Raw genomic sequence first — 448364 nt, forward strand, 5'->3', positions numbered from 1 at the left:
CTACGCATGTTGACCGATGGTGTTAGGGTTTGAGTCAACGCCCGTAGACTGAAAGTGGATGACGATGACTCAGACGATCGTGCTGGCCTTCCTGGCCGGACTGGTGGCGCTCAACGGCGCCCCGCATTTCGTGGCCGGCATCACCGGCCGTGAGTTCCCGAACCTGACCGGGAACTCGGCCACCAACAACGCCGTCGGCGGCCTGATCTCACTGGTCGCCGCCGCCGTCCTGCTGTCCCTGTCCCACCTCTCCGCCCACCCGTGGGCGGCCCTCCCGGCCGGCCTCGCCGGAGCCCTGCTGATGACCGTCTTCCACGCCCGCCGCGGCGCCTACTGGCTCAGCTCCCGCTTCGGCAGACCACTTCCGAATGCCTGACCGTTAAGGTCAGGAGCATGAGTGGTGAGGCGTTGCTGGTGTTCGACGACGGGTTGACGGCGTACGACTTCGGCCGTGGGCACCCGATGAGTCCGATCCGGGTGGAGCTGACGATCAAGCTCGCCCGGGAGCTCGGCGTCCTCGATCAGCTCAAGATCGTGCCCGCGCGGGTCGCGGACGACGCGTTGCTCGAGACCGTGCACACCGCGGAGTACGTCGCCGCGGTGAAGCGGGCCGGCGAGCACCCCGACGACGCCGACCCGGAGCACGGACTCGGTACGTCGGACACGTACTGCTTCCCGCATATGCACGAGGTGTCCGCGCGGATCGCCGGCGCCTCCGTGGAGGCGGCCCGTGCGGTCTGGGAGGGCGACGTACTGCACGCCGCGAACATTGCCGGCGGCCTGCACCACGCGATGCCCAACCAGGCCAGCGGATTCTGCGTGTACAACGACCCGGCGATCGCGATTCGCTGGCTGCTCGACCACGGCGCGGAGCGGGTCGCGTACGTCGATGTCGACGTGCACCACGGGGACGGCGTACAGACCGTCTTCTACAACGACCCGCGCGTCCTGACGGTCAGCCTGCACGAGTCGCCCACCACGCTCTTCCCAGGCACCGGGAGTGCCGGCGAGACCGGTGGCCCGGACGCGGACGGTACGGCGGTCAACGTCGCGCTGCCGCCCGGCACCGGCGACGCGGGCTGGTTGCGCGCGTTCCACGCCGTCGTACCGGACGTGGTGAAGGCGTTCCGCCCGCAAGTGCTCGTCACCCAGCACGGGTGCGACTCGCACGTCGAGGACCCGCTGGCGCACCTGACGAAGACCGTCGACGGGCAGCGGGCGGCGTACCTCGCGCTGCACGACCTCGCGCATCAGCTGACCGACGGGAAGTGGATCGCTACCGGCGGTGGCGGGTACGCGATCATCGACGTGGTGCCGCGGGCGTGGACGCATCTGCTGGCGATCGTCGCCGGGAACCCGATCGACCCGGCGACGGCGGTGCCGGAGGCGTGGCGCGAGGAGGTCCAGCTCCGGTTCGGGCGGGTCGCGCCGCTGCGGATGACCGACGGGCGGGATCCGGCGTACGTCGACTGGTCGTCCGGTTACAACCCCGATACCTGGCTGGATCGCGCGATCAACGCGACACGCGAAGCGAGCTTCCCTCTTCTCGGGCTGGATCCTTCCTATTGAGTCACAGGAGTCCCCCTCTTTCCCATTCGTACCAACAGCCACTACGCTCGTTCTATGCACGGACGGAGGTGCCGGAGGGGAAGCCGGCGCACGATCCGTGCTGGAAGTGCGGTGCGCAATGGCATCAAAGAAGTCCGGTGGTGAGCAGCCGCTCGCCGAGGTGAAGTTCCTGACCGTGGCGGAGGTCGCCACGGCCATGCGCGTGTCCAAGATGACCGTGTACCGACTGGTGCACTCCGGTGAGCTGCCCGCGGTGCGGGTGGGTCGTTCGTTCCGGGTCTCCGAGGATGCCGTGCACGACTACCTCAAGGGCGCCTTCTTCCAGGCCGGATAACAACACACCGAAGGGGCCGGATCCACGGATCCGGCCCCTTCGTCATGTCCTACCGTTCGAGGAGCGCGCGGACGGCGCCGGCGATCTCGGCGGGTGACTCCTCGGCCATGAAGTGGCCCGCGGTCGTCGTCCGGTGCTGGAGGTCGGTGGCCCAGGTCTTCCAGCGGCCGGCTGCGTCGAAGCCGAGCGCGGCGCCCCAGTCCTGCTGGAGCACGGTCACCGGCATCCGCAGCTTGTTGCCCGCGGCAAGATCCTCGGTGTCCTGCGCGACGTCCACGGTCGCCGAGGCCCGGTAGTCGGCGACGATCGACGGTACGGCGTTCCGCGACGCCTCCAGGTACGCCGCCCGGACGTCGGCCGGGATCGCCTGCGGATCGTTCGCCCAGACGTCCAGGAAGTACCCGAAGAACTCGTCCGCCGACCCCGCGATCATCCGCTCCGGCAGGCCGGGTGGCTGCGCCATCAGGTACAGGTGGAACCCGACCGCCGCGCTCGCCCCGTGCATCACGTCCCACATGTCGAGCGTCGGCAGTACGTCGAGGCTCAACAGGTGCGTGACTGCGTCCGGATGGTCGAGCCCCGCCCGGAACGCCACCAACGCACCCCGGTCGTGCCCGGCCAGCGCGAACCGCGGATGCCCGAGCGCCGCGACGACCGCGACCACGTCCGCGGCCATCTCCCGCTTCGAGTACCCGTCCGCCGGCTTGTCGCTGGCGCCGTACCCGCGGAGGTCCGGACAGATGACGGTGTGGTCCGCGGCTAGGTCCCGCGCGACGTGCCGCCACATCACGTGCGTCTGCGGGAAGCCGTGCAGCAACACGACCGGCGTACCTGATCCGCCGACGGCGACGTTCAGCTCGACCTCGTCGGTCCCGCGCACCCGGGCGTACTCGAATCCCTCGATCTTCATGGCCCCAGCGTCGCGCGGACCGATGAGCAGTGGATGAGCGTTACCGTGGCCGGGTGGAGTTCGGCGTACTCGGGCCGGTGGTGGCCTGGGATCGGCAACAGGTCGATCTGAAGGGGCCACGGCACCGGGCGGTGCTGGCGCGGCTGCTCGTCGCGCGCGGGCGCGTCGTACCGGCGAGGGTGCTGGTGGACGACCTGTGGGCGGATCCGCCGGAGGGGGCGTTGAGCGCGCTGCGGACATTCGTCGCGGCGCTGCGGCGGGCGATCGAACCGGATCGGACGCCGCGGGCTCCGGCGCGGCTGCTCGTGACCGACGGGCCGGGGTACGCGCTGCGCACCGAGAACGTCGATGCGCGGCGGTTCGAAAGCGTTGTCCAGGCGGTTTCCCCGACGCTTTCCGAGTTGCAGGAGGCGTTGGGGTGGTGGCGCGGGCCGGCGTACGCCGAGTTCGCGGAGGAGCCGTGGGCGTTGGCGGAGCGGAGCCGGTTGACCGAGCTGCGGCTGCGGGCCGTGGAGCGAGTGGGGGAGACGCGGCTGGAGTCGGGGCAGGCGGCCGCGGCGGTGCCGGATCTGGACGCGCATGTGACCGAGCATCCGTGGCGGGAAGACGCTTGGCGGTTGCTCGCTCTTGCGTTGTACCGCAGCGATCGGCAGGGGGATGCGCTCGCCGTACTGCGTCGTGCGCGCGAGACGTTGGCCGGGCAGCTCGGGGTGGATCCCGGGCCGGCGTTGGTACGGCTCGAGCGCGACATCCTCAACCAGGCAACGCATCTCGCCCCGGCCGGCAACGTGTGGGCCGAGACCACGGCGGCGTACGACCGGGCCGTCGGAGGCCGTCGTGCGCGGATCGAGTCGACCGTCGGGCTGCTCCGGAATCTCGCGGTGACCGGCGGCGGAGGTCTCGAGGCCGCGCGCCGGCATCGGCTCGCGGCGGTACGGGCGGCGGAGGAGTTGGGGGATCCGGACGTCACGGCGCGGATCATCGGGGCGTACGACGTACCGGCGATCTGGACGCGATCCGACGACGAGGCGCAGGCGGCGGCGATCGTGGCCGCGGCCGAACGGGTGCTGCCGACGCAGGACCATCCGAGCATCCGCGCGCGGCTGCTGGCGACGATCGCGTTGGAGTCGCGCGGGTCCCGGGACATCCGTCCGCGCGAGGCTGCGCGGGAGGCCGAGCAGCTTGCGCGGGGGCTGGATGATCCTGCGTTGCTGGCGTTCACGTTGAACGGCGTCTTCATGCAGACCTGCTACCGCGCGGGTCTCGCGGCGGACCGCGATGCGATCGGTGCGGAGCTTGTGACGTTGTCGCAGCGCCACAACCTCTTTACTTATGAGGTTCTCGGGCATCTGATCCGTCTGCAGTCGGCGTGCGCCCGGGCCGATCACACAGCCGCCGACACCCACGCGGCAGCCGCGGACGCTCTGGCCGGCCGCCACGAACTCCCGCTCGTCACGGTCTTCACCCGCTGGTACGCCGCCCTCCGTACCGACACCCCGGAGTCGTACCGGGCCGCCGCCGTTCTCCTCCCCGACGCCGGCATGCCCGGCCTGACCGAAGGCCTACTCCCACTCGCCCTGGCCACCCATGCCATCCGCCACCACAAACCCGTCCCACCCGCCGACTACGGCCCCCACACTCCTTGGATCCATGGAGGGGCGGATCCACCACCGGGACTTCTGCTCGAGGTGCACTGGGCGTTGGCGGCACATGCGGCGCGGCAGGCCGGTGACGGTGAGCTGCTGGCGGCGGCGCAGGAAGCGCTCGCGCCCGCGGCCGGCGAACACGCGGCGGGCAGCGGGCTGATCACCCTGGGCCCGATCGCCGGCTACCTGACCTAGAGCGCGGTCGCCCCGGCTAGAGGTCGTCCGGCGAGCCGGTCTCCGACTTGCGGCCGGCCTGCTGCCGCAACTCGTGGTGCGACTGATGAGCGGTCGTCCGGTAGGCCTCCTCGTACGCCGCCAGCGCGCCCGCCACCCCGGACCCGCGTCCCCGGCGCTTCGCCCAGGACGCGAACCAGGTCAGCCCGGCGAGCACCACCGCGACACCCGCGAGGAACACGACGTAGGCCATGATCCCCACGCTACCTCGCACTCCCAGCCGGCTCCCAGGAAGCTTCCAGGGCCGTCGCAGTCCGCCCCACCAGGATGGAAACACCAACCTGAAGGAGGCTCCCGATGCCGATCCGTATCGTCAGAACCGTTGCCGTAGGCACCATCGCGACCCTGGGCCTGGCCGCCGTCGCCTTCACCCCTGCCGCCTACGCGAGCACCAGCAAGCACACCGCCACCCCGCATCTGGCGATCCTCACCGAGCCGGTCGCCCCGGCCGGCTCCCGGAAAGCCGCCTAGAGCTCGAGGCTCCAGTCGTTGCAGCGCATCCAGTGCTCCTTCGGGTACTCGAGGTCGCGCTCGCCGAGAAACGTGAACCCGGCCCTCCGGCACAGCGCGTTCGACGCCTGGTTGGCCACTCCGGGATACGCGTGCAGCGTCCGATGCGACCGGGCCGCGGCCGCCACCCGTGCCACCTCGTGCACCGCGGCCGTGGCCAGCCCCCGGCCCTGGAACTCGGGCAGGATCGCCCAGCCCGTCTCCCAGACGGTCTCGTCGCCCTCGGCGTGCTCCCAGTAGCCGATCGATCCGGCACGATCGCCCTCGTCGGTGACGATCACGAACATCTGCCCGGCGAACGCGTTCTCGGTGTACCTCCGGTGCCGGTCCCGCAGCTTGCCGGGCGTCTCCGGGCCGCCGATGTACGCCGTCATCTCCGGCGTGTTGCACCGCTCGAGCAGCCCGAAGTCCTGCTCACCCCAAGCATCCAGCGTCACCATGGACGCAGTACATCAGCCGGCACCGACAACCTCAGGCCGCGCGGGCGCGGAACGCCAGCGCGTGCGGGATGTCGTGCCCCGCGGGTTCCTCGAACCGCTCGGCGATCAGCCCGCTCGCGACGATCGCGTTCAGGTAGTCGGCGAGGGTGAGATGCGACATCCCGATCCGCCGCCGAATCCCCTCCGCCGCCCACCACGGCTTGTCGGTGTGCCAGCCGGTCTGCCGGTACGTCTGGTACACGGTCCGCCGCCCGTCGTCCTCGTACACGACGTGCGGCCCGTTGAAGCACGGATGCACGCCGTACGCGACCAGCACGCCCCCGGGACGCAGCACCCGCGCGGCCTCCCGCAGTACGGCGCCGAAGTCGTCGACGTCGGTGGAGATCCACACCGTGATCGCGGTGTCGAACGACGCGTCCGCGAACGGCAGCACCGCGGCGTCGCCGTGCAGCAGGGGGCCGTCCGTCCGCATCCGGGCACGCCCGAGCTGGTCAATCGAGAAGTCCAGGCCGACGACGCTGCGGCCGCTCGCGCGGATGCTCTCGAAGTTCCGCCCGGTGCCGCAGCCGATGTCCAGGCACGGGCCCGAACCGGGGCCGAGCAGCTCCAGCAGACCCGGTTGATGGGTCTCGCCGCCGTCCACGAAACGCTCGTCGTACCACTCCGCCAGACCGTCGTACCGTGCCCGCATCCGGCCTCCCCAGGTAGGGTGCCAGTCTAGTAGAGGAGCCTGCTTTAGGTCGGGGAAGCGACCTACGGGTAAGCTTTGCCGACGTTCTCTTTGAGTTTGGATGGTCAGACGTGGGTTCCGTTATCAAGAAGCGCCGTAAGCGTATGGCGAAGAAGAAGCACCGCAAGCTGCTGAAGAAGACGCGGGTGCAGCGCCGCAAGCTCGGCAAGTAGGCAGTTCTGCCGCGCCCGGTCCGGCTGGGGGTAGCTCGTGGCACAGGTAGTGATGGTGACCGGCGTCTCGAGGGACGCCGGTGCTCGCTGTGCCCGGAGACTGGCCGAGGACCCGTCGATCGGCACCGTGATCGGTGTCGACGTGGTCCCGCCGCGCGCGGAGCTCGGTCGGGTCCGGTTCGTCCGGGCCGACATCCGTAACCCGGTGATCGCCAAGGTGATCGCCGCGGAGGATGTGGACACGGTCGTCCACACCGGCGTCGTGGCCACCCCCGGCAGCGCCGGCGGCCGGTCGTCGATGAAGGAGATCAACGTCATCGGCACCATGCAGCTGCTCGCCGCGTGCCAGAAGGCGCCCGGCGTGGCGAAGCTGGTGGTGAAGTCGTCGACCACGGTGTACGGCGCGGGTCCGCGGGATCCGGCGATGTTCACCGAGGAGATGGCGCCGCGGGCGATCCACCATCACGGGCTGAGCAAGGACGCGGTCGAGGTCGAGGGGTACGTGCGGGGTTTCGCCCGGCGCCGCCCCGACGTCTGCGTCAGCACGCTCCGGATGGCGAACTGGATCGGCCCGAAGACCGACTCCCCGATCACCCGGTACTTCGGGCTCCCCGTCGTACCGACGGTGTTCGGGTACGACGCGCGCCTGCAGTTCCTGCACGAGGACGACGGCGTCGAGGCGATCCGCCATGCCACCGTGCACCACCTCGCGGGCACGTTCAACCTGGCCGGCGACGGCGTACTGTCGCTCTCCCAGGCGATCCGCCGGCTCGGCCGCCCGACGCTGCGGCTGCCGTCGTTCACCGCATCGAGTACGGCGGCGGTCGTCCGGCGCGCGCGGCTCGCGGACTTCTCGCCGGACCAGATCACGTTCCTGACGTACGGGCGGGGCGTCGACACGACGCGGATGCGCACGGACTTCGGGTTCGAACCGCAGTACACGACCGCCGAGGCCTTCGACGACTTCCGCCGCTCCCTCGGCACCGGCGCGATGACCCACGCCACCGCCCTACTCCACGCCGGCCTCGGAGCCCTCCGTGGCTGACGCCGACATCATCCCGATCGGCACGGGCGCGACGACCCATGCCACCGGCCTGCCGTACGCCGGGCGGGGGGTGCCCCGTGGCTGACGCGGACATCATCCCGATCGGCACCGGCGGCCGCCCCGGCCGCGGCAACCGCCGCACCACCCCATCAGCCGCCGCCCGAGCCCTCGCCGGCGACAACCCCCGCCCGAAGAAGACCACCCGCCGCGCCGACCGCCCGGCGGCCGCAGCGCCGTCCTCCGACGACGCGACGACAACACCCCGCGAAACGACGTCCACCGGAGGAGCCGCGGGCGCCGCGGGCAGCACCGGGCGAGGTGCGGCGAGCAGCCGCAGGTCGGCCGGCGGACATACGGCGGCACCCGAGCGCGGATCGGCCACCGGAGGAGCCGCGGGCAGCACCGAGCGAAGTGCGGCGGCCACGAGCGGAGCCGCGGGCAGCACCGGGCGAAGTGCGGCGGCCACGAGCGGAGCCGCGGGCAGCACCGGGCGAAGTGCGGCGGCCACGAGCGGAGCCGCGGGCAGCACCGGGCGAAGTGCGGCGGCCGCGGGCGCAGCGGGTGCCGCCGGGCGAGGTGCGGTGAGCAGCCGCCGGTCAGCCGGGGGACGTGCGGCAGCGGCCGAGCGCGGAGCGATGACCGGGCGCGGGGCGGCGGCCCGACCTGGGGCGGATGCCGGCGGTCCGCGGCTGGAAGCTGTCGGTGGCACGGGAAGCCGCGCCGGAGATGCGGTTCCCGGGGACGTGCCGGATGTCGACGGACCGGACGGATCCGGGCTGGGGCTCGGCAGGCCGGACGGGTCCGGGCTGGGGCTCGGCGGGCTCGACTTCGGGCGGCTCGAGCGTGGGGTGCGGGAGATGTTCGGGGCGGACGGGGAGCGGCGGGTCGCTGAGTGGCTGGCGTTCCTGCGGCGGCGGCTGACGGGGGAGTACGAGCTCGACGAGTTCGGGTACGACGCGGACCTGACCGACCAGGTACTGCTGCCGATGCTGCGGCCGATGGTGGAGAACTGGTTCCGGGTCGAGGTCCGGGGGATCGAGAACATCCCGGCCGACGGCAGCGCGCTGATCGTCGCGAACCACTCCGGCACGATGCCGCTCGACGGGCTGGTCAGCCAGGTCGTGGTCGCGGACCACACCGGCCGGCCGCTGCGGACGCTGGCGGCGGACCTGGTGTTCCAGACGCCGTTCGTCGGCGAACTGTCCCGCAAGGGCGGCGCCACGCTCGCGAACAACGACGACGCCGAACGGCTGCTCCGCCAGGGCAACCTGGTCGGTGTCTGGCCGGAAGGTTTCAAGGGTCTCGGCAAGCCGTTCGCCGAGCGGTACAAGCTGCAGCGGTTCGGCCGCGGCGGGTTCGTCAGCGCCGCGATGCGCACCGGCGTACCGATCGTGCCGTGCTCGATCGTCGGCGCCGAGGAGATCTACCCGCTCGTCGGCAACATCGCCTCCCTGGCCCGACTGCTCGGCGTCCCGTACATCCCGGTCACCCCGTTCTTCCCCCTGCTCGGTCCCCTCGGCCTGATCCCGCTACCGTCCAAGTGGCTGATCGAGTTCGGCGAACCCATCCGCACCGACGACTTCCCCGAAGGCGCCGCCGACGACCCCATGCTGGTCTTCAACGTCACCGACCAGGTCCGCGAAACCATCCAACAAACCCTCTACACCCTCCTAATGCAACGCCGCAGCGTCTTCTTCTAACCCCCCACTCCCCGGCGCTCGGCCCCCCGCGCCACCTGCTCCCGCCCCCGGCCCCCGCGCCGCGCCCAGCGCTTCCCCACTCCCGCGCCACGCGCGTCCGCTCCCGCTCCCGCGTTCCCGCGCCGCGCTTCCGCGCTCCCGCGCCACGCGCGTCCGCGCCCCCGCCCCGGGCCGCGCGAACCCGCGTGGTCCTGTGACCGCCGCAGACCCCGGCCGACGCCGCGCCTCCGCGCGCGAGGGGATATCCGCTCGTGTTGTGGGTTCTCTGCTCTTACACCAGGGGAGAACCCACAACAGCAAGGGATATCCGCTCGTGCGCCGCCGGGGGTTCTGGGGCGGGGCGGCGGGGGAACGACGCAGCCCCCGGCTTGGGAGCCGGGGGCTGGGGGGCTGAGGGGCCTGTTACTTCCAGGGTGGAAGGAGGGTCTGGATTAGACCTGGCAGGTTGATCAGCGGTGTTGTTGGGAATGGCCAGGGCCACGACGGTGTGGCTGGGGGGAGGGTTGAAGGCAGCACCGTGGGGGTCGCAATCGGCGAGTTTGACGACGACGGTTTGGGTGGAGTCTTCAGGACGGTCGGCGGCGGAGCGGTGGACTCCTCGACGATCGTCGTGTTCGGCACCTTGGTCGGCGTGGTGCCTGGTTGCTGTGAGGTCGAGTTCACCGGGGTCGGGATCGTCGAGGAAGCCTTCGGGCTGGTCGACGACGAGGCCTTGACCGGGTCGCTCGGCTCGTTCACGCCGGGGGTGGTGCGGTTCGGATGGTTGGTCGTGGTGCTGCCGGTGCTGGGGGCTCCGGCGGCCGGCTTCGGCGCATCGCACTTCGGGCACGCGGCCGTGGTGAGTTGCGTCAACTGCTCGATCGTGGCGAGCGCCTCGACACCGGACTTCAGCGATTCCGGCGGCAGCGTCGGCGTCACTCCCACCAAGGCCTGGCGGGCGCTGGTGAGGAAGGACGTGATCGCACCGATGGAACTCGCGTCGCTGTTCTGCTGGTACGACGCGAGCAGCCGGGACACGCCCTTGCGGGCCTGTGCCGAGAAGTCGTCGAGGGTCGCGTTGATGGTGTCCACCGAACCGCCGTTGCCGGTCAGCTCGCGGACTTCGGACAGCCGGGTCATCGCATGCTCGAGGTCGCGCCGGCCGCGGGAGTCGTCGCCGACACCCACGTTGGTCGCCACGTTCTCGATACTGCGCTTCATCCCGTACAACGTGTCGCCGGGCATCGCCTGCTGGGCGGCAGCGGCAGATCCGATGCCACCTCCCAGCAGCACCAGCGCGGCTGTCGAGGCCACCAACCGGATCTTCCGGCCCTGGCGGCGGCGGATATCTGTCACGGACGCGCCAACGTCCTCGCTACCCGGCGGGTCGTCCGAGTCGTCTGGTGCCGTGTGCACCGTCAGTTGAGTCGCAGTGGTCGCCGCTCGCGCCGCCGCCTGCTCCATCAGGCGGTGCCGCAGTTCGGCACTGAACTCGGGTCGCGGTGCAACTGCGCCGGCGGTCCTCAGCCGTCCGACCAGTTCCACAGCTTCCAGCAACTCTGGATCGTCGCCCAGTCGCGCGGAGTGACGGGGCCCGTGATCGACGGCGTGCGCGAATGCCTCCGCGCGCGCTCGAGCCCTGTGTAGGTCACTCATGAGTTCTCGTTCTCCTCAATGGCCAGTCGGGGTCACCGACAGGTCCTCACCAGGCAAACGAGGTAACTCCCTGACTGGTTACGAAAGACGTTCGTTGTCATCCGCCTCATCTCAAGTCCTTGGGGATAACCTTCGCCAAGTGCCGTACGGCTCTCAGTTGGAGTTGCTTGACGGCGCCCTCGGATTTCTCCAGCGCCTTGGCCGTCTCGGCGATCGACAATCCGGCGAAGAACCTCATCGTCAGGCAGTCGCGTTGCTCGTCGGGCAGGCCGGCGACCGCGTCCCGGAGGACCTCCGCCGTGGCCGCGGCCAGGACGTCGATCTCCGGGCCTTCGGTCTGCCGGTCGTGGGTCTCGATCTCGTCGGTGACCACTTCCAGCCGGACCCGGCCGGACTTGTAGTGGTCGGTGATCAGGTTCCGGGCGATCGTCACCAGCCAGGCTCCGAAGTCCCGGCCCTGCCAGCGGAAGGAGTCCAGGGCACGGAGCGCCCGGACGAACGTCTCGCTGGTCAGGTCCTCGGCGAGTGCCGATGACGACACCCGGGCGTAGATGTAGCGATAGACGGTGAGCGAGTACTCGTCGTACAGCTCACCGAAGGCACCGACGTCCCCGGCCTGGGCGCGATCGACGAGCTCTGCACGTCGCATCCCGTCCGGGCTTGGTTCCGGCGTGGTCAAGTTGTCTCCCCGTTCGACTGACACGTCGTTCGACACATCCGCGAATGGCCTCAGTAACTGAATCAGCACAGAGCGTTACCGCATGAGCACGTGCTGTCAACAGGCTGGGGCGTGCCGCCTTCCGTCCGGTCCGATGGTCACGAATGCGCCAGCGGACTGCGTCCGGTGCAAAACGGAGCAGCCTGCTGTCGGGGAGTTGGTACATCGCGCATGAGGATCCCCGCGCGGACGGGTTTCTGCAGTGTGAGGTTCGACAGAAGCTCGGCCGCGAAGTCACCTGTATATCGGTGGTCACGCTCTGCTGCAACCGTTCTGGGCAAGCTGGTTGCTCTCGGCCCGAATCCCGGGCGTGACAGACTCGCCTGGTGAACGTGAATTTCGCGGACATCCTTCGTGACACAGCGCAACGTCACGGCGGGCGTCCCGCGCTCGTCGACGGGGATCGGCGGCTGACCTGGAGCGAGCTCGACCAGGCCGTCGACCGGACCGCGCAGGGCCTCGCCGCGGCCGGCCTGGTGCCGGGGTACCGGGTGCTGCTCCTGGTTGCCAACAGCATCGAGTTCGTCACGTCCTACCTGGGCGTTCTCCGTGCCGGACTGGTCGCCGTACCGCTCAACACCGGGCTCACGAAGCCCGAGCTGGCGACCGTCGCGGAGCACTCCGGTGCGCGCCTGGCGATCGTCGACGCGGTGCTAGCGGACCGCGTCGAGGGCGTCCGGACGGTGGCTCCGGATGAGCTCCAGGGTGACGCTCCGTTACTTCCGGCGATCGACCCGGAGACCCTCGCGGTGCTGCTGTACACCTCCGGAACCAGTGGCGATCCGCGCGCCGCGATGCTCACCCATCGGGCACTTTCGGCGAATGTGCAGAACCTCACCCAGCTCGGCGAGGACCGGATGGGCCCCGAGGACGTGGTGCTCGGGGTGCTGCCGATGTTCCACGCGTTCGGCCTGAACGCGGTGCTCGGCTGGGCGGTCGCGACCGGCGCAGCACTGATCGTCGAACGCCGGTTCGACCCCGAGCAGACCCTCGAGCTGATCGGACGGTACGGCGTGACCCGGCTGCCGCTCGCCCCGCCGGCCCTGCACGCGCTGCTGTCCCGCCCGGACCTGCGGGCCGCGCTGAAGCCGGTAAAGGTCGTCCTGACCGGCGCGTCCACGCTCGACCGCGGGCTCGCGGACCGGTTCGAACAGGCGAGCGGCCTGCACGTACACCAGGGCTACGGGCTGACCGAAGCGTCCCCGGGCGTCACCACGACGCTCGGCGAGGGCGCCCCGAAGCCGGGCTCGGTCGGCCGTCCGCTGCCGAACGTCGAGCTCCGGATCGCCGACGAGCAGGGCGAGGACGTCGAGGGCGACGACCCGGGCGAGATCCTGATCCGCGGCGGCAACCTCTTCTCCGGGTACTGGCCGGACGGTGTCGACGGCCCGGACGCGGACGGCTGGTACCGCACCGGTGACGTCGGGTTCCTGGACGCCGACGGCGACCTGTTCCTGGTCGACCGGCTGCGCGAGCTGATCATCGTGTCCGGGTTCAACGTGTTCCCGAGCGAGGTCGAGGACGTTCTGGTCGGTGCCCCGGGCGTCCGTGAGGCCGCGGTGATCGGCGTACCGTCCGAGGACACCGGCGAGGCGGTGAAGGCGTTCGTGGTGCCGTTGCCGGACGCATCGGTCGACGTCGCAACGGTCGGGGAGTACGCCGCGGCCCGGCTGGCCCGGTTCAAGTGCCCGGTCGAGATCGAGGTGGTGGACCACCTGCCGCATTCGGTCACCGGCAAGGTCGCGAAGGGACGGTTGCGGGATCGATGAGCAGGGTCACGATGTACGGGAAGCCGGGCTGTCATCTGTGCGACGACGCCCGGGAAGTGATCCGGGCGGTCTGCGCCGAGGCGGGCGTGGAGTGGACCGAGGTCGACATCACCCAGGACGACCGGTTGTTCAGGCAGTACGGCGAACAGATCCCGGTCACGTTCGTGGACGGCAAGCAGCACGACTTCTGGCGCGTGGACCCCGCTCGACTGCGAAAGGCGCTGATGAGGTAGGGGTCACCTCCGCCGATTTTGTTCTCACGTTCACAAGCTCCTAGAGTAAGAGAGCCGCCGGCCGTCAGACCGCGGTGAACCAACCGCTCCCAGGAGAATTGTGACGCGTGCCAGCAGCCGTCGCCCCGGCCCGCCGACGAGAACCGAACGCGGCATCCCCGAGGCGACTGTCGCGCGCTTGCCGGTCTACCTGCGGGCCCTGACCGCGCTCTCGGACAACGGCATCGCCACCGCGTCGAGCGAGGACCTGGCCACCGCCGCGGGCGTGAACTCGGCCAAGCTCCGCAAGGACCTGTCCTACCTGGGCTCGTACGGCACCCGCGGCGTCGGGTACGACGTCGAGTACCTGCGCTACCAGATCGCCCGCGAGATCGGCGTCACCCAGGACTGGGCGGTCGTCATCGTCGGGATCGGAAACCTGGGCCACGCGCTCGCGAACTACTCCGGCTTCGGTACCCGCGGCTTCCGGATCGTCGCGCTGCTGGACGCCGACCCGAACCTGGTCGGCGAGCGGATCGGCGACATGGAGGTCCGCGACTTCGCCCAGCTCGAGGACATCGTGAAGGCCGACCGGGTCTCGATCGGCGTCATCACCACCCCGGCCGGCCCGGCGCAGGAGGTGTGCGACCGGCTGGTCGCCGCCGGCGTCACCAGCATCCTGAACTTCGCGCCCGTGGTGCTGTCCGTGCCCGACGGCGTCGACATCCGCAAGGTGGACCTCTCGATCGAGTTGCAGATCCTGGCGTACCACGAACAACGAAAGTCCGGAGAGGCGGCGCTCCCCCAGGTGCCCGAGCTACCAGCGCTGAACGGTCTGACCGATCTCCCGAGTGTCGGGGGAGGTGTCGGGGCATGAGTTACCTGGTGGTCGGCATCAGTCACCGTTCCGCTGCCATCGACGTACTGGAGCGGGTCGCCCTGGATGCGGAGGCCGCGACCAAGCTCGGCCTCGCGGTCCGGAACTCGGCCGCCGTCGCGGAGTCCGCGGTCGTTGCCACCTGCAACCGCACCGAGGTGTACGCGACCGTCGACCGGTTCCACGCCGGGATGGACGAGGTCACCGCGATCCTGTCCGACGTCACCGGCGTACCGCTGCTGGATCTCGCCGAGCACCTGTACGTGCACTTCGAGGAGGGCGCGGTCGCGCACCTGTTCCAGGTCGCGGTCGGGCTGGACTCGATGATCGTCGGCGAGAGCCAGATTCTCGGCCAGCTCAAGGAGACGCTGCGGGCCGGCCAGGACAACGAGACCATCGGCACCGACCTGAACGCGCTGCTCCAGCACGCGTTGCGGGTCGGCAAGCGGGCCCGGACCGAGACCGGCATCGACTCGGCCGGCCGGTCCGTGGTGTCGGCCGGGCTGGACGCGGTCGGCGGTTTCGAGGGCCGCCGGGCGCTGATCGTGGGCGCCGGCTCGATGGCGTCGCTGGCCGCGCAGACGCTGATGAATGGCGGCGCCCGGAGCGTGGCCGTTGCCAACCGCAACTACGACCGGGCGGTCGCGCTGACCGATCGGATCGGCGGTACGCCGGTCCGGCTCGCGGACGTGCCCGAAGCGCTGAAGGACGCCGACCTGCTGGTGTCCTGCACCGGCGCCCGCGGCGTGGTGATCACCGAGGAGATGATCCGGAACGCGGCCGGCGACCGGCCGCTCGGCGTCCTCGACGTGGCACTGCCGCGGGACGTCGCGCCGGAGGCGGCCCGGATCCCGGGCGTCACGCTGATCACGCTCGCCGACCTGGTCGGTACGGCGGGCGGCAGCGAGGCCGACATCGACGAGGTACGGCGGATCGTCGGCGAGGAGACCGGTGCGTTCGAGGCCACCCGGCGGGCCGCCTCCGTGGCGCCGACCGTGGTCGCGCTGCGGGCGATGGCCAGCTCGCTGGTCGACCAGGAACTGGCCCGGCTGGAACGCCGGCTGCCGGACCTCGACGAGCACGAACGGCACGAGGTCGAGCGGACCATCCACCGGGTCGTCGACAAGGTGCTGCACAACCCGACCGTCCGGGTGAAGGAACTCGGCGGCGATCCGGGCGGCCCGACGTACGCCGACGCGCTGCGGCAACTGTTCGCCCTCGACCCGGCGACCGTCGACGCGGTCACCACCGCGAAGGGCGGTGAGCAGGCATGATCCGGCTCGGCACTCGCCGCTCCAAACTGGCGACCGCGCAGGCGACGCTGGTCGCGGACGCGCTGCGGAACCTCGGCCACGAGGTCGACGTGATCCCGATCTCCACCACCGGCGACGCGGACAAGGTGTCCCCGGTCGAGCAGATCGGCGGCACCGGCATCTATGTCAGCGCGCTCCGGGACGCGCTGCTGGCCGGCGAGATCGACATCGCCGTGCACTCGCTGAAGGACCTCCCGACCGCGCCGGTCGACGGCCTGGTGATCGGCGCGATGCCGGTGCGCGAGGACCCGCGCGACGTCCTCGTCGCCCGCGACGGGCTGACGCTCGGCGAGCTGCCGCGCGGCTCGGTGATCGGTACCGGTGCGCCGCGCCGGTCGGCGCAGATCGAGGCGCTCGGCCTGGGCATCGAGTGCACCGGGATCCGCGGCAACGTGGACACCCGGATCGGCCTGGTCGTCGACGGCAAGGTCGACGCGGTGGTGCTGGCGCGGGCCGGGCTGGCCCGGCTGGGGCGTCTCGACGAGGTGACCGAGACGCTGGACCCGATCCAGATGCTGCCGTCGCCCGGACAGGGCGCGCTGGCGGTCGAGTGCCGCGCGGACGATACCGACGTACTCGCGGTGCTGGCTCCGCTGGAGGACCCGGCCACCCGGGCTGCGGTGACCGCCGAGCGGCAGTTGCTCTCCACGCTGGAGGCGGGGTGCACGGCTCCGGTCGGGGCGCTCGCCGAGGTGGTCGAGGGCGAGGACGGCCCGGAGCTCTGGCTGCGCGGGGCACTCGGCCAGGAGGACGGCGTACGGCGGCTCTCGGCGAACGGGCCGGTGGACGACCCGGTGGCGCTCGGCAGGGCGCTGGCGAACGAGTTGCTGGAGCGAACATGACACCGGCACAGGGCACGAGCACAGCCCACAAGAAGGCCCAGAAGACGGCCCACAGCACGAGCACGAAAACGACGAGGGCGAAGGCAGACGTGAGCGCGAAGACAGCCGCCACCGCGGCACCGCAGAAGGCCGCGACCAGTACCGTCAAGCAGACCAAACCGCTCGGCCATGTCACGTTCGTCGGGGTCGGTCCTGGTGACCCGGCGCTGCTGACGCTGGCCGGCCGGGACGTGCTCGCCAACGCCGACGCGGTCGTTGTCGAAGGCCCCGAACACGACCCGTTCCTGGGCTACTGCAAGGCCGGCGTCGAGGTGATCGACGGCTCCGGCGCCGAGGGCAGCCGGGCGCTTCGGGTGGCCGCCCGGGCACGGCTGGTGGTGAAGACCGCGAAGACCGCGGCGAACGTGGTGCGGCTGCTGAGCGGCGACCCGTTCGCGTTCTCCAGCGGTGCCGAGGAGGCCGCCGCCTGCAAGAAGGCGGGTATCGCGTTCAACGTGGTGCCGGGTGTCAGCGAGCTGAGCGCGGTCCCGACGTACGCCGGGATCCCGCTGACGATGAAGGGCGACCGCGAGGTCACCGTCGTCGACCTCGCCGAGAACAAGCTCGACCTGACCCGCCTGCAGCCGAAGCAGACACTGGTCCTGCTGAACGCCGTGGAGACGTTGAAGGAGACCGTCGCGGCCCTGGTCGACGGCGGATTCGACGCCGCCACCCCGGTCGCCGCCACGGTCGGCGGTACGACGACCTCGCAGACCAGCGTGGTCGGCACCCTCGAGACGATCGTCACCGACCTGCGGACCTCGAAGGTCGCCGGCGAGGCCGTGATCGTGGTCGGCGCGGTCGTCGAGCAGCGCGAGGCGCTGTCCTGGTTCGAGACCAAGCCGCTGTTCGGCTGGCGGATCCTGGTGCCGCGCACCAAGGACCAGGCCGGGCCGTTGATGGACCGGCTGCGTCGCTACGGCGCGATGCCGGAGGAGGTCCCGACGATCTCCGTCGAGCCGCCGCGGAATCCGCAGCAGATGGACAAGGCGATCCGCGGGCTGGTCGAGGGCCGCTACGAGTGGGTCGCGTTCACCTCGGTCAACGCGGTGAAGGCGGTCCGGGAGAAGTTCGACGAGTACGGGCTGGACGCGCGGGCGTTCTCCGGGCTGAAGATCGCCGCGGTCGGCGACAAGACCGCCGAGGCGATCGGTGCCTGGGGCATCCGTCCGGACCTGGTGCCGTCCGGCGAGCAGTCCGCGGCCGGGCTGGTCGAGGACTGGCCGCCGTACGACGAGCTGCTGGACCCGATCAACCGGGTCTTCCTGCCGCGCGCCGACATCGCCACCGAGACCCTGGTCGCGGGCCTGACCGATCTCGGCTGGGAGGTCGACGACGTGACGGCGTACCGGACCGTCCGGGCCGCCCCGCCGCCCGCGCCGACCCGCGAGGCGATCAAGTCCGGCAAGTTCGACGCGGTGGTGTTCACCTCGTCGTCCACGGTCCGGAACCTGGTCGGGATCGCGGGCAAGCCGCACGCGTCCACGGTGATCGCGGTGATCGGTCCGGCGACGCTGAAGACCGCCGAGGAGCACGGCCTGCGGGTCGACGCGATGGCCGAGACGCCGTCGGTCGAGGAGCTGGCCGACGCCCTCGCCCGGTTCGGTTCGGACCGCCGTGACACGATGGTAGAGGCCGGTGAGCCGGTCACCCGTCCGTCCGAGCGCCGCTCGGGCTCGCGTCGAAAGAGCTGACATGCCTGGATTCCCGGAAGTGAGGCCGCGCCGGCTCCGGTCGTCGGCGGCAGTGCGTCGACTGGTCGCGGAGACCAGCATCGAGCCGCGGCAGTTGATCCTGCCGATGTTCGTCCGGGAAGGCGCGCGGGAGCCGATCCCGATCGGTTCGATGCCGGGCGTCGTCCAGCACACCCGGGACACCGCCCGGAAGGCGGTCGCGGAGGCCGCTCAGCTCGGGCTCGGCGGCGTGATGCTGTTCGGCGTGCCGACGTCGAAGGACCCGGTCGGCTCCGGCGCGCTGGATCCCGAGGGCATCCTGAACGTGGCGATCGCGGACGCGGTGTCCGAGGTCGGGGACTCGCTGCTGGTGATGTCGGACCTCTGCCTGGACGAGTTCACGTCCCACGGGCACTGCGGCGTACTCGACGCCGAGGGCCGCGTGGACAACGACGCGACGCTCGAGATCTACGCCGAGATGGGCGTCGCGCAGGCCACCGCCGGCGCGCACGTCGTCGGCCCGTCCGGGATGATGGACGGCCAGGTCGGCGTGGTCCGCTCCGCGCTGGACAAGGCCGGCTTCCTCGACACGGTGATCCTCGCGTACGCCGTGAAGTACGCGTCGGCGTTCTTCGGCCCGTTCCGCGAGGCCGTCGACTCGTCCCTGACCGGCGACCGCAAGACGTACCAGCAGGACAACGCCAACTCCCGCGACGCGATCCGCGAGGTCGACCTCGACATCGCCGAAGGCGCCGACATCGTGATGGTGAAGCCCGCGCTCGCCTACCTCGACATCATCCGCCAGGTCCGCGACCACGTGAACGTCCCGGTCGCGGCGTACAACATCTCCGGCGAGTACGCCATGGTCGAAGCCGCCGCCGCCAACGGCTGGATCGACCGCGACGCCGCCATCCTCGAAACCCTCACCTCGATCCGCCGAGCCGGCGCCGACACCGTCCTCACCTACTGGGCCACCGAGGTAGCCGAGCACCTCGCCCGCCGCTGACCCACGCACCGCCCCCGGCCGGGCTCGGCTGCCGGATGGGTGCGGCCGGTGGGTGGGCCCTTCCCAGACCACAGGGGATGTTCTCCGGCAAGGAGAGCCAGCTCTGCCCGGCCGCGGCGAGGGAGGCCGCGGCGAAGCCGTTCTGCTGCCGGATGGGCGAGGCTGGTGGGTGGGCGTCTGAGATGCGGGGTTTGCGCCAGGTATACCGGGCGCAAACCCCGCATCTGAGACGCCTACCCATCAGATCGCTCAGGGGCAGCCGACGCGGGGCGGCCCAGTCCGCGGCGGGCGGAGCTCGGCGGTGGTGCTGGGCTGGTGGCTGAGCTGGGGTGGCAACGGTGGGGTGTGGCAGAGGTGGGGTGGCATGGGCGGGGCTGGTTGTGGCGGGTGGGTACAGATCGACAGGTAGTGCACCGGCGAGACGGTGTACGCGCGGGGCCGGTCACGCTCAGGTGCACTGCCCGGGCGCCGGCATCTCCTGTCCTTGTGCACCCGGCATCACCGCAGCACCCGGACCTCAGCCACACCTGACGCAGCACAATCTGCGCCGCTGAGGTCGCCTTGCACCCCGATGAGACGGTCCGCCAGTTGAGAGCCGGATATCCCCTGGTGTTGGTGGTTCTCCCCTGATGTACGAGGGGAGAACCCCCAAGCCGAGGGGAGAACCCCCAAGCCGAGGGGAGAACCCCCAAGCCGAGGGGAGAACCCCCCAAGCCGAGGGGAGAGCCCTCGAGGTGAGGGGAGAACCCCAAGCTGGGGGAGAACCCCCAAGCTGGGGGAGAACCCCAAGCCGAGGGGTTCACCTCTGAAATGGCCGGTTCGGCACCGGCATGCACGGTGCCAACCGACCGTTTGAGAGGTGAACCCCTCAAACGGTCGGGGATTGGTGGGCGCAAGACTCTGCGGTGTGCGGTGTGCGGTGTGTGCGGCGGCGGCCCTAGCCCTTGAGGCCTGTTTGGGCCAGGCCTTCGACGAATTGGCGTTGGGCGAGGATGAAGATGATGAGGACGGGGAGGGCGGAGAGGGTGGCGGCGGCTAGTTGGGTGTTCCACATGGGGCCGCCGTAGGCGTCGACGTACTGGGTGAGGGCTTGGGGGATGGTGAACTTCTGTTTGGAGGAGAGGAAGACGATCGGCTCCAGGTAGAGGTTCCAGCTGTGCAGGAAGGTGAAGATGGCTACCGCGCCGATTGCTGGTCTGGCCAACGGTAGGCAGATGCGGTAGAAGAGGCCGAAGCGGCCGAGGCCGTCGACGCGGCCGGCTTCTTCGAGTTCGGTGGGTAGCGTGATGAAGAACTGGCGCATGATGAATGTCGCCAGCACGCTGGGGGCGCCGAGCATCGGGATCAGGATCAGCGGCCAGTGGGTGTCGACCAGGCCGAAGGCGTCGAACATCTTGTACAGCGGGATGATCGTGACTTCGTTCGGGATCAGCAGGCCGGTAAGGACGATCAGGAAGACGACCCCGGAGCCGCGGAACTTCACCCGGGCGAACGCGTAGCCGGCGAGTGACGACACCGCCAGCGTCCCGATCGTGACAAGCAGCGCGATGTACAGGCTGTTCAGGTACTGGCGTCCGAAGGGCTGCAGCTCGAACACCTGCTTGTACGCGTCCAGCGTCGGCGACCCGGGCAGCAGCGACGGCGGGAACGCGAAGATCTCCGACACCGGCTTGAGGGACGTCGTCGCCATCCACCAGATCGGGAACACGAACGGCACACAACACACCAGCAGTACGCCGTAGATCAGCAGCTTAAGCTTCATGGAACACCCACCTCTTGCGCATCTGCCACTGGATCACCGTCAGCACCAGCACGATCAGGAACAGCACCAGCGACAGCGTCGCCCCGTACCCGAAGTGGTGGAACTGGAACGCCTGCTGGTACAGGTAATAGACAAGGACGGTCGTCGACGTCCCCGGACCGCCCTGCGTCAGTACGGCGATCTGCGCGAACACCTGCAGCGATCCGACGATCGTCAGGATCATCGTCAGCAGGATCGTTGGGCTGATCAACGGTACGGTCACCCGCCGGAACCGCGCCCACGCCGACGCCCCGTCGATCCGGGCTGCCTCGTACAGCTCCGCCGGCACGCCTTGCAGCGCCGCGAGGAACAGCACCATGTTCAATCCGACGTTCTTGAACAGCTGGACGACGATCACCGACAGCATCGCCGTACCGCCGGAGCGCAGCCAGTTCGGCCCGTTGATGCCGAACACGTGCAGGAAAGCGTTGACGCCACCGTTGTCCTGGAGCAGGAAACCCCACACGATCGTCCACGCGACGAGCGTCACCACGACCGGCGAGAAGAACAGCGTCCGGAGCACGACCGTCCCGCGGAGCTTCTGGTTCAGCAGTACGGCGAGGAACAACGCGAGGCTGAGGTTCAGTACGACGAGCCCGACCGAGAACAGACCCGTTGCCCGCAGCACCGATCCGAGCTGCTGGTCGTCCGCGAGCGCCGTGTAGTTCTCGCCGCCGACGAACTCGAACGTCCCGCCCAGCACGTTCCACTCGTGCACGCTGTACCAGACCACGAGCCCGAGCGGCACCAGCACGAACGCGACGATGCCGGCCAGCTGCGGCGCGACCATCAGCCAGCCGGCCAGCGTGTCCCGCCGCCGCATCGTCCAGTACGGCGCCCGCGCGGCCGGTGCCTCCGACCGCGCGGGCTTCTCGATCAGCAGGGTCATTTCGCCAGCAGGGGGTTGATCTTCGAGCAGACCCCGGACAGGACGCTCTTCACGTCCGCATCCGGCTTCCACAGCGGGTCGAGGGCGGCGCGGACCGTTTGCTGGAGCTCGGCGTACCCGGTGTGACTGGGCTTGATCTTGCCGTTCTCGATGCCCTTGACCACGACACTGTCGAGCTGGGCCGGCTTCAGCAGCGGGTTCGCCTTGGCCAGCGTGGCCGCGTTCAGCTCGGACTTCCGCGGCGGCGGGAAGTACTCCGCGAGCTTCGCCGAGTTCTGCGCGTTGCTGAAGTACGCGAGGAACTGCTTCGCCGCGTCCGCGTGCTTGCCGCGCTTGAACACGCCGATCCCGGCCTGCCCGACGACGGAGTACTCCCCGGCCGGCCCCTTCGGCAGCGGCACGAGATCCCAATGGAACTTGGCCTTCTCGAGCAGCGCCGCCCGGCTGATCTGGGTGACCACCATCGACGAGTCACCCGCGAAGAAGTCCTTCGTGACACCCGGCCCGGGCATGCCCTTGTCGGTGAAGATCATCCTGTGGACGAACGTCATCGCGTCCACCATCTGCGGCTGGTCGAACTGGCAGCTCTTGCCGTCCTCGCTCCACGGCCGCGCGCCCCAGCCGGACCAGATCGCGTTCAGCGTGTCCCAGCCCTTGTAGTCGAAGTCGCCGACCACCAGACCACCCTTGCCGGTCTTCGCCTGTGCGGCGGCCGCGGTCTTGGCGGCCTCGTCCCATGTCCAGGTCCCGGACGCGATCTGCTGCGCCGGCGCCGGCCTCCCCGCCGCCTTCACCAGGTCGGTGTTCACGAACACCCCCAGCGGCGAGGTGGACAGCGGGTACGCGTACAGCTTGCCGTCCTTCTCCCAGTTGGCCGTCGTGCTCGGGACCAGGTCGGCGTCCTTGTCGATCGGCTCCAGCGCGCCGGAGCTGACGAAGTCCGGTGCGTTGGTCTCGAAGATCCAGGCCAGGTCCGGGACGTTGCCGCCGCCGATCTGGGTGGTAAGCGTGGTCGTGTAGCTGTCGAACGGGATCGACTCGAAGGTGATCTTGCCGACCTCCGGGTGATCCTTCTTGTAGTCGGCGGCGATCTGGTTGAACAGCGCCAGATGCTTGGCGTTCGCGCTCCAGATCGTCATCCGCAGGTCGATCGGCCCACTGGCGCTTGCTCCGGAGCCGGAGCCGCCTCCACATCCGGCCGCGACCAGCAGTGCCGCGGCGGACAGTGCCGCTGTCAGTCTCTTCATCAGGGGACCTCTCATCAGTAGCCGGAGACGTCCGGCCAGGCGAGTTCGATGCCCTGGGCAACCAGTAGGTCCTGGAACTCGCCGAGCAGGGCAGGGGTGGCGTGGACCGCGTGCGGACCGACACCGCGGTCCAGGCAGAAGCCGGCGAGCAGGCCCGCGGCCTCGCCGATGTTCCACTCGACCGGGTGCAGCCGGTAGCAGCCGTTGGTGATGTGGGTGGTGCCGAGGTTCTTGCTCGCGGGCAGCAGGTTCTCGACCCGTTGCGGGACCAGCGCCCCGAGCGGGATCCGGAACGGGCTGCTCGCCACGTCGATGTAGTTGTCGCCGCCGGTCGACGGATGCAGGTCGATCCGGTACATCCCGATCCCGACGCTGTCGTCGTACGCCACCGCTCCGCGCTCCCCGCGGACCGCGACCGACAGGTCCTGCTCGACGATCGTGTACGCCGCCTTGATCCGCCGCGACTCCCGGATGTACGGCGCCTGCGCGAGCCCGTCCGCCGATCCGACCAGGTCGCCGCGCAGCCGCAGCCCGGAGAACCCGGTGCCGCCGTCCGGCCGCGGCGCCTCGGTCTGCAGCCAGTAGAAGACCGCCTGGGACAATTCCTTGGCCGCCGCGAGATGCTTCGCGGCATCCGGTACGTCGATGACCGGGCCCTCGAAGTAGTCGATCATCGGCCAGTTCACCAGGCAGATGTCGCTCTCGTACGCGCCCGGGACGAAGTGCCGGCGGGCGGCGATCCGGCGGAACGTCCACAGGTTCGTGTCGCCGCCGCTGCGCCGCTGGTCGGCCACCACCGCGAGCGGGTCGTCGTCCGGGTTCGGGGTGAAGGACCGGACGGAGCTCTCCAGCGTGCGCGGGTTCGGCGCCGTCCAGGACAGCAGCCGGTCGCCCCAGAAGTCCGGTTGGTAGTTCCGCCAGAAGGCGTAGTTGGCCGGCTTGTCGCCGACCTGGTCGCCGTCCACGTGGTCGACGGCGAAGCAGTACGACACCGCCTGCATGTTGAGCGGCTGCGCCTCGGCCGGCGCGCTCGGCTCCCCGGTGTCGCCCTGCGCCTCGAACCCGGTCACGTACTCCGTCCCGGTCAGCGGCAGCAGCTCGCCGGTCTCGGTCGCATCCAGGATGTACGGCGCCGTCAGCGTCAGCCGCTCCCCGGAGTCCCGGTGCTGCACGGTGACCGCGGTGACCCGGTCGCCGTCTGTCTCGGCAGCCACCGGCCGGTACGGCTGGAGGACCTGGAGCCGGCGGCTGGCGCGGTACGGCGCGAGCATCTCGTCGAGTACGGCGACCGCGACGCGTGGCTCATGGCAGAGCTTCGACACGTACCCGGCGCCCGGGTTGAGCTGGGTCGCTGCCCGGGACGCGACGGTCAGCGGGTAGTGCCGGCGGTAGTAGTCGCGGATCCCGTCCCGGAGTGCGCGGTACGACGCGGTGATGCCGAACTGCTCGACCCAGGAGTGCTCGTCCGGGGGGACGGCCTGGCTGGTCAGCTGACCGCCCAGCCAGTCGAACTCCTCGGTCAGGATCACCGAGCGGCCGGTCCGGAGCGCGGCCAGAGCGGCGGCGACGCCGCCGAGCCCGCCACCGACCACGAGAACATCTGTCTGCATCTAGGCACCTTTGCTGGGCGTGAGGGTGATTCCGTCGGTCAGGTCGCAGGGCAGGAGCAGTTGCCGTTCGGTGGCGGTCCCGCTGAGGATGGCCTCCAGCAGGTCGACCGCGCGCAGCCCCATCGCCCGCCGCGGGACGTGGAAACCGGAGAAGTCCAGGTCGCTGGCCGCCGGCCGGGTGGCGTCGCCGAGCGTGACCACCGACAGGTCGCCCGGTACGTCGACGCCGCGCTCGGCGGCCGCGGCGTACAGCGCGATGGCGTCCGCGCGCTCCTCGACGAAGGCGGCGGTGATCTTGCGGTCGAGCAGGTCGTCGAGGACCTCGCCGGGCGACCGGTCGGTGGTCGGCACGTGCGGTGCGCGGGCGCCGGCCGCGTCCCGGAAGCCGCGCATCCGGTCGGCCGAGGACTCCGCGCCGCTGCCGAGTCCCGCGTACGCGATTCGCCGGTGGCCGAGGGCGCGGGCCTGCTCGACGACGGTCCGGGTGGCGGTGGCGTAGTCGGCGCCGACGTACGGCACCGGGCCGCCGGCGTCGTCGCGGCGGCCCACCGAGACGAACGGGTACTCCTCGGCGATCAGCCGGGCCAGCTCCGCGCTCGGGATCTCCCGGCCGAGCAGCAGGCAGCCGTCCGCGATCCGGAGCCGGTTGTTCTCGTGGAAGATCCGCCGCCGCCCGTCGGCGACCGGCGCGCTGGTGAACAGGAGCAGGTCCCAGCCGAGCTGCTCGGCGCAGTCCTCGATGCCGGCCATGAACGGGTGGTAGAAGTCGCCGCTCGCGCTCGGGAACACGGATTCGTAGGTGAACACGCCGAGGATCTGGTTGCGCTGCTGGGTCATCCGGCGGGCCAGCGGATCGGCCTGATACCCGGTCTCGCGGATCACCTTGAGCACTCGGTCGCGGGTCTCGGCCGGGATCCGCGCGGTGGCGTCGCTGCGGTTGTTCAGCACCAGCGACACCGTCGTCTGGCTGACCTTCGCCAGCCGGGCGATGTCGCGCTGGGTGAGCCGGGTTGCCTTGTCTGCCATCGCCGATCCTTCGCGGTAATACGGATTGCCGGGAACCGTAGAACAGTCCGTCGACGCCCGTCAAGAGGTCGATTCCACTGGTAATCCGAATTATCACTGCCCGAGGTCTTGACCAGCCGCCGCGCCGCGCAGAAAACTCGCCGCAGTCCGATCGCAGCGAGGAGATCCGCTATGTCTCTGAAACGCCGCACCGTCCTGCTCGGTGCTGTTGCCGCCTCTACGATGACGTCGATGTCGCTACCCGCCCGCGCCGCAGGACTCCCGCCACTGGCCGCGCTGCCGCCCGGGGCGCCGGACCGCCGGCTGTTCGCGCCGGGGGAGCAACGGTTCGCGCCGTACCTGGTGATCCTGGCGCCGATGGTGAACGACATCGTCGACACCGACCCGTACGGGTTCATGGGTGGCGGCTGGTGGCGGACGCCCGCCCAGCCGTACAACTCGCGCGTCCAGGAACACGTTTTCACGCTGAGCTGGTTCCACGCGAACAAGCGCGCCTGGAACCCGTACTACCGCGACAACGCGCTGCTCGGCCGGCTCGACGCGGCGCTGCAGCACTACATCGGGTTGCAGAACCCGGACGGGTCCTGGCCGGAGTACCACGCGGGCGAGCAAGGAAAGGCGTCCAGCGGTTTCGGAATCGGTTACCTGGCGAAAACCCTGGCGAACCTGCGGCAGGCGAACGTCCTGCCGAGCCGGCGGGCCCAGCTGGAAGTTGCCCTGCGCAAGGGAGTCGACTGGTACCTCGACCCCGGGAACGCCGTGGTCTGGGACGACCCGTTCGAGTACACAAACCAGGCGACCGCGGGCGTGGCCGGATCGGCGCTGACGCTGAAGCTGCTGCCCGATCACGACCGGTCGCTCAAGCTGCAGGACCGGATCCGCTTCCTCGCGAAGTGGGCGCAGAGCCCGGCCGGGTTCTTCTACGACCCGCGGGGAATGGACATCAACTACAACTTCGAGGTGATGCTCCCGGAGCTGGCCGAGCTGTACCTGCTCACCAAGAACCCGCAGCTCGCGACGATGGCGCGCCGGTTCGCGGACTGGTTCGGGTACAACCTGCTCCGGGAGCCCGACGGCTCGGGCTGGCTGACGTACTACGCGGTCTCCGACCGGACCACGGCGGCCTCCTACGACGACGTGATCCCGGACCCGGACCGTACGATCCTCGGCTCGCACTTCGTCCCGGTCGCGCCGGATCTCGGGGCGTTCTTCACCTCCCACGAGGACCAGACCGCGTCCCGGCAGGCGTGGGCCGCGGACCCGGCGCCGGTGCCCGCGCTCGCCAAACAGGACACCTCGCCGCGGATCATCGCGCACGCGCCGTACGGCGAGACGATGCCGTCCCGCGCCGCGAAGCGGGCCGCGATCGCCCGGCTGCCGTACCTGCGCAGCGACAACTTCACCGAGCGGCGGCACGACGACTACGGCAACCAGGACTATCTCTACGTACGCCGTCCCGGGCTGTACCTCGGCGCCTTCTTCGGGAACCGGCAGGGGAGCGGCGTGAAGGCCGGCACCGGGTTCCTCTGGCATCCGGTGGCGGGCACCGTGATCCACGCGCAGCAGACCGCCACCGGGTGCTGGGGCACCGTCCTCGGCGGCAAGGCTGATGCCGAGAGCAACCTTGTCGCGACTTACCTGTCGAAGGACCTGGTCCGCTACCACACGCCTGACGGCGCGGTGGCGACCGAGCTGCTGGTCGGTCCGCACTCCGTCAGCCGCCGCGTCACGGCGACGAGTGCCGCCACCGAGCAGATCCCGCTGGTGCTGCAGCCCGGCGACGAGGTGGTTTTCTCGGACGGAACCGCCGTTCCCTACAACCAGACCCGGACCGCGACGGCAGACGGCCTGGTGATCCGCCGCGGCAAGGCCACGATCACGATCACCTGGTCGAGCCGCCGTCCGGCGACCATCAGCACGTCGACGCGGACATATCTCCGCGACGCCCGCCGCCGGATCCACATGCTCCGCATCCCGCACGACGGCACGCTGGAAACCGTTGTACGAACGGTTTCCTAAACGCGGAGCCTCAGCACCTGGCTGTCCGAGGTCCGGCCGGTCAGGTACACCCGCAGCCCGTGCGGAGTGAGGTTGCCGCCCAGATAGGTGTACTGCTCGCCCGGGTCCATCGCGACCCGGGCGGGCCCGTTCCCCGGCCCGAACTCGATCCGGTCCTCGCCGACCGTGTAGCTGCCGGTCCCGGCCACCAGCTGGTAGTTGCCATCAGCATCCAGTTCGGAAACTCCGGAAAGCGTTCCTCCAGGCCGGAAACACAGCTCGATCGCGTACGCCGTCTCGTCCCCGTCGAAGCCGAACGTGAGGTCGAACCCGTCCGCCACCTCGTCGACCCGGACGCCGGTCCGCAGCGACCGGTAGTCCCGCGGCCGGTGCTCGAAGTCCATCGACGAGTAGAACCGCCCGTCCGGCGTCAGCTCGTACCGCCCGCTCGTCCGCCGCTCCGGCGGCAACGGCAGGTGGTACGGCGCCAGTACCTCCTGCTGCAGCTTGAACGTCGAAGGCCCGGTGCGATGCAGCCCGTCCGCGCGGAAGTGCCCGGTCCCGAAGAACTGCGGCGACAACCGCACCGAGTCCAGGATCGCCGCGCCCTGGCGGAACCTGAAGAACGTCGGGTTCGTGGACAGCCCCGAGGCGATCACAGGGACGTCGTGGAAGTCCGTGCCGCCGAAGATCGTCGCGGTCCGGGTGCCCCGCCGTACCCGAGCCGACGCTTGTGATGGGTAGTGCTGGATGAAGTCGACAGGCGCCGGCGCGGCTGAAGGGAGGTCGGCGGCCAGCGAAGGCTGCTCCAGCACCTCCGCCAGGAAGTCGCCGAGCTCGCCTGTCCCGCGCTCCTCGATGCTCTTGGCGACGGTCGTGAACCGGCCGTCCCCGGTGTGCAGCGCGAGTTCGCGGAACTGGGTCAGATACCACCAGACCTCGCGGACGCCCTTCTGGTCCTGGCGCCGGGAGGCGGTCGTGTCGACCTCGCCGTTCGGCTCGAGCAGATACAGCGTCATCTCGAGGTTCCGGCGTACGTACTCGACCAGCTCCGGCTTGTCGCACAGCCGGGCGATCGTCAGCAGGCTCGGATTCGTCACCTCTGACGCGTACGTCGAACTCCGCTCGCTGTAGATGCCGTCCCGCGTCGCGTCGACGCCCTCGGCCAGCCAGTCCTCGATCCGCGCGACGTACCGCGGGTCCGGGAACAGGCGGTTCGCCCGGGCCAGCGCCGCGGACACCTCCCACCGGTGGTTCGGCGTGTGTACCCCGCCCGCGGCCAGCGCCGGAGCGGCTTTCCGAACGATTTCCGACAACGTTTTCCTGATCGGCGCGTCCGCGTCGAGCAGGGCGTACAGCAGGCAGACGTCCTGGATCACGAAAGCGGTGTCCGGCGGCGAGTGCAGATTGCCGAGGTCGTACAGCCCGTCCGCATGCTGCCGCACAGCGAGCTGCTCGACGAGCCACCCGATCGGCCCGAGCAGCGCCGCGTCCCGGTGGTACGCCGACCGGCTGCACACGTACCCGGAGACCAGCCGGCGCGCGTTCCGGGCGATCGCGCGGACGCTGTCGCCCGGGTCCCGGTGGTTCGCGAGCGCCAGCGGGATCTGCGCCTCGTTGGCCGTCGTCAGCAGCGTCAGGAAGTCGTCGTCCACAGCTGTCACCTCATCACAGTCAAGCCCCGCAGACGACCGCATCCGGACACCTCGGCGGGCTTGCGAACCCTTGCATAAACCGGTTTCTCGTACTAGTTTCACCGGCCAAAGCAAACGCTTTCCGCCCATTTTCCGCTGCTCCGGAGGTCACGAGAACGATGAGTGCGCTGGGTGAGCTCGGCAGCCTCCGGGGGAAGAAAACCGCAGGTCAGAAGAAGGACAACCTGGCCGGCTACCTCTTCCTCGCGCCCTGGTTGCTGGGGCTGTTCCTGATCACGATCGGGCCGATGCTGGCCTCGCTGTACCTGTCCTTCACGGACTACAACCTGATCCAGGCGCCGAAGTGGATCGGCCTGGAGAACTTCACCCGGATGCTGTCCGACCAGCGGCTGCACAACTCGCTGAAGGTGACGTTCACCTACGTGTTCGTCTCGGTCCCGCTGCAACTGACGATTGCGCTGCTGCTCGCCGTGGTCCTGGACCGGGGTGTCCGGGGAATGGCGTTTTATCGATCCATCTTCTACCTGCCGTCACTGCTCGGCTCCAGCGTCGCGATCGCGATCCTCTGGCGGCAGGTGTTCGGCACCACCGGCCTGCTGAACCAGCTCCTGGACGTCGTCGGAATCCACGGAAAAGGCTGGATTTCCGACCCGAGTACGGCGCTCGGCACGCTGGTCGTGCTGAACGTCTGGACGTTCGGCTCCCCGATGGTGATCTTCCTTGCCGGACTCAGACAGATCCCGTCGATGTACTACGAGGCGGCCGCGGTGGACGGCGCCGGCACCCTGCGCCGGTTCTTCAGCATCACGCTGCCACTGCTGACGCCGATCGTGTTCTTCAACCTGGTGCTGCAGATCATCCACGCATTCCAGTCGTTCACCCAGGCGTTCGTCGTCTCCGGGGGCAGCGGCGGGCCGTCGGACTCGACGATGTTCTTCACGCTGTACCTCTACGACCGGGGCTTCGGGAACTTCGACATGGGCTACGCCTCCGCGATGGCGTGGTTCCTGCTCGTGATCATCGGGGTCTTCACCGCCGCGAACTTCTTCGCCTCGAAGTACTGGGTGTTCTATGACGACTGAGACGCTGTCCCGTACCGTCGCCACCCGCCGGGGCTCGGCGCTCACCTGGGCCCGGATCCGGCCGCTGGTGATCCACGTCCTGCTGGCCGGCTCGGCGCTGGTGATGCTCTACCCGGTGATCTGGATGGTGGTCAGCTCGCTGCGGCCCGGCAACGAGATCTTCCGCGACCCGGGGATCCTGGTGAAGGACCTGCGGATCGAGAACTACCGGGTCGGCTGGCACGCGCTGACCGAGCCGTTTACCCGGTACCTGCTGAACTCCGCGCTGGTGGTCCTCGGCTCGATCCTCGGCAACCTGGTGTCCTGCTCGATGGCGGCGTACGCGTTCGCCCGGCTGGAGTTCACCGCGAAGAAGCTCTGGTTCGGGATCATGCTGCTCAGCATCATGCTGCCGATCCACGTGGTGATCGTGCCGCAGTACATCCTGTTCTCGAAGCTGGGCTGGATCAACACGGTGCTGCCGCTGATCGTGCCGAAGCTGCTCGCCACCGACGCGTTCTTCGTCTTCCTGATGGTGCAGTTCATCCGCGGCATCCCGCGCGAGCTGGACGAGGCGGCCCGGATCGACGGCTGCGGCAAGGCGTCGATCTTCCTCCGGATCATCCTGCCGCTGATGGTGCCGGCGTTGGCGACCACGACGATCTTCACGTTCATCTGGACCTGGAACGACTTCTTCAGCCAGCTGATCTACCTGACCGACCCGCACATGTACACCGTGCCGATCGCACTCCGGTCGTTCGTCGACTCGACCTCCAGCTCGTCCTGGGGATCGATGTTCGCGATGTCCGTGGTGTCGCTGGTGCCGGTCTTCCTCGCCTTCCTGCTCGGCCAGCGGTTCCTGATCAAGGGCATCGCGACCACCGGCATCAAGTAACCCCTGAAAGGTGCATCCCATGAGGCACATCCCCCGGGCCCTGACGGCCCTGGCGCTGGCCACCACGTTGCTGGCCGCGAGCGCGTGCGGCGGCGACTCCGGCGGCGGTTCGTCGTCCGCGGACGGCGGCAAGGTCACGCTCCGATTCACCTGGTGGGGATCGGACACCCGGACCAAGCTCACCCAGCAGGTGATCGACGCGTACCAGAAGGACCATCCGAACGTCACGATCAAGGGCGAGTTCGGCGACTGGTCCGGCTACTGGGACAAGCTCGCCACCACGGTCGCGGCGAACGACGCGCCGGACATCATCCAGATGGACGAGAAGTACCTGCGCGAGTACGCCGACCGCGGCGCGCTGCTCGACCTGAAGAAGGCGCAGGGCCTGGACACCGGCAAGTTCGAGCCGGACACGCTCGGCGCCGGCGAGTTCGACGGCGGGCTGTACGGGCTGAACGCCGGCATCAACTCGTTCGCGGTGGTCGTCAACCCGGCCGCGTTCAAGACCGCCGGCGTACCGCTCCCGGACGACACCACCTGGACCTGGGACGACTTCGCCAAGACCGCCGCGGAGATCACCACCAAGACCGGCGGCAAGATCACCGGCACCGGCACGCTCGGCCAGAACGAGGCCGGCCTGAACCTGTGGGCCCGGCAGCACGGCGAGTCGCTGTGGACCAAGGACGGCAAGCTCGGCGCCTCGCCGGAGCAGACCACCGACTTCTTCAAGTACATCCTGAAGCTCCGCGACGACAAGGCGATCCCGTCCGCGGAGGCCGTCTCGCAGGACATGAACGCGTCCCTCGACCAGTCCGCGTTCGCGACCGGGAAGCTCGCGATGAGCTTCATCTGGAGCAACCAGCTGGTGGCGTTCAGCAAGGCGACCGGCCAGCAGCTGAAGCTGCTGCGGATCCCCAGCGTCGACGGCAAGTCCGCCGACAACGGCTCGTACTACAAGGGCTCGATGTTCTGGTCGATCTCGTCGCGGTCGAAGCACCAGAAGGAGGCCGCGGAGTTCGTCAACTACCTGGCGAACAGCCCGGCGGCCGGGAACGTGCTGCTGGCCGAGCGGGGCGTGCCGCCGAACACCGACATCCGCGCCGAGGTGACGCCGAAGCTGCAGCCGGCCGACGCGGCCACCGCGAAGTTCATCCAGGACATCAAGGCGGACCTCGGTGAGCCGTCCCCGGCGCCGCCGGTCGGCGGCGGTCAGGTGGAGAAGATCATCCAGCGGTACACGACCGAGGTACTGTTCGGGCGGCAGGCGCCGGATGCGGCCGCGAAGGCATTCCTGGACGAGGTCAAGGGTGGGCTCAAATAGTGTTGCTGACCGCAACTGATTGTCGATGACGGTGGCCCGCGTGGCCGTGGTGGGAATCCACGGCCACGGAGCCTCCCATGTCCGTAACGTCACCCGGCTGCCCGGGGCCGAACTGGTCGCGGTCGCCGATCCGCGCGGCGGCGGCGACCTCCCGGACGGCGTCCAGGTGTACGCCGGCCTGGACGAGCTGCTGGCCGCCACCGAGGTCGACGTGGTGGTGATCTGTACGCCGATCCAGACGCACGTCCCGCTGGCGGAGCTGGCGATGCGCGCAGGCGCCGACGTACTGCTGGAGAAGCCGCCGACGGCGTCGCTGGCCGAATTCGGGCAGCTGGCCGCGGTGGTCGAGGAGACCGGGCGGGCGCTGCAGGTCGGGTTCCAGGCGCAGGCCTCGGAGGCCACCCTCACGCTCGCCCAGAGGATCGCGGACGGCGAGTTCGGCGAGCTCCGCGGGATTAGCGCGACCGGGAAGTGGGTCCGTACGGCCCGCTACTTCCAGCGGGCCCGCTGGTCCGGCCGGCGCCGGCTGGACGGCATCGACGTGGTCGACGGCGCGGTCACGAACCCGCTCGCGCACGCGACCGCGGCCGCGCTGCTGCTGGACGGGTCGACCGGCGTCGACGACATCGCTTCGATCGAGACCGAGCTGTACCGGGCGAACCCGATCGAGTCCGACGACACCTCCTCGGTCCGGATCACGACCAGCCGGGGTACGCCGATCCTGATCGCGGTCACGCTCTGCGCCACCGAACACCTCGAGGCGTCGGTGATCGTCCACGGCTCGAAGGGCCGCGCGGTGCTCACGTACCAGTCCGACCTGATCGACGACACGTTGTACGGCCGCGCGGACCTCCTCGAGAACCTGCTCGCCCATCGAGCCGACCCGACCGTGCCGCTGTACGTCCCGCTGCACGCGACCGGCGGCTTCACCCGCGTCGTCGAGGCGGTCCGGACGGCCGCGGACCCGATCGAGATCCGCCCCGACCTGATCGACTGGGACGGCGAAGGCCTGGACCGCCGCCCGATCCTGCGCGACGTGGAGACCTGGATCGACCGCGCCTCCGACGAGCTGGCGCTGTTCTCCGAGGTGGGCGCGCCGTGGACCCGACCGCCAGGCCATCACAATTCGTAGGTGAGAGGCCTTCCCCGCCTGCCGGCGTCGCCGGCAGGCGATTGTGATGGCGTGGCGGTCCGCCATCACACCGGCAAGGCGAGGCTGAACGTCGTGCTGCCGGGCTTGGAGGTGAGGGTCAGGGTGCCGGCGTGGGCGTGGGCGATGGACTCGGCGAGTGAGAGGCCGAGTCCGCTGCCGCCGGTGGCGCGGGTGCGGGCGGTGTCGGCGCGGGTGAAGCGCTGGAAGACGTTCGGGAGCAGGTCGGCGGGAATGCCGGGGCCGTCGTCGTGGACGGTGAGTACGGCGGTGTGGTCGAGGCGCCGCACGGCCACGGTGACCGTCGTACCGGCGGGAGTGTGCCGGCGGGCGTTCGTGAGTAGGTTGGTGACGACCTGGTGCAGGCGTTGCTCGTCGCCGACGACGACCGTCGGGTCGCCCGGCAGCGCGAGCTCCCAATGGTGGCTCGGGGCAACGATCTCGGCGTCGGCGACCGAGTCCCGGGCCAGCCGGGACAGGTCGACCGGGCGGCGGTCGAGCGGCCGGCCGGCGTCCAGTCGGGCGAGCAGCAGCAGGTCCTCGACCAGCGACGCCATCCGCGTGGTCTCGACCATCACCTTGCCCATCGCGTGCGTGAACAGCTCGGGGTCCTGCTGACGCAGGCTGAGTTGGGCGTACCCGTGGATCGTGGTGAGCGGCGTCCGGAGCTCGTGCGACGCGTCCGCGACGAACTGCCGGACCTGCTGCTCGCTGCGGTGCCGGGCGTCGAGCGCGTCCTCCATGTGGCCGAGCAACGTGTTCAGCGCGACCGCGACCGAGCCGACCTCGGTCCGTTCGTCGGTGAGCTGGTCCGGCACCCGCGCGGTGACGCCGATCTCGCCGGTGTCCAACGGCAGCGCGGCGACCTCGCGGGCGGTCTGCGCGACCCGGCGCAGCGGCCGGAGTTGCCGTCGTACGACGAAGATCGCGACGCCGCCTGCGGCGAGAACGCCGACGCCGCCGAAGAGCACCTCCCACCCGATCAGGCTGTTGACGGTGTTCTGGATGTCCTTTGTGGGCAGGCCGGCGATGACGGTGATCGCGCCGACGGTGGAGGCGCGCACGCGGTACGTGCCGAGGTCCGGAAGGTCGACCGTACTGCTCTGGCCGGTGGCCGACTGGTCGAGGACCTTGACCGCCTGATCGGACAATTGGGTGAGCTGGCCGTCGGAGGTGATCACGGTGCCGACCGCCTCGGACGCCTGGACGTAGACGGTGACGGTGCCGGCGTCCTGGCCGTGCGGCGAGTCCGGTGGCGGGCCGCCGTTGTGCAGCGCGCCGATCGCCCGGCCCTGCGCGGCCGCGACTTTCCCGTCGAGTTGCCGGGTCAGGTACGAGCTGATCGCGGCGGTCGTCAGTCCGCCGATCGCGATACTCACCACCGCGACCAGCGCCACCATCGCCGCCGCGACCCGGACGCTCAGGGACCGTGCCGCAACCCTCATAAACCCAGCATCCGTGCCGCCGTTGGACGCCCGCTTCACATTTCCTGTGACCTTCCTGGGAATCCAGTCGTTTGAATTGTGAGGTTAGAAGTGGGGCAAGACCGGGGACGTTCGAGACGTTTCCGGATTTCGCCTCCCCGTTCGGGGCCGGAAACCGGTAGCCTCTTGCAGCGCGCTATGGGGGCCGCCGCACCCACCCACCCGACGAACTGCCGGAGAGCCCAAACCGGTCAGGAGAGCACGTCTTGCAGGAGAACACCAGCACAACCAGTACTGGCGAACTGGTCAACGTACCCCTCACCGGTGCGGACAAAGTCGCCTACGCTTTCTACGCGACCGCGGCAGCCGCGGCGCTGGTCGGCCAAGTCTGGGCCGGCGTGACCCATATCCCCTGGCCGAGCGACGGTTTCTCGACGTTGCTCAAGATCATCCTCGTCACGCCCGCGGTCGCGGTGCTCGAGCTCGGCGGTGTCGCCACCGCGGCGCTCGCCGACCTGCGCCGGCGCAAGGGCGAGCAGGCCTACGCGTACCGCGCGATGTCGTTCTTCGCCGCACTGGTCGCGGTCGTGTTCAACGTAGTCGGGCACTGGCGCCCGGAGGAGCGGTTCCTGGCCTTCGGCTTCGGCGGCCTGTCCGCGTTCGCATACGTGCTCTGGCTGATCCACAGCTCGGCCCGGCGCCGCGACGCACTGCGTCGTGCCGGGCAGATGCGCGACACCGGCCCGGTGTACGGCCTCGTCCAGTGGGCCCGCGAGCCGCGGGTCACCTGGCTGGCCCGTTCGCTGGCGATCGAGCACGGCTACACGCTCTACGAAAGCCTGCGCGCGGCGCACCACCAGATCCGGAACCGGAGCCGCCGCGAGGCGATCGCCGGGACGGTCGCGGAGTACATCCGGTCCGAGCACCAGGACGAGCGGCTGGCGAAGATCGCCGAGACGACGTACGACCCGGACCGGCTGGCCGGGATGCTCGAGGAGCGGATCAACTACGAGGTCATCACGAACAAGCTGACCAAGGCGATCTCGCCGCCGCCGGAGCAGTCCGACGAGCGGCCCGCCGTACCGGCGGCGGTGTGGGTGCTCGAGGGCGGGCAGCCGCGCCGCGCCGACGGCACCGGCGTGGGGCTGCGCGACGACGACGCCTGGACCGGTGAGCTGATGGCGATCGTCGACCAGCCCGACACCGACAGCGGGAACGTGTCCGAGGCCGTCGTGGTCGAGGACGAGAGCGAGCCGCAGCACGTCGTGAACGGTACGGCGAGCAGCAGCCTGAAGCCGTTCGCCCCGCAGCCGAAGGCGGAACCGCTGGTGGAGAAGCCGAAGCCGCCGTCGCCGTTCGCCGGCCCGGCCGACCCGCAACCGCCGGCGCTGATCAGTGCTCCGAAGGCCGAGCCGGCCGAGGAGGAAGCGGCCGAGCCGACCGATCTCGAGAAGAAGCGCACCCGCGCGTGGAACATGCTGGCCGACTGGCCGGAGGGTCACGAGCGGACCGCGAAGAACCTCGCGACCGCGGTCAACTGCAGCGAGCCGATGGCGTCCCGGTTCATCGAGCAGTACGAGACCGAGCACGGCGTTCTGTTCGCGTCGCAGAACTAGTCGCGGGTGCTGCCGGTGGACCTCAGAGGTTGAGGTTCACCGGCAGTTCCGCGAGACCGCTGACGAGGACGCGGCGCCATTCGAGCTCTTCGGCCGGCTTCGCGAGACGCATCCGCGGGAAGCGGCGTGCCAACGCCAGCAGGGATTCCTGCAGCTCGATCCGCGCCAGTTGGGCGCCGAGACAGAAGTGCGGCCCGTACCCGAAGGACAGGTGCTTGTTGTCCTTCCGGTCGATCCGAAGGTCGTCCGGGGCGTCGTACGCGCGCGGGTCCCGGTTCGCCGAATTCAGCGCGGCCATGACGCCTTCGCCGGCCTTGATCTGTACGCCGTGCAGCTCGATGTCCTCGAGCGCCACCCGAAGCTGACCGACCTCGCTGAACCTGTTGAACCGCAGCAACTCCTCGATCGCCGACGGGACCAGGTCCGGCTCCTCGACGAGACGCGCCCAGTTCTGCGGCCAGCGCAGCAATGTCGCGACACAGCTGGAGATCTGGTTCGCCGACGTCTCGTGGCCCGCGACGAGCAGGTTCACGCCGAAGGCAATCAATTCCTCCTGGCTGAGCCGGTCGCCTTCTTCGCGCGCTCGCACCAGCTCGTCGAGCAGGTCCTCGGGCGGCGCGTCGGTGTCCGCGAGCTTCCGCGTGACCAGGTCCTCGATGTACGCGGTCAGGTTGGTCATCGCGTCCTCGACCAGGTCCTTCTCGGCCATCTTCATGCTGTAGCCGAGCTCGGTCCACTCCCGGAACTGCGCCCGGTCCGCATACGGTACGCCGAGCAGCTGGCAGATCACCTGGATCGGCAACGGCAGCGCGACCAGCTGCCGGATGTCCGCGCCGTCGCCGGCCCGCGCGACGTCGTCGGCGAGCTGGGCGGACAGCTCCGCGACCCACGGCCGGGTGCGCTCGATCTTCCGATGCGCGAACGTTGGTACGACCAACCGTCGGAGGCGGGTGTGCTCCGGTGGGTCGGTGGTGGTCAGGCTGTTCGGCATCGGCTTGGCGAGCGCCACCCGCGGCGCGCCCTGCTTCACCACCGCGGCCCGCGAGAACCTCGGGTCGCCCAGCACGAGCTTCACGTCGTCGTACCGCGTCACCAGCCAGACCTCGGCGCCGGCCAGCGTCCGCACCCGGGCGACCGGCCGCCCTTCGCGGAGCTCCTCGAACGTCGGCGACGGATCGAACCGAAACGCGTCCTCGAACGGAATCTGCAAGACCGGATCCATGGTTCGACCCTAGGCAAACTTAGGTAACCCTTGCCTGCGCTGTCGGCGCGTCGGCGGGTTACAGCTGTGCGGTCGGGGTGCCCGCGCCGTGCAGGAGGGTGTCGACGACCTGGGTGGCGAGGGTGTCGATGCCGGTCTGGTCGGCGTCGCCGTTCTGGGCGACCTCGTGGAGGAGGGCGTAGTACACGCGGCGGACCCAGATCAGGTCGACGTCGTCGCGCAGTACGCCTGCCTCCTGCAGGCGGGCGAAGAGGCGGTCGCAGGAGGCAACGACGCCGGCCATGATCTCGTCGCTCTCGGAGCTCGCGGCCAGCGCGCTGTTCATCGAGAAGCCCCAGGACAGCTTGACCTCGAGGGCGTTGGCGGTCGCCTGGTAGAGCGCGACCAGCGGCGGCGCGGTGTCGAAGCGGGCCTCGTCAACAGCGCTCGCGAGCTGGCGGGACGCCCAGGTCTTCATCGTGGTGACCAGCGCCTCGCGGGTGGCGAACCGCCGGTGCACGGTCGTCCGGGCGACGCCGGCCGCGGTGGCGATCTCCTCCATCGAGGCGGACGGGTTCCGGTTCAGGACCCGCTCGGCGGACTCGAGGATGGTCCGCACGGTCCGCTCGGCGTCGCTGCGCAGGGGTCGGGCGGTCATGGGTCAGAGACTACCCGCTTGTCCTCTCTTGCGAGCTACTTGCGACATATCTGTTGCAAGTAGTAGCTTTAAGGCGTCAGTCAAGATGCAAGAGGGGTTGCCATGGATCTGCAGTTGAAGGACAAGACGGCGCTCGTCACCGGGGCCAGCCGGGGGATCGGGCTCGCGGTCGTGGAGCAGTTGCTGGCGGAGGGCGCGCGGGTGGTCGCGGTCGCGCGGACGGCCACGCCGGAGTTGCGTGACACCGGCGCGTTCGTCGTACCGGCGGATCTCGCCGCTGCGGACGGGCCGGAGCGGGCGGTGGCGGCGGCGCTCGCCGAGGTGGGGGAGCTGGACCTGCTGGTGAACAACGTCGGCGGTGGTGACGGGGAGCTGGCGGCCGGGTTCCTGAACCTCGACGACGAGGCGTGGCGGCAGCTGTTCGAGGTGAACTACTTCGCGACCGTACGGACGACCCGGGCCGCGCTGCCGAGTCTGCTCCGGCGTTCCGGCGCGATCGTCAACGTGTCGTCGAACAGCGCCCGGGTGCCGGCGAACGGCCCGGCGCCGTACACGACCGCGAAGGCTGCGCTGACCGCGCTCGGGAAGGCCCTCGCCGAGGAGTTCGGCCCGCAAGGCGTGCGGGTGAACACGGTGTCACCCGGCCCGGTGCGGACCGCGTTGTTGACGGATCCGGCCAGGTACGGCGGCCAGCTCGCGCGGACGCTCGGCGTACCGCACGACGCCCTGCTCGCCGCGCTGCCGCAGCAGACGGGCATGCTCACCGGCCGGCTGATCGAGCCGGCCGAGGTGGCCGCCCTCGTCGTGCAGCTGTGCTCGCCGGTGACCGCGAGCATCGTCGGCGCGGACTACCTGATCGACGGCGGCAGCGTGAAGACGGCCTGAACCGCCGTACCTGCTGGAGGTACGGCGGTTCGCGATCGGCTACTTGGTGCCGAAGGAGTAGACGGTGGTCGACTTGTACGTCTCGCCGGGGCGGAGGACGGTGGACGGGAAGTTGGGGTGGTTCGGCGAGTCCGGGAAGTGCTGGGTCTCGAAGGCGAACGCGTCGCCCTGGCGGTAGGCCTTCTTCCCGATGCCGAGGAACGTGCCGTCGAGGAAGTTGCCGCTGTAGAACTGCACGCCGGGCTGGTCGGTGTGGACCTCGATGGTGCGGCCGTGCTCCGGCTCCCAGAAGCGTCCGGCGAGCCGGAGGCCGTTCTTGTCCGGCTCGCCGCCGAGCACGAAGTTGTGGTCGTACCCGCGCCCGAACACCAGCTGCTCGTGGTCGCCGCGGAGCCGGGCGCCGATCGCGGTCGGCCGGCTGAAGTCGAACGGCGTACCGGCGACCGGGGCGAGCTCGCCGGTCGGGATCAGGTTCACGTCCACCGGCGTGTACTTCGGCGCGTTCAGCTCGAGCACGTGGTCGTAGATCGTGCCGTTGCCCTCGCCGAGCAGGTTGAAGTAGCAGTGGTTGGTGAGGTTCACGATCGTCGGCTTGCCGGCGACCGTCGCGTGGTAGTCGATCCGCAGGCTGTCGCGGGTGTCGAGCGTGTACGTGACGGTGTTGGTGAGCTCACCGGGGAAGCCCATCTCGCCGTCCGGGCTGACGTAGGTGAATGCGACGCCGACCGACGAGTCGTCCTGGACGACCTTCGCCGTCCAGACCTTCTTGTCGAAGCCGATCGTGCCGCCGTGCAACGCGTTCTCGCCGTTGTTGACCGGGATCTGGTACGCCGTCCCGTCGAGCGTGAACTTGCCCTTGGCGATCCGGTTGCCGTACCGGCCGATGGTGGCGCCGAAGTACGGGCTGAGCTTCGCGTAGTCCGGCAGGTTGTCGAAGCCGAGGCTGATGTTCTCGGTCCGGCCGCGGCGGTCCGGGGTCTCGATCCGCTGCAGGGTCGCGCCCCAGGTCAGCATCGAGATCGTCACCCGGCCGTTGGTGAACGTGTAGACGTCCACCCCTTGGCCGTCGGGGGTGGTACCGAACGGGTCCTTGCGGATCTCGAGCTTGCCGTGGTGTGCGCCCATGGCCGCCAACTTATCCGGCGTACCAGTGCCGGTACTGGCTTGGGTGGCGGTTCGGGTGGCCGCTTCCGCGGTGCTGCTGAGAGCGCCCGCGGCGGCGGCACCGAGGCCCAGGGCGCCGGCGGTCCGCAGGACCTGGCGGCGGGGCAGGTGATCGGGCATCGCAATCCCCTCAATCGTTGTAGAACCTGACCTGGGCACGATAAGCGCGCTGTACCGGTGTGTGGAACAGTTCGTAACGGTTCGAATTCGTCCGATCTCTCAGCGGTGACCGGATCGTTCCGCTATCCGCCCCGATCGAGCCTTCAGCGGTACGCCGGTGCACGCGCACGATGGGGTCATGAGCCGAACCGCACTGATCGTGATCGACGTCCAGGAATCGTTCCGGGTCCGCCCGAACTGGCAGCTGGTGAACCACCCCGACATCGCCGACCGGGTCCAGCGCCTGGTCCGTGCTGCCCGCGACCGGGACGAGCTGGTGGTGTGGGTGCTGCACACCGAACCCGGGACCGGTGGCGCGTTCGACCCGGCCGAGGGACACGTCCGGCTGCTCGACGGACTCGAACCGCTGCCGGCCGAGCCGGTGATCCGGAAAACGTCGCACAACGCCTTCACCACAACGAATCTGCAGCAACTTCTCACCCAGGAAAGTGTTTCCGAAATCGTTGTCTGCGGGATTCGCACCGAGCAGTGCTGTGAGACCACCGCCCGGGTCGGGTCGGACCTCGGGTACGACGTCGTGTTCGTCACCGAGGCGACCGCGACGATGGCGCTCGCGCACTGGTCGATCCGCGAGCAGGCGTCGGTCGAGGAGATCCTCGCCGACCCGCGGACGCTGTCGGCGGACCAGGTCACCGAGCGCACGGAGTACGCACTGGCCGGCCGGTTCGCGACGATCCGGACCCTCGACGAGCTGACCGCCATACCCGTGGCATCCTGACCGAATGCGCCCCACCCGCGTGGTCTTCGTACTGGTGCCGCGGCTCCACTTGCTGGATCTGGCCGGCCCGGCGCAGGTGTTCACGACCGCGAACGACTTCGGGTACGGCTACGACGTGTCGTACGTGGCCGAGTCCGACGAGGTCGCGACCGCGCAGGGCGTGCCGTTGCGCACGCAGTCGGAGTGGCCGGAGCTGGAGCCCGGCGACCTGATCGTCGTACCGGGGTGGCGGTCGCCGCGGTTGTCACCGGAGCCGCCGATCGGGCTGGAGTTCCGGCGCCGGCTGCGGGCGCACCACGCGGCCGGCGGGACGGTCGCGAGCGTCTGCTCCGGCGCCGACGCGCTCGGCTGGGCCGGACTGCTCGACGGGCGGCGGTTCACCACCCACCACGACCTCACCGACGAGCTGGCCGCCCGATATCCGCGGGCGACCATCGTCCGGGACGTGCTGTACGTCGAGGACGACCGGGTGATCACCTCCGCCGGCATCGCCAGCGGGATCGACCTCGCTCTGCACCTGGTCGCGGTCGGCCGCGGCGCCGAGGCGGCCGCCCGGGTGGCGCGGGAGATGGTCGTCTACGCCCGGCGGAACGGCGACGAACTGCAGGAGTCCGCGATGCTCCGGCACCGTGACCACCTCAACGACCTCGCGCACCGCGTCCAGGACGTCATCGACGCCCGGTACGCCGACAAGCTCCCGCTCGCCGAACTGGCCGGCGACGTCGGCGTCAGCGAACGCACGCTGACCCGGATCTTCACCACCGCGACCGGCCTCACGCCGCTGCGCTACCAGCAGCTGCTCCGGGTGGAACGGGCCGAGCACCTGATCGGCCACGGCAGCACCGTCGAGTCCGCGGCGCGGTCGGTCGGGTTCGAGGATCCGCGGATGCTCCGCCGGCTGCGGTCCCGCGCGTCCGTCTAGACCGGAACCAACTTTTCCTCCGGAGCGGTCGTCTACCAGGGACAACCGATCGAACGAGGGGGACGAACCATGAAGGTTGCTCGGGGCATCCGTCGCGGGGTGGTCGCGACCGGTGCGGCGACCGCGACACTGGCCGTGGGGCTCAGCCTGCTGGCGACGCAGGGGGCCGGCGCGGCCACCACGAGTGCGACGGCGCTGAGCCGTTCGCAACTGCTGACCGTCGGACAGGTGAAGCAGGCCGACGCCCGCCGCGACTGGAGCCGGCAGGTGGACAGGGGAGTCCTGCCGTCGACGTACTGCGGCCCGGCCTCGACCGAGGGCAAGCACGTGGCGGCCCGGATGGCGCGTGGGTTCACCGACGAGATGGACGCGTACGGCGCGCAGTACGTGAGCCGGTACGCGAACGCCGCGAGCGCGCGGGCGGCCTACAACTCGGTGATCGCGACGCTGAAGACCTGCACGTACAGCAAGCCGGCGCCGACGCACGCGCGGAAGATCACCGAGAACCGGGTCGTGAAGGGCGCCTCCGGGGACCTCACCCAGGTGATCCGTTGGTACGACTACCCGAAGCCGAACGACCCGGGCAGCGAGGCCGGCGGCTTCCCGTACGCGGTCACGCTCAAGGGCCGGACCGTGTCGGTGCTCGCCTTCCGCGAGATGGGCCCCGGCGTACCGGCGCCCAACTTCGACAGGCTCGCCCGCCAGGCGGCCGCGAAGATCACCAGCTGATCAACCGCATGTGCGGCCGCGGTCCGGTCGTGAGCTCGGCGCGCACCAACTCCGGGGTGTGAACAGCGACCGTTCCGTAGGGGGTCGCGCGCCGGGCCGCGACCCAGTCGATCAGGGCGGCCGGGCGGGTGATGTCGCCGGTGAAGTGCAGCAGGTTGAGGTACCAGATGTCGCGGCGCTCGGTCTCGTACCAGGCATCTGCCCCGAGTTCGGTGGTCAGCCGGTCGCTGAAGGTGCCGGCGGCCGGGCCGACGGGCTCGGCGCACGCCATCACGGTCCCCGGAGTGAGGGTGAGACCGGTAATCCGGAACGTCGCTGCCCCTTCGGTGGGGGCGTGCTGTGCACCGGCGTCGGCGAGGTGGGTGCCGGCGCGGGTGAGGGCGGACCGGTAGCGGGTGGCGGCCGGGTCGTCGGTGGGGATGTTTTCGCGGCGGGGCTCCAGCGCTCGTACGGTCAGGTGGGCCGAGCCCAGCTGGCCGGTCTGCCAGTGGTGGGGACCGGCGAGCGCGGCTGCCTCCTGGGTGAGGGCGTCCAGCACCCGTGCCTCGGCGGGCCGGAGGACGACCGACAACGGCCAGCGGCCGCCCTCGCGGGGGACGGGCTCGCGGTGGTGGGTGCCGGCGGCGATCAGCGGCGCCGCGGACGTGAACAGTTGGTCGAACTTCGTGGTCTCGATGATGAAGCCTCCTCGGATCGGTAGACGCCAGGTCTGGACAGCTGGTTGGTGGGTAGATGACTGTGGGTCGCGACCGCTCAGGAGGGGGAGAGGACTCACCGAATGAAGCTCCGCTATGTGTTGAGCAGCATCATGCTGATGGTTCCGCTGGCGATGGTTGCCCCGGCGACCGCCGCACCGCAGGGCCCGGCAGCCGACCCGAACGCCGCCGCGAAGGTGCCGTCGATGCTCCGGGACGCCGCCAAGGCCGCCGCCGCGAAGCAGGCAGGCGTGGCGGCCCGGGCGATGGGTGTCGAGAGCAACGGCCGGATCGGCGTCCAGGTGTACGCCGCCGCTCCGATCACCGCCGCCCAGCAGGACCAGCTGACCGCGCTCGGCGCCACCGTCGAGAAGAACGCCGCCGATTTCAAGAGCAGCATCGACCTGCCGACCACCGGCCTGGTCTCGGCCACCGTCCCGTACGACAAGCTCGACGCGGTCGCCGCGCTCGGCTGGGTCAGCGCGCTGCGCCCGGCGCTGCGGCCCGCGGTCGACGTCGGCCCGGTCACCGCCGAGGGCGTCCAGCTGCACCAGGCGGACAAGGCCCAGGCGCGCGGGCTGACCGGCCGAGGCCAGAAGGTCGGCGTGATCTCCGGCGATGCCGACCACGTCGCGGAGGCGATCGCGGCGGGCGAGCTGCCTCCGGACACGCAGGTGCTGCGGAGTGCGTCGTACGACGACGACGAGGGCACCGCGATGATGGAGATCATTCACGACATGGCGCCGGACGCGAAGCTGGCGTTCGCGAGCACGCTGGACACGAACGCCGACTACTTCCAGGCGTTCCACGTACTGGCCAACGCCGGCGTCACGATGATCGCGGAGGACATCGCGCTCGACGACGAGCCGGTGTTCCAGCAGGGCCTCGGCGCCGCAACGGCCGAGGCCCTCGCCAAGCACGGCATCTGGGTCAGCTCGTCGTCCGGCAACCTCGGCAACCGGCACGCCCCGCGGGTGACCGCTGTCGGCACCGGCAAAGGCCCCGACGGCGTCACCGGACCGTACACCGGCTGCTCGAAGAACCCCGACAACGTGGTGAAGCTGCGCGGCAACGACACGACGTACGACCTGAACCTGCTGCCCGGCGCCGGGATCCGGCCGACGCTGCAGTGGAGCGAGCCGCGGGCGATCTACCCGACCGCCGGCCAGGGCGGGTTCACCGACCTGAACCTGTACCTGATGGACGCCACCGGCACCAAGTGCCTCGCCTCCAGCACGAACGTGCAGGCCAACGGCGTCGGCGACACGATCGAGCAGTTCGACTACTTCAACACGACCGGCGCGGCGCAGCCGGTGAAGCTGGTCGTGAACGTGGCCGGTACGTCGACCGCCCGCAAGGCGCCGATCCTGGACCTCCGCTGGCGCGCGCTGGCGGCCGGTGTCCAGACCCTCGACCCGACCGACGCGGCCGGTTCGCTGAACCCGGACTCGAACTACACGATCTTCGCCACCAGCGCGGGCGCCGTGAACGCGAGCGTGTCGACCGACCCGAAGACCTCGCCGGTGGAGCCGTACAGCGCCGCCGGTCCCGTGCAGCTGGTGACCACGACCCGGTGCCCCGGCGGCAAGCCCGGTCCGTGCAAGGGCATCCCGGGCGGCGGCGCGCTGAGCTTCCCGGCACCGAACTGGCTGGCCGGCGACGGTGAGTCCGTCAGCGGCGCGGGTGGCTTCGGCTCCGGCACCTGCCCGACCACGACCGAGGGCGCCTGCCGCTTCTTCGGTACGTCGGCGTCCGCGCCGACCGCCGCAGGTGTGGCCGCGCTGACCCGGCAGCAGTTCGGCGGTCGCCTCGCCCCGGTGGCCCTGAACGCCCTGCTCGCGGCCAAGGCCGTGCACCGGAGCGAGCCGGGCTCGGGAGCCGGAGTACTGGACGCGAATTAAGAAGTCGTAGTGGTCCGATTGAGAACGAATTCAGCACTCGTATTCATGGACCGATGCCGCCATCCCCCGAAAGGATGGCGGCATGACTACACGTTTCGGGGTTTTCGTACCGCAGGGCTGGAAGATGGATCTGGCGGGCATTGCGGATCCGATCGAGCAGTGGGAGGCGATGACCGCGGTCGCGAAGCGGGCCGACGAGCAGTCCTGGGACTCGATCTGGCTGTTCGACCACTTCCACACGGTGCCGGAGCCGAGTGACAACACCACGTTCGAGTGCTGGAGCGCGACCGCCGCGCTGGCCCGCGACACCAAGCGGGTGAACATCGGCCAGATGGTCGGCTGCAACGGGTACCGGAACCCGGCGCTGTACGCGAAGATCGCCTCCACCGTCGACGTCGCCAGCCACGGCCGGCTGTACGCCGGGATCGGCGCGGGCTGGTACGAGCACGAGTGGAAGGCGTACGGCTACGAGTGGACCGACATCCCGCAGCGGATGGCGGCGTTCCGCGAGGCCACCGAGATCATCTACAAGATGTGGACCGAGGACAAGCCGGTCTACAACGGCAAGTACTACTCGATCGACGCGCCGATCAACGAGCCGAAGGGCGTCCGCAAGCCGCACCCGAGCTTCTGGATCGGCGGCGGCGGCCCGAAGGTGACGCTGAAGCTGGTCGCGCAGTACGCCGACGCCGCGAACATCGGCGGCGGCAAGCCGGAGCTGTTCAAGGAGAAGGCGGACATCCTCCGCGGCCACTGCCAGAAGGTCGGCCGGGACTACGACGAGATCATCAAGTCGACGAACTTCAACATCTTCCCGATCGACAAGGGCGACGACCCGCAGAAGGCGACCGCGAAGGCACTCGGGCCGATGGACCGGGAGAAGTTCGACCGGGACAACCTGATCGCAACCGAGGACGAGATCGCGGACAAGGTCGAGGCGGTCCTGGAGGCCGGCGCCGACTACGTCATCTTCTACGTCCCCGGCGTAGCCTACGACCTCGACCTGCTGGAGCGCGCCGAGCGCATCGCCAAGCGCTTCGCCTGACTTTGAGAACCCACCAACCATTTCGGCGCGAGATTTGTGGTTGGTGGGTTCTCAAAGTGACCAGATCCGGTCATGGCGGATGTAGGTCAGTGGGAGTGGTGGACTGGGGGTTCGGGGGACTGTGAGGGTTCTGGCGATGGCCTCGCGTGGGTCGGGGCATCGGGAGGTGTCCGCCTGTGTTTTCCCGATTGTCCCGGGCCGCTACGGGTCTGCTCGCCGCGACGGTCGTCGGTTCCCTGTTACTGCCGACCGCCGCGCAGGCAGGACCACCCGCCGGCACCGCACCGGGCGTCCAGGCGACGCCCGGTGCGACCAGCAAGCGCATCACGCTCGTCACCGGCGACGTCGCCGAACTGAGCACGAACTCGGCCGGCCAGGTCTCGGCCCGGCTGCTCGGCGACGAGCCGTACTACTTCGGCACGTTCGACGGCGAGGTCACGCTGATCCCGGCCGAGGCGTACCCGCTGTTCTCCGCGGGCCGCCTCGACAAGCGCCTGTTCAACCTGACGGAGCTGGCCGCCCAGGGGTACGACGACGCGAGCAGCTCCACGCTTCCGCTGCTCGTCACCGGCGCCGCCCCGGCCGTCTGGAGCATGACCGCCACGGTCCGCCGTACCCTCCCCAGCGTCGGGAGCACCGCGGTCTCCGTGCAGAAGTCCGACGCGAAGACGTTCTGGAACGGCGTCAGCGGTCCGGCAACGTTCAAGTCGAGCGAGGTCAGCAAGATCTGGCTCGACGGCCGGACGCACGCCACCGACGAGCAGTCGATGCCGCAGATCGGTGCGCCGACCGCCTGGAAGCAGGGGTACGACGGCCACGGCGTGAAGGTCGCCGTCCTCGACACCGGGTACGACGCCGGGCACCCCGACCTCGCCAAGCAGGTCGTCGCGTCCGAGAGCTTCGTCCCGGACCAGGCCGTCCAGGACGGACACGGTCACGGCACGCACACCGCATCGATCGTGGCCGGCCTCGGTACGGCGTCCGACGGCAAGCGGAAGGGCGTTGCGCCCGGCGCGGAGCTGCTGATCGGCAAGGTGCTCGACAACGGCGGCAGCGGTACCGACTCCGAGGCGATCGCCGGCATGGAGTGGGCCGTCCAGCAGGGCGCGAAGGTGATCAGCATGAGCCTCGGCGGGCTGCCGTCCGACGGCACCGACCCGATGAGCGAGGCGGTCGACCGGCTGGCCAGGTCCAGCGGCGCGCTGTTCGTGATCGCGGCCGGCAACTCCGGCGCCGAGCAGACCGTCGGCTCGCCCGGCGCTGCGTCCGAGGCGCTGACCGTCGGCGCCGTCGACCAGAACGACAAGCTCGCGAACTTCTCCAGCCGCGGCCCGCGCCTCGGCGACGGCGCACTGAAGCCCGAGGTCACCGCCCCGGGCGTCGAGATCGCGGCCGCCCGCGCGGCCGGGACCGAGCAGGGCCACGTGCTCGGCCAGTACTACACCGCGATGAGCGGTACGTCGATGGCCACCCCGCACGTCGCCGGTGCCGCCGCCATCCTCGCGGAACGGCACCCGGACTGGACCGGCCCGCAGTTGAAGGCCGCGCTCGCGTCCACCGCCGTACCGTCCGCGGGCGCGCGGACCGACCAGCAGGGGCTCGGCCGGATCGACATCCCGAACGCGCTCGACCCGAAGGTGCTGCCGGACGCCGCGACGCTGTTCTTCGGCGACCTGTCCTGGACCGGTGCGGCCGCCCCCGCGCCGGTCGAGCGGTCCGTTGCTTACCGCAACAACTCGAACCGGCCGGTGACGCTGACGTTGTCGGTCGGCGCGCAGTCCGCGGCCGGCGTACCGGCAGGGCTCACGGTCAGCCCGGCCCGGCTGACGATCCCGGCCGGCGGTACGGCGGCTGCAACCGTCACGCTCGATCTGGCGAAGACGCGAGCCGGCAACTACGCCGGCGTACTGACCGCGAAGGCCGGGGGAGCGGCGTACCGGACCGGGCTCGGGTTCGCGGCCGGTGGGCGGCTGAACCAGGTGACCGTGAAGGCGATCGGCCGCGACGGGCAGCCCGCCACCACGAAGGCCGGCGCGAGCGGCGTGCAGCTGTGGAACCAGGACACCGGCGACGTCACCTCGATCGCGTTCGACCAGACCGGCAGCCGCACGCTCTCGGTACCGACCGGGCGCTACAGCGTGATGGCGTACGCGGTCGGCGGCGACGAGGCCAACTGGGCGAACTCGCTGACACTGCTCGGCGACCCGGACGCGTGGATCGACGGCGACCGGACGTTCACGTTCGACGCCCGGACCGCGCACAAGGTGACGATCAAGACCCCGCGCCCGGCCGACGCGCAGAGCATCGGTCTGGCCTGGCACCGCAAGGTCGGCGACCGGGACGCAGTCTCCGGTTGGTCGTTCAACGGCAAGATCGCGAACGGCGTGTACGTGCAGGACTTCGGGAAGGTTGCCGATGGCACCTTCCAGGTCGTGCAGCGCTGGGACCTGGCGCAGCCGCAGCTGACCGTCGACCTGCCCGGCACCGGCAAACTCCCGACCCCGGGCCCCGGCTCGTCGCGGAGCGTGTACGTCGGCAACGGCAGCCTGCCGCTGTCGAACGGCGGCGACGGCACCCCCGCGGAGCTTGCCGCCAGCAAGGACGGCATCGCGCTGGTCCGGTGGGGCGGCTACTCCGCGACCGTCGCGCAGGTGCAGGCGGCGAAGGCGGCCGGCGCCAAGGTGGTGTTCCTGTACAACGCGGCGCCCGGCTGGTGGAGCACCGCGACCGAGCAGGGCATCCCCGTCTACATCCTGCAGTCCGTGCAGGGAAAGCAACTGCTCGACGCCCTCTCCAACGGCCCGGTGTCGCTGCAGCTGAGCGGCGTCCGCGACAGCACCTACCGGTACGACGTCGCGCTCGGCCCGTCGGTCGTCAAGGGCGGCCTCACGTACGACGTCGCGAAGATGAACCCGGCCGTCGTGACGACGGACTTCCAGCAGAACGACGCGTTCTGGCTGCACAGCGACAAGCGGGTCGCGCATCTGCCCGGGATCGCGACGGGGCTGACCGCGTCGCGTTCGGTGGCGGCCGCGGTCAAGCGGACCGACTACCTCGTCACGGACGTGAAGGGCGTGACGTGGGACGAGCAGACGTCGGCGGGTGAGTGGAACGAGACCGGCTTCGAGTCGACGATCCCGCGGTCGTACAAGCCGGGCGAGCAGGTCACGCGCGGGTGGTGGCAGCCGCTGACGCGTCCCGCCGTACCGGGGTTGTCCGATGCGCCGGGTGACGTGGCGCAGGGGTGGCCGCCGGCGCGGTTCGAGAACGCGTTGCGGATCGCGATTCCGCAGTACGTCAGCGGGGACCGGAGCGTGTTCGGCTGGGCGGATCGCGGTGACGTGACGAGCATGACGCTGAGCAGCAACGGGGTGCAGCTGGGCAGCAAGAACTGGTCGGTCGCGCAGTTCGCGGTCCCGGCGAAGGCGGCCTGGTACGACCTGACGCTCGACCTGCAGCGCGGGCCGAACAGCTGGGCGAAGACGTCCACGTCGACGCACACCCGATGGCATTTCCTGTCGGCGCCGTCGAAGAGCACCGCCGTCCTGCCGCTGGTCCAGGTCGACTACAAGCACACCGACGGGTGGCTCGAGCTGACGCCGCGGTACCAGCCCGGGGTGCGCGGAATCGGCGTTTTCCGAACCAGCGCAGAGATTTCCTTCGACGGGAAGACCTGGCAGAAACTCCCGCTGCTCGGTTTCGGAACTTTCCGAACACGTGTTCCGGCCGGTTCCTACCCGAGTATCCGGGTAACCGCCGCCGACCTGATCGGCAACAGCATCACCCAGACGATCGACCGCGCCTGGAACTGAACGTTAAAAAGGGCGACGCCACGGAGCCGGGGGGATTGCTCCGTGGCGTCGCCAGGGGCGCGCCAAGGGAGGGGTGGGGGCTGGCGCGCCGGTCATGGGGTTGGTTGGGAGGATCAGCTCCCGAGGACGCCTCCACCCAGGACGCCCAGCAGGCCGAGCAGCGACAGCAGGTTGCGGATCACCTGGTCGACGGCCTTCGTACCGCCCGTCTGGTAGGCGGTCACGCACTTCTGCAGCTGCTCCTGCGTCGGCTTGGTGATCGTCACCTTCGCCATCTGGGTCTGGCAGTACGTGGTGGCCGTCTGCAGCTCGTGCAAGGTGCTGCCGACGGTACCGACGATCAGGCCGGCGGCCGTCTTCAGCGTTGCGACGCCGGGCGGCGGCGGGGTGGTCGTGGTCGGCGTCGTCGGCCGGGCGGTCGGCTTCGTCGGGGTCGGGATCACCGGCGGCGGCGTGGCCGTGGGCTTGTCCGTCGGCTTCTCGGTCGTCGGCCGTGGGGTCGGCGTCGCGGTCGGACGGGTGCCGCCGCGCTCGTCGGTGATGACCGGGGTCGGCGTGACCGGCGGTGGCGTCGGGATGTCGATCGCCTTCGGCAGGTCCTTGTCCGTCGGCGGGTTGATCGTCTGGTCGCCGATCTGGTCGCCGGCCTTCAGGTCGTCGTTGCCGGTGGTCCCGTCGCCGACCGCGATCCAGCTGCCACCCGCGTACGCCTTGGCGATGCTGGTCACCAGGTCGGCGTACTGCTGGGAGTGGTTGTAGCGCAGCAGCGCGGCGTTCAGGTCGCTCGCCTTGGACAGGTCGGTCTTTCCGGAGCACAGGTACACCGCGGTCGACATCGCCGCGTCGTTGATGTCCTGCGGGTTCCGCACGCCGTCGCCGTCGCCGTCCACTCCCACAGCTCGCCAGGTGCTGGGGATGAACTGCATCGGGCCGACCGCGCGGTCGAACGCGCCGTCGCCGTCGAACGCCCCCGCGTCGGTGTCGGCGATCTTCGCCGTCCCGGCCGAACCGTCCAGCCGCGGTCCGAAGATGCCCGGCACGGCGACGCCCTTCGAGTTCAGCGAGTTGCCGCCGAAGCGGCCGTGGTTGGACTCGACGCGGCCGATCGCGGCCACCAGCGTCCACGGCAGGTGACAGCCCGGATCCGCCTGCGCCAGCACCTGCTGGGCCCGCGAGTAGGCCTTCAGCGCGGTGTTCGGGATGCCGTTGCTGGACAGCCCGGAGACCACCTGGGTCGGCTGCTCGCCGGGGTCGACCCCGGGCCCGACGGTGCCCGGCACCGGCACGTTCGCCGGCTCAGCGATCGGCAGCTTCGGCACGACGACCGGGTTGTTCCCGGACAGGCCGCTCTCCAGTGACGCGGTGGCGATCACCGGATTGTCCGTGGCACTGACGGTGAACGCGCTCGCGAACAGCGCTACCGGGATCAGCGGCGCCACCTGACGCCACCCGCTACCCGTGGCGCGGCGCTTGCCCTTCGCCATCGATGAATCCCCTCCGTGACTCAACGACCGGTCCGGCCCCACGCTGCGGACAGTCTTTGCGTCTTGTCGGTTGCCGTCGTGTTAGGTCTAACGTCCGCCCCGTTGCGTGGGTTACGCGCCGGACCCAGACCATGTACGTGCGGTCACCGGGTACCCATACTGGCGCATATCCGGTTCGGATGGCTACTGCAAGTGTTGAAAACGTTCACTTTTTGGGGCAGGCTCACCGGTCCATACCGGACACGGGGTCCGTCCGGGAAGCTCCGGTGGCAGCGTGAGTGCCGCCGATCACGGGAGGAGCGACCCATGCACGAACGGCTCGAAGAGTGGAGCGATTGGCTCCGCGCCGGTGGCGCCTCCGAGAACACGATCCGCACGCGGACAACGAGTGTGCGGCTTCTCTGCGCCCACGCCGGGACGGCTGACCCGGTGTCGATCGCCACCATGCAGGCGGTCCGGTGGCTAGCGTCCTGCACCGCGGCTTGGACGCGTTGCACCTACTCGACCAGTGCCCGCGCCTGGTTCGCGTGGTTGGTTGCCCGTGGCTACCGAATCGACAACCCGATGGACGGCGTACCGGTCCCGAAGACACCGCGCACTACTGCGAGGCCGGCGCCGTCCGACGCGATCCGCGCTGTGCTGACGACACAGCCTCGCCGGGCCCGCGCGTACGTCACGCTCGCGACGTTCCTGGGGCTGCGTGTCCACGAGATCGCCAAGGTGCGGGGCGAGGAGTTCCGGGACGGCTGGTACTACGTGACCGGCAAGGGGGACAAGGCGGCCGCGATCCCGGTCCACCCGGCGGTCGAGCAGCTGCGCAATGGGTTCCCCGAGCAGGGGTTCTGGTTCCCCGGCCGCGACGACGGGCACGTGTGGTCCCCGACCGTGACGAAGACCATCGGTGAGGCGTTCCGGCGGTGCGGGTTCGAGGTCACCGCCCACCAGCTCCGGCACTGGTACGGCACCCACGCGCAACGGGTCGGGAAGGACTCGCGGGTGACTCAGCAGCTGCTGCGGCACGCGAACCTGGCTTCGTCCCAGATCTACACCGAGGTCGCAGACCTCAGCATGCAAGAGACGATCCGTCGACTGACGGTCTGACAGCAGTCGGCCCCGGCCTGGTGCTCCCACACCGGCCGGGGCCTCGACCAGAACCACCGGAGAGAGGTCCTGATCGTGACCACCACCCTATCTACACCCGATCCGGCCGCGCAGGTCGCGCAGGTCCGGGAGATCTTCGAGGGCCGAACGTTCATGCACAGCTGCGAGTCGACGCTGCTGGAGATCCGGCGGGTCGTGTACCCGCCGGGTGACCCGGCGCCGGTCCGCCGCACCGAACGCGGATGGCCGGAGCTCAAGCCGTCCGACGACCCGCAATCCAACACCTGACGGGGGAGGAACCCACCATGTCGCAGTACCAGCAAGGCCCGCAGGACCCGCACGAGCCGTACCGCAACCCGCAGATGCCGCCGCCCGGCTGGCAGCCGCCCCCGCCGCCGAAGAAGAAGCACACGGTGCGGAACGTGCTGCTGATCATCGGCGGGGTGGTCGTGCTCCTGGTCGTGGTCGCGTTGATCGCGCCGCCGCAGAACACCGGTACGCCGGGCGCGGGGTCCTCGCCGAGCAAGACGGCCGCGGGCAAGCCGACCGCAGCCGCGACGACGACCGCGCCGGCCAAGCCGAAGGACGGGCACGTGGTCGTCTACAAGGTGGCCGGCACAGCCAAGGCTGCGTCGTTGACGTACACCATCGACGGGTCGACCAGCATGGAGCAGGCGAGCGACCAGCGGTTGCCGTGGTCGAAGCAGCTCACCGTGAAGTCCGGGCCGATGAACGCGTACCAGGTGTCCGCGCAGAACTCGGGTACGTCGGGGACGGTGGTTTGTTCGATCGTGCTCGATGGTGTGCAGGTCAAGACAGCTACGGCCACGGGCGCCTACGCGATCGCCTCCTGTGATCACTTCGGCACCGAGTGACCGGTATGCTCCGCAACATGGTTACCGGAGACCAGCCCCCGCACGATGACGCCTCGATCCAGCCGGCCGATGAGCTGGCCGAGATCGCCGAGGTCGACAAGGTGCGCGAGCAACACGGGATCGTGAAGCAGTGCCGTGCGGCGTGGCACGACGGGAAGTCGGGCCACATCTGCGGTGAACCTGCCGGCCACGACGGGCCGCACATCTGCGCGACCGACAATGCCAAGTCCGGCCAGGCGCCGGCGCCCGAGACGAAGGACCCGAACCGGCGGTACGGGTACTTCCCGGGCTAGGTTCGCGGCCCGGCCCCCCTGATGCGGACGGCCGCGAGGCTGAATGCCCAGTGGGGGTAGCTCCGGCTACTCGCCGCCGGGACCGCGGAAAAGGCGACACCCCCCAAGACATCGTCTGGGGGGTGTCGTCGTTGCTGGGGTCAATCAGCAGTCGCCGCCGAGCCTACCGCCTGAGTGTCGGGTCGTACGGTTCGTCGGCCGGGTCGGTGTCGAACCCGTCCCGGAGGCAGTCGTCCGGGTACACCGGGTGCGTCACGACGCCGACGATCGACTCGTGCCCGGGGCACTGCTTGCGGTCCTCGGACCGTGGTACGTCGTACTCGACCGGCGCGGGGTCGACCGGCCCCACGTCGAAGCTCGGTTCCATCACCACGGCTCGTCTTCTCCCTTCGTCACGTCGACTGTCGCCCCGGTCGTGACCGAGGATGCGGGGCCGGCGACCACGGTCCCGTCCTGGAGCTTCCGGGCGGCGACCTCCTTCCACGGCGCGGTCTGGGTCTGGGTCACGATCCCGCCGACCGCCGTACCGACCGCGGTCACTCCGGCGAGCGCGACCAGCAGCCAGCGCGGCACCTCGGGGGTGGCGGCGAGTACACCGGTCAGCGCGGACGCGCCGGCCACCGTGGCGGCGAGCGCCATCACCGGGCGGGTCACTTCTTGAGCCCGCTCTCGATGCGGGTGAGCTGGTCGCGGATGTCCTTCCCGGTCCCGCCGGGGCTGAAGAACCGGTGGAAGTACTTCTCGACTTCGTCCTTCACGATCTCGCGGAGCTGCTGTTCGGTGGGCATGTCGTCGTCCTGTTCTGGTTGGGGCTTGGCTGCCGGCGGGCGCGTAGCGGTTGTGCCGGTCGGAGTGCTGGTGAGCGCGCGGAGCACGGCGGCGCACGCGTCGGGGTCCCGCACGATCTCGAAATGCATCTCGTCCGCGCGGTTCTTGTAGTCCCCGCCCCACCGGATGCAGCCGCCGTACGCCTTCAGCCGCGCCCGGATCGCCGCGGTCTTGGCTGCGGTGAAGGTGCCGCGCCGGCCGAGCGGGTGATCGACGGCGTTGAGGTCGATCGCGGTCCCCGACGCATGGTTGGACAGCGTCGTCGTAGAGCCGCGGATGGGGCGTTCGGCGTACCCCCAATCGTCGTACTCGCCGACGTCGATGCGTTCGACGTGGGCGTGGAACCAGGCAGCCCAGTGCACGAGCAGTTCGCCTGGGGCGCCCTTCACGAGCCGGATCCTCCGGGCCGTGCCGGGGATCGGGTAAGTCTGTGTGCGGCTGGGTTCGTTGGCTCGATAGCCGTTCTGGCTGGTGGCCACTTCAGCGCCTCCGATTCAGTAGAGCGGGTGTCGGGGTGGGGGTGGGGGACGCCTGATCGTCTTCGACACAGCCGACAGTTCGGACGCCTTCGGGGTGATCGGTCGTGACCACGGTGATCTCTTCGGTGTGGCTACCGGCTGGACAGGTCGGACCAGGCGAGCCGGGTTGCCCCTGCGGACCGGCAGGCCCCGCCGGCCCCGCCTCGCCCGCTGGTCCCGCAGGTCCCTGGTCGCCTTTTGGGCCGGCCTCACCCGCCGGTCCCTGCGCGCCCGCTACGCCGTCCTGACCGGGTTTCCCGGCCCCACCTGTAGCTCCGGGCTTCCCGGACGCTCCTGGGGCGCCTGTAGCCCCGGCAGCACCAGGTTTCCCGGCCGCCCCCTGCGGACCAGGCGAGCCCTGCGGGCCGCGCGGTCCCTGGTCGCCCTGCGGGCCGACAGGACCACGAGCACCGGTGTCACCCTGGTCTCCCTTGTCGCCCTTCACGGGCCGCTCGGTGATCTCCTTCGCCTGCTGGCAGACGCCGGCGCCCAGCATCCGGGCTGCGGCGGCAGGGTCCCGCTCGCAGGCGCGCCGGTTCGCCTCGGCCAGGTCCGCGAGCTCGGAACGCGCGGTCGCGGTCTGGTCGGCCTGCTGCTGCCGGTCGCGGGCCGTGACCGCGAGCCCGGACAGGCCACCGACGAACCCGACCACGGCCAGGCCGACGACGACGGCTCTACCGCGGTTCATCGCTGGTCACCTCCTCCGGTGGGAACTTCAGTACGGCGTCGACGCCGGCCGGCTCGGTCGCACGCGCGCCAGCCGGGGCGGCGAGGCCAAAACGGCTACCGAGCGTGATGATTGGCGATTGCGCCCCGCGGCCGCGAGTTGAGACATTCATTGCGACAATCACCATGCCCTGCGTCCGCTTGGTCTGCGCTCGCGTGCACCGATGTTGCGATTGCCTGGGCAGTCGTACCCGTACTGCGCTGCCACTGCTCGGGTGGCGTGCTCGGCCCGTACGTTGGTGGGGTCGAACACCAGGTCAGGGCGTGTGATGGCGGGGATGACGTGGCCGGCGTCTGTGGCGCCTGGTCCTCCGCATCTCCAGCACACGCCCTGGTCTCGGCGGATGACCCATGCTGCGAGGCGGCGCCACTGGTGGGTGCGGCGGAAGGCTTGCGGGTCAGGGCTGGTCATGGGTGGGTGGGGTGCGCTTGGTCACGAGGTGGGTCAGCCAGGCGAGTTCGGCGATGGTGCAATCACGGAGCTCGGCGGGGCTGATCCCGGTGGCGAGGGCTAGGCGCGTGAGGTCGCTGGTGAGGTAGCCCCCGCCGATGTGGGGTCCGTGGTCGGCTCCGCTGCGACGGGTGCGGGTTCACCGAGCGCGGCGAGATCTTCGGCTAGGGCGGCGGCGTCTGCGCGCTGTGAGCGGATGGCTTCGGCCGCGGCTTGTTCGGCGGCGACCCGGTCGCGTAGGTCGTCCATGAGCGGGATGAGCCGCTTGGGGTTCATGTCCTGGACCTCGGGCCACGGGATCGGGCGGCCGGCTTCCTGGCGGGCGTACCAGTACAGGGCGGCGATCTGCTCGGATGCGTCGCATTCGATGGGGTTGATGCCGGTGGCGGCTTTGATCGCCCAGAGCTGCCGGAAGGTGAGGGTGTCGGGGTCGGGTAGCTGTACGTCGGTCATCGGGATCTCCGGTCGTAGCGCGGTGGGCAGAGGTGGCGTTCGGCGTACCCGAAGGCTACGCGTTGGGTGTTGGCGGCAACGATCCACGGGCAGACACCGCAGCTGGCGTACCAGGGCGTCTCGGCCCCGCTGGTCATGGCCAGGCGCCAGACCGAGCGGCGGCTCACAGGATGCCGTTCCAGACGTTGCCGGGGGCAAGGGTGCAGAACTCGGTGTGGGGCCGGCCTACGGGCTGGCGGCACTGCGGGCACTCGATCGGGTCCGGCTTGGTGCCGTGCACGGGGCATGCCGGGCATCGACAGTCGTCGTCGCACTGGAAGAGCTCGTGGGCGTCGTCCTCGCCGTCCTGGTGCCAGCGGCCGACGCGGTTGATCTCGTTCGGGCAGCAGCAACGAGGGGGGTGGTTGTGGGGGTCGGTTTGCGTCTGCAATTCGGTGCTCACGTTCGGGTCCTTCCGAGTGCACTTACCTAGATGGCTGGGGTACTAGATACGGGTTGTTACGGGTGGCTTTTACGGGTGGTGTGACTTCCAGAGGTCACGCTTTCTCGGGCGTTTAGTTACGCTTTTAGTTACGCATTCGGGGTTTATCCACAGGGTCTATGTGTGACTTCCAGAGGTCACGCTTTCGGGGTCGTCCGGATCACCTGGATTGCGTGACTCCTGGAAGTCACGCTTTAGCGGGATTACCCGGGCGCCCTCCCGGTGGTAGCTGGACAGCTTCGCAACGGTCCAGTTCTGTTGGTGGCCGCGGCTTGGCTTGGCGTGTACGGGCCGGATCAGGGCACGGTCCTTGAGTCGCTTCAGGGCCTGCCGGACGCTGGCTGGTGTCGACGGGGGGCGGACCTTGTAGGCGATGATCTCGGCCGAGCACTCCTTGCGTGCTGTGCGGTCCTTGTCGTGGGCATCCTCGGCGAGGCACAGCAGCACGAGGTAGTCCAGGCGCGGCAGGTCCTCGGGGGCGTGGTGCATGACCTCGCCCACGATGCGGCCGCTCACGCGCCGGTCCTCTCGTCCTGGTCGAGGACGTGTTCGTACGGCAGCTCGGCCGGCGGCTCGGTGATCGGGTACAGCCGGATCACCACGCCAGGCCGTGTGAGCCGATCTGGCGCGTCGGGAGTGTCCGGGTACACCTTCCTGCACAGCAGCTCGCAAACGACCGCGTCATCGGCCAGCACGCCGTGCATGGTGTTGGTCTTGCGGTCGTGGTGCACCGTCAGCGCGTCGAGGATGCAGCGGGCCAGCTTGTCGACGTCGCCGACCCGGACGTGCGGCCAGGGCCTGTCCCACACGGACACACCCGCCGGGCGGTCGAGGGTGAACACCAGCTCGACGCCGAGCGGGCATGCAAGGACCCCGCCGGCCAACTCGCGCAGAGTGTCCCCGGCGGGGTCTACGATGCGCCGCCACTTCTTCACGGCGGCTCCCTGGTCCTCGACCAGGACGTGTTTGCGGTTGCCGATCTTGCCTATGCACTTCATCGACCCTTTGGTGCGTGGGTCGCCGTGCACGGAGACGGCGATGGGCTTGGTGAGACGCGTCAACGTGGTCTCCTGATCAGGGTGGCCGTCCCCGCCCCCGATGCGTTACGGGGACGGCCACCAGCTCATTCCGCCTGTGGGCTGGGGGCGGGCACGGTCTCGGTCTCCCCGGCCTGTTCGGCGAGGATCGCGAGCAGGTACGGCGCGCACGCCTCCCCGTAGCTCTCCGGGGTCGTCTTCAGCAGACGCCGCGCCTCGGCCATGAACCGCTCCGGTTCCTCGCGGTACCGGCGCTCCCACTCGGTGAACGCGTCGGCCAGCTGCTGCTCGCTGACCTGGTGCAGCTTGCTCACGGTGCGTCCTCTCCTGCTTCGGCTGCCGCGGCGGCGTTCTCCGCTGCGCTGTGGTCCAGCTGCGGGACCGGCGTGTACGCGACGGGCTCATTCCCCGCCCCGGCCCACGGGTCGTCCGGTTCGCTGAGGTCGAACGTGAGGATGAGCTTTCGGGCCCGCGGCTGGTACTCCACGTCCGCCGCCTCCAACAGGTGATGCGCGATGCCGTTGCTGTCCTGCGACTCCCACATCGGCAACGTGCCGCGCTCGTTCATCAGACCTTCGAGCACGGCGTACGCGACCGCCTGACCATCGACGCCGAGCTTGCGGGCCATCAGTCGTTCTCGCCTTCGAGCACGGCCACACCGTCGACCTCATCGAACGGCAACGGCGTGTGCCCCAACCGGTTCTCCGCGGCCGACAGCATCAGCTCGCGCAGCGCCCGGTAACCCTCTTCCTTGTCGCCGCCGGCGGGCTCGATCCGCAGCACCCGCAGCGTCGGCACCCGGTCGCCGGTCTCCACGTCGGTGACGATCTTCGGTACGTCGTACTCGATCACGGCGAGCCGGGTGGTTTCCGGCTCGGTCAGCAGGTCGCGTACGACAGCGGACATGCCGTTGTGTTCGGTGCTGCCGGGCAGGCGCCCGGCCAGCTTCACGGCCTTCGATGCGTCGGTCACGCGTTACTCCTTGGGTAGGTCGAACAGGGTTGCGGGCGGTGCAGGTGTCGGCTTCGGTTTGCGCCGGTCCTGCCGGTCAGTGCACGTCCCGAAGTGCGCGGCGTACCGCTGCATGCCGGGGTTGGGTGGGCGGTCCTCGGTGATCACGTAGCCGTGCAGCCGGTTCCCGATCAGCCGGGCGCACACGTTGCCGTCAGCAACCGGGATGGGGTCGACCGGGAGTTGCTTGTCCGTGGCAACCATGCGCACGAACACGATCAGTGCTCCGCAGTCGTTGCAGGTCGGCGGTCCGGTCCGCCGTACCGTCTTCCGCCGGGGCATCAGGCGTTGCCAGGTGACGGGGCTGCGGGCGACACAGCCATAGGTACCGCGCCCGCATCTGTTGCGGACGGGGCAGCCCCGTCACCAGCTATCGGGACACCCTGTTGCAGGGCGTCAATCACGGCCTTCGCCTCATCGGAGGTGAGGTCGCCGCGGGACTCGATCGGCCGTTCGAGGATGCGGCCGATGTGCTCGCGCTGGTCGTTGGCGTCGTTGATGCCGAGGTCGCCGAGCAGGGCGAACAGCATCCCGCGCTGCCGGGGCGTCATCGGCCGGGCCGACTGCGCTTCCCGCGGCTGATCGGTGGCCGGCGGCGTCGGGTCCGGCGTGCTACCCGCCTCGGCGACCGGCAGCGTGTGCAGGTACCCGGCAAAGCTCTTCAGCTGGTCGACCGACGCCGTGCGCAGGTCGCCCCCGCGCGACCACGTACTGAACATGTCCGACGCTGCTGTCAGGTTCCACTCGCCGTACTGGTTGAACCAGGCCCCACGGACAGCGTCCACGGCGGCGTGCCGTGCCCGGTCTGTGGCCTGGTGTTGCTCGGTCTGCTGCACCTCGCGGGCGCCCACAGCCGCGGCTGCGTCGTCGTCATCGTCCGGCGCGACTCCGGTCACGGCGCACAGCGCGTACCGCCGGGCGTACGTGATCGATGACCCGATCTGCTGTGCGTTGCCGCCGCCGATCGGGTACTCGCCGGCCTTCTGCTCACCCGACTTGTGCAGCAGCTCGTACCGCAGCACGAACTTCCCCTGGTCGTTGACGGACGGCCAGGCGGTGAACGCGAGACCGTGCGCGCCGAGCAGGGGTAGCACGGCAGCAGACACCGACGCCAGATCGGCGTAGCTGTAGGTGTAGCTGCCGGTGTCGGCGGTCTCGGCCTTGTGCACCGAGGGCAGCTCGGCCTGTACGGCGGCAAGCGCGGCGTTGAGTTCGGGCGTGCCCGGGAAGGTGAGCAGCTGGCCCTCGATCGGTGTTGTTGCTTCGGTCAACGGTCACACGTCCTTCGGGTTGGTCGGGCCGAGGTCGCCCCACACGGTTTCCGGCTCACCGAACGGCACGCCGGACCGGGCGCGGCCGAAGCACTCCCGGAGCAGGTCGGTTGCCCACTCGGCGGCGGCGTCGTCGTCCACGACCGGGTGCGGCGCGCAGAGGTCTTCGAGCTGTTCAACCGGCCGCATTGCGAGGGCGCCGAGCGCGGCGACCAGGTGCACGAGCAGGTCCGGGAACAGCTGCGGGTCTTTCCACGGCTCGCACCAGATCTCGAGCCGGATTTCGTCGTACTCGTCCTGGGTCATGGTGTAGCGGGGTTGGGTGGCCGGGGATGCCGTAGCAGCGGCACCCCCGGCCACCGGCTTCAGGTGGCTAGCCACGGGCCACCTCCTCCGGGTGCCGGTGGTAGCGGTCCGAGCTCAGCGGGCACTGATCCGTCCAGCCCATGTCTGCGGGCAACCGGACCTGCCACACGCCCATCCCGGCGTGCCAGCGCAGCTCACCACCGCACCGCAGACAGGTCGGCGCCTCCGGGGTCCCGCACTCCGGCGGCAGCCCGTCGAGTCCTTCCCACGCGATCGACGCGGCGCCGGCCAACGCGGCACCCGCCCGATCCACCGCGGCTTCCATGCCTTCGACCACGGTGCGGATGCGGTCAGCGAGCCGGGCCGACAGCGCCGGGCCGAGGTGCGAGGCGACCTCGACCGCGAGGTGCGGCTGTCCGAGCATGTCGGCCAGCTGGCGTTCCGCGGACCATTTCGGGAGCGCGTCGTACGCCGGGCGCGGGGTCGTGATCGTCATGGCCGCTTCACCGCCTCGTCCAGCAGGGCGGTTGCGAGCGCACGCACCAGCTCCTCCAGGGTCGCGGTGCCGGGGTGGCGCCGCGCGGTGTAGAACGGCGCGGCGAACCACTCGTAGAAGTCGCCGTCGTACGCCGGGAGGTAGAGCCGGGCGGCCACGTTGCCGGTGTCGACGTGGCGGATCACGATCTGTCCGGATCCGCCCTTGGTGGTCGGGTCGAGGTGGGCGGCGAACTTGCCCTGTCGGTTGAGGGCGTCCACGACCACCGAGGCGCGGTAGAGGCTCATCGCGCGGCCTCCGCCAGCTCGGTCGCCTGGTCCACGACGTTCGGTGCGCACACCGGGCACAGGTCGAACGTCCGCCGCTCGGTCTGGTCGGTCCCGTAGTACTTCCGCACCGTCTCCCGGTGCCGGACCCACCCCGCGTCGTCCGCCTTCTGGCGTGCGTCCTTGACGTTGAACGCCTCGGCCGCGCCGTACCTGCACCTCAGCGTCAGTGCGTGCCGATCCTCGCGGCTGGCGGCCAGCACGGCGCGGTAGTCGTCGGTGGTGCCCTCATCGGCGTACAGCCTGCTCATCAGCAGCTCGGCCGAATCGCACGACACCTGCATGATCTTCCTGAGGCTCATCGGGTTACTCCTTCGCAGGTCGTGGGCGGGGCGGGGACGGCGGTCGGTGCGGGGACCTGGGAGTGGTCGACCACCTGACGACCCGAGCCGTCGAGGGTGAGGACCGTGTACGACGCGACGGCCGCGATAGCGACGATGGCGCCAGACGCGATCGCGGCGGGCCACCGGTACGACGGCCGGGCCTGCCGCTGCACGGTGGCCGTGGTCGAGGGGTAGAGCTGCTGCTGTGTCGACGGGCGGTAGGTCATCGGTGCCGCACCGCCCATGCCTCGATCAGCGAGTCGTGCGCGGCGGTCTGCGTGTACGCCTTGTGGATCCGGATGGCGGCCGAGAGGATCGCGTCCGCCCGCTCGGTGCTGATCATCGGGTCCGCGATCGCCCGGCCGAGCCGGTACATGCGGTCCTGGTAGTTGCCGGTGTGTACGGCGGGGACATACCTCGGGTACATCGACTGCCGCGCGGACTGCTCGGCAGCCTGCTCGGCCTGGTCGTACGTCGGTGCGGGGTTCGGATCGATCTCTGCCATGTCTGGTTCTCCGGTTGGTTGGGGTGGGTGGGGTCGCCCTGTCCGTGAGGGGCGCACGGACCGAGGGGGAGGGAAATCCGTACGCGGACAGGACGACCCGGCTACGGGGTGGTGGCGGGCTGCTCGGCGAGCAGGACGGCCACGGGGACGCCGAGGAAGCCGGCGACGCGGTGCAGCTCGTTCACGTCGAACGCGATCTCGCCGCGCAGGCGACTCGACACCGACGCCTGCGAGAGCGACAGCTGCAAGGCGAGCGAGGTCTGCGAGATGTTGTGCCGCGCCATCTCGGCCCGGACGTTCGCACCGATCCGTTCGGCGGGGGTGTTGGTCATGACAGTGTTCTAACGGATGATCCAGTACTGTGTCAAACAGTAGAACTACGGGTGTCGCGGAATGGTGTATCGGCTCAGCTTGTAATTGACCCGCTACGCCGCTTAGCATCTTCGGTATGAGCACCCTGAAGGTTCTGCCCGACCTGTCGACCGATCTGGTCGACCAGGTTGCGGAGGAAGTGCGCGCTCACATGGCGCGCCGGCGCGTAACACAGGTCCAGCTGGCCGAGATCCTCGGCATCAAGCAGGTCAGCGTCTCCGAGCGACTGCGGGGTAAGACCCCGTTCCGGCTGGAGGAAATCGGCATCATCGCGACCGAGTTCGGCATCCACCCCGCCGTTCTCCTGGGTGGTCGAGGTGACTCCCCGTCACCAAACCGGGGCGTTACTGGCGCGTAACAAAGCGCCTGTGAACCCCCTGGGAACGATCGGGACCGGAAATCTGCCCTGCCCTGGTGATCGGCCCCCGTGACCGCGGGGGGAGAATGGCCGGCGTGCCCGATCACACAGAACAGTCCGCCAAGCTCTTCGACAGGGCCTCCACTGTCACCCCGGGCGGGGTCAACTCTCCGGTCCGGGCGTTCCGCGCCGTCGGCGGCGTCCCGCGCTTCATGGCCTCCGGTGACGGATGTCACATGACCGACGTCGACGGCAACCGGTACCTCGACCTGGTCAGTTCCTGGGGCCCGCTGCTGCTCGGCCACGCCCACCCCGAGGTGATCGCCGCCGTCCAGACCGCGGTTGCCCGCGGTACGTCGTACGGGACGCCGACCGAGACCGAAGTACTGCTCGGCGAGGAGATCGTCGCCCGGACGCCGGTGGACAAGGTCCGGCTGGTGTCGTCCGGGACCGAGGCCACGATGTCCGCGCTGCGGCTGGCCCGCGGGTTCACCGGGCGGAACAAGATCGTCAAGTTCGCCGGCTGCTACCACGGTCACGTGGACGCACTGCTCGCGCAGGCAGGTTCCGGCGTACTGACGCTGGGCATCCCGGGGACGCCGGGCGTCACCGAGGCGACCACGGCCGACACGATCGTGCTGCCGTACAACGACCAGGCGGCCGTGACGGCGGCGTTCGCGGAGTACGGCGACCAGATCGCGGCAGTGATCACCGAGGCGTCGCCGGGCAACATGGGCGTCGTCCCGCCGCGGGACAACTTCAACGGCTTCCTCGCCCAGGTGTGCAAGGAGAACGGCGCGCTGTTCATCTCCGACGAGGTGATGACCGGGTTCCGGATCACCAAGTCCGGCTGGTTCGGCGTGGACGGCGTACGGCCGGACCTGATGACGTTCGGCAAGGTGATGGGCGGCGGCTTCCCGGCCGCGGCCTTCGGCGGGCGCGCCGACGTGATGGCGCACCTGGCGCCGGAGGGTTCGGTGTACCAGGCCGGAACCCTGTCCGGGAACCCGGTCGCCACCACCGCCGGCCTGACCACGCTCCGGCTGGCCACCGACGAGGTGTACGCGAAGCTCGACGAGACCTCGCTCACCATCCAGCGGCTGGTGTCGACCGCGCTGGACAAGGAAGGTGTGCCGCACGTCATCTCCGCGGCCGGGAACCTCTTCAGCGTCTTCTTCGTGGAGTCCTCGGAGGGACCTGCCGAGATCCGGGACTTCGCCGGAGCCAACGCCCAGGTGCTGCCCCGGTTCACGGCGTTCTTCCATGCCATGCTGGACGCCGGCGTCTACCTGCCGCCGAGCGCGTTCGAGGCCTGGTTCGTGAGCGCGGCGATCGACGACGACGCGCTGGCGGAGCTGGAGTCCGCACTGGCACCGGCAGCCCGCGCGGCCGCCGCCGTACAAGAGTGAGAGGACAGCGGTGACCGAAACCACGGTCGTGCACCTGATGCGGCACGGCGAGGTGTACAACCCGACCGGTGTGCTGTACGGCCGGATCCCCGGGTACCACCTGTCCGAGCTCGGCCGGCAGATGGCCGAGCGGGTCGCGGAGCACGTGAAGGGCCGCGACATCGTGCACCTGGTCTGCTCGCCGCTGGAACGGGCCCAGGAGACGATCGAGCCGATCGCCAAGGTGTTCGGGATCACCCCGGACATCGACGAGCGGGTGATCGAGGCCGCGAACCTGTTCGAGGGCAAGAAGTTCGGCGTCGGCGACGGCGCGCTGAAGAACCCGAGCGCCTGGTGGCTGCTGCGGAACCCGTTCAAGCCGTCCTGGGGCGAGCCGTACCCGCAGCTCGTCCGCCGGATGCGGGACGCCGTCGAGACGGCCCGCCAGAAGGCCGCCGGCCACGAGGCGCTGATCGTCTCGCACCAGCTGCCGATCTGGATCGTCCGCTCCGCGATCGAGGGACGCCGGATGTTCCACGACCCACGCAAACGCCAGTGCAGCCTCGCGAGCCTGACGTCGTTCACGTTCCACGGCGACCAGATCGTCTCGGTCGGCTACTCCGAACCAGCGAAGGACCTGCTCCCGGTGAAACACCCGAAGAAGTTCGTCGGAGGGGCCTGATGCGACGCGCCGTACTGTTGACCGCCGCTGTGCTACTGGCGGTGACCGCGTGCTCGTCGGGTCAGCAGGCGGCGCAGAACCGCCAGGGCCAGGCAGGCTTCGTGAGCGGCAACGGCAACGTGTCGGTGTTCGCCGCCGCGAAGCGTGAGGCCGCGCCGGAGCTGACCGGGAAGACGCTCGACGGCAAGACCTGGACCCTGTCGGAGCAGAAGGGCAAGGTCGTCGTCCTGAACGTGTGGGGCTCGTGGTGCCCGCCCTGCCGCAAGGAAGCGCCCGACCTGGTCGCGGCCGCGAAGGAGCTGGGCCCATCGGTGCAGTTCGTCGGGCTGAACACGCGGGACCTCGACCCGGCGCCGGCGAAGAAGTTCGTGCAGGAGTTCGGCGTTCCGTACCCGAACGTCTACGACCCGAACGGCAAGGCGCTGCTGCGGTTCCGCGGTCAGATCTCGCCGGCCGCGATCCCGACCACGCTGGTGATCGACAAGAACGGCAAGGTCGCGGGGCGGGTTGTCGGCGAGGTCACCAAGCAGACCCTGCTCGGCATGGTGAAGGACGCCGGTTGAGCTGATGGGACAGTGGTTCGCCTCGTCGATGACGGGCTCGATGCTGGTCGCGCTGCCGATCGCCGTGCTGGCCGGAGCGATCTCGTTCTTCTCGCCGTGCGTCGTACCGCTGCTGCCCGGCTACCTGTCGTACGTCACCGGTCTGTCCGCCGCCGAGCTCGGCTCCGGGAAGCGCGGCCGGATGCTGGCCGGTACGGCGCTGTTCGTGGCCGGGTTCTCCGCCGTGTTCATCCTCACCGGCGTGCTGTTCGGCAAGGTCGGTGACCTGCTGATCGACCACCAGACCGCGATCACCCGGGTACTCGGCGCGTTCACCGTCGTGCTCGGGGTGGTGTTCCTCGGCGGGTTCGGTTTCCTGCAGCGCGACGTCCGCGTGCACCGGGTGCCGGCGGTCGGGATCGCGGCCGCGCCGCTGCTCGGCGTACTGTTCGGTTTCGGGTGGACCCCGTGTATCGGGCCGACGCTCGGGACCGTGATGACGCTGGCCACCACCCAGGGCAGCACCGGGCGCGGCGCCACGCTCGCGCTGGTGTTCAGCCTCGGGCTCGGGATCCCGTTCATCGTGGCGGCGCTGGCGTTCCGGCGGATGCTGGCCGCGGTGGCGTGGGTCCGCAAGCACCAGCTGCTGGTGATCCGGATCGGCGGCGTACTGATGATCGCGGTGGGACTGCTGCTGCTGACGGGAGTGTGGGACTCGATGACCGCGGACCTTCGGCAGTGGGTCGCCAACTTCGGATCGGCGGTCTGAGATGACCGAGGTCAAGGACTCCATCACCGCACCGACGGGCAACTCCGGCAACGAGCCGCCGCCGGCCCTCGGCCTGGTCGGCTGGCTGCGCTGGATGTGGCGGCAGCTGACCTCGATGAAGACCGCGCTGGTGCTGCTGTTCCTGCTGGCGCTCGGCGCGGTGCCCGGGTCGCTGATCCCGCAGACCCCGATCGACCCGATCAAGGTCTCGGACTTCCTCGCCGCGCACCCGAAGCTCGGCCCGTTCTACGACAAGCTCGGGCTCTTCGACGTCTACAAGTCCGCGTGGTTCTCGGCGATCTACCTGCTGCTGTTCATCTCGCTGATCGGCTGCGTCGTACCGCGGCTGTCGGTGTACTTCAAGGCGCTCCGCGCCCGCCCGCCGAAGCCGCCGCGGAACCTGAACCGGCTGTCCGGCTACCAGAGCTTCGAGGTCGACGCCCCCGGTGACGTGCTCGAGGTGGCGACACGGGAGCTGAAGCGCCGCCGCTTCCGCGTCCAGGCGTACGACGGTGCCGTCGGCGCCGAGCGCGGCTACCTCCGCGAGGCCGGCAACCTGCTCTTCCACTTCTCGCTGATCCTCGCCCTGATCGGCGTCGCCTGGGGCTCGCTGTTCGGCTACCACGGCACCGTGCTGGTTGTCGTCGGCAACGGCTTCTCGAACTCGGTCGCGCAGTACGACGACTTCACCCCGGGCCGCGCCTTCAGCGGCGACGACGACCTGCCGCCGTTCTCGCTGACCGTCAAGGACTTCCAGGTCAAGTTCCAGCAGGACGGGCCCCAGAAGGGCGCGGCGCGGTCGTTCAAGGCGCAGCTGCAGTACCAGGAGACGCCGGATGCCCCGGAGAAGTCGTACCTGCTCGAGGTGAACCACCCGTTGAACGTGGACGGCTCGACCGTGTTCCTGCTCGGTCACGGGTACGCGCCACGGGTCACGGTCCGCGACGGCCAGGGCAACGTGGCGTTCTCCGGACCGGCACCGTTCCTGCCGCAGGACGCGAACTTCTCGTCGTTCGGCGTCATCAAGGCCCCGGACGCCCGGCCGAAGACGCTCGGCTTCGAGGGCTACTTCCTGCCGACCGCCGTGATCGGCCAGCAGGGCCCGGTGTCGATGTTCCCCGACAGCCTGAACCCGGCGCTGGTGATGACCGGGTACTACGGGCGCCCGCAGCCCGAGACCGGGAAGCCGGAGTCGGTCTACCAGCTGGACAAGTCGAAGCTGACGCAGTTCACGCAGAACGGTGACAAGTGGCGGTTCCAGCTGGCGCCCGGTCAGAGCGCCGCGCTGCCCGACAAGGCCGGGTCGATCACGTTCGACGGCTACAGCCGGTGGGTGAAGCTGCAGGTCAGCCACACACCCGGGACGAACGTGGCGCTGGCGGGCATCCTGCTGGCGATTCTCGGCCTGATGGGCTCGCTGTTCGTGCACCCGCGGCGTACCTGGGTGCGCGTCCGGGAGCAGGACGGGCGTACCGTGGTCGAGGTCGCCGGTCTCGACCGGGGACTGGAGCGTGGGCTCGGTGACGAGATCGACGCGATCGTGAAGGCTCTGAGGAAGCAGGAGCAGGTATGAACTCGGCCACCCTGGCGCAACTGTCGAATCTGCTGATCCCGACGGCGACGATCATCTACGCGCTCGCCATGCTCGCGCACGCCGTGGAGTGGGCCGTCGGACTGCGGGTGGTGAAGAAGGACGAGACCGCCGAGTCGAAGGTCCTGGTCGCAGCGGACGGCGCCGAGGTCCCGGCCGCCACCGACTCCTCGACCGTCGAGGCTGCCGCGGACGACGAGCCGTCGTCGGTGCGCGGTGAGCAGGCCAGCCGGATCGGCGTCCTGCTGACCGTGCTCGCCTTCGTGCTGCACGCGGGCGGTGTGCTGACCCGCGGTCTGGCCGCGGGCCGGGTGCCGTGGGGCAACATGTACGAGTTCTCGATCACCGCGTCGCTGGCGGTCGCGATCGTCTACCTCGCGCTGCTCAAGCGGCAGCGGCTCCAGTGGCTCGGCCTGGGTGTCACGTTCGTCATCACCGCGGCCCTCGGCATCGCCGTACTGGCCTTCTACGTCCCCGCCGGAGACCTGCTGCCGGCTCTGCACTCGTACTGGCTGGTCATCCACGTGTCGGCGGCCGCGATCGCCGGCGGCGGGTTCACCCTCGGCGGGCTGGCCTCGGTGCTGTACCTGATCAAGTCCCGGGCCGAGGCGAAGGCAGTCGACGGCAAGCCGATGCCGGCCGCGCTGCGCCGCGTCCCCACGTCCGAGGCGATCGACGCCATCGCCTACAAGGTGCACGCGTTCTCGTTCCCGATCTGGACGTTCGGCGTCCTGGTCGCCGGCCCGATCTGGGCGTACTACGCCTGGGGCCGCGCCTGGGGCTGGGACCCCAAGGAGGTCTGGTCGCTGGTGACCTGGGTGGTGTACGCCGCCTACCTGCACGCCCGCGCGACCGCCGGCTGGCGCGGCCGCCGCGCGGCGCTGGTCGCGATCACCGGCTGGGTCGTGTTCCTGTTCAACTTCGTCGGCGTCAACCTGCTGCTCTCCGGCTTCCACGCCTACTCCGGCCTGTGATCCGGGGCTATGGGAACGGGTACTTCCAGGAGTAGTACTTGGTCTGCCCGGCGGTCTGCCGGAACTTCCCCAGGTCGTGGCGGGTTCCGGTCAGGACGGTGCCCTGCTTGTTCACGAACTCCCAGGCGAAGCGCAGCGTGACAGGGGCTCCGCGTTCCTTGCGGTACCGGATGTTCACCTGCGCCACCGCGGTGGTCGAGTAGCTGCACAGCCCGGTCTCGAGCCGTCCGGAGCTCAGGCGGTTACTCGCCCGGTCGCGGTAGGTGCCGTACTGGCAGTCGGTGATCCAGTCGGTTGCCGACGGCGTCAACAGCGTGCCGACCAGGGCGAGGGTTGCCGCGATGCCAGGCATCAGAAGGTCTTGTAGGAGGGGTCGGTGCCCTTCTGGAAGTGGACCCCGCTGCCGCTGTAGCTGACACTGAGGAATCCCCAGCCGGCCGAGGCGCTGAAGCCGGACTGACCCTGGTTGTGCTCGTAGGTGTACTGCGCTCCGTGGCCGTGCTTGGAGCAGCCCTTGGGCCGGGTGAGGATCACGTCGGTCACCCCGTGGTCGGTGACCATCTTGTGGCCGGACGTCGCGTCCTTCACGGCACTGATCGGCGCGTTGGTCCCCAAACCGCCGTGATACAGGTACGCCGCATTCGCCGTCTGCTCGTTGGTGTAGTCGTAGGTGCGCGTGATCGTCTGCTTGATCCGCGTACACCCGAGAGCCAACTGCACACTCGAGAGGTCCTCGGGCCTGACGCCGCCGACGAACCCGTCCCGGAAGTCCCAGATCCCCCGCGCGACAGTGCCCACCCAGACGAACCCGACGCTGAGGTTGTCCGCCGGGTTCTTCCCGGCCTTCCGCGCCGCCCACCGCCGATCGAGAACCCGCTGCGCCTCGGGCCCCGGAAGCGCTTGGGCAACGCCGTTCAGACTCACCTCGATCCCTGCCCCGGTGTACTGCCGCGAAACCCGATCAAGCCCGGCCAGATCAAGCGGGTGAGCCACCGCGAACTCGTACACCGGGTCACCGGCCGGCACCGCCGCAACGGCCGGGACCGGAGCCATCGCCAGTGCGAGAGTGCTGACAACAACGCCAAGACGCATGATCGTCACCCTTCACGTAATGTGTTCGTATGATTCCGGATCGTAATCAGGTCGGGGGTCGTCAAGCTGGGGTGAAGGCGTGTGTGATGCTGTGAGGCGAGGGAAGGGATCGCCGTGAAGGAATTTGCTACTTACACCGGCCTGCGGGCTGCCTTGTTTGCGGTTTGCTTCGCGGTGCTCTGGTTCGCGTTGAACACCTGGCTGTCCATCTTCCCGTTGCTGCTGATCGCGCTGATCATCTCGTCGATCCTGTCGATCTTCGTGCTGCGCGCCGCCCGGGACCGGCTGGCCGGGAAGATCGATACCCGGGCCACGAAGATCAGCACTCGCCTCGAGCAGGCTCGTTCCGCCGAGGACGACGACTAGAAGCTCTCCCCGCCTACACCAGGACGCGCCTCGGGCGGCTGTTCCGCGAGGGGTTATCCGTTCGAGTTGGTGGTTCTCTGCTGGTGTTAGAGCGGATAAGCCGCAACACGAGGGGAGATCCCCTCGTGTGCGGGCCGCCCAGGGATGGCGCCTCGGCTGGTCCTCGGGCTGGCTGGTGCGTGGGGCGGCTGGGTCTGTGGGGCGGGTCCGCGGAGAACCGTCGTACCAGTGATCGACTGGTACGGACAGTGACCTATGCCACTGATGAATTCCGGGCAAAATCGTTTGTGCATTCCTTCACATGAGTCGTAACGTGGTGGATGGAACGAAACCGTTTCGTTCCATCCGTGTTTTGACGACTACTCAAGGTGATGGCGATGGATGCAGGCGTGCGGCAGCGGCCGCGGGTCGAAGGTGGGCGTGAGGAGGAGATCCTCGACGCGACCGTCGCGGTGGTGGCCGAGCTCGGTTACGACCGGTTGACGATGGACGCGGTGGCGACGGCGGCGAAGGCGAGCAAGGCGACGCTGTACCGGCGCTGGTCCACCAAGGCCGAGCTGGTCGTGGACGCGATCAGCCGCGCCAAGGGCTGCCCGATGCCGGAGGACGTCGACACCGGCAGCCTGCGCGGCGACCTGATCTCGATGGCGTGCGGCGACGGCGGGTTCACCGACGAGTTGCCGATGTCGGTGGTGGCCGGACTGCTGACCGCCCTGCACCGCGACGACGACCTGCAGAAGGCCTTCCGGGAGCGCTTCCTGGCCCCCCGGAACGCGCTCACAAGCAAGGTGTACGAGCGTGCCGTCGCGCGCGGCGAGATCGCGCCGGACGTGGACGTCGAGCTGCTCTCGGTGACGCTGCCCGCGGTGATCATCCACCACGCCTACATCCTCGGCGTCGAGCCGACCGACGAACTGATCCTCCGAGTGATCGACAACGTGATCATGCCTGCGGCGCGGGGGTCGCAGGCGAGCTGAACCGGTGTGGGGCCGGTTCGCGACCAAGACAGTCTGCCAAGAGGGGAAAGCTTTCTTATGTCCGAAGGAACCATCAACGCCGATCCGCCGGAAGGACGGCCGGTCGACACCGTGGCCGAGGCCCCGGCGCACGGCCACCGCAATCTCGGTATCGCGCTCGCGCTGATCTGCATGGCGCAGCTGATGGTGGTGCTGGACGGCACCATCGTGAACATCGCGCTGCCGCACATCAAGGACGCGCTCGGCTTCAGCGACGCCTCGCTGCCGTGGGTGGTGAACGCGTACGCGCTGGCGTTCGGCGGTCTGCTGCTGCTCGGCGGCCGGATCGGTGACATCCTCGGCCGCCGCAAGGTGTTCGTCGTCGGTGTCGTGCTGTTCGGCCTGGCCTCGTTCGTCGGCGGTATCGCGCAGAGCGAGGGCGTCCTGCTGACCAGCCGGATCCTGCAGGGTGTGGCCGCTGCCATGGCCTCGCCGAACGCGCTGGCCCTGATCACCACGACCTTCCCGGCCGGCAAGGAGCGCAACCGCGCGATGGGCGTGTACGCCGCGATGTCCGGCGCCGGCGCGGCCGTCGGGCTGATCCTCGGCGGCGCGCTGACCGAGGCGTCCTGGCGCTGGACGTTCTTCATCAACACCCCGATCGGCCTGCTGGTCGCGGTGCTGGCCTTCCGGTTCCTCGGTGAGTCGGAGCGGCAGACCGGCAAGTTCGACCTGCCGGGCGCGATCACCGGTACGGCGGGTCTCACCTCGCTGGTGTACGGCCTGACGCACGCGGCCACGAACGGCTGGGGCGACACCTGGACGCTGATCTTCATCTTCGCCGGTCTCGGCCTGATCGGTGCCTTCCTGGCGATCGAGGCCCGCTCGCGGCACGCGCTGATGCCGTTCCGGATCCTGGCCAACAAGACCCGCGGCGTGAGCTTCTTCGTGATGCTGATCGTCGGCGCGGCGATGTTCTCGATGTTCTACTTCCTGGGCATCTTCGTGCAGTCGATCATGGGTTACAGCGCGCTCAAGACCGGTGTCTCGTTCCTGCCGTTCAGCGTCGGCATCGTGGTCGCGGCGCAGGTCGCGTCGGCGCTGGTAGCGCGGATCGACCCGCGCTGGATCGCCGGTGCCGGTGGCGTGTTCGTCGCGGCCGGGATGTTCGGGTTCAGCCGGCTGCAGGTGGACTCGACGTACCTGACGCACCTGCTGCCGTACATCCTGGTGCTGTCGTTCGGGATGGGCCTGATCTTCGTCCCGCTGACGCTGACCGCGGTCAGCGGCGTGGCGGCGGAGGACTCCGGCGTCGGTTCCGCGGTACTGAACACCGTGCAGCAGATCGGTGGTGCGGTCGGCCTGGCGCTGCTCGGCACGATCTCCACGAACGCGATCAAGGACAAGTTCACCGAGCTGGCCCCGGGCCTGCAGAAGGCGGCCGAGGCGGGGCAGTCGCCGGAGCAGCTGAACCAGCTCAAGGGACAGTTCATGGCGCTGGCCACCACGCACGGGTTCACCCGGGCGTTCCTGTGGTCGTCGTTCCTGGCGCTCGGCGCGGGCCTGATCACGCTGATCGGTCTGTCGATCAAGCACAAGGACCTGGCCAACGACGGGCAGAGCCCGGTCCACATGGGCTGACGAAGTCTCGAAGGGCCCTGCTTCCCGGGAGGGGGGAAGCAGGGCCCTTCGGCTGTTGTCAGAGGGGTTTGCGCATCACGAGTTCACGCCGTACGCCGTCGGCCATCACGTCGCCGGGCTCGTCGGTGTCGGCGTACCCGTGGCGGAGGTAGAGGTTGTGCGCCCGGTCGTTGCCCGGGACAACGGACAGCTTCAGGGTGGTCGCGCCGGTACCACGGGCCCAGTCCTCGACGGCCTGCATCAGGACGTTGCCGACGCCCTTGCCGCGGCCGGGCGGGGCGACCCACATCGACACCAGTTCGGCCGTGTCGCCGTCAGGACTGTGCTCATCAAGGAAGGCGCCCGCCATTCCGGCCGGCGTACCGTCGATGCTCGCGATCACCTGGTAGGCGCGGGGCTCGGACAGTCGTTGCCGCCAGCGGTCCTCGGGCGCGTCGGCCCAGTCCTCGTACCGCGAGCCGAACGCGAACGCGGCCTCCTGCAGCGCGGCCAGGCGGAGGTCGCGCCAGGTCTTCCAGTCGTCCGGGCCGATTGCTTGTACGTCGATCACGTCGTACAGGATGCAACCGGCCCGGGCCGGACACCAATCAGTTTCGGGGCGGGAACTTCGAGGAGACCCAGTCGCGGACGCCGCCGAGGCCGTCGCCGAGGTCGCGGATCAGCTTCGCCAGCGGGTCCTGTGAGCGGTTGAACGCCTCGGAGTACGACTTGGCCGCGTTCTTCGCCTCCTGGGAGATCGACGCGTCGGCGTCGCCCTGGCGCTTCGGGTAGTCGCCGGAGACGATCGTCATGTACTCGCCCTCGTCCACCCAGCGGCGCAGCTCGTGCGCCCGGATCACGGCCAGCGGGTGCGACTGCGCCTCGAGCAGCAGCAGCTTCAGCACGCTGTCGCGCAGGTCGCCGGCGCTCTCGTACTCCGTGCCCTGGGCAAGGAACGCGGTGGTGTCCAGCTCCTGCAGCTGGCCGCCGCTGGCGAGCTTCATCTGCACCCGGAGCGCGACCGCCGGGTCCTGCGTCGCGAGCAGACCGGCCCGGTCGCCGGACAGCTCCGCCTTCCGGGACCACTCGTGCAGCGCGGCGATGATCGCGCGCAGACCGAGCGCGCCGATCGGCATCCAGTTGAACGCGCCGGTCAGCCGCATCAGCCACATCAGCAGCGACTGGTACAGCGCGTGACCGCTCTGCGCGTGCCCGAGCTCGTGCCCGAGGACGAATCGCAGCTCTTCCTCGTCCATGCCCTGAAGCAGCGCGCTGTTCACCACGATGAACGGCTTGTCCATGCCGATCGTGACCGCGTTCCAGATCGGGCTGTTCGTGACGTACAGCTCCGGCAGGTCCCGCACGTCGAGGGTGCTCGCCGCCTCGGTGTACAGCCGGTTCACGGTCGGGAACTGCCGCTCGTCGACCCGGATCGCCGAGCCCAGGTACTGCAGCCGGAAGGCGCGCTCGTTGATCAGCCCGGACATCTTCCGCAGTACGTAGTCGAACCCCTTCAGCTGCCGCAGCGCCACCAGCGCGCCCCGGTCCGCGGGGTGCTCCCACGCCCGCGAGCTGATGTCGGTCAACGTCACCCGCTGCCGCGTCGGCCGATCACTGTTCTCGGTCATCGTTCCCCCTGCCCGGTCGTCATGGGTTCCGACAGTAGCTCGCTTTCGGGGTCCTGCGGGGATTGAGCGCCCACGCCACCAGCAAGCTCGGTACCCACCCGACCGGTACCGCCCACCAACGGACGTACGTCGCCGCCGCGAGCGTCGTACCGACCGACAGCCCCGTCCCGCAGAACCAGTACCAGACCGCGTTGCCGACGGGCCGCCGCCCGCCCCGCCGGTAGCCGACCCAGCCGAGCAGGAGCGTCGCCGGCAATGCGAGCGCCACCGCCCCGAATGCCACCACGCCCAGAATCAGCGCGACGTCAGCGGGGGAGAACTCGACCGGCCCGAGCGGAATCATGCCTGCGATCCTCCCGGAGCCGGGCCCGGTCACCGAGCGTAGGAATACTCAAATCGGGCCGGAAGTCCTAGCCTGGCCCGCATGAGTGAGGTTGACGGGGTGTGCCGCGAGGTCGATCGCCGCGACGAGAAGGCCCGTGCCTGGGTGTCCGAGGCGATCCGGATCGTGGACGCCGACGCGAACCGGAGCGCGGACACGCATCTGCACGTGTTCCCGATGCCGGAAGGTACCGGTGTCGACCTGTACCTCAAGGACGAGTCCGTGCACCCGACCGGCTCGCTCAAGCACCGCCTGGCCCGGTCGCTGTTCCTGTACGCGCTGTGCAACGGCTGGATCCACGAGGGCACCACGGTGATCGAGGCCTCCAGCGGCTCCACCGCGGTCAGCGAGGCGTACTTCGCCCGGCTGCTCGGTCTCCCGTTCGTCGCCGTGATGCCGCGCTCGACCAGCCCCGAGAAGGTCGGGCTGATCGAGTTCTACGGCGGCCGCTGCCACTTCGTCGAACGTTCCGGCCAGATCTACGGCGAGGCCAAGCGCCTCGCCGAGGAGACCGGCGGGCACTACATGGACCAGTTCACGTACGCCGAGCGCGCGACCGACTGGCGCGGCAACAACAACATCGCCGAGTCGATCTTCGGCCAGCTCGCCCTCGAGCAGCACCCGATCCCGACCTGGATCGTGGTCGGCGCCGGCACCGGCGGTACGTCGGCCACCATCGGCCGCTACGTCCGCTACCAGCGCCACGAAACCGCGGTCGCCGTCGTCGACCCCGAGAACTCCGCGTTCTTCCCGGCCTTCGAGGCCGGCGACCACGAGTTCTCCACCGGCCGCCCGTCCCGGATCGAAGGCATCGGCCGCCCCCGCGTCGAACCGTCCTTCGTGCTCGGCGTCGTCGACCGGATGATCTCCGTCCCCGACGCCGCCTCGATCGCCGCCATGCGCTTCTGCTCCCGCGTCACCGGCCGCCTCGTCGGCGGCTCCACCGGCACGAACCTCTGGGGCTCCCTCCGGCTGGCCGCCGAAATGCGTCGTACCGGCGCCCGCGGCAGCATCGTCACGCTCCTCTGCGACAGCGGCGAACGCTACGGCAACACCTACTACGACGACACCTGGCTCCGCACCGCCGGCATCGACATCACCCCGTACGCCTCCACCCTCGAAACCTTCGCCACCACCGGCCACTGGACCGAACCGGAGTAGCCCCGAACTCCGGGAATGCGACAGTTGCTGGTGACCGCGAGGGATGTGCTGTGACCCGGATCCTGATCACCGGGATGTCCGGCGCCGGCAAGACCACGGTGCTCGACGAGCTCGGCCGCCGCGGCCGCCGTACCGTCGACACCGACTACGACGGCTGGACCCGTCCGGACGGCACCTGGGACGAGCCACGCATGCGCGAGCTCCTGGCGTACGACGAGGTGATCGTCTCCGGCACCGTCGAGAACCAGGGCATGTTCTACGACCGCTTCCACCACGTCGTCCTGCTCACCGCGCCGCTCGAGACCCTCCTCGAGCGGGTCCGCCGACGGACCAACAACCCGTACGGCCGAAGCCCAGCAGAACAAGCCGAAATCACGCAGTACGTCCGCACCGTCGAGCCGCTTCTCCGCCAAGGAGCGACCCTCGAACTGGACACCCGGCAACCCATAGCCAGACTCGCGGACACCGTCGAGCAGCTGCTCTAGCGACCCGTACCGTCCTCGAGGATCCAGGTGAGGAGGGACCGGACGTCCTCCGCCCGCGCGACCGGGCTGTCGTACGTCGTCGGCGTGCCGGGGGTCTCGCGGATCGCGAGGGCCTCGCGGGCGAGCTGGTGCCAGCGCGGGTCGAGGGAGTCGATCATGTACCGTCCGGCGCCGCTCTTCGAGGTCAGCGTGCGGGTGGTCAGCAGGTGGTGGAGCCGGGGCGCGCCGAGGGCGACCCAGGCGACGGCGGCGTCGTTCTGGCCGGCCGTGGCGAGGTCGGCGGTCGCGATCCGCTCGCCGATGCGTCGCCAGTACGTGTCGAGGTTCGTGCGGGTGAACGAGATCAGCTCGTCGAGGTTCGTGAACACCGGCGGTACGTCGCCGCGGACGACCACCGGCCGCTCGGCCAGTTCGTGCCAGGTGACGAGGTTGAGGTCGATGCTGCCCGCGGGATCGAACACACCCTGGAAGAACACCGGACGGGTCCCGAGCGTCGACGGATCGGCGGCCAGATCGGCCGCGGTGCAGTGGAAGCCGTCGAAGGTCAGTTCGGCTTTCGCAGCCTCGTGGATCTCCTGTAGGACAGCGTTTTCTGGAATTTCCTTCCACATCGCGACGAAGTCGACATCGCTGCCGGGGAAGAACTCGCCCCAGCAGATCGACCCGTGCAGGAACAGCCCGGTGAGCTGCCCCGGGAGCCGGCCGTCGACCTCCGCCAGAAAACGATCGGTCAGCTCCGCGACAGCGGCCGGAAGCGTCACGATCCGCCGAGCGCCAGTCCGGCGCCGAGGCCGATGGCGTAGAGGAGTTCGGTCAGGCCGGTGTTCTTCAGCACGGGGATCAGCGCCGGGCCGACCGCGTCGCTGAGGACGACCCGCGTGGACGTGATCGCCAGCGGTACGGCGATGAACGCCAGCAACGCCCAGGGTGTCGCGATCGCCGAAACGGAGGCCAGGACGAAGGCGAGCGCGGTCAGGGCGGCGTACAGCCGGCGGGAGTTCGGTGCACCGAGGACGACGGCCAGTGTGCGCTTGCCGGTCACCGAGTCGGTCGGGATGTCGCGGAGGTTGTTCGCGACCAGCAGCGCGCAGGCGATCGACCCGACCGAGACGGCGCCCGCGACGGCGGTCCAGTGCAGGGACTCGGCCTGGACGTACGTCGTACCGAGCACGGCGACCAGGCCGAAGAACAGGAAGACGCTGACCTCGCCGAGCGCGCGGTAGCCGTACGGCTTCTTGCCGCCGGTGTAGAACCAGGCGCCGAGCAGCGACGCGGCGCCGGCGACCAGCAGCCACCACGTGGTGGTCGCACAGAGCACGATGCCGAGTGCGGCGCCGACACCGAAGCAGGTGAACGCGGCCGTCTTCACCGAGCGCGGGGTGGCGACCTTGGAGCCGACCAGGCGCAGCGGGCCGACCCGGTTCTCGTCAGTACCGCGGATGCCGTCGCTGTAGTCGTTGGCGTAGTTGACGCCGATCTGCAGCGCCAGCGCGACGCCGAGCGCCAGTAGTGCCTTCCACCAGACGAAGCCGTCCTGGTAGGCGGCCGCGCCGGTTCCGACGAGCACGGGCGCGATCGCGGCGGGCAAGGTGCGCGGGCGGGCACCTTCGATCCACTGGGCAGGGGTAGCCATGAGCATCGATTCTGTCAGCCACACGGCCAACCGCGAGCGGCGGGCCGGACGTGTGTCCTAGCTCTCCAACGTGCTGGGAGCCGGGCGCGGGCCGTACGCTCGGTGTGACATGTCTACCTTGCGGCTGATTCCCGGTACGCCGGATGCGGTGTTGGCGGCGCTGAGCGACGTACTCGACGGGAGCGGTACGCCGTTCGCCCCGGTGCCGGCGGACGCGGTCGGGGCCGCGCGGGTGCATCAGGCGGCGGCGCCGGACGAGCCGGTCGAGGACGGCTGTGCTGTGGTGCTGACCACGTCCGGGTCCTCGGGTGAGCCGAAGGGCGTACTGCTGTCGCGGGACGCGCTGATCGCCTCGGCGGTCGCCACCCACGACCGGCTCGGCGGCCCGGGGCAGTGGCTGCTGCCGATGAAGCCGTACTTCGTCGGCGGCCTGCAGACCCTCACCCGCTCGCTGGTCGCCGGGACGACGCCGGTCATGGTCGGCGACGACTTCAGCGCCGCGGCCGGCCGCCTGACCGGGGACCGGCGGTACACCGCGATGGTCCCGACGCAGCTGGCCCGGTACCTCGACACGGACCTGGACGCGCTGCGGTCGTTCGACGCGATCATCATCGGCGGGGCGTCGACGCCCGAGCCGCTCAAGGCCCGCGCGCGGGAGGCCGGCGTGACCGCGATTCCGGCGTACGGGATGACCGAGACCGGCAGCGGGTGCGTGTACGCCGGGGTGCCGCTGGACGGTACATCGATCGACCTCGACGACGGGCGGATCCTGATCAAGGGCAGCACGCTGTTCTCCGGGTACCGGCTGCGCCCGGAGCTCACCGCCGACGTCCTGCGGGACGGCTGGTTCCGTACGCAGGACCGTGGCGAGCTGGTGGACGGACGGCTACGCGTAGTCGGCCGGGTGGACGACGTGGTGATCTCCGGCGGCGTGAACGTGACCCTGACGACCGTGCAGGCGCGGCTGCTCGAACATCCCCGGGTGAAGGACGCGGTCGTGCTGGGAGCGCCCGACGCCGAGTGGGGGACCAGGGTGGTCGCGTTCGTCGTCGGCGAGCCCGCACGCGACGAGGTCCGCGACTGGGTCAGCGAGACGCTGCCGCGGACCTGGGCACCGCAAGACGTCGTCCGGCTGGAGGCGTTGCCGATGCTTGCGTCGGGCAAGGTCGACCGGCAACGGCTGCTGGAGGACGTGCGGTGATCACGTACTCGATCGGCCTGAAGAACAAGTTCCGCGGTATTACCGTGCGCGAAGGCATGCTGTACGAAGGCCCTGCGGGCTGGGCGGAGTGGAGCCCGTTCCTGGACTACGACGACGCCACCTGCGTCTCCTGGCTCCGGGCAGCACGTGAAGCCGCCGAGGACGGCTGGCCGGCACCGGTACGCGACCAGGTGCCCGTCAACTGCACCGTTCCGGCAGTGGGCCCGGAAATGGCCGCGGCCATCGTCAGAGCCTCCGGATGCAGTACGGCGAAGGTCAAGGTGGCTGAACCGGGTCAGACGCTCGCCGACGACCTGGAGCGCGTGGAAGCGGTACGGGACGCCATTGGCAACGGGAACGTCCGTGTCGACGCCAACGGGTTGTGGACGGTCGACCAGGCGCTACAGAGCCTCAAGGAGCTGCAGCGGTTCGAGTTGGAGTACGTCGAGCAGCCCTGCGCGACTGTTGAGGAGCTGGCCGACGTCAGGCGGCGTACGGACGTCCCTGTCGCGGCTGACGAGTCCATCCGCCGGGCCGAGGACCCGTTGCGGGTGAAGAAGCTCGACGCGGCCGATATCGCCGTACTGAAGGTGCAGCCGATCGGTGGGGTCCGTGCGTGCCTGGATATCGCAGAACAGATCGGACTGCCTGTAGTGGTCTCGTCGGCGCTTGAGACGTCAGTAGGGATCGCGGCCGGCGTGGCACTCGCGGCTGCGCTTCCAGAGCTCCCGTACGCGTGTGGTCTGGCCACGGTCTCCATGTTCACGCAAGAGGTCGTTGCTGAGCCGCTCCTGCCCGTCAACGGATTCCTGCCGGTCAAACGCGTCGTCCCGGATCCCCAGCTACTACAGGGCGCACGGGCTGATGCAGACCGGACAAAGGTGTGGGAAGAGCGGCTGGCCCGAGTAAGGAGTGCCGGATGAACCCGTCCACAGCGTTCGCGACTGTGGTGGTCGATGAGCTGATCCGCTGCGGTGTCCGCGAAGCCGTGGTGTCGCCAGGGTCCCGCAGCGCGCCCCTGGCGCTGGCGCTGGCCGCCGCGGACCGTGACGGGCGGCTGCGGCTGCACGTACGCATCGACGAACGTACTGCGGGCTTCCTGGCCATCGGACTCATCCGGGGCACCGGGCTGCCGGTGCCCGTTGTGACCACATCGGGTACTGCGGTGGCGAACCTGCACCCTGCCGTGCTCGAGGCGTCGCACAGCGGGCTCCCGTTGATCGTGCTGAGCGCCGACCGGCCGCCGGCGCTACGGGGGAGCGGGGCGAACCAGACGACCGATCAGCTGAAGGTGTTCGGCACTGCGGTTCGGCTGTTCCACGAGCTGGGTACGCCGGTGCGTGAGGTCGGCCAGGTGGCGTACTGGCGGTCCGAGGTCGCGCGGGCGGTGGCCGACGCTACCGGTGCCAGGTCCGCTGACCCGGGTCCGGTGCAGCTCAACTGCCCGCTCAGCGAGCCTTTGGTACCTACCGAGGGTCCTGACTGGCCTGAGCCGTTAACAGGTCGCGGTACCGGGCCGTGGACGGCTGTGCATGCTGCGGCCGCGCAACCAGCGGCGTTGTCTCCCGGGCCGAGGACCGTGGTGGTTGCCGGTGACGGGGCATCGCAGGCGGCGCGGCTGGCGGCAGAGGCGGGGCGGTGGCCGTTGTTCGCTGAGCCTTCCAGCCGGGCACGGACCGGGCCGGCCGTCGTGAGCGCATACCGCTTATTGCTGCAGGCAAGCGAATTGGCGGGCGAGATCGAGCGGGTGCTGGTCTTCGGGCATCCGACGCTGTCCCGGCCGATCTCGCAGTTGTTGGCGCGGCCGGACGTCCAGGTGGTCGTGGTGTCGCCGACCGGGCTGTGGCCGGATCCGGCGCATCGGGCGGCGTCGGTGGTGACCGGGCTGGAGGTCACCGCGCCGGACACGACCGACTGGCTCGCGCGCTGGCAGGCCGCCGACCAGGCGGCCCGGCCGGAGATCGACAAGCTGCTCGCGGACGGCCTCAGCGGACCCCGGATCGCCCAGCTCGTCGGCGAGGCCGTCGGCGCCGACGGCATGCTCGTGGTCGCCTCCTCGAACCCGGTCCGCGACCTCGACCTGGCCCCGGTCGTCCCGATCCGGACGATCGCGAACCGCGGCCTGGCCGGGATCGACGGCACGATCTCGACCGCGGTCGGCGCCGCGCTCGCGAACGCGGGCCCGACGTACGCGCTGATCGGCGACCTCGCGTTCCTGCACGACTCCAACGGGCTGGTCATCGGCCCCGACGAGGCCCGCCCGGACCTGCGGATCGTGGTCGTCAACGACAACGGCGGCGGTATCTTCTCCACCCTCGAGCAAGGCGACCCGGCACACGCCACGCACTTCGAGCGCGTCTTCGGTACACCGCACAACGTGGACCTGTCCGCACTGTGCGCCGCGACCGGTACGCCGTACACGCTCGTGCAGACGGCCGACGAGCTGCGGGCCGCGCTCGCGCCGACGGTGGCCGGGTTGGACGTGGTCGAGGTACGGATCTCCCGCGACGGCCACCGGCCGTTGAACCGGTCGCTGGTCGAGGCGCTCAAGCAGCTGTAACAGGGACCTTCTGCGCCGGTTGGAGCGTACGGAGGTGGTTGAGCAGCGGCAGCGCGATCGCGATCACCAAGGCGGTTGTGGTGAGGATCGGGATGGTCGCACCGCGCAACGACGAGTTGAGCGGTGCCGCGATCGTAAAGATCAGGCTGACCGCGGTGATGATCGTGGTCAGCCGCCGGCCGGGACGGGCGACCGCCAGGAACGGCAGGCACCACAGGAAGTACCAGTCGTGCGCACTGGGTCCTAGGACGACAACCGCGAGCAGGGCCACCCCTACAGCACGTGCTGCGTAGTGGATGGACGACCTGAGGCTCAGCCACGCGATCAGGCTCAAAGCGGCGAGCATGCCGATCAGCCGCACGATCTGGAGAGCCTGGGCGGCGGCAGTGTCCTCTCCCAGCCAGCCGAGTACGCCGGACGCCGCCATGCCGATCAGGTTGGCGATGGAGAACGGTGAACGGACCAGCCCCGGTACGTCGAGCGCACCGAGCCAGCCGGAGCCCACACCGGTCAGGGCGCCGATCGTGACCAGCGTGACGACTGAGACGAACCCGGCGATCACCAGGCTCGCGAAACGGTGCAGCCGACCGGCCAACGGGCTCATGACCGCGGCGATGGCGATCGCTACCAGCCCGCCCGGGAGCTTTACGGCGGCAGCGGCTCCGGCTACGACGGCCGCCGTACCCCAACGGCCCGTCAGGGCGAGTGCGAAGGCGCTACAGGAGAGCCCGAGCATCAGGATGTCGTTGTGGGCGGCGCCGATGCCGTGGGTGATCAGCATGGGGTTCAGGACGACCAGCCAGGTCGCGAAGGCTGGGTCGACGCGGCAGGCGGTCGCGAGGCGCGGTATGGCCCAGGCGATGAGGACTATGCCGAGTACGGCGAGCAGGCGGTGCGCCAGCATCAGCAGGTACGGGTTCATGGTCAGGTGGGCGACCAGGCCGCCGTACGCGAGCGGTAGGGGACCGTACGGTGCAGGGGTCTGCATCCACATCGGGTCGACGGCCTCGACGATGTGGCCGGTGAGTACGGCGGGTCCTACGTCGTACGGGTTGTAGCCCTCCGCCACGAGCGCGCCCTGGGCCGCGTAGCTCCAGGCGTCGCGGCTGAACAGTGGCGGCGCCAGGAGCAACGGAATACTCCAGTACGCCGTCATCCGGAGCAGGGGGAGCCGTTCACCGGCCATCACCCGTCGTCCGGCAGTCAACCAGGCCCAGGCCATCAGCCCGAGCCCGGCCACCATGAACGTCAATCCGACCATCCGCCCGGCCAAGGAGTCCCGCAGCGGAAACGACGCAACCCACGAGGACTGGGGCACCACCGACGTCACCAGACTCGCGAGCGCGACGATGACAGAGCCGACGACCCCACGGACCATCGGCGAACGCATGGCGGCACCGTAGCGCCGCCATGCGACCGCCTGATGAACGCTAGGCAGATTCCTTCCGGAAAGTCCTTGCGCCGACAGCTAGTCCGATGATCGTCAGCAGGACGACCCAGAACAGGCCCCACAACGAGGCCGAGCTGCTGATGTCGCCGCGGAAGAGGGCGCGGACGCCGTTGACCACGTGCTTGAGCGGGCTGATGTCGGACAGCCGCTGGAGCCACTTCGGGCCGATCTGCATCGGCAGGAGGATGCCGGACAGCAGCAGAAGTGGCATCGCGATCCCGTTGAGCAGCGGGGCGAGGGCGTCCTCGCTCTTGGTGATCAGCGCGACCGAGTACGACAGCGAGGCGAACGTGGCGCCGAGCAGCGCGACGATCACCAGCGACAGCAGTACGCCGCCCCACGGCGCGCGCAACCCGAGCGGCAGCGCGGCGAGCAGCAGCAGGATCGACTGCGCGACGAGGACGACGACGTCCCGCAGTACCCGGCCGGCCATCAGCGCGATCCGGGACGCCGGGGTGACCCGGTCCGCCTCGATCACGCCGGCCCGGTACTCCGCGATCAGGCCGAAGCCGACGAACATCGCGCCGAACATGCCGAGCTGCACGATCAGGCCCGGAATGAACACCTGGTAGGCGTTCGTCGCCTGGCCCTGGCTGATCTGCGCGGTGATCGGCTTCAGCAGCGGGCCGAACAGGAACAGGTACATCAACGGCTGGCTGAGCATCAGGATCGACCACATCGGGTTCCGCAGCGACAGCCGCATCGCCCGATGGAACACGATCCAGGTCTCCCGGAGGACGGTCATGCTGCGGTCTCCTTCTCCAGCACGGGCTGGCTGTCCTCGTCGCGGAGCGACCGGCCGGTCATCGTCAGGAACACGTCGTCCAGGGTCGGGCGATGGACCTCCACCCCGTGCAGCTCGATGCCCTGGGCATCGATCGAGCGGAGCAGCCCGGGCAGCACGGACCCGCCGCGCGGGATCCGGAACCCGACCACGTCGTCCTCGGTCTCGACGTCGACCGCACCGTCGAGCTCGCGGACGATCTTCATCACCGCCGGCGCCTGCGCGACGTCGGCGATGCTCAGCCGGACCGCGTCACCGGAGACCTGCTGCTTGAGGTTGTCCGGCGTACCGGCCGCGACGATCTTGCCGTGGTCGATGACCAGGATCCGGTCGCAGAGCGCGTCCGCCTCGTCCAGGTAGTGCGTGGTCAGGAAGATCGTCGCGCCGCGGTCGCGCAGCCCGCGGATGTGCTCCCACAGGTTCGCCCGCGCCTGCGGGTCGAGGCCGGTGGTCGGCTCGTCCAGGAAGATCAGCTTCGGGTCGTGGATCAGCCCCATCACGATGTCCAGCCGGCGCCGCTGGCCGCCGGACAGCGTCTTGCACTGCCGCCGCCAGAGCCCGGGCAGGTCGAGCTCCTCGAACAGCCGCTGCCCGTCCGCGGCCGCCTTCGCCTTCGGCACGCCGTACAGCCGGGCGTGGTCGACGACCTCGTCGCCGGCCACTGCCTCGGGCAGCGTGGAGCCGCTCTGCGGGACGTACCCGATCCCCCGCCGGACCCCGACCGGGTCCTTCGCCAGGTCGCACCCGGCCACTGTCGCGGTCCCGCTGGTCGGCTTGATCAGCGTCGCCAGCATCCGCATCGTCGTCGTCTTGCCGGCCCCGTTGGGCCCGAGAAAGCCGACGATCTCCCCGTCGGCCACATCCAGGTCGACTCCTTGGACGGCCTGCACCGCCCCCCGCTTGGTCTTGAACGTCCGCACCAACCCGCGCGCTTCGATCATCATGCGAGCCAGTGTGGGTGATCAACTTTGACTAGTCAATCTTGAATAGCGGAGTTGGGGGGTGGATCAGGGATCTCCCCCCAATGCGTCACCATGCCCGGGTACGGCGCCCAGTCGGCCGGCTCGCCCGCGAACGCGTACGCGCCGTTCTGGATCCGCTCCAGGAAATCCCGCGTCCACAGCAGCTCGCCGTTGTCCCGGGCCGTCGTGATCCGGAACATCTCGACGACGTGGTTCGGCGTCGCCGGGTCCTCGAGGATCGCGCGTTCCGCGAACGGCTCGGACTTCACCGCGGACTCCAGTTGGGTGATCCGGGCCTCCAGCGCGGCGATCACCTCGTCGCGGCGCAGCGACCAGATGAAGCTGATCGTGGCCTGCATCTTGTCCGGATGGAACCCGTCGACCGTCCACAGCATCCCGCGGAGCAGCGCGAAGTACTCCGTCTCGCCGTCCGCCGTCAGCTTGTACGACGTGCGTCCGGGCCGGTGCGCGTCGTCCTGCGCGATCTCCTGCAGATACCCGTGCTTGGCCAGCGTCCGTAGCCCGGTGTAGATCGAGCCGGGGTTGATGTTCGCCCACGCCTGCACGTTCCAGGTCAGCAGTTCGCGGCGCAGCTGATATCCGTACGCCGGCTGGAAGATCCGGACGACGCCGAGCAGCAACAACCGCGTGGTGGACATGTTCGCAGTGTAAATCCGGGCGACCGGACCGCGCCCGAAGGCGTACGCTCCGCTGCATGGATGTCCGGGTGACGAGTGATCCGCAGGCCTTCGAGCGGACGGTTTTCCCTTTCCTGCAACAGGATCCGGTGCTGCACACGATCATCATGAGCAACGTCCACGAGCGCGCGAACGGCACCGCCCGCGCCGAGGACGAGCCGTCGTACTACGTGTCCGTGCACGCCCCGGACGTGGTCGGCGTCGCGATGCGGACGCCCGGGCGCGGCGTGTACGTCGGCGCGCTCCCCGAGGAGCTCGCGGACCCGATCGCCGAGGCGTACGCCGACGTACTGCCGGAGCTGAAGGGGGTCGCGGGCGACCGGCCGGCGGCGCTCCGGTTCGGGCAGCGCTGGTGCCAGCTGCGCGGCGGCACCGCGACCGAGACGCGGGGCACCCGGCTGCACAAACTGATCGAGCTCACCCCGCTCGCGGCGGACGGCGATCCGCGCCCGATGCGGTCCGACGACATCGAGGTGGTCGCCGCCTGGAGCGACGGGTTCGCCCTGGAAGCGACCGACGAGATCTCACCCGACAACCACGAGTGGGCCGAGCGGAAACTCGCGCTGGGCACGCTGGCGATCTGGGAGGCCGACGGCGTACCGGTGAGCATGGTCGGCCACCACTCGGCGCTGTTCGGCGTCTGCCGGGTCGGCCCGGTCTACACCCCGCCGGAGCACCGCCGGCACGGGTACGCCGGCGCCCTCACCAGCCACGTCAGCGCCACCATCCTTGCCGCGGGCAACCAGGCCTGCCTCTACACCGACCTCGCCAACCCGACCTCCAACAAGATCTACCACCAGGCGGGGTACCACCCGGTGGCCGACTTCGTCGACGTGGAGTTCACCACGTGATCGCCCGCACCGTACGTTTGAGAGGTCAGCCTCCGAAACGGTGGGTTCACCGCCTGCATGCAGGTAGCCAACCCACCATCTCAGTGGCTAACCCCTCAGAAAGCTGACCGCGCGGTCCGCGACTTCGTGGGGTACGGCTTCAGCTGATCTCGGTGGACTCGCCCGGGGCGAGGCCGAGGTACGGGCGCTCGTCGGAGTTCAGGAACCGGGAGAACATGCTCAGGCCGATCGGGCTGAGCAGGCCGTCGTGGATGCCGACCAGCTGGCTCGACGAGACCGTCCGGGCGTAGTCGACGGCCGGCGGCAGCGCGAACCACGGGCCGGAGATCGGCACCAGGTTCGTGTGCACCGCGCGGTCCGGCCGGGTGAACGAGTCGCCCGGGTGATAGACCGCGTCGTCGATCAGGAAGCCGACGTTCTCGCACGGCACGCCCCACTCGGGCAGGATCACCGCGTGGTCCTTGCCGTACGCACGGACCGCGAAACCGGCCGCGTCGAACGACTGGCCGTCGGCGACCACGTGCACCCGGTCGCCCAGCGCGGTCAGCTGCGCCGCGACGCCGGCGTTCGTGTACACCGGTACGTCGAGCGCGGCGACCCGGTCGACGTCGAGATGGTCCTGGTGCTCGTGCGTGACCAGGATCGCGTCGGCCTTCTCGAACGCGGCGTCCTCGCTGAACGACCCCGGGTCGACCAGCAGCGTCTTCCCGTCCTTCTCCAGCCGAACACAGGCATGAGCGAACTTCGTGAGCTTCATAAGTCTCCTAGGGCATCTCGCATCGGTACCAGCTTGGCGTTCGTCTCGGCCAGTTCGGCGTCCGGGTTCGAGCCCGCGACGATGCCGGCGCCGGCGAACAGCCGGACCCGGCGGGCGTCCTCGGGGTCGGCCTGGCCGCAGCGCAGGGCGATGCACCACTCGCCGTCGCCGGCCGCGTCCATCCAGCCGACCGGGCCGCTGAACCGGCCGCGCTGCATGCCCTCGATCTCGCCGATCAGGTCCCGCGCGACCGGGGTCGGCGTACCGCAGACCGCGGCGGACGGGTGCAGGGCGGCGGCCAGGCCGAGGGCGGAGGCGCCGTTGTTCGCGACGCCGGCGACGTCGGTGGCCAGGTGCATCACGTTCGGCAGGTGCAGCACGAACGGGGTCTCCGGGACGTTCATCGACGAGCAGTGCGGCTCCAGCGCGTCGGCGACCGAGCGGACCGCGAACTCGTGCTCCTCGAGGTCCTTCGAGGACCGCGCCAGCGACGCGGCCAGGGCCAGGTCGTGCGCGTCGTCGCCGGTCCGGCGGATCGTGCCGGCCAGCACCCGCGAGGTGATCAGGCCCTTCTCCCGGCGGACCAGCAGCTCGGGCGTGGCGCCGATCAGGCCGTCGACGGAGAACGTCCAGCAGTTCGGGTACGCCGTGGCCAGCCGGTGCAGCGGCCACCGCAGGTCGATCGGCTGCTCGGCGATCGCGATCAGGTCCCGGGCCAGCACCACCTTGTCCAGGTCGCCCGCGGTGATCCGGCGGACCGCGTCGGCGACGATGCTCGACCAGGCGGTCCCGGTCCGGGCACCGTCGGCGAACGTCACGTCGTACACCGGGGACGGCTCGTGGATCCGCAGCTCCGGCGGCGCGGCCAGCGAACTGGCCGGCGAGATCGTCGTCACCCAGGTGGTACCGGCCCGGCGGCCGACGATCACCTCGGGGACCACCAGCTCGCTCGGGTCGGAGTCGGTGAAGCCGAACGAGCCGAAGCACACCAGCCCGGAGCCCGGTACGCCGAGCTCGTCGCGGACCACGGCGGCCCCGACGAGCTCCTGCCACCAGCGCGCGGCCTGCTCGAAGCGGTTGCTCCCGGCAACGTCGAGCCGAGCGGCGACGCCCCAGCCGACGTGGCCGTCGCCCCGCCGTACCCACGCGAGTCCGCCGTCGTCCGGCAGATGGTCGAGCAGGTGCGCCGACACGCCGTCCACCGGTTGACTGCGAACCACCAACTGCGGTGCGGGGCCTCGGGTCGCGAGGGCCGCACGGCTACCTGGAGATGCACTCACGAAATGCAAGAGTATGCCTCCTGTCTTTCCACCCTCCCCTCGCGTGATGAACCTCGCGTCCTGCACCGCCCTCCGAGCACCATCTCCGGCGCCCAGGCGGGCACCTCGCTGCGTTGGAGGGCGAGGCACGATGAAACCCGCATCGAGCCCCGCCCTCCGCCTTGCGATGCACCCACCTGGACACCGGAGCCGGCGCTCGGATGACGGTGCAGGACACTAGACAGGTGACGCGCGCAGACCTGAGCAAGCAACCGCACGACGTGGCGGCCATGTTCGACAACGTCGCCGAGGGGTACGACCGGACCAACGCGGTCGCGACGATGGGGCTGGAGAAGCTGTACTGGCGGCCCGCGACGCTGGCCGAGATCGCGCCCCGGAAGGGGCTGAAGATCCTCGACCTGGCGGCCGGCACCGGCGCGTCCAGCATCAACCTGCGGGAGTCCGGGGCCGAGGTGGTGTCCTGCGACTTCTCGGTCGGCATGCTCACGGTCGGCAAGCGCCGGCACCCGGAGCTGGACCTGATCGCCGGTGACGCGCTGCGGCTGCCGTTCGCGGACGAGTCGTTCGACGTGGTGACGATCTCCTGGGCGCTGCGGAACGTGAACGACGTACCGCTGGCGCTGCGCGAGATGCTCCGGGTGACCCGGCCGGGCGGGCGGCTCGTCGTACTCGAGCAGTCGCATCCGACCTGGAAGCCGTTCCGGGTGGTGTACCTGGAGTACATGATGCGGGCGGTGCCGGCGGTGGCGAAGGTGGTGTCGACGAACCCCGAGGCGTACGAGTACCTGGCCGAGTCGACCCGCGCCTGGCTGCCGCAGGAGCCGCTGGCCCGGGCGATCGAGGACGCCGGCTGGACCAGGGTGCAATGGCGCAACCTGACCGGCGGCCTGGTCGCCATCCACCGGGCGGTCAAGCCCAGTTGATGCCCAGTTAATTACGCAACGGAATTTAAGCGAAATTGGCTTGCCCGCAAGGCGGTTGGGGCGAGTTTCGTGTCCACGTCAGGCAGTCCTAGACTGTCGAGTGAAGAGTGCTCGTGAAGTCGTTCACGAGCGCACACGCCCCCCAAGAACATCCAGGCCGGAGAGATGAGCCAGAGCGTGCCGAGCGGGCAGCAGGCGGAGACCGCCGATGTGATCGTCGTCGGTGCCGGACCCGCCGGATCGGCAGCCGCGTACCACCTGGCGAACGCTGGTCTCGACGTACTGCTGCTGGAGAAGACCGCGTTCCCGCGGGAGAAGGTGTGCGGCGACGGGCTGACCCCACGCGGCACCAAGCAGCTGATCAACATGGGGATCGACATCTCCGAGGACGCCGGCTGGATCCGCAACTACGGCCTCCGGATCCAGGGCGCCGGGCACCAGTTGCAGCTGGACTGGCCGGATCTGGCCAGCCACCCGAACTACGGCCTGACCCGGAACCGGATGGACTTCGACGACATGCTCGCCCGGCAGGCCGTGAAGGCCGGGGCGCGGCTGCGTGAGCGGACGAACGTCAGCGGCCCGATCCTGGACGACCGCGGCCACATCGTCGGCGTCACCGCGAAGCCGGTCGACGACAACGGCCGGCGGGCCGGTGCCGACGTCGAGTTCCGGGCGCCGCTGGTGATGGCCGCCGACGGCAACTCCTCCCGGCTGAGCATCGCGATGGGCCTGCACAAGCGCGACGACCGCCCGATGGGTGTCGCCGTCCGGACGTACTTCACCAGCCCGCGGACCGACGACGACTACCTCGAGTCCTGGCTGGAGCTGTGGGCCGACGACCCGAAGCAGCCGGGCGGCAAAGTGCTGCTGCCGGGGTACGGCTGGATCTTCGGGATGGGCGACGGCACCGTGAACGTCGGCCTCGGCATCCTGAACACCTCCGAAGCGTTCGGCAAGGTCGACTACGCCGACCTGCTGAAGGCGTGGCTGAAGAACACGCCGGAGGAGTGGCAGTTCCGCGACGAGTTCCAGACCATCCCGATCCGCGGGGCGGCGCTGCCGATGGGCTTCAACCGGCAACCGCACTACACCCGCGGCCTGATGCTGCTCGGCGACGCCGGCGGCATGGTCAACCCGTTCAACGGCGAGGGCATCCCGTACGCGATGGAGTCCGGGGCGTTCGCCGCCGAGGTCGCCGCCCAGGCGCTGCGCCGGCAGCCGAACCAGCGGGAGCGCGCGTTGTCGGCGTACCCGAAGGCGCTGAAGCAGGAGTACGGCGGCTACTACACGCTCGGCCGGATCTTCGTGAAGCTGATCGGAAATCCGGAGGTGATGCGGCTGTGCACCAAGTACGGTCTGCCGCGCACCACCTTGATGAAGTTCACCTTGAAGTTGCTTGCCAACCTCACCGACCCGCGGGACGGGGACGTGATGGACAAGATCATCAACGGGCTCACCAAGCTGGCTCCCGCTGCCTGAAGCGGCGGGGCGAGTGAGCTGAGCCACAGCGGTACTGATAACAACAGACAAGAACAGACACAGACAGACCACCGGCTGAAGGAGGGAGCACGCAGCGATGCACCCCTACACACCGATTCTTGCTCTTGGTGTGCTCGCGCTGCTCTTCGTGGCGGGCAGCATCACCGTGAGTGCGCTGGTCGGCCCGAAGCGGTACAACCGGGCCAGGCTGGACTCGTACGAGTGCGGCATCGAACCGACCCCGCAGCCGGTCGGCGGCGGCCGCTTCCCGGTGAAGTACTACATCACCGCGATGCTGTTCATCGTGTTCGACATCGAGATCATCTTCCTCTACCCGTGGGCGGTCGCCTTCGACCAGATGGCGCTCTTCGGGCTGGTCGAGATGGTCATCTTCATCGTCACCGTCTTCATCGCCTACACCTACGTGTGGCGTCGCGGCGGACTGGAGTGGGACTGACATGGGTCTTGAGGAACAGCTTCCGGCAGGCGTCCTGCTGAGCACGGTCGAAGGACTGCTCGGCTACATGCGCAAGGCCTCGTTGTGGCCGGCAACCTTCGGGCTGGCCTGCTGCGCCATCGAGATGATGACCACCGGCGCCCCGCGGTACGACGCCGCGCGGTTCGGTATGGAGGTCTTCCGGGCATCGCCGCGGCAGGCCGACCTGATGATCGTTGCCGGCCGGGTGAGCCAGAAGATGGCGCCGGTTCTGCGCCAGATCTACGACCAGATGCCCGGCCCGAAGTGGGTGCTGGCGATGGGCGTCTGCGCCTCCTCGGGCGGCATGTTCAACAACTACGCGATCGTGCAGGGCGTGGACCACGTCGTACCCGTCGACATGTACCTGCCGGGCTGCCCGCCGCGGCCGGAGATGCTGCTGGACGCGTTCCTGAAGATCCACGACCAGATCCAGCACATGAAGCTCGGCGCGCACAAGAAGGCGCTGCAGACCGAGCAGGAGGTCGCGGCCCTGACCGCCGCGCCGACCATTGAGATGAAGGGGCTGCTCAGGTGAGCGACTCTCAGCCCGAGAACCTTCCGGCGACCAGCGCGGCGAGCGACGCGCAGACGCCGCAGGCCGAGGTGATCGACCAGCGCGAGGGCATGTTCGGTGTCCGCGGCACCGGTGACACCTCCGGCTTCGGTGGCCTGAAGCGTCAGGTCGCGCTGCCTGGCGCGACCCCGCGGCCGTACGGCTCCTGGTTCGACGGCGCTGTGGACCGGCTCGAGGGCCTGACCACCGCGGGTGCGATCGAGAAGGTCGTCGTCGACCGCGGCGAGCTGACGCTGCACATCCAGCGCGAGCACCTGGTCGAGGTCTGCCAGCAGCTGCGCGACGACGAGGCGCTGCGGTTCGAGTTCTGCTCCGGCGTCAGCGGGGTGCACTACCCGCACGAGACCGGCCGCGAGCTGCACGCCGTCTACCACTTCCTCTCGATCACCCACAACCGCCGGATCCGGCTGGAGGTGTCGGCGCCCGACGGCGACGCGCACATCCCGTCGATCGTCTCGGTCTACCCGGCCAACGACTGGCACGAGCGGGAGACCTGGGACTTCTTCGGCATCGTCTTCGACGGGCACCCGGCGCTGACCCGGATCCAGATGCCCGACGACTGGCCGGGTCACCCGCAGCGCAAGGACTACCCGCTCGGCGGTATCGACGTCGAGTACAAGGGCGCTGTCATCCCACCGCCCGACACGCGGAGGTCGTACAACTGATGACCACTACAGACCCGTACGCGACTACTCGCGACACCACCGAGGGCAAGGTCTTCACCGTCACCGGCCAGGACTGGGACTCGGTCGTCTCCGGTCTCGGCGAGGAGCCGGAAGAGCGCGTCGTCGTCAACATGGGCCCGCAGCACCCGTCCACGCACGGCGTACTGCGGCTGATCCTCGAGCTCGACGGTGAGAACGTGACCGAGGCCCGCTGCGGCATCGGCTACCTGCACACCGGCATCGAGAAGAACATGGAGTTCCGCTCCTGGACGCAGGGCGTCACGTTCTGCACCCGGATGGACTACCTGTCGCCGTTCCACAACGAGGCGGCGTACTGCCTGGCGGTCGAGAAGCTGCTCGGGATCGAGGACCAGATCCCGGAGAAGGCGAACGTCATGCGGGTGCTCCTGATGGAGCTCAACCGGATCAGCAGCCACCTGGTCTGTATCGCCACCGGCGGTATGGAGATCGGCGCGCTGACCGTGATGACGATCGGCTTCCGCGAGCGTGAGATGACGCTGGACCTGTTCGAGCTGATCACCGGCCTTCGGATGAACCACGCGTTCATCCGGCCGGGCGGCGTCGCCCAGGACCTGCCCCCGGGCGCGCTGGACAAGATCCGCGAGTACATCGGCTGGATGAAGAAGCACCTGCCGGAGTACGCCGAGCTCTGCAACGCGAACCCGATCTTCAAGGCCCGGCTGGGCAACGTCGGCTACCTGGACCTGGCCGGCTGCATGGCGCTCGGCATCTCCGGCCCGACGGTCCGCTCCACCGGCTACGCGATGGACCTGCGCAAGACCCAGCCGTACTGCGGGTACGAGACGTACGACTTCGACGTCCCGACCTGGGACACCTCGGACTCCTACGGGCGGTTCCGGGTGCGGCTGCAGGAGATGTGGGAGTCGCTGAAGATCGTAGAGCAGTGCGCCGACCGGCTGGAGAAGATGGAAGGCCAGCCGGTGATGATCGGTGACAAGAAGATCGGCTGGCCGAGCCAGCTGGCCGTCGGCGCCGACGGGATGGGCAACTCGCTCGACCACATCAAGCACATCATGGGCGAGTCGATGGAAGCGCTGATCCATCACTTCAAGCTGGTCACCGAGGGCTTCCGGGTCCCGGCCGGCCAGGCCTACGTGGCGATCGAGTCGCCGCGTGGCGAGCTCGGTGCGCACGTCGTCTCCGACGGCGGCACCAAGCCGTACCGGGTGCACTTCCGTGACCCGTCCTTCGCAAACCTGCAGGCGATGCCGATCATGTGCGAGGGCGGCCAGGTCGCCGACGTGATCGTCGCCGTCGCCAGCCTTGACCCGGTGATGGGTGGAGTGGACCGCTAAATGGCCGAGAACCACACGACGTCAACCGACAAGACGGTGCCCTACAGCACCGGCGACTCGAAGATCACCGAGACCACGATCGCGGAGATGCGCGAGATCGCGGCCCGGTACCCCGAGGCCCGGTCGGCGCTGCTGCCGATGCTGCACCTGGTGCAGTCGGTCGAGGGCCGGGTCACCCCGGAGGGCATCGAGGCCTGCGCCGACGTGCTCGGGCTGACCGGCGCCGAGGTGTCCGCGGTGGCGACGTTCTACACGATGTACAAGCGCCGTCCGGTCGGCGACTACCACGTCGGCGTCTGCACGAACACGCTGTGCGCGGTGATGGGCGGCGACCTGATCTTCGAGCGGCTGAAGCAGCACCTCGACGTCGGCAACGACGAGACCACCGAGGACGGCAAGGTCACCCTCGAGCACCTCGAGTGCAACGCGGCCTGCGACTACGCGCCGGTGATGATGGTCAACTGGGAGTTCTTCGACGACATGACGCCGGAGTCCGCCACCCAGCTGGTCGACGACCTGCGCGCCGGCGCCGAGGTGAAGTCGCCGCGCGGCGCCACCATCTGCACCTGGCGGGAGGCCGAGCGCGTGCTGGCCGGCTACCCGGACGGCCGCGCCGACGAGGGCCCGACCGGCGGCAAGGCGTCGCTGGCCGGTCTCCGGCTGGCCCGCGAGCGCAACTGGTCGGCCCCGAACGGTTCCGAGACCCCGAAGGAGGGCTGACCATGACCACGCTGACCCCGGTCCTGTCCGACAACTGGGACCAGATCAACGCCTGGCAGCTGGCGTCGTACCAGCGCACCGGCGGGTACGACGCCCTCCGCAAGGCGCTCGCGATGCAGCCGGCCGATGTCGTCGCCACGGTCAAGGACTCCGGTCTGCGCGGCCGCGGCGGCGCGGGCTTCCCGACCGGGATGAAGTGGTCCTTCATCCCGCAGGACAACCCGAAGCCGAAGTACCTGGTGGTGAACGCGGACGAGTCCGAGCCGGGCACCTGCAAGGACATCCCGCTGATGATGGCCTCGCCGCACACGCTGGTCGAGGGCGTCATCATCGCGTCCTACGCGATCCGTGCCTCGGCCGCGTTCATCTACGTCCGCGGTGAGGTGCTGCACGTGATCCGCCGGCTGCAGCAGGCGGTCCAGGAGGCCAAGGACGCCGGCTACATCGGCCAGAACATCCTCGGCAGCGGCTACGACCTGGACGTCATCGTGCACGCCGGGGCCGGCGCCTACATCTGCGGCGAGGAGACGGCGCTGCTGGACTCGCTGGAAGGACGTCGCGGTCAACCTCGGCTGCGTCCTCCCTTCCCGGCCGTCGCCGGTCTGTACGGGTGCCCCACTGTCATCAACAACGTCGAGTCGATCGCATCCGTTCCCGTGATCATCAAGAACGGCGCGGACTGGTTCGGTTCGATGGGCACCGAGAAGTCCAAGGGCATGACGCTGTACTCGCTGTCCGGGCACGTCACCCGCCCCGGCCAGTACGAGGCGCCGCTCGGCATCACGCTGCGCGAACTGCTCGACATGGCCGGCGGGGTCCGCGAGGGCCACCAGCTGAAGTTCTGGACGCCGGGTGGTTCGTCGACGCCGCTGCTGACCGCGGAGCACCTCGACGTACCGCTGGACTACGAGGGCGTCGGCGCGGTCGGCTCGATGCTCGGTACCAAGGCGCTGCAGATCTTCGACGAGACCACCTGCGTGGTGCGCGCCGTACTGCGCTGGACCGAGTTCTACAAGCACGAGTCCTGCGGCAAGTGCACCCCGTGCCGCGAGGGCACCTGGTGGCTGGTGCAGATCCTCGAGCGGCTGGAGGCGGGCAAGGGGTCCGAGGAGGACCTGGAAACCCTGCTCGACCTGTCCGAGAACATCCTCGGCCGTTCGTTCTGCGCGCTCGGTGACGGTGCGACCAGCCCGATCACCAGCTCGATCCAGCACTTCAAGGACGAGTACCTGGCGCACTTCGAGCACGGCGGCTGCCCGCTCGACCCGATGGCAAGCACTGTCTTCGCGACCGCTGGAGCTAGCGCATGACGATCCAAGCGAACCCACCGGCCGGTGCCGAGGTGGAGCGGACCGATCTGGTCACCGTCACCATCGACGACATCGAGGTCAAGGTTCCGAAGAACAGCCTGGCGATCCGGGCCGCCGAGCAGATCGGCATCCAGATCCCGCGGTTCTGCGACCACCCGCTGCTGGACCCGGTCGGCGCCTGCCGGCAGTGTCTGGTCGAGGTCACCGACGCCGGCAACGGCCGTGGAATGCCGAAGCCGCAGGCGTCCTGCACGCTGACCGTCGCCGACGGCATGGTGATCCGTACCCAGTTGAGCTCGCCGGTGGCCGACAAGGCCCAGCACGGGAACATGGAGTTCCTGCTCATCAACCACCCGCTCGACTGCCCGGTCTGCGACAAGGGCGGCGAGTGCCCGCTGCAGAACCAGGCGATGAGCAACGGCGCCGGCGAGTCCCGGTTCCACACCAGCCACGGCGTGAAGCGGACCTACCCGAAGCCGATCAACATCTCGGCCGAGGTGCTGCTGGACCGCGAGCGCTGCATCCTCTGCGCGCGCTGCACCCGGTTCTCCGAGCAGATCGCCGGTGACCCGTTCATCGCGCTGATCGAGCGCGGAGCGCTGCAGCAGGTCGGGATCTACGAGAAGGAGCCCTTCGAGAGCTACTTCTCCGGCAACACCATCCAGATCTGCCCGGTCGGTGCGCTGACGAGTGCGGCGTACCGCTTCCGCTCCCGGCCGTTCGACCTGGTGTCGGTGCCGTCGGTGGCCGAGCACGACTCCTCCGGTGCGGCGATCCGGGTCGACTACCGGCGCGGCAAGGTGATGCGCCGGCTGTCCGGCGACGACCCGCAGGTCAACGAGGAGTGGATCTCCGACAAGGACCGGTTCGCGTTCCAGTACGCGACCACCGGTGACCGGCTGACGCACCCGCTGATCCGCGAGGACGGCGCGCTGCGGCCGGCGTCCTGGCCGGAGGCGCTGTCGTTCGCGGCGGCCAAGCTCAAGGACGCGCGCGGCAACGCGGCGGTGCTGACCGGGGGCCGGCTGACGGTCGAGGACGCCTACGCGTACTCGAAGTTCGCCCGGGTCGCGCTGGGCACCAACGACATCGACTTCCGGGCCCGCCCGCACTCCGCGGAGGAGGCCGACTTCCTGGCCGCCGCGGTGGCCGGCACCGGCCTCGGGACGACGTTCGCGGACCTGGAGAAGGCCGGCACGGTGCTGTTCGCCGGGTTCGAGCCGGAAGAGGAGGCGCCGTCGGTGTTCCTGCGCGTCCGTAAGGGCGTGAAGACGCACGGCACCAAGGTGTTCACGCTCGCGGCGTACGCGTCCCGCGGTGTGGAGAAGCTGGACGGCGTCGTCGTACCGGCGTCGCCGGGCACCGAGGCCGCCGTACTCGCGGATCTCGGCAACGCCGGCGAGGCCGGGGCCGCTGCCCGGGCCGCGCTCGGTGCGGACTCGGTCATCGTCGTCGGCGAGCGGCTGGCGAGCGCCCCCGGTGGGTACTCGGCGGCGCTCCGGCTGGCGCTCGACACCGGTGCGCAGCTGACCTGGATCCCGCGGCGTGCGGGTGACCGGGCCGCGCTCGAGGCCGGCTGCCTGCCGGGCCTGCTGCCCGGTGGCCGGCTGGTCGCCGATCCGCAGGCGCGGGTCGACATGCAGGCCGCCTGGGGCGTCGAGCACCTGCCCGCCGAGAACGGCAAGGACCTGACCGCGATCCTCGCGAATGCAGGCTCGCTGCAGGCGCTGGTCGTCGCGGGTGTCGAGATCGACGACCTGCCGGACCCGGCCGCGGCCCTCGCCGCGCTCGAGGCCGCGCCGTTCGTGGTCAGCTTCGAGGTCCGCAACTCGCAGGTCACCGAGTACGCCGACGTGGTGTTCCCGGTCGTCCCGCCGGTGGAGAAGTCCGGCACCTTCGTGAACTGGGAGGGCCGGGAGCGGCCGTTCCCGGTGGTCTTGAAGGTGCCGACCGCGATGCCGGACACCCGGGCGCTGGCCGCGCTGGCCCAGGAGATGGGGCAGCACCTCGGCTTCAGCACCCCCGAGGGCGCGAAGCAGGAGTTCGACCAGCTCGGCCGCTGGGACGGCGAGCGCGCCCAGGAGCCGGCGTACCAGCCCGGCCCGGCGCTCGGTGCGTTCGACTCCACCCGGCTCGCGACCTGGCGGATGCTGATCGACGACAGCCGCGCCTGCGACGGCGAGCAGCACCTGACCGCGACCGCGCGGACGCCGGTCGCCCGGATCTCGCTCACCACCGCGCACCGGATCGGTGTCGCCGACGGGGACGAGCTGGCGGTGAGCACCGACGCCGGCAGCATCCGGCTGCCGGTGGTGATCACCCCGATGACCGACAACGTGGTCTGGCTGCCGACGAACTCGGCCGACTCCCACGTCCGCCGTTCATTGCACGCTGACCATGGCTCGATCGTGACGATCGCCGGAGGGAACGCATGAACATCCCGCTCGCGGTACCTGACGCGGGGGTCGGGCACGACCCGTGGTGGGTCATCCTGATCAAGGTCCTCTTCATCTTCGTCTTCCTCGTCGTGCTGACGCTGTTCAACATCTGGTGGGAACGCCGGGTCGTTGCACGGATGCAGCACCGGATCGGCCCGAACGTGCACGGACCCGCGGGTCTGCTGCAGTCGCTGGCCGACGGCGTCAAGCTGATGCTGAAGGAAGACCTGATGCCCAAGGGCGTCGACAAGGTGGTCTTCATCCTGGCGCCGGCCATCGTCGCCATCCCGGCCTTCCTCACCTTCGCGGTGATCCCGTTCGGGCCGACGGTGCGGATCCCCTGGACCGACACCTACACCCGGCTGCAGCTCACCGACCTGCCGGTCTCGGTGCTGTATGTGATGGCGGTCGCCTCGATCGGCATCTACGGCATCGTGCTCGGCGGCTGGTCGTCGAACTCGACGTACTCGCTGCTCGGCGGTCTGCGCTCCAGCGCCCAGATGATCTCGTACGAGGTCGCGATGGGCCTGGCGCTGGTCACGGTGTTCCTGTTCGCGGGCTCGCTGTCCACCTCGGAGATCGTGGCCGCGCAGGGACACCAGACCGTGCACTGGTTCGGGGCGTCGATCCCGCTGCCCGGGTGGTACGGGTTCCTGCTCTTCCCGTCGTTCGTGATCTACGTGATCTCGATGGTCGGCGAGACGAACCGGGCGCCGTTCGACCTCCCGGAGGCCGAGGGCGAGCTGGTCGCGGGCTTCCTGACCGAGTACTCCTCGATCAAGTACGCGATGTTCTTCCTGGCCGAGTACATCAACATGGCGACCGTGTCGGCGCTGGCCACGACGCTGTTCCTGGGCGGCTGGCGGGCACCGTGGCCGATCTCGCTGTGGGACGGCGCGAACTCCGGCTACTGGCCGGTGCTGTGGTTCATGGGCAAGCTGATGTGCTTCATCTTCTTCTACATCTGGCTGCGCGGAACGCTGCCGCGACTGCGCTACGACCAGTTCATGAAGCTCGGCTGGAAGATCCTGATCCCGGTCTCGCTGGTCTGGATCCTGCTCGTCGCCACCGTGCGTGCGGTCGGCCGGGAGACGAACTTCAGCCGGACCACGCTGCTGGTCGCGGCCGCGATCGTGCTGGTGATCGCGATCGTCAGCATGTTCGTCCCGGCCAAGCCCAAGCCCGAGAAGGCGGAGGTGGCCGACGGCAAGGACTTCGACGCCTTCGCCGGCGGCTTCCCGGTGCCCCCACCGATGGCCGCCACCACTCCCAGCCAGAGCAAGACAGAGTCTTTCAGCAAGGAAGGCAGCCGTGGCTAGTGTCAAAGAGTCCCTCTGGGACCCGGTAGCCGGTTTCGGCGTCACCTTCCGGACGATGTTCCGGAAGGTGTTCACCGAGCAGTACCCGTTCGAGAAGAAGCCGACCGCCCCCCGGTTCCACGGCCGGCACCAGCTGAACCGCTGGCCGGACGGGCTGGAGAAGTGCATCGGCTGTGAGCTGTGCGCGTGGGCCTGCCCCGCGGACGCGATCTACGTCGAGGGCGCCTCGAACACCGAGGGCGACCGGTTCTCGCCGGGCGAGCGGTACGGCCGGGTGTACCAGATCAACTACCTGCGCTGCATCCTCTGCGGGCTGTGCATCGAGGCGTGCCCGACCCGGGCGCTCACGATGACCAACGAGTACGAGCTGGCCGACACCAGCCGCGCGTCCCTCATCTACGAGAAGAAGGACCTGCTGGCGCCGCTGCTCCCGGGCATGCAGGAGCCGCCGCACGAGATGCAGCTCGGCACGACCGAGAAGGACTACTACCTCGGTCTCACCGGCGCGGCGTCGAACGCTCAGGGAAATCAAGCACAGGGGAGTGACGCGAAGTGATCGGCCTCGTCACCGGCCCGCAGGTCGCGTTCTGGCTGCTGGCCCCGGTCATGATCCTGGCCGCGATCGGCATGGTGCTGGTCCGCAAGGCGGTGCACTCGGCGCTGCTGCTGGCGACCGTGATGATCTGCCTCGCGGTGCAGTACGCCGCGCAGGACGCACCGTTCCTGTTCGCCGTACAGATCATCGTCTACACCGGCGCGATCCTGATGCTGTTCCTGTTCGTGCTGATGCTGGTCGGTGTCGACGCGTCCGACTCGCTGGTCGAGACCATCCGCGGTCAGCGGCTGCTGGCCGGGATCGCGTTCCTGGGCTTCGGCATCCTGCTGGTGGCCGCGGTCGGCAACGCGATCTACGGGCACCCGACCGGCCTCGCCGACGCGCAGCCGGACGGTAACCCGAAGGGCATCGCGCAGCTGCTGTTCGGCAAGTACGTGTTCGCCTTCGAGGTCACCTCGGCGCTGCTGATCACCGCGGCGATGGGCGCCATGATGCTGGCGCACCGCGAGCGGCTGACCAAGAAGAAGACGCAGCGCGACCACGCCGAGGAGCGGATCCGCAAGTACGCCGAGCAGGGCATCCACCCCGGCCCGCTGCCGACCCCCGGCGTGCTGGCCCGGCACAACGCCGTCGACACCCCGGCCCTGCTGCCGGACGGGTCGATCGCACCGACCTCGGTTTCGCGTGTGCTCCAGGCACGTGGCACCGTGTTCCCCGAAGCCGAGGAGCGCGCGGACGTCGACGAGGTCCGCGAGCTGACGAACGACGGCGAGTACCCGGTCGAGGAGGACGACAAGTGACTACCGAGCCGTACATCGTGCTCGCGGCGATCCTGTTCAGTATCGGCGCGCTGGGCGTGCTGGTCCGCCGGAACGCGATCGTCGTCTTCATGTGCGTCGAGCTGATGCTGAACGCGACCAACCTCGCGTTCGTCAGCTTCGCCCGCCAGCACGGCAACCTCGACGGTCAGATCGCCGCCTTCTTCGTGATGGTGGTGGCCGCGGCCGAGGTGGTTATCGGGCTGGCCATCATCATGGCCATCTTCCGCACCCGTCGTTCGGCCTCGGTCGACGACGCCAACCTGCTCAAGTACTGAGGTAGCAACCGATGAGTCATGAGCTGACGTGGCTGCTGGTCGCGGTACCGGCACTGTCCGCGGCGATCCTGTTGCTCGGTGGCAAGGCCACCAACGCATGGGGTCACCTGCTGGGCACGCTGGCGCCGGTGATCTCCTTCGCCTTCGGCGTCGTCCTGTTCTTCCAGATGCAGGGCAAGGCCGACGGCGAGCGGTCCGCAACGGTCCGGCTGTTCGAGTGGTTCTCGGTCGGCCACATCAAGGTCGACTTCACGCTGCTGATCGACCCGCTCTCGATCCTGTTCGTGCTGCTGATCACCGGTGTGGGTTCGCTGATCCACATCTACTCGATCGGCTACATGGAGCACGACGAGCGGCGGCGCCGGTTCTTCGGGTACCTGAACCTGTTCATCGCCTCGATGCTGCTGCTGGTGCTGGCCGCCGACTACCTGCTGGTCTTCGTCGGCTGGGAAGGCGTCGGCCTGGCGTCGTACCTGCTGATCGGCTTCTGGCAGCACAAGAACTCGGCGGCGGTCGCGGCGAAGAAGGCGTTCGTGGTGAACCGGGTCGGTGACATCGGCCTCTCGCTCGCGGTGATGAGCATGTGGGCGCTGTTCGGCTCGTCGGCCTTCTCCTCGGTGAACGCCGGTGCCGAGCACCTGTCGAAGACCTGGGCCACGCTGCTCGGCCTGATGCTGCTGCTGGCCGCCTGCGGGAAGTCCGCGCAGGTGCCGCTGCAGTCCTGGCTGCTGGACGCGATGGAAGGCCCGACCCCGGTGTCGGCGCTGATCCACGCGGCGACCATGGTCACCGCGGGCGTCTACCTGGTGGTCCGCTCGCACGCGATCTTCGAGCAGTCCCAGGCGGCCGCCACCGCGGTGGTGATCGTCGGTACGGTCACCGCGCTCGCCGGTGCGATCATCGGTTGCGCCAAGGACGACATCAAGAAGGCGCTGGCCGGTTCGACGATGAGCCAGATCGGCTACATGATGCTCGCCGCGGGCCTCGGCCCGGCGGGGTACGTGTTCGCGATCTTCCACCTGCTCACGCACGGCTTCTTCAAGGCGAACATGTTCCTCGGCGCCGGTTCGGTCATGCACGGCATGAACGACGACGTGAACATGCGGCACTACGGCGCGCTGCGGTCGGCGATGAAGGTCACCTTCGTGACCTTCGGCTTCGGCTACCTGGCGATCCTCGGCATCCCGCCGTTCGCCGGCTTCTTCAGCAAGGACAAGATCATCGAGGCGGCGTTCGCGCACAACCTCGTGATCGGTCTGTGCGCGCTGCTCGGCGCCGGCATCACCGCGTTCTACATGACGCGGGTGATGATGATGACGTTCTTCGGCAAGAAGCGCTGGGACGACGACGTGCACCCGCACGAGTCGCCGAAGGTGATGACGTGGCCGCTGATCATCCTGGCGGCGCTGTCGCTGGGCGGCGGTGCGCTGTACTTCGTCGGCGACTGGATCGTGAAGTGGCTGACCCCGGTGGTCGGGCACGAGGAGGAGCACGCTCCGCTGAACGCGGTCGTGATGACGATCATCACCCTCGCGGTGGTTGCCGTCGGCATCGCGATCTCGGTGGTCATGTACCGCCGGGACATCCCGCGCGAGGCCCCGGCCGGCTCGCCGGTCACCACGCTCGCGCGGCGTGACCTGTACGGCGACGCGCTCAACGAGGCGCTCTTCATGCGGCCCGGTCAGTACCTGACCCGGACGCTGGTCTGGCTCGACAACCGGGGCGTCGACGGCCTCGTGAACGGGCTGGCCGCACTGTTCGGCGGACTGTCCGGCCGGCTCCGCCGGTTCCAGACGGGCTTCGTCCGCTCGTACGCACTCAGCATGGTCTTCGGCGCCGCATTCGTGGTCGTCGCCCTCCTCGCGGTGAGGTTGTCGTGAACATCGGTTGGCTGACCCTGTTACTGCTCCTGCCGTTCGTCGGGGCCATCGCGACGATGCTCGTGCCGAAGGCGAAGGCGCTGACGGCCAAGCAGGTCGCGCTCGGGTTCTCGCTCGTGACGCTGGTACTGACCGTGATCGTCGCGATCGGGTACCACCGCAACGGTGCCGCGGACTACGCCGAGACACACACCTGGATCAAGGCGTTCGGCGCGCACTACGCGCTCGGCCTCGACGGTCTGGGCATCGTGATGGTGGTGCTGACCGCGCTGCTCTCGCCGATCGTGATCATCGCGTCCTGGAACGACGCGTCGCACGGCCGCTGGTCGGAGAAGTCCTTCTTCGCCTGGATCCTCGGCCTGGAGGCGCTGTCGATCGGGGTCTTCTCCGCGACCGACGTGTTCCTCTTCTACGTGCTGTTCGAGGCCACGCTGATCCCGATGTACTTCCTGATCGGCGGCTTCGGCGGGCCGCAGCGTTCGTACGCCGCGGTGAAGTTCCTGCTCTACTCGCTGCTCGGCGGTCTGCTGATGCTGGCCTCGGTCGTCGGTCTGTACGTCGTCTCGGCCAAGCACGGGCAGCCGTCGTACCTGCTGGCCGACATGGTCAAGCTGGACATGAGCCAGAACACCGAGCGCTGGCTGTTCCTCGGATTCTTCTTCGCGTTCGCGGTGAAGGCGCCGATGGTGCCGTTCCACACCTGGCTGCCGGACGCGGCCGGTGAGGCCACGCCGGGTACGTCGGTGCTGCTGGTCGGCATCCTGGACAAGATCGGCACCTTCGGGATGATCCGGTTCTGCCTGGGCCTGTTCCCGAACGCGTCCCAGTGGGCCACCCCGGTGGTGCTGGTACTGGCGCTGATCTCGGTGCTGTACGGTGCGCTGCTGGCGATCGGGCAGACCGACATCAAGCGGCTGATCGCGTACACGTCGATCTCGCACTTCGGGTTCATCGTGATGGGCATCTTCGCGCTGACGTCGCAGGGCCTGACCGGGTCGACGCTGTACATGTTCAACCACGGTCTCTCCACGGCGGCGCTGTTCCTGGTCGCCGGGTACCTGATCTCCCGGCGCGGATCCGCTCGGATCGCCGACTACGGCGGGGTCGAGAAGGTCGCGCCGGTACTGGCCGGGACGTTCCTGTTCGCCGGCCTGTCCAGCCTGGCGCTGCCCGGTCTGTCGCCGTTCATCTCCGAGTTCATGGTGCTGGCCGGGACGTTCAGCCGGCACAAGGTGATCGCGGTGATCGCGGTGCTCGGGATCGTGCTGGCCGCGCTGTACATCCTGCTGATGTACCAACGCACGATGACCGGCCCGGTCCGGGACGGCATCGAGAAGCTGAAGGACCTGAACCCGCGTGAGGTGCTGGCCATCGCACCGCTCGTGATCCTGATCATCGGCCTCGGCATCTTCCCGAAGCCGATCGTCGACATCATCAAGCCCGCGGTCGACTCGACCATGCAGCGGGTGGGCGTGACCGACAAGGCACCGCAGATCCCCGTGACGGAGGGACAGAAGTGACCGCGATGTTGCTGCCGCTGGCGGACTTCACCAAGCCCAGCATCGAGTACGGCGAACTGGCTCCGCTGTTCGTCGTCTTCGGTGCGGCGGCCGTCGGCGTCCTGGTCGAGGCGTTCGCGCCGCGGCCGTTGCGGCACCTGGTGCAGCTGGCGATCACGGTGGTCGCCGTGGTCGCGGCCGGCGTACTGACCGGCTTCGAGATGCACGCCGGCAAGGAGCTGATCGCGGCCCAGGGCGCGATCGCGATCGACGGGCCGGCGCTGTTCACCTGGATCATCCTGCTCGCGCTGACGCTGATCAGCGTGCTGCTGTTCGCCGAGCGCTCGATCGACGGCGGTCTGTCCGCGTTCGCCGGCCAGGCGGCCGCGGTGCCGGGCTCGGACGCCGAGCGGGAGGGTACGGCGGCTCGCATCGAGCACACCGAGATCTTCCCGCTGACGCTGTTCGCGGTCGGCGGCATGATGCTGTTCGCGGCGTCGAACGACCTGCTGATCCTGTTCGTCGCGCTCGAGGTCTTCTCGCTGCCGCTGTACCTGCTCTGCGGGCTGGCGCGCCGTCGCCGGCTGATCTCGCAGGAAGCCGCGATGAAGTACTTCCTGCTCGGTGCGTTCTCGTCGGCGTTCCTGCTGTTCGGGATCGCGCTGCTCTACGGGTATGCCGGCACCATGTCGCTCGGCGGCATCGCCGACGCGCTCGGCACCCAGACCGGCGGCGACACGATCCTGCTGGCCGGTACCGGTCTGCTCGGTGTCGGCATGCTGTTCAAGGTCGGAGCCGTACCGTTCCACTCCTGGACACCGGACGTGTACCAGGGTGCCCCGACGCCGGTCACCGGCTTCATGGCGGCCTGCACCAAGATCGCCGCGTTCGTCGGCCTGATGCGGGTCTTCTACGTCGCGCTCGGCGGTTCGCGCTGGGACTGGGCGCCGATGATGTGGATCATCGCGATCCTCACCATGGTGGTCGGTTCGATCGTCGCGATCACCCAGACCGACGTGAAGCGGATGCTCGCGTACTCGTCGATCGCGCACGCGGGCTTCCTGCTGACCGCGTTCGTCGGCCTCGCGCAGGCGGGCAACGGCGTCCACAACGGGATCACCTCGACCCAGGCGGTGCTGTTCTACCTGGTGTCGTACGGCTTCCCGACGATCGGCGCGTTCGCGGTCGTCACGCTGGTCCGGGACGCGGGCGGCGAGGCGACGCATCTGTCCCGCTGGGCCGGCCTGGGCAAGAAGTCCCCGCTGCTGGCCGGGATCTTCGCGTTCTTCCTGCTGTCCTTCGCCGGCATCCCGCTGACCGCGGGCTTCACCGGCAAGTGGGCGGTCTTCAGCGCGGCCTGGACCGGTGGCGCCTGGCCGCTGGTCGTCGTCGCCGTACTGTCCAGCCTGGTCGCGGCGTTCTTCTACATCCGCGTGATCGTGCTGATGTTCTTCTCCGACCTGCCGGCCGACGCGCCGGACGTGGCGCTGCCGGGCTGGCAGACCACGTCGGCGGTGGCGCTGGGTCTCGCCGCCACGGTGGTGCTCGGTCTGGTTCCCGGACCGGTGCTCGACCTGGCGGCCCGAGCTGGTGAGTTCATCCGTTGAGTCCGAAGCCGCTGCCGGCCGAGAGCCTGGGACTCGAGTTCGCCGATGCCGGCCTCGAGTCCCGGGTTCGCGCTGGGCTGGAGGCCGTCGAGCAGGTGCTGCGGGACTCCACCCAGTCCGAAGCGCCGTTCGTCACCGCCGCCGCCCAGAACGTCATGTTCGTCGGCGGCAAGCGGTTCCGGCCGCTGCTGGTGCTGATGGGGGCCGAGTTCGGCCCGGAGCCGTCGGTCCCTGAGGTGGTGAAGGCCGCGGCGGTCGTCGAGCTGACGCACGTCGCGACCCTGCACCACGACGACGTGATGGACGAGGCGGCGCTGCGCCGCGGTTCGGCGACGGCGAACGCCCGCTGGGACAACTCGATCGCGATCCTGTCCGGCGACTGGCTGTTCGCCCGCGCCTCCGACCTGGTCGCGGACCTCGGACCGGAAGCGGTCCGGATCCAGGCCCGGACCTTCGGCCGGCTGGTCGAGGGGCAGATCCGGGAGACGCTCGGGGTCGGCGAGGGCCAGGACCCGCTCAAGCACTACCTGTCGGTGATCTCCGACAAGACCGGCTCGCTGTTCGCGACGTCGGTGCTGTTCGGCGCCCGGTTCGCCGGCGCCTCGGTGGAGATCCAGGAGGCGCTGCAGACCTTCGCCGAGGAGATCGGCATGGCCTTCCAGCTCGCCGACGACATCCTCGACATCGCCTCGGAGTCCGACCAGTCCGGCAAGACCCCCGGCACCGACCTGCGCGAGGGCGTCCCGACCCTCCCGGTGCTGATCTTCCGCGCCCAGGCCGACCCGGCGAACCCGACCGACGCTCGCCTGCTGGAGCTGCTCGACTCGGACCTGTCCGACGACGCCCGCCTCGCGGAAACCCTCGACCTGCTCCGCGCGCACCCGTCCTTCCGCCAAGCCGAGGACGACGTCCGCCGCCGAGCCGCCGACGCCCGCAAACTCCTCACCACCCTCCCCGAAGGCCCCGCCCGAGACGCCCTCGACGCCCTCTGCGACCTGGTGGTCACCCGCTCCGTCTGACCCGCGTAAGACAACTGTTCCAAAGTGATGGCTGGCTGACCTGGGGAGTGTTGTACCCCCGAATCGGCCAGAAATACTCCCCAACCCCCCTCCGTCGAGTCGTGAGGAAAGGCGCCAGAAATCAGCTCGAGTCCACGACTCGACAAGGGAGTGCCGAGGTCTGGGCGGTACGGCGACTGTGTGCGATGCTGTGCCGACTATGGGTAAGGCTTTGGATCGGGCTGGGCCGGCGGTGGGGTTGCTGGCGCAGCGGGTGCTGGGGCGGTTGCCGGCGTTGACGGACGAGTTGGTGGGGACCATCTACGCGCAGAATCCGGCGTACCTGGAGTTGGGCTCGGTGCCGCGGCAGGATCTGTGGCGGTCGTGTCACGACAATGTGGCGCGGGTCGTGCAGATGATTGCCGGTGGCGACGACCGGTTCGACGCGGCGCAGGCGACGGGGCGGCGGCGGGCCGAGCAGCGGATGCCGTTGGACGACGTACTGAAGTCGTTCCGGCTCGGTGGGCGGCTGGTGTGGGAGGCGTTGATCGACGAGGCCCGCGCGCAGGGGACGGCCGAGTCGGAGGTGCTGCTGGACGTGGCCGGGAAGGTCTGGGAGGTCGTCGACCGTACGTCGTCCCAGGTCGCCACCGCGTACCACGCCACCGAGCGGTACCTGGTCCGCGCCGACGAGCAACGCCGCTCCACCCTCTGGGAAGGCCTGCTGCAAGGCCGGGCGAACCGCGCGTTCGTGCAGGACGCGGCCAGTGTCCTCGACATCCCGGTGAACGGCCCGTACGTCGTGGTCGCGATCGACAACCTGGTCGACGACGACTGTACGACGACATCGTTCGCGCGCCGGCTCGCCGGAGTACGGGTGCCGTCCGCGTGGCAGGTGCGCCCGCAGACCGTCGTCGGGTTGCTTGCCCTGGGCACCGAATCCGCAGATGCGGTACTGCGGTTGCTGCGCCGACTCGTAGATGCGCCTGCCGGATTGTCCGGCGTGGTCGCAGGTCTGGCGGAAGTGGATGTCGCGTACCGGCAGGCGATGCTCGCCCGGCGGACCCTGACGCCGGGTCAGATCGGCGTCGCGGCCTTACCCGAAAGGCTTCCCGAGGCGTTGCTGCTCAGCGCTCCGGAGTTAGCCGACCAGCTGATCCGGTCCTGGCTGATGCCGTTGACAACGACGTCCGCCCCGGAACGTGAACTGTTGCTGGACACCTTGGACAAGTGGGTGCTGGCGGCAGGCTCGGTCCGGCGGACGGCGGAGCTTGCGCACTGTCACCGGAACACGGTGCTCAATCGCCTGCATCGGGTCGAGCAGATCACCGGGCGTGACATCACCGAGGACGGCTACCAGTTGGAGCTCGGCCTTGCGTTGAAGGCTTTCCGGCTCTTCCCTGCGTGACCGAACGGCCTGTCTGTGCGTTGTGCACAGTGAAGGCGCAGCAAACCTGGGCATTGCGGCCATCCCGCAGCCTCCCCGCCGGTGCCAGACTGCGTTCCCAGCATTGCTCGAGCACGGAGGTCCCCCATGGCCGAACACCGCCGATCGTTGGACGCACCAAGCGAGGAGGCGGGTGGCGGCGGTCTGCTGGGGCGTCGGCGTGTCCTCGGGTACCTGATCGCCGCGCCGACGCTCGCGGTCGGGGTGAGTTGGCTCGTCAACGATTCCGATCCGCGGCGGGCCGACGCCGCCGTACCGTCGTTGCCGCAGCCGGCGGACGTGTTCGATCTCGGTGACCTGCAGAACCTGGCCGCCGCGCCGACGTCCGGGCTGATCACGGTCGAGATGCGTGCCGACGGTACGGCGCACTTCGCGGTGCCGCGGGCCGAGGTCGGGCAGGGCATCACGACCGCGTTCGCGATGATCGTCGCCGAGGAGCTGGACCTGCCGGTCGAGAAGGTCGAGATCAGCCTGGCCGACGCCCGTCCCGAGCTGCTGATGAACCAGCTGACCGGCGGCTCGAACTCGATGCGCAGCATGTTCGTCCCGGTCCGTACGGCGGCCGCGATCACCCGTCAGCGCCTGCTGGAAGTGGCCGCGCTGCAGTGGAACGTCGCGGTCGACAAGGTGACCGCGGCCGCCGGAGTACTGACCGGGCCGAACGGTCTGACGGTGACGTACGGCGCGCTCGCCAAAGCGGCCGCTGTCACGAAGACCGTCAAGGTGACCGCCCAGCTGAAGTCCAAGGCCGACTTCAAGGTGCTCGGCAAGCCGCACAACCGGGTCGACGCGCACGACATCGTCACCGGCCGCAAGCAGTTCGCGATGGACATGCACGTCCCGGGCGCGAAGCCGACGATGGTGGCCCGGCCGCCGACGATCAACGGCACGCTCCGCCGGGTGAACAACCTGAAGGCGCTGCGGGCACTGCCGGGTGTCACCGATGTCGTTGGTATCGCCCACGGTGTGGCGGTCCGCGCGGACACGTTCGGGCAGTGCATCGACGCGATCCAGAAGGTGGACGCGACCTGGGGCCCGGGCACCGTCGACGACGAGTCCGACGCGACCGTACTGCGGAAGCTCCGGGCCGCGCAGCTGCCGATGGCGGTGCCACCGTTGGTGGCGCAGACGATCGACGCGGAGTTCGTGTTCGCGTTCGCGAGCAACAGCCCGCTGGAGCCGGACTGCGCGATCGCCGATGTCCGCCCGGACGGCGCCGAGATCTGGGCCAGCCTGAAGGTGCCGATCGTCGCCCAGGAGGACATCGCGAAGCAGCTCGGGCTGCCGATCGACGCGGTGAAGGTGCATGTCGTGCAGGGCGGCGGCTCGTTCGGCCGGCACCTGTTCCACGACGTCGCGGCCGAGGCGGCGGAGATCTCGCAGAAGATGGGCAAGCCGGTGAAGCTGTCCTGGTCGCGGACCGACAACTTCCGGCAGGGCCGCACGCATCCGATGAGTACGTCGCGGGTCCGGGTGAACTACCTGGCCGGGAACGTGCTCAGCTACGAGCAGCGGCACACCAGCGTGCAGACGGACTTCGGCCATGGCCTCGGCGAGATGCTCACGGCGTACGCCGCTGACCTGCCGATCGCGGGCAACCTGTCGTTCGCGGAGTCGATCTTCGAGCTCACCCAGTCCTCGCCGTACAACTTCGGTGTCACGACGCAGCTGCTGAACGAGGTGCCGCTGAAGTTCAACACCGGCAGTATGCGCAACATCTACTCGCCGAACGTGGTCTGCGCCGAGGAGCTGATGGTCGACCAGCTGGCCGCGAAGCTCGGGCAGGACCCGGTCCGGTTCCGCCGCAACTTCCTCAAGGACCAGCGGCTGCTCGCGGTACTGAACAAGGCGGCCGAGGTCGGCAACTGGGGCAAGACGATGCCGAAGGGGACGGCGCAGGGCGTCGGCGTGCACTCTGAGTACCGGGCCGCGGTCGCGACGCTGGTCGAGATCGACTGCCGCCCGGAGACGGTGAACCGGCCGCTGCCGGGCGAGGGTGTGACCGGGCCGCGGGTGACGAAGGCGGTGATCGTCGTCGACCCCGGGTTCTGCATCAACCCGAAGGGCCTGGAGGCGCAGATGTTCGGCGGCCTGCAGGATGCGATCGCGCTGGCGCTGACGTCCAGCCTGCACATCAAGGACGGCATCCCGCTCGAGGGCAGCTGGGACAACTACTTCTACACCCGGGAGTGGAACTCGCCGCTCGACGTCCAGGTGGTGATCATGCCGAACACCAGCGACAGCCCGAGCGGTGCCGGCGAGCTGTCGGTGGCGCCGGCCTTCGCCGCGGTCGCCTGCGCGTACGCCCGCGCGACCGGCACACTGCCGACGTACTTCCCGATCAACCACGGCAAGCTCGGGTTCGAGCCGCTGCCGGTCCAGCCGTCCACCCCGCAGTCGCCGACCGACGGCCTCGACCACACGTTCTGAGGAACCCATGCCAACTCACACCTTCAAGCTCAACGGCCAGCAGATCAGCGTCGACGCCGAGGACTCCGTGCGGTTGCTGTGGGTGCTGCGCGACCTGCTCGGGGTCACCGGACCGAAGTACGGCTGCGCGCTGAACGTCTGCAAGTCCTGCACGTCGCACATCAACGGCAAGGCGTTCAACCCGTGCTCGGTGCCGGTGAAGGACATCGCGCCGACCGACGAGATCACCACGATCGAGGGGCTGCCGGACACGGTCGGCAAGGACCTGCACCCGATGCAGGAGGCCTGGCTGGAGTACGACGTGGCGCAGTGCGGGTACTGCCAGCCCGGGCAGATCATGGCGGCGGTCGCGAAGGTGAAGCAGGCCCGCGCCGAGGGCCGCGAGATCACCGACGCGGACCTGGACGAGCTGCGCAACATCTGCCGCTGCGGGACGTACACGCGGATCCGCGAAGCGGTGAAGGCCGGAGCGGAGCACATGGGTGCGTGACGTCCTCGCGTCCGTCCGCGCGTGGTCCCCGTCCGGCGAACGGTTCGCGCTGGCGACGGTGATCGACACGTTCCGGTCGGCGCCGCGCCAGCCCGGGGCGACGATGGCGGTGTCCGCGGACGGCACGGTCGTGGGCAGTGTGTCGGGCGGCTGCGTCGAGGGCGACGTGTACGCCGTGGCGCAGGAGGTCATCCGCACCGGGGTGCCGGTGGTCCGCCGGTACGGGATCTCCGACGACGACGTGTTCGCGGTCGGGCTGACCTGCGGCGGGGTGCTCGACGTACTGGTGGAGCCGGTGGATCGGGTGTCGTTCGCGGAGTTCGACGCGGTCGCGGAGGCGGTCGCGACGGGTCTGCCCGTGGCGGTGGCAACGGTCGTCACACCGCGCGTTGGCCGACGGATGATCGTCCGTCCGACGACGACCTCCGGCAGCCTCGGTGATCCGGGGCTGGATGCTGCGGTGGTTGCCGACGCGTTGGGGATGCTCGGCAACGGGTCCAGCGGGATGCGTGCGTACGGCGCGCGCGGCGAGTGCGACCGGGCCGAGGTCGCGGTGTTCGTGCAGGGGCTGGCGCCGCCGCCGCGGATGTTCGTGTTCGGGGCGATCGACTTCGCGGCGGCGGTCGCGCGGGTCGGGAAGTTCCTCGGGTACCGCGTGACCGTGTGCGACGCGCGGGCCGTGTTCGCGACCCGGGCGCGGTTCCCGGAGGCGGACGAGGTGGTGGTCGACTGGCCGCACCGGTTCCTGGCCGGCGTACTGGACACGGTCGACAGCCGGACGGCGTTGTGCGTGCTGACCCATGACCCGAAGTTCGACGTACCGCTGCTGGAGCTGGCGTTGCGGACGGACGCCGGATACATCGGCGCGATGGGGTCGCGGCGTACCCACGAGGACCGGTGGGCGCGGTTGCGGGCCGCCGGGGTGAGCGAGGCCGAGCTCACGCGGCTGTCGTCGCCGACCGGGCTGGACCTCGGCGCGCGGACGCCCGAGGAGACCGCGATCTCGATCGCCGCGGAGATCATCGCGAGCCGCAGCGCCGCGAGCGCTCGCCCGTTGTCGACGACCACGGGCCGGATCCACGGCGGGGTGCTCAGTGAGGTGTCAGTGCTTTAGGGCGCGGCGGCAGGTGGACCTCGACGTACCCACCGTCGGGCCGTCGGAGGATCCGGCCGGTCTCGGCGCCGTGTTCGGCGACGTCGAGGTCGGTCTGCTGCAGTCCGAGGCAGATCCGGCGGGTCAGGAACAAGGCCGCGGGCGGGCCGACGATGAGCAGCACCTGGAACGCGTGCAGCAACAGGTTCATCGACAGGTGGAACTGAACGGCGATCGTGTCCGCGCCGGCGGCCGCCCACAGTACGCCGTAGAACGTCATCCCGGCGACGCCGATGCCGGTCCGGATCGGGTTGTCACGCGGCCGTTCGAGCCCGTGATGCTCCTTGCGGTCGCCGGTCAGCCGCTCCTCGATGAACGGCCAGCCCGCGACGAGCCCGAGGAACAGCGTGCACACCGCGACCGGCAGCAGCACCGCGAGCGTGATCGTCTTGCCCCACACCACGACCTCCCACCCCGGCGCGAGTCGCAGCGAACCGTCCAGGAACGCGAGGTACCACGCAGGTCCTACGCCGGCCGAGACCGCCGCGGGATCGGCCGGGCCGTACAGCCAGACCGGGTTGATCGTCGCGGTCGCGCCCATCACGATCGCGACCCCGGCGACGAACGCGAACAGCCCCGCGCCCTGCACCGCGCCGACCTTCGCCGTCTTCGTTCGCCCGTTGGCGAAGCGCGCAGGCTGTTGCCTCAGCGCGAGGATCGCGCCCGCGCCGAACAGCAGCAGGATCAGGACAGGCAGTACGACGACGTGCAACGGGTAGAACCGCGAGATCACGTCACCGGGGAACTCGCCGCCGAACAGCACGTACGACAAGGCCGATCCGACGAACGGCGTCGCCTGCAGTACGCCGTCCAGTACGGCGAGGCTCGTACCGGACGCGAGGTCGTCCGGCAGCGACGTACCGGTCAGGGACGCGCCCAGCGTGAGGACCAGCAGGCCGAAGACGATCAGCCAGTTCAGCCGGCGCGGGCGGCGGAAGCCGGACGTGAAGAACAGCCGCAACAGGTGCAGCGTGATCGCGGCCGTCATCAGCAACGTCGACCAGTGGTGGATCTGCCGCACCAGCAGGCCGCCGCGGACGTCGAACGACAAGTGGAGCGTGGAGTCCAGCGCTCGCGACATCGGCAGGCCGCGCAGCGGGGCGTACGTCCCGTCGTACACGACCTGGCTCACGGAAGGCTCGTAGTACACCGTCAGCACCACGCCGCTGACGACGAGCATGAGGAAGCTGTAGAAGGCGATCTGGCCGAACAGCAACGACCAGTGGTCCGGAAACACTCGCGCTCGAAGGTTGCTCCAAGGACGCCTCATACCCTTACGACACCGAAGCGCCGGCGAGTGTGACGCGTCGTGGCGCACCTCACGTCTGGCCGTTTCCGGCCGGAGTACGGACAGTGGTGGACGGTCGACGGCGAGTGGAACTTCCGGCGGTTAAGGTCGTCCGATGACCGAACGCAGCTTGGCCGGTGGCCGGTACGTCCTCGGCGATCGGCCACTCGGCGCCGGCGGCATGGGGACGGTCTGGAAGGCGTTCGACACCGTCCTGCACCGCGAGGTCGCGGTCAAGGAACTGCGGATCCCCGCCGGGCTGAACGCTGCCGAGCAGGACAAGCTGCGACTGCGGGCGCTGCGCGAGGCGCGGGCCGCCGCCGGGCTCGACCATCCGGCGATCGTGACGATCCACGACGTCGTCGACGAGGGCGGCCGGCCGTGGATCGTGATGCAGTTGCTGCCCGGGCGTTCGCTCGACCAGGTGGTGCAGGCGAACGGCCCGCTCAGCCCGCGGCGGGCGGCCGAGCTCGGCGTCCGGTTGCTCGAGGCGTTGAGCGCCGCGCATGCGAACGGCGTACTGCATCGCGACGTGAAGCCGCAGAACGTGATGCTCGGCGGCGACGACCGCTGGATGCTGACCGACTTCGGCATCGCGTCGGTGGCCGGCGCGACGCGGACGCTGACCGGGACCGGGATCGTCACCGGCACCCTCGGGTACGTCGCACCGGAACGGCTGTCCGGTGGTGAACCCGGAGCGCCGGCGGATCTGTGGGCGCTCGGCGCGACGCTGTACTTCGCCGTCGAGGGCCGGAACGCGTACGACCACGACGACCTGCCCGCGATGATCGCCGCCGTCCTCACCCGCGACCCCGCCCCGATGCGCCTCGCCGGGCCGCTCGCGCCGATCATCCACGGTCTGCTGCAACGCAACCCGGCCGACCGCCTGACCGCGGCGGCTGCCCGCGAACAGCTGCTGGCGATCGCCGGCGGTTACCCGACGTTCGAGACACCCACTCAGAAGATCAGCACAGACACGAAGGTCCTGCAGCCCGAAACACTGGCCCCGGCTCCGGCACTGACGGCGGCGAACTGGCTGGCGGCCGTGCTCACCGGGACCGTCGTCACGCTGCTCCTACTGTTCGCCGCGTCGTTGCCGGGCGGGATGCCGTACTGGATCGGTGGGGTGATGGCGGTTGCCACCGTCCTCGGTCTGCTGGTGGGCCGGCCGTTCGCGGGCCGGCTCGACCGCCTCCTCGGTACGCCGGCTGCGCTGACCGCGACCGCCGTACTCATCGGTGAGACGACTGCGGGCGGCGCCGTCGTTCTGGAAGTCGACCGCCCGCTGCCGGCCGCGATCCTGTGCGCGATCGCGCTGTTCTTCTCCGGGACCGCACACCGGCTTGCGACCGCGCTGCTGTATCGCGTCGCGCCTGCGCACGATCCGGCCCGGCTCCGGAAGACCCGGCGCCGCAACGGCATCATCGCGGCGGTGCTCGGCTGCGTGTTCGTGGTGGCCTGTGTCGGGCTCAGCATCGTCCTCCACCTGCGCGGCATCGCCCTGCAGTTCACGTTGGTCGCCCTCGGCGGGGCGCTCGCGCTCACGGCGCTGGCCGCCCTCCCGACGCTCCGCCGTACCCAGCTGCCGCGGGCGCCACGGGCCGGTGCGATCGCGACCGTCGTCGTACTGCTGATCGTGCCGGGCTTCGTCGCCGCCCGCGCCGCGGTCTTCGCCGCGCAGGCCGTCAACGACTTCAAGGTCGTCCCCGACATCTGCACGGCGACCGCGCTGTCGCAGCAGAACGTCGCCGCGATCCTGCCCGACCCGCCGGACCTCGACAAGAGCACGTACAGCGACTCGACCGACTGCACGTGGTCGCGCGACGACGACGACAACGAGCTCTCGGTCACCGTACGCCGCTACGCCGACCAGCGCCGCGCCGCCCGCGGGATCAACGAAGTGAGCGATGCGGACGGCAGCGCCCCGGTCGACGTGGCCGACGGCGGCGTCCAGTCCTCGGACACGTACTCGTCGACCGCGGAGGCCACCGTCCTGGTACGCATCGACAACCTCGTCCTGCAACTCGAACTCACCCGCTCCGCCGACTCCGGCGAACCGGACGCCCAGCAGCTGATCACCCTCGCGGAGAACCTCCTACCAGACATCCGCGCCGCCCGCTGAGGCGCTGCCCGAAGGGGCACGGTCTGTCGTATCAGGCCTGGTTGCGGCCCTGTCGGCGCCAAGAATGGGTCAGGTGCATCGGAACAGAATGCGGTTGACCTGCAGACTCTCGCTCCTCGGTGGAGTGCTCGCGGCCGTCCTGGCCGGGTGCGCCACCAGCGGCACCGCCACCCCGGCCTCGTCCCCGTCCTCGTCCGCGGACTCCCCGTCCCCGAGCCCCACCCCGACCGGCCCGCTCGTCGCTCCCGCCGGGTACGTCGCCGTACTGAAGAGCGAGGCGTCCGACCTGGCGACCACCAACGTCTCGGGCCGGCAGAACGTCGTCATGGGGCCGTTCTTCCGGCACGAGGTCGGGGCCGTCGGCGTCGTCAGTGCGATCTCGGCGGAGCAGGCCCGGGCGGACGGGCTGCCGCAAGCCGTCAAGGCCGCCGACGGCCAGGAGCTCGTCGTCACCGTGTTCAGCGGCTCGACCTCGTTCACCGTGCCCACGGTGAACGGCGGCACGGCCGCCGGTGGCGCCCCAGTCCACGAACAGGAACCGGTCGAGTCGGTCGTCGTCGACGGTCACGCGCGACCGGTCAAGACGCCTCTCGAAGACGGCGAGGCACTCGTCGTGAGTGTGCCGAAGGGGCATCGCGCGTTCCTGCACCTGACTCAGGCCGGCGTGACCCAGTCGGTCGACCTGCGCACCGGGCAGCGGATCGCCGACGCGTCGACGCCGTACTACCCGAACAAGGACCTGTCCTACGGGAAGTACCCCGAGTACTGGGACGGCAAGGCGCCGCTGCTCGGTGTGCGTACGTCGCTGACCAACGTCGACGCGACGATGAGCCCGTTCTCCCCGACGGGTACCTGGGCGGCCAAGGGGAAGGCCTGGGTGTACCTGTCGCTCCGGGCGATGTCGGTCTGCTCCACCAACGCCCCGGACTGCCGCGTGACGATGGCGCGGCACGACATCGCGCTCGTCCTGCCGAACGGCGACAGGGTCTATCCGACGGCCGGCGACGCGTTCATGACGTCGGTGGGGTTGAGCGACATCGACCCGGACGGAAAGAAGGGGCTCGGAAGCTTCGGATTCCAGGTGCCGGCCTCGCTGCGTACTGCGACGCTGGCGGTCACCTTCGGGCACAAGGTGTCGGTCGTGAAGGGCTCGAAGAGCCTGTCGTTGACGATGAGCACGCCGCCCGGGCCGACCCGGATCAAGCTCACACTCTAGACCGCGGACGCGGTGAGGGCGGCGCGTTCGAGGGCGAGGGTGCGGCGGCGGGTGTGCATGCTGTCGAAGGTGAACAGCGCGAGCGCGACCCAGACCAGACCGAAGCCGGCCCAGCGCATCGTGGTCATCTTCTCGTGGAAGATCACCAGGCCGCAGATGAACTGCATGATCGGCGCGATGTAGTTCAGCAGGCCGAGCGTGGTCATCGAGACGCGGGTCGCCGCGGCGCCGAAGAGCAGCAGCGGTACGGCGGTGATCGGGCCGGTCAGCAGCACCAGGACGAGGTACGCCGTGCCGTGGTGCGTGACCGTACTGTCGCCCTGCAGGCCGAGGACCAGGATCGCGATCGCCGCGAGTGGTGCGACGGTGCCGGATTCGATCGCCATGCCCTCGATCGCGCCGGCGCCGGCCTGCTTCTTCGCCAGGCCGTAGAACCCGAACGAGAAGGTCAGGATGATCGCCACCCACGGCGGGCGGCCGTTCTCGATCGCCAGCCCGACGACCGCGACGAACGCGATCCCGAGCGCGGTCCACTGCAGCGGGCGGAGCCGTTCCTTCAGCACGAAGACGCCGAGCAGGACGGTGAACAGCGGGGTGATGAAGTACCCGAGCGAGGTCTCGACGACGTGGCCGTGGCCGACGCCCCAGATGTACGTGCCCCAGTTCGCCGAGATCAGGAACGCCGCCGCGATCAGGGGCCAGCGCCGGCGCGGTTCGGCGAGGAGCGCCTTCACCTGCGCGAACTTCCGCAGTACGGCGACCAGGATCACGATCGTGACCACCGACCAGAGGATGCGGTGGGCGAGCAGTTCGATCGCGCCGGAGTGGTCGAGGAGCTTCCAGTACAGCGGGAACAGGCCCCAGATCAGGTACGCGGTGAATCCGTAGGTGAAGCCTTTTCGCTGTTCGGGCACGGCGTTCAGGGTAAGCCCGCGCGACAGTTGCATCCAACTGCTTTGCTCATGACGTGAGACACGCTGGCCCGATGCGGTTGGATAGAGGGGTGCAGACGAGGAGGCGCGCGTGGGTGTGAGGACCGGCCTGGTCTCGGTGACGTTCCGCCAGTTGGCTGTCGACCAGGTGGTCGAGCTCGCGGCGGAGTCCGGGCTCTCGGCGATCGAATGGGGCGGCGACATCCATGTCCCGCTCGGCAATCTGGTGAACGCGAAGCGGGTCCGCAACCTCACCGAGGTGCACGGGCTGCAGGTCGCGGCGTACGGCTCCTACCTGCGGGCGGGCAGCGTGGACCGCGAGGAGATGCGGTCCGCGGTGGCCACCGCCGAGGCGCTCGGCGCACCCCGGATCCGGGTCTGGGCCGGCAACGTCGGTACGGCGGAGGCCGGCGTCGGCGACCGGATGGCGGTGACCCGCGGCCTCGGCGAACTCGCAGACATGGCGGCCGGCGCCGGGATCGAGATCGCGATGGAGTTCCACCGCAACACGCTGACCGACGAGGTCGACTCGACGATCACGCTGCTGCTCGACGTCGGCGCACCGAATCTCACGACGTACTGGCAACCCCCGGTCGACCTGGACGACGCGGAGTGCCTGCAGCAACTGGAGTCGCTGATGCCGTGGCTGAGCACGGTGCACGTGTTCTCCTGGTGGCCGTCCAACAACCGCCTGCCCCTCGCGGCCCGCGAGTCCCTGTGGCGCCCGGTCCTGGACCGGCTGACGGCCGAGCCGCGAGAGATCAACGCCCTCCTGGAGTTCGTCGCCGACGACTCGACCGAACAGTTCACCCGCGACGCCGCCGACCTGCACAGCTGGGTCTAGGGCTGGTACAGGCCGATGACCAGCTTGCCGCCGGTGGGTTTGCCGGCGTTGATGTAGAAGGCGACGGTTTTCGGCTCGGTCTGGGCCTCCTCGGTCGTCCAGCGGAAGGCGCCGGACCGCGGGCCGTCCTGGTGCGCGGCGAGGCCGTCCCAGCGGGTCCACACCGTGGGGCCGACGCCGACGCTGCCGAACGTCCACAGGAACGGCGTACCGACCGGGGTGGTCAGCTGGACCCGCCCCGCGGTCGCCGGCACCACCACCGAGCGGACGAACCGGTACGTGACACCGTCGGACTCCATGACCTTGTCGAAGTCGACACCGTTCTGGGTGATCTGCGGGCCGGCATCGTACACCGCGACCCCGACCCGTGCCCGCGGTGACATCGGGACCGTACGGCCGTCCTTGTCCACCAGCCGCGCGGTCACCGCGACCGGGCGACCGGGCGGAGCGGTGAGCTGCAGGTGCACGGCGCTGTCCTGCTGGGACTGGTCGCCGGAGCCCGGGTAGCAGTTCACGACGGTCCCGTCACCGAGCCGCACCTGCACCCGGTACTCCGTGGCGCGGCCGGGGACCGCGTAGTCCTCCTGCGTGCCGATCACCTGCACGACCACCGAACGGCTCTTCGGGACGAAGCTGGTCGCGACCGTGTCCTGGCCGCGGTTGCCGATCACCGCGCCGAGCCGGGTCTGCGGACCGACCTGGTGGCGGAACCACAGCCCGTCGCGGGCGAAATCGTCCGGCTTCGCCGGTCCGGACGCCTTGCCGCCCGTACCGCCCGACGGGTCAGTGTAGATGCCGACGCCGAGCTGTTGCCGCGCGTCCTGCAACGGCTTGCCGTCCGAACCGTACAGATCCAGCGTGACCTTGGCCGGCTTGCCGATCGGCGCGTCCGCCCACAGCATCGTGTCCGCGGCCAGGCTGTTGACGATCGGATGCCCGAGATCCCTGCAGTAGTTGGTGTTGACGGTGAAACCGTTCACCCGGACCCACACCCGCCCCTCCGCGTCTTGCTTGCAGTAGGCAACGAACTTGACGGCCTTCGACGTCGGCGTCCAGCTGAACTCGACGTGGCTCTCGCCGGTCGTGCCGGTCCAGCCCTTCAGCAGCGGCTGCCCGTCGCTGACACCCGGCAACGTGAAGCCGTTCTGCGTGTACGACGGCGTCCGCGCGGGGTCGGGCCGCGAGGTCGCCAGGACGCCGGGGACGACGGTGACCGCGAGCGCGATCGCGGCGGCGGCCGCACCGGCGGTGGCAACGATCCGGCCCTGCTTGGTACGGCGGATCTTCCGGTGGACGCCGGGCAGCAGGTCGGACTGGCGGCGGTCGGAGTCGGCGGCGCGGGCGTGCAGCTCGTCGCGGAGGTCTTGGAGGTTCATCGCGGGGTCTCCAGGTCTGCCGGCGTACCCAGACGGTGGCCGAGCGCCGGGTCGAGGCGGAGTTTCGCCAGCGCTTTCGCGGTCTGGCTCTTGACGGTGCCGACGCTGCAGCCCATCAGCCGCGCGGTCTCGGCCTCGGTCAGGTCTTCGTAGAAGCGCAGTACGACGACCGCGCGTTGCCGCCGCGGGAGCCGGCCGATGGCGTCCCAGAGGTCCAGGCCGTCCTCGCCGGGTGGCGCCGGGGCGTCCGGGAGGTCCGCGGTCGGGATCTCACCGTTCCAGCGCCGGCGCCACCAGGAGGAGTAGGTGGTGACCAGGATCCGCCGGACGTACGGCTCCGGGTTGTCCTCGCGGATCTTCGCCCAGTGGAACCAGGCCTTCGCCAGCGCGGTCTGCACAAGGTCCTCGGCGAGCGCGTGGTCGCGGGTCAGCAGGTACGCGGTCCGCACCAGCGCCTGCGACCGACCCGCCACGAACGAGTCGAACCCAACTCCCCGCTCCTCGACGGCCACCGCAGCCACCCCCGTATCGGTACTCACATCCAGCAGGACCGCCCAACCACACCAAATGGTTGCCCCACCCATCCAACCAACAGCTGGTTGAGGCAAAGCCGGAACGCTGAGCCAGTTGGTGCGGGCATGGATCAGGTGGTGCGGGATGCCAGCAGCGGTAGGGCTGAGTCAGCTGGTGCGGTCAGCCGAGGGCGGGAGCAGGCCAGGGGCAGATGGTGTGACCGCTGTCGGAGGCGGGTTGGGTCAGGTGGCGTCGGCTGCGGCCGGGGTTGGAGTGGCTGGGGTCGGGTGCTGCGGCGGCGCCGCCGGCCGGGGGAGGTGGTGCAGACCGGCCAGCGGTGGGGCTTGGGGCGGGTGGTGCTGGGGCTTGGCGTAGGCGGGGTGGCGCGATCTGGGGTTGGCTTGGGTCAGGTGGTGCGGGCGGATTCTGGGCGGCGGGCCGGGTTCGGGGCGGCGGGGAAGCGGGTTGGGGTGGGGCGGACCGCCGGGGTGGTGGGCCGGTCGGGCGCCGGGAGGTGGAGGATGCGTTTGATCTGGTTCATGTCGCCGCGGACGACCGTGTGGGCGACGCCGGCGGCCGCGGCGCCGGGCTCGTAGGCGACGCCGGTGCCGACGTTGGTGAGCAGCGGGACGTCGTTGGGGCCGTCGCCGACGCCGAGGCGGCGTTCGCGGGGGATGTTGAGTTCGGCGCCGAGCCGGTCGGTGAACTCGACCTTGCCGTCGGCATCGACCAGGTCGCGGACCTCGCCGGTCAGTACGCCGTCCTCGATCACGAGATGCCCGGCCGCGAACCGCTCGACGCCGAGCCGTTCGGCGAGCGGGCCGACGATCGCGTCGAAGCCGCCGCTGGCGATCGCGACCTCGTGGCCGGCCGCCTGCAGGTCCCGGATCAGCTCCTCGACGCCCTCGTTCAGCACGATCGTGTCCGCGACCTCCCGGACCAGCGCCGCGTCGACCCCGCGCAGCTGCGCGACCTTCGCGCGGATCGAGGTCTCGTAGTCGGGATGCTTGACCGCCTCGACCTCCGCCAGCCGGCCGGCCCGGTCCGCGAGCGTGTGCAGCGTGTCGTACTTGCTGATCGTCTGGTCCACGTCGAACACGATCAGGTGCTTCTGCATCGGCACCATCGGCCGCTGCGGGCGCTCCGCGAGTTCCGGCGTACGCACCGGCGCGAGCGCGTGGTCCATCGTCGATGCGACCTCGCTGCGGACGTTCTGCTGCCACTGCCCGCGGACCGGGTCCCACTTCCCGCTGGACGGATCCGCGGCGCCGTCCAGGAACGTACCGATGGTGCCGACCATCTCCTGGAACTCTGGGTACTCCCGCAACTGCGGAATCCGGTTTCGCAACTGCTGGAAACCGTGGTCCCACAGGATTTCGGTCTCGTGCGCGGGCGCCGGCTGCTGCCCGTAGAAGCGGTACGGCTGCGGCGGACCGCTGACACCGGCTTCCTTCCAGTGCCAGTTCTCCGCGAGCGCCTTGCGGAGCGTGTCGCCGTCCACCGGGCAGGTCCGGGCGATGTAGTACAGGTCCGCGATGTCCTTGGACCGCGGCGCGGCGATGCCGTCGCCGATCCCCGGCTGCAGCGCGAGCGCCGCCATCTTGTCCGCGGCCAGGTCCGCCACCGGCCGCATCAGCGGCGTGATCGGCCGCAGGCCGTCGAGCTGCGGGCCGACGATCGACCGCCGGGCACGTTCGGACTCGCCGGAGCGCTGGATCATCGTCGGCATCTTGACGTCGACCTCGATCGAGAACAGGTCCCCGTCCGCGCGCACGCCGAGCGGCCCGCGGCGGTCGTCGACCGGCTGTACGTCGATCGTGAAGACGGCATGCCCGTTCCCGGCGATCTCGATGCTCCGGGTCGTGTACCGGACCAGCCCGCCGAGCCCGGGCGCGCCGTCGACCGGATTCTGCCGTTGCGGGGCGGCCGCGAGGATGTCCGCGCGGATCCGGTCCAGGTACTGCTCGTCGGTCAGGTCGCCGAGCGCGCCGTTGTAGATGTCGAGGTCGTTGGCCGTTCGCGCCATCTCGTACACCGGGTCGAGGCCGGATCCCGTCGTACCGGACCAGGCCTCGGCGTACCCGGGGAGTGCGTCGGAGCCGGTCTTCTCGTACGCGTCGGCCCCCTGGTCGAGCTGGCTGAGGAAGTCGGCGCCGGCGAGCTGGCGCATCCCGCGGTCGGCGCTGAACCTCGGCGTACCGACCTCCCCGAGCCGCGCCATCAGGCGGGACCAGGTGGGGTACGAACCGCGGAACCGCTGCAGGTCGAGGTGCCCGGTGTACATGTCAGCCCCTCGCCGCCGCGGCGAGCGCGGACTCGAGCCAGGCCGGGCCGTCGTACGACGGATCGCGGTCGGCGAACTGTTCGGTCAGGTCCGCGCCGAGCTGGTCGGCCGTCGTCCAGCCCTGGCCGATGAACGACCGGGCCAGCCGTCCGAGGTCGGACAGGTCGAAACCCTGCCCGTCGGAGAGGTCCGCGAGGGTCCGGGCCGGGCCGGTGACCGGGAGGCCTTCGACGACGGTGCACTGCTCCTCCGGCACCGACCGCGGATGCACTTTCACGTTTTCCGAAAGCGTGTTCCTGGATTTTCCGGAGAACTCGATGAGGTCGCCGCTCGCGGTGCCGGCGCCGTACAGCCGGGCCGCCGTCTGGTGCGACACGACGAGCGTGGTCAGCGAACGCTCCCAGGCGGGCGCGGCCTCGGCGAGCAGCCAGGTCGCGTAGAGGGTCTGGTGCGGATGCGTCGCGCCGGCGCGGACCCGGAGTACGCCGTCGACGACGGGCTCCAGGATCTCGGCGTCCCGCAGCTGGGCGAGGACCTGGTCGGTCACCTCGCCGCGCAGCTGGGCGATCGCGAACAGACCGTGCTGGCCGTCGGCCAGGGCGCAGATCCGCGCGAACGCGTCCAGCAGGTTCGGGCGCGTGAAGCCCTTCATCGTCAACCCCACAGCCGGTCGTCGGTGGACAGTGCCAACATCATCCAGGGCCGGGGGTTCGCCAAGGTGAACAGCCGGTGACGGAAAGTTTCGGCAACCACTGGCCAACGGACGGAAACTCCCGGAATGCTGTGGCGGGACAGGTTCCCTTCACCGCCCCGGAGGTTGTTCCGATGTCCATCACCCGACCCTTGCCGCGACTGCTCGCGGTACTGCTGCTGTTCGCGGCGACGCTCACCACCTCACAGGTCGTGGCCACCACGGTCGCGCACGCCGACGGCTGCTACACGTGGGGCCGAACGCTCAGCCAGGGCGCATCCGGCGAAGACGTGCGGCAACTCCAGATCCGCGTCGCCGGCTGGCCCGGGTACGGCGCTCATCTCGCGATCGACGGCTCGTTCGGCCCGGCGACGAAGGCCGCGGTGCAGCGGTTCCAGTCGGCGTACGGGCTGACGTCGGACGGGATCGCCGGGCCGGCGACGTACGGCAAGATCTACGCGCTGCAGGACGACGACTGCACGCCGATCCACTTCACGTACGCCGAACTCGACGACGGGTGCGGCGGTTCCGGATTCGACGGTGGAACGCTGTCCGAGGCGGCGACGAAGGCGAACGCGCTGCGCACGATGTGGCAACTCGAGGCGCTGCGGCACGCGCTGGGGGACCAGCCGCTCAACATCTCCAGCGGCTTCCGCAGCATCCCCTGCAACCGCGCGGTCGGCGGCGCGAGCAACAGCGAACACCTGACCGGCCGCGCCGCGGACCTCACCGGAGTCCACTCCTTCTGCACCATGGCAAAGGAAGCCCGCAACCACGGCTTCGGCGGCATCTTCGGCCCGGGCTACCCCGACCACAACGACCACACACACGTAGACATCCGCACGACGAACACCTGGTCCGCGCCCAACTGCGGGATCTAGATCAGTTGGCTGATGGTGTAGATGACCAGGCCGACTAGAGCTCCTACGACGGTGCCGTTGATGCGGATGAACTGGAGGTCGCGGCCTACGTGGAGTTCGATGCGGGCGGCGGCTTCGCGGCCGTCCCAGCGTTCGATGGTGTCGGAGATGACTGAGACGATCTCGGTGCCGTAGGTACGGACGACGTACCCGACGGCCTCGGCGGCGCGGGTGTCGACCTTGGTACGGAGGAGTTCGTCGTTCTGGAGGCGGTCGCCGAGGTCGTGCAGGACCTTGATGCCGCGGATGCGGAGCGTGCTGTTCGGGTCGTTGATCGAGTCGATCAGCGCGGTCCGCATCGCGTCCCAGACAGCGGTCAGGCTGGTGCCCATGTCGGGGTGCGTGAGCATCCGCGCCTTCCACGCCTCGAAGCGTTCCATCGTCTCCGGGTCGTGCTGCAGGTCGTCGGCGAGCTGCCCGAGCAGCCGGTCGACGGCCCGCCGCGCGGGGTGCGTCTGGTTGTCGCGTACGTCGGCCAGCCACGCCAGCGCCTCGCGGTGGATCCGGTCGACCACCAACCGGTCCACCCACTGCGGCGACCAGCGCGGCGCCCGCGGCCCGACGACGTCCGCGAGCAGGTCGCGGTTGTCGGCCAGCCAGTCGTACGCCTCCACCATCAGCAGGTCGAACAGCGCGTGATGCGCCCCGTCCTCCACCACCGACTGCACGAAGTGCCCGGCGATCGGGCTCAACGGCTCCTTCACGAACCGCGGCAGCAACGACCCGCGGACGAACGCCGCCACGTCGTCGTCGCCGAGTTTCGGCAGCGCCGCGCCGACGGTCCGCGCGCCCTCGGCAACGATCCGCTCCGCATGGTTGCCGTCGGCAAGCCATTCGCCGACCCGGCGGCTGATGTCGGCCGACTGCATCTTCTCCGCGACGACCTCCTCGGACAGGAAGTTCTCGGTCACGAACTGCTCGAGGCTCTCCGCCAGGCTGTCCTTGCGGGTCGGCACGATCGCCGTGTGCGGGATCGGCAGCCCGAGCGGATGCCGGAACAGCGCGGTGACCGCGAACCAGTCCGCCAGCGCACCCACCATCGCCGCCTCGGACGCCGCGTTCAGGTACGCCCAGCCGCCGGTCCGGTGCAGTGTCGCCACGTAGATCGCCGCGGCCAGCACGAGCAGTGCCAGCGCCACCGAGCGCATCCGCCGCAGCCCACGCCGCCGGACCAGGTCGGCGGCGCCCAACGTCAAGGTCGCCATACCCCCGATCTAACCAAGTCCACGGTCAGGAAACCCTCAGGCAAGTACCTGATTCGCCCCTTGGCCCGCTGGCGGCAGCGGAATAGGGCCGAGATCCGCACCGGGAGCTTGTCGGTGGGGCTCTATACGGTCACCACTCGACATATGGAAGCCCTCGCGGCATCGCCGCGAGCATGAAAGAGGATTGACGATGACGATGACGACAACGACCAACGAGCCGCGCTCGTGGGCCAACCGATCCAACACGATCGGAGCTGTGCCAGGCCGCAAGGACGCTCGCCGGGAGACCTTGACCGGCATTCTCCGCCAGCTACCGGTGGCAGCGAACGAGATGCTCAAGTTCACCATGGCATCAGGACAGGTTGTGCAGAGACCGGCCGATGAGGTTCTCGGTCGACACTTCGCGGCATGCCGAATGACCGAGCGCGACGCAAAAGGCGGCTGGCGTGTCGCTCCCGTTGCGGCAGAATGGCTGCTTGAGCAGAACGACCAGAAGCTCGCGCAGCACCTTCACGGGAACGTGAAGTTCTTCGGTGACTTGCTGTCGCACCTAGATGGCGTGCACAGCACGAGCGAGTTGCTGGGATTGGCCGGGGCGTATGGTCTCCACTGGACGAGCACCGATCAGCTTTACCGTCGGCTCGGATGGTTCGAGGACCTGGGGCTTCTGGAGCGATGGGCCGGGAGCAAGTATGTGGTAACAGAAGCTGGCCGCGCGTTCCTGGCGACTGTGGCGCTGATCGAACCAGCAGAACTCCATGAACCGAGCGCTGACCAGAGGGACGTTGTACTTCCGCCGCCATCCGAAGCGCTCGCAGCAATTCTCGGCTCGTCGCCGCAGACCGAGCTGGGTGAGCGTAAATCACTGATCGGATACATCGCACGCGGCCGTAAGGCCCGCAGCAGTGAAGCGAGCGAAGAATCCCGCTCGATATTCTCCTCGCTTCGTGTGCTGGTGCAGCTCATCGGCGATGGGGTGACCATTGGTGAATTTCAGCTGCGTTGCGAGGAAAAGCTCGGGGTCAATCGCGCATCGGCCACGCAGACGCTGCATGCATTGCGGCATATGTGCGTGATTGACCTGATTGCGTTCAATAAGTATGGCATTGATCCGTCCGCTGCCGAATTGTTGATGCCAGGCAACGAACTCGACTTCGTCCGGTTCGCGCAGACACGGTATCGATTCCTAGGAGAAATCCTGCCGCTGATCGAGACGCCAACGCCCGTGTCTGATATTGCGAAGATGGTGCGTGAGAAATTTAGCCTGACGCAGCTGGATAACGGTGAGGTTCGCACGCGGCTGGATCTCATGCATGATGCTGGTTTGGTGGAGCGACTGGACTGGACTCGCTACCGCGCCACGACCCTCGGTCGACTCTTCGCGACGGTGACAGATCTGGAAGTCCCAGGTCAGAGTAGTGCTGATGCAGCGGAGGACAGCGCAGTCATCGAGGCCGTGGCTGATGACCGGCTCGGACGAATTGCCGCCGAGCTGCGGAGGTTCTCAACCTGCAGCGACGCGAGTGCGGAGTTCGAGATCGCGGTTGCAGGTGCTTTTCGTCTTCTTGGGTTCAGGACTGAACATCTGGGTGGTCGCGGAGCTACGGATGTCGTTGTCGAGGCGGAGCTTCCCGGCGATGACGGCTACCGATGCATTATCGATGCCAAGGCGTCCGCCAGCGGAATGATCACGGATAAAGCGATCAAGTTCGACGCGCTGAAGGAGCACCAGCGCAAACATCGAGCCGACTGTGGTGCCGTCGTCGGCCCTGATTTTTCGGATCGGGTTCGGGACTGGGCGCTGGGGAACGGATTCGCCCTGCTGACGGTCGAGGATCTGATCACGTTACTAAGGCGACAGGCGGCGCATCCGCTGACGCTGAGCGATCTACGCCTGATATTCGATCCATCGGACAACTCAGTCGAGCTTGAAGTCTGTCATGTAAACACTGAGCACAACGGACTGCTCTTGCGCCGGGTGGTCGAGCTCCTGCACGCCGAGGCGCTCGATGAGGATCCATTGATGGGCGGGTGTATCGATCAGGGGAACTTGACCTATGTCCTGCGTAAGGAGCTGACCCCACGGCCCTCGGCAGAGGCTGTTGCCGAGTGCTTGACATTTCTCTCTCATGACCTGGTCAGAGGCGTGGCGAAGGACGGCTCCAAATTCAAGCTCGCCGACTCGCCGGCCAACATTGCCCGTCGTCTCGGCGCTCTCTGTACAGACTTTCTGCCGGCCTAGCTGATTGCCTCGGGTGGCGTGATCGCCGTCGCGTCGCCCGCCCCTCGGCGTTCCATCAGGCCCGAGACGACGGCCAGGACGAGGCCGGCCGCGGCGAGGCCCGCGCCGAGGCGGCTGGGCCATTCGTACCCGTAGCCGGCGGCGAGTACGACGCCGCCGAGCCAGGCGCCGAGCGCGTTCGCGATGTTCAGCGTGGAGTGGTTCAGCGAGGCGGCCAGCGACTGTCCTTCGTGGGCGACGTCCATCAGGCGGGTCTGCAGCGCGGGCACCAGGATGCTCGCGGAGCAGCCCATCGCGAACACCGCGACCAGCGCGCCGGGCCGGGTCTGCGCGAGCCAGCCGAACGTCCCGAGCACGACGGCCACCGCGACCAGGCCGCCGTACACGCTGCCCATCAGCGAGCGGTCCGCCAGCCGGCCGCCGAGGACCGTGCCGACGGTCATGCCGACGCCGTACACGGCGAGCACGATCGTCACCGCCCGCTCGGAGAAACCGGCCAGTGATGTCATCGTCGGGGTGATGTAGGAGTACGTCGCGAACATCCCGCCGAAGCCGACCATCCCGACCAGCAGCGCCATCCACACCTGCGGCCGGGCCAGCGCACTGAGTTCGCTGCGGACGTTGACGTCGCTCCCGACCGGCTGCGGCGGGATCCAGAACCAGACCGCGACCAGTGTCAGCAGGCCGAGTACGCCGACCGCGAGGAACGGCACCTGCCACCCGTACCGCTGCCCGAGCAGCGTCGTCACCGGGACGCCGACGATGTTCGCGACCGGCAGCCCCACCATCGTCATCGACACCGCCCGCGCCCGCCGCTCGGGCGCCACCATCGACGAGCCGACCACCGCGCCGATCCCGAAGAACGCGCCGTGCGGCAGCCCGGACAGGAACCGCGCGGCCATCAGGAACTCGTAGCTCGAGGCAACGGCCGACAACACGTTGCCGACCACGAAAACCGCCATCAGCCCCAGTAGCAAGCGTTTTCTTCCGGTACGCGCGCCGAGTGCCGCGATCACCGGAGCGCCGACCACGACCCCGAGCGCGTACGCCGACACGACATGGCCGGCGGTCGGGATCGAGATCCGGACGCCGGCCGCGATCTGCGGGAGCAGCCCCATCGTGACGAACTCGGTGGTCCCGATCGCGAAACCACCGGTCGCCAGCGCGAACAACGCCAGGGTGACGTGCCGCGCAGTACGGCTGTCAGGAGCGTACGAACTTGTCACACCTGATTGTCGCAGAGATCAGCAGCACCACCGCGAGCAGGGCGAAGACCCCGTTGCCGATCAGGTCGACGGTCATCGAGGCCCCGAACACCGGCTTCTCCGGGAACGCGTGCCACGCGTACGTCAGCATCGCGCCACCGGCCGCGGCCAGTGTGTGCAACCGGGTCCAGCCCGACCGCCGCGACCAGGTGACGAACAACACGATCGCGAGGACGTCGACCGCGAGCGACACCGCCGCGCAGAGCCAGCCGTTCTTGATCTCGTCGTTCACGAGCATCCACCCACTGCTGATCACCAGCCCGGCGACGCCGACGATCCACGCCGACGGCACGGTGCCAGTGGTACGCCGGGGCGTACGGCGGCCGACCCACGCCGCGACGGCGATCAGTACGACGACTGCGACCGCGACGCCGACGTTCTGACCGGCGGACGCGCGGAACGAGTCCTTCGCGTAGCCGAACGCGGTGGTCGCGACGACGCCGACGACGAACAGGACGGCGTACACGCTGAAGCCGAGCTTGCCGAGCCACGGCTCGCGCGGGCGGCGGGACAGCGACTCCATCACGACGATCGGGACCGTGATGCTCCACAACGTGTGCAGGCCGAGCACCATCACCGTCCACGGGGCGCCCATGCCGAGGAACGAGATGTGCCCGGGGTCGAGCAGCCGGAGGCCGGCGTAGTCCGGGTTGAACAGCGACTGCGTGGTGATGCCCTCCTCGATCACGCCGTACGCGAGCGCGAGGATCAGGATGCTCGGGTACCCCCAGCCGCGCCGGCGGGCGATCTCGCGGATCAGGACCGCACCGCCGCCGTACAGCGGGGCCAGGGCGAACAGGGCGAACAGCCCGGTGATCGGGATGTTCCCGAGCAGGAACTCGGCGACCATCGGGGACAGGAAGAACAGGCCGAGAGCCGGCAGTCCGCGCTGCACGCCGCTACGTCGGGGAGCGGCCACCACCTTCGTGTTCGTCATGCTCATCACTGTCCCGGCGGGAGCGTGCCGGCGCGGATGCGATCCGTCCCGATCGGGGGCTGACGTCCGGTCGGGGCCGGTCCCTGACGGATGTCACGGTCTCAGGGTTCAGTCAGGGTCGAATTGCCTATACGGCGTATAGGGAATGCGTTCTAATTGTTTTCATGAGGACGAAGGAAGGGATCACCGCGGCGGCGACGTACCTGCTGACCGAGCATGGCGCGGCCGGGGTGACGATGCGGAAGGTGGCGGCCGCGGTCGGGATCACGCCGATGGCGATCTACCAGTACTTCCCGGACCGGGAGACGTTGCTGAACGCGGTCGCGGACGCGGCGTTCGCGGAGCTGGTCCGGCGCTGGGAGGCGGCGGACCGGCCGGAGGCGGCGGACGAGCGGCTGCGGGAGATGCTGATCGACCACGTCGACTTCGCGCTCGAGCAGCCGCGGCTGTACGACTACATGTTCACCGAACGGCGCGACCAGGCGCGGCAGTTTCCGGAGGATTTCCGGGCGCGGCGGTCGCCGACGTTCAACCTGGTCGCGGATGCGGTCGAGGCCGGGGTCGAGCAGCGCTTGTTCCGCGAGCAGGACGTCTGGGAGACGAGCCTGATGTTCGCCGCGCTGCTGCACGGCCTGATCCAGCTCCATCACGGTGACCGCGTCGGCATGCCCGACGACGCTTTCCGCGCGCTCTGCCTGCGCCTGGGCGAAAGGATGATCGATGAACTTCGCAACTGAAGCTCGGCGGCCGTTGACGGGTTGGCGGGTATGGGGTGCCGGGGGAGCGGCTGCGGTCGCCACCGGGGTGATGTTGTTCCTGGGGTCGGGGCTGCATGTGGTGCCGGCACTTGTCTGGTGGGCAGCGGTGCCGGTGTTCTTCGTGGCGCCGATGCTTCGGGCGTGGGTCGCCGGGGTGGTTGCCTTCGGCGGGTGGTTGCTCGGGCTCAGCAACCTGGTCGGGTACCTGCTGCACGACCTCGAGCTGCCGCCGGTGGCGTTGGGGTTCTTGGTCGGGCTGGCGTTGGTGTTCGCGGGGACTGTCTTGTTCTTCAGGGCGTTGGTGGTGCGCGGGCATCCGATCGTGGCCGCGGTCGCGGCGCCGGCGTTGTGGGCCGCGCTCGACTGGGCGATCACGTCGATCTCGCCGCACGGGGCGTTCACGAGTCTGGCGTACACGCAGGTGGAAATTGCCCCCGTCAACCAGATCGTTTCGCTGACCGGCCCGTGGGGCCTGAGTTTCCTGCTCGTCCTCCCGGCCGCGGTGTTCGCCGCCAGGCGGTGGATCCTCCTCGGACTCCTGGTCGTCGTTGCCGCGGGCACCTGCCTGTACGGCGTCGTACGGCTCGACCACACCGCGGCGACGCCGGTGAAGATCGCCGTACTGTCCGCCGAAGGCGCCGACGACGCGCGCTGGCCGGAGGCCGGTGGTCCGGCGATCCTCGACCGGTACCGTCCGCTGATCGTCAACGCGGCAAGGGCCGGCGCGAAGATCGTGCTGCTCCCGGAGAAGATCGTCGACGTCCAGGCCGGCGACGTCCCGCCCGTCTTCCAAGAGCTTGCCACCGGCAACAACATCGAGCTGGTCGTCGGGCTCACCGACGGCGACCACAACCGCGCGCTGCTCTTCCACCCGGACGGCAGTACGCCGACGTCGTACGACAAGCACCACCTGATCCCCGGGCTCGAGCCGTACACGCCGGGCGACCACCTCGCGACGTACGACGGCTGGGGGCTGATGATCTGCAAGGACATGGACTTCCCGGCGCTCGCCCGCCAGTACGGCAAGCTCGGCACCGGCCTGCTGCTCGTCCCCGCGCTCGACTTCGTCGACGACGGATGGCTGCACAGCCGGATGGCGATCCTGCGCGGGATCGAGAACGGCGTCCCGATCGCCCGCGCCGGCAGCCAAGGGCGTCTCACCCTCACCGACGCGAACGGCCGCATCGTCGCCGAGACGACCGCCCCGGCGGACGCCCCCGCGACGCTGATCGGCGAGCTCCGGCCGGGCATCGACCGGACCCTCTACACCGCGTGGGGCGACTGGTTCGCGTGGCTGTGTGGGCTGGTCGCGCTGGCCGGAGTGGTGCTGTTGTTCCGGCGTGGTGGGCGTGGGAGCATCCGGCATGGCCAACTTCGGGGACTACCAGTTGCAGATCTACCTGCAGGGGATGTTGCAGGGGACGACGCCGGAGATCACCACGGATCTGGCCCGGCTGGAGTCGCAGGCGGCCGGGAAATTGCCGGTCGAGGCGATGGGGTACATCGTGCCGAGCGCGGGCAGCGGCGCGACCGCCCGCGCGAACCAGGCCGCGTTCGACCGCTGGCGGCTCGCGCCCCGGATGCTCCGCGGCAGCACGGACCGTGACCTGTCCTGCACGATCCTCGGTACGCCGATGCCCGCGCCGGTGCTGGTTGCGCCGATCGGCGTCCAGACCCTCGCGCACCCGGACGGCGAGCTCGCGACCGCCCGGGCCGCGGACACGCTCGGCCTGACGTACACGCACTCGACCCAGGCCAGCCACGCGATCGAGCAGATCGAGGCCGCGAACAAGTGGTTCCAGCTGTACTACCCGACCGACCGCGACGTCTGCCTGAGCTTCCTGCGGCGCGCGAAGGCGGCCGGGTACGGCGTACTCGTGGTCACGCTCGACACCGGGACGATCGGCTGGCGGCCGGCCGACCTGGACCGCGGGTTCCTGCCGTTCCTGAAGGGGGAGGGGCTGGCGAACTACTTCAGCGACCCTGCGTTCCAGGCGAAGCTGGCCAAGCCGATCGCCGAGGACGCGGGCGCGGCCGTGATGCTCTGGGCGCAGCTGTTCCCGAACGTCGGGCTGGCGTGGGACGACCTGTCGTTCCTGCGCGACAACTGGGACGGGCCGATCGTCCTGAAGGGCATCACACACGTCGAGGACGCGAAGCTCGCGGCCGAACACGGCGTCGACGGCATCGTGGTCTCGAACCACGGCGGCCGCCAGGTCGACGGCGCCGTCGCTGCCCTGGACGCACTGCCCGCGATCGCGGACGCGGTCGGCGAACAGCTCACGATCCTGTTCGACTCCGGCGTCCGCACCGGCGCCGACGCCGCCAAGGCCCTGGCCCTGGGCGCCAAGGCCGTCCTCCTCGGCCGCCCCCTCCTCTACGGCCTCGCCCTCGCGGGCCAGGCAGGCGTCGAGCACGTCCTCCGCTGCTTCCTCGCCGAACTCGACCTGACCCTCGCCCTCTCCGGCTACGCCAACCACCGCGAACTCAACCGCGACTCGGTAGTACGCGTCAGCATGTAGCACAGGTGCTACCCTAGTAGGCATGGACGCGCTGGGACTGCGAGAGTTGCGGCAGCATGCAAGTGAACTGGTGCGCCGAGCCGAATCCGGTGAACACCTGCTGATCACCGTTTCGGGTCGCGCGGCCGCCGTGCTCGGGCCGCCGGAGCGCGACCACTGGCGCCGGTACGACGAAGTCGCCGACGTCCTCCGGCGCCGCACCGACGACGACTGGGTGGCCGATCGCGAACTGGTGGACCAGAACCTGATCGACCCCTGGGAGCGGAGAGGATGAGGGCGCTGCTCGATACCAGCGTCCTCATCGAGGGGCTGGACGAGCCGATCGATGGCGAGCTGGCGATCAGTGCCATCAGCCTGGCGGAGCTGCATTTCGGCGTGCTCGTCGCCAAGTCGGCCGAGGTCCGCGCATCGCGGCTGCGCCGCCTTGCCGGCATCGAGCGGGCCTTCGAGGCGCTGCCGGTGACCGATGCGGTCGCTCGTACTTACGGGTCCTTCGCGGCGACGGTTGCGGCGATCGGACGGCAACCGAGAGCGCGGGCGGTCGACCTCGTCATCGCGGCCACCGCAGCCACCCACGATGCGGTCGTCTACACCCGCAACCCGAAGGACTTTCTGGACCTCGACGACCTCGTCGGGGTCGTCGGCTTGTGAAGGCCGTCGTTTTCGATCTGGACAATACGTTGTTCGATCACAGTGGGTCGGCTGAGCGCGCGCTTCGGGCGTGGGTTGCGGGCTTGGGGATCGCGCCGAAGGACGAGATCGTCGCGGAGTGGTTCGCGATCGAGGACCGGTTGTACGACGCTTACCTGCGGCAGGAGCTCACGCATCAGGGGCAGCGGCGGGGGCGGTTGCGGGAGTTCCTGCCGGTGCTCGGGCGCGCGGTTCCGGAGACGGACGCTGAGCTGGACGAGGTGTTCGAGGGGTATCTGCGCGAGTACCGCGGGAACTGGATCGCGTTCCCGGACGCGCGACCCGCGTTGGAGGTTGCCCGGGGCAACGGATGGCGGGTTGGCGTGCTGACCAACGGGAACACCGCACAACAGAACGCGAAGCTGGCCACGATCGGGCTCGCCGAGTACGTCGACGTGGTGTGCGCATCCGAATCACTCGGGGTCAGCAAACCCGATCCGCTGGCCTACCAACGTGTTTGTGAAGAGCTCGGGGTGGATCCGGGCGAGACACTGATGGTGGGCGACAACCTGGAGCTCGACGTACTCGCCGCACGCCGAGCAGGGTTGGCGGCGCGCCACCTGGACCGCCCGGCAGGCGGAACTCTCACTCAGTTGGTCGTCCGCTCGCAGCAGGGGCAGTAGTCCCCGGGGAGATCAGTACGGAAACAGCGAGGTCATGGATTTCCCGGGAGGCCTCAGACAACTCGCGATATGCCTCAGCCGCATTGTCGAAAGCCTTCAAGGTCTTGACGATTCTGTCCTGCAGACGCGGAGACGGCAGCCATACTGGCAGTCCTCCGAGTGTCTTCGTGTTGACATGCCGAATTACCGAGCCGCTTGTTTGGTCCATCAACCACCGTTGAGCGGCGGGACTGCTCAGGTAGTAGGTCAGGTATTCGGAGCTTGATCGCGTCATTGGCCTGAGCATCACGCAGCCAGGACCGAGTAGCCATCCGGTCTGATCCTCGTGCACGAGTCCGAATCGTCCGAGCGTGCCGGCGCGAGCGCTGACGATGTCTCCGGCGCGCAATCGATACCGCGCCAGCCGCGCGGCCATTTGCGGAGGCACTGAGTCGACATCCTCTGACCCGATGGCACCACGTCGGATATTCCGCGGGAGCACGAGAGGCGTCCACGACGGCTGCGGATCGCTTCGTGCGATCGAGCCCGGACCGGATACAATGTCGCAGATGGTACCGAGCCGAACGATTTCGCCCTCGTGCCCGGAATGATGGTCGGCAACGAGTTTCGACAATTCTGTATCGCTCGCGGTTTCGAGACGACTCGCGACCGTACGCAGCGCCGGGAGCTTGGACCGCAATGCGACCAGTTGTGCCGAGACCCGATCTTCATCTAATGTCCCGTCCGCTGGTGTCAGGTAGCGACTGGGGGCGAGGACGAAGTCGTTTGCCTCGATCTCCCGGTAGCTCACCGAGCGGGAGAAGCCTGCAGTACTCTTGAAGTCCTCACTATTTGCAGCGATTTTCCAGCGCTGGTACTCGGAGACAATCCGCTCAGTATCGTCGGCGGTGAGATGGCGCCGGCTCCGGTCGACCGGTTCGCCCAGTTGACGCGCGTCCACGAACAGGATGTCCTGGCGGACCGCAGAATGTTCGATTCCGCGCAGAACCCAGACCATCGTCGGGATCCCGGTGAATTTGAAGAGCCTGGCGGGTAGCGCGATGACACACTCCACGACACCTGCACTGACCATCGCGGCTCGGATATGTCCCTCATTGTGCGACAGCGTCGATGCCGCGCTGCCTGGCATGACGACTGCTCCGTGGCCGTCCGGAGTCAATTTGGAGATGACGTGCTGAAGCCATGCGAAGTTGGCGTTGTGGGCTGGAGGTTGCCCGAACCGCCAGCGGCCGCTGGCCGGTACGTCGTTGCGCATGTTGAACGGCGGGTTTGCGAGAACCTTACTGAATTGCAGGGCCGGAAAGCGGTCGATCTCGAGCGCGTTGCCCTTCCGCAGATCCGCATCGATGCCGTGCAGGGCAAGATTCATCGCGCTGGTTCGCAGGGACCAGTCGTGGGACGCTTGACCACAGACGTCCAAGTCCTCGACCGGGTGCCGGTGTGCGTCAAGATAGGCCACGGCCGCGGACAAGAGCTCGCCGGAACCGCAGAACGGGTCGTAGATCCGATCCTCAGGAGTGAGGTCAAGCAGCGCGACCAGAGACCGGGCAACGTCCGGCGGTGTGAACTGCGCACTTCCGCGGCCCATACCGCGCTCGAGATCAGCGAGGATCGCGTCCGCAACTCGAGCGCCGGTGGATACTGTGCCGCTGCTGTCGTCGAAGTCGACCGCGTCGATGAGGCGGATCGTCTCAAACGCGGACGGATCTGGGTCGGCGGGGAGATCTCGAAATACCCTCACCTCGCCCGTGACCGTCCGAAGAGGCAATGGCTCCTGGGGCAACGTACGCCAGGCTTCGCGCCATCGGTCAGGATCGGTCAGGTCCTGCCACAGTTCGGTCCGCTGTGTCTTCACATATGCGAGGCCTAGCAGAACTTCGAGCGCAGCGGCTCGGTTGAATTCGCCGCGCAAGCCGTCAAATGCTCGCCACAGCTGCGTGCTCCAGCTCTGTTCGACAGGCTGTGCGTCACCGCCTGAATCCACAGTCTCACGCATGCCGGCGTCATCGATGTTTCGCAAGAACCGATCACTGTAGGTCGTTCCAGGGGTCTCACTGGCTTCGAGCCGGTTCTGGGGGATACGTCGTGTCCGTAGCCACTGAGCTACCTGCGGTGCCGCGAACATCTCCTGGCCAGAAACGATGGAAGACGCCGGGAAGTCACCATGCCGCTTGCGCCAGTTGCTGACAGCGCTCACCCGCACCCCGGTGTGACGCGCTATGTCTGTCAGTGACAGCCAGCTGGTGACCTCGTTCATGGGTCACCTCCGAATGATGCCGGGCGTCGCAGGATCCGGCCTGCCGCCCAGGATCGCCTCGACCTGGTCGTGCGGCTTCAATTGCTGAACCATGGTCGGCGAAATGGAGCCCAGCAGTCGGAGGATGGTCTGATGGTCGGCTTCCAGGTGGCGATGATGGATCGGTTCGTGGTGCATGATGCGGTTGCGGAACAGGAGCGTTGTCCGGACCTGGCGATGCAAGTCGCGCCGAGTTCCGCGATAAGCGGGAAATGCCTTGTACAGGCAGGGAACCCACAGGGGTCGGTCGTACTCGTTGCTGATGAGCGAAGCCCAGAACCCAAACGTCAGTTCGGTAACCACGTCGTCGGCGGTGCAAGCGACCGCACGTCTGGCCAATTTGCGGTTGGCGTCGTTGATCAGCCGAACACCGTTACCGTTCAGAGGCGCGACATGCCACCAGTCCGGGCGCCCGAAAGCTGTGGTCAACTGGTGATGCATGGCGTTGCGGAGCGCCATTTCGAGGCAGTGCAGCGGCGTGTAGAAAGCCGCCGAGGCTTGGACGTTCCACCAGTACAGGTTGATCGCAGCGGTCAGGTCGCCACTGGTCTTGATCAGGTAGGGATCGAATCTGGCGGAGGACAGCACCTCGCGGATCCAGTCAGGTTCAGCAGACATCAGTGTGCCTCCATCCAAGTCATGGCAGCACTGTGTGCTACTGTGTACGAGTAAGCCCCGGGTTCGCCTCTGCTTCGGCATGCCGCCCGGGGCATTGCTTTTGCGTTCGTGGGAGATCGTCTGGGATGCAGGGTCCCACGGTGCCGCGCTGATAGAAGCCTATCGGCTCGCCGCGGTGTTCGCAAGTACTTCGAGTACACACATTTTTGTGAAGTCATCCGTGTCAGCTTGATACATATGTAACCGGGTAGTGCGCGGCACTCGTGCACTACCCGGTTACCAGTTAGCCTGCGCTGACGGCTGCTAGTTGATCGTCCAGGTGTCGGCGCCGGTGACCAGGGACTGGAGGTCGCCGGGGCCCTGGGACTCCTGGGCGGTGACGATCTGCTGGCGGACGAGGTCGTCGTACGCCGGGCGTTCGACCGAACGGAAGACGCCGACCGGGGCGCGGTGCAGGACGCCGCCGTCGGTGAGGCGGGACAGCGCGAAGGCGTACGCCGGGTCGTCGACGTGGGCGTCGTGGACGACCAGGTCGGCCTCGCCGTTCGGGAGCGAGGCGATCTCGCGGACGGCGAGGGAGGCGAAGCCGTCGCGGACGACGCCGAGGCGGCCGTCGGTGCCGAAGCGGATCGGTTCGCCGTGCACAAGCGGGATGATCGCGTCGTCCCGGGTCTCCGGGTCCTTGAACGCCTCGAACGCGTTGTCGTTGAAGATCGGGCAGTTCTGGTAGATCTCCACGAACGCCGTACCGCGGTGCTCGGCCGCGGCGCGCAGTACCGAGGTGAGGTGCTTGCGGTCGGAGTCGACGGTCCGTGCGACGAAGGTGGCCTCCGCGCCGAGCGCCAGCGAGACCGGGTTGAACGGGTTGTCCACCGACCCCATCGGCGTCGACTTCGTCACCTTTCCGGGCTCCGAGGTCGGCGAGTACTGGCCCTTGGTCAGCCCGTAGATCCGGTTGTTGAACAGCAGGATCTTCAGGTTCACGTTCCGCCGGAGCGTGTGGATCAGGTGGTTGCCGCCGATCGACAACGCGTCGCCGTCACCGGTGATCACCCACACGCTCAGGTCCGGACGGGCGGTCGCCAGCCCGGTCGCGATCGCCGGCGCGCGGCCGTGGATCGAGTGCATGCCGTACGTCGACAGGTAGTACGGGAACCGCGACGAGCAGCCGATACCGGAGACGATCGCGACGTTCTCGCGCTTGATCCCGAGGTCGGGCAGGAACCCCTGGAAGGCCGCGAGGACGGCGTAGTCACCGCAGCCGGGGCACCACCGGACCTCCTGGTCCGACACGTACTCCTTGCGGTTCTGCGGTTCGGTCGCGGGCGGGACGTTCCGCAGGCCGTCGGGCAGGCCCGGCATGCCGAGCTCTACGGCGCTCATCGTGCACCCTCCTTGAGATGACCGTTCTGGTCGGCCAGTGCTTCTCCGTGTTTCAGGGCGGCCGCCGCGGTCCCGAGACCGCGCGCGTCGTCGTCGATCCCGGCGGTCTCCTCGACCAGGTTGCCGATCACCTCGGCCAGTTCCGCGGCGCCCAGCGGCATGCCGCGGACCTGCGCGTACGACACCACGTCGACCAGGTACTTCGACCGCAGCAGCATCGCCAGCTGGCCCAGGTTCATCTCCGGGACCAGGACCTTGTCGTACGACTCCAGCACCTCGCCGAGGTTCGGCGGGAACGGGTTCAGGTGCCGCAGGTGCGCCTGCGCGACCTTGCCGCCGACCTTCCGGACCCGGCGGACACCGGCGCCGATCGGGCCGTACGTCGAACCCCACCCGAGCACCAGGACCTTCGCCGTACCGTCCGGGTCGTCGACCTCGACCGGCGGGATCGTCCGCGCGACCGCGTCGACCTTGGCCTGCCGGGTCCGGATCATCAGGTCGTGGTTGGCCGGGTCGTACGAGATGTTCCCGGTCTTGTCCTCCTTCTCCAGACCACCGATCCGGTGGTCCAGGCCCGCGGTGCCCGGGATCGCCCAGGCGCGGGCCAGGGTCTCCGGGTCGCGCAGGTACGGGAGGTACTTGCCGTCGGGGGTGTTCGGCGCGGTGGTGAAGTTCGGGTCGATCGTCGGCAGGTCCTCGATCACCGGGATCTGCCACGGCTCGGACCCGTTCGCCAGGTAGCCGTCGGACAGCACGATCACCGGCGTCCGGTAGGTGATCGCGATCCGGGCCGCCTCGATCGCGATCGCGAAGCAGTCCGCGGGGGACTGCGCCGCGAGCACCGGCAGCGGCGCCTCGCCGTTGCGGCCGAACATCACCTGCAGCAGGTCGGCCTGCTCGGTCTTGGTCGGCATCCCGGTGGACGGACCGGCGCGCTGGATGTCGCAGACCACCAGCGGCAGCTCGAGCATCACGCCGAGCCCGATCGTCTCGGACTTCAGGCTGATCCCCGGCCCGGACGACGTGGTCACGCCGAGCGCCCCGCCGAACGACGCACCGAGCGCCGCGCCGACACCGGCGATCTCGTCCTCGGCCTGGATCGTGGTGACGTTGAACCGCTTGAGCTTGGACAGCTCGTGCAGTACGTCGGACGCCGGGGTGATCGGGTACGCCCCGAGCACCAGCGGCAGACCGGCGCGCTGCGCGCCCGCCACCAGGCCGTACGCGAGCGCCAGGTTGCCGGAGATGTTCCGGTACGTCCCGGTCGCCATCTGGGCCGGCTTCACCTCGTACCGGACCGCGAACTCCTCGGCGGTCTCCCCGAAGTTGTAGCCCGCGCGGAAGGCGGCGATGTTCGCGTCCCGGATGTCCGGTTTGCCCGCGAACTTCGTCTGCAGGAACGTGATCGTCGACTCGACCGGCCGCTGGAACAGCCAGGACACCAGGCCGAGCGCGTACATGTTCTTCGCCCGGGACGCGTCCTTGCGGGTCAGACCGAACTCCTTGACCGACTCCACCGTCATGCCGGTCAGGTTCAGCGGTACGACGTGGTACCCGTCGAGCTCACCGGTCTCCAGCGGGTTCTCGTCGTACCCGATCCGCTTCAGGTTCCGCGCGGTGAAGTCGGCGGTGTCGACGATCAGCGTCGCGCCCCGCGGCACGTCCTTCAGGTTCGCCTTCAGGGCGGCCGGGTTCATCGCGATCAGGACGTCGGGCGCGTCGCCCGGCGTCAGGATGTCGTGATCGGCGAAATGCAACTGGAAGGAGCTGACCCCGGGCAGGGTTCCGGCTGGTGCGCGGATCTCCGCCGGGAAGTTGGGCAACGTCGACAGGTCATTGCCGAACGACGCCGTTTCCGCTGTGAACCGGTCCCCCGTGAGCTGCATCCCGTCACCGGAGTCGCCGGCGAACCGGATCACCACGCGGTCGAGCTGCTTGACCTCGATGGTCACTGTTCTGTTCATCTCCAAGTCGAAGCTTGGGTCGGCTTGACGCCTCGTGGGCGGCACGTCGATCCCCCCGTCAGGGCGATAACCCCAATATTAGTTCGCCCTTAGAACGGAACCATGCGGAAGCCCCGGTGGTCCACAGCCTGGGACGGGGTGTTAGAAGCCGTCCGGATCCGGTAAGGGAGCTCTCACGCTGCGCGAACGCCCGGTTGCGATCCGGAGTGAGAACCGGCAGGGTGGCGTCAACTGACTGCGACTTCAGGGAGTTTGTGCGATGCGGCGACTGCTGGCCGGACTGCTGATGGTGCTCTTGCTCGGCAGCGTGGTCCCGATCGCGTCGGCGGTCCCGTCGCCGGTGCGGACCGCGACCATCTCCAGCATCCGGACGACGGACGCGACCAAGGGCGTGATCACGGTCGTCGGCACGCTGACCCCGGCGCCCGCGAACGGGACGCGGATCCCGCTGCACCAGTGGATCCCGTCGCAGAAGCGCTGGCAGGAGATCGCGCACGGCTACTCGACCGGCAGCAGCGTGACGATCACCACGGTGCAGCCCGGGTCGATCCGGACCTACCGGATCGCGATCGGGGCGCAGGCGCCGTACGCCGCGGCGCTGTCGCCGATGATCTCGTTCAAGCACTTCGTGTGGCGCGGGCTGTTCAAGAAGGGCGTGGCCGCGGTCGGCGGGGCCGGGCAGCCGCAGTTCAACGTCGTACCGCCGAAGGAAGGGCCGCGACGGTCCGAGGCCGACCTGCTCGCCGACCAGGGCGGGTACGTCTGGGGCGAGGTCGACTCCACCGGCTGCCGGTACTCGCGCACCTGGCTCGGCAACCTGACCGACGGGCTCGTCCGGGTCTCGCTGCACAACGGGACGACGGCGGTCACCTCGATCCGGATGCAGCAGGAGACCGAGACCTGGCTCAACTACGACATCTCCGGCATCACCCGTCTCCGCCTCCAGGTCTCGGACATCCGCTCCGGCTACGGTCCGTACGTCTCCATCGACTCCTCGCTGCTCTGCACGAACTAGACTCCTCCTCGTGTCGGACAGCTATGGCGTCGTCGCCGCGGTGGTCGCGCTCGGCCTGGTGGGGCTGATCGGCGCGTTCGCGCTGAACAAGGCGCTGACCGTCACGTATCCGACCGAGGGCAAGCTCAAGACGTACGAGTCCGGCGTCGACCCGGTCGGCGAGGGGTGGGCGCAGGTCCACATCCGGTACTACCTGTTCGCCTACCTGTACGTGATCTTCGCGGTCGACGCGATCTACCTCTTCCCGTGGGCCACCATCTTCAGCACCCTCGGGTTCGCCACGCTGATCGAGATGTTCGTCTTCCTGGCCTTCGTCGCGGTCGGCCTGCTGTACGCCTACCGCAAGGGCGTGCTGCGCTGGACCTGAGCCAGCGCGGCGGCGATCGCCCAGTCCTGGCAGCCGACCCCGACTGACTTGAACACCGTACGACCGGTCCTCGTCGGCGGGGTCGCGAGCGCCGGGCCGAGCTCGACGAGGTCGTCCGCGGCCAGTACGCCGGAGTCGACGGCGTCGATCACCTCTCCGGACTCATCGAGGGCTGCCTCGCGCTGGTCGACGACGACCGTACTGCCGGTGAAGAGGTCGCGGGGGAGCTCGCGCATGGTCGGGCGGAACGCGCCGATCGCGTTCACGTGGACGTTCGCCGGGAGAGCGTCGGCGGTGAAGAGCGGCGTACTCGAGGAGGTCGCGCAGCAGATCACGTGCGGCTCGGCGATCGCGGCGTCGACGTCCGCCGTCGCGGTGAACCGAACCGCGGGGAACTCCCGCGCGAGGTCCTGAGCCAGTACGGCGGCGCGCTCCGCGGAGCGGCCGGCGATCGTGACGTCCGCGATCGGGCGGACCACGAGCACGGCGCGGACCTGGTCCGGGGCCTGCGCGCCGGTACCGATCACCGTCAGCCGGGTCGCGTCCGCCGGCGCGAGCAGATCGGTGGCGACGCCGACCACCGCACCGGTCCGCAGCGTCGTGATCGAGCTGCCCTCGGCGACCAGCTGTTCACCGTCGCCGGTCCAGATCACGGTCGCCCGGATCGCCGGCACCTGGTCCAGCGCGATCCCGATCTTCTTCACCACCGCGGTCCCGGTCGGCGAGTGGTACGCCGACATCACCAGCACCGCGCCGTCCCCGAAGACCTGCCGCGGCGGCAGCACGAAGTTCCCGGCCGCCAACTCCCGGAACCCGTCCCGCACCGCGGCGACGGCCGCACCCATCGGCACGGCCCGGCGGACATCCTCAGCAGAGAGCACAATCACCCACCCGAGCATATTCTGAGGCTCCGCCCAATCCTGAGGAGCAGACGACGTGCAGAGCTGGCTGGACGAGAATCTCGCCGCGTTGATCACCAAACACGGCGTGCCGGCGGCGTCGGTCGCGGTGCTGGCCGGGGGCGAGGTGAGTACGGCGGCCGCCGGGATCCTGAACCTGAACACCGGTGTCGAGGCGACGACCGACTCGGTGTTCCAGGTCGGGTCGATCACCAAGCTCTGGACGACCACGCTGATCATGCAGCTGGTCGCCGACGGGAAGCTGGACCTGGACCAGCCGGTCCGCGAGTACCTGCCCGACTTCCTGCTCGCCGACGACACCGCCTCCGCGACCGTGACGGCGCGGCATCTCCTCACGCACTCGAGCGGCTTCTCCGGTGACGCGTTCACGCCGACGTCCCGCGGCGACGACGCGGTCGAGCTGTTCGTCCACGACGTACTGCCCGAGCTGCCGCAGGAGGTCCCGATCGGCGCCGGGTTCTCGTACAACAACTCCGGCTTCGTCGTGCTCGGCCGGATCGCCGAGGTCCTGCGCGACAAGCCGTACCACCAGCTGATCCGCGAGTACGTCGCCGGACCGCTCGAGCTCGGGCACGTCGCGACGATCCCGGACGAGGCGCTGCTGTACCGCGCCGCGCTCGGGCACATCGCGCCGAAACCGGGGGACCCGCTGCAGGCGGCGCCGGTGTGGAGCCTGGTGCACGGGATGGCGCCGGCCGGGTCGCTGCTGGCGATGAGCGCGGGCGACCTGCTGGCGTTCGGGCGGGCGTACCTGGACGCGACGTTGCTCGACCGGGCCGCGATCGACCGGCTGTGGGAGCCGCAGATCGACGTACCGGCGATCGGCGGGTTCCCGCAGCAGTGGGGTCTCGGCTGGATGATCTTCGACGGCGGCCTGCTGTACGGGCACGACGGCGGCACGATCGGCCAGTCGGCGTTCCTGCGGCTCGCACCGGAGCACGGGGTCGGCGTCGTACTGCTCACGAACGGCGGCGACACGGGCGCGCTGTACGACGAACTCGTCGGGCACATCCTCCGCGAGACCGCGGGCATCGAGGTGGCGGCGCGGCCGGTGCCGCCCGAGGAGCCCGTGGAGATCCCGGCGGCGCTGGTCACCGGCCGGTACACCGGCGTACTCACGCAGTCGACGGTCAGCGTCGAGGACGGGGAGTTCTGGGTGCTCGACGAGCCGGTCAGCGACGAGGCGCGGGCGCTGATGCCTGAGTCGCGGCGAACCCGGCTGGTGGCGCTCGACGACACCCGGCTGATCGCGGCCGAGCCGGAGCGCGGAGTCCACGAGGTGCTGGCGTTCCGGAGCCCGGTGGACGGTCGCGCCGGGTATCTGTTCCGCGGCGGACGGTTGACTCCGCGCAGTAACTGAGAGTTGTTGCAGTTTCTGTTGCCTGCTCACCGTTTGTGCTTGCGCTGGGCAACAAGCGTGAGTTTCAAGCGTTCTGATCAACGGATTGCGTACAGCTGGTCGCCAAGCGCAGGGTTCGGGGCTATGGTGATTACTCGGGGGAACGGGGCGAATACGTGGTGGTGAGGCTATGTCGTGGCAACTGTGGTTAGTGATAACCCTGGCTGCGGCCGGACTGGTGTTGCTGGCCGTAGCGCGAATGCGGCACGCCCGCCAGGTCTTCGACGACATCACCGAACCTGAACGCCCCAAGGTCGAAGAGCCCGCAGCCGACGAGTTGGCCCGCGCCCGCGCCCGCCACATCACCCACGACCAGGCGAACCGCCGCCACGGTTAGCTTTCCTCGAGCAGACCGTCCCGCCGTGCCACCGCGGCCGCTTCCGTCCGGGAGCGGACGCCGAGCTTGGCGAGGATGTTCGAGACGTGCACGCTGACGGTCTTCTCGCTGATGTACAGCTCCCGCGCCAGCTGCCGGTTCGTCCGGCCTTCGGCGAGCAACCGCAGTACTTCGGTCTCCCGCGACGTCAGCGCACTCGCGCCGTGCGTCGGGTCGCCGCCGCCCGCCTCCTCCAGCAGCGGCCGCGCGCTCAGCTCCCGCCCGACCTCGGCGGCTGCCGCGGACTGCTCGTTCGCCTCGGCGACCCGCCCGGCAGCGCGCAGCGCGTCCGACAACCGGACCCGTGACCACGCCTGCTCGAACACGTACCCGTATCCGAACGCGTCCGTCGTCCGCTGCCACGCCGCGACATGCTCCTCCGGCGTCGGCGCGTCCACCCCGGCCAGCCACCGCAACCGGTCCCACTCCGACTCCAGCCGCGCCAGCCAGGCGAGCCCTTCCACGCCCATCAACCGCCCCGGCGGCAGCCCCTTCTCCGCGGTCGCCTGGCCGAGCGACACCAGCTCCGCACCCCGCTCGACCAGCTCGGCCACCGCCGACGGCTCGCCGACCGCCCGGTGACACAACAACTGCAACCCCAGCGTCGCGAACCGGATCCGCCCCAGGAACCACTCGGTCTGGAACACGTCCGCGCACAACGTCGTCACGTCCGCGACCAGCTTCTCCGCCGCGGCCGGCTTGTCGAGCGCGCGGTACGCGTCCACGGCCGGCTGCAGCCCGATGATCGGCAGCATGATGTCCAGGTCCCACCACTTGCGGGACATCTCGAACTCCTCCGCGACCGCGGTGTCACCGCGCCCGCCGCGGACCGAGAACTCCACCGCCCGCAGCGCCGCCCCGGCCGCCGCCGGCGTCATCGCGTCGGTCCGCGCGGTCGCCGACGCGTCGTCCCACTCGCCGAGCATGAACTGGGTCAGCGCCAGCATCCGCCGCGCGTCGAACCCGTACGCCGCCCACTGGCGCCCGAGCTCACCGGCCCGCTTGGTCGCGAACGACAACGCCGACTTCGCGTTCAGCAGGTCGCCCTGCTCGTACCGCGTCGACCCGAGCAGGAACCGGCTCCGCACCTCGGCGGCCGGATCGCCGGTGAGCTGCGCCCGGACCGCGGCCTCCTCGAGCTGCTTCGCCGCGGTCTCCGGGTCGCCGGCCCGGCGGCGCAGCTGGGCGAGCGTGATCCCGGCGTCGCTGGCCGCGGACTCCTGCCCGGCCTCGCGGGCGATCTCGAGCGCCTTGTGCGCCCAGCGCTCCGCCTCCATCGGGCGGCCGAGCGCGTCCGAGACCCGTGCGTACAAAGAGGCGACCTGGGCCTTGAAGACGCTTGCCGGTTCGTCGCCGACCAGCTTCAGCGCCTGCGAGACGGCCTCGTTCGACTCCTGGTCCTTGTCGATGATCAGCGCGATGTCGGCCAGCGGCAGCAGCAGCTCGGCGCGCTGCCGCTTCGGCGCGTCGGCCGGCAGCTCGGCCAGCGCTTTGCGGAGCAGCTTGAGCCCGCGCAGGTGCTGGGACGACAGGGTGGCCGCGGTCGCGGTGTCGACGATCAGCCAGGTCTTGTCGATCGTGCTGGTCGGCGCCGCGTTCGGGAACAGTTCGAGCGCCATCTCGTAGTGCTTCAACGCCTCCTGCGGCGCGGCGACCGACAGCGCCTCCTGCCCCGCCCGGACCCGCGCCTCGAACGCGGTCGCCAGGTCGTGCGACCGGGTGGCATGCCCGGCCAGCTCGGCGGCGGTGCCCGCGACGGTCTGGTTCTCCAGGGCCTGCACGTACGCGGCGTGCTCGCGGACGCGCTCACCCGGCAGCAGGTCGTCGTACACGGCCTCGGCCAGCAGCGCGTGCCGGAAGTAGTACCGATCGCTGGTCGGTACGTCGATGATGTGGGCGTCGATCAGCTCGCGCAGGGCGTCGTCGAGCTCGCGGTCCGGAAGCTTCGCGACCGCGGTGAGCAGCGTGTGCGGAACCCGGTGACCCGCGACCGCGATCACCCGCGCCACCTGGCGGGCGTTGTCGGACAGCGGGTCGAGCCGGACCAGCAACAGGTCGGCGAGATCCGGCGGTACGCCGTCGTTGTCGCCCATCGACGCTGCGGCGGCCAGTTCCTCGGTAAAGAACGCGTTGCCGCCGGCGCGCTCCAGGATCCGGCGCTCCTCCTCGGCGGGCAGCGGATCGGTGAGCAGCGAGTGCAGCAGCGTCCGGGCCTCGTCGGCGTCGAGCGGCAGCAGGTTGACCCGGCGTACCCGCGGATTGCGCGACCACTCGGCGATCGGGCGGCGCAGCGGGTGCCGGCGGTGCAGGTCGTCGCTGCGGTACGACACCACCAGGGCGAGCCGTTGCGAGGTCAGCCGGGTGATGAGGAAACCGATCAGGTCCCGGGTCGAGTCGTCGGCCCAGTGCGCGTCCTCGATGATCACCAGCAGCGGCTCGCTGGTCGACAGCGCGGTGAACGCGCCGAGCACCGCGTCGAACAGCGCGGCCCGGTCCAGCTGGCCCTCCTGCTGCGGCGCGGGCTGGGCGCCGAGCAACCGGTGCGCCGGGAGCAGCCGGCCGATCGCCGGGAAGTTCGTCAGTACGCCCTCGACCAGGTCCGGGCGGTCGCCCGCCAGCCGCCCGAAGATCTCCGAGAACGGCTGGTACGGCAGGCCGGCGTCACCGAAGTCCGTACAGTGCCCGACGAGTACGCCGAACCCGCGCTCGTGTGCACCGGTCGCGACCTCGTCCAGCATCCGGGTCTTGCCGACGCCCGCGTCGCCGGACAGCAGCACGGCACCGGCGCGACGCGTCTTCGCGTCGTCCACGGCGCTGAGCAGGGCGGCCATCTCGGACGAGCGGCCGACGAGAGGTGTCGAATTCCAGGGCACGTCGTCCATCTTCGCCCCTGGCGCCGACACAAATCGACGGCATCCCGTTCCGTGGGTTCTCCCGATCGCAGAAACAGGTACAGAAACGCCGTTCCTGATCGGTGTTTCTCGATCAGGAACGGCGGTTCCGGCGGTCATGCGACCGGACGGGGTCGGAGGGCGTGCCGCGGTGCCGGCTCGGCGGCCTTCACCGTGCGCTCCCGGCGGTTCGCGGCCCGGTAGTCACGCTTGGCGCGCTCCAGGCGGTACGCCGCCTCCGCTCGCATCGCATCGGGGGTCAGTGGAACTGTGATCATGGTGTGTCCCTCCCTTCAGGCTTTCCGGCCGAACAAGTGGCTGATGGTCCGGCGGCTGCGCTTCCCGGAAGTGCTCCGGTGCTGCCGGAAGTCGCGGCTGAGACGCTCCCGGCGGTAGTCGACCTCTGCCTTGACGCTTGCGTTGGTGAACATGTGTTCCTCCGTTGTTCTGTGCCGGCTCCCTGCCGACACCCTCAATCTGCTCGCCTGAGGTGACCCCGCACATCGGAACTCCTCCCTATCCACCCCGCCCGACGACACCTAGGCGCCGATCCCGGGCCTTAGGCCCCTCCAAACGCCGACGGCGGACCCGCGCGAACGGCGGTGGTGGTCCCGGGCGAACGACTGCGGCGGTCCCGGGCGAACGGCGGCGGTGGTCCGGCGGGAACGGCGGTGGTGGTCCCGGGCGAACGGCGGCGGTGGTCCGGCGGGAACGGCGGTGGTGGTCCCGGGCGAACGGCGGCGGTGGTCCCCGGAAACGACGGCGGCGGACCCCGGAAACGACGGCGGCGCAGCCGGCTCTGGAGGAGCCGGCCGCGCCGGGGGAAGGGGCCTAAGGTGGCGGCGACCGCGCCGTCACATCGCAGGCCGGGCCCGCAGCTCAGGCGCACAGGGCTGAGGCGGCTGCGGAACCCGCTTACGGAACCACGAGCTGCGCTGAAAGTCGCGACGGATCCGCTCCTGGCGATACTTCATCTCCGCCTGAACCGCGGCGGTCGAGTAAACGAACATGATCTCCTCCGACTGCTTCTCGCTCCTGACAAAACAGTCCGCCCCTGAGGAGACCCCCCACATCAGCACAACTCCCTATGCCCACGGCAACTACACCCTTAGACCCCTCCCAACACACCCAACCCACCCGGGCACGGCGCCAGAAGCGGGGGAGCGGGCCGCGCACGCCGCCCCCCACACCTAGCGCGGTGCGCACGCCAGCCACCCACAGCGCGGTGCGCACACCAACTACGCGCAGGGTGGTGTGCGTGTCAGCTACGCGCAGGGCGGTGGGCGGGCTCCAGCCACACGCAGCGTGGTGCGCACACCAGCTACCCGCAACGGGGTGTGCGTGCCGGCTACCCGCAGGGCGGTGTGCGTGTCGGCTACCCGCAGGGCGGTGTGCGTGTCGGCTACCCGCAGGGCGGTGTGCGTGCCGGCTACACGCAGCGTGGTGCGCGCGCCGCCTCACCCACAGCGCGGTGCGCGTGCCGGCTACACGCAGGGCGGTGGGCGTGCCGGCTACCCGCAGGGCGGTGCGCGTGCCGCCCCACACCTAGCGCGGTGCGCGTGCTGCTCCACCCGCGGCGCGGTATGCGCGCTGCCTCACGCGAAGCGCCGTGTGCGTGCGCCTACTCGAGTCGGCCTTCCGCCGTCGGCTGGGCGGTGGCTTCAGCTGTTGTACGTGAGGTTGAGCTCGTAGTGGGTGGGGTCGAGCAGCTCGTCGGCGTGTTCGGCGAACTCGTCCGTGGCGGTCCAGCTGGTTCGCGTGGTGTGCAGGAACCACGTGTCGGCGGGTCGTCCGAGGTGACCGGCTTCGACGGAGGTGAGGAGGCGTCCGCGGAGGCGTTGTTCGCAGTGGTCGAGGTAGAGGCCGGCACGGTTGAGCGTGACGCTGATCGAGCCGTTGTCGAGCCCGCGTTCGGGCAGGTCCCGCAGGTTGTCGTGCGCGGGTATCTGGCTACGTTCGAGCGAGATCGCCGTACCGTCCGTCAACTGCCGGACCCGTTCGATCACCACGAACGTCGACGACCCGAGCCCGAGCCGCGCGGCCAGCGCCGGGTCCTCGCCCAGCTCGATCCGTACCGTCCGCATCCGCGTCTCGACACCCTGTTCGGACAGCGCATGCGTCCACCCGAGCCGCCCGTCCAGCGGCCGTCCGTCGAACAGGACGTACGACCCCTTCCCGGTCCGGGTGGTGATCAGGTCGTCCTCGGCGAGTACGGCGAGCGCGGCGCGGACGGTGTTCCGGCTGACGGCGAACCGCCGCGCCAGCTCGACCTCGCCGGGCAGTTGCGCTCCCGGCCGTACGACGCCGGACTTGATCTCCCGCGCCAGCACCCGCGCCACCCGCTCGTGCTTGAGCCGGATCATCGCAGCTGCTCCACGCTGACGATCTCCAGCATCGGCGCGTACAGCCGCATCAGGTCGATCGCCTTCGCGTGGTTCTCCGCGGTGGACCCGGCGCACGCCTCCTCCACCACCTGCACGGGTACGCCGGCGTCGACCGCGGCCAGCGCCGTACTGATCACGCAACAGTCGGTCGCGACTCCGGCGAGTACCAGCCGGCCGTCGACCCGCGCCGCCAGTTCGGGGCCCCAGGCACCGAACGTGGTCTTGTCCAGAGTTGGAGCGCCCTTGAACTCGTCCACCAACTGGTAGTCCGCCGCATCGGCCGGCTGCAACGCGAACGGGAACGCCTCGTAGTACCCGACCCACGCTCCGTCAGGCTTCTGCGGCGCGACGAACCGGGTGAACACGACGTCCGGCGAGAACAACCCGATCAGCTCCCGCACCGGCTCGACCACCCGCCGGAAGTCCGGTGCCGCCCAGCCCGACGACGGATCCGCGAAGATCCGCTGCAGATCGATCAGCGCCAGCACGTCTCACGCCTCCTGACGCCGGACCGCGGCCCGCCCGCCGAACCACTGCGCGACGAACCCGATCACCAGCGCCGCCAGTACGCCGAGGTTCGCGAACGCCCAGGCCCCCTGCTTGCCGCCGAGCCCGAACGCCCCGAGCAGGTACCCCTGCCAGGTGAGCCAGGACGCGTACGTGTTCGTGACCAGTCCCCAGCCGATGCCCGTGGCAACCACCATCGTCGCCACCGGCAACCATCGGATGTCACCGTACCGGCCGCTCGACCGGTACAGGTCGTCCTCCGCGTAGTCGCGGCGGCGGGCGGCGATGTCGGCGAGCATGATCCCGCACCAGGCCGCGATCGGTACGCCGAGCGTGATCAGGAACCCCTGGAACTGCCCGAGGAACTTGCCGCCGTAGAAGACGACGTAGATCGTGCCGGCGATCATCACCACGCCGTCGACGAACGCCGCGACGTACCGCTTCACCGGCAGCCCGAGCGACAGCAGCGCGAGCCCGGACGAGTAGATGTCCAGGACGGCCCCGCCGACCAGCCCGAGTACGGCGACGATCACGAACGGCACCAGGAACCAGGTCGGCAAGGTCGCTGCCAGCGCCCCGATCGGGTCCGCGCTGATCGCCGTACTCAGGTCCTTCGACGACCCGGCGAGCAGCAGCCCGAACACCAGCAGTACGACGGGCGCGACCGAGCCGCCGAACGTCGTCCAGCCGACCACGCCCCGGCTCGACGCGCGCCGCGGGAGGTACCGGGAGTAGTCCGCCGCCGCGTTCACCCAGCCGAGCCCGAAGCCGGTCATCAGGAACACCAGCGCGCCGATCACCGCCTGCGCGGAACCGTTCGGAATTTCCGAAACCGTTTTCCAGTGGATCTGGTCCGCGACCAGCACCATGTAGACGACCGTCAGTACGCCGGTCACGACGGTGATGACCGTCTGCGCCCGCATGATCAGGTCGAACCCGAGCACGCCGCACGCGACCGTGAGCACACCGACCACGACCAGCGCGATCACCTTCGTCAGCGCGCCGCCGCCCCAGCCGAGCCGCTCGAACACGGTCGCCGTCGCCAGCGTCGCGAGGATCGTCAGCACGGTCTCCCAGCCGACCGTCAGCAACCAGGAAACCAAGGAAGGAAACTTGTTTCCTCGCATTCCGAACGCGGCCCGGCTGAGCACCATCGTCGGCGCCGACCCACGTTTTCCGGCCAGCGCGATCAGCCCGCAGAGCAGGAACGAGAACACCACCCCGATCAGCCCGGCGATCACCGCCTGCCAGAACGAGATCCCGAACCCGAGCGCGAACGCCCCGTAGCTCAGTCCCAGCACCGATACGTTGGCCCCGAACCACGGCCAGAACAGCTGGCTCGGTCGGCCCTTGCGGTCCGCGTCCGCGATCACGTTCAGCCCGTTGCTCTCGACGGAGAGCGCGCGGGTCTGCTGCACCTCGACCTGGTCGGTCATCCCGGCTCCTTCGAAGGACCTGTTCAGTCCTGTTCAAAACGACGGTAGGACGCGGGTCCGCCACGGTCAACGAGTTATAGGCTGATCTTCATGGCCGAGACCGAGCTGGGGATGCCGACCGTACGGCCGGCCGTGGGTGCGCTGGCGAAGCTCGCGCCGGAGCCGGTCCGGTACCTGTTGAACTGGGGCCGCAAGTACTCGCTGTGGGTGTTCAACTTCGGCCTCGCCTGCTGCGCGATCGAGTTCATCGCCGCGTCGATGGGCCGGCACGACTTCATCCGGCTCGGCGTGATCCCGTTCGCACCCGGTCCGCGGCAGGCCGACCTGATGGTGGTGTCCGGCACGGTCACGGACAAGATGGCGCCCGCGATCAAGCGGCTGTACGACCAGATGCCGGAGCCGAAGTACGTGATCAGCTTCGGCTCCTGCTCGAACTCGGGCGGCCCGTACTGGGACTCGTACTGCGTCACCAAGGGCGTCGACCAGATCATCCCCGTGGACGTGTACGTGCCCGGCTGCCCGCCGCGGCCGGAGGCGCTGCTGCAGGGCATCCTCAAACTGCAGGAGCGGATCGCCGGCGAGACTGTCGCGAGCCGGTACGACGAGCCGTCGGCGGCCGCGCTGACCCGGGGCCTGGTGCAGCCGTGACGTCGGACGCAGTCGAGGCGCTGACCGGCGCCGGCATCGCCGCGACGTCCGCGAGCAGCTTCGGCCCGGTCGCGGTCGACGTACCGCCGGAGTCGTGGGTCGCGGCGCACGAGGTACTGCGGGACGCGGTCGGGTTCACGTTCTTCGACTTCCTGAGCGCGTCCGACGAGCTCCGGGACGGGTTCCGGGTGGTGTCGCATCTCGCGGACTTCTGGGGCGGGGCGCACGTCGAACACGTGCTGGTGCGGACCCTGGTGCCGCGCGACAACGCCGTACTGCCGACGCTGACCGACGTGTACGCCGGCGCGAACTGGCACGAGCGGGAGACGCACGAGATGTTCGGGATCGCCTTCGAAGGGCATCCGAACCTGACCACTCTGCTGCTCCCCGACGAGTTCGAGGGCCACCCTCTCCGCAAGGAGTTCGTCCTGGCGTCCCGCGTAGCCAAGCCCTGGCCCGGCGCCAAGGAACCAGGCGAATCCGACCACGCCCCCAGCGGCGCCCCCAGCCGCCGCCGCACCCTGCCCCCCGGCATCCCCGACCCCGAAACCTGGGGCCCCCGCCCACCCGGCTCCGCCGCCCCCGACCCCTTGGCCCCCGCCGAATCCGCCGCCACCCCCGCCCGCCCCCGCCGCTCCGCCACCCCCGGCGAACGCCGAACCCGCCGCCAAACCCCCACCCCACCCGCGAACACCACACCATCTCCGCCGGACGCGCCCGCACCTGCTCCTCCGGAGGGTTCGGGTGCGGACGGGGCCTAGGCTGTTCAGCTGTGATTCCTACTGCTGAAGAGCTGGCTGGTTGGACTCTGGAGCGGCAGCATCCGCTCACGCGGGGTTGGGTGGATGACGCGCGGCGGCTGGCGATTCTTGCCGAGGAGCATGCGGCGTTGGACATTCTGCTGGCCGAGGACCTGGACATCGCCGCCGCGCGGGCGCAGCGGCTCGCGCCGGGCAAACCGGCGGACTCGATGCTCAACCGCTGGGTTGCTGTCGGCAACGACCTCGGCGTCATGTTCAGCATGCGCTTCGAGAACATGAACCTCGCGAAACCGTTCGTCGACGCCACCCCGATGACCCGCACCCCGGAACCACCCGACCTCCCCGCGATCGCCGCCGCCGCGACCGAGTACTACGGCATCCACCAACCGCTCTACGTACGCCTCTGGAGAGCCGACGCCGGCGTCGACGGCACCGTCCCGGACCGCCGGTTCCTCGGCGCACCGATCAGCGAGCTGCAGCCGTACGACGTACCGCCCGGCCTCGCGCTCCGCCCGGCGTCCACCGTCGACCACTACGACGAGGCCCGCGCCGCGTACGCCGCCGTCGACGCCGAACACCCGCACCACACCGACGAGGCGACGCTCCAGGACCTCGACGACCTGCAGGAATCCGCCGACGACGGCCTGCTGTACGACGTCACCGTGAACGGCGACTGGGCCGGGTACGCCGCCGCGATCATCAAGCCCGACGACGCCCTCGGCCTGCCCGCGTACGTCGTCCGCGAACTCGTCCTGGCCCCCGCCCACCGCGGCCACGGCTACGGCCGGCACCTGAGCGCCCTGCTCGCCCAGTCCCTCCCGGACCCCACCCGCATCCTGATCGGCACCATCCACGCCGCCAACCACGCCGCCCGCACCGCCGCCCTCGCCGCCGGCCGCCAAGACGTCGGCGGCTGGGTTCAGCTCCCGCTCTGACGACAGTTCAGGTCGCCGAGTCGTGGGAAGTGGCTGGATTTCACGACCAGATTCCACGACTCGGCGAGCGGCTGCCGAACCATTTGCCACGACTCGGTTCGCGTTCGTCAGGTATGTGCCGGGGTGTAGTAGAAGACTTCTTCGCGGACTATGCGGCCGGAGTCGACTGTGCAAAGGGAGAGTTTGGTGGTGTGGGGGAAGGTGAAGCGGATGGCGAAGTGGTTGTCGGTGACGAGGGGGCCGAGGACGTCGATGGCGTCGTACTCGATGCCGGCGGTTTGTTCGCGGGCGTGGGCGAGGATGGCGTCGGTGCCTTTGAGTTCGATTTCCTTGCCGTCGGTTTCGAGGGGTGCGACGCGGATCATGTCGGGGGCGGTGAGGGCGAGGGCTTCGGTGAGGCGACCGGCGGAGAGGGCGTCGGTGTACTGCTGAGCGACCTCGGTCGTGGTCGGTACGCGGAACTCGGCGACGTGGTCCGCGGCCCAGGTGGCGAACGTCAGCGCGGGGCGACCGGTGAGTTCGGCGACCGTGGTGGTGACCGGTTCGGGGTTGTCGACGAGTGAGGCCCAGTAGCCGACCGAGCTCTCGGCGAGGATCGGGTCGGCGCCGAGGTCGAGCATCGCCTGCCGGGCGGCGGCGTCGTCGAGGGCCTCGACGCGCATCGGCTTGCCGACGGTGTTCGCGATGGTACGGATCTGCTCGGCCTGGGTGAGCGCCTCGGGGCCGGTGATCTCGTACGTCCGGCCGATGTGCTGGTCGCCGAGCAGTGCGAGGACGGCGACGGCGGCGATGTCGCGCTCGTGGATCATCGACCGAGCAGCCTCGGGCGAGGCGACGCGGACGACGTCGGCGGTGCGGAAGTCGTTCGCCCAGTTCTGCGCGTTGACCGCGAACCCGCTCGGGCGGACGTACGTCGAGTCCCGGTCCCGCAGCAGTTGCTCGACGTCGCCCCAGACGCCACCGGATTCGGCGTTCAGCGAGGACAGGTACACGACACGCCGCGGCAGTACGTCGACGACGGCCGCGGCACCGTCGGCGCTGAACGACGGCCAGAGCAGAAACGCCGCGTCGGCGCCGTCCGCGGCCCGTCGTACCGCGGTGGGGTCGGTGATATCGCCCTGGATCAGCTCGACGGCGGGCGGGAGGGCGGCGCGTTCCGGCGTACGGACGAGGGCCCGGACGGAGACGCCCGCGGCCAGCAGCCCGTCGACGACGTGCCGGCCGACCCGGCCGGTGGCTCCGGTGACAAGGATTGTTCTCATGCCCCAAGCCTTGGACCTGAACGTTGGTTGAGGTCAAGCCGGACGCACTAGGCTGACCCCCATGCTGGAGTTCGTGGTGCGGGTGGTGGGCGTGCTGGTCGCCTTCCTGGTGGCGCCCTTGCTGGTCGGACAGGCCGAGCACAAGGTGATGGCGCACATGCAGTCACGGCTCGGCCCGATGTATGCCGGCGGGTTCCACGGCTGGGCGCAGCTGGTCGCGGACGGCGTGAAGTTCGTGCAGAAGGAGAGCGTGGTCCCGGCCGCCGCGGACAAGCGGGTGTTCGAGTGGGCGCCGGTGGTCGCGATTCTGCCGTACCTCGCCGCGCTCGCCGCGATCCCGCTGGCGCCCGGCATCGTCGGCGCGGACCTCGACTCCGGGCTGTTCTTCGTACTCGCGGTGATGAGCATCGGCGTACTGGGCTCGCTGATGGCGGGCTGGGGCAGCGGGAACAAGTACAGCCTGCTCGGCGGGCTCCGGGTGGCGGCGCAGCTGATGAGCTACGAGCTGCCGTTCGTACTGTCCGCGGCGAGTGTCGCGGTCGCGGCCGGTTCGCTGAGCCTGACCGGGATCGCGCACGCGTGGAACCCGTGGTGGTTGCTGTGGCAGCTCCCGGGCATGGTCGTGTTCTTCATCGCGGGGCTGGCCGAGTTGCAGCGGCCGCCGTTCGACATGCCGGTCGCGGACTCCGAGGTGATCTTCGGGCCGTACACGGAGTACACCGGGCTCCGGTTCGCGATGTTCCTGCTCGCCGAGTACGCCGGGATCGTCGTACTGGCGGCGCTCACCACGGTGCTGTTCCTCGGCGGCTGGAGTGGTCCGGGGCCGGAGTCGATCGGGTGGATCTGGACGATCCTGAAGGTGGCGCTGGTGTCGGTCGTGGTGATCTGGGTGCGGGTGTCGTTCCCGCGGATGCGCGCCGACCAGCTGCAGAAGCTCGCGTGGCAGGGCCTGGTGCCGGTGGCGCTGCTGCAGCTGGCGCTCACCGGCGTCGGCGTCGTTCTGTTCTAGGGCGTCGCCAGCGCCTCGGCTGTTCTAGGGTGTCGCCAGCGCCTCGGTGGGGGAGAGGCGCGAGGCGCGGACGGCCGGGTAGAGGCTGGCGAGCGCGCCGATCACCAGGGTGGCGACGACCCCGCCGGCCAGCGCCCAAACCGGGATCACCGTGAACCAGTTCTGGTACGACGCGTACGCGGCTGTGACGGCTGCTCCCAGGAGCGCGCCGCCGAGGCCGCCCATTGCCGAGAGCAGCAACGACTCGGTCAGGAACTGGGTACGGATCTGACCGCGGGTCGCGCCGAGGGACCGGCGGAGGCCGATCTCGGCGCGGCGTTCGAGGACCGAGATCACCATGATGTTCGCGACGCCGACACCGCCGACCAGCAGTGCGACGGCGCCGAGGCCGAGCAGCAGGCCGGTGAACGCCTGCCCGGCGGCCTGTTTCGCGGCGAGCGCGTCGGACGGGCGGGAGACCTCGACCTCGTTCGGGGCCTCCGGGTTGGCTGTTGCCCCGAGCACCGATCGGACGGCCGCTACCTGGGCGTCCGCTGAGCGCGTGTAGATCGTGGTCGGGTGACCGTCGAACGAGAGTCTCCCGCTCGCGGCCGGCCAGCCCATCAGCGCGGCGCTGTCGAGCTCCGGGGCGAGGGCGGCGGGGTCGAGGATGCCGACGACGGTGAACCAGGTGGTGCCGATCAGTACCTGGGTGTCCGGTCCGGCCTTGGTGATCCCGAGCCGGTCCGCGGCGGTCGCGCCGAGAACGGTCGCCGGAAAGTTTCCGACAGCGTTGTCCAGCCATTTCCCGCTGCGGACGGTCGCGCCGATCGTGGCGAGCAGGTTGGTGCGGGCGGCGTACGCGATGATGCCGTTGGTTTCCACGGCCGGGATCTTGTTGGTCCGGTAGACGGAGGCGTCGTCGACCTTGCCGATCGCGGACTCGGCGCGAACCGGGGCGATCCGGGCGACCATCGCTTCTGCGGTCAGGGGGAGTTGTGCTTGTCCGCCGGTCAGTCTGGTGCCTGGTGTCACGGTCAGCAGGTTGGTGCCCAGGGCATCTAGTTGTCCGTCGAGCTCGGCGCGGGACGACGAGGAGATCCCCACGACGGCGACCATCGCCGCGATCCCGATGGCAATCCCGAGCGCCGACAGCAGCGCCCGGGTAGGCCGGGTCCGCAACCCGACCGCTCCCACCCGCACCACATCCGCCAACCGAAGACTCGCAGGCCTCAACTCCCCACTCCGCGACCTGCTGCTGGCCCGCGTGCTGCTGGGCGAAGCGGGCGACCTGTCCCCGCCGGCCGCGGGTGGTGTGTTCCCGACTGGGGTGGGTGGTGGTGGCTTTTTGAGGGGGTTGTTGGTCATGGGTGGGCCTTCTCGGTCAGGTGGCCGTCGTGCATGTGGAGTTGGCGGGGGAGGGAGGCGGCGATGTCGCGGTCGTGGGTGATGACGACGACGGTGGTGCCGGCGCTGTTGAGGTCGTGGAGGAGTTGCATGACGCCGGCGCCGGACGTGGAGTCGAGGGCGCCGGTGGGTTCGTCGGCGAGGAGTACGGCGGGTTCGCCGGCGACGGCCCGGGCGACCGCGACGCGTTGGCGTTCGCCGCCGGACAGCTCGTGCGGCTCGTGCCGCAACCGATGGCCGAGGCCGACCCGCTCCAGCGCGGCCGCCGCTCGCCGGCGCCGGGCCGACAGCCGCAGCCCGGAGTACAGCAGGCCGTCCGCGACGTTGTCGATCGCGCGTACGCCGGCGGCCAGGTGGAACTGCTGGAACACGAACCCGATCCGGCTGGCCCGCAACGCCGACAACCCGGCGTCGGACAGCCGCGCGACGTCGTACCGGTCGATCCGGACCGTTCCGGACGTCGGCCGGTCGAGCGTTCCGAGGACGTTCAGCATCGTCGACTTCCCGGAACCCGACGGCCCGACGATCGCGACCAGCTCGCCGCGCTCGATCCGGACGCTGACCCCGGCGAGCGCCCGGACCCCACCCGCGTACTCCTTCGTCACCTCGTGCAACTCGATCATTTCGGCATCCCCACCGTGGTACCGGCGGTGATCCCGGTGCCGCTGATCTCGACCTGGCCGCTCGCGAACAACCCGGTCTTCACCGGCACGTACCGCGACGTCGTCCCGTCCGTGACCTCGACGCCGAAACCGCCTTCCCGGAGCGCGACCAGCGCCGCGACCGGGACGGTCAGCACGTTCTTCCGCTCCGAGGCGGTGAACGTGACGTCGGTCGCCGCGGACGTCCACGCTGCCACCGCCTTTTGGTTGGCGATCCCAATGATCACCTGGACCTTGGTCTCCGGGTCCTTGTCCGGGCTGCCTGCCGGAATCACCACCGTGGAAACTTTCTGAATCTTTCCGACAACGTTTTCCCCGTCCGGCAGCGCGACGCCCACCGCCGCGCCGACGACCGCGAGCCGCTGGTCCGCGGCGTCCAGCTGCACGGTGACCGCTCGAGTGGTGCCGGTGTAGTTGAGCACCGGCTGGTTCGGCCCGAGCGGCGAACCTTCCTGCGCCGGCACACTGTCCACCCGGATGTGCCCGGGCGCGAACAGCACGCTGCCCAGCTCGACCACACCCGTCTCGTCCAGGCCGAGATCGTCCTGCCACGCCTCCACCGCGGTCGCCGTCGCGTCCGTGTACGAGTCGTCGACGGTGAAACCGGAGTACCCCATCGCCCGCAGGTTCTCCTCGAGCTGCCGGACGTCCTTGCCCTCGGCCCCGACCGCGAGCCTCCGATACGCCGCCAGCGCGCCGTACAGCAATGTGGTCGGCTTGTTGTCGATGCTGTACACGGTGTTCCCGCGCCGCAGCTCCTGCCCGCTGTCCGGTACGGCGGTGACGGTGCCGGCGAACCGGTTCACCGCCGCGGACGTCGTACCGAAACCGAGCGTGCCGTTCTGCGTCTCGGTGTCCTTCAGGGTCTGCCGGGTGACCTTGGCGGTGTTGACCGGGAGCGGCTGCGCGGCCTGGTTCGTGGTCTGGCCGGCGTCGCCGCGGTTCACCAGGAACACGCTTGCGGCACCACCGGCGACCAGCACCACGACCGCGGTGATCGCCTTCCGCATCAGCGGGCCGCCAGGATGCTCTGGCAGGCGTCCTGGGCCTTCTTGAAGTCCGGGTCGTCGGCGACGCCCGGGCCGATCATGATCCCGCGCTGGTCGGGCTTCGGGTCCGGAAACTTCTCGACACCGTTTTCCCGCATGCATTCCGCGTACTTGCGGCCGTTTTCCTGCTGCTGCGGGTTGGCGCTGCTCTGCGCCTGCGGGTCGTACTGCCGGCAGGCCTCCATCGCCTGCTGGACCTGGTCCTGGGTGACGCCGGAGTTCTTGTCGAACTTCAGCATCGGGCCCTTGCCCGGCTCGGGGTCCGGCACGTTCAGGCCGTGTTCCCGCAGGCACTGGGTGAACTTGACGGCCATGTCGTCCTTGCTGAGGCTGGCCGGCGCGCTACTCGCCGCGGTGGACTGCGGTTCCCCGCCGGACGCGACCCGGGCGTCGGGCTTGTCGGCTCCACAACCCGCCAGGATCAGACCGGCCGCCAGAACGGAAACGGCCAGAACGGAAACAGCCAGGACGGGAATGCGCCCGATGGCGTTGCGCTGGATGCTGTTGCGCATCGTTGCTCCTCTCGTTTCCGGAAACCCTGGTCGGAACGTCGTTTCCGGACCGTTTCCGACGACGGAAACACCGGGGAAACAGCGCGGTCGGGCACCATGGGGTGCGTGCGGGTACTGGTGGTCGAGGACGAACCGTTGCTGGCGGCAGCGATCGCGGAGTGGTTGCGCGACGACTCGCACGCCGTCGACGTGGCCGGTGACGGCGGTGCCGCGCTCGAGCGGCTCGCGGTCAACGGGTACGACGTACTCGTCCTGGACCGCGACCTCCCGGTCGTGCACGGCGACGAGGTGTGCCGGCAGTTGGTGGCGTCCGGGTCGGACACCCGGGTGCTGATGCTGACCGCGGCGGCCGCGGTGACGGACCGGGTCGAAGGCCTCGGGCTCGGCGCGGACGACTACCTGACCAAGCCGTTCGCGTTCGCCGAGCTCGCCGCCCGGGTGCTCGCGCTCGGCCGTCGCAGCCGCCCGGCCGATCCGCCCGTACTGCGACGCGCCGGGCTCGCGCTGGACCCGGCGCGGCACGAGGTGTTCCGCGACGGCCGGTACGTGCCGTTGTCGAAGAAGGAGTTCGCCGTACTCGCGGAGCTGCTGCGGGCCGACGGCGCGACCGTGTCGGCCGAACAACTGCTGGAGAAGGCATGGGACGAGCACGTGGACCCGTTCACGGGGGCGGTACGCCTGACGATCCTGAAGCTCCGCCGGAAGCTCGGCGAGCCGGGACTGGTCGAGACCGTCACCGGCGTCGGCTACCGCATCCCCTGAGCCTGCGCCTGCGCGGCCGCCTGCGCCTGCGCGGCCGCCTGACGCTGCGCGGTCGCCTGACCCTGCTGTACGGCGGACTGTTCCTGGTCGCCGGCGTGCTGCTCCTCGGCGTCACCTACGCCCTGTTCAGCGCGAACCTCGGCCAGCAGTACCGCGTGGTCATGAAGGGCACCTACCTGAGCCCGGCGCCCGGCCGCACCACCGCCCCGCCCCCACCACCGTCCAACGACGTCTACGTCATGAACAAGGACGGCGCCGTCCTCACCGGCTCGGACGCCGAGCGCGTCATGCAGCAGCAACGCGAACAAGTACGGCAGGCGGCGATCAAGTCGATGCTGACCCAGGGCAGCATCGCGTTGGTCGTCGTCGGCGCGTTGGCGGCGGGCTTCGGTTGGCTGGTCGCGGGTCGGGTGCTAGCTCCGCTGCATCGGGTCACGGACACGGCCCGCCGGATCGCGGCCTCACCAGCGGCGCTCCACGAACGGATCGGCCTGCGCGGCCCGGAAGACGAGGTGAAGAACCTCGCGGACGCGTTCGACACGATGGTCGAACGGCTGGACCATTCGTTCGACGGCCAGCGCCGGTTCGTCGCGAACGCGTCCCATGAACTCCGTACGCCGTTGACGCTCGGCCGCGCGCTGGTCGAGGTCGCGATGCACCGGCGTACGGCGTCCGCTGACGTGAAGGAGCTGGGCGAGAGCCTGCTGACGATCAACGCGCGGCACGAGCAGCTGATCGAAGGGCTGCTGATCCTCGCCGATTCGGAGAAGCAGCTGACCGCGGCCTATCCGGTCAACCTGAGCGACGTCGTCATCCACGTCGCGGGCCAACTCGCGAGCGAGGCCGCCGCGGCGGATGTCGAGGTGATCCGCGGCCCCGGCGACGCCCCGACCAAGGGCGACGCGCTGCTGCTCGAACGGCTGGTCCACAACCTGGTCGAGAACGGTATCCGCCACAACACGGACCGCCAGGCCATCACAATCGACGACCGCGCGAGCCCGCAGGCGGAGCACACCGCGGAAACAGCAGATGTGATGGGCCTGGCGTCCGGTCGCTGGGTCCGCGTGGTCAGCAAGCGGGTCGGCGATGAGGTGCAAGTTGTTGTAACGAACACCGGCCCGGAGATTCCGCCGTACGAGATCGAGAGTCTGTTCAAGCCGTTCTACCGGCTCGGCGCCGAGCGGCTCGTCGGCGGGAAGGGCGCCGGGCTCGGGCTGTCGATCGTCCGGTCGGTGGCCGAGGCGCACGACGGCACGGTGACGGCCGTACCCCGCCCCGGCGGCGGCCTGGAAATTACAGTGGTGCTGCCTGTCGATCCGGGGTGAGGCCGTTCGTGTAGATGGCGAGAAGGAGGAGAACCATGAACCAGTACGTACTCAGCATCTACCAGCCCGACGGCCCGCCGCCCCCGCCGGAGATCCTCGACCCGATCATGCGCGACCTCGACGTCCTGAACAAGGACCTCAGGGAAGCCGGGGTCTGGGTCTTCGACGCCGGCATGCACCCGCCGGAGACCGCGACCGTGCTGCGGGCGAAGGACGACGAGGTGCTGGTCACGGACGGCCCGTTCACCGAGGGCAAGGAACATCTCGGCGGCTTCATCGTGATCCGGGTCGAGGATCTCGACGCCGCCCTGCACTGGGGACGCCGGCTCACCCAGGTGCTCGGCCTCCCGGTAGAGGTTCGGCCTTCGCAGTCGTGAGCCCAGAGCTGGAAGCGATCTTCCGGGCCGAGCACGGGCGCGCGGTGGCCGTGCTGACCCGGGTGTTCGGTGATCTGGAGATCGCCGAGGACGCCGTTCAGGACGCGTTCGCGGCGGCGCTGGAGAAGTGGCCGGAGTCCGGCGTACCGCCGAGTCCGGCCGGCTGGATCATCACGACCGCGCGGAACCGTGCGATCGACCGCCTGCGCCGGGAGTCGGCGCGGGCGGACAAACACGCCCAGGCGGCGCTGCTGCACGCCGAGGCCGAGCCGGTGGAGGAGGGCGCCGTGCACGACGACCGCCTGCGGCTGATCTTCACCTGCTGCCATCCGGCTCTCGCACTGAACGTCCGGGTCGCGCTGACGCTCCGGATGCTCGGCGGCCTCAGTACGACGGAGATCGCCCGCGCGTTCCTGGTGCCGGAGCCGACGATGGCGCAGCGGCTGGTCCGCGCGAAGGCGAAGATCAAGGTCGCGGGTATCCCGTACCGCGTCCCGTACGAGGCGGACCTGCCCGAGCGCGTCCGCGGCGTCCTCGCGGTCGTGTACCTGATCTTCAACGAGGGGTACGCCGCCTCGTCCGGCGAGACGCTGGTCCGCGACGAGCTCGCCGCCGAGGCGATCCGGCTCGGCCGGCTGCTCGTGGACCTGATGCCGGACGAACCCGAGGCCGTCGGGCTGCTCGCGCTGATGCTCCTGCAGCAGTCCCGCCGCCCGGCGCGGGTCGCCGCCGACGGCTCGCTGATCCGGCTCCGCGACCAGGACCGGACGGCGTGGGATCGCGACCTGATCGCCGAAGGACACGAGCTGGTACGACGCTGTCTGCGCCGCAACCAGCCCGGCCCGTACCAGCTGCAGGCGGCGATCAACGCCGTACACGCCGATGCCGCCACTGCGGACGCGACCGACTGGCCGCAGATCCTCCAGCTCTACGACCACCTGCTGACGCTGGACCCGACCCCGGTCGTGGCGCTCAACCGCGCGGTCGTCGTCGCCGAGGTGGACGGCCCTGCCGCGGCCCTCGCGCTGGTCGACGAGCTGTCCCTCGACACCTACTACCTCTCCCACGCGATCCGCGCCGACCTCCTCACCCGGCTGGGCCGTACGGCCGAAGCACAGCCGGCGTACGAAACCGCCGCCACCCTCACCACCAACCAGGCCGAACGGGCCTTCCTGCTACAGGCAGCGGATCGGGTCATGGGACGCTAGTGTCCTGTTAACCGACGGGAGGTGGAGTGTGGGGCTGCCTGGTAAAGGGCTGGTCGAGGGGTTGAAGGTCACTGCGCGGACGCTGGCCCGGCGGTCCGTGACCGAGCAGTACCCGGACGTCCAGCCGGAGCTGCCGCCGCGTAGCCGGGGCGTAATCGCGCTGATGGAGGAGAACTGCACCTCCTGCATGCTGTGCGCCCGGGAGTGCCCGAGCTGGTGTATCTACATCGACTCGCACACCGAGACCGCGCCGTCGGTCGGTGAGCAGGCCCGCGAGCGCAGCCGGAACGTGCTGGACCGGTTCGCGATCGACTTCAGCCTCTGCATGTACTGCGGGATCTGCATCGAGGCCTGCCCGTTCGACGCGCTGTTCTGGTCGCCGGAGTTCGAGTACGCCGAGACCGACATCCGCAACCTGACCCACGAGAAGGACCGGCTCCGCGACTGGATGTGGACCGTCCCCGCCCCGCAACCCATCGACCCCGGCCCGACCGCCGAGGACGCCCTGGACACCCAGGGCACTGGGGACACCGAGTGACAACGGTCCTGTTCTCCGTCGCCGGGCTGGTGGCGGTCGCCGCGGCCGTGCTCGTGGTCACGTCTCGCCGGATCGTGCACGCCGCGCTCTGGCTGGTGCTCGCGCTCGGCGCGGTGGCCGGCTGTTTCGGCGCGCTGCAGGCCGAGTTCGTGGCGCTGGTCCAGATCCTGGTGTACGTCGGCGCGATCGTCGTACTTGTGCTGTTCGCGCTGATGCTGACCAAGGCTCCGACGAATCCGCTGCCCGAGCTGACCACCGGCCGCAGCCCGTTCGCGGCGGTGGTCGCCGGTGTCCTCGCACTGCTCCTCGGCACCGGCGTGGTCCTTGCCTTTGGCAACCAGAAGGTCAAGCCGGTGCCCGACGGCTCGCCGACCGCGGTCGGCACCCAGGTGTTCAAGCACTGGGTGCTGCCGTTCGAGGTGCTGTCCGTGCTGTTGCTCGCGGCCCTGATCGGCGCGATCGCCCTGTCGCAGCGGAAGAAGGAGGACTGACATGCCGTTGGTCCTCCCGCTGCTGCTGGCGGTGGTCCTGTTCTGCATCGGCGTGTACGGCGTGCTCGCCCGGCGGAACGTGATCACGATGCTGATGTCGTTCGAGCTGATGCTGAACGCGGTGAACCTGAACCTGGTCGCGTTCGACGCCTGGCGGGTGACCGAGGCGACCGGGCAGACGCTCGCGGTGTTCGTGATCACGCTGGCGGCGGCCGAGATCGGCCTCGGGCTGGCGATCGTGCTGCTGCTGTTCCGCGGGCACGGCCACGTCGACGCGGACGCGGCCCGGGACCTGGTCGAGCAGGAGGAGGCGTCGTGATCGGCACCGCGTGGCGGGTCGTCGGCGTCGGCTTCTCGCTCCTCGTCGTCCTCGCCTCGGCCCTGCTGTACGGCGTAACCCCTCAGCACACCACGGCTCCCGGCACGGGGATCGGCGCGGACTTCTGGTTCTCGTACGAGTTCCGCACCGACGGGCTGACCGTGTTGATGCTCGCGGTCGTCGGCGTGGTGTCGGCCTGCGTACAGATCTACTCGATCGGATACGTCCGCGAGCGCGTCGCGTCGTACACGGCGCTCGTCACGCTGTTCACCGCGGCGATGGTCACCGTGGTCGTGTCGGACAACCTGTTCCTGCTGCTGATCGGGTGGGAGGTGATGGGTGCCTGCTCGTACCTGCTGATCGGCCACTACTGGGAGCGGCAGGACGCCCGTGCCGGGGCGATGAAGGCGTTCCTGATGACCCGGTTCGCCGACGTCGGATTCCTGTTCGGGATCTTCGTGCTGGGCGTCGGCTACCACACGTTCCGGATCTCCGAGCTCGGCAGCGGCCCGATCGAGCCGCACACGCTGACGATCGGCACGTTGCTGCTGCTCGTGGGCGTGGTCGGGAAGTCGGCGCAGGTCCCGTTGCAGACCTGGCTGCCGGACGCGATGCCCGGTCCGAGCCCGGTCAGTGCGCTGATCCACGCCGCGACGATGGTTGCCGCGGGCGTGTTCCTGATCGCCCGGCTGTTCGACCTGTTCGTCGAGGCTCAGGCGACGATGACCGTACTGGCCGTGGTGGCCTGCGTGACGATGCTGTTCGCGGCGTCCTGCGCGATGGCGGCGGTCGAGGTGAAGCGGGTGCTCGCCTGGTCGACGGTCAGCCAGTTGGCGATCATGTTCTCCGGGCTCGCGCTCGGCACCCACGGTGGTCGGCACGCGGCGCTGTTCCACCTTCTGACCCATGCGGCCTTCAAGGGCCTGCTGTTCCTCTGCGCCGGCGTCCTGCTGCATCAGGTCGGCAGCGCGGCGTTCGTCGTACTGCGGAAGTACTCCCGGCGCGGTGCGCTGCGGAAGCGGCTGCCGGTGACGTTCGTGACGATGACGATCGGCCTCGCGGCGCTGGCCGGCGTACCTGGGTTCGCCGGGTTCTTCTCCAAGGACTCCGTGGTCGAAGCGGCCTGGGAGACCGCCCGGGACGGGTCGGTCGTGGGCTGGATCGTGCTCGTGTCGGTGTGCCTGACCGCGATGATGACCGCGTTCTACTGCGTGCGCCTGTGGTTGTGGGTCTTCTTCCGTACGCCGGCCGTCGTCGGCGCGATCGGTGCGTTCGAGGACGACGACGCGATGGCGGACCTCGACGAGCCGGACGTGCGCAAGCTCCGCGAGGGGTCGTGGCTGATGCTGGCGCCGATGATCCTGCTGACGCTCGGGGCGATCGGCCTCGGCTACACCGACGGTATCCACCTGAACTGGGCGATCGCGCTGGTCACGACGGTCCTCGCGGTGCTCGGCGCGCTCCCGGCGTACTCGCTGTGGCGGCGCGGTGCGGACCCGCGGCCGGTGCTGCTGGAACGTGAGTACGGCGTGGATCCGGCGTACCAGCGGGTGGTCGTGGTGCCGGTGCGGTGGCTGGCGCGGTTGACGGTCGGCGGGGACCAGGACGTGATCGGGGCGTACGTCCGGGCGGTCGGGCGGATCGGGGTGCTGGCGTCGGCCGGGTTCCGGAAGTTGCAGACAGGGAACGTGCAGACGTACCTGACGGCGGCGGTGGTCGGGGTGGTCGCGCTCGCGATCCTGGCGGGGGTGATCGGGTCGTGAGCCAGTGGTTGCTGATCGCGCTGGTGGCGGTTCCGGCGGTGACGGCCGGGGTGCTGTGGGGGCTGCCCGCGGTGCTCGGGGAGCGGGTCGCCGCGATCGTCGGGTCGGCGGTGTCGGGGCTCGTGCTGGTCGGCTCGGTGTTCCTGTGGTGGGACATGCGCCGCCCCCACTGCCCGTGCACAGCAGAGTCATTCTTTGTGGGCTATGAATCGCCGCCGCGGAACTTGCCAGGGAAGTTGTTGCCCTACGCCCAGACCGACGTCTCCTGGATCCCGCAACTCGACGTCCGGTTCCACCTCGCGATCGACGGCGTCTCGATGCCGCTCATCACGCTCACCGCCCTCCTGGTCTTCCTCTGCAGTCTCTACTCGCTGAAGATCACGCCGAAGATCGGCCGGGTCCGCTCGCTGATCGCGCTGCTGCTGGTGATCGAGACCGGCGTGATCGGCACCTTCTCGGCCGCCGACCTGGTGCTGTTCTTCGTGTTCTTCGAGATCGTGCTGATCCCGATGTGGCTGGTCATCGACATCTGGGGCGACCATCACGACCGGCCCGGGCGCCGCCGGGCGGCGAACACGTTCGTCCTGATGACCGTGCTCGGCTCCGCGTTGATGCTGCTCGGGTTCCTGCTGATCCATCGGCAGACCGGGACGTTCGACCTGGCGTTCCTCGGCGAGCATCCGCTGCGCGGCGGGCACGGGATCCCGCTGGCGGCGGCGGTCCTGATCGCGGTCGGGCTCGCGGTGAAGATGCCGCTCTGGCCATTGCACATCTGGCTTCCGGACGCCCACGCGAAGGCGCCGACGGTCGGCTCGGTGCTGCTGGCCGGAGTACTGCTGAAGCTCGGCAGCTACGGCATGATCCGGATCCTGCTGCCGATCCTGCCCGGCGCGACCGCCACGATCGCGCCGTACCTGGCAGGGTTCTCGGTGGTCGCGGTCGTCGCCGGATCGCTGGCCTGCCTGGCGCAGACCGACGTGAAGCGGCTGATCGCGTACTCCAGCGTCGGGCACATGGGCTTCATCGGGCTCGGTATCGCGACGATGTCGCCGGAAGGCCTGAGCGGCGCGCTGTACGCGAACATCGCGCACGGCATCATCACCGGGCTGCTGTTCTTCCTGGCCGGCGCGATCAAGGACCGGCACGACACGAGCGACCTGCGGGCGATCGGCCGCGCGCTGTACGCCCGGCTGCCGCGGATCGGCGGGCTGCTCACGTACGCGTGCCTGGCGTCGCTCGGGCTGCCCGGGCTGGCCGGGTTCTGGGGCGAGATGCTGATCCTGCTCGGCGCGTACCACCCGGCCGGCACCTTGCCGCGGGCAACCTTCGTCGTGCTGATGGTGATCGCCGGGCTGGGCGCCGTACTGACCGCTGCCTACTTCCTCCGGCTGATCCGGAACCTCTGCCAGGGCGATCCGGCCGAGTATCCGGCGGCGCCGTTCGCGGTCGACCTGAGCCGGATCGAGTTCGCCACGTTCGCGCCGCTCGCCGTACTGACCGTCGTGCTGGGGCTGTGGCCGTTCACCCTGCTCAACGAGTGGATGGTCCTATGACGCTGACGTGGACGGACTGGCAGGCGGTCGCCGTACCGTTGGTGCTGGCGATCGGTGCGATCGCCGTACTGCTCGTCGACAGCTTCTGGAAGAGTGCTCCGGCCGGGTTGCGGCACATCGTCGTCACGGTGCTGACCAGCGCGGTGATCCTGTTCGGGCTCGTGTTCGTGTGGGCGCAACGGACCGACTTCAAGCCGGCGTTCTGCCGCCCGGCGGTCGAGGGGCCGGCGGAGTGCAGCCTGGTGTTCGAGCCGTTGACGGCCGGGTTGTGGGCGGTGCTGCTGATCGGCGGGCTCGGCGTCGTCGGGTTGTCGACGTACCGGCTGCTCGCCAAGGACGTGCCGATCGGCGAGTACCACTTCCTGCTGCTGAGCGCGCTGACCGGCGCGACGGTCCTCGCGGGTGCGCGCGACCTCGCGACGCTGGTGATCGCGCTCGAAGTCGTGTCGCTGCCGACGTTCGCGATGGTCGGGCTGCGGCGCGACCGGCACGGGTCCGAGGGTGCGCTGAAGGCGTTCCTGGTGTCGGTGCTGTCGACCGCGGTGATGCTGTTCGGCGTCTCCTACCTGTACGGCGTGACCGGCTCGCTGTACCTGACCACGATCGCGAACCGGCTCAGCGGGCTCGACCCGAACCTGTCCCGGGTGGCGTTCGCGGCCGGGCTGTTCGTGATCGTCGGGTTCGCGTTCAAGATCGCGGCGGTACCGTTCCACGCCTGGCTGCCGGACACGTACGTCGGTGCGCCGGTCGAGGTCACGACGTTCCTCGCCGTGGTGTCGAAGTCGGCCGGAGTCGCCGGGCTGCTCGTGGTCGTCACGTCCGGGATCGCGCCGGCCGGCTCCGAACTGCGGACCGTGGTGGCGATCCTCGCGGCTGTGACGATGACCGTCGGGAACCTCGCGGCGCTCCGCCAGGTCGAGGCGGTCCGGCTGCTCGCCTGGTCGTCGATCGGCCAGGTCGGCTTCCTGCTCGCCCCGCTGGCCGTCGGCGACGCGCGCGCCGTCGTCGGGTACCTGGCGGCGTACGTTGTGGTGACGCTCGGCGCGTTCGGAGCCGTGGCCGTCGTCCAACGGCATCGCCCGGCCGGGCTGCTCACCGACTACCGCGGCATGGTCCGCTCGGAGCCGGGGCTCGCGGCCGCGCTGATCTTCTTCCTGGTGGTGCTCGCCGGGCTGCCGCCGGGGTTCGCGGGGCTGTTCACGAAGTTCGCGGCGTTCCAGGCGGTGATCGACGCGCACCTGGGCTGGCTGGCGATCGTGATGGCGATCAACGTGATGATCGGCCTGGCCGTGTACCTGCGGTGGATCGCGGAGCTGTTCCGGCTGCCCGCCGACGATCCGTTCTCGGTCGACATCGAGACTCCGGCCGTCACCATGCTCACCCTGTGCGCGGCGCTGACCGCGGTCCTGTCGGTGCTCCCGAGCATCCTGTTCGCGCTGGTCACGTGACAGGTTCCGGTCAGCCTCGGCGGGGTGGCTCTTGCGGTGATTACGGTCGGAGCATGTTCGCCCGAGGACTCATGACATGGACGCTGCTGGCCGTCGCGGCCGGGTGTGGCGCGGACCATCCGGCCGCACAGCCGAGCCCATCACAGCCGAGTGCCAGTCCGACCGTGGTTCAGAGCAGCACGGTCGCGACGCCGACCCCGCCCTCTCCGGCAGTTCCCGCCGCGAAGGACGGGCAGAACTACAAAGCCTGCGTCGACGGCACCTGCGAGGTGCTGGTCCGGTCGAAGGCGGCGATCAACCTCAGCGGCGACACGTTCACCGCGACCGTTGCGAAGGGCACCCTCAAGCTCACCGACTCGCGCGGCTACATCTCGCTGAGCCGGACCGGCGTGTCCTCCAGCCGCAGCGGTAGCGGCGGTGTCGGAGGTGCAGCCGGCGGGATCGCCGCGGCCAGCTGGAACGACGAAGACGGCCCGGTCCACACCGCCACGCTGACGTACGCCGAAGGCGACACCGTCATCGTTCGGTTCACGAAGGGTTAGCCCGCGCCAGGAAGTCCTCGTACTGCGCCCACACCCGCCGCCACAGGACGTCCCGGTCGGCGGCGGTGTAGTGCGGGAGCGGCAGCCGGAACACGTCCGCGAGGGCCGTGAAGTAGTCGGCGCGGTCGTCGAGCAGGCGGTTGTCGACGCGGTCGGCGTACGTCTCGCTCAGGCCGATGGACCGCAGTACGACCACCGATTCCGGTGTACGGCGGAACGCGGACGCCAGCTTGACGAACCGGGACTCCGGGTCCGCGGACAGCTCGGCGTGCTTCGCCGCGAAGGCCTCCAGCGGGACGGGCGCCGCCTCGAAGTCCATGCCGATCAGGTTCGCGCGCGGGTCGTGGTCGAGGCGCCAGCCGTCGGTCTTGTCGGACGGGCGGAGCCGCAGCGTGAACGGGTACTGCGTGGACTCGCCCGGCTCCAGCGGCATCGGGTGCCGGAGCCCGTCACCCAGACCGGCGTCCACCAGCCACACCCGCTCCGGGTCCTCGGCCAGCCCGCTCACGGTCAGCACCAGGTGGCTGCCGTCGATGACGCTCGGCCGGTTGACCGTCTCGACGCCGCCGCGGTGCATCCGCACGCGGTACCCGAGCTCGGTCAGCAGCCGCGCGAAGGTCCCGTTCAGCTGGAAGCAGTACCCGCCGGTCTCGCGCGCGACGATCCGCTTCGCGACCTCCTCCGGCTCGAACGCGCCGCCGAGCGTCACCTGGTACTGCACGGTCTCGTACGGCACCTGATCCACGAAGGCCTCGTGCAGTTGCGTCAACGCCTCCAGCCGCGGCGGGCCGTCGTACGCGTCGATCCCGATCCGTTGCAGAAACGCGGCGGTGTCCATGCGCCTTAGGCTAGGCGAGGTGATCGACGTCCTCGACGGAACTGCAGCTCTTGCCATCGCCGACGAACTCGGGCAGGTGTTCGCCGCGGCCTTCGGCCCGGAGGAGGACACCGAACGGTTCACCACCGAGACGCTCCCGACCCACGCCTCCCGCGCCGCCTTCAAACTGGTCGTGGCCCGGCAGAACGAACGGCTGGCCGGGTTCGCGTACGGGTACACCGGGGAGCGCGGGCAGTGGTGGCCGGATCGCGTGGTGGCGGCGGTCGGGCCGGAGCTCGCGGACGCGTGGGTCGGCGGACACTTCGAGGTCGTCGAACTCGCCGTCCATCCGGACGCTCAACGGCACGGCCTCGGGGCCGCGTTGATGACCGAGCTGATGCGCGACCTCCCGCACCGGCGGGCGCTGCTCGGGACGGATGCCGACGACGGTCCGGCGCCACGCCTGTACCGACGGTTGGGCTGGCAGCGTCTGTACCCCGATCTCGGCTGGGGCAGCGCGCTCTACGGGCTGGACAGGGGAGTGCCTGGCGGGCGTTGACCTGGCAGGGTAGGCGTCATGACTTCTGAGCGGATCTATGTCGGGAGCTACACCAGTCAGGCCGGCGGTGGGGACGGGATCGCGTTCGGCCCGCTGGACGGGCTCGCCGTGACGGCGACGATCGCGGACCCGTCGTTCCTGGTCAGGTCCGCGGACGGGCGTTTCCTGTACGCCACCAACGAGGAGCAGGACGGCCAGGTCGCGGCGTACGCGATCGGCGCGGACGGCGGGCTGGAGCTGCTCAACCAGCAGCCGACCGGCGGCGCGAGCCCGTGCCACCTCGACATCGACCCGTCCGGGCGGTACCTGCTGTCGGCCAACTACACGTCGGGATCGGTCGCCATCCACCCGATCGCCGCGGACGGTTCGCTCGGCGAGGCGACGCAGATCCTGCAGCGCGAGGGATCCGGGCCGAACAAGGACCGCCAGGAAGGGCCGCACGCGCACCAGATCGCGTTCGACATCGAGGGCGCGTACGTCTTCGACGTCGACCTCGGCTCCGACACCGTCTACTCGTCGACGCTCACCGCGGACGGCCGGCTGGAAGAGGTCGACCGGCTGCACGTCCACCCGGGCGCGGGCCCGCGGCACCTGGTCTTCCACCCGATGGGGATCGCGGCGTACGTGATCAACGAGCTCGACTCGACGCTCACCGTCTGCAGCTACGCCGACGGCAAGCTGCAGACCGTGCAGACCGCCTCGACCCGGCCGGCCGACTCGCCGGGCGAGAACTACCCGGCCGAGCTGCTGATCTCCGCCGACGGCCGTTTCCTGTACGGGTCGAACCGCGGCGACAACACCGTCGCGGTCTTTGCGGTCGCCTCCGACGGGCTGAGCGTCGAGCTGGTGCAGACCGTCCCGTCCGGCGGGAACTGGCCGCGACACCTTGCCTTCAGCAACGACGGCACGGTGCTGTACGCCGCGAACGAGCAGTCCGACCAGATCGCCACGTTCGGCATCGCCAACGGCCGGCTGACGGCTCAGGGAGAGCCGATCAGCTGGCCGCGGCCGGTGTGCATCCTGCCCGTCTAGACGAGCTTCTCGAAGAAGAACTCGTGCTTGAGGAACGACACGTCGTACTCGTGACCCGGGTACGGCGGGTTCAGCTGTGACGCCTGGAACAGCCGCCAGCCGTCCTTGAGCGCGTCGAGCCCGGTTGCGTACGGCGGGACGTCGCTGTCACCTGTTGTCGGGTGCGTCTCGCCGGTCCCGTCGTACGTCGACCAGCCGACCGTCCGTGAGTCCAGCGCGGACGACGCCAGGTACAGCACCAGCACCTGCTGGCGAAGGCCGGTGCGCTGCGGGTTCTCTGCAGTGGCGGTCATGCCATCTCCTTCTTGTTCGCGGCGTGCGGGTTGTTGACGCGGTCGGCCACCACACGCTGCGGGCGGTTCGTCACACGGGTGACCCAGTAGTTCGGGTCGTACGTGTCGTCGCCGCTGATCGCCCGCCACATCAGGATCCGGTTGTACCGTTCCAGCCGGCCGGTGGCGTTCTCGTACCACGGGAAGTTCTGCTCGAGCTCGGCCGCGACCGCGTCGTCGTACAGGTCGTCGGTGTTCCAGAGCCGCACCTGACGGACCGTCGGGTTGAAGCGGATCTTGAACATGTACCGGTCGAGGTTGCTGTCGTTCTTGCGGCCGCCGTGCCAGATGCCGTGGTGCAGGAACTGCACGGTGCCGGCCGGGCAGACCAGCCGGGTCTGGCCGAGCAGGTTCTGGTACCGGCCGGTGTCGGACTCGTTCGTCCGGCGCAGGTGGCTGCCCGGGACGCTGAGTGTGCCGCCCATTTCGAGCGTGACGTCCTGCGGGTAGTACATCAGCTGGACGTCGAAGGCGTCGGTGCGGACGTCGATGATCGCGTCACCGTGCAGGTTCTGGGCCTCGCCCTCGTTCGCCCGGCGGATGTGCACCGCGTGGTGGTCGACGGTCGGCTCCGGGCCGACCAGGCTGTGGATCGCGCCCGCCACCTCCGGCAGTTGCACCAGCCGCTGGACGAACTCGCTGTCCACGAACGCCTCCGACAGCGGGGTGCCGTACGGAACACCCGGAATGCCGTTGTTCAGGACCTCGATCGCCTGCTGATTCATGTCGTCCGGTACGACGGCGTCCATCCGGAGGGCGCCGGTGGCGACGAAGTGCGCCATCTGCACCGAGGTGAGCAGATGCTTGCGATGCGGGTGGGGCATGGAGACTCCCTGTTCGCGGTAGTGGTCACTACTCCTCCATTCTGCGATCGAGCGCCGTTGCTTCGCGTGGGTTGTGATCACTACTGGTGGTAAATTTTCCCCGTGATCGCATTGCATCTGGCGCAACCGCCGGAGGTCGCGAACGTCGGCGCCGGAATCCACGGAACCCGTGGTCCGCGCGACGTCTTCCGGTTGCCGGACCTGTGGCAGCTGCACCTGTACAACTACTCGGCCGAGCTGACGCTGCTCGGGAACACGTTTTCTGTCGCGCCCGGATACGTTTCCTTGACGCCGGCCGGGACGCAGGTGCAGTTCGACTACCGCGGCCGGTCGGAACACCTGTACGCGCATTTCCGCCCGGTTTCCGTCGGCGAGCCGTCGTACGTCCCGGTCGTCCAGGACGCGGGGGAGGCCGCGCCGTTGCTGTCCGGGCTGCTGCGGTCGGCGATCGAGTCCTCGCCGTCCGGGTCGTCGCGGATGACGGCGGAGGTCTGGGCCGCGCTGTGGCGGATCGCCGAGCTGGCACCGGCGCCGGTCGAGTCCGGGCATCCGGCCGTCGCCGCGGCGATCGCGCACATCGAGGCGAACCTCGCGCAGCCGCTCGCCGTACCGGAGCTGGCGCGGGTCGCCGGCGTCTCGCACAACCACCTGACCCGCCTCGTCCAGGCCGAGACCGGCTCCACGGTCATCGCGTACGTCCGCCGGCGGCGGATGATGCGGGCCCGGCACCTGCTCGTGTCCTCGACGCTGTCGATCCCGGCGATCGCGGCGTCCGTCGGCATCCCGGACCTGCAGGCCTTCAACAAGACCTGCCGGCGCGAACTCGGCGCCTCGCCGCGCGCCGTCCGTAATGCGGTGGCCGGGGCCGCGCCCGGGGTCTAGCGTTCGCGACATGTACCAGTTGATCCCGGCCGGCGACGCCCCGCAGTACGACGCCGAGGCCGAACAGCGGTTCGCCGAGGACTGGCCGGAGTTCATCTTCCACGACGCCGAGGTGCCGAAGTACCGCGACCGGCGGGTGCAGTACTTCCCGCAGTGGGAGTTCTACTTCGTCGCCGACGACCGGCTGATCGCCGGCTGCTGGGGCGTACCGCTCGCCTGGGACGGCACGGTCGCCGACCTGCCCGGCGGCTTCACCGACGCCCTCGCGCGCTCGGTGACGTCGTACGAACAAGGCGTCGTACCGAACACCTTCGTCCTGATGGCCGCCGCCGTCCGCTCCGACGAACAAGGCCAAGGCCACGCCGGCCGCGTCATCACCGCCGTCCGCGACCACGCCGTCGCCAACGGCCTCCCCCAGGTCATCGCCCCCGTCCGCCCGACCCTCAAGTCGAGCTACCCCCTCACCCCCATCGAAACCTTCATGACCTGGACCCGCCCCGACGGCCTCCCCCTCGACCCCTGGCTCCGCACCCACGTCCGCCTGGGCGCCACCCTCCTGGCCCCCGCCCCCGCCTCCCAAACCATGACCGGCTCCGTCGCCGACTGGGAATCCTGGACAAAGATGCGCTTCCCCTCCACCGGCACCTACACCATCCCCGCCGGCCTAACCACCCTCGCAATAGACGTAGAAGCCAACACAGGCCTCTACAGAGAACCCAACATCTGGCTCCGCCACCCCTGACCCGCAGGGGTGAAAACAAAAGACTGCACGAACGGCGCCAGCCCGCACCGAGCCGCCAGCAGGACCGGCTCCTCGTACGCGGGCCAGGTGTCCTGCTCAGTGCCGTTCCAGAGGTAGAACCAGACGATCGGCCCGTCCGCTCCCACGTAGCCGAGGACACTCGGATACCGCGGATTCCTCCCACCGATCCGCACCGACGGCTCCCCGAACAGGTCGAGCACGTCCGCCTCCACGTGATCCGTCGCGCAGTACTGACCGAGCCGGCCACGCAGTGCGCCGTACTCGCGCTCCTCGAGCGTCCGGTCGATCGTCAGCCAGCCTTGCTGGTGGGCGTAGTCCGCGTACGCCGACGCGATCGCCTCCGCCCCGTCGCCCGGCATCAGCCGCCGCACCACACCGGCCACACCGATCGACGACCAGGCCCCAGCAGCTTCGAATGCCTCCTGCCAGGCCCGGCTGTCGCTGGTCTCCGTGACATAGATGACCTCGTCGAACTTGTAGTTCAGCCCGAGCTCACCGCCGTACATCCCCGGTCGGCGCACCGCACCGTTCAGCCCCTCGATGAAGTGTTGCTGGATCTGCTCGACCGTAAGCATCTACTGCACCGCCAGGGCGGCTAGGCCGGTGGTGAGGATGCCTTTGGTGACCTGGAGGGCGTAGGGCTCGTCGGGGCCGGTGAGGGACTGGTGGGACCAGCTGATGACGTCTTCGTAGGCGCGGACATGGCGGTAGTAGTGGACGGCTTCCTCGTCGAGGGTGTGGGGGCCGTAGCCGTGCAGGAACGCTTCCTGCTGGGCGGGGGTGGTCGGGCCGACGTCGCCCATGCCGCCGAGCATGAACATCAGGTCCTGTTCGCGGGGTGCGAGGATCACGTCGTCCCAGTCGATCAGGTGCAGGCCGTCGCCGACGAGGACGTTGCCGATGTGCGGATCGCCGTGGCACACCACCCGCGGCCCGGCGGGGGCAGGCGGCCGGTTCGTGAGCAGGTCGGCGATGACGTCGTCGTACTGCGTCCACACCGCGGCGAGCTCCTCCGCGACGTCCCCCTCCGGCGTTTCCAGCCGCCGGCGTACATCGTCCACCACCGCGGGCATCCGCGCGTCGATGTGGCTGTGCTTCGGCAGCGCGTCCCGCAGCCGCGGCGGCGGTTCCGCGTCGTGCACGCGGCGGAGCAGTACGCCGTACTCCGACCACTGCTCGTCCGTCAGCCCGATCTCCGCCGCCCGCGGGCCGTCGATCCACGGCGTCACCGTCAGCCGCTTCTTCGCGTGCACGCTCCACAACCCGCCCTCGGACGTCCGGATCAGCTCCGGTACCCCGGGCAGCCCGCTGTCGGCGAGGAACGCCGCGACCTGGTGCCCCGTGTTCGTCCCGGCCCCGCTCCACTTCACCGCGTACGTGTTGGTCGCCGTACCCGCCATCCACACCTGCGCCGCGACGTCCGCGCCGTACGCCACCGGTGTGAGATCCACCACTTCAAGCCCGAAGTCGGCCAGCAACCACTTCCGCATCAACGTCTCACCCACGCCCGCCAGCATGCCGGGCAACCGCCCCACGAGCGAGCCGATTACGGTCAGACGCGTGGGTCGACCGTCCGGAGTACGTTGATCAGACCCTCGATGGCCTTGAGGTCAGCGGTCTTCAGCGGATCGGTGGAGAAGTGCATCAGATCGTTGCGAATGTTCCGAACCTTCTCCAGCGATTCGAGGAACAGGCATCGGGAAAGCGGCCAGTTGAGCTTGTCGAAATCCTCATCAGCAGCCAGCAGGTACTTATAGGTACCGAGTGTGAGATCTGCGGCTGAATGGACCTTCTTCGGTTGCTTCGAGTGTGCCCTCAGCTCGTCCAGGGAGAACGACTCGTCGACACGCCGGCGCAGTCGGCGCTCGATTTCCTCGATCAGCGCGACCGGACGGGCCATGGACGCGAACTGCAGCGTCAGGTCCGCGGTGGTGACGATCCCAGTGATCTTCACGCCGTCCGTGCCACGGACGAGGACGTACCCGGCGCGATAGATCTCGTCGACCTGGGTCAGGAGGTCGGCATCGTGATCGACGATCCGTGGGATGACCGTCGCGTCGGCGAGCGTGATGTTCGGCTTCGCCAACCTTGCCTTGGCGATTGACTCCCAACTCACCGCCCGCACCGCGCCAGCCGGATCGCGAACGGCGAGCTGCGAGTAATCGTGAGTGAGCATCAAGGTGGTTGCCGCCGCCAACGTCTCCGCGGTGGTGACGCTGACGACTGCCTGGTTCGCCGCCTCCAGGTCCCCGATCCGCAGGGATACCGGCGGCAGGTCGTCGGCCGTAGGAGGTTGGTGCTCGACGTTGCCGGTCACCGAGCCGGACGAATCGTCCGGCTCCGGCTCCGTCTGGATCGGGACCAGCCGGACGACGTTCTCGATCCAACCCTCGGTGAACGGCGGATCGGTTGTCAGTCCGCGATCGGAGAGATCGGCTTCGATCATCGCGACGACGCCCGAGGTACGCCGCCCGGCCTGCCACAGGCTCAGCAGCTCACGGATCGTCAGCGCGGGTGGATCGGACTCTCCGATGGCTGCCCGGTCGAGGAGCTCGTCCCTGCTCGTCGGAGCATCCGCGGTCGTGTCGCCCTGGTCGCGTCCAGGATCCGTCCCGAATTCTGCCAGATGCGCGATCCGTCGTACGGCGTCGTACCGCTTGAGCCCGAACACGGTCAGCAATGACCCCATCGAGCTCTGCAGATCTCGCTCGACCGCCGACTTCGGCACGTCGGTACGCAGCCACTTTACCGGCCGGACGTGACGGAAGCCGGGCGCTGCCGCAGCCCGGAACTCGTAGCCACCGGAGACGGTGCCGATGGCCAGCTGATCACGGCTCTTCAGCGGAACGACGACCAGATCGCCGATCTGGATGCGAGACATGAACCGCCACAGCTGGCCGGTCCAGTTTCCGATCACGGCGTTCCCGCGGTCGGGGTACGTCTGCTGCACGACCGAGCGAAGCTCGGGCCGTGTCTTCACTTCCGACAGATCACCGAGTTCCATCCAGCCCGCGATGGCGAGGCTCTCTGCGATCGCCGCGTCCTCGCGCTCACCGTTCCGTCCGGCGCGTACCATCCACGCCGCGTTGAAATCCCCCACACCGCCCCCTAGCGCCCTTGCGGACAGTGATATCAGTCGCTACTCGTCATGGCAACGGGTAGCGACTGAGCGATCACATGGCGAACTACGTCGAGGACGTCAGCGGTAGTTCACGAACTGAACGGCGAAGTCGTAGTCCTGCCCCTTGATCAACGCCTGGACCGCCTGCAGGTCGTCGCGGCTCTTGCTCGACACCCGCAGCTCGTCGCCCTGGATCTGCGCCTTCACACCCTTCGGGCCCTCGTCGCGGATCAGCTTCGAGATCTTCTTCGCGTTCTCCTGGGTGATGCCCGCGTCGATCGTCGCATTGATCTTGTAGATCTTCCCGGACAGCTTCGGCTCCTCGGCCTCCAGCCCCTTGAGCGAGATCTGCCGCTTCACCAGCTTGTCCTTGAACACGTCCAGAACAGCACTCACCCGCTCCTCGGTGTTCGCCTGCATGTCGATCGACTCCCCGGACCACTTGATCCCGGCATCCACGTTCTTGAAGTCGAACCGCTGGCTGATCTCCTTCGCCGCCTGGTTGACGGCGTTGTCCACCTCCTGGTGATCCACCTTGTTCACGATGTCGAAGGAGGACTCCGAAGCCATGACCACTACCTTTCCGATTTGCTGTCAGGGGCACTGTCTGTTGTATCGTCTCCCACGCCGGTTCACGAACCGGCAGCACCCCGGCGGGTTGCCCGAGCGGCCAAAGGGAGCAGACTGTAAATCTGTCGGCGTATGCCTACGCAGGTTCGAACCCTGCACCCGCCACGAAGGCGATGGGCGACGTGTGTCGCGAAGCGTTTCGCTTCGCTGACCACGTCGCCTTCGTCATTTGTGCGGCTTCGCTGCGCTCGCCGCGAGCGGGGGCTCCGCCACCCGCACCCCCTGCGCCTTCGCTTCGCTCGGCGGCTGGGGTTGGGCCCGCCGGTTAACTCACCACCTGTGCTCGGGTCGGCCGGTTCACTCACCACCTGTGCCCGGGCCTGCCGGTCAACGCACCAGCTGTGCCGGGCCTGTCGGTTCACTCACCAGCCGTGCTCGGGCCTGCCGGTTCACTCACCACCTGTGCTCGGGGTGCGGCGGTAGCTCGCCAGCGGTGCTTGGGGTCTGTCGGTTAGCTCATCAGTCGTGCTCGGGTCTGTCGGTTAGCTCGCCAGCTGTGTTCGGGGCGGCTGGTTCGCTTGCCGCTTGTGTGTGGAGGGTGTGGTCGGGGGCCGTCGGTTTGGTGGTGGTGGCTGAGGGGTGGCTGAGATTGGTGGGGTGGTGGGATGGGGAGCGGGGGTGGTGGCTAGCTTGAAGGTGTGCGTGCTGAAGGCTTGGTGGCTCCGTTGACGGTGGGGAATGCACTGGGGGCTTGGACGCTTGATGTGCCGGTGCTCGTCGGGGTACTGGTCGTGGGCGCGGCGTACCTCGCGGGGGTTCGGCGGGTACGCCGGATGGGCGAGGCGTGGGCGTGGTGGCGCACCTTGGTGTTCTTCGGCGCGGGCCTGGGGAGCGTCGTCGTACTGACCATGTCCTTCCTCGGGACCTACGACCGCGTGCTCTTCTGGCCGTACGCCGTCCAAAACGTCCTCCTCCTCGCGCTGACCCCGGTCCTGCTCGCGTTCGGCGGCCCGGTGCAGCTGATCGCGCGGAACTTCCCCTCGGCCAGCGCGGGCCGGCTGGTGCGGGTGCTCACGTTCCCCGCGGTCAGCACGTTGCTCGGCGCGGCCCTGCTGCCGCTCGTCTACTTCACGCCGTACTACGAAGCCGTCCTCCAGAACGGCGTACTCCACCAGCTACTCCGGCTCCAGCTAATCGTCGCGGGCTGCCTGTTCTTCTGGCCGATGCTCGGCGGGGAGTCGCTGCCGGCGTGGTGTACGCCGCCGGTGCGGGTGGCGATCGGATTCCTCGACGGGCTGCTGGACGCGTTGCCCGGGATCTTGATCATGACAAGCCCCGGCACGCTCGCCGCGACGTACTACCTGTCCGTCCGCCACGGGTGGGGCCCGACGCCGCACCAGGACCAGCGGTTCGGCGGCGGGTTGATGCTCACCTTGGCCGAGATGGTCGGCCTGCCGTTCCTCGCCGGCCAGCTGCTCGCCTGGATCCGCGCGGACCGAGCCGAAGCCGCCGCGGTGGACCGCCGCCTCGATCGAATGGTCGCCGAACGCGCCGCCGCCGGCGAGCAGGAACCCGAACTGATGCGCCCCTGGTGGGAGACCGACCCAGGCCAACTCGCCAACAGATTCCGCCCGAACCACACCGACCCCGACAACTGACCCGACCCGACCCGACCACCCACCGCGCCGCTCACCGCGCCGCTCACCGCGCCGCTCACCGCGCCGCTCACCGCGCCGCTCACCGCGCCGCTCACCGCGCCGCTCACCGCGCCGCTCACCGCGCCGCTCACCGCGCCGCTCACCGCGCCGCCCACCCGCCGTGCGCCGCTCACCTTCCGCGCCGCTCACCGGCGCACGCCGTCTACCCGCCGCGCACCACCCACCACCGCGCACCACCCACCACCGCGCACCACCCACCACCGTGGCCCTCGTACAACGGGTCGCGGGGGCTTGGCTGCTCGACCACGTCGGGTGATTGCTGGGTGCAGATCACGCGAGTACTCCGCGTTGCCTGGGCGGTAAGACGTCTACGGGTTGATGGTGGCAGGTCGTCAGCGGTTTACCGGGATGTTGTCGGCTCGGGGAACGGTCGGTGGTTGCGCCGCCTCTGGGTGCGGTGTGGCTGGGTTGGGTGACCGGTCTGGGATCGTGCAGAAAGTACGGGTCGACGATGAAGGCTCATCGCTTGACGGCGGGGATAGCGGTGGTGGCGGCCGCGGGGGTTGTGTGGTCGTTGCCGGCAGTGGGGTACGCCGATGATCATCCGGTGGCGGGGCTCGCCCTGGTGGATACGACCGAGACGGTCGGGCCTGGGATCTCGCTCAACCATGTGAAGAGCGTCGACCAGCGCGGCTGGGTCGACGCGCAGTACCTGACCATCAACCTGGCGGACAAGGCGGTGAGTACCGACCTGCTGACCTCCGGGCCGGTCGCGTCGGGCGGTCCGCTCAGCGCGGCGGCCAACAAGGCCGGTGCGGTGGCGGGGGTCAACGGGGAGTTCTTCGACATCGGGAACAGCAACGCCGCGCTGGGCGGTGAGGTGCAGAACGGCCAGCTGCTGAAGTCGGCCGACGCGTCGGGACGCCAGCACGTCGGCGTGAGCAAGGACGGGATCGCGCAGCTCGTCGACCTCGCGGTGGATTCGACCGCGACGTTCTCCGGTACTGACCACAAGGTGCTGACGATCAACGCGGCGAACGGCGGCGGCGTCCCGGCGAACGGGCTGGTCGCGTACACCCCGATCTGGGGCACGTACAGCCGTGCCCGCGGTTTCGCGAACGCCGATGTCGCCGAGGTGCTGGTCCAGGACGGCAAGGTCGTCTCGGTGAACGCCACCGGCGCGGGCGCGGGGGAAATTCCCGAAAACGCTTTCTACCTGGTCGGACGGGATGTTTCAGCGACGGCGATCCGCGCTCTCCAGCCGGGTGACGCCGTCACGCTGCACTACGCACTCGCGAACGACGTCGCGAAGTCGATGAAGTTCGCGCTCGGTCAGGGCGGGACGATCGTCAAGGACGGCAAGGCGGTGCCGGGCCTCGACAAGTCGATCGCGCCGCGGACCGCGCTCGGGTTCAAGGACGGCGGCCGGACCCTGGTACTGGCGACCTGGGACGGCCCGGGTGGTACCGGCAAGGGCGGCGTCGGCATCGACCGGGAGGCGCAGGACCTGGCCGACCGCGGGATCCAGACCGCCGTGAACCTCGACGGCGGCGGCTCGACGACGATGGTCGCGCGCGGTCTCGGCGAGGACGGTACGACGGTACGGAACAACCCGTCGGACGGTCAGGAGCGCAACGACCCGAACGGCGTCGGTGTCTTCGTCGGCAAGGGCGACGGCAAGGTGCACCAGGTACTCGTGAAGCCGGCCGCCGGCCAGGCGGCTGCGGACGGTGGCGTGAAGGTCTTCCCGAGGATGCACCGCACGCTCACCGCCAAGGCTGTCGACGACCACCTGACACCGGTTGCCGTGCGCAACCTTGTGTGGAAGGCCAAGGGCGGCAACGTGAAGGACGGCACGGTGACCGCGCCGGGCCATGGAAAGATCACGGTTTCCGCATTTTCCGGAAAGTTTCTGGGCACGCAGCGCGTGGATGTACTCGGCCCGCTGCAGAGCCTCGAGCCCTCGACCGAACGCCTCTCGATTCCCGACGCGACGCCCGCGAACGCCGTCACCGTCGGCATCACCGGCCGCGACGGCCAGGGCTACACCGCCCCGATCGACCCGCGGGACCTGAAGCTCGACTACGACCGCGCCGTCGTCGACGTCCAGGCGGCGGACGGAAAGCTGAAGATCACGCCGCTGACCAACGCCGGCACGATCCTCACGATCTCGGCCGCGGGCCGCGAGGTGAAGCTGCCGATCACGGTCGGCGTCGAGACCAAGGTCGTGTACGACTTCGACGACGACGTCCTCGCGCGCTGGAACAACAACAGCACGGCGGCCACCACCCGCTCGGCCGACCCGGACGGTCTGCGCATCGACTTCCCTGCGATGCGGAACGTCGGGATCTCGGCGAACGGCGCCGCGAACCGGATCCAGGTACCCGGCCAGCCGCTGCGGCTCCGGCTCCGGATCAAGTCGAGCATCGATGTACCGAGCGGTCTCGACTACGTCGGCCTGTACGACGGCAACGGCAAGGCGCTCGGCCTGTACGGGACCGGCCTGAAGGCGTCCCCGGACTACCAGAACGTCACCTGGACGCTGCCCGCGAACACGGTGTACCCGGTGTCGATCTCGTCGTACCAGGGCATCAACACCGCGGTCGCGCAGCAGAAGGCCGGCACGTTCGTCCTAGACCGGTTCGAGGCCGACGTACCGACGTCGATCGACCTGCCGAAGCAGCCGGACCTGGTCGCCGACCCGCTCGTGTCCGCCGACGGCACGCTGAACACGGGCACGTTCAAGTTCGCGACGCTGTCCGACGTCCAGTTCACCGCCGACAACCCGGCGCTGTCGCAGGTCGCCACCGCGGCGCTCGCCCGGATCCGGAAAACGCGGCCCGACCTGGTCGTACTGAACGGCGATATCACCGACCGCGGTCTTCCGCAGGACCTGTCGCTCGCGCGCAAGGTGCTGACCGACGCGGGCTGCGACCTGATCCCGGTCGGCAAGGAGCCGGCGCCGAACAGTACGCCGAAGGGCGACACGGTCCCGTGCTACTACGTGCCGGGCAACCACGAGTCGTACGGCCTGAACAACACCCAGTCGGATCTGACGAACTTCACCAACGAGTTCGGGCAGCCGTACCGGACGTTCGACCACAAGGGAACGCGCTTCGTCCTGCTGGCGAGCGCACTCGGCACGCTGCGTACGTCCGCGTGGGACCAGTTGCCGATGCTCGAGCAGGCCCTCGACGGCGCCGCGAAGGACCGCTCGATCCACAACGTGATGGTGTTCGCGCATCACCCGGTCGACGACCCGGAGGAGACGAAGTCGAGCCAGCTCGGCGACCGGGACGAGGTCGCGCTGATCGAGAAGATGCTGACGAACTTCCGCAACAGCACCGACAAGGGTGCCGCGATGGTCGGCTCGCACGCACAGGTCGCCAACGTGCACCGGGTCGAGGGCGTCCCGTACACGGTGCTCCCGTCGTCCGGCAAGGACCCGTACGGCACCCCGGACCGCGGCGGGTTCACCGGCTGGGTCGACTGGTCCGTCGACGCCCGCCGTACCGCCGGCCAGCAGTGGCTCGAGGCCGACGTCCGGGCGTTCGCGGAAACCATCAAGCTGGACTTTCCGAAAACGCTGTCCGCCGGTAAGGCTGTGCAGCTGAACGGCAGCATCGTGCAGCCCGAAGGCGTCGGCCCCGGTACCCGCGTGGTGCCGCTGCGCTACCCGATGTCGGTGCACTGGACCGGCTCGCGGAACCTCGCGATCGGCGGCACGCTCGACCAGGCCCGGCGCACCGGCAAGATCGCCGTACTGGACCCGGCGACCCGCACGCTGACCGCGATCCGCCCCGGCACCGTGACGGTCTCGGTGACGAACGACTCGATGCGCGCCTACACCGGCGACGCCTCGCTCGCCCCGGTCACCGCCTCGGCCGCCATCACGGTCGGTCGCTAGGACGGAAACCTTGTTCCGGGCCGGCGGAAACGCCGGCCCGGAACGATGGGGAATAGGCTCGGTTCGGGCGGGAGTTGAAAGCTGGGCCGGAGTAACTGAGCGTGTCTGAGCGAGGAGAGCGATGAAACCCACCGAATTCGTGAAGGTGAACGGCCAGTTCTGGGGGGAGCACCTGAAGGGGGTTGCCGGGCATCTGCCGGTCAGCCACCGGACGGAGCTGCCGGGGCCGATGCTGTTCCCGCGGATGATGGTGCTGACCGAGACGCCGGACTGGAACATCCTCGAGCTGGTCGGGCTGAGCCGGGAGTACCGGACGCTCGAGGTCCGGCGGCAGAAGCTGGGCAGCGTCGAGGAGTACTTCGGCGTCGGTGACGGCGACGCGGTGATGTCGCTGCCGGGGGAGAACCTGTTCAAGGACGCGACGATCGCGACCACGGCCGGGCGGCAGGCGCTGGACGAGCGGTTCCCGACCGCGGCGAACGTGCTCGGCGAGGTGTACGCCGGTCCCGGGGACGAGCTGCTGCGGTTCGAGCCGGGCAACTACTCGACGTTCGACCGGACGCTGCTCGTGCACACCGCGGGCGACTCGCTGCGGGCGCACTGGGTGAACTTCGCGATCGCGATCCACCGCTCGGAGCCGGCCGGCAAGTACCTCGATTTCCTGCAGACGTACTCGAACGCGCGCCCGCACCTCGACCCGATCGGCACCCTCAGCCTCCCGGTCGACCCCGCCGTACTGAAGGCCGATGCCTTCGAGAGCACGTACCTCGCGCACGGTCTGCAGGACAGCACCGTTGACGAGTTCCTCGGAAAGCACGAGGAGATCCTGCTGTCGGTGTTCGGCGCGACCAAGCTGATCCGTGAGCCCGCGCTCGGCGACCTGCACCCGGACTTCATCCTGGAGCGCGCGGACGGCAGCCACGTCGTCGGGCGGCTCGAGCTCCCGGTCGTTGACACGACCAACGGTAAGAAGCGGCGGCGCGTGTTCCGGAAACCCGTGCAGGAAAGCGCTGTCGAGCTGGCGAAGTACGCCGAGTACCTCAAGGCCGCGGACAACCGGGCGCAGGTGAAGTCGAAGTACGACGTCGACGTGACCGATCCGCGGCTGTTGCTGATCGTCCCGTCGCACGAAACCGTGATGCCGTTCGTCGGCGTCGAGATGGTCGACTACGACACGATCCTGCGCCTGCACCTGTCGTGACGCAGTACTTCGTCTACGGCCGCGATCGGGCCGGAGCCGGTGTCAAGGCTGCGCTGACCGAGGACCACTGGGCCTTCATGGACGGGTACGCCGCGGAGCTGATCGCCCGCGGCCCGACCCTGACCGCGGACCGGGAGGCCTCGACCGGCAGCCTGCACATCGTCGACCTGCCGTCCGCGGCGGCGCTGCAGACCTTCGTGTACGACGAGCCGTACTATCTCGGCGGCGCGTTCGAGACGGTCGAGGTGTACCGCTTCGAGAACCGCACCGGCCGCACGATGTGGGAGTTCACGACCGCGGTCGACGGCTACAACCGGTACCTCGTCCGCACCGAGGATGCGGCGCGGACGATCACGTCGGACCACCTGATCGTGTACGGCGACCTGCTCGACGGTGACGTCCACGTCGGGCGGGCCGGGCTGCTGGAGGCGCCGTCGGAGGACGCCGCGCGGGCGTTGATCGAGGCGGCGGATGCCGAAGTACATCCCTGGGAGTTCGGCGGCAGGCGGTAGCGAGTTGGTTTGGGCGTCACCTCCGGCGCCCAGCGTGGGGTGGTGATCGATGACGAAGAGCTGTTCGAGTCGCACTTCTCACGGCGCGGGTTCCTCGCGTCTGCAACCGTCGTCACCGCCGGGTCGCTGCTGACCTCGACCGACACCGCCCAGGCCGCTCCGGCCGCGCAGATCCCACAGGCCGCGGTACAGCCGGCCGCCGACCCGGTCACCACTCCTCGGGTCGGCGGGCTGCACCTGCAGTTCGGCCCGGACGCGGCGACCGAGGTCGTCGTCTCCTGGCACACCCGCCAGCCGGTCCGCCGCGCGCGGGTCCTGCTCGGTACGCCGGACGGCGAGTTCGAGCGGACCGTGACCGCGACCGGTACGAGTTACACCGACGCCAAGTCCGGGCAGGTCGTGTACGTCCAGCACGCCCGGATCAGTCGGCTACGCCCGGCCGGCGAGTACGTCTACGCCGCCGTTCACGACGGCGCAGAAACCGTTTTCGGAAATTTCCGAACGGCGCCGAAGGGCCGGGCGGCGTTCACGTTCACGAGCTTCGGGGACCAGGGCACGCCGACGCTGGGCAAGCGGTACGTGCCGCCGGCCGGCGTCACGATCCCGAACCCGCCGTACGTCAACGACAACCTCGGCTCGCCGGCCGCCGGTGACGTGACGGCCGGGGTGGAGCGGGTCCGCCCGCTGTTCCACCTGTTCAACGGGGACCTCTGCTACGCGAACCTGGCCGACGACCGGGTCCGGACCTGGAACGACTTCTGGGAGAACAACTCCCGCAGCGCCCGCAACCGCCCGTGGATGCCGTCGGCCGGCAACCACGAGAACGAGCTCGGCAACGGCCCGATCGGATACGAGGCGTACCAGACGTACTTCGCGCTGCCTCGGCAGCCCGGGCAGACGGACGTGACGCGCGGTCTCTGGTATGCGTTCACTGTCGGCTCGGTCCGCGTGATCAGCCTGGCGAACGACGACGTCTGCTACCAGGACGGCGGAAACAGCTATGTTCGCGGATATTCCGGCGGTGCGCAGAAGGCCTGGCTGGAGAAGGAGCTCAAGGCGACCAGCGCGAACCGGGACATCGACTGGATCGTGGTCTGCATGCACCAGGTCGTGGTGAGCAGCGCCGACCAGGCAAACGGTGCGGACCTCGGCATCCGCCAGGAATGGGTGCCGCTGTTCGACCGGTACGGCGTCGACCTGGTGGTGTGCGGGCACGAGCATCACTACGAGCGTTCGCACCCGATCCGCGGCCAGCAGCCGAACCCGACGCTGACCCCGATCCCGACCGCGACCCGTACCGATCTCGTCGACACGTCGAAGGGCACCGTGCACATGGTGATCGGCGGCGGCGGTACGTCGGTCGGCTCCAACGGCGTGCTGTTCAACCCGCCGAAGTGCCGGGTGATCACGTCCGTCGGCGCCCCCGACCCGACCACCGGCAAGCGTCCGCCGGTGTACGTCACGGAGCCCGCCCCGTGGTCGGCGAGCCGCAACGCCGCCCACCCGTACGGCTTCGCCGCCTTCACCGTGGACCCCGGCCACCCCGGCGGCGCCACGACGATGCAGGTCAAGTACTACGACGTGCTCGGGCCCGGCGGCGACCTGCGCGAGTTCGAGTCGTTCACGCTGCAGCGTCCGCGGCGCGGCTGATCCCGCTCGGGCGGCGCGCCGTCGGACGCGCCGCCCGACCCCATCGGCCCCGGCGACCCGGCAGACTGAAGGCTGACGCGACCGCGGAAGGAGCCGTCGGATGAGGCGACGCCCGGTGAATTCGTCGAGCGTCCGATCGATCGGATGGTCCGACGGCACGCTGGAGCTCGAGTACGTGAACGGCTACGTCTACCAGTACCTCGACGTGCCGCAACCGACATACGCGGCGCTGATGGCGGCGTCGAGCATCGGGGCCTACGTCAACGAACACATCAAGCCGTACTACGAGTTCCGCGAACTCTGACAGGCTGCTTCGGGAGGCGCGATGACGACGCTGCGGGACTGGATCGAGGCCGACCTCGTACCCGGTGCGAGCTGGGTCGTGTTCGACGGCGGCGCGGTGGCCGAGATCGGTACGGCGGGTGTGGCCGAGGCGGGTAGCGCACGTGCGGTGACGCCGGCGACGCTGTTCCAGGCGGCGTCGATCAGCAAACCGGTCGCCGTACTGGCGATGCTCAGGCTCGTCGACCGCGGGCTGCTCGACCTCGACGAGGACGTGAACCGCAAGCTGAAGTCCTGGCAGGTGCCCCCGACCGGGCTGACCGTTTCCGGCTTCCCCGGGTACCGGCGCGACGTGAAGCTGCCGGCAACGGTGCAGATCCTGGACGGTACGCGGCCGGCCACGAACATCGGCGTACGCGTAGATCTCGTACCGGGCACACAGTTCCGGTACTCCGGTGGTGGGACGACGGTGCTCCAGCAGCTCCTCGAAGACGTCACGGGGACGCCCTTCCGCGAGCTGATGCAAGAGCTCGTCCTGCAGCCGCTCGGGATGTCCAACAGCGACTACGCGCAACCGCTGCCGCTGGCGCTGCATGGGAGTGCGGCCAGCGGGCACGACGACCCAGGGCGACCGTTGGACGGCAAGTGGGACGTATACCCGCAGCTTGCCGCCGCCGGACTGTGGACGACGCCGACGGACCTCGCGAAGTTCGCCATCGGGGTGCAACGCGCGTACGCCGGTGCAGAAGGCGCACTGCTGCCGCCTGGGATCGCCAGGGAGATGCTGACTCCGCAGATCGAGGCAACCGAGCGGATCGGCGGCCTGAACCACCTGGGGCTCGGGTTCTTCCTTGACGAGTCCGGAACGCGCTACGGGCACAGTGGCGGGAATGCGGGGTTCTGTTGCCACCTCCTGGCGTACCGCGACGCGCGACAGGGTGCTGTGGTGATGACCAACGGTGACTCGGGCATGTGGGTCGTCCTGCGTACGTTCGCGGCGATCGCGGCCGCGCGTGGATGGGCTGGGTACCCGGCTGAGCTCGAGGAGCCCGATCTGCCGACGGCTGAGCTGCTGGACGAGCTCACGGGCGCCTATCGGCTGCCTAGCGGAGTACGGCTCACGGTGCGCCCGTGGGACAGGGGGCTTGGCATCACGTTCCCCGGACAGGCGCCGCTGCAGTTCCGCGCCTTGTCGGCCGATCGGTACGCCGCGGCCGGGTGTCGACGCGCAGTTCGAGGTCCGTGACCGGGGACTGGTGTTCCTGCAGGGCGGCGCCGAGTACGGGTGCGTCCGGGAATAGCTCCTGGGGGAGTGCGGTTACACCTCATGCCGTCCGGTTCATGACCCCGGGCCTCAACCTAAGCCGCTCCGAGCGGCCACTCGCCGAGAGGCGTCTGCTGGACGGTGCTGTACGTGACGAGGTGGGAGCTGGTTCGCCGGCTCCCACGTCGTCGTCCCACCCGGCGCGAAAACCACTTGTGCGGGTGCGGCATGATGGAAGTGTCGCTCGTGGAGACGCCTGGCGTTGCCCGAGTGAGTGGAGTGACCAGAGGGACGAGCACTGCTTCCCTCGACGTCGGGAGACCGGCGGCGAGGACGGGTGCCGGGAGCCTCGGACTACGGTCCAGGACCCCGATTTGCATCCGCACCACGAAAGTCAGTAATGTTCTTCTTGTTGGACGGAAGCGCAGGACGCGAAAGCGGCCGGCCCGCCAACAAACTCCCTGAAGGTCTCGGAAGCCGAAACACGCCTCGGCGGGTTTCGGACACTGAGTCACGCAGGGAGACTGGATCGAAAAAGGCCGATTTGACCGGCTGGAAGCGAAACAGTAAAGTAAGTCGAGTTGCCCCGGAGCTTCGAACGAAAGTAAGAAGCGCGGTGTGCGCCCGATTCTTGAGAACTCAACAGCGTGCCGAAAGTCAATGCCGAAAGATGCATTAACCCCGTCTACAGGCATTCAATGTCTGTGGCGGATTCCTTTGAAATATAACGGATGACAAGCCAGTAATGGTTTTGTTTCTGATTCAAAGGATCAATCGATGTTGTCGACTCTCAGCTCTTTGAGCTGGTTGTCATATTTTTCAACGGAGAGTTTGATCCTGGCTCAGGACGAACGCTGGCGGCGTGCTTAACACATGCAAGTCGAGCGGTAAGGCCTCTTCGGGGGTACACGAGCGGCGAACGGGTGAGTAACACGTGAGCAACCTACCCTCAACTTTGGGATAAGCCTCGGAAACGGGGTCTAATACCGGATAATACTGACCGTCTCATGGTGGTTGGTTGAAAGTTCTGGCGGTTGGGGATGGGCTCGCGGCCTATCAGCTTGTTGGTGGGGTAATGGCCTACCAAGGCGTCGACGGGTAGCCGGCCTGAGAGGGCGACCGGCCACACTGGGACTGAGACACGGCCCAGACTCCTACGGGAGGCAGCAGTGGGGAATATTGCGCAATGGACGAAAGTCTGACGCAGCAACGCCGCGTGAGGGATGACGGCCTTCGGGTTGTAAACCTCTTTCAGCAGGGACGAAGCGAGAGTGACGGTACCTGCAGAAGAAGGACCGGCCAACTACGTGCCAGCAGCCGCGGTAATACGTAGGGTCCGAGCGTTGTCCGGAATTATTGGGCGTAAAGGGCTCGTAGGCGGTTCGTCACGTCGGGAGTGAAAACTCGGGGCTTAACCCCGAGCCTGCTTCCGATACGGGCAGACTAGAGGTAGGCAGGGGAGAGCGGAACTCCTGGTGTAGCGGTGGAATGCGCAGATATCAGGAAGAACACCGGTGGCGAAGGCGGCTCTCTGGGCCTTACCTGACGCTGAGGAGCGAAAGCGTGGGTAGCGAACAGGATTAGATACCCTGGTAGTCCACGCCGTAAACGTTGGGCGCTAGGTGTGGGGGACATTCCACGTCCTCCGTGCCGCAGCTAACGCATTAAGCGCCCCGCCTGGGGAGTACGGCCGCAAGGCTAAAACTCAAAGGAATTGACGGGGGCCCGCACAAGCGGCGGAGCATGCGGATTAATTCGATGCAACGCGAAGAACCTTACCTGGGTTTGACATATAGGGAAATCCTCCAGAGATGGGGGGTCCGTAAGGGTCCTATACAGGTGGTGCATGGCTGTCGTCAGCTCGTGTCGTGAGATGTTGGGTTAAGTCCCGCAACGAGCGCAACCCTCGTCCTATGTTGCCAGCACGTCCTTCGGGGTGGTGGGGACTCATAGGAGACTGCCGGGGTCAACTCGGAGGAAGGTGGGGATGACGTCAAGTCATCATGCCCCTTATGTCCAGGGCTTCACGCATGCTACAATGGCCGGTACAAAGGGCTGCGAAACTGTAAGGTGGAGCGAATCCCAAAAAGCCGGTCTCAGTTCGGATTGGGGTCTGCAACTCGACCCCATGAAGTCGGAGTCGCTAGTAATCGCAGATCAGCAACGCTGCGGTGAATACGTTCCCGGGCCTTGTACACACCGCCCGTCACGTCATGAAAGTCGGCAACACCCGAAGCCGGTGGCCTAACCCTTGTGGAGGGAGCCGTCGAAGGTGGGGCTGGCGATTAGGACGAAGTCGTAACAAGGTAGCCGTACCGGAAGGTGCGGCTGGATCACCTCCTTTCTAAGGAGCACTTGGCACTCCGCTTTGTGAGTGTCCATGTCATCACTTTCTCAGGCGAGTGTTCTGAGGGTGATGGTGCTTCGGAATGTGGAACATTGACCATTAGGCCAGGATCTTTTCTGCAATATGTTAGTACTGCTCTTCGGGGCGTGGAACGCGGACGGTGGATGGGTGATGGGTCGAGGCGCGCTGTTGGGTCCTGAGGGATCGGGCCTGGTTCGCAGGGTTTTGCCCTGGGGGTCTGGACTGTTTCTTCTGGGTCACGGTTCAACTGGGTGACTGGTTGGATGTGGTGGCTGGGGCCGGCTCTCACCAAACCGTTGGTGTGGGTGTTTTCTTCTGGGTGTGTTGTTTCCCTGGTTGGAGATGCTGACTCGATAGGTGGTGGTTCGGGGTTGGTGTTCCTGCCCGTATTTTGAGAACTGTATAGTGAACGCGAGCATCTCTTTGTAGCGTAATTTTTGCTTTTAGTTTTGTGACAAGCTACTAAGGGCAATCGGTGGATGTCTTGGTACCAAGAGCCGATGAAGGACGTTGGAGCCTGCGATAAGCCCCGGGGAGTTGGCAACCGAGCTGTGATCCGGGGGTGTCCGAATGGGGAAACCCAGCTGGCATTCTAAAGCCAGTTACCAGTGCCTGAACACATAGGGTTCTGGAGGGAACGCGGGGAAGTGAAACATCTCAGTACCCGTAGGAAGAGAAAACAATAGTGATTCCGTGAGTAGTGGCGAGCGAAAGCGGATGAGGCTAAACCGTGTGCGTGTGATAGCCGGCGTGCGTTGCGCATGTGGGGTTGTGGGAGCATTCAGACACTAATGCCGTGGTGTCGGAGAGTTATAAATCGCTGTTGAAGTCGAATCTTCTGGAATGTTGAGCCGTAGTGGGTTATAGCCCTGTAGGCGTAAGACAGTGACTCTCGAGTGTTTTCCCAAGTAGCACGGAACTCTTGAAATTCCGTGTGAATCTGGCGGGACCACCCGCTAAGCCTAAATACTTCTTGGTGACCGATAGCGGACTAGTACCGTGAGGGAAAGATGAAAAGTACCCCGGGAGGGGAGTGAAATAGTACCTGAAACCGGTTGCCTACAATCCGTCGGAGCACTTTCGGGTGTGACGGCGTGCCTTTTGAAGAATGAGCCTGCGAGTTAGTGGTGTGTGGCGAGGTTAACCCGTGTGGGGTAGCCGTAGCGAAAGCGAGTCTGAATAGGGCGTTTTAGTCGCATGCTCTAGACCCGAAGCGGAGTGATCTATCCATGGGCAGGTTGAAGCGCGGGTAAGACCGCGTGGAGGACCGAACCCACCAGGGTTGAAAACCTGGGGGATGACCTGTGGATAGGGGTGAAAGGCCAATCAAACTCCGTGATAGCTGGTTCTCCCCGAAATGCATATAGGTGCAGCGTCGTGTGTTTCTTACCGGAGGTAGAGCACTGGATGGTCTAGGGGGCTTACCGGCTTACCGAAATCAGCCAAACTCCGAATGCCGGTAAGTGAGAGCGCGGCAGTGAGACTGCGGGGGATAAGCTCCGTAGTCGAGAGGGAAACAGCCCAGATCACCAGCTAAGGCCCCTAAGCGATTGCTAAGTGGAAAAGGATGTGGAGTTGCCCAGACAACCAGGAGGTTGGCTTAGAAGCAGCCACCCTTGAAAGAGTGCGTAATAGCTCACTGGTCAAGTGATTCCGCGCCGACAATGTAGCGGGGCTCAAGCAATCCGCCGAAGCTGTGGCACTCACATATGTACTCGGCGTCTCTTTGGAGACGTCCAGGTGTGTGGGTGGGTAGGGGAGCGTCGTGCAGCGTGTGAAGCAGCCTAGTGATGGAGTTGTGGATGCTGCACGAGTGAGAATGCAGGCATGAGTAGCGAATGACGGGTGAGAAACCCGTCCGCCGGATGATCAAGGGTTCCAGGGTCAAGCTAATCTGCCCTGGGTAAGTCGGGACCTAAGGCGAGGCCGACAGGCGTAGTCGATGGACAACGGGTTGATATTCCCGTACCGGCATTAACACGACCCGACCGAACCTGCTGATGCTAAGCCTTTGAAGCTGTGATGTCTTCGGACGGATCGGTGGATTCGGTGACCCGAGGTGGTAGTAGGTGCATTGAGGAGTGACGCAGGAGGGTAGTCCAACCGCGGCGATGGTAGGCGCAAGCTGATCCGCGGGCAAGGTGGTAGGGCGAGGCATAGGCAAATCCGTGTCTCATATAGCCTGAGAGCCGAGGCGGACCCGTTTAGGGGAAGTGGATGATCCCATGCTGCCGAGAAAAACTTCGCAGTGAGTGTTAGAGCCGCCCGTACCCCAAACCGACACAGGTGATCAGGTAGAGAATACCAAGGCGATCGAGTGAACCATGGTTAAGGAACTCGGCAAAATGCCCCCGTAACTTCGGGAGAAGGGGGACCGGATCCGTGACACCATTTGCTGGTGGTAGCGGTGATGGTCGCAGAGACCAGGCCCAAGCGACTGTTTACTAAAAACACAGGTCCGTGCGAAGAAGTAATTCGATGTATACGGACTGACGCCTGCCCGGTGCTGGAACGTTAAGGGGACAGGTTAGCTGGTTTTGGCCGGCGAAGCTTTGAACTTAAGCGCCAGTAAACGGCGGTGGTAACTATAACCATCCTAAGGTAGCGAAATTCCTTGTCGGGTAAGTTCCGACCTGCACGAATGGCGTAACGACTTGGGCGCTGTCTCAACCATGGACTCGGCGAAATTGCATTACGAGTAAAGATGCTCGTTACGCGCAGCAGGACGGAAAGACCCCGGGACCTTTACTACAACTTGGTATTGGTGGTCGGTACAATTTGTGTAGGATAGGTGGGAGACTGTGAAGCTCGGACGCCAGTTCGGGTGGAGTCATCGTTGAAATACCACTCTGATTGTTCTGGCTGTCTAACTTTGGTCCGTTATCCGGATCAGGGACAGTGCCTGGTGGGTAGTTTGACTGGGGCGGTCGCCTCCTAAAAGGTAACGGAGGCGCTCAAAGGTTCCCTCAGCCTGGTTGGCAATCAGGTGTTGAGTGTAAGTGCACAAGGGAGCTTGACTGTGAGACAGACATGTCGAGCAGGGACGAAAGTCGGAACTAGTGATCCGGCGGTGGCATGTGGGAGCACCGTCGCTCAACGGATAAAAGGTACCCCGGGGATAACAGGCTGATCTTCCCCAAGAGTCCATATCGACGGGATGGTTTGGCACCTCGATGTCGGCTCGTCGCATCCTGGGGCTGGAGTAGGTCCCAAGGGTTGGGCTGTTCGCCCATTAAAGCGGCACGCGAGCTGGGTTTAGAACGTCGTGAGACAGTTCGGTCCCTATCCGCTGCGCGCGCAGGAGACTTGAGAAGGGCTGCCCCTAGTACGAGAGGACCGGGGTGGACGAACCTCTGGTGTGCCAGTTGTTCCGCCAGGAGCACGGCTGGTTGGCTACGTTCGGGAGTGATAACCGCTGAAAGCATCTAAGCGGGAAGCACGCTTCAAGATGAGGTCTCCCACCGGGTTAACCGGGTAAGGCCCCCAGTAGACCACTGGGTTGATAGGCCAGAGGTGGAAGCGCCGTAAGGTGTGGAGCTGACTGGTACTAATAGGCCGAGGGCTTGTCACTCACTACAGACTACAAGCTCTGAAATTTGCGCTGTAACGATGTTCGCGTTCACTGTACGGTTCCCAGGATACGGTCAACCCCGGTCATGTGTGGCTTGTGTTGGTTGATAGTGTTCTCATAGAGTTTCGGTGGCCATAGCGTCGGGGAAACACCCAGTCTCCATTCCGAACCTGGAAGTTAAGCCCTTCAGCGCCGATGGTACTGCGACCGGGAGGTCGTGGGAGAGTAGGACGCCGCCGGACATTCACACTGTTAAGGGCCACCCCTCGGGGTGGCCCTTAACATTTCCCCAGACACCCGCGCGGCAACGCCGAGCCCAGCGGCGGTCCCGTCACCAAGACCGCAGTTGCTGTGGTTCAGTCCCTCGAACTCCAGGTATCTGACGCCGATCCCCTCCAGTACAGCCCGCTGCCGGCGGAAGCGGCGGAAGGCTGGATCGGCCGTTCCCATGTACGCCACTCGATGCCCTGGATAGCACCGGAGCTCGTGGTGCCAGTCGTACGAGCGGTATGCCCGCCAGAACTCCAACGCAGCCCGCGGTAGGCGCGGCTCCCGTTCCAGTCGGCGCATCTCCGCGTCTGTCAGCATTCCGATCGGCACAACTCCGCCCATCGCCAACGCGCCCGCGCGATCCGTGGATCGTGCGACCATCGCCGCCATACAGGCCGTCTGTGAGAACCCCCAGACACCGAACCTCTCGACCCCTTCATGGTCGAGGACGGTGAGCACCTGGTCCCCGATCGAGCCGAACTCGTAGGTACCCGGCCGGTCGCTCGCGCCGAAGCCGACCGGATGCACCTGGAAGACCCGGAACCGGTCCGACAGGAAGCCGGTGATCGCGTAGTCCGGCGGCCGGCGGTTGTTCTTGATCAGTACGAGCGCCGGCCCGGCGCCGCTCACCCGGTAGGCGATCCGGGCGCCCGCGCGGTCGACGTACCGGTAGGTCATCCCAGGATGGACTGCAGGGCGGTGGTGACGGTGCTGCGGGTCGCCGCGGGCAGCTTGGACGTGAGCGCGTTGATGCGGTCGACCACCGCGTCGTGGACCTCGTGGGCGAGCTGCAGGCCGTCCGGCGTGAGCTCGATGCGGAAGGCGCGGCGGTCGCCGGGGATCGGCGTACGGGCGACCAGGCTGCGGCGTTCGAGGCGGTCGACCATGCTGGTGAGGCTCGAGCGTTCGATGCTGAGGATCCGGCTGAGGTCGGTCATGCCCTGCGAGCCGGCGATCAGTACGCACAGCAGGCGGGCCTGTTGCGAGGTCAGGCCGAGCGGCCGGCTGGTCTCCGCGTGCAGGTCCTGCAGCAGGTGCATCGTCTGCACCAGCGCACCTGCCAGATCCGTGTCCTGCGCAGCCGTCGTCGTCGCCATGTCTCCCATGATAGTCCGCTGGGCGGATAGTTTGTGATTCGAGGTATCCGTGCTACAACTAGTTCGAACAGCAAACTATCTGAGGAGTGGCTATGAACGTGCGGTTCGGCTACGGATCGCCCGACTCGGTGCGGGACGTCGACGCGATCGTGCGGCTCGCGCAGCAGGCGGACGCGGACGGTCTCGACCACGTCAGCCTCGCCGATCACCCGTACGTCCCCGACATGCTCGACGGGTACGCCGCGATCGCCTTCCTGCTCGGGCGTACCGAGCGGCTGTCGGCGTTCGTCAACGTCACCAACCTGCCGCTACGTCCCGCCCCGGTGCTCGCCCGTACGGCGACCTCGCTGGCCGCGCTGTCCGGTGGACGCTTCATCCTGGGGCTCGGCGCCGGCGGCGCGTGGGATCGGATCACCACGATGGGCGTTCCCGAACTCCGGCCGGCGCAGGCCGTCGAGGCGTTCGAGGAGGCGATGCAGCTCATCCACGGCCTGTCCGACGGCGGTACGCCGGTGCCGACGAAGCACTACCCGATCGGCGCGCTCCGCCCGGCCGCCGTACCGGCACCGCCGATCTGGACCGGCTCGAACGGGCCGAAGTCGCTCGCCGCGACGGGCCGGCAGGCCGACGGCTGGATTCCCGGCCACGCCGCCGACTGGCTCAGCGATCGGTACCGCTGGTCCCGCCCGATCATCGACGAGGCGGCCTTGGCGGCCGGCCGGAAGCCGTCCGACGTCGGCACCATCTACAACTTCCCCGGCACCATCACTGCGACCCCGCTGCGGCGGACCCGCGACGCCGAGGGACGCTGGATCGGCGGTTCGCCCGCGCAGTGGGTCGAGGAGCTGACCGACGCCGTCCTCAGCCACAACGCGACCGGCTTCACGCTGTTCCCTCGCGGCACCGATCCGTACGACGTGCAGCTCGACCGCTGGTCGAAGGAGGTCGTCCCCGCGATCCGCGCGGAGATCAGCCGCCAGTGACCACGTAGGACACGTGCATGGTCTGGGTGTGCGCCCGGAACCCGTTCCGGTAGGTGAACCGCAGATCCGTGGCCCGCAACGGTCGGGCGAGGCCGGTCACCCGCAGCCGGATCAGAATCACCCGGTCCCGCGGACCGCCGGCCACCCGGTACCCGGCGACCGGAACCGACGGAAGCGTCGCCGGATCCGGCCCCGGCCCGCCGATCCAGTTGAGCGGCACCGACCCGGCGAACGAGTCCCGCGCATACACCGGGCGTCGACGAACTCGAGCCCCGGATCCAGCACCCGCGGCGCGATCGTGACCAGGTCGACGGGCTCGCGGGCGCTCACGTCCATCGCGTAGACGTAGAGGTCGGCACGCCCGGCAACCGGCGTACCGACCTCCATGCTGCCGCCGTCGTCGCCTACGTCGAGCGCCCGCCCGTCGTGGTGGTCCATCCAACAACTGAGAACCAGCAGTACGCCGACGACCGCCAGGACCAACGACGTACGGCGGCGGGTCACTCCTCGATCGCCCCGCGGACCGCGCGGAGGTGCTGGCGGAACGTCAGCGACGGATCGGCAGCACGCTTCGTCAGGTACTCCGCGAAACTGACCTGTGTCCGCAGCGATCGCCCGGCGCGGATCTCGGTCGCCTGGCGGTGCTCGGTGTCGCGGATCGACTCGGCCAGCGTCTGCAGTTCCTCGAGACGATCCGCGGGTACGAAGATCGCCCCGTCCTGGTCCGCGAGTACGACGTCGTCGCGGGTCACCGTCCACTCGCCGATCGTCGCCGTCGACAACGCGTCGGCCGGCTGCGGGTCGAGCCGCAGCGGTCCGGTCGGCAGCGCGCCGAGGCTGAACACCGGCAACCCGATCGCGGTGATGTCGACCGTGTCGCGGTGCAGCCCCCAGATCACGATCCCCGCGACGCCGGCCGCCGCGGCCTCCAGCGCGACGAGGTCGCCGACGCATGCCTCGTCCCGGCGCCCGCCGTTGTCCACCACGAGTACGTCGCCCTCGGTCGCGGACTCGAACGCCTCCAGGAACACGTCCACGCTGCCCACATGCTGCGCCGGCAGCACCCGCCCCGCGATCCGCGATCCGGCGACGGCCGTCACCGACACCGTCCGCACCGGCACTCCCGCCCGGACGCACGCGTCCGCGACGTGCGCCGTCGTCAACCCCTCCAGGATTCCCATGCGGCTAGTCCACCACGGCCGCCCGTCAGCGCGACAGGAACGCCACGATCCGGTCCAGCGACGGCTCGACGCTGGTGTCCACTGTGATCGACGGAACCGGCAGATCCACCGACTGGAAGGCGTTGTGGGTCCGGATCCGCGCGTCCGGGCTGATCTTGGCGTCCTCGTGCGCCGACCGCCGCGGATCGGAGGCGGTCCGCGCGGTGATCCGTTCGAGGGCGACCTCGGCGCTGGTCGTGCAGTGCACGATCCGGATGTCGGCGCGGCCGAGCAGCGGGCTCAGCCCGGGATTCCACAGCCGGTCCTGGAACGCCGCCTCCGCGACCACCGTCGTTCCGCGGCCGACCAGCAGGCCGATCACGTCGAAGAAGGTCGACAGGGTCCGCATCGTCAGCGGGTCGCCGGGGCCGGGGACGAACCCGGGGGTGGCGTGCGCCATCCCTTCCTTGATCTCGTCCCGGCAGATCGCCGGGCAGCCGATCGCGCCGGCGATCCGGTGCGCCAGCGTCGTTTTCCCCGTCCCGGGCGGACCACTGACCACGATCAGCATCGGTTTCGAATGCACTCGCCGTACCTTAGTCGCGACCGCGGTTACCCGGTGTAAAGCGCGTGTCAGGAACTGTCGGTGCGGGTGCCTAGCGTGGTTCCGGTGACGACCTATTCGGCGGTCCGGACGACCGGCATCTACTGCCGGCCGGGCTGTGGCGCGCAGCCGCTCGCGGAGAACGTGAGCACCTTTGAGCTGCCCGCTGCGGCTGAGGCCGCCGGGTATCGCGCCTGCCTGCGCTGCCGTCCGTACCGGGTCGCCGGGACGGTGCCGGACGCGGCGCCCGAGCTGGTCTGCCGGGCGGTGCAGCTGATCATCTCCGGGCTGATGGACGAGTCCGGCGAGTCGGCGCTCGGTGCGCGGTTGGGGTTGTCGGTGCGGCAGCTGCGGCGGTTGTTCCACGAGCATCTCGGTGCGACGCCGGACCAGTTCGCGCGCTCGCGACGGACGCATTTCGCGCGCCGGCTGCTGGACGACACCGACCTCGGGATCGCCGAGATCGCGTTCGCGTCCGGCTTCGGCAGCCTGCGGCAGTTCAACCGGGCGGTGCGGGAAACGTTCCGGGCGTCGCCGCGCGAGCTCCGCGCCCGTCGCCGCCGCAGCGATCGGCTGGCCGCGGATGGGGGTCTGGTACTGCGGATGCCGTTCACGCCGCCGTACGACTGGGACGGGATGTGCGCGTTCCTCGCCGAGCGGGCGGTTCCCGGGGTCGAGTCGGTGGCGGACGGGGTGTACCGGCGGGTGATCTCGATCGACGGCGAGCCCGGGATGCTCGAGCTGGGCGCGGGCGGCGAGGATCACCTGCTGCTGCGCGCGCATCTCCCGTTCTGGGAGGGCGTCATCCATGTCGTCGACCGCGCTGCGCGGCTGGTCGGCGTCGACGCCGCCCCGCCCGACCCGGCGATCGACGTACGCCCGGGGCTGCGCGTTCCTGGCGCTTGGGCGCCGTTCGAGATCGCGGTCCAGGCGGTCCTCCGGGATCGATTGCCGCCCGCGGACGTCACCGACGCGCTCCGGAAGCTCGTCGAGGTGCACGGCGTACCGGTCCCGGGCCTCACCCACGAACTGACGCATGCCTTCCCGGCCCCCGAGGCGCTGACGTCCGCGGAGCTGGTCGCCCCGCTCGCGACAGAGGTTGCTGACGGCAACATCAGGCTCGAGCCGGGGCCGGAGCTCGTCCGGTCGTTGGAGACCGTGACGAGCCCGGCCGCCGCCCAGGAGATCGCGCTCCGCCTCGGGGACGGCTCGGCGGCCGCCATCCATCAGTGGATGGTGAGCGTTTCGTAGCTGCCCTGAGTGAGCAGTTCTGTCGCGGCCGCTGTCGCCAAGGCGTACGCCGCGCCGGTGATCGTCGGCCCGACGCTGATCCGGACCACGCCGACCTCCGCGAGTTCGCGGACGGACGGCGCGCCCGGGCCGACCATCACGTTCAGGGGGAGTGGTGAGGCCTTGACGAGGTCGGCGATGGTCGGCAGGTCGACCACGCCCGGTACGAACAGCACGTCCGCGCCCGCGTCGGCGTAGACCTTCGCGCGCTCGATCGTCCCGGTGCGGTCGCCGTACAGATACGTGTCGACCCGCGCGTTGATGACCAGTTCGTCGTCGACCGCGCGCGCCGCGCGGATCCGCTCGGCGTGAACCAGCGGGTCGTCGAGGACGCGCGCCGTACTGTCCTCCAGGTTGATCCCGGCGGCGCCCGCCTCGACGACTTCCCGCACCGCCCGCACGACATCGCCGTACCCGGCCTCGACGTCCGCCGTCACCGGTACGTCAACCGCGGCGCAGATCGCCCGTACCGTCGCGACCGCCGTTGCCAGGTCGAGCCCGCCGGCGTCGTCCACGCCGTACGCCCAGGCGACCCCGGCACTCGTCGTCGCGATCGCCTGCGCGCCGGCCGCCGCGATAGCCCGCGCCGAGCCCGCGTCCCAGGCGTTCGGCAGTACGAGCGGCGGCTGGGCGTGCAGTTCCCGCAGCCGGCGCGCGTTCACAGGCTCACCAGCAGTTCGTGATCGATCTCGACGAACTCCACGATCAGCTCCGCGAACCGTCCGGCGATCAACTCCCGGTACGCCGCCGACCCGGTGTGCGCGTCGTACGCCGCCTGGTCCGCGAAGTGCTCGACGAACAACAAATAGTCGGGCGTCGCCGGGTCCCGGTACACCCGGAACGACAGCGTCCCCTCCTCCGTCTCCGGGCCGCGCGGCCCGAATTCCTGCACGATCGCCTCGGCGGCGGCCTGGTTGCCGTCCTTCAGCCTGATCGGAAACACCTTCGCCAGCATCTCTGTCCTCCTCGGTGGTTTCCTCCAGGTTCGCCTGCGCGCGGCGGTTCGTCCGGCCATATTCGGTCATCAATGCTGACCATATAGCGAGACAATATGTCTCATTTAGCAAGACTCTGCGCTAGCGTGACACTGTTGGCGAAGGCAAAGGAGCCTCAGATGAACAACGTGTACACCCACGGCCATCACGAGTCGGTACTGCGCTCACACCGTTGGCGGACCGCGGAGAACTCCGCCGGATACCTGCTGCCGCACCTGCGTCCCGGGATGTCGCTGCTCGACGTCGGCGCCGGGCCCGGCACCATCACCGCCGACCTGGCCCGCCTGGTCGAGCCCGGCCGGACCACCGCGCTCGAGGCGAACGCCGAGGCGCTGGACCTCACCCGGAAGGCGTTCGAGAACGTCGACGTCGACGTGGAGTTCGTGGTCGGCGACGTGCACGCACTCGACCTGCCCGACGACACGTACGACGTGGTGCACGCGCACCAGGTGCTGCAGCACGTCGCCGATCCGGTGCAGGCACTGCGCGAGATGCGCCGTGTGTGCAAGCCGGGCGGGATCGTCGCGGTCCGCGACTCCGACTACCACGCCTTCGTCTGGTATCCGGCGCTGCCGGAGCTCGACGAGTGGATGGACCTGTATCAGCGGATGGCGCGCGCCAACAAGGGCGAGCCGGACGCCGGGCGTCGGCTGCTCGCCTGGGCGCACGCCGCCGGGTTCGAAGAGGTCGAGGCGACCACGTCCACCTGGGCGTTCACCAACCCGGAGGACCGTGCCTTCTGGGGCGGGATGTGGACCGACCGGATCCTGAAGTCAGCGCTCGCCGACCAGGCCCGCGCGGCCGGCGTACCCGAGGAGACACTGACCGGGATCTCCGAGGCCTGGCAGACCTGGACGGCCGACCCTGACGGCTGGATCTCGATCCTGCACGGCGAACTACTGTGTACGGCGTGACCGCTGCCGGGAGATCTCGTACAGCACCGCGGTCGCGGCGTTGGCGGCGTTGAGCGAGCTGGCGGAGCCCGTGATCGGGATCCGGACCAGGTGGTCGGCTGCCTCGCGCCACGCCGTACTGAGGCCGGCCGTCTCGTTGCCGATCAGCAGCAGCACCGGCTGGGTGAAGTCGAAGTCGTAGACGTCGGTCGTGCCGTGCTCGTCGGTGCCGACGACCACGACCGGCGACCGGCGTACCCAGTCGAGCACCTCGCGGTGTGAGGGCGCGCGGACGGCAGGGACCGCGAACAGCGAACCCGTCGTCGCGCGGACCGCCTTCGGGTCGTACACGTCGGCCGCGTGGCCGGTCACGATCACGCCGTCGGCGCCGAACGCGTCGGCGGACCGGATGATCGACCCGATGTTCCCGGGACCGGTCGGCCGGTCGAACACGACACCGAGGAAGTCCGGGCCGACCGGGATCCTCGCCAGATCGTCAGGCGGCAGTCCGAGTACGGCGATCAGCTCCGGGTCGTCCTTCTCGCCGAGCTCGGCGAGCAGCTCGGGCGCCATCGCGACCCGTTCGACGTTCGGCAACCGTTGGAGCAGCTCGGATGCCCAGCGGGACAAGGGGCGGGACGCGTCGTGGATGACCGTCCGGACCGGCCAGCCGTTGTCGACAGCAACCGAAATCGGGCGTACGCCCTGGACCAGGAACTCGCCCGAGCGCTGCCGCTTGGTCCGGTTGGTCAGGGACGCCTGCCATACCTGGAACCTGGCGTTCCGCGTCGAGATCCGTTGCACGGCTGTACTTTACGCGGGCGCGGCTGTGGATTCGCGGACGATCAGCTCCGGGCGGAACAGCAGCGACTGACCCTGCGTCGGGCCGGAGTTCTCCAGTCGGGCCTTGAGCTGGGCGAAAGCGGCGGCGGCCATCTCCTTCATCGGCTGCCGGACCGTGGTGAGCGTCGGCGCGTACAGGTCCGCGAGCACGATGTCGTCGAACCCGACCACCGACACGTCCTTGCCGACCTCGAGCCCGCCGTCACGCAGGCCGCGGCAGACGCCGAGCGCGCACATGTCGTTGATCGCGACGATCCCGGTCGGCGGCTCCTCCAGCGCGAGCAGTTCCGCCGCCGCCGAACGCCCGAGCTCGGACGCCTCGACGTCGCCGAAGTCGTCCGCGTCGCCCTTGACCGGTGCACGGACGGAGGTCGCCGGATCGAGGCCGGCCTGCTCGAGCGCGGCCGTGAACCCGCGGTACCGCTCCTTGCGGTTGACGCTGGCGAGCGCGCCGGACACGAAGGCCAGCCGGCGGTGCCCGAGCTCGGTCAGGTGCTGGGTCGCGAGCTGGCTGCCGATCGCGTTGTCGACGCTGATGCTCACGAGCGACGCTGGGTCGCCCGCCTGCGACGTACGGTCGAAGGCCACGAGTTGCAGCCCGCGTTCCACCAGCGGCATCACGTGTTCGAGCGACGGCAGCGACGAACACAGGACGACTCCGTGGACGCCGTCGGCCCACAGCTCGTCGATGTAGTCGCGTTCGCGGCGGGGATCACGCTCGGAATTGCAGAGCAGGACGTGGTACCCCTCAGCCAGCGCGGCGGACTCCAGGTGCCGGGCGAGCGCACCCCAGAACGGGTTGCCGACCGAAGGCACCACCAGTCCGATCGTGGTGGTCCGGCCGGTCCGCAGTTGCCGGGCCGCCCGGTTCGGCCGGTAGCCGAGCTTGTCGATCGCGCGCTCGATCCGCTGCCGCGTCTCCGGGAGCATCCGGTGGCCGCGCCCGTTGAGCAGGTTCGACACCGTGCTCGGCGAGACGCCCGCCTCGGTCGCGACCTGCTGGATCGTCACCTCACCAGTTCTCAATTCACCGCCCACCCGCGCATTCTGTCACCCCGTGGTGTTGCCGTATCTCGGTGCAACGATGCATCAGGATCCGCCGAAAGTCCAGAGACGGTTCATCGGTGCCGACCTCTTGACGCCGTACGAAATCCGTTTCTAGCATGCGGTGCATCGTTGCACCAGCCTCGCATAACTGCGCCGCTCCGGCTGGTAGATCGTTGCACCAACCCCCTTCCGCAGCACCACGAAAGGCGCGCCATGGAGTACACCCGCAGATCAGTCCTGACAGCCCTGGGGCTCGGCGCGGTCGCCGCCGCCACCGGGTGCTCCGCGTCCTCCGGCGGTAACAGCCAGGCGGCCGCCGACGGACCCGTCGAAGGTGAGATCACGCTGCTCACCCCGCTGTTCGAGGGCAGTTCCGGCAAGCAGCTGCTCGAGGGCAAGCTGCTGCCGGCGTTCCAGCAGAAGAACCCGAAGGTCACCGTCAAGGTCGACTACACGAACTACAGCGCGCTGAACGAGAAGCTCACCACGAGCCTGGCCGGCGGCCTGATGCCGGACGTCGTGATGCTCGGCGTCGGCTGGATCCCGCCGTTCGCGCACAAGAAGGTGCTCGCGCCGCTGCCGGACGACCTGGCCAAGCGGTACGACTACGAGGACCGTGTGCTGGAGCCGTCGCGGTTCGACGGCAAGCTGTACGCGCTGCCGATGGTGCTCGACACCCGGATCGTCACGTACCGCAAGGACATGTTCGCCGAGGCCGGCATCAAGGCGCCGCCGAAGGACTGGGACGAACTGCGGGCGGTGGCGAAGGAACTCGCCCGCGCGGACGGCTCCGGCAAGCTGACACGGGTCGGGTTCGACCCGTTCTCGATCGATCTCCGGCAGTGCTGGGAGACGTTCCTCTTCGCCAACGACGGCAACCTGTTCGACGACAGCGGCCAGCAGGTCAAGTTCGACGACGACCGCGGCGTCGAGGCGTTGCAGCTGTTCCTGGACGTGATCAAGGACAAGTCCGCCGACTACTCGTTCAAGTCGTCTGCCGGTCAGCCGAGCACGCTGCAGCAGGGGCGGGCCGCGATGATGATGGCGAACAACTCGCTCTGGGTGCAGCTGCAGCAGCAGACGCCCGAGCTGCTGAAGGACGACAAGGTCGGCGCCTTCATCCTGGCCAACAAGGTCCCCGCGATGTTGCAGGGCGGGACGATGGTGTCGCGCTCGGCCTCGACCAAGCACGCAGCCGCGGCGCAGGCGCTGGTCGAGTTCATGGGTTCGCCGGAATCGATCCTGCCGACCGCCCAGCAGCGCGGCTCGGTGCCGGGCGTCCAGAACCTGCGGACGTCGGACTACGTGCAGGAAAACGGTTTCGTCAAGCTTGCCCTGGACAACATGAGCAAGGCCCGGTCCGAGGGCGGGACCGCCGCCTGGATGGAGATCCGGGAGAAGATCAAGACCACGCTGGAGACCGCGGTGGTCGGCAAGAAGTCCGCGAAGGAAGCGATCGACGACCTCGCGAACCTGAGCAAGGAAGCGATCTCCCGACTGTGATCCGACCCATCGTGCCCGCTGCCGCTGCCGCTGCCGCTGCCGCTGCCGCTGCCGCTGCCGCTGCCGGGACCGCTGCAGCCGGAGCCGGAGCCGGAGCCGGAGCCGCAGCCGCTGCCACGGTCGGGACCGCCGCTGCCGTGCCCGCTGCTGCCGGAACCGCTGCCGGAACCGTCGCCGCGACCGTCGCCGCGACCGTCGCCGCGACCGCCGCCGGGGCCGTGACCACCGGCGCCGGCGCGACCACCGCCACCGCCGCCGGGCGACGGCGTGGATTCCGCGGCTGGTCCGCGGGTAGGGCAGGCCGCATCGGTGCCCCACCGGCAGGCCCAGCCGCACCGCGCGGGGGCCTCGCCCGGGCCCGGCGCCGGGCGGGCCTTCTGATGGTCGCTCCCGCCCTGGTCCACGCGCTGATCTGGATCGGCATCCCACTGGTCGCCGCGGTGGTGCTGAGCTTCACGTCGTACGACGTCCTCACACCGCCGCGGTTCACCGGTCTGCAGAACTTCCGCGACCTGGTTTCCGACAACGTTTTCCGCAGGGCCGTACTGAACACCAGCATCTACACGTTCTTCACGGTCCCGGTCGCGATGGGAATCGCGCTGCTGATCGCGCTGATGCTGAACACCAAGCTGGCCGGGCGAGCGATCTTCCGAACCGCGATCTTCATCCCGCAGGTCACCGCAACGATCGCGGTGGCGCTGGTCTGGCTGTGGATCTACGACCCGCGCAGCGGCCTCGCGAATGCCGTCCTGTCGTTCCTCGGACTGGACGGACCGGCCTGGCTGTCTTCGACCGGCTGGGCGATGCCCGCGGTGATCGTGGTCGGGATCTGGCAGGGCATCGGGCTGAAGATGCTGATCTACCTGGCCGCCCTGCAGAGCCTGCCGGTCGACCTGTACGAGGCAGCGTCGGTGGACGGCGCGTCGAAGGTCCGGCAGTTCTTCAGCCTCACCGTGCCGTTGTTGCGACCGGCAACGTTCTTCGTGTTCGTGACCTCGGTGATCGGGGCGTTCCAGTCCTTCGACCAGGTGTACATCCTGACCGACGGCGGCCCGGCGAACAGCACCACGATGATGACGTACGAGATCTACAAGTCCGCGTTCCGGGAGTTCCGGATGGGGTACGCGTGCGCGCAGAGCCTGGTGCTGTTCGCGCTGCTGCTGTTCCTGACCCTGATGAACCGGCGGATCACCGGAGGTGACCGTGCCACCCGTTGACACAGCCGGCCGGGCCCGCGCCGGCCGCATCGCGCTGTACCTGACACTGATCGCGATCTCCCTGGTGATGATCGTGCCGTTCGTCTGGATGCTGCTGACGTCGGTGAAGACGCCCGGCGACATCGCCGCCGTACCGCCCCGGCTGCTGCCGACGCACTGGGCCTTCGGCAACTATGCGGACGCGTTGCGGGCCGCGCCGTTCGCGACGTACGCGCGAAACAGCTTCGTGATCGCGGCAAGCCATACGCTGCTGAACGTGGTGATCGCGTCGATGGCCGGGTACGCGCTGGCGCGGCTGCGGTTCCGGGGCAGTTCGCTGATCTTCCTCGGGTTCGTCGGGGCGCTGATGATTCCGACGTACACGAAGATCCTGCCGGAGTTCCTGATCGTGCGGTTCATGCCGCTGTTCGGTGGGAACGACATCCTGGGCCAGGGCGGCACCGGGTGGCTGGACAGCTGGTCGGCGCTGATCATCCCGGGCGCGGTCAGTCCGTTCTCGGTGTTCCTGTTCCGGCAGTTCTACCTGGACCTGCCGGTCGAGCTGGAGGAGGCCGCCCGGCTGGACGGCCTCGGCGAGTTCGGGATCTACGCCCGGATCATGACCCCGCTGGTGAAGCCGGCGTTCATCACGGTCGCGCTGCTCACCTTCGAGGGGTCGTGGAACAACTTCCTCTGGCCACTGCTGGTGACCAAGAGCGACAGCCTGCGGGTGATCCAGGTCGGGCTGTCCGTGTTCCGTACCGAGAACGACACCCAGTGGGCGTTCCTGATGGCCGGGACCACGCTGGCCACAGTACCGATGGTCGTGCTGTTCCTGATCGGGCAGCGCTACTTCGTCCAAGGGTTCGCGAACGCGGGCATCAAATGACAATCACCTTAGGAGAACGTTCTATGGAACTGCAGGGCACACGCGCGCTGGTCACCGGCGCCGGGCACGGTATCGGCCGCGGGATCGCACTCGGCCTGGCGGCGGCCGGGGCGGACGTCGTCGTGCACTACGGGAAGTCCGCGGACGCCGCCGCGCAGACGGTTTCCGACATCGAGAAACTCGGCCGGAAAGCGATTTCGGTCGGTGCCGACGTGACCTCGACGACGGAGGTCGACCGGCTGCTCGACGAGGCCGTCGGGTTCCTCGGCGGGCTCGACGTGCTGGTCTGCAACGCCGGCCACCTGATCGGCCGGGTCAAGGTCGAGGAGATGACCGACGAGCACTACCAGCAGGTGGTGGACGTGAACCTCGGCGCCACGTTCCGGACCACGCGGGCCGCGATCCCGCACCTCGCGCAGTCGGCGAACCCGCGGATCATCACGATGGCGTCGCTCGCCGCGCACAACGGCGGCGGGCCCGGGTCGGTGGTGTACGCGGCAGCCAAGGCCGGGATCCGCGGGTTCACCAAGGGACTCGCGAAGGAGCTCGGTCCGCGCGGCATCACTGTCAACTCGGTCGCGCCCGGGTACATCGCGGAAACCGCGTTTCATCAAACGTTTTCCACCACGGAGGCGCAGGCGAACATGGTCGCCGGTACGCCGATCGGCCGCGCTGGGCAGGTCGAGGACGTCGCGAACGCGGTGCGCTTCCTGGCGCTTCCCGCGACCGGGTACCTGACCGGGATCACCATTGACATCGACGGTGGCACGTGGCCCCGATGAATCCCCCGACCGAACGCGGCGGCTGGTGGCACGAGTACGTGTGCCCGGCGCACGGTGTCGAACTGTTGCACGTCGGCTTCGAAACCGGAAACTTTCCGGCGAGCGGTGTTCCGTGTTCCTACGGGTGCCGGGTCGACACTCCCGCGGTGCGCGGCGCGTGGACGGTGCTCGCGCATCACTTCTGGGCGCGGCGGATCCGGTTGCTGTCGTACGACGGGGGTGGCACGGACCTGCTCGCGTCGTACGCGCGGCTGTACCTCGAGCTGACCAAGGAAGGTGAGCACGAGCAGGCGCAGGACTGGATGCAGCGCGGGCGGCTGTTCCATCAGGCGTTGACGGATGCGGTGTGGGGCGTGCCGATCGCGCACGCGATCCAGAACCTCGCAGCGAGGACCGGCGGCGCGCCGGAGTTGGGCGAGACGCTGGGGATGCTCGACGACATGGTGGCCGGGGCGCGGCGGGCGCGGGACGCGATGGTTGCCCAGGACAAGTTCTTGTCGAACTACACCGCCTGGTTCAACGCTCTCGGTACGACCGCGAGCCAGGCGGCGGCTGCCGTTCGTGGCACCGCGTGGGACGGTGCCGAGGAATGGCTGACCGGCGAGCGCGGCCAATTCGCGCACCTGGCCGTGTCGACCGGTGACGACGGCTGGGAGTGGGAAGGCAGCACGTATTACCACGGGTTCGTCCTGCGGGCTTACCTGCTGAGCCTGCGGGGGTACGACCCGGCCGCCGTGCCGGACCAGTTGGAGATGATGCTGGCTGCCCTCGCCGGCATCGCCACTCCGGGCGGCGTTCTGCCTGCCCTGCACGATGGGCCGTACAGCCGGCTCCCGCTGGCTCTCGAATGGTTGGAGATCGCCGCGCTCGCCCGGCAGTTCACCTCCGCCGTCGATCTGACCACCGTCGCGGAGTACGCCCGCGCGGAGGTCGGGTCTGACTATGACGGCTTGGAGGACAGGGCCGACGGCTGGTTCAGCGGTGCACCCCGCGGTGGTTCGCTTCCGGTCCGCGGACCCGACTCGACGTACGCCGTGGTCCGTACCGCCGGCATCCACGCGATCCTCGACCACGGTCCGCACGGGGGCTCGCACGGCCACCACGACAAGCTCGCGCTCTACCTGTACGGCGCCACCACCCCCTGGCAGCCGGACCCCGGCCAGGTTCCGTACGGGCATGCGCAATGGCGTACTCACTACAAGTCTGTCGTCTCGCATCCCACGATCCGCATCGACGGCCTCGAACCCGCCGAGGCGACCGGCACCGTTTCCCGCGAAGGAAACTCGATTTCCGCAACGGTTTCCGGCTGGTACGACGGCGTCCACGCCACCCGCCAGCTGATTGCCGCTGACAACTATCTGCTAGACGTCGTCCGGGTGACGGCCGACCGCGAGCGCGAGATCGTCCTCCAGTTCCGCCCCGACGTCGACCTGACCGTCGCGGTCGGCCCGCAGGCGACCCGCACCACGTGGACCGGCGACGAGACGCTGTACGGGTACCACCGCGGTGACGGCGTACCGGTGACCCGGCCCGGTCCGGGTCCGGCGGACGACCCGCAACGGTCCCGGACCTGGATCGACTGGACGGTCACCGGTACGTCGGCGACGTTCTGCTCCGTGTACTCGACCACCCCGATCGACGACGACCTCGCCGAGAGGATCACCGATGTATGACGCCCGCATCGACGAGCTCCGGACCGGCCTGGACGGGCGCTACGCCGCCCAATGGCGCCGGCTCCGCGAGCAGTGCGACTGGTACCGCACGCAGACCCCGCCGACCGAGCATCCGTCCGCGAGCATCACCTACTTCGGCCCGGCCGCGGCAAATCTCGCACTCGCTTTCCGGCTGACCGGAAACGAGGGATACCGCGCCGAAGCCGCCCGCTGGATCTCGGCCGCGATCGGGTTCCCGCACTGGGGCAAGGCACACATGCCGGACCACGACCTCGACGCGGGCTGGTTGCTGCACGGGTTGTCGCTCGCGTCGACGTGGCTCGGCGACGACTTCGAGCTCGCGGCGGAGCTGCGGGCCAAGCTCGAGTTGCAGGGGAGCCGGCTGTACGAGTTCGCCGTCGAGTCCGAGGGCTCGTGGTGGAGTTCGTCGTACTGGCAGAACCACAACTGGATCTGCTACACGGGGCTGGCCGCGGCCGGGTACGCGCTCGATCGTACCGAGTGGACCGACCGCGCCCGGTCGAACTTCGCGACCGTGATCGACCTGCTCCCTGCGGACGGGTCCGACATGGAGGGCGTCGTCTACTGGCGGTACGGCGTGCCGTGGCTGGCGACGTACCTCGATCTGCTCCAGGACCAGGAGGGACTCGACTGGTGGAAACGCTGCCCGTTCCTCGAGAACACGTTTTCCTACCGGCTTCAGCAGTGCGCGCCGGGGTTCGAGGAGAACATCGACCACGGTGACTGCCACGACCGGCGGAGCGGGCACAGCGTCGCGCTGTACCGGAAACTCGCGGCGGCGTACCGGATCGGCGAGGCGCAATGGCTCGCGAACACGGTTTCCGAACGTTTCTTCTGGCGGGAGGCGTACGCGAGCGGCGTGAAGCCCGGCGTGATGCCGGAGGCGTACCAGGAAATGCTCTGGTACGACGACTCGCTGCCGCCGGTCGATCCCGCTCAGACCGCTCCGCTGTCCGCGTACTTCCCGGACCTCGGTCTGGTCACTGCCCGCACCGGATGGGACGACGAGGCAACTATGGTGTCGTTCAAGGCAGCGCCGGGCGGCGGGCACCAGGCATGGGAGACGTCGCACAAGCTGGACCGCGAGCGCGGCTGGGACACGCTGAGCGCTGGGCATCATCATCCGGACGCCGGTTCGTTCGTACTGACGTCACGCGGTGCGTTCCTGGCGGTCGACGAGGGATACAGCAACCGCAAGCGCGCCGGAGACCACAACCTCATCCTGGTCGACGGCCAGGGCTTCGCCGACGAAGACCGGTACCACGTCTACAAGGGGATCCCGTACGAGCGTCAGGCGGAAATGGTCGACGTACTCGCGGTCGACGGGATGGCGCACGCGACGGCGCGGATCGCCGCCATGTACCCGCCTGAGCTGGGCATCACCCGCCTCGACCGCACCCTCGTCTTCACACCGGCCGGCCGGATCGTCCTGCTCGACCACTGCGCCGCGGACACCCCGCGCGACTGGACGCTGTTGTTGCACGCGGACTGGCCGATCGAGTACGGCGACCAGATCGCGCTCCGCTCCGGCTCGGCGCAGGCGTGGGTCCTACTGCACACGCCGCTCGAGGTGGAGCCGGCGGTCACTGAGGTGGAAGCCAACCCGACCTCCAGCACCCCGAGCCTCCGCCTGACCCGCACCATGCACACCCTCCGAGCGACCGCCCGTCACACCCGAACCGCCACCCTCCTCACCACCATCGAGCCGACCTCCGCCCTCCACCCCGTCCTACCCACAGCGCGGCCGATCTCGATCACTCACGGAAACGCCATCGCCTTCGCAGACGAAACCGTGTTCCTACCCGACGCCGAAGGCCGTCTCAGCCAGCCCGCCTCAACCAGTGCGGCGCGAGCCGTCATTCAGACCCCCACACGCCGCATCACCGTCCCCGCGGAGCCTGGACGATGACCGCTCCAGCCGCCGTCTCGGCAAGATCCGCCGGGGACGGGATGGGGGTGCGATTAGGACGACGGGGACTGCAGTGGCTGGGGTGGGTATCTGCTCCGGCCACGGCGGGTGCTGCGTTCGTTGTCCTGGCGTTGGGCGTCGTCACCTGGCTGCCGGCGTTGGCGGCGGTCGGATTCGCGTTGGAGCGCTGGCGGACAGACGGTGACGCGCGCTGCTTCACCGGCGTCTTCGTCGGTTGCCGCACGTACTGGCGCCCACTGCTTCCGCATTCGATCCTGGCCGCCGTTGCCGTGGTAGTTGCCGTCAGCAACCTGACGTTCCTCTCCGGCCGCTCCGGCGTTCTCGCCGTCACCCTGTTCATGATCCACCTGGGTCTGCTCGCCGCCGCGATCACCTACCACCTCGCGCTCGCCGTCGCCGCCGCCCGGAAACCGTCCGGTTCCGTCGCGGAGTGGCGTCGTACCGCGTTCCGGCTCGCGTTCACGTCCGTCCCGCGCGGCACGGCGCTCCTCGGCGCGGCAGTTTCCGCACCCGTTTTCTCGCTGGTCGTCCCAGCGGGTCCCCTGCTGCTCGGCACCACCGTTCCGGTTCTGGTCGGCTTGCTCGTCGCCGACCGCGCATAGGCACTTCCAACCGCCCTATCAGGAGGACCACCATGTCCAGAGCCGTCCCGATCCTGTTCCTCGGCCTCGCCCTTGCGCTGCCCGCAGTACCGGCCCACGCCGCAACCGACTACTACGTCGCCCCGTCCGGCAGCGACACCAATGCCGGTACGTCGGCAGGAAACCCGTTCGCCACGATTCAGAAAGCGCTTGACACCGCCCCGCGCGGCGCGACCGTACATCTTGCCTCAGGCACCTATCTGCAGGACGTCGTCACGGTCCGCTCCGGCGTCACGATCACCGGGCCGTCCACCGCGGTCGTCAAGGGCGCTGGGAACTCGCGGATCGTCCAGGTCCAGCACGACGGCGTGACGCTGGACGGGTTCACGGTCGACGGGCTGCACGGTTCTTCGTCGAGCATCGACGGCTACCGGGACAAGCTCGTGTACGTGATGAGCACCTCGCCCGGCGACGGCGTCGGCACCCTGACGATCCGGAACATGCGGTTGAAGAACGCCGGCAGTGAATGCCTCCGGCTGCGGTACCTCGTCACGAACGCCGACGTCCACGACAACACCATCGGGCCGTGCGGAGTGTGGGACTTCAAGTTCGACGACGGCGGCAAGAACGGTGAGGGCATCTACCTCGGCACCGCGCCGGAACAGCAGGGCAAGAACGGCGCGCCGGACGATCAGCCCGACCGCAGCCGGAACAACCGCATCCACGACAACACGATCGCGACGTACGGCAACGAGTGCGTGGACGTGAAGGAGAACTCCACGGCCAACGTTGTCGAGAACAACGACTGCAGCCAGCAGAAGGACCCGAGCTCCGGCGGCCTCGACGCCCGCGGCAGCGGAAACACGTTCCGCAACAACACCATCCACGACAACACCGGCGCCGGTATCCGCCTCGGCGGCGACACCGAAACCGATGGCACCGCCAACAATATCTACGGCAATACCATCACGAACAGCGCGGCCGGCGGCATCAAGTTCATGCGCACACCCCAAGGCCAGGTCTGCGGCAACACCATGTCCGGAAACACCGCCGGAAACTCGGTCGGAACGTACGCCGCCGACTACAACCCGACAGCTCCCTGCTGATGCCGACCCCCTCCCGCCGCACCCTCCTGACGGCCACAGCCGCCACCCTCCTCAGCGCACCCCTCACCAACCCGCCAACCGCGTCCGCCTCGGCGGGGTCGGCGGGGCGGGCGCAGTGGGTGACGAGCTGGGCGACCGCTCAGACCGCGCCGACGCCCACCGACCCGGACGCGAGCACGGGCTTCACCAAGACGACCCTCCGCAACACCGTCCATCTCTCCGCCGGAACAGCGCCAGGCGCCAACGGCTCAGGGCTGCGGTTGCGATTCGCCAACCCGTTCGGCGTAGCGCCGATCGTCATCGGTCCCGTGACTGTTGCCGTCGGCCAACACCCGAAGGAACACCCGGTCCTGTTCGCCGGCGAGCGTGAGGTACTGCTCGCCACCGGCGCGACCGTGGTCAGCGATCCGGTACCGCTCGCCGTACCCGACGGCGGAGACCTCGTCGTCAGCACGTACCTGCCAGGACCCACCGGCCCGCTGAGCTTCCACCGGAACGTCCACGCGACCGGCTACATCCGCGCCCGCCCGACCAACTCCGTCTTCCTGCTCAACGGCGTCGACGTACAGGCCAACGGCCGTCCGTCGATCGCAGTACTCGGCGACTCGATCACCGAAGGCGTCGGCACTCCCGACAACGCAAACCTCCGCTGGCCCGACCAGTACGCCGCCCGCTTCCGCCGCCGCCCGGCGGTCGCCAATCTCGGAATCAGCGGAAACCGTGTTCTGCTTGACGATCCACGGTTCGGCCCGAGCGGTCAGTCACGGTTCGACCGAGATGTGCTAAGCCTCCCGAACCTCCAGACGCTGGTCGTTTTCCTCGGCATCAACGACATCCAGCAACCTCCCAGCCAGACCGATCCACGGCTGATCCTGCGGGCCTACGAACAGCTGGTACGCCGCGCCCACGACCACGATCTCGTGGTGGTCGGCGCGACGATCGCCCCCTTCAAAGGCTGGACCCGCTACATCCCCGAACTCGACCAAGTCCGCACCACCGTCAACACAGCACTCCGCGAAGGCCACCTCTTCGACCGCCTACTGGACGTAGACACCACCCTCCGCGACCCATCCGACCCCACCCAACTCAACCCCGCCTACAACAGCGGCGACGGCCTCCACCCCAACCCACCCGGCGCCACGGCAATAGCCCAATCCCTCTGATTCCCCCACAGCAAACACCCGCCCACCACCCCACCCCTCCAACCAACAAACCTCCCACCACCCCACCGCCCCACCAATCCGCCGCCCGACCAACCCGCCATTCCACCAGCACCACCCGTCCCACACCCAACTCCACTCGCTCACCCATCGACTTCGCCGGCCACCCACCTACGTGCCCGCCCGTCACCCAACTCCACTCGCTCACCCACCGACCCCGCCTGCCACCCACCTACGCCCCCGCTCCTCACCAACCCCACTCGCCCCAGCCCCGCTCACCCACTACCTCCACCTCCCACCCACTCGACCGCTCGCCCACCCACCCCCGGCACCTTGCCCCCACCAACTCCGCCTGCCAACCGCCCCGCCCACCGCCCCGCCCACCGCCCCGCTCACCGACCCACTCGCCGACCCACTCCGCCGCCCACCAACCACCCACGGCCAACGGGTCGGAGCGGGTGGGGTGGTGTGTGCATCCCGTGGGATGTGTACGTGGCGCGGGTGCATGCGTGGAGCGGGTGGGGGGAGCCACGTGGAGTGCGTAGGGTGCATCCGCCCGCGGGTGCGTGCGCGGAGCGGGTGTGTGCCCGTGGGCGGGTGCGGGTCCCGCGTGGAGAGGGTGGGGTTCATCTGCCGGCGAGTGCGTGCGCGGAGCGGGTGCGTGCGCGGGGGCAGGTGTGGGTCGTGTGTGGAGTGGGTGGGGCGATGGTGCGCGGAGCGGGTGGGCGCCCGCGCGACAACGGACCGGTTCTGTTCTTCCGAGAGGACTCTTATGTCAGATCTGACTCTTCGTCGGCGCACCGTTCTTGGTGGTGCGCTCGGCGGTGCAGCGCTCCTCGCCCTACCGACGCCCAGCTTCGCCAACGCCGGCACCGACGAACTCCGTCAACGCTGGCAGACCCTGCTGACCGGCGGCCCGACAGTCGACCCCACCGACCCGGACCTCGCCGTCGCGATCGCCCGGGTCGATCGCCTGGCGCAGTCCGCGCTAGCCACCCTCGACCGTTCCGCGACTCGCACCACCCTCTGGCCCGATCTCGCAAGTACAACGCTTTCCAACCACGTCGCATCCAATTTCCGCCGTATCAAGCAGATCGCAGTCGCCTGGGCAACCAACGGCTCCGCGTACCAGGGAATCGCCTCCGTCGCCGACGACATCCGCGGCGCCTTGGAGTGGATGCACGCCAACCGTTACAGCCCGGCCCTCCCGCGGTACGACAACGACTACGACTGGGAAATCGGTGGCGCCTCCGCGTTCGCCGACACGCTGGTGCTGCTGTACGACGTGCTCTCGGCCGACGTCCGTACGACGTACACGCAGGCGATCGACTACTACACTCCCGACCCCAACCTGTGGCGTGCCGACCGGCAGATCGCGACCGGCGCGAACCGCGTCTGGATCGCAACCGTGGTAGCGACCCGCGCGGTGATCGACGGCGACACCGCAGCGCTCATCCGCGTCCGGGACGCGATCAGCGACGTCGAGGGCAACGGCGCTAACAGCGTGCTCGCGTTCAATGATGCGCCCGGCCGGGTCGACGGCACCGGCGAAGGCTTCTACAGCGACGGCTCGTTCCTGCAGCACTACAAGCACCCGTACAACGGTGGCTACGGAAAGGAACTCCTCGGCACGCTTTCCTCGCTGCTCTATCTGCTCGGAGGTACCGACTGGGCAGTCACCGACCCTGACCTGGAGAACATCTACGGCTGGATCAATGACGCGTTCGACCCGCTGATGGTTCGCGGCGACATGATGGCGTCGGTCTGTGGCCGCGAGATCGCCCGTCCCAGCAAGCAGAACCACGCGGCCACCCAGACGATCATCGAAGGCACGCTGCGCCTGATCCCGGCCGCGCCGGCCGAACGCGCCGCGCAGCTGACCGCGCTCGTCAAACAGTGGATCACCGAAGACGTTTTCCGAAACTTTCTGAAAGTGACCGACCCGGCGTCCCTGGTCGCGGCCCGCGGCATCCTCGCGTCGGGCACGACCGCTCGCGGCCCACTGGTCCTGCATCAGCAGTACCCGCGGATGGACAAGGCCGCGCACCACCGCCCGGCGTTCACGATCGGGCTCAGCGCGTACTCGTCTCGGATCTACAACTACGAGTCGATCCAGAACGAGAACCTGCACGGCTGGCACCTGTCCGACGGGATGGTGCTGCTGTACGACGACGACCTCGGCCACTACTCCGGCGACTACTGGCCGACCGTCGACCCGTACCGGTTGCCGGGGACAACGGCGGACACCCGGCGACTCGCCGACTCGTACGGTTTCCGCAGTACCAGCGAGGCCGATTGGGTCGGCGGTACGGCGGTGCCCGGGAAAACGATCGGTGCCTACGGCATGGATCTGCGCGGGTACGGGACGAATCTGCGGGCGTTGAAGAGCTGGTTCCTGATCGACGACGTGATGGTCTGCGTGGGCTCGGACATCAGTGGCGACGGCGAGGTCGAGACGATCGTCGAGAACCGCAAGCTGCGTACCGGGAACGAGCCCTTCACCGCCGCGCCGGGCTGGTGCCACCTCGAGGGCACGGGCGGCTACGTCTTCCCGGACCGCACGCCGGTGCAGACGCTGCGCGAGAACCGGACCGCCACCTGGCGCGAGATCAACCTCAAGTACGGCACCGACGACGTGATCACCCAGCCGTACCAGACCGTCTGGTTCGCCCACGGTACGGCGCCGGCCGGGCAGGGCTACTACTACATACAACTTCCGACGGCGACGCTCGCGGAGACGAAGACGTTTTCCGGAAAGCTTCCGGTACAACGGCTGCGGGCCGACGGCACCGCGCACGCTATCCGCCTGCACAACGTCCTGGCTGCCAACTTCTGGTCGGCCGGCACCGCCGCCGAACTCACCGCCGACGGTCCGGCCTCGGTCGTGGTCGCGGGCAACACTGTCGCGATCTCCGACCCGACGCAGACCCGGACCTCCGTCACCGTCGACCTCGACAAACCGGGCCTGACCCAGCCCGTCACCGGCGACGGCGTGACCGCGACCCGCCGCGGACCCGGTTGGCGGATCGTCGTCGACACCACCGACCGCCACGGAAACACCGCGGCCGTCAGCTTCCACTGAACCGCGAAGAACCTTCAAGGAAAGGACGAAGAATGCTGGTCGACATGCCGCTGGACCGGTTGCGCGAGTACCACCCGGAGCCGGAGGAGCCCACGGACTTCGACGCGTTCTGGAAGCAGACGCTCGACGACGCGGCCGGTCACCCCATCGACGCCCGGTTCACGCGGTACGACGCGCGGCTGGCGACCGTCGAGGTCCAGGACGTGACGTTCAGCGGCTGGGGTGGTCAGCCGGTGAAGGCGTGGCTGCTGTTGCCGCGTCATCGGACTGGTCCGCTGCCCGCGGTCGTGCAGTACATCGGCTACAACGGCGGGCGGGGGATCCCGTACGAGTGGCTGACCTGGAGCGCGGCCGGGTACGCGCATCTCGTGATGGACAACCGCGGCCAGGGCGGTGGCGGGAAGACGATTTCGGAAACTTCGGACATCGCGCCGGACGGGCACGGGTCGTCGGCGCCCGGTTTCCTGACGCGCGGCATCGAGGACCCGGCGAAGCACTACTACCGGCGGCTGATCACCGATGCGGTCCGTGCTGTCGACGCGGTCCGGAGCAGCCCCGACGTCGACGGTGACCGGGTCGCGGTGCTCGGCGGCAGCCAGGGCGGTGGCCTCGCGCTCGCGGTCGCCGGTCTGCGCGACGACCTGTCCGCGGCGATCGCCGACGTACCGTTCCTGTCCCACTTCCGGCGGGCGTCGCAGATCACCGACAACGGGCCGTACGCCGAGATCGCGCGCTGGCTCAAGGGCCACCGCTTCGAGGCGGAAACCGTGTTCGGAACACTTTCCTACTTCGATGCCGTGAACTTCGCCGCCCGGGCGACGTGCCCTGCCTGGTTGTCGGTGGCCCTGATGGACAACGTGTGTCCGCCGTCGACGGTCTTCGCGGCGTACCACCGGTACGGCGGTCCCGCGCAGCTCGAGGTGTTCACGTACAACGGGCACGAGGGCGGAGCGGAGTACGACCTGCCGCGCAAGCTCAGTGCGCTCGCTTCCGTCTTCGGCCGCGATGCCTGAGGCGGAGCGCACCCCACAGGAGCAGCGCAGGTAGCCAGAGCGCCAACAACCAAGGCAGCCGCCACCAGCCGGACGAACTGTCGATCGCCGGCTGGTCGGTGGCGACCATCGGCCGCGCGGACGTCGACCAGGCCAGGAACGCGTCCCCGATCGGCACTGCGCCGAACAGGTACCGCTTCGTTTTCAGCCCGCTGAATGGCAGTCCGACCAACTCGCCCGTCCGCGACAGCCGCTCCGCCACCGAATCGTGGTGTACCCGCGCCGCGCCCATCCCGACAACGGTGGCGGAAAGACTCATCCCGAACACCAGCGGCCCGGAGTCCACGTCGCCGCTCCCGGCGGTCCCCTCCGGATACTCGCGAACGCCCAGTCCCGTGACGAACTTGTCCCGGAACAGCTCGTACTGCGACCGCGCGAACGTCGGATCGATGTCGACCAGAAACCGCTGGATCATCGCCTGCGACGAGCCGCGCGCGCCGGACACCTGCGGCACCACCTGATGCGGCAGCAGCCCGGTCGCCGGATCGAGCTTGGTCTTCACGGCGGTAACCCAGTTCCGCGCGACCTGCCCGAACCGCGGCGCGACCACGGCGTCGTACAGCCGGAGCGACGCGATCGCGACCACGGAGTCGACCGGCCAGGCCTGCCCCGGATATGCCCGCAGAAACGGTGTTTCCGCGGTTCGGAAAGCGGTGGCGATCGCGACCGAGTCACTGGTGAACCGGGATCGGTCCTCCGCGTCCGACTGCCCGAGCGCGATCAGTCCGCCGCGCAGCCAGTTCGTCCAGCCGGCGTAGAAGACGCCGTACCGCGGCTGGAGCGAACGGTCGAACGGCGCGGTCCCGTCGGGGGAGTCGAGCCGGTCGAGCGCCCAGCGCACCTGCACGCCTGCGTCGCCGGCGTGGGCCGGATCGTCGAGGCCGACCTGCAGCCAGGTCAGGCCGTACAACGCGTTCAGGAAGAAATACCCTTCCGGAAACTGTTTCTGGGCGTTCCGGTCTGCGCCGTGTTCGATCTCCGCGCGCAGGAACGCCAACTGCTTCTGCACGCCCCGGGTGGGATCGGTCCACGGAAGAACAAGGCGCGCGGTGCCCACCATTGCCACCACCGTGGCAATCACCGCCACGCCGATCACGAGCTTGCGCAGCACCTGGACCAATCTAGACGCTCTTCGGCAACGAGCGGCGAACGAGCGGATGACCATCCGAAGACTGGACGGCCGGCGAGTGGGTCAGGTGCCGAGGGTGGACTCGCGGGTGATCAGGCGGGTGGGGAGGTGCAGGGGACCGGGGTGGGGAGTGCCGGCGATGGCGTCGAGGAGGAGGGTGGCGGTGCGGCGGCCCAGTTCTTCGAGTTGCATGTCGACGGTGGTGAGGGGCGGTCGGCTGGCCTGGCTCATCACCGACCAGTTGTCGTAGCCGGTGACGGCGATGTCGGCGGGGACGGAACGGCCGAGTTCGCGGAGACGGTCGCAGACGCCGCGGGCGATCTGGTCGCTGCCGCAGGTGATCGCGTCGACCTCCGGATGCTCGCGGAGCAGCGAGTCGACGGCCTGCCGACCCCAGCGTTCGCTCCACTCGCCGAACAGCGGCCGGCCGGAAAACGTCGTACTCGCGGTTTCCTCGGTGGCGGCGGCGCGGATCCGGGCGCTGAGATGCGACTGGGGGCCGGTGACGTGGGCGATCTGACGGCGGCCGAGGGTGTGCAGGTGCCGGACGGTGGACGCGGCGCCGGCTCGGTCGTCGACGACCACGGACGTGTCCGACGGATCGGTGGACGGGCTGAACGCATACACCACCGGCATCGGGACGTCGATCGGCTCCCGCGGCTCGACCCGGCGGCCGGTGACGATGATGCCGTCCACGCCCCGGGAGATCAGCGACTTCAGGTAGTGCTGCTCGCGGAGCTGGTCGTCGCGGGTGTCGCACAGCACCAGCGCCATCTCACCGGCGCTGAGAGCGTCCTCGGCGCCGAGCATGATCGGTATGCTGAACCGGCCCGAGCTGTCGGTGGTGATCAGCCCGACCGTGAAGCTGCGCCCGGAGGCGAGCGCACGGCCTCGGCTGTCCGGAACGAAGCCCAGCTTGTCGGCCGCCTTCCGGATCCGCTGGACCGTCTCGTCCCGCAGTGGATAGGTCCCCTTGAGCGCCTTCGAGACAGTGCTCGTCGAGACGTCGGCCAGTTTGGCCACGTCCTTGACCCCGGGTCGTGGGGTGCCCCGTGACGCCATTCCGCAACTCCTTTCCAAAGTTTCCGGCACAGTACCCCAAGCATCGCGGACGGCCGGAAAGTTATCCACAGGTAAGGGTTGACCTGGCGGCCGCCGGTGCTTACGTTCGTGCAGGAAAACGTGTTCCGAATTTTCCTAAACTCAGGAGAAGCGCGCTATGACCTCTCGCAGCCCGGCCGCCACCAGCAAGGGCCGCAGGCACCCCCTCGGACTCGGCCAGGTCAGCATCACCGGCGGCTTCTGGGCGCCGCGGCAGGCGCGGAACGGCGCCGACGCGATCCCCAGCGGCCAGGACCAGCTGGAGAAGGCCGGCAACCTGCACAACCTCCGGCTCGCGGCCGGCATCGGTGACGGCGAGGCGATCGGCCCGGTGTTCGCCGATTCCGACGTGTACAAGTGGCTCGAGGCCGCCGCCTGGGAGTACGGGCGCAACCCCGACGACGAGCTGCTGCAGCGGATCCGCGATCTGACCGTGGTGGTCGCGGCCGCTCAGCGCGACGACGGCTACCTCGACTCGGTCGTCCAGCTGCGGTACGGCGACGAGGGCCGCTACCAGCAACTCGTCTGGAGCCACGAGCACTACTGCGCCGGCCACCTGATCCAGGCCGCCGTCGCAACGGTCCGTTGTACCGGCGAGCGCGAGCTGCTCGACGTGGCTACCAAGCTCGCCGACCACCTGTACGCGACGTTCGGCGACGGCAAGACGGTCGACGTCGACGGCCATCCGGTGATCGAGATGGCGCTTGTCGAGCTTTATCGAGAAACCGGTACGGCGACGTACCTGGAGCTCGCGCAGTGGTTCGTCGACGCCCGCGGTCACGGGATCATCGAGCGGCACGGGCACTCGTCGGCGTACTTCTCCGACCGGGTCGCGGTCCGCGAGGCGACCACGGTCGAGGGGCACTCGGTACGGGCGGTGTACCTGGCCGCGGGCGCCGCGGACGTCGCGCTGGAAACCGGTGACGCCGAGCTGCTCGACGCGCTGAAGGTGCAGTTCGAGCACATGTGGTCGACCAAGACGTACGTCACCGGCGGGCTCGGCGCGCGCTGGGACGGCGAGGCGTTCGGCGACGAGTACGAGCTGCCGACGGATCGCGCGTACGCCGAAACCTGCGCCGCGATCGGCGGCATCCAGTGGGCCTGGCGGATGCTGCTCGCCACCGGCGAGGCGACGTACGCCGACGCGATCGAACGGATGTTGTACAACGGTTTCCTGGCCGGGGTATCGCTTTCCGGAACCGAATACTTCTACGTGAACCCGCTGCAGCTGCGCGGGGCGGCGTACCCGGACAACGGACGCAGTCCGGCGCACGGGCGGCGCGGCTGGTTCGACTGCGCCTGCTGCCCGCCGAACATCATGCGCACCCTGTCCAGCCTGGACGGGTACCTCGCGACCAGCACCGACGACGCGATCCAGATCCACCAGTACGCCGCCGGCGTGATCAAGTCCGGCGACGTGGAGCTGACGGTCGAGACCAACTACCCGTGGGACGGCGCCGTCCGCATCACCAGCCCGAAGTCTGCGGCGGTTGAACTGCGCATTCCCGGTTGGGCGGAGGGTGCGACGGTCAACGGGCAGCCGGTGGACGCGGGCGGATACGCTCGGGCGGAGGGGGCGGAGATCGAGCTGGTCCTCCCGCTGACGCCGCGCGTGGTCGGCGCGGATCCGCGGGTCGACGCCGTCCGTGGCTGTGTCGCACTGGAACGCGGGCCACTCGTGTACGCCGTCGAGCAGGAGGACAACGCCGCGAACGTCGACGACCTGCACCTGTTGCCTGAGGCACCTGTTGTTCCCGAGGCCGCGGAGCTGCTGGACGGGGTGACCGTGCTGAGAGCCCAGGGACGTGCAGGAACAGGGCATCGGCCGGGGTGGTCGTTCGTCCCTGATGCAGGCGACTCGGTCGGCGAGCAGGTCGACGTGGTGGCGGTTCCGTACTATGCGTGGGCGAACCGGGAGATCGGTGCCATGCGCGTCTGGCTGCCGCGGGTGTAGCGGTGTTCACCCGGCGGAAGTTCCTCGGCCTCGGGGCCGCAGCGACCACGGCCGGCTTCGCGTCCAGCTGCAGCTCGGTGCTGCCCGAACCCGACGTCCAGGCGGCGGGTTTCGGGCAGGACTCGACCGGCACCGTGCAGGTCTGGTGCCGGGCGGCGACGCAGAGCGGTCTGACCGACCTGGTGAAGAAGTTCAACGCGTCCCAGCACCGGCTCACCGTCGAGCTGACGCCGGTCCTGGACGCGCAGTACGTGACCAAGCTGGCGACCGCGATCCGCGGCCGGAGCGTGCCGGACCTGGTCGACATCGACGACATCAACTCGATGCTGTTCATCTACCGCGACGCGTTCACCGACCTTACGGAACCACTTTCCGAACTCGCTTTCCGGGACAAGCTCAGCCCGGGCCACCTGCGGCTCGCGACCAAGGACGAGCGCGTGTACGGCGTGCCGTACCTGGCGGACAACTCGATGTTCTGGTTCAACACCGAGCTGTGCGACCGGGCGGACGTCGACCCGGACCAGGCCGTCACGTCGTTCGGAAACCTGCTGGAAGCGGCCAGGAAAATCCGGAAACTGGGTGACGACATCTATGCCTGGAGTTTCCCGGCGAACAGCCCGGGTGCCCTCGGGTTCGTCGTCCAGCCGATGGTCTGGGCCGCGAAGACCGATCTGATCCAGGGCACGGTCGGCAGCCAGTCCGGGCACATCGTCGGGAACGACGTGGTCCGGCAGATGCTCGAGCTGCACCACCAGCTGTGGGTCGACGGCCTGGTGCCGCGGGCGAACTTCTCCGACGACGCGTCCCGCTGGGGCAGCGACTTCCGGGCCGGCAAGGTCGGGATCCTCCCGTCCAACTACAGCGTGGTCGTGTCCGGATCCGATCCGGCGTTCCACCAGAAGGTGACGCCGCGGCTGCTGTGCGGTCCCGACGGCGGGTCCGCGTTCTTCGACGGCGGCGACAACATGTGTATCCCGCGCGGTGCCAAGAACGCGTCCGGCGCGTGGGAGTTCGTCCGGTTCGCGCTGGACCTGCCGCAGCAGATCGACCTGCCGGCCGGTGGCTACACGCCGGTCCGTTCGGACGCGCGGACCGACGAGTTCGCCAGGAAGTATCCGCTGGCGACGCTGCCGCTCGAGCACATCGAGCAGGGGTACGCGCCGACAACGCTTTCCTACAACCTCCTCTACAACCAGCCGGACGGGCCGTGGTTGCAGATGTTCCGTCGCGCCGTGTTCGACGGCGAGCTGGAGGCCGCCATGAAGGAAGCACAACAGAACTACGACCGCATCCTCCGTCAGGGGCAGGCATGAGCACCGGCGTCGGAGTGCGGAACGCAGGTGTCACAAGTTCCCGGCCCGCGCCGCCGCGCCGGATCGGCCGCGGTTCGCTCACTCATCCGTCCCGGACCGGCTTGTTGCTGGTCACGCCCGCGGTCCTCTTCGTCGCGGTCTTCGTCCTGGTGCCGCTGGGCTTCGCGTTGGTGATCTCGCTGACCAACTGGCCGCTGATCGGGACGGTGAGGTTCAGCGGGCTCAAGAACTACACCGCGATCGTTTCGGACAGCGCTTTCGCGAAATCCGTCCTCTACACGCTGCTCTATACGGTCATCGTGACCGGGCCGATCCTGGTGCTCGGCTACGCGCTCGCGGTCCTGGTCCGCCGGAAACGCCGCGGGTCGACGCTGCTGCGGACCGTCTTCTTCTTGCCGTTCGTCGTCGGCCTGTCCACGCTCAGCTTCGTCGCCGTCCTGGAGGCGCAGCCGGACAGCGGCATCATCAACATCGTCCTCAAGGACCTCGGCATCACCGACGGCACGACGGCCTGGCTGGTGGACGGGCCGCTCGCCACCGGGCTGATCTGCGTCCTGGTCATCTGGGCGGTCAGCGGGCTGACGATGATGCTGCTGATGGCCGGGATGCAGGCGATCCCGCGCGAGTTCTACGAGGCCGCCGAGCTGGACGGGGCCGGCTGGTGGAAACAGGAACGCGAGATCACGATCCCGATCCTGCGCCGGACGATCGCGATGGCGGTGATCATCTCGGTGATCGGCTCGCTGCTCGCCTTCTCGCAGTTCTACATCCTCACCCGCGGCGGTCCGGGTACGGACACCACGACCGTCGTGCAGTACATCTACAACCGCGCGTTCGTCCAGCTACAGCTCGGCGCCGCGACCGCGCTGTCGATCGTGCTGGTGATCGTGGTCGGCCTGGTCACCGCGGCCCAGTTCCGCCTGCTCCGGGAGAAGGACTGACGATGCGACTCAAGAACACGTTCTACGTGATCGGCGGCGGCGGTGCGTTCCTGGTCTTCGCCGTACCGTTGCTGTGGGCCCTTTTCCGCTCGGTGCAGCCGAACGACGTGATCGTCGCGGCGCCGGACGCGAGGACGTTCTTCCATCTCACCTGGGACAATTTCCGGACCCTGATCGAAGGGCCCGGGAACCTGGTTCGGGCGGTCGGCAACAGTCTGATCGTTGCCCTGAGCACCGCCGTACTGACGACGCTGCTCGCCACCTTCGCCGGGTACGGGTTCGCGCGGTTCCGGTTCCGCGGCGGGCCGGTGCTGTTCGCGCTGGTGGTGGTGTCGATGATGATCCCGTTCCAGGCGATCCTGACGCCGCTGTACCTGGAGATGAACGTCCTGCGGCTGACGGACAGCCTGCTCGGGCTGGTGCTCTTCTACACCACGGTGAACCTGCCGTTCGGCGTCTTCGTGATGCGGAACTCGTTTTCCTCGGTGCCGGCCGAGCTCGAGGACTCCGCGCACGTCGACGGTTGCGGAACGTTCCGAATGCTCGGTTCCGTACTCCGTCCGTTGATCACGCCGGGCGCCGCGACGGTCGCGCTGTACGCGTTCCTCGCGGCGTGGACGGAGTTCCTCGGGGCCTTGACGTTCCTGACCAAGGACAAGCTGTACACGTTGCCGGTCGCGCTCGTGAACGTGCAGGCAGGCGCCTACGGCGAGATCAACTTCGGCTCGCTGGTTGCCGGAGCGGTGATCGCGATGATCCCGTGTGTGGTGCTGTACGTCGGCCTGCAGCGGTTCTACGTTTCCGGTCTCGCATCGGGAGCCGTCAAGGGCTAGTTCTCACAGGCTGGGCCGGATCACATGGTCGGCGTGGGCGGCGGCGTGCGCCTCGCCGACCTGCCGGCACAGGTCCATCAGGTCGTCCTCGTTCCGCACCTGCTGCTTGGCCTTCGGGCCGAGGTCGGTGATGTGGTCGCGGGCCCGCAGCAACCGCTGGAACACCCGCTCCCGCTCCGCCGGGTCGTCGGTGTACTCGGGATCGAGGTACGCCGTGGCGTCCCGGCGGATGTGGGCCATCGCCGTCTGGGTCCGCCCGCGGGTGCTGAACAGCGATGCGAAGATCGTGACCAGCAGCACCACCAGGATGACGGCCAGCGAGAGGCCGGTGCTGATCTCGCCGACCTCGATGTGTTCGCCGTCGTTGATGAACGGGAGGTTGTTCTCGTGCAGTGCGTGCAGGATCAGCTTCGCGCCGATGAACACCAGGATCGCGGCCAGTCCGAACGACAGGTAGATCAGCCGGTCGAGCAGTCCGTCCAGCAGGAAGAACAGTTGCCGTAGCCCGAGCAGGCTGAATGCGGTCGCGGTGAAGACGACGTACACGTTCTGGGTCAGGCCGAAGATCGCCGGGATGGAGTCCAGCGCGAACATCAGGTCGGTGGCGCCGATCGCGACCATGACCAGCAGCATCGGCGTCAGCATCCGGCGCCCGTCGACGCGGGTGGTGAGCCGGTCGTCGTCGTACTCGTCGGTGGTCCGGAACAGCCGGCGGGCCAGCCGGACGACGATGTTCTGCGCCTGGTGGGACTCCTCGGTCTCGGGCTTCAGCATGTTTCCGGCGGTCAGCAGCAGCGCGAGCCCGAACAGGTAGAAAACCCAGGAAAACGTGTGCAGCAAGGCCGAACCGACGAAGATGAAGGCGGACCGGGCGATCAGACTGACCACGATCCCGACCAGCAGCACCTTCTGCTGGTTCTCCCGGGGCACCCGGAAGCCGGTCATGATGATCAGGAAAACGAAAAGGTTGTCGACGGACAACGCTTTCTCGGTGATGTACCCGGCGAAGTACTCCGAGCCCATCCCGCTGCCGCCGATCACCAGTGTCCCGAGCCCGAACAGCACCGCGATCCCGACGTACAACGCAGACCAGACGGCCGCCTCGCGCAGCGTCGGCACGTGCGCGGACCGGACGTGGAAGAAGTAGTCGAACAGCAGCAGGCCGGCGATCGCCAGCAGCGTCAGCACCCAGACCAGCGGGGACACCGTCATGTCCTAACCCAACCACGGGCGGCCGCCCGGCCTGCCCACCTTCGAGAAAATTGCCTAAAAGGCATCTTTGCTCTTTAGGCAAATTCTGCTACGGTCGAAGACATGGCCGACGGGTTGCGGGAGCGGAAGAAGCAGGAGACGCGGATCGCGCTGAGCTGGGCGGCGGTCCGGCTCGCGGTCGAGCGTGGGTATGGCAACGTCCGGATCGAGGACATCGCCGCCGAGGCCGGCGTCTCGCTGCGAACCTTCCGGAACTACTTCGACAGCAAGGCGGACGCGATCGCCGCCCGCGAGGTCGACCGCAGCCGGCGGATCGCCGAGGAGCTGCGGGCGCGTCCTGCCGACGAGCCGTTGTGGGCGGCGGTCCGGGCTGCGATCGAGAAGCACTTCGCGCTCGGTCAGGAGGGTCACGGCGGGCAGCGGCCGCCGGACGAGAAATGGCTCGCCGGGATCCGGTTGATGATGACCGAGCCCGCGCTGCAGGGCGCGATCATGCGGGCGTACGCCCAGGTCGGCGAGGATCTCGCGGCCGCGGTCGCCGATCGTACCGGGACCACCGGGCTCTACCCGCGACTCGTCGCCGAGGTGATCGGCGCCGCCCGGGCGGTCGTGATGGCGGAGTGGCTGCGGGCCGATCCGCCGCGCTCGATCGCCGACCTGTTGGCATCGGCGCTCGACCAGATCGAAGCCGGCCTGCCCGTCCCCGAATAACCGAACCAACTACTTGACCCTGGCGAGCCGCCGGGGTGGTCAGTCATGCCCGAATGGAGGGGTCTCATGGATACGGATGTGGTGATCGCCGGAGCCGGACCGAACGGCCTGATGCTGGCGAGCGAACTGGGATTGGCCGGCGTCCGGCCGATCGTGCTGGAGAGGCTGCCGGCACGCAGTACGGTCCCGCGAGCGAACGGCCTGGTCGGGCAGGTCGTCCGGATGCTCGACCGCCGCGGACTCTACGAACGCATGAGCAGTACGCCGGGAGGCCCGCGGCCGGCTCCCGGGTTCGTGTTCGGCGCGATGCCGCTGCACCTGGAGATGCTGGAGGAGAACCCGGTCTACCTGCTTCAAGTGCCGCAGGTACGGATCGAGGAAGTCCTGCAGGAGCGCGCGCTCGAAGTCGGCGCGGAGATCCGGCGCGGTCACGAACTGCTCGGGTTCACCCAGGATGCGGACGGTGTCACGGTGTCGCTGTCCGGGCCGGACGGCGAGTACCAGCTCCGGACTCGGTACCTGATCGGCGCGGACGGTGCGCACAGCCAGACCAGGAAACTGGCCGGAATCGACTTTCCGGGCGTGACGAACGACTCGATGGTGTCGCGGACCGGGAGCGCCGCGGTGCCGCCGGAGTGGGTCGAGGGCGGGATGCTGAACATTCCCGGGTACGGCGTGATCCCGCCGTTCCTGCATCAGCGGACGGAGCGCGGGCTGTTCGTCTGGGCGCCGTTTCCGGGACGGCTGCCGGGGATCAGCACGGGGGAGTGGGACGCGCCGCCGAACGGGGAGATGACGTTCGAGGAACTGCAGGCGAGCGTGGATCGGGTGCTGGGCGTGCATCTGCCGTTGGCGGTACCAACCGGCGACGGCGTCCGGCAGCTCCGGCGGGTGGTCGGCGGAAACAGCCGACTGGCGTCGAGCTTCCGTTCCGGACACGTGCTGCTGCTCGGGGACGCCGCGCACGTACATTCCGCGATGGGCGGGCCCGGGCTGAATCTCGGCCTGCAGGACGCGGTGAACCTCGGGTGGAAGCTCGCCGCCGAGGTGCAGGGCTGGGCGCCGCGGGGTCTGCTGGACAGCTACGAGTCCGAGCGCCGGCCGGTCGGTGAGCGGGTGGTGATGCAGACCCAGGCGCAGTCCGCACTGATTGCCCCGGGCAATGAGGTGACCGCGTTGCGGAAACTCTTCGGCGAGTTCCTGACCGATGCGGGCAACGTGCAACGGATCGCGGACCTGATGTCCGGCGCGGACATCCGGTACGGCGCCGGCGCACATCCGCTGGTCGGGCGCTGGGCTCCCGACCTGCAGGTGGGCGACGTACCGCTGGCCGAGTTGATGCGGTCGGGGCGTCCGTTGCTCGTCGATCTGACAGCGGCCGGAACGTTTTCCGGAACACGTGTTCCCGAGCAGGTCGAAGTGCATGCTGCGCCGGGCGAGCGATCGCTGGCGTTGCTGATCAGGCCGGACGGGTACGTCGCGTGGGCTGCCGAGCAGGACGGCGACGCCGAGCGGGACGGGCTGCGGGACGCGCTCGAGCGGTGGTTTCAGCCGCGGCCCTTGACCAGCGCGACCAGGTAGCGGCAGGCCGTCGTACCCGGATTGTGGAAGGTCGTCGGCAGCGGTGCGCCGAGCTGCAGGCAGTCGCCGGCCTGCAGCTCGTGGACCTGCGATCCCTCGTGGAAACGTAGGTTTCCGTCCAGGATCCAGAGTTGCTGGTACTTGAAGATGTAGGCGTCGGCCGGGTACGAGACCGACGCGCCGGGTGGCAGTTCCACCTCGACGAGCTCCAGCGGGCCGTCGGTCACCGGGGACACCGCGCGCCGGCGGTATCCGGTGGCCGGGTCCGTCCAGACCGGTTGATCGGCGGCCCGGCGCAGCAGTTCGTCCGTGTTCTCGGCGCGGGCGACAAGTTCGGACAGCGTCATCCCGAGCGCGCCGGACAGCTTTCCGAGCAGTACGGCGGTCGGCTGCGCCTCGCCGCGCTCGATCTTCCCGATCATCGCGCGGGACACCCCGGACCGGTCCGCCAACGCGTTCACGGACAGGTCCTGCGCGACCCGTGCCTGCTGCACGGTCGCGGCCAGAGAACGAGACAGATCGTCAATCACGTTGCCACTATAGCGGCAGATGTGGCTACTATCGTGTCATGGTTCAGGTCAGAGACGCTTCGGCCGTGGACGCCGCAGCCTGCGCGGCGATCTACGCGCCCTATGTCACCGACACCTCGATCACGTTCGAGCTTGTTCCGCCAACGGTTTCCGAGATGGCCGAGCGGATCGCGAAGGCCGCTGCCACCCACGCTTGGCTGGTGCTGGAGGACGACGGACAGGTCGTCGGCTACGCGTACGGCGGTCCGATGAAGCCGCGCCCGGCGTACCGCTGGTCCTGTGAGGTCAGCGTCTACGTCAGCCCCACGCATCACCGCACCGGCGCCGGCCGCAGGCTCTACGACGCCCTGTTCGACCGGCTCACCGCCCGCGGCTACCGGACCGCCATCGCGGGCGTGACCCTGCCCAACCCCGGAAGCGAGGCGCTGCACAAGGCCCTCGGCTTCGAGCCGATCGGCGTCTACCGGAACATCGGCTGGAAACACGATTCCTGGCACGACGTCGCCTGGTCGCAGCGGCCGTTGTCCGAGCTGCCGGACCCGCCGGAAGAGCCTCGCTGACTACTTCGTCGGATCGGTCATCGGCGGGCAGGAATCGCCGGGCTTGGTGACGAGTTCGAAGTGCCAGATCTCGTTGGAGAGGGTCTGGCAGAGGCCGTAGCGGTTGCCCTTGCGGTTCAGCCAGTCGTCGGCGGCGGTCGGGCCGATGTCGACGGCGTGGCCGGTCACGTGATGCGACTCATCCGGATCGGCGACGTACTCCAGCGCCTTCTTCTTGCTGCCGTATTTGCGGATCGCCTTCTCCAGCAGCTCTTCCTGGTACTTCTTGCTGCGCCAGCCGGTGGTCACCTGCATCCGGATGCCGTCCGCCTTCATTGCGGTCTCGGCCTCCTGGACCGCCTTGCGGAGCGCGGGATCCAGCTTCGCGATCCCGGGCAGATCGGTGTCGTACGCCGACGTGTGGTCGGGCAGTACGCCGTCCTCCGCGTTCGGCGGGCCCTTGTGTGTCGAGACGGAACCGGTGGATTTCCCGTTTCCGGAACGAGTTCCGTCCTGTGCGGAAACCGCCGTACACGCGGCGACCGTCAGAACGATGACTGCGGCAACGATCGCGAAGCCGGCCAGCGCACTCAGCCGGCGTTCGCGCCTCATTCGATCGGTGAGCATGGCATCAGTTCATCCGGGCGGATGTTGCCAGAACGTCTGGTGTTTCCGATACGTTTTCGATATCCACGACCTGGTTCAATGGAGGCATGCGGGTGCTGGTCGTGGAGGACGAGGTCTATCTCGCCGAGGCGATCCAGGCCGGCCTGCGGCTGGAGGCGATCGCTGCCGACCTGACCTTCGACGGGAACGCCGCGCTGGCGGCGCTGACCGTGAACGACTACGACGTGGTGGTCCTGGACCGGGACCTGCCCGGCGTCAGCGGCGACCAGGTCTGCCGCGAGATCGTTGCGCAGGGCATCGGATGCCGGGTGCTGATGCTGACCGCGGCCGGCGACCTGGACGCCAAGATCACCGGGTTCGAGCTCGGCGCCGACGACTACCTGACGAAACCGTTCGAGCTGCGGGAACTCGTCGTCCGGCTGCGTGCCCTGGTCCGTCGGCCGGTACTCGCGACGCCGACGGTCATCGAGTACGCCGGGGTCCGCCTGGACCCGTTCCGCCGGGAGGTGCACCGCTTCGGGCGGTACGTGAAACTCACCCGGAAACAGTTCGCCGTCCTGGAGCTGCTGATGTCCGCGCGCGGCGGCGTGATCAGTGCGGAAACCCTGCTGGAGAAGGCCTGGGACGAGAACGCGGATCCGTTCAGCAACGCCGTTCGGATCACGATTTCCGTGCTCCGGAAACGGCTCGGCGACCCGTGGGTGATCCACACCGTGCCCGGCGTCGGCTACCGGGTCGGCGAGAAGTGAGCGGCGAACGGCTGCTGACCTGGCGGCCGCGACTGACCGTCCGGCTGCGGCTGACGCTGAGCTACGCCGGGTTGCTCGTGGTGTCCGGCGCCGTCGTCTCGTGCATCATCTGGCTGGTCTTCCGGATCGTCCCGAACTACCCGTTGACCGCTGCCAACCCGCGCGACCTGCAGGCCGGTCCGCCGCCGACCCGCGGCGAGATCCTCGACCTGGTGGTCAAGCTGTCCGCCTGGTCGCTCGGGTTCCTGGCGATCGTCGGCCTCGCCGGCGGCTGGCTGCTCGCCGGGCGGATGCTCCGGCCACTGCAGGAGATCACGGCCGCGGCCCGCCGGGCAGCGAGCGGGTCGCTCGATCACCGGGTCGGGCTGACCGGGATCCGGGACGAGTTCACCGACCTGTCGGACACATTCGACGAGATGCTGGACCGGCTGCAGGCGTCGTTCGAGCAGTACCGGCGGTTCGCGTCGAACGCCTCGCACGAACTGCGGACGCCGCATGCGGTGATGAAGACGATGCTCGAAGTGGCGCAGGCCGATCCGGAGCACCAGGACGTACCGGAGCTCGTGAAACGGCTGGCCGAAACCAACCAGCGCGGCATCGACATCGTCGAGACGCTGCTCAGCCTGACCGCGCTGAACAACCGGGAGATCGAGACCGACCCGGTCGACCTGGCCGCCGTCCTCAGATCCGCCTGGCCGGCGCTGTCGGCCGAGGCCGCGGACGGCGGTGTCACGCTGGCCGCCGACGTCGCCGAATCAGTGGTCGAAGGCAATGAAGTACTGCTGCACCAGATGGTCACCAACCTCGTGCAGAACGCGATCCGGCACGGCGGCGGAACAGTTTCCGCACACGTTTTCCCGGGCCGGCTGGAGATCCGCAACAACGGCGACGTACTGCCCGCCGACCAGGTGCGGACCTTCGTGGAGCCGTTCGCCAAACGCCGGTACGGCGCCGGGCACGGGCTCGGGCTCGCGCTCGTCGACCGGATCGTCGAGGCGCACCACGGCCGGCTGGAACTCACGCCGAACCCGGACGGCGGCCTCACCGCAACCGTTGTCCTCCCCGCGGCAACGCTCGACGGCTGACCCGGCAGGCAGTTGGCCCGGTTCAGGGGTGAGGATGGTCGGGTGAGCGCAGACGACCACCAGGTGACGGTACGGCAGGCTGTCGAGGAAGACGACGCGGCGCTACTCGCGATCGAACAGGTCGCGTGGGACGCGTCGTCCGGGTTCCCGTCGTACGCGGAAACTCTGCAGGAAACGTTCTTCACCCGGAGCGGGCCGGAGGCGCACCTGGTCGCGGTGTACGACGGCGCGGTCGTCGGCTACGTCCGGCTGCAGGAGAAATACCCGTTTCCGGAAGGTTCCGGCGTACTGGCGATCAACGGGATCGCGGTAGCACCCGACGCCCGGCGGCTCGGCGTGGGCAACGCGCTGATGACCGCCGCCACCGAGGAAGCCCGCAGCCGCGGTTCCCGCAAGATCACCCTGCACGTCCACGGCGTCAACGCTCCGGCCCGGCAGCTCTACGAACGCCATGGCTACGTCGTCGAAGGCACCCACACCGCCGAGTTCGTCATCGAGGGCGCCCTGGTGGACGCCCTCGACATGGCGAAGTTCCTCTAACGGCTGATCACTGGCGAGAAGATGTTCCAGATGCTGCTCGTCCCCGGCACGTAGACGCGGTACCGGCGGGTGCGGTTCGGGTAGTAGTTGTAGGTCACCTGGCCGACGCTGTTCGTGGTCACATACGACAGCCCCTTCCAGGTCGTCGTACCGATGTCCTGGTACTGGATCAGCACCTGCTTGTTGGCCCAGCGGACGTAGCGGCTGCTGTTCGGGCGCCAGTACGAGACCGTGGTGAGCAGCGCCGTGCGACTGCCCTTGCGGCCACCGGTCAGCGCGACCGCCGAGGCGCACTTCGAGACCGACCTGGCGGCGGTCAGGTCGGCGACCTTGACCCCGTTGAAGTCGGTCGCGCCGCCGGCGGGCTTCCAACTGACCGTGCCGAGCGGCGGCGCCTCACCGGTGATGGTGAAGCTGACCTCACGAGCGTGGTTCAGGAACTGGAGCCGTCCCTCGGGGTACATGGTGGCCGCGGGGCTGCTCTTCCAGACGGCGGTGTTGATCGTCGCCGGGCAGTTCGAGCCCAGCTTGGCGACGAAGTTGTTGTTCGGCGCGCGGATCGCCAGCCGCGACGGGACGACGAGTGAGCAGGTTGCCGCGGCCGGCGCGGCCTGGGCGGGTTGGGTGACGAACAGACCGGCCGCCGCGAGTGCGACGGCCGGTGTGATGGTTCGGAGCTTCAAGAGTTCCCCCTCTTCGAAGTGGTGGGGGAACGGTAGCGGCTACGGGTTCAGGCCGTGGTCGCGGAGCCAGGGTTCGGGGTCGATCGGCGAGCCGCCGCCGGGGAGGACCTCGAAGTGGACGTGCGGGCCGGTGGTGTTGCCGGTCATGCCGATCCGGCCGACCATCGAGCCGGCCTGGACGGAGTCGCCGACCGAGACGTCGAACTCGGACATGTGGCCGTACGACGTGACCGTGCCGTCGGCGTGCCGGACCTTCACCTGGCGGCCGTACGCGCCTGCCCAGTCGGCCTGGATGACCTCGCCGGCCATCACCGAACGGACCGGCGTACCCATCGGGGCCGCGAAGTCGAGGCCGGTGTGGTTGTGCGCCCAGCGGCCGCCGGCCTGGTTGAAGCGGGCGGTCAAGTGGTAGCCGGTGGTCGGCAGCACGATCTTCGGCGCCGCGGCCGCGATCGCGGCCTGCTTGGCCACCTCGGCCTGCTTCGCGACGGCCGCCTGCTTGGCAATCGCCGCGGCCTTGGCGACCGCTTCCGCCTTCGCTGCGGCCAGAGCCTTCGCGGTCTCCGCGGCCTTCTTCGCCGCGGCTGCCTTCGCGGCGGCAAGCGCCAGCGCCCGGCGCTGCGTCAGCGTTGCTGCCGCGGCCAGTTGTTCGGTGTGCTGCTTGTTCGCGTTCGCGACGGCGGCCTTCTGCACGGTGGCCAGCGACAGGTCGATCCGGGAGAGGTCCCGGGAGCCGAGGTCGCGACGGTCGATCCGGGCCGCGGTCAACGCCTCGGCCTGGACCGGGCTGAGCGCGGGGGCGTCGTTCGCCTTGGTGGGGCCGGTGGCGGTCGACGCGAGGGCGACGGAGGTGGTGCCGGCGGCGGCCGCGAGGGCGGCGGTCAGACCGATCAGGTTGTTACGGCGAGTGAAACCGCGACGGGAGAACCGGTGCTTGGCCACCCGGCGCGGGGCAGCCGGGCGACTGGACGTCTGCCGATCTGCGTTCGGCGCGTCTTGGTGAGTGGGCACGAGAAGCCTTCCAGGGGAGGGGAATCCGTCGATGAGGGGGTTCGACGGCTCAACGACCATAACGACGGGATCTCAGGCCGCCCAAACACAGATGACGAAAAGTTGAACGAAATCGCACACGCTCCGTGAGGGGTTCCTGCCGCCTGGTGGATGCTCAGGCGTGCCCGCGGCAGGCAAGAAAGGCGCCGGAGGCGTGATCGGGATCACTCGAACTTTGGCGCGGAGCAGGTCCTCCGGACCGGTATAAGGCGTCCATATATTGAGAGCTTTGTCGACCCACTTACTATTCTTTCAACCTCGTCCCATACTGAAATGACACGAGCGACGAGAGGGGACGGGCATGACGCGCAAGCCGCCGTACTACCGCCTCCACATCGATCTGCTCCGGGTCTCCAGCGCCCTCTGTCTGCGCTGACCCGCGCCCGCACCCCTTCTCCTTTCCTGCCCTTCGCCGTCGAAGGGTCCGCGAAGCCTGCCCACCGCCAGGGAGCCATCGTGTCCACCACTTCAGTCACGTCTGCGTCCGGTACGACCGGGCCGCCGGCGGCAGTTCTTCCGCTCGACACCGACCTGCCCGTGGTCGCCCGCCGGCACCCGTGGCGCTGGGTCGGCGTCGGCGTCGTCCTGGTCCTGCTCGCGATGTTCGTGCACGGGCTGGCCACCAACCCCGGCTGGGACTGGCCGACGTTCTTCCAGTTCTTCGCGACCCGGACGGTCTTCTCGGCGCTCTGGGTGACGGTTCAGCTGACCGTTTACGGAACCGTGCTCGGGTTCGTGCTCGGCGCCGTACTCGCCTCGATGCGGTTGTCCAGCAGCCCGTTCCTGCAATTGGTTGCCTGGGGCTACATCTGGGCGTTCCGCTCGATCCCGTTGATCGTGCAGCTGCTGTTCTGGTTCAACATCGCCTATCTGTACAAGGAACTCAGCCTGGGCATCCCGTTCGGGCCGGAGTTCGTGCACTTCAGTACCAACAACCTGTTCGGCCCGCTCGGGGCCGCCGTACTCGGGCTCGCGCTGCATCAGGCGGCGTACGCCGCGGAGATCATCCGGGGCGGGATCATCTCGGTCGACGCCGGGCAGACCGAGGCCGCGGCCGCGCTCGGTATTCCGAAACTGCGGCAGTTCTTCCGGATCGTGCTGCCGCAGGCGATGCGCTCGATCCTGCCGAACGGCGCGAACGAGGTGATCAGCCTGTTCAAGGGCACCTCGATCGTCTCGGTGATGGCGATCCCGGAGCTCTTCTACCAGGTGCAGGTGATCTACGGCCGGAACAGCCGCGTCGTACCGCTGCTGATGGTCGCGACGGTCTGGTACATCGTGCTGACCACGTTGCTGTCGATCGTGCAGTACTACGTGGAACGCCGGTTCGCCCGCGGGACGTCGCGATGATCGACGTCCGCGGAGTACACAAGAGCTTCGGCGACCTCGAAGTACTGAAAGGTATCGACCTCGAAGTACCGGCCGGTGACGTGACCGTGATCCTCGGGCCGTCGGGGTCCGGGAAGTCGACGCTGCTGCGGTCGATCAACCATCTGGAGAAGGTGGATCGCGGTCTGATCCGGATCGACGGTGAGCTGATCGGGTACCGGCGGCGCGGCGACAAGCTGCACGAGCTGCGCGAGCGGGAGATCCTCCGGCAGCGGTCGCAGGTCGGGTTCGTGTTCCAGACGTTCAACCTGTTCGCGCATCTGACCGTGCTGCAGAACGTGGTCGAGGCGCCGGTGTCGGCGCAGCGGCGCAAGCGCAGCGAGGTCGAGGCGTACGCGCGGGAACTGCTGGAACGGGTCGGCGTCGGCGACAAGGCCGACGTGTACCCGCGGCAGCTGTCCGGCGGTCAGCAACAGCGGGTCGCGATCGCGCGGGCGCTGGCGCTCAAACCCAAGGTGCTGCTGTTCGACGAGCCGACCAGCGCGCTCGACCCGGAACTCGTCGGCGAGGTCCTCGACGTGATCAAGGAACTCGCCCGGGACGGCGCCACGATGGTCGTCGTCACCCACGAGATCGGCTTCGCCCGGGAGATCGCCGACACGGTGGTCTTCATCGACGAGGGCCGGATCGTCGAGTCCGGCCCGCCGCGCGAGGTGCTCGACAACCCTGTCCACGAACGCACCCGTGCGTTCATCTCGAAGGTGCTCTGACTCATGAAACGCGTTTTCCTTCCTGGTTTCCTGCCTGTTCTCTTACTGCCGCTCGCGCTGCTGGCCGGCTGCGGCGCCGAACCGCAGGCGACCGCGGCGTCCTCGGGCACCGGCGTGAACACCTCCGCCACACAGAATCGCGTGACCACCACGAAGAACGAGGCTGCTGCCGCGTTGCTGCCGGCGAAGGTCCGCGACCGCGGCACGTTGATCGTCGGTGCCGGGTTCGGCAGCGGCAGTGTTCCGCTCGGTTTCTATGCCGACGACAACAAGACCCCGATCGGGCTCGAGATCGACATCGCGTACCTGGTGGCCGGCGCGCTCGGGCTGACGCCGAAGATCGAGGTGACGAGCTGGGAAAACCTGTTCGTCGGGCTCGACTCGGCGAAGTACGACGTCGGGTTCTCGAACATCACGGTGACCGAGAAGCGCAAGCAGAAGTACGACTTCGCGACGTACCGGAAGGACGACATCGCGTTCGAGGCGAAGAAGGGCGGCAGCTGGCGGGTTCGGACCGGCAAGGACATCGCGGGGAAGACGATTGCGGTCGGTTCCGGCACGAACCAGGAGAAGATCCTGGTCGACTGGAACGAGGCGAACGTCAAGGCCGGGTTGCCTGCAGCAACGATCAAGTACTTCCAGAAGAACACCGACACGTACCTGGCGCTGAGCTCGGGACGGATCGACGCGTACTTCGGGCCGAACCCGTCGATCGCGTACCACGTCAAGACGTCCGGCGAGACCGAGACGATCGGGAAGTTCTCCGGCGCCGGGCCGACGCTGCAGGGGCTGATCGCGGCCACCACCAAGAAGGACGACGGGCTGGTGAAGGCGTACCAGGCGGCGCTGAACGCGGTCATCGCGGACGGCAGCTACGCCAAGGTGCTGGCCCGCTGGAACGTCTCCAGCGAAGCGGTCGCCAAGTCCGAGATCAACCCGCCCGGCCTCCCCCTGACGAGCTGAGGAAACTGATGAGAAAACGTTTGATTCCGGTTTCCGTAGCGGTTTCCGCGGCGGTCCTGCTGCTGGGCGCCTGCGCGGATCCGCAGACCGGTACGTCGTCGAAGGCGTCCGAGGTCGCGTTCGACACGTCCGCGAAGCAGACCCACATCACGTCGGCGAAGGTCGACTCGATCGCCGCGGAGCTTCCGGCGGCGGTACGGGAATCCGGCAAGCTGGTGGTCGGCAACGGGTCGGCCGGCGGTGGGCAGCCGCCGCTCGGGTTCACCGCCGACGACAACAGGACACCGATCGGTGTCGAGATCGACATCGCCTACCTGGTCGCGAGCGTGCTCGGGCTGCAACCCGACATCGAGACGACCAGCTGGGAGAACCTGTTCCTCGGGCTGGACTCCGGGAAGTACCAGGTCGGGATCTCGAACATCGGGGTGTCCGAACTGCGCAAGGAGAAGTACGACTTCGCGTCGTACCGGCTCGGGCTGCACGCGTTCGAGGCCAAGAAGGGCTCCGGGCTGAAGATCAGCGGACCGGCCGACATCGCGGGCAAGACCGTTGCCGTCGGCTCCGGAACGCTCCAGGAGGCGATCCTCGTCGACTGGAACAAGCAGAACGTCGCGGCCGGCCGGAAACCCGCGACGATCAAGTACTACCAGCAGTCCGCGGACACCTACCTCGCGCTGCAGTCGGGCCGGATCGACCTGTACCTCGGTCCGAACCCGAACGCGTCGTACCACGTGGCCACCCAGCAGCAGACCGAGATCGTCGGCACCGTCTCGTCCAGCTACCCGGTGCAGGGCCTGGTCGCGGTCGCGACGAAGAAGGACGACGGCCTCGTGAAACCGCTGTCCGACGCGTTGAACGCGGCGATCGCCGACGGCAGCTACGCCAAGGTGCTGGCCAAGTGGGGCCTGCAGGCCGAGGCCGTCCCGAAGTCGCTGATCAACCCGCCCGGCCTGCCGAAGAAATAGGAGAACTTCATGGCGACCATTGCAACGATCTCCAGCAGCCCGTCGTTGTCCTCCCGGACCGACGCGGTGCTCGACCATGTCGGAAAACGCTTGATCAGCCGCGGCCACACCGTGACCCCGATCGTGTTGCGCGACCTGCCGGCCGAGCCGTTGCTGCGGGGGCAGGCCGATGACCCGGCGATCGCCGCTGCGGCTGCGGTACTCGAGGCGGCGGATGCGGTCGTGGTCACGACGCCGGTGTACAAGGCGGCGTACTCCGGTCTGCTGAAGGTGTTTCTCGATCTGTTGCCGCAGTATGCGCTGAAGGGCAAGACGGTGTTGCCGTTGGCAACGGGCGGTACGCCGGCGCATGTGCTGGTGATCGACTACGCGCTCCGGCCGGTGCTCACCAGTCTCGGCGCGGGGGCGATCGGGCAGGGGTGGTTCGTGCTGTCGTCGCACATCCACTTGTACGACGGCGGTGGGCTGCTGCTCGATCCGGCGGCGTCGGTGCCGCTGTATCAGGTGACGGAAGCGTTTCTCGCAACGGTTTCCGGGAAGCCGGTCGTGGAAGGTGCGCCGCTGCAGGTGGGCGCGGTCGAGGCGGTCCGGGTACGGCCGGACGACCCGGAGGCGGCGCCGTTGCTGGCGGATCTCGTCGTGGAGTACAGCACGCGGTACGGGCGTACCAACGAGAACACCCAGTTGACCGAAGTACCGCCGTCGGACTTCCACCCCGAGCAGGGCGGGGCGTTCGTGCTCTTGCGACACGGCGGGAAAACGGTGGCCGGCGGGGCGATCCGGCGATACGACGACGAGACCGCCGAGGTGAAGCGGATGTGGACGTCGCAGCTGCACCGAAGGCAGGGGCTCGGGCGGCGGGTGCTCGTGGAATTAGAGACGGCGGCGGCGGATCTCGGGTATCGGCGGTTGTACCTGACGACCGGACCGCGGCAGCCGGAGGCGGCGGGGTTGTACGTCGCGGCCGGGTTCGAGCCGCAGTTCGACACCGCCGCGGACCCGGAGTCGATCGGGCCGCTGGCGTTCGTGAAGGAAATCCCGGTCGCGTTGAAGGTGGCGTCATGATCATCGGGCTCGAGATCGACGGCGCGGGCGCGGATCCGGCGGCGTGGCGCGGCACGGAGGTGGATCCGCGGGCGATCCTCACCGGTGCGCTCGCGGTACGGGCAGCGCAGCGGGCGGAGGCGGCCGGGGTCGATCTGGTCACGTTCGCCGATGCGTTGGAGGCGCTTGCCGACGTACCGGATCGGGTGAGTGTGCGGTTGGACGCGCTCGGCCTGGCGGCGCGGGTGGCGCCGGCGACGGAGCGGATCGGGTTGTTGCCGACGATCACTGTCACGCATACGGAGCCGTTCCATGTGCAGGCGTCGGTGGCGACGCTGGACCACATCTCGGGTGGTCGGGCCGGGTGGGTCGCGGACGTATCCACGTCTGCTGAGGCGGCGGCGGTTGTCGGGCGCCGGGAACCGGTCGCGGTCGCGGAGACGTGGCGGGAGGCGCGGTACGTCGTCGACGTCAGCCGGCGGCTGTGGGACTCGTGGGAGGACGACGCGATCATCCGCGACGCCGCGAGCGGCCGGTACGTCGACCGCGAGAAGCTGCACTACGCGAACTTCACCGCGCCAACGTTTTCCGTGAAAGGTCCGTCGATCGTTCCGCGTCCTCCGCAAGGGCACCCGGTGACCGCAATCCGCGTGAACACCTCCGAGGCTCTGGAGGCCGCCCGCGACGCGGACGTCGTCCTGCTACCGAACTCGGACGACCTCACAACCCAGCTCCGATCAATCCGGGAGACCCGCGAGCCGCGCGGGCTCGGGGGTGGGGTGGGGAGTCGGTCGGTCGGGGTTGTTGGGGATGGGGCTGGACGGGCTGTGGCTGTTACGGCGGACGACGGTGCGCGGGTGGTGGGGCGTGCAGGTGACGGCGGGCAGTTTCTGGGGCAAGCCGGGGTGGGTGGGCCGGTGGTGTTGGTGGAGGTGGAGGCTCGGGCTCGTGACGGGGTGGAGGGGTTGGTGGATGCGATTGGGGGGTGGCATGCGCTGGGTGTGGACGGTGTGCATCTTCGGCCGGGGTCGTTGGAGCTGGACGTGCCGGTGATTGCGGATGAGCTGTTGCCTCGGTTGCGGGAGCTTGGCCTGGTTGGGGCTGCTCGGCGTGGTGGGAGTTTGCGTGGGCGACTCGGGCTGGGGCGGCCTCGGAACACGTTTTCGGGGAGTGCGCGATGACCAAGCAGATCCATCTGGCCGCGCACTTCCCCGGCGTCAACAACACGACCGTCTGGTCGGACCCCGCGTCCGGCTCGCAGATCGACTTCGCCTCGTTTCGGAAACTGGCGGAAACCGCGGAAAACGGAACCTTTGACTTCTTCTTCCTCGCCGAAGGACTCCGCCTCCGCGAGGTGAAGGGAAGGATCCACGACCTCGACGTCGTCGGCCGCCCGGAATCCCTCACCGTGCTCAGCGCACTGGCCGCCGTCACCACTCACCTCGGCCTCGCCGCAACGGTGAACTCGACATTCAACGAGCCGTACGAACTCGCAAAACGGCTGGCCACCCTCGACCACGTCTCCGGCGGACGCGCCGCCTGGAATGTCGTCACCTCCTGGGACGCCTTCACCGGCGAGAACTTCCGCCGCGGCGGCTACCTCGACAAGTCCGACCGCTACACCCGCGCCCAGGAATCCTTGCGAATCGTCAGGAAACTGTGGGACTCCTGGACCACCGACGACCTGATCCTCAACCAGACGTCGGGCAGCTTCGCCCGCGAAGGCGCTGGGGCCTTCGCGGACAGCGGCCCGCATTTCGACATCCGCGGACGGTTCGGGCTGCCGCCGTCGCCGCAAGGCCGGCCGGTGATCATCCAGGCCGGTGACAGCGACGAAGGACGGGAGTTCGCCGCGGCGAGCGCGGACGTGATCTTCAGCCGGCACGGGACGTTCGCGGCCGGGCAGACCTTCTACAAGGACGTGAAGGCCCGGCTGGCGAAGTACGGCCGGAGCGACGAGTCGCTGAAGATCATGCCGGCCGTGACGGTGGTGGTCGCGGACACGGACGCCGAGGCGATCGAGAAAGCGGCGTACATCCGGGAACAGCAGGTTTCCGGGCCGACCGCGCTGGTGCTCGCGGAATTGCTGTGGGGCCGGGACCTGTCGGCGTACGACCCGGACGGTCCGCTGCCGGCCGAGGACCCGGTCGTCGGGTCGGCGGTGACGCAGGGCCGGGTCGGGTACAACGACCCGTTCCCGATCGTCGCGGAGTGGCGCGCGCAGGCCGAGGCGCACGGGTGGTCGCTGCGGCAGACGGTCATCAATCAGCAGAACCGGCAGACGTTCGTCGGCTCGCCCACGACGGTCGCGGAGGCGGTCAACCGGCACGTCCAGGAAAATGCGGCCGACGGTTTCGTACTTGTTCCGCATCTGACGCCGGGCGGGCTGGACGACTTCGTAGACCGGGTGGTGCCGCTGCTCCGGGAGTACGGCGTGTTCCGCTCGGAGTACACGGGGACGACGTTGCGCGAGCATCTCGGGTTGTCGCGATGACCGTTTCGGAAATGCGTCCGTGGAAGTTTCCGCCGGCGACGGTGGTGTTCGTGGGCGGCGGGCCGCGGACGGTGGGGTTGCTGGAACGGTTCGCGGCAGGTGCCGAGGAGTTGCTCGGGGGTCGCGACGTCCACATCCACGTCGTCGATCCGTACCCGGTGGGTGGCGGGCGGATCTGGCGGCGCGAGCAGTCCCGGCTGCTGTGGATGAACTCGATGACGTCCGACGTCACGATCTTCACCGACGATTCGGTGGACTGCGAAGGGCCGATCGTGCCCGGGCCGGACCTGGCGAGCTGGGTCGCCGGCGCTGGCGCGGTGATCCTCGAGCAGGCCGGGCTGGAGCCGCCCGGGCCGATGGACTTCCCGCCGCGGCTGGTGCAGGCGGAGTACCTGGCGTGGGTGTGGGAGCGCGTCGTCCGCGATCTTCCGGCGACGGTCACTACGCACCGGGAGCGGGCCGTTGCGCTCACCGCGGACCAGCGGGTGATCCTCGAGTCCGGTACGGAGATCGCGACCGATGCGGTGGTGCTTGCCCTCGGCTATCTGGATCGGTTGCCGACGGCATCGGAGTCGGCGTGGGCGGAGCAGGCTGCGGAGGTGGGGCTGGCCTACGTTCCGCCGGGGTATACGGCGGACGTCGATCTGGGTGGGTTGTTGCCGGGGGCACCGGTGATCGTGCGTGGGTTCGGGCAGGCGTTCGTTGACCTGATGGTGTTGCTCACCGAAGGGAGGGGCGGTTGGTACGACGAGTGTGAGGGGCTGCTCACGTACCGACCGTCCGGCGAGGAGCCGATTCTGTACGTGGGGTCGCGTCGGGGTGTTCCGTACCACGCGAAGCTCGGCTATACCGTCGCTGGGACGAAGCCCGTTCCCACGCACTACCTGACGAAGGAAGCGCTGGGCGACGGGCCGCTCGACTTCGATCGCGACGTGCTGCCGTTGATCGAGAAGGAGCTGGCGTACGCGCACTACAAGCAGCTCTTCAGCGCGCACCCGGAGCGAACCCGAGGTCCGTGGGAGGAGTTCGCCGACGCTCTGGACGCTTGGCTGCCCCGCGTGCGTGGTGCGGAGGTGGGGGTGGCGCATGAGGGTTTTGCGGGGGTTGTAGGGCGGATGGTGCCTGATTCGCGGGACTGGTTTGTTCGGGGGTGGATTGATCGGCCATTGGATGGACTTGTGTTCGGGGAGCGGGGGCGGTTCGAGCAGTTCGTCGTCGAGCTGATCGAGGACGATTTGTTGCGGCGGGCCGATCCGTCGTACTCGGCTGATCTCGCGGTGTTCAACGCCTTGCTCAGTGTGTACAGCGTGTTGTCGCGGGCGATCACCGACGGGCAGCTGTCGGACGAGGACCGGGTGCGGAAGGTGGAGAGCGAATGGCACGGTTTCTTCTCGTTCGTGGCCAGTGGGCCGCCGCCGCGTCGGCTGGAGGAACTGCTGGCGTTGCACCGGGCCGGGATCGTCCGGTTCGCTGGGCCTGATCTGGACGTTGCTATCGACAACGACGAGTTCGTTGCCCGGAGCACGGGTGTTGCGGGCGAGATCCGGGCACGTGCGTTCGTCGAGGCTCGGCTGCCGCGGCCCGACGTACTCGCTGCCGCGGATCCGCTGCTCCGCGGACTGCTCGACGCCGGTGCGCTGGCCGCAGACGAACTGTTCGCGGCCGACGGCACCAGCCTCGGCGGCGGCCAGCTCAAAGCCGACTCGCGGTCCCGGGCGATCCGCGCCGACGGTTCGGTGAACCCGGCGCTGTTCCTGCTCGGTCCCTCGGTGTCCGGCTCGGCCGGATCGTCCGGGTTCTCCCGCCCGCACTTCAACGGTCCCGGCTTCCGGCAGAACGACGCCGTTGCGCGGGACCTGCTCCGACTTCTCGCACCTACCGTACGGAAGGAAGAACGTCATGCCAGTTGAGTTCCTGGGGATTGCCGGCACCAACCCGGCCAGCGAGGTCACGCCGCGGACCGGCGGCCCGCTGGACCTGGAGTACACCTCGAAGCTCGCGCGCGCCCACGAGGACAACGGATGGGACCGGATCCTGTTCGCGTACCACTCCGGTTCGCCCGACCCGGCGCAGGTCGCGGCGTACGTCGCCGGTCGCACCGAGCGGATCAACCTGGTCGTCGCGCACCGGCCGAACGTCGCGTACCCGACACTGACCGCGAAAACGTTTTCCACCCTGGACCACATCAGCAACGGCCGGTTCGAGGTGCACGTGATCACCGGCGGGTCGACCGCGGACCAGGCCGCCGAGGGCGACTACCTGGCGAAGGACGACCGGTACGGGCGGACCCGCGAGTTCATCCAGATCCTCAAGCAGGCCTGGACCTCGGACGAACGGTTCGACTTCGACGGAAAGCACTACCGGTTCGAGCATTTCCTGGCCGACATCAAGCCGCTGCAGCAGCCGCGGCCACGGATCTCCTTCGGCGGTTCGTCCGCTGCGGCGTACGCCGTCGGGGCGGCCGAGGCGGACATCTTCGCGCTCTGGGGCGAGCCGCTGGCCGGGACGCGCGAACAGCTTGCCACGATCGACGCGGCCGCCGCGGAAGCCGGCCGGGCGGACCGGCCGACGATCCAGATCGCGTTCCGGCCGATCATCGCGCCGACCGAGGAACTCGCCTGGGAAAAGGCGGAAAACGTTGTCGGCCGGATCAAGGAGGTGCAGGCCGGCGGCGTTCCGGCGAGTACCAGGCTGCGCTCGAAGACGCCGGAGAACGCCGGATCCCAGCGGCTGCTGAAGGCGGTCGCGGAGGGCGACCGGCACGACCGGGCGCTCTGGACCGCACCGACCGGGCTGACCGGTGGCGGCGGAAACTCCACGGCGCTGGTCGGAACGCCGGAAACCGTTGCTGCCGCGTTGCTCGACTACTACGACCTCGGGATCCGGATCTTCTCCGCGCGCGGCTACGACATCTACGACGACGCGATCGACTTCGGCCGGCACGTGATCCCGCTGGTCCGGTCCGAGGTCGCCCACCGCGAACAAAGGAAAGCGTCATGACAGCGGTTTCCGACCTCGAGCAGGACTGGCTGACCTGGCACGCCGCCCGCGAACGTGACCTGGACACCGACTACGGCTGGCTGTCGATCGTCGCGTTCGACTGGCTGCCGCCGACGCCGACCGCGATCGAAGGACTGCCGGGGCTCTGGTGGGCCGACGAGCGTGCCCACGTGACGGCCGCCGGTGAGCTGACGCTGGGCGGCGAACCGGTCGAAGGAACAGTTTCCGCAACTGTTTCCGAAGCCGGTTCCCTGAGCTGGCTGCAGTACGGCGACCGGCTGGCGGAGCTCGTACTCCGCGGCGGCCGGTACGCGATCCGCCAGCGGGACCCGCGCGCCACGACCCGGCAGGACTTCACCGGCGTTCCGGCGTACGCGCCGGACGACCGGTGGGTCGTCACCGGGTACTTCAGCCCGTACTCGAAGGCGCAGCGGGTGGAGGTGTCGACCGCGCGCGACGACCTGAGGCAGCACATCACCGCCGTCGGCACGGTGCACGTCGCGCTGGGAAGTACGGCGTACGAGCTGGTCGCGACGTCGGCAGGTGGTGACCGGTTGAACGTGTCGTTCCACGACAAGACGAACGGCGAGGAGACCGCGCCGTGGCGGTTCGTCACGACCGGGCCGGTGCAGGCGGACGGGTCGGTGCGGATCGACTTCAACCGGACGATCAACCTGCCGTTCGCGTTCACGGCGTACGGGACCTGCCCGGCGCCGGTGCCGGGCAACCGGCTCGCGCTTCCGGTGACCGCCGGCGAGAAGAAGGCCCGATGAAGTTCTGTACCTACACACTGATCGACAACTCGCCGGACCCGATCAGTGGCGCGCAGCTGTCACCGGCCGAGCGGTTCCAGCACGTGGTCCGGCAGGCGCAGTGGGCCGAGGAACTAGGTTTCGACGGGTACGGCGTGGGGGAGCGGCACGCGCAGCGGTTCATCTCCTCGTCGCCGCCGGTCGTACTGTCCTACATCGCCGCCGTCACGTCGCGGATCCGGCTCCTGACCACGGTGACCGTGCTGTCGTTGCTGGACCCGGTGCGGGTCGCGGAGGACTACGCGACGCTGGACCAGCTGTCCGGAGGGCGGCTCGACATCATCATCGGCAAGGGCAACGACCCGGACCAGAACGCGCTGTTCGGGTACGCGCTCGACGGGCAGTGGGACCGGAACCGGGAGAAGTACGAGCTGCTCCGCCGGTTGCTGCGGGAGACCGGCGTCACGTGGTCGGGGCAGTATCGGCCGGCACTGACGGACGCGACCACGCAGCCGCGGCCGTACCGGGCGGACGGTATCCCGTTGTGGCACGGGTCGGCGTCGTCCACCGAGTCGACCGAACTGGCCGCCCGCTGGGGCGATCCGCTGTTTTCCGCCAACGGTTTCCATCCGCTGGCGAAGTACGCCGGGCTGATCCGGCACTACCGGGAACGCTGGGAGGCGTACGGGCGGGACCCGGCGGACGCGGTGGTCGGCGCCGGGTTCAACGGGCTGTACGTGAAGAAGACCTCGCAGCAGGCCGTCGACGGGTACCGGCCGATCTTCGAGGCGTTCATGGACTCGCCGGGGGCCAAGCACAACCAGTTGCCGTTCCGGACGCTGGAGGAGTTCCTCGACGGTGGCTCGGTGCTCGTCGGGTCGCCGGAACAGGTGATCGACAAGTTCGGAAAGTACCAGGAAAGTTTCCGACACGAGCTTTCCGGAATTTCCTTGGAGGTCCCCGGACTCCCGGCGCACGAGAACCGGGAGTCCGTTGAGACCTTCGTCACGGAGGTGCTGCCGGTACTGCGCTCTGCGTACCCCAGCCGGGTCTGGAGTTAGCCGTACGTCGGCTCCTGCGGCCAGCCCTCGGGGGAGTCCTCCCAGTCCTCCTGGCGGCCGTACGGAGCGAGATCGCTGACGAGCGTGCTGAACAGCAGCCGGTCGACGCCGCGCTGGCCGGTCGAGTACGTCCGGAACACGCTTTCGCCGTCGCGGAAAAACATGTTCAGCAGGAAGCCGCCGCCCGCGCCGCAGTCCGCGGCGAACGACGTACCCGCCGAGGACGCGAACGGGATGTGCTCCCAGTCCATCTGCTTCCAGTACCCGGCCATCTGGTCGAGCGGCATGTCGGACACCGTCGCCCACGCGATCCCGTTGCCTGCCAGGCCGGAGAGGTTGGTGACGTTCTTGGTGAAGTACGTGCAGCCGGGGCAGAAGTGGTCCGGGCCGGCGTTCATGAACTGGTAGAGCGCGAGCTGCCGGTGGTCGCCGAAGAGCTCCCGGAGCGTGACCGGGCCGTCCGGTCCGGCGAAGGTGTACTCGCCGAACTCGACCATCGGCAGCCGCCGGCGCTGGGCCGCCAGGCGGTCCTCGGCGCGGGTGGCCGCCTTCTCGGCGGTCAGCAGTTCGGCCCGGGCGCGCTCCCACTCCGCGGCGGACACGACCGGGGGCATGGCTGTCTCGGACATGACGTGTTCCTTTCGTAGGTCCTGCCCTGATGACGAAGCGGGTTCCGGGTTCTCGACATCGGATCCGGAAAATGGTCAGGAGCACTGCTGCGGACCCGGTATGCTTTCCGGGACGGACTGAGGGGCTTGCTTGGCGCTCCTGACCCGATTTCACATCGGGCCGGGGGACCGTGTAATCTCTCTCCTCGGCCCGCCCCTTTAGCTCAGTCGGCAGAGCGTCTCCATGGTAAGGAGAAGGTCTACGGTTCGATTCCGTAAAGGGGCTCGGAGAACGGCGTCCCATCTTCGGATGGGATCGCTGCACTCACCCGGCGGGGTAGCTCAGGTGGTTAGAGCACACGGCTCATAATCGTGGTGTCGCGGGTTCGACTCCCGCCCCCGCTACCGACGCAGTATCTCGAGAGTACGATCACCTAAGTCGCGTACTCATGACATGAAGAGGCAGCAGTGGCCAAGTCGACCGACATCCGCCCGAAGATCACGCTGGCGTGCACGGTGTGCAAGGAGCGCAACTACATCACCAAGAAGAACCGGCGCAACGACCCGGATCGTCTTGAGCTGAAGAAGTACTGCGCCCGCTGCAACGACCACACGGACCACCGCGAGACCCGCTGATCTCAGCTCTCCCACAAAGCCGCTCCGGCCCACCGGAGCGGCTTTGTGCTGTGCTCGGGAAAGCTGAGGGGTGGGAACACCGCGAGACCGGCTGGGGTCGGGTCTAGCTGCTTCGTGGGCGCCTGGGGGCTGCTGGTGCTCGGTTCTCTGAGTTGGTCGGGGTGGTTAGACGGTGAGGATGGGGCGGCCGGATTCGTAGGCGGTTCGGCGTTCGGGTTTGGGGGTTAGGCAGCAGGAGCCGCAGAGGGTGCCGTTGGCGGCTTGGCTGGTGTAGTAGAGGCAGCAGGTGTTGCGGAGGTAGACGAGTTTGCCGGCGGCTTCTTCGACGTCGCCTAGGCGGGACAGGCCGCCGGGGGCCTTGGCCGCGAAGGTTTGCCAGCGCTCGAGGAGATACCCGGGATCGACGGTCACCTCCTCCCGGGTCGCTGCGCAGAAGCCCATCGCGCAGCCGGCGGCGACCCCGCCGTACACCTGGCGCAGCCCGGCCCGCGTCCGTCGGTGCAGTTCCTCCGAGAGTGGGAGTAGGTGCTGGCGCAGTACGACGTCGTACAGCGTCTCCAGGCCGCCGGGGAGGAAGTCCGCCGAGCCGATCGCGACGGAGGCGATTCCGTGGCCGTCGTGGGGGCGGACCCAGAGGTTGTGCGGGCGGACGTCGAGGACGTGGCCCTCGAGAGCCCAGAGCAGGAGCGCGGTCGCGGGTGCCCGGCCGGCGTAGAACGACATCAGGCTGAGCGCGTTCGCGTGCGCCGTACGGTGGCTGCTGGCCTCGTCGTCGCGTTTGAGGAGTTCGGTCAGCTCGGGGCTGCCGGGTTCCAGGATCCGGTCCACGCGCAGCCACTCGGAGCCTGCCGGCTCGCCGATCTCCACCCGGTACCGAGGCGCGTACTTCGCCAGCGCCGCCACAGCCGTCACGATCAACCTTCCGTCCGGAATCGTGGGCGGCGGAAGCCCGCGCCATAGTCTGCCAGTAAGGTTTGCGGATATGACGATCGACGCCACGATGGTCGGCCGGACGTACGCGGCCGCCGAGTCCTACCAGGTCGGCCGGGAGAAGATCCGGGAGTTCGCCGACGCGATCGGTGACGGTAACCCGGCGTACCGAGGTGATGACGCGATCGCGCCGCCGACGTTCGGGTTCGTGATCGGGAGCCGGGCGCTCGAACAGTTGCTGGCCGACGAGGAGCTCGGGCTGCGGCTGGACCGGATCGTGCACGGCGCGCAGAAGTTCAGCTACACCCGCCCGATCAAGGCCGGCGACGAGATCGCCGCGACCGCCACCATCACCACCGTCCGCAAGGCGGGGCCCGTCGAGGTGATCATGTACGAGACCGCGCTGACCACCGTCGACGGCGAGCCGATCGGCACGTCGACGTCGACTCTTTCTCACAACCGGGCGGATGCATGATCGAGGTCGGTACTGAGCTGCCGTCGCTGACCGTCACGCTGCGGCGCGAGGACCTGGTCCGGTACGCCGGTGCCAGCGGGGACTTCAACCCGATCCACTGGAACGACCGGATGGCCGCCGCGCTCGGCCTGCCGGGCGTGATCGCGCACGGGATGCTGACGATGGCGTCCGCGGCGCGGGTGGTCACGGACTGGCTGGCGGACCCGGCGGACCTGGTCGAGTACGGCGTACGGTTCACGAAGCCGGTCGTCGTACCGGACGACGACAAGGGCGCGACGGTGACGTTCTCCGCGAAGGTGGACAAGGTCGCCGACGGACTCGCGGAGATCGACATCACCGCGCTTGCCGGCGAGGAGAAGGTGCTCGGGCGCGCCAGAGCGGTCGTGCGGGTCCGGTGAACACACACGTGTCGCTGGCCGACTACACCACGCTGCGGATCGGCGGGTCGGCCGACAAGTTCGTCGAGGTCAGCACCGAAGAGGACCTGGTCGCCGCGGTCCGGGACGCGGACGCGGCGGGGGAGCCGGTGCTGCTGCTGTCCGGCGGCAGCAACGTGGTGATCGGCGACGACGGGTTCCGCGGGACCGTGGTGAAGGTCGCGACGACCGGTATCCGGGTCGACGCGGACGCCTGCTCCGGCGCGATGGTGCACGTCGCGGCCGGTGAGGACTGGGACGGCGTCGTGCAGCGGGCGATCGCGGAGGAGTGGAGCGGGCTCGAGTCGATGTCCGGGATCCCCGGGCTGGCCGGGTCGACGCCGGTGCAGAACGTCGGCGCGTACGGGCACGAGGTCGCCGAGACGGTCGCGTCGGTGCGGGTCTGGGACCGGGTCGACGGCAAGGTCCGGACGATCTTCGCGGCGGACTGCGGGTTCGCGTACCGGAACTCCCGGTTCAAGGCGGATCCCTCGCGGTACGTCGTACTCGAGGTCGCGTTCCAGTTGAAGCTGGGTGACCTGTCGGCGCCGGTCGGGTACGCCGAACTCGCGCGGGTGCTGGACGTGGAGCCCGGGTCGCGGGCGCCGATGACCGAGGTCCGTGAGGCCGTGCTCGGTCTGCGCCGGAGCAAGGGCATGGTGCTGGACCCGGCCGACCACGACACGTGGAGCGCGGGTTCGTTCTTCACGAACCCGATCCTGGACACGCCCGCCGAGGTCCCTGCCGGAGCGCCGCAGTGGCCGCAGCCCGATGGCCGCGTGAAGACCAGCGCCGCCTGGCTGATCGAGCACGCCGGCGTGTCGAAGGGCTTCACCATCGGCAACGCGGCGGTCTCCGGCAAGCACACGCTCGCCCTGACCAACCGCGGCCAAGCGACCGCCAAGGAGCTCCTCACCCTGGCGATGCACGTGCGCGCCCAGGTCCAGCAGTCCTTCAACATCACCCTGGTCAACGAACCGGTCCTGGTGAACTGCTCGCTCTAACGACAGGAGGTAGCGACGACCTGGCCGTCATCGGTGATCGTCTGAGCGTGCGAGAGCATCGCCGAGCGGACTACCTCCTGTCGTTAGCGGCCTGTGGATAGTTTTCGGCACGAATCTCGCGGATCCCGCAAGATCGGTGGATGCCCGATGTCGCGGAAATCCTGGCCCGGCTCGGCGGCGTCGTGACGTCCGCCGAGCTGCTGAGGGTGGTTTCGCCCGGAGCCCTCAAGGCGGCCGTACTGCAGGGCCAGGTCGAGCGGCTCCGCCGAGGTGTCTACGGGCTGCCGACTCTCGGGCCGGAGCGACTCGCAGCGGTCGCCTACGACGGCGTTGTCTCCTACACCAGCGCCGCGGCGGCCTGGGGACTGCCACTGATCGTGCGGCCGGAGAAGCCGCACGTCACGGTCCCCGCGCACCGTAGACCGCGACCGGGCAGGCCGGCCGAACTGCACTGGGCGGCAGTGACTCCGGCTGAGCGAGCTGCCCGACTGACCTGCCCGCTCCGGACCGTGCTCGACTGCTCCCGGATCCTCCCGTTCGGGGAGGCGCTTGCGGTCGCGGACGCCGCGTTGGTCAAGTGCGGGCTGACGAAGGACGAGCTCGAAGCGGCGCGAAGGCGATGCGTGGCCCGGGGCGCCCGAACGCGGTGCGTGTCGCGGCCGAATCCAGCACCGGGGCGGAGAGCTTTCTGGAGTCGGTGATGCGGAGCCTGCTGATCGACGCCGGCCTCGACGGCTTCGAGCCGCAGGTGGTGGTGTCCGCCGGCGGCGTCCTGGTCCGCGTGGATCTCGGTCATCGGACGGCCCGGATCGCGCTGGAGGCCGAGGGGTACGAGTTCCACGGATCGGCGGCCAAGTTCGCCGCCGACTGCCGGCGGTACGACGACCTGGTTGCGGCGGGGTGGCTGGTGCTGCGGTTCACCTATCAGCAGGTTATCGGGGATCCGGCGTGGGTGGTCGAGACCATCCGCAAGGCGGTTAACGACAGGAGGTAGTCGGCTGAGGGGTCGCTATTGCCCGCCGAAGGCCCCTTAGGCCGTACTACCTCCTGTCGTTAGGATCCTGAAAAAGATTTGCGTCAGGGCTGGTCAGCGATCGAGGTAGTCGCTAATCTTTTGCGCAATCTGGGTGGAGGTGAGTTGTGAGGCGCAAAAGATTTTCTCGGCGTGAGGTGCTGGCCGGGGTGGGTGCCGGGCTGGCGGCCGCTGTGGTTCCTGGGTGTTCCGGGGGTGACGGCGGCCGATCCGGGGCTCTGCAGGTGTGGGGCGGGGTCCCGGCGGCGTCGGGGCCGGGCGATGTGGTGAAGGCGTTCCAGCAGAAGTTTCCGCAGTACAAGGTGGAGTACACGCGGTTCGTCAACGACGACCGCGGCAACCTGAAGCTCGACACCGCGCTCCAGGGCGGGGTCGACATCGACGTCTACTTCACCTACTCGCAGGGCGCGATGGCGCTGCGGGCCGGGTCCGGGCTGGCGGCGGACCTGACCGACCGGGTCACGGCGGACCCGGAGCTCCAGGTGTTCCTGGACACCGAGAAACCGCGGTCGTACATCGACAACGGCAAGGTGAAGGCGCTCGCCACCGCGCGGGAGCCGTTCTTCGTGCTGTTCAACGAGAAGCTCCGGCAGCAGGCGGGCGTCGAGCTGCCGCACGCGTGGACGATCGACGAGTTCCGCGCGACCGCCCGCAAGCTGACCACGGACAAGACCGTCGGCGTCTACACGATCCCCGACGTCGCCCGGATCGCGCTCGGCCCGAACTACTGGTACGACGGTGACCGCTCGAACTTCGGTGACCCGCACTTCGAGCAGGGCTTCCGGCTCGGCCGCGAGATGATCGCCGACGGTACGGCGTTCCCGTGGACCGAGGTACTGTCCCGGCACCTCGACGCGTACCAGCAGAACGCGTTCCTCGGCGAGGAGTTCCACCTCTGGTCGACCGCGCCGTTCAACCTGCGGTACCTGTACGACGCGAAGAAGTACCCGCACGACTTCAAGGTCGCGTTCGCGCCGTCGCCGACGGTGGACGGCCAGGACTGGAACGGCGGTTCGTACAGCAACTTCATCATGATCAACCCGAAGTCGCCGAAGTTCGAGGCGGCCTGGGCGTTCGTGAAGTTCTGGCTGACCGAGGGCGCGACGCCGATGCTCAAGGGCGGCAAGATGCCCGCGCTCGGCAACGTCACCGACGACCAGATCGTGTCCGGAATGCTCGGGAAAGAGCCGGAAAAGTATTTCGACCTCGATTCCTTCCGCCGGGTCGTGCTGACCTCGGACCCGAAGCTCGCGACCGACACCCGGCTGACCGGGTTCCCGGAGATCACCCACGCGGTCAAGCAGCAGCGCGACCTGTGCTGGATCGGTGAGAAGGACCCGGGCACCGCGATCCGGGAGGTACGCCGGCTCGCCGACGCCGCGATCGCCCGGAACGAGAGGAGGCCCTGATGGCCACCGCCACGCTGGCCACAGCCCGCACGAAAACGCTTTCTGAACAAGGTCGCGGGATTCGTCCGTCCGGCTGGATCGGCTTCCTGTTCGTGGCGCCGAACCTGCTCGGCGTGGTCGCCTTCACGCTCATCCCGCTGATCAGCGTCGTCGTCCTCGCGTTCACCGACTGGAACCTGGTGTCCGGTCTCGGCGGCATCACCTTCAACGGCATCGACAACTTCGTTGCGATCGCCCGCGACCCCGGGTTCTGGCATGCGATCGGCCTGACCCTGGTGTACGTCGTGGTGTCCGTCCCGCTGACGGTGATCCTCGGCCTCGGACTCGGGATCGCGCTGAACCGGCCGCTCCCGGGGCGCGCCGTACTGCGGGCGATCTTCTTCCTGCCGTACATCGTGAACGTGGTCGCGGTCGGCATGACCTGGCTGATGCTGATGAACCCGAAATCCGGCCTGGTCAACCAGGTCCTGGACGTGTTCGGGATCCGGCCGGGCTGGTTCGCGTCCTCGCACTGGGCGCTGCCGGCGCTGATCGTGATGGCGATCTGGGGCGGCGTCGGGTACTGCTCGCTGATCTACCTGTCGGCGCTGCAGGACGCGCCGCGGCAGCTGTACGAAGCGGCCGACATCGACGGCGCGTCCGCGTGGGCGAAGTTCCGCGTGATCACCTGGCCGTCGTTGCTTCCGACAACGGTCTTCCTGCTGGTCACGCTGATCATCGGGGCGTCCCAGGGGTTCGGCCTGATCGCGCTGATCACGGCCGGCGGCCCGGGCGACGCGACCACCACGATCTCGTACTACATGTACCAGACCGGCTTCCAGTTCTACCGGTTCGGCTACGCGTCGGCGATCGGCCTGGTGACGTTCGTCGGCGTACTCGTGCTGACGCTGTTCACCTGGCGGGCGCAGCGAGGGAAGGCTCTGAATGACTAAGTCGAAGTGGCTCTGGGGGATCCCGCTGTGGATTCTCGCCATCGCTTTCCTGGCGCCGTTCGCGTGGATGATCTCGACCGCGCTGAAGGCGGACGTGGACGCGTACAAGATCCCGATGCAGTGGATCCCGCATCCGTTCCAGTGGGACAACTTCACCACCGTGCTGAGCGGTGCGACCTCGGTACTGCCCGCGTTCGGCCGGTCGGTGTTCGTCGCCGTACTGCGGGTCGCCGGGGAGCTGGTCACCGCGACGATGGCCGGGTACGCGTTCGCGCGGATGTCGTTCCGCGGGCGGGACAAGTTGTTCCTGCTGTACCTGGCGACGGCGATCATCCCGGCGCAGCTGCTGCTGGTGCCGCGGTTCATCTACTTCCAGAGGCTCGGGCTGTACGACACGTTGTGGGCGCTGATCCTGCCCGGGATGTTCACCGTGCTCGGTACCTTCCTGATGCGGCAGTTCTTCGTCAGCCAGCCGTCCGAGTTCGCCGAGGCGGCCCGGATGGACGGTGCGAACGAGTGGCGGGTGTTCAGCCGGATCTACTTGCCGTTGGCAACACCGGTGATGAGTGCCCTCGGCATCCTCGCGTTCGTCTGGTCCTGGAATGACTACGAGACGCCGCTGGTGCTGATCAGCAACCCGGACCGGTACACGCTGCCGCTCAGCCTGACCAACTTCGTCGACGAGCAGGGGCAGATCGCGCCGGGCCTGACGATGGCCGCCTCGGTGATCTCGATCGTGCCCGTGCTGCTCGTGTTCATCCTGCTCCAGCGGCGCTTCATCGCCGCGATGACTCATACAGGAATCAAATGACAACCAGTGTTTCCGGAGTTTTTCCGCATCTCGCGCAGGTCGGTGACTTCGGCCCGCCGCGCAGCGAACTCGGCGTCGGCTCGCTGATGCCGTGGAACGGGAAGCTCTACGTCCAGAACTACAACTCGCACAAGGCGTCCTCCGGCGGCGGGGTGAGCCTGCGCCGGATCGACGCCGACCTCTCGATGGAAACAGTTTCGGAAACCCTTGGCGTGGACGGGACGTACACGAACCGGTTCGTGCACTTCCCGACCTCGCGACTGGTGCTCGGGCCGCACGTGATCACCCCCGACCACAAGATCGTCACGATCCCCGAACTGCAGCCGCTCCGGGTCTGCGGTACGTCGCGGCACCTGACGAAGCCGGACACCCACGTGTACGTCCTCGCGATGGAGGGTGAGCTGTTCGAGCTCGATGTCACGACGTACGAGTGCACGCAGCTGTTCGACCTGAACGACGAGCTCGGCACCGACGGCGAGATGAAGGTCCACTACAAGGACTGCTACACGTCGTTCGGCCGGCTCGTGGTCTGCTCGAACGAGTACTCCGAGCCCGAATGGGCCGGCGAACGGTCCCGCGGACGGCTCGCGGAGTACGACGGCACCTCCTGGAAGATCCTGCGGGAGGACCCGTACACCGCGATCGGCGGGCGGCACGAGTTCGGCGGGACGATCTTCGCGACCGGGTGGGACCGGGCGTCGGCGATCCTCGAGGTGTTCACCGAGGCCGACCAGCAATGGACGCGGTACCGGCTGCCGAAAGCGTCGCACTGCTTCGACCACAAGTGGCAGACCGAGTGGCCGCGGATCCGCGAGGTCGAACACGAACGACTGCTGATGGACCACCACGGCATGTTCTACGAGCTGTCCCCGTGGGCGTACGGCGGGCGGATCTGGGGCGTGCGGCCGATCTCCACCCACCTGTGGGTGCTCGGCGACTTCTGCTCGTGGCGCGGGATGCTGGTCGCGGGTGCGGACAACGCGTCGCCGAGCCACGGGCTGAACCCGACGACCGCGGAACCGCAGTCCGGGTTGTGGTTCGGGAAGACCGACGACCTGTGGAACTTCGGCAAGCCGGCCGGCTGGGGCGGGCCGTGGTGGGAGACAACGGTTTCCGCCGGTGTTCCGTCCGATCCGTACCTGATGACCGGCTTCGACGGGAAGTGCGTGCACCTGGAGAACTTCTCCGACACCGCGATGACGTTCACGATCGAGATCGACTTCCACGGACACGGCCGGTTCGGCGCGGTGGAAACGCTGACGGTCGAGCCCGGAAACATTCGGACACACGTTTTCCCGCCGGGTTTCAGCGCGCACTGGGTGCGGGTGGTCAGCGACACCGACGGTGTGGCGAGTGCCCAGTTCGTCTATACGTGACGATTACGGGATGGCAGACATGGAGAGAGCCGGTAGTCCGAGTCCGTTGCAGCTGGTCAAGCGGGCCCTGCCCGAGCTGAACGGGGCGATGCAGCGGGTCGCCGAGCACATCCTGGCGAGCCCGGACGACGTCGCGCGCGGCTCGATCACCAAGCTCGCCGAGGCCGCGCAGACCTCGGCCGCGACCGTCACCCGGCTGTCCACCCACCTCGGGTACGGCGGGTACCCGGCGCTCCGGGCCGCACTCGCGATGGAGGTCGGGCGCGGCATGGAAGCGGGATGGACCAGCGACATCGGGCTCGCGATCGGCCCGGCCGACCCGCCCGAGCAGGTGCTCAACGTCCTCGCGTCCACCCAGGCGAACGCGCTCCGGAACGCGCTGGCCGCGATCGACCTGACCGCCGCCACCCGGGTCGCGGACGCGATCGCGGGCGCCCGGCGTACCCACATCTACGGCGAGTGGGGTGACGCGATCCCGGCCCGCGAGCTGTACATCCGGCTGCTCCGGATCGGCATCCCGGTGTGGTTCTTCGACGGCCCGCAGTCGTCGCAGATCGGCGCCGGCCTGCTCGGCGCGGGCGATGTCGCGCTGACCGTGACCCGGTCCGGTACCGACGCGACCACCCTCGAGTACCTCTCCCGGGCCCGCGAGGAGGGCGCGCTCGCGGTCGCGATCAGCGGGATGCCGGACGCGCCGATCAGCCGGGTCGCCGACATCACGCTCGACACCGGTACGCCGAACGGCGCGAACTGGACCGAGTTCTTCGCCGGCCGCGCCAGCGACGTCCTCACGGCCGGGTTGTTGTTCGTCCTCGTCGCACAGCGGGTGCCCGACCACCTGACCGCACATCATCCGAACGGGCCGGGGCAGCCCGTCGTACAGCCAGATCTCTGAAAGGTTCGTGCATGCAGCAGCTCGAGGTCCAGTCCGATCTGACCGTCGTCGGTGGCGGGCTCGCCGGGATCTGTGCGGCGATCGGCGCCGCGCGGCAGGGCAGCACCGTGGCACTGGTGCAGAACCGGCCGGTGCTCGGTGGCAACTCGTCCAGCGAGGTACGGGTGTGGGTGTGCGGCGCGACCGCGCACGGCGTCCAGAGCTTCGCGCGGGAGACCGGCATCATGGGTGAGCTGTTCGTCGAGAACCAGTTCCGGAATCCGCTCGGAAACCCTTATTACTGGGACCTCGTGCTGCTGGAGGCGGTCCGCGCGGAACCGCGGATCACGCTGTACCTGAACACCGACGTGCGGTCCGTCGAGGCCGACGGCGACGAGATCCGCTCGGTGACCGGCTGGCAGCTGGGGTCCGAGAAGGAGATCCGGTTCGTCAGCCCGGTGTTCGTGGACTGCTCCGGAGACGGGCTGGTCGGGGTACTGGCCGGGGCGGAGTACCGCACCGGGCGGGAGCCGCGGTCGCAGTACGACGAGTCCTGGGCGCCCGACGTACCGGACTCGAACACACTCGGCAGCACGATCCTCTTCTACAGCAAGGACGCCGGGGAACCGGTCCGTTTCGTGCCGCCGACGTTCGCGCGGGACGTCACCGAGACCGCGATCCCGGACCGCCGGGTGATCCGGACCGACATGAACGGTTGCGCGTTCTGGTGGATCGAGTGGGGCGGCGAGCTGGACGTCGTCGACGACAACGAGGCGATCCGGGACGAGCTGCAGGCCGTCGTCTACGGGATCTGGGACTACATCAAGAACAGCGGCAACTTCGACGCCGACAACCTGACCCTGGAATGGATCGGATCGGTTCCCGGAAAACGTGAGTACCGGCGTTTCCTGGGCGATCACGTGCTGACCCAGCACGACGTCCTCGAACAGCGCGAGTTCGACGACCGGGTGGCGTTCGGCGGCTGGTCGATCGACCTGCATCCGCCCGGCGGTGTGTACGCGTCCGAGCGCGGCTCGAAGCACTGGTTCTCGGACGGCGCGTACCACATCCCGCTGCGATCGCTGTACTCGCGGAACGTGCGGAACCTGTGGATGGCCGGACGGAACATCAGCGCGAGCCACGTCGCGTTCGGGACCACCCGGGTGATGGCGACCTGCGCGGTGATCGGCGAGGCCGCCGGCATCGGCGCGGCAGTTGCCCTCCGCAACGGCCTGACGCCGCGCGAGCTTGCCCACGACAACTTCGGCCTGATGCGGAACGCCTTGACCCGCGCCGATTCCTCGGTCCTCGGCGTCCGCGACGACGACCCCGCGAACCTCGCGCTCACGGCCTCCGTCACCGCGTCGTCGACGCTGACCCGTCCCGCCCACGAGGTCTCGTCCGGCACCGTGCCGCTCACCACCGACCTCGGCATGGTCCTCCCGGTCGACCCGGCGCTCGACGGTTTCGACCTGCTCGTCGACTCGCACGGCGGCACCCTCACCGTCGAACTCCACGACCCCGGAAAGCCGCAGAACTACCTGCCCGCCGAACTCGTCGACACCTGCACCGTCGACCTCCCGGCCGGCGAGAAACGCTGGATCCGGATCCCGCTGAGCTGGCGACCGTCCCAGCCGTCAAACGCTTTCCTGGTACTTCGGAAAACGCCGGACGTCGCCGTCCACACCGCCGAGACCGCCCTCCCCGGCACCGTGCACTTCGCCCACCGCGACCCCGCGCCCGACGAGGAATGGACCGAACAGTTCCGCGCCTGGAAACACATCCTCCCGCGCACCGGCCTGTGCCTCCGCCTCGGCGAAACCACGGCGTACGCCCCCGAAAAGGTCCTCGGCGGCTACGCCCGCCCGTACGGCGGTCCCAACCTCTGGTCCTCCGAAGACCTCGCCTGGGACCCCAACCCCTGGCTGGAACTCACCTGGCCAAGCCCCGTAACCCTCTCCGAGCTCGTGGTCGTCCTCGACGCCGACGTCCAGGAAGATCTCATCAACCTCCACCACCACCGCACCCCCTTCGAGTCCCTCCCCACCCTCCTCGCCGACTACACGCTGGAAGTCCGCAACGCAGACACCCCCTGGGAACCGATCGCCCAGGTCACCGACAACCACCACCGCACCCAACACCACCACCTCCCGACCCCCACCCAAGCCACCCACCTCCGCCTGACAGCCCACAAAACCAACGGCGCCCCCCGCGCCCACGTGGTCTCGATCCGGGCGTACTAGTACCGCCAGTCGAGCTCGTGGTCCAGCATCCAGTGGGTGAGAGCCTCGGCGACCTTGGGTGATCTGGCCGCACCGGTCAGGAGGTCCGAGAGCACCTGGCTCGGTGCGGCCAGGCGGAGGCCGGTGGTGGTCTTGCGGGTGCGGGTGTAGACGACGTCGGAGGGCGGCTCGGCAAGGACGATGGTCCGTCTTGTCGCCGGGATCAGCTCCCAGGTGTTGGCGGCTGCCTCGGCGTTCGGGGTGTAGATCACGGTTGGGCCGTTGGGGGTTTCCGGTGCCCAATGCTGCGCCGCGCGAGTTCCGGTCAGGGCGTGGCGGACGGGACTGTCGGCGATGCGGTCGAGGAGCGGCGGTGCTCCTGGCTTGGTTCGCCAGGAGGTCAGGGCACAGTCGCTGAAGCGGAAGTCCTTGTTCCAGCGGTGCAGGAGGGTCAGCCAGTTGGGAACGGAGACGACGCCCTGGGTGTGGCGTTCTACCAGTTCTTCCTGTTCCAGATGGGCGATGAGTGCGCGGATCGTGGCGGCGTCGACGCCGGCGGTGGTGACGAGGTCGTGGGTTGTCCACAGGCTGCGGAAGTCGAGGAGGGCGCGAATCACCAGGACTGCGCTGTCCCCGGACAGGGGAGTGCGGGAAGAAGGGGTCATCACCGCGCTCCCGGGTCGCCGGCCGATCGGGCTCTGAGGCCGAGCGGCACAGTGGCTCGAACGGTCCAGACATACCGCTGATCTTCTTGGCGCAGTTCGAGCAGGCTGATGTCGGTCAGTTGCGTCCGGGCGAGCTCGCCGTCGACCGAGTCCAGGTACCGGCGGATAGGACCGGCAGGAGCCGTCTTGTTCCAGTAGCCCAACGAGATGTGCGGCTGGAGCTCAGGCAGGTGTGGGACCGAGTCGGTTCCCCAGACGTCGCTGATCGCGGACCGAAGGTGAGCCTGGAGCCGGCGCATCCGATTCACCGGCGTGACCGGAAGTTGCAGGCTTTCGGCATCGACGATCGGAGGCTCGATCAAGATCTCGAAGGGCTGCACGTGGTCGAGCCGGCGGCGGGTGGCCACGACGATCAGCTCGAGGTCGGACTCCGGGACACGATCGGCGAAACCGATACCTTGCATCGTCAGGTGCAGAAGCTCTGCCGGGACCAGCGAGATTCCGGTGAGAGATCGGAGCGGCGGCTGGTACGCGGCGTGCAGGTCGAGCAGCGCCGCGTCGCCGGGGAAGATGACGTGCCAGGTGTAGAACGATCGGCCGGGACGCCAGTTCGGATGGGAGTTCCAGTGATCCCGTACGTCATCCATCATCTCTGGTTCCCTCTCGCACGAGCAGTGGTCGGACGACCGGGCAGCCCCGGGAGCTGGGTGAACTCGACGATGCGATCGCGCAACAGCCGGCCCTTCGGGCTGCGGGCGTACGGCGCTGTGAGGACTCCGACCTCGGCGATGCGTTGGAGCAGCGGGCGGACCCGGTACTCCGGTGGTAACTGCAGGACCGGCTCGGCCGCTTCGAGCGCGCCGTCGAGCTCGCCGAGGAGCAGGCGGGCCTTCGCCTGTTGCAGACGGGCCATCCGTTCGGAGCCGAGATTGCGCAGCGCGTACGGCGCCGTCTCGAACTGGGCGACGCTGTGGTCGGCGTGGTTCGCGGTGTGCTGCGCGTCTCCGAACGCGAGGTAGGTGTCCGCCCAGAATCCCTCGGCGCGTTCCGGCGTACACAACAGCACGCCGCCGGGCTCGGACTCTGCCGGACGCACGTTCAGCGTCTGGGCGATGTTGAGGAGTTCGAGGGCCTTGTCCGGACGGTCCGCACGCGCGAGATCGACCGAGGCTGCGCTGGCGAGGAACAGCCGCGCCGTACCGGCCGCGTAACGCAGGCCGTCCTGCGCGTACTCCGCGGCCCGGGCGAAATCGTCCTGCCAGAAGGCGGCGGTGTGCTGGGTCGCACGGATCCAGCCCCGCAGTACGTCGTGATCGGCCGCCTCCGCGCACGCCCACGCGGTCCGGGTGTGGCTCTCGGCGACGTCGGGACGGCCGAGGTCGACCGACATCCAGGCGAGCAGCGTGATCGCCCAGCCGGCCGCCGAGTACAGGTCCCGGGACTGGCGCGGCGACTGGTTGCCGGCCAGTAGCGTGAACGCGCGGTCGCGGATCGCGCGGCTCTTGCCGAACAGGTGCCGGGTCGGGGTCCGCAGGTACGACTGGGCGATCCGCTCGATGTCGGCCTGGAGTTGCTCGACGGTGAGCTCGCCGACGTTCGACTCCTCGGCGTACGACAGCAAGGTGATCGACTCGTCACCGGCGTTCAGCACCTCGTCGTCGTGGCCGAGCATCGACGGCGGCGTCTGCTCCGGGTCGAACGTCGTGGCGCCGGCAGGCGGGAAGAACCCGAGTTCGTTGTCGGAGGCAACACGCAGGAGATGCCGCAGGCCGGAACGGTACGCCGCACCGGGCCAGCGCACGGCGCCCCGTTCGAGCTTGGCGATGTAGTGGCCGTCGAGCTCGTACCGGACGTCGGTCGTCTCCCACAGCCAGGTGCAGATGGCGTCGGCGAGCTCGCCGCGGGACATGTGTTCGCCCGGCGCGCGGAGTGACGGGACGCGCTCGCGCGCTGCCCGCAACAAGTCGTTGGGCTCTGGCATGGCGGTAACTGTAAGGCGCCGAACACCCTCTGCGACGGGGAAAACGGGCGTTGTGGATGATCTGCCCCGGCATGCCCTGAGATGCCCCGAATCCCTGGTGGAAAAGGGGTTTTCGAGGGCTGTGGACGGGGGTCGGTGTCGGAGTTGGGTGGTTCAGTGGGCTCGGTCGGCCGGGATGACGCTTGCTGAGCGTGTTCACGACGGGGCATCCCGGGGCATCCAGGGGAAGCCCTTCGGGTCGTGGGTGCTGGATAGAGTTGGCGGGTGGCCGAGGAAGCCGTTACTACGTTGCACGCCGAGCTGGCGCGGTTCGGGCGGGTGGAGGAAGGGTTCGCCCTGCTCGAGGTGTTCCTGGAGGTGGCGCGGGAGCGGTTGGGTGCGGTGGTGCTGGATCCGGTGGGGTTGCGGTTGCCGGAGGAGATGACTGATGACCGGGTGCTGGCGCAGAAGCTGATCGACGAGCTCGAGCAGGAGACCGTGGGGAAGGCGCGCGGGGTGGAGCGCGGGTACGACATGGAGGACGAGCAGGCGCGGTGGGACTTCGTCCGGCTTGCGTACAGCTCGAATCAGGCGACGGTGTGGAGCCTCCGGCAGCGTACGACGTACTTCGAGGTCAGCGGGCGTGAGCGGGCGACGTACTGGTTGCCGGAGAGTTTGAAGGGGGAGTACTTCGGGGCGTTGCGTGGACGTGGATGGGCGATCCCGGAGGGCTGGCTGGAGGCGGTGGCCAGGCAGCCCAAGCCATGGTGGAAGCGCGGGGCGTGGTCCGGTTAGCTCAGGGCCGGTAGGCGGGTGAGGGCTGCGGCGACGGCGGACTGGATGTCGGCGTCCTCCCAGGTGCGGTCGACGATGGTGTTGGACAGGTAAGCGTCGTACGCGGCCAGGTCGAGGTGGCCGTGGCCGCACAGGGCGGTGAGGATGACCTTCTCCTCGCCGGATTCCTTGCAGAGCAGGGCTTCCTCGATGGCGGCGGCCAGCGCGTGGGTCGGCTCGGGGGCCGGGACGATTCCTTCGGTCCGGGCGAACTGGACGCCGGCGGCGAAGCACTCGGACTGGGGTTTGGCGACCGCCTCGAGCTCACCGGTCTCGTACAGGTGGCTGATCAGCGGACTCATGCCGTGGTACCGCAGGCCGCCGGCGTGGATCGGGTCCGGGACGAAGTCGTGGCCGAGCGTGTGCATCTTCATCAGCGGCGTCATCCCGATGGTGTCGCCGAAGTCGTACGCGTAGGTGCCCTGGGTCAGCGACGGGCAGGCGGCCGGCTCGACCGCGCGCACCACCGGGGACATCCGGCCGGCCCACTTCTCCCGCAGGAACGGGAACGCCAGGCCGCCGAAGTTCGACCCGCCGCCGGTGCAGCCGACGATCAGGTCCGGGGTCTCGCCGACCATCGCGAGCTGGATCAGCGCCTCCTCGCCGATCACGGTCTGGTGCAGGAGGACGTGGTTCAGCACCGAGCCGAGCGCGTAGTGCACCTCCGGGTCCTGGACCGCGGCCTCGACCGCCTCGCTGATCGCGATCCCGAGCGAACCGGTCGACTCCGGGTCGGCCGCGAGGATCTTCCGGCCGGCGTCGGTCAGCTCAGACGGGCTCGGGTGCACGGTCGCGCCGAAGACCTGCATCATCGTCCGCCGGTAAGGCTTCTGGTCGTACGACGCGCGGACCTGCCAGACCTCGCAGTCCAGCCCGAACTGCGCGCAGGCGAACGCGAGCGCCGTACCCCATTGCCCCGCGCCGGTCTCGGTGGTGAGCTTCCGGACGCCGGCCTTGGCGTTGTAGTACGCCTGCGGGACGGCCGTGTTCGGCTTGTGCGATCCGGCCGGGGAGACGCCCTCGTACTTGTAGTAGATGTGCGCCGGGGTGTCGAGCGCCTTCTCCAGCCGATGCGCCCGGTACAGCGGGCTGGGCCGCCAGAGCCGGTAGACGTCGAGCACTTCGCCGGGAATGTCGACGTACTGCTCCTGGGAGACCTCTTGCAGGATCAGGTCCATCGGGAACAACGGCGTGAGGTCGTCGGGCCCGATCGGCTGCCCCGTCCCCGGGTGCAGCACCGGCGGCGGAGGCGTCGGCAGGTCGTGAAGCACGTTGTACCAACGCGTCGGCAGCTCGTCCTCTGGCAGCAGAATCTTCGTCGGCGTCATGTACGCAAAGTTATTCCCGCACCGCCGCCCCGACAATGCCCTCAACCGGAACTTCCCCCGCACTCATCCGGACCTCACGCGGGTACTGCCGCGGGGGCTCCTAGCCATTCGTCGATTTCGGTGAGGAGGGACTTTTGGGTTTCGGGTGGGGCGGTGGAGGCGAGGACGGAGGCGCGGGCCAGGTCGGCGAGTTCGGGGTCGGTGAAGGCGTGGACGGTGCGGGCGGTTTCGTACTGTTCGGCCAGGCGGGAGCCGAACAGGAGGGGGTCGTCGGCGCCGAGGGCGATGCGGGCGCCGGCTTCGTAGAGGGTGCGGAGGGGGACATCTTCGGGGCGGCGGTAGACGCCGAGGGAGACGTTGGAGGCGGGGCAGACCTCGAGGGCGATGCCGGCGTCGACCACGCGTTTGAGGAGGTCGGGGTCCTCGACGGAGCGGACGCCGTGGCCGATGCGGCCGGCGCCCAGTTCGTCCAGGCAGGTGCGGACGGTGGCGGGGCCGCACAGCTCGCCGCCGTGCGGGGCGGCGAGCAGGCCGGCGTTGCGGGCGATCCGGAAGGCGGGCGCGAACTCGGAGGTGGTGCCGCGACGTTCGTCGTTCGACAGGCCGAAGCCGACCACGCCGCGGCCGACGTACTGGGTGGCGAGGCGGGCCAGGGTGCGGGCGTCGAGGGGGTGCCGGGTGCGGTTCGCGGCGATGATCACCTGGACGTCGATCCCGGTGGTGGCGGCCGCGTCGCGGGCGGCGTCCAGGACCAGGTCGGTGAACTCGGTGATGCCGTGGAAGCGGTTCGCGTAGCCGGACGGATCGACCTGGATCTCCAGCCAGCGCGAGCCGTCGGCGCGGTCGTCCTCGGCCGCTTCGCGCACCAGCCGGCGGACGTCGTCCTCGGTCCGCAGCACCGAGCGCGCGATGTCGTACAGCCGCTGGAACCGGAACCAGCCGCGCTCGTCGGCCGCGGACAGCTCCGGCGGCCAGTCGGTGCGCAGCGCGTCCGGCAGCCGGACGCCGTGCTTGTCGGCCAGCTCGACCAGCGTCAGATGCCGCATCGAGCCGGAGAAGTGCAGATGCAGGTGCGTCTTGGGCAGCACCCGCAGATCCCGCTGCGTCATCACAGAAGGTTACCGACGCACAGCGCCGAGAGAGAAATCGGACCGCCGACACTCACCAAGAGCCGCGGGGTTGGTGAGTCTCGGAGGTTCATCTCAGCTCAGCAGCTTGGCGATCCGGGTGAGGCCTTCGGTCAGGTCGTCGTCGCCGAGGGCGTAGGACAGGCGCAGGTACCCCGGTGCGCCGAACGCCTCGCCCGGTACGACGGCCACCTCGACCTCGTCGAGGATCACGTCGGCGAGCTCCGCCGAGGTCGACGGCGTACGGCCCGCGATCGGCTTGCCGAGGACGCCCTTCACCGACGGGTACGCGTAGAACGCGCCGGTCGGCTCCGGGCACTCGACGCCGGGGATCTCGTTGAGCATCCGGACCATGGTCCGGCGCCGCCGGTCGAACGCGACCTTCATCTCGTCGACCGCGCTGAGATCGCCGGACACCGCGGCGAGCGCGGCCCGCTGGGCGACGTTGCAGACGTTCGAGGTCTGGTGCGACTGCAGGTTGGTCGCGGCCTTGATGACGTCCTTCGGCCCGATCATCCAGCCGACCCGCCAGCCGGTCATCGCGTACGTCTTCGCGACCCCGTTCAGTACGACGGTCTTGTCCGCGAGCTCCGGCACCGCGACCGGGATCGACGTCGCCCGTACGTCGCCGTACGTCAGGTGCTCGTAGATCTCGTCGGTGACCACCCACAGGTCGTGCTCGAGCGCCCAGCGGCCGATCGCCGCGATCGCCTCCGGGCTGTCGACGGCGCCGGTCGGGTTCGACGGCGAGCAGAACAGCAGCACCTTGGTCCGCGGGGTCCGGGCCGCCTCGAGCTGCTCGACCGTGACGCAGTAGTTCTGCGACTCGTCGGCCAGCACCTCGACCGGTACGCCGCCGGCCAGCCGGATCGCCTCCGGGTACGTCGTCCAGTACGGCGCCGGGAGCAGCACCTCGTCGCCCGGGTCGAGCAGCGTCGCGAACGCGTTGTAGACGGCGTGCTTGCCGCCGTTGGTGACCAGCACCTGCGACGGCTCGATCTCGTACCCGGAGTCGCGGCGGGTCTTGTCCGCGATCGCCTGCTTCAGCTCGGGCAGGCCGCCGGCCGGGCTGTACCGGTGGTTCTTCGGGTCCCGGGCCGCCGCGACCGCGGCCTCGACGATGTAGTCCGGCGTCGGGAAGTCCGGTTCGCCGGCGCCGAACCCGATCACCGGCCGGCCCGCGGCCTTGAGCGCCTTCGCCTTGCTGTCCACCGCCAGCGTCGCCGATTCACTGATGGCGCCGATCCGCGCCGAGATCCTGGAACCCATACGCCCATCCTGGCACCCCGGCGCCGCGACGGCCCGGGGCGTATCACTGGGTGACGCCCGAGGGAACGCGCCGGGGGTGCTGTCCGTTGGGACCTGCTGGAGGCTGTATGGTTCTGACCGCGGTGCGGCGTCCGGCAATGGGACCCGTGCGGAGGCTGAGTTCGACCACGTGGCTCAGACCCCGTACACTTCTCTAGTCCGGGCGTTGATGGCCCTGATCCGGCATGCCCGAGATCAGGTCCCACGCGGCGTCCGGATGGATTGCAGAGGGCACTAGCTCAACTGGCAGAGCATCGGTCTCCAAAACCGAAGGTTGGGGGTTCAAGTCCCTCGTGCCCTGCAAATCCTGACCGGCGCAGGGCCGGTCAGGCCGCCGCTAGCGAAAGAGGTAGGTCGTGACGGAGACGCGCACCCCGGCACCGTCCGGCGCCGGCAAGCCCGCGGAGGGCAAGCAGGGCAGGGGCCTGCTGCGCTTCTACCGGCAGGTGGTCGCCGAGCTCCGCAAGGTGGTCTGGCCCACTCGCAAGCAGCTGTCCACCTACTTCGTGGTCGTCCTGACCTTCGTGGTGTTCGTCATCGCGATCGTCTCGGTCCTCGACCTCGCCTTCGGCTGGGCGATGTTCAAGGTCTTCGGCTGAGGAACGCCGGCCACGACCAACTGTAGGTCCCGGGCGCCCGGCCCGGACTGAAACAGACAAGACCCCCGATGCACAGATGACGGAGTACGACGTGTCCGAGCGCGACGACGAGGTCCTCGACTACGAGGACGAGTTCGACGTATCCGACTCCGACGACGACCTCGATCTCGACTTCGACGAGAACGCCACCGACGACGACCTGTTCGGTGACGACGACGATGACGACGACCCGTTCGCGGACCTCGACGACGAGGACGAGAGCGGCAACGAGGACGACGACGAGACCGACGACGACGAGTACTCCGCCGACGACGAGGCCGAGACGCCGAAGCCGGACGCGGACACGTCCGACGACGAGCCGGTCGTGGTGGTCCCGGCGGCCGACGAGTCCGAGGTCACCGAGGTGGTGACCGCCGCGGACGTCGACGACGCCGAGGAGGAGCTCGCCGAGGAGACCGCGGAGACCGCGCCGCTGACCACCGCCGAGCCGGCCGCCGCGCCGGACGAGGTGGTCTTCTCCAGCGCCGGCGCCACGGACGAGGACGACGACGCGACCGACGGCGACGACGAGACGGACGACGAGACCGTCGCGGAGGCGGAGCCCGAGGAGCCGGGCGACCCGCTCGAGGAGCTGCGCTCCCGGCTGCGGTCGCAGTTCGGCGACTGGTACGTCGTGCACACGTACTCAGGGATGGAGAACCGGGTCAAGGGCAACCTGGAGAACCGGATCAACTCCCTGAACATGGAGGACTACATCTTCGAGATCATCGTGCCGACCGAGGAGGTCGCCGAGATCAAGAACGGGCAGCGCCGGATGGTGAAGCGCACGGTGCTGCCGGGCTACGTGCTGGTCCGGATGGATCTGACCGACGAGTCCTGGTCGACCGTGCGGCACACGCCGTCGGTGACCGGCTTCGTCGGGAACAGCCAGAAGCCGGTCCCGCTCAGCCTCGAAGAGGTGGAGAAGATGCTCGCTCCGGCCGTCGTGGCGGCGGCCGAGGCGGCGGCAGCCGAAGCCGGTGCCGCACCTGCCAAGACCGCGGCCAAGAAGAAGGTCGAGGTCGCCGACTTCGGTGTCGGGGACTCGGTCATGGTGGTCGACGGGCCGTTCGCGACCCTGCACGCCACAGTCACGGAGATCAACGCCGAGGCCCAGCGGATCAAGGCCCTGGTTGAGATCTTCGGCCGGGAGACCCCGGTGGAACTCAGCTTCAACCAGATCCAGAAAGTCTAAGGACCCGACAGAATGCCTCCCAAGAAGAAGATCGCTGCCCTGGTCAAGGTGCAGCTCCAGGCCGGTGCTGCGACGCCGGCCCCGCCGGTCGGTACCGCGCTCGGTCCGCACGGCGTCAACATCATGGAGTTCTGCAAGGCGTACAACGCCCAGACGGAGTCCATGCGTGGAAACGTCGTACCGGTCGAGATCACGATCTACGAAGACCGTTCCTTCACGTTCGTCACCAAGACGCCGCCGGCGCCGGAGATGATCAAGAAGGCCGCCGGTCTGCAGAAGGGCTCGGCCGTCCCGCAGCGGGACAAGGTCGGCAAGATCAGCAAGGACCAGGTGCGCGAGATCGCCACCACGAAGATGCCGGATCTGAACGCCCGTGACATCGACGCGGCGATGAAGATCATCGAGGGTACGGCGCGCTCCATGGGCGTCGTCGTCGACGGCTGATCGCACCTAATCCAGAAGTAGTCGTGGCAGGGCGAAGTGCCGCCCGGAGACCACACCCCAGAGAGGAACAGCAGTAATGGCACAGCGCAGCAAGGCTTACCGCGCCGCCGCGGAGAAGATCGACTTCGATCACCTGTACACGCCGCTGGAAGCGATCCGGCTGGCGAAGGACGCGGCCGGTAGCAAGAAGTTCAACTCCACCGTGGACGTGGCGATGCGTCTCGGGGTCGACCCCCGCAAGGCCGACCAGATGGTGCGTGGCACCGTCAACCTTCCGCACGGTACCGGCAAGACGGCACGGGTCCTCGTCTTCGCCACCGGTGAGAAGGCCGAGCAGGCGAAGGCCGCCGGCGCCGACTTCGTCGGTGACGACGACATGATCAAGAAGGTGACCGACGGCTGGCTGGACTTCGACGCCGTCGTCGCCACCCCGGATCTGATGGGCAAGGTCGGCCGCCTCGGTCGCGTACTCGGCCCGCGTGGTCTGATGCCGAACCCGAAGACCGGCACCGTCACCCCTGACGTGACCAAGGCCGTGTCGGACATCAAGGGCGGCAAGATCGAGTTCCGGGTCGACCGGCACGCGAACCTGCACTTCATCATCGGCAAGGCTTCCTTCGACGAGGCCCAGCTGGTGGAGAACTACAGCGCCGCGCTCGAGGAGATCCTCCGGCTGAAGCCGGCCAGCTCCAAGGGCCGCTACATCAAGAAGACGGTCTTCTCGACCACGATGGGTCCGGGTGTCCAGGTTGACCCCAACCTCACCCGCAACCTCGCCGAGGACCAGGTCGACGCCTGACCCCTCACCCTTCACCACCACCAAGCCCCCGGGACCACCTCCCGGGGGCTTGCTGCTTGCCGGAAGGGGGTTGCCCCCTCAAATGGAGGGTTGCCCCGTTGGAAATTCGAGGGGGCAACCCTCCACTTCATGGGGCAGGGCCTGCTCAGGGGTTGGTGATGCCGGTGATGAGGTCGGGGGTGAGCGAGCGGGGGGAGGCGTGGCCGCTCAGCCGGAGGCTGTGGGCGAGCTCTTCGGCCAGATCCGTCAGGAGGCGGGTCACGCCGGGCGCGGAGTCGACGGTCAGCGCCCAGAGGGCGGGGCGGCCGACGAACACGGCGCGGGCGCCGAGGGTGAGCGCGGTGAGGATGTGCTCGCCGCGCCGGATACCGCCGTCGACGTACAGCTCGACGTTGCTGCCGGCAACGGCTTCGGCGACCTCGGGGAGCGCCTGCGCGGTCGGGATCGAGCCGTCGAGCTGACGGCCGCCGTGGTTCGACACGATCACGCCGGCAGCGCCCGCGTCCGCGCAGCGCTTGGCGTCGTCGCCGCGCAGGACGCCCTTCACCACCACCGGTAGGCCGGTGCGTTCGGCGAGCCAGCCGATCACGTCCGGGTTCAGGTCGTCGGCCTTGGCAAGGTCGTCGTCGGTCCAGTCGCCGGCGGGCAGGTTGGCGAGCAGCTGGCCGGGTTTCACCAGGTCCCAGACGGTTTCGCCGTCGTCCTCCTTGCGGCCGACGACCGGGGTGTCGACGGTCAGTACGACGGCCCGCGCGCCGGCGGCGACGGCCGCGTCGAGCATCCGCCGGGTGATGTCGCGGTTCCGGACGACGTAGATCTGCAGCCACCACGGGACGCCGGTGGCGCCGAGCTCGGCGAACGTCGAGCCCGCGTTGCTGGAGACGCCGAGCACGGACCGGGCCGCGGTGACGCCGCGCGCCATCGCGAGTTCGCCGTCCGGGTCGGCCATCCGCTGCATCGTCGACGGTGCCACCAGGACCGGGGCGTCGACCGGCGTACCGAGCACCGTGGTGCCGAGGTCGAGGTGCGAGACGTCGTTCAGGACGCGGGGCCGGAAGCGGTAGGCCGACCAGGCGGCGGTGGCCTCGCCGACGCTGACGCCGGCCGCGGAGCCCTGCCGGTAGTAGCGGTGCACGGCCTCGGGCAGCTTCTCGGCGGCCGCGCTCTCCAGAGTGTCGATCCAGCGCATGCGGCCCATGGTCGCACCCGGGCGCCGCCGGCGGGGAGTGCATTTCCGGGCGGCCCTGTAGACTTGACCGCATGACGCAGTACGGGCGGCGATTTCTGCGCCCCGGCCGGCACGACGGTGCCGACGGGGTGAGCTGCTGCTGCGCTCTCTCCTGAGGTGACCGCGGCCGACCGGGGTGGACCCCCCGTCGAGACCGTCACCTGTGGAGAAAGCTCATGTCTGTCCTCACCGTTGAAGAACTGCACGCTGCCCTCGCGCTCCGCGACCTCAGCGATCCGGCCCAGGGCCCGCACGCCGTCCAGCTCGTCGTCGAGGCGATCCGTACGGCGCTCGGCACGGCTTGGCCGTACACCGAGATCTGGACCCGCCGCGACCATCCGGTCGTCCCGCTCGCGGACAACTACGACAACCTCGGCTACGCCACCGGCGCCGTCACCCGGGAGGCCCGGTACACGCGCTACGTCTCGGAGAACGAGGTACTGCGGAGCCACACGTCCGCGATGATCCCGCCGGCGCTTCGCGAACTCGCGGGCTCGGAGGCGTCCGACGTACTGATGATCTGCGCGGGCATCTGCTACCGGCGGGACTCCGTCGACTGGCAACACACGGGTACGCCGCACCAGCTCGACCTGTGGCGGGTCAGCCGGAACGTCACGCTCGGCGAACCCGAGCTGGAGGACATGATCGCCCGCCTGGTCGACACCGTCCTGCCGGGGCAGACGTACCGCACCGTGCCGGCGGTGCACCCGTACACGATCCACGGCCGGCAGATCGACGTCCTGCTGGACGACCAGTGGATCGAGATCGGCGAGTGCGGTGTCGCGGCGCCGCACGTACTGCGGATGGCCGGGCTGGACGAGAGCTGGACCGGGCTGGCGATGGGCCCGGGTCTCGACCGGCTGATGATGCTGCGCAAGGGGATCCGCGACATCCGGCTGCTCCGGTCCACCGATCCTCGGGTGGCGGGGCAGATGCTGGACCTGACGCCGTACAGGCCGGTCTCGTCGATGCCGCCGGTCCGCCGCGACCTGTCCGTGGTGGTGGACGCGGCCGCGGACGTATCGGACGAGGTACTCGGCGACAAGGTCCGGGCCGCGCTGGGCCTGGATGCCGATGCCGCGGAGTCGCTGGAGGTGCTGGGCGAAACGTCGTACGACGACTTGCCGACGAGTGCCCGGGAGCGTCTCCAGATGACGCCTGGTCAACGGAACGTGCTGGTCAGACTGGTCCTGCGGCCGGTGGACCGGACCCTCACCGACGCGGAGGCGAACGTCCTGCGGGACAAGGTCTACCGCGCCTTGCACCAGGGCCCGGTGCTGGAGCTGATCAGCGCTTGAGCTCGCGGGCCGCCACCAGGAACGCGCAGATCGCGAGCGGTACCTCGAGCAGTACCGCCTCGGTCAGCGAGAGCGTCCGGTCGAACCCGGCCGCCGCCGTACTCACGTCGAACCAGGCGTCGGCGATCAGCAGCGTTCCGGCGGCCATCGCGGTCAGAGTGGCGTGCCTGTTGCCCTTGTGGAGCAGGTACGCCGTGAGGCCGGCGGCGATCGCGGTGGCGCAGTCCAGACCGATCCAGGTCAGCTTCCAGTGACCGGCCTGGTACGTGCTCGGCAGCGTCGCCGCGAGGATCAAGCACCACGGCAGCAGTACCGCCGCGACCCCGGCGGCTACCATCGCGGCCAGGCCGCCGGGGGAGCGGCGGGCCCGGATCCGGCCGTCCAGCCGGCCTTCGGCGATGTACTCGTCCAGCGCGTCGGCCACGCGGTCGTCGATCGCGTCACCGAGCTTCCCGTCCATGGCTTGCCCGATCTCAGTGGGGCTGATCGCTGTCGTCGTCATGTCCTCAAGCCTTCCGGGAAGGGCTGTCCGGCACAGTCCGGTCAGCCCACGAACGGGGGTGGGGATAACCCCCGACGGGTTCCGTGGGTTGTCCTGATGCCGTCCGGCGGCACCGACCACGTAAGTTGTGACCGCGAGCAGGCGATGACACGGGGAGGTGATCCGGATGACGGCTGCGGTGAGTCCGGTTCCCCGGACCCCGTGGGGACTCTGGCGATCGCCGTACTTGTGGTTGGCAACGATCCATCTGATCGGCGACGCGGTGGTCGTGCTGACGTCCGGCCTGCTCGTGCTCGCCGCGACCCTCCTGGTCCTCGTGGGCTTCCTGCTGGCACCGATCGGGATCCCGCTGTCGCGGTGGGCGAACCGGTCGGTCTACGCCATCGCCGGCTGGGAACGGGCCCGCGCGCGGGTGACCCGCGGCCAGGAAGTGCCCGCGCTGGTGCCGCCGCAGCGGGCCGGGTCGGCGCTCGAGGACGCGGTGCTGGCGGTCCGGGATCCGGGGCTGTGGCGGCAGTTCCTCTACTACTTCATCCTGTTCTGGGCGGCGTGCGCGTGGCTGTTCCTGGTGCCGGCCATGTGGTCGGTTCCGCCGGTGCTGATCGCGCTGCCGGTGTACTACTCGCGGTTCGCGGCCGGCCAGGCCCAACTCGGGCCGTTCATCGTCGACTCGACGACCCAGGCCACGGTGGTCGCCGTGCTCGCGGCGCTGTTCCTGTATTTCGTCTCGCCCGTGGTCATCCGGGCCGCCTCGTGGTTCGACGGGTGGCTGGTGAAGGAGTTGCTCGGGCCGTCTGAGACCGGCGTACTGGCCGAGCGCGTCCATCAGCTGGTGCAGAGCCGGCAGCAGGTGGTCGACTCGGTCGAGGCCGAGCGGCGCCGGATGGAGCGCGACCTGCACGACGGCGCCCAGCAGCGGCTGGTCTCGCTGGCGATGACGCTCGGCCGGGCGAAGAACCGGCTCGGCGACCGGGAACCGGACGTCCGGGCGCTGATCCAGGAGGCGCACTCGGAGGCCATGCAGGCGATCGCCGAGATCCGGGACCTGACCCGCGGGCTGCATCCCCCGGTGCTGACCGACCGCGGCCTGGACGCGGCGCTGTCGGCGGTCGCGGCGCGGTCGCCGGTGCCGGTCCGGCTGCGCGTCGACGTCCGGCCGAGGCCGCAGCTGACGATCGAGTCGATCGCGTACTTCGTGGTGACCGAGGCGCTCGCGAACGTCGCCAAGCACGCCGACGCCGCGGAGGCGGACGTGCAGGTGGTCCGGAACGACGACGTACTGCGGGTCGAGGTGCGGGACAACGGCCGCGGCGGCGCCGATCCGGCGGGCGGCAGCGGGTTGCGGGGGCTGGCCGACCGGGTGGCCGGTGTGGACGGACGGCTGACGGTGGACAGTCCACCGGGTGGCGGCACGACGCTGATCGCGGAGGTGCCCTGTGGCTGAGGAGGCCGAACGGATGCGGGTCGTGATCGCCGAGGACTCGGTGCTGCTGCGCGAGGGCATCGTGCGACTGCTCGTGGAGCAGGACTGCGAGGTGGTCGCAGCGGTCGGCGACGGCAACACGCTGCTGACCGCGGTCGAGCAGCACCGGCCGGACGTCTGCGTGGTCGACGTCCGGATGCCGCCGACGTTCACCGACGAGGGGCTCCGGGCGGCGCTGGTGCTCCGCGACCAGTACCCGGAGGTCGGCGTGCTGGTGCTCTCGCAGTACGTCGAGGAGCGGTACGCGAGCGAGTTGATCGGCGCGAACCCGGGCGGCGTCGGGTACCTGCTGAAGGACCGGGTGGCCGACGTCGACCAGTTCATCGACGGGCTGCGCCGGGTCGCGGACGGCGGTGCGGCACTGGACCCGGAGGTGATCTCGCAGCTGCTGGTGCGGTCCCGGAAGTCGGATCCGCTGGCCGTGCTGAGCCCGCGGGAACAGGACGTTCTCCGGGCGATGGCCGAGGGCAAGTCGAACGCCGGGATCGCGCAGGCGCTGGTCGTCGGCGAAGGGGCGGTCGAGAAGCACATCAGCAACATCTTCCTGAAGCTGCAGCTGTCCCCGACCGACGGCGAGCACCGCCGGGTGCTGGCGGTCCTGCGATACCTGGGGACGTCGTGACGAGAGCACAGCGGACCATGCTGCTGGTCGGGGTGCTGCCGTTGCTGGTGGTGCTGCTGGCCGGCGGGGCGGGCACCGTGGCGGCGATCCGCGGCAAGCTGCCGTACAGCTACTCGGGGGAGTTCGCGCCCGGGGCGGACGGGGTGCAGATCTTCTCCGACATCTCGACGCAGGTGCTGGCCAGTAACGACGGCAAGGTGCACGTCACGCTCGACGGGTCGTACACCGTGACGAAGCCGGACCTCCAGGTGACCACGCAGGGACGCCAGTTACTGGTCCGGGCGATGTGCCAGGACACGCACTGCAACATCGACGTCACCGTGGAGGTGCCGGCCGAGGCACCCGTTCAGGCGAAGGTCGAGGGCACCTCGATCAACCTGGTCGGGCTGTCGGCCCCGTTGACGGTGCACGCGAGCGACGGGTCCGTCGACCTGGCGCGGATGCGCAGCCCGCAGGTGGCGGTGGACGCGCAGCGCGGATCGATCTCGATGGTCTTCGAGGCCCCGCCGGACCGGGTGTCCGCGACCTCGAGCGACGGGTCGATCACGGTGCAGCTGCCGCGGACGACGTCGTACGCGATCGACGCGGTCGCCGCGCAGGGGTCGACGAATCTGAGCGTGCCGAACGACGCGTCCGCCGCGCACCACCTGTTCCTGCGCAGCAGCTACGGGAGCATCACGGTGCAATAGCCGCGCAGAACGCCTTCGCCTTCTCGGTGATCGACTGCCAGTTGCCGGCGGCCACTTCCGCGGGCGCGACGACGTCCGTCCCGGCGCTGACGGCGAACGCCCCGGCGGCCAGGAAGTCCTTCGCGTTGCCGGCGTTGACGCCGCCGGACGGGATCAGCGGTACGCCGGGGAACGGGCCGTTCAGGTCCTTGAAGTACTTCGGGCCGAGCTGGTGCGCCGGGAAGATCTTCACCGCGGCCGACCCCAGCGCCAGCGCGGTCATCACCTCCGACGGGGTGAACGCGCCGAGCACCACCGGTACGCCGGCGGCCCGCGCGGCCTCGGCGATCGCGGCGGCCTCCGGGCCTTGCCCCGGGGTGACCAGGAACTGCGCGCCCGCGTCGATCGCCTGCGTGGCCTGGCCGGCGGTCTGCACGGTCCCCGCACCGACGACCGCGCCGGTCTCGGCAGCCGTGGCGGCGGCCCGCTCCAGGTGCCGGGGGAGGTCCGGCGTGGTGTACGTGAGCTCGACGACGTGGATGCCGCCGGCCACCAGTGCGGCGCAGAGGTCGCGGGCGTCGGAGATCTCCGGGGCGCGGACGACGGTCAGCACCCGGTCGGCGCGGAGCAGGTCCAGGGTGTTCACAAGGGTTTCCTCTCAGGAGGTTCGGCGTACGGCGCGACCGGGGCGGGCCTCGGTGCGGTGGTGGTCGTCGACGACCGGGACCCCGTTGACCAGCACGTACGGGATCCCTTCGGCCGGTTGACGGGGTTCGGGGAAGGTGGCGGCGTCGCGGACCGTGTCCGGGTCGAACAGCACCAGGTCGGCGGCGTACCCGGTCCGGATCAGCCCGCGGTCGGTAAGCCGCAGCCGCCGGGCCGGGCGGCCGGTGAGGTGGTGGATGCAGTCGGTGAGGTCGAGGACGCCGAGTTCGCGGACGTACCGGGCGAGGTAGCGCGGGAACGTGCCCCACGAGCGCGGATGCGGCTTGCCGCCGACCAGGATCCCGTCCGAGCCGCCGGTGTGCGACCGGTGCCGCATGATCGTCCGGACGTTCTCCTCGTGGCCGACGTGCTGCAGGATCGACGTCGCGAGGTCGTCGGCGAGCAGGATCTCGTAGAAGACGTCCGCCGCGGGCTTCCCGGATCGCGCGGAAAGTGTGGAAATCGTGTTTCCTACCGTTTCCGACAGCGCTTGATTGCGGACGCCGCCGATCTCGATCGTGTCCCACTCGACGACGCAGCCGTGGCAGCCGTCGGTGCCGACCTGCTCGAGTTCGTACGTGATCCGCTCTCGCGCCGCCGGGTCCCGGAGCCGGGCGAGCTGCGCGTCCGGCCCGCCCTCCGCGGTCCAGCTCGGCAGGACCGCTGACAGGGTGGTTGCTCCGGGCAAGTACGGGTAGGTGTCGGTGGTGACGTCGACGCCGGAGGCCAGCGCGTCGTCGATCATCGCGACCAGGTCGGCGCCGCGGCCGGCGTTCGGGCCGAAGTTCATCACCGCATGGGTCAGGTGCAGCGCGCAGCCGGAACGGCGGGCCACGTCGACCATCTCGGCGTACGCCTCGAGCGCGCCCTTGCCGTACGAGCGCTGGTGCGGCGCGTAGTACCCGCCGTACGACGCGACGACCGAGCACAGCTCGACCAGCTCGTCCGTGGTCGCGAACATGCCCGGCGTGTACGTGAGCCCGCTGCTCATCCCGACCGCGCCCTCGCGCAGCCCGTCGGCCAGTAGCTGCTTCATCCGCTCCAGCTCGACCTCCGTTGCGGGACGGTTGGACGTACCAACGACCATCATCCGCAACGTGCCCTGCGGGACCAGGTACGCCGCGTTGCAGGCGATGCCCTCATCGAGCCGGTCCAGGTACCCGGCGACCGTCGACCAGGAGAAGTCGAAGTCGTCCGGCTCGCCGTTCCAGCCGGCGATCTGGCGGCGGACGACGGCCCGCGTCGGGTCGTCGATCGGCGCGAAGGACAGCCCGTCCTGGCCGAGGATCTCCAGCGTGACGCCCTGGCTGACCTTCGCGGTGTGCTCGGGGTTCACCAGGATCTGCAGGTCCGAGTGCGAGTGCATGTCGATGAACCCGGGCGACAGCACCAGCCCGTCGGCGTCGATCGTCCGGTGCGCGGCCGGCAGGTCGGTGCCGATGGCCACGATCCGGCCGGCGTCGACGGCGACGTCCGTGTGATACCCCGGCGCGCCGGAGCCGTCGACGACCAGCGCGCCCGTGATGTTCAGCATCTCAGAAGAACGTCCGGACCAGGTCGACGACGACAGGGTCCGCGCCGTCGGCGTCGTCGACGACCGGGATCAGCCCCCACTTGTCGAAGGCCGTGCACGGATGCGACAGGCCGACTCGCAGTTCGTCGCCGACGACCACCGGGACGTCCCCGAAGTGCAGGAACCCGTGCTGGTCGTTGAGGTTCGTGACCGTCATGCCCGTCGCCGGCAGTACGGGCCCGTCCGCCGTCCGCGGGCGGATCAGCTGCGGCTCCGGCCAGTCCTGGTCGAACGGGAAGTCGCGGCGGCCCGCGTCGAAGATCGCCAGCCCGGGCTCGGGCTGCGAGGTGATCCGGATCCACCCGTGCATTGCGGCCACGAGTTGCTCGCCGTCGGTCCGCGGGTGCTCCCCGAGCGGCGACACCCGGCGGTACAGGCCGTCGTCGTGGGAGATGTAGGCGCCGGACCGCAGTACCACTCGCGCACCTTCGCCCGCCTCGGCGGCGAGGACCTTCGCGACCTGCTCGAAGTACTGGCTGCCCCCGGCGCTGACCACCGGTACGACGTCGGCGTCGTACAGCGGGCGCAGCCGGTGGTGGACCGCCGCCAGGTCGCGCAGGTACCCGCGGACCTCCTCGAGGTTGGCCTCGTCGACGCCGTGCCCGATCGCGCCCTCGTACCCGGCGACCCCGGCCAGCCGCAGCGTCGACGCGTCCGCGATCGCCTGGCCGACCGCCAGCGCGGTCTCGGCGTCGCGGGCCCCGGTCCGGCCGCCGATGCCGCCGACCTCGACCATCACGTCCAGCGGGCGCGCGTCCGGGCCGACGTACGCCGCCCGCGCCTCCTCCATGATCTCGACGGTGCGGACCGAGTCCGCCCACACCGACACCTCGAACGACGGGTCGGCCGCGAGCTCGTCGGCGATCCAGCGCAACTGCAGTGGGGAGATCACCGCGTTCGCGATCAGCACCCGCTGGACGCCGTACGCGCGGGCGACGCCGAGCTGGAACGCGTTCGCGAGCGTGATCGCCCAGGAGCCTGCGTCGAGCTGCATCGCCCACAGCGCGGGCGCCATCGTGGTCTTGCCGTGCGGCGCGAGCTCGACGCCGTGCCGCGTGCACCAGGTGGCGAGGGTGTCGACGTTGTGCCGCAGACCGGGTGCCGAGAGCGTCATCAGCGGCGTCGGCAGCTCGGACAGCCGGGGCCGGTCCGCGAGGATCTCGCGGACGGTCCGGCCCCAGAAGCCCGGTGGCAGCGCCTTGTCCCGCCAGCTCACCTGCTGATCGGCGAGAGCGGCGACGGCGTCGGCATCGTAAGCAGGCATCAGACCCCCTGGAGTTGGGATTGCAGAATATGCAACGCTCATTGCGTATTCTGACTCGTCGGTTGTAGCATCGCGCCCAAAGTCGCGTCAACGCACCCCCATCCCATCACTTCTCCCGCAAGGAGTGCCGATGCCCGAGACAGCCGCGATCTGCCTGGGTGAGGCGATGATCATGCTGGCGGGCGGTTCCGGCCCGCTCGCGGACGTCGAGGTGTTCCGGCGGTCGGTCGGCGGCGCGGAGTGCAACGTGGCCGGCGGACTGACCGCGCTCGGTGTCCCGACCGGCTGGATCTCGCGGCTCGGCGACGACGGCTTCGGTCAGCACGTACTGCGGGACCTGCAGGCGCGCGGCGTCGACGTCGGGGGAGTGGAGCTCGACCCGGTCCGGCCGACGGCGCTCTACGTGAAGGAGTCGGACGGCGGACGGTCCCGGATGCACTACTACCGGACCGGTTCGGCGGCTGCTGCGCTCGCACCCGCCTTCTTGGACCGTCCGGAGGTGCGTGAGCGGCTGGCGCAGGCGAAGCTCGTGCACACGACGGGTATTACCGCGGCGATCTCTGCCAGCAGCTCGGACATGCTCGAGCGGTTGGCCACCGAGCCGCGCGAGTTCCTGCTGAGCGTCGACCTGAACTGGCGGCCGGTGTTGTGGCGGGAGCGGGACCCAGAGCCGTTGTGGCGGTTGCTGCGAGCTGCTGACATCGTCCTGATCGGGGCCGACGAGGCTGAGGTCTTTGCCGGCACTGGGGATCCGGATGAGCTGTACGAGCGTCTTGGCGCCAAGACGCTGGTTGTGAAGGACGATTCGAACGCCGCGATCGTCCTGGAGCCCGCTGGTCGTACTGAGGTCCCAGCACTGTCTGTAGAGGTTGTGGAGACTGTTGGCGCGGGCGATGCGTTTGCGGCTGGCTTCTTGGCCGGGACCTTGCAGGGCCTGTCTGCTGTACAGCGGTTGCGGCTGGGGCATTTGAACGCGGCTGCTGTGCTGATCAAGCCTGAGGACCACGCACCGCCTCCTGCCGTCGCTGAGCGGGAGAGACTGCTCAACGCAACCGACGCGGTGTGGGCAGCGACGAAGATCGGTGCGGTATGAGCCAGAGCCTGGCCAGAGCGCTGCAGATCCTCACCAGCCTCGGCGAGGGCGAGCGGTCGCTGGACCAGCTCGCCGGTGAGCTCGGCGTGCACAAGACCACCGTGCTGCGGCTGTTACGCACCATGGAGGCCGACAGGTTCGTACGACGGGACGCCGCGCACAGGTACCGCCTGGGCTCGCGGCTGTTCGCTCTCGCGGACGTCGCGCGCGAGCAGCACGTCGTACGGCAAGTGGCTGCGCCGCATCTGCTCGAGCTGAACCAGAAGACCGGGCAGACGGTCCACCTGGCAGCGTGGGAGAACGGCGAGGTCATCTACGTCGACAAGCTGGACAGCGTGCGCTCGGTCCGCATGTACTCGCAGGTCGGCGTGCCGGCGGCGCTGCACTGCACGGCGGTCGGCAAGGTATTACTGGCCGCGCAGCCGAAGCGTCAGTGGGAGGCCGTGCTGGCCACGCTCGACTACAAGGCCTACACGCCCAACACGATCACCGACGCCGACCGGTTGCGGGAGGAGCTGGTGGTCACCAAGGAGCGCGGCTGGGCGCAGGACCGGGCGGAACACGAGTCGTTCATCAACTGCATCGGTGCACCGCTCAAGGACGCGACCGGGCGCGTCGTCGGGGCCGTGTCGTTGTCCGTACCCGACGTACTGCTGAACTATGAACAGGTGCTCGAGCTGCTCCCCGAGCTGCTCGCCACCGCACAGGCGATCAGTGCCGACTACAACTGAGAGGTGTCAGACCTGATGTCCGACAAGAGCGCAGTCTCCACCACCGACGCGCCGCCGCCGATGCCGGTGTTCTCGCAGGGCGTCCGCAAGGGCAACATCCTGCAGGTGTCCGGCCAGGGCTCGGTCGACCCGGCCAGCGGCGACTTCGTGTTCGCCGGTGACGTGAAGGGCCAGACCACCCGGGTACTGCAGAACATCGAGGCGATCCTGAAGGCCGGCGGCGCGAGCATCGACGACGTGGTGATGCTGCGCGTCTACCTCACCCAGCGCGAGGACTTCGGCGCGATGAACGAGGCGTACGCCGAGTTCGTGTCGACCCGGACGCCGAGCGGCGTACTGCCGTCGCGGACCACGGTGTTCACCGGGCTGCCGCTGCCGGACATGCTCGTCGAGATCGACGCGCTCGCCGTCCTGAGCTGAGCCGTTTCCTCCGAAGCCCGGGCCCGGAGTGGTCCGGGCTTTGGACTGCCTGGAGCGTTCCCGTATGGCGGGATATGGTTTCGGCATGCAGGAAGCGCGCGGGTCGGTCCAGTCGATCGACCGGGCTGTGGCGATCCTGCGGTGCTTCGACGCACGGACGCCGGATCTCGGCATCAGCGATCTGGCCCGGGCGACCGGGCTGTCGACGAGCACCGTGCATCGGCTGCTGCTGGCGATGCAGGAGAACGGGCTGGTCCGCCAGACCGCGCACAAGCGGTACGCGATCGGGCCGTTGGTCGTGCAGCTGGCGCACAGCGGTGGGATTCCGGCCGGGCTACGGGACGCCGCGCTGCCGGTGCTCCGTGCACTCCGCGATGACACAGGGGAGACCGCGGCCGTGCACGAGCTGTTGCCGTCAGGGCAGCGTGTCGTGCTCGACCAGGTCGAGAGCTTCCACCAACTGCGCCGTACCTACACGGAGTTCGGTCTGCCGGTCGCGTTGCCGCTGGGTGCGCCGGGGAAGGCGTTGCTGGCGTTCCTGCCGGTCGAGCGGCAGCAGGACGTGCTGAAGGGCCCGCTGGAGCAGGTGCAGCCGGCCACCATCACGGATCCCGGCGTACTCGCGGAGCAGTTCGCGGACATCCGCCGGCGCGGGTACGCGATGTCGCGCACCGAGCGGACCGAGGGGATCTGCAGCGTTGCTGCGCCGGTGTTCGGCTACTCCGGTGCCGTCACTGGCTGTCTGAGTGTGTCCGGCCCCGAGATGCGGATGCCGGTGGAGCGGATGGAGGAGTTCGGGATGAGGGTCGCCGCGGGTGCCTGGTCGGTGTCGGAGTTGCTGGGGGCCACCCCGGCCGCCCGGGATCGCAGTACGGCGCTGGCCGGCGGCCGGTGATGTCACAGGCCCGGACCCTCTGGAAGATCGCACCGGCCGTCTATCTGCCCGCCCTGCTGTACGGGATCGGGCAGGGCGCTATTGCGCCGGTGGTCGCACTGTCGGCCACGCACCTCGGCGCCTCCGTTGCTGTCGCCGGGCTGGTCGTAGCGGCTGCCGGGCTGGGCCAGGTGATCGGTGACATCCCTGCTGGTGCGCTGACGAACCGCATTGGTGAGCGCAAGGCGATGTTGGGCGCCACCGTGTTCGTGGCGTTCGCCCTGGCCGCTTGTTTGGTCGTTCCGAACGTGTGGGGCCTGGCTGTCGCAATTGGCTGCACTGGGCTCGCCGGTGCGGTCTGGGGCCTTGCCAGGCAGGCGTATCTGAGCGAAGCGGTCCCGATCGAGCTCCGGGCGCGGGCGTTGTCCACGTTGGGCGGCGTACAGCGGATCGGCTCCTTCATCGGCCCGTTCCTCGGCGCGGGCGCGATGAAGTTCCTCGGTACGGACGGTGCGTACTGGGTGCACCTGGTAGCCGCAGTACTTGCGTGTGGCGTGCTGTTGAGCCTGCCGGACGTGGAGCACCGGCGCGGGCGTGGTCCGGTCGCTGCCCAGTCCACCTGGGCGGTCATCCGCGACCACTTCCCGGTACTGCGGACCCTTGGCGTCGGGGCGTTGCTGGTGGGCGCCGTACGGGCGTCGCGCCAGGTCGTGATTCCGTTGTGGGCATTGCACATTGGGCTGGATGCGCAGACGACCAGTGTGATCTTCGGGCTGTCCGGGGCGGTGGACATGCTGCTGTTCTATCCGGCGGGCTCGGTGATGGACCGGCTCGGGCGGAAGTGGGTCGCCGTACCGTCGATGCTCGTACTGGGGCTGGCGCATCTGCTGCTGCCGTTGACGCATACGACGGCGACGCTGACCGCGGTCGCGTTGCTGATGGGGATCGGGAACGGGTTGGGAGCGGGGGTGATCATGACGCTCGGCGCGGATGCGTCGCCGCCGGTGGGGCGGGCGCAGTTCCTGGGGGCGTTCCGGTTGTTCGCCGATACCGGGAACGGCGCGGGGCCGTTGCTGCTGGCGGGGGCTACGGCGTTGCTGGGGCTGGGGCCGGCGATCGTGATCATGGCGGGCACGGGATGGGCCGCGGCGACCGCGATGCACCGCTGGATCCCACCGCACCCGACGTAGGTCGTTACTATCCCGCTAAGCCCGATTTGCTTTAGTGCCAACTGTAGAGTCACACTGTCTACTGCCGAAGACCGCTGGTTGCTGCCCTAGGTAGCTGAAGGTCCCACTCAGGTGGGCGGCCCGCGCAGGTGACTTGGACAGTGACACAGTATGTTTCACACCCTTGCGCCTGCGCAGGGGTGTTTCTTCTTTTCAGGGGTCCGAGGCGTGGAAGCCGATAGAAGGAGACCCCCATGGCGAGGCCGGACAAGGCAGCCGCTGTCGCGGAGCTGACGGACGAGTTCCGTAGTTCCAACGGCGCCGTGCTGACCGAGTACCGCGGTCTCACCGTCGCGCAGCTCAAGCAGCTTCGAGTTACGCTCGGTGACGACGTGAACTACGCCGTGGTGAAGAACACGCTGACCAAGATCGCGGCCAAGGACGCCGGCGTCGACTCGTTCGACAGCCTGCTCGAAGGCCCCTCGGCAATCGCCTTCATCAAGGGCGACCCGGTGGTTGCGGCCAAGGGTCTGCGGGACTTCGCCAAGGCGAACCCCCTTCTCGTCATCAAGGGTGGAGTGCTGGACGGTAAGGCACTCGGCTCTGACGAGATCAGCAAGCTCGCTGACCTGGAGTCGCGTGAGGTCCTCCTCGCGAAGCTCGCAGGTGCGATGAAGGCGGCTCCGCAGAACGCGGTGTCGCTGTTCGCTGCTCCGCTGTCGCAGGCCGCGCGCCTGTTCGCGGCGCTGCAGGACAAGCTACCGGCCGACGCTGCTCCGGCAGCGGTCCAGGACGAGGTCCAGGACACGGTCGAGGCACCTGCCGAGGCGAGCACCGAGGAGACCGCCGCAGCGGACAGCTGAGGCATCTTCACCGCAACACCCCATCAGTGATCACCAAGCAACATTTTGTCAGGAAGGACCGCCATCATGGCGAAGCTCAGCACCGAAGAGCTCCTCGGCCAGTTCAAGGAACTGACCCTGCTGGAGCTGTCGGAGTTCGTTAAGGCGTTCGAGGAGGAGTTCGGCGTCACCGCCGCCGCCCCGGTCGCCGTTGCCGCCGTCGGTGCCCCGGGCGCCCCGGCTGCCGCCGAAGAGGCCGCGGAGCAGGACGAGTTCGACGTCGTCCTCGAGTCGGCCGGCGACAAGAAGATCCAGGTCATCAAGGAGGTGCGCGGTCTCACGAGCCTCGGCCTGAAGGAGGCCAAGGACCTCGTCGAGTCGGCGCCGAAGCCGGTTCTGGAGAAGGTCGACAAGGCTGCCGCGGAGAAGGCCAAGGAGGCCCTCGAGGGCGCCGGCGCCACCGTCACGCTGAAGTGACCTCGCTTACGTTCCGTTCCGGGACGTAACGAATGTATTGAGAAGGGCGGTCCCTCAAGGGGGGCCGCCCTTCCTGCATTTCCGGATGGCTACTATCGCAATCGCTTGACTTCCAGGGGTTACGCAAAACCGTACTCGTGCGTAACCTAGGCCACTGCCCCGTCGTTGGGGAGCAGCAGACATCCCGTGTGAGGAGGGCCGGTGGGCGTAGAAGTCCGCGTCGAGGGTCTCACCAAGTCCTTCGGCAGCCAGCTGATCTGGGGCGACGTGTCCCTGACCCTGCCGGCCGGTGAGATCTGCGTGATGCTCGGTCCTTCCGGTACCGGCAAGTCCGTGTTCCTGAAGACGCTGATCGGTCTGCTGAAGCCCGACAAGGGCCACGTCTACATCGAGGGCACCGACATCGCGACCTGCAGCGAGCGCGAGCTGTACGACGTGCGCCGGCTGTTCGGGGTGCTGTTCCAGGACGGCGCGATGTTCGGCTCGATGAACCTCTACGACAACGTCGCGTTCCCGCTCCGCGAGCACACCAAGAAGTCCGAGTCCGACATCCGCTCCATCGTGATGGAGAAGATGGAGATGGTCGGCCTGGTCGGCGCGGAGAAGAAGCTGCCCGGCGAGATCTCCGGCGGTATGCGTAAAAGAGCCGGCCTGGCCCGGGCGCTGGTCCTGGACCCGCAGATCCTGCTGGTCGACGAGCCGGACTCCGGCCTCGACCCGGTCCGTACGTCGTTCCTGAACCAGGTGATGATCGACCTGAACGAGGCGTTCAGCCCGACGTTCCTGATCGTCACCCACGACGTGAACACCGCGCGGACCGTCCCGGACAACATCGGCATGCTGTACCACCGGCACCTGGCGATGTTCGGGCCCCGGGAGATGCTGCTGTCCAGCGAGGAGCCGGTCGTCCGGCAGTTCCTGAACGCGCAGATGGTCGGCCCGATCGGGATGTCCGAGGAGAAGGACGCCGAGGAACTGGCGGCCGAGGCCGGCCAGGAGCTGCCGCCGCTGCCGCCGATCCCGATCCAGCAGCTGCCCAGCAGCGGCATGCTCCGCCCGACCCAGCGTCCGCCGGGTGAGTGGTGCCGCGAGAACGGTGTCACCCCGCCTCCGGGTTCGTTCGCGACTGCGACGGTGGGGGCGCGGTGACCGTATCCGCCACCGCCCCGCTGAAACATGCGGGGTCGCTGTTCGCCTTCGCCCTCGACACGTTCCGGGCCATGTTCCGGCGGCCCTTCCAGCTGAAGGAGTTCCTCCAGCAGGCCTGGTTCGTGGCGAGCGTGACGATCATCCCGACCGCGCTGGTCGCGATCCCGTTCGGTGCGGTGATCGCGCTGCAGGTCGGCGGGCTGATCAAGCAGTTCGGCGCGCAGGCGTTCACCGGTTCGGCCGCGGTCCTCGCGGTGGTCCGGGAGGCGTCGCCGATCGCGACCGCCCTGCTGATCGCCGGCGCGGGTGGCTCCGCGATCTGCGCGGACCTCGGTTCGCGGAAGATCCGCGAGGAGCTGGACGCGATGATGGTGCTGGGCATCGACCCGATCCAGCGCCTCGTCGTACCCCGGCTGCTGGCCACGATGCTGGTCGCGTTCTTCCTGAACGGTTTCGTCAGTGTGGTCGGCGTGATGGGCGGCTACGTCTTCAACGTCGTCCTCCAGGACGGCACGCCGGGCAGTTACATCGCCAGCTTCACCGCGCTCGCGCAGCTCCCCGACCTGTGGCAGGGCCAGGCGAAGGCGCTCGTGTTCGGGGCGATCGCCGCGATCGTGGCGGCGTACAAGGGAGTCAACGCGGGCGGCGGGCCGAAGGGCGTCGGCGACGCGGTGAACCAGTCCGTCGTGATCACGTTCATGCTGCTGTTCGTCGCGAACTTCTCGATGACCGCGATCTACTTCCAGCTCATTCCGCCGAAGGGGGCCTGACGTGTCGGCCCTGGTGGACACCCTGATCAAGAAGCCGCTGAGCGGGCTGGACCATCTCGGTGAGCAGCTCGCCTTCTACATCAAGGCACTGGCCTGGTCCGGCAAGTCGATCACCCGGTACCGCAAGGAGATCCTGCGGCTGCTGGCCGAGGTGACGCTCGGCACCGGGGCGCTCGCGGTGATCGGCGGCACCGTCGGCGTGATCACGTTCCTGGCGTTCTTCACCGGTACCGAGGTCGGCCTGCAGGGGTACTCGGCGCTGAACCAGATCGGCACGTCGGCGTTCGCCGGCTTCGTGTCGGCGTACATCAACACCCGCGAGATCGGCCCGCTGATCGCCGGGATCGCGCTCGCCGCGACCGTCGGCTGCGGGTTCACCGCGCAGCTCGGCGCGATGCGGATCAGCGAGGAGATCGACGCCCTCGAGGTGATGGCGATCCCGTCGCTGCCGTTCCTGGTCACCACCCGGATCATCGCCGGCCTCGTGGCCGTGATCCCGCTGTACGTCGTCGGTCTGCTCGCGTCGTACTTCGCGACCCGGCTGACCGTGACGACGTTCTACGGGCAGAGCACCGGCACGTACGACCACTACTTCCACCTGTTCCTGCCACCCGGGGACGTGCTCTGGTCGTTCGGCAAGGTGCTGGTGTTCTCGGTGCTGGTGATCCTCGTGCACTGCTACCACGGGTACCACGCGACCGGCGGCCCCGCGGGCGTCGGCGTCGCCGTCGGCCGGGCCGTGCGTACGTCGATCGTGGTGATCAACGTCGTCGACCTGCTGCTCTCGATGGCCATCTGGGGTACGACGACCACGGTGAGGCTGGCCGGATGACCCGACTCATTTCGCACAAGGTGCTGGGCGTCCTGTTCATCGGCGTCCTGGTCTTCCTGCTCTGGCTGACGTACGCGTTCTACGCGAAGGTCTTCACCAAGACCGTGAACGTCGAGCTGAAGACCAGCCACATCGGCCTGCAGCTGAACGAGCACGCGGATGTGAAGCTCCGCGGGATCATCGTCGGCGAGGTCCGCAAGGTCTCCACGAACGGCGACGAGGCGACCGTCGATCTGGCGCTGAAGCCGGACCAGGTGGACGAGATCTCGGCCGCGGTCAGCGCCCGGATCCTGCCGAAGACGCTGTTCGGCGAGAAGTACGTCGCGCTCGTGCCGCCGAACGGCCCCGAAGGCGCGCACATCAAGGCCGGCGACGTCATCCAGCGGGACAAGACCGCGGTCGGCATCGAGATCGAGAAGGTGCTGAACGACGCGCTGCCGTTGCTCCAGGCGGTCGACCCGGCCGACCTGAACGCCACGCTGAACACGCTGGCCACCGCGCTCGAGGGCCGCGGTACCGAGATCGCCGGCACGCTGACCCAGCTGGACGCGTACCTGAAGAAGCTGAACCCGAGCGTCCCGAAGCTGATGGACGCCCTCGCCAAGCTCACCCAGGTCTCGGACATCTACGGCGACGCGACGCCCGACCTGGTCCGCGCGCTCCGCAACCTGACCATCACCGGCAACACGGTGGTCGAGAAGCAGAAGCAGTTGCAGTCGTTCTTCGTGGACGTCCAGCAGTTGTCCACCACCGGCGACGCGTTCCTGAAGGCGAACGAGGACCGGGTGATCCGGCTCGGCCAGGTCAGCCGCCCGGTGCTCGACCTGCTGGAGAAGTACGCGCCCGAGGTGCCGTGCTTCCTGCAGGTGATGGCCGACACCGCCCCGATCCTGAACGACACGTTCCGCGACGGCCGGCTGAACATCAACCTCGAGCTGATCACCAACCAGCCGACGCCGTACGAGCCGAACGAGAAGCCGGTGTACGCCGACCACCGCGGCCCGACCTGCGTCGGCCGGAACTACAGCGTCCCCGGCGAGAAGCCGGGCCCGTACACGCAGCAGAACCCGGCGCCGTACGTGACCGGTGACGACGGCGTGATCGGCGACCACAACAAGAACCAGCGCTTCCCGGTGAACCTGAAGCTGAACAGCGCGATGCCCGGTGCCGCGATGGACACCCAGGGCGTCGGTACGCCGGCCGAGCAGTCGGTGATCGACTCGGTCGTCGGGCCCGCGATGGGCGTGCCCGCGAACGACGTACCGGACCTGACCACGCTGATCGTCGGCCCCCTCCTCCGCGGCGGGCAGGTGAACCTAAGGTGACCTTCTTCGACAAGAAGACCACGTTCGACACCGTGCGGCTCGGGATCTTCGTGGTGGTGACCACGATCGCGACCGCGCTGCTCGCGGTGACGATCGGGAACATCAGCTTCAACTCGACCACGAAGTACCGCGCGGTGTTCACCGACGCGGTCGGGCTGAACCAGGGCGACGACATCCGGATCGCGGGCGTCAAGGTCGGGCAGGTCGACAAGATCCAGCTCTACCAGGACAAACTCGCGATGGTGTCGTTCAGCGTCGACTCCGACCAGGTGCTGGACGCCTCGACGCACGCGACGCTGCGGTACCGGAACCTGGTCGGCAACCGGTACATCGCGCTCACCGACGGCGTCGGAGGTGGTCCGCGGCTGAAGAAGGACGGCATCATCCCGAAGGAGCGGACGACGCCGGCGCTGGACCTGTCGGTGCTGTTCAACGGGTTCAAGCCGCTGTTCACCGCGCTCACCCCGAAGGACGTCAACCAGTTCGCGTTCGAGGTGATCAAGGTGCTGCAGGGGGAGGGCGGCACGATCGAGTCGCTGCTGGCCAAGACCGCGTCGCTGACCACCACGCTGGCGAACGCCGACCAGGTGATCGGCGACCTGATCACGAACCTGACCTCGACGCTGCAGATCGTCTCGCAGCGGCAGCAGAACTTCTCCCAGCTGCTGGTCAACCTGCAGCAGTTCATCACCGGCCTCAGCCAGGACATCAACCCGATCCTGAGCTCGCTGACCTCGATCAACTCGCTGAACACCAAGACGGCCGGCCTGCTGCAGCAGACCCGGGTGCCGATCAAGGCCGACCTGGACAAGCTCCGTACGGTCGCGAGCACGCTCGACGACACCCAGTCGATCTGGGTGAAGACGCTGCAGTTCATGCCGCAGAAGCTGAACACGATGACCCGGACCGCGTCGTACGGCTCCTGGTTCAACTTCTACCTGTGCAACTTCGACGGCAACGTCACGCTGCCGATCGGCACCCGGATCCCGGTGGCCTACGACAACAACTCGGCGAGGTGCTCCAAGTGACCCCCCTCGACTGTTCGGCACGCATCTCCGGCGCCCAGGCGGGCACCTCGCTGCGTTGTCGTCGGCACACGATGAAACCCGCATCGAGTACCTCCTCCGCCTTGCGATGCGCCCACCTGGACACCGGAGCCGCGCACCAACAGCCGAGGGGGGTCACTCTGTGAAGCCCTTCCGGGAACAGAACCAGGTGACGATCGGCGTGATCGGGCTGACTGTGATCGGGCTGATCATGCTGGCCGCGTTCAAGGCCCAGGACCTGCCGCTGATCGGCGGCGGCACGAAGTACTCCGCGCAGTTCTCCGAGGCCGGCGGGCTGAAGGCGAACGACGAGATCCGGGTGGCCGGTGTCCGGGTCGGCAAGGTCCGCGACGTCGTCCTCGAGGGCACCCACGTGCGGGTCGACTTCGTCGTCGACAAGGGCGTCAAGCTCGGCGACCACACCAGCGCCGAGATGAAGATCAAGACGCTGCTCGGCCAGAAGTACCTGAAGCTCGACCCGTCCGGCGCGGGGCAGCTGAAGCCCGGCTCGGAGATCCCGCTGGACCGGACGGTCTCGGCGTACGACGTGGTCGACGCGTTCACCGACCTCGCGAACACCACCGACCGGATCAACACCGCGCAGCTGGCCAAGGCCCTGGACACGCTGTCGGCGACGTTCCAGAACACGCCCGAAGAGGTGCAGGCCTCGCTGACCGGCCTGTCCAGGCTGTCCGAGAACGTGGCCAAGCGCGACGCCCAGCTGAAGCTGCTGCTGCAGCACTCGAACGTGGTCACCAAGGTCCTTGCCGACCGCAACCAGCAGCTGATCAAGCTGATGAAGGACGGCAACAAGGTCTTCCAGGCGGTGCAGGCCCGGCGGGCGCTGATCCACCAGCTGCTGGTCTCGACCCAGGCGCTGTCCGCGCAGATCACCGCGCTGGTCCGGGAGAACCGCAAGGACCTGGCGCCGACCCTGCAGAAGGTGAACGCGGTACTCGCGGTGCTGCTGCAGAACCAGAACTCGCTGGACGCCAGCCTGAAGGGCCTCGCGCCGTTCGTCCGGGTCTTCACGAACACGCTCGGTACCGGGCCGTGGTTCGACACGTACCTGCAGAACCTCGCGCCGGTGCCGGAGATCCCGTTGCCGAAGGTGCTGCCCACCGGGCTGCCCCCGATCCTGGGAGGTGGCGGCTGATGCGGGTGAACGGGCTGTCCCGGCTGATCGCGGTGGCGGTGGTCCTGGTGATCATCGCGGTCAGCGCGATCACGCTCTGGCCGAAGCCGAAGCGGGTGACCGCGACGGCGTACTTCCCGCGCGCGGTCTCGATCTACCCGGGCTCCGACGTCCGGATCCTCGGCATCAAGGTCGGCGAGGTGGAGAGCATCACGCCGGCCGGCCGCTCGGTCCGGGTGAAGTTCTGGTGGGACGCGAAGAACAAGGTGCCCGCGTCCGCGAAGGCGGTGATCGCGTCGCCGTCGATCGTCGCGGACCGGTACCTGCAGCTCACACCGGCGTACTCCAAGGGCGCCGAGATGGCCGACGGCGCCGAGATCCCGCTCGACCGGACCGCCGTACCGCTGGAGCTGGACCAGATCTACCAGAGCCTGAACGACCTGTCGGTGGCGCTCGGCCCGAAGGGCGCGAACGACCAGGGCGCGCTGGCCCGGCTGCTGGACGTCTCGGCGAAGAACCTGAACGGCCAGGGCGCGAAGATCAACCAGACCATCACAGACGTGTCGAAGCTGACCAGCACGCTGTCGGGGAACTCGTCGGCGCTGTTCAACACGATCCGGCAGCTGCAGACGTTCGTGTCGGCGCTGGCGGCGAACGACGCGCTCGTGAAGCAGTTCAACACGAACTTCGCGCAGACCACGACCACGCTGGCCGGTGAGCGCAAGGATCTGGGGACGGCGCTGGCGCTGCTGGCGACCGCGCTCGGCGAGGTCGCGTCGTTCGTGAAGGAGAACCGCGGCCTGGTGAAGACGACGGTCTCCAGCGCGACCCAGCTGTCGCAGATCCTGGTGAAGGAGAAGGCCGCGATCGCCGAGGTGCTGGACACCGCGCCGCTCGGCCTCGGCAACCTGGCCCGGATCTACAACCCGCAGTTCGGCACGCTGGACCAGCGCATCAACCCCGGCCAGCTCGACGACCCGGCGACGTTCATCTGCTCGATCCTGATCCAGGCGGGGCAGGGGATGTCGTCCTGCTCGGCGCTGAAGCCGGTGCTGGACGCGCTCAACAAGCTCACGAAGATCACCGGGCTGGCCGGCGGTGCCCCGGCCAGCGGCGGCCCGGCCGGTACGCCGTGGGCGCCCGCGCCGCAGGCCCCGCTGAACCGCCCGGACCCGGTCGACCCGACCCTCGGGGGGCTGGTCAAATGACACGCCGGACGTCCGTCGTGGCCGGGATCGCCGCGCTCGCGATGCTGCTCACCGGCTGCGACTTCTCGGTGTACTCGCTGCCGCTGCCGGGCGGCGCGAAGATCAAGGGGCCGTCATACACGGTCACCGTCGAGTTCGCGGACGTCCTGGACCTGGTCCCGAAGTCGACGGTGAAGGTCGACGACGTCACGGTCGGCACGGTCGAGAAGGTCTGGCTGGACGGGTACGTCGCGAAGGTCCGGATCAAGCTGCCGAAGAGCCTCGACCTGCCGGACAACACGCACGCCACGATCCGGCAGACCAGCCTGCTCGGTGAGAAGTTCGTGTCGCTGTCCCGGCCGACCGGATCCGAGCAGCCGCACGGCAAGCTCGAGAACGGCGAGCTGATCCCGCTGTCCCGGACGACCAGCAACGTCGAGGTCGAGGAAGTCCTCTCGGCGCTGTCGCTGCTGCTGAACGGCGGCGGCGTGGCGCAGCTGCAGATCATCACCCAGGAGCTGAACAAGGCCCTGACCGGGAACGAGCCGGCCATCCGCAGCGTGCTGACGCAGCTGAACATCTTCGTCGGGACCCTGGACCAGAACAAGAATCGGATCATCACCGCGATCAAGTCGGTGGACGCGCTGGCCAAGAAGCTCAACGCGCAGAAGGCGACGCTCGCGACCGCGATCGACTCGCTGCCGAACTCGATCAAGGTCCTGGATCAGCAGCGCGCCGCCCTGGTGAAGACGCTGCAGGCGCTGGCCACGCTCGGGAACACGGCGACCCGGGTGATCACCTCCGCGCAGCAGGACCTGGTGGCGAACCTCAAGTCGCTGTTCCCGATCCTGACCAAGCTGGCCGAGGCGGGCGCGAACCTGCCGAAGTCGCTGGAGCTGCTGTTCACGTACCCGTTCCCCGACCAGGCCGCGAACGCCGCGAAGGGCGACTTCACGAACCTCGGCATCACCGTGGACGTGGACACCCAGAAGGCGCTGAAGAACCTGATCGGGATCCAGATCCCGACGATCGGCCCGACGGGCATCATCCCGACCGGCCGGATCAGCCTCCCGATCCACCTGCCGACCAGCGCGGCCCCGACCGGCCCGAACCTGCCGGTGCCGACCGGCACGGCGACGACCTGCATCACGCTGCTCGGGCAGCCGATCTGCACGCCACAGCTCAAGCGGTCCGGGTTCGATCCCGACCTGGCCCGGGCCCTGATGCCGGGAGCGGTCTCATGATCACCAGAGCGGTCCGGATCCAGTTGATGGTGTTCCTGCTGATCACCGTCGTCGGCGTCGCGTTCGTCGGCGCCCGGTACGCGCAGGTCGACCAGCTGGTGGTGAACAAGAACTACACGGTCAGCGCGAGCTTCGCCGAGTCCGGCGGGATCTTCTCCGGCGCCGAGGTGACGTACCGCGGCCAGCCGGTCGGGCGGGTCGGCGACCTCAAGCTGCTGCCCGACGGCGTCGACGTGAACCTCGAGATCGACAAGAAGTTCAAGATCCCGAACGACCTGCTCGCGGTGGTCGCGGACCGGTCCGCGATCGGCGAGCAGTACGTCGACCTGCAGCCGCGCCGCGACGGAGCGCCGTACCTGCAGGACAACTCGAAGATCGCCCGCCAGGACACCGCGATCCCGATCGACACCACCGAGCTGCTGCTGAACCTCGACCAGCTGGTGAACTCGGTCGACAAGGAGAGCCTGAAGACCACAGTGCGGGAGCTCGGTGCCGCGCTGAAGGGCAAGGGCACCGACCTGCAGAAGATCATCGACAGCTCCGGCAAGCTGATCGACGACGCGGACGCGAACGTGCTGCAGACCATCAAGTTGATCAACGACGGCGACACGGTGCTGGCCACCCAGGTCGCCAGCGGTGACGCGATCAAGACCTGGGCGAAGAACCTCGCGCTGCTGTCCGACACCCTGGTCAGCTCGGACACCAATCTGCGGACCGTGATCGACCAGGGCTCGCTCGCCTCCACCCAGATCACCGGGCTGATCCGGGACAACAGTGCGGACGTCGCGGTGCTGCTCGGTAACCTGCTGACGGTGAGCGAACTGACCGCGGTCCGGCTGGATGCCGTCGAGCAGCTGATGGTGGTGTACCCGGCGGTGGCGATGGGCGGGTACGTCGTACCGGCCAAGGACCCGGGCACCGGGCACTACGACGCGCACTTCGGCCTGGTCGTCGGACTCAGCCCGCACGCCTGCACGACCGGGTACGGCGGCACCGACAAGCGGGTCCCGCAGCTCGTCACGAACACACCGGCGAACACCAAGGCCGCCTGTAAGGCGAACCCGTCGACCGGGATCAACGTCCGCGGCTCGCAGAACAAGCCGGCCCCGTCCTCGCGGTACCTGAACCGGACCGGGTACGGCGTCGGCTACGACCCGGCGACCGGTCAGGCGGGCGGTACCGGCGGGATGCCGGACGTCGTACTCGGCTCGACCGGTGGACAGCAGGAGCTGCTCGGCAAGGACTCCTGGAAGGCACTCATCCTCGGACCGGTGACCGGCAAGTGATCGCAAGGAACGGCCGGCTGCTGCTGGCCTGGGCGCTGAGCGTGCTGCTGATCGTGGCACTCGTCGGGGTGACCCTGTCGGTGGTGGCGCTGAGCAAGCAGCGCGCCGCCGACGCGCAGCGGACCGGCGCGATGAAGGCGGCGCGGCAGCTCGCGCTGGACTTCACGACGTACAACTACCAGACCTGGGACGCGGACTCGAAGCGCGTCATCGACGACTCCACCGGGCAGTTCAAGCAGGAGTTCCAGGCCGGGATCGACGCGGTGAAGACCGACGTCGTGTCGAACAAGGCGACCTCGAAGGGGGACGTGAAGGAGGCGGGGGTGGTGTCCAGCGACAAGGACTCCGCGCAGGTGCTGGTGATCGTGAACGCGGTGGTGACGAACACCGCCTCGACCACCGGGACCGAACGCCGCTACCGGATCAAGCTGGACATGGTCAAGGAGAAGGACCGCTGGCTGACCGCCGACCTGCAGGTGGTGGGCTGATGCCGACGCCGCGCAACCGGCCCCGGATCGCCGGCCAACGCCGCCCCGCGAAGCCGGACACGGTTCAGCCTGAGGTCCAGAACGACGGACAAGATGATGTGACCCCGGTCACAGGAGAGCCTGAAGAAGAAGCAGTTCCGGAGCCTGTCACTCCCAAGGTATCTACGGAGAGTGACCGTCCGCGTGGTTTGGGAAACGTCCTGACCGCAGCCCTCGGCGTGGTCGTCGTACTGACCCTGGCGGTTGCCGCCGTGCTCGGCATCAAGGCCTGGCACGGGCAGCAGGCCGAGGACGCCCGGGACCAGGCTGCCGCGGCCGGCCGGAAGGCGGCCGAGACCGCGCTCAGCTACGACTACCAGCACCTGGACCAGAGTTTTGCCGCCGCGCGGGCGACGATGACGCCCGACTTCGCCGCGAAGTTCGACGAGACCGCGAAGGTCGCCGGCGAGCTCGCCACCAAGACCAAGGCCACGGTGAAGGCCGACGTCCGCGAGGTCGCGGTCCGCGACGGGGACGCCGACCGGGTCACGCTGATCATCTTCGTGAACCAGACGACGACCAGCACGATCACGAAGGGTAGTCCCCGCGTGGACCTGAACCGGACCCGGTTCACGATGGTCCGAAACGGGGACCGATGGCTGGTCCAGGAGATCGCCGGACTGTAACCTCTACCTAACTCCGCACCAAGAGGACGCCGGGTGGCTCGCAGGTGATCTACCGGCTGGAGACCCCGGGTCGGTCCTTGACGGAGAGGGTGGTCCGACGGCAAACTGTTGGACCCCATTGGACAGGCTTGCCTGGAGCATGTAACCTATTGCTTTGCGCTGCCTTTTCCCTCGCCCTCGTTCGAGTCGTGACTTGACTGGGGCGGCTTGGCGTGCGCTCCCAGCACCGAAGTGATTTTTTGCGAGCCCGTGGAAGGACGCCCCTTGGTCGCCTCGCGCAACCCCCAGTCCGACAGCATTTCCAACGTCACCGGCCCCCGCCGCATCTCCTTCGCGAAGATCTCCGAACCGCTCCAGGTTCCGGATCTGCTTGCGCTGCAGGTGGACAGTTTCGACTGGCTGGTCGGTAACGAAACGTGGCAGGCCCGAGTGGCCGCCGCCGAGGCCGAGGGGCGGTCGGACCTGTCCGGCCCCAGCGGCCTGGAAGAGATTTTCGAGGAGATCTCCCCGATCGAGGACTTCAGCGGCACCATGTCGCTGTCGTTCCGCGACCACCGCTTCGAGCCGCCGAAGAACACGGTCGACGAGTGCAAGGAACGGGACGTCACGTACTCCGCTCCGCTGTTCGTCACCGCCGAGTTCATGAACAACGAGACCGGCGAGATCAAGAGCCAGACCGTGTTCATGGGCGACTTCCCGCTGATGACCCGCAAGGGCACGTTCGTGATCAACGGCACCGAGCGTGTCGTCGTTTCCCAGCTCGTCCGCTCGCCCGGTGTGTACTTCGAGCGCACCCCGGACAAGACGTCCGACAAGGACATCTTCACCGCCAAGATCATCCCGTCGCGCGGCGCGTGGCTGGAGTTCGAGGTGGACAAGCGCGACATGGTCGGCGTCCGCCTCGACCGGAAGCGCAAGCAGAACGTCACCGTGCTGCTGAAGGCGCTCGGCTGGACCGACGCGCAGATCCTCGAGGAGTTCGGCGACTACGAGTCGATCCGCCTCACCCTGGAGAAGGACCACACCTCCGGGCAGGACGACGCGCTGCTGGACATCTACCGCAAGCTGCGTCCGGGTGAGCCGCCGACCCGCGAGGCCGCGCAGGCGCTGCTGGAGAACTACTACTTCAACGGCAAGCGCTACGACCTGGCCAAGGTCGGCCGCTACAAGATCAACAAGAAGCTCGGCCGGGACGAGGCGCACGACCAGGCGGTGCTGACCGTCGACGACATCGTCGCCACGATCAAGTACCTGGTCGCGCTGCACGAGGGCAAGACCGAGCTGCCGGCCCCGCGCGGCGAGATCGTGGTCGAAGAGGACGACATCGACCACTTCGGCAACCGCCGGCTGCGCACCGTCGGCGAGCTGATCCAGAACCAGCTGCGCACCGGCCTGGCCCGGATGGAGCGCGTGGTCCGGGAGCGGATGACGACCCAGGACGTCGAGGCGATCACGCCGCAGACCCTGATCAACATCCGCCCGGTGGTCGCGGCGCTGAAGGAGTTCTTCGGCACCTCGCAGCTGTCGCAGTTCATGGACCAGACCAACCCGGTCGCGGGTCTCACCCACAAGCGCCGGCTGAACGCGCTCGGCCCGGGTGGTCTGAGCCGTGAGCGGGCCGGCTTCGAGGTCCGCGACGTACACCCGTCGCACTATGGCCGGATGTGCCCGATCGAGACCCCGGAAGGCCCGAACATCGGCCTGATCGGCTCGCTCGCGTCGTACGGCCGGGTGAACGCGTTCGGCTTCGTCGAGACGCCGTACCGCAAGGTCGCCGACGGTGCCGTCACCGACCAGGTGGACTACCTGACCGCCGACGAGGAGGACCGGTTCGTCATCGCGCAGGCGAACGCCGCGCTGACCGACGACAACCGGTTCGCCGAGGAGCGCGTGCTGGTCCGCCGCCGTCACGGTGAGGTCGAGCTCGTCCCGGTCGACGACGTCGACTACATGGACGTCTCGCCGCGCCAGATGGTGTCGGTGGCGACCGCGCTGATCCCGTTCCTCGAGCACGACGACGCGAACCGCGCGCTGATGGGTTCGAACATGCAGCGCCAGGCGGTGCCGCTGATCACCTCGGACGCCCCGCTGGTCGGTACCGGCATGGAGTTCCGCGGTGCGGTCGACGCCGGCGACGTGGTCGTGTCCGACAAGCCCGGTGTGGTCAAGGAGGTCTCGGCCGACCTGATCGAGATCGCGGCCGACGACGGCACGTACCAGACCTACCGGATGGCGAAGTTCCGCCGCTCGAACCAGGGCACCTGCATCAACCAGCGCCCGCTGGTGGACGCCGGGCAGCGGGTCGAGATCGGGACGCCGCTGGCCGACGGTCCGTGCACCGACGAGGGCGAGATGGCCCTCGGCCGGAACATGCTGGTCGCGTTCATGACGTGGGAGGGCTACAACTACGAGGACGCGATCATCCTCAGCCAGCGCGTCGTGCAGCAGGACCTGCTGACCTCGATCCACATCGAGGAGCACGAGGTCGACGCCCGCGACACCAAGCTGGGCCCGGAGGAGATCACCCGGGACATCCCGAACGTCTCCGACGAGATGCTGTCCGACCTGGACGAGCGCGGCATCATCCGGATCGGCGCCGAGGTCACCACCGGTGACATCCTGGTCGGCAAGGTCACCCCGAAGGGCGAGACCGAGCTGACCCCGGAGGAGCGGCTGCTGCGCGCGATCTTCGGTGAGAAGGCGCGCGAGGTCCGCGACACGTCGCTGAAGGTGCCGCACGGCGAGGAGGGCACCGTCATCGGTGTCCGCGTCTTCGACCGCGACAACGGCGACGAGCTGCCGCCGGGCGTCAACCAGCTGGTCCGGGTGTACGTCGCCCAGAAGCGGAAGATCTCGGTCGGCGACAAGCTGGCCGGCCGGCACGGCAACAAGGGCGTCATCTCGAAGATCCTGCCGGTCGAGGACATGCCGTTCCTCGAGGACGGCACCCATGTCGACGTGATCCTGAACCCGCTGGGCGTGCCCGGCCGGATGAACGTCGGCCAGGTGCTGGAGACGCACCTCGGCTGGATCGCCTCCCGCGGCTGGGAGGTCGACCCGGAGAACGAGGAGGAGTGGGCGCAGCGGCTGATCAAGCTCGGCGCCGGCTCGGCCGAGCCGATGACGAACGTCGCCACCCCGGTCTTCGACGGCGCCACCGAGGAAGAGGTCACCGGCCTGCTGTCCTCGACGCTGCCGAACCGCGACGGCGTCCGGATGGTCAACGGGCAGGGCAAGGCGCGGCTGTTCGACGGTCGTTCGGGTGAGCCGTTCCCGGACCCGATCGGCGTCGGCTACATGTACATGCTGAAGCTGCACCACCTGGTCGACGACAAGATCCACGCCCGTTCGACCGGTCCGTACTCGATGATCACCCAGCAGCCGCTGGGCGGTAAGGCCCAGTTCGGTGGCCAGCGGTTCGGCGAGATGGAGGTGTGGGCCCTGGAGGCCTACGGTGCCGCCTTCGCGTTGCAGGAACTGCTGACCATCAAGTCCGACGACGTCGTCGGGCGGGTCAAGGTGTACGAGGCGATCGTCAAGGGCGAGAACATCCCGGAGCCGGGTATCCCGGAGTCGTTCAAGGTTCTGGTCAAGGAAATGCAGTCCCTCTGCCTCAATGTCGAGGTGCTCTCGTCCGACGGAAGCCGGGTCGAGATGCGCGACAGCGAGGAGGACGTCTTCCGGGCGGCGGAGGAACTGGGCATCGACCTGTCCCGGCGCGAGCCGAACAGTGTCGAGGAGGTCTGAGCGGGTTGCCGCTTGACATCAACAACCAACCCACTCAGACCACTTTTAGCAACGGGAGATAACACATCGTGCTCGACGTGAACTTCTTCGACGAGCTTCGGATCGGCCTGGCCACCGCGGACGAGATCCGCCAGTGGTCTCACGGCGAGGTCAAGAAGCCGGAGACGATCAACTACCGGACCCTCAAGCCCGAGCGTGACGGTCTGTTCTGCGAGAAGATCTTCGGTCCCACCCGGGACTGGGAGTGCTACTGCGGTAAGTACAAGCGCGTTCGCTTCAAGGGCATCATCTGCGAGCGGTGTGGCGTCGAGGTCACCCGCTCCAAGGTGCGCCGCGAGCGGATGGGCCACATCGAGCTGGCCGCGCCGGTCACCCACATCTGGTACTTCAAGGGTGTCCCGTCGCGGCTCGGCTACCTGCTCGACCTCGCCCCGAAGGACCTGGAGAAGGTCATCTACTTCGCGGCGTACATGATCACCGACGTCGACGACGAGGCGCGGCACCGCGACCTGTCGTCGCTCGAGGGCCGTGTCGACGTCGAGCGCAAGCAGCTCGAGAACCGTCGTGACAACGACATCGAGACGCGGATGAAGAAGCTCGAGGAGGACCTGGCGCAGCTCGAGGCCGAGGGCGCCAAGGCCGACGTCCGCCGTAAGGTGAAGGAAGGCGCCGAGCGTGAGGTCAAGCAGCTGCGCGACCGTGCGCAGCGCGAGATCGACCGCCTCGACGAGGTCTGGACCCGGTTCAAGAACCTGAAGGTCCAGGACCTGGAGGGCGACGAGATCCTCTACCGCGCCATGAAGGAGCGGTTCGGCAAGTACTTCGAGGGCGCCATGGGTGCCGCCGCGATCCAGCGCCGGCTGGAGACCTTCGACCTGAAGGCCGAGGCGGACAACCTGCGCGAGACGATCAAGACCGGTAAGGGCCAGCGCAAGACCCGCGCCCTGAAGCGGCTCAAGGTCGTCACCGCGTTCCTGGCCACCAACAACAGCCCGATGGGCATGGTCCTGGACTGCGTCCCGGTCATCCCGCCGGATCTGCGCCCGATGGTCCAGCTCGACGGTGGCCGGTTCGCCACCTCGGACCTGAACGACCTGTACCGCCGGGTGATCAACCGGAACAACCGGCTCAAGCGGCTGCTCGACCTGGGCGCGCCGGAGATCATCGTCAACAACGAGAAGCGGATGCTGCAGGAGGCCGTCGACGCGCTGTTCGACAACGGCCGCCGCGGCCGTCCGGTCACCGGCCCGGGCAACCGGCCGCTGAAGTCGCTGTCCGACATGCTCAAGGGCAAGCAGGGTCGTTTCCGTCAGAACCTGCTGGGCAAGCGCGTCGACTACTCCGGCCGTTCGGTCATCGTGGTCGGCCCGCAACTGAAGCTGCACCAGTGCGGTCTGCCGAAGGCGATGGCGCTGGAGCTGTTCAAGCCGTTCGTGATGAAGCGACTGGTCGACCTCAACCACGCGCAGAACATCAAGTCCGCCAAGCGGATGGTCGAGCGTCAGCGCGCCCAGGTTTGGGACGTGCTGGAAGAGGTCATCACCGAGCACCCGGTCCTGCTGAACCGTGCACCAACCCTGCACCGGCTCGGCATCCAGGCGTTCGAGCCGCAGCTGATCGAGGGCAAGGCGATCCAGATCCACCCGCTCGTCTGCTCCGCGTTCAACGCGGACTTCGACGGCGACCAGATGGCGGTGCACCTGCCGCTGTCGGCCGAGGCGCAGGCCGAGGCCCGGATCCTGATGCTGTCGACGAACAACATCCTGAAGCCGGCCGACGGCCGTCCGGTCACGATGCCGACGCAGGACATGATCATCGGCATCTACTTCCTGACCATGCTGAAGGACGGCGTGAAGGGCGAGGGCCGGGCGTTCGGCTCGGTGGCCGAGGCGATCATGGCCTTCGACCACGGCGAGCTGTCGCTGCAGGCGAAGATCACGCTCCGGCTCAGCGGTTCGGCCGCTCCGGCGGACGCGGTCGAGCTGGCCGAGGGCTTCAGCCTGGAGACCACGCTGGGCCGGGCGCTGTTCAACGAGGCGCTGCCGGCGGACTACCCGTTCGTCGACACCGAGGTGGGCAAGAAGCAGCTCGGCGGGATCGTCAACGACCTGGCCGAGCGGTACACCAAGGTCGAGGTCGCGCACGCGCTGGACGCGCTGAAGGACCTGGGCTACTACTGGTCCACCCGGTCCGGTGTCACGGTGTCGATCGACGACTTCAGCACGCCGCCGAGCAAGCCCGAGATCATGGCCCGGTACGAGTCCCAGGCCGAGAAGGTCCAGAAGCAGTTCGAGCGCGGTCTGATCACCTCGTCCGAGCGGCGTCAGGAGCTGATCGAGATCTGGACCGGCGCCAACGCCGAGGTCGGCAAGGCGATGGAGGAGAACTTCGCCAAGGACAACCCGATCTGGATGATGGTGCACTCCGGTGCCCGAGGCAACATGATGCAGATCCGGCAGATCTCCGGTATGCGTGGTCTGGTGGCCAACCCGAAGGGCGAGATCATCGCCCGGCCGATCAAGTCCAACTTCCGTGAGGGCCTGTCGGTGGTCGAGTACTTCATCGCCACCCACGGTGCCCGGAAGGGTCTTGCCGACACCGCGCTGCGGACCGCCGACTCGGGGTACCTGACCCGTCGTCTGGTGGACGTCTCGCAGGACGTGATCATCCGCGAGGAGGACTGCGGCACCGAGCGGGGCCTGCCGAAGAAGATCGGCGAGAAGGACCCGTCCGGCAAGGTCGTGCACGCCGAGAACGTGGAGACCAGCGCGTACGCGCGGACCCTGGCCACCGACGCCTTCGACCCGGACGGCAAGCTCGTCCTGGCCGGCGGCTCCGACCTGGGCGACGTGTCGATCGCGAAGCTGGTCGCGGCCGGGATCGAGGAGGTCAAGGTCCGGTCGGTGCTCACTTGTGACGCCAAGACCGGTACCTGCGCGAAGTGTTACGGGCGTTCGCTGGCGACCGGCAAGCCGGTCGACATCGGCGAGGCGGTCGGCATCATCGCGGCCCAGTCCATCGGTGAGCCGGGCACGCAGCTGACGATGCGGACCTTCCACACCGGTGGTGTCGCGGGTGATGACATCACCCACGGTCTGCCGCGTGTGGTCGAGCTCTTCGAGGCCCGCCAGCCCAAGGGCAAGGCGCCGATCTCGGAGGCCGCCGGCCGGATCTCGATCGAGGACACCGACAAGACCCGGAAGCTGGTGCTCACCCCGGACGACGGTTCCGAGGAGGTCGCCTACCCGGTGTCGAAGCGTGGCCGCCTGCTGATCGAAGAGGGTCAGCACGTCGAGGTCGGCCAGCAGCTGACGCAGGGTACGCCGGACCCGCAGGAGGTTCTGCGGATCCTGGGTGTCCGCAAGGCGCAGGAGCACCTGGTGGACGAGGTCCAGGAGGTGTACCGGTCGCAGGGTGTGGCCATCCACGACAAGCACATCGAGATCATCGTCCGGCAGATGCTGCGCCGGGTCACGGTGATCGAGTCGGGCGAGGCGAACCTGCTGCCGGGCGAGCTCGCGGACCGGATCATGTTCGAGGCGGAGAACCGCCGCGTCGTGGCAGAGGGCGGTACGCCGGCCTCCGGTCGTCCGGTGCTGATGGGTATCACCAAGGCCTCGCTGGCCACCGAGTCGTGGCTGTCGGCCGCCTCTTTCCAGGAGACGACCCGGGTCCTGACCGAGGCCGCGATCCACGGCAAGTCCGACTCCCTGGTCGGTCTGAAGGAGAACGTCATCATCGGAAAGCTGATCCCGGCGGGTACCGGCATGGACCGTTACCGCAACATCCGGGTGGAGCCCACCGAGGAGGCGAAGGCCGCGATGTACTCGATGGTCGGCTACGAGTCGTACGACTACGACTTCGGCCCGTCCAGCGGTCAGTCGGTCCCGCTCGACGACTTCGACCTCGGTTCGTACCAGAACTGAGCCGAAATCACCCCGCCGAGGGCGGCACTTCCCATCCCGGGAGGTGCCGCCCTCGCGGCTTGTACCAGCCGGTACGGCGGGTGCCGGAAAAGACACTCGGGGTGGCGGCTGAAAGTGTGACCGGGATGCGCCAAGATTGGTGCATGACGGATCTGCCGGCCTACCTGCGGCCTTTCGTCCTGGGGGTTCTGGAAGGTTCCGACGTACGCGTCGATCGCCTGGGGGAGATCGACCTGTACCGCCCGCCCGGTACCGCCCGAGGCGGCGCAATTCTTTTCGTGCACGGGGGACCAGGGCCGGACGGCCTCGAGGTGATGCCTCGGGACTGGCCGGTCTACAAGGGCTACGCGACCGCTGCCGCCAGGCGAGGCCTGGTGGCCGCAGTCGTCGACCACAGCCTGATCCACGGACTCGACCGCCTGGTCGAGGCCGCGGACGAGGTGGAGGCCGCGGTCGCCGTACTGCGCTCCGATCCACGCGTCGACCCCGATCGGGTCGGCCTGTGGTTCTTCTCGGGCGCCGGCCTGCTGGCCGGGGAGTGGCTGGACAGCCGCCCCGACTGGCTGCGCTTCGTATCCCTGACCTACCCGTTGCTCGCCACCCCGCCCGGTGTCGACGATCTGGTAACTGCTGCTGAAGTCATCGGCAAACACAAGGACCTGCCGGTACTGCTGACACGAGCTGGACTCGAGCGTGAGGAGCTCGCCGGTCCGGTAGCGGAGTTCGTCTCCGCGGGTGGCGCCGCGCTGGACATCATCGACGTACCGAAAGGGCACCACGGGTTCGACATGCTCGACCACACCGAAGAATCACGCGCCGCCGTGACCAAGGCTCTCGACTGGGCGATCGCCCACCTCGGCGAGCAGCCCGGGGACGACGGCAAGCTCCTCGTCCCACCACCGCCGGCCCGTAAGAAGGCCGCCACACCCCGCCGCCGGACCCCGGCCGCGGCCAAGGCGAGCGTCGCCGTCAAGGAGGCGCCGGCGCCTGCTGAACCCGCCGTACAGCAGGCACCGAAGGCAGCGGCCGCTCCCGAGCCCGCAGCGGTCGCGCAGACGCCGCTCGTGGACCTCGTCGCCGCGGTCACCACGGCCCCCACGGACACCCCGGCGGCGCGGGCGATCGGCCGCGAGCACGCGGCGTACGCCGCCCACGACCTCGAGGCGTTCCTCGCGATGTACTCGCCGACCGCCCGGATCCGGCTGGCCGACGGCTCCGAGCTGAAGGGCCGCCGGTTCCTCCGCGAGTACTACCGGCCGCGCTTCGACGCCGGCCGCTGCAAGACCGAGGTGGTCCAGAAGATCATGCTGGGGGAGTGGGTGGTCGAACACGTGAACTGCTACGAGGACGACGGATCCACCGCCCGGCTGGCCCTCTACCGGGTCGTCGACGGCCTCATCACCGACGTCGAGTTCCGGGTCTGACAACGCCGCGACAGGGCCGCTGGAAGCGCTTGCCGCGAGCTGTTCCAGCGCCCCTGTACACTTGATGAGCGGATGGTCCTCAGCCGCGGTCGGTTACTCATTTTGACCGTACTTGAGGCACCCGCTAGTCTTAACGATCGTGCCCGGGGTCTTTCCTGGGCCGTCATGCGTGCCCCTCGTCCAACGGGTCGGGCCGCGTGGCACGGGACTCCTGCCGACAGTCTGGAAGATTACGGCTTCGGTCTGCTCGTGCGCACGCGACACACCCGACCGCGGGGGTCAGGTAACAGCAACAAACCCAGCCGGACGACAGAAAGAGCTACGCGGTGCCCACCATTCAGCAGCTGGTCCGCAAGGGCCGCCAGGACAAGGTGTCCAAGAACAAGACGCCGGCCCTGAAGGGTTCCCCTCAGCGTCGTGGTGTGTGCACGCGCGTCTACACGACCACGCCGAAGAAGCCGAACTCGGCCCTTCGTAAGGTTGCACGTGTCCGCCTGACCAGCGGCATCGAGGTCACCGCGTACATCCCCGGCGTCGGCCACAACCTCCAGGAGCACTCGATCGTGCTCGTCCGTGGCGGTCGTGTGAAGGACCTGCCGGGTGTCCGGTACAAGATCATCCGCGGTTCGCTCGACACCCAGGGTGTGAAGAACCGGAAGCAGGCTCGCAGCCTCTACGGCGCGAAGAAGGAGAAGAGCTAATGCCGCGCAAGGGCCCCGCCCCGAAGCGCCCGGTCATCATCGACCCGGTCTACAGTTCGCCGCTCGTCACCCAGTTGATCTCGAAGATCCTGGTCGACGGCAAGAAGCAGATCGCTCAGCGGATCGTCTACGACGCGCTCGAGGGCACCCGGACCAAGACCGGCACCGACCCGGTGATCACGCTGAAGCGTGCGCTGGACAACGTGAAGCCGAGCATCGAGGTCAAGAGCCGCCGCGTCGGTGGTGCCACCTACCAGGTGCCGATCGAGGTCAAGCCCGGTCGTTCCACCACCCTGGCGCTGCGCTGGCTGACCACGTACTCCCGCGCCCGTCGCGAGAAGACCATGTCCGAGCGGCTGATGAACGAGATCCTGGATGCGTCCAACGGTCTCGGAGCGTCCGTGAAGCGCCGCGAGGACACGCACAAGATGGCCGAAGCCAACAAGGCTTTCGCCCACTACCGCTGGTGATCCGGGGTCCGATCCGGACCCCAGCACTCACCCTTTGACGCAGTACAGAATCGAGAGGCAGACCACCGAGGTGGCCGTACAAATCACCACCGACCTGGCCAAGGTCCGCAACATCGGGATCATGGCCCACATCGACGCCGGCAAGACGACGACGACCGAGCGGATCCTCTTCTACACCGGTATTACCTACAAGATCGGTGAGGTCCACGACGGCGCCGCCACGATGGACTGGATGGAGCAGGAGCAGGAGCGCGGCATCACGATCACGTCGGCCGCGACGACCTGCACCTGGAAAGACCACACCATCAACATCATCGACACCCCCGGCCACGTCGACTTCACCGTCGAGGTGGAGCGTTCGCTGCGCGTGCTGGACGGCGCGGTCGCGGTGTTCGACGGTGTGGCCGGCGTCGAGCCGCAGTCCGAGACCGTCTGGCGTCAGGCCGACCGGTACGGCGTGCCCCGGATCTGCTTCGTGAACAAGCTGGACCGGACCGGTGCCGAGTTCATGCGCTGCGTCGACATGATCGTCGACCGGCTCGCCGCGGTGCCGCTGGTGCTGCAGCTGCCGATCGGGTCCGAGGCCGACTTCATCGGCGTCGTCGACCTGATCGGGATGCGCGCGCTGACCTGGCGCGGCGAGACCACGATGGGTGAGGACTACACCGTCGAGGAGATCCCGGCGTCGCACACCGAGATCGCCGCCGAGTGGCGCGACAAGCTGATCGAGACGCTGGCCGAGGCCGACGACGAGATCATGGAGCAGTACCTCGAGGGCGAGGAGCCGACCCAGGAGCAGCTCGTGGCGGGCATCCGTCGCGCGACCCTGGCCAGCAAGCTCACCCCGGTGCTGACCGGCACGGCGTTCAAGAACAAGGGCGTCCAGCCGCTGCTCGACGCGATCAACGCGTACCTGCCGAGCCCGATCGACGTCCCGGCCATCGAGGGCCACGACGTCAAGGACTCCGAGCAGGTCGTGCTGCGCAAGCCGTCCGACGACGAGCCGTTCTCGGCGCTGGCGTTCAAGATCGCGGCGGACCCGCACCTGGGCAAGCTGACCTTCATCCGGGTGTACTCGGGCAAGCTCGAGACCGGCACCCAGGTGCTGAACCCGACGAAGGGCCGCAAGGAGCGGATCGGCAAGATCTACCGGATGCACGCGAACAAGCGTGAGGAGATCGCGTCGATCGGCGCCGGCCACATCGTCGCGGTGATGGGCCTGAAGGACACCACCACCGGTGAGACCCTGTGCGACGCGGCCAAGCCCGTCGTGCTCGAGTCGATGCAGTTCCCGGCCCCGGTGATCTCGGTCGCCATCGAGCCGAAGTCGAAGGCCGACCAGGAGAAGCTGGGCGTCGCGATCCAGCGGCTCGCCGAGGAGGACCCGACCTTCCAGGTCCGGACCGACGAGGACACCGGCCAGACGATCATCGCCGGGATGGGCGAGCTGCACCTCGAGGTGCTGGTCGACCGGATGAAGCGCGAGTTCCGCGTCGAGGCGAACGTCGGCAAGCCGCAGGTCGCCTACCGCGAGACCATCAAGAAGAAGGTCGAGAAGATCGACTACACGCACAAGAAGCAGACCGGTGGTTCGGGTCAGTTCGCGCGTGTGATCATCGACATCGAGCCGACGTCGGTCGAGGCCGGCGGCGAGGGTGGCTACGAGTTCGTCAACGCCGTCACCGGTGGCCGCATCCCCCGGGAGTACATCCCGTCGGTGGACGAGGGCGCCCAGGAGGCGATGGAGTTCGGCGTACTGGCCGGCTACCCGATGGTGGACGTCAAGGTGACGCTGCAGGACGGCGCGTACCACGACGTCGACTCGTCCGAGCTCGCCTTCAAGATCGCCGGTTCGATGGCCTTCAAGGACGCCGCCCGGCGGGCGGATCCGGTCATCCTGGAGCCGATGTTCGCGGTCGAGGTCACCACCCCTGAGGACTACATGGGTGAAGTGATCGGCGACCTCAACTCACGCCGTGGCCAGATCCAGTCGATGGACGAAGGCCCCGGTGGCAGCCGGGTCGTCAAGGCCCTGGTGCCGCTGTCGGAGATGTTCGGGTATGTCGGTGACCTGCGGTCGAAGACCCAGGGCCGCGCGTCCTACTCGATGCAGTTCGATTCCTACGCCGAGGTTCCGAAGAACGTGGCGGAAGAGATCATCAAGAAGGCCCGGGGCGAGTAACACACTCGTTCCTGGCCACCACACCCAAAGCGCGTCGGCGTACGGCGTAGTCAACATTTATCTAGGAGGGCCCCAGTGGCGAAGGCGAAGTTCGAGCGGACTAAGCCGCACGTCAACATCGGCACCATCGGTCACATCGACCACGGTAAGACCACTCTTACCGCGGCGATCACCAAGGTGCTGCACGACAAGTACCCGGACCTGAACGAGGCTTCGGCCTTCGATCAGATCGACAAGGCGCCGGAAGAGCGCCAGCGCGGTATCACCATCTCGATCGCGCACGTCGAGTACCAGACCGAGGCCCGGCACTACGCCCACGTCGACTGCCCGGGTCACGCGGACTACATCAAGAACATGATCACCGGTGCGGCTCAGATGGACGGCGCGATCCTGGTCGTCGCCGCCACCGACGGCCCGATGCCGCAGACGCGTGAGCACGTGCTGCTTGCCCGTCAGGTCGGCGTGCCGGCGATGGTCGTCGCCCTGAACAAGTGCGACATGGTCGACGACGAGGAGATCCTGGAGCTCGTCGAGCTCGAGGTCCGCGAGCTGCTCTCGGAGCAGGAGTTCGACGGCGACAACGCCCCGATCGTCCGCGTTGCGGCGCACCCGGCCCTGACCGGCGACGCCAAGTGGGGCGAGTCGATCCTCGAGCTGATGAACGCGGTCGACTCCTACATCCCGCAGCCGGAGCGCGAGATCGACAAGCCGTTCCTGATGCCGGTGGAGGACGTCTTCACCATCACGGGTCGCGGTACGGTCGTCACCGGCCGGATCGAGCGCGGTGTGATCAAGGTCAACGAGACCGTCGACATCGTCGGCATCCACGAGACCAAGCAGACCACCACGGTCACCGGTATCGAGATGTTCCGCAAGCTCCTCGACGAGGGCCAGGCCGGTGAGAACGTCGGTCTGCTGCTTCGTGGCACCAAGCGCGAGGAGGTGGAGCGCGGCATGGTCGTGATCAAGCCGGGCACCACGACCCCGCACACGAACTTCGAGGCGTCGGTCTACATCCTGTCGAAGGAGGAGGGCGGCCGTCACACGCCGTTCTTCCAGAACTACCGCCCGCAGTTCTACTTCCGCACCACCGATGTCACCGGTGTCGTCACGCTGCCCGAGGGCACCGAGATGGTCATGCCGGGCGACAACACCGACATGACGGTCGAGCTGATCCAGCCGATCGCCATGGAGGACGGTCTGAAGTTCGCGATCCGTGAAGGTGGCCGCACCGTCGGCGCCGGCCGGGTCACCAAGATCATCAAGTGATCTCATGAGGTCCGCGAGGGCTCGAAACTGAGCCCCCGCGGACCTCTGCTTTGCGCCCGATCCGGCGCTCAGGTGGTACCGGATCAGGCGTGAAGCCACTCGATTGGCGTTCCGGCGCCGATCTCTGGCACAATATTCAGGTTGCTCAGGCGAGGCCGCCGGGGCGCGTCCCAGATCTTCTTGATCTGGCTGGTGCGCCGGACCGGAGACCATGCCGAGGTTCCGGTCCGAGACCGGGCCCCGATTCCCAACCAGGGTCGACGAAGCGGTGAGTCACGCGCGCTCCGCGCACGCGACACACCCGACCGCGGGGGTCGGAGCAACGCAACGGAAGACGATAGAGAAGGACGAAGCGAAGCGATGGCGGGACAGAAGATCCGCATCCGGCTGAAGGCCTACGACCACGAGGTCATCGACAGCTCGGCACGCAAGATTGTCGACACGGTGACGCGTACTGGTGCGAAGGTTGCTGGCCCGGTGCCGTTGCCGACGGAAAAGAACGTGTTCTGCGTCATCCGCTCGCCGCACAAGTACAAGGACAGCCGCGAGCACTTCGAGATGCGCACCCACAAGCGGCTCATCGACATCATCGACCCCACGCCGAAGACCGTCGACTCGCTGATGCGTCTCGACCTGCCGGCCGGTGTCGACATCGAGATCAAGCTCTGAGGGACGCGGAAAGACCTATGAGCAACGTGAAGAACACGCGCGGTCTGCTGGGCACCAAGCTCGGCATGACCCAGACCTGGGACGAGAACAACCGAGTCGTCCCCGTCACCGTCGTCCAGGCGGGCCCGTGTGTCGTCACCGGCGTCCGTACGTCGGACCGTGACGGCTACGACGGCGTCCAGATCGCTTTCGGCGACATCGACCCCCGCAAGGTGACCAAGCCGATGCGCGGTCACTTCGACAAGGCCGGCGTGACGCCGCGGCGCCACCTGCTGGAGCTGCGCACCGCCGACGCCAGCGAGTACACGCTGGGCCAGGAGATCAACGCCGAGGCCTTCGCGGCCGGTGAGCGTGTCGACGTCTCCGCCACCAGCAAGGGCAAGGGCTTCGCCGGTGTGATGAAGCGGCACGGCTTCCACGGCCTGCGCGCCACCCACGGTGTGCACAAGAAGCACCGCTCGCCGGGTTCCATCGGCGGCTGCGCCACCCCGGGTCGGGTCTTCAAGGGCCTCCGGATGGCGGGCCGGATGGGCCACGAGCAGGTCACCACCCAGAACGTCAGCGTGCACGCGATCGACACCGAGCGCGGCCTGATCCTGCTCAAGGGCGCCGTACCCGGCCCCAAGGGCGGCCTGGTGCTGATCCGCAACGCCGCGAAGGGAGCTGCCAAGTGAGCACCGTCGACGTCGTCGTCGTGAAGGGCGACAAGGTCAGCAAGAAGGGCTCCGCCGAGCTTCCGGCCGAGCTGTTCGACGTCCAGGTCAACGTGCCGCTGATCCACCAGGTCGTGGTGGCCCAGCTGGCCGCGGCCCGCCAGGGCACGCACAAGGCGAAGACCCGGGGCGAGGTGTCCGGCGGTGGCGCCAAGCCGTACCGCCAGAAGGGCACCGGTCGCGCCCGCCAGGGTTCGACTCGCGCGCCGCAGTTCACCGGCGGTGGCGTCGTCCACGGCCCGGTGCCGCGGGACTACAGCCAGCGGACGCCGAAGAAGATGATCGCCGCCGCGCTCCGCGGCTCGCTGTCGGACCGGGCCCGTGACGGCCGCGTGTTCGTCGTCGAGAGCTTCGTGGACGGCGACAAGCCCTCCACCAAGTCGGCGCTGAAGGTGCTCGCCGAGGTCACCGACCCGGGCAAGGCGCTGGTCGTGGTCGACCGCGCCGACGAGCTGACCTGGCTGAGCCTGCGCAACGTGCAGCACGTGCACCTGATCGCGGCCGACCAGCTGAACGCGTACGACGTGCTGTGCAGCGACGCGGTCGTGTTCACCAAGAGCGCGCTCGACTCGTTCGTCGCCGGCGCGCCCAAGGGCAAGTCCGTCAAGGCCGTCGCCACGTCGACTGAGGCCGAGGAGGTAGAAGCATGAGCCACGGAGTCAACAAGGATCCCCGCGACGTGCTGCTCCGGCCGGTCGTGAGCGAGAAGAGCTACGGCCTGCTGGACGAGCAGAAGTACACGTTCGAGGTCGCGCCGGACGCCAACAAGACCGAGATCAAGCTCGCGGTCGAGAAGGTGTTCAAGGTCAAGGTCAGCGACGTCAACACCCTGAACCGCAAGGGCAAGCGGCGCCGGACCCGGTCCGGCTTCGGTAAGCGCCCGGACACCAAGCGGGCGATCGTGACCCTCAAGGGCGACGACCGCATCGATATCTTCGGAGGCCAGTCGTAATGGGAATCCGCAAGTACAAGCCGACGACGCCGGGCCGCCGTGGCTCGAGCGTGGCCGACTTCGTCGAGCTCACCCGTTCGACCCCCGAGAAGTCGCTGCTGCGTCCGCTGCCGAAGAAGGGCGGCCGGAACAGCTCCGGCAAGATCACCACCCGGCACCACGGTGGCGGTCACAAGCGGGCGTACCGGCTGATCGACTTCAAGCGCTACGACAAGGACGGCGTGCCGGCCAAGGTCGCGCACATCGAGTACGACCCGAACCGCACCGCGCGGATCGCGTTGCTGCACTACGTGGACGGCGAGAAGCGCTACATCCTCGCCCCGTCCAACCTGCAGCAGGGCACGATCGTCGAGAACGGCCCGGCCGCCGACATCAAGGTGGGCAACAACCTGCCGCTGCGCAACATCCCGGTCGGTTCGACGATCCACGCGGTCGAGCTGCGGCCCGGTGGCGGCGCCAAGATGGCCCGCTCCGCCGGTTCCAGCATCCAGCTGGTCGCGAAGGAAGGCCGGATGGCCACCCTGCGGATGCCGTCCGGCGAGGTCCGGATGGTCGACGTGCGCTGCCGCGCCACCCTCGGTGAGGTCGGCAACGGCGAGCAGTCGAACATCAACTGGGGCAAGGCGGGCCGGATGCGCTGGAAGGGCAAGCGCCCGACCGTCCGCGGTGTCGCGATGAACCCGGTCGACCACCCGCACGGTGGTGGTGAGGGTAAGACCTCGGGTGGTCGCCACCCGGTGTCCCCGTGGGGTCAGCCGGAAGGCCGGACCCGCACCCGCAAGGAAAGCGACCGCATGATCGTCCGGCGCCGCAAGGCCGGCAAGAAGCGCTGATAGGGAGCCGGCCAAATGCCACGCAGCCTCAAGAAGGGCCCGTTCGTCGACCACCACCTGGCCAAGAAGGTGGAGGTGCAGAACGAGAAGGGCACCAAGAACGTCATCAAGACCTGGTCCCGCCGATCGATGATCGTGCCGGACATGATCGGCCACACGATTGCGGTGCACGACGGCCGCAAGCACGTGCCGGTGTTCGTCACGGACTCGATGGTCGGGCACAAGCTCGGCGAGTTCGCGCCGACCCGGACGTTCAAGGGTCACGAGAAGGACGACCGGAAGTCACGGCGTCGCTGACCCGCCAGGGACAGTGACGAAGCGAAAGCAATCTACGGAGAGATTCGAACATCATGAGCGTTCAAGAGCGTAGGGCGATCAGCGCCCGTCGCGAGAGCCTGCTGGGCGAGCAGCCCGGGGCCTTCGCGGTCGCGCGCTTCGTCCGCGTGACGCCGATGAAGGCGCGCCGCGTGGTCGACCTGGTGCGCGGTCTGGGCGTCGACGACGCACTCGCCACTCTGAAGTTCGCCCCGCAGGCCGCTGCCGCGACCGTGTACAAGGTCGTCGACAGCGCCGCGGCGAACGCCGAGGGCACCGAACACCTGAGCCGGGCCGACCTGATCGTGGTCAAGGCCTACGTGGACGAGGGTCCGACGCTGAAGCGTCACCGCCCGCGTGCACAGGGCCGGGCGACCCGGATCGACAAGCGGACGAGCCACATCACCGTGGTCGTCGGCCCGCGGGAGACCGACGAGCCCGTCGAGAAGGCGCCGGCCAAGAAGACCGCCGCCAAGAAGACCGCGGACACCGCGGAGACGGCCAAGAAGGCTCCGGCGAAGAAGGCCACCAAGAAGGCCGCCGACGCGAAGCCCGCCGACGAGGCCGCCGACAAGCCGGCCAAGAAGGCGCCCGCGAAGAAGGCCGCCAAGAAGGCCACCGCTGAGAAGAAGGAGTCCTGACGTGGGACAGAAGGTAAACCCGCACGGGTTCCGTCTCGGCATCAGCACCGACCACAAGAGCCGTTGGTACGCCGACAAGCTGTACAAGGACTACGTGGGCGAGGACGTCAAGATCCGTCGCCTGCTGAGCAAGGGCATGGAGCGCGCCGGCATCTCCCGCGTGGAGATCGAGCGCACCCGTGACCGGGTCCGGGTCGACATCCACACCGCCCGTCCGGGCATCGTGATCGGCCGCCGTGGCGCCGAGGCGGACCGCATCCGCGGTTCGCTGGAGGAGCTCACCGGCAAGCAGGTGCAGCTGAACATCCTCGAGGTCAAGAACTCCGAGGTCGACGCCCAGCTGGTCGCGCAGGGCGTGGCCGAGCAGCTGTCCGGCCGCGTGGCGTTCCGCCGCGCGATGCGCAAGGCGATGCAGACCACCATGCGTGGCGGCGCCCTGGGCATCCGGATCCAGTGCTCCGGCCGGCTCGGCGGCGCGGAAATGTCGCGGTCGGAGTTCTACCGCGAGGGCCGCGTCCCGCTGCACACGCTGCGGGCCGACATCGACTACGGCTTCTACGAGGCCCGGACGACCTTCGGCCGGATCGGCGTGAAGGTCTGGATCTACAAGGGTGACGTGGCCGGCTCCCGGGCCGAGCGCGAGGCTCAGGCCGCGGCCCGTGCCGCCACCCAGCAGCGTCGGCCGGCCCGCCGGGACGACCGCGGTGGCCGTGGTGGCGACCGTGGTGGTCGTGGCGACCGTGGCGGCCGCGGCGGCGACAACCGTCGGGACCAGCGCAACGACAACGCGGCTCCGGCTGCCGAGGCGAACGCGCCGGTGGCCGACAAGGCCGCCGAGACGACCGGAACGGAGAGCTGAACCATGCTCATCCCTCGCAAGGTCAAGCACCGCAAGCAGCATCACCCGGGGCGCTCCGGCGCCGCCAAGGGCGGTACGACGCTGGCGTTCGGTGAGTTCGGCATCCAGGCGCTGGAGAACCACTACGTCACCAACCGGCAGATCGAGGCCGCGCGTATCGCGATGACCCGGCACATCAAGCGTGGCGGCAAGGTGTGGATCAACATCTACCCGGACCGCCCGCTGACCAAGAAGCCGGCCGAGACCCGGATGGGTTCCGGTAAGGGTTCGCCGGAGTGGTGGATCGCCAACGTGAAGGCCGGTCGCGTGCTGTTCGAGCTGTCCGGTGTTCCGGAGGACATCGCCCGTGAGGCGATGCGCCGGGCAATCCACAAGTTGCCGATGAAGTGCCGCTTCATCTCCCGAGAGGCAGGTGAGAACTGATGGCTACCCTGACCGCCGCTGAGCTGCGGAACCTCGGCCGGGACGAGCTGATGAGCAAGCTCGGTGAAGCCAAGGAGGAGCTGTTCAACCTCCGGTTCCAGGCTGCCACGGGCCAGCTGGAGTCCCACGGCCGGCTGCGCGCCGTCCGCAAGGACATCGCCCGCATCTACACGGTGCTGTCCGAGCGTGCGCTCGGCATCACCGAAGAGGTCGACGCCCCGGCCGAGGAGGCCGCGGCTGAGGACACTGCGGACGACAGTGAGAAGGCCAACGCATGACCGAGAACGTGAAGGACGAGACCGTGAGCACGACCGCCGAGGCGCGAGGCCGCCGGAAGACCCGTGAGGGTCTGGTGCTGAGCGACAAGATGGACAAGACCGTCGTGGTTGAGGTCGAGGACCGGGTGAAGCACCACCTGTACGGCAAGGTCATCCGGCGCACCAGCAAGCTCAAGGCGCACGACGAGCAGAACGCCGCCGGCATCGGCGACCGCGTCCTCCTGATGGAGACCCGGCCGCTGTCGGCGACCAAGCGCTGGCGCGTCGTCGAGATCCTCGAGAAGGCCAAGTAGTTCCCAGCCGTCCGCGGCTGGCAACCAACCGAAATTTATTCGTTCCGCAAGGCTCGGCGAAGCTGAGAACCAGCGAGACAACCAGGAGATCAACAGATGATCCAGCAGGAGTCGCGACTGAAGGTCGCCGACAACACGGGCGCGAAGGAGATCCTTTGCATCCGCGTTCTCGGTGGCTCCGGTCGGCGCTACGCCGGTGTCGGTGACACGATCGTCGCCACCGTCAAGGACGCGATCCCCGGCGGTGGTGTGAAGAAGGGTGACGTCGTCAAGGCGGTCGTCGTGCGGACCGTGAAGGAGCGCCGGCGTCCGGACGGCTCCTACATCCGCTTCGACGAGAACGCCGCGGTGATCCTGAAGGCCGACGGCGAGCCGCGCGGTACCCGTATCTTCGGCCCGGTCGGCCGGGAACTGCGTGAGAAGCGCTTCATGAAGATCATCTCGCTCGCACCGGAGGTGCTCTGAGATGGCTCAGCAGAAGAAGCTGCACGTGAAGAAGGGTGACCAGGTCCGCGTGATCTCGGGTCGCTCGAAGGGCCTCGAGGGCAAGATCATCCAGGTCTTCCCGAACGACGAGAAGGTCATCGTCGAGGGCGTCAACCGGGTGAAGAAGCACACCAAGGTGCAGCAGGCCCAGCGCGGCGGCACCACCGGTGGCATCGTCACCCAGGAAGCCCCGATCCACGTCTCGAACGTGGCGCTTCTGGTCGAGGTCGAGAAGGACGGCAAGAAGCAGAAGGTGACCACCCGCGTCGGCTACAACCGCGTCGAGGTGCAGAAGCGCCGTCCGGACGGTTCGACGTACACCGGTTACCGGAGCGTCCGGATCGCCCGCAAGACCGGCGAGGAGATCTGATGACCACCGCAGTAAGCGAGAGCAAGACCCAGCCGCGGCTGAAGACGAAGTACCGCGAGGAGATCGTCGGCAAGCTGCAGGACGAGTTCCAGTACGCCAACGTCATGCAGGTGCCCGGGCTCACCAAGATCGTGGTGAACATGGGCGTCGGCGAGGCGGCGCGGGACGCGAAGCTGATCGAGGGCGCGGTGAAGGACCTGGCCGCGATCACCGGTCAGAAGGCGCAGGTCACCAAGGCCCGCAAGTCGATCGCGCAGTTCAAGCTGCGTGAGGGGATGCCGATCGGCGCCCACGTGACGCTGCGCGGCGACCGGATGTGGGAGTTCCTGGACCGGCTGCTGGCGCTCGCGCTGCCCCGGATCCGCGACTTCCGCGGTCTGTCCGCCAAGCAGTTCGACGGCACCGGGAACTACACCTTCGGTCTGACCGAGCAGGTGATGTTCCACGAGATCAACCAGGACCGGATCGACCGGGTCCGGGGCATGGACATCACCGTGGTGACCACCGCGAAGAACGACGACGAGGGTCGGGCCCTGCTGCGGGCGCTCGGCTTCCCGTTCAAGGAGAACTGACGTGGCGAAGACAGCACTCAAGGTCAAGCAGGCCCGGAAGCCGAAGTTCGCGGTGCGTGGCTACACGCGCTGCCAGCGCTGCGGCCGGCCGAAGGCGGTCTTCCGCAAGTTCGGCCTCTGCCGGATCTGCCTGCGGGAAATGGCGCACCGGGGCGAGCTGCCCGGTGTCACCAAGTCCAGCTGGTGACCGTCTCCACCCCCGAACTTCTCCCCATTCACCACCATCTAGTCACCGTAGGTCGCCGAACGGCGAAACCACGGCGGGAAAGAGGCCCCAGGCCATGACGATGACCGACCCGATCGCAGACATGTTGACGCGTCTGCGGAACGCCAACCAGGCGTACCACGAGTCGACCACGATGCCGTACAGCAAGATCAAGCAGGGCATCGCCGACATCCTTCAGCAGGAGGGCTACATCGCCTCCTACAAGGTCGAGGAGCCCAAGGAGGGCGCTGTCGGCAAGACCTTGACCGTGGACCTGAAGTTCGGCCCGAGCCGGGAGCGCTCCATCGCGGGTGTTCGCCGGATCTCGAAGCCGGGCCTCCGGGTCTACGCGAAGTCGACCAACCTGCCCAAGGTCCTCGGTGGCCTGGGCGTCGCGATCATCTCGACGTCCCAGGGACTGCTGACCGACCGTCAGGCCAAGAACAAGGGCGTCGGCGGGGAAGTCCTCGCCTACGTCTGGTGACGAAGTACCGGAAGGAGGACCACTGAAATGTCTCGCATCGGTAAGCTCCCGGTCACGGTCCCGTCCGGCGTCGACGTCACGATCGACGGCCAGACGGTCACTGTGAAGGGTCCGAAGGGTCAGCTGTCGCACGTCGTCGCTGAGCCGATCGCGGTCAACCGGGAAGAGGGCGGCTCGATCGCCGTCACGCGTCCCGACGACCTGCGCAAGAGCAAGGAACTGCACGGGCTGTCCCGCACCCTGATCGCCAACCTGGTCACCGGGGTGACGGAGGGCTACGAGAAGAAGCTCGAGATCGTCGGTGTCGGTTACCGGGTGATCGCCAAGGGCCCGACCCAGCTGGAGTTCTCGCTCGGCTACAGCCACACCATCACGGTGGACGCGCCGGAAGGCATCACGTTCAACGTCGAGGCGCCGACCCGGTTCTCGGTGATCGGTATCGACAAGCAGTCGGTCGGCGAGGTCGCCGCCAACATCCGCAAGCTCCGCAAGCCCGAGCCGTACAAGGGCAAGGGTGTGCGGTACGCGGGCGAGCAGGTGCGCCGCAAGGTCGGAAAGGCTGGTAAGTAACCATGGCGATCGGACTGCGGCACAACAAGCACTCCGCCAAGAAGACGGCCTCGCGTGTGCGGCGCCAGATTCGGGTCCGGAAGAAGATCAACGGCACGGCCGACCGGCCGCGCCTGGTGGTCACCAAGTCGGCGCGGCACCTGTTCGTTCAGGTGATCGACGACGTGGCCGGTACGACGCTGGTGTCCGCCTCCACCATGGAGGCCGACCTGCGCGGCGCGGCGGACAACAAGACCGACAAGGCCAAGACCGTCGGCGGCCTGATCGCCGACCGGGCCAAGGCGGCCGGCATCGACTCGGTCGTCTTCGACCGGGCCGGGAACAAGTACCACGGCCGGATCGCGGCCCTGGCCGACGCCGCCCGCGAGGGCGGGCTCGGGTTCTGACATGGCGTACACAAAGGAAGGTAGTTCGAAATGAGCGGAGGCCAGCAGCGTCGCGGAGGCGGCGCCGGTGGTGAGCGCCGTGGCCGCGACGGGGGTCGTGGTCAGCAGGCGGACAAGACCGCCTACATCGAGCGCGTGGTAGCCATCAACCGGGTCGCCAAGGTCGTGAAGGGTGGTCGGCGCTTCAGCTTCACCGCCCTTGTGGTCGTCGGTGACGGTGAAGGCACCGTCGGTGTGGGTTACGGCAAGGCCAAGGAGGTGCCCGCGGCGATCGCCAAGGGTGTCGAGGAGGCCAAGAAGGCGTTCTTCAAGGTGCCGCGGATCCAGGGCACCATCCCGCACCCGGTCCAGGGCGAGAAGGCCGCAGGCGTTGTCATGCTGCGTCCGGCCGCTCCCGGTACCGGTGTGATCGCGGGCGGCTCGGCGCGCGCCGTACTGGAGTGCGCCGGGATCCACGACATCCTCAGCAAGTCGCTGGGCTCGTCCAACTCCATCAACGTGGTGCACGCCACCGTTGAGGCGCTGCGCAGCCTGGAGACCCCGGAGGCCGTGGCCGCGCGCCGTGGCCTGCCGGTCGAGGACGTCGCTCCGGCAGCGCTGCTGAAGGCGCGGGCGGAGGTGGCTTCCTGATGGCACGCCTGAAGGTGACCCAGGTCCGTTCGGGCATCGGTGGCAAGCAGAACCAGCGCGACACGTTGCGCACCCTGGGCGTCAAGCGGATCGGCGACAGCGCGGTCCACGAGGACAAGCCCGAGGTCCGGGGCATGGTTCGTGCGGTTCGCCACCTCATCACCGTCGAGGAGGTCGACTGACATGGCGCTCAAGGTTCACCACCTGCGTCCGGCGCCCGGTGCCAAGACCGCCAAGACCCGCGTGGGTCGTGGTGAGGGCAGCAAGGGCAAGACCGCCGGCCGCGGTACCAAGGGCAGCAAGGCGCGTAACAACATCCCCGAGTGGTTCGAGGGTGGCCAGATGCCGCTGCACATGCGGCTCCCGAAGCTGAAGGGCTTCAAGAGCAGGAACCGAGTGGAGTTCCAGGTCGTTAACCTGGACAAGCTCGGACAACTGTTCCCCGAGGGTGGCGAGGTCGGCGTTGCCGAACTGGTCGCCAAGGGCGCGGTCCGTCGTGGTCAGCCGGTGAAGGTGCTGGGTGACGGCGAACTGACCGTGGCACTGCAGGTCTCGGCGCACAAGTTCTCGAAGTCCGCCACGGACAAGATCCAGGCGGCCGGGGGAACCACGACCGAGGTGTGACACGAGGTCCAGGGCTCGTAACGACCGGTGCTTGATATCCTGCGCCGGTCGGACGGGCCCTGGCTCGTCTCTTGCCCAGAGGCTTAGCTAGGCCCCTGCCGTGCCCGCGGCCAGGGAAACTTGTGGGAGGACAAGGTGTTAAGCGCCTTCGCCAACGCGTTCAAGACGCCGGACCTGCGCCGGAAGATCTTGTTCGTGCTCTTCATCGTCGTGATCTTCCGGATCGGCTCCGTGGTGCCGGCTCCGGGGGTGAACGTTCAGTCGCTGCACACTTGTATCAAGATCTCCCAGGGCGGCCAGAACGCCAACCTGTACAACCTGATCAACCTGTTCTCCGGTGGGGCACTGCTGCAGCTCGCGATCTTCGCGCTCGGCATCATGCCGTACATCACCGCCAGCATCATCCTGCAGCTGCTCACCGTGGTGATCCCGCGGCTGGAGTCGCTGAAGAAGGAAGGCCAGGCGGGGCAGGCCAAGATCACGCAGTACACCCGGTTCCTGACCGTGGGGCTGGCGATCCTGCAGTCGACCGCGTTCGTGGCGCTGGCCCGGACCCCCGGCCGGCTGTTCCAGGGCTGCACCGAGCCGCTGCTCTACAAGGACGACTGGTTCACGATCACCGTCATGGTGCTGACCATGACCGCCGGTACCGGCGTGATCATGTGGCTGGGTGAGCTGATCACCGACCGTGGTGTCGGTAACGGTATGTCGATCCTGATCTTCACCCAGATCGTCGCCACGTTCCCCACCCAGCTGTGGAGCATCCGCAAGCAGAAGGGCGTCACCACCTTCGTCGTGGTGATCGCGATCGGTCTGGTCATCATGGCCGCGGTCATCTTCATCGAGCAGGCGCAGCGCCGGATCCCGGTGCAGTACGCCAAGCGGATGGTCGGCCGGAAGATGTTCGGCGGTACGTCGACCTACATTCCGCTGAAGGTGAACCAGGCCGGCGTCATCCCGGTCATCTTCGCCTCCAGCCTGCTGTATCTCCCCGTCCTGGTCAGTCAGTTCCAGCAGGGCAAGAGCTGGTCCAACTGGATCCAGGGCAACTTGGTCAAGGGCGACCACCCGATCTACATGGTGACGTATGTCGCCCTGATCATCTTCTTCACGTACTTCTACGTCTCGATCACCTTCAACCCGAAGGAAGTCGCGGACAACATGAAGAAGTACGGCGGCTTCATCCCGGGCATCCGGGCGGGGCGGCCGACCGAGGAATACCTGAAGTACGTGTTGGACCGCATCACGCTGCCGGGCGCGATCTACCTCGCGGCGATCTCGATGATCCCGCTGGTGGCTCTCGTCCTGCTGAACGCGAGCCAGAACTTCCCGTTCGGTGGTACGTCGATCCTGATCATGGTCGGCGTCGGACTCGACACGGTGAAGCAGATCGAGTCTCAGCTGCAGCAGCGAAACTACGAAGGGTTCCTGCGCTGATGAGAATGTTGCTGATGGGTCCGCCCGGGGCGGGCAAGGGTACGCAGGCAAAGGTGCTTGCCGATCGCCTGAATATCCCGGCCGTGTCCACCGGCGACATCTTCCGTGCGAACGTGAAGGCCGAGACGCCGCTGGGTGTCGAGGCGAAGCGGTACATGGACGCGGGCGACTACGTCCCGGACGAGGTCACGAACGCGATGGTCCGGGACCGGCTGTCCGAGGCCGACGCCGGCGAGGGCTTCCTGCTCGACGGCTACCCGCGGACGTTGGCCCAGGTCGGCACGCTGGACGAGATCATCGCCGACCACGGCCACAAGCTGGACGCCGTGGTCGCGCTGGTCGCGGACACCGACGTGCTGGTCGGCCGGATGCTCAAGCGGGCCGAGTCCGAGGGCCGCTCCGACGACTCCGAAGAGGTCATCCGGCACCGGCAGGACGTGTACGCCGCCGAGACCAAGCCGCTGCTCGCGGTGTACGGCGAGCGCGGCGTCCTGGTCGAGGTGGACGGCGTCGGCGAGATCGACGAGGTCAGCGAACGCGTCCTGGCGGCGCTCAAGTCGGTCACGGAGTAACGGCAAGCACGTGATGTTCAGGGACCGCGGTATCGAGATCAAGACCCGCGAGCAGATTCTGGCGATGCGCAAAGCCGGCCTGGTGGTCGGCCGCACGCTGGAGCTGCTCCGCGGGGAAGTACGCGCCGGGATCACCACCGGCGAGCTGGACGCGATCGCCGAGGACAACATCCGGTCCTCCGGCGCGACGCCGTCGTTCAAGGGGTACCACGGGTTCACCGGGTCGATCTGCGCGTCGGTGAACGACGAGATCGTGCACGGCATCCCGGGGGACCGGGTGCTCGCCGACGGCGACCTGATCTCGATCGACTGTGGCGCGATCGTCGACGGCTGGCACGGCGACGCGGCGATCACGGTGCCGGTCGGCGAGGTCACCGAGGACCTCCTGGAGCTGGCCCGGGTCTGCGAGGAGTCGATGTGGCGCGGGTTCGCGGCCGCGCGGCTCGGCGGGCGGCTGTCGGACATCTCGGCGGCGGTCGAGGCGCACGTTCGCGCGAACTCGTCGTACGGGATCGTCGAGGATTTCGTCGGGCACGGGATCGGTTCGGCGATGCACCAGCCGCCGAACGTGCCGAACTTCGGCCGGCCCGGCCGCGGCCCGAAGCTGGTCGAGGGGATGGCACTCGCCGTCGAGCCGATGCTCACCCTCGGCAAGCAGGACAACCACACGCTCGAGGACGACTGGACCGTCGTGACCGACGACAGCCAGGCCGCCGCACACACCGAGCACACGTTCACTCTCACTCCGCAAGGCCCTTGGGTCCTGACCGCCCTCGACGGCGGCGAGTCCAAGCTCGCGGAACTCGGCATCAGCTTCGGCCCGCTGGCTGACTGAGGGGTCCACCCGTTGGGGGACGCGCGGGGGACCGGGGCTGAGGCACACTTGGGGCATGCCTCAGTACCAGCCGTACCAGCGATTCACCGAAGCCGACCGCGACAAGATCGCCGGGCGGTTGCGGGATGCGTTCGCGGACGGGCGGCTGGACCAGCCGGAGTTCTCGTCGCGGCTCGACCAGTTGTACACGGTGCAGACGTACGGCGAGCTCGAGCCGCTGGTGCGCGACCTGCCGCCGGTGCGGACGTACCAGACGCCCGAGGTGGTCAAGGACAGCAAGCCGGCGCCGGAGCCGGGCAGCTTCCCGGAGCGTAAGCGCGAGGACCACCCGCACCGCCGCGGGAACGCGATCGGCGGCTTCACCGGCGTCGTGCTGATCAACGTCGTGATCTGGTTCGTGATCGGGCTCGGCAACGGCGGCCACTGGCCGCACTTCTGGCCGGTCTGGCTGCTGATCCCGTGGGCGATCATCGCCCTCGGCGGGCTCGGCAGGCGCCGTTGACGGCACGCTCTGATCGCCGCGGCACGGGTCCCCGGCTGCGGCCGGTCTGGGCTTGGCAGCTGCATCAGGGGGCCGCGGTTGTCTATGTGATCTGGTTCGTGGTCGCCGTACCGCTGGCGGTCGTCGGGCTGCTGCTGGAGCCGCGCTGGGTCGGGTGGTTCGTGCTGGTCTGGTTCCTGGTGCTGGTCGGGCTGACGCTCGGTCTGCGGATCGGGGAGAACCGCCGGCGGCGCGCCTGGGCGGAGGTCGCCGCGCAGCTCGGCTGGCGGGTCAGCGCGTCCGGGGACGAGCTGCTGGATCGTTGGACGTTCCCACCGTTCGACGTGGACCCGCACGCGGAGGTCTCGGACGTGACGTCGGGCCGGCATCGCGGCCGGGAGTTCTGGACGGGACAGTTCCGGCACAAGGTACGGCGGCGCGAGCTCGGCTTCGACTTCCTTGATCTGCAGGTGGATCGACCGCTCCCGCCGTTGCAGGTACTGCCGGCGCGGCTGGCCCCGGTCGCGGCGGCGAGCCTGCTGCCGTTGCCGATCAGCGTCGACGGTTCGTCCACGCAGTACCGCCTGTTCAACGGGCGGGAGGACCAGGCGCTGGCGGTGCTGCATCCGCGGGCGGTCGAGGCGCTGGTGGACGCCCCGGAGTTCGGGTTCAGCTGCGAGGGGCGGCGGTTCGTCGCGATCCTGCCGGCGTACCGCGACTCCGGTACCGCCCTCGCGCAACTGGATGCGGCGTGCGATCTGCTCGACCTGATGCCCGAGCAGATCTGGCGCGCCGGCGAACAGTGGGCGGCTACGCGGTCCTGAGCAGCCCGATCACTGCGGACAACCCGTCGTCCCCATGCCCGGCAGCAACGGCCTCGCCCAGCAACTCACCCATCGGCGCGAGCAGCCGCGGATCAACCCCCTGCTTCTCCGCTGTCGAGACCAGGTTCTCGTAAGCAGCCGACTGCATCGCGAGATTCGACCCGCCCGACCCGCCCTCGGCCATCCGCGGAATGCTGCCCAGCATCGCCGTCAGCCAAGGCCCCAGGAACTGCTCCGCGAATGGCCCCGCGGGGACACCGGCGCTGGTGATCAGCGCGAGCGCATGCTGCGCGCCGCCGAACATCCCGTACATCGCACTCAGCAACGCGATGTCGTACAGCGCAGCCAGCCCCGGGTCCGCACCGACGTACGCCGGACGCGCGAGCACGGAAAGCTCCGCGCGGTACTGCTCGAAAGCCTCGGGTACGCCGCTGTAGAACACGAACGCCCCGGGCGAGCCGATCATCGCGGGCACCCCCATGATGCCGCCGTCGACGTACGACGCACCCGCGGCGGTGCAGCGCTCCGCGGTGGCCCGGGCCTGTTCCGGGGTGCTGTTGGTGAGGTTGACGATCGTGCGACCGGTGAGGTCGACGCCGTCGAGCGTGCTGCGAACGGTGTCGTCGACGAGCAGGCAGACGACGACCAGCGGGCTCGCCGCGATCGCCTCCGCCGCGGTGGTCGCGCGGGCGGCGCCGAGCTGGTCGAGTTCGGGGGAGCGGCCGGGGGTGCGGTTCCAGACGGTGGTCGGGTGGCCGGCGGCCAGGAAGGCGCGGGCGAGGGCGGTTCCCATCGCGCCGAGCCCCAGGACGGTGACAGGTGTCTTCATACGGTCCACCCTGGCGGTGGCGGTTTACGATGGACAAGTACCCACTAAATAGTCAGGTACTGACGGAAAGGTAAGTATGCGCCCGTACACCTGTGGCCTGGACGCGGCGGCCGACGTCATCGGCGGGAAGTGGAAACCGCGGATCCTGTGGGCGCTGCACCACGGGCCGATGCGGTTCGGCGAGCTGCGCCGGGAGATCTCCGGGGTCACCGAGAAGATGCTGATTCAGCAGTTGCGCGAGCTGGAGGCGCGGGACATCGTGCACCGCGAGGTCTTCCACCAGGTGCCGCCGAAGGTCGAGTACTCACTCACCGAGCTCGGAGTGTCACTGAACGTGGCACTGATGCCGCTCGACGACTGGGGCGCCGAGCACATGGCGGTGCTGGAGACTACCCGCTGAGGGGTCAATTGGGATCATTGCAGCGCGTGGCGTACACTTTTTCCTTGGCTCTTTGTAGCCATAGCCAGTCACGTCTACAGAAGTGCGAGGACATGCCCAAAAAAGAGGGAGTAATCGAACTCGAGGGCACCATCGTCGAGGCCCTGCCGAACGCGATGTTCCGTGTTGAGCTGTCCAACGGGCACAAGGTGCTCGCGCACATCAGCGGCAAGATGAGGCAGCACTACATCCGGATCCTCCCCGAGGACCGGGTCGTCGTGGAGCTGTCGCCGTACGACCTCACCAGGGGTCGGATCGTCTATCGGTACAAGTAACACCACCAACACCTGTCGAAGAAAGTAGCTCGATGAAGGTCAACCCGAGCGTCAAGAAGATCTGCGACAAGTGCAAGGTGATCCGCCGGCACGGCCGGGTCATGGTGATCTGCGAGAACCCGCGGCACAAGCAGCGGCAGGGCTGACAAGCCTTTCACGCAGTAACACGGCACTTTCGCACCACAGCGCGCATGCTCGTCCAGGATCCGTTCTGGACGTTGCCCCTGGAACAGAGGCCAGGGCCCTGCCGGTGAATCTCACCGAGGCGGGCAGGGACGCAGCGCGCCACCACACCTCTGCCGACGAAAGGAACACCGCCACATGGCACGCCTCGTAGGAGTCGACCTGCCGCGCGACAAGCGCATCGAGGTCGCTCTCACGTACATCTTCGGTGTGGGCCGTACGCGCGCCCAGGAAACGCTGAAGAACACCGGGGTCTCCCCGGACAAGCGCGTCCACGAGCTGGGCGACGACGAGCTGGTCAAGCTCCGGGACTGGATCGAAGGCAACTACAAGATCGAAGGTGACCTCCGTCGCGAGGTGACCGCGGACATCCGCCGCAAGATCGAGATCGGGTCGTACCAGGGTCGCCGGCACCGCAGCGGGCTTCCGGTGCGCGGTCAGCGCACGCGGACCAACGCCCGTAGCCGCAAGGGTCGTCGTAAGGCGATCGCCGGCAAGAAGAAGAAGTGACCCGGATGACCGTCAACCCCAGGAGCAACTGACCTATGCCTCCCAAGAGCCGCACCGCGGCCGGCGCGAAGAAGGTGCGCCGCAAGGAGAAGAAGAACGTGGCCGCCGGCCACGCGCACATCAAGAGCACGTTCAACAACACGATCGTGACGATCACCGACCCGACCGGCGCGGTCATCTCGTGGGCCTCCGCGGGCACCGTCGGCTTCAAGGGTTCGCGCAAGTCGACCCCGTTCGCCGCGCAGATGGCCGCCGAGGCCGCCGGGCGCCGGGCGATGGAGCACGGCATGCGCAAGATCGACGTGTTCGTGAAGGGTCCCGGCTCCGGCCGTGAGACCGCGATCCGTTCGCTGGGTGCGGTCGGCCTCGAGGTCGGCACCATCCAGGACGTCACCCCTGTCGCCCACAACGGCTGCCGGCCGCCCAAGCGGCGCCGGGTCTGACCCAGAGAGAGGAAGGTAGCGAACCATGGCCCGTTACACCGGACCTATGACCAAGAAGTCGCGCCGTCTCGGGGTCGACCTCGTCGGTGGCGACAAGGCGTTCGAGCGTCGTCCGTACCCGCCGGGTATGCACGGCCGCGGCCGCCCGAAGGAGAGCGAGTACCTGCTCCAGCTGCGCGAGAAGCAGAAGGCGCGTTACTCGTACGGCGTTCTCGAGAAGCAGTTCCGCCGGTACTACGAGGAGGCCTCGCGGCGCTCCGGTAAGACCGGTGACAACCTGCTGCAGATCCTGGAGTCCCGGCTGGACAACGTGGTGTACCGCTCCGGTCTCGCCCGTACCCGCCGCCAGGCCCGTCAGCTCGTCGTGCACGGTCACTTCACCGTGAACGGCGTCAAGGTGAACATCCCGTCGTACCGCGTCTCCGCCCACGACATCATCGATGTCAAGGCGAAGTCGGCCGAGACGACGCCGTTCATCATCGCCCGGGAGACGCACAGCGAGCGCGTCGTCCCGGCCTGGCTCGAGGTGATGCCGGAGCGTCTGCGGATCCTCGTCCACCAGCTGCCCACCCGGCAGCAGATCGACACCCAGGTCGCCGAGCACCTGATCGTCGAGCTCTACTCGAAGAACTGACCCGTTGCCGGCCGGTGGTCCTCGGACCGCCGGCCGGTCCGGTGCGTTCTTCACCACTCGCGACCTCAAATAGTGGTCGTCGCGACGAAAGAAGGAACCAGAAGTGCTGATCGCACAACGCCCCACCCTGACCGAAGAGGTCGTCGGCGAGTACCGCTCGCGGTTCGTCATCGAGCCGCTGGAGCCGGGCTTCGGCTACACCCTCGGGAACTCGATCCGCCGGACCCTGCTGTCCTCGATCCCCGGCGCCGCCGTCACCAGCATCAAGATCGACGGTGTCCTGCACGAGTTCTCGACCGTTGCCGGGGTCAAGGAAGACGCCACCCAGCTGATCCTGAACCTGAAGGACCTGGTCGTCTCCTCCGAGCACGACGAGCCGGTCACCATGTACCTGCGCAAGCAGGGCCCCGGTGACGTGACCGCCGCGGACATCGCGCCGCCGGCCGGTGTCGAGGTGCACAACCCGGACCTGAAGATCGCCACCCTGAACGAGAAGGGCCGGCTCGAGATGGAGCTGGTCGTCGAGCGGGGCCGCGGTTACGTGTCCGCCGTCCAGAACAAGTCCGCGGACGCCGAGATCGGCCGGATGCCGGTCGACTCGATCTACTCGCCGGTCCTCAAGGTCACCTACAAGGTCGAGGCCACCCGTGTCGAGCAGCGCACCGACTTCGACCGCCTGGTGGTCGACGTCGAGACCAAGCCGTCGATGCTGCCCCGCGACGCCGTCGCGTCGGCCGGTAAGACGCTGGTCGAGCTGTTCGGGCTGGCCCGCGAGCTGAACGTCGAGGCCGAGGGCATCGACATCGGCCCGTCGCCGGTGGACGAGCAGATGGCCGCCGACCTGGCGCTGCCGGTCGAGGACCTGCAGCTGACCGTCCGGTCGTACAACTGCCTGAAGCGCGAGGGCATCCACACCGTGGGTGAGCTGATCTCGCGCAGTGAGCAGGACCTGCTGGACATCCGGAACTTCGGCTCCAAGTCCATCGACGAGGTCAAGCTGAAGCTGGCCGAGATGGGCCTGTCGCTGAAGGACTCCCCGCCCGGGTTCGACCTCCGCGCCGCGTCCGGTGCCTACGGCAACGAGGCGGACGACGAGGACGAGAGCTTCGCCGAGACCGAGCAGTACTGAGCTGACCGAAGGCCCGTCGGGGCCTCTTGATGAGGCCCCCGGGCCTGAGATTCCTGGAGTAATGAGATGCCTACCCCCACCAAGGGTGCCCGCCTGGGCGGCAGCCCGGCGCACGAGAAGCTGATCCTCAGCAACCTCGCGACGTCGCTGTTCGAGCACGGCGCGATCACCACCACCGCGGCCAAGGCCAAGCGCCTGCAGCCGCTGGCCGAGCAGATGATCACCAAGGCCAAGCGCGGTGACCTGAACTCGCGCCGCCAGGTGATGAAGCGGATCAAGGACAAGAGCGTCGTGCACGTGCTCTTCACCGAGATCGGCGAGCGGTACGCCGACCGTCCGGGCGGCTACACCCGGATCACCAAGCTCGGCCCGCGCAAGGGCGACAACGCGCCGATGGTGAAGATCGAGCTGGTCGAGGCGCTGTCGGACTCGCCGAAGGCGAAGAAGACCGCCGCCAAGAAGGCCCCGGCCAAGAAGACCGAGGCGCCGGCTGCCGACAAGGCCGAGGACAAGGTCGAGGAGACCAAGGTCCAGGACGTCGTCGCCGGCAAGTACGAGAACTCCGCCGCCCCGAACACCGACGGCTCCGCGCCGGAGGGCTACACGGTCAAGGGCAACGAGGACTCGATGAAGTACCACACGACCGAGTCGCCGTGGTACGACAAGACCGTCGCCGAGGTCTGGTTCAAGACCGCCGAGGACGCCGAGGCGGCTGGTTTCGCCAAGGCCGGCGGTTCGGACGCCGACGACAAGTAAGTCTGCTGTAAGTCTGCTGGCGAGGCCCCCGCACCGGACGGTGCGGGGGCCTCGTTGCGTTAGATTGGCGTGTGCGCTGGCGGATTGATCTTCGGTACGACGGAGCGGCCTTTCACGGGTGGGCCCGTCAGGAAGGTCTCCGGACCGTGCAGGGCTCGCTCGAGGAGGCGCTGCGCGTCGTACTGCGGCTGCCGGAGCCGTTGACGGTCACGTGTGCCGGGCGGACGGACACGGGCGTCCACGCGCGCGGGCAGGTCACCCACGTGGACGTGGACGACGCTGTGGACCCGGTACGGCTGTTGAGAGGGCTGAACGGCGTACTGCCCGCGGATGTGGCTGTCACGGCCGTGACGGCGGCTCCTGAGGGCTTTGACGCCCGGTTCTCGGCCCTGGCCCGCCGGTACGTGTACCGGCTGTGTGACGAGCCGGCCGGCTGGGATCCGCTGACCCGAGGTCATGTACTGCGGGTGGGCCGGCCGATGGACGTGGACCGAATGAACGCCGCGGCGACTCGGCTGCTCGGGGAGCACGACTTTGCCGCGTTCTGCAAGAAGCGGGAGGGTGCGAGCACCGTACGGGCGCTGCTGGAGTTCTCGTGGCGGCGGACCGGTCCTGGCCTGTTGGAGGGCACTGTGATCGCGGATGCGTTCTGCCACTCGATGGTGCGTGCGTTGGTCGGGTCCATGCTGCCGGTGGGGGACGGACGGCGGGACGTGGCGTGGCCGGCCGCAGTATTGGCCGGGAAGGTGCGGGACTCGGCCGTGTCGGTGCTGCCGGCGCACGGGCTGACGTTGGAGGAAGTGCGGTACCCGGCAGACGACGAGCTGGCTGCGCGGGCGTTGCAGGCGCGGCAGGTACGAGGAGAGGTACATCAGCGTGGGTGACCACTTCTTTTCGGCGGAGCCCGCGTCCGCGGACGTACGGCGTACCGTCGAGGCCCGGGTCTGGGACAAGCCGTACGTGTTCACGACGGCGACCGGGGTGTTCTCCCGGGACCGCTTGGACATCGGTACGTCGGTCCTGTTGCGCTCGGCGGAGCCGCCGGCCGGGACGGGGACGTTCCTGGACCTCGGGTGCGGGTACGGGCCGATCGCTTGCGCGTTGGCAGTGGAGGCGCCGGACGCGACCGTGTGGGCCGTCGACGTGAACAACCGCGCGCTCGAGCTCGCGCAGTTGAACGCGAAGGCTGCCGGCGTCGGGGACCGGGTGCGGGTCGCGTTGCCGGACGACGTACCCGAGGACGTGCGGTTCGACCAGATCTGGTCCAACCCCGCGATCCACATCGGCAAGACCGAGCTGCACGCGATGCTGCTGCGCTGGCTCGGCCGCCTCGCCCCCGGAGGCGTGGGATGGTTCGTCGTCGGTAAGAACCTGGGCGGCGACTCCCTGCAGCGCTGGATGACCGAGCAGGGCTATCCCTGCACCCGTGTCGCCAGCGCCAAGGGTTTCCGGGTCCTGCGTGCAACGAACGCGGGTCCATCACCGTCCTGAGGACATGGAGGCAGCCTTGGCGGCAGCGGAGGTGCGGGTGGAACCCGTCGACTTCGAGGCGTGGGTCACCGAGAAGGCCGACGCCTTGCTGCGGTTCGCCTATGTGCTGACCGGAGACGCCAACCTGGCCGAGGACGCCGTACAGGACGCACTGACAACCGCCTGCGCCCGCTGGGGGCGGGTGAGCCGCGCGGACGACCCCGAGGCGTACGTGAAGCGGATGGTCGTGAACGCGCACATCTCCTGGTGGCGGCGGTTCCGGCGGCGGGAGGCGCCGGTCGACGACCCGGTGCGCACGGCCCGCGCAGTACCGGACGGTACGGCGCAACGTGCCGAGGCAGACGCCATCTGGGACCTGTGCGCGACCTTGCCGGACAAACAGCGCGCTGCCGTCGTACTGCGGTTCTACGAGGAGCTGTCGTACGCCGAGATTGCCCAGCTGCTGCACTGCGCGGAAGCGACGGCACGGTCGCACGTACACCGAGCCCTGGCTGCTTTGAAGACCACCCTGAGCCACCAAGAGCGCACGGAAGGAGCCGAGGATGCCTGAGCACGACCCTGAGCAGGAGCTCGGCCCCAAGATCACGTCGGCGTTCCAGGACCATTCTGACCTGCCCGGCCTGCAGAAGAGCGGCCTGGCGCGTGAGGCTCGCCGCCGGGTGCACAGGCGTCGGCAGGCGTGGTCTGCCGCCGCTGGCGCCGTACTGGTTGCTGCTGTCGCCGGGGGCGTGTGGGGAGTCGCTGGAAACGACTCCCAGGTCGCTTCCAGCAACAGCGACGGCGGCCCGGCGCCTGCGGCCGGTACGGCGAAGAACAACAACGGGATCGTCGGCCCGCGCGCCGAAAGCGTCTGCCCTAGCAGGCCTGCAATCGGCCCGAACGCAGGTACGGGTCTCGACCTCAGCACGCCGGTGACAGGCCTGAAAGCGTGCCGTTACAGCCTGACCGACGGTTCGGTCCTCGGCCAGCAGTCGTTTGACGCGTCCGTGGCCCAGCAGGTCGTCAACGCGATCAAGCCGCTCCCGGAGCGCAACCCGGCACTCCCGGCCCTCAAGTGCGCCCCACAGGCCACAAAACCGGCCGAGGAGATCGTGTTGCGCTTCGACACCGCAGACGGCGTACGCGAGATCTGGGTGCAGTACGACGGCTGCACGTCACCCGGCTTCTTCACCGGAACCCGCACCTACGGCCTGTACGCCGCCCCGCTCAAACTCTTCATGCTCGGCACAGTCCGCCCCACCGGCAGCACCTACCTGAACGCCCTGAAGGACTGGTAGACGCGCCCGTCAGTCGACCTCGCGGGTAGGGCGTTCGCGACGGGCGGCCAGCGGGCGTACGTTATCGGGCCGCTCACCGGTGCTCTTGTACACGCCGGGACTCCCGGCGTCGGTCGCCGTCCCGACAAACCGCCGGAGCCGGGCCACCTCTTCCTCGGTAGGCGGCTTCGCCCGCCCCTGGGGCTCGTCCGGTTCCTGCCCGTCCATCCGCACCTATCCTCACCTCAGGTCCGCCTAGATCATAAGGACTCCCCAGGGCCGCCGAACCCCCATCCACCACCCCAACCCCCGAATCACCACGCCACCCCTCCCGCGCACCCGCCGCGCCCCGGCGACCATCCCCCGCGGCAGCAGCTCGTACGGCTCCCGTCGCGGCATCAACCTGATCCGAACCAGCACCCACAGCCGCACCAGACACCGCACCACCCCCGCCAGTTGCCGACTCGCCAGCTGCCGCCCCGCCCGCATTAGCACCACCTACTACTGGCGCCGCGCCGCCTCCACTCGCACCGCCGGCGGCCTGCCCGGCACGACCTCCACCAGCCGCCGCACCGCCTGCTCTCGTACCACTTGCTGCTGGTCCGGCACGACCTCCGCCAGCCGCCCCGCCCGTACTCGCACCACCTACTGCTGGCGCCGCGCCGCCTTCGCCGGCCGCCGCGCCGCCTGCGCTCGCACCACCCGTTGCCGACCCGCCAGCCGCCGCCCCGTCCCCGGCCAGCGAACTCGCGCGTGCGGCCGCAGCTCCTGCAGCGGCTGCCCTCGCAGCTGCCATCGCCCCTGAACCCGTACCCATTTCCGCGGCAGCTCGGCCAGCCGCACCTCCGCCTGCCGCCGCGCCTCCAGCACCTGAACCGGCGCCCGCGCTCGCACCACCTGCGCCTGCACTGCCTGCGCTGGTACCGCCTGCGGCTGCACTGCCTGCGGGCGGGCCGCCGGCTACGCCTGCCGTGTTGCCGCCGGTAGCTGCTTCGGCTGATGGCCTCCGACCCGCTGCTGAAAGCTCTGCGCCCGCCGACATAGCTGCGCTATCGGCCGCGACGCGCACCGCAGACGGCCGTGCGGTGGAGTTGAGGAACTGGCGTAGCCGGTCCGGCTCCAGTTCGAGCGGTGGGCGGCCGTAGTACGTCTCGATCTCCTGCACCTGCGCCCGCTCCCGCGCCGTCATCGGGAGCCGGGACGGCTGCTCCCCGGCCTCGTGGTAATGCTCCTCGACCGTCCTCAGCTCCGCCTCCACCCGCTCGATCGCCCGGCTACCAGCCTCCCGGCCGCGCTCGGCGAGCTCCCGTGGGGTCTCCTGCATCGCGGTGTAGTGCTCCGTGATCGCCCCGAGTTCCTCCTGCAACGGCCGCGTCAGCCGGAGGCGGATCTGAGAGCGGTGCTGCGGCGGCATCACCCCGTTCAGCCGCGAGTCGATCAGTACGTCGGCCATCGCGTTGTACCGCTGCGCGAACGGCGTCCCGTCGACTGCGGCCAGGACCTCCTCCCGCGGTCGTCCGCTGACCGTGTGCAGTCCGTCGAGCACCCCCTCGACGGCCGTCTGATACCCGGCGTACCCCAGCGTCGCCGTCATGTCGTGGATCCTGGGGACGGCTTTGTCCATCCCGATGTCCTGGATGACCAGGTCGACGATCCGGTCCCGGTTGCTGTCCGCGAGTCCCTCGGTCAGCGCCTGGCCGGCCGCTGAGGAGTAGCGAACCGCGTCCGGCGCGTTCTCGTCGCCGGGCTCGTGCTGGTGATGGTCGGTCTCGTGCACGACCACCAGTACGCCGATCCGCGCGCCGCCGGTGGTCTCGAGGTCCGTCGGCCGGTTCGCGTCGTACGCGCGCAGCACCGGTTCGAGGACGTTCTTCCGGCTGATCGTCATGTGGCCGCCGATCTGGCCGGAGCCGCTGACCTGGCCGAGCTCCTCGTACAGCTGACGGTTCCAGGACGAGGGCCGGCCGGTACGGCGTTCGACGGCTGCCACGACGCTCGCGAGCCAGTCGTACTCGCGCGTGCCGGGCAGGATCTCGGGACCTCTCTGCTGGTGCGGCACGCGCCGACAATAACGGTTCGCCCGGTCCGGGGACTGTTGACAGACTGGGGGGATGGGCCATGTGGATGTCGCCGGGATCGGGTACGAGTTGCCGGACGGGCGGGTGTTGCTCGACGACATCACGTTTCGGGTCGGGGACGGGGCGAAGGTCGCGCTGGTGGGGGCGAACGGGTCCGGGAAGACGACGCTGACGCGGATCATCGCGGGGGACCTGAAACCGCACAGTGGCAGCATCTCGCGGTCCGGTGGGCTCGGGGTGATGCGGCAGTTCGTCGGGTCGGTGCGGGACGAGTCGACGGTGCGGGACCTGTTGCTGGGGGTCGCGCCGGACGCGATCCGGGAGGCGGCGGCGAAGCTGGAGAAGGCCGAGCTGGCGATGATGGAGGCCGACGACGAGAAGACGCAGCTCAAGTACGCGCAGGCGGTGGCGGACTGGGGTGAGGTCGGTGGGTACGACGCCGAGGTCCTCTGGGATGTCTGTACTACGGCAGCGTTGGGTATCCCGTTCGACCGTTGCCGCTGGCGTGAGGTGAAGACGCTGTCCGGCGGCGAGCAGAAACGCCTGGTACTGGAGGCGTTGCTGCGCGGGCCGGAGCAGGTACTGCTGCTGGACGAGCCGGACAACTACCTCGACGTACCGGGGAAGCGTTGGCTCGAGGAGCAGCTGCGTACGTCGGACAAGACCGTTCTGTACATCAGCCACGACCGTGAGCTGCTGGCCAACACGGCCACCCGGATCGTGACGGTAGAGCTCGGTGCGGCCGGTAACAACGCGTGGACGCACGGCGGGGGCTTCTCGACGTACCACGAGGCTCGGCAGCACCGGTTCGAACGTTTCGAGGAGCTGCGGAAGCGTTGGGACGAGGAACACGCCAAGCTGCGCGCACAGATGCTGATGTACAAGCAAAAGGCGGCGTACAACTCCGACATGGCATCGCGGTACCGCGCCTCGCAGACGCGGCTGCGCAAGTTCGAGGAGGCCGGCCCGCCGCAGGCGTTGCCGCGCGAGCAGAAGGTCAGCATGCGCCTCACCGGCGGCCGTACCGGTAAGCGGGCCGTCGTGTGCACAGAGCTCGAGCTGACCGGTCTGATGAAGCCTTTCGACGTCGAGATCTGGTACGGCGAGCGTGTGGCCGTGCTGGGCTCCAACGGCTCCGGGAAGTCGCACTTCCTCCGGCTGCTCGCGACGGGCGGTTCTGACCCGGATGTGGAGCACCAGCCCATCGGCGACGTACAGATCGCCCCCGTGGCGCACACGGGTAACGCGAAGCTAGGGGCTCGCGTACGGCCCGGCTGGTTCGCGCAGACGCATGAGCACCCGGAGCTGGTCGGTAAGACGCTGCTGGAGATCCTGCACCGCGGCGACGACCACCGCGACGGCATGGGGCGCGAACTGGCTTCACGGAAGCTGGACAGGTACGAGCTGGCCCATGCGGCCGAGCAGACCTTCGACAGCCTGTCCGGCGGCCAGCAGGCCCGTTTCCAGATCCTGCTGCTCGAACTGTCCGGCGCAACGCTTCTCCTGCTCGACGAGCCCACCGACAACCTGGACGTCGAGTCAGCCGAGGCGTTGGAGGAAGGCCTGGACTCCTTCGACGGCACAGTCCTCGCCGTAACCCACGACCGCTGGTTCGCCCGCGGCTTCGACCGCTACCTCGTCTTCGGCGCCGACGGCTCCGTCTACGAACCCGACGAGCCCGTCTGGGACGAGGGCCGCGTGGACCGCGCCCGCTAGCGTTGACAGGCGTTCTCGCGGCCCGTTGGATCCGCACTGTTGTTCCGAGCTGGTACTGCCGCTGGCTGTTCCCGGTCGTCTGGCTCGCGGCGCTCTGTGCGGTCAGCCTGGGCCTGGCCGGCACGTTCTAGGGCTGCAGGCACCAGCCGTCGCGGTAGGCGGCCCACTGGTCGTCGGTGGCGGCGAAGTCGACGTACAGGGCCAGGCCGAAGTTCTTGCGGGGGGAGTCGCCCAGGCCGAGGCGGGCGCCGCGGACGGCGGCGGTGACGGTCTCTGCGTGACCCCAGTGGGCGGCGTTGTTCTCCCAGTACGCCGGGAGTCCGATCAGCAGGTCTGTGGTCGGGGGAGTGACCTCCAGGGCCAGCTGGGTCTGTTTGGCGACGTAGCCGCCGTACAGGGACTCGAGCGGCATGGCGGTGTCGTACGTCATCACGGCGATCTGGTTGACGCGTTCGGCGACCTGGCGGAAGTAGTCCTGCGACCACCACTTCTCGATCGGGATCGCGTGCAGGTACCAGAGCGGGTCGATCTGCGCCGCCGCGACCGACAGCGTCGTACCGAGCGCGCGCGTCTCGTCGAGGACGGCGAGGTACCCCTTCGACCCCGAGGGGATCGGCTCGAAGTCGTAGTGGATGCCCTGGAAACCCTGCTGCAGAACAGCTTTCGCCGACGCGACGACGCGTTGCCGAACCGTCGGGTCGTCGAGATTCATCCCCGGCTTCTTCCCCGGTTGTACGACGTCGCCGAGCCAGGCCTGGACGCGGACGCCCGGCGCGGCGGCGTGGATCGCGTCGACGAACCACCGCGCCCGCGGCGATAACTTTGCCAGCGGCAACGATCCGTCGTGCTCGAGCGGGCCGGTGTGGACGTACAGGTCGTGGATGCCGGTGCCCTTCAGGCGTTCGGCCAGCGCGGTCACGTCGGCGCTGGTCTTCCGGCCGTCGACCCAGGCGTGGCCGAGCCAGAGCGCGTCCTCGTTCCGGGTGCGGGCGCCCGCGGACGGGTCGCCGGCGTACTGCACACGCAGTGAGATCGCGTACGTCCCGAGCGGCGCGATTGCCAGTACGACGACCGCCAGTACGGCAGCGACGATGATGCGTCGCGGGCGTGACCAGGATCGCCAGCGGCGTCTCACAGACGCGGCTTCAGGCCGTCGTACACGAGCGCGAGCATCCGGTCCCGGGTCTCCGCGTCCAGCGCGGACGCGGTCGCGCCGCGGGACGAGCCGATCAGCAACGCGTACACCTCGGGGAACTGCGCGTCCGGGCGGACCGCACCCGCCTTCTGGGCCGCGACGAGCAGCCCGTCGAACGCCTCCCGCATGCTGCGCCCGGCCTCCCGCGCCTGCTCGCCGGCCGCCGCGCCGGACGCGGTCAGCGCCTCCGCGATCGCCAGCTTGGACGCCGACTCCGCCACCACCTGGGTGAAGAACTCGTAGAACGCCGCGCCCGGATCGGCGCTGCCGGTCAGCTCCAGAGCCCGGTCCCGGATCCGCTCCAGGCGCAGCGTCAGGACCGCCTCGAGCAGCTCGGTCTTGGTCGCGAAGTGCCGGAACACCGTCGCGATCCCGACCCCGGCCAGCTTCGCCACATCGTCCGTCGACGCCCCCGGCGACCGTCCGAAAACGTCGTCCGCCGCCGTCATGATCCTGGCCCGGTTGTCTCGCGCGTCTGCCCGCACCCCAGCTCCCCTCCGTCGCCCCTCAGCCTAGAAGACGCCGGGAGTCCTTATCCGGTTGTAAACGAAGTTGGGACTCCATATATTCGATAGTCATCACTCCGTTTAACGTCTGTGAGGATTCCGATGACACCCGAAGAGGTCTTCCTGAAGCTCGTCCATGGCGTCGCCGACCGCGACTTCGCCGTACTGCCCGGGCTGTACGCCGAACGGACCGACGTCCGGCACCCGATGAACCCGTACGGCGACCCCCCGCTGCTCAGCCGCGACGCCCTCCGCGAACACTTCGGCGGCGTCGGCCCGCGGGTCACCGAGGTCGTCCGCTTCCAGCCCGACAACATCCGCGTCCACCACACCACCGACCCGGAGGTGATCGTCGCCGAGTTCGAGTACGCCGGGACGATCGTTGCCACCGGTGAGCCGTTCCGGGTACCGGCGATCTTCGTACTCCGCGTCCGCGACGGGCTGATCGTCGAGTCCCGCGACTACATCCACCACCTGGCGATGATCCGCGCCCGCGGCCAGGTCGACGAACTCGTCACCCACCTGAAGGAACCGGCAACCACCCACCCCACGTCCTAGTCCCAGAGGCGCCAGATGGCCCCGGACCGAGGCAAGAAGCCCGCCCGGGGCCATCTCCAATCCAAAGGACACCGCTGCGCGGCGGCTGCTTGTTCCCGCCTTCGGCGTGGTGCGCGGGTGGTGGATCCGCATGGAGGTGGTTGACGTCGCGGGCTGGTTGGTGCCGGGAGTTGGTTCGACCGAATGCATGGCGTCGGCGCCTCGGGCGGGGCGTGCGACGTGAACAGGCGACAGACTATTGGAGCTTGCTCCGCGGTGGTTCAGTTGGGGAGCCAGGTCCAAGGCAGGTTCGGGCGGCAGTCCTTTGGGGCTGGGAGGGGGGTTTCCGTGCCGACCCGGGCGTACTTGTGGCCCGTTGGTTCCGAGCGGCAGGCTGCCTGGCCGGCCCGCCGGGCACCCTCGGTCCCGGGGCTTGTGTAGACGAGTTTCCCGGTCGCGTCGTACCCGCGGACAACGTACGGGCGGGGGCTGTCAGCGGCCGGCGTCTTGACGGCCGGCACCGACCTCACGGGGGCGTAGTAGAAGCCGTTGCGCAACACCGCCTCGACCGGGGCGCCGCCGGAGGGTGTGACGGTGATGCGGGCGATCGGCTTCACATAGGTGCCGCTGCCGGGGCCGCCGGACTGTACCTCGTCGAACAGGCCGAGCTGCGGGGTCGCCGCTGTCCCCGAAACGAGGGCTCCGGCCTGGTCGAAGCCGCAGTTCACCCACAGCCCGGCGCCGTACCCGACGATCCAGGTCCGGACGTACGCGTCGTCGGGCGGGTTCACGAACCGGAAGCCGTCGAGTACCGCATGGCCGGTGGATGTGGCGAGGTTGTACTTGACCAGGCAGCGTTGACCGAGATGCGCCTTTTCCGCCGCGCTCAGCGGTTCGACCGCCGGCGCCGACGCAACCTGCTCGTGGTGGTCCCGCAGGAAGAATCCGAGGGTCACGACCGACACAACGGCAGCAACCGCGGCCAGCGGGACCAGCCAGCGGTTCCGTGACGGCGTACCCGACTCCACGATCGCGAGGAGTTCGTCGCGCTGGCGTTCTCGGGCCGACGGGCGGAGGTCGCCGTCCGGCATCAGGATGTTCATGCCTGGGTCTCCAGATCGAGTTCGCGCAGGTGTTTGCGGGCCCGGGACAGCCGCGACTTCACGGTTCCGATCGGTACGTCGAGCGCGATCGCCGCGGCTGCCTGGTCGAGGCCCGCCCAGATGCACAGCTCGACGATCTCGCGTTCCTGCCGGGGCAGGCGTTTCAGCGATGTGTGGACGGCCCGGATCCGGCGGTCGTCGTCGAGGCGTTGCGCGATGTCGTCCGCGGGGTCGTCGACCTCGCGGTGGACGAGATGCGCGGCGGCCAGCGCCCGGCGGTAGCGGAGCTTGGCCCGCCATTCGTTGCGGACGGTGTAGTCGGCCGTCCGCAACAGCCAGGGCAGGGCCGAGTCGCGGTCGAGTACGACGTCGGCCCGGCGCCGCCACGCCTGCAGGAAGACCGCGGACGTCAGGTCCTCGGCGTCACTCCAGGAACCGGTCCGGCGGCGCAGGAAGTTGTAGATCGCCCGGGCGTGCCGGTCGTACAGCTGCGCGAACGCCTCCGAGTCGCCGTCCGCGGCCCGGTCCCACAGTTCCCGGTCCGAGACGACAGGCACAGCTCGTACGCCGCCCACGCCGTACTCCCCTCACGATTGTCCTTGCGATCGTTAGGTGTCGGCGTACGCGCGCGGGTTCCCTAAAAAGACAGCCGCCGCGAACCTGGTCGGTTCGCGGCGGCTGGGGTGGGACGGGGTCAGCGATCGCCCATCGGGACGTACTGGACGCCTCGCGCTCCGGTGTAGATCTGCTTCGGGCGGGCGATCTTCTGGTCGCTGTCGCCGAGCATTTCCAGCCACTGGGCCAGCCAGCCGGACGTCCGCGGGATCGCGAACAGGACGGTGAACATCTCCGGCGGGAACTGCAGGGCCTCGTAGATCAGGCCCGAGTAGAAGTCGACGTTCGGGTAGAGCTTGCGGGAGACGAAGTACTCGTCCTCCAGCGCGATCTTCTCGAGCTCGACGGCGATCTTCAGCAGCGGGTTGATGCCGGTGACCTCGAAGACGTCGTCGGCGGCCTTCTTGATGATCTTGGCGCGCGGGTCGTAGTTCTTGTAGACCCGGTGGCCGAAGCCCATCAGGCGCTCTTCGCCGTTCTTGACGCCCTCGATGAACGCCGGCACGTTGTCGACGGTGCCGATCCGGCGGAGCATCTTCAGGACGGCCTCGTTGGCGCCGCCGTGCAGCGGGCCGTACAGGGCCGCGATGCCGCCGGTGACCGCGCTGTACGGGTCGACCTGGGTGGAGCCGATCGCCCGGACCGCGTTGGTGGAGGCGTTCTGCTCGTGGTCGGCGTGCAGGATGAAGAGGATCTCCAGCGCGCGCACCAGGCGGTCGTCGGCGGCGTACTTCGGCTCGCTCATCTTGAACAGCATCGACAGGAAGTTCGCCGCGTAGCTGAGCTCGTTGTCGGGGTAGACGTACGGCTTGCCCTGGGCGTGCCGGAACGCGAAGGCGCCGAGCGTCGGCATCTTCGCGATCAGCCGGCGGATCTGCAGCGCCCGCGACTCCTCGTTGAAGATCTCCCGGGACTCCGGGTAGAACGTGGACAGCGCGCCCACCGAGGCGAGCAGCATGCCCATCGGGTGCGCGTCGTACCGGAAGCCCTGCATGAAGGTCTTCAGGTTCTCGTGCACGAACGTGTGATACGTCACGTCGTGCGCCCAGGCCTCGTACTCCGCCTTGTTCGGCAGCGAGCCGTTCACCAGCAGGTACGCGACCTCGAGGTAGTTCGACTGCTCGGCGAGCTGCTCGATCGGGTACCCGCGGTACTCGAGGATGCCCTTGTCGCCGTCGATGAAGGTGACGGACGACCGGGTCGAGGCGGTGTTGACGAAGCCCGGGTCGTAGGTGGCCAGGCCACCATCGCCGTCGGTTGCACTGATCTGCTTGAGATCTGCGGCACGGATGGTGCCATCGGTGATGGCAAGGTCGAAGTCCTTGCCGGTCCGGTTGTCCCGGACGGTGAGCGACTGTTCGGTCACGATGCCCTCTTCGGAAGCTGGCGTCATCGCCTGGATGAATGAGGGTAGATCAGCCGGCGGGACGCGGGTCTGGACTGCAATCTTCACCGCTAAACTAGTGCGGTCCTCAGCTCGTTCCAAGCCGGGGTCGGTTCGGCGGGTCTGCTCACTTTGACCCGCGCCCGCCGTCGCCGGTATTCTGGGCTGCTGTTGTGCGTATCAGGTCCAGTACAGGCGCTTGTCTTGTCGGCCGACCGCTCGCCGACGTCCAAGTTCCAATCAATCTCTGAGAAACGAAGGTCAACGACCGTGCGCACGTACAGCCCGAAGCCTGCTGACGTCACTCGTGAGTGGCACGTGATCGACGCCACCGACGTCACGCTCGGTCGGCTCGCCGTCCAGATCGCAACCCTGCTGCGCGGCAAGCACAAGCCGACGTTCGCCCCGCACGTGGACGGTGGCGACTTCGTCGTCGTCGTCAACGCCTCCAAGGTGGCCCTGTCCGGCACCAAGCGGACCGACAAGCTGGCCTACCGCCACTCGGGTCACCCGGGTGGTCTGACCGCCACGCCGATCGGCGAGATCCTCGACAAGGACCCGCGCAAGGCCGTGGAGAAGGCCGTCTGGGGCATGCTGCCGAAGAACCGCCTGAGCCGGAAGCTGCTCACCAAGCTGAAGGTGTACGCCGGTCCGGAGCACCCGCACACGGCCCAGCAGCCGAAGCCGTTCGAGATCACCCAGATCGCCCAGTAAGCGATCGACGAACCAGGTAAACGAGGATTCACAGCGTGAGCGACATCACCACCGAGACCGAAGAGCTCGACACCGAGGTCCCCATCGACACCGAGGGCCCGGTCGCCTACACCTCCGAGACCAACCCGGCTCCGGAGCAGCGCGCCGAGACGGGTCGGGTCGCGGTCATCAACCCGGCGGGCGCCACTGGTCGCCGCAAGGAGGCCGTCGCCCGCGTGCGGATCGTCCCGGGCACCGGCAAGTGGAAGATCAACGGCAAGGACCTTGACGTCTACTTCCCGAACAAGGTGCACCAGCAGCACGTGAACGAGCCGTTCGTCGTCGCGGGCCTCGAGGGCTCGTACGACGTGATCGCCCGGATCAACGGCGGCGGCATCACCGGCCAGGCCGGTGCGCTGCAGCTCGGCGTGGCCCGCTGCCTGAACGCCGCGGACCTCGAGGCGAACCGCCCGGGTCTGAAGAAGGCCGGCCTGCTCACCCGCGACGCGCGGATCAAGGAGCGCAAGAAGGCCGGTCTCAAGAAGGCCCGTAAGGCGCCTCAGTACAGCAAGCGCTGATCACCTGATGGGGCGTTTGTTCGGCACGGACGGAGTCCGTGGCCTGGCGAACGTGGACCTGACCGCGGAGCTGGCGCTCGACCTCTCGGTCGCGGCAGCTCACGTACTCGGCGAGGCCGGTGCCTTCGAAGGGCACCGGCCACGCGCCGTTGTAGGGCGGGATCCGCGTGCCAGTGGTGAGTTCCTGGAAGCCGCCGTGGTGGCCGGTCTGGCCAGCGCCGGCGTCGACGTCGTCCGGCTCGGCGTACTGCCGACCCCGGCCGTCGCATACCTGACCGGCTCGACCGGCGCCGACCTCGGCGTGATGCTGTCCGCCAGCCACAACCCGATGCCGGACAACGGCATCAAGTTCCTGGCCCGTGGCGGGATCAAGCTCGACGATGTGATCGAGGACGCCATCGAGGCCCGGATGGGCGAGGAATGGCAGCGCCCGACCGGCGCGGCCGTCGGTCGCGTGACCGACGACGGGCAGGGCTTCGAGACCTACGTCTCGCACCTGGTCCGCTCGGCGCCGAACCGGTTCGACGGGCTGAAGGTCGTCATCGACTGCGCGAACGGTGCCGCCTCGGAGACCGCTCCGGAGGCGCTGCGCCGGCTCGGCGCCGAGGTGATCACGGTCGCCGCCGCGCCGGACGGCCTGAACATCAACCTGAACTGCGGGTCCACGCACATCGAGGGCCTGCAGCGTGAGGTCGTCGGGCACCGCGCCGACGTCGGCATCGCGCTCGACGGCGACGCGGACCGCTGCCTGGCGGTGGACGCGAACGGCGAACTCGTCGACGGCGACCAGATCCTCGCGGTCCTGGCGCTCGCGATGCGGGACAGCGGCCGGCTGTCGAACGACACCGTGGTCGCGACCGTGATGAGCAACCTCGGCTTCGTCCAGGCGATGGTCCGGGAGCAGATCGCGGTCGAGCAGACCAAGGTCGGCGACCGCTACGTCCTGGAGGCGATGAAGGCCGGCGGCCACAAGCTGGGCGGCGAACAGTCCGGCCACGTGATCCTCTCCGACCACGCCACCACCGGCGACGGCACCCTCACGGCGGTCAACCTCCTCGCCCGGGTGGCCCAGACCGGCAAGAGCCTCGCCGACCTGGCCGGCGCGATGACCCGCCTCCCGCAGGTCCTCGTCAACGTCAAGAACGTCGACAAGACCCGCGCCGGCACCGACCCGGCCGTCCAGTCCGCCGTCACCGAGGCCACCACCCGCCTGGGCGACTCCGGCCGAGTCCTCCTCCGCCCCTCCGGCACCGAGCCCCTCGTCCGAGTCATGGTCGAAGCCGAGTCCTCCGACACAGCAGACGAAATAGCTCACACCCTGGCGGACGTCGTAGCCAGCTCCTTGAAGCTCTGAAACCGTGAAAGGCGCCGGAGAGATCTTTCTCTCCGGCGCATTTCGCGTTCTACGGCTTCAGTTCGGCCAGGCGGCGTTCGGGGGCTGGGGCTGCTTCGGCGAGTAGTCGGGTGTACTCGTGTTGGGGGTTGAGGATGACGTCGTCGGCGGGGCCTTGTTCTACTACTTGGCCTTGGTAGAGGACCATGATTTCGTCGCTGAAGTGGCGGGCGGTGGCCAGGTCGTGGGTGATGTAGAGGACGCCTAGGTTTTCCTCGCGTTGGAGGGTGGCGAGGAGGTTCAGGACGCCCAGGCGGATCGAGACGTCCAGCATCGAGACCGGCTCGTCGGCGACCAGGATGGCTGGTTCGGGGGCGAGGGCTCGGGCGATGGCTACGCGTTGGCGTTGGCCGCCGGAGAGTTCGTGGGGTTTGCGGTGGACGAAGTCCTCGTCGAGGCGGACGCGGCGGAGGAGTTCGAGGACGCGGTCGGTGACCTGGTCTCGGGTGAAGCCGGGGTGGTGGAGCTGGACGGGGCGGGCGAGGTGGTGGCCGATCGAGTGGTACGGGTTCAGGGACGCGAACGGGTCCTGGAACACCATCTGGACGGCTTTGCGGTACGTCGCCGCGGCGGCGCCCCGGTAGCGCATCGGCTTGCCGTCGACGAGGATCTCGCCGGATGTCGGGCGCTCCAGCTGCAGCAGGAGCTTCGCGATCGTGGACTTTCCGGAGCCGGACTGGCCGACGAGCGCGATCGTCCGGCCGGGCTGCAAGTCGAAGCTGACCTGGTCGACCGCCCGCAGCCGGGTGGTCCGCAGGCCGTTGCGCAGGCGGTACTCCTTCACCACGTCGCGCATCTCGAGTGCGCTCATAGTGCCTCCTCGACACCGGTGCGGACAAAGGCGCCGCGTTCACCGGTCAGGCTGGGGAACGACGACAGCAGTTGCTTCGTGTACGGGTGCTGCGGCTTCGTGTACAGCGTCAGCGCGTCGTCGAGCTCGACGATCACGCCGTCCCGCATCACCGCGATCCGGTCGCTGATCTCCAGCAGCAGCGGCAGGTCGTGGGTGATGAACACGACCGCGAACCCGAGCTCGGACCGCAGCCGGGTGATCTCGCGGAGGATCTCGCGCTGTACGACGACGTCCAGCGCGGTGGTCGGCTCGTCCATGATCAGGATCTGTGGTTCGAGCGCGAGCGCCATCGCGATCATCACGCGTTGCCGCATCCCGCCGGACAGCTCGTGCGGGTACGCGCGCAACCGGTCGCGGTCGACGCCGACCCGTTCGAGGAGTTCCGCGCAGCGCAGCCGGCGTTCCGGCTTGCCGACCTCCGGCCGGTGCGTGAGGAAAACGTCTTCCAGTTGTTCGGAAATTCGCAGTACCGGGTTGAGCGAGTTCATCGCGCCCTGGAAGACCATCGCGATCTTGTCCCAGCGGAAGGCCCGCAGGTCGTCGCCGGTCAGCGACGACAGGTCGATGTCGTACCCCTCCCGGGACGAGAACAGCACCCGCCCGCCGGTGATCCGCGCCGGCGGCTTCAGCAGCCGGGTGATCGCGTACGCCAGGGTCGACTTTCCGCAACCGCTTTCGCCCGCGAGGCCGAGGATCTCGCCGCGCTCCAACGTCAGCGACACGTCCCGGACGGCGTGCACCGTCGTCTCGGCCAGGTAGTCGATGCTCAGGTTCTCGATGCTCAGGACACTCATGCCTGCACGCTCCATTTGTTGCGTTCGGCACGCGTCTGCGAGCGCAGTTTCGGGTTGATGATCTCGTCGATCGAGAAGTTGATCAGCGACAGCGCCGCGCCGAACAGCGCGATCGCCAGCCCCGGCGGCGCGAACCACCACCAGGCGCCGAGCCGCAGCGCCAGCCCGTTCTGGGCGTAGAACAGCATCGTTCCCCAGGTGAACGATCCGGACGCGCCGAGCCCGAGGAACGACAGCCCGGCCTCGCCGAGGATCGCGAAGATCACCGCGAACACCACCTGCGAGGCGAGCAGCGGGATCAGGTTCGGCAGGATCTCGACGAGTAGGATCCGCCAACGTTTCTCGCCGCCGATCCTTGCCGCGAGCACGTAATCGCGGCTCCGCACGCTGAGTGTGAACCCGCGCAGGACCCGGGCAGACCCGGCCCAGCTGGTGATGGCGAGTACGGCGGCCACCAGCCAGATCGACTTGTTCGGTACGTAGCTGGAGATCACGATCACCAGCGGCAGCCCCGGGATGACCAGCATGATGTTGGTGAACAGCGAGAACGCCTCGTCCGCCCAGCCGCCGACGAACGCGCCGACGACGCCGAAGAACGACGACAGCAGCAACGTGAGCGCTCCGACCACGACGCCGATGGTCAGCGATCCGCGGGTGGCGTACGCGAGCTGCGCGAACACGTCCTGCCCGCTCTGCGTGGTGCCGAGCAGGAATCCGTTGCCCGGACCGGCCAGCCCGACGTCGCGGACCTTGGACGGATCGCCGACCAGGAACGGGCCGAGGACGCCGAACAGCACGATCAGGCCGGCGATGCCCAGCCCGACCGCGAGCTTGAGGGTCATCGGTGGCAGCCGGCGCCGGGACGGGGTCGCGACCGCGACGGCCCCTTCGGTGGTGACAGTCATGGGAGCCCTTCCTCAGGACCGCGCACGCGTGCGGGGGTCGATGACGCCGTACAGGAGGTCGACGAGCAGGTTCGCGCCGAGGACGGCGAGCGTGATGATCAGGAAGACGCCCTGCATGAGCGCGTAGTCGTTGTTGCCGACGGCAAGCAACAGTGCGGATCCGATGCCCGGGTACCCGAACACCGCCTCGGTGACGATCGACCCGGCGACCACGAAGCCGAGCGAGATCGCGAAGCCGGAAACCGATGGCAGAATCGCGTTCCTGGCCACGTACCGGGAGCGGATCCGGCGCGGTGTCAGGCCTTTCGCCTCCGCGGTCACGACGAAGTCCTCGGACAGCGTCGAGACCATCATGTTCCGCATCCCGAGCATCCAGCCGCCGATCGACGAGATCACGATCGTCAGCGCGGGCAGCGCGCCGTGGTACAGCACCGACTGCAGGAACGGCAGGCTCCAGCCGGGCGTCACGGAGTACACGTCGTACCCGCCGCTGAGCGGGAAGACCGGCCAGGTGCTGGCGAGCAGGAAGAGCAGCAGCAGGGCGAGCCAGAAGTACGGCACCGACTGCAGCATGGTGGTGAACGGGATCAGGTTGTCGATCCAGGACCCGCGTTTCCAGCCGGCCGCCCGGCCGAGCAGGATCCCGACCGCGAACGAGATCACGGTCGCGATCCCGATCAGCCCGACGGTCCACGGCAGCGTCTGCCCGATCACCTGCGAGACCGGCGCCGGGAAGTACGCGATCGACGTCCCGAGGTCACCGGTGAGCAGATGGTGCAGATACCGCCAGTACTGCGTCCAGAGCGAGGAGCTGGTGTCCGTCCCGAGCAGTGCCTGGATCGCGGCCCGTGTGGTCGGCGTGACCGGGCCCTTGGTCGCGAGCTTCGACAGCATCAGGTCGACCGGGTTCCCCGGCATCAGCCGGGGAATCAGGAAGTTCAGCGTCAGCGCCGCCCAGAGCGCGACCACGTAGAAGGCGAGTTTGCGGAGCAGGTAGCGCATCAGCTGGCGGGCTTGATCGTCTTGAGGACGATGCCGGCGTCCCACGCCTTCCACGCCGCGGGCAGTACGTACAGGTTGTCCTTGGTCGGCCAGCCGGTCGCGCGGGAGGTGTTGAACTCGGTCAGCATCGAGTTCACGTAGACCGGGATGTACGGCAGCTGGTCGGCGATGATGCCCTGGATCTTCGCGTACTCCGCCTTCTGCGCGGCCTGGTCCGTCGTACCGGCGGCGGCTGTGAGAGCGGCGTCGACGGCGGGGTTCGAGAACCGGGACTGGTTGCCGGCCGAGGCGCTCTTGCCCACCGGCGCGGTGTTCGTGGTGGCGAGCTTGCTGTCGTAGGTGAAGTACGGGTTCGTGGACGCGCCGAGGCCGACCGAGTCCAGCGACAGCTGGAACTTGCCGTTGGTCTGGGCGGCGTTCCACTCGTTCCACGACACCTGGCTCGGCTTGAGCTCGACGCCGATCGCGGCCAGCTGCTGCTTGAGGGTGTCGTTGATCAGGATGTAGTCGCTCCACCCGGTGACGGTCTGCACGGTCAGCGACAGCCGCTGGCCGTTCTTGGCCCGTACGCCGTCACTGCCCTTCGTCCACCCGGCCGCGTCGAGGGCCTTGTTCGCGGCGTCGGTGTCGGCGTTCTGCGGGAGCTTCGCCGTGCCGGCGTCCGCGATCCACTGGTCGTCGCGGCCGGGCAGCAGCATGGTCGGCGAGCCGACGCCCGCGACCCCGCCGCCGGCGAGTTTCGCGAGCTGCTCACGGTTCATCGCCAGCGAGATCGCCTTGCGGACGGCGGGATCGGTCTGCGGACCTGTGCAGCCGAGGGCGGCGTTCGAGCAGGTCACGATGACGGTCGTCATCACGGGCGTGTTCACGTACGTCAGGTTCTTGCCGGACTTCATGATGTTGTCGATGCCCGGCAGGTACGCGCTGGCCCAGTCGACCTTGCCCGCGACGAGTGCGGCGCTGGCGGCGTCCGCGGACGTGACCGGGAGGTACCGGACCTCCTTGATCGTCGGCTTGCCCGCTTCCCAGTACTGGTCGTTCTTGGTGAGGACGAAGCTCTGCGGCGTGTAGGACTTCACCTTGAACGGGCCGGTGCCGACCGGGTCCTTGTTCAGATTCGTCGTCGGGTCCTTGATGTCCTTCCAGATGTGCTCGGGCACGATCGCCTGGTTGGCGAGCACGGCCGGCTCCTGCATCAGCGACTTGGACCTGAACGTCAGTACGGCGGTGTCGTCGGAGGTCGCCTTCGCGGTGGCGGCGAGCCCGGACGGGTTCAGCGCGGGCGTCTTGGCGACCAGGTTGAACGTGAAAGCGACATCCTTCGCGGTGAACGGCTGGCCGTCGTTCCACTTCACGTCGTGGCGGGTCTTGATCGTCAGCTCGGTACCGGCGGCGTTCCAGGAGAAGCCGGACGCGAGGACGGGCGTCGGCTCGGACTGCTTCGCGAAGTTGTACCAGTACAGCGGCTCGTAGATGACGCCGAGCGTCGGCTGCAGCGCCGTACTGCTGAACGGGTTGAAGTTCTCGGTGGTGATGTCGCCGGCGGCAACGGTGATTGTGGCGTCCTTGGCGGCGCCCTGGGTGCCGGTCGCGGCGCCGTTGCAGGCGGCGAGCAGCAGGGCGGTGACGGTCGCGGCGGCAGCGGCGCTCACCAGGCGCCGGCCGCGGACTCGGTTCGTCGGGTTCCGGAGCATTGATCGATTCCTTTCCAACGCGGTCTTCGAACGCGTCACCCGGCACCCGCCAGGGAAGCTGGCCGTAACTTAGTTCGCCTAACAAAGAAGGCGCAAGAGGTCAGTGCGGTAACGATTTCGACACCTGGAGTGCCGGGAAAGGGTTTGCTGGGTGGATTACTGCGCGGAGATCGCGCGCTCCGAGCGGAGCATCATCAGCGCGGCGCCGATCGCGGCCGCGTCGTGCCCGCGCTCGTCCAGCACCACCTCGGTGTTCACGGCCCGGCCGAACGCGGAGCTCATGATCCGCTCCTGGATGATCGGCAGGTAGATCGTGCCGGCCACGGCGAACGCCGGACCGGTCAGCACCAGCAGCTGGACGTCGTACATGTTGGTGATCGCCTGCGCGCCGAGCGCCAGCCAGGACGCCGAGTCCTTCAGGATCGCCTCGGCCCGCGAGTCCCCGGTCAGCGCCAGCCGGGCGATGGCCGCGAACGCCGCGACTCCGGTACGGCGCTGCGACCCGAGGTCGAGGCCCGCGGCCCGGGCCTTCGCGACCACTGTGGCGGGACCGGCGATCGCCTCGAGACAACCGGTACTCCCGCACCAGCACTGCGGTCCGCCGATCTGCACGCAGATGTGGCCGACCTCGCCGGCGTTGCCGTGCGCGCCCTGGTAGACGTGGCCGTTCAGCCGCAGGCCGGAGCCGATGCCCTCGCTCATGAACAGCCCGGCCATCACCGACACGTCATGGCTGGTCGTCAGCCGAGTGCCCGCGGCGGCCGCGGTGGCGTCGTTCTCGAGCAGCGCCGGCAGACCGAGGCGTTCCTCGAGGCGCTCGTGGATCGGGAAGCCGACCCAGTTCGCCATGCTCGGCGGGGCCGAGGTGACGCCGAGGTTGCGGATCAGCGGGCCGGGGCAGACGAACCCGGCACCGAGGATCAGCGCCGGGTCGACGCCGGCGCGCTCGATCAGCTCGGCGGTCTCGGCGGCGATCCGCTCGACCACCTGGTCCGGGTCGCTCGCGTCGCCCGGCCCGGACCGGCGCCAGCGCGCGAGTACCCCGCCGGCGTAGTCGACCAGCACGTACGTCAGGCTGTCGGGGCTCAGGTGGACGCCGACGACGTACCGCGCCGCGGCCCGGATCCGGAGCAGCGTGCGAGGCTTGCCGCCGGTGGACGTGCCGCGGCCGGCCTCGTCGACCAGTCCGTCGTCGATCAGCCGCCGGACCAGCGTGGTGACCGACGGGGCGGTGAGGCCGGTGATCTGGGTGAGTTCCACCCGGCTGAGCGTGCCGGCGGAGCGGATGCTGTCCACAATGAGGGCACGGCTGTTCGTCGGCGCCGGGTCGTAGCCCGGTGATCGCGACGCGTCGCTGACCTGCTGCATGGGGACAACCGCAATCTGTCGAGTTTGTTAGGTCTGTGAATATAGTGGCTTCGACGGCCTTGGAGGGCAGTGTATGCAGGAGCGCGAGCGGATCGCGGGGCTGGTCCTGGCGCGTCCCGGGCGGTTGCTCGGGATGGAGCCGTTCATGGCCGACGTGGTCCAGGGGATCGAAGAGGTCTTCGCGGGGCGCGGCTGCAGTCTGCTGATCGAGTTCGCCGCGGACATTACCGAGGAGATCGGGATCTGGCGGCGCTGGGTGCCGAACCGGCACGTCGACGGCATCGTGATGGTCGACCTGCGGGCCACCGATCCGCGGCTCGACGAGCTGCAGCGGCTCGGCGTACCGGCGGTGCTGCTCGGCGGGCCGGAGCTGAAGGCGCCGATCACGAACGTCCTGGTCGACAACGCCGAGGGCGCTCGGGCCGCGGTCCGGGCGTTGGCGGATCTCGGGCACGCCGACATCGCCCGGGTGAGCGGGCCGCGGGACATGCTGCACTGCCAGGCGCGTGACGACGCGTTCATGGCGACGTGCGCGGAGCGGGACGTGCGCGGGCGGGTGATCGAGGGGGACTACTCGGAGGACTCCGGGCGGGACGCGATGCAGCACCTGCTCACCGGCAGTCGGGTCCCGACGGCGGTTGTCTACGACAACGACCTGATGGCGATCGGCGGCCTGGCCGCGGCGAAGGAGCTGGGCGTCGCGGTCCCCGACCAGCTCTCGGTGATCGCCTGGGACGACACCGCAGTGGCGCGGCTCGCCACGCCACCGCTCAGCGTCGTCACCGTCGACGTGCACGGCCTGGGCACGATCGTCGGCGAGGCGATCCTGAACGTCATCCAGGGCGCGCCCCCGACGACCTACCAGGTCCCCAAGCCGACGATCCGCCTGGACCGTTCGACCGCGAGATCAGTCCAGGCCGACCGCCGCTAGCGGGTTCGTCCAGGACTTGAGGGCGGCCAGGAGGTCGGGGTTCTGGGTGGTCGAGAGGGCTTCGGTGTAGGCCTCGGTGATGATGTCGTTGATGCGGACGGGTACGCCGGTGTTCGCCGAGCGTACGGCGGCCTCGACCATCGCGAGGCTGACCACGTTCGAGTGCACCTCGGACTGCGGGGTGGTCGACGTCCGGACGGCGTCGACGAACTCCGCGAGGGAGCCGGCGATCTCCTCGGGCTCCTCGCCCAGCGGTGCGGGTACGTCGGGGCCTGCGACGGGGGCGTTGTCGCCGTCCCAGGTCGCCGTACCGCCGGGGGTGCTGGCGCGCCAGAGGCCGTTCCAGGACGTCTCGAGGCCGGGGGCGCACCAGCTGCCGGCGAACGTGAAGCGGGTGCCGTCGGCGTACGTGAAGATCGCGGACGCGGCCGCGTTGCCGTCGAACCAGCTCCAGGACGGGTTGTACGAGTCGCAGTACACCGACACCGGCTCCGAGCCGATCAGCTTGCGGGACAGGTCGAACTGGTGGATCGCCATGTCGACGAGCAGCGGTTCGGCCATCCGTTCGCGGAAGCCGCTGAAGTGCGGGGCCTTGTAGAACTCGCAGGTCAGGGTCCCGATCGGGCCGAGCTCGGCGAGCTGCTCCTGGAAGGCGTTGACGGCGCGGAAGTAGCGGCGGGACTGCGAGACCATCAGCAGCTTGCCGCTGACCTCACTCGCGGCGGCCATCTGCAGGCATTCGCGAACTGTTTCCGCCAGCGGTTTCTCGCAGAGTACGGGGACTCCGCGCAGGAGTGCCTCGACGCTGACTTTCGGGTGTGCTGCCGGAACGGTCACGTCGATGAGGGCCTCGAACTCGACACCCAGCTCGTCGATCGAGGTCGCGACCGGCAGGTCCGGGAAACCGTGTTCGTCGGCGGCCGCGCGGGCGACGGTGACGTCCAGGTCGATCAGGCCGACGAGCGTCACGTCGGGGTTGGCGGCGATGGTGCGCAGCCAGGCGCGGCCCATCCCGCCGGCTCCGACCTGCAGCAGGCGTAGGGGTTCAGGCATCGGCAGGCTCCTCGATGGGTCCGGTGTACCCGTGTCCGTTGAAGAAATCTTCGGTCTCGTAGCGCAGCAGCGTCGGCAGTTCCCGCTTCGGCAGGTCCGTGCGGGCCCAGGCGACACCGTTCGCGATCACCTTACGGACGTCCTTGTGGTGGTACACCGGGTAGTCCTGGTCGCCGGGGGAGAAGTAGAAGATCTTGCCGTGCCCGCGGCGGAACGTGCAGCCGGAGCGGAACACCTCGCCGCCGGAGAACGAGGACACGAAGATCAGCTCGTCCGGCACCGGGATGTCGAAGTACTCGCCGTACATCTCCTGCTGCTCGATCTCGATCGGGTGCGGGACGCCCTGGGCGATCGGGTGCGTGGGGTTGACCGTCCAGACCAGTTCGCGGTCCCGCTCGCTGCGCCAGCGGAGCGTGCAGGTGGTGCCCATCAGCTTGCCGAAGATCTTCGACCAGTGGCCGGAGTGCAGGACCACCAGGCCCATCCCGGACAGCACGTGCCGGTAGACGCGCTCCACCACCGCGTCGTCGACCTCGCCGTGGGCGGCGTGCCCCCACCAGACCAGGACGTCGGTCTGTGCCAGCACCGCTTCGGTGAGGCCGTGCTCGGGTTCGTCGAGGGTCGTAGTGGAGACCTTCACGTCGGGCAGGTTCTCGGCGATGCCGGCCGCGATCGTCGAGTGCATGCCGTCGGGATAGATCTCCCGGACGTGCGGCTCGACCTGCTCGTGCCGGTTCTCGCCCCAGACAAGTACGTTCATGTGTTGGTATCCCCAATGGTCATTTGACGGCGCCGCCGATCGCACCGGCGGCGATGTACTTCTGTGCGGCGATCAGCAGCACGACGGCCGGGATCGCCGAGAGCACCGCGGTCGCCATCACCGCGTTCCAGTTCTGCACCTGGGTGCCGAGGTACTGGTAGATCCCGAGCGTCACCGGCCGCACGCCGCCCTTGGTGGTCAGCGTCAGCGCGAACAGGAAATCGCTCCAGGAAAACAGGAAACTGAACAGTCCGGCGGTGATCAGCGAGTTCCGGCTGATCGGCAGCACGATCGCCACGAACGCCCGGAACAGGCCGGCCCCGTCCACCCGCGCGGCCTCCACCAGCGACGGCGGCAGCGAGAGCATGAACGACCGCAGGATCAGGATCGCGAACGGGATCCCGCTGGCGCAGTTCGCGATGATCAGTCCCGGGATCGAGTTCAGCAGCCCGATCCGTTCGTACGCGGTGTAGAGCGCGTTCGCGATCACGATGCCGGGGATCATCTGCGAGATCAGGATCGCGAGCAGCCCGATCGACACCCAGCGGGACCGGAACTGGGACAGCGCGTACGCACACGGTGTCGCGATCGCGAGACTCAGGACGACCGTTCCGGCCGCGATGATCATGCTGGTGACGAGGTTCCCGCCCTGCTCGTCGAGGGCTCGCTTGTATCCGGAAAACGTCGGATGCAACGGCAGGAAACCCGCGGTCAACGTGTTTCCGGACGGCTGCAGCGAGGCGTTCAGCATCCAGTAGACCGGGAACAGCATCAAGCACAGGATCAGCACCCCGATGACGGTGTACGCCGTACGTCGCATCGTGCCCTCCTACTCGTCGACCGCGCGACGGGTGCCGCGCAGGTAGAAGATCGCGAACACGAAAGAGATCGCGATCAGGATGTTGGACAACGCCGCGCCCTGCCCGAACCGGAAGTCCACGAACGACTTCTCGTAGGACTGGGTGGCCAGCGTCTGGGTCGCGTTCGCCGGGCCGCCGCCGGTGAGGCCGAGGATGATGTCCAGGACCTTGATCGTGTAGACGACGCCGAGCATCAACAGCACGCTCGCCACCGAGCGCAGGTTCGGCCAGGTGATGTACCGGAACGCGCGCCACCCGGTCGCGCCGTCCAGCTGCCCGGCCTCGTAGAGCTCGTCGGGGATCTCCGCGAGACCGGAGTACAGCAGCGTCACGTTGAACGGGATCCCGATCCAGATGTTCACACCGATCACCGCGATCAGTGCGACCGACGGCGAGTTCAGCCACGGCACCGGATCACCGATCAGGTGCAGGCCCATCAGCGTGCGGTTCAAGATGCCGCTGTCCTGTTCGAGGATCGAGCGCCAGGTCGCGCTGGACACGATCAACGGCAGCAGCCAGGGCAGCAGCAACAGCGACCGGAGCAGGCCGCTGAGCGGAAAACGGTTTCGGAAAAACAGCGCCAGTCCGAGCCCGATCACGAACTGGAACGCGATCGAGCCGATCGTGAACAGCGCGGTGTTCAGCATCGCGTCGGAGAACAGCTTGTCGGTCACGACCGTGCGGTAGTTCTGCAGCCCGACCCAGGGCGCGACGCCGGTGAAGAACGTCTTCAGCCCATAGTCCTGCAGGCTCATCAGCAGGTTCTTCACCACCGGGTAGCCGAACAGCGCGAGCATCGCGACCGCGGCCGGCAACACGAACAAGACCTTGGTCAGGCTCTCGCCCCGCTGGTGCCGGCCGCGCACCCGCGCGCGGCCGGCCGTGCTGGTTTCCGTCGTACGTGTGAGCGTCGCCATCTTGTCATCCCGCCGATCAGCCGCCGGAGGCCTGCTTGAACGCGTCCTGCGCGGTGGCCTTGCCGGTCAGCGCCAGCTGGATCGCCTGGTAGATGACCTTGGCGGCGTCCGGCCACTTGTCACCGAGCTTGCCGGTCCGCGAACGGGCGGTCTTCACCTGCTCGGCGAAGGCCTTCATCGACGGCACCTGCTTGGCGTACTCGTCCAGCAGCGCCGTCTTGGTCGGAATCGTGAACCGGGCCTTGGCCCAGGCCAGCTCGTTCTCGTCCGAGTTCAGGCACTTCACGAAGTCCGCGGCCTTCTGCTGCTTGGCCTGGTCCTTGTTCAGCGGGACCGTCCAGGCCTCACCGCCGAGCGGCGCGACCGGCGTCTGGTCCGGCTTGTTCAACGGGAACGTGACGACGTCCCACTTCACGTTCGGCGACTTCTGCAGCGCCGGGATCTGCCAGGGGCCGTTGAGCATCATCGCGGCCTTCCCGGCCACGAACTGGTCCTTCACATCGCCCTGCGTCCAGTTGATGACGCTCTTCGATGCCGACCCGTCCTTCACCAGATCCACCCACAGCTGCAGGGCTTCGGCCACCTGCGGGCTCGTCAGGTCGGTCTCGTCGCCGCCGTTGGTCCACATCGCCGGCAGGAACTGCCAGGACCCTTCGTACGTCGCGTTCGCGTTGAACGCCATCCCGTACCGGCCGGGCTTGGTGAGTTTCTTGGCCGCGGCCTTCAGCTCGTCCCAGGTCTTCGGCGGCTGGACACCGGCCTGCGCCAGGATGTCCTTGTTGTAGAACAGGGCGATCGTGTTGGTCACCGGCGCCAGCCCGTAGAGCTTGCCCTGGTACGACGTCGCGTCGACCATGCCCTTGATGACGCCGTCCGCGTTCAGGCCCATGTCGTTCAGCGGCGCCAGCGCACCGGTCGCGGCGATCTGCTGGACGTCGGGGTTGTCGAGCATCAGCACGTCCGGCAGTGTCTTCGACGACGCCTGCTGCAGCACCTTCTGGATCAAGGTGTCACCAGGCACCGTCTCCCGCTGGATCGTGATGCCGAGCTGCGACGCGCAGCTGTCGAGTCCCTTCTGTACAAGGGATTTGTCCGGGTCGTTGTTGTAGTAGTCCAGGATCGTGAGGCTCTTGACGCTGTCGCCGGAGCTGGCCGACTGGCCGCCGCCGTTGTTGCCGCAGGCGCCCAGCAGGAGCGACACCGTCGTCGCACCCGCCAGCGCGGCGGCGATCCGCTTGCTGATCATGACATCGGACTCCTTCAAAGCGTTTAACCGATGGACGAGGGGCGGAGTGATTTGCTTGTGGATTGGGCGGTAAACCGCTTAACTGAGGTGTTGAAGGACTATGTTCCCTACGTCACATCGCTGTCAAGGGCTCAGAGGGGGTCGATCGATGGTCACGATGAAGGACGTCGCTCAGCGGGCCGGTGTCTCGATCGCGACCGTCTCGTTCCTGCTGAACGACACCAAGCCGGTGACCGCCGCCACCCGGGCCCGGATCGAGCAGGCGATGCTCGACCTCGGCTACCGCCGGAACATGGTCGCCCGCGCGCTGGCCTCGCGGCGGACACACATCATCGCGATGGCGTACCCGGCGCTCGAGCACAAGTTCGGGATGTCCACCGCGGAGTTCTTCACCAGCGCGGCCGAGGCGGCCCGCAAGGAGGACTACCACCTGGTGCTGTGGCCGGTCGGCAACGACGGCGTCGAGCTCCGGGAGCTGCTCGGGCAGGGCCTGGTGGACGGCGTCGTACTGATGGAGGTGCAGCTCGACGACCCGCGGATCGACGTACTGCGGAAGGCCGCGACGCCGTTCGCGCTGATCGGGCGGACGACCGAGCCGGCCGGGTTGTCGCACGTGGACATCGATTTCGACACGACGGTCGAGGACGCGGTCCGGCACCTGTACGACCACGGGCATCGGCAGCTCGCCCTGATCTCGGGTGATCTGGACGACCCGCGGTTCCACGAGTACGGGCCGTGGGTGCGGATCGACGCGGCGTACCGGAGGGTCGCGGCGGCGTACGGCCTGCCGGTCGTGGTGCTGCCCTGCTCGGACACGACCTCGGCGGGGAAGGCCGCGGTCGAGCGGCTGCTCGCGGAGTACCCGGAGACGACGGCGGTGCTGGTGCTGAACGAGTACGCCGCGCTCGGGGTGGTGTCGGGGCTGAAGCGCGCCGGGTACGACGTACCGGGGGACGTGTCGGTGCTGTCGTTGCTGATGGTGCCGGAGACCGCGGCGATGACCGACCCGGAGCTGACGATGATGCGGACGCCGGGCCCGGAGCTCGGGCAGCTCGGGACCGAGGCGTTGATCCGGCAGCTCGAGGGCGCCGATCCGCTGCCGCCGCAGCTCGTGGCCGCGAAGCTGTCGCCGGGCGCTACGGTCGCAGCGCCCAGAGCGCCGCGACCAAAGGCCGGTGCAGGTCGGCGCGGCGCGCGCAAAGCCCGATCGTGAGCGGGGCGAGGTCGGCCGGCAGCTCCTCGAGCTGATCGCGGACGGCCGACGACTCGAGGACCAGCCGCGGTACGACGCCGACGCCGCAGCCCAGCGCCACCAGCGCGAGGAGCGCTTCGTGGCCGTCGGCTTCCGCCGCGATCGTTGGCTTGACCCCCGTTTTCCGAAACCAGCGAAACGCGTTTTCCCGTACCAGGCCGCGGGCGGGGACCACGTACGGTCCGTCGGGCGGACTGCCGGCGGCGCGGACCAGGACCAGGTCGGTGACGGCTACTGTGCGGGTGACCAGGGTCTGCGGGAGGCGCTTCGGGATGCCGGCCACGGCGGCGTCGACCTCGCCCTCGTCGAGCCGGGCGAGCGCGGCGGCCGCGTCACCGGTGCGGAGGTTCAGCTGGATCTGTGGATGCTGCGCACGCAGAGGGCGAAGCAGGTCTGGTAGCAGGGTCTGGCAGGCGGTCACGGTCGCGAAGATCCGTAGCTCCCCGGTCAGATCCTCCTCGGCGGCGTCGCGATAGCCGGCCCAGAGCTCCAGCGCCTGCTCCGCGTACGCCGTGAACCGCCGCCCCTCCGCGGTCAGCACCACACCCCGCGGCCCCCGATCCAGCAACCGCGCCCCGACCCGCGCCTCCAGCCGCTGGATCGTCCGCGTCAACGTCGCCGCGCTGACGTGACACTCCAGGCTGGTCCGCCCGTAGTTGAGCGACCGCCCCAGATGCAGAAACAACTCCAGCTCCCGCTGTTCCACCTGCCGACCTCCTCTCCTACCGGGATCGAGTGTTCCACATCCTGCAACGGCGCGATGCGAAGGTTGCGCTTGCTGCAACGGGCCGGCGGATCGTTGACTGGAGGGCATGGAGAGTTCGGTGTTTCGGGTCGAAGCGATGGACGTGCCGGGTGGGACCGAGGCGATCGTGCGGGGTGGGCGGGACCTGTTCCCGTTGCTGCCGGAGGCCTTGCACGGGGTGGAGCGCATCGGGGTGCTCGGCTGGGGACCGCAGGGCCGGGCGCAGGCGCTGAACCTGCGGGACTCGCTCGCCGGGACCGGGATCAGCGTCGCGGTCGGGCTGCGGCCGGGGTCGCGGTCAGCGGAAGACGCCCGCGCGAACGGGTTCAGCGAGGCGGACGGGACGCTGGGGGACTGGCTGAAGGTGGCGGCCGGGGCCGATCTGGTGATCCTGCTGATCGCCGACGCCGCGCTGGCCGCGCACCACGAGCAGATCTTCGCGGTCCTGAAGCCCGGCGCGACCATTGGCCTGTCCCACGGTTTCCTGCTCGGCCACCTGCGCGAGATCGGCAGCGCGTTCCCGGATGGGCACCCGGTGATCGCGGTCTGCCCGAAGGGCATGGGCGATTCGGTACGCCGCCTGTACCAGCAGGGCGCGACCGTCAACGGCGCCGGGATCAACGCCAGCATCGCCGTCCACGCGGACCCGGACGGCCACGCCACCGACCGGGCGCTGGCGTGGTCGGTCGCGCTCGGGTCGCCGTACACGTTCGCGACAACGCTTTCCGCCGAGTATCACTCGGACATCGTCGGCGAGCGGGCGATCCTGCTCGGCGCGGTGCACGGCCTGGTCGAGGCGCTGTACCGGTACTTCCGGATCGGCGGCGCGGACCCGGTCACGGCGTACGAGCGGTCCACCGAGGCGATCACCGGGCCGATCGCGCGGACCATCTCGGACGACGGGATCGCGGCCGTGCGGGCGGCGTCCGGGGACGGGGAGCTGTTCGACCGGGCGTACTGCGCGGCGTACCGGCCGACCCGGGACCTGGTCGCGGAGATCTACGACGAGGTTGCCGACGGCACCGAACTGCGCAGCGTGATCCTCGCTGAGCAACGGCTCGCGGACCGGCCGATGACCGAGATCGGCGGCAGCCCGATGTGGTCGTACAGCGCCGAGGTCCACGCCCGCCGGGGTACGGCGGCCACCGCGATCGATCCGGTCACGGCCGGGTTGTTCGTGGCCACGATGATGGCGCAGGTGGACGAGTTCGCCGCCCGCGGGCACGCCTGGTCGGAGATCGTGAACGAGTCGGTGATCGAGGCGGTCGACTCGCTGCTGCCGTACATGCACGCCCGCGACGTCGCGTACATGGTCGACAACTGCTCCCGCACCGCCCGGCTCGGCACCCGGCGCTGGGGCCCGCGCTTCCAGGCGGCGTACGAGCAGATCGCGCTGCCGCACCTGGACACTCCCGCGGATCCCGCCGAGATCAAGGGATTCCTGGACAGTCCGGCCCACGACGCCCTGGCCGCCGCCGCCAAGCTCCGACCATCGGTGGACATCTCCGTCTAGCCTATGGGCCATGACGCCCGAGATGACTCGCGCCCGGCTGGTTCCGATGCGGCCGCGGGATCCGCACGAGCCGGGCCGGGTCGCCTCGTCGCTGGAGCTGTTCTTCGACCTGGTGTTCGTGGTCGCGGTCAGCGTCGCGGCGTCCCAGCTGCACCACTCGTTGTCCGAAGGGCACGTCGGCGACGGCCTGCTGTCGTTCGTGATCGTGTTCTTCGGGATCTGGTGGGCCTGGATGAACTTCACCTGGTTCGCCACCTCGTTCGCCACCGACGACTGGCTGTACCGGTTGCTCACGATCGTCCAGATGAGCGGCGTCCTGGTCCTTGCGGCCGGCATCGAACGGGTCTTCACCGAACACGATTTCCGGATCGTGGTCCTTGCGTACGTCGTGATGCGGGTCGCGATGATCGCCCAGTGGCTGCGCGCCTCGCACTCGGCCGGCGCGGCCCGCCGCGCGACGCTGTACTACGCCGGCGGCATCGCGATCGTGCAGGTGCTCTGGCTGGTGATGCTGCTGCTCCCAGATTCGGTGCAGCTCTTTGCCTGGATGCTGTTCGCGATCGCGGAGATCTCCGTCCCGGTGATCGCCGAGCGGCGCGGGATGACGCCGTGGCATCCGCACCACATCACCGAGCGGTACGGCCTGTTCACGCTGATCCTGCTCGGCGAGAGCCTGCTCGCCTCCGCGAACGCGATCATCGAGGCACTGCACGACCACGAGTCGCTCGGCCCGCTGATCGCGCTGTCGGTGCTGACGCTGGTGGTCACGGCCGCGATGTGGTGGATCTACTTCTGGCCGCCGCACCACACCGCGATCAGCTCGTTCGCGCGGTCGCTGCGGTACGGGTACGTGCACTACTTCGTGTTCGCCGCAGCCGGTGCGTTCTCGGCGGGCATCGAGGTGGAGATCGACAGCATCACCCACCACACCGAGCTGAGCGAGGTCGCCGCGTCCTACACGGTGACGATCCCGATCGCGATCTTCGTGCTCGGCATCTGGTGGATCGCGATCCGCGACAACGCCGACCGGGTGGTCAACGTCGTCGTACCGCTGGGCGCGGTGCTGGTGCTGCTGGATCCGCTGATCCCCATCCCCTTCGCCCTGACCGCCGTCTTCATGGCCGGCGTGGTCGCCACGCTCGTCCTCCACCCGCCCGTGCGACCCGCCGACTGAGGGAACGACCCGTCAGGCCAGCTCGGCCAGGGCGGTGGCTACTCGGCCTTGGGCGGATTCCAGGGCGGCCTTGGCGGCCGGGATCGGGGCGCCGGTGAGCAGGTGCACAAGGGCCGGCTTGAGCTCGCCGTCGGCCGCGGCCAGGGCGGTCTCACAGGCGGCCTCGTCGGCGCCGGTGGCCTCGCCGAGGATCCGCAGCATCCGGCCGCGGAGCTTCTTGTTGGTCGCGACCAGGTCGACCATCAGGTTCGACCAGGTGCGGCCGAGCTTGATCATCAGCGTGGTGGAAAACGCGTTCAGAATCATTTTCTGAGCGGTTCCGGCCTTCAGCCGGGTGGAGCCCGCGATCACCTCGGGGCCGGTGTCCGCGGCGACCACGATGTCGGCCAGCGGGGCCAGCGGGGCGTCCGGGTTCGAGGTCACCAGGACGGTGGTCGCCCCGGCGGCGCGGGCGGCCTTCAGCGCGCCGGCGACGTACGGCGTACTCCCGGACGCGGCGAGGCCGACGACCAGGTCCTGCCCGGTGACGGCGGCCGCGTCGGTGGCGCCGCCCTCCTCGGAATCCTCGACGTTCTCGACCGCGCGGAGCAGCGCCGGCATGCCGCCGGCGTGGTGCGCGACGACGAGGCCGTCCGGCACGTGGAACGTGGGCAGCAGTTCGGCCGCGTCCAGGACCGCCAGGCGTCCCGACGTACCGGCGCCGAAGTAGTGCACTCGGCCGCCGCCGCGGATCGCCTCGACCGCGGCGTCCACGGCCTTGGTCAGCTCCGGGATCACAGCGCCGACGGCCCGGGCTACCAGGGCGTCCTCGTTGTTGACCATCTGGAGGATCTCGGACGTGCCCACCGCGTCGATGGCCAGCGTCCTGGGGTTGCGCTGCTCGGTCGGTGAGGTCACGGGATCGATGTTAGTTTTCTACTGAAGGATTTTCAATTCCGTTCATCGTTGACGGAAATGGTTGACGTCACTCGGAACCTTTGAGCCGGTGCCCGCGGACCGACGTGGCGGTCTCCTCGAGCGCCTTCCGGGCGTCCGGCAGCACCTGCTGGGCGACCCCGATGAACAGGCAGTCGATCACCGTCAGCTGCGCGATCCGGCTCGACATCGCACCCGAGCGGTACGTCGTCTCGCGGGCGGCCGTGGTGAGGACCAGGTCGGCCGTCTTGGCCAGCGGGGACCGCGGGAAGTTCGTCACCGCGACCGTGGTGGCGCCGTGCTTGGCCGCCTCCTCGAGCGCCTCGACCACCTCGACGGTGGTCCCGGTGTGCGAGATCCCGATCGCCACGTCGCCGTCGCCGAGCAGCGCCGCGCTCGGCAGCGCCACGTGTACGTCGTTCCAGGCGAACGCGACCCGCCGGATCCGGTGCAGCTTCTGCTGCAGGTCCATCGCCACGAAGGCACTCGCGCCGAAGCCGTACAGATCGACCCGCGGCGCCTTCGCCACCGCGTCGACGACCTTGCCGAGCGCGTCCACGTCGACCTGCTGCGCGGTCTCCCGCACGGCGCGCTCGTCCGCGAACGAGACCTTGCTGACCACGTCCGCCAGCGAGTCGCCGGGCTCGATGTCCCCGCCGACCTCGGGACGGACACTCTCCTGCGCCGACTGGGCCGCCAGCTGCAGGCGGAGCTGCGGATAGCCGGGGACGCCGATCTGTTTGCAGAACCGGATGACCGTGGTCTCCGAGGTGGAGGCCACCTCGGCCAGTTCGGAGATCGTCATCGCCGCCACTCCGCCCGGGTCCGCAAGGACCGCGTTCGCCACCCGCTGCTCGGCCGGCGCCAGCGCGGGCATCACCGCGCGGACCCGGACCAGCAGCGGCCCCGTGGGTTCTGGAGAGGTTGTTGAATTCATGACAGCCACGGTACGGCGCCCATGCACGAGATGGGGTCACCGACGCGAAAGTCTCCAACCTGTTGCGGTAAATGATTCAGGCGTTCGTTCACCGTCGAGAAGTTGACCACTCCCGCTCGTGATTTTCACACCGTCGACGTACACGCCGCGGCCCTGGTACAGCGGGTCGCTGGTGTAGCGCCAGCGAATGGTCTGCTTGCCGGTGCCGAGCTCCGCGGTCACCTGATGCCAATGCCGGTCGCCGGAGCCGCTGATCGAGCCGTCGGTGTCGATCACCGAGCCGCGATCCCTGACGCTGAACGGAGCCTTGGTCCAGGTCGTCCCGTCCGCGGACGTCTCCAGATACAGCAGATCCGAGTCCTCGGTGTCCACGAACAGGTCGAACGCGAGCTTCGCGCCGCCTGCCGGTACGTCGACCGTGGTGGCCAGCGTGGTCGTCGCGTTGTCCGTCGTCCCTGAGAACCAGGCGTCCTTGCCGTGCCGCGGTCCGACGCCGAGCGCGAGCGCCAGGCCTTGCGCGACGGCACGCCGGGCCGGGTTGTTGCTGCCCCAGTCGCGGCTCGGGTGCACGCGGTTCGTGAGCAGGATCGCGAACGAGCGGGAGTCGAAGTCGATCACGATCGACGTCCCGGTGTAGCCGGTGTGGCCGGCCGTGCGCGGGCCGGACAGGCCGCCCATGTACCAACGCTGGTCGAGTTCGAACCCGAGCCCGTGGTCGTTGCCCGGGAACGCCTGGTTGAAGTTCGTGATCATCGCGGTAACTGAGGATTCTTTAAGGATTCGGGCACCGCGGTAGCTGCCGCCGTTGAGGAACGTTTGCGCCAGTACTGCCATGTCGTCCGCAGTACTGAAGACGCCCGCGTGGCCGGCGACGCCGCCGAGCGACCACGCGTTCTCGTCGTGCACCTCGCCCCACACCATCCCGCGCGGCGGCGAGGACTGGTACTCCGTGGCGGCGATCCGCGGCTTCTTCTTCGGGTCCGGGTTGTAGCCGGTGTCGCGCATCTGCAGCGGCTTGGTGATCCCGTCCGCGACCAGCTTGTCGAGGGTCTTGCCGGTGACCCGGTGCGCGACCTCGCCGAGCGCTATCAGGTTCAGATCGCTGTAGAGGTAGGTGGATCCGGGCGCGTTCTGCAGCTTGGCGGTCAGCGCCATGTGCAGCCTCGATGCGGGGTCGGGCTGCGAGCTCCACAACGGCAGCCACGCCGGGAATCCGCTGGTGTGCGTGAGCGCCTGCTTCACGGAAACGTTTTCCTTACCGTTTTCCGCGAATTCCGGGACGTACGTCGCGATCGGCGCGTCGAGGTCCACCTTGCCCTTCTCGACCAGCTGCATCACCACGATCGACGTGAACAGCTTGGACACCGACGCCATGTCGAAGATCGTGTCCGGACGCATCGGGATCTGCTGGTCCGCGGGCAGCTCGGTGCCGGCGCCGTCGGCGTACTTCAGCGCCAGACCGGTCGCGGTCCGGGTGACGATCTTCCCGTCGTGGCCGAGCAGCGTGACCGCCCCGGCGTACAACGGTTTCGTCGTACCGCTCGGCTTGGTCCAGCCGGCGACCTGGGCGAGGGCGGCGTCGATCGGCGCCGGGTCCAGGCCGGCCTTGGCCGGGGTCTCGTCGCGGAGCAGCGTGGACTTCGGCGCGTAGCCGTCGTACGGCCGGTCGAACCGGCCGGAGTTGTTGCTGCTGGCAACTGCAGGGGTGGCCATCGTGAGTATCACCGCAGAGATCGTCGTCATTGCGGCCCACCGCTTCATCGGTGGGCTCCCTTGTAGAGCAGGTACTTCGCGCGCCGGGCGGTCCAGGCGTCGGTCTCGGACTTCCAGGCTGCCACGATCTCCTCGGCGGACGCATCCGCCGAAAGCATGGTTCGGAACCGATCGGATCCGGTCAGCAGGTCGATCCACCGGCCGGGTGGGGTCTCCGCCCGCCAGCTGAAGTCGGGGTAGAGCTTACGGGCCTCGACGATCATGTGCGTCGCCGCGGTGATCGCCTCCACCCGGTGCGGGTCGGTGATCTGGACCTGGACCCCGCCGCAGAGCACGTTCGCGTTCTTGCTGATCGACGGCGTGAAGTACGCCTCGCGGAACGCCACGCCCGGGATGTCCTTGGTCTGCAGCGCCTGCGCCCAGCGGTAGTCGACGTACGGCGCGCCGATCAGCTCGAACGGGCGGGTGGTGCCGCGGCCCTCGGACATGTTGGTCGCCTCGAACAGGCACAGGCCCGGGTAGAGCAGGGCGGTGTCCGGGGTCGGCATGTTCGGGCTCGGCATCACCCAGGTCAGGTCGGTGTCGGCGGACAACTGGTCGCGTTTCCAGTTCTTCGCCTCGATGACGGTGAGCTGCTTCAGCCGTCCGCCGTTCGGCTCCAGCGGGAGGTACTCGGCGTCGAACATCCGGGCCAGCTCGCCGACCGTCATACCGTGCTGCTGGATGATCTCCTTCTTCCCGACGCCGGAGGTGTACCCGGGCTTCAGCATCGGGCCGCGCGCGTACCCGCCGACCGGGTTCGGGCGGTCCAGCACGACGAACCGCGCACCGGTCCGGACGGCGGCCAGCATCGCCTCGAACATCGTCCAGATGTAGGTGTAGAAACGGGCGCCGACGTCCTGGATGTCGAACACCACGGTCTCCACGCCGGACTTCGCGTAGAGCGTGGCGAGCTTGTCCGCGTTCGCGCCGTACGCGTCGTACACCATGATCCCGGTCCGCGGGTCGACGTGGTCGCCCTCCGAACCACCGGCCTGGGCGGTACCGCGGAAACCGTGTTCGGGACCGAACACCGCGACCACGTCGACCGCGCCGGAGGCGTGCATCGTGTCGACGATGTGCTGCAGGTCCGGCAGGATCCCGGTCGGGTTGCTGATCACGCCGACCTTCTGGCCCGTGAGTGCTCGCCAGCCGTCGCGCGCCAGCACCTCGGCGCCGGACTGCACCTTCCGGTTCGAGACCGCCTGCGCGGCCGGTACGTCGATCAGCGGGGCGGCGGCCAGCGCACCGGCGCCGGCCAGCAAACTGCGTCGCTTCATGTCGGTCTCCTCAGGAACGGAACGAGAGGTCGGCAATCATCGGCCGGTGGTCACTGGCAGCTTCGGCCAGCGGAACCTCGGCGGGTACTGCGGCGCGCCGGACGGTGAAGCCCGCGCCGACGGTCACGAAGTCGATCCGCTTGTCGGCCGCGACCGCCGGATAGGTGGACGGGCCACCGGTGGTCTTGGCCGCGGCGGTCCACGAATCGGTCAACCGGGTCCACAACCCGCCCAGCTCGGGCGCGGTCGCCTCCGCGTTGAAGTCGCCCACGAGAATCTGCAGGTCGGTCGACGGGTCCTGGGCGAGGATCTGCAGCGTGTCCGCCACCTGCAGGCGCCGGACCGTCGGGTCGCCGCGGTAGTCCAGGTGCGTGCAGTACACGTGCACCCGGCGCCCCCGCACCGCGACCTCCACCTCGAGGAACCCGGGTGCCGGAGCCGGTACCGGATTCGGGTCCTGCGTGGAGAGCCGAGTGATCGGGTGGTTCTGCACGTTCAGCAAGGGGAAACGCGAGAGTACGCCGACGCCGTACTGCCGCCGCGGCTGTCCCGCGGCCGGCGGGTCGAAGTCGTAGATCGGTGCGAACGCCGGGTACATCCCGAGCTTGGCGGCCAGCTCCGCGATCGTGTCCAGCCAGTCGCTGCGCTTGTCCCAGTGGACGTCGACCTCCTGCAACCCGATGATGTCCGCGTCCAGCGCCTTCAACGCCTGCGCGGTCCGCTCCAGGTCGAAGACGTTGTCCTCGCCGGCCCCCGCATGAATGTTGTACGAGGCAACGGTTAGCCGGGTGTCCCGCGGGTCGAAGGTCAGCCCGTGGCCGAAAGGAAACAGTGTTTCCGGAGTTTCCGAATGCGTCGGAATTTCCACCGGGAGCTTGCCGGCCGGCGCGATCTCGCCGTACAGCACCTTGGCGAGGGCCTCCATCGACACCACGGTGCTGCCGTACGTGACGAGCGCGGTCTGCGGTGCGTCGAAGTACGCGACGTCGTACGGGTCGCGGACCGGGACGACGACCACCGGGCGGCCGGTGGCGAGCAGGCCGTTGACGAGCTTCTGCTGCTTGGCCAGCTTGTCGGTGACCTCGGTGTCCCAGGCTTTGTTGGTCAGCACAACGGTCAGGTCGGCGGTGCCGGCGGCGGCCAGCGCGTCGGTGATCTTGGCGTCGGTCGGCGTGGTGCCGGTGTCCTTCACCACGGTCGTCGCACCCCGGGTCTGCAGTGCGGTCGCCAGCGCGGCCGGGGCGTACCCGGTGACGAGGATCTTGCGCGGTGCGGGGGACAGCGGCAGCAGGTCGGCGTCGTTGCGGAGCAGCGTCGTACTGCGGTCCGCGATCCGCTGGGCCTCCGCGTAGTTGACCGGCGTACCGACGATCTTCGCGATCCGGTTCAGGTCGACGTACGGGCGCTCGACCAGGCCGGTCTCGTGCTTCAGTTTCAGAATGCGGGTGACGCTTTCGTCGATCCGCGCCTCGCTGATCCGGCCGCCGCGGACGGCGTTCAGCACCGAGTTGTACGCGAGCTCGGGGTTGACCGGCATCAGCAGCTGGTCGACACCGGCCTCGATCGCGCGCAACGGGATCTCGGCGTCGCCGTACTTGTCCCGGACACCCTGCATGCCGAGCGAGTCGGTGATCACGACGCCGTCGAAGCCCAGCTGCCCGCGGAGGATCCCGGTCAGGATCGGCCGGCTCAGCGTCGCCGGGTCACCGGACGGGTCGAGCGCCTTGACCACGATGTGCGCGGTCATGATCGACTGGATCCCGGTCCGGATCGCGGCCTGGAACGGCGGCATGTCGATCCGGTTCCACTCCTCGCGGGTGTGGTGGATCTCCGGGATGCCGACGTGGCTGTCGGTGTCGGTGTCGCCGTGACCGGGGAAGTGCTTCGCGGTCGAGACGATCCCGCCGTCGCGCTGGTACCCCTTGACCTGGGCGCTGACCAGCTGCGCGACCAGGGCGGGGTCGGAGGAGACCGAGCGGACGCCGATCACCGGGTTCAGCGGGTTCACGTTGACGTCCGCGTCCGGGGCGAAGTCCGTGGTGATGCCGAGCGCCTTCAGCTCACGGCCGGCGATCGCGCCGGCGGACCGCGCGAAGGCGGGGGAGCGGGTCGCGCCGAGCGCCATCCCGCCGGGGAACTGGGTGACCGGCGGCCCGACCCGGACCACCGAGCCGTACTCCTGGTCGGTGCCGATCTGCAGCGGTACGCCGGTGTTCGCGAGCGCTGCGGCCTGCAGTCCGTTCGACAGGCCGGCGATCTGCGCGGGGTCGCGGACCGAGTCGGTCCAGGTGAAGTAGATGACGCCGCCGAGGTGGTATTTCGCGACCACCTCGGCCGGTGTCGCGACGCCGTACAGGCTGGTGTTGCGGGCGTCGGCGGTGGCGGCCGTCGGGCCGTAGGCGTAGCAGACGAACAGCTGGCCGACCTTCTGTTCGAGGGTCATCCGGCGCAGCGTCGCGCGGACCCAGCGATCGGGGTGCGCGGGCGCGGCCATGGCAGTGCGGGTGGCGGCGGGGGTTGCGGCGACCGTCGTACCGGCGACGGCAGCGGCGGCGAGTCCGAGGGTTTGGCGGCGGGTCAGTTTCATCGGTGTCACCAACTCAGTCCGGGCGGGCAGGGGCGAACGCCAAAGTAAGTCAATTACTCATACTCCCCCGAGACGCGAAAGTTACCCACGCGCGCACGGTGGGTCAAGAGTCGGTGACGCACCGCGCGACGGCGCCCGTCGAGGGAAGTGCGACCGCGAGGATCGCGGGCTCGGCCTCCGGGAGATGGAGGACTGTCAAACCGGGGGGTGTCGGACGCCGCAGGCCACCGTCTTCCAAACCTGTTCCCAAGGCTTTTCCTACTGCTTCCTTGGCGGTCCAAAGCTGCAGGAAGGCGCGCAACCGGTCCGGCTGATCCTCCATCCACTCCAGCTCTTGTGGGGCAAACCAATGGTTGGCGATCGGGTCGAACTCGCGCGGGCGGACCTCTTCGAGGTCGATGCCGAGCGGGCCGTCGTAGGACGCGGCGACGGCGACGAGTTGGTGGCTGTAACTGATGCTCACCGCCAGATTGGGTACATGCGGCCGGCCGGTGGCGTCGTGGGTGAGGACCGGGTCGTCGACCAGCGTGCTCGCCAGCTCGAGGAGCAGTGCGTGCGCTGTCGGCCGAGGGGTGGTGCCGCCGCGGGCCAGTCGGAGGTGGACCTGACTCGCCATCGGACGAAGATAACTTGTCGACAAATAGCCTGCGGAACTGGTCCTTTGTGGCGGGCCGCGACTGGACCTGTAGCGCGTACCGGTTCCGCCTTAGCTTCGACTCATGACCGCCGTTTGTGAGCTCCCCAGCGCCCGCCTCGTCGACACGTCGTTCGCCAAGCTGCTGGCGATGGTGTTCGGCTCGGGCCTCAGCATGTACCTGCTGACCTCCGTCGTACCGCTCTACCTCGCGGCCAACGGTGCCGGCGGGATCGGCGCCGGGCTGTCCACCGCCGCGATGATGTTCTCCGCGGTTGCCGTCGAGCTGCTCGTCCCGCGAATGCTCGCGCGCTGGGGGTACCGAATCGTCCTCGGGCTCGGGCTGGTCCTGCTCGGCGCGCCGGCGCTCGTGCTGCTCGCGACCGCGTCGCTGCCGGTCGTGCTCGCGGTGTGCGTGGTCCGTGGGGCCGGGCTCGCGATCCTGGTCGTCGGCGCGGTCGCGCTGGTCGCGGACCTGACGCCGTCGGCCCGCCGCGGCGAGGCGCTCGGGGTGTACGGCGTGGCGGTCGGCATTCCCGCGGTGATCGGGCTGCCGCTCGGCGTGTACCTGACCCATGTGATCGGGTTCGCCGCGCTCTTCGTCCTCGCGGCGGTGGCCTCGCTCGCCGGGCTGGTCGCGTTGGCCGGTCTGCCGGCGAAGGTCGGCGCGGAGGAGCAGCACGTCCGGGTACTGGGCGGCGTACGGGGGAGTGGGCTGCTGACGCCGTCGCTGGTGTTCGCGGCGGTCACGGTCGCGGCGGGGATCAGCGTGACGTTCCTGCCGCTGGCGGTTGCTGCCGGCAAACAGTCGATGGTGGCGACAGCCCTTCTGCTGCAGGCGATCGCGGCACCGTTCGCCCGGTGGGTGGCGGGGCGGTACGCCGATCGCATCGGCCCGGCGAAGCTGCTCGCCCCGGCGCTCGTACTCGCTGCTTGTGGTGCTGGATCGCTGGTGTTCCTGCCCAGCCCGGTGGCGATCCTGCTGGGATCAACCGCTTTCGGAATCGGCTTCGGCGCCGCGCAGAACCTCACACTGACGCTGATGTACAACCGCGTCGACCGCACCCGCTACGGGCAGGTCAGCGCGCTGTGGAACCTCGCGTACGACGGGGGCTGGGGAACGGGCGCCATCGTTTTCGGAATCGTTGTTTCCGGGGTCGGGTATCCGATGGCGTTCGCGCTGACCGCGGGCGTTGTCGCGGTGGCCGTCGTACCGGCCGTCAGAGCTTGCGGAGCCTGACCCAGCGGACCGCGTGGTCGGGGCCTTTGCGCAGCACCAGGGTCGCGCGCGGGCGGGTGGGCAGGATGTTCTCCCGGAGGTTCGGGCCGTTGATGCCGTCCCAGAGCGATTCGGCCTTCTTGACCGCCTCGTCGCGGCTCAGCTCGCCGTACCGGACGAAGTACGACTCGGGGTTTCGGAACGCTGTTTCCCACAGTTTCAGAAAACGTGCGACGTACCAGGACCGGATGTCGTCCGCGGCCGCGTCGACGTACACCGAGAAGTCGAAGAAGTCGCTGACCGCGAGCCCGCTCTTGCCGTCCGCGTGCCGGGGCGCCGGCTGCAGGACGTTCAGGCCCTCGAGCAGCAGGATGTCGGGCTGCTCGACCGTCGTCCGGACGCCGGGCATCCGGTCGTAGTGCAGGTGCGAGTAGACCGGCGCCTCGACGGTGTCCATCCCGGACTTCACCTCGACCACGAAGCGCAGCAGCCCCTTGCGGTCGTACGACTCCGGGAACCCCTTGCGCTGCATCAGGTTGCGGCGCTCGAGTTCGGCGTTCGGCCACAGGAAGCCGTCCGTGGTGACCAGCGCGACCCGCGGGTGCTCGGGCCAGCGGGCCAGCAGTTCGCGGAGCAGCCGGGCGGTGGTGGACTTGCCGACGGCAACGGATCCGCCGATCCCGATCACGAACGGGGTCCGGGTGGCGACCGGTTTGCCGAGGAAGCTCTCGGTGTCGGAGTGCAGCGCCCGGGCGTGCCGGACGTACAGCGACAGGATCCGGGACAGTGGCAGGTAGACCTCGCGGACCTCGTCCATGTCGATCTCGTCGCCGAGGCCGCGGAGCCGTTCCACCTCGTCGGCCGTCAGCGGGGAGATCGTGGTTTCGGCCAACTGGGCCCAGGTGGCCCGGTCGAGCTCGGTATAGGGAGTCACCTCCCGTGACGGCTGCAGCATGTGGCCCATTGTTCCCATCGGGGCCGGATGCACCCACATCGGGCGGGCGTGGCCTTGGTCTCAGCTCCGGCACAGTGTCTCAGCTACGGTACGGTCTCGAAACTTTCGGTCACCGTTTCGTGACCGGCTGATATGTAAGCATCAGCCGCGATGAGCGATCTGGCCTGGCTGGCGACCCAGCGGCTTCCCGAGGTGACGGTGCACGCCTCCGGGGTGCTCGCACAGACGATCCGGGCCGAACTGCGGCAGACCCGGCGGTTCCGGACCGAGGTGCAGGCGGCGATCTGCACGATGAACCGGGTGCGGGAGACCGCCCTGTGGCAGGAAGTCGAGGCGGCGCTGCCGGAGCACGGTCTCGGCGTCGAGGGCTTCGTGGTGGTGCGACGAGGCAACGACCTGGTGGTCGCGGCCGAGGGCGGGCACGGGCTGCTGTACGGGTACTTCTACCTGCTGCGGTACTTCGAGTGGATGGGCGGCGACTTCACCGTCGTCGAACGGCCCGCGATCCCGATCCGGATGCTGGACCACTGGGACGAGCTGTCCGGGACGATCCACCGCGGCTACTCGGGCGGCTCGATCTTCTTCCGCGACGGCGCGGTGGTGCCGGACCTCGGCCGGGTGCGCTCGTACGCGCGGCTGCTCGCCTCGATCGGGATCAACGCGGTCGCGCTCGGAAACGCGGAACTGCCGGACGTGGCGCGGCTGGCCGGCGTGTTCCGGGAGTACGGGATCGCGGTCAGCCTGGCGATCGGCTTCGTCGACGACCCGCACGACGAGCGGGTGGCCCGGTGGTGGTCGACGGCGATCTCCCGGGCGTACGACGTGGTCCCGGACCTGGGCGGGCTGGTGGTGCGGTCGGGACACGACGTCGAGGCGGCGAACCTGCTCGCGCGGGCGGTGGCGCCGTACGGCGGAACCGTTTTCTGGCGGGTTTCCGGCGCGGGTTCCGCGCGGGACTGGCGGGATCGGCAGGCCGACCCGGCTCGGGCGGCGTACGACGAGTTCGTGCCGCTGGACGGGCGGTTCGAGGAGAACGTGGTGCTGCAGGTGCGGCACGGGCCGCTGGAGTTCCAGGTCCGGGAACCGGTGGCGCCGCTGCTCGGGGAAATTCAGGAAACCGTGTTCGGAATCGAGTTCCAGGTCACGCAGGAGTTTTCCGGACAGCAGCGGGACCTCTGCTACCTCGGGCCGTGGTGGCGGGAGATCCTGCAGTTCGACACCACCGGCGGCGGCGCCCAGACCGTTGCCGACCGCATCGGTGCGATCGTTGCCGTCTCCAACGTCGGCGACGACCCGAACTGGACCGGGCACAAGCTTGCGCAGAGCAACCTCTACGCGTTCGGGCGGCTGGCGTGGGACCCGGCGGCCGATCCGGTCAGCCTGCTGCACGAGTGGGCTGCCGCGACGTTCGCGATGGACGACAGGACCCGGAGCGAGCTGGTCACGATCATGGCCGGCTCGTGGCGGACGTACGAGCAGTACACCGCGCCGCTCGGGGTCGGGTACATGGTCACGCCCGAGACGCACTACGGGCCGAACGTGAACGGGTACGAGTACTCCGGGCGCGGGACGTACCACTACGCGGACCGGTACGGCGTCGGGGCGGATCGGACGGTGAAGACCGGGTCGGGGTTCACCGCGCAGTACCCGGAGCCGCTCGCGAGTGTGTACGAGGACGTGTACACGTGTCCGGACGAGCTGCTGCTGTTCTTCCACCACGTGCCGTACGACCACGTGCTGCAGAGCGGGAGCACGGTGCTGCAGCACATCTACGACACGCGCTTCCAGGGGTACGCCGAGGTCGAGGCGATGGTCTCGCGCTGGCGGGTGATCGCCGAGCGCTTCGAACCCGCCGTACGGGAGAACATCACCACCCGCTTCGAGGCGCAGTTGGCCAACGCGCGGGAGTGGCGCGATCAGGTGAACACGTACTTCTACCGGCTCAGCGGCGTACCGGACACCCATGGCCGGACGATTCACCGTTGAGCCCGTTCCCGGCACGCTAGGCTGGCCGAAAGTTTCGGACCGGGAGGTGTGGTGAACGAGCGGCCTACGATTGCGAAAATTGCGGAACAGGCCGGGGTTTCGGTGCCGACCGTGTCCAAGGTGCTGAACGGCCGGTCGGACGTGGCCGCGGCCACCCGGGCGCGGATCGAGAGCCTGATCCAGGAGCACGGGTACCGGCGGCGGAGCGCGAGTACGGCGGCCGGGCCGATGATCGACCTGGTGTTCAACCAGCTCGGTGGCGAATGGGCGATGGAGCTGATCCGCGGCGTCGAGGAGGTCGCCCGGTCCGAAGGCGTCGAGCTCGTCCTGTCCGAGTGCGGCGGCGCGCTGCGCCCGCGGCAGGAGTGGATCGAGTCGGTGCTGAACCGGCGGCCGGTCGGCGTGATCATGGTGTTCTCGGACCTGGACGCCGACCAGCGGGCGCAGCTGGAGACCCGGCGGATCCCGTTCGTGGTCGTCGACCCGGTCGGCGACGTCGGGGACGACGTACCGTCCATCGGTTCCGCGAACTGGAACGGCGGCCGGATGGCGACCACACATCTCCGGACCCTCGGGCACCAGCGGATCGCGATGATCGGCGGGCCGATCGACACACTCTGCTCCCGGCAACGGGTCGACGGCTACACCGACGCACTGCGCTCGACCGGGGTGGAGATCGCGCCGGAACTGATCCGCTGGGGCGACTTCGAAGTCGGCGGCGGCTACCGCGAGGCGCTCGCCCTGCTCCAACTCCCGGACCCGCCAACCGCAATCTTCGCCGGCAGCGACATGCAAGCCCTCGGCGTCTACCAGGCCGCCCGCGAACTGGGCCTCGACATCCCCCGCGACCTGTCGGTCGTCGGCTACGACGACCTCCCGGTCGCCCAGTGGGTCACCCCGGCACTCACCACCGTCCACCAGCCCCTCCACCAAATGGCCGAACTCGCCGCCCGCGTAGTCCTGGACCTCTCCCGAGGCAAAACCCCAGCCGCCCTCCGCCTCGACCTGGCCGTCACCATGAAAGTCCGCCAATCCACCACCCAAGGCCCCCACTGACCGCTCCCACACGAACGGACCTCCCCTCAAGCGGCTGGTTCTCCCTCCCATGTGAGACAAGAACCAGCAACACCAAGGGATATCCCCTCGCACACGCGAACGAGCCGACCCACGCAGCCGAGGTGGCCAGGCGGACCCACATCCGCAGGAGAGACGCCATACGCCGGGTGTGGCAGCGGGCTCGGGGGTGTGCAGGCGAGATGCCGGGGGTGGCAGCGGGCAGGCCCCGGGGCGTGCAGGCGAGACGACGTCGGCCGGGTGTGGTGGCCAGTAGCCCCGAGGGCGCGCGGGCGAGCGGACATACGCCGGCTGTGGCGGCCGGTGGGCCCCGGGGTGCGGGCGAGACGACGTACGCCGGGTGTGGCGGCGGGCAGGCCCCGGGAGGCCCCGGGCGTACGGGCGAGAGGACTACGCGGGCGTGGCGGGGCGGGCCCGGGGCGCGGGCGGGAGGACGTACGGCGGGGCCGGGCAGGGCCGAGCGGGCCGGCCAGGGCCGGGCAGGGCCGAGCGGCACGGGCGGGAGGACCTGCAGCGGAGGAGTGGTGGGGCGGGCGGGAGCGGGTGGGTCCGGGGTGCGGGCAGGAGGTGGGCCCACCATCCGTGGCTTGCGCTAGCGGTTCGTACCGCGCGGTCGCGGAGCGCTGGCGGGCCTCCGAGTACGAGGAGTTGCGTCCAGCAGAGTGGTGTACGGCGAGATCCCGGTGGGTCGCGGGAACGTGAACGCGGTCATCGGGTGATCCTTCGAGTGATCTCTCACAACCGACTCGAAGAAGGAAACCGATGACCGCTGGGCCAAGTATCGACCCTGCCGAGTTCTTGCACGAGCATCTCGAGCAGGCCAGTCCGGATCTGTTGCGTGAGTTGATGGAAGGGTTCATCAACACGTTGCTGTCCGCGGATGCCGACAGCGTGTGCGGCGCCTCCTACGGGGTTCGTGACCCGGGCAGGGTGAACTCGCGCAACGGATATCGCCACCGCGAGCTCGACACCCGGGTCGGGACGTTGGATGTCGCGGTCCCGAAGCTGCGTGAGGGTTCGTACTTCCCGGACTGGCTGCTGGAGCGGCGCCGGCGCGCCGAGGCGGCGCTGACCAGTGTGGTGGTGACGTGTTATCTGCTCGGGGTGTCGACGCGGCGGATGGACCGGCTGGTGCAGTCGCTGGGCGTCACCGGGCTCTCGCGGTCGCAGGTGTCGGTGATGGCCCGGGATCTCGACGAGCTGGTCCGGGATTTCCGGGAACGGCCGCTGGACGAGGGCCCGTACACGTTCCTGGCCGCTGACGCGTTGACGATGAAGGTCCGCGAGGGTGGGCGGGTGATCAAGATCGCGGTCATGGTCGCCACCGGCGTGAACGTCGACGGGTTCCGCGAGATCCTCGGCGTCGCCACCTCCACGGCCGAGTCCGGAGCCGGCTGGAACAGCTTCTTCAAAGACCTCGTCGCCCGCGGCCTGAACGGCGTCGCGTTAGTGACCTCCGACGCGCACGCCGGGCTGGTCGACGCGATCGGCGCCAACCTGCCCGGCGCGTCCTGGCAACGCTGCCGCACCCACTACACCGCCAACCTGATGGCCACCTGTCCCAAACACGCCTGGGGCGGGGTGAAGGCGATGCTGCACCCTCAATGACTCGGTGTTCGACCAGATCGACGCCGCAGCCGTGCACACGCAGTACGACAAACTCCTCGACCAGGTCGAGCAGACCCTGCCCGACGTACATGCGCACCTCGACGCGGCCCGGGACGAGATCCTCGCGTTCACGACGTTCCCCAAGGACGTGTGGCGGCAGATCTGGTCGAACAACCCCAACGAACGCCTCAACCGCGAAATCCGCCGCCGCACCGACGTCGTCGGCATCTTCCCCGACCGGCCCTCGATCATCCGCCTCGTCGGCGCCGTCCTGGCCGAACAACACGACGAATGGGCCGACGGACGCCGCTACCTCGGCCTCGACTCACTCCACCGCAGCCGGCTCACCCTCATCACCAACACCGAGGAGAACGCCACCACCGGCGCGATCAGCGCCTAACCAGCCAACGACGAAGGACCAAACGTCGTACACCACCTCATAGGACTTGACCGTACGAGGGGGATATCCGCTCTTGTAGACGGTTCTCCCCTGGTTACGCGAGGGGAGAACCCGCAACGCCAGCGGATATCCCCTCGTGTGCGCGGCCGGAGGACGTCGCGGAGGAGGTGTGGCTGCGGGGCGCGGGACCCGGAGGCGGTGGACATGCGCCCACCGCCCGAGGTCCCGACTAGCCGTCCCCACGCGAGGGGATATCTCCTCGTGTGGCTGGTTCTCCCCTGGTGTTCGGGGGGAGAAGCGGCAATGCCAGCGGATATCCCCCCGTGTGCGAGTGCGCGAGGACGTACGCGGCGGGGGTGGGCCGGCGGGGGTGAGGTGCGGGTGGGGCGGCTGGGGTAGGTGCGGTGCCGCGGAGCTGTTGCGGTGAGCGGGGTGCGGAGGCCGTACCCAGCGGCGGCGGGGCGGGATCCCAGTGCGGGGTGGGAGGTGCAGTACAGGTGGGAGGTGCGGCGCGGGTGGGAGGTGCGGCGCGGGTGGGAGGTGCGGCGCGGGTGGGAGGTGCGGCCCGGGGGCGGGGAGGTGTAGCGCGGGTGGGAGTTGCTGCGCGGGGCAGGCCCCAGTGCGGGGTCGGAGGTGCAGTGCGGGTGGAGGTGCAGTGCGGGGTGGGAGGTGCGGCGCGGGTGGGAGGTGCGGCGCGGGGCGAGGCCCAGGCGGGGCGGGACTCAGTGCGGGGCGGGACCCAGTGCGGGGCGGGACCCAGTGCGGGGCGGGACCCAGTGCGGGCGGGAGCCAGCGTGGGGGTGGGAGGTGCGGTGTGGGGTACGGCGGGGTGGGGTGGGGCGGGTGGTGGGTGGGGCGGGGGTTGGTGGGGAGGGGGCGGCTAGGGTGTGGGGATGATCGTCGGCGTGGGGATTGATGTGGTCGACGTGGATCGGTTTATGCGGACGTTGGAGCGGACGCCGGGGTTGCGGGATCGGGTGTTCACGGAGTTGGAGGCGGTTAAGCCGGCGGCTTCGTTGGCGGCTCGGTTTGCGGCTAAGGAGGCGTTGGCGAAGGCGTTGGGGGCGCCGGCGGGGATGCATTGGCACGATGCTGAGGTGCAGACCGACGAGACCGGGCGGCCGTGGCTGGAGATCAGTGGGACGGTTGCGGCGCAGGCTGCGAAGCTCGGGGTGCGGAGTTTGCATCTGTCGCTGAGTCACGATGCGGGGATCGCCTCGGCGGTTGTGGTCCTGGAAGGCTGATCCGTCGTCGTGGAGGGTTGAGCATGCGCGAGGCGCACACCGTCGAGCAGGTTCGGGCGGCCGAGGCGGAGTTGATGGCGCGGCTTCCTGAGGGGAGCTTGATGCAGCGCGCGGCGGCCGGGCTTGCGGTTGCTGTTGGCAACTTTTTGGGTGGGACGTACGGCGCGCGTGTGGTGTTGCTGATCGGTTCTGGGGACAACGGCGGGGATGCGCTGTACGCCGGTGCTCGGCTGGCGCGGCGCGGGGCGCAGGTGGCTGCTGTGCTGCTGTCGTCCAAGGCGCATGAGGGCGGAGTGGCCGCCCTCGAGTCGGCCGGGGGCCAAGTCCTCGCCGGAGGTGCGGTCGGCGGGGCTGAGGGTGTGGTCGCGGCGGCTGATGTTGTGCTGGACGGGATTGTGGGGATCGGGGGGCGGCCAGGGCTTCGGGAGGGGGCGTTGGCGATGGTGCGGGTCGCTGATGAGTCGGGGGTGCCGATCGTCGCGGTGGATACGCCGTCGGGGGTGGATGTTGACAGTGGGGAGACGCCTGGGGCGCATGTGCGGGCTGCGCTGACGGTCACGTTTGGTACGCACAAGGTGTGCCACCTGGTTGACCCGGCTGCTTCGGCGTGCGGTGCGGTGCATCTTGTTGACATCGGGCTCGACGTGCCACCGGCCGCCGTTCGGTCGCTTCAGGCTGCGGATGTCCGGGCGCTGTATCCGGTCCCGCACGGTGAGTCCGACAAGTATTCGCGGGGCGTGCTCGGTCTGATGGTCGGCTCGACGCAGTACCCGGGGGCCGCGGTGATCGCCACCTCCGGGGCGCTGGCGGGGCCGGTCGGGATGGTTCGGTACGTCGGTCCGGACCCGGTCGCGCAGGCGGTCCTCGCGGTCCATCCGGAGGTTGTCGTCGGCGAGGGGCGGGTGCAGGCGTGGGCCGTCGGCTCGGGTACGGCGACCGATGACGTCGACCTGGAGCGGTTCCGGCGGATCACCGAGCAGCAGGACGTGCCGGTGATCGTCGACGCGGGCGCGATCGCGGCGCTCGATCACGATCGGGCGGGGCGGGTGGTGATCACGCCGCACGCGGGCGAGTTGTCGGAGTTGATCGGCGTACCGCGGGAGGAGATCGAGGCGCGCCGGCTGTACTTCGCGCGGAAGGTGGCTGCGGAGCGGCAGCTCGTCGTCCTGCTGAAGGGTGCCACCACGATCGTCGCCGCGCCCGACGGCAGCGTGTTCGTCAACCCGATCGCGAGTCCGTGGCTCGCGACGGCCGGGTCCGGTGACGTGCTGGCCGGTATCTGCGGCGCGATGCTTGCGGGCGGCCTGCCGGAGTTCGAGGCCGCGGCCACCGCGGCGTACCTGCATGCTGCCGCCGGCACGCTCGCCGCGTCGGCGGGTCCGATCACCGCGATGTCGATCGCGCGTGCACTCCCCGAGGCCACTCGACTACTCCTCGGCTGATCCGCGCAAGCCACGCGGTCTGCTGTTGCGGCCGCACTGAGGCGGACGTAGGACTGGAACGTTGCCTGTGCCTCCGCCGCCTTTGGAGTGTGCTCGTGAAGCGAATCGTGGGGTTGTTGGTTCTTGGAATGCTGGCGCTGCTGCCGGTGCCCGCGCACGCACAGCAGACGAAGCAGTACGTCGCCGACGCGAAGACGAAGATCGACGTGATGGGCGAGTGGGCCCATCCCGATGACGACACGAGTTTCATTGGGCCGTGCGGTGTCTGGCATCAGCAGTATGGCGTCAAGTGCGGTGTGATCATGGTGACCCGGGGTGAGGGTGGCGGGAACGCGGCCGGTACCGAGCTCGGGCCGGATCTGGGGCTTCGCCGGGAGAACGAGGACCGGGTTGCGCACTACCGGTCCGGGACGATCGACATCTTCAATCTGGACCGGGTCGACTTCTTCTACAACCAGAGTGCGCCGTTGACGCAGTACTTCTGGGACGAGCAGGAGACGCTCAGGAGAGTCACGCGGGTGATCCGGGAGACCCAGCCGGAGGTGTATATCGGTTTCACGCCGACGTTGGCGGCCGGGCATGGCAATCATCAGCAGGCGGGGCGGCTGATCTGGGAGGGCGTGCTCGCGGCGGCCGATCCGAACATGTTCCCGGAGCAGTTGAAGGGTCCGCATGCGCTGAGTACGTGGCAGGTGAAGAAGGTGTTCTCCGGCGGCAGTACGGCGGGCACCGGCGGTACGGCGACGTCCGCGAACTGTACGACCGGGTTCACCCCGTCCGGTCTGGACACCGTGGCGGGTGTGTGGACGGGGTACAACTCGCCGTACAAGTGGCCGGCCGGGAACTCGCAGGGGCAGCTCGCTGGTACGTCGAAGATCTGGCAGCAGGTGTCCGACGAGGGGCGTGCGGCGTACCCGACGCAGAGCCGGGTGATGTACAAGGGTGTCTCGACAGCGGCCTGTCCGCGGTTCGGCATGACCGAGTCGTTCGTGCCGTTCCAGCCGAACAGCAGTCCGGCGGCGGGGCGGGACGACGCGCTCCTGTTCGGGGCGACCGAACCTGATCCGGGTGGGCTGCCGCTCGGGACGTTGGAGTACCTGACGTTCTCCCGGTTCTACAACGTCGCCGGTGAACCGTTTCAGGCGACGCTGCACCTCAGGTCCGGCGCGGGTGCGCTGAAGCCCGGGAAGGTCGCGCTCACGGTGCCCGACGGCTGGACGGTCAGCGCGCCGCAGTCGGTCGGCCGGGTCAGCGGGACGCGCGAGACGACGGTGACCTTCACCGTCACCCCGAGCACGACTGCTCCGGTCAACCAGAACGCGAAGGTTTCCGCGCTCTACAGCACCGACGGCAAGACTGGCTACACGGACAACCTCGTGCGGATCGTGTCGCCGACCGAGGGCCGGTTCCAGCGCTGGGGGAACTGGAAGGAGTACGACGACTGGCTCGCGAACACCGCGCCGCAGGCGACACGGCTCGGGCGGTCGCCGGCGATCCAGTCGATGGGGATCGGCAAGACCATCGACCTACCGGTCGTCGTCCACAACTGGTCGAACGAGCCGCAGAGTGGTGCGGTCAGCCTCGCCCTGCCGGCGAACTTCACCGCCGACGCGACCTCGAAGCCGTACAGCAACCTGGCTGCGGGCGCCGAGACGACGGTGACCTTCAAGGTGACCAACACCGACACGACGTTGCCGCAGACGCAGAACGTGTCGATTCCGATCACAACGACATACAGCGCGCCGGCAGGCATCGGCAACGAGGTGCTGACGCTGTCGCTGGTGCCGACCACGACGATCTCCAAGGCCGACACGACGCCGACCGTGGACGGTGTGGCCTCGCCTGGTGAGTACACCGGTCCGACGCTCGATCTCGGGCGGATCTGGCAGGGCGCCGGCACCTGTACGGGCGTCGACGACTGCGGCGTTTCGGCAACAGGGGAAGGCAGTACGGCGAAGGTGAGCTGGTCCGACGACGCGTTGTACTTCTTCATTCACATCCGCGACGACTACCAGTCGTACGCCGTGACGCCGGCCGAATGTGTCGGGCACTGGCAGGCGGACTCGGTGGAGATCCTGCTGGACCCGCGCGGTACGGCGTCGCAGAGCCTGAAGGACACTGCGAACACGTTCAAGCTCGGTATTTTCCCGTTCAGTCAGAGTGGCGGGCCGTGCTGGGAGCGCGATGCGGATAACCATCAGGGGTATTCGAGTGGTGCCCTGGATACCGGTAACGCGCCGGGTGTGCAGGTCGCGTCGACGGCGAAGTGGGTGGGCAGTAACGAGACGACGGTGCCGCACGGGTACGCCGGTGGTGGGTACGACCTCGAGGTGAAGATCCCGATGGCGGATCTGCCCGCGGCCGTCGATCCGTCGCATCTTGGGCTGAACATCACGCCGTACGACAATGACGACACCTCGGCGCCTGGGACGACGACGCTGCGGCATATCGACATGAGTACCCGGCTCGGCTGGTCGGCGCTCGGGTCGGTGCAGTCCGACCCGTACCGCTGGGGGATCGCCACGCTGCCTGGGTACACGCCGCCCGCGGGCCGTCCGACCACGCCTGCTCCGCCGGACGTGTCGAACCCGAACCTGAATGGAGCCCTCTCGCCGCAGACGATCGCGCAGTCCGCGCGCAACGGCGTACCGATCTCCGGACGGGTCCCGACCGACGACCTGTTGATCCAGTACGCCGGCCTGAACGGGAACGCCGTACAACTCGTCACGTCGTCGAAGGGCACCGGCACCGCCCGGGCGTTCCTGACCTCCGGCGAACTCGGGGCGATCCCCGTCTGGACGACCTCGTGTACGTCGGATCCCGCGCCGGACTACGGGTTCACGCCGTGCGCGATCACCGACGGGGCGACACCGCCGTGGTCACCGGACATGAGCGGCCACCTGGTGAAACAGGCGACCCAGCAGGTGGTCCGCGGGATCCAGCACTGGACGATCCCGTTGACCGCGGCCCAACGGCAGCAACTGAAGGACCGCGGGCACCTGCTGGTCTCCTACGAGACGACGAAGAACGAGGTCCAGGCCTTCGACATCCGGATCGCGTAACCGGCTGCCTCGCGGACCGCTGCGTCCGGGTGCTCCACGGCCCGGCGCAGCAGGTCCGCGGTGCCCGGCTCCGGTTCGCCGCCGCCGGTTGCCATCAGCAACGGAACCAGCAGGTACGGGTCGGACTCCAGGTCCAGCTGGTTGCGCAGTACCGACTCGGTCCAGGTCAGCGTGTGCCGGCCGATGCTCTCGATGATCGCGGCGCTGCGCGCACGGCTCGTCGTCCGCAGGAAGAGCGCCTTGGCACCGGCGCACTCGACCTCGACGATCTGCTCGGAGCCGGCCGCGAACACGATGCCGAGCTCGGACTCCCCGATCCGCTCGAAGGTGCTGCCGGTCGCCAGCGCGATCGCGGCCAGCAGGTCCTTGTCCAACCAGTCGTCCGGCCGAATGACCAGACCTGTCCAGTGGCGATCCTCACTCACTCACGTCAGCGTAGCGCCGTGAAGTCCAGCCCGCCGCCCGGCGACCGCAGGCTGAGAACGGAGCCGTCGATCGTGTAGGCCAGGTCGCCCTTCAAACCGTTCAGCAGTAGGGATTCCAGCTTCGCGGCGTCGCCCTTGCAGGCCCGGCGGGTGGTGGCCAGCTCGCCGAAGGTCAGCTTGCCGGTGGCGTTCGCGACCACGCCCTGGAACTCGTTGCACCCGGTCGAGCCGGTGACGCGATCGCCGTTCAGCGTCAGCCATGCCTTTTCGGACCCGGCCGGATGAGACGCGGTCTGGCCGGAGACGATCGTGGACAGCTGCCACTTCGTGCCGTCCAGCGCGGCGGCGGGCTCGGCGGTCTGCTTGTCGACGAGCGAGATCGTCGTACTGGCCGTGCTGACGACGAGCTTGTCGCCGTCGAGCTTCCAGGTCGGCTTCGCGGTGAGGACACCGCCGATCCACTGGTCGGCGCCGGCCGCGGGGCCGAGGCAGCCCATCGCCGTCGACGTGATCTGGCTGCCGAGGACCAGGTGGTTGTCGGCCGTCGTCACCGAGGTCTCGGAGGAGTTGCAGCCGGCGTCCCACGACAGGCGGCCGTCGGTGGTGAACTGCAGCCGGACCTTGGTGGCCGGGGTCCGGGGCTTGCCGTTCTCGAGCACGGATGTGGACAGGAACGTCCGGCCGCTCAGGCCGGAGCCGGGCGTGGGCGTGGCGTCGTTGCCGCAGGCGGTCAGCGCGAGCAGGCCGGTCGCGGCGAGCGCGATCATCCGTTTGTTCACACCTGCAGGACGCCGGTGCTGGCGTTCGCGTTGCAGTTCGAGGCATGGTTTCTTCGGGGAAAGTTCTTGGGGGGAAGCCATGGCTGTCCGAGTTCCACGTCGTCGTCTGCTGCTCGCCGGGGTCGCCGTACTGGTGGTCGGCGTACTCGTCGCGGTGCCGATCGTCCGGGCGAACCGGCACTCGCCGGTCGAGACCGCGACCGCCGCGACCGGGCCGAGCAGCAGCTGTCCGCATCCGTCGTTCGTCACCACGGCGCGCGACAACCAGGGCGCCGGCCAGGACTTCGGGCCGTACTACGTACACAACAACATGTGGAACAACCACGACGGTGTGTACACGATGTCGGTCTGCAACTACGACACCTGGTACGAGGACGTCACGCAGCCGAAGCCGGGCGACAACGGCGTACAGGCGTACCCGAACGTGCACAAGGACTACGACGACGTACCGCTGTCCACGATCAAGTCGGCGAGGTTCGGCGCGACGACGCCGGCGGACTGCGCGAAGTGTGTGTACGACGTCGCGTTCGACGTGTGGATCGGGGACGGGCTGAACAACGAGCTGATGATCTGGACCGAGAACAAGGGGCAGACCCCCGGCGGCGACAAGGTCGGGACGGTCGGCATCGGCGGGTTCACGTACGACGTGTGGCACCAGGACGGGTACACGGCGTACGTGTCGCAGGTGACGCAGAAGTCCGGGACGATGCCGCTCGGCGAGTTCTTCAAGGACCTGACCCGCCGCGGCTGGGCCCCGAAACCCACCACCTGGCAGGTCGACTACGGCGTCGAGATCGTCTCCACCGCCGGCACCACCCAACGCTTCACCTTCACCGACTTCGCCATCCAGCACAGCTGACCCCGCCCCCGATCACCCGAGGGGATATCCCCTGCCGTTGCTGGTTCTCCCCTCTCACACCATCGGACAACCGGCAACGCGAGGGGATATCCCCTCGCGTGCGGCAGTGCGGAGTGGGGCCGCTTAGGGTTCCGGTGTGACCGGACTGGTGATTTTCGACAACGACGGTGTGCTGGTGGATTCGGAGCGGCTGGCGAACACGATTCTTTCCGAGTTGCTGACCGAGGCCGGGTTGCCGTACACGTTCGAGGAGACGGTGCGGGACTTCATGGGCGGGTCGATGGCGTCGATGCGGCAGAAGACCGAGGCGCAGCTCGGGCGGCCGTTGCCGGCGGATCTCGAGGACCGGTACCACCAGCGGCTGTTCGAGGGATTCGCGCACCTGCAGGCGGTGCCGGGTGTGGAGGCGGTCCTCGACCACCTGGACGCGCGCGGCATCACGTACTGCCTGGCGTCGTCCGGCACCCATCGACGCATCCGTACGGCGCTCACCGCGGTCGGCTTCCTGAGCCGGTTCGAGGGGCGGATCTTCAGCGCCGAGGACGTCGCGCACGGCAAGCCCGCGCCGGACCTGTTCCTGCACGCGGCCGCGACGATGGACGTGAAGCCGGCCGACTGTCTGGTGGTCGAGGACAGCCCGCTCGGCGTCGCCGCCGCGGTCGCCGCCGGTATGAAGGTCTTCGGGTACGCCGGCATGACCGACCCCGCGAAACTTGTCGATGCGGACACGGTTTTCCACAGCATGACCGCCCTGCCCGCCCTCATCGACGGAGCCTGAGACGAGGGTATGCCGCCCAGTCTCACGCCTACTGCGCGGCACTCGGCACGGCGCCTCGCCGCACCTGCTCGCGACGGCGTGGGACTGGGCGGCATACCCTGGTCCGACCATGTCTACTGTTCAGTCACACCCGGTCCGCGCTGAGGCGGTCGTCGATCTGGCGGCGATCCGCCACAACGTGCGTACGCTGCGTGAGCGGGCGCCGGGCGCGCAGTTGATGGCCGTGGTGAAGGCCGACGGCTACGGGCACGGGATGGTGCCGGTGGCGCGGGCCGCGCGGGAGGCGGGGGCGGACTGGATCGGCGCCGCGGTGCTCGAGGAGGCGCTCGGGCTGCGGGCGGCCGGTGACACCGGGCCGATCTTCTGCTGGCTGACCACGCCGGGCGAGCCGCTGGCCGACGCGGTCACGGCCGGGATCGATCTGTCCGCGGGGGCGCCGTGGGAGATCGACGAGCTGGCGGCCGCGGTGCAGGACCGGCCGGCGCGGGTGCATCTGAAGATCGACACCGGGATGTCGCGCGGCGGCGCCGTGCCGGAGGAGTGGCCGGCGCTGATCCGCGCCGCGGTCCGCGAGCAGGCGGCCGGGCGGATCGAGATCAAGGGCATCTGGTCGCACCTGGCGTCCTCGGACGAGCCGAAGAGCGCGGTCAACGAGACGCAGCTGGCCACGTTCACCGAGGCGATCGAGGTGGCGGAGTCGTTCGGGATCGACGCCGAGTTCAAGCACCTGGCGAACTCGGGCGCCACGCTCGCGCTGCCCGAGACGCACTTCGACCTGGTCCGGCCAGGCGTCGCGACGTACGGGCTCTCGCCGTTCGGGCATGCGCTGCCGTCGGCGGAGCTCGGGCTGCGGCCGGCGATGACGTTGCGGGCGCGGCTCGCGATGGTGAAGCGGGTGCCGGCCGGCGCGGGGGTCTCGTACGGGCTGACCTGGACCGCGCCGCGGCCGTCGACACTCGGCCTCGTCCCACTCGGGTACGGCGACGGGCTGCCACGGCACGCCTCGAACGGCGGACCCGTGCAGGTCGGTGGCCACCGTCGCGCGATCGTCGGCCGGATCTGCATGGACCAGTGCGTGGTGAACCTCGAGGACGACCAGGCCGCGGCCGGTGACGACGTCGTGCTCTTCGGCCCCGGTACGTCGGGCGAGCCGACCGCGGACGACTGGGCCGACGCGGCCGGGACCATCAACTACGAGATCGTCACCCGCCTGGGCGCCCGGATCCCGCGCAGGTACGTCGACAGTGCTCAACACCTTCCCCGCCCCACCGCCCCAGTCGAAAGGTAGGTCGGCATGTCCAAAGCAGGACGGACTGCCGGTCTGATCGGGGCCGCGGTCGGAGTGCTGGCCGCAGGTGCCGCGGCCGGGGTCGCGGTCGAGCGTCAGGTGATCGGCCGGCGGTCGGGTCAGCGCAAGCAGCTGGAGGCGGAGCCGTTCGGCACCCAGCGCGGGACGCCGTACGTCTTCACCGCCGACGACGGCGTCGAGCTGTACGTCGAGGTCGACGAGCTGAAGCGCTCCCGCCGCCCGGCCCCGCCGCCGAAGCGGAAACTCGGCCGCAAGCTGCCGCTGCCGCCGGAGGACCTGACGGTCATCTTCATCCACGGCTACGGGCTGAACCTGGACCTCTGGCACTTCGAGCGCCGCGACATGGCCGGGATCGGCACGATGGTGTTCTACGACCAGCGCTCGCACGGCCGGTCCGGGCGGTCGCCGAAGGAAGGCGTCAGCATCGACCAGCTCGGCAAGGACCTGTTCGGGATCGTCGAGCGGTTCGCGCCGACCGGGCCGGTGATCCTGATCGGGCACTCGATGGGCGGCATGACGATCATGGCGCTCGCCGAGCAGCACCCGGAGCTGTTCGGGGACCGGGTGATCGGCGTCGGGCTGTGCTCGACCAGCGCGGGCCGGCTGGACCAGGTGCCGATCGTGTTCCCGGGCAAGGCCGGCATGCTCGCGCGGTCGCTGGCGAACCCGACCGTGGCCGCGCTGGCCCGGATCCCGGAGATCGTCGAGCGCAGCCGGAAGGCCGGGTCGGACCTGATCTACCTGCTGACCCGCAAGTACGCGTTCGGCTCCGAGGTGCCGCCGGCGTTCACCGAGTTCGCGAACGAGATGATCGCGGCGACGCCGATCGAGGTGATCGCGGACTTCTACCCGATCTTCGCGCTGCACGACAAGTACGACGCCCTGGAGCCGCTGCAGAAGGTCGAGTGCGTGGTGATCGGCGGCGACAAGGACCAGCTGACGCCGTTCTCGCACGCCGAGGAGATCGTCCGCCGGGTGCCCGGCGCCGAGCTGGTCGAGGTGCAGAACTGCGGGCACCTCGGGCTGATCGAGCACCACCGTGAGTTCACCGCGGCGCTGCTTGGGATGATCGAGCGAGCCGAACAGTCCCTGGCACCCTCCTGAACACTGCGAGATGAGCCCGAGATGACCGATCTGCGCGTCGTGGACGCGACCCCCGAGCACGCCGAGGCGATCGTCGCGGTGATCCACCACGCGTTCGCCGCGCGCCGGGTGCTGGACCCGCCGTCGACCCAGCTGTCCGAGAACGTCGCGACGGTGACCGCGGCGATCGAGCAGCACGGCGGGCTGCTGGTGCTGACCGACGGCGTCCCGGCGGGCGCGATGCTGTTCGAGCAGGCCGGCGACATCCTGAACCTGCGCCGTGTCTCGGTCGATCCGCGCAACCAGTCCCGCGGGGTCGCGTCCGCGATGGTCGGCTGCGCCGAGGAGGTCGCCGTCCGGCGGGGTCTGAGCCGGGTGAACCTGATCGCGCGCGTGGAGCTGCCGGACACGGTGGAGTTCTGGCGGCGTCGTGGGTACTCCGTCGTCGATCGGCAGGCGCACAACCTGATCTACGCGAAGGCGATGCCGCTCGAGCTGACGGTGCCGACCGCGGACGACATGCAGGCGATCGGCGAGGAGCTGGCGGGGCAGCTGCGCGCGGGCGACGTCCTCGTGCTGTCGGGTGATCTCGGGGCCGGGAAGACCACGTTCACCCAGGGGCTCGGCGTGGGGCTGAAGGTGCGGGGCGCGATCACCTCGCCGACGTTCGTGATCTCGCGGGTGCATCCGTCGCTGGCGGACGGTCCGGCGCTGGTGCACGTCGACGCGTACCGGGTCGGCGGGTTCGCCGAGCTTGACGACCTCGACCTGGACACGAGCCTGGAGGACGCGGTCACCGTGGTCGAGTGGGGCCACGGGCTCGCCGAAGGACTGGCGGCCGACCGGCTCGACATCGTGGTGACCCGCGGCGACGACGACACCGACGAAACCCGCGCACTCCGGATCACGCCGGTAGGCCCGCGCTGGGCGGCATCCGGTGTACGAGTGACGGGACACTGACTGACATGTTGCTTGCCTTCGACACCTCGAGTGCGGCCGTGACCGTCGCGTTGGCGACGCCGGACGGGGAGATTGTCGCGTCGTCGACGACGGTGGACGCGTTGCGGCATGGGGAATTGCTGGCGCCGGCGATCGCCGCGGCGTTGGAGAGTGCGGGTGTGACGCCGCGCGACCTGAGCGGGATCGCGGTGGGTGTCGGGCCTGGGCCGTTCACCGGGTTGCGGGTCGGGCTGGTGACCGCGCGGACGATGGGCGAAGTCCTCGGGATCGAGGTTGCGGGGGTGTGCAGCCTGGACGTTCTCGCGCGCCAGTCGTCGTTGACGTTGCCGGTCGCGGTCGCCACGGACGCGCGGCGCAAGGAGATCTACTGGGCGCTGTACGACGGGCCGGCCGCGGACGGGAGCCGTCGGCGGTTGGAAGGCCCCGCGGTGGACAAGCCGGCCGAGGTCGCGCATGTGCTGGCCGGGTTGCCGGTGATCGGGCGCGGCGCAGTGCTGTACGGCGAGGTGCTCGGCGTACCGGTCGAGGACGTCGTGGAGTACCCGTCGGCCGAGGTCCTGGCCACCGGGGTGGCGACGCGGACGCTGGAGGTCGTGGCGCCGGAGCCGCTGTACCTGCGGCGGCCCGACGTGACGATGTCCAACGGGCCGAAGAGCGTGCTGTGAGACCTGCGATCCGGGCGGCCGTCGCCGCGGACGTGCCGGCGCTGGTGGCGCTGGACGCGGTCTGCTTCGGGACGAGCTCCTGGAGCGAGGTGGCGTGGGCGGACGAGTTCGACCGGCTGACCGAGGACCGGGTGGTGCTGGTCGCGGACGACGGCGCGATCGTCGGGTACGTCGTACTGCTGCTGCCGCCGGTGGCCGAGGACGTGGTCGAGGTGCTGCGGATCGCGGTGGCGCCGGATCAGCGGCGGACGGGCGTCGGCGGGCAGCTGCTGACGATCGCGCTGGAACGGTGCGCGGGCCGGACGGTCCTGCTGGAGGTTGCTGCGGGCAACGAATCGGCGATCGGGTTGTACGCCGGGTTCGGGTTCGTGGAGATCAGCCGGCGGCGTGGGTACTACGCGGGTGGCGAGGACGCGGTGATCATGCGGTGGCGGGAGGAATCATGAGCGAAGAGCCCTTGATCTTGGGGATCGAGACGTCGTGCGACGAGACCGGGGTCGGGATCGTGCGCGGGCAGACGTTGCTCGCGGACGCGGTCGCGTCGAGTGTCGAGGAGCACGCCCGGTTCGGCGGCGTCGTACCCGAGGTGGCCAGCCGTGCGCACCTCGAGGCGATGGTGCCGACGATCCGGCGCGCGTGCGAGACCGCCGGGATCAAGCCGGCCGACGTGGACGCGGTCGCCGTCACCAGCGGCCCGGGTCTGGCCGGTGCGCTGCTGGTCGGCGTCGCCGCCGCGAAAGGCCTCGCGCTCTCGCTGGACAAGCCGATCTACGGCGTGAACCACCTCGCCGCGCACGTAGCGGTCGACACCCTGGAGCACGGCGACCTGCCGAAGGGCTGTGTCGCGATGCTGGTGTCCGGCGGCCACTCGTCACTGCTGGCGGTCGAGGACATCACCGACGGCGTCGTCCCGATGGGCAGCACGATCGACGACGCGGCCGGCGAGGCGTTCGACAAGGTCGCGCGGGTGCTCGGGCTGCCGTTCCCTGGCGGCCCGTGGATCGACAAGGCGGCGCGTGACGGGGACCGGCTGTACGTAACGTTTCCGCGCGGGCTGACCTCGCAGCGTGACCTCGAACGGCACCGGTTCGACTTCTCGTTCTCCGGGCTGAAGACCGCGGTCGCGCGCTGGGTCGAGGCTAAGCGCCGCGACGGCGAGAACGTCCCGGTGAACGACGTCGCGGCGGCCTTCCAGGAGGCGGTCTGCGACGTACTGACCCGGAAGGCGATCGACGCCTGCAAGGACCGCGGGTTCGAGCACCTGCTGATCGGCGGCGGCGTCGCGGCGAACTCGCGGCTCCGGGCGATGGCCGAAGAACGCGCGGCCGCGGCCGGGATCACCGTCCGGGTGCCGCGCCCGGGCCTGTGCACGGACAACGGCGCGATGGTCGCCGCCCTCGGCTCGGAACTGGTCCGGGCCGGGCGGACGCCGTCGCCGCTGGACCTTCCCGCCGACTCCTCGATGCCGATCACGGAGGTACTGAACCGATGAAGTGGACCGGGCCGGACGGCTTCGAAGCCGACGACGACGCCGAACGCATCGACCCCGCGGTCGTCCAGGGTTTCCTGAGTACGTCGTACTGGGCGACCGGCGTCCCGCGGGACGTGGTGGAGCGGGCGATCGCGGGTTCGCTGAACCTCGGCGTGTACGACGCGACCGGCGCGATGGTCGGGTACGCGCGGATGGTGACGGACCGGGCCACGTTCGCGTGGCTGGCCGACGTGTTCGTGCTGGAGTCGCACCGCGGCCACGGGCTCGGCCGGTTCGTCGTGTCGACGCTGCTGGAGCACCCGGACCTGAAGGGGCTGCGGCAGGTCCTGCTGGCGACCGCCGACGCGCACGAGCTCTACCGCTCGTACGGCTTCACCGAGACGCCGCCCGGCCGGATGATGGCGATCCGCAAGGACCCGGCCGAGCTGTACGCACAGCCGTGACCCGTCCGGGTGCCGACCGAGGTGTACACCAGGCCGTGAGACATCCGGGTGCCGACCTGGTCCGGCACCCCACGGAGGCGACCGAGCTGGTGCTCCTGGCACACGGTGGCGAGGAGCACTCGTACGCCGACCCGCACCTGTGGCGCCCGGCGCTGCTCCGGATGTGGCCGTTCGCCGCGGCCGCACGGAAGGCCGCGCCGGACGCCGCGATCGGCTTCGCCCGCTACCGCTTCCGCGGCTGGAACGACCACGGCGACCCGGCCACCGACCTGCGCGCCGTCCTCGACGAGCTGCCGGTCGACCGGGTCCTGCTGATCGGCCACTCGATGGGCGGCCGCGCGGTCGTTGCCGTCGGCGACCATCCCCGGGTGGCCGGCGTCCTCGCCCTCGCCCCGTGGCTCCCACCCGACGAGCCACTCGTCCAGCTCCGTCCACCCGTCACGTTCGCCCACGGCACCGACGACACGATGACCGACCCGGCCGGCACCGCGTCGTACGCGGCGCGGCTGCGGGCGACCGGCGTCGAGGTCACGACGTACACGCTGGCCGGCGAAGGCCACGCGATGCTGAAGCGCCCGAAGGACTGGAACCGGATCGTCGCCGACTTCGTCCGCGGCAAAGCTACCGGCTCCGACGAACACCTGCCCGCAGCCGGGAACCACGTGCTGCCGGCGGTAGCCGAGATCGCGACGACCCGCTTCCGCCTACCGGTGAAGGAGCGGTTCCGGGCAGCCACGCGCTAGGACAGGCGCCCGCACGCGCTGCTTGTTAGGCTGCGCCGACTCCGTGCGGGAGGTGGTGTGCCGTGGGCACCGGCATTCTGGCGCCGCGATTCGTCGGCCGGGACCGTGAGCTGACGACGCTCCGGGACGCCCTCGGGCGCGCCCCGGTCGTGGTTCTGGTCGAGGGTGACGCCGGGATCGGCAAGACCCGGCTGGTCCAGGAGGTCCTGCGGGACGTCGGCGGTACGACGCTGCCGGTCAGTTGCCCGCCGTACAGTCAGCCGTTCACGTTGGCCGCGGTCGTGGACGCGCTCCGGGCCGCCGTCGACGACGTACGGCTGCTGTCGTTGAGTCCGTTGACAGGGGCGTTGCGCTCGGTGTTCCCGGAATGGATCGGGCATCTGCCGCCGAGCCCGGAGCCGCTCGACGATCCGGCGGCCGCGCGGCACCGGTTGTTCCGCGCGCTCGGCGAGCTGATCGACGCGCTCGGGATCTCGCTGCTGGTCGTCGAGGACGCGCAGTGGGCCGATCCGGCGACCGTCGACCTGCTGCTCTACCTGCAGACCCGTCCGGCGTCGGCGTTGTCCATGGTGATCACGTGCCGGACTCCCGACGTACCGCGGCTGCGGGTGGTACCCGGCGCGGTCAAGGTCCGCCTGGACGGGTTGTCGGTCGACGAGACCGCGACGATGGTGTCGTCGATGCTCGCCGAGCCGCCCGTCTCCGCAGCGTTCGCGGACTTCCTGCAGACCCGGACCGACGGCGTACCGCTGGCGCTGGAGGAGACCGTCCGGTTGCTGCACGCCCGCGCCGACCTGACCCACCGCGACGGTGCCTGGGTACGGCGGCACCTCGACCAGATCACCGTCCCGGCCCGGATCCGCGACGGCGTCCTCGAACGGCTCGCGCATCTCGACCGGCCGGCGCAGACGGTACTGCGGGCCGTGGCGGTCGTCGGCGAGCCGGTCGACGTGGACGGCCTGGTCGCGATCACCGGGCTCGCGCCGCGGCCGGTGTCCGACGGTGTGTCCGACGGCCTCGCCGTACAGCTGCTGGAGGAACGTGGGTCCGGTGTCGCGTTCCGGCATGCGCTTGTCCGGCAGGCCGTGTACGACGAGATCCCGGCGCACGAACGGCGGCTCGCGCACCGGTCGGCTGGGGAGTTGCTGGAGCCACGAGGCCGGGCCGCGCAGTTGGCCGAGCACTTCAAGGCGGCGGGTGAACTGCCGCGCTGGCGCCGGTACGCCGAGGAGGCGGCCGACGCGGCGCTGGCGGCCGGCGACGAGACCACGTCCGTCGGGTACCTGTTCGACCTCGCGCTCGGAGCCGGGCTCGACGGCGCCGGCCTGGCGCGGATCGCGGCGAAGATCACGTACAGCGCCGTCGTCGGCGAGCAGCGGTACGACGCCTTGATCGCGAGGCTGCGGGAGGCCCTCGGGGCCGGCTGCGGTGCTGCGGCCGGGATGCTGCGGTTCCAGTTGGCGCGGGCGTTGAGCAACTCCGGGGACTTCGCCGGATCGCGGCACGAGCTGGAGATCGCCGTACCGGATCTGGCCGGTGACCGGACCACGTCGATGCGGGCGATGCTGATGCTCGGCGTACCGCATGGCACGGCGTGGCCGGCGTCGCGGCACCTCGGCTGGCTGCACCGGGCCAGCGAACTCGCGAACCTGGACGATCCGGCCGAGGGCACCCGGTTCCTGGTCGATCACACGGTCGGCCTGCTCGGGCTCGGCGAACCGGCCGGATGGGACCAGCTCGACCGGTTCCCGGCCGAGGTGACCGATCCGCGGCAGCGCGACGACCTTGCCCGCGGCAACATCAACCTGAGCGACGTGGCGCTGCTCTGGGGACGGTACGCCGAGGCGCGCGCGATGCTGGACCGCGCGACCGAGCTGGCCGCCGGCCGCGGGTACGTCCGGATGACCGACCTGATCCAGCTGAACCACGTCCGGCTCGACTGGCACACCGGCGCGTGGGACGGGCTGGCCGAGCGGGCCGCGGCGCTGGCGGGCAACGAGGACATCCCGGCGAACACCCGCGTCGAGGCCGAGCTGGTCGCGTTGTGGCTCGGCCACGCGGCCGGTCACGAACTGACCGGACTGGACGACGCGACCCGGGAGATCTGGAAGTTCGCGCCGACCTCGCTGACCGCGGAGGTCTCCGCGCTGGCCGCGATCGGCCCGCTCGCCGACGGCCGGGCCGGCGAGGCGATCGAGCGCACCGACCGTGCGATGGAGATCATCCACGCCAAACAGTCCTGGTTGTGGGCGACCGAACTGGTACCGGTCCGGGTCGCCGCCCTGGCCGCCGCCGGGCGTCTCGACGACGCCGCCGACCTGACCACCGCCTTCGAGCGTGGCCTTCCGGCCCGCGGCGCGCTCAGCCTGCCGGCCGCCGTCACCACCTGTACGGCGCTGGTCGCGGCGGCCTCCGGCGACCTCGACCGCGCCCGTACGACGTTCCGTGCCGCGGCGCGCGCCTGGGAACAGCTGCCCCGTCCGTACGCCGCTCTGCTCGCCCACGAACAGGCCGCCCGATGCGATCTCGCCGCCGGCCGGACCAAGGCTGCGGTCGCCCTCCTGACCAGCACGTTCGACGGACTCGCCGCGTTGGGTGCGCGGGCCGACGCGACGCGGGTCCTCCAGGTGCTGACCGAGCACGGCGTCAAACGCAGCCGCCCGTGGTGGGGCGGCCGGAAGGGGTACGGCGACCAGCTGTCGCCGCGCGAGCTCGAGGTCGTCCGCCTGGTCGCCGACGGTCTGTCGAACCGCGAGGTCGCCGAGGCACTGTTCCGCTCGCCGCACACGGTTTCTTCGCAGCTCTCGTCGGCACTGCGCAAGCTCGGGCTGACCTCCCGCCACGAGATCGCGGCAGTGGTCCGGGACGGCGGGCTGTAACTCCAGATTGGTGCGGTGCCCGGTCGACATTAGTGCGGTCGGGACGCCCACGGGACGCGTCGCCGGAGTTGACTGCCTGCATGTGTGAACCACAGAAGCCGCGGGCCGATCAGGGGTCCGACCTGTCCGCGGCCGATGCCTCCGAGGAGCCGGCCGAGCCCGAGGTGCCGGACGGCACCGACGACTACGAGCCGCTCTGATCCCGCCCAACCGCACAGGGAGCCCCCGCCCATGTTTGTCTCCTCGCAGTTCCGTCGAAGTCGTGCGTTCCTGCTCTTCCTCCTCACGCTCACCCTGACCACCGCACTGCTCGGCGCACCGGCGAACGCCCGGCCGGACGCCGGTCCGCCGGCCGACCACCGGGACAAGATCGCCAAGCCGCTGCAGCAGAAGTTCGCCACCGACAGCTCCGGACGGCAGGACTTCTGGATCAAGTTCGGCACCGCCGCGGACACCTCGGCCGCGACCGGGATCGCGGACTGGAACCAACGCGGCGCGTACGTCGTCGACCGGCTGACCAAGGCGTCCAAGGACGCGCAGGCCGCGGCCCGGGCGATCCTCGACAAGGCCCACGTGGACTACGCGTCGTACTGGGTCTCGAACGCGATCCGCGTGCACAACGGCGACTACATGCTGGCGCAGACGCTGAGCGTGGCGCCGCAGGTGCAGAGCATCTTCGCGCCGGTCTCGTACCAGCAGGCCGAGCCCGTGCGGACCAAGGCCGCCGCGGCGGCGACCGGGCCCGAGTGGGGCGTCCGGAACATCAAGGCCGACCAGGTCTGGCAGAAGTACGGCGCCCGCGGCGACGGCATCGTGGTGGCGAGCATCGACACCGGGACCGAGCTGAGCCACCCGGCGCTGGTCGAGCAGTACCGCGGCACGAACGCGGACGGTTCGTTCAGCAACGACTACAACTGGCTCGACACCTCGGGTGCCTCGCAGTACCCGACCGACCACCAGGGCCACGGCACGCACACGATGGGCACGATGGTCGGCGACGACGGCGGCCCGAACCAGACCGGTGTGGCGCCGGGCGCCCGCTGGATCGAGGCCAACGGCTGCTGCGCGTCGGACGAGACCCTGCTGCAGGCGTCGCAGTGGATGCTCGCGCCGACCAAGCAGGACGGCAGCGCGCCGGACCCGTCGAAGCGGCCGAACATCGTCAACAACTCCTGGGGTTCCACCGATCCGACCACCGAGCCGTTCCTCGAGGACATCCAGCAGGCGTGGGCGGACTCGGGCATCTTCGGTGTCTGGAGCAACGGCAACAACGGGCCCGGCTGCAACACCGCCGGCAGCCCGGGCAGCCGGACCCTGAACTACGCGGTCGGCGCCTACAGTGAGAACGGCACGATCGCGAGCTTCTCCAGTCGCGGCCCCGGCCAGGACGGTGAGGTCAAGCCGAACATCTCTGCCCCGGGCGACCTGGTCCGTTCGAGCTACCTGAACGGCCGCTACGCGGTGATGAGTGGTACGTCGATGGCCGCGCCGCATGTGGCCGGAGCCGTCGCCCTGCTGCTGTCCGCGCACCCGGAACTGATCGGCAACGTCGCGCGGATCCGGGAGCTGCTCGACCAGACCGCGCAGGACGCCGACGACACCACCTGCGGAGGCACGGCGGCCGACAACAACGTGTACGGCGAGGGCCGTCTGGACGCCTTGGCCCTGGTCGAGGCGGTCGACGCGGGTGCCGCCGGATCGGTCGCCGGCAAGGTGACCAGCAGCACCGGTACGCCGGTGTCCGGCGCGGCGGTGTCGCTGTCCGGGACAGCCGGTCAGCGGTCCACCCGTACCGATGCCGACGGCAACTATGCGGTCGCGAGCGTCCCGGTCGGCAGCTACACCGCGACCGTGAGCGCGTTCGGGTACCAGGCCGGGACGGCGTCGATCACGGTGACGGCCGGGCAGACGACGACCACCGACGTACAGCTGGCCGACACCGAAGGGTTCACGGTGACCGGCACGATCGCGGACCAGCAGACCGGGCGGCCGCTCGCCGGGACGGCCACGATCGTCGGGACGAAGTACACCGCGACCGCGGATGCGAACGGGCAGTTCACGCTGAAGGGTGTGCCCGGGCCGCGGAGCTACACGGTCAAGGTCGACGACGGCGGGCGGTGCGCGACGCCGACATACCGGACGATCCAGGTGACCGGGAACACCACGGTCCCCGCGATCGAGCTCGTCCGGCGGTCGGACCAGCCGCAGGTCCCGGACGGCTGGTGGGGCGGCAGCTACGGGTACAGCTGTGGCCTCGAACCGGTGAACTGGATCGAGGGCGACCAGCCGGTCACCAAGCCGCACGTCTACGACTCGACGCCGGTCAAGCTGCCGTTCCGGTTCACGTACTTCGGGAAGACGTACGACACCGCCTACATGGCGCCGGGCGGGATCGCGCAGGTCGGGTTCTGGACCACGCCGTACAACGGGGACAACTACCCGTACGCCGAGTACGGCTACGACACGGTGAACTTCGGGCTGACCCCGCGGCTCGGCGCCGCGTTCGACGACGGGCAGGCCCGGCTGTTCACCCGGACCAGCGGGACGGCGCCGAACCGGACGTTCACGATGGAGTTCCGGGACTACGCGGTGGTCGGCGAGGACGTGCACTTCAGCTACGAGGTCACGGTGCACGAGCGCGGCGACATCGTGTTCGCGTACCGCGGGATCGATCCGGGCGACCCGGCGCAGGCCGGCGGGCAGACGATCGTGTCGCTGAGCGACCACAGCCCGGACGGGCGGGCGGCGGACCGCACCGAGTTCACCTACTCGAACAAGGAGCCGGTGCTGACCAGCGACCGGCAGATCCACTTCAGCCTGCCGGCGAACGGTTTCGTCAACGGGACAGTGGTGGACAAGGCGGGCAAGCCGGTGCAGGGGGCGAACGTCGACCTGCACGACCAGAACGGTTGGCTCGCCCAACGGGTCGTGACGGACGCGCAGGGCAAGTACCGGTTCCAGCTGATGACCGGGCGGCAGTACAAGCTGTCGGTGCTGGCAAGGCCCGGGTACGACGCCGTACCGGCGCAGGCTGTGAAGCTGACAACGGATCGGCAGGAGGTCGCGCTCCGCACGGCGTTGACCAGCGGCGTGATCAACGCGCCGGCCACGGTCACGCCGCGGTCCGGCAAACCGGTGGAGGTGTCGCTGCGCAACGACGGCGACGGACCGCTCAACTGGCGGGCGCGGCTGTCGGTCCCGGGGACCGCCGGGGCGGCGCCGGGGACCGAGGTCTCGAAGATCGACTTCGGTCGCGCGACGACGGCGGTCGAGGAGGTCGACGGTCTGTACTGGGCCACCGACCTGATCGGGCAGCGGATCGTCCAGGTCACGGCCGGCGGCGACCCGACCGGCGCGGAGATTCCGATGGCGCCGATCGCCAACGCTGTCGGAGCGGGTGACGCGCTGACGGTGGCGACCGACCTCGCCTGGGTCCCAGGCCGGTCACTGCTGTGTATGACCCTTTACCGGGTCAGCACCGACATCGCCTGCGTCAACCCGAACCAGCCGGATCAGGTGTCGCTGGTGCCGACCGGGTACCGCCCGGATCTGCAGCTGGTCGGGCTCGCGTACGACGTGGACCAGGACCGGTTCTTCACCTCGGCGCAGAGCCAGCGCGGCGGGTTCCAGGCGCAGCTCCGGACGCTGGCCGGGTTCGGGTACGCGGATCCGGGCGAGCTGCTCGGGAACTGCATGTACCCGCGGCAGGCCTCCGGGCTCGGGTACAACCCGGTGTCGCAGTCGCTGTGGTCGAACACGGTCGACTTCGGCGACGGACTCGGCCACAACGAGTCGGTGTACCGGCAGATCGATCCGGCGACCTGTGCGGAGCAGTCCTCGCTGACAGTTCCGGAGTACTCCGTGGGTGGCTTGCCCGGGACGTCGGTGGACCTCGACGCGCAGGGCAACCTGGTCACGCCGTTCCTGGTCAGCACGAGCCTGGTGACGGTCGCGACGTCCGACCCGATCGCGCCGCAGCCGCGATGGGCGTCGATCGGCGACGACTCCGGCCTGCTGGCCCGGCGCGGCCGGACCACGATCCCGGTCGACGTCGCCTGGCCGGACGGTGTGTCGCAGCTGACCCTGACGATCCGCGGGAACGGAGGTGCTCAGCCCGTCCGCACGGTGACCGTCAACCGGCCGAACTGAGGCAAAAGCCTGGGGGGTGATGCGCACCGCCTGCTCCCCAGGCGAACGGCCGGCGGTCGACCGGTTCTGGTTCTCAGCGTGGCCAATGCAGGTGAACGCACGGTGACGGATTAGTGGCGGGTCTCCGGGGAGCGCGGCAACGGACGCAGCACCTCGTCCGTCGGCAAGTCGCCCGGAGACCCGCACGCGAGATCGATCATATGTTCGAATGTCCACCGAGCGCAAGTCCTAGGTCGGCACCCGCCGGCAGGAGTAGGCGACGGCGTCGCGGCCGATCCGGGTGATGATGAGCGTGGCCGTGGCAGAGCCCTTCGGGGCGAGTTTCTTGCGGAGCTGGGCGGGGTCCAGGTCGACGCCGCGCTTCTTGATCTCCAGCGTGCCGATGCCCTGGCCGCGGACCCACGCGCGGAGCGCCTTCTCCTTGTAGGGCAGCTCTTCCAGTACCTCGTACGCCGACGCCAGCGGAGTTGCGACGTACTGCGGGGCCGTCACGTAGGCGATCCGCGGATCCAGCAGTCGGCCGTCGACGGCGGCGGCGACCGCGGTGACCAGGCCGGCGCGGACGACGGCGCCGTCGGGTTCGTAGAGATACCGCCCGACCGGGCCGATGTCGGCCTCGGGGGCGGCCGCGACGGTCGTGCCTTCCGGGAGGAGGGTCGCGCGGCGCGGCGTACCGTCGGACAGGTCGCCGGACCAGAGCGCCGCCTCCTTCACCTCGCCGCGGTCGCTGATCCACTCGGCCGCGACGCCGTCCGGGATCGCGTCGTGCGGGAGGCCGGGCGCGACCTTCACGCAGGCGGTCCGCTGCAGCAAACCGGTGACGAACGACCACGGCGGCGAGTACGCGTTGTGGTCGAACACCCGCCGCCCGTCGGCCCGCCGCGCCGGATCCGCGAACACCATCGCGTACGGCGTGAGGTCCGTCGTCTCCGCGTCGCCGACCAGGACCTCGCCGGGCAGGCCGAATGCGGCCAGGTTCGCGCGGGCGACCGCCGCCGTCTCCGGATCACGCTCCACGCCCGTGACCTGTACTCCCGCCCGGGCCGTGGCGATCAGGTCGCCGCCGATGCCGCAGCCGAGGTCGACCATCGTGTCGATCCGTGCCGCCGCCACCCGGGCCGCGCGGTGGGTGCTGACCGTCGTACGGGTTGCCTGTTCGAGGCCGTCGGGGGTGAAGTACATGCGCTCCGCGTCCTGGCCGAACTTGGCGACGGCGCGGTGGCGCAGGGCTGCTTGGGTGACTGCAGCCGTGACCAGTGGGGCGTCGTACCGGCGTCTGAGCTTTTCCACCAGTTGCAGCTCGCTGCCGGGGCGGAATGCGTCGCACGCGGCAGCCAGTACCTCAGCGCCCGGTCCGTCGAGCAACGCGGTGACAGTCACCCCGGCAACTCTAGAGGGGGCTGGAACAGCTCCTGCTCCAGCTGCGGGTTGCCATCGAGTACAGGCGCCAGTTCATCGCGGAACGCGTCTTCGGGCCGTAGACGCCGTCCGCTGTCAGACGGTGCTTGCTTTGGACGGTTTTGACCGCGGCTCGGGTTTTGTTGCCGTAGATGCCGTCGACGGCGAGCTTGGTGCCGTAACAGAAGTTCAGGTTGCGCTGGAGGACCAGGATGGCGGTCTCGGGATCACCTGTGTGGTCGGAGCCGCGGTACGGGTTGTCGCCGTACCTCAAGTTGCATTCGGTGCTGGGGCTGTTCACGAGGGACGGCATCGGGATGCCCCAGCTGCGGTTGACCGGTACGAGTCGTGCGGACCTGCACTGTGGAACCTGCGGTTCGGCCACGGGTGCATCGTGGGGAGTCGGCTGGGCGGTCGGCGTATCCGATGCGGCGGGTGAACGGTGCTTGGAGACGTTGGCCGCGACGCCTCCGACCGCGACGGCGCCGACCGCTGCCAGCAAGGCGAGGGTCTTGCCGGACAGCTTGGGTAGCCGCATGACCACATTGTGTCGCCGGGCGGTCACCGGGGCCAGTACGTCTCAGGCTGAGATTCGTTTGGCACTCGAGTTGACCGAGTGCTAATCGCGGCCTAGATTCGGTGTTGGCACTCTCCGTGGGAGGGTGCCAGCGGTCCGGCCTCTGACCCCCGCGACGGCAGGGGAGCGCGACCACATGTCACAGACAAGCGAATTCGACCGTGGAGGTCAGCAAGTGTCGGTCACGATCAAGCCGCTCGAGGACCGCGTCCTCGTCGCGCCGCTCGAAGCCGAGCAGACCACGAAGTCCGGCCTGGTGATCCCGGACACCGCCAAGGAGAAGCCGCAGGAGGGCGAGATCCTCGCCGTCGGCCCGGGCCGGATCGACGACAACGGCAACCGCGTCCCGCTGGACGTCGCCGTCGGCGACAAGGTCATCTACTCCAAGTACGGCGGCACCGAGGTCAAGTACGACGGCCAGGACTACCTGATCCTGGGCGCCCGCGACATCCTCGCAGTCGTCAGCAAGTGACGACCGCCCGCTGTTCCTGACTGACACCGCCCCGGCTACCTCTGGTACCGGGGCGGAGTGGGTCAGGGCAGCGGGAACCGCCGTACGGACATTTCAGAAAAGGACTGGTTTTCTTCATGCCGAAGATCCTCGAGTTCGACGAGAATGCCCGGCGCGCGCTGGAGCGCGGCGTCGACAAGCTCGCGAACACGGTCAAGGTGACGCTGGGGCCGAAGGGCCGCTACGTCGTCCTGGACAAGAAGTGGGGCGCCCCGACCATCACCAACGACGGTGTCACCGTCGCCCGTGAGGTCGAGCTGGACGACCCGTTCGAGAACCTTGGTGCGCAGCTCACCAAGGAGGTTGCCACCAAGACCAACGACATCGCCGGTGACGGCACCACCACCGCGACGGTGCTGGCGCAGGCGCTGGTGCACGAGGGCCTCCGGGCGGTCGCCGCGGGCGCCAACCCGATGGGTCTGAAGCGCGGTATCGAGGCGGCCGTCGAGGCCGTGTCGGCCAAGCTGGTGGACACCGCGAAGCCGGTCGACGACAAGGGCGACATGGCCCACGTCGCGACCATCTCCGCGCGCGACGCCGAGATCGGTGCGCTGATCGCCGACGCGTTCGACAAGGTCGGCAAGGACGGTGTGATCACCGTCGAGGAGTCGAACACCTTCGGGACCGAGCTCGAGTTCACCGAGGGCATGCAGTTCGACAAGGGCTACATCTCGCCGTACTTCATCACCGACGCCGAGGCCGGCGAAGCGGTGCTGGAGGACCCGTACATCCTGATCCACCAGGGCAAGATCTCCGCGATCGCGGATCTGCTGCCGCTGCTGGAGAAGGTCGTGCAGTCCGGCAAGACGCTGCTGATCATCGCCGAGGACGTCGAGGCCGAGGCCCTGTCGACCCTGGTGGTCAACAAGATCCGCGGCAACTTCACCTCGGTCGCCGTCAAGGCGCCGGGCTTCGGTGACCGCCGCAAGGCGATGCTGGAGGACCTGGCCGCGCTCACCGGCGCGCAGGTCGTCGCCCCCGAGGTCGGGCTGAAGCTCGACCAGGTCGGCCTCGAGGTGCTCGGTTCGGCGCGCCGGATCGTGGTCTCGAAGGACAACACGACCGTCGTCGAGGGCACCGGCAAGGCCGAGGACATCGAGGGCCGGGTCAGCCAGATCAAGTCCGAGATCGAGCGCACCGACTCCGACTGGGACCGCGAGAAGCTGCAGGAGCGGCTGGCCAAGCTGGCCGGCGGCGTCTGCGTGATCAAGGTCGGCGCGGCCACCGAGGTCGAGCTGAAGGAGAAGAAGCACCGGATCGAGGACGCGGTGTCCGCGACCCGGGCCGCCATCGAGGAGGGCATCGTCGCCGGCGGCGGCTCCGCCCTGGTGCACGCGGCCTCCGTGCTGGACAAGGACCTCGAGCTCGACGGCGACGAGGCCACCGGCGTCAAGATCGTCCGCAAGGCGGTCGTGGAGCCGCTGCGCTGGATCGCCGAGAACGGCGGCAACGAGGGCTACGTTGTGGTCGCCAAGGTGTCCGAGCTGGAGCCGGGCTTCGGCTTCAACGCGGCCACCGGTGAGTACGGCGACCTGCTCGGCAGCGGCGTGCTGGACCCGGTCAAGGTGACCCGGTCCGCGCTCGCCAACGCCGGCTCGATCGCCGCGCTCCTGCTGACCACCGAGACCCTGGTGGTCGACAAGCCCGAGGAAGAGGAAGCCCCCGCGGCCGGTCACGGCCACGGTCACGGCCACTGATCCTCAGGTCTGGTAGTTCGACAGCACAGCACACAAGCACCGCCCGGCAGCGTCCGCTGCCGGGCGGTGCGCTGTTTTCCGCCGGCCGGGTTTGGCCGCCTGTGGGGCCTGTCGCGCGTCCCCGCTTTCGGCGGGTGGCCGGGGGATCTGGTGGGATGGGTGGATGCTGATTCGGGAGCGGTGCGACGAGGACCTCGTGGTGTGTGTCGAGTTGCTGCGAGCGGTGCACGAGCAGGCCGGGTACCCGATCAACTGGCCCGCCGACCCGGCGGCGTGGTTGACGCCGGAGACCGCGCTGGGCTGCTGGGTGGCCGTCGACGAGGGGCGGGTTGCCGGGCACGTCGTACTCACCGGGGTGGGGGAACGGGCCGAGGTGGAGCGGCTGTTCGTGGACCCGGCCGCGACCGGGCGAGGCCTCGGCCGGCAACTGCTCGGCCACTGCGTGACCACGGCGGCCGAGTTCGGGCGGGAGCTGTCGCTCGAGGTGGTGGACAACCGCGGCGCCGCCGAACGGCTGTACCGCCGCGCCGGCTGGCTCGAGACCGGCCGTACGCCGATCGACTGGGGCGGCGATCACGCCACCGAGTTGATCCGGTTCAGCGCGCCGCGGGCCTGAGACCGGGAACCGGATCGCGGGGATCGGGCAGAAGAAGGTATGCAACCGACCCGAGCGACCACCCACCCGCCACCTGATCCACCCGCCGACGACGACCTCGTCCGGGCCGACGAGCCCGAGGAGTTCGCGCGGCTGTTCGACCGGTACGCCGTCACCATCCACCGCTACGTCGCGCGACGGCTCGGCCGGACCGAGGCCGACGACCTGCTCGGTCAGACCTTCCTGATCGCGTTCGAGAGCCGGCACAAGTACTCCGCCGACGGCGCGCTGCCGTGGCTGTACGGCATCGCGACCAATCTGGTCCGGCGCCGGCGACGCGACGAGGTCCGGCAGTACCGGGCGTACGCGCGTGCCGGTGGCGACCGCGACCTGGACCTGCTCGACGCCGAGGTCGCGGCGCGGGTGGATGCCGCCTCCGCCTCCCGGCTGCTCACCGGCGTACTCGCCCGGTTGCGGCCGGCCGAGCGGGACGTCCTGCTGCTCTACGCCTGGGAAGACCTGTCCTACACCGAGATCGCGCAGGCGCTGGACCTGCCGGTCGGCACCGTCCGTTCCCGCTTGCACCGAGCCCGTCGAGCCCTCCGCTCCGCGCTCGGCCCCGACTTCGAGGAGAACCCGTCATGACCGAGATCGACCTGCTGAAGCGCGTCCGCGCCGACGTACCGGATCCGGACCCGATCGTCCTGGCCCGCGCCCGCCGCCTGCTCACCGCACCCGCACCCGCTGTTCACGATGCGCGACGGCCGTACGCCGTACGGCCCCGGCTGCTGGTGGCCGGTGCGCTGACCGTGACCCTGGCCGGCGGGTTCCTGATCGCGGACGTGGTGACCCGCGACCACGCCGTACCGCCTGGTGCGACCGCCGACGCCGGGACCTTCCTGAACGACGCCGCGGCCGCGATCGGCGCGAACCCGGACGCCCCGATCCCGCCCGGGCACTTCCGGCAGATCACCGTGCAGTCGTCGATGATCGACACCTTCACCAAGAACCCGGACCTCCGGGCGACGATCTTCAGCCGCAGCAACAAGTGGATCCCGGCCACGCCGGCGTCGCGGTACGTCCTGCAGGGCACGAAGCTCGTCCGGGTCGAGTTCCCGAGCGCGGCCGCCCGGAACGCCGCCCGGAAGCTGGCACCCGAACTGTTCGCCACCCCCGGCCGGACCACCACCGGCTACGCGAGCTGCAGCGATCCGATCAGGCGCTCGAACCCGTCCAGCACGCAGTGCCAGGCCAGCTGGACCACGCCCACGCCGGCCTTCCTCGCCGCGCAGCCGCGCGACCCGGAGGTGCTGCTCGCCGCGCTCCGCAAGGACACCACCGGATTCGGTCACCCGTCGCCGCCGGACTTCCGGGCGTTCCTGCACCTGAGCACGGCGCTCGAGTCCGGGCTGGTCCCGGCGGACCTGCGGGCCGCGTTGTACCGGGCGGCCGCCAAGATCCCCGGGGTCCAGTTGCTGGACGACGTGGTCACGCTGGACGGCCGTCACGGCCGGGCGATCGGGTACGTCGGCCCGGGGCTCCGCAACGAGATCATCGTCTCCGGGACCAGCGGCGCGTTCCTCGGCGGCCGGGACGTCGTACTGCCCGGTCCGGGCGGTGTCCCGGGGCTCCGGCCGGGCGACGTCGTGACCGCGTACGCGGTCAGCACCCGCATTACCGCGACACAGCCCGTGGTGAAGTAGGTAACCGGCCAGTAGTGACAGATTGTGATCAAAACAAGGGCTTGACCTTGACTTGACACTAGGCAACCGCAGACGAGGGCCGTACCATCTTTCAGGCTGACCGGTCTGGAAATCACGAGGGGGCGAGGGGTGACAGAGGTCAAAGTGCCTGACACCCACGACCGGGTCGAGCTCAGGGATCTTGCCGCGCTGGCCGGCGACGGGGACCGTACAGCTCTCAATGACCTGCTCACCAGGGTGCGCGCTGTGGCGCACCGTTACGTACGGTCCCGTCTGTGGACCTATCCGGGCGGCGCCGACATGGTCGACGACGTCGCTCAAGAGGTTTGTGTCGCGGTGTTCGGCGCGCTCGGCCGGTACCGCGACGAGGGGAGGCCTTTCGAGGCTTTCGTCTACGGCATCGCGGCCCGCAAGGTCGCCGATGCCCAGCGTGCGTTCGCGGTCGCCGACGTTTCGACGCCGGACCTGCCGGACGGCGCGGACGAGTCACCGACGCCTGAGGAGCGTGCGGTTCGGCAGTCCGAGGTCCAGCACATCATGGGCCTGCTGGACAAGCTGCCGGAGAAGCTGCGCGAGATCCTCCGCCTGCGCGTCGTTGCGGGGATGTCAGCCGAGGAGACCGGCCGGGCACTGGGGATGACACCGGGGGCGGTGAGGGTCGCACAGCATCGAGCGTTGAACACGCTCAGGGGGTATGTGGGGCATGAAGCACAGCTGGAACGAGGAAGAGCAGGGGAGGGGCATCATGGCTGACCGGTTCGACCTGGACGCGATCGAGGCCGATGACGCGCTGCTCGATCTGCTCGCTGCCGGAGGGGAGTCCGCCCGCACCGCGGGCGAGAACGACCCGGCCGTCGCGCTGCTGGCCGAACTACGGCTGGCCGTGGAGGTCGAGGACGAACTCCCGGTGGAAACCATCGACGATCCGGAGTCCTTCCTGGCGCGTTGCGCCGCGCTGAATCCGATCACCGACCCGTTCGCCCGCAAGGTGGCGACCCGGGGCCTGGCGTTCGGGGTCGCCGCGGTCGCCGCGCTGTCGGTGTCCGGGGTGGCCGCGGCGGTCACCGGCGACCCGTTGTCGCCGTACGAGAAGGTCATCGAGAAGATGGTCGACGCGGTCCGCCCGCAGACCAGCTTCCCGAAGCAGGACCTGAACGGGCTGCCGGTGGTGGACCGGCAGAAGATCGTGAAGGTCGGCAAGGACTTCCAGGCCAGGGTCAAGGCGGATCACGCCGGCGCGAACGGGTCCGGCGACCCGACCGACGACTCACCGCAGGCGCGGGACAACATCACGATGCCGCCGCTGCCGCTGACCGAGAAGCCGCTGATCGTCCCGCTGCCGCCGGACGCGCAGAAGCCGCAGGACGTGGTCACCGACAACAACGGCATCAAGACCACGCCGGAGCCGTCCGGGACCAAGACCACGACGCCGTCGGACACCAAGACGGACACGCCGACCGGCGAGCCGACCGGTACGCCGACGGACAAGCCGACCGGGGAGCCGACGGATCCGCCGTCGACGCCGACCGACACCACCGGTACGCCGACGCCGACCCCGACGGACACCACCACGACGCCCCCGGCGAGCGTGGACACCGGCACCGGCGGGAACGGTTCGACCGACACCGGTTCCACCGACCCGACCACCGCGCCGACCCAGCCCGCGAACGGCGAGACCGGCGCCGGCACCGGCACGACGGACGGCACCGGGACCACCGACGGGACCGGGACGAGCGGCGGCACCGGCGCCACCACACCCCCGCCCGGCGACACGAGCACCGGCGGCACGAGCACCGGTGGCACCGGGACCGGCTCGACAGGTACTGGTTCGACGGGCACCGGGGCGGTTACGCCGGGTGACGTCGCGACGGCGATCCCGAGTGCGATCGACAACCTGCTCGACAGTGCCCTCGGCGCGGTCCCGGTCGACGTACTGCCGACCCCGACCGGCCTGCCGCCCACCCTGGACAGCGCCCAGCAGTACTTCGGCCAGTCCGACGCCGCCGCCAAGTCGGAGGCGGCCGCGAAGCCCGCGACCACCAAGGCGAAGGCGAAGTCGGCGACCACCAAGTCCGCGAAGCACTCCAGCGGAAAGGTCAGCACCGGCTCGGTCAAGAAGGCCTACGCCAAGGGCAAGCACTCCACCGGCCACTACCCGGAGGGTAAGCACGCCGCGATCGCCCGGACGCACGGGTCGACCGACGACGCGAGCCTGCTGCAGATCCTCGGCATCGTCAACGGACCGACCGAGAAGAAGTAGCACCGGTCACACCCCGCCCGTCACGTGATCGTGGCGGGCGGAGGCCTGTGGACGGCGGATTCGGGGCCGGGTTGCGGCGCGGATAGGATGGGGTTCCGTTCTCGCCGTACAAAGGTGCACGTTTTCCCCATGGACATCACCCCCGCTGGAGTTCCCGACAAGTTCGCCGTCCTCGGCCTCACCTTCGACGACGTCCTGCTGCAGCCGAACGAGTCCGACGTCATCCCGTCCGAGGCGGTCACCCGGTCCCGGGTGAGCCGCAACGTCTGGGTGAACATCCCGCTGGTGTCCAGCGCGATGGACACCGTCACCGAGGCCCGGATGGCGATCGCCATGGCCCGGCAGGGCGGCCTCGGCGTCCTGCACCGCAACCTCTCGATCGAGGACCAGGCGCAGCAGGTCGACCTGGTCAAGCGCTCGGAGTCCGGGATGATCGCGCAGCCGATCACGATCGGCCCGGAGGCGAGCATCGGCGAGGCCGACGCGCTCTGCGCGCAGTACCGGATCTCCGGCGTCCCGGTGGTGGACGACGCGGGTGTCCTGGTCGGCATCGTCACCAACCGCGACATGCGCTTCGAGACCGACCTGTCCCGGCCGGTCCGCGAGGTGATGACCAAGCAGCCGCTGATCACCGGCCGGCAGGGGATCGCCGCCGACGACGCGATGGCGCTGCTCAGCAAGCACAAGGTGGAGAAGCTGCCGCTGGTCGACGAGGCCGGCAAGCTCACCGGCCTGATCACGCTGAAGGACTTCGTCAAGCGCGACAAGTTCCCGCTGTCCACCAAGGACGCCACCGGCCGGCTGATGGTCGGCGCCGCGATCGGCTTCTTCGGCGAGGCGTACAAGCGCGCCATGACGCTGGTCGAGGCCGGTGTCGACGTGCTGGTGGTGGACACCGCGCACGGGCACTCGAAGGCGCAGATCGAGATCATCCGCAAGCTCAAGGCCGACCCGGCGACCCGCGGCGTGGACGTCGTCGGCGGCAACGTCGGCACCCGGGTGGGCGCGCAGGCGCTGGTGGACGCGGGCGCGGACGGTGTGAAGGTCGGCGTCGGCCCGGGCTCGATCTGTACGACGCGGGTCGTCTCCGGTGTCGGCGTACCGCAGGTGACCGCGATCTACGAGGCGTCGCTGGCCTGCAAGCCGGCCGGTGTCCCGGTGATCGGCGACGGCGGCCTGCAGTATTCCGGCGACATCGCGAAGGCGCTCGTCGCGGGTGCGGACACGGTCATGCTGGGCTCGCTGCTGGCCGGTTGCGAGGAGTCGCCGGGCGATCTGGTGTTCATCAACGGCAAGCAGTTCAAGGCGTACCGCGGGATGGGCTCGCTCGGCGCGATGTCGTCGTCCGGCGGCCTCCGCAAGTCCTACTCGAAGGACCGCTACTTCCAGCACGACGGCAGCACCGACGAGAAGCTGATCGCCGAGGGCGTCGAGGGCCAGGTGCCGTACCGCGGCCCGCTGTCCGCGGTCGCGCACCAGTTGGTCGGCGGCCTCCGCCAGTCGATGTGGTACACCGGCGCCCGCACCGTCGAAGAGCTGCAGGAGAAGGGCCGCTTCGTCCGGATCACCTCGGCCGGCCTGCAGGAGTCCCACCCGCACGACATCCAGATGACGGTCGAGGCCCCGAACTACTCGGGCCGCTGACCCGTCGAGGCTCAGCCGGCAGAAACCCTTGTCTATGACAAGGGTTTCTCGCTTGTCATATGACAAGGTGGTTGTGCACTTGCTGCAACAAGTGCACAACTGATGGAGGTTTGCGTGACCGCTGAGGTGCCGCTGCGGCGGATCGAGGTAGCCGGCCTCACCTCGATAGGTCATGCGCAACTGGACCTTTCCAGCCCCGTGACGCTGCTCGTGGGACCGAACGGTGCTGGTAAGAGCAATGTCGTGGATGCGTTCGAGATGCTGGGCAGGGTGATCGACCGCCAGCTCAACGAACACCTCATCCGGACAGGCGGATTCGCAGCGATCCTTCATCGGCCCACGGATCCGGCATTGACTCCGGAGGCGATCGAGCTCGAGGTCTGGGGTGACTGGCAGGGCGATACCTCCAACGGCTACAAGGTGCTGATCGAGCCCGCGCCTGATGACGCAGCCTTGGTCCGCGAGACCACGATGTTCCACGACCGGTCCAGGTACGAGCGGGCGCACGAGAGTTCGCTGCCCGCAGCGCTGGAGAGCCGTCTGCGCGCAGAGGCTGCGGACGACGCGAAGGCGTCCTACGTACTTCGGGTCGTCGCCGGGTGCCGCGTGTTTCACTTCGATGACACCAGCGCCGACGCGCCGCCGAAGCGGCGGGTCGACTCGGCCGACAATCTGACCCTTGCGCCCGACGCGCACAACATCGCCGCCGTTCTGCTGCGGCTCCAGTCCGACGACCCGCCACGCTATCGGCGCATCGTCCGGGCGGTGCGTACGGTCGCACCGTACTTCGACGACTTCGTCCTTACGCCGGAAGCGAGTGCGATCCGGCTTCGCTGGCGGGAACGAGGACTGGACTCGGTGTTCTCGGCGGACAATCTCAGCGACGGAACGCTGCGTTTCGTGTGTCTGGCCGTTCTGCTTCTCCAGGACAACGCGCCCGGGACGATCGTGCTGGACGAGCCCGAACTCGGATTGCACCCGTTCGCGATCCACCAGCTCGCGGCGCTCCTGCGGCGGGCGGCCACGGATCGTCGCGTGGTGGCCGCGACCCAATCGGTCACTCTGCTGGAGCAGTTCAGTGTCGCCGAGGTGGCGATCGTGGAGCGGTCGTCGACCGGAACCAGGATTCAAAGGCCCGATCCGGATGAGCTCGCGCATTGGCTCTCGGAGTACTCCCTGGGTGAGCTCTGGGAGAAGAACCTGCTAGGTGGGCGGCCGCGGCCGGACGATTCACCCAGCGCGGTCCGCAGCTGATGGAATTTCGTCAGATCGCGATTCTCGTCGAAGGCCAAACAGAAGCGGCTTTCGTCCACGAGCTCCTGGCGCCTTACCTGCTGCCCTTCGGCGCTTATGTGACTCCGGTGATCGTCAAGACCGCCCGGCTCGCCGACGGCACCACCTTCAAAGGCGGTGGAATGGTCTGGAAGCACTACGAGAACGACCTTCGTAAGCTGCTGGCTGCGACCCACTACCGGTGTGTGTCCATCCTGGTTGATTTCTATGCGTACCCACGGAACGGACCGGGCGCCGCCTGTTGCGATCGGCCACACCAACCTCGGCGATGTGTCGAGGTTCGCGTCGAGGAGATGCGAAAGGCGATCGCTGACCCTCGATTCGTCCCGCACGTCGTATTGCACGAATTTGAGACCTGGGTGATTGCTTCGGTGCTTGCATCAGGAGCCGCGCTGGGCGACCGCGCAGCGGCGAGCAAGCTGCGGGCCGAGGCGCAGGCTGTCGCAGGTGACATCGAGTTGCTGAACGATTCGCCTCAGACTGCTCCGTCCAAACGGGTTCTGCGGTGCTGGCCCGACTACGACAAGGTCACGGACGGTATCGAGGTGATCCGCGACGCGGGGTTGGCGGCGGTCATCGGCGAGTGTCCGGGCCTCAAGTCCTGGGTGGACCAGCTTCTCGGCCGGTGAGTGGCAATCGGTAGGCTGGCCCCATGACCGAGATCGAGATCGGCCGCGCCAAGCGTGGTCGGCAGGCGTACGCGTTCGACGACATCGCGATCGTGCCGTCGCGGCGGACGCGGGATCCCGAGGAGGTCTCGGTCGCCTGGCAGATCGATGCGTACCGGTTCGAGCTGCCGATCCTGGCGGCGCCGATGGACTCGGTGATGTCGCCGCAGACGGCGATCGCGATCGGGAAGGCCGGCGGGCTCGGCGTGCTCAACCTCGAGGGGTTGTGGACGCGGTACGAGGACCCGTCGGGCCTGCTCGCCGAGATCACCGAGCTGGACGCGCAGCAGGCGACGCACCGGCTGCAGGAGATCTACGCGGCGCCGATCAAGCCTGAGCTGATCTCGCAGCGGGTGCAGGAGATCCGCGCCTCCGGCGTGACCGTGGCCGGGGCGCTGTCGCCGCAGCGCACCAAGCAGTTCGCGAAGCACGTCGTGGACGCGGGCGTCGACCTGTTCGTCATCCGCGGTACGACGGTGTCCGCCGAGCACGTGTCCGGCCAGGCCGAGCCGCTGAACCTGAAGCAGTTCATCTACGATCTCGACGTCCCGGTGATCGTCGGTGGCTGCGCGACACACCAGGCGGCACTGCACCTGATGCGGACCGGCGCGGCCGGTGTGCTGGTCGGTTTCGGCGGTGGCGCGGCGCACACGACGCGGAAGGTGCTCGGTGTCGCGGTGCCGATGGCGTCGGCGGTGGCCGACGTGGCGGCGGCGCGGCGCGACTACATGGACGAGTCCGGCGGGCGGTACGTGCACGTCATCGCGGACGGTTCGGTCGGTCGTTCCGGTGACGTGGCGAAGGCGATCGCCTGCGGCGCGGACGCGGTGATGGTCGGTTCGCCGCTGGCCCGCGCGAGTGACGCCCCCGGTGGCGGGTACCACTGGGGCGCCGAGGCGTGGCATCAGGACCTGCCGCGCGGCGAGCGCGTCGAGGTCGGCGTCACCGGCACGATGGAGCAGATCCTGTTCGGCCCGTCCTGGGTCCCGGACGGCACGATGAACCTGGTCGGCGCCCTCAAACGCGCGATGGCCACGACGGGCTACACGGAGCTCAAGGAGTTCCAGCGGGTCGAGGTCGTCGTCGGGTGACCAGCACCGGCGTGCTGCTCCTGCACGGTTCGAGCGGTGCGCCGGACCTCGGGCGTGCAGGGCTGCTCGAGGACGCGGGGTACGACGTACTCGCGCCGACGTGGCCGGTGACGTACGAGGTGCCGTTGGAGTCGTTCCCGCTGGACGAACTGGCGGACCACGACCGGGTGGTCGTGATGGGCAGCTCGTGGGGTGCGGAGGCGGCGCTGCTGCTCGGTGCGCTGGATGCGCGGGTGGATTCGGTGATCGCGTTCGCCCCGAGCGCGTACGTGTGGGGCAGGAACCTGGAGGACGGCAGCCAGCGGTCCGGGTGGACGTGGCGTGGTGAGGCGCTGCCGTTCGTTCCGTACGACCGGCGGTGGCAGCCCGACACCGACCCGCCGAGCTTTACCGGGCTGTACTGGGAGAGCCTGCGGGCGGCGACCGACGCGATGCGGATCCCGGTGGAGCGGATCCGGGGTGAGGTGTTGCTGGTCGCGGGTGGTGACGACCAGGTGTGGCCGGCGGTCGAGTTCGCGGAGGAGATCGTGCGGCGGCGTGGTGATCGCCCGACGTCGGTCGTGACGGTCGGGGCGGCTGGGCATCGCGCGGTGCTGCCGGGGGAGGAGCCGAAGACCGCCGGGCAGCGGATGGCGCGCGGCGGGACGGATGCGGCGGACCGAGAGCTGGGCGAGCTGGCCTGGCCGGAGGTCCTGCGGGTACTCGCCGGAAGCTGAGCCTGGACGATCAGCTCGCCACTCGATGAGGAGAGATCGTGTACCACTACGTCGATGCCGAGGTGCCGGGTGGTCTGGCGCCTGAATGCAGCCGCGACCGGAATCAGCGGGTCGCGGACTCGGGGCCGTTGCATCTTGTCTTCGACGGTTGGCTGGGCGACGACCTCGTCACCACGGTCCCGTTCTGGCTGGTGACGGAGCGCCTTGCCGCTGCTTTGCGGGCCTCCGATCTCACCGGTTACGAGCTCGAGCCGGCCAGAGCATCGCTGGGCGAGCAGTACGCGCTCGCATCTCGTCGCGAAGTGCCGCGCGACTGGTTCCGCCTCATCCCGGCCGGCAGAGCAGGGCAGGACGATTTCGCCCTCGACGACGGCACCGAGCTGGTGGTGAGCGACGCTGCGCTCCGGCTGCTGGGCTCGTTCGACCTCGCGAACGCGTATGTCGCGGACTACGAGGATGTTCCAGCCGGCGGGGTCGGGAGCTGACCGGTGCCCAGATGCTGGGCGACTTGCTGATGGTGCTCGCGGTTTGCCGGCTTCTGGAAGGATTGCCGCATGGGATGGTTCAGCCGACGAAGCAGCCAGGACACGGACAACGTTGCCCTTGCCGTAGGGCGCGCGCGACTGTCCCCCGACGATGTCGACCAGGTGCGGTTCCTGATCACGACGAAGAAAGTGGTGAACGCGGTCAAGCTGGTCCGCGAGCGCACCGGCCTCGGGCTCGTGCACGCGAAGGAGCTGGTGGACGAGATCCGGGACGGCCGCTACGTGCCGCCGACCACCGGGACTCCGGTCGTCCGCCGCCCGAACACCAACCTGGCCGAACGGACCCGCGCCTTGAAGGCCGCGGGCGAACTCCACCAGGCGACCGCCCTGGTCGTCTCGGAGACCGGCATGACCGAAGCCGAAGCCGGCCTGTTCGTCGGCGCGCTCCGCACCGAGAGCACCGAGAGCACCGACACCACCGACTAGCCCTTCACGTACGACAGGTTCTCGGCGATCTTCCCGTTCCGGAGCCTGAAGACGTCGACACCGCGGACGTGCCCGCGCCCGCCGGAAGGCTCGTCCCACGAGTACCGCCACCGGACCAGCGCCCGTCCGCCCAGCACCACGGTCTCCTCGACCTCGAACCGCGGGCTGGGCGTCTCCGCGAACAGCCGCGCCCATTCCGCCCGGACCGCCTCCGCGCCCTCGAACCGCCCGCCGTCCGGCGGAGCCGTCGACTCGAACACGATGTCGTCGGTGACGTACGACATCACCGTGTCCAGATCGCCGGCCGCGAACGCATCCCCGAACCGCTCCACCACCGGAAGCTCCGGCGTCCACCGCGGATCCCGTCCGGACGCGGCGAGCAGCGACTCGGCCGGGTCGCTGAACCCGTCGAGGTGCTCGCCGATCATCCCGGCCGACCGGTACAGCTCCTCGCGCTGGGCGAACCAGCTCGCGACCTCGTCGACGACCTGCACGTCCATCCGCGGCGGTACGCCGATCGCGACGGCTAGGTCCCACCCGTGGATCAGGTGGTCCGCCGCCAGCTGGCGCAGGTACTCGTGCGGGTCCTCGTCGCCGTACGACAGGTGCACCTTGCCGATCGACCAGGTCGCCGCCATCTCCGCCCCGAGCAGGTCGCCGTCGAGGCTGTCCCCGACCTCGGCGATCGTCCGGCCCGCCATCAGCGGCGCTGTCCAGCGCTCCTCGCCGACGACGTGGTTCACCAGCGCCCGGACGTCCCAGTCCGTGCACGGCGTCGGGGCGGGCCACTGATCGGCCGCCACCGCCGAGACCAGCTCCGCGAAGTTCGTGACCACGCGGTTGTGCAACTCCACGACATCCATGTCCGTACCCCCAGCGTCAGCGTCCGCCGGGGGAGAACGGCGCGTCAAGCTTTCGGCGCGTCAGCGACCGAGTTGCAGCTGCTCCGCGGCCTCGTGGGCGTGGTGCGAGGCCGTCACGTCACCGGTCGCGGCGAGCAGGTCGCCGTGGTGCCGGTAGCAGGCGCCGGCCAGGTCCTTCATCGTCTCGCTGTTGTCGGCGTACGGGATCAGCGCGGTCGCGACCTCCGCGCACCAGCCGCCGAGGTCGAGCGCGATCTCGATCCGGCCGGCCTGGAAGAACGCCTCGGAGATGTTCAGCAGCAGCTGCGCCCAGATCGGCACGTACGTCGCGGTCTGGAACCGCATCTTGTGCGACTCCCGCTCCGACGAGATCGCGAACAGGTAGTGCGCCTCCAGCCCGAGCGTCAGCGCCGCGTCGCCGTCCTGGGACAGCAGCGGCCGCACCAGTTCGGCGAGCTCGGTCGCGCGGACCGCCGCCGACTCCGGGTCCGTCCGGCCCGACACGGTCGCCAGCGTCATCCCGGGCGCGGGCTCGCTCAGCGCCACCAGCCGGTAGTACTGCTCGAACGGCCCGAGTTTCAGCTCGGCGTTCTCCAGCGCGGCGACCAGCGTCAACGGCAGCCCACGGTCGAGCTCCTCGACCACTCGGGTCGCCGTGTCCGGGTCGGTGTCGTACGCCGTCCGCAGGCAGGCCTCGCCCTCCAGGCGGCCGACGCTGCCGAGGTGCTTGCCCTTCCGGACCAGGGCCGCGACCAGCGTGCGCATGTCCGTGACCGAGTCCGAGTCGGCGAGCGAGTCGGCCGTGGTCAACCCGATCTCGTCGGCCTCGAGCGCGAGGTCCATCCGGCCCTCGGCGGCGTGCACGTCGGCCGACACCGCTGTCGCCGTACACAGGTAGCGGGCGTACGACAGCGACTGCGGGCTCTCGTTGATCTGGTCCGCGAGCTGCAGGAACAGCTGCGTCGCCGCATCGGCGGAGGCGACCGCGAGCGCGGGGTCGCCGTACCGGCGGAGGATCAGCGAGTTCATCGCGAGGACGCGGGCGAAGTCCGGCTGGTGCTTCAGCCCGTCCTCGCCGCCGACCAGCTGGCCGTACGCGATCACGGCGCCGTCCATCTCCAGTACGGCGGTGGCGCCGTACCCGCGGTGCGCCTGCGTCATCGCGCGCCGGGCGCGGACGTCGGCGAGGAAGCAGGTCGCGTCCAGCACGCCGGCGTCCTGGAGCTCGGTGTAGCCGAGCTGCGCCTCGTGCAGCGCGGTCAGCGCCTCCTCGTGCCGGCCGGACGCGTTCAGCGATCCCGCCAGCTCGTACTGCGTCGCGGCCATCAGATGCTTGGCCTCGTAGTGGTTCGGGCGTGCCTCGGCTCGTTCCCTGGCCAGCTCGATGACCCGCTGCTGGTAGGGCCCGGCCTCGTCGGCCCGGCCTTCCTCGATCAGCACCTGGGCTGTCTGCAGCGCCTCACTGAGCTCGTCCTCAGGAGGCGTCCAGAGCCCCCCGCTGTCCACCATCTTGACGTTCCACCCCTTCGCAGGTTTCAGCCGCTCAGCTTAACCATCCTCTGATACTGACAGCCGCCGTTACCGGCAGGTAGCCTTGAGTTATGAGCGAGCAGACGTCGATTCCTGCGGATCCGGAGCTCGATCCGACCGCGTCGTACGCCACCGATCAGTCGGTGATCCGGCGGTTGTCGGGGCTGTTGCGGGCGACCGCGGGCACCCGGACGTCGTACGCGCCGGCCACCGGGCAGCCGATCGCGGACCTGCCGATCTCGAGTGCGGACGACGTGGTCGCCGCGGTCCGGGCCGCGCGGAAGACCCAGCAGAGCTGGCGCCGGGTGCCGCTGGCCGAACGCGCCGCGATCCTGCTCCGGTACCACGACCTGGTCCTCGACCACCGGCACGAGCTGGTCGACCTGATCATCCGCGAGTCCGGCAAGGCGCGGAAGCAGGCGTTCGAGGAGCTCGCGCACGTCGCGCTGACCGCGCGGTACTACGGCCGCAAGGCGTTCGAGCTGCTCGAGCCGCAGCGCAAGCTCGGGATCTTCCCGGTGCTCACCCGCGCCGAGGAACGCTTCGTCCCGAAGGGCGTCGTCGGCGTCATCTCTCCGTGGAACTACCCGCTGACGATGGCGATCTCGGACGCGCTGCCGGCGATCCTGGCCGGCAACACGATCGTCCACAAGCCGGACAGCCAGACCCCGCTGACCGCACTGCGCGGCATCGAGCTGCTGTACGAGGCCGGGCTGCCGCGCGAGGCCTGGCTCGCGGTGAACGGCGACGGCCCGACCGTCGGCGGCGCGCTGATCCAGAACGCCGACTACATCTGCTTCACCGGCTCGACGAAGACCGGCCGGCTGGTCGCGCAGCAGTGCGGCGAGCGGCTGATCGGCTGCAGCCTCGAGCTCGGCGGCAAGAACCCGATGCTGGTACTGCGGGACGCCGACATCAACCGCGCCGCCGAGGGCGCCGTCCGCGCGTGCTTCGCGAACGCCGGCCAGCTCTGCGTCTCGATGGAACGCCTGTACGTCGCCGACCAGGTGTACGACGCGTTCGTGACCGCGTTCGTGGACCGGGTGAAGAAGCTCAAGCTCTCGGCCGGCACCGGCTGGGACGTCGACATGGGCTCGCTGATCTCGAAGGCCCAGCTCGAGACGGTCACCCGGCACGTGGAGGACGCGCGTGAGAAGGGCGCGACCGTCCTGGCCGGCGGCAAGCCCCGCCCGGACATCGGCGAACTGTTCTACGAGCCGACCGTACTGTCCGGTGTCACGCCCGCGATGGAGTGCTTCGACAACGAGACCTTCGGTCCGGTCGTCTCGATCTACCGGTTCTCCGACGAGGCCGAGGCGATCCAGCGCGCGAACGAGGGCGAGTACGGCCTGAACGCGAGCGTCTGGACCCGCGACGGCCGCCGCGGTCGCGCGGTCGCGGCGCAGCTGATGGCCGGCACCGTGAACGTCAACGAGGGGTACGGCGCGACCTTCGGCTCGATCGACACCCCGATGGGCGGCATGCGCTCGTCCGGCCTCGGGCGCCGCCAGGGCGTCGAGGGCATCCGCCGGTACGTCGAACCGCAGGCGATCGCCACCCAGCGGCTGATCCCGATCGCCGCGTCGCACGGCATCTCCGACGAGAAGTTCGCCGAGCTGATGACCGGCGCGCTGCGGGTGCTGAAGAAGATCGGCCGCCCATGACCTTCGACTACGACGTCGTCGTCATCGGGTCCGGCTTCGGCGGCTCGGTGTCGGCGCTGCGGCTGACCGAGAAGGGCTACCGGGTCGCGGTCCTGGAAGCGGGCGCCCGGTTCGACGACGCGTCGTACGCGAAGAACTCGTGGGACACCAAGCGGTTTCTCTTCGCTCCGAAGTTGAGGATGTACGGCATCCAGCGGATCAGCGCGCTGCGGGACGTGATCATCCTGTCCGGCGCGGGCGTCGGCGGCGGCAGCCTGGTGTACGCGAACACGTTGTACGAACCGCTGCCCGCGTTCTACACCGACCGCGCCTGGTCGCACATCACCGACTGGAAGGCCGAGCTCGCGCCGTACTACGACCAGGCGAAGCGGATGCTCGGCGTCACGACGTACCCGGGGTTCACGCCCGCGGACAAGGTGATGAAGCAGGTCGCGGACGACATGGGGGTGGGGGAGACGTTCCACCCGACGCCGGTCGGCGTGTTCTTCGGCGAGCCCGGTGTCGAGGTCGACGACCCGTACTTCGGCGGCGCCGGACCGCGCCGTACCGGCTGCATCGACTGCGGCGAGTGCATGACCGGCTGCCGGCACAACGCGAAGAACACGCTGACGAAGAACTACCTGTACCTGGCCGAGAAGGCCGGCGCCGAGGTCTACTCGCTGACCACGGTCACGTCCGTCGAGCCGCTGCCGGATGGCGGGTACGCGATCGACACCTGCCGTACGTCGCACCGCAAGGCGACCCGGCGTTTCACCGCCCAGCAGGTCGTGTTCGCCGCGTCGGCGCTCGGGACCGCGAAGCTGCTGCACCGGCTCCGCGACGAGGGCAAGCTGCCGCGGCTGTCGGACCGGCTCGGCGTACTCACCCGGACCAACTCCGAGTCGTTGCTCGGGGCAATCTCCCGGGAGACCGACGTCGACTACACCCGCGGGGTCGCGATCACCTCGTCGTTCCACCCCGACGACATCACGCACATCGAGCCGGTCCGGTACGGCCGGGGCAGCAACGCGATGTCGCTGCTGCAGACCGTGCTGACCGACGGCGACGGCGACAAGCCGCGCTGGCGGACCTGGCTGCGCGAGCTCGGTGTGCAGCGCAAGAACATCCGCCGGCTGTACGACCTCAAGCACTGGTCCGAGCGGACCGTGATCGCGCTGGTGATGCAGACCGCGGACAACTCGATCACGACGTACGGCAAGCGCGACAAGCTCGGCCGCTGGAAGCTCACCTCCAAGCAGGGCCACGGCGCGCCGAACCCGTCCTGGATCCCGGTCGCGAACGAGGTCGTCCGGCGGATGGCGCGGCTGATGAACGGGACCCCCGGCGGCACCATCGGCGAACCGTTCAACGTACCGATGACCGCGCACTTCATCGGCGGCTGCGCGATCGGCGACTCGGCCGCGACCGGCGTCGTCGACCCGTACCACCGCGTCTACGGGTACGACGGCCTGCACATCGTCGACGGCTCGACGATCTCCGCGAACCTCGGCGTCAACCCGTCGCTGACGATCACCGCCCAGGCCGAGCGGGCGCTGTCGTTCTGGCCGAACAAGGGCGCCGACGACCCGCGGCCGGCGGTCGGCGCGCAGTACCGGCGGATCCAGCCGGTGAAGCCCGGGCGTCCCGTCGTACCGGACGATGCACCGGGGGCGCTGCGGCTGCCGATCTTTCCGAAGCAGGCTGTGACGGAGCCGTAACAAAGAGCTGTTGTTCGAGGCAAATGAAAAAGCCTCAGCAGTAAGTTGCTGAGGCTTTCGACTGAGCCTTTTGAGAAAAGGTCCGGAAAAGGGAGCAGGTCCCTCGGGAACGTTTCCGCCCAAATCGTTTCCCGAGGGACCCACTCAAGCCGGGGTGAGGCGCCCGGCGCTTTGGGATCGGGTCACCAACCACAGCTGGCGACCCGAGCTCTTGGTTATTACCTTACCTCCGATTTCCGCGAGCTCCAGGCCTTGTGACCACTCTGCGTGCTGACTGTAATGATCAGCTTCAGTCGCTCTTGGTAATCGGGTGGCGGTCTTCCTTGCGGTAACCGCCTCTGCACACATCAACGAGCCCATCTACGGGGGGTTACGAGGTTCCGGAGAAAAAACCAGAAACTTTTCCGGGAAGTGCGGAGAGTGGTCGCTGAGGCACTTCGGTGCCGGGTGTTCCACGTGACGCCCGCCGCAGTACCGGCGGACCGCTCTCGCTTACTGTGAGCCCGACCGTTCTGATGAGGCAGGAGAACACGTGAGCGAGCGGAGCGAGCGAACAAGAAGCAGAGTCGAGCTTCTCGGTCAGGCCGGAGCCGAGCGAAGCGAGGCGGAGGCATGAGCGAGATCCTGGACGTGGCACGTAGGCAGGTACTGGAGCAGGGGGCCGGGCTGCGCCAGGAGCAATTGGCCGAGGTGCTGCGGACGCCTGACGAGGAGCTGCCGGAGCTGCTCGCGCTCGCGCACGACGTCCGGGTGAAGTGGTGCGGCGAGGAGGTCGAGGTCGAGGGGATCATCTCGCTGAAGACCGGTGGCTGCCCCGAGGACTGCCACTTCTGCTCGCAGTCCGGCCAGTTCACCTCGCCGGTGCGCGCGGTCTGGCTGAACATCCCCGAACTGGTCGAGGCCGCGAAGGAGACCGCGAAGACCGGCGCCACCGAGTTCTGCATCGTGGCCGCCGTCCGCGGGCCCGACGATCGGCTGATGTCCCAGGTCAAGGCCGGCATCGACGCGATCAACGCCGAGGTCGACATCAACATCGCCTGCTCGCTCGGCATGCTCACCCAGGCCCAGGTCGACGAGCTGAAGTCGTGGGGCGTGCACCGCTACAACCACAACCTCGAGTCGGCCCGGTCGTACTTCGGCGACGTCGTCACCACGCACTCGTTCGAGGAGCGCTGGGAGACCTGCCTGATGGTGCGCGACTCCGGCATGGAGCTGTGCTGCGGCGGCCTGGTCGGGATGGGCGAGACCCTCGAACAGCGCGCCGAGCTCGCCGCCCAGCTCGCCGAGCTCGACCCGCACGAGGTCCCGCTGAACTTCCTCAACCCGCGCCCTGGCACCCCGTTCGGCGACCTCGAGGTGATGGACGGCAAGGACGCGCTCCGCACGATCGCCGCGTTCCGCCTGGCGATGCCCCGCACCGTCCTGCGGTACGCCGGCGGCCGCGAGCTGACCCTCGGCGACCTCGGCACCCGCGACGGCCTGCTCGGCGGCATCAACGCGGTCATCGTCGGCAACTACCTCACCACCCTCGGCCGCCCCGCCACCGCCGACCTCGACCTCCTCGCCGAGCTGAAGATGCCGGTCAAGGAACTCCAGAAGTCGCTATGACCTACTGCGCCCGCTGCGGCGAGGAAGGCCGCCACGAGACCTGCGTGCAGGCCCTCGCCCTGGAGCCCCCGCGCTACTGCACCGAATGCCGCCGCCGCATGATCGTCCAGGTCGACCCGATGGGCTGGACCGCCCGCTGCTCGGTCCACGGCGTCCTCACGGCCCCGTCCGGCTAGGGTTGGGGGTATGCCCGATGCCGCGCCGCGCCTGCTGGTCGCTCTGTACGGGCCGACGTCGGCGGGGAAGACCGCGGTGTCGGTCGACCTGTGTCTGCGGATCCGGAACGAGCTCGGGATGTCGCCGATGGTGGTGTCGGCGGACTCGCGGCAGGTGTACCGGTACATGGACATCGGCACCAGCAAGACCACGCCCGAGGAGATGCGCGGCATCCCGCACACGATGATCGACGTCACGGAGCCGGTGCGGAAGCTCGAGCTGGAGACGTTCGTCGCCGAGGCGCGCCGGCACATGGAGGACTGCTGGACCTCCGGCGGCGTCCCGGTGATCGTCGGCGGGACCAGCGTGTACGTCCGCTCGCTGCTCGAGGGTTGGGAGGTGGACGCGGTCGCCGAGGCCCGGAACGCGATCCGCCGCGACTTCCCCCGCAGCATGGCCGAGGACGCGTACGCCGTCCTGTCCCGCCTCGACCCGCAGTCCGCCCGGAAGATCCACGAGAACAACTACGACGCGATCGTGAACGCCCTGGCCCGTGCCATGGGCAACGACCCCGAACGCGCCGTCGCCCCGGCCACCCGGCAGGTGGTGTTCGCCATCGACCGCTCACCCACGGACATCGACGCCCGCGTCGCCGCGACGTACGACCACCAGGTCGACCGCGGCCTGCGCGACGAGGTGCTCGGCCTGGAGGAGCGGTACGACGTCCTCGCGCAGTACCGCCGCCTCGGCCAGAAGTCCCCGAACCAGGTCGTCCACACGCACGGGTACACCGAATGGTTCGACGTCGCCCTGGACCGCGGCAAGTCCATCGCAAACCTGGACGAGTCCGACCGCGCCGAGGTCCGCACCCGCGTCGTCGACCGCATCCAGACCCACACCCGCCGCCAACGCGCCGCCATCCCCAAACTCACCGGCGTCCGCCCCATCCGTAACGCCGCCGAGGCCTTCACCCAGGTCAAGAAGACCCTGGAAGCCCCCGAACCCTCCCGCCAGGCCGACGCCTCTTCTGGCCGGGGGGCCGGGAGCCCTGCCGGCCGGCGTACGAGCGGATCTTCGAACCGCGGGTCCGGCCGGCAGCGGAACCCCGACCGGAACGCGGGCGGCGGCAAGCGCGGAGTACGCCGTCCGGAACAAGCCGCGGGCTCCGGCGTCCCGGATGACGCACCCGGCAAGCGCTCGGGTGGAGCGGACGACCCGCGCGGTAGGCGGTCCGGTGGGGCGGGTACGTCGCGCGGCAAACGCTCCGGCGGGCCGGACAAGCCGCGCGGCTCCCGCCGGCGCTGACCACACCGCCGACCCGCGTGGGTTCACGCCGGGTCGTGCGGGCCCCGCAGTTCAGCGACCGTGGTCCTTCTTCTCCCGCTTTTGAGCCCTCGCCGCGCGCCCCTCGCGAGTGTTGGGGTTCGGGCTCTGCTGCCCCGACGCTCCTGCACTCTTCGTGACGGGGGCCTTGCTCCCACTCTGCCCGAATGACACTGTCGTTCTCCTCTCGATCGACGAAATGGGTCCGGGCCGGTAGCCGGCCCGGTCGCCATCAGCGGCCGCCGCGGCCCTTCTTCTTCTGGTCTTCCTTCTTCGCGGCGGCGTTCTCGCGTCCGCGCCGGGTGTTGGGGTTGGTGGACCGCCCCTGGTCGGCCAGCTTCCGGGCAGCACCTCTCTGGTGCTTGCCCTTGGTGCTTCCGCGCTGATTGTTGTCGTGCTCCTGCTCTTCCCCCTTCTTGCTCTTGGGGGTGTTGTTGTTGCCCTGGGACGAGTTGTTGCCCTGGTTCCGGTTCCTGCCGAAGGCCATATCCGGTCCTTTTCTTGGACGCCGCGACGCCGCGGCGGAGTTTGATTCGGGTGGTCGAGCGGGGCAGATCAGGAGCGACCCTGGTCGGCCTTGTTGCCGAAAGTCATCTGGTTGCTCCCATCGCTGATGTCCCTCAAGCAGACGCTGTCTGGTGCCGATCGGTTCCCCGTTGGTTCAAGGCATCGGAAGGCTAACCAGGGCTGGGGTTCATCTCCTGTTCGTCTGCTGGTGCAGCCGCTGAGGCTGTGACCTGGCGTGTCGGATATCGTTCGTTCGTGGTTAACGTCGCCGCCCTGAACGTGCTGCCGCAGCTCGATAAGGCGAGCTGGTCGGTGCCCGAGGCGATGGCGTACGAGGTCGCGCAGGAAGGTGTCCGGCAGGCGATCGGGTTCTACGCCCGCGAGGTCACCGAGGCGGAGCTCGACGCCGATCCGGACGTCGCCGCGGACCGTCGCGCCGAGCAGCAGGACTGGGCCGCGCGTGGGCAGGACCTCACTCCGCAGGACGCCCGCGCGATCAAGCGGATCCGCAAGGATGCCGACGACCTGCTGAGCGTCGACGACGACGAAGACGACGATGACGAGTCCGGCGACGAGGACGACGACCTCGACGAGGACGACGAGGACGAAGAAGAAGACGACGACGGGACGCTGGAGCAGTCGTGACGAGTCCGTGGGGGACCGAGTCGGCGGCGGCTGACCGGGAGGTGCTGGACGCGGCCGAGAGCGAGCGGATCTTCCGCGAGCGGATCGTCCCGGACCAGCTGGCCGGGACCGCGCAGCAGCAGCCGGTGGTGGCGTTCGTCGGCGGGCAGCCGGGGGACGGCAAGGCGTCGATCACGGCGCTGGTGGCCGGGATCCTGCGCCGCCGGAGCCGTCCGTTGGTGCTCAGCCCGGGCGCGTTCGAGCCGTACCACCCGCACTTCTACCAGCCGATCGCGGATACGCCGCCGAAGCCGCGCGAAGACGTCGAGGCCGACGGCCTGCGCTGGTACGAGCTGGCCGAGACGTACGTGATCGAGCACCAGTACGACGTGGTCGTCGAGACCGAGTTCGCCGACGTGGACGCGTTCGTGGAGTCGGCGCAGCGGTTCAAGGCGGCCGGGTACCAGGTCGAGATCGCGCTCCTCGCGGTGACCGAGGTCTTCAGCCGTCTGGGTGTCCTCGAGCGGCACCTGCGCGGCCTGGAGGCGTACGGCTTCGCCCGTCTGATCGCGCCGGGTCTCCACGACGCCGGCTACGCGGGAGTACTGCGCGCCGCCGACCTGATCGACGCGGGTACCTGGGCCGACCGGGTCGCTGTACTGCGTCCCGACGGGCACCTGCTGTACGGCAACCAGCGGGCCGGCGGCGGTGCCTGGGAGCGACCGGCGAAGACGGCCGAGGCGATCACATACGAGCGGGCCCGCCCGTGGACGGTCGTCGAGTCGCGGTACTTCCTGGAGACCGCGTCGCAGGTCGCGCGGATCGGGCTGGCGGCGCCGGTGCAGTGGATCCGGGACGAGTCGGTCGAGGGCGGCAAGGCGGTGACCGCGATGGCGCGTCCGCGGCTGCATCCCGACGCGGTAACGTTACACATCGCGACGGCCGGCACTCTGCCGTAGGAGATGTCGCCCACATCCTGACCACCCGTGCCGCCAGGGGCCGCGACCACCGATTACCGTGGTGGGCCTCAGGACGGAAGGCGGACGGTGTCACAGTCGCTCGGTGGTTGGCAACAACGGGATGCGGAGTTGCTCTGGCATCCGTATTCGTCGCTGAGTGAGCCGTCGCCGGTGCGGATGGTGCGGGGTGCGTCCGGGGTTCGGTTGCGGCTGGACGACGGGGCGGGCGGCAGCGTCGAGGCGATCGATGCGATGGCGTCGTGGTGGTGCATGATCCACGGGTACCGGAATCCGGTGCTGGATGCGGCCTTGAAGCGGCAGGTGGACGAGTTCAGTCATGTGATGTTCGGTGGGCTGACCCACGAACCGGCGATCCGGCTGGCGGAGCGGTTGGTGGAGATCACGCCGGAGCCGTTGCGGCACGTGTTCTTCTGCGACTCGGGTTCGGTTTCGGTCGAGGTGGCGATCAAGCTCGCGCTGCAGTACCAGGTTGCCCGCGGCAACACGGGGCGGACCCGGATGCTGACGGTCCGCGGCGGGTACCACGGTGACACGTTCGCGCCGATGAGCGTCTGCGACCCGGTCAACGGCATGCACTCGCTGTTCACCGGCGCGCTGCAGGAGCAGGTCTTCGGCCCGCAACCTCCGGCCGGGTTCGAGCGCACTGCCGAGGATCCTGAGCTGCAGGCCTGGGCGGACGCGATGGCCGCGCTCGCAGAGGCCCACTCGGACGAGATCGCGGCGATCGTCGTCGAGCCGGTCCTGCAAGGCGCCGGCGGGATGTATCCGTACAGCCCCGCCTGTCTGCGCGTACTGCGGGAACTCGCCGACCGCCACGGGTTCCTGCTGATCTTCGACGAGATCGCGACCGGCTTCGGGCGGACCGGGACGCTGTTCGCGTCCGAGCACGCCGGCGTCGACCCGGACATCCTGTGCGTCGGCAAGGCGCTGACCGGCGGGTACCTGACGCTGGCGGCGATGTTGTGTACGTCGGATGTCGCGCACACGGTCTCGAACGGACCGGGTGGTGCCCTCATGCACGGCCCGACCTTCATGGCGAACCCGCTCGCGTGCGCGGTCGCGCTCGCGTCGCTCGAGCTGCTGTTCTCGCAGGACTGGGCGGCCAGGGTCGCGCAGATCTCGGCCGGTCTGGAGTCGGGCCTGAACCAGGCGCGGGAGCTGCCGGCGGTGAAGGACGTCCGCGTGATCGGCGCGGTCGGCGTCGTCCAGCTCGGTGGTCCGGTCGATCTCCCGCGGATGACCGAGGCGGCGTTGCGGCGCGGCGTCTGGGTGCGCCCGTTCCGCGACCTCGTCTACACGATGCCGCCGTACGTCTGCACCGACGACGAGATCGCCACGATCGCCGCCGCGATCACGGGCGCCGTCGAGGAGGTCGGCTGATGATCGGGGTGGGGACCCGCGTGGCGGGGACCGTACACACGTTATTGCAGGTGCGCGGCCCCCAGTTCCTGTTCAGTGACGGGGCAGCACTCCGCGAGGGGTGGCTGTGATGCTGGAGGAGTGGCTGGGGCCGAAGGCGGCTGCGTTGGAGGCGCGTGGGTTGACGCGGCGGTTGCGGGCGCGGGCGGCGGGTGAGGATCTGGTTGACCTGGCCGGGAACGACTACCTCGGGCTGGCTCGGGATCCGCGGGTTGTTGCCGCGGCGGCTGCGGCGGTCGGGACCTGGGGGACCGGGTCGACCGCCTCCCGGCTCGTCACCGGTACGACGGAGCTCCACGAGCAGCTCGAGTCCGCGCTGGCGGCGTACGCCGGGCAGGAGTCCGCGCTCGCCTTCTCCTCCGGGTACCTGGCGAACCTCGGTATCGTCACCGCGCTCGGCGGACCGGGCACGCTGCTGGTGTCCGACGAACATGTGCATGCCTCGCTGGTGGACGCCTGCCGGCTCGCCCGGTCGCGGGTCGAGGTCGTCCCGCACAACGACGTCGACGCCGTCGAGAAAGTACTTGCCGAGCGCAACGAGCCGCATGCGCTGGTGCTCACCGAGTCGGTGTTCAGCGTGCTCAGCGACGAGGCCCCGCTGCCCGAACTCGCCGCGGCCGCGCTCGCGCACAACGCCGTACTGCTGGTCGACGAGGCGCACGGGCTGGGCGTCAGCGGCGGCGGGCACGGCTCCGTCCACGCGGCCGGTCTCGCCGGGCTCGACCATGTCGTCGTCACGATGACGCTGTCCAAGTCGCTGGCGTCGCAGGGCGGCGTCGTACTCGGGCCGTCGGTACTGCGGGAGCACCTGATCAACCGGGCGCGTCCGTTCATCTACGACACCGGGCTGACGCCGTCCGCGTGCGCTGCGGCCCTGGCCGCGTTGCAGGTGTTGCAGGCGGAGCCGGATCGTCCCGCCGCCGTACATGCCGCCGCGGCCCGGCTCGCGGCGGCCGGGGGAGTGCCGCCGTCGCGGGGTGCGGTGGTCTCGGTGCCGATGCCCGGGCCGCGGGAGACCGTGCGGGCGGCCGAGTTGTGTCTGGACAACGGCGTACGGGTCGGAAGTTTCCGGCCGCCGTCGGTCCCGGACGGGATCTCCCGGCTGCGGCTCACCGCGCACGCCGGACTGTCAGCAACGGATCTCGATCGCGCCTGTGCCGTGATCGTCGACGCGATCAGGAAAGTCTCATGATCACCTTCGTCACCGGTACCGACACCGACATCGGCAAGACGATTGTCACGGCCGCGCTCGCGGTGTGTGCGGGCGAGTCGGTCGCGGTCGTGAAGCCGGCCCAGACCGGGGTCGCGCCCGCGGAGCCCGGCGACCTCGCGGAGGTCGGCCGGCTCAGCGGCGTGACCGCGCTGCACGAGGGCGTCCGGCTGCCCGAGCCGCTGGCCCCGACCACGGCGGCCCGGCGGGCCGGGATCGCGCTGCCGTCGGTCGAGGAGTACGCCGCGTCCGTGGACGACCTGGCCCGCGAGTACGACACCGTGCTGGTCGAGGGCGCCGGCGGGCTGCTCGTCGGACTCGATGCCGACGGCAACAACCTCGCGGATCTCGCGGAACACCTGACGTCGCCGTTCCGGTTTGTGGTGGTGACCCGCGCCGGGCTCGGCACGCTGAACCACACGGCGCTGACCGTCGAGGCGCTGCGGACCCGTGAGCTCCCGGTCGAAGGCCTGGTGATCGGTTCCTGGCCGGCCGATCCGGACCTCGCCGAACGCTGCAACCTGGACGACCTGCCCGCGACGTCCGGCGTTCCCGTCATCGGCCGCATTCCGGCCGGCGTCGGCACCTGGAGCCGCGAGGACTTCCGCAGTACCGCCCCGAGCTGGTTCGAGTGAGTGGTTGCCCGGCGCGGTACGACGAGCGGCTCGGGTACTGGGTGGTCGACGATCCGGAGCAGGCGCGCGAGGTGCTGCTGGATCCACAGGTGTACCGGCCGGACAACGCCGTACTCGCGCACAAACCGCTGTCGGTGAAGGCGCTCCGCGTCCTGTCCGCCGTCGGTTTCGCACTCCCGCCGACGCTCGCGAACAACGCCGGCGACTCGCACCGCCCGATCCGCGCGGCCGTCGCCCGCTTCTTCAGCCCGGCCCGCGTCGCCGCGATCGAACCACTCGCCCGCGAGCTCAACGCCTCCCGCGTCGCCTCCGCCCGAGCCCGGCTGGCTGCCGGGGAAGAGGTCGACCTCGTCCAGGCGATCGCCGCCGAGCCGCCCGCGCTGGTCGTCCTGCAGCTCCTCGGCCTGACGAACGTCGACGTACCGGCGCTCAAGGCCTGGAGCCTGGACTCCCTCGAACTCTTCTGGGGCACCCCCGACGAGGACCGCCAGCTGGAGCTCGCCCACACCGCCGCCGAGTTCTACGCGTGGCTGCGCGAGCGGACGGCCGCCGCCGGGGAAACCGATCTGTTCGGGGTCCTCGCCGGCCTCGGCCTCACCGACGAGGAGGTCTGCGCGGCGGCGTACTTCCTGCTGATCGCCGGGCAGGAGACCACCACCCAGCTCATCTCCACCGCCTTCCGGTACGCGATCGGCCGGCGGATCGACCCGGCCGAGACCGTCGAGCACATCCTCCGCACCGACTCGTCGGTCCCGACGTGGCGCCGGATCACCGCGACGCCGACCACGCTGGGCGACGTCCAACTCCCGGCCGATGCGCCGATGCTGCTGACCCTCACCGGAGGCCCCGCCGATCTCGCCTTCGGTCTCGGCGTGCACCGCTGCCTCGGCGCCGGCCTGGCCCGCCTCGAGACCCGTGTCGCGTTGGAATGTGTGCGGGACCTGTTGACCGGTGTGCGGTTGACCGAGGAGCCGCCGATGATCGACCTGCTCTCGTTCCGGGCGCCGAAGCGCCTCCGGGTGACTGCATTACAGCCTTCCTGACCTGCACCGATACGCTTTGCCCGTGGCAGAGCATGAGTTGGTCCTGGTTGTTGACTTCGGAGCGCAGTACGCGCAGCTGATCGCGCGGCGGGTGCGTGAGGCGAAGGTGTACTCCGAGATCGTGCCGCACTCGATGCCGGTCGAGGAGATGCTGGCCAAGCAGCCGAAGGCGATCATCCTGTCCGGCGGGCCGCAGTCGGTGTACGCCGAGGGCGCGCCGCGGGTCGAGTCGGGGCTGTTCGAGGCCGGGGTCCCGGCGTTCGGGATCTGCTACGGGTTCCAGGCGATGGCGCAGACGCTCGGCGGCGACGTCCGGCGGACCGGGCTGCGCGAGTTCGGCCGTACGCCGGTCACCGTGAGCGCCGCGGGCACGCTGCTCGCGGGCGTCCCGGCGGACCTGAACGTGTGGATGTCGCACGGTGACGCGGTGCACGCGCCGCCGGCCGGGTTCGCCGTACTCGCCGGGTCCGAAGGGGCGCCGGTCGCGGCGTTCGAGGACCTGGACCGCAAACTCGCCGGCGTGCAGTGGCACCCGGAGGTGCTGCACTCGCAGGCCGGGCAGACCGTGCTGGAGCACTTCCTGTACGAGATCGCCGGCTGCGTCGGTGACTGGACCACCACGAACGTCGTCGACGAGCAGGTCGCGCTGATCCGCGAACAGGTCGGCGACAAGCAGGTGCTGTGCGCGCTGTCCGGCGGCGTCGACTCCGCGGTCGCGGCGGCCCTGGTGCACAAGGCGATCGGCGACCAGCTGACCTGTGTGTACGTCGATCACGGCCTGCAGCGGGCCGGTGAGTCCGAGCAGATCGAGAAGGACTTCGCCGCCGCGATCGGGATCCGGCTGGAGGCGATCGACGCCGAGGACCAGTTCCTGGGTGCGCTGGCCGGGGTCACGGATCCGGAGCAGAAGCGGAAGATCATCGGCCGCGAGTTCATCCGGGTCTTCGAGGCGACCGCGCGGAAGGTGGACGCCGAGCGGCACATCGAGTTCCTGGTCCAGGGCACGCTGTACCCGGACGTGGTCGAGTCCGGCGGCGGCGCGGGCGCGGCGAACATCAAGTCCCACCACAACGTCGGCGGGCTGCCGGACGACCTGCAGTTCAGCCTGATCGAGCCGCTGCGGACGCTGTTCAAGGACGAGGTCCGCGAGCTCGGGCTGGCGCTCGGCCTGCCGGAGACGATGGTCTACCGGCACCCGTTCCCGGGCCCCGGGCTCGGCATCCGGATCATCGGCGAGGTCACCCGCGAGCGGCTCGACATCCTGCGCGCGGCGGACCTGATCGCGCGCACCGAGCTGACCGCGGCCGGGCTGGACCGCGACATCTGGCAGTTCCCGGTGGTGCTGCTCGCCGACGTCCGCTCGGTCGGCGTCCAGGGCGACGGCCGGACGTACGGTCACCCCGTCGTCCTGCGCCCCGTGACCAGCGAGGACGCGATGACCGCCGACTGGGCCCGGCTGCCGTACGACGTGATCGAACGCATCTCGACCCGGATCACCAACGAGGTCGACGAGATCAACCGGGTCACGCTGGACGTCACCAGCAAGCCGCCGGGCACCATCGAGTGGGAGTGATGTATCACAGCGAGTGACCCCGACGGCTGTTACCGTCACAGGAGTCGCTCGCAATTGACGGCGAGCGGTTTCCTCGGGGGAGGGCTCGTGGTGTTTCGCATTCATTTCGAGTGTGCGGATCTGGCCAGGACGACGATCGCGCAGCAGCCGGATCCGCTGTGGGAGGTGCTGCTGGGGCTGCATGCCCTGCAGCTCGACGACGAACCGGAGACCTTCGGTCCCTGGCGGGTGCGGGCCCGGGCGCGGTTGAGCGCGCTGGAGCAGGAGTTGCTCGCGCTCGCGCCGCCGGTCGGGTACTCACCGGACTTCCTGACGCCGCGCGCGGCGGGGGCGGGGGTCGAGCCGGGGCTGGCAGCGGTCGCGGCGACGCCGCCGGAGCAGCTGACCTCGGAGCTGAACCGGTTGTCGGACAGCGTGCGGCTGCCGGGCTGGACCCGGCGGCTGGCCGACGGGGACACGACCGTGATGAGCCGGCTGGTGCACGGGATGCGGTCGTTCTACCGGACCAAGATCGCGCCGCAGATGCCGCTGATAGCCACCGCGATCGAGCCCGCTGTCGCCCGGCACAACGACACGGTGGCGAACGACGGGTTCGAGTCGCTGATCCCGCAGCTGCACCACTCGCTGAGCTGGTCAGCGCCGGTGCTGTCGGTCGCGATGCGGCACGTCGATCGGGACCTGTACCTGAACGGTCGCGGGCTCCGGCTGGTGCCGTCGTTCTTCTGCTGGAAGTACCCGATGATGCTGCTCGACCCGGCGCTGCCGCCCGTGCTGGTGTATCCGGTCCGGCACGACCCGGCCCGCCAGCAGGTCGTCGTACGGCGCCCGGACCGCGACGGCGCGGTCGCCGACCTGCTCGGGAAGACCCGCGCCAAGGTGCTCACGGTGATCTCGGACGGCGCCTGCTCGACCACCGAACTGGCGGCACGGGCGGGGATTTCGGCGGCGTCCGCGAGCGAGCACGCCCGGGTACTGCACGACACCGGGCTGGTCACCACGCACCGCGTCGGCAGCTCGGTGCGCCACACGCTCAACCCGGTCGGCGCCAACGTGTTGTCAGGTGCGCGGTGACGGCCTGATGCCGTCGAGCAGGCGGTCGAGGCCGTAGCGGTAGGCGTCGTCGGCGGTCGACTGGTAACCGTTGGCGTGCCAAATGGTCGTCATCGCCGGATGCCGGTCGACGTCGAAGTACGTCTCCCAGAGGTCGTTGCGCTCGGACCACCAGGCGTTGTTGGTCTGGCCGGTCGTCCGCTCGACGAGCAGGCTCTCCGCCTCCAGGCTCGCGGCGGAGTCGACGTACGTCGTGATCGCGAGCGCGGCCGTGTTCGTCTCGGTCGGGGTGAGGCCGAGGTCGAGGAGTACGGACAGCAGGTACTCCCGGCCCGCGAGCATGCCCGGGCCGACCGGCGGGCGGATGGTGGAGACCTGCGACAACCAGAGGTGGCGCTGGAACATCTCGCGGGTCTGCACGGAGTAGACCTCGACCTGCTCGCGCCAGTCCGCCGGCCGCGGTTCGCCGGGGCCGGGTAGTTGGCGTTCGCCGAGCACCTGGTCGACCATCAGGTCGAGCAGCTCCTCCTTGGACGGGACGTACGTGTAGAGCGTCATCGTGCCGACGCCGAGCTCCTTCGCGAGCCCGCCCATCGAGGCGGCGGGCAGACCTTGCTCGTCGGCGAGCCGGATGCCGGCCCGGACGACGTCGTCCACCGTCAGCGACGGCCGGCGTCCGGCGCCGCGCTTGCGCTGCGGCTCCGGGGGCAGCTGACGGTGGTTGCGCCACAGCAACGCCAGCGTCCGGTCCGGCTGGCCCTCACCACTTCGCCGCTCACTCACCCGGCCTACGATAGGCGCTTGCCGGAATTCTCGTATACCCTACGAGAATTGTCGTTCGAGGGGAGACAGGCATGACGATCTTGGTGACGGGCGCGACCGGGAGCGTGGGACGGTTGCTGGTCGACGAACTGGTCGCGGCGGGTGCGCCGGTGCGGGCGCTGACCGCGAACCCGGCCCGCGCGGCGTTGCCCGAGGGCGTGGAGGTTGCGCGCGGGTATCTCGGGAGGCCTTCGACCTTGCCGGCGGCGCTCGCGGGCGTCGACACGGTGTACCTGGCGCCGCTTCCGGCGTACGTCGACGACTTCGTCCGGTGCGCACGGGGCGCCGGCGTACGACGGGTCGTCGTACTGTCGGGGGAGCCGGCGGAGTACGAGGCGCAGGGGGATCCGGCGGACTGGCACTACTACCGGTTGGAGCGGGCGGTCGAGGGCGGTGGGTTCACCTGGACGTTTCTGCGGCCGGGGCAGTTCATGAACAACACGCTCGGCTGGGCGCCGTCGATCAAGGCCGAGGGTGTCGTGCGGGCGCCGTACGGGAATGCTGTGCAGACGCCGATCGACCTCGCCGACATCGCGGCGGTCGCGCGGATCGTGCTGCTGTCCACGGAGTACGACGGGCAGAAGATCACGATGAGCGGGCCCGAGGCGATCACCCCGCCGGAGCAGGTCGCGCACCTCGCGGCGGCGATCGGCCGGGAGGTGCGCTTCGAGGAACAGACCCCTTCCGAGTACTTGGACGCGCTGGCGCCGGCGATCGGGCTCGAGACCGCGCAGTGGCTGCTGGACGGCTTCCGGATGATGTCCGAGTGGGCGATGAAGCCCGAGTCGGCCGTCGCCGACATCACCGGCCGCGTGGGCACGACGTACGCGGAATGGGCCGTAGCGAACGCGGACGCCTTCCGCTGACCGGGCACGATCTGACTGGCATGATCGCGGCGTGAAAGATCTCATGCACGAATACCTCCGCAAGGCCCGCGAGGCGATGGTCTGGAAGCTGGACGGACTCGGCGAGTACGACGCGCGCCGGCCGCTGACGCCGACCGGGACGAACCTGCTCGGGCTGATCAAGCACCTGTCGATCGTCGAGGCCTGGTACTTCGGGCAGACGTTCGACCGGCCCTTCCCCGAGAAGCTGTCCTGGTGGGACGACGACGCGGAGCCGAACGTCGACTCGTGGGCCACCGCGGACGAGACGCGCGAGGACATCATCGGCCTCTACCGGCGGGTGTGGGCGCATGCCGACGCCACCATCGAGGCGCTCGCCCTGGACGCGCCGGGGCGGGTGCCGTGGTGGCGGAAGCCGGAGACGACCTTGCACGCGATCCTGGTGCACGTGATCGCCGAGACGAACCGGCACGCGGGCCACGCGGACATCCTGCGGGAGCAGCTCGACGGGGCGGCCGGGATGAGCCCCGGGAACTCGAACCTGCCGGAGCAGGACGCGGCCTGGTGGGCGGCCTATCGCGGGCGGGTCGAGGAGGCTGCGCGCGCGGCGGCGGATTGACTCTGACATCGAACATGTGTTCGACTATAGCGCATGAGATGGGCGGGCCAACGCATCGATGCCGAGACGCCCGGCACGCTGCCGGGCCTCGGTGCGATCGCGGGGCTCGTGCGGTCGGTGACCACGCCGGAGTTCCAGGGGATCACGTTCCACGAGGTGCTCGCCCGCTCCGCGCTGAACTCGGTGCCCGGCTCCGCGCTGCCGTTCAACTGGACCGTCAATCCCTACCGCGGCTGCAGCCACGCCTGCCGGTACTGCTTCGCCCGCCCGACCCATGCGTACCTGGAGCTCGACACCGGCCAGGACTTCGACCGGCAGATCGTGGTGAAGACCAACGTCGCCGAGGTCCTGCGCCGCGAGCTCGCCCGCCCGTCCTGGTCCCGCGAACCAGTTGCCCTGGGCACCAACACTGATCCGTACCAGCGCGCCGAGGGCCGCTACCGGCTGATGCCCGGCATCATCGACGCGCTCGCCTCCTCCGGGACGCCGCTGTCCGTCCTCACCAAGGGCACGCTGCTGCGCCGCGATCTCCCGCTGCTCACCGAGGCCGCCAAGGACGTCCCGGTCGGTATCGCGGTCTCGCTGGCGCTGGGTGACGAGATGCTCCGCCGCCGCCTCGAGCCCGGCGTACCGTCGGTCCGCGGCCGCCTCGACTTCATCCGCGCGATCCGCGCGGCGGGCCTGCCGTGCGGGGTGATGGTCGCGCCCGTCCTGCCCTGGCTGACCGACTCCACCGATCAGCTCGACGAGCTCCTGACCTCACTGTCGAGCGCCGGGGCCACCGGCGTCACACCGTTATTGCTGCATCTGCGTCCCGGAGTGAAGGAGTGGTTCATGAAGTGGCTCGCGGACGACCATCCCTCATTGGTGACCCGGTACGAGTCGCTCTACGCCCACGGCGCTTACGCGGCCCCGAGCTACCGCCGCGCCTTCGACACCAAGGTCCGTCCGCTGCTGTCGAAACACGGCTTCGGCGGCCGCTCGTCCCATCGCTCCGAGCCGATCCGCGGCATGCACCGACTGGCCCCGCCCCAAGACCCCTTGTTCTGACCGGATATCGACGCGTCATGGTGTTGAGTGTGGGCTCAACCCACCAGCCTCTCCATTGGCTCGCGCATGCCGTTAAATGCGTTCTCGAATCGCGGCAGCTCACCTTCGGAGATACCGTTGCCACGAGCAACATCCTTCCAAGCAGCGGTTCCGTCCAGAATCTCCTGGAGGATCCGACGGGCTTCGTCGGTGCCGATCCGGAACGTGTCGGCGTACGATATGAGGCCGGTCAACTCGTCGTCGCGGTGGTATGCGCCGCCGATGCCCGTCACCCGTTGACTGCTGGTATCCGGATTCGGGTTGACGTCGAAGGCCGGGGACAGCCGCCATCCGGAGTGGCCGTCCCGAAGGAAGCCGTGATTACGCAGATGGTCGTCGGTATTGTGAATCGCGATCGAGAACGCTACCCGCCGCCAGAGCTGCCGCAGATCGCCGCTGACACGCGAGCCGTACTCCGTCAGAGTCTCGGCAATCTCGAGGTAGTCGCTCGACGTGCCGTCCTTGCCCTGCACCATCGTCATCGCACTCATGTATCCGACCCGCCCCACACGGTCCCGATCGAAGCGCTCGAGGACGAGAACCGGTCGGCCGCCGACGCTGACGAGCCGTCGGGCGGGAACCGCGATACCCGAACGCTGAGCCAGATCGAGGGCTGTCTTCTCCCAGCCGATAACGTCCCATTCGTCGCCATGATGCGGGAACTTGGCGATCAGCAGTCGGTCTCTGTCGCGAACAGACGCTTTCGGCCGGGCGCCGCCCAGCGAGCCGGAGCCCGCGTCCAGCAGGTCCTTCACCGCTGACAGGTCGTCAGGGTCTCGAGCCACTGCATCGGACGCCTGCAACAGCCTGGGAAGCTCTACCAGCTTGGGAACCGTGAGATCAGGATCAAGGTACGGGCCGGCCGGCGAGGTACGGAATCTGAGGGCTCCCTGGCGGGTCAGGTCGCTGACCCCTAATAGATAGTCCACGTCGCTCACGGACGGGTTCGTTCTGCCCTCTCGGAGCGCCCGAAGCCGCACTTGCTTGCCGATCAGGTTCTTCCCCCAGCGGTCCGGAGAGCAGTCGGTCAAGGCGCCTGGCATCCCGGCGATGGTGTGATTTCCCTGGGTCAGTGGCATCGCTGGGTCGATGGCATAGGCGCCGGCTCGAGCCAGGTAGGTCTCGTCGTACCGGAAGGTCATCGACAGGATGTTCCGACGCCGGCTGAAGTACGCCGTCCCCACCTCGACGGTGTCTCCGTCGAGATCGACGGAGACCAGGGCGGGCTCGCTCATCGGCGGACCCGCTTCGGCAGTGCGTGATCCGCGCGGGCGCGACCAAGATCGGTCTCGTACGGGTCGAGTGCCTCGACGACGCGATCCAGCGTTCCCAGCACCCGTGCGACGTTGAGGAAGACGTCGAGGCCGACGGTGGTCTCCCCGTGCTCCAGTTTGCGCAGAGTGTCCCGAGAGATACCTGCCCGGTCCGCGACCTGGGCGGCGGTGAGGCCCTGCAACTTGCGCCAGGCGGTCACGTGCGCACCGATCCGCTCGGCCGCGAGCCGCGTCCGCGCTGGTACAGCCGATCGGACCATGCGACTCTCCTCATTCAATGACGACTCTGGTAGCCACTATAGATGATAATGGCGACTATCCTAGTCATTATTTGAATGATCTTTCGTCCCGGCCGATCGGTCGCAGCGGGCTCGCGCGATCACGGCAAGGTGAGGACGCGAGGGCCTTCGGGGGTGATGGCCACGGTGTGTTCGGCGTGCGCGCCGCGGGTGTGGTCCGCGGAGCGGAGAGTCCAGCCGTCGGGGTCGATCCGGTAGCCGGATCCGGCCCCGGACCAGAACCACGGCTCGATCGCGAAGACGTGACCGGCATGGAGTTTGAGGCCGCGGCCGGGGCGGCCGTCGTTCGGGATGTGCGGGTCCTGATGCATCCGGCGGCCGATGCCGTGGCCGCCGAAGTCCAGGTTCGTGCCGACGCCGGCGCGCTTGCCGACCCGGCCGATCGCGGCGCCGATGTCGCCGATCCGGTGGCCCGGGACGGCGGCCGCGATCCCGGCGGCCAGCGCCTCCTCGGTGGTCGCGATCAGCTCCAGGTCCGCGGCGCGCGGCGTACCGACGCAGAAGCTGATCGCCGAGTCCGCGCACCAGCCGTCCACCGACGCGCCGCAGTCCACATTCAGCAGGTCGCCGTCCTGCAGCCGCAGATCGTTGGGCAGACCATGCAGTACGGCGTCGTTCACCGATGCGCAGATCACCCCGCTGAACGGCGTCGTCGCGAACCCGGGCTGGTACCCGTCGAACAACGACACCGCCCCGGCCGACCGCAGGACGTCCCGCGCGACCTCGTCGAGCTCGAGCAGGGAGACGCCGACCGCGGCGTGCTTCTTCACGATCTGCAACGCGTTCGCGACCACCTGCCCGGCCGCGCGCATCTGCTCGATCTCCGCAGGTGTCCTCAGCTCGACCATGGTTCCACTTACTACCACACGGGGTCGGAACCAATCAGGTATCCGTCCCGACCAACCGCCACGACGACGCGCAGTACTCGGAGGACTGCTCGCCGGAGTCACCGGGGCGGCGACGAGCGGTTGCGTGGCGGGCACGCGGCGATCAGCAGCGCGAGGTCGATCCGGAAGTGCTTGCCGATAGCAACATTGCCTTGGTGATCGGGCATCACGCGCATGTGGTCCAGCCGATGCAGGCGATCGACGGGAAGTGGATCGCGTACGGGCACGGGAATCTGGCCGCGGCGCATCGGGAACCGGAGGAGCGGAAGGCGGAGGTGTGCTGACACGGTTCATGTTCACGTGGGACGGGAATGGTTGGCGGACGGCGGCGGAGTACCCGTCGTTGTTGATGATGACGGACGACCTGCCGGTGCGGGTGCTCGACGTACGGCCAGAGCTGGCTCGGGGGCAAGGCGCGGCCGGCTCGAAAATGCTTTGAGTGCTGGGGAATCTGCGTTTAGGGTCGGCGGCATGATTACGTACTTCGTGATGGTCCGTCGTGCCCGCCTCCGGGCAGGCGCGGGGTGCCTGGGGATGGCATCCGCTCGATAACCGCTGGGCTCAGCGGGTCGTGGACGAGGCCGGGATCGTTCCTGGCGAGCTTGTCCTTGATGTCGGCGCCGGTCTTGGTGCGCTGACGGCGCCGCTGGTGCGGGCCGGGGCTCGAGTGGTCGCGGTGGAACTTCATCCGGGGCGTGCCGAGCGGTTGCGGCGGCGGTTTGCGGATGCGCCGGTGACTGTTGTCCGGGCTGACGCGGGGGATTTGAGATTGCCGTCGCGTCAGTTCCGGGTGGTGGCTAGTCCGCCGTACAACATCTCCACCTTGCTGTTGAAACGGTTGCTGGCGCAGGGGTCTCGGTTGGTGTCGGCTGATGTGGTGTTGCAGCGGCAGGTGGCGAACCGGTGGGTGCGCGGCGATGCACCTGGGGCGAACCGATGGTTCCGGTACTACGATCCGTCGATCGGCTTACGCCTTCCCCGCAAGGCCTTCACCCCAACACCCCACGTCGACTCAGCAGTCCTCCAACTACGCAAACGCTGACAACCACCCCGCCCCCTTCGCTCCACCCGGGGGCGGGGGCGAGGAGCGGCGCCGGCCACGACCTGTAGTCCAACCCGCTCCCCGAGGCATGCACCCGCCGTACGAGTGCCCGCCGTACGAACACCCGCCGTACGAACACCCGCCGTACGAACACCCGCCGTACGAACACCCGCCGTACGAACACCCGCCGTACGAACACCCGCCGTACGAACACCCGCCGTACGAACACCCGCCGTACGAACACCCGCCGTACGAACACCCGCCGTACGAACACCCGCCGTACGAACACCCGCCGTACGAACACCCGCCGTACGAACACCCGCCCCCTCGCTTCGCTCGGGGCGGGTTTGTGGTGGAGGCCGCGCGGGTGGTTCAGGTGCTTGCGCGGCTAGCCGTGCCAGGAGTTCCAGAGGGCGGCGTACGAACCTTGGTGGGCTACCAGTTCGTCGTGGCTGCCCAGTTCGGTGATCTTGCCGTCTTCTACTACCGCCACCCGATCAGCGTCGTGAGCCGTGTACAACCGATGGGCGATCGCGATCACCGTCCGGCCCTCCAACACAGCGGCCAGCGAACGCTCCATGTGACGAGCCGCCCGCGGATCGATCAGCGAGGTCGCCTCGTCGAGGACCAACGTATGCGGGTCAGCCAGCACCAACCGAGCAAGAGCCAGCTGCTGCGCCTGCGCGGGCGTCAACGACAGCTGACCAGACCCGACCCGCGTGTCCAACCCATCAGGCAGCCCCTCCGCCCACTCCCGCGCATCGACCGCGCCGAGTGCATCCAGCAGTTCCGCATCGCTCGCCGAAGGACGCGCCATCGACAGGTTGTCCCGCAACGTCCCCACGAACACATGATGCTCCTGCGTCACCAACGCGACCTGCTTGCGCAGTTCGTCGAGTGGCAGATCCGTCATCCCGACCCCGCCGACGGTGACGGATCCGGTCCGCGGCGGATGGATGCCCGCGACCAGCCGTCCCAGCGTCGACTTGCCGGCCCCGGACGGCCCGACCATCGCGATCCGCTCGCCGGGCTGGATCGTCAGATCCACACCATGCAACACGTCCCGCCCGTCGACGTACGAGAACCGCACGTCCCGAGCCTCGACCAACTCACCGGCCGGCTGCTGCCCCGACGGCGTCCGGTCGTCGGGTACGTCGCTGATCCCGAGCAGTCTCGCGAACGCCGCCCCGCCGGACTGCAGCTCGTCCAGCCAGGACAGCAACCGGTCCACCGGATCGATCAGCTGGTTCACGTACAGCACCGCGGCTGTCACCGCGCCCAGCGAGACATGCCCGTTGAGATGTAGCCACCCGCCGAACAGCAGGGTCCCGACCACAGGCACCAGATACCCCAGCTCGGCCGCCGGGAAATACACGGTCCGCAGGAACAACGTGTACCGCTCAGCGTTGTACGACCCGCGGATGTCCTCGTCCCCGCGCCGCACGCGATCGTCGTACCGCCGCAGCGCCTCGACCGTGCGCGCGCCCTCGACGGTCTCCGCGAGCGAGCTGGTCATCTGCGCGTACGCCGCGTTCTCGCGCAGGTACCCGTCCTTCGCCCGCCGCAGGTACCACTTGGTGCTCAGCCACAGCAGCGGCACCATCGCGACCAACGGCACCAGCACCCACACGCCGACCAGCATCGTCGCGACCGCCGTGAACAGCACGGTGACGAACGCGATGATCGTCTCCGGTACGGCGAACCGCACCGTCCGCGACAGCGTGTCGACGTCCCGCGAGGTCCGCGACAGCAGGTCGCCGGTGCCGGCCCGCTCGACCGTACCGATCGGCAGCGCCAGCGCGTTGTCGACGAACTCCTCGCGCAGCTCGGCCAGCACCTGCTCGCCGAGCGCGAACGACTTGTACCGCGCCCACCGGGTGAGCAGCGACTGCGCCACGATGAATCCGGCGATCACGACGATCACCAGATTCACCTTGGCCGCGGTCGTGCCGTGCTGGACGTCCTGGACCAGGTTGCCGATCAGCCGCGGCGCCGCCAGCCCGGAGACCGCCGCGAGCGCGTGCAGCAGCAACGCGGCCAGCAACGTCCGCGGATGCCGGCGGGCGAGCCGTCGGGCGTGCTGCCGGATCTCCGCCGACCCGGCGACGGGCAGGATCTGCCTCATCCGACGACCTCCTCTGCTTCGGTCTGCCGGGTGACGGTCCGGCGGTACTGCGGGGTGGACGCGAGCAGCTCGCGGTGCTTGCCGGTGGCAACGACACGGCCGGCGGCGACGAAGATCACCTCGTCGACACGGTCCAGCAGCAGCGGGCTCGCGGTCAGCACGACGGTGCTCCGGCCGGCCCGGTGGTCGCGGAGCCGGTCGGCGATCCGCGCCTCGGTGTGCGCGTCGACCGCGGACGTCGGCTCGACCAGGACCAGCACCGACGGATCGGCGAGTAACGCCCGGACCAGCACCAGCCGTTGACGCTGGCCGCCGGAGAACGAGCGGCCCTTCTCCTCCACCTCGGAGTCGAGCCCGTCCGGCAACGCCACCAGCACGTCCTCCGCGGACGCCGTACGCATCGCGGCCAGCAGCTCGTCGTCGGTACGCCGGCCCGCCGGGTCGAGCTCGGTCCGCAGTACGCCGGTGAACAGCTGGGACCCGGTGTCGCTCACCAGGATCCGCTCGCGGACGTCCGCCCGGGTGGCGCTGGCCAGCGTGACACCGCCGTACCGCACCTCGCTGGTGTCGTCGTACCGCCCGAGGCGGTCGGCGAGCGGGCCGTAGCTGTCCGGCTCGGCGGAGACGATCGCGGTCAGCAACCCGTCGCGGGCGCGGACGCCGGAGACCGGGTCGACCAGGTCGCCGTGGGCGGGCAGCGGCACCGGGGTGTCCGGCTCGACGATGTCCGGCTCAAGCTTCAGCACCCGGTTCACCCGGCCCGCGGCCACCAGCCCTCGCATCAGCTGGTTCGCGAACTCGGTCGCCGTCCGCAGCGGCAGCACGAGGAACGTCGCATACCCGTAGAACGCGACCAATGATCCGGCGCTGAGCCGGCCGTGCAGTGCGAAATGCGCGCCGAGGCCGACGACCAGCACCACGAAGATGCCGGGCAGCAGCACCTGCGCCGCGTCCAGCACCGACTGGATCCCGGCCACCCGGACACCGGCCTTGCGGACCTGCTGCGACTCGGTCCGGTACCGCCGGGAGAACGACTCCTCTCCGCCGATGCCGCGCAGCACCCGCAGCCCGGCGACGATGTCGGAACCCAGCGAGTTCAGCTCGCCGACCGCCTCGCGCTGGGCGGACTGCCGCTTGTGCAGCGGCCGCAGCATCGGGCCGAGCGCGAACAGCATCACCGGGACGCCGATCAGCACCACCAGGCCGAGCACGGTCGACGAGGACAGCAGGATCACCGCGACCACGAAGAACGCCACGATCGCGCCCGCGAACCGGGCCGAGATCTCCATCAGGTTCCCGATGTAGGACAGGTCGCCGGCGCCGATGCTGACCACCTCGCCGGTGGCCAGCTGCTTCGGCAGCGTGGCGCCGAGGTCGGCCGACTTACGGGTCACCACCTGGACCGTCCGGTACGCCGCGGTCAGCCAGTTCGTGACCGCGAACCGGTGCCGCATGATGCCGGCCGTCGCCTGCACGACGCCGACCGCGAACAGCAGCGCGGTCCAGCGCAGCAGCCGCTCGCCGTCCTGCGCCGCGATGCCCTCGTCGATGGCCCGGCCGAGGATCGCCGGGATGAACGCCTGCGCGGCCATCCACAGGATCCCGAAGGTCATCCCGCCGGCGAGCGTGCGGGACTGACCGCGGGCGACCCACCACAGGTAGCGGGCCGGCGAGCGGTGGTTCGGCGTGCCGGGATCGGCGAGAGGAAGCTGTTTCATGGCCCGTTCAGGCTAGGTCTCGGCTCCGACACTTTGCATGCGAATTAATCGCAGTTGTGGACCCCCTGAACCGGCACCATCGTGGACATGACGAGGGGACGCGGCTGGCTGGCCGGGTACGGCGTGCTGACGGTGGTGCATCTGGTCACGATCGCCGTGGGGGAGACGTGGTCGCAGCTGATCACCAAGGTGCTGCTGATGCCGGCCCTGGCGGTGTGGGCGCGGGTGAACGGCGGCCCTGTGACGCTGCTGGTCGCTCTTGTCGCGTCCTTCGCTGGGGACTTCCTGTTGCAGGTGGATCAGCTCCTGCCGGGCATGCTGGCGTTCGGCGTGGCACACGTCTGTTACGTCGTGCTGTTCGCCCGCCGTGCGCGTAGACGGTCGCTCTTGGTCGTAGCGGCGTACGGGGTGGTCTGGTTGGGGGCGTTGGCACTGCTATGGCCCGGTCTTGGCGACAACCGGATCCCCGTGGCGGTCTACTCGCTGTTGGTGACGGCTACGGCTGTTACGAGCGGCTGGAACGGCTGGCGCTCCGGTGTGGGCGGTGCACTGTTCCTGATCTCGGACGGGCTCATCGGGGTGGGTTTGGCAGGACATGACTTCACCGTGCGCGACTATCTGGTGATGGGGACCTACTGTGCCGCGCAGTACCTGCTGGCCGGCCGGCTGTTGCGTGGTGACAGTCGGTAGACCTTCACCTTGCGTTGGGCAACGGGTTCCCGTCGGGCAATGTCGGGCCCCTGTCCTTGATCCATGTTGGTGATCGCGCATCGGGGAGCGAGTGGCTACCGCCCGGAACACACGCCGGCGGCCTACCGGCTGGCCGCGGCACAGGGCGCCGACTACCTGGAACCGGACCTGGTGGCCACGCTCGACGGCGTGCTGGTCTGCCGGCACGAGAACGAGATCTCCGGGACCACCGATGTCGCGGAACACCCGGTCTTCGCGGACCGGAAGATCACCAAGATCGTGGACGGCACCGCCGTCACCGGGTGGTTCGTCGAGGACTTCACGTACGCCGAGCTGCGCGCGCTGCGGGCCCGTGAGCGGATGCCCGCGCTCCGGGCGAACAACACGGCGTACGACGGGCTCGAAGAGATCCCCACGTTCGACGACGTGGTCGGGCTGGCCCGCCGGGAGTCGGCGCGGCTCGGGCGGCCGATCGGGGTGATCCCCGAGATCAAGCACCCGGCGTACTTCCGGCGGCTCGGCCTGCCGCTGGAGGAACTGCTCACCGAACGCATCCTGGCGCTCCGGCTGCGGCCCGAGGAGATCATGGTGCAGTCGTTCGAGCCGACGAGCCTGCGCAGGCTCTCGGTGATGGCCCAGGTCCCGCTGGTGCAGCTGATCGACGCGGAGAGCGCGCCGAACGACTTCCTGCGGACGGGCGACGGCCGGACGTACGCCGACCTGATCGAACCGCGCGGGCTGCGCGAGGTGGCGACGTACGCGCAGGTACTGGCGCCGCACAAGGACCTCGTCGTACCGCGGACCGCGGACGGCTGCCTCGGGGAGCCGACCCGGCTGGTGGACC

At 69.0% G+C, this 448364-nt stretch carries 443 protein-coding genes, 4 tRNA genes, 3 rRNA genes and 3 pseudogenes (1 of these 453 only partly in view); 300 read left to right on the top strand and 153 right to left on the bottom strand.

Annotated features, from left to right (window positions below):
• Positions 1-58: 58 nt before the first annotated feature.
• The 3 genes from ACXJJ3_RS26425 (at position 59) to ACXJJ3_RS26435 (ending at position 1903) form a co-directional block, all read left to right on the top strand.
• The gene (locus tag ACXJJ3_RS26425; RefSeq protein WP_458164538.1) at positions 59-376 is read left to right on the top strand and encodes a hypothetical protein; all 318 of its coding nucleotides are present in this window, start codon (positions 59-61) and stop codon (positions 374-376) included.
• A gap of 17 nt (positions 377-393) precedes the next feature.
• Positions 394-1569, top strand: a complete 1176-nt coding sequence (locus tag ACXJJ3_RS26430; RefSeq protein WP_458164539.1) for an acetoin utilization protein AcuC — start codon at positions 394-396, stop codon at positions 1567-1569.
• A 118-nt stretch (positions 1570-1687) separates the two neighbouring features.
• Complete coding sequence (locus tag ACXJJ3_RS26435) at positions 1688-1903, top strand: helix-turn-helix domain-containing protein (RefSeq protein WP_012923942.1); 216 nt, start codon at positions 1688-1690, stop codon at positions 1901-1903.
• A 49-nt stretch (positions 1904-1952) separates the two neighbouring features.
• Here ACXJJ3_RS26435 and ACXJJ3_RS26440 read toward each other — a convergent pair whose 3' ends face one another.
• A complete protein-coding gene (locus tag ACXJJ3_RS26440) occupies positions 1953-2813 on the bottom strand; it encodes an alpha/beta fold hydrolase (RefSeq protein ID WP_458164540.1) in 861 nt (286 codons plus the stop codon).
• 53 nt (positions 2814-2866) lie between these two features.
• Here ACXJJ3_RS26440 and ACXJJ3_RS26445 point away from each other — a divergent pair, with 53 nt between their 5' ends.
• The gene (locus ACXJJ3_RS26445; protein WP_458164541.1) at positions 2867-4654 is read left to right on the top strand and encodes an AfsR/SARP family transcriptional regulator; all 1788 of its coding nucleotides are present in this window, start codon (positions 2867-2869) and stop codon (positions 4652-4654) included.
• A 16-nt stretch (positions 4655-4670) separates the two neighbouring features.
• Here the strand turns inward: ACXJJ3_RS26445 and ACXJJ3_RS26450 are convergent, their stop codons facing one another.
• Complete coding sequence (locus tag ACXJJ3_RS26450; protein WP_458164542.1) at positions 4671-4886, bottom strand: hypothetical protein; 216 nt, start codon at positions 4884-4886, stop codon at positions 4671-4673.
• Between the two features lie 104 nt (positions 4887-4990).
• Between ACXJJ3_RS26450 and ACXJJ3_RS26455 the strand changes: the two genes are divergently transcribed.
• Entirely contained in the window at positions 4991-5164 is a 174-nt protein-coding gene (locus ACXJJ3_RS26455; RefSeq protein ID WP_458164543.1) for a hypothetical protein, read from the top strand.
• On the opposite strand, the gene ACXJJ3_RS26460 is transcribed toward ACXJJ3_RS26455, so the two are convergent.
• Positions 5161-5643: a GNAT family N-acetyltransferase gene (locus tag ACXJJ3_RS26460; protein ID WP_458164544.1), complete on the bottom strand. Its 483-nt coding sequence runs from the start codon at positions 5641-5643 to the stop codon at positions 5161-5163. The genes ACXJJ3_RS26455 and ACXJJ3_RS26460 overlap by 4 nt on opposite strands.
• A gap of 31 nt (positions 5644-5674) precedes the next feature.
• Positions 5675-6334 (bottom strand): class I SAM-dependent methyltransferase, encoded by a 660-nt coding sequence (locus ACXJJ3_RS26465; RefSeq protein WP_458164545.1) that lies wholly within the window; start codon positions 6332-6334, stop codon positions 5675-5677.
• Positions 6335-6444: 110 nt separating this feature from the next.
• Between ACXJJ3_RS26465 and ACXJJ3_RS26470 the strand changes: the two genes are divergently transcribed.
• The 3 genes from ACXJJ3_RS26470 to ACXJJ3_RS26480 all read left to right on the top strand — a co-directional run bounded on the left by ACXJJ3_RS26470 (position 6445) and on the right by ACXJJ3_RS26480 (position 9291).
• A complete protein-coding gene (locus tag ACXJJ3_RS26470; RefSeq protein WP_008356322.1) occupies positions 6445-6546 on the top strand; it encodes a 30S ribosomal protein bS22 in 102 nt (33 codons plus the stop codon).
• Between the two features lie 52 nt (positions 6547-6598).
• Complete coding sequence (locus ACXJJ3_RS26475) at positions 6599-7591, top strand: NAD-dependent epimerase/dehydratase family protein (RefSeq protein ID WP_458171952.1); 993 nt, start codon at positions 6599-6601, stop codon at positions 7589-7591.
• A 77-nt stretch (positions 7592-7668) separates the two neighbouring features.
• The gene (locus ACXJJ3_RS26480; RefSeq protein ID WP_458164546.1) at positions 7669-9291 is read left to right on the top strand and encodes a lysophospholipid acyltransferase family protein; all 1623 of its coding nucleotides are present in this window, start codon (positions 7669-7671) and stop codon (positions 9289-9291) included.
• A 402-nt stretch (positions 9292-9693) separates the two neighbouring features.
• Here ACXJJ3_RS26480 and ACXJJ3_RS26485 read toward each other — a convergent pair whose 3' ends face one another.
• Positions 9694-10626 carry a DUF5667 domain-containing protein gene (locus ACXJJ3_RS26485; RefSeq protein WP_458164547.1) on the bottom strand — a complete coding sequence of 311 codons (933 nt, stop codon included), beginning with the start codon at positions 10624-10626 and terminating at the stop codon, positions 9694-9696.
• 406 nt (positions 10627-11032) lie between these two features.
• Complete coding sequence (locus tag ACXJJ3_RS26490) at positions 11033-11575, bottom strand: sigma-70 family RNA polymerase sigma factor (RefSeq protein WP_130384882.1); 543 nt, start codon at positions 11573-11575, stop codon at positions 11033-11035.
• A gap of 395 nt (positions 11576-11970) precedes the next feature.
• Between ACXJJ3_RS26490 and ACXJJ3_RS26495 the strand changes: the two genes are divergently transcribed.
• From ACXJJ3_RS26495 to hemB, 7 genes are all read left to right on the top strand, one after another.
• The gene (locus tag ACXJJ3_RS26495; RefSeq protein ID WP_458164548.1) at positions 11971-13413 is read left to right on the top strand and encodes a class I adenylate-forming enzyme family protein; all 1443 of its coding nucleotides are present in this window, start codon (positions 11971-11973) and stop codon (positions 13411-13413) included.
• Entirely contained in the window at positions 13410-13646 is a 237-nt protein-coding gene (locus tag ACXJJ3_RS26500; RefSeq protein WP_458164549.1) for a glutaredoxin family protein, read from the top strand. The genes ACXJJ3_RS26495 and ACXJJ3_RS26500 overlap by 4 nt, the downstream gene beginning before the upstream one ends.
• Before the next feature lie 100 nt (positions 13647-13746).
• A complete protein-coding gene (locus tag ACXJJ3_RS26505; RefSeq protein WP_458164550.1) occupies positions 13747-14502 on the top strand; it encodes a redox-sensing transcriptional repressor Rex in 756 nt (251 codons plus the stop codon).
• Entirely contained in the window at positions 14499-15776 is a 1278-nt protein-coding gene (locus ACXJJ3_RS26510; protein ID WP_458164551.1) for a glutamyl-tRNA reductase, read from the top strand. The genes ACXJJ3_RS26505 and ACXJJ3_RS26510 overlap by 4 nt, the downstream gene beginning before the upstream one ends.
• The gene (gene hemC / locus ACXJJ3_RS26515; RefSeq protein WP_458164552.1) at positions 15773-16657 is read left to right on the top strand and encodes a hydroxymethylbilane synthase; all 885 of its coding nucleotides are present in this window, start codon (positions 15773-15775) and stop codon (positions 16655-16657) included. The genes ACXJJ3_RS26510 and hemC overlap by 4 nt, the downstream gene beginning before the upstream one ends.
• Positions 16654-18390, top strand: a complete 1737-nt coding sequence (locus tag ACXJJ3_RS26520; protein ID WP_458164553.1) for a uroporphyrinogen-III synthase — start codon at positions 16654-16656, stop codon at positions 18388-18390. Before hemC ends, ACXJJ3_RS26520 begins: the two co-directional genes overlap by 4 nt.
• Position 18391: 1 nt before the next feature.
• Complete coding sequence (gene hemB / locus ACXJJ3_RS26525) at positions 18392-19375, top strand: porphobilinogen synthase (protein ID WP_458164554.1); 984 nt, start codon at positions 18392-18394, stop codon at positions 19373-19375.
• A 937-nt stretch (positions 19376-20312) separates the two neighbouring features.
• Here the strand turns inward: hemB and ACXJJ3_RS26530 are convergent.
• Genes ACXJJ3_RS26530 through ACXJJ3_RS26550 form a run of 5 tightly spaced genes read right to left on the bottom strand, consistent with a single transcriptional unit; the run spans position 20313 to position 25948 of the window.
• Positions 20313-21137 carry a carbohydrate ABC transporter permease gene (locus ACXJJ3_RS26530; RefSeq protein ID WP_458164555.1) on the bottom strand — a complete coding sequence of 275 codons (825 nt, stop codon included), beginning with the start codon at positions 21135-21137 and terminating at the stop codon, positions 20313-20315.
• The gene (locus ACXJJ3_RS26535) at positions 21127-22065 is read right to left on the bottom strand and encodes a carbohydrate ABC transporter permease (protein WP_458164556.1); all 939 of its coding nucleotides are present in this window, start codon (positions 22063-22065) and stop codon (positions 21127-21129) included. Before ACXJJ3_RS26535 ends, ACXJJ3_RS26530 begins: the two co-directional genes overlap by 11 nt.
• Complete coding sequence (locus tag ACXJJ3_RS26540; protein ID WP_458164557.1) at positions 22062-23312, bottom strand: ABC transporter substrate-binding protein; 1251 nt, start codon at positions 23310-23312, stop codon at positions 22062-22064. The genes ACXJJ3_RS26535 and ACXJJ3_RS26540 overlap by 4 nt, the downstream gene beginning before the upstream one ends.
• Positions 23313-23326: 14 nt before the next feature.
• Complete coding sequence (locus ACXJJ3_RS26545) at positions 23327-24922, bottom strand: FAD-dependent oxidoreductase (protein WP_458164558.1); 1596 nt, start codon at positions 24920-24922, stop codon at positions 23327-23329.
• Positions 24923-25948, bottom strand: coding sequence for a LacI family DNA-binding transcriptional regulator (locus tag ACXJJ3_RS26550; protein ID WP_458164559.1), 1026 nt, complete (start codon positions 25946-25948; stop codon positions 24923-24925).
• 171 nt (positions 25949-26119) lie between these two features.
• On the opposite strand from ACXJJ3_RS26550, the gene ACXJJ3_RS26555 reads away from it, so the two are divergent.
• On the top strand, positions 26120-27967 hold the full coding sequence (locus ACXJJ3_RS26555; protein WP_458164560.1) for a hypothetical protein: 1848 nt from the start codon (positions 26120-26122) through the stop codon (positions 27965-27967).
• Here the strand turns inward: ACXJJ3_RS26555 and ACXJJ3_RS26560 are convergent.
• The gene (locus ACXJJ3_RS26560; RefSeq protein WP_458164561.1) at positions 27964-29610 is read right to left on the bottom strand and encodes a hypothetical protein; all 1647 of its coding nucleotides are present in this window, start codon (positions 29608-29610) and stop codon (positions 27964-27966) included. The genes ACXJJ3_RS26555 and ACXJJ3_RS26560 overlap by 4 nt on opposite strands.
• Before the next feature lie 149 nt (positions 29611-29759).
• Here ACXJJ3_RS26560 and ACXJJ3_RS26565 point away from each other — a divergent pair, with 149 nt between their 5' ends.
• Genes ACXJJ3_RS26565 through ACXJJ3_RS26580 form a run of 4 tightly spaced genes read left to right on the top strand, consistent with a single transcriptional unit; the run spans position 29760 to position 34010 of the window.
• Complete coding sequence (locus ACXJJ3_RS26565; RefSeq protein ID WP_458164562.1) at positions 29760-30683, top strand: carbohydrate ABC transporter permease; 924 nt, start codon at positions 29760-29762, stop codon at positions 30681-30683.
• Entirely contained in the window at positions 30673-31557 is an 885-nt protein-coding gene (locus ACXJJ3_RS26570) for a carbohydrate ABC transporter permease (protein WP_458164563.1), read from the top strand. Before ACXJJ3_RS26565 ends, ACXJJ3_RS26570 begins: the two co-directional genes overlap by 11 nt.
• A 19-nt stretch (positions 31558-31576) precedes the next feature.
• Positions 31577-32878 (top strand): ABC transporter substrate-binding protein, encoded by a 1302-nt coding sequence (locus ACXJJ3_RS26575; RefSeq protein ID WP_458164564.1) that lies wholly within the window; start codon positions 31577-31579, stop codon positions 32876-32878.
• 40 nt (positions 32879-32918) lie between these two features.
• On the top strand, positions 32919-34010 hold the full coding sequence (locus tag ACXJJ3_RS26580; RefSeq protein ID WP_458164565.1) for a Gfo/Idh/MocA family protein: 1092 nt from the start codon (positions 32919-32921) through the stop codon (positions 34008-34010).
• A 65-nt stretch (positions 34011-34075) separates the two neighbouring features.
• Here the strand turns inward: ACXJJ3_RS26580 and ACXJJ3_RS26585 are convergent, their stop codons facing one another.
• Positions 34076-35473 (bottom strand): sensor histidine kinase, encoded by a 1398-nt coding sequence (locus tag ACXJJ3_RS26585; RefSeq protein ID WP_458164566.1) that lies wholly within the window; start codon positions 35471-35473, stop codon positions 34076-34078.
• Between the two features lie 245 nt (positions 35474-35718).
• On the opposite strand from ACXJJ3_RS26585, the gene ACXJJ3_RS26590 reads away from it, so the two are divergent.
• Positions 35719-37068 (top strand): hypothetical protein, encoded by a 1350-nt coding sequence (locus ACXJJ3_RS26590; protein WP_458164567.1) that lies wholly within the window; start codon positions 35719-35721, stop codon positions 37066-37068.
• Between the two features lie 22 nt (positions 37069-37090).
• Here ACXJJ3_RS26590 and ACXJJ3_RS26595 read toward each other — a convergent pair whose 3' ends face one another.
• Positions 37091-38290, bottom strand: a complete 1200-nt coding sequence (locus ACXJJ3_RS26595; RefSeq protein ID WP_458164568.1) for a cytochrome P450 — start codon at positions 38288-38290, stop codon at positions 37091-37093.
• A 58-nt stretch (positions 38291-38348) separates the two neighbouring features.
• The gene (locus tag ACXJJ3_RS26600; RefSeq protein ID WP_458164569.1) at positions 38349-38927 is read right to left on the bottom strand and encodes a TetR/AcrR family transcriptional regulator; all 579 of its coding nucleotides are present in this window, start codon (positions 38925-38927) and stop codon (positions 38349-38351) included.
• Positions 38928-39029: 102 nt separating this feature from the next.
• Here ACXJJ3_RS26600 and ACXJJ3_RS26605 point away from each other — a divergent pair, with 102 nt between their 5' ends.
• Positions 39030-39812, top strand: coding sequence for an SDR family NAD(P)-dependent oxidoreductase (locus ACXJJ3_RS26605; protein ID WP_458164570.1), 783 nt, complete (start codon positions 39030-39032; stop codon positions 39810-39812).
• A gap of 39 nt (positions 39813-39851) precedes the next feature.
• On the opposite strand, the gene ACXJJ3_RS26610 is transcribed toward ACXJJ3_RS26605, so the two are convergent.
• A complete protein-coding gene (locus ACXJJ3_RS26610) occupies positions 39852-41096 on the bottom strand; it encodes an aldose epimerase family protein (protein ID WP_458164571.1) in 1245 nt (414 codons plus the stop codon).
• Positions 41097-41274: 178 nt separating this feature from the next.
• On the opposite strand from ACXJJ3_RS26610, the gene ACXJJ3_RS26615 reads away from it, so the two are divergent.
• From ACXJJ3_RS26615 to ACXJJ3_RS26625, 3 genes are all read left to right on the top strand, one after another.
• Positions 41275-41874, top strand: a complete 600-nt coding sequence (locus ACXJJ3_RS26615; RefSeq protein WP_458164572.1) for an isochorismatase family protein — start codon at positions 41275-41277, stop codon at positions 41872-41874.
• Between the two features lie 4 nt (positions 41875-41878).
• Entirely contained in the window at positions 41879-42796 is a 918-nt protein-coding gene (locus ACXJJ3_RS26620) for a GlxA family transcriptional regulator (RefSeq protein WP_458164573.1), read from the top strand.
• 69 nt (positions 42797-42865) lie between these two features.
• A complete protein-coding gene (locus ACXJJ3_RS26625; RefSeq protein ID WP_458164574.1) occupies positions 42866-43525 on the top strand; it encodes a hypothetical protein in 660 nt (219 codons plus the stop codon).
• Here the strand turns inward: ACXJJ3_RS26625 and ACXJJ3_RS26630 are convergent.
• Positions 43515-44300: a hypothetical protein gene (locus ACXJJ3_RS26630; protein ID WP_458164575.1), complete on the bottom strand. Its 786-nt coding sequence runs from the start codon at positions 44298-44300 to the stop codon at positions 43515-43517. The genes ACXJJ3_RS26625 and ACXJJ3_RS26630 overlap by 11 nt on opposite strands.
• A gap of 3 nt (positions 44301-44303) precedes the next feature.
• Here ACXJJ3_RS26630 and ACXJJ3_RS26635 point away from each other — a divergent pair, with 3 nt between their 5' ends.
• The 3 genes from ACXJJ3_RS26635 to ACXJJ3_RS26645 all read left to right on the top strand — a co-directional run bounded on the left by ACXJJ3_RS26635 (position 44304) and on the right by ACXJJ3_RS26645 (position 50978).
• Entirely contained in the window at positions 44304-46121 is a 1818-nt protein-coding gene (locus ACXJJ3_RS26635) for a S8 family serine peptidase (RefSeq protein WP_458164576.1), read from the top strand.
• 82 nt (positions 46122-46203) lie between these two features.
• Positions 46204-47166, top strand: coding sequence for an LLM class F420-dependent oxidoreductase (locus tag ACXJJ3_RS26640; protein ID WP_458164577.1), 963 nt, complete (start codon positions 46204-46206; stop codon positions 47164-47166).
• A gap of 176 nt (positions 47167-47342) precedes the next feature.
• Entirely contained in the window at positions 47343-50978 is a 3636-nt protein-coding gene (locus ACXJJ3_RS26645; RefSeq protein ID WP_458164578.1) for a S8 family serine peptidase, read from the top strand.
• Between the two features lie 113 nt (positions 50979-51091).
• Here the strand turns inward: ACXJJ3_RS26645 and ACXJJ3_RS26650 are convergent, their stop codons facing one another.
• Positions 51092-52462: a lytic transglycosylase domain-containing protein gene (locus ACXJJ3_RS26650; protein ID WP_458164579.1), complete on the bottom strand. Its 1371-nt coding sequence runs from the start codon at positions 52460-52462 to the stop codon at positions 51092-51094.
• A 306-nt stretch (positions 52463-52768) separates the two neighbouring features.
• Here ACXJJ3_RS26650 and ACXJJ3_RS26655 point away from each other — a divergent pair, with 306 nt between their 5' ends.
• The 4 genes from ACXJJ3_RS26655 (at position 52769) to ACXJJ3_RS26670 (ending at position 54731) form a co-directional block, all read left to right on the top strand.
• Entirely contained in the window at positions 52769-53563 is a 795-nt protein-coding gene (locus ACXJJ3_RS26655; RefSeq protein ID WP_458164580.1) for a tyrosine-type recombinase/integrase, read from the top strand.
• Positions 53564-53638: 75 nt separating this feature from the next.
• Complete coding sequence (locus tag ACXJJ3_RS26660; protein ID WP_458164581.1) at positions 53639-53851, top strand: hypothetical protein; 213 nt, start codon at positions 53639-53641, stop codon at positions 53849-53851.
• 17 nt (positions 53852-53868) lie between these two features.
• Complete coding sequence (locus ACXJJ3_RS26665) at positions 53869-54438, top strand: MmpS family transport accessory protein (protein ID WP_458164582.1); 570 nt, start codon at positions 53869-53871, stop codon at positions 54436-54438.
• 17 nt (positions 54439-54455) lie between these two features.
• The gene (locus ACXJJ3_RS26670) at positions 54456-54731 is read left to right on the top strand and encodes a hypothetical protein (RefSeq protein WP_458164583.1); all 276 of its coding nucleotides are present in this window, start codon (positions 54456-54458) and stop codon (positions 54729-54731) included.
• Positions 54732-54894: 163 nt separating this feature from the next.
• Here the strand turns inward: ACXJJ3_RS26670 and ACXJJ3_RS26675 are convergent, their stop codons facing one another.
• From ACXJJ3_RS26675 to ACXJJ3_RS26770, 20 genes are all read right to left on the bottom strand, one after another.
• Positions 54895-55104: a hypothetical protein gene (locus ACXJJ3_RS26675; protein ID WP_458164584.1), complete on the bottom strand. Its 210-nt coding sequence runs from the start codon at positions 55102-55104 to the stop codon at positions 54895-54897.
• The gene (locus tag ACXJJ3_RS26680; RefSeq protein ID WP_458164585.1) at positions 55098-55385 is read right to left on the bottom strand and encodes a hypothetical protein; all 288 of its coding nucleotides are present in this window, start codon (positions 55383-55385) and stop codon (positions 55098-55100) included. Before ACXJJ3_RS26680 ends, ACXJJ3_RS26675 begins: the two co-directional genes overlap by 7 nt.
• Positions 55382-55948, bottom strand: coding sequence for a M15 family metallopeptidase (locus ACXJJ3_RS26685; RefSeq protein WP_458164586.1), 567 nt, complete (start codon positions 55946-55948; stop codon positions 55382-55384). The genes ACXJJ3_RS26680 and ACXJJ3_RS26685 overlap by 4 nt, the downstream gene beginning before the upstream one ends.
• A 91-nt stretch (positions 55949-56039) precedes the next feature.
• Entirely contained in the window at positions 56040-56765 is a 726-nt protein-coding gene (locus ACXJJ3_RS26690) for a hypothetical protein (protein ID WP_458164587.1), read from the bottom strand.
• Between the two features lie 549 nt (positions 56766-57314).
• Positions 57315-57707: a hypothetical protein gene (locus ACXJJ3_RS26695; RefSeq protein WP_458164588.1), complete on the bottom strand. Its 393-nt coding sequence runs from the start codon at positions 57705-57707 to the stop codon at positions 57315-57317.
• Positions 57708-57870: 163 nt separating this feature from the next.
• Positions 57871-58149, bottom strand: a complete 279-nt coding sequence (locus tag ACXJJ3_RS26700; protein WP_458164589.1) for a hypothetical protein — start codon at positions 58147-58149, stop codon at positions 57871-57873.
• A 156-nt stretch (positions 58150-58305) separates the two neighbouring features.
• Positions 58306-58704, bottom strand: a complete 399-nt coding sequence (locus ACXJJ3_RS26705; protein ID WP_458164590.1) for a hypothetical protein — start codon at positions 58702-58704, stop codon at positions 58306-58308.
• Positions 58701-59249: a hypothetical protein gene (locus tag ACXJJ3_RS26710; protein WP_458164591.1), complete on the bottom strand. Its 549-nt coding sequence runs from the start codon at positions 59247-59249 to the stop codon at positions 58701-58703. Before ACXJJ3_RS26710 ends, ACXJJ3_RS26705 begins: the two co-directional genes overlap by 4 nt.
• Positions 59250-59311: 62 nt before the next feature.
• Positions 59312-59539 carry a hypothetical protein gene (locus tag ACXJJ3_RS26715; protein WP_458164592.1) on the bottom strand — a complete coding sequence of 76 codons (228 nt, stop codon included), beginning with the start codon at positions 59537-59539 and terminating at the stop codon, positions 59312-59314.
• A complete protein-coding gene (locus ACXJJ3_RS26720) occupies positions 59536-59853 on the bottom strand; it encodes a hypothetical protein (protein ID WP_458164593.1) in 318 nt (105 codons plus the stop codon). The genes ACXJJ3_RS26715 and ACXJJ3_RS26720 overlap by 4 nt, the downstream gene beginning before the upstream one ends.
• Positions 59853-60197: a hypothetical protein gene (locus ACXJJ3_RS26725; protein ID WP_458164594.1), complete on the bottom strand. Its 345-nt coding sequence runs from the start codon at positions 60195-60197 to the stop codon at positions 59853-59855. Before ACXJJ3_RS26725 ends, ACXJJ3_RS26720 begins: the two co-directional genes overlap by 1 nt.
• Before the next feature lie 3 nt (positions 60198-60200).
• The gene (locus ACXJJ3_RS26730; RefSeq protein WP_458164595.1) at positions 60201-60518 is read right to left on the bottom strand and encodes a hypothetical protein; all 318 of its coding nucleotides are present in this window, start codon (positions 60516-60518) and stop codon (positions 60201-60203) included.
• Positions 60518-61507, bottom strand: a complete 990-nt coding sequence (locus tag ACXJJ3_RS26735; RefSeq protein WP_458164596.1) for an ERF family protein — start codon at positions 61505-61507, stop codon at positions 60518-60520. The genes ACXJJ3_RS26730 and ACXJJ3_RS26735 overlap by 1 nt, the downstream gene beginning before the upstream one ends.
• 3 nt (positions 61508-61510) lie before the next feature.
• A complete protein-coding gene (locus tag ACXJJ3_RS26740; protein WP_458164597.1) occupies positions 61511-61888 on the bottom strand; it encodes a hypothetical protein in 378 nt (125 codons plus the stop codon).
• Entirely contained in the window at positions 61881-62309 is a 429-nt protein-coding gene (locus tag ACXJJ3_RS26745; RefSeq protein WP_458164598.1) for a hypothetical protein, read from the bottom strand. Before ACXJJ3_RS26745 ends, ACXJJ3_RS26740 begins: the two co-directional genes overlap by 8 nt.
• The gene (locus ACXJJ3_RS26750) at positions 62306-62596 is read right to left on the bottom strand and encodes a hypothetical protein (RefSeq protein WP_458164599.1); all 291 of its coding nucleotides are present in this window, start codon (positions 62594-62596) and stop codon (positions 62306-62308) included. The genes ACXJJ3_RS26745 and ACXJJ3_RS26750 overlap by 4 nt, the downstream gene beginning before the upstream one ends.
• Positions 62593-62937, bottom strand: coding sequence for a hypothetical protein (locus ACXJJ3_RS26755; protein WP_458164600.1), 345 nt, complete (start codon positions 62935-62937; stop codon positions 62593-62595). The genes ACXJJ3_RS26750 and ACXJJ3_RS26755 overlap by 4 nt, the downstream gene beginning before the upstream one ends.
• Positions 62934-63185, bottom strand: a complete 252-nt coding sequence (locus tag ACXJJ3_RS26760) for a hypothetical protein (RefSeq protein ID WP_458164601.1) — start codon at positions 63183-63185, stop codon at positions 62934-62936. Before ACXJJ3_RS26760 ends, ACXJJ3_RS26755 begins: the two co-directional genes overlap by 4 nt.
• Positions 63182-63463 (bottom strand): hypothetical protein, encoded by a 282-nt coding sequence (locus tag ACXJJ3_RS26765; protein ID WP_458164602.1) that lies wholly within the window; start codon positions 63461-63463, stop codon positions 63182-63184. Before ACXJJ3_RS26765 ends, ACXJJ3_RS26760 begins: the two co-directional genes overlap by 4 nt.
• 101 nt (positions 63464-63564) lie before the next feature.
• Positions 63565-63795: a helix-turn-helix domain-containing protein gene (locus tag ACXJJ3_RS26770; RefSeq protein WP_458164603.1), complete on the bottom strand. Its 231-nt coding sequence runs from the start codon at positions 63793-63795 to the stop codon at positions 63565-63567.
• Positions 63796-63911: 116 nt separating this feature from the next.
• On the opposite strand from ACXJJ3_RS26770, the gene ACXJJ3_RS26775 reads away from it, so the two are divergent.
• The 7 genes from ACXJJ3_RS26775 to ccsB all read left to right on the top strand — a co-directional run bounded on the left by ACXJJ3_RS26775 (position 63912) and on the right by ccsB (position 70139).
• Positions 63912-64193, top strand: coding sequence for a helix-turn-helix domain-containing protein (locus ACXJJ3_RS26775; protein ID WP_458164604.1), 282 nt, complete (start codon positions 63912-63914; stop codon positions 64191-64193).
• A gap of 86 nt (positions 64194-64279) precedes the next feature.
• Positions 64280-65602 (top strand): glutamate-1-semialdehyde 2,1-aminomutase, encoded by a 1323-nt coding sequence (gene hemL, locus ACXJJ3_RS26780; protein WP_458164605.1) that lies wholly within the window; start codon positions 64280-64282, stop codon positions 65600-65602.
• A 37-nt stretch (positions 65603-65639) separates the two neighbouring features.
• The gene (locus ACXJJ3_RS26785) at positions 65640-66263 is read left to right on the top strand and encodes a histidine phosphatase family protein (protein ID WP_458171953.1); all 624 of its coding nucleotides are present in this window, start codon (positions 65640-65642) and stop codon (positions 66261-66263) included.
• The gene (locus tag ACXJJ3_RS26790; RefSeq protein ID WP_458164606.1) at positions 66263-66826 is read left to right on the top strand and encodes a TlpA family protein disulfide reductase; all 564 of its coding nucleotides are present in this window, start codon (positions 66263-66265) and stop codon (positions 66824-66826) included. Before ACXJJ3_RS26785 ends, ACXJJ3_RS26790 begins: the two co-directional genes overlap by 1 nt.
• Positions 66827-66830: 4 nt before the next feature.
• Entirely contained in the window at positions 66831-67574 is a 744-nt protein-coding gene (locus ACXJJ3_RS26795) for a cytochrome c biogenesis CcdA family protein (RefSeq protein WP_458164607.1), read from the top strand.
• A gap of 1 nt (position 67575) precedes the next feature.
• The gene (gene resB / locus ACXJJ3_RS26800) at positions 67576-69147 is read left to right on the top strand and encodes a cytochrome c biogenesis protein ResB (protein WP_458164608.1); all 1572 of its coding nucleotides are present in this window, start codon (positions 67576-67578) and stop codon (positions 69145-69147) included.
• Positions 69144-70139: a c-type cytochrome biogenesis protein CcsB gene (gene ccsB / locus ACXJJ3_RS26805; RefSeq protein ID WP_458164609.1), complete on the top strand. Its 996-nt coding sequence runs from the start codon at positions 69144-69146 to the stop codon at positions 70137-70139. The genes resB and ccsB overlap by 4 nt, the downstream gene beginning before the upstream one ends.
• A 7-nt stretch (positions 70140-70146) precedes the next feature.
• On the opposite strand, the gene ACXJJ3_RS26810 is transcribed toward ccsB, so the two are convergent.
• Positions 70147-70491 carry a hypothetical protein gene (locus ACXJJ3_RS26810; RefSeq protein ID WP_458164610.1) on the bottom strand — a complete coding sequence of 115 codons (345 nt, stop codon included), beginning with the start codon at positions 70489-70491 and terminating at the stop codon, positions 70147-70149.
• Positions 70491-71231, bottom strand: coding sequence for a hypothetical protein (locus tag ACXJJ3_RS26815; protein ID WP_458164611.1), 741 nt, complete (start codon positions 71229-71231; stop codon positions 70491-70493). The genes ACXJJ3_RS26810 and ACXJJ3_RS26815 overlap by 1 nt, the downstream gene beginning before the upstream one ends.
• 114 nt (positions 71232-71345) lie before the next feature.
• Here ACXJJ3_RS26815 and ACXJJ3_RS26820 point away from each other — a divergent pair, with 114 nt between their 5' ends.
• From ACXJJ3_RS26820 to ACXJJ3_RS26830, 3 genes are all read left to right on the top strand, one after another.
• Entirely contained in the window at positions 71346-71597 is a 252-nt protein-coding gene (locus tag ACXJJ3_RS26820) for a DUF4229 domain-containing protein (protein ID WP_458164612.1), read from the top strand.
• Between the two features lie 377 nt (positions 71598-71974).
• Positions 71975-72574, top strand: coding sequence for a TetR-like C-terminal domain-containing protein (locus ACXJJ3_RS26825; protein ID WP_458164613.1), 600 nt, complete (start codon positions 71975-71977; stop codon positions 72572-72574).
• A gap of 57 nt (positions 72575-72631) precedes the next feature.
• Positions 72632-74194: an MFS transporter gene (locus tag ACXJJ3_RS26830; RefSeq protein WP_458164614.1), complete on the top strand. Its 1563-nt coding sequence runs from the start codon at positions 72632-72634 to the stop codon at positions 74192-74194.
• A gap of 58 nt (positions 74195-74252) precedes the next feature.
• On the opposite strand, the gene ACXJJ3_RS26835 is transcribed toward ACXJJ3_RS26830, so the two are convergent.
• The 3 genes from ACXJJ3_RS26835 to ACXJJ3_RS26845 are packed head-to-tail and all read right to left on the bottom strand — an operon-like array spanning position 74253 to position 76144.
• Positions 74253-74744 (bottom strand): GNAT family N-acetyltransferase, encoded by a 492-nt coding sequence (locus tag ACXJJ3_RS26835; protein WP_458164615.1) that lies wholly within the window; start codon positions 74742-74744, stop codon positions 74253-74255.
• Between the two features lie 37 nt (positions 74745-74781).
• Positions 74782-75801 carry a M48 family metallopeptidase gene (locus ACXJJ3_RS26840; RefSeq protein WP_458164616.1) on the bottom strand — a complete coding sequence of 340 codons (1020 nt, stop codon included), beginning with the start codon at positions 75799-75801 and terminating at the stop codon, positions 74782-74784.
• Positions 75802-75820: 19 nt separating this feature from the next.
• Positions 75821-76144, bottom strand: coding sequence for a hypothetical protein (locus ACXJJ3_RS26845; RefSeq protein ID WP_458164617.1), 324 nt, complete (start codon positions 76142-76144; stop codon positions 75821-75823).
• A gap of 81 nt (positions 76145-76225) precedes the next feature.
• On the opposite strand from ACXJJ3_RS26845, the gene cds1 reads away from it, so the two are divergent.
• On the top strand, positions 76226-77344 hold the full coding sequence (gene cds1, locus ACXJJ3_RS26850) for an L-cysteine desulfhydrase Cds1 (RefSeq protein ID WP_458164618.1): 1119 nt from the start codon (positions 76226-76228) through the stop codon (positions 77342-77344).
• 50 nt (positions 77345-77394) lie between these two features.
• A complete protein-coding gene (locus tag ACXJJ3_RS26855) occupies positions 77395-77829 on the top strand; it encodes an AAA family ATPase (RefSeq protein WP_458164619.1) in 435 nt (144 codons plus the stop codon).
• On the opposite strand, the gene ACXJJ3_RS26860 is transcribed toward ACXJJ3_RS26855, so the two are convergent.
• Positions 77826-78590, bottom strand: coding sequence for a hypothetical protein (locus ACXJJ3_RS26860; protein WP_458164620.1), 765 nt, complete (start codon positions 78588-78590; stop codon positions 77826-77828). The genes ACXJJ3_RS26855 and ACXJJ3_RS26860 overlap by 4 nt on opposite strands.
• Positions 78587-79462 (bottom strand): 1,4-dihydroxy-2-naphthoate polyprenyltransferase, encoded by an 876-nt coding sequence (locus ACXJJ3_RS26865; RefSeq protein WP_458164621.1) that lies wholly within the window; start codon positions 79460-79462, stop codon positions 78587-78589. The genes ACXJJ3_RS26860 and ACXJJ3_RS26865 overlap by 4 nt, the downstream gene beginning before the upstream one ends.
• Before the next feature lie 109 nt (positions 79463-79571).
• Here ACXJJ3_RS26865 and menE point away from each other — a divergent pair, with 109 nt between their 5' ends.
• The 3 genes from menE to menD are packed head-to-tail and all read left to right on the top strand — an operon-like array spanning position 79572 to position 83223.
• A complete protein-coding gene (gene menE, locus ACXJJ3_RS26870; protein ID WP_458164622.1) occupies positions 79572-80663 on the top strand; it encodes an o-succinylbenzoate--CoA ligase in 1092 nt (363 codons plus the stop codon).
• Positions 80660-81586 (top strand): o-succinylbenzoate synthase, encoded by a 927-nt coding sequence (locus ACXJJ3_RS26875; protein ID WP_458164623.1) that lies wholly within the window; start codon positions 80660-80662, stop codon positions 81584-81586. Before menE ends, ACXJJ3_RS26875 begins: the two co-directional genes overlap by 4 nt.
• A complete protein-coding gene (menD, locus tag ACXJJ3_RS26880) occupies positions 81583-83223 on the top strand; it encodes a 2-succinyl-5-enolpyruvyl-6-hydroxy-3-cyclohexene-1-carboxylic-acid synthase (protein WP_458164624.1) in 1641 nt (546 codons plus the stop codon). The genes ACXJJ3_RS26875 and menD overlap by 4 nt, the downstream gene beginning before the upstream one ends.
• On the opposite strand, the gene mptB is transcribed toward menD, so the two are convergent.
• The 4 genes from mptB to ACXJJ3_RS26900 are packed head-to-tail and all read right to left on the bottom strand — an operon-like array spanning position 83210 to position 87078.
• Positions 83210-84613, bottom strand: a complete 1404-nt coding sequence (gene mptB / locus ACXJJ3_RS26885; RefSeq protein ID WP_458164625.1) for a polyprenol phosphomannose-dependent alpha 1,6 mannosyltransferase MptB — start codon at positions 84611-84613, stop codon at positions 83210-83212. The genes menD and mptB overlap by 14 nt on opposite strands.
• Before the next feature lie 40 nt (positions 84614-84653).
• Positions 84654-85418: an ABC transporter permease gene (locus ACXJJ3_RS26890; RefSeq protein ID WP_458164626.1), complete on the bottom strand. Its 765-nt coding sequence runs from the start codon at positions 85416-85418 to the stop codon at positions 84654-84656.
• Complete coding sequence (locus ACXJJ3_RS26895; RefSeq protein ID WP_458164627.1) at positions 85415-86401, bottom strand: ATP-binding cassette domain-containing protein; 987 nt, start codon at positions 86399-86401, stop codon at positions 85415-85417. The genes ACXJJ3_RS26890 and ACXJJ3_RS26895 overlap by 4 nt, the downstream gene beginning before the upstream one ends.
• A 32-nt stretch (positions 86402-86433) precedes the next feature.
• Positions 86434-87078 carry a PadR family transcriptional regulator gene (locus ACXJJ3_RS26900; RefSeq protein WP_458164628.1) on the bottom strand — a complete coding sequence of 215 codons (645 nt, stop codon included), beginning with the start codon at positions 87076-87078 and terminating at the stop codon, positions 86434-86436.
• Between the two features lie 56 nt (positions 87079-87134).
• Between ACXJJ3_RS26900 and ACXJJ3_RS26905 the strand changes: the two genes are divergently transcribed.
• A complete protein-coding gene (locus ACXJJ3_RS26905; RefSeq protein WP_458164629.1) occupies positions 87135-87968 on the top strand; it encodes a GNAT family N-acetyltransferase in 834 nt (277 codons plus the stop codon).
• 139 nt (positions 87969-88107) lie between these two features.
• On the opposite strand, the gene ACXJJ3_RS26910 is transcribed toward ACXJJ3_RS26905, so the two are convergent.
• Positions 88108-88725 carry an MBL fold metallo-hydrolase gene (locus tag ACXJJ3_RS26910; protein WP_458164630.1) on the bottom strand — a complete coding sequence of 206 codons (618 nt, stop codon included), beginning with the start codon at positions 88723-88725 and terminating at the stop codon, positions 88108-88110.
• Positions 88722-90005, bottom strand: coding sequence for an isochorismate synthase (locus ACXJJ3_RS26915; RefSeq protein WP_458164631.1), 1284 nt, complete (start codon positions 90003-90005; stop codon positions 88722-88724). The genes ACXJJ3_RS26910 and ACXJJ3_RS26915 overlap by 4 nt, the downstream gene beginning before the upstream one ends.
• 224 nt (positions 90006-90229) lie before the next feature.
• Between ACXJJ3_RS26915 and ACXJJ3_RS26920 the strand changes: the two genes are divergently transcribed.
• The 21 genes from ACXJJ3_RS26920 to ACXJJ3_RS27020 all read left to right on the top strand — a co-directional run bounded on the left by ACXJJ3_RS26920 (position 90230) and on the right by ACXJJ3_RS27020 (position 114365).
• On the top strand, positions 90230-90928 hold the full coding sequence (locus ACXJJ3_RS26920) for a demethylmenaquinone methyltransferase (RefSeq protein WP_458164632.1): 699 nt from the start codon (positions 90230-90232) through the stop codon (positions 90926-90928).
• 165 nt (positions 90929-91093) lie between these two features.
• Positions 91094-92407, top strand: coding sequence for a geranylgeranyl reductase family protein (locus tag ACXJJ3_RS26925; protein WP_458164633.1), 1314 nt, complete (start codon positions 91094-91096; stop codon positions 92405-92407).
• Positions 92408-92504: 97 nt separating this feature from the next.
• The gene (locus ACXJJ3_RS26930) at positions 92505-92864 is read left to right on the top strand and encodes an NADH-quinone oxidoreductase subunit A (protein ID WP_380195354.1); all 360 of its coding nucleotides are present in this window, start codon (positions 92505-92507) and stop codon (positions 92862-92864) included.
• A gap of 1 nt (position 92865) precedes the next feature.
• Entirely contained in the window at positions 92866-93420 is a 555-nt protein-coding gene (locus ACXJJ3_RS26935) for a NuoB/complex I 20 kDa subunit family protein (RefSeq protein ID WP_458164634.1), read from the top strand.
• Complete coding sequence (locus ACXJJ3_RS26940; RefSeq protein WP_458164635.1) at positions 93417-94124, top strand: NADH-quinone oxidoreductase subunit C; 708 nt, start codon at positions 93417-93419, stop codon at positions 94122-94124. Before ACXJJ3_RS26935 ends, ACXJJ3_RS26940 begins: the two co-directional genes overlap by 4 nt.
• Complete coding sequence (locus ACXJJ3_RS26945) at positions 94124-95461, top strand: NADH-quinone oxidoreductase subunit D (protein ID WP_458164636.1); 1338 nt, start codon at positions 94124-94126, stop codon at positions 95459-95461. The genes ACXJJ3_RS26940 and ACXJJ3_RS26945 overlap by 1 nt, the downstream gene beginning before the upstream one ends.
• Positions 95462-96181, top strand: coding sequence for an NADH-quinone oxidoreductase subunit NuoE (nuoE, locus tag ACXJJ3_RS26950; RefSeq protein WP_458164637.1), 720 nt, complete (start codon positions 95462-95464; stop codon positions 96179-96181).
• 2 nt (positions 96182-96183) lie between these two features.
• Positions 96184-97491 carry an NADH-quinone oxidoreductase subunit NuoF gene (nuoF, locus tag ACXJJ3_RS26955; protein WP_458164638.1) on the top strand — a complete coding sequence of 436 codons (1308 nt, stop codon included), beginning with the start codon at positions 96184-96186 and terminating at the stop codon, positions 97489-97491.
• Complete coding sequence (locus ACXJJ3_RS26960; RefSeq protein ID WP_458164639.1) at positions 97488-99926, top strand: NADH-quinone oxidoreductase subunit G; 2439 nt, start codon at positions 97488-97490, stop codon at positions 99924-99926. Before nuoF ends, ACXJJ3_RS26960 begins: the two co-directional genes overlap by 4 nt.
• Positions 99923-101248: an NADH-quinone oxidoreductase subunit NuoH gene (nuoH, locus tag ACXJJ3_RS26965; protein WP_458164640.1), complete on the top strand. Its 1326-nt coding sequence runs from the start codon at positions 99923-99925 to the stop codon at positions 101246-101248. The genes ACXJJ3_RS26960 and nuoH overlap by 4 nt, the downstream gene beginning before the upstream one ends.
• The gene (nuoI, locus tag ACXJJ3_RS26970; protein WP_458164641.1) at positions 101241-101804 is read left to right on the top strand and encodes an NADH-quinone oxidoreductase subunit NuoI; all 564 of its coding nucleotides are present in this window, start codon (positions 101241-101243) and stop codon (positions 101802-101804) included. The genes nuoH and nuoI overlap by 8 nt, the downstream gene beginning before the upstream one ends.
• A complete protein-coding gene (locus ACXJJ3_RS26975; RefSeq protein WP_458164642.1) occupies positions 101801-102604 on the top strand; it encodes an NADH-quinone oxidoreductase subunit J in 804 nt (267 codons plus the stop codon). Before nuoI ends, ACXJJ3_RS26975 begins: the two co-directional genes overlap by 4 nt.
• The gene (gene nuoK, locus ACXJJ3_RS26980) at positions 102601-102900 is read left to right on the top strand and encodes an NADH-quinone oxidoreductase subunit NuoK (protein WP_130384807.1); all 300 of its coding nucleotides are present in this window, start codon (positions 102601-102603) and stop codon (positions 102898-102900) included. The genes ACXJJ3_RS26975 and nuoK (ACXJJ3_RS26980) overlap by 4 nt, the downstream gene beginning before the upstream one ends.
• 11 nt (positions 102901-102911) lie before the next feature.
• On the top strand, positions 102912-104780 hold the full coding sequence (gene nuoL, locus ACXJJ3_RS26985) for an NADH-quinone oxidoreductase subunit L (protein ID WP_458164643.1): 1869 nt from the start codon (positions 102912-102914) through the stop codon (positions 104778-104780).
• Positions 104777-106300 (top strand): NADH-quinone oxidoreductase subunit M, encoded by a 1524-nt coding sequence (locus tag ACXJJ3_RS26990; protein WP_458164644.1) that lies wholly within the window; start codon positions 104777-104779, stop codon positions 106298-106300. The genes nuoL and ACXJJ3_RS26990 overlap by 4 nt, the downstream gene beginning before the upstream one ends.
• Positions 106301-106305: 5 nt before the next feature.
• The gene (nuoN, locus tag ACXJJ3_RS26995; RefSeq protein WP_458171954.1) at positions 106306-107886 is read left to right on the top strand and encodes an NADH-quinone oxidoreductase subunit NuoN; all 1581 of its coding nucleotides are present in this window, start codon (positions 106306-106308) and stop codon (positions 107884-107886) included.
• Positions 107883-108905, top strand: coding sequence for a polyprenyl synthetase family protein (locus ACXJJ3_RS27000; protein ID WP_458164645.1), 1023 nt, complete (start codon positions 107883-107885; stop codon positions 108903-108905). The genes nuoN and ACXJJ3_RS27000 overlap by 4 nt, the downstream gene beginning before the upstream one ends.
• Before the next feature lie 199 nt (positions 108906-109104).
• Positions 109105-110292, top strand: a complete 1188-nt coding sequence (locus tag ACXJJ3_RS27005) for a PucR family transcriptional regulator (RefSeq protein WP_458164646.1) — start codon at positions 109105-109107, stop codon at positions 110290-110292.
• Positions 110293-110418: 126 nt separating this feature from the next.
• Positions 110419-112761 carry a molybdopterin cofactor-binding domain-containing protein gene (locus ACXJJ3_RS27010; protein ID WP_458164647.1) on the top strand — a complete coding sequence of 781 codons (2343 nt, stop codon included), beginning with the start codon at positions 110419-110421 and terminating at the stop codon, positions 112759-112761.
• Positions 112762-112768: 7 nt separating this feature from the next.
• Complete coding sequence (locus ACXJJ3_RS27015) at positions 112769-113251, top strand: (2Fe-2S)-binding protein (RefSeq protein WP_458164648.1); 483 nt, start codon at positions 112769-112771, stop codon at positions 113249-113251.
• Positions 113244-114365 (top strand): XdhC family protein, encoded by a 1122-nt coding sequence (locus ACXJJ3_RS27020; RefSeq protein ID WP_458164649.1) that lies wholly within the window; start codon positions 113244-113246, stop codon positions 114363-114365. Before ACXJJ3_RS27015 ends, ACXJJ3_RS27020 begins: the two co-directional genes overlap by 8 nt.
• Here ACXJJ3_RS27020 and qcrB read toward each other — a convergent pair.
• Complete coding sequence (gene qcrB, locus ACXJJ3_RS27025) at positions 114343-115674, bottom strand: cytochrome bc1 complex cytochrome b subunit (protein ID WP_458164650.1); 1332 nt, start codon at positions 115672-115674, stop codon at positions 114343-114345. The two genes, ACXJJ3_RS27020 and qcrB, sit on opposite strands and share 23 nt — an antisense overlap.
• A 133-nt stretch (positions 115675-115807) precedes the next feature.
• Here qcrB and ACXJJ3_RS27030 point away from each other — a divergent pair, with 133 nt between their 5' ends.
• Together ACXJJ3_RS27030 and ACXJJ3_RS27035 are read left to right on the top strand one after the other, a co-directional pair.
• A complete protein-coding gene (locus tag ACXJJ3_RS27030) occupies positions 115808-117814 on the top strand; it encodes a protein kinase domain-containing protein (protein ID WP_458164651.1) in 2007 nt (668 codons plus the stop codon).
• Positions 117815-117887: 73 nt separating this feature from the next.
• Complete coding sequence (locus ACXJJ3_RS27035; protein WP_458164652.1) at positions 117888-119030, top strand: hypothetical protein; 1143 nt, start codon at positions 117888-117890, stop codon at positions 119028-119030.
• Here the strand turns inward: ACXJJ3_RS27035 and rarD are convergent.
• On the bottom strand, positions 119027-119944 hold the full coding sequence (gene rarD / locus ACXJJ3_RS27040; RefSeq protein ID WP_458164653.1) for an EamA family transporter RarD: 918 nt from the start codon (positions 119942-119944) through the stop codon (positions 119027-119029). The genes ACXJJ3_RS27035 and rarD overlap by 4 nt on opposite strands.
• Before the next feature lie 109 nt (positions 119945-120053).
• Here rarD and ACXJJ3_RS27045 point away from each other — a divergent pair, with 109 nt between their 5' ends.
• Positions 120054-120806 (top strand): sugar phosphate isomerase/epimerase family protein, encoded by a 753-nt coding sequence (locus tag ACXJJ3_RS27045; protein ID WP_458164654.1) that lies wholly within the window; start codon positions 120054-120056, stop codon positions 120804-120806.
• Here the strand turns inward: ACXJJ3_RS27045 and ACXJJ3_RS27050 are convergent.
• From ACXJJ3_RS27050 to ACXJJ3_RS27065, 4 genes are all read right to left on the bottom strand, one after another.
• The gene (locus ACXJJ3_RS27050; RefSeq protein WP_458164655.1) at positions 120803-122182 is read right to left on the bottom strand and encodes a hypothetical protein; all 1380 of its coding nucleotides are present in this window, start codon (positions 122180-122182) and stop codon (positions 120803-120805) included. The genes ACXJJ3_RS27045 and ACXJJ3_RS27050 overlap by 4 nt on opposite strands.
• Positions 122179-122703, bottom strand: coding sequence for a SigE family RNA polymerase sigma factor (locus ACXJJ3_RS27055; protein ID WP_458164656.1), 525 nt, complete (start codon positions 122701-122703; stop codon positions 122179-122181). Before ACXJJ3_RS27055 ends, ACXJJ3_RS27050 begins: the two co-directional genes overlap by 4 nt.
• Before the next feature lie 398 nt (positions 122704-123101).
• Positions 123102-124979, bottom strand: a complete 1878-nt coding sequence (locus ACXJJ3_RS27060; RefSeq protein ID WP_458164657.1) for an HAD family hydrolase — start codon at positions 124977-124979, stop codon at positions 123102-123104.
• A gap of 1 nt (position 124980) precedes the next feature.
• Positions 124981-125631: a hypothetical protein gene (locus tag ACXJJ3_RS27065; protein WP_458164658.1), complete on the bottom strand. Its 651-nt coding sequence runs from the start codon at positions 125629-125631 to the stop codon at positions 124981-124983.
• Positions 125632-125804: 173 nt separating this feature from the next.
• On the opposite strand from ACXJJ3_RS27065, the gene ACXJJ3_RS27070 reads away from it, so the two are divergent.
• The gene (locus tag ACXJJ3_RS27070; RefSeq protein ID WP_458164659.1) at positions 125805-126551 is read left to right on the top strand and encodes a D-Ala-D-Ala carboxypeptidase family metallohydrolase; all 747 of its coding nucleotides are present in this window, start codon (positions 125805-125807) and stop codon (positions 126549-126551) included.
• Here ACXJJ3_RS27070 and ACXJJ3_RS27075 read toward each other — a convergent pair.
• A complete protein-coding gene (locus ACXJJ3_RS27075; RefSeq protein ID WP_458164660.1) occupies positions 126548-127795 on the bottom strand; it encodes a DUF445 domain-containing protein in 1248 nt (415 codons plus the stop codon). The genes ACXJJ3_RS27070 and ACXJJ3_RS27075 overlap by 4 nt on opposite strands.
• A 190-nt stretch (positions 127796-127985) precedes the next feature.
• Between ACXJJ3_RS27075 and ACXJJ3_RS27080 the strand changes: the two genes are divergently transcribed.
• Positions 127986-130037 carry a hypothetical protein gene (locus tag ACXJJ3_RS27080; protein WP_458164661.1) on the top strand — a complete coding sequence of 684 codons (2052 nt, stop codon included), beginning with the start codon at positions 127986-127988 and terminating at the stop codon, positions 130035-130037.
• Here ACXJJ3_RS27080 and ACXJJ3_RS27085 read toward each other — a convergent pair.
• Positions 130034-131263, bottom strand: coding sequence for an MFS transporter (locus tag ACXJJ3_RS27085; RefSeq protein WP_458164662.1), 1230 nt, complete (start codon positions 131261-131263; stop codon positions 130034-130036). The two genes, ACXJJ3_RS27080 and ACXJJ3_RS27085, sit on opposite strands and share 4 nt — an antisense overlap.
• The gene (locus ACXJJ3_RS27090; protein ID WP_458164663.1) at positions 131241-132239 is read right to left on the bottom strand and encodes a hypothetical protein; all 999 of its coding nucleotides are present in this window, start codon (positions 132237-132239) and stop codon (positions 131241-131243) included. The genes ACXJJ3_RS27085 and ACXJJ3_RS27090 overlap by 23 nt, the downstream gene beginning before the upstream one ends.
• 164 nt (positions 132240-132403) lie before the next feature.
• Between ACXJJ3_RS27090 and ACXJJ3_RS27095 the strand changes: the two genes are divergently transcribed.
• The 6 genes from ACXJJ3_RS27095 to ACXJJ3_RS27120 are packed head-to-tail and all read left to right on the top strand — an operon-like array spanning position 132404 to position 136832.
• Positions 132404-132976 (top strand): TetR/AcrR family transcriptional regulator, encoded by a 573-nt coding sequence (locus tag ACXJJ3_RS27095; protein WP_458164664.1) that lies wholly within the window; start codon positions 132404-132406, stop codon positions 132974-132976.
• Entirely contained in the window at positions 132960-134603 is a 1644-nt protein-coding gene (locus ACXJJ3_RS27100) for a nitrilase-related carbon-nitrogen hydrolase (protein ID WP_458164665.1), read from the top strand. Before ACXJJ3_RS27095 ends, ACXJJ3_RS27100 begins: the two co-directional genes overlap by 17 nt.
• Positions 134491-135519 carry an alpha-hydroxy-acid oxidizing protein gene (locus tag ACXJJ3_RS27105; protein WP_458164666.1) on the top strand — a complete coding sequence of 343 codons (1029 nt, stop codon included), beginning with the start codon at positions 134491-134493 and terminating at the stop codon, positions 135517-135519. Before ACXJJ3_RS27100 ends, ACXJJ3_RS27105 begins: the two co-directional genes overlap by 113 nt.
• Positions 135520-135541: 22 nt before the next feature.
• Positions 135542-135793: a type II toxin-antitoxin system Phd/YefM family antitoxin gene (locus ACXJJ3_RS27110; protein ID WP_458164667.1), complete on the top strand. Its 252-nt coding sequence runs from the start codon at positions 135542-135544 to the stop codon at positions 135791-135793.
• Complete coding sequence (locus ACXJJ3_RS27115; RefSeq protein ID WP_458164668.1) at positions 135790-136170, top strand: PIN domain-containing protein; 381 nt, start codon at positions 135790-135792, stop codon at positions 136168-136170. The genes ACXJJ3_RS27110 and ACXJJ3_RS27115 overlap by 4 nt, the downstream gene beginning before the upstream one ends.
• Entirely contained in the window at positions 136167-136832 is a 666-nt protein-coding gene (locus ACXJJ3_RS27120) for an HAD family hydrolase (protein WP_458164669.1), read from the top strand. Before ACXJJ3_RS27115 ends, ACXJJ3_RS27120 begins: the two co-directional genes overlap by 4 nt.
• Here the strand turns inward: ACXJJ3_RS27120 and ACXJJ3_RS27125 are convergent.
• From ACXJJ3_RS27125 to ACXJJ3_RS27140, 4 genes are all read right to left on the bottom strand, one after another.
• The gene (locus ACXJJ3_RS27125) at positions 136795-139089 is read right to left on the bottom strand and encodes an N-6 DNA methylase (RefSeq protein WP_458164670.1); all 2295 of its coding nucleotides are present in this window, start codon (positions 139087-139089) and stop codon (positions 136795-136797) included. The genes ACXJJ3_RS27120 and ACXJJ3_RS27125 overlap by 38 nt on opposite strands.
• Positions 139090-139092: 3 nt before the next feature.
• Positions 139093-139746 (bottom strand): hypothetical protein, encoded by a 654-nt coding sequence (locus ACXJJ3_RS27130; RefSeq protein WP_458164671.1) that lies wholly within the window; start codon positions 139744-139746, stop codon positions 139093-139095.
• A 303-nt stretch (positions 139747-140049) separates the two neighbouring features.
• Positions 140050-141129: a 2-oxoacid:ferredoxin oxidoreductase subunit beta gene (locus tag ACXJJ3_RS27135; protein WP_458164672.1), complete on the bottom strand. Its 1080-nt coding sequence runs from the start codon at positions 141127-141129 to the stop codon at positions 140050-140052.
• On the bottom strand, positions 141126-143093 hold the full coding sequence (locus tag ACXJJ3_RS27140; RefSeq protein WP_458164673.1) for a 2-oxoacid:acceptor oxidoreductase subunit alpha: 1968 nt from the start codon (positions 143091-143093) through the stop codon (positions 141126-141128). The genes ACXJJ3_RS27135 and ACXJJ3_RS27140 overlap by 4 nt, the downstream gene beginning before the upstream one ends.
• 259 nt (positions 143094-143352) lie before the next feature.
• Between ACXJJ3_RS27140 and ACXJJ3_RS27145 the strand changes: the two genes are divergently transcribed.
• Both ACXJJ3_RS27145 and ACXJJ3_RS27150 read left to right on the top strand, forming a co-directional pair.
• A complete protein-coding gene (locus tag ACXJJ3_RS27145) occupies positions 143353-144108 on the top strand; it encodes a hypothetical protein (protein ID WP_458164674.1) in 756 nt (251 codons plus the stop codon).
• Between the two features lie 10 nt (positions 144109-144118).
• Complete coding sequence (locus tag ACXJJ3_RS27150; RefSeq protein WP_458164675.1) at positions 144119-144475, top strand: NADH-quinone oxidoreductase subunit A; 357 nt, start codon at positions 144119-144121, stop codon at positions 144473-144475.
• Here the strand turns inward: ACXJJ3_RS27150 and ACXJJ3_RS27155 are convergent.
• Complete coding sequence (locus ACXJJ3_RS27155; RefSeq protein WP_458164676.1) at positions 144445-145362, bottom strand: ornithine cyclodeaminase family protein; 918 nt, start codon at positions 145360-145362, stop codon at positions 144445-144447. The genes ACXJJ3_RS27150 and ACXJJ3_RS27155 overlap by 31 nt on opposite strands.
• Before the next feature lie 49 nt (positions 145363-145411).
• On the opposite strand from ACXJJ3_RS27155, the gene ACXJJ3_RS27160 reads away from it, so the two are divergent.
• Both ACXJJ3_RS27160 and ACXJJ3_RS27165 read left to right on the top strand, forming a co-directional pair.
• Positions 145412-146755: a serine hydrolase domain-containing protein gene (locus ACXJJ3_RS27160; protein WP_458164677.1), complete on the top strand. Its 1344-nt coding sequence runs from the start codon at positions 145412-145414 to the stop codon at positions 146753-146755.
• 190 nt (positions 146756-146945) lie between these two features.
• A complete protein-coding gene (locus ACXJJ3_RS27165) occupies positions 146946-147131 on the top strand; it encodes a hypothetical protein (protein WP_458164678.1) in 186 nt (61 codons plus the stop codon).
• Here ACXJJ3_RS27165 and ACXJJ3_RS27170 read toward each other — a convergent pair.
• The 6 genes from ACXJJ3_RS27170 to ACXJJ3_RS27195 form a co-directional block, all read right to left on the bottom strand.
• Positions 147128-150052 (bottom strand): helix-turn-helix transcriptional regulator, encoded by a 2925-nt coding sequence (locus ACXJJ3_RS27170; protein WP_458164679.1) that lies wholly within the window; start codon positions 150050-150052, stop codon positions 147128-147130. The genes ACXJJ3_RS27165 and ACXJJ3_RS27170 overlap by 4 nt on opposite strands.
• Positions 150053-150177: 125 nt before the next feature.
• Entirely contained in the window at positions 150178-150339 is a 162-nt protein-coding gene (locus ACXJJ3_RS27175) for a hypothetical protein (RefSeq protein ID WP_458164680.1), read from the bottom strand.
• A 15-nt stretch (positions 150340-150354) separates the two neighbouring features.
• Positions 150355-150492 carry a hypothetical protein gene (locus ACXJJ3_RS27180; protein ID WP_458164681.1) on the bottom strand — a complete coding sequence of 46 codons (138 nt, stop codon included), beginning with the start codon at positions 150490-150492 and terminating at the stop codon, positions 150355-150357.
• 1230 nt (positions 150493-151722) lie between these two features.
• Complete coding sequence (locus ACXJJ3_RS27185) at positions 151723-152424, bottom strand: GntR family transcriptional regulator (RefSeq protein WP_458164682.1); 702 nt, start codon at positions 152422-152424, stop codon at positions 151723-151725.
• Complete coding sequence (locus ACXJJ3_RS27190) at positions 152421-152933, bottom strand: cysteine hydrolase family protein (protein WP_458164683.1); 513 nt, start codon at positions 152931-152933, stop codon at positions 152421-152423. The genes ACXJJ3_RS27185 and ACXJJ3_RS27190 overlap by 4 nt, the downstream gene beginning before the upstream one ends.
• A gap of 3 nt (positions 152934-152936) precedes the next feature.
• Positions 152937-154388, bottom strand: a complete 1452-nt coding sequence (locus ACXJJ3_RS27195; protein WP_458164684.1) for a purine-cytosine permease family protein — start codon at positions 154386-154388, stop codon at positions 152937-152939.
• A 90-nt stretch (positions 154389-154478) separates the two neighbouring features.
• Between ACXJJ3_RS27195 and ACXJJ3_RS27200 the strand changes: the two genes are divergently transcribed.
• From ACXJJ3_RS27200 to ACXJJ3_RS27210, 3 genes are all read left to right on the top strand, one after another.
• Positions 154479-155036: an NADH-quinone oxidoreductase subunit B gene (locus ACXJJ3_RS27200; RefSeq protein ID WP_458164685.1), complete on the top strand. Its 558-nt coding sequence runs from the start codon at positions 154479-154481 to the stop codon at positions 155034-155036.
• Entirely contained in the window at positions 155033-155797 is a 765-nt protein-coding gene (locus tag ACXJJ3_RS27205; protein WP_458164686.1) for an NADH-quinone oxidoreductase subunit C, read from the top strand. The genes ACXJJ3_RS27200 and ACXJJ3_RS27205 overlap by 4 nt, the downstream gene beginning before the upstream one ends.
• A gap of 80 nt (positions 155798-155877) precedes the next feature.
• The gene (locus ACXJJ3_RS27210) at positions 155878-156732 is read left to right on the top strand and encodes a GNAT family N-acetyltransferase (RefSeq protein WP_458164687.1); all 855 of its coding nucleotides are present in this window, start codon (positions 155878-155880) and stop codon (positions 156730-156732) included.
• 107 nt (positions 156733-156839) lie between these two features.
• On the opposite strand, the gene ACXJJ3_RS27215 is transcribed toward ACXJJ3_RS27210, so the two are convergent.
• Positions 156840-157994: an NAD(P)H-binding protein gene (locus ACXJJ3_RS27215; protein ID WP_458164688.1), complete on the bottom strand. Its 1155-nt coding sequence runs from the start codon at positions 157992-157994 to the stop codon at positions 156840-156842.
• A 61-nt stretch (positions 157995-158055) separates the two neighbouring features.
• Between ACXJJ3_RS27215 and ACXJJ3_RS27220 the strand changes: the two genes are divergently transcribed.
• Positions 158056-159003 (top strand): complex I subunit 1/NuoH family protein, encoded by a 948-nt coding sequence (locus tag ACXJJ3_RS27220; protein WP_458164689.1) that lies wholly within the window; start codon positions 158056-158058, stop codon positions 159001-159003.
• A gap of 24 nt (positions 159004-159027) precedes the next feature.
• Here ACXJJ3_RS27220 and ACXJJ3_RS27225 read toward each other — a convergent pair whose 3' ends face one another.
• The 4 genes from ACXJJ3_RS27225 to ACXJJ3_RS27240 all read right to left on the bottom strand — a co-directional run bounded on the left by ACXJJ3_RS27225 (position 159028) and on the right by ACXJJ3_RS27240 (position 162612).
• Positions 159028-160188 carry an ABC transporter permease gene (locus ACXJJ3_RS27225; protein WP_458164690.1) on the bottom strand — a complete coding sequence of 387 codons (1161 nt, stop codon included), beginning with the start codon at positions 160186-160188 and terminating at the stop codon, positions 159028-159030.
• 158 nt (positions 160189-160346) lie between these two features.
• Positions 160347-161012 carry an ABC transporter ATP-binding protein gene (locus ACXJJ3_RS27230; protein WP_458164691.1) on the bottom strand — a complete coding sequence of 222 codons (666 nt, stop codon included), beginning with the start codon at positions 161010-161012 and terminating at the stop codon, positions 160347-160349.
• Entirely contained in the window at positions 161009-162061 is a 1053-nt protein-coding gene (locus ACXJJ3_RS27235) for a peptidoglycan-binding protein (RefSeq protein ID WP_458164692.1), read from the bottom strand. The genes ACXJJ3_RS27230 and ACXJJ3_RS27235 overlap by 4 nt, the downstream gene beginning before the upstream one ends.
• Positions 162061-162612: a hypothetical protein gene (locus tag ACXJJ3_RS27240; protein WP_458164693.1), complete on the bottom strand. Its 552-nt coding sequence runs from the start codon at positions 162610-162612 to the stop codon at positions 162061-162063. The genes ACXJJ3_RS27235 and ACXJJ3_RS27240 overlap by 1 nt, the downstream gene beginning before the upstream one ends.
• 105 nt (positions 162613-162717) lie before the next feature.
• Between ACXJJ3_RS27240 and ACXJJ3_RS27245 the strand changes: the two genes are divergently transcribed.
• From ACXJJ3_RS27245 to ACXJJ3_RS27295, 11 genes and pseudogenes are all read left to right on the top strand, one after another.
• Positions 162718-163374 carry a response regulator transcription factor gene (locus ACXJJ3_RS27245; protein ID WP_458164694.1) on the top strand — a complete coding sequence of 219 codons (657 nt, stop codon included), beginning with the start codon at positions 162718-162720 and terminating at the stop codon, positions 163372-163374.
• A gap of 95 nt (positions 163375-163469) precedes the next feature.
• Positions 163470-164699 (top strand): sensor histidine kinase, encoded by a 1230-nt coding sequence (locus tag ACXJJ3_RS27250; protein WP_458164695.1) that lies wholly within the window; start codon positions 163470-163472, stop codon positions 164697-164699.
• 35 nt (positions 164700-164734) lie between these two features.
• Complete coding sequence (locus tag ACXJJ3_RS27255) at positions 164735-165076, top strand: YciI family protein (RefSeq protein ID WP_458164696.1); 342 nt, start codon at positions 164735-164737, stop codon at positions 165074-165076.
• Positions 165073-166284 carry an RNA polymerase sigma factor gene (locus ACXJJ3_RS27260; RefSeq protein ID WP_458164697.1) on the top strand — a complete coding sequence of 404 codons (1212 nt, stop codon included), beginning with the start codon at positions 165073-165075 and terminating at the stop codon, positions 166282-166284. Before ACXJJ3_RS27255 ends, ACXJJ3_RS27260 begins: the two co-directional genes overlap by 4 nt.
• 163 nt (positions 166285-166447) lie before the next feature.
• Positions 166448-166663: pseudogene (locus tag ACXJJ3_RS27265) on the top strand (4Fe-4S binding protein); the annotation flags it as partial.
• Between the two features lie 155 nt (positions 166664-166818).
• Positions 166819-167313 carry an NADH-quinone oxidoreductase subunit J family protein gene (locus tag ACXJJ3_RS27270; RefSeq protein ID WP_458164698.1) on the top strand — a complete coding sequence of 165 codons (495 nt, stop codon included), beginning with the start codon at positions 166819-166821 and terminating at the stop codon, positions 167311-167313.
• Position 167314: 1 nt separating this feature from the next.
• Entirely contained in the window at positions 167315-167632 is a 318-nt protein-coding gene (nuoK, locus tag ACXJJ3_RS27275) for an NADH-quinone oxidoreductase subunit NuoK (RefSeq protein ID WP_458164699.1), read from the top strand.
• Entirely contained in the window at positions 167629-169395 is a 1767-nt protein-coding gene (locus ACXJJ3_RS27280; RefSeq protein ID WP_458164700.1) for an NADH-quinone oxidoreductase subunit 5 family protein, read from the top strand. Before nuoK (ACXJJ3_RS27275) ends, ACXJJ3_RS27280 begins: the two co-directional genes overlap by 4 nt.
• Entirely contained in the window at positions 169392-170948 is a 1557-nt protein-coding gene (locus ACXJJ3_RS27285; RefSeq protein ID WP_458164701.1) for a complex I subunit 4 family protein, read from the top strand. Before ACXJJ3_RS27280 ends, ACXJJ3_RS27285 begins: the two co-directional genes overlap by 4 nt.
• The gene (locus ACXJJ3_RS27290) at positions 170945-172396 is read left to right on the top strand and encodes an NADH-quinone oxidoreductase subunit N (RefSeq protein ID WP_458164702.1); all 1452 of its coding nucleotides are present in this window, start codon (positions 170945-170947) and stop codon (positions 172394-172396) included. The genes ACXJJ3_RS27285 and ACXJJ3_RS27290 overlap by 4 nt, the downstream gene beginning before the upstream one ends.
• 71 nt (positions 172397-172467) lie before the next feature.
• The gene (locus ACXJJ3_RS27295) at positions 172468-172938 is read left to right on the top strand and encodes a hypothetical protein (RefSeq protein ID WP_458164703.1); all 471 of its coding nucleotides are present in this window, start codon (positions 172468-172470) and stop codon (positions 172936-172938) included.
• Here ACXJJ3_RS27295 and ACXJJ3_RS27300 read toward each other — a convergent pair.
• Positions 172925-173776 carry an arylamine N-acetyltransferase family protein gene (locus ACXJJ3_RS27300; RefSeq protein ID WP_458164704.1) on the bottom strand — a complete coding sequence of 284 codons (852 nt, stop codon included), beginning with the start codon at positions 173774-173776 and terminating at the stop codon, positions 172925-172927. The genes ACXJJ3_RS27295 and ACXJJ3_RS27300 overlap by 14 nt on opposite strands.
• Before the next feature lie 19 nt (positions 173777-173795).
• Here ACXJJ3_RS27300 and ACXJJ3_RS27305 point away from each other — a divergent pair, with 19 nt between their 5' ends.
• Complete coding sequence (locus ACXJJ3_RS27305; protein ID WP_458164705.1) at positions 173796-174314, top strand: GNAT family N-acetyltransferase; 519 nt, start codon at positions 173796-173798, stop codon at positions 174312-174314.
• A gap of 18 nt (positions 174315-174332) precedes the next feature.
• Complete coding sequence (locus ACXJJ3_RS27310; protein WP_458164706.1) at positions 174333-175346, top strand: lactonase family protein; 1014 nt, start codon at positions 174333-174335, stop codon at positions 175344-175346.
• Here the strand turns inward: ACXJJ3_RS27310 and ACXJJ3_RS27315 are convergent.
• Positions 175343-175639: a hypothetical protein gene (locus ACXJJ3_RS27315; RefSeq protein ID WP_458164707.1), complete on the bottom strand. Its 297-nt coding sequence runs from the start codon at positions 175637-175639 to the stop codon at positions 175343-175345. The genes ACXJJ3_RS27310 and ACXJJ3_RS27315 overlap by 4 nt on opposite strands.
• Positions 175636-176502 carry a phytanoyl-CoA dioxygenase family protein gene (locus ACXJJ3_RS27320; RefSeq protein ID WP_458164708.1) on the bottom strand — a complete coding sequence of 289 codons (867 nt, stop codon included), beginning with the start codon at positions 176500-176502 and terminating at the stop codon, positions 175636-175638. Before ACXJJ3_RS27320 ends, ACXJJ3_RS27315 begins: the two co-directional genes overlap by 4 nt.
• A 102-nt stretch (positions 176503-176604) precedes the next feature.
• On the opposite strand from ACXJJ3_RS27320, the gene ACXJJ3_RS27325 reads away from it, so the two are divergent.
• The gene (locus ACXJJ3_RS27325; RefSeq protein WP_458164709.1) at positions 176605-177384 is read left to right on the top strand and encodes a helix-turn-helix domain-containing protein; all 780 of its coding nucleotides are present in this window, start codon (positions 176605-176607) and stop codon (positions 177382-177384) included.
• A 10-nt stretch (positions 177385-177394) separates the two neighbouring features.
• On the top strand, positions 177395-178126 hold the full coding sequence (locus tag ACXJJ3_RS27330; protein ID WP_458164710.1) for a hypothetical protein: 732 nt from the start codon (positions 177395-177397) through the stop codon (positions 178124-178126).
• On the opposite strand, the gene ACXJJ3_RS27335 is transcribed toward ACXJJ3_RS27330, so the two are convergent.
• The 4 genes from ACXJJ3_RS27335 to ACXJJ3_RS27350 all read right to left on the bottom strand — a co-directional run bounded on the left by ACXJJ3_RS27335 (position 178090) and on the right by ACXJJ3_RS27350 (position 181838).
• The gene (locus ACXJJ3_RS27335; RefSeq protein ID WP_458164711.1) at positions 178090-178722 is read right to left on the bottom strand and encodes a hypothetical protein; all 633 of its coding nucleotides are present in this window, start codon (positions 178720-178722) and stop codon (positions 178090-178092) included. The genes ACXJJ3_RS27330 and ACXJJ3_RS27335 overlap by 37 nt on opposite strands.
• Positions 178723-179652, bottom strand: a complete 930-nt coding sequence (locus ACXJJ3_RS27340) for a phosphotransferase enzyme family protein (protein WP_458164712.1) — start codon at positions 179650-179652, stop codon at positions 178723-178725. It lies immediately after the preceding gene.
• A 47-nt stretch (positions 179653-179699) separates the two neighbouring features.
• Positions 179700-181247 (bottom strand): hypothetical protein, encoded by a 1548-nt coding sequence (locus ACXJJ3_RS27345; RefSeq protein ID WP_458164713.1) that lies wholly within the window; start codon positions 181245-181247, stop codon positions 179700-179702.
• A 99-nt stretch (positions 181248-181346) separates the two neighbouring features.
• Positions 181347-181838 (bottom strand): YajQ family cyclic di-GMP-binding protein, encoded by a 492-nt coding sequence (locus ACXJJ3_RS27350; protein ID WP_458164714.1) that lies wholly within the window; start codon positions 181836-181838, stop codon positions 181347-181349.
• A gap of 82 nt (positions 181839-181920) precedes the next feature.
• On the opposite strand from ACXJJ3_RS27350, the gene ACXJJ3_RS27355 reads away from it, so the two are divergent.
• From ACXJJ3_RS27355 to rrf, 11 genes are all read left to right on the top strand, one after another.
• Positions 181921-182003, top strand: a tRNA-Tyr gene (locus ACXJJ3_RS27355).
• 533 nt (positions 182004-182536) lie between these two features.
• Positions 182537-183496 (top strand): cytochrome c oxidase assembly protein, encoded by a 960-nt coding sequence (locus ACXJJ3_RS27360; protein ID WP_458164715.1) that lies wholly within the window; start codon positions 182537-182539, stop codon positions 183494-183496.
• Positions 183497-184007: 511 nt separating this feature from the next.
• On the top strand, positions 184008-187403 hold the full coding sequence (locus ACXJJ3_RS27365; protein WP_458164716.1) for a phosphodiester glycosidase family protein: 3396 nt from the start codon (positions 184008-184010) through the stop codon (positions 187401-187403).
• Positions 187404-187524: 121 nt separating this feature from the next.
• A complete protein-coding gene (locus ACXJJ3_RS27370; protein ID WP_458164717.1) occupies positions 187525-188604 on the top strand; it encodes a hypothetical protein in 1080 nt (359 codons plus the stop codon).
• On the top strand, positions 188601-189116 hold the full coding sequence (locus tag ACXJJ3_RS27375; RefSeq protein WP_458164718.1) for a YciI family protein: 516 nt from the start codon (positions 188601-188603) through the stop codon (positions 189114-189116). The genes ACXJJ3_RS27370 and ACXJJ3_RS27375 overlap by 4 nt, the downstream gene beginning before the upstream one ends.
• Positions 189117-189158: 42 nt before the next feature.
• Positions 189159-190766 carry a purple acid phosphatase family protein gene (locus tag ACXJJ3_RS27380; protein ID WP_458164719.1) on the top strand — a complete coding sequence of 536 codons (1608 nt, stop codon included), beginning with the start codon at positions 189159-189161 and terminating at the stop codon, positions 190764-190766.
• Between the two features lie 100 nt (positions 190767-190866).
• Positions 190867-191070 carry a KTSC domain-containing protein gene (locus ACXJJ3_RS27385; protein ID WP_458164720.1) on the top strand — a complete coding sequence of 68 codons (204 nt, stop codon included), beginning with the start codon at positions 190867-190869 and terminating at the stop codon, positions 191068-191070.
• 21 nt (positions 191071-191091) lie between these two features.
• The gene (locus ACXJJ3_RS27390) at positions 191092-192294 is read left to right on the top strand and encodes a serine hydrolase domain-containing protein (protein WP_458164721.1); all 1203 of its coding nucleotides are present in this window, start codon (positions 191092-191094) and stop codon (positions 192292-192294) included.
• Between the two features lie 837 nt (positions 192295-193131).
• Positions 193132-194656 (top strand): 16S ribosomal RNA (locus tag ACXJJ3_RS27395).
• A 476-nt stretch (positions 194657-195132) separates the two neighbouring features.
• A 23S ribosomal RNA gene (locus ACXJJ3_RS27400) occupies positions 195133-198251 on the top strand.
• Positions 198252-198375: 124 nt separating this feature from the next.
• Positions 198376-198493 (top strand): 5S ribosomal RNA (gene rrf / locus ACXJJ3_RS27405).
• Together the 16S, 23S and 5S rRNA genes form the textbook arrangement of a ribosomal RNA operon.
• Positions 198494-198503: 10 nt before the next feature.
• Here rrf and ACXJJ3_RS27410 read toward each other — a convergent pair.
• Entirely contained in the window at positions 198504-199199 is a 696-nt protein-coding gene (locus tag ACXJJ3_RS27410) for an alpha/beta fold hydrolase (protein ID WP_458164722.1), read from the bottom strand.
• The gene (locus tag ACXJJ3_RS27415; RefSeq protein WP_458164723.1) at positions 199196-199618 is read right to left on the bottom strand and encodes a MarR family winged helix-turn-helix transcriptional regulator; all 423 of its coding nucleotides are present in this window, start codon (positions 199616-199618) and stop codon (positions 199196-199198) included. The genes ACXJJ3_RS27410 and ACXJJ3_RS27415 overlap by 4 nt, the downstream gene beginning before the upstream one ends.
• 92 nt (positions 199619-199710) lie before the next feature.
• Between ACXJJ3_RS27415 and ACXJJ3_RS27420 the strand changes: the two genes are divergently transcribed.
• The gene (locus ACXJJ3_RS27420; protein ID WP_458164724.1) at positions 199711-200601 is read left to right on the top strand and encodes an LLM class flavin-dependent oxidoreductase; all 891 of its coding nucleotides are present in this window, start codon (positions 199711-199713) and stop codon (positions 200599-200601) included.
• Here ACXJJ3_RS27420 and ACXJJ3_RS27425 read toward each other — a convergent pair.
• The 4 genes from ACXJJ3_RS27425 to ACXJJ3_RS27440 are packed head-to-tail and all read right to left on the bottom strand — an operon-like array spanning position 200588 to position 202347.
• Positions 200588-200722: a hypothetical protein gene (locus ACXJJ3_RS27425; RefSeq protein WP_458164725.1), complete on the bottom strand. Its 135-nt coding sequence runs from the start codon at positions 200720-200722 to the stop codon at positions 200588-200590. The two genes, ACXJJ3_RS27420 and ACXJJ3_RS27425, sit on opposite strands and share 14 nt — an antisense overlap.
• Positions 200719-201105, bottom strand: coding sequence for a hypothetical protein (locus ACXJJ3_RS27430; RefSeq protein ID WP_458164726.1), 387 nt, complete (start codon positions 201103-201105; stop codon positions 200719-200721). The genes ACXJJ3_RS27425 and ACXJJ3_RS27430 overlap by 4 nt, the downstream gene beginning before the upstream one ends.
• Complete coding sequence (locus tag ACXJJ3_RS27435; RefSeq protein ID WP_458164727.1) at positions 201102-201782, bottom strand: RraA family protein; 681 nt, start codon at positions 201780-201782, stop codon at positions 201102-201104. The genes ACXJJ3_RS27430 and ACXJJ3_RS27435 overlap by 4 nt, the downstream gene beginning before the upstream one ends.
• A 25-nt stretch (positions 201783-201807) precedes the next feature.
• The gene (locus ACXJJ3_RS27440) at positions 201808-202347 is read right to left on the bottom strand and encodes an AAA family ATPase (protein ID WP_458164728.1); all 540 of its coding nucleotides are present in this window, start codon (positions 202345-202347) and stop codon (positions 201808-201810) included.
• Positions 202348-202431: 84 nt separating this feature from the next.
• Between ACXJJ3_RS27440 and ACXJJ3_RS27445 the strand changes: the two genes are divergently transcribed.
• Positions 202432-203616 carry a helix-turn-helix domain-containing protein gene (locus ACXJJ3_RS27445; RefSeq protein WP_458164729.1) on the top strand — a complete coding sequence of 395 codons (1185 nt, stop codon included), beginning with the start codon at positions 202432-202434 and terminating at the stop codon, positions 203614-203616.
• Here the strand turns inward: ACXJJ3_RS27445 and ACXJJ3_RS27450 are convergent.
• Complete coding sequence (locus ACXJJ3_RS27450; protein ID WP_458164730.1) at positions 203592-204317, bottom strand: isocitrate lyase/PEP mutase family protein; 726 nt, start codon at positions 204315-204317, stop codon at positions 203592-203594. The genes ACXJJ3_RS27445 and ACXJJ3_RS27450 overlap by 25 nt on opposite strands.
• Positions 204314-204610 (bottom strand): putative quinol monooxygenase, encoded by a 297-nt coding sequence (locus ACXJJ3_RS27455; protein WP_458164731.1) that lies wholly within the window; start codon positions 204608-204610, stop codon positions 204314-204316. Before ACXJJ3_RS27455 ends, ACXJJ3_RS27450 begins: the two co-directional genes overlap by 4 nt.
• A gap of 159 nt (positions 204611-204769) precedes the next feature.
• Between ACXJJ3_RS27455 and ACXJJ3_RS27460 the strand changes: the two genes are divergently transcribed.
• The gene (locus tag ACXJJ3_RS27460) at positions 204770-205564 is read left to right on the top strand and encodes a class I SAM-dependent methyltransferase (protein WP_458164732.1); all 795 of its coding nucleotides are present in this window, start codon (positions 204770-204772) and stop codon (positions 205562-205564) included.
• Here the strand turns inward: ACXJJ3_RS27460 and ACXJJ3_RS27465 are convergent.
• Entirely contained in the window at positions 205547-206347 is an 801-nt protein-coding gene (locus tag ACXJJ3_RS27465; RefSeq protein WP_458164733.1) for a TrmH family RNA methyltransferase, read from the bottom strand. The two genes, ACXJJ3_RS27460 and ACXJJ3_RS27465, sit on opposite strands and share 18 nt — an antisense overlap.
• Before the next feature lie 9 nt (positions 206348-206356).
• A complete protein-coding gene (locus ACXJJ3_RS27470; RefSeq protein WP_458164734.1) occupies positions 206357-207397 on the bottom strand; it encodes a LacI family DNA-binding transcriptional regulator in 1041 nt (346 codons plus the stop codon).
• A 249-nt stretch (positions 207398-207646) separates the two neighbouring features.
• On the opposite strand from ACXJJ3_RS27470, the gene ACXJJ3_RS27475 reads away from it, so the two are divergent.
• The 11 genes from ACXJJ3_RS27475 to ACXJJ3_RS27525 all read left to right on the top strand — a co-directional run bounded on the left by ACXJJ3_RS27475 (position 207647) and on the right by ACXJJ3_RS27525 (position 222369).
• On the top strand, positions 207647-208936 hold the full coding sequence (locus ACXJJ3_RS27475; protein WP_458164735.1) for an ABC transporter substrate-binding protein: 1290 nt from the start codon (positions 207647-207649) through the stop codon (positions 208934-208936).
• Between the two features lie 137 nt (positions 208937-209073).
• Complete coding sequence (locus tag ACXJJ3_RS27480; RefSeq protein ID WP_458164736.1) at positions 209074-210153, top strand: carbohydrate ABC transporter permease; 1080 nt, start codon at positions 209074-209076, stop codon at positions 210151-210153.
• Complete coding sequence (locus ACXJJ3_RS27485) at positions 210140-211021, top strand: carbohydrate ABC transporter permease (RefSeq protein WP_458164737.1); 882 nt, start codon at positions 210140-210142, stop codon at positions 211019-211021. Before ACXJJ3_RS27480 ends, ACXJJ3_RS27485 begins: the two co-directional genes overlap by 14 nt.
• A 23-nt stretch (positions 211022-211044) precedes the next feature.
• Entirely contained in the window at positions 211045-211803 is a 759-nt protein-coding gene (locus ACXJJ3_RS27490; RefSeq protein ID WP_458164738.1) for an SDR family NAD(P)-dependent oxidoreductase, read from the top strand.
• Positions 211800-213476, top strand: coding sequence for a heparinase II/III domain-containing protein (locus ACXJJ3_RS27495; RefSeq protein ID WP_458164739.1), 1677 nt, complete (start codon positions 211800-211802; stop codon positions 213474-213476). Before ACXJJ3_RS27490 ends, ACXJJ3_RS27495 begins: the two co-directional genes overlap by 4 nt.
• On the top strand, positions 213469-215406 hold the full coding sequence (locus ACXJJ3_RS27500) for a hypothetical protein (RefSeq protein WP_458164740.1): 1938 nt from the start codon (positions 213469-213471) through the stop codon (positions 215404-215406). The genes ACXJJ3_RS27495 and ACXJJ3_RS27500 overlap by 8 nt, the downstream gene beginning before the upstream one ends.
• Complete coding sequence (locus ACXJJ3_RS27505) at positions 215403-216029, top strand: hypothetical protein (RefSeq protein WP_458164741.1); 627 nt, start codon at positions 215403-215405, stop codon at positions 216027-216029. Before ACXJJ3_RS27500 ends, ACXJJ3_RS27505 begins: the two co-directional genes overlap by 4 nt.
• Positions 216030-216061: 32 nt before the next feature.
• The gene (locus ACXJJ3_RS27510) at positions 216062-217114 is read left to right on the top strand and encodes a right-handed parallel beta-helix repeat-containing protein (RefSeq protein WP_458164742.1); all 1053 of its coding nucleotides are present in this window, start codon (positions 216062-216064) and stop codon (positions 217112-217114) included.
• Positions 217114-218277, top strand: a complete 1164-nt coding sequence (locus tag ACXJJ3_RS27515) for a GDSL-type esterase/lipase family protein (protein WP_458164743.1) — start codon at positions 217114-217116, stop codon at positions 218275-218277. Before ACXJJ3_RS27510 ends, ACXJJ3_RS27515 begins: the two co-directional genes overlap by 1 nt.
• A gap of 769 nt (positions 218278-219046) precedes the next feature.
• Positions 219047-221356 (top strand): polysaccharide lyase 8 family protein, encoded by a 2310-nt coding sequence (locus ACXJJ3_RS27520; protein ID WP_458164744.1) that lies wholly within the window; start codon positions 219047-219049, stop codon positions 221354-221356.
• Between the two features lie 32 nt (positions 221357-221388).
• Positions 221389-222369: an acetylxylan esterase gene (locus ACXJJ3_RS27525; RefSeq protein WP_458164745.1), complete on the top strand. Its 981-nt coding sequence runs from the start codon at positions 221389-221391 to the stop codon at positions 222367-222369.
• Here ACXJJ3_RS27525 and ACXJJ3_RS27530 read toward each other — a convergent pair.
• Positions 222332-223519 (bottom strand): hypothetical protein, encoded by a 1188-nt coding sequence (locus ACXJJ3_RS27530; protein ID WP_458164746.1) that lies wholly within the window; start codon positions 223517-223519, stop codon positions 222332-222334. The genes ACXJJ3_RS27525 and ACXJJ3_RS27530 overlap by 38 nt on opposite strands.
• Before the next feature lie 81 nt (positions 223520-223600).
• Positions 223601-224599 (bottom strand): LacI family DNA-binding transcriptional regulator, encoded by a 999-nt coding sequence (locus ACXJJ3_RS27535; RefSeq protein WP_458164747.1) that lies wholly within the window; start codon positions 224597-224599, stop codon positions 223601-223603.
• 157 nt (positions 224600-224756) lie between these two features.
• Here ACXJJ3_RS27535 and ACXJJ3_RS27540 point away from each other — a divergent pair, with 157 nt between their 5' ends.
• From ACXJJ3_RS27540 to ACXJJ3_RS27555, 4 genes are read left to right on the top strand one after another with little or no spacing between them, the layout of a single operon-like run.
• Complete coding sequence (locus ACXJJ3_RS27540; RefSeq protein ID WP_458164748.1) at positions 224757-226592, top strand: glycoside hydrolase family 127 protein; 1836 nt, start codon at positions 224757-224759, stop codon at positions 226590-226592.
• Positions 226593-226594: 2 nt separating this feature from the next.
• Entirely contained in the window at positions 226595-227905 is a 1311-nt protein-coding gene (locus ACXJJ3_RS27545) for an extracellular solute-binding protein (protein WP_458164749.1), read from the top strand.
• Complete coding sequence (locus tag ACXJJ3_RS27550) at positions 227902-228846, top strand: carbohydrate ABC transporter permease (protein ID WP_458164750.1); 945 nt, start codon at positions 227902-227904, stop codon at positions 228844-228846. The genes ACXJJ3_RS27545 and ACXJJ3_RS27550 overlap by 4 nt, the downstream gene beginning before the upstream one ends.
• 2 nt (positions 228847-228848) lie before the next feature.
• A complete protein-coding gene (locus ACXJJ3_RS27555) occupies positions 228849-229679 on the top strand; it encodes a carbohydrate ABC transporter permease (RefSeq protein ID WP_458164751.1) in 831 nt (276 codons plus the stop codon).
• A gap of 3 nt (positions 229680-229682) precedes the next feature.
• Here the strand turns inward: ACXJJ3_RS27555 and ACXJJ3_RS27560 are convergent, their stop codons facing one another.
• On the bottom strand, positions 229683-230891 hold the full coding sequence (locus ACXJJ3_RS27560; protein WP_458164752.1) for a TerC/Alx family metal homeostasis membrane protein: 1209 nt from the start codon (positions 230889-230891) through the stop codon (positions 229683-229685).
• A 102-nt stretch (positions 230892-230993) separates the two neighbouring features.
• Here ACXJJ3_RS27560 and ACXJJ3_RS27565 point away from each other — a divergent pair, with 102 nt between their 5' ends.
• Together ACXJJ3_RS27565 and ACXJJ3_RS27570 are read left to right on the top strand one after the other, a co-directional pair.
• Positions 230994-231602 carry an acyl-CoA-like ligand-binding transcription factor gene (locus tag ACXJJ3_RS27565; RefSeq protein ID WP_458164753.1) on the top strand — a complete coding sequence of 203 codons (609 nt, stop codon included), beginning with the start codon at positions 230994-230996 and terminating at the stop codon, positions 231600-231602.
• Between the two features lie 66 nt (positions 231603-231668).
• Positions 231669-233183: an FAD-dependent monooxygenase gene (locus ACXJJ3_RS27570; protein ID WP_458164754.1), complete on the top strand. Its 1515-nt coding sequence runs from the start codon at positions 231669-231671 to the stop codon at positions 233181-233183.
• On the opposite strand, the gene ACXJJ3_RS27575 is transcribed toward ACXJJ3_RS27570, so the two are convergent.
• Positions 233150-233713 carry a helix-turn-helix domain-containing protein gene (locus ACXJJ3_RS27575; protein ID WP_458164755.1) on the bottom strand — a complete coding sequence of 188 codons (564 nt, stop codon included), beginning with the start codon at positions 233711-233713 and terminating at the stop codon, positions 233150-233152. The genes ACXJJ3_RS27570 and ACXJJ3_RS27575 overlap by 34 nt on opposite strands.
• 38 nt (positions 233714-233751) lie before the next feature.
• Between ACXJJ3_RS27575 and ACXJJ3_RS27580 the strand changes: the two genes are divergently transcribed.
• On the top strand, positions 233752-234273 hold the full coding sequence (locus ACXJJ3_RS27580; protein WP_458164756.1) for an N-acetyltransferase family protein: 522 nt from the start codon (positions 233752-233754) through the stop codon (positions 234271-234273).
• Here ACXJJ3_RS27580 and ACXJJ3_RS27585 read toward each other — a convergent pair whose 3' ends face one another.
• Positions 234274-234879: a M15 family metallopeptidase gene (locus ACXJJ3_RS27585; RefSeq protein ID WP_458164757.1), complete on the bottom strand. Its 606-nt coding sequence runs from the start codon at positions 234877-234879 to the stop codon at positions 234274-234276.
• Between the two features lie 86 nt (positions 234880-234965).
• On the opposite strand from ACXJJ3_RS27585, the gene ACXJJ3_RS27590 reads away from it, so the two are divergent.
• The 3 genes from ACXJJ3_RS27590 to ACXJJ3_RS27600 are packed head-to-tail and all read left to right on the top strand — an operon-like array spanning position 234966 to position 237253.
• The gene (locus ACXJJ3_RS27590) at positions 234966-235628 is read left to right on the top strand and encodes a response regulator transcription factor (RefSeq protein ID WP_458164758.1); all 663 of its coding nucleotides are present in this window, start codon (positions 234966-234968) and stop codon (positions 235626-235628) included.
• Positions 235625-236713 carry a sensor histidine kinase gene (locus ACXJJ3_RS27595; protein ID WP_458164759.1) on the top strand — a complete coding sequence of 363 codons (1089 nt, stop codon included), beginning with the start codon at positions 235625-235627 and terminating at the stop codon, positions 236711-236713. Before ACXJJ3_RS27590 ends, ACXJJ3_RS27595 begins: the two co-directional genes overlap by 4 nt.
• A gap of 42 nt (positions 236714-236755) precedes the next feature.
• Entirely contained in the window at positions 236756-237253 is a 498-nt protein-coding gene (locus ACXJJ3_RS27600) for an N-acetyltransferase family protein (protein ID WP_458164760.1), read from the top strand.
• Here ACXJJ3_RS27600 and ACXJJ3_RS27605 read toward each other — a convergent pair.
• Positions 237250-237936 (bottom strand): hypothetical protein, encoded by a 687-nt coding sequence (locus ACXJJ3_RS27605; RefSeq protein WP_458164761.1) that lies wholly within the window; start codon positions 237934-237936, stop codon positions 237250-237252. The genes ACXJJ3_RS27600 and ACXJJ3_RS27605 overlap by 4 nt on opposite strands.
• A gap of 39 nt (positions 237937-237975) precedes the next feature.
• Positions 237976-238947, bottom strand: a complete 972-nt coding sequence (locus tag ACXJJ3_RS27610) for a M23 family metallopeptidase (RefSeq protein WP_458164762.1) — start codon at positions 238945-238947, stop codon at positions 237976-237978.
• A 340-nt stretch (positions 238948-239287) separates the two neighbouring features.
• Here ACXJJ3_RS27610 and ACXJJ3_RS27615 point away from each other — a divergent pair, with 340 nt between their 5' ends.
• The 12 genes from ACXJJ3_RS27615 (at position 239288) to ACXJJ3_RS27670 (ending at position 251364) form a co-directional block, all read left to right on the top strand.
• Positions 239288-239362 (top strand): putative leader peptide, encoded by a 75-nt coding sequence (locus ACXJJ3_RS27615; protein WP_355483003.1) that lies wholly within the window; start codon positions 239288-239290, stop codon positions 239360-239362.
• A gap of 80 nt (positions 239363-239442) precedes the next feature.
• Positions 239443-240336 (top strand): amino acid ABC transporter permease, encoded by an 894-nt coding sequence (locus tag ACXJJ3_RS27620; protein WP_458164763.1) that lies wholly within the window; start codon positions 239443-239445, stop codon positions 240334-240336.
• Positions 240333-241085 carry an amino acid ABC transporter ATP-binding protein gene (locus ACXJJ3_RS27625; protein ID WP_458164764.1) on the top strand — a complete coding sequence of 251 codons (753 nt, stop codon included), beginning with the start codon at positions 240333-240335 and terminating at the stop codon, positions 241083-241085. The genes ACXJJ3_RS27620 and ACXJJ3_RS27625 overlap by 4 nt, the downstream gene beginning before the upstream one ends.
• Positions 241086-241088: 3 nt before the next feature.
• Positions 241089-242048 carry an ABC transporter substrate-binding protein gene (locus tag ACXJJ3_RS27630; RefSeq protein ID WP_458164765.1) on the top strand — a complete coding sequence of 320 codons (960 nt, stop codon included), beginning with the start codon at positions 241089-241091 and terminating at the stop codon, positions 242046-242048.
• 8 nt (positions 242049-242056) lie between these two features.
• Positions 242057-243013 carry an ABC transporter substrate-binding protein gene (locus ACXJJ3_RS27635; protein ID WP_458164766.1) on the top strand — a complete coding sequence of 319 codons (957 nt, stop codon included), beginning with the start codon at positions 242057-242059 and terminating at the stop codon, positions 243011-243013.
• A gap of 9 nt (positions 243014-243022) precedes the next feature.
• The gene (gene ssuE, locus ACXJJ3_RS27640) at positions 243023-244078 is read left to right on the top strand and encodes an NADPH-dependent FMN reductase (protein ID WP_458164767.1); all 1056 of its coding nucleotides are present in this window, start codon (positions 243023-243025) and stop codon (positions 244076-244078) included.
• Positions 244075-245238 (top strand): LLM class flavin-dependent oxidoreductase, encoded by a 1164-nt coding sequence (locus ACXJJ3_RS27645; RefSeq protein WP_458164768.1) that lies wholly within the window; start codon positions 244075-244077, stop codon positions 245236-245238. Before ssuE ends, ACXJJ3_RS27645 begins: the two co-directional genes overlap by 4 nt.
• Positions 245235-246551 (top strand): NtaA/DmoA family FMN-dependent monooxygenase, encoded by a 1317-nt coding sequence (locus ACXJJ3_RS27650; RefSeq protein WP_458164769.1) that lies wholly within the window; start codon positions 245235-245237, stop codon positions 246549-246551. The genes ACXJJ3_RS27645 and ACXJJ3_RS27650 overlap by 4 nt, the downstream gene beginning before the upstream one ends.
• Entirely contained in the window at positions 246548-248461 is a 1914-nt protein-coding gene (locus tag ACXJJ3_RS27655; RefSeq protein ID WP_458164770.1) for an FAD/NAD(P)-binding protein, read from the top strand. Before ACXJJ3_RS27650 ends, ACXJJ3_RS27655 begins: the two co-directional genes overlap by 4 nt.
• A complete protein-coding gene (locus tag ACXJJ3_RS27660) occupies positions 248451-249551 on the top strand; it encodes an LLM class flavin-dependent oxidoreductase (RefSeq protein ID WP_458164771.1) in 1101 nt (366 codons plus the stop codon). The genes ACXJJ3_RS27655 and ACXJJ3_RS27660 overlap by 11 nt, the downstream gene beginning before the upstream one ends.
• Positions 249548-250324, top strand: a complete 777-nt coding sequence (locus ACXJJ3_RS27665) for a DUF1684 domain-containing protein (RefSeq protein WP_458164772.1) — start codon at positions 249548-249550, stop codon at positions 250322-250324. Before ACXJJ3_RS27660 ends, ACXJJ3_RS27665 begins: the two co-directional genes overlap by 4 nt.
• A complete protein-coding gene (locus ACXJJ3_RS27670) occupies positions 250321-251364 on the top strand; it encodes an LLM class flavin-dependent oxidoreductase (protein ID WP_458164773.1) in 1044 nt (347 codons plus the stop codon). Before ACXJJ3_RS27665 ends, ACXJJ3_RS27670 begins: the two co-directional genes overlap by 4 nt.
• On the opposite strand, the gene ACXJJ3_RS27675 is transcribed toward ACXJJ3_RS27670, so the two are convergent.
• Positions 251361-251993 (bottom strand): DUF899 family protein, encoded by a 633-nt coding sequence (locus ACXJJ3_RS27675; protein WP_458164774.1) that lies wholly within the window; start codon positions 251991-251993, stop codon positions 251361-251363. The two genes, ACXJJ3_RS27670 and ACXJJ3_RS27675, sit on opposite strands and share 4 nt — an antisense overlap.
• A 192-nt stretch (positions 251994-252185) precedes the next feature.
• On the opposite strand from ACXJJ3_RS27675, the gene ACXJJ3_RS27680 reads away from it, so the two are divergent.
• The 3 genes from ACXJJ3_RS27680 to rpmG all read left to right on the top strand — a co-directional run bounded on the left by ACXJJ3_RS27680 (position 252186) and on the right by rpmG (position 252608).
• Positions 252186-252258, top strand: a tRNA-Thr gene (locus ACXJJ3_RS27680).
• A gap of 45 nt (positions 252259-252303) precedes the next feature.
• Positions 252304-252377: transfer RNA gene (locus ACXJJ3_RS27685), tRNA-Met, on the top strand.
• A gap of 63 nt (positions 252378-252440) precedes the next feature.
• Positions 252441-252608: a 50S ribosomal protein L33 gene (gene rpmG, locus ACXJJ3_RS27690; RefSeq protein ID WP_325036947.1), complete on the top strand. Its 168-nt coding sequence runs from the start codon at positions 252441-252443 to the stop codon at positions 252606-252608.
• 165 nt (positions 252609-252773) lie between these two features.
• Here rpmG and ACXJJ3_RS27695 read toward each other — a convergent pair whose 3' ends face one another.
• Positions 252774-253520, bottom strand: a complete 747-nt coding sequence (locus ACXJJ3_RS27695; RefSeq protein WP_458164775.1) for a (2Fe-2S)-binding protein — start codon at positions 253518-253520, stop codon at positions 252774-252776.
• A gap of 70 nt (positions 253521-253590) precedes the next feature.
• On the opposite strand from ACXJJ3_RS27695, the gene ACXJJ3_RS27700 reads away from it, so the two are divergent.
• The 11 genes from ACXJJ3_RS27700 (at position 253591) to ACXJJ3_RS27750 (ending at position 264111) form a co-directional block, all read left to right on the top strand.
• Entirely contained in the window at positions 253591-254013 is a 423-nt protein-coding gene (locus ACXJJ3_RS27700) for an FAS1-like dehydratase domain-containing protein (RefSeq protein WP_458164776.1), read from the top strand.
• Positions 254010-254411, top strand: a complete 402-nt coding sequence (locus ACXJJ3_RS27705; RefSeq protein WP_458164777.1) for a MaoC family dehydratase — start codon at positions 254010-254012, stop codon at positions 254409-254411. Before ACXJJ3_RS27700 ends, ACXJJ3_RS27705 begins: the two co-directional genes overlap by 4 nt.
• A complete protein-coding gene (locus ACXJJ3_RS27710; protein ID WP_458164778.1) occupies positions 254408-255433 on the top strand; it encodes a UDP-N-acetylmuramate dehydrogenase in 1026 nt (341 codons plus the stop codon). Before ACXJJ3_RS27705 ends, ACXJJ3_RS27710 begins: the two co-directional genes overlap by 4 nt.
• A 140-nt stretch (positions 255434-255573) precedes the next feature.
• Complete coding sequence (locus ACXJJ3_RS27715; protein WP_458164779.1) at positions 255574-256134, top strand: type IV toxin-antitoxin system AbiEi family antitoxin domain-containing protein; 561 nt, start codon at positions 255574-255576, stop codon at positions 256132-256134.
• On the top strand, positions 256134-256427 hold the full coding sequence (locus ACXJJ3_RS27720; RefSeq protein ID WP_458164780.1) for an endonuclease domain-containing protein: 294 nt from the start codon (positions 256134-256136) through the stop codon (positions 256425-256427). The genes ACXJJ3_RS27715 and ACXJJ3_RS27720 overlap by 1 nt, the downstream gene beginning before the upstream one ends.
• Positions 256428-256573: 146 nt before the next feature.
• A complete protein-coding gene (locus tag ACXJJ3_RS27725) occupies positions 256574-257875 on the top strand; it encodes an ABC transporter substrate-binding protein (RefSeq protein WP_458164781.1) in 1302 nt (433 codons plus the stop codon).
• Positions 257875-258807: a carbohydrate ABC transporter permease gene (locus ACXJJ3_RS27730; RefSeq protein WP_458164782.1), complete on the top strand. Its 933-nt coding sequence runs from the start codon at positions 257875-257877 to the stop codon at positions 258805-258807. Before ACXJJ3_RS27725 ends, ACXJJ3_RS27730 begins: the two co-directional genes overlap by 1 nt.
• Positions 258800-259618 carry a carbohydrate ABC transporter permease gene (locus ACXJJ3_RS27735; RefSeq protein ID WP_458164783.1) on the top strand — a complete coding sequence of 273 codons (819 nt, stop codon included), beginning with the start codon at positions 258800-258802 and terminating at the stop codon, positions 259616-259618. Before ACXJJ3_RS27730 ends, ACXJJ3_RS27735 begins: the two co-directional genes overlap by 8 nt.
• A complete protein-coding gene (locus tag ACXJJ3_RS27740) occupies positions 259615-260994 on the top strand; it encodes a hypothetical protein (protein WP_458164784.1) in 1380 nt (459 codons plus the stop codon). The genes ACXJJ3_RS27735 and ACXJJ3_RS27740 overlap by 4 nt, the downstream gene beginning before the upstream one ends.
• Before the next feature lie 10 nt (positions 260995-261004).
• Positions 261005-261889 carry a MurR/RpiR family transcriptional regulator gene (locus ACXJJ3_RS27745; RefSeq protein ID WP_458164785.1) on the top strand — a complete coding sequence of 295 codons (885 nt, stop codon included), beginning with the start codon at positions 261005-261007 and terminating at the stop codon, positions 261887-261889.
• An 11-nt stretch (positions 261890-261900) separates the two neighbouring features.
• Positions 261901-264111: an FAD-dependent oxidoreductase gene (locus tag ACXJJ3_RS27750; protein WP_458164786.1), complete on the top strand. Its 2211-nt coding sequence runs from the start codon at positions 261901-261903 to the stop codon at positions 264109-264111.
• On the opposite strand, the gene ACXJJ3_RS27755 is transcribed toward ACXJJ3_RS27750, so the two are convergent.
• From ACXJJ3_RS27755 to ACXJJ3_RS27765, 3 genes are read right to left on the bottom strand one after another with little or no spacing between them, the layout of a single operon-like run.
• Positions 264108-264755, bottom strand: a complete 648-nt coding sequence (locus tag ACXJJ3_RS27755) for a hypothetical protein (RefSeq protein ID WP_458164787.1) — start codon at positions 264753-264755, stop codon at positions 264108-264110. The genes ACXJJ3_RS27750 and ACXJJ3_RS27755 overlap by 4 nt on opposite strands.
• A complete protein-coding gene (locus tag ACXJJ3_RS27760; RefSeq protein ID WP_458164788.1) occupies positions 264755-265405 on the bottom strand; it encodes a 2'-5' RNA ligase family protein in 651 nt (216 codons plus the stop codon). Before ACXJJ3_RS27760 ends, ACXJJ3_RS27755 begins: the two co-directional genes overlap by 1 nt.
• Positions 265402-266736 carry a hypothetical protein gene (locus ACXJJ3_RS27765; RefSeq protein WP_458164789.1) on the bottom strand — a complete coding sequence of 445 codons (1335 nt, stop codon included), beginning with the start codon at positions 266734-266736 and terminating at the stop codon, positions 265402-265404. The genes ACXJJ3_RS27760 and ACXJJ3_RS27765 overlap by 4 nt, the downstream gene beginning before the upstream one ends.
• Before the next feature lie 264 nt (positions 266737-267000).
• On the opposite strand from ACXJJ3_RS27765, the gene ACXJJ3_RS27770 reads away from it, so the two are divergent.
• Positions 267001-267510 (top strand): hypothetical protein, encoded by a 510-nt coding sequence (locus ACXJJ3_RS27770; protein WP_458164790.1) that lies wholly within the window; start codon positions 267001-267003, stop codon positions 267508-267510.
• Here ACXJJ3_RS27770 and ACXJJ3_RS27775 read toward each other — a convergent pair.
• From ACXJJ3_RS27775 to ACXJJ3_RS27785, 3 genes are all read right to left on the bottom strand, one after another.
• Positions 267507-268877, bottom strand: a complete 1371-nt coding sequence (locus ACXJJ3_RS27775; RefSeq protein WP_458164791.1) for a TrpB-like pyridoxal phosphate-dependent enzyme — start codon at positions 268875-268877, stop codon at positions 267507-267509. The genes ACXJJ3_RS27770 and ACXJJ3_RS27775 overlap by 4 nt on opposite strands.
• 74 nt (positions 268878-268951) lie before the next feature.
• Positions 268952-269986 carry an adenosine deaminase gene (locus ACXJJ3_RS27780; RefSeq protein WP_458164792.1) on the bottom strand — a complete coding sequence of 345 codons (1035 nt, stop codon included), beginning with the start codon at positions 269984-269986 and terminating at the stop codon, positions 268952-268954.
• Positions 269987-270079: 93 nt separating this feature from the next.
• Positions 270080-271273: a pyridoxal phosphate-dependent aminotransferase gene (locus tag ACXJJ3_RS27785; protein ID WP_458164793.1), complete on the bottom strand. Its 1194-nt coding sequence runs from the start codon at positions 271271-271273 to the stop codon at positions 270080-270082.
• Between the two features lie 267 nt (positions 271274-271540).
• Between ACXJJ3_RS27785 and ACXJJ3_RS27790 the strand changes: the two genes are divergently transcribed.
• From ACXJJ3_RS27790 to rplA, 5 genes are all read left to right on the top strand, one after another.
• A tRNA-Trp gene (locus tag ACXJJ3_RS27790) sits at positions 271541-271613 on the top strand.
• A gap of 55 nt (positions 271614-271668) precedes the next feature.
• Complete coding sequence (secE, locus tag ACXJJ3_RS27795; protein ID WP_344191576.1) at positions 271669-271911, top strand: preprotein translocase subunit SecE; 243 nt, start codon at positions 271669-271671, stop codon at positions 271909-271911.
• Between the two features lie 199 nt (positions 271912-272110).
• Entirely contained in the window at positions 272111-273145 is a 1035-nt protein-coding gene (nusG, locus tag ACXJJ3_RS27800; protein ID WP_458171956.1) for a transcription termination/antitermination protein NusG, read from the top strand.
• 12 nt (positions 273146-273157) lie between these two features.
• Complete coding sequence (gene rplK, locus ACXJJ3_RS27805) at positions 273158-273589, top strand: 50S ribosomal protein L11 (RefSeq protein WP_344191578.1); 432 nt, start codon at positions 273158-273160, stop codon at positions 273587-273589.
• A gap of 76 nt (positions 273590-273665) precedes the next feature.
• Positions 273666-274388: a 50S ribosomal protein L1 gene (gene rplA / locus ACXJJ3_RS27810; RefSeq protein ID WP_458164794.1), complete on the top strand. Its 723-nt coding sequence runs from the start codon at positions 273666-273668 to the stop codon at positions 274386-274388.
• Positions 274389-274533: 145 nt separating this feature from the next.
• On the opposite strand, the gene ACXJJ3_RS27815 is transcribed toward rplA, so the two are convergent.
• Positions 274534-275577 carry an alpha-hydroxy acid oxidase gene (locus ACXJJ3_RS27815; protein WP_458164795.1) on the bottom strand — a complete coding sequence of 348 codons (1044 nt, stop codon included), beginning with the start codon at positions 275575-275577 and terminating at the stop codon, positions 274534-274536.
• Positions 275578-275792: 215 nt separating this feature from the next.
• Between ACXJJ3_RS27815 and srmL the strand changes: the two genes are divergently transcribed.
• Complete coding sequence (gene srmL, locus ACXJJ3_RS27820) at positions 275793-276914, top strand: PheS-related mystery ligase SrmL (protein WP_458164796.1); 1122 nt, start codon at positions 275793-275795, stop codon at positions 276912-276914.
• On the opposite strand, the gene ACXJJ3_RS27825 is transcribed toward srmL, so the two are convergent.
• Positions 276904-277416, bottom strand: coding sequence for a hypothetical protein (locus tag ACXJJ3_RS27825; protein ID WP_458164797.1), 513 nt, complete (start codon positions 277414-277416; stop codon positions 276904-276906). The genes srmL and ACXJJ3_RS27825 overlap by 11 nt on opposite strands.
• Before the next feature lie 166 nt (positions 277417-277582).
• Here ACXJJ3_RS27825 and ACXJJ3_RS27830 point away from each other — a divergent pair, with 166 nt between their 5' ends.
• Genes ACXJJ3_RS27830 through ACXJJ3_RS27840 form a run of 3 tightly spaced genes read left to right on the top strand, consistent with a single transcriptional unit; the run spans position 277583 to position 280210 of the window.
• Positions 277583-278860, top strand: a complete 1278-nt coding sequence (locus tag ACXJJ3_RS27830; protein ID WP_458164798.1) for a sensor histidine kinase — start codon at positions 277583-277585, stop codon at positions 278858-278860.
• Positions 278861-278873: 13 nt separating this feature from the next.
• Entirely contained in the window at positions 278874-279521 is a 648-nt protein-coding gene (locus ACXJJ3_RS27835) for a response regulator transcription factor (RefSeq protein WP_458171957.1), read from the top strand.
• Entirely contained in the window at positions 279518-280210 is a 693-nt protein-coding gene (locus ACXJJ3_RS27840) for a DUF4097 family beta strand repeat-containing protein (protein ID WP_458164799.1), read from the top strand. The genes ACXJJ3_RS27835 and ACXJJ3_RS27840 overlap by 4 nt, the downstream gene beginning before the upstream one ends.
• Here ACXJJ3_RS27840 and ACXJJ3_RS27845 read toward each other — a convergent pair.
• Genes ACXJJ3_RS27845 through ACXJJ3_RS27855 form a run of 3 tightly spaced genes read right to left on the bottom strand, consistent with a single transcriptional unit; the run spans position 280197 to position 283731 of the window.
• A complete protein-coding gene (locus tag ACXJJ3_RS27845; protein ID WP_458164800.1) occupies positions 280197-280835 on the bottom strand; it encodes a bifunctional 4-hydroxy-2-oxoglutarate aldolase/2-dehydro-3-deoxy-phosphogluconate aldolase in 639 nt (212 codons plus the stop codon). The genes ACXJJ3_RS27840 and ACXJJ3_RS27845 overlap by 14 nt on opposite strands.
• A 12-nt stretch (positions 280836-280847) precedes the next feature.
• Positions 280848-282428, bottom strand: coding sequence for an N-acyl-D-amino-acid deacylase family protein (locus tag ACXJJ3_RS27850; protein ID WP_458164801.1), 1581 nt, complete (start codon positions 282426-282428; stop codon positions 280848-280850).
• 1 nt (position 282429) lies between these two features.
• The gene (locus ACXJJ3_RS27855) at positions 282430-283731 is read right to left on the bottom strand and encodes an amino acid deaminase (RefSeq protein WP_458164802.1); all 1302 of its coding nucleotides are present in this window, start codon (positions 283729-283731) and stop codon (positions 282430-282432) included.
• 130 nt (positions 283732-283861) lie between these two features.
• Here ACXJJ3_RS27855 and ACXJJ3_RS27860 point away from each other — a divergent pair, with 130 nt between their 5' ends.
• The 51 genes and pseudogenes from ACXJJ3_RS27860 to ACXJJ3_RS28110 all read left to right on the top strand — a co-directional run bounded on the left by ACXJJ3_RS27860 (position 283862) and on the right by ACXJJ3_RS28110 (position 328635).
• On the top strand, positions 283862-284824 hold the full coding sequence (locus tag ACXJJ3_RS27860; RefSeq protein WP_458164803.1) for a sugar kinase: 963 nt from the start codon (positions 283862-283864) through the stop codon (positions 284822-284824).
• The gene (locus ACXJJ3_RS27865) at positions 284821-285555 is read left to right on the top strand and encodes an IclR family transcriptional regulator (protein WP_458164804.1); all 735 of its coding nucleotides are present in this window, start codon (positions 284821-284823) and stop codon (positions 285553-285555) included. The genes ACXJJ3_RS27860 and ACXJJ3_RS27865 overlap by 4 nt, the downstream gene beginning before the upstream one ends.
• A 15-nt stretch (positions 285556-285570) precedes the next feature.
• Complete coding sequence (locus ACXJJ3_RS27870; protein ID WP_458164805.1) at positions 285571-285975, top strand: RidA family protein; 405 nt, start codon at positions 285571-285573, stop codon at positions 285973-285975.
• Positions 285976-286060: 85 nt separating this feature from the next.
• The gene (locus ACXJJ3_RS27875; RefSeq protein WP_458164806.1) at positions 286061-286870 is read left to right on the top strand and encodes an IclR family transcriptional regulator; all 810 of its coding nucleotides are present in this window, start codon (positions 286061-286063) and stop codon (positions 286868-286870) included.
• Positions 286870-288039, top strand: a complete 1170-nt coding sequence (locus ACXJJ3_RS27880) for an MFS transporter (protein WP_458164807.1) — start codon at positions 286870-286872, stop codon at positions 288037-288039. Before ACXJJ3_RS27875 ends, ACXJJ3_RS27880 begins: the two co-directional genes overlap by 1 nt.
• Before the next feature lie 233 nt (positions 288040-288272).
• Positions 288273-288881, top strand: coding sequence for a 50S ribosomal protein L10 (gene rplJ, locus ACXJJ3_RS27885; RefSeq protein ID WP_458164808.1), 609 nt, complete (start codon positions 288273-288275; stop codon positions 288879-288881).
• A 66-nt stretch (positions 288882-288947) separates the two neighbouring features.
• Positions 288948-289337, top strand: coding sequence for a 50S ribosomal protein L7/L12 (gene rplL, locus ACXJJ3_RS27890; RefSeq protein ID WP_458164810.1), 390 nt, complete (start codon positions 288948-288950; stop codon positions 289335-289337).
• A gap of 201 nt (positions 289338-289538) precedes the next feature.
• Entirely contained in the window at positions 289539-290486 is a 948-nt protein-coding gene (locus tag ACXJJ3_RS27895) for an ABC transporter ATP-binding protein (protein WP_458164812.1), read from the top strand.
• On the top strand, positions 290483-291256 hold the full coding sequence (locus tag ACXJJ3_RS27900; RefSeq protein ID WP_458164813.1) for an MlaE family ABC transporter permease: 774 nt from the start codon (positions 290483-290485) through the stop codon (positions 291254-291256). The genes ACXJJ3_RS27895 and ACXJJ3_RS27900 overlap by 4 nt, the downstream gene beginning before the upstream one ends.
• A gap of 1 nt (position 291257) precedes the next feature.
• Positions 291258-292088: an MlaE family ABC transporter permease gene (locus ACXJJ3_RS27905; protein ID WP_458164814.1), complete on the top strand. Its 831-nt coding sequence runs from the start codon at positions 291258-291260 to the stop codon at positions 292086-292088.
• Positions 292085-293413 (top strand): MCE family protein, encoded by a 1329-nt coding sequence (locus ACXJJ3_RS27910; RefSeq protein ID WP_458164815.1) that lies wholly within the window; start codon positions 292085-292087, stop codon positions 293411-293413. Before ACXJJ3_RS27905 ends, ACXJJ3_RS27910 begins: the two co-directional genes overlap by 4 nt.
• Positions 293410-294441, top strand: a complete 1032-nt coding sequence (locus ACXJJ3_RS27915; RefSeq protein ID WP_458164816.1) for an MCE family protein — start codon at positions 293410-293412, stop codon at positions 294439-294441. Before ACXJJ3_RS27910 ends, ACXJJ3_RS27915 begins: the two co-directional genes overlap by 4 nt.
• Positions 294442-294601: 160 nt before the next feature.
• On the top strand, positions 294602-295615 hold the full coding sequence (locus tag ACXJJ3_RS27920) for an MCE family protein (protein ID WP_458164817.1): 1014 nt from the start codon (positions 294602-294604) through the stop codon (positions 295613-295615).
• Positions 295615-296802 carry an MCE family protein gene (locus tag ACXJJ3_RS27925; protein WP_458164818.1) on the top strand — a complete coding sequence of 396 codons (1188 nt, stop codon included), beginning with the start codon at positions 295615-295617 and terminating at the stop codon, positions 296800-296802. Before ACXJJ3_RS27920 ends, ACXJJ3_RS27925 begins: the two co-directional genes overlap by 1 nt.
• Positions 296799-298025 carry an MCE family protein gene (locus ACXJJ3_RS27930; protein WP_458164819.1) on the top strand — a complete coding sequence of 409 codons (1227 nt, stop codon included), beginning with the start codon at positions 296799-296801 and terminating at the stop codon, positions 298023-298025. The genes ACXJJ3_RS27925 and ACXJJ3_RS27930 overlap by 4 nt, the downstream gene beginning before the upstream one ends.
• Complete coding sequence (locus tag ACXJJ3_RS27935) at positions 298022-299311, top strand: MCE family protein (protein WP_458164820.1); 1290 nt, start codon at positions 298022-298024, stop codon at positions 299309-299311. The genes ACXJJ3_RS27930 and ACXJJ3_RS27935 overlap by 4 nt, the downstream gene beginning before the upstream one ends.
• Positions 299308-299799, top strand: a complete 492-nt coding sequence (locus ACXJJ3_RS27940) for a hypothetical protein (protein WP_458164821.1) — start codon at positions 299308-299310, stop codon at positions 299797-299799. Before ACXJJ3_RS27935 ends, ACXJJ3_RS27940 begins: the two co-directional genes overlap by 4 nt.
• Positions 299800-299987: 188 nt before the next feature.
• Positions 299988-300464: a hypothetical protein gene (locus ACXJJ3_RS27945; RefSeq protein WP_458164822.1), complete on the top strand. Its 477-nt coding sequence runs from the start codon at positions 299988-299990 to the stop codon at positions 300462-300464.
• 264 nt (positions 300465-300728) lie between these two features.
• Positions 300729-304211 carry a DNA-directed RNA polymerase subunit beta gene (gene rpoB, locus ACXJJ3_RS27950; protein WP_458164823.1) on the top strand — a complete coding sequence of 1161 codons (3483 nt, stop codon included), beginning with the start codon at positions 300729-300731 and terminating at the stop codon, positions 304209-304211.
• Between the two features lie 68 nt (positions 304212-304279).
• A complete protein-coding gene (locus ACXJJ3_RS27955; protein WP_458164824.1) occupies positions 304280-308137 on the top strand; it encodes a DNA-directed RNA polymerase subunit beta' in 3858 nt (1285 codons plus the stop codon).
• A 143-nt stretch (positions 308138-308280) separates the two neighbouring features.
• The gene (locus ACXJJ3_RS27960) at positions 308281-309561 is read left to right on the top strand and encodes a nuclear transport factor 2 family protein (protein ID WP_458164825.1); all 1281 of its coding nucleotides are present in this window, start codon (positions 308281-308283) and stop codon (positions 309559-309561) included.
• A gap of 326 nt (positions 309562-309887) precedes the next feature.
• The gene (gene rpsL / locus ACXJJ3_RS27965; protein WP_141854829.1) at positions 309888-310262 is read left to right on the top strand and encodes a 30S ribosomal protein S12; all 375 of its coding nucleotides are present in this window, start codon (positions 309888-309890) and stop codon (positions 310260-310262) included.
• Positions 310262-310732 (top strand): 30S ribosomal protein S7, encoded by a 471-nt coding sequence (gene rpsG, locus ACXJJ3_RS27970; RefSeq protein WP_141854827.1) that lies wholly within the window; start codon positions 310262-310264, stop codon positions 310730-310732. The genes rpsL and rpsG overlap by 1 nt, the downstream gene beginning before the upstream one ends.
• A gap of 70 nt (positions 310733-310802) precedes the next feature.
• Positions 310803-312914, top strand: a complete 2112-nt coding sequence (gene fusA / locus ACXJJ3_RS27975; RefSeq protein ID WP_458171959.1) for an elongation factor G — start codon at positions 310803-310805, stop codon at positions 312912-312914.
• Between the two features lie 75 nt (positions 312915-312989).
• Positions 312990-314183, top strand: a complete 1194-nt coding sequence (gene tuf / locus ACXJJ3_RS27980) for an elongation factor Tu (RefSeq protein WP_458164826.1) — start codon at positions 312990-312992, stop codon at positions 314181-314183.
• Between the two features lie 360 nt (positions 314184-314543).
• Complete coding sequence (rpsJ, locus tag ACXJJ3_RS27985) at positions 314544-314852, top strand: 30S ribosomal protein S10 (protein ID WP_012923688.1); 309 nt, start codon at positions 314544-314546, stop codon at positions 314850-314852.
• Between the two features lie 17 nt (positions 314853-314869).
• Positions 314870-315526: a 50S ribosomal protein L3 gene (rplC, locus tag ACXJJ3_RS27990; RefSeq protein ID WP_458164827.1), complete on the top strand. Its 657-nt coding sequence runs from the start codon at positions 314870-314872 to the stop codon at positions 315524-315526.
• Positions 315523-316215, top strand: a complete 693-nt coding sequence (gene rplD, locus ACXJJ3_RS27995) for a 50S ribosomal protein L4 (protein ID WP_458164828.1) — start codon at positions 315523-315525, stop codon at positions 316213-316215. Before rplC ends, rplD begins: the two co-directional genes overlap by 4 nt.
• The gene (gene rplW, locus ACXJJ3_RS28000) at positions 316212-316517 is read left to right on the top strand and encodes a 50S ribosomal protein L23 (RefSeq protein ID WP_130384643.1); all 306 of its coding nucleotides are present in this window, start codon (positions 316212-316214) and stop codon (positions 316515-316517) included. Before rplD ends, rplW begins: the two co-directional genes overlap by 4 nt.
• On the top strand, positions 316517-317350 hold the full coding sequence (rplB, locus tag ACXJJ3_RS28005; protein WP_344191653.1) for a 50S ribosomal protein L2: 834 nt from the start codon (positions 316517-316519) through the stop codon (positions 317348-317350). Before rplW ends, rplB begins: the two co-directional genes overlap by 1 nt.
• A 15-nt stretch (positions 317351-317365) precedes the next feature.
• A complete protein-coding gene (rpsS, locus tag ACXJJ3_RS28010) occupies positions 317366-317647 on the top strand; it encodes a 30S ribosomal protein S19 (protein WP_130384641.1) in 282 nt (93 codons plus the stop codon).
• A gap of 53 nt (positions 317648-317700) precedes the next feature.
• Positions 317701-318168: pseudogene (rplV, locus tag ACXJJ3_RS28015) on the top strand (50S ribosomal protein L22); the annotation flags it as partial.
• Between the two features lie 139 nt (positions 318169-318307).
• Complete coding sequence (gene rpsC, locus ACXJJ3_RS28020; RefSeq protein ID WP_458164829.1) at positions 318308-319165, top strand: 30S ribosomal protein S3; 858 nt, start codon at positions 318308-318310, stop codon at positions 319163-319165.
• Positions 319166-319168: 3 nt separating this feature from the next.
• Positions 319169-319588 carry a 50S ribosomal protein L16 gene (rplP, locus tag ACXJJ3_RS28025; protein ID WP_380197848.1) on the top strand — a complete coding sequence of 140 codons (420 nt, stop codon included), beginning with the start codon at positions 319169-319171 and terminating at the stop codon, positions 319586-319588.
• Positions 319588-319866 carry a 50S ribosomal protein L29 gene (gene rpmC, locus ACXJJ3_RS28030; RefSeq protein ID WP_458164830.1) on the top strand — a complete coding sequence of 93 codons (279 nt, stop codon included), beginning with the start codon at positions 319588-319590 and terminating at the stop codon, positions 319864-319866. Before rplP ends, rpmC begins: the two co-directional genes overlap by 1 nt.
• Positions 319863-320159, top strand: a complete 297-nt coding sequence (gene rpsQ / locus ACXJJ3_RS28035; RefSeq protein WP_141854802.1) for a 30S ribosomal protein S17 — start codon at positions 319863-319865, stop codon at positions 320157-320159. Before rpmC ends, rpsQ begins: the two co-directional genes overlap by 4 nt.
• A 96-nt stretch (positions 320160-320255) precedes the next feature.
• Positions 320256-320624 (top strand): 50S ribosomal protein L14, encoded by a 369-nt coding sequence (gene rplN, locus ACXJJ3_RS28040; RefSeq protein ID WP_012923677.1) that lies wholly within the window; start codon positions 320256-320258, stop codon positions 320622-320624.
• A gap of 1 nt (position 320625) precedes the next feature.
• Positions 320626-321015 (top strand): 50S ribosomal protein L24, encoded by a 390-nt coding sequence (rplX, locus tag ACXJJ3_RS28045; protein ID WP_458164831.1) that lies wholly within the window; start codon positions 320626-320628, stop codon positions 321013-321015.
• Positions 321015-321587, top strand: a complete 573-nt coding sequence (gene rplE, locus ACXJJ3_RS28050; RefSeq protein WP_458164832.1) for a 50S ribosomal protein L5 — start codon at positions 321015-321017, stop codon at positions 321585-321587. Before rplX ends, rplE begins: the two co-directional genes overlap by 1 nt.
• 1 nt (position 321588) lies before the next feature.
• Positions 321589-321774 carry a type Z 30S ribosomal protein S14 gene (locus tag ACXJJ3_RS28055; RefSeq protein WP_012923674.1) on the top strand — a complete coding sequence of 62 codons (186 nt, stop codon included), beginning with the start codon at positions 321589-321591 and terminating at the stop codon, positions 321772-321774.
• Positions 321775-321868: 94 nt separating this feature from the next.
• A complete protein-coding gene (gene rpsH, locus ACXJJ3_RS28060; RefSeq protein WP_325037747.1) occupies positions 321869-322276 on the top strand; it encodes a 30S ribosomal protein S8 in 408 nt (135 codons plus the stop codon).
• A 27-nt stretch (positions 322277-322303) separates the two neighbouring features.
• Positions 322304-322846, top strand: coding sequence for a 50S ribosomal protein L6 (gene rplF / locus ACXJJ3_RS28065; protein ID WP_458164833.1), 543 nt, complete (start codon positions 322304-322306; stop codon positions 322844-322846).
• Between the two features lie 2 nt (positions 322847-322848).
• Entirely contained in the window at positions 322849-323232 is a 384-nt protein-coding gene (gene rplR / locus ACXJJ3_RS28070) for a 50S ribosomal protein L18 (RefSeq protein ID WP_458164834.1), read from the top strand.
• Positions 323233-323262: 30 nt separating this feature from the next.
• On the top strand, positions 323263-323862 hold the full coding sequence (gene rpsE / locus ACXJJ3_RS28075) for a 30S ribosomal protein S5 (RefSeq protein ID WP_141854793.1): 600 nt from the start codon (positions 323263-323265) through the stop codon (positions 323860-323862).
• On the top strand, positions 323862-324044 hold the full coding sequence (rpmD, locus tag ACXJJ3_RS28080; protein WP_141854791.1) for a 50S ribosomal protein L30: 183 nt from the start codon (positions 323862-323864) through the stop codon (positions 324042-324044). The genes rpsE and rpmD overlap by 1 nt, the downstream gene beginning before the upstream one ends.
• 1 nt (position 324045) lies before the next feature.
• Positions 324046-324486 (top strand): 50S ribosomal protein L15, encoded by a 441-nt coding sequence (gene rplO / locus ACXJJ3_RS28085; protein WP_130441472.1) that lies wholly within the window; start codon positions 324046-324048, stop codon positions 324484-324486.
• A gap of 135 nt (positions 324487-324621) precedes the next feature.
• Positions 324622-325923 (top strand): preprotein translocase subunit SecY, encoded by a 1302-nt coding sequence (gene secY, locus ACXJJ3_RS28090; protein ID WP_458164835.1) that lies wholly within the window; start codon positions 324622-324624, stop codon positions 325921-325923.
• Positions 325923-326495, top strand: coding sequence for an adenylate kinase (locus tag ACXJJ3_RS28095; protein WP_458164836.1), 573 nt, complete (start codon positions 325923-325925; stop codon positions 326493-326495). The genes secY and ACXJJ3_RS28095 overlap by 1 nt, the downstream gene beginning before the upstream one ends.
• Before the next feature lie 13 nt (positions 326496-326508).
• Entirely contained in the window at positions 326509-327330 is an 822-nt protein-coding gene (gene map, locus ACXJJ3_RS28100; protein WP_458171960.1) for a type I methionyl aminopeptidase, read from the top strand.
• A 55-nt stretch (positions 327331-327385) separates the two neighbouring features.
• Entirely contained in the window at positions 327386-327832 is a 447-nt protein-coding gene (locus ACXJJ3_RS28105; RefSeq protein ID WP_458164837.1) for a DUF1707 SHOCT-like domain-containing protein, read from the top strand.
• Between the two features lie 86 nt (positions 327833-327918).
• Positions 327919-328635 (top strand): hypothetical protein, encoded by a 717-nt coding sequence (locus ACXJJ3_RS28110; RefSeq protein WP_458164838.1) that lies wholly within the window; start codon positions 327919-327921, stop codon positions 328633-328635.
• On the opposite strand, the gene ACXJJ3_RS28115 is transcribed toward ACXJJ3_RS28110, so the two are convergent.
• Positions 328622-329464: an NAD(P)-dependent oxidoreductase gene (locus tag ACXJJ3_RS28115; RefSeq protein ID WP_458164839.1), complete on the bottom strand. Its 843-nt coding sequence runs from the start codon at positions 329462-329464 to the stop codon at positions 328622-328624. The genes ACXJJ3_RS28110 and ACXJJ3_RS28115 overlap by 14 nt on opposite strands.
• Before the next feature lie 76 nt (positions 329465-329540).
• Here ACXJJ3_RS28115 and ACXJJ3_RS28120 point away from each other — a divergent pair, with 76 nt between their 5' ends.
• The 12 genes from ACXJJ3_RS28120 (at position 329541) to ACXJJ3_RS28175 (ending at position 336601) form a co-directional block, all read left to right on the top strand.
• Positions 329541-329864, top strand: a complete 324-nt coding sequence (locus ACXJJ3_RS28120; protein WP_458164840.1) for a winged helix-turn-helix transcriptional regulator — start codon at positions 329541-329543, stop codon at positions 329862-329864.
• Positions 329865-329956: 92 nt separating this feature from the next.
• Positions 329957-330178 carry a translation initiation factor IF-1 gene (gene infA, locus ACXJJ3_RS28125; RefSeq protein ID WP_012923661.1) on the top strand — a complete coding sequence of 74 codons (222 nt, stop codon included), beginning with the start codon at positions 329957-329959 and terminating at the stop codon, positions 330176-330178.
• Between the two features lie 32 nt (positions 330179-330210).
• Positions 330211-330324 carry a 50S ribosomal protein L36 gene (gene rpmJ / locus ACXJJ3_RS28130; protein ID WP_008361054.1) on the top strand — a complete coding sequence of 38 codons (114 nt, stop codon included), beginning with the start codon at positions 330211-330213 and terminating at the stop codon, positions 330322-330324.
• Positions 330325-330499: 175 nt separating this feature from the next.
• Positions 330500-330871 carry a 30S ribosomal protein S13 gene (rpsM, locus tag ACXJJ3_RS28135; RefSeq protein WP_141854777.1) on the top strand — a complete coding sequence of 124 codons (372 nt, stop codon included), beginning with the start codon at positions 330500-330502 and terminating at the stop codon, positions 330869-330871.
• A gap of 35 nt (positions 330872-330906) precedes the next feature.
• Positions 330907-331314 carry a 30S ribosomal protein S11 gene (rpsK, locus tag ACXJJ3_RS28140; protein ID WP_131286332.1) on the top strand — a complete coding sequence of 136 codons (408 nt, stop codon included), beginning with the start codon at positions 330907-330909 and terminating at the stop codon, positions 331312-331314.
• A gap of 25 nt (positions 331315-331339) precedes the next feature.
• Positions 331340-331948 (top strand): 30S ribosomal protein S4, encoded by a 609-nt coding sequence (rpsD, locus tag ACXJJ3_RS28145; RefSeq protein ID WP_458164841.1) that lies wholly within the window; start codon positions 331340-331342, stop codon positions 331946-331948.
• Positions 331949-332051: 103 nt separating this feature from the next.
• On the top strand, positions 332052-333077 hold the full coding sequence (locus tag ACXJJ3_RS28150; RefSeq protein WP_184840622.1) for a DNA-directed RNA polymerase subunit alpha: 1026 nt from the start codon (positions 332052-332054) through the stop codon (positions 333075-333077).
• Between the two features lie 66 nt (positions 333078-333143).
• Positions 333144-333833: a 50S ribosomal protein L17, sunset domain variant gene (gene rplQ, locus ACXJJ3_RS28155; RefSeq protein ID WP_458164842.1), complete on the top strand. Its 690-nt coding sequence runs from the start codon at positions 333144-333146 to the stop codon at positions 333831-333833.
• Positions 333834-333904: 71 nt separating this feature from the next.
• A complete protein-coding gene (gene truA, locus ACXJJ3_RS28160; protein WP_458164843.1) occupies positions 333905-334717 on the top strand; it encodes a tRNA pseudouridine(38-40) synthase TruA in 813 nt (270 codons plus the stop codon).
• Positions 334710-335324: a class I SAM-dependent methyltransferase gene (locus ACXJJ3_RS28165; RefSeq protein ID WP_458164844.1), complete on the top strand. Its 615-nt coding sequence runs from the start codon at positions 334710-334712 to the stop codon at positions 335322-335324. Before truA ends, ACXJJ3_RS28165 begins: the two co-directional genes overlap by 8 nt.
• 4 nt (positions 335325-335328) lie before the next feature.
• Complete coding sequence (locus ACXJJ3_RS28170; protein WP_458164845.1) at positions 335329-335874, top strand: SigE family RNA polymerase sigma factor; 546 nt, start codon at positions 335329-335331, stop codon at positions 335872-335874.
• The gene (locus ACXJJ3_RS28175; protein ID WP_458164846.1) at positions 335867-336601 is read left to right on the top strand and encodes a hypothetical protein; all 735 of its coding nucleotides are present in this window, start codon (positions 335867-335869) and stop codon (positions 336599-336601) included. The genes ACXJJ3_RS28170 and ACXJJ3_RS28175 overlap by 8 nt, the downstream gene beginning before the upstream one ends.
• A gap of 73 nt (positions 336602-336674) precedes the next feature.
• Here ACXJJ3_RS28175 and ACXJJ3_RS28180 read toward each other — a convergent pair whose 3' ends face one another.
• Positions 336675-338639 (bottom strand): hypothetical protein, encoded by a 1965-nt coding sequence (locus ACXJJ3_RS28180; protein ID WP_458164847.1) that lies wholly within the window; start codon positions 338637-338639, stop codon positions 336675-336677.
• Positions 338640-338691: 52 nt separating this feature from the next.
• On the opposite strand from ACXJJ3_RS28180, the gene ACXJJ3_RS28185 reads away from it, so the two are divergent.
• Positions 338692-340374, top strand: coding sequence for an ABC-F family ATP-binding cassette domain-containing protein (locus ACXJJ3_RS28185; protein WP_458164848.1), 1683 nt, complete (start codon positions 338692-338694; stop codon positions 340372-340374).
• Positions 340375-340501: 127 nt separating this feature from the next.
• Here ACXJJ3_RS28185 and ACXJJ3_RS28190 read toward each other — a convergent pair whose 3' ends face one another.
• Both ACXJJ3_RS28190 and ACXJJ3_RS28195 read right to left on the bottom strand, forming a co-directional pair.
• Complete coding sequence (locus ACXJJ3_RS28190; RefSeq protein WP_458164849.1) at positions 340502-341509, bottom strand: hypothetical protein; 1008 nt, start codon at positions 341507-341509, stop codon at positions 340502-340504.
• Positions 341506-342018 carry a TetR/AcrR family transcriptional regulator gene (locus ACXJJ3_RS28195; RefSeq protein WP_458164850.1) on the bottom strand — a complete coding sequence of 171 codons (513 nt, stop codon included), beginning with the start codon at positions 342016-342018 and terminating at the stop codon, positions 341506-341508. Before ACXJJ3_RS28195 ends, ACXJJ3_RS28190 begins: the two co-directional genes overlap by 4 nt.
• A gap of 159 nt (positions 342019-342177) precedes the next feature.
• On the opposite strand from ACXJJ3_RS28195, the gene ACXJJ3_RS28200 reads away from it, so the two are divergent.
• Positions 342178-342633, top strand: a complete 456-nt coding sequence (locus ACXJJ3_RS28200; RefSeq protein ID WP_458164851.1) for a nuclear transport factor 2 family protein — start codon at positions 342178-342180, stop codon at positions 342631-342633.
• Between the two features lie 260 nt (positions 342634-342893).
• Here ACXJJ3_RS28200 and ACXJJ3_RS28205 read toward each other — a convergent pair whose 3' ends face one another.
• The 3 genes from ACXJJ3_RS28205 to ACXJJ3_RS28215 all read right to left on the bottom strand — a co-directional run bounded on the left by ACXJJ3_RS28205 (position 342894) and on the right by ACXJJ3_RS28215 (position 345696).
• Positions 342894-343715 (bottom strand): hypothetical protein, encoded by an 822-nt coding sequence (locus tag ACXJJ3_RS28205; protein WP_458164852.1) that lies wholly within the window; start codon positions 343713-343715, stop codon positions 342894-342896.
• On the bottom strand, positions 343712-344272 hold the full coding sequence (locus tag ACXJJ3_RS28210) for an RNA polymerase sigma factor (protein WP_458164853.1): 561 nt from the start codon (positions 344270-344272) through the stop codon (positions 343712-343714). The genes ACXJJ3_RS28205 and ACXJJ3_RS28210 overlap by 4 nt, the downstream gene beginning before the upstream one ends.
• Before the next feature lie 137 nt (positions 344273-344409).
• The gene (locus tag ACXJJ3_RS28215) at positions 344410-345696 is read right to left on the bottom strand and encodes a citrate synthase (RefSeq protein WP_458164854.1); all 1287 of its coding nucleotides are present in this window, start codon (positions 345694-345696) and stop codon (positions 344410-344412) included.
• Between the two features lie 288 nt (positions 345697-345984).
• Between ACXJJ3_RS28215 and rplM the strand changes: the two genes are divergently transcribed.
• From rplM to glmM, 3 genes are read left to right on the top strand one after another with little or no spacing between them, the layout of a single operon-like run.
• Positions 345985-346428, top strand: a complete 444-nt coding sequence (gene rplM / locus ACXJJ3_RS28220; RefSeq protein WP_131286311.1) for a 50S ribosomal protein L13 — start codon at positions 345985-345987, stop codon at positions 346426-346428.
• 35 nt (positions 346429-346463) lie between these two features.
• A complete protein-coding gene (rpsI, locus tag ACXJJ3_RS28225; protein WP_209692871.1) occupies positions 346464-346985 on the top strand; it encodes a 30S ribosomal protein S9 in 522 nt (173 codons plus the stop codon).
• A gap of 7 nt (positions 346986-346992) precedes the next feature.
• Entirely contained in the window at positions 346993-348339 is a 1347-nt protein-coding gene (gene glmM / locus ACXJJ3_RS28230) for a phosphoglucosamine mutase (protein WP_458164855.1), read from the top strand.
• Between the two features lie 49 nt (positions 348340-348388).
• Here glmM and ACXJJ3_RS28235 read toward each other — a convergent pair whose 3' ends face one another.
• The 6 genes from ACXJJ3_RS28235 to ACXJJ3_RS28260 all read right to left on the bottom strand — a co-directional run bounded on the left by ACXJJ3_RS28235 (position 348389) and on the right by ACXJJ3_RS28260 (position 354994).
• Entirely contained in the window at positions 348389-349189 is an 801-nt protein-coding gene (locus ACXJJ3_RS28235; RefSeq protein WP_458164856.1) for an ABC transporter ATP-binding protein, read from the bottom strand.
• Positions 349186-350025: an ABC transporter ATP-binding protein gene (locus ACXJJ3_RS28240; protein ID WP_458164857.1), complete on the bottom strand. Its 840-nt coding sequence runs from the start codon at positions 350023-350025 to the stop codon at positions 349186-349188. Before ACXJJ3_RS28240 ends, ACXJJ3_RS28235 begins: the two co-directional genes overlap by 4 nt.
• On the bottom strand, positions 350022-350930 hold the full coding sequence (locus tag ACXJJ3_RS28245) for an ABC transporter permease (RefSeq protein ID WP_458164858.1): 909 nt from the start codon (positions 350928-350930) through the stop codon (positions 350022-350024). Before ACXJJ3_RS28245 ends, ACXJJ3_RS28240 begins: the two co-directional genes overlap by 4 nt.
• 12 nt (positions 350931-350942) lie before the next feature.
• Positions 350943-351932 (bottom strand): ABC transporter permease, encoded by a 990-nt coding sequence (locus tag ACXJJ3_RS28250; protein WP_458164859.1) that lies wholly within the window; start codon positions 351930-351932, stop codon positions 350943-350945.
• On the bottom strand, positions 351932-353626 hold the full coding sequence (locus ACXJJ3_RS28255; RefSeq protein ID WP_458164860.1) for an ABC transporter substrate-binding protein: 1695 nt from the start codon (positions 353624-353626) through the stop codon (positions 351932-351934). Before ACXJJ3_RS28255 ends, ACXJJ3_RS28250 begins: the two co-directional genes overlap by 1 nt.
• Before the next feature lie 156 nt (positions 353627-353782).
• Complete coding sequence (locus ACXJJ3_RS28260; protein ID WP_458164861.1) at positions 353783-354994, bottom strand: ROK family transcriptional regulator; 1212 nt, start codon at positions 354992-354994, stop codon at positions 353783-353785.
• Between the two features lie 73 nt (positions 354995-355067).
• Here ACXJJ3_RS28260 and ACXJJ3_RS28265 point away from each other — a divergent pair, with 73 nt between their 5' ends.
• Positions 355068-355925, top strand: a complete 858-nt coding sequence (locus ACXJJ3_RS28265; RefSeq protein ID WP_458164862.1) for a LacI family DNA-binding transcriptional regulator — start codon at positions 355068-355070, stop codon at positions 355923-355925.
• Here ACXJJ3_RS28265 and ACXJJ3_RS28270 read toward each other — a convergent pair.
• From ACXJJ3_RS28270 to ACXJJ3_RS28290, 5 genes are read right to left on the bottom strand one after another with little or no spacing between them, the layout of a single operon-like run.
• Positions 355902-356978: a Gfo/Idh/MocA family protein gene (locus ACXJJ3_RS28270; protein ID WP_458164863.1), complete on the bottom strand. Its 1077-nt coding sequence runs from the start codon at positions 356976-356978 to the stop codon at positions 355902-355904. The two genes, ACXJJ3_RS28265 and ACXJJ3_RS28270, sit on opposite strands and share 24 nt — an antisense overlap.
• Positions 356971-357738 (bottom strand): ThuA domain-containing protein, encoded by a 768-nt coding sequence (locus ACXJJ3_RS28275; RefSeq protein ID WP_458164864.1) that lies wholly within the window; start codon positions 357736-357738, stop codon positions 356971-356973. The genes ACXJJ3_RS28270 and ACXJJ3_RS28275 overlap by 8 nt, the downstream gene beginning before the upstream one ends.
• A gap of 19 nt (positions 357739-357757) precedes the next feature.
• On the bottom strand, positions 357758-358558 hold the full coding sequence (locus ACXJJ3_RS28280; protein WP_458164865.1) for a carbohydrate ABC transporter permease: 801 nt from the start codon (positions 358556-358558) through the stop codon (positions 357758-357760).
• 9 nt (positions 358559-358567) lie between these two features.
• Entirely contained in the window at positions 358568-359515 is a 948-nt protein-coding gene (locus ACXJJ3_RS28285) for a carbohydrate ABC transporter permease (protein WP_458164866.1), read from the bottom strand.
• 16 nt (positions 359516-359531) lie between these two features.
• Positions 359532-360761, bottom strand: coding sequence for a sugar ABC transporter substrate-binding protein (locus ACXJJ3_RS28290; RefSeq protein ID WP_458164867.1), 1230 nt, complete (start codon positions 360759-360761; stop codon positions 359532-359534).
• 148 nt (positions 360762-360909) lie between these two features.
• Between ACXJJ3_RS28290 and ACXJJ3_RS28295 the strand changes: the two genes are divergently transcribed.
• Positions 360910-361974 carry a LacI family DNA-binding transcriptional regulator gene (locus ACXJJ3_RS28295; protein WP_458164868.1) on the top strand — a complete coding sequence of 355 codons (1065 nt, stop codon included), beginning with the start codon at positions 360910-360912 and terminating at the stop codon, positions 361972-361974.
• On the opposite strand, the gene ilvY is transcribed toward ACXJJ3_RS28295, so the two are convergent.
• Positions 361898-362719, bottom strand: a complete 822-nt coding sequence (gene ilvY / locus ACXJJ3_RS28300; protein ID WP_458164869.1) for an HTH-type transcriptional activator IlvY — start codon at positions 362717-362719, stop codon at positions 361898-361900. The genes ACXJJ3_RS28295 and ilvY overlap by 77 nt on opposite strands.
• Positions 362720-362837: 118 nt before the next feature.
• Between ilvY and ACXJJ3_RS28305 the strand changes: the two genes are divergently transcribed.
• A complete protein-coding gene (locus ACXJJ3_RS28305) occupies positions 362838-364271 on the top strand; it encodes a ketol-acid reductoisomerase (protein ID WP_458164870.1) in 1434 nt (477 codons plus the stop codon).
• Between the two features lie 10 nt (positions 364272-364281).
• On the top strand, positions 364282-365445 hold the full coding sequence (locus ACXJJ3_RS28310; RefSeq protein ID WP_458164871.1) for a low temperature requirement protein A: 1164 nt from the start codon (positions 364282-364284) through the stop codon (positions 365443-365445).
• A 12-nt stretch (positions 365446-365457) separates the two neighbouring features.
• Here the strand turns inward: ACXJJ3_RS28310 and murQ are convergent, their stop codons facing one another.
• The 6 genes from murQ to ACXJJ3_RS28340 form a co-directional block, all read right to left on the bottom strand.
• Positions 365458-366342 carry an N-acetylmuramic acid 6-phosphate etherase gene (gene murQ, locus ACXJJ3_RS28315; protein ID WP_458164872.1) on the bottom strand — a complete coding sequence of 295 codons (885 nt, stop codon included), beginning with the start codon at positions 366340-366342 and terminating at the stop codon, positions 365458-365460.
• 67 nt (positions 366343-366409) lie between these two features.
• Entirely contained in the window at positions 366410-367297 is an 888-nt protein-coding gene (locus ACXJJ3_RS28320; RefSeq protein ID WP_458164873.1) for a MurR/RpiR family transcriptional regulator, read from the bottom strand.
• A gap of 36 nt (positions 367298-367333) precedes the next feature.
• Positions 367334-369058, bottom strand: a complete 1725-nt coding sequence (locus tag ACXJJ3_RS28325; RefSeq protein WP_458164874.1) for a serine hydrolase — start codon at positions 369056-369058, stop codon at positions 367334-367336.
• Positions 369055-370329 carry an exo-beta-N-acetylmuramidase NamZ family protein gene (locus ACXJJ3_RS28330; RefSeq protein WP_458164875.1) on the bottom strand — a complete coding sequence of 425 codons (1275 nt, stop codon included), beginning with the start codon at positions 370327-370329 and terminating at the stop codon, positions 369055-369057. The genes ACXJJ3_RS28325 and ACXJJ3_RS28330 overlap by 4 nt, the downstream gene beginning before the upstream one ends.
• A gap of 10 nt (positions 370330-370339) precedes the next feature.
• Positions 370340-372916, bottom strand: a complete 2577-nt coding sequence (locus tag ACXJJ3_RS28335) for a glycoside hydrolase family 3 N-terminal domain-containing protein (protein WP_458164876.1) — start codon at positions 372914-372916, stop codon at positions 370340-370342.
• A 103-nt stretch (positions 372917-373019) separates the two neighbouring features.
• A complete protein-coding gene (locus tag ACXJJ3_RS28340; RefSeq protein WP_458164877.1) occupies positions 373020-373532 on the bottom strand; it encodes a 4'-phosphopantetheinyl transferase family protein in 513 nt (170 codons plus the stop codon).
• A 103-nt stretch (positions 373533-373635) separates the two neighbouring features.
• Between ACXJJ3_RS28340 and ACXJJ3_RS28345 the strand changes: the two genes are divergently transcribed.
• The gene (locus ACXJJ3_RS28345) at positions 373636-374790 is read left to right on the top strand and encodes an MFS transporter (RefSeq protein ID WP_458164878.1); all 1155 of its coding nucleotides are present in this window, start codon (positions 373636-373638) and stop codon (positions 374788-374790) included.
• On the opposite strand, the gene coaA is transcribed toward ACXJJ3_RS28345, so the two are convergent.
• Positions 374771-375724, bottom strand: a complete 954-nt coding sequence (gene coaA, locus ACXJJ3_RS28350) for a type I pantothenate kinase (RefSeq protein ID WP_458164879.1) — start codon at positions 375722-375724, stop codon at positions 374771-374773. The two genes, ACXJJ3_RS28345 and coaA, sit on opposite strands and share 20 nt — an antisense overlap.
• A gap of 150 nt (positions 375725-375874) precedes the next feature.
• Between coaA and ACXJJ3_RS28355 the strand changes: the two genes are divergently transcribed.
• The 6 genes and pseudogenes from ACXJJ3_RS28355 (at position 375875) to ACXJJ3_RS28380 (ending at position 386540) form a co-directional block, all read left to right on the top strand.
• Entirely contained in the window at positions 375875-377710 is a 1836-nt protein-coding gene (locus ACXJJ3_RS28355; RefSeq protein WP_458164880.1) for an alpha-glucuronidase, read from the top strand.
• A 51-nt stretch (positions 377711-377761) separates the two neighbouring features.
• Complete coding sequence (locus ACXJJ3_RS28360; RefSeq protein WP_458164881.1) at positions 377762-378766, top strand: LacI family DNA-binding transcriptional regulator; 1005 nt, start codon at positions 377762-377764, stop codon at positions 378764-378766.
• A gap of 780 nt (positions 378767-379546) precedes the next feature.
• Positions 379547-380792 (top strand): annotated as a pseudogene (locus ACXJJ3_RS28365) (IS256 family transposase).
• An 893-nt stretch (positions 380793-381685) separates the two neighbouring features.
• A complete protein-coding gene (locus tag ACXJJ3_RS28370) occupies positions 381686-382036 on the top strand; it encodes a holo-ACP synthase (protein WP_458164882.1) in 351 nt (116 codons plus the stop codon).
• Between the two features lie 23 nt (positions 382037-382059).
• Positions 382060-383478 carry an NAD(P)H-hydrate dehydratase gene (locus tag ACXJJ3_RS28375; protein ID WP_458164883.1) on the top strand — a complete coding sequence of 473 codons (1419 nt, stop codon included), beginning with the start codon at positions 382060-382062 and terminating at the stop codon, positions 383476-383478.
• A 95-nt stretch (positions 383479-383573) separates the two neighbouring features.
• Positions 383574-386540: a PIG-L family deacetylase gene (locus ACXJJ3_RS28380; protein ID WP_458164884.1), complete on the top strand. Its 2967-nt coding sequence runs from the start codon at positions 383574-383576 to the stop codon at positions 386538-386540.
• Here the strand turns inward: ACXJJ3_RS28380 and ACXJJ3_RS28385 are convergent.
• Both ACXJJ3_RS28385 and ACXJJ3_RS28390 read right to left on the bottom strand, forming a co-directional pair.
• Entirely contained in the window at positions 386489-386965 is a 477-nt protein-coding gene (locus ACXJJ3_RS28385; protein WP_458164885.1) for a hypothetical protein, read from the bottom strand. The genes ACXJJ3_RS28380 and ACXJJ3_RS28385 overlap by 52 nt on opposite strands.
• A 5-nt stretch (positions 386966-386970) precedes the next feature.
• The gene (locus ACXJJ3_RS28390) at positions 386971-387744 is read right to left on the bottom strand and encodes an META domain-containing protein (RefSeq protein ID WP_458164886.1); all 774 of its coding nucleotides are present in this window, start codon (positions 387742-387744) and stop codon (positions 386971-386973) included.
• Between the two features lie 79 nt (positions 387745-387823).
• On the opposite strand from ACXJJ3_RS28390, the gene ACXJJ3_RS28395 reads away from it, so the two are divergent.
• The 12 genes from ACXJJ3_RS28395 to ACXJJ3_RS28450 all read left to right on the top strand — a co-directional run bounded on the left by ACXJJ3_RS28395 (position 387824) and on the right by ACXJJ3_RS28450 (position 403104).
• A complete protein-coding gene (locus tag ACXJJ3_RS28395) occupies positions 387824-388603 on the top strand; it encodes a GH12 family glycosyl hydrolase domain-containing protein (protein ID WP_458164887.1) in 780 nt (259 codons plus the stop codon).
• A gap of 136 nt (positions 388604-388739) precedes the next feature.
• The gene (locus ACXJJ3_RS28400) at positions 388740-389381 is read left to right on the top strand and encodes an HAD family hydrolase (RefSeq protein ID WP_458164888.1); all 642 of its coding nucleotides are present in this window, start codon (positions 388740-388742) and stop codon (positions 389379-389381) included.
• A 109-nt stretch (positions 389382-389490) separates the two neighbouring features.
• Positions 389491-390669 carry an alanine racemase gene (gene alr, locus ACXJJ3_RS28405; RefSeq protein WP_458164889.1) on the top strand — a complete coding sequence of 393 codons (1179 nt, stop codon included), beginning with the start codon at positions 389491-389493 and terminating at the stop codon, positions 390667-390669.
• A gap of 6 nt (positions 390670-390675) precedes the next feature.
• The gene (locus tag ACXJJ3_RS28410) at positions 390676-391794 is read left to right on the top strand and encodes an alpha/beta fold hydrolase (RefSeq protein ID WP_458164890.1); all 1119 of its coding nucleotides are present in this window, start codon (positions 390676-390678) and stop codon (positions 391792-391794) included.
• A 21-nt stretch (positions 391795-391815) separates the two neighbouring features.
• Positions 391816-392733: a tRNA (adenosine(37)-N6)-threonylcarbamoyltransferase complex ATPase subunit type 1 TsaE gene (tsaE, locus tag ACXJJ3_RS28415; RefSeq protein ID WP_458164891.1), complete on the top strand. Its 918-nt coding sequence runs from the start codon at positions 391816-391818 to the stop codon at positions 392731-392733.
• A 5-nt stretch (positions 392734-392738) separates the two neighbouring features.
• Positions 392739-393398 carry a tRNA (adenosine(37)-N6)-threonylcarbamoyltransferase complex dimerization subunit type 1 TsaB gene (gene tsaB / locus ACXJJ3_RS28420; RefSeq protein WP_458164892.1) on the top strand — a complete coding sequence of 220 codons (660 nt, stop codon included), beginning with the start codon at positions 392739-392741 and terminating at the stop codon, positions 393396-393398.
• Positions 393395-393844 (top strand): GNAT family N-acetyltransferase, encoded by a 450-nt coding sequence (locus ACXJJ3_RS28425; protein ID WP_458164893.1) that lies wholly within the window; start codon positions 393395-393397, stop codon positions 393842-393844. Before tsaB ends, ACXJJ3_RS28425 begins: the two co-directional genes overlap by 4 nt.
• Positions 393841-394890, top strand: a complete 1050-nt coding sequence (tsaD, locus tag ACXJJ3_RS28430) for a tRNA (adenosine(37)-N6)-threonylcarbamoyltransferase complex transferase subunit TsaD (protein ID WP_458164894.1) — start codon at positions 393841-393843, stop codon at positions 394888-394890. Before ACXJJ3_RS28425 ends, tsaD begins: the two co-directional genes overlap by 4 nt.
• The gene (locus tag ACXJJ3_RS28435; RefSeq protein WP_458164895.1) at positions 394887-395333 is read left to right on the top strand and encodes a GNAT family N-acetyltransferase; all 447 of its coding nucleotides are present in this window, start codon (positions 394887-394889) and stop codon (positions 395331-395333) included. Before tsaD ends, ACXJJ3_RS28435 begins: the two co-directional genes overlap by 4 nt.
• Positions 395334-395368: 35 nt before the next feature.
• Positions 395369-396076: a dienelactone hydrolase family protein gene (locus tag ACXJJ3_RS28440; protein ID WP_458164896.1), complete on the top strand. Its 708-nt coding sequence runs from the start codon at positions 395369-395371 to the stop codon at positions 396074-396076.
• Positions 396077-396138: 62 nt separating this feature from the next.
• Positions 396139-398955, top strand: a complete 2817-nt coding sequence (locus tag ACXJJ3_RS28445) for a helix-turn-helix transcriptional regulator (protein ID WP_458164897.1) — start codon at positions 396139-396141, stop codon at positions 398953-398955.
• A 231-nt stretch (positions 398956-399186) separates the two neighbouring features.
• Positions 399187-403104 (top strand): S8 family serine peptidase, encoded by a 3918-nt coding sequence (locus ACXJJ3_RS28450; protein WP_458164898.1) that lies wholly within the window; start codon positions 399187-399189, stop codon positions 403102-403104.
• 228 nt (positions 403105-403332) lie between these two features.
• Here ACXJJ3_RS28450 and ACXJJ3_RS28455 read toward each other — a convergent pair whose 3' ends face one another.
• Together ACXJJ3_RS28455 and ACXJJ3_RS28460 are read right to left on the bottom strand one after the other, a co-directional pair.
• Entirely contained in the window at positions 403333-404484 is a 1152-nt protein-coding gene (locus ACXJJ3_RS28455) for a THUMP-like domain-containing protein (protein ID WP_458164899.1), read from the bottom strand.
• Positions 404485-404494: 10 nt separating this feature from the next.
• On the bottom strand, positions 404495-405040 hold the full coding sequence (locus ACXJJ3_RS28460) for a peptidoglycan-binding domain-containing protein (protein WP_458164900.1): 546 nt from the start codon (positions 405038-405040) through the stop codon (positions 404495-404497).
• 214 nt (positions 405041-405254) lie between these two features.
• Between ACXJJ3_RS28460 and groES the strand changes: the two genes are divergently transcribed.
• The 14 genes from groES to ACXJJ3_RS28530 all read left to right on the top strand — a co-directional run bounded on the left by groES (position 405255) and on the right by ACXJJ3_RS28530 (position 418228).
• Entirely contained in the window at positions 405255-405551 is a 297-nt protein-coding gene (gene groES / locus ACXJJ3_RS28465; RefSeq protein ID WP_130384566.1) for a co-chaperone GroES, read from the top strand.
• Between the two features lie 116 nt (positions 405552-405667).
• Positions 405668-407287, top strand: coding sequence for a chaperonin GroEL (groL, locus tag ACXJJ3_RS28470; protein WP_458164901.1), 1620 nt, complete (start codon positions 405668-405670; stop codon positions 407285-407287).
• Between the two features lie 163 nt (positions 407288-407450).
• Entirely contained in the window at positions 407451-407903 is a 453-nt protein-coding gene (locus tag ACXJJ3_RS28475; protein WP_458164902.1) for an N-acetyltransferase family protein, read from the top strand.
• 39 nt (positions 407904-407942) lie between these two features.
• Positions 407943-408527 carry an RNA polymerase sigma factor gene (locus ACXJJ3_RS28480; RefSeq protein WP_458164903.1) on the top strand — a complete coding sequence of 195 codons (585 nt, stop codon included), beginning with the start codon at positions 407943-407945 and terminating at the stop codon, positions 408525-408527.
• Positions 408524-409585 (top strand): CU044_5270 family protein, encoded by a 1062-nt coding sequence (locus ACXJJ3_RS28485; protein ID WP_458164904.1) that lies wholly within the window; start codon positions 408524-408526, stop codon positions 409583-409585. The genes ACXJJ3_RS28480 and ACXJJ3_RS28485 overlap by 4 nt, the downstream gene beginning before the upstream one ends.
• Before the next feature lie 129 nt (positions 409586-409714).
• Positions 409715-410338: an RNA polymerase sigma factor ShbA gene (gene shbA / locus ACXJJ3_RS28490; RefSeq protein WP_458164905.1), complete on the top strand. Its 624-nt coding sequence runs from the start codon at positions 409715-409717 to the stop codon at positions 410336-410338.
• Positions 410331-411845 carry a hypothetical protein gene (locus ACXJJ3_RS28495; protein WP_458164906.1) on the top strand — a complete coding sequence of 505 codons (1515 nt, stop codon included), beginning with the start codon at positions 410331-410333 and terminating at the stop codon, positions 411843-411845. Before shbA ends, ACXJJ3_RS28495 begins: the two co-directional genes overlap by 8 nt.
• 129 nt (positions 411846-411974) lie before the next feature.
• Complete coding sequence (guaB, locus tag ACXJJ3_RS28500) at positions 411975-413489, top strand: IMP dehydrogenase (RefSeq protein WP_458164907.1); 1515 nt, start codon at positions 411975-411977, stop codon at positions 413487-413489.
• 114 nt (positions 413490-413603) lie between these two features.
• Positions 413604-414743 carry an AAA family ATPase gene (locus ACXJJ3_RS28505; RefSeq protein ID WP_458164908.1) on the top strand — a complete coding sequence of 380 codons (1140 nt, stop codon included), beginning with the start codon at positions 413604-413606 and terminating at the stop codon, positions 414741-414743.
• Positions 414743-415411 (top strand): DUF4276 family protein, encoded by a 669-nt coding sequence (locus tag ACXJJ3_RS28510; RefSeq protein WP_458164909.1) that lies wholly within the window; start codon positions 414743-414745, stop codon positions 415409-415411. Before ACXJJ3_RS28505 ends, ACXJJ3_RS28510 begins: the two co-directional genes overlap by 1 nt.
• Before the next feature lie 23 nt (positions 415412-415434).
• Positions 415435-416541: a GuaB3 family IMP dehydrogenase-related protein gene (locus ACXJJ3_RS28515; RefSeq protein WP_325039849.1), complete on the top strand. Its 1107-nt coding sequence runs from the start codon at positions 415435-415437 to the stop codon at positions 416539-416541.
• Positions 416538-417257 (top strand): acyl-CoA thioester hydrolase/BAAT C-terminal domain-containing protein, encoded by a 720-nt coding sequence (locus ACXJJ3_RS28520; RefSeq protein ID WP_458164910.1) that lies wholly within the window; start codon positions 416538-416540, stop codon positions 417255-417257. Before ACXJJ3_RS28515 ends, ACXJJ3_RS28520 begins: the two co-directional genes overlap by 4 nt.
• 38 nt (positions 417258-417295) lie before the next feature.
• Positions 417296-417742: a hypothetical protein gene (locus tag ACXJJ3_RS28525; RefSeq protein ID WP_458164911.1), complete on the top strand. Its 447-nt coding sequence runs from the start codon at positions 417296-417298 to the stop codon at positions 417740-417742.
• 69 nt (positions 417743-417811) lie between these two features.
• A complete protein-coding gene (locus tag ACXJJ3_RS28530; protein WP_458164912.1) occupies positions 417812-418228 on the top strand; it encodes a hypothetical protein in 417 nt (138 codons plus the stop codon).
• On the opposite strand, the gene ACXJJ3_RS28535 is transcribed toward ACXJJ3_RS28530, so the two are convergent.
• Both ACXJJ3_RS28535 and ACXJJ3_RS28540 read right to left on the bottom strand, forming a co-directional pair.
• Positions 418225-419091, bottom strand: coding sequence for a nuclear transport factor 2 family protein (locus ACXJJ3_RS28535; RefSeq protein ID WP_458164913.1), 867 nt, complete (start codon positions 419089-419091; stop codon positions 418225-418227). The two genes, ACXJJ3_RS28530 and ACXJJ3_RS28535, sit on opposite strands and share 4 nt — an antisense overlap.
• Before the next feature lie 60 nt (positions 419092-419151).
• Entirely contained in the window at positions 419152-420600 is a 1449-nt protein-coding gene (locus ACXJJ3_RS28540) for a hypothetical protein (RefSeq protein ID WP_458164914.1), read from the bottom strand.
• Positions 420601-420692: 92 nt separating this feature from the next.
• Between ACXJJ3_RS28540 and ACXJJ3_RS28545 the strand changes: the two genes are divergently transcribed.
• The 5 genes from ACXJJ3_RS28545 to ACXJJ3_RS28565 all read left to right on the top strand — a co-directional run bounded on the left by ACXJJ3_RS28545 (position 420693) and on the right by ACXJJ3_RS28565 (position 427051).
• Positions 420693-422285, top strand: a complete 1593-nt coding sequence (locus ACXJJ3_RS28545; protein ID WP_458164915.1) for a succinic semialdehyde dehydrogenase — start codon at positions 420693-420695, stop codon at positions 422283-422285.
• Positions 422282-423982, top strand: a complete 1701-nt coding sequence (locus ACXJJ3_RS28550; protein ID WP_458164916.1) for a GMC oxidoreductase — start codon at positions 422282-422284, stop codon at positions 423980-423982. The genes ACXJJ3_RS28545 and ACXJJ3_RS28550 overlap by 4 nt, the downstream gene beginning before the upstream one ends.
• A 612-nt stretch (positions 423983-424594) precedes the next feature.
• Positions 424595-425590 carry a biotin synthase BioB gene (bioB, locus tag ACXJJ3_RS28555; RefSeq protein ID WP_458164917.1) on the top strand — a complete coding sequence of 332 codons (996 nt, stop codon included), beginning with the start codon at positions 424595-424597 and terminating at the stop codon, positions 425588-425590.
• Positions 425587-425766 (top strand): biotin synthase auxiliary protein BsaP, encoded by a 180-nt coding sequence (bsaP, locus tag ACXJJ3_RS28560; protein WP_458164918.1) that lies wholly within the window; start codon positions 425587-425589, stop codon positions 425764-425766. The genes bioB and bsaP overlap by 4 nt, the downstream gene beginning before the upstream one ends.
• Before the next feature lie 10 nt (positions 425767-425776).
• Positions 425777-427051 carry a hypothetical protein gene (locus ACXJJ3_RS28565; RefSeq protein ID WP_458164919.1) on the top strand — a complete coding sequence of 425 codons (1275 nt, stop codon included), beginning with the start codon at positions 425777-425779 and terminating at the stop codon, positions 427049-427051.
• A 250-nt stretch (positions 427052-427301) separates the two neighbouring features.
• Here ACXJJ3_RS28565 and ACXJJ3_RS28570 read toward each other — a convergent pair whose 3' ends face one another.
• Complete coding sequence (locus tag ACXJJ3_RS28570) at positions 427302-427556, bottom strand: hypothetical protein (protein ID WP_458164920.1); 255 nt, start codon at positions 427554-427556, stop codon at positions 427302-427304.
• A 275-nt stretch (positions 427557-427831) separates the two neighbouring features.
• Between ACXJJ3_RS28570 and ACXJJ3_RS28575 the strand changes: the two genes are divergently transcribed.
• From ACXJJ3_RS28575 to ACXJJ3_RS28610, 8 genes are all read left to right on the top strand, one after another.
• Positions 427832-428221, top strand: a complete 390-nt coding sequence (locus ACXJJ3_RS28575; RefSeq protein WP_458164921.1) for a hypothetical protein — start codon at positions 427832-427834, stop codon at positions 428219-428221.
• Positions 428218-429159, top strand: coding sequence for a zeta toxin family protein (locus tag ACXJJ3_RS28580; RefSeq protein ID WP_458164922.1), 942 nt, complete (start codon positions 428218-428220; stop codon positions 429157-429159). Before ACXJJ3_RS28575 ends, ACXJJ3_RS28580 begins: the two co-directional genes overlap by 4 nt.
• A gap of 87 nt (positions 429160-429246) precedes the next feature.
• Positions 429247-430560 carry an adenosylmethionine--8-amino-7-oxononanoate transaminase gene (locus tag ACXJJ3_RS28585; RefSeq protein WP_458164923.1) on the top strand — a complete coding sequence of 438 codons (1314 nt, stop codon included), beginning with the start codon at positions 429247-429249 and terminating at the stop codon, positions 430558-430560.
• A 109-nt stretch (positions 430561-430669) separates the two neighbouring features.
• A complete protein-coding gene (locus ACXJJ3_RS28590) occupies positions 430670-431791 on the top strand; it encodes an 8-amino-7-oxononanoate synthase (protein WP_458164924.1) in 1122 nt (373 codons plus the stop codon).
• Entirely contained in the window at positions 431788-432444 is a 657-nt protein-coding gene (bioD, locus tag ACXJJ3_RS28595) for a dethiobiotin synthase (RefSeq protein ID WP_458164925.1), read from the top strand. Before ACXJJ3_RS28590 ends, bioD begins: the two co-directional genes overlap by 4 nt.
• Positions 432441-433487, top strand: a complete 1047-nt coding sequence (locus ACXJJ3_RS28600) for a hypothetical protein (protein ID WP_458164926.1) — start codon at positions 432441-432443, stop codon at positions 433485-433487. The genes bioD and ACXJJ3_RS28600 overlap by 4 nt, the downstream gene beginning before the upstream one ends.
• A gap of 22 nt (positions 433488-433509) precedes the next feature.
• Positions 433510-435060 carry a glutamine-hydrolyzing GMP synthase gene (guaA, locus tag ACXJJ3_RS28605; protein WP_458164927.1) on the top strand — a complete coding sequence of 517 codons (1551 nt, stop codon included), beginning with the start codon at positions 433510-433512 and terminating at the stop codon, positions 435058-435060.
• A gap of 87 nt (positions 435061-435147) precedes the next feature.
• Entirely contained in the window at positions 435148-436131 is a 984-nt protein-coding gene (locus ACXJJ3_RS28610; RefSeq protein WP_458164928.1) for an ArsR/SmtB family transcription factor, read from the top strand.
• Here the strand turns inward: ACXJJ3_RS28610 and ACXJJ3_RS28615 are convergent.
• On the bottom strand, positions 436117-436893 hold the full coding sequence (locus ACXJJ3_RS28615) for a TetR/AcrR family transcriptional regulator (RefSeq protein WP_458164929.1): 777 nt from the start codon (positions 436891-436893) through the stop codon (positions 436117-436119). The genes ACXJJ3_RS28610 and ACXJJ3_RS28615 overlap by 15 nt on opposite strands.
• A gap of 71 nt (positions 436894-436964) precedes the next feature.
• Between ACXJJ3_RS28615 and ACXJJ3_RS28620 the strand changes: the two genes are divergently transcribed.
• The 3 genes from ACXJJ3_RS28620 to ACXJJ3_RS28630 are packed head-to-tail and all read left to right on the top strand — an operon-like array spanning position 436965 to position 439446.
• Complete coding sequence (locus ACXJJ3_RS28620; protein ID WP_458164930.1) at positions 436965-437798, top strand: SDR family oxidoreductase; 834 nt, start codon at positions 436965-436967, stop codon at positions 437796-437798.
• A gap of 31 nt (positions 437799-437829) precedes the next feature.
• Positions 437830-438396 carry a DinB family protein gene (locus ACXJJ3_RS28625; RefSeq protein WP_458164931.1) on the top strand — a complete coding sequence of 189 codons (567 nt, stop codon included), beginning with the start codon at positions 437830-437832 and terminating at the stop codon, positions 438394-438396.
• Positions 438397-438429: 33 nt separating this feature from the next.
• Positions 438430-439446, top strand: coding sequence for an Rv2578c family radical SAM protein (locus ACXJJ3_RS28630; RefSeq protein ID WP_458164932.1), 1017 nt, complete (start codon positions 438430-438432; stop codon positions 439444-439446).
• Positions 439447-439481: 35 nt separating this feature from the next.
• Here ACXJJ3_RS28630 and ACXJJ3_RS28635 read toward each other — a convergent pair whose 3' ends face one another.
• The 3 genes from ACXJJ3_RS28635 to map (ACXJJ3_RS28645) form a co-directional block, all read right to left on the bottom strand.
• Positions 439482-440720 carry a type II toxin-antitoxin system HipA family toxin gene (locus tag ACXJJ3_RS28635; protein WP_458164933.1) on the bottom strand — a complete coding sequence of 413 codons (1239 nt, stop codon included), beginning with the start codon at positions 440718-440720 and terminating at the stop codon, positions 439482-439484.
• Complete coding sequence (locus ACXJJ3_RS28640) at positions 440717-441019, bottom strand: helix-turn-helix domain-containing protein (protein WP_458164934.1); 303 nt, start codon at positions 441017-441019, stop codon at positions 440717-440719. The genes ACXJJ3_RS28635 and ACXJJ3_RS28640 overlap by 4 nt, the downstream gene beginning before the upstream one ends.
• A 119-nt stretch (positions 441020-441138) precedes the next feature.
• Positions 441139-441906, bottom strand: a complete 768-nt coding sequence (gene map, locus ACXJJ3_RS28645) for a type I methionyl aminopeptidase (protein WP_458164935.1) — start codon at positions 441904-441906, stop codon at positions 441139-441141.
• On the opposite strand from map (ACXJJ3_RS28645), the gene ACXJJ3_RS28650 reads away from it, so the two are divergent.
• The 3 genes from ACXJJ3_RS28650 to ACXJJ3_RS28660 are packed head-to-tail and all read left to right on the top strand — an operon-like array spanning position 441888 to position 442987.
• Positions 441888-442229 carry a CapA family protein gene (locus ACXJJ3_RS28650; protein WP_458164936.1) on the top strand — a complete coding sequence of 114 codons (342 nt, stop codon included), beginning with the start codon at positions 441888-441890 and terminating at the stop codon, positions 442227-442229. The two genes, map (ACXJJ3_RS28645) and ACXJJ3_RS28650, sit on opposite strands and share 19 nt — an antisense overlap.
• Complete coding sequence (locus ACXJJ3_RS28655) at positions 442223-442384, top strand: hypothetical protein (protein ID WP_458164937.1); 162 nt, start codon at positions 442223-442225, stop codon at positions 442382-442384. The genes ACXJJ3_RS28650 and ACXJJ3_RS28655 overlap by 7 nt, the downstream gene beginning before the upstream one ends.
• Positions 442385-442444: 60 nt before the next feature.
• The gene (locus ACXJJ3_RS28660; RefSeq protein ID WP_458164938.1) at positions 442445-442987 is read left to right on the top strand and encodes an rRNA adenine N(6)-methyltransferase family protein; all 543 of its coding nucleotides are present in this window, start codon (positions 442445-442447) and stop codon (positions 442985-442987) included.
• On the opposite strand, the gene ACXJJ3_RS28665 is transcribed toward ACXJJ3_RS28660, so the two are convergent.
• The 3 genes from ACXJJ3_RS28665 to ACXJJ3_RS28675 form a co-directional block, all read right to left on the bottom strand.
• Positions 442935-443306, bottom strand: coding sequence for a hypothetical protein (locus tag ACXJJ3_RS28665; protein ID WP_458164939.1), 372 nt, complete (start codon positions 443304-443306; stop codon positions 442935-442937). The two genes, ACXJJ3_RS28660 and ACXJJ3_RS28665, sit on opposite strands and share 53 nt — an antisense overlap.
• Before the next feature lie 69 nt (positions 443307-443375).
• A complete protein-coding gene (locus ACXJJ3_RS28670; protein ID WP_458164940.1) occupies positions 443376-445112 on the bottom strand; it encodes an ABC transporter ATP-binding protein in 1737 nt (578 codons plus the stop codon).
• A complete protein-coding gene (locus tag ACXJJ3_RS28675) occupies positions 445109-446830 on the bottom strand; it encodes an ABC transporter ATP-binding protein (RefSeq protein WP_458164941.1) in 1722 nt (573 codons plus the stop codon). The genes ACXJJ3_RS28670 and ACXJJ3_RS28675 overlap by 4 nt, the downstream gene beginning before the upstream one ends.
• 87 nt (positions 446831-446917) lie before the next feature.
• Here ACXJJ3_RS28675 and ACXJJ3_RS28680 point away from each other — a divergent pair, with 87 nt between their 5' ends.
• Together ACXJJ3_RS28680 and ACXJJ3_RS28685 are read left to right on the top strand one after the other, a co-directional pair.
• On the top strand, positions 446918-447520 hold the full coding sequence (locus ACXJJ3_RS28680) for a lysoplasmalogenase (RefSeq protein ID WP_458164942.1): 603 nt from the start codon (positions 446918-446920) through the stop codon (positions 447518-447520).
• Between the two features lie 63 nt (positions 447521-447583).
• Positions 447584-448364, top strand: the 5' portion of a protein-coding gene (locus ACXJJ3_RS28685) for a glycerophosphodiester phosphodiesterase family protein (protein ID WP_458164943.1). Its footprint extends 185 nt past the window's final position; the window shows 781 of its 966 coding nt (coding positions 1-781); its start codon is at positions 447584-447586; the stop codon falls past the right edge of the window.

The sequence above is a fragment of the Kribbella sp. WER1 genome, from assembly GCF_054189145.1.

What these genes read in the sequence shown, in the direction of transcription:
- ACXJJ3_RS26425 (WP_458164538.1), top strand. Translation starts at nt 59, where the DNA reads ATGACGATGACTCAGACGATCGTGCTGGCCTTCCTGGCCGGACTGGTG.
- ACXJJ3_RS26430 (WP_458164539.1), top strand. Translation starts at nt 394, where the DNA reads ATGAGTGGTGAGGCGTTGCTGGTGTTCGACGACGGGTTGACGGCGTAC.
- ACXJJ3_RS26435 (WP_012923942.1), top strand. Translation starts at nt 1,688, where the DNA reads ATGGCATCAAAGAAGTCCGGTGGTGAGCAGCCGCTCGCCGAGGTGAAG.
- ACXJJ3_RS26440 (WP_458164540.1), bottom strand. Translation starts at nt 2,813, where the DNA reads ATGAAGATCGAGGGATTCGAGTACGCCCGGGTGCGCGGGACCGACGAG.
- ACXJJ3_RS26450 (WP_458164542.1), bottom strand. Translation starts at nt 4,886, where the DNA reads ATGGCCTACGTCGTGTTCCTCGCGGGTGTCGCGGTGGTGCTCGCCGGG.
- ACXJJ3_RS26455 (WP_458164543.1), top strand. Translation starts at nt 4,991, where the DNA reads ATGCCGATCCGTATCGTCAGAACCGTTGCCGTAGGCACCATCGCGACC.
- ACXJJ3_RS26460 (WP_458164544.1), bottom strand. Translation starts at nt 5,643, where the DNA reads ATGGTGACGCTGGATGCTTGGGGTGAGCAGGACTTCGGGCTGCTCGAG.
- ACXJJ3_RS26465 (WP_458164545.1), bottom strand. Translation starts at nt 6,334, where the DNA reads ATGCGGGCACGGTACGACGGTCTGGCGGAGTGGTACGACGAGCGTTTC.
- ACXJJ3_RS26475 (WP_458171952.1), top strand. Translation starts at nt 6,599, where the DNA reads ATGGTGACCGGCGTCTCGAGGGACGCCGGTGCTCGCTGTGCCCGGAGA.
- ACXJJ3_RS26490 (WP_130384882.1), bottom strand. Translation starts at nt 11,575, where the DNA reads ATGCGACGTGCAGAGCTCGTCGATCGCGCCCAGGCCGGGGACGTCGGT.
- ACXJJ3_RS26500 (WP_458164549.1), top strand. Translation starts at nt 13,410, where the DNA reads ATGAGCAGGGTCACGATGTACGGGAAGCCGGGCTGTCATCTGTGCGAC.
- ACXJJ3_RS26510 (WP_458164551.1), top strand. Translation starts at nt 14,499, where the DNA reads ATGAGTTACCTGGTGGTCGGCATCAGTCACCGTTCCGCTGCCATCGAC.
- hemC (WP_458164552.1), top strand. Translation starts at nt 15,773, where the DNA reads ATGATCCGGCTCGGCACTCGCCGCTCCAAACTGGCGACCGCGCAGGCG.
- ACXJJ3_RS26520 (WP_458164553.1), top strand. Translation starts at nt 16,654, where the DNA reads ATGACACCGGCACAGGGCACGAGCACAGCCCACAAGAAGGCCCAGAAG.
- hemB (WP_458164554.1), top strand. Translation starts at nt 18,392, where the DNA reads ATGCCTGGATTCCCGGAAGTGAGGCCGCGCCGGCTCCGGTCGTCGGCG.
- ACXJJ3_RS26530 (WP_458164555.1), bottom strand. Translation starts at nt 21,137, where the DNA reads ATGAAGCTTAAGCTGCTGATCTACGGCGTACTGCTGGTGTGTTGTGTG.
- ACXJJ3_RS26535 (WP_458164556.1), bottom strand. Translation starts at nt 22,065, where the DNA reads ATGACCCTGCTGATCGAGAAGCCCGCGCGGTCGGAGGCACCGGCCGCG.
- ACXJJ3_RS26540 (WP_458164557.1), bottom strand. Translation starts at nt 23,312, where the DNA reads ATGAAGAGACTGACAGCGGCACTGTCCGCCGCGGCACTGCTGGTCGCG.
- ACXJJ3_RS26545 (WP_458164558.1), bottom strand. Translation starts at nt 24,922, where the DNA reads ATGCAGACAGATGTTCTCGTGGTCGGTGGCGGGCTCGGCGGCGTCGCC.
- ACXJJ3_RS26550 (WP_458164559.1), bottom strand. Translation starts at nt 25,948, where the DNA reads ATGGCAGACAAGGCAACCCGGCTCACCCAGCGCGACATCGCCCGGCTG.
- ACXJJ3_RS26555 (WP_458164560.1), top strand. Translation starts at nt 26,120, where the DNA reads ATGTCTCTGAAACGCCGCACCGTCCTGCTCGGTGCTGTTGCCGCCTCT.
- ACXJJ3_RS26565 (WP_458164562.1), top strand. Translation starts at nt 29,760, where the DNA reads ATGAGTGCGCTGGGTGAGCTCGGCAGCCTCCGGGGGAAGAAAACCGCA.
- ACXJJ3_RS26570 (WP_458164563.1), top strand. Translation starts at nt 30,673, where the DNA reads ATGACGACTGAGACGCTGTCCCGTACCGTCGCCACCCGCCGGGGCTCG.
- ACXJJ3_RS26575 (WP_458164564.1), top strand. Translation starts at nt 31,577, where the DNA reads ATGAGGCACATCCCCCGGGCCCTGACGGCCCTGGCGCTGGCCACCACG.
- ACXJJ3_RS26585 (WP_458164566.1), bottom strand. Translation starts at nt 35,473, where the DNA reads ATGAGGGTTGCGGCACGGTCCCTGAGCGTCCGGGTCGCGGCGGCGATG.
- ACXJJ3_RS26595 (WP_458164568.1), bottom strand. Translation starts at nt 38,290, where the DNA reads ATGGATCCGGTCTTGCAGATTCCGTTCGAGGACGCGTTTCGGTTCGAT.
- ACXJJ3_RS26600 (WP_458164569.1), bottom strand. Translation starts at nt 38,927, where the DNA reads ATGACCGCCCGACCCCTGCGCAGCGACGCCGAGCGGACCGTGCGGACC.
- ACXJJ3_RS26605 (WP_458164570.1), top strand. Translation starts at nt 39,030, where the DNA reads ATGGATCTGCAGTTGAAGGACAAGACGGCGCTCGTCACCGGGGCCAGC.
- ACXJJ3_RS26610 (WP_458164571.1), bottom strand. Translation starts at nt 41,096, where the DNA reads ATGCCCGATCACCTGCCCCGCCGCCAGGTCCTGCGGACCGCCGGCGCC.
- ACXJJ3_RS26615 (WP_458164572.1), top strand. Translation starts at nt 41,275, where the DNA reads ATGAGCCGAACCGCACTGATCGTGATCGACGTCCAGGAATCGTTCCGG.
- ACXJJ3_RS26620 (WP_458164573.1), top strand. Translation starts at nt 41,879, where the DNA reads ATGCGCCCCACCCGCGTGGTCTTCGTACTGGTGCCGCGGCTCCACTTG.
- ACXJJ3_RS26625 (WP_458164574.1), top strand. Translation starts at nt 42,866, where the DNA reads ATGAAGGTTGCTCGGGGCATCCGTCGCGGGGTGGTCGCGACCGGTGCG.
- ACXJJ3_RS26635 (WP_458164576.1), top strand. Translation starts at nt 44,304, where the DNA reads ATGAAGCTCCGCTATGTGTTGAGCAGCATCATGCTGATGGTTCCGCTG.
- ACXJJ3_RS26640 (WP_458164577.1), top strand. Translation starts at nt 46,204, where the DNA reads ATGACTACACGTTTCGGGGTTTTCGTACCGCAGGGCTGGAAGATGGAT.
- ACXJJ3_RS26650 (WP_458164579.1), bottom strand. Translation starts at nt 52,462, where the DNA reads ATGGCGAAGGGCAAGCGCCGCGCCACGGGTAGCGGGTGGCGTCAGGTG.
- ACXJJ3_RS26655 (WP_458164580.1), top strand. Translation starts at nt 52,769, where the DNA reads ATGCACGAACGGCTCGAAGAGTGGAGCGATTGGCTCCGCGCCGGTGGC.
- ACXJJ3_RS26665 (WP_458164582.1), top strand. Translation starts at nt 53,869, where the DNA reads ATGTCGCAGTACCAGCAAGGCCCGCAGGACCCGCACGAGCCGTACCGC.
- ACXJJ3_RS26670 (WP_458164583.1), top strand. Translation starts at nt 54,456, where the DNA reads ATGGTTACCGGAGACCAGCCCCCGCACGATGACGCCTCGATCCAGCCG.
- ACXJJ3_RS26690 (WP_458164587.1), bottom strand. Translation starts at nt 56,765, where the DNA reads ATGAACCGCGGTAGAGCCGTCGTCGTCGGCCTGGCCGTGGTCGGGTTC.
- ACXJJ3_RS26695 (WP_458164588.1), bottom strand. Translation starts at nt 57,707, where the DNA reads ATGACCGACGTACAGCTACCCGACCCCGACACCCTCACCTTCCGGCAG.
- ACXJJ3_RS26720 (WP_458164593.1), bottom strand. Translation starts at nt 59,853, where the DNA reads ATGGCCCGCAAGCTCGGCGTCGATGGTCAGGCGGTCGCGTACGCCGTG.
- ACXJJ3_RS26730 (WP_458164595.1), bottom strand. Translation starts at nt 60,518, where the DNA reads ATGCCCCGGCGGAAGACGGTACGGCGGACCGGACCGCCGACCTGCAAC.
- ACXJJ3_RS26745 (WP_458164598.1), bottom strand. Translation starts at nt 62,309, where the DNA reads ATGACGATCACGACCCCGCGCCCGGCGTACGACGCGCTCCCGAAATGG.
- ACXJJ3_RS26750 (WP_458164599.1), bottom strand. Translation starts at nt 62,596, where the DNA reads ATGAGCCTCTACCGCGCCTCGGTGGTCGTGGACGCCCTCAACCGACAG.
- ACXJJ3_RS26755 (WP_458164600.1), bottom strand. Translation starts at nt 62,937, where the DNA reads ATGAGCCTCAGGAAGATCATGCAGGTGTCGTGCGATTCGGCCGAGCTG.
- ACXJJ3_RS26760 (WP_458164601.1), bottom strand. Translation starts at nt 63,185, where the DNA reads ATGACCTACCGCCCGTCGACACAGCAGCAGCTCTACCCCTCGACCACG.
- ACXJJ3_RS26765 (WP_458164602.1), bottom strand. Translation starts at nt 63,463, where the DNA reads ATGGCAGAGATCGATCCGAACCCCGCACCGACGTACGACCAGGCCGAG.
- ACXJJ3_RS26770 (WP_458164603.1), bottom strand. Translation starts at nt 63,795, where the DNA reads ATGACCAACACCCCCGCCGAACGGATCGGTGCGAACGTCCGGGCCGAG.
- ACXJJ3_RS26775 (WP_458164604.1), top strand. Translation starts at nt 63,912, where the DNA reads ATGAGCACCCTGAAGGTTCTGCCCGACCTGTCGACCGATCTGGTCGAC.
- hemL (WP_458164605.1), top strand. Translation starts at nt 64,280, where the DNA reads ATGGCCGGCGTGCCCGATCACACAGAACAGTCCGCCAAGCTCTTCGAC.
- ACXJJ3_RS26785 (WP_458171953.1), top strand. Translation starts at nt 65,640, where the DNA reads ATGCGGCACGGCGAGGTGTACAACCCGACCGGTGTGCTGTACGGCCGG.
- ACXJJ3_RS26790 (WP_458164606.1), top strand. Translation starts at nt 66,263, where the DNA reads ATGCGACGCGCCGTACTGTTGACCGCCGCTGTGCTACTGGCGGTGACC.
- ACXJJ3_RS26795 (WP_458164607.1), top strand. Translation starts at nt 66,831, where the DNA reads ATGGGACAGTGGTTCGCCTCGTCGATGACGGGCTCGATGCTGGTCGCG.
- resB (WP_458164608.1), top strand. Translation starts at nt 67,576, where the DNA reads ATGACCGAGGTCAAGGACTCCATCACCGCACCGACGGGCAACTCCGGC.
- ccsB (WP_458164609.1), top strand. Translation starts at nt 69,144, where the DNA reads ATGAACTCGGCCACCCTGGCGCAACTGTCGAATCTGCTGATCCCGACG.
- ACXJJ3_RS26810 (WP_458164610.1), bottom strand. Translation starts at nt 70,491, where the DNA reads ATGCCTGGCATCGCGGCAACCCTCGCCCTGGTCGGCACGCTGTTGACG.
- ACXJJ3_RS26815 (WP_458164611.1), bottom strand. Translation starts at nt 71,231, where the DNA reads ATGCGTCTTGGCGTTGTTGTCAGCACTCTCGCACTGGCGATGGCTCCG.
- ACXJJ3_RS26825 (WP_458164613.1), top strand. Translation starts at nt 71,975, where the DNA reads ATGGATGCAGGCGTGCGGCAGCGGCCGCGGGTCGAAGGTGGGCGTGAG.
- ACXJJ3_RS26830 (WP_458164614.1), top strand. Translation starts at nt 72,632, where the DNA reads ATGTCCGAAGGAACCATCAACGCCGATCCGCCGGAAGGACGGCCGGTC.
- ACXJJ3_RS26840 (WP_458164616.1), bottom strand. Translation starts at nt 75,801, where the DNA reads ATGACCGAGAACAGTGATCGGCCGACGCGGCAGCGGGTGACGTTGACC.
- ACXJJ3_RS26845 (WP_458164617.1), bottom strand. Translation starts at nt 76,144, where the DNA reads ATGATTCCGCTCGGGCCGGTCGAGTTCTCCCCCGCTGACGTCGCGCTG.
- cds1 (WP_458164618.1), top strand. Translation starts at nt 76,226, where the DNA reads ATGAGTGAGGTTGACGGGGTGTGCCGCGAGGTCGATCGCCGCGACGAG.
- ACXJJ3_RS26865 (WP_458164621.1), bottom strand. Translation starts at nt 79,462, where the DNA reads ATGGCTACCCCTGCCCAGTGGATCGAAGGTGCCCGCCCGCGCACCTTG.
- menE (WP_458164622.1), top strand. Translation starts at nt 79,572, where the DNA reads ATGTCTACCTTGCGGCTGATTCCCGGTACGCCGGATGCGGTGTTGGCG.
- menD (WP_458164624.1), top strand. Translation starts at nt 81,583, where the DNA reads ATGAACCCGTCCACAGCGTTCGCGACTGTGGTGGTCGATGAGCTGATC.
- mptB (WP_458164625.1), bottom strand. Translation starts at nt 84,613, where the DNA reads ATGCGTTCGCCGATGGTCCGTGGGGTCGTCGGCTCTGTCATCGTCGCG.
- ACXJJ3_RS26890 (WP_458164626.1), bottom strand. Translation starts at nt 85,418, where the DNA reads ATGACCGTCCTCCGGGAGACCTGGATCGTGTTCCATCGGGCGATGCGG.
- ACXJJ3_RS26895 (WP_458164627.1), bottom strand. Translation starts at nt 86,401, where the DNA reads ATGATGATCGAAGCGCGCGGGTTGGTGCGGACGTTCAAGACCAAGCGG.
- ACXJJ3_RS26900 (WP_458164628.1), bottom strand. Translation starts at nt 87,078, where the DNA reads ATGTCCACCACGCGGTTGTTGCTGCTCGGCGTCGTCCGGATCTTCCAG.
- ACXJJ3_RS26905 (WP_458164629.1), top strand. Translation starts at nt 87,135, where the DNA reads ATGGATGTCCGGGTGACGAGTGATCCGCAGGCCTTCGAGCGGACGGTT.
- ACXJJ3_RS26910 (WP_458164630.1), bottom strand. Translation starts at nt 88,725, where the DNA reads ATGAAGCTCACGAAGTTCGCTCATGCCTGTGTTCGGCTGGAGAAGGAC.
- ACXJJ3_RS26925 (WP_458164633.1), top strand. Translation starts at nt 91,094, where the DNA reads ATGAGCCAGAGCGTGCCGAGCGGGCAGCAGGCGGAGACCGCCGATGTG.
- ACXJJ3_RS26930 (WP_380195354.1), top strand. Translation starts at nt 92,505, where the DNA reads ATGCACCCCTACACACCGATTCTTGCTCTTGGTGTGCTCGCGCTGCTC.
- ACXJJ3_RS26935 (WP_458164634.1), top strand. Translation starts at nt 92,866, where the DNA reads ATGGGTCTTGAGGAACAGCTTCCGGCAGGCGTCCTGCTGAGCACGGTC.
- ACXJJ3_RS26945 (WP_458164636.1), top strand. Translation starts at nt 94,124, where the DNA reads ATGACCACTACAGACCCGTACGCGACTACTCGCGACACCACCGAGGGC.
- nuoE (WP_458164637.1), top strand. Translation starts at nt 95,462, where the DNA reads ATGGCCGAGAACCACACGACGTCAACCGACAAGACGGTGCCCTACAGC.
- nuoF (WP_458164638.1), top strand. Translation starts at nt 96,184, where the DNA reads ATGACCACGCTGACCCCGGTCCTGTCCGACAACTGGGACCAGATCAAC.
- ACXJJ3_RS26960 (WP_458164639.1), top strand. Translation starts at nt 97,488, where the DNA reads ATGACGATCCAAGCGAACCCACCGGCCGGTGCCGAGGTGGAGCGGACC.
- nuoH (WP_458164640.1), top strand. Translation starts at nt 99,923, where the DNA reads ATGAACATCCCGCTCGCGGTACCTGACGCGGGGGTCGGGCACGACCCG.
- nuoL (WP_458164643.1), top strand. Translation starts at nt 102,912, where the DNA reads ATGAGTCATGAGCTGACGTGGCTGCTGGTCGCGGTACCGGCACTGTCC.
- nuoN (WP_458171954.1), top strand. Translation starts at nt 106,306, where the DNA reads ATGTTGCTGCCGCTGGCGGACTTCACCAAGCCCAGCATCGAGTACGGC.
- ACXJJ3_RS27005 (WP_458164646.1), top strand. Translation starts at nt 109,105, where the DNA reads ATGGGTAAGGCTTTGGATCGGGCTGGGCCGGCGGTGGGGTTGCTGGCG.
- ACXJJ3_RS27010 (WP_458164647.1), top strand. Translation starts at nt 110,419, where the DNA reads ATGGCCGAACACCGCCGATCGTTGGACGCACCAAGCGAGGAGGCGGGT.
- ACXJJ3_RS27015 (WP_458164648.1), top strand. Translation starts at nt 112,769, where the DNA reads ATGCCAACTCACACCTTCAAGCTCAACGGCCAGCAGATCAGCGTCGAC.
- qcrB (WP_458164650.1), bottom strand. Translation starts at nt 115,674, where the DNA reads ATGAGGCGTCCTTGGAGCAACCTTCGAGCGCGAGTGTTTCCGGACCAC.
- ACXJJ3_RS27030 (WP_458164651.1), top strand. Translation starts at nt 115,808, where the DNA reads ATGACCGAACGCAGCTTGGCCGGTGGCCGGTACGTCCTCGGCGATCGG.
- ACXJJ3_RS27050 (WP_458164655.1), bottom strand. Translation starts at nt 122,182, where the DNA reads ATGAACCTCCAAGACCTCCGCGACGAGCTGCACGCCCGCGCCGCCGAC.
- ACXJJ3_RS27060 (WP_458164657.1), bottom strand. Translation starts at nt 124,979, where the DNA reads ATGTACACCGGGCACCTCGACCTGCAGCGGTTCCGCGGTTCGTACCCC.
- ACXJJ3_RS27065 (WP_458164658.1), bottom strand. Translation starts at nt 125,631, where the DNA reads ATGAAGGGCTTCACGCGCCCGAACCTGCTGGACGCGTTCGCGCGGATC.
- ACXJJ3_RS27070 (WP_458164659.1), top strand. Translation starts at nt 125,805, where the DNA reads ATGTCCATCACCCGACCCTTGCCGCGACTGCTCGCGGTACTGCTGCTG.
- ACXJJ3_RS27075 (WP_458164660.1), bottom strand. Translation starts at nt 127,795, where the DNA reads ATGGCGACCTTGACGTTGGGCGCCGCCGACCTGGTCCGGCGGCGTGGG.
- ACXJJ3_RS27080 (WP_458164661.1), top strand. Translation starts at nt 127,986, where the DNA reads ATGACGATGACGACAACGACCAACGAGCCGCGCTCGTGGGCCAACCGA.
- ACXJJ3_RS27090 (WP_458164663.1), bottom strand. Translation starts at nt 132,239, where the DNA reads ATGACGAACACGAAGGTGGTGGCCGCTCCCCGACGTAGCGGCGTGCAG.
- ACXJJ3_RS27095 (WP_458164664.1), top strand. Translation starts at nt 132,404, where the DNA reads ATGAGGACGAAGGAAGGGATCACCGCGGCGGCGACGTACCTGCTGACC.
- ACXJJ3_RS27100 (WP_458164665.1), top strand. Translation starts at nt 132,960, where the DNA reads ATGAACTTCGCAACTGAAGCTCGGCGGCCGTTGACGGGTTGGCGGGTA.
- ACXJJ3_RS27105 (WP_458164666.1), top strand. Translation starts at nt 134,491, where the DNA reads ATGGGGTACATCGTGCCGAGCGCGGGCAGCGGCGCGACCGCCCGCGCG.
- ACXJJ3_RS27110 (WP_458164667.1), top strand. Translation starts at nt 135,542, where the DNA reads ATGGACGCGCTGGGACTGCGAGAGTTGCGGCAGCATGCAAGTGAACTG.
- ACXJJ3_RS27115 (WP_458164668.1), top strand. Translation starts at nt 135,790, where the DNA reads ATGAGGGCGCTGCTCGATACCAGCGTCCTCATCGAGGGGCTGGACGAG.
- ACXJJ3_RS27125 (WP_458164670.1), bottom strand. Translation starts at nt 139,089, where the DNA reads ATGAACGAGGTCACCAGCTGGCTGTCACTGACAGACATAGCGCGTCAC.
- ACXJJ3_RS27130 (WP_458164671.1), bottom strand. Translation starts at nt 139,746, where the DNA reads ATGTCTGCTGAACCTGACTGGATCCGCGAGGTGCTGTCCTCCGCCAGA.
- ACXJJ3_RS27135 (WP_458164672.1), bottom strand. Translation starts at nt 141,129, where the DNA reads ATGAGCGCCGTAGAGCTCGGCATGCCGGGCCTGCCCGACGGCCTGCGG.
- ACXJJ3_RS27140 (WP_458164673.1), bottom strand. Translation starts at nt 143,093, where the DNA reads ATGAACAGAACAGTGACCATCGAGGTCAAGCAGCTCGACCGCGTGGTG.
- ACXJJ3_RS27145 (WP_458164674.1), top strand. Translation starts at nt 143,353, where the DNA reads ATGCGGCGACTGCTGGCCGGACTGCTGATGGTGCTCTTGCTCGGCAGC.
- ACXJJ3_RS27170 (WP_458164679.1), bottom strand. Translation starts at nt 150,052, where the DNA reads ATGGACGACGTGCCCTGGAATTCGACACCTCTCGTCGGCCGCTCGTCC.
- ACXJJ3_RS27175 (WP_458164680.1), bottom strand. Translation starts at nt 150,339, where the DNA reads ATGATCACAGTTCCACTGACCCCCGATGCGATGCGAGCGGAGGCGGCG.
- ACXJJ3_RS27180 (WP_458164681.1), bottom strand. Translation starts at nt 150,492, where the DNA reads ATGTTCACCAACGCAAGCGTCAAGGCAGAGGTCGACTACCGCCGGGAG.
- ACXJJ3_RS27185 (WP_458164682.1), bottom strand. Translation starts at nt 152,424, where the DNA reads ATGATCCGGCTCAAGCACGAGCGGGTGGCGCGGGTGCTGGCGCGGGAG.
- ACXJJ3_RS27195 (WP_458164684.1), bottom strand. Translation starts at nt 154,388, where the DNA reads ATGACCGACCAGGTCGAGGTGCAGCAGACCCGCGCGCTCTCCGTCGAG.
- ACXJJ3_RS27200 (WP_458164685.1), top strand. Translation starts at nt 154,479, where the DNA reads ATGGCCGAGACCGAGCTGGGGATGCCGACCGTACGGCCGGCCGTGGGT.
- ACXJJ3_RS27215 (WP_458164688.1), bottom strand. Translation starts at nt 157,994, where the DNA reads ATGAGAACAATCCTTGTCACCGGAGCCACCGGCCGGGTCGGCCGGCAC.
- ACXJJ3_RS27220 (WP_458164689.1), top strand. Translation starts at nt 158,056, where the DNA reads ATGCTGGAGTTCGTGGTGCGGGTGGTGGGCGTGCTGGTCGCCTTCCTG.
- ACXJJ3_RS27230 (WP_458164691.1), bottom strand. Translation starts at nt 161,012, where the DNA reads ATGATCGAGTTGCACGAGGTGACGAAGGAGTACGCGGGTGGGGTCCGG.
- ACXJJ3_RS27235 (WP_458164692.1), bottom strand. Translation starts at nt 162,061, where the DNA reads ATGCGGAAGGCGATCACCGCGGTCGTGGTGCTGGTCGCCGGTGGTGCC.
- ACXJJ3_RS27240 (WP_458164693.1), bottom strand. Translation starts at nt 162,612, where the DNA reads ATGCGCAACAGCATCCAGCGCAACGCCATCGGGCGCATTCCCGTCCTG.
- ACXJJ3_RS27255 (WP_458164696.1), top strand. Translation starts at nt 164,735, where the DNA reads ATGAACCAGTACGTACTCAGCATCTACCAGCCCGACGGCCCGCCGCCC.
- nuoK (WP_458164699.1), top strand. Translation starts at nt 167,315, where the DNA reads ATGCCGTTGGTCCTCCCGCTGCTGCTGGCGGTGGTCCTGTTCTGCATC.
- ACXJJ3_RS27290 (WP_458164702.1), top strand. Translation starts at nt 170,945, where the DNA reads ATGACGCTGACGTGGACGGACTGGCAGGCGGTCGCCGTACCGTTGGTG.
- ACXJJ3_RS27295 (WP_458164703.1), top strand. Translation starts at nt 172,468, where the DNA reads ATGACATGGACGCTGCTGGCCGTCGCGGCCGGGTGTGGCGCGGACCAT.
- ACXJJ3_RS27300 (WP_458164704.1), bottom strand. Translation starts at nt 173,776, where the DNA reads ATGGACACCGCCGCGTTTCTGCAACGGATCGGGATCGACGCGTACGAC.
- ACXJJ3_RS27310 (WP_458164706.1), top strand. Translation starts at nt 174,333, where the DNA reads ATGACTTCTGAGCGGATCTATGTCGGGAGCTACACCAGTCAGGCCGGC.
- ACXJJ3_RS27315 (WP_458164707.1), bottom strand. Translation starts at nt 175,639, where the DNA reads ATGACCGCCACTGCAGAGAACCCGCAGCGCACCGGCCTTCGCCAGCAG.
- ACXJJ3_RS27320 (WP_458164708.1), bottom strand. Translation starts at nt 176,502, where the DNA reads ATGCCCCACCCGCATCGCAAGCATCTGCTCACCTCGGTGCAGATGGCG.
- ACXJJ3_RS27330 (WP_458164710.1), top strand. Translation starts at nt 177,395, where the DNA reads ATGTACCAGTTGATCCCGGCCGGCGACGCCCCGCAGTACGACGCCGAG.
- ACXJJ3_RS27335 (WP_458164711.1), bottom strand. Translation starts at nt 178,722, where the DNA reads ATGCTTACGGTCGAGCAGATCCAGCAACACTTCATCGAGGGGCTGAAC.
- ACXJJ3_RS27350 (WP_458164714.1), bottom strand. Translation starts at nt 181,838, where the DNA reads ATGGCTTCGGAGTCCTCCTTCGACATCGTGAACAAGGTGGATCACCAG.
- ACXJJ3_RS27365 (WP_458164716.1), top strand. Translation starts at nt 184,008, where the DNA reads ATGAAGGCTCATCGCTTGACGGCGGGGATAGCGGTGGTGGCGGCCGCG.
- ACXJJ3_RS27370 (WP_458164717.1), top strand. Translation starts at nt 187,525, where the DNA reads ATGAAACCCACCGAATTCGTGAAGGTGAACGGCCAGTTCTGGGGGGAG.
- ACXJJ3_RS27385 (WP_458164720.1), top strand. Translation starts at nt 190,867, where the DNA reads ATGAGGCGACGCCCGGTGAATTCGTCGAGCGTCCGATCGATCGGATGG.
- ACXJJ3_RS27390 (WP_458164721.1), top strand. Translation starts at nt 191,092, where the DNA reads ATGACGACGCTGCGGGACTGGATCGAGGCCGACCTCGTACCCGGTGCG.
- ACXJJ3_RS27410 (WP_458164722.1), bottom strand. Translation starts at nt 199,199, where the DNA reads ATGACCTACCGGTACGTCGACCGCGCGGGCGCCCGGATCGCCTACCGG.
- ACXJJ3_RS27415 (WP_458164723.1), bottom strand. Translation starts at nt 199,618, where the DNA reads ATGGCGACGACGACGGCTGCGCAGGACACGGATCTGGCAGGTGCGCTG.
- ACXJJ3_RS27420 (WP_458164724.1), top strand. Translation starts at nt 199,711, where the DNA reads ATGAACGTGCGGTTCGGCTACGGATCGCCCGACTCGGTGCGGGACGTC.
- ACXJJ3_RS27435 (WP_458164727.1), bottom strand. Translation starts at nt 201,782, where the DNA reads ATGGGAATCCTGGAGGGGTTGACGACGGCGCACGTCGCGGACGCGTGC.
- ACXJJ3_RS27455 (WP_458164731.1), bottom strand. Translation starts at nt 204,610, where the DNA reads ATGCTGGCGAAGGTGTTTCCGATCAGGCTGAAGGACGGCAACCAGGCC.
- ACXJJ3_RS27460 (WP_458164732.1), top strand. Translation starts at nt 204,770, where the DNA reads ATGAACAACGTGTACACCCACGGCCATCACGAGTCGGTACTGCGCTCA.
- ACXJJ3_RS27475 (WP_458164735.1), top strand. Translation starts at nt 207,647, where the DNA reads ATGGAGTACACCCGCAGATCAGTCCTGACAGCCCTGGGGCTCGGCGCG.
- ACXJJ3_RS27490 (WP_458164738.1), top strand. Translation starts at nt 211,045, where the DNA reads ATGGAACTGCAGGGCACACGCGCGCTGGTCACCGGCGCCGGGCACGGT.
- ACXJJ3_RS27495 (WP_458164739.1), top strand. Translation starts at nt 211,800, where the DNA reads ATGAATCCCCCGACCGAACGCGGCGGCTGGTGGCACGAGTACGTGTGC.
- ACXJJ3_RS27500 (WP_458164740.1), top strand. Translation starts at nt 213,469, where the DNA reads ATGTATGACGCCCGCATCGACGAGCTCCGGACCGGCCTGGACGGGCGC.
- ACXJJ3_RS27505 (WP_458164741.1), top strand. Translation starts at nt 215,403, where the DNA reads ATGACCGCTCCAGCCGCCGTCTCGGCAAGATCCGCCGGGGACGGGATG.
- ACXJJ3_RS27510 (WP_458164742.1), top strand. Translation starts at nt 216,062, where the DNA reads ATGTCCAGAGCCGTCCCGATCCTGTTCCTCGGCCTCGCCCTTGCGCTG.
- ACXJJ3_RS27515 (WP_458164743.1), top strand. Translation starts at nt 217,114, where the DNA reads ATGCCGACCCCCTCCCGCCGCACCCTCCTGACGGCCACAGCCGCCACC.
- ACXJJ3_RS27520 (WP_458164744.1), top strand. Translation starts at nt 219,047, where the DNA reads ATGTCAGATCTGACTCTTCGTCGGCGCACCGTTCTTGGTGGTGCGCTC.
- ACXJJ3_RS27525 (WP_458164745.1), top strand. Translation starts at nt 221,389, where the DNA reads ATGCTGGTCGACATGCCGCTGGACCGGTTGCGCGAGTACCACCCGGAG.
- ACXJJ3_RS27535 (WP_458164747.1), bottom strand. Translation starts at nt 224,599, where the DNA reads ATGGCGTCACGGGGCACCCCACGACCCGGGGTCAAGGACGTGGCCAAA.
- ACXJJ3_RS27540 (WP_458164748.1), top strand. Translation starts at nt 224,757, where the DNA reads ATGACCTCTCGCAGCCCGGCCGCCACCAGCAAGGGCCGCAGGCACCCC.
- ACXJJ3_RS27550 (WP_458164750.1), top strand. Translation starts at nt 227,902, where the DNA reads ATGAGCACCGGCGTCGGAGTGCGGAACGCAGGTGTCACAAGTTCCCGG.
- ACXJJ3_RS27555 (WP_458164751.1), top strand. Translation starts at nt 228,849, where the DNA reads ATGCGACTCAAGAACACGTTCTACGTGATCGGCGGCGGCGGTGCGTTC.
- ACXJJ3_RS27560 (WP_458164752.1), bottom strand. Translation starts at nt 230,891, where the DNA reads ATGACGGTGTCCCCGCTGGTCTGGGTGCTGACGCTGCTGGCGATCGCC.
- ACXJJ3_RS27565 (WP_458164753.1), top strand. Translation starts at nt 230,994, where the DNA reads ATGGCCGACGGGTTGCGGGAGCGGAAGAAGCAGGAGACGCGGATCGCG.
- ACXJJ3_RS27570 (WP_458164754.1), top strand. Translation starts at nt 231,669, where the DNA reads ATGGATACGGATGTGGTGATCGCCGGAGCCGGACCGAACGGCCTGATG.
- ACXJJ3_RS27580 (WP_458164756.1), top strand. Translation starts at nt 233,752, where the DNA reads ATGGTTCAGGTCAGAGACGCTTCGGCCGTGGACGCCGCAGCCTGCGCG.
- ACXJJ3_RS27585 (WP_458164757.1), bottom strand. Translation starts at nt 234,879, where the DNA reads ATGCTCACCGATCGAATGAGGCGCGAACGCCGGCTGAGTGCGCTGGCC.
- ACXJJ3_RS27590 (WP_458164758.1), top strand. Translation starts at nt 234,966, where the DNA reads ATGCGGGTGCTGGTCGTGGAGGACGAGGTCTATCTCGCCGAGGCGATC.
- ACXJJ3_RS27625 (WP_458164764.1), top strand. Translation starts at nt 240,333, where the DNA reads ATGATCGACGTCCGCGGAGTACACAAGAGCTTCGGCGACCTCGAAGTA.
- ACXJJ3_RS27630 (WP_458164765.1), top strand. Translation starts at nt 241,089, where the DNA reads ATGAAACGCGTTTTCCTTCCTGGTTTCCTGCCTGTTCTCTTACTGCCG.
- ACXJJ3_RS27635 (WP_458164766.1), top strand. Translation starts at nt 242,057, where the DNA reads ATGAGAAAACGTTTGATTCCGGTTTCCGTAGCGGTTTCCGCGGCGGTC.
- ssuE (WP_458164767.1), top strand. Translation starts at nt 243,023, where the DNA reads ATGGCGACCATTGCAACGATCTCCAGCAGCCCGTCGTTGTCCTCCCGG.
- ACXJJ3_RS27645 (WP_458164768.1), top strand. Translation starts at nt 244,075, where the DNA reads ATGATCATCGGGCTCGAGATCGACGGCGCGGGCGCGGATCCGGCGGCG.
- ACXJJ3_RS27650 (WP_458164769.1), top strand. Translation starts at nt 245,235, where the DNA reads ATGACCAAGCAGATCCATCTGGCCGCGCACTTCCCCGGCGTCAACAAC.
- ACXJJ3_RS27655 (WP_458164770.1), top strand. Translation starts at nt 246,548, where the DNA reads ATGACCGTTTCGGAAATGCGTCCGTGGAAGTTTCCGCCGGCGACGGTG.
- ACXJJ3_RS27660 (WP_458164771.1), top strand. Translation starts at nt 248,451, where the DNA reads ATGCCAGTTGAGTTCCTGGGGATTGCCGGCACCAACCCGGCCAGCGAG.
- ACXJJ3_RS27665 (WP_458164772.1), top strand. Translation starts at nt 249,548, where the DNA reads ATGACAGCGGTTTCCGACCTCGAGCAGGACTGGCTGACCTGGCACGCC.
- ACXJJ3_RS27670 (WP_458164773.1), top strand. Translation starts at nt 250,321, where the DNA reads ATGAAGTTCTGTACCTACACACTGATCGACAACTCGCCGGACCCGATC.
- ACXJJ3_RS27675 (WP_458164774.1), bottom strand. Translation starts at nt 251,993, where the DNA reads ATGTCCGAGACAGCCATGCCCCCGGTCGTGTCCGCCGCGGAGTGGGAG.
- ACXJJ3_RS27700 (WP_458164776.1), top strand. Translation starts at nt 253,591, where the DNA reads ATGACGATCGACGCCACGATGGTCGGCCGGACGTACGCGGCCGCCGAG.
- ACXJJ3_RS27705 (WP_458164777.1), top strand. Translation starts at nt 254,010, where the DNA reads ATGATCGAGGTCGGTACTGAGCTGCCGTCGCTGACCGTCACGCTGCGG.
- ACXJJ3_RS27715 (WP_458164779.1), top strand. Translation starts at nt 255,574, where the DNA reads ATGCCCGATGTCGCGGAAATCCTGGCCCGGCTCGGCGGCGTCGTGACG.
- ACXJJ3_RS27720 (WP_458164780.1), top strand. Translation starts at nt 256,134, where the DNA reads ATGCGGAGCCTGCTGATCGACGCCGGCCTCGACGGCTTCGAGCCGCAG.
- ACXJJ3_RS27730 (WP_458164782.1), top strand. Translation starts at nt 257,875, where the DNA reads ATGGCCACCGCCACGCTGGCCACAGCCCGCACGAAAACGCTTTCTGAA.
- ACXJJ3_RS27735 (WP_458164783.1), top strand. Translation starts at nt 258,800, where the DNA reads ATGACTAAGTCGAAGTGGCTCTGGGGGATCCCGCTGTGGATTCTCGCC.
- ACXJJ3_RS27740 (WP_458164784.1), top strand. Translation starts at nt 259,615, where the DNA reads ATGACAACCAGTGTTTCCGGAGTTTTTCCGCATCTCGCGCAGGTCGGT.
- ACXJJ3_RS27745 (WP_458164785.1), top strand. Translation starts at nt 261,005, where the DNA reads ATGGCAGACATGGAGAGAGCCGGTAGTCCGAGTCCGTTGCAGCTGGTC.
- ACXJJ3_RS27750 (WP_458164786.1), top strand. Translation starts at nt 261,901, where the DNA reads ATGCAGCAGCTCGAGGTCCAGTCCGATCTGACCGTCGTCGGTGGCGGG.
- ACXJJ3_RS27755 (WP_458164787.1), bottom strand. Translation starts at nt 264,755, where the DNA reads ATGACCCCTTCTTCCCGCACTCCCCTGTCCGGGGACAGCGCAGTCCTG.
- ACXJJ3_RS27760 (WP_458164788.1), bottom strand. Translation starts at nt 265,405, where the DNA reads ATGATGGATGACGTACGGGATCACTGGAACTCCCATCCGAACTGGCGT.
- ACXJJ3_RS27765 (WP_458164789.1), bottom strand. Translation starts at nt 266,736, where the DNA reads ATGCCAGAGCCCAACGACTTGTTGCGGGCAGCGCGCGAGCGCGTCCCG.
- ACXJJ3_RS27775 (WP_458164791.1), bottom strand. Translation starts at nt 268,877, where the DNA reads ATGACGCCGACGAAGATTCTGCTGCCAGAGGACGAGCTGCCGACGCGT.
- ACXJJ3_RS27780 (WP_458164792.1), bottom strand. Translation starts at nt 269,986, where the DNA reads ATGACGCAGCGGGATCTGCGGGTGCTGCCCAAGACGCACCTGCATCTG.
- ACXJJ3_RS27785 (WP_458164793.1), bottom strand. Translation starts at nt 271,273, where the DNA reads ATGGGTTCCAGGATCTCGGCGCGGATCGGCGCCATCAGTGAATCGGCG.
- rplK (WP_344191578.1), top strand. Translation starts at nt 273,158, where the DNA reads ATGCCTCCCAAGAAGAAGATCGCTGCCCTGGTCAAGGTGCAGCTCCAG.
- rplA (WP_458164794.1), top strand. Translation starts at nt 273,666, where the DNA reads ATGGCACAGCGCAGCAAGGCTTACCGCGCCGCCGCGGAGAAGATCGAC.
- ACXJJ3_RS27815 (WP_458164795.1), bottom strand. Translation starts at nt 275,577, where the DNA reads ATGCGCTGGATCGACACTCTGGAGAGCGCGGCCGCCGAGAAGCTGCCC.
- srmL (WP_458164796.1), top strand. Translation starts at nt 275,793, where the DNA reads ATGTCTGTCCTCACCGTTGAAGAACTGCACGCTGCCCTCGCGCTCCGC.
- ACXJJ3_RS27825 (WP_458164797.1), bottom strand. Translation starts at nt 277,416, where the DNA reads ATGACGACGACAGCGATCAGCCCCACTGAGATCGGGCAAGCCATGGAC.
- ACXJJ3_RS27830 (WP_458164798.1), top strand. Translation starts at nt 277,583, where the DNA reads ATGACGGCTGCGGTGAGTCCGGTTCCCCGGACCCCGTGGGGACTCTGG.
- ACXJJ3_RS27835 (WP_458171957.1), top strand. Translation starts at nt 278,874, where the DNA reads ATGCGGGTCGTGATCGCCGAGGACTCGGTGCTGCTGCGCGAGGGCATC.
- ACXJJ3_RS27850 (WP_458164801.1), bottom strand. Translation starts at nt 282,428, where the DNA reads ATGCTGAACATCACGGGCGCGCTGGTCGTCGACGGCTCCGGCGCGCCG.
- ACXJJ3_RS27855 (WP_458164802.1), bottom strand. Translation starts at nt 283,731, where the DNA reads ATGCCTGCTTACGATGCCGACGCCGTCGCCGCTCTCGCCGATCAGCAG.
- ACXJJ3_RS27860 (WP_458164803.1), top strand. Translation starts at nt 283,862, where the DNA reads ATGCCCGAGACAGCCGCGATCTGCCTGGGTGAGGCGATGATCATGCTG.
- ACXJJ3_RS27865 (WP_458164804.1), top strand. Translation starts at nt 284,821, where the DNA reads ATGAGCCAGAGCCTGGCCAGAGCGCTGCAGATCCTCACCAGCCTCGGC.
- ACXJJ3_RS27870 (WP_458164805.1), top strand. Translation starts at nt 285,571, where the DNA reads ATGTCCGACAAGAGCGCAGTCTCCACCACCGACGCGCCGCCGCCGATG.
- ACXJJ3_RS27875 (WP_458164806.1), top strand. Translation starts at nt 286,061, where the DNA reads ATGCAGGAAGCGCGCGGGTCGGTCCAGTCGATCGACCGGGCTGTGGCG.
- ACXJJ3_RS27880 (WP_458164807.1), top strand. Translation starts at nt 286,870, where the DNA reads ATGTCACAGGCCCGGACCCTCTGGAAGATCGCACCGGCCGTCTATCTG.
- rplJ (WP_458164808.1), top strand. Translation starts at nt 288,273, where the DNA reads ATGGCGAGGCCGGACAAGGCAGCCGCTGTCGCGGAGCTGACGGACGAG.
- rplL (WP_458164810.1), top strand. Translation starts at nt 288,948, where the DNA reads ATGGCGAAGCTCAGCACCGAAGAGCTCCTCGGCCAGTTCAAGGAACTG.
- ACXJJ3_RS27910 (WP_458164815.1), top strand. Translation starts at nt 292,085, where the DNA reads ATGACCCGACTCATTTCGCACAAGGTGCTGGGCGTCCTGTTCATCGGC.
- ACXJJ3_RS27925 (WP_458164818.1), top strand. Translation starts at nt 295,615, where the DNA reads ATGCGGGTGAACGGGCTGTCCCGGCTGATCGCGGTGGCGGTGGTCCTG.
- ACXJJ3_RS27930 (WP_458164819.1), top strand. Translation starts at nt 296,799, where the DNA reads ATGACACGCCGGACGTCCGTCGTGGCCGGGATCGCCGCGCTCGCGATG.
- ACXJJ3_RS27935 (WP_458164820.1), top strand. Translation starts at nt 298,022, where the DNA reads ATGATCACCAGAGCGGTCCGGATCCAGTTGATGGTGTTCCTGCTGATC.
- ACXJJ3_RS27960 (WP_458164825.1), top strand. Translation starts at nt 308,281, where the DNA reads ATGACGGATCTGCCGGCCTACCTGCGGCCTTTCGTCCTGGGGGTTCTG.
- rpsG (WP_141854827.1), top strand. Translation starts at nt 310,262, where the DNA reads ATGCCGCGCAAGGGCCCCGCCCCGAAGCGCCCGGTCATCATCGACCCG.
- rpsJ (WP_012923688.1), top strand. Translation starts at nt 314,544, where the DNA reads ATGGCGGGACAGAAGATCCGCATCCGGCTGAAGGCCTACGACCACGAG.
- rplC (WP_458164827.1), top strand. Translation starts at nt 314,870, where the DNA reads ATGAGCAACGTGAAGAACACGCGCGGTCTGCTGGGCACCAAGCTCGGC.
- rplW (WP_130384643.1), top strand. Translation starts at nt 316,212, where the DNA reads ATGAGCCACGGAGTCAACAAGGATCCCCGCGACGTGCTGCTCCGGCCG.
- rplB (WP_344191653.1), top strand. Translation starts at nt 316,517, where the DNA reads ATGGGAATCCGCAAGTACAAGCCGACGACGCCGGGCCGCCGTGGCTCG.
- rpsS (WP_130384641.1), top strand. Translation starts at nt 317,366, where the DNA reads ATGCCACGCAGCCTCAAGAAGGGCCCGTTCGTCGACCACCACCTGGCC.
- rplP (WP_380197848.1), top strand. Translation starts at nt 319,169, where the DNA reads ATGCTCATCCCTCGCAAGGTCAAGCACCGCAAGCAGCATCACCCGGGG.
- rpmC (WP_458164830.1), top strand. Translation starts at nt 319,588, where the DNA reads ATGGCTACCCTGACCGCCGCTGAGCTGCGGAACCTCGGCCGGGACGAG.
- rpsQ (WP_141854802.1), top strand. Translation starts at nt 319,863, where the DNA reads ATGACCGAGAACGTGAAGGACGAGACCGTGAGCACGACCGCCGAGGCG.
- rplN (WP_012923677.1), top strand. Translation starts at nt 320,256, where the DNA reads ATGATCCAGCAGGAGTCGCGACTGAAGGTCGCCGACAACACGGGCGCG.
- rplX (WP_458164831.1), top strand. Translation starts at nt 320,626, where the DNA reads ATGGCTCAGCAGAAGAAGCTGCACGTGAAGAAGGGTGACCAGGTCCGC.
- rplE (WP_458164832.1), top strand. Translation starts at nt 321,015, where the DNA reads ATGACCACCGCAGTAAGCGAGAGCAAGACCCAGCCGCGGCTGAAGACG.
- rpsH (WP_325037747.1), top strand. Translation starts at nt 321,869, where the DNA reads ATGACGATGACCGACCCGATCGCAGACATGTTGACGCGTCTGCGGAAC.
- rplF (WP_458164833.1), top strand. Translation starts at nt 322,304, where the DNA reads ATGTCTCGCATCGGTAAGCTCCCGGTCACGGTCCCGTCCGGCGTCGAC.
- rplR (WP_458164834.1), top strand. Translation starts at nt 322,849, where the DNA reads ATGGCGATCGGACTGCGGCACAACAAGCACTCCGCCAAGAAGACGGCC.
- rpsE (WP_141854793.1), top strand. Translation starts at nt 323,263, where the DNA reads ATGAGCGGAGGCCAGCAGCGTCGCGGAGGCGGCGCCGGTGGTGAGCGC.
- rpmD (WP_141854791.1), top strand. Translation starts at nt 323,862, where the DNA reads ATGGCACGCCTGAAGGTGACCCAGGTCCGTTCGGGCATCGGTGGCAAG.
- rplO (WP_130441472.1), top strand. Translation starts at nt 324,046, where the DNA reads ATGGCGCTCAAGGTTCACCACCTGCGTCCGGCGCCCGGTGCCAAGACC.
- ACXJJ3_RS28095 (WP_458164836.1), top strand. Translation starts at nt 325,923, where the DNA reads ATGAGAATGTTGCTGATGGGTCCGCCCGGGGCGGGCAAGGGTACGCAG.
- map (WP_458171960.1), top strand. Translation starts at nt 326,509, where the DNA reads ATGTTCAGGGACCGCGGTATCGAGATCAAGACCCGCGAGCAGATTCTG.
- ACXJJ3_RS28105 (WP_458164837.1), top strand. Translation starts at nt 327,386, where the DNA reads ATGCCTCAGTACCAGCCGTACCAGCGATTCACCGAAGCCGACCGCGAC.
- ACXJJ3_RS28115 (WP_458164839.1), bottom strand. Translation starts at nt 329,464, where the DNA reads ATGAAGACACCTGTCACCGTCCTGGGGCTCGGCGCGATGGGAACCGCC.
- ACXJJ3_RS28120 (WP_458164840.1), top strand. Translation starts at nt 329,541, where the DNA reads ATGCGCCCGTACACCTGTGGCCTGGACGCGGCGGCCGACGTCATCGGC.
- infA (WP_012923661.1), top strand. Translation starts at nt 329,957, where the DNA reads ATGCCCAAAAAAGAGGGAGTAATCGAACTCGAGGGCACCATCGTCGAG.
- rpmJ (WP_008361054.1), top strand. Translation starts at nt 330,211, where the DNA reads ATGAAGGTCAACCCGAGCGTCAAGAAGATCTGCGACAAGTGCAAGGTG.
- rpsM (WP_141854777.1), top strand. Translation starts at nt 330,500, where the DNA reads ATGGCACGCCTCGTAGGAGTCGACCTGCCGCGCGACAAGCGCATCGAG.
- rpsK (WP_131286332.1), top strand. Translation starts at nt 330,907, where the DNA reads ATGCCTCCCAAGAGCCGCACCGCGGCCGGCGCGAAGAAGGTGCGCCGC.
- rpsD (WP_458164841.1), top strand. Translation starts at nt 331,340, where the DNA reads ATGGCCCGTTACACCGGACCTATGACCAAGAAGTCGCGCCGTCTCGGG.
- rplQ (WP_458164842.1), top strand. Translation starts at nt 333,144, where the DNA reads ATGCCTACCCCCACCAAGGGTGCCCGCCTGGGCGGCAGCCCGGCGCAC.
- ACXJJ3_RS28170 (WP_458164845.1), top strand. Translation starts at nt 335,329, where the DNA reads ATGGAGGCAGCCTTGGCGGCAGCGGAGGTGCGGGTGGAACCCGTCGAC.
- ACXJJ3_RS28175 (WP_458164846.1), top strand. Translation starts at nt 335,867, where the DNA reads ATGCCTGAGCACGACCCTGAGCAGGAGCTCGGCCCCAAGATCACGTCG.
- ACXJJ3_RS28185 (WP_458164848.1), top strand. Translation starts at nt 338,692, where the DNA reads ATGGGCCATGTGGATGTCGCCGGGATCGGGTACGAGTTGCCGGACGGG.
- ACXJJ3_RS28195 (WP_458164850.1), bottom strand. Translation starts at nt 342,018, where the DNA reads ATGACGGCGGCGGACGACGTTTTCGGACGGTCGCCGGGGGCGTCGACG.
- ACXJJ3_RS28200 (WP_458164851.1), top strand. Translation starts at nt 342,178, where the DNA reads ATGACACCCGAAGAGGTCTTCCTGAAGCTCGTCCATGGCGTCGCCGAC.
- ACXJJ3_RS28205 (WP_458164852.1), bottom strand. Translation starts at nt 343,715, where the DNA reads ATGAACATCCTGATGCCGGACGGCGACCTCCGCCCGTCGGCCCGAGAA.
- glmM (WP_458164855.1), top strand. Translation starts at nt 346,993, where the DNA reads ATGGGGCGTTTGTTCGGCACGGACGGAGTCCGTGGCCTGGCGAACGTG.
- ACXJJ3_RS28235 (WP_458164856.1), bottom strand. Translation starts at nt 349,189, where the DNA reads ATGAGCGCACTCGAGATGCGCGACGTGGTGAAGGAGTACCGCCTGCGC.
- ACXJJ3_RS28240 (WP_458164857.1), bottom strand. Translation starts at nt 350,025, where the DNA reads ATGAGTGTCCTGAGCATCGAGAACCTGAGCATCGACTACCTGGCCGAG.
- ACXJJ3_RS28245 (WP_458164858.1), bottom strand. Translation starts at nt 350,930, where the DNA reads ATGACTGTCACCACCGAAGGGGCCGTCGCGGTCGCGACCCCGTCCCGG.
- ACXJJ3_RS28250 (WP_458164859.1), bottom strand. Translation starts at nt 351,932, where the DNA reads ATGCGCTACCTGCTCCGCAAACTCGCCTTCTACGTGGTCGCGCTCTGG.
- ACXJJ3_RS28255 (WP_458164860.1), bottom strand. Translation starts at nt 353,626, where the DNA reads ATGCTCCGGAACCCGACGAACCGAGTCCGCGGCCGGCGCCTGGTGAGC.
- ACXJJ3_RS28260 (WP_458164861.1), bottom strand. Translation starts at nt 354,994, where the DNA reads ATGCAGCAGGTCAGCGACGCGTCGCGATCACCGGGCTACGACCCGGCG.
- ACXJJ3_RS28265 (WP_458164862.1), top strand. Translation starts at nt 355,068, where the DNA reads ATGCAGGAGCGCGAGCGGATCGCGGGGCTGGTCCTGGCGCGTCCCGGG.
- ACXJJ3_RS28270 (WP_458164863.1), bottom strand. Translation starts at nt 356,978, where the DNA reads ATGCCTGAACCCCTACGCCTGCTGCAGGTCGGAGCCGGCGGGATGGGC.
- ACXJJ3_RS28275 (WP_458164864.1), bottom strand. Translation starts at nt 357,738, where the DNA reads ATGAACGTACTTGTCTGGGGCGAGAACCGGCACGAGCAGGTCGAGCCG.
- ACXJJ3_RS28280 (WP_458164865.1), bottom strand. Translation starts at nt 358,558, where the DNA reads ATGCGACGTACGGCGTACACCGTCATCGGGGTGCTGATCCTGTGCTTG.
- ACXJJ3_RS28285 (WP_458164866.1), bottom strand. Translation starts at nt 359,515, where the DNA reads ATGGCGACGCTCACACGTACGACGGAAACCAGCACGGCCGGCCGCGCG.
- ACXJJ3_RS28290 (WP_458164867.1), bottom strand. Translation starts at nt 360,761, where the DNA reads ATGATCAGCAAGCGGATCGCCGCCGCGCTGGCGGGTGCGACGACGGTG.
- ACXJJ3_RS28295 (WP_458164868.1), top strand. Translation starts at nt 360,910, where the DNA reads ATGGTCACGATGAAGGACGTCGCTCAGCGGGCCGGTGTCTCGATCGCG.
- ACXJJ3_RS28310 (WP_458164871.1), top strand. Translation starts at nt 364,282, where the DNA reads ATGACGCCCGAGATGACTCGCGCCCGGCTGGTTCCGATGCGGCCGCGG.
- ACXJJ3_RS28320 (WP_458164873.1), bottom strand. Translation starts at nt 367,297, where the DNA reads ATGAATTCAACAACCTCTCCAGAACCCACGGGGCCGCTGCTGGTCCGG.
- ACXJJ3_RS28325 (WP_458164874.1), bottom strand. Translation starts at nt 369,058, where the DNA reads ATGAAGCGGTGGGCCGCAATGACGACGATCTCTGCGGTGATACTCACG.
- ACXJJ3_RS28330 (WP_458164875.1), bottom strand. Translation starts at nt 370,329, where the DNA reads ATGAAGCGACGCAGTTTGCTGGCCGGCGCCGGTGCGCTGGCCGCCGCC.
- ACXJJ3_RS28335 (WP_458164876.1), bottom strand. Translation starts at nt 372,916, where the DNA reads ATGAAACTGACCCGCCGCCAAACCCTCGGACTCGCCGCCGCTGCCGTC.
- ACXJJ3_RS28340 (WP_458164877.1), bottom strand. Translation starts at nt 373,532, where the DNA reads ATGGCGAGTCAGGTCCACCTCCGACTGGCCCGCGGCGGCACCACCCCT.
- ACXJJ3_RS28345 (WP_458164878.1), top strand. Translation starts at nt 373,636, where the DNA reads ATGACCGCCGTTTGTGAGCTCCCCAGCGCCCGCCTCGTCGACACGTCG.
- coaA (WP_458164879.1), bottom strand. Translation starts at nt 375,724, where the DNA reads ATGCTGCAGCCGTCACGGGAGGTGACTCCCTATACCGAGCTCGACCGG.
- ACXJJ3_RS28355 (WP_458164880.1), top strand. Translation starts at nt 375,875, where the DNA reads ATGAGCGATCTGGCCTGGCTGGCGACCCAGCGGCTTCCCGAGGTGACG.
- ACXJJ3_RS28370 (WP_458164882.1), top strand. Translation starts at nt 381,686, where the DNA reads ATGATCGTCGGCGTGGGGATTGATGTGGTCGACGTGGATCGGTTTATG.
- ACXJJ3_RS28375 (WP_458164883.1), top strand. Translation starts at nt 382,060, where the DNA reads ATGCGCGAGGCGCACACCGTCGAGCAGGTTCGGGCGGCCGAGGCGGAG.
- ACXJJ3_RS28395 (WP_458164887.1), top strand. Translation starts at nt 387,824, where the DNA reads ATGGCTGTCCGAGTTCCACGTCGTCGTCTGCTGCTCGCCGGGGTCGCC.
- alr (WP_458164889.1), top strand. Translation starts at nt 389,491, where the DNA reads ATGTCTACTGTTCAGTCACACCCGGTCCGCGCTGAGGCGGTCGTCGAT.
- ACXJJ3_RS28410 (WP_458164890.1), top strand. Translation starts at nt 390,676, where the DNA reads ATGTCCAAAGCAGGACGGACTGCCGGTCTGATCGGGGCCGCGGTCGGA.
- tsaE (WP_458164891.1), top strand. Translation starts at nt 391,816, where the DNA reads ATGACCGATCTGCGCGTCGTGGACGCGACCCCCGAGCACGCCGAGGCG.
- tsaB (WP_458164892.1), top strand. Translation starts at nt 392,739, where the DNA reads ATGTTGCTTGCCTTCGACACCTCGAGTGCGGCCGTGACCGTCGCGTTG.
- tsaD (WP_458164894.1), top strand. Translation starts at nt 393,841, where the DNA reads ATGAGCGAAGAGCCCTTGATCTTGGGGATCGAGACGTCGTGCGACGAG.
- ACXJJ3_RS28435 (WP_458164895.1), top strand. Translation starts at nt 394,887, where the DNA reads ATGAAGTGGACCGGGCCGGACGGCTTCGAAGCCGACGACGACGCCGAA.
- ACXJJ3_RS28450 (WP_458164898.1), top strand. Translation starts at nt 399,187, where the DNA reads ATGTTTGTCTCCTCGCAGTTCCGTCGAAGTCGTGCGTTCCTGCTCTTC.
- ACXJJ3_RS28460 (WP_458164900.1), bottom strand. Translation starts at nt 405,040, where the DNA reads ATGCGGCTACCCAAGCTGTCCGGCAAGACCCTCGCCTTGCTGGCAGCG.
- groL (WP_458164901.1), top strand. Translation starts at nt 405,668, where the DNA reads ATGCCGAAGATCCTCGAGTTCGACGAGAATGCCCGGCGCGCGCTGGAG.
- ACXJJ3_RS28475 (WP_458164902.1), top strand. Translation starts at nt 407,451, where the DNA reads ATGCTGATTCGGGAGCGGTGCGACGAGGACCTCGTGGTGTGTGTCGAG.
- ACXJJ3_RS28480 (WP_458164903.1), top strand. Translation starts at nt 407,943, where the DNA reads ATGCAACCGACCCGAGCGACCACCCACCCGCCACCTGATCCACCCGCC.
- ACXJJ3_RS28485 (WP_458164904.1), top strand. Translation starts at nt 408,524, where the DNA reads ATGACCGAGATCGACCTGCTGAAGCGCGTCCGCGCCGACGTACCGGAT.
- ACXJJ3_RS28495 (WP_458164906.1), top strand. Translation starts at nt 410,331, where the DNA reads ATGGCTGACCGGTTCGACCTGGACGCGATCGAGGCCGATGACGCGCTG.
- guaB (WP_458164907.1), top strand. Translation starts at nt 411,975, where the DNA reads ATGGACATCACCCCCGCTGGAGTTCCCGACAAGTTCGCCGTCCTCGGC.
- ACXJJ3_RS28510 (WP_458164909.1), top strand. Translation starts at nt 414,743, where the DNA reads ATGGAATTTCGTCAGATCGCGATTCTCGTCGAAGGCCAAACAGAAGCG.
- ACXJJ3_RS28515 (WP_325039849.1), top strand. Translation starts at nt 415,435, where the DNA reads ATGACCGAGATCGAGATCGGCCGCGCCAAGCGTGGTCGGCAGGCGTAC.
- ACXJJ3_RS28530 (WP_458164912.1), top strand. Translation starts at nt 417,812, where the DNA reads ATGGGATGGTTCAGCCGACGAAGCAGCCAGGACACGGACAACGTTGCC.
- ACXJJ3_RS28535 (WP_458164913.1), bottom strand. Translation starts at nt 419,091, where the DNA reads ATGGATGTCGTGGAGTTGCACAACCGCGTGGTCACGAACTTCGCGGAG.
- ACXJJ3_RS28540 (WP_458164914.1), bottom strand. Translation starts at nt 420,600, where the DNA reads ATGGTGGACAGCGGGGGGCTCTGGACGCCTCCTGAGGACGAGCTCAGT.
- ACXJJ3_RS28545 (WP_458164915.1), top strand. Translation starts at nt 420,693, where the DNA reads ATGAGCGAGCAGACGTCGATTCCTGCGGATCCGGAGCTCGATCCGACC.
- ACXJJ3_RS28550 (WP_458164916.1), top strand. Translation starts at nt 422,282, where the DNA reads ATGACCTTCGACTACGACGTCGTCGTCATCGGGTCCGGCTTCGGCGGC.
- bioB (WP_458164917.1), top strand. Translation starts at nt 424,595, where the DNA reads ATGAGCGAGATCCTGGACGTGGCACGTAGGCAGGTACTGGAGCAGGGG.
- bsaP (WP_458164918.1), top strand. Translation starts at nt 425,587, where the DNA reads ATGACCTACTGCGCCCGCTGCGGCGAGGAAGGCCGCCACGAGACCTGC.
- ACXJJ3_RS28565 (WP_458164919.1), top strand. Translation starts at nt 425,777, where the DNA reads ATGCCCGATGCCGCGCCGCGCCTGCTGGTCGCTCTGTACGGGCCGACG.
- ACXJJ3_RS28570 (WP_458164920.1), bottom strand. Translation starts at nt 427,556, where the DNA reads ATGGCCTTCGGCAGGAACCGGAACCAGGGCAACAACTCGTCCCAGGGC.
- ACXJJ3_RS28590 (WP_458164924.1), top strand. Translation starts at nt 430,670, where the DNA reads ATGCTGGAGGAGTGGCTGGGGCCGAAGGCGGCTGCGTTGGAGGCGCGT.
- bioD (WP_458164925.1), top strand. Translation starts at nt 431,788, where the DNA reads ATGATCACCTTCGTCACCGGTACCGACACCGACATCGGCAAGACGATT.
- ACXJJ3_RS28620 (WP_458164930.1), top strand. Translation starts at nt 436,965, where the DNA reads ATGACGATCTTGGTGACGGGCGCGACCGGGAGCGTGGGACGGTTGCTG.
- ACXJJ3_RS28630 (WP_458164932.1), top strand. Translation starts at nt 438,430, where the DNA reads ATGAGATGGGCGGGCCAACGCATCGATGCCGAGACGCCCGGCACGCTG.
- ACXJJ3_RS28635 (WP_458164933.1), bottom strand. Translation starts at nt 440,720, where the DNA reads ATGAGCGAGCCCGCCCTGGTCTCCGTCGATCTCGACGGAGACACCGTC.
- ACXJJ3_RS28640 (WP_458164934.1), bottom strand. Translation starts at nt 441,019, where the DNA reads ATGGTCCGATCGGCTGTACCAGCGCGGACGCGGCTCGCGGCCGAGCGG.
- map (WP_458164935.1), bottom strand. Translation starts at nt 441,906, where the DNA reads ATGGTCGAGCTGAGGACACCTGCGGAGATCGAGCAGATGCGCGCGGCC.
- ACXJJ3_RS28670 (WP_458164940.1), bottom strand. Translation starts at nt 445,112, where the DNA reads ATGAGGCAGATCCTGCCCGTCGCCGGGTCGGCGGAGATCCGGCAGCAC.
- ACXJJ3_RS28675 (WP_458164941.1), bottom strand. Translation starts at nt 446,830, where the DNA reads ATGAAACAGCTTCCTCTCGCCGATCCCGGCACGCCGAACCACCGCTCG.
- ACXJJ3_RS28680 (WP_458164942.1), top strand. Translation starts at nt 446,918, where the DNA reads ATGACGAGGGGACGCGGCTGGCTGGCCGGGTACGGCGTGCTGACGGTG.